Raw genomic sequence first — 456097 nt, forward strand, 5'->3', positions numbered from 1 at the left:
ACAACCAGGATGTTGGCTTAGAAGCAGCCATCATTTAAAGAAAGCGTAACAGCTCACTGGTCTAAATAAGGGTCTTTGCGCCGAAAATGTAACGGGGCTAAAGCCATGCACCGAAGCTGAGGATACGTAGTGATACGTGTGGTAGCGGAGCGTTCCGTAAGCCTGTGAAGAAAGACCCGTGAGGGCTTTTGGAGGTATCGGAAGTGCGAATGTTGACATGAGTAACGATAAAGGGAGTGAGAGACTCCCTCGCCGAAAGACCAAGGGTTCCTGCTTAAAGTTAATCTGAGCAGGGTTAGCCGGCCCCTAAGATGAGGCAGAAATGCGTAGTCGATGGGAACCACGTTAATATTCGTGGGCCTGGTGGTAGTGACGGATTGCACAAGTTGTTCAACCTTATTGGATTGGTTGGGCAGCGGAGCGGTTCCAGGAAATAGCTCCACCGTATAGACCGTACCCGAAACCGACACAGGTGGTCAGGTAGAGTATACCAAGGCGCTTGAGAGAACTATGCTGAAGGAACTCGGCAAATTGCACGCGTAACTTCGGAAGAAGCGTGACCCCACTGCACGCAAGTGTGTTGGGGTGGCACAGACCAGGGGGTAGCGACTGTTTATCAAAAACACAGGGCTCTGCGAAGTTGCAAAACGACGTATAGGGTCTGACGCCTGCCCGGTGCTGGAAGGTTAAGAGGAGAGGTGCAAGCTTTGAATCGAAGCCCCAGTAAACGGCGGCCGTAACTATAACGGTCCTAAGGTAGCGAAATTCCTTGTCGGGTAAGTTCCGACCTGCACGAATGGCGTAACGACTTCCCCGCTGTCTCCAGCATAGACTCAGTGAAATTGAATTCCCCGTGAAGATGCGGGGTTCCTGCGGTCAGACGGAAAGACCCCGTGCACCTTTACTATAGCTTTACACTGGCATTCGTGTCGGCATGTGTAGGATAGGTGGTAGGCTTTGAAGCGGGGACGCCAGTTCTCGTGGAGCCATCCTTGAAATACCACCCTTATCGTCATGGATGTCTAACCGCGGTCCGTTATCCGGATCCGGGACAGTGTATGGTGGGTAGTTTGACTGGGGCGGTCGCCTCCGAAAGAGTAACGGAGGCGCGCGATGGTGGGCTCAGACCGGTCGGAAATCGGTCGTCGAGTGCAATGGCATAAGCCCGCCTGACTGCGAGACTGACAAGTCGAGCAGAGACGAAAGTCGGTCATAGTGATCCGGTGGTCCCGTGTGGAAGGGCCATCGCTCAACGGATAAAAGGTACGCCGGGGATAACAGGCTGATGACCCCCAAGAGTCCATATCGACGGGGTTGTTTGGCACCTCGATGTCGGCTCATCGCATCCTGGGGCTGGAGCAGGTCCCAAGGGTTTGGCTGTTCGCCAATTAAAGCGGTACGTGAGCTGGGTTCAGAACGTCGTGAGACAGTTCGGTCCCTATCTGCCGTGGGTGTAGGAATATTGACAGGATCTGTCCCTAGTACGAGAGGACCGGGATGGACATATCTCTGGTGGACCTGTTGTGGCGCCAGCCGCATAGCAGGGTAGCTATATATGGAATGGATAACCGCTGAAGGCATCTAAGCGGGAAACCAACCTGAAAACGAGTATTCCCTTGAGAACCGTGGAAGACTACCACGTTGATAGGCCGGGTGTGGAAGCGCAGCAATGTGTGAAGCTTACCGGTACTAATCGTTCGATTGGCTTGATTGTTCTCATTGCTACTGCTCATCGAAGCGCCTTAGGCGCTTCAATGATCCCAAGCTGTTTTGTCCTGACGCTGTCGTGATCTTCAATCACTGCGCTCCGGACGGGCCGCGTCACGAGACGCGACGGCCCTTGGCCTTGCGGAGCTCTGCTCCGGATGTGCCAAAAGCAGCTTAGAAAAGACGTGTTCAAAACAAATGAAGTCTCAGACTTCAACCAGCTTCTCATTTTTGGTTTTACCCGCATCTGCGGTGTGAAACTTGGTTTGCCAGATGGAGCCTCCTTACGGAGGGTGCAGTATGGCCGGCGCAGGTCCCCTTCGAGCGGAAGCGAGAAGGATAGGGCATCTGCGCCAAGCAAAAACCAAGATTTACACCTGCACTGCAGGTGTAAATCTTGCCCTTAGTTGACCTGGTGGTTATTGCGGGGTGGCTGCACCCGTTCCCATTCCGAACACGGCCGTGAAACGCCCCAGCGCCGATGGTACTCCGTCTTAAGACGCGGGAGAGTAGGTCGCTGCCAGGTCTATTAAAGGCAAGAAAACAAACCAAATCATGCGCCAGAAGGCCAAAGCCTTCGGATAAGCTGCATGATCAACAAAAACCATCTTCTCGACACGCCTTCCGGCTCAGCCAAACAACCGGGCCGCCCTCAAGCGGCCTTTTTGCTTCGCTAATATACACGCCGGATAACAGACAAAAGGGCTGCCAACACAGCCCAAGCGCATACCGCCATTCGGCTAAAGCCGAAGGCGGAGATATTTTGCTAAAGCAAAAATCGGATAACGCGGGGTGGAGCAGCCCGGTAGCTCGTCAGGCTCATAACCTGAAGGCCGCAGGTTCAAATCCTGCCCCCGCAACCAACGATAATTGCAAACTCCGCCACCCAAGCCGGTTCGACGCCAACTCCTCCAGATAGCTCTGGTGGAGTTCTTTTTGTTTTGCTTGAAGCGCTCGCCAGCGACGACATAACTGTGATGGCATTGTATGAAGTGCGTCGCCGTTGTACCATGTAGCCTGACAGTTGCGCAAAGTGCTCAGTGTATAGCCGGAGCCAAAGTCCGGTTGCGCGTTTCAACCCGATGAATAAGTAGCCGCGGATCATGGAACTTATCGTCGCCCTTGGCCTGATCGTCTTCAAGGTCGCGTTTCTGATTGCGATCCTGCTGCTGTTGCCCTTGCCGCTAACCTGGCTGGAACGCAAGATCGCCGGGCACATCCAGCAGCGGATGGGGCCGATGCGCGTCGGGTGGCACGGGCTGCTGCAGCCGGTGGCGGACGGAATCAAGCTCTTGACCAAAGAGGACCACATCCCGGCCGAGGCCGACCGCTTCCTGTTTAAACTGGCGCCAATCCTGGCGCTCGCCCCGCCCTTTGTGGTGTTCGTCGCGATCCCCTTCGGCGAAACCGTCTCGGTCCTCGGCACCGAGATCACGCTCTACGTCTCCAACATGAATGTGGCGCTCCTTTTCGTCTTCGCGGTGATCGGGATCGAAGTCTATGGCGTCATCTTCGGCGGCTGGGCCGCCAACAGCAAATACGCTGTCCTGGGCAGCCTCAGGACCTGCGCGCAGATGATCAGCTACGAGATCCCGATGGGGTTCGCGGTCATCGGCGTGGTCATGTTGGCGCAATCCATGAGCCTGCTCGACATCGTGCGGGCGCAAGCCGATCTCTGGAACATCGTCTACCAACCGGTCGGCTTCTTCGTGTTCTTCGTCGCCGGACTGGCCGAAGCGCAGCGCATTCCCTTCGACCTGGCGGAAGCGGAAGGCGATCTGGGGGCCGGGTTCCATACCGAATACAGCGGTATCCGCTTTGCCTTCTTCATGGTCAGCGAATATGCCATCGTGTTGCTCGTGTCGGTCCTGGTGGTGATCCTGTTCTTCGGCGGCTGGAACGGTGTACTGATCCCCTTGCCACCGCTCCTCTGGTTTCTGCTCAAGGTCGCGTTCTTCGTCTATGTGTTTATCTGGTTCCGCTTCACTTTCCCCCGCTACCGCTACGACCAACTGATGGCGATCGGATGGAAAGTCTTGCTTCCTCTGTCGATGGCGAACATAATCATCACCGGTATTGCTTTCGTTTAGGGGCCACAGCGGCTCCGTAGTGGGGCGGCGATGTCGCGCGCACGGGACACAATTGGAACATGGATCGGCTGGGTGTTCTTCGCCGATCTGGCGAGCGCTTTGGCTCTGACCTTCGGCTACATGTTCTCCAAATCCGTGACCATGCAGTATCCGGACAAGGAAAAATGGTTGCCCTACTCGCGCTACCGCGGGCATCACTTTCTGAAGCGCGACGAAGAGGGCGAGATCAAATGCGTGGCCTGCGAACTCTGCGCCCGGATCTGCCCCTGCGACTGCATCGAAGTCGTCCCCTACGAGGACGAGAAGGGTAACCGTCGGCCGGCAAAATTCGAGATCGATACGGCCCGGTGCCTGTTCTGCGGGCTGTGCGAGGACGCCTGCCCGGCGGACGCGATCGCGCTTGGCCAACAATATGAGTTCTCGAGTTTTTCCTCGCGTGATTTGGTGATCGGGCGCGACGATCTGCTCGCCAAGCCGGGCAAGGCGGCAACCGGCGGCGGCGTGGTTGCCGCGCGCCTGAATACGAAGAAAGACGTGCTCGTCGAAACGAAAGAGACGCAAGGCTACAACTGGTGGCGGAATATCCGCAGAACGTGAACGCGCGCTAGCTCTCAGACCGAAGCGCTCGGACAGGAGGCTTAGATGTTTGTCGGCGATATCATGAAGAACAAGGGTGTCGGTGTCATCGCGGTCGCTCCCGATCAGACGATGGTGGAAGTCCTGAGGTTGTTTCGCGACAACAATATCGGCTTCGTCGTCGTCAGCCAATCGAACGGCGAATACCTGGGTACGCTGTCGGAGCGGGATTGCTGCAATGCAGTGGCGGAATACGGGGCCGAGGCGGCGATGATGCGAGTCGCGGATATCATGAACCGCGATGTGGCGACCTGTTCGACCCGGGATTTACTGCCCGTCGCGATGGGGATCATGACTCGGCGGCGTACGCGTCATGTGCTGGTCATGGATGAGGACGACGTTGTCGGCGTGGTCAGCATCGGCGATGTGGTTAAACACAGGCTCGACGAAGCGCAGCGCACGGAGCAGGATCTGCAGGATTACATCTGCGGGACCAGGTATCACTGACGTGGCCAGCTCGATGTGAAAACGCAGCGTCAGGGCAGCTTGCCGTGGAGGCTTGCAGTGCCTCGGCCCCAAAAAATCTTCAGACCCCGCGCCAGATCCGGCTCGTGCGGTCGACCTCAAGAGTGGCATGCACCTTCTGGACCTCCACCGGGCATGGGTATTCGCCCCGCCGCATCAGGCTGTTGAGACGCAAGGCTCTGTAGTTTTCCGGCACGAAGACGAGGCCCTTGGGAAACTGCCTGTCGACCTTGAGTTGCGCCGTCAATTCACCTCGGGCGGAACGCACGATCACCTCATCGCCATCCGAAAGACAAAGCTGCGCAGCATCCTGCGCGCTCATCGCGACATAGGGGTCGTTGGCGACCGTATTCAGGATCTCCGAGCGTTCGGAAAGGTATCCGTTGTGGAACAGGCAGTCGCCGGTGATCAACATGAGCCGGCCGGCTGCTGCCGGGGCGGGCGGCGCCGCGAAGAACTCGCCAGCCGGTGGCGTCGGGACCGCCCTGGTGAATGCGCCGTCGGCGCCAAGCCCGTCCTGCGTCAACCCCTGATAGGCCGGAACCAGCCGGGTAATCTCGTCGAAAATTTCACCTTGCGTCGATGGCTGCAGCGCCTGGTTGCGGAGCGCCGCGACGAAGTCGAAGATCGCCAGATTGCCTCGCACCTCAAAGGCGGGTTCGCGGAATTTGCGGACCTTCTGGGTCCGGCCCTCGTTGTTGGTGAACGTGCCGGATTCCTCGCCATGACTCGCTGCCGGCAGCACCACATCGGCGAGGCCCGCCGTATCCGTGAGGAAGGCATCCTGGACGATCAGGAGATCGGCGGCACCGAGCGCCTGCTGCACGAACCCCCGGTCGGGATAGGACATCAGGGGGTCGGTTCCGGCGATGTAGAGCCCGCCCATCCGCCCACCGACGCAGAGCTCCAGCATGGCGTCGAGATCCGCGCCGGGTTCAGACGGGATTTCGGCGCCCCAGTTCCGTGCAAGAGTTGTGCGCGCCGCATCATCGGTGACCGCCCGCAACCCCGGGAGAGCCGCCGGCAGAACCCCCATGTCCCAGGCGCCCATCTGGTTGGCACGGTCGAAGAGGAACTGCATCGCCGGGCTCTTGCCGAGCAGGCGGAGAACGTTGAGCAGGTTGTTGAGCTGCTGCAGCGTCGCGCGCGCTTCGGGTGATCTCAGGAGGCCGACGCTGACAAGCACGGTGACGCTGCGGCCTTCCTTGAGCGCGGTGGCCAGCCGATCCGGCCCGTCACTGCCGGTGCTCGCCGCCGGCTTGCCGATTGTCGCGCCGATGTCCGCAAAAGCGCCGCCCGGCAGGGTCTGGCCGTCCGCCGCCATGAACTCGGCTACCACCGCCGCAAGGCACGCCGCTTCTCCGCCCGGCGGCACGCGAACCACCACCCTGGCATCGGCGTCCAGACGGGATGGCCGCGCCGAGAGCATGAGCAATCCGGTCTGCCGCCGCCGCGCGGCATCCCGCAAAAGGTATTCCGTGACCGGGTTTTCCTCGGTCACGTTGCCGCCGACGACAAGCACGCAGTCGTTGCCGATCACGTCGTCCAGCGGTGCGCGGCTGTAGAAGCTTGCCACCAACGGACCGAGCGTATCGAAGGGCGTGGACCAGCGCGTCGAGCAGTCGATGTTGTTGGTCCGGAACACCGTCCGCATCAGCTTCTGGAACTGATAGAGCACCTCGTTGGGCAGGCGCGGCGAGGCCAGCCCGCCGGCAGCCTTGCTCTCGACGGCCGACAGCCGCCGGCGCAGATAGTCCCCAGCTTCATCCCAGGAAACCGGAACCAGGGCGCCATCACGACGGATCATCGGCCGCTTGATCCTGTCCCGGCTCGCGACGAAATCGAGGCCGAAACGTCCCCGCACGCAAAGCGTTTCGCGGTTGAGCCCCTCGTCCCATTTCGAGCGCACCCGCATGAACTCGCCCTTGCGCGTGCCCACCGTCAGCTGGCAACCGGTGCCACAATGCGGGCAGACCGTGTCGGTCTCGACCAGATCCCAGGGCCGCGCCTTGTAGCGATAGGGGAAACTCATCAGCGCGCCGACCGGGCAGACCTCGACGCAATTGCCGCACTGGTCGCAGCTCGCGAGACTGCCCTCGAAGCCGGTGACGGCGGTATCCATGCCTTTTTCGATGGTGCCTAGGGCGACCGCGCCGACGACCTCCTCACACATCCGGACGCAGCGCTGGCACTGGATGCAGCGGTTGACGTTCATGATGATGACCGGGCTGAGACGGATATCCTCGGAGTGGAACACCCGTTTGTCATCGCGGAACCGGCTTTCGCGGGGCCCGTAGGCCATCACCTGGTTCTGAAGCTCGCATTCGCCGCCCTTGTCGCAGATCGGGCAGTCGAGGGGGTGGTTGGCGAGCAGCATGTCGAGCATGGAAGAGCGCGTTTCCTCGATCAGAGGCGTGTTTGCCCGCACCACCATACCATCGGTGACCGCGGTGGCGCAGGACGGCTGCAGCCGCCGCTGCCCCTCGATCTCCACCAGACACATGCGGCAGGAGGCCAGCGCCGGCAGGCGCTTCAGATAGCAGAAGGTCGGGATGTCGATGCCCAAACGCTGGGCGGCCTGCAGCACCGTCGAGCCAGCCTCAACGTCCAGCGTTTGTCCATCGATCGTAATGCTAACCATACTTCCTCGCAGTCCTATCCCAGCGCACTCCTTCGGAGCGGGATGAGGAAAAGTGTGTGCGGTTTTCCGCTCGCATCCCGCTCTAAGCTATTAGAATCGATCACGATGATTTTGGGTCGAGACGACCCAAAATCATCGTGATCTAGTGAAACGGGCACCTCCGCTCCTCGATATGGGCGACGAACTCATCGTGGAAATGCGCGAGTGCGGCCCGCAGTCCCATCGCTGCGCCGTCACCCAAGGCACAAAACGTATTGCCGAAAATGCCTTTGCAGAGCATCTCCAGCTGCTCCAGATCGCCGGGCGCGCCCTTCCCGGCCTCAATCCGGCGCAGTACCTTCACGACCCAGTTCAATCCTTCCCGGCATGGCGTGCACTTGCCGCAGGACTCATGGTGGAAGAACTCGATGATCCGGGTGGCGACCTTGACCATGCAGGTCGAGTCGTCGATCACGATCACGCCAGCCGAACCGAGCATCGAGCCGACGGCAGCCAGCGAGTCGAAATCCATCCCCACCTCCAGCCCGTGCTCCGGGATTAGCGGCGCTGAGACCCCGCCCGGGATCACCGCCTTGATTCTGCGTCCCGGCAGCGGGCCGCCGGCGTGGTTCTCGACCAGTTCGCGCAGCGGTATGCCCATTGGCAACTCGTAGAGGCCGGGTTTGCGCACCTGCCCGCTGAGGCAGTAGAGCTTCGGGCCGGGGCTCTTATCCGGGCCGATGCCCCGAAACCAGTCCGGCCCCCGCATAACGATATGCGGCACGCAAGCGAGCGTCTCGACATTGTTGATCACTGTGGGGCTGGCGTAGAGCCCGGCCACGGCCGGAAACGGCGGCTTCAATCGCGGCTGCGCCCGCTTGCCCTCGAGCGACTCGAGCATCGCAGTCTCCTCGCCGCAGATATAGGCGCCGGCGCCGCAGTGGATGTGGACGGCGAAATTGAAATCCGAGCCGAGAATGCTCGTTCCCAGATAACCCTTTGCGTGAGCCTCGGCGATCGCCTGCTCCAGGCGGCGGATCGCCGTCACATATTCTCCGCGGATGTAGACATAGGCGGTTTTGGCCCCAATCGCGTAGGCGCTTACCGCCAGCCCTTCGATGAGCTGGTGCGGGTCGCGCTCCATGATGATCCGGTCCTTGAAGGTGCCCGGCTCGCCCTCATCGGCGTTGCAGCACAGATATCTCGGCTTGTCGGCCCGCTTCGGCACGAAACTCCATTTCATGCCCGTAGGGAATCCGGCACCGCCGCGACCGCGCAGGTTGGACCGTTTGACGAGGTCGATGACCTCGTCAGGCGTGTACGCGCGCAGCACCTTCGCCAGCGCCTGGTAGCCGCCGCCGGTCTCATAGCTCGATAGCAAATGACCGTCCGACACGTCGACATTTTTGAGAAGAACCGGCTCGAACATGGCGCTACTCTCCCGGCAGTCGCGGAGAGGCGTGCTCAACGCTCGCTACCCGCCCCGCCGTAGCCCGGAGGCTGTCCAAGAGTGCGTTTATCCGCGCGACATCAAGGTCGCCGTGGTAATCGTCGCCGACCTGCATCACCGGAGCCATCTCGCAGGCACCGAGGCACTCGACGGTCGAAAGCGTGAACAGCCCGTCCGGGGTGGTGTCGCCCTTCTTGATCCCCAGCACCGTTTCCAGATGCTTCAGCAGGTCCTCGGATCCGCACAGCATGCAGGAAACATTGTCACAGAGTTGCAGGTGGAACATGCCCACCGGCTCGGTATGGAAGAGTGTGTAGAAGGTCGCCAGCTCGTAGACCCAGATACGCTCGACGCCGAGAATGTCGGCAACTTCTTCCAACACCGGGCCGGGCAGATGGCCATGTTGCCTCTGCGCGATCAGGAGCGCGGGCATGATCGCCGAGCGCTGGTCGGGATACCGCGCCGCAGCCTCTTCGATCTTTTCGCGCATGGTCATCGCGTCCAAATCTCCTGCTACTTGTCCACCTCCGCCATCACGGGGTCGAGGCTGCCGAGCACAGCGATCATATCCGCCAGGTAGCGGGCGTTGGTGACGCCGAAGAGTCCCTGAAGGTTGACGAACGAGGGGGCCCGCACCTTCATGCGGAACGGTTTTGGCGACCCATCACTGATGATGTAGAAACCGAGTTCACCCTTCGGCGCCTCGATCGCCGAATAGACCTCGCCCTTCGGCACCTTGAAGCCATAGGCCGACAGGTCGAAATGCTGGATCAGCGCCTCCATCGAACAGTGCACCCGATCCTTGTCCACCGGGAAGGCGATCGTCGGCATGTCGATCTGGAACGGCCCCTCGGGCATCTGGTCGAGGCATTGTTCGATAATCCGGATGCTCTCGCGCATCTCCTCGACCCGGCACTGCCAGCGCGCGTAGCAATCGCCTTCCTCGCGGGTGATGACGTTGAAGTCGAGCCGGTCATAAATCTCATAGGGCTCGTCGCGGCGGATGTCCCAGTCGACGCCCGAGGCCCGCAGGTTCGGGCCGCTCAGTCCGAGATCGATGGCGTCCTCGGCGGAGATCACGCCGATCCCCTGCGTGCGCTTCAGGAACACCCGGTTGTTATCGATCAGCCGTTCATAGTCGCGGATCCGGTTCGGGAAGATGTCACAAAACTCCCGGATCTTGGGGAAGAACCCGTCGGGCAGATCCTCGCGCACACCGCCGACCCGGCAGAAGGAAGTGTGCATCCTCGCCCCGCTGATCATCTCCAACAGGTCCATGATCATTTCGCGCTCGCGCATGACGTAGAGCAACACGGTCATGGCGCCCAGGTCCAGCGGCAGCGCGCCGGTGATCAGGAGATGACCGGAGATCCGTGCCAGTTCGGCCATCATCACGCGGATATACTGCGCCCGCAGCGGTGCTTCTATGCCGAGGAGTTTCTCCACCGCCAGCGCGAAAGCCAGGTTGTTCGAAGGCGGGCAGAGATAGTCGAGCCGGTCCGTCAGCGGGAAAATCTGGGTATAGGTGAAGCTCTCCGCCAGTTTTTCGGTGCCGCGGTGGAGATAGCCGATATGCGGGTCCACGCGCTTGACGTACTCGCCGTCCAGTTCGAGGACGAGCCGAAGAACCCCATGAGTGCTGGGGTGCTGCGGGCCGAGGTTGAGAAGCACTTCCGTGGTATTGAGCGCTTCGCCTTCCGGCCTGCGGAGTTCGGTGACTTCGGTCATTTCAACTTTCCGGCGTAGAACGGCCTCCCTTACGGAATGTTTTTGGTGGCGAGGTCGGGCTGTGTTGGCGGCGGACCTTCGGCACCGAAGGGGTTCAGCTTGTCCTTGTAGCCCCGCAGCGGGAAATCCTTGCGCTGGGGAAAGCCCTCGAAGCCTTCCCACATGTAGATCCGGCGCAGATCTGGATGCCCCTCGAACCTGATGCCATACATGTCCCAGGCCTCGCGCTCATGCCAGTTGGCGGTGCGCCAGACCCCCGTCACCGACGGGACCCTCGGCGGATCGCCGAGGCGGCATTTGATGCGAACGCGCCATTTGTTCGGCAGCGAATAGAGGTGGTACACGGCCTCGTAGCGCGGCACCAGGGTAATGATCGACCCCGCAGATGTCTGACAGGAAATTGAACCGCAGCGCCGGGTGTTCCTTCAGAAACCGGCAAAGCTCGACGATCATGTCAGGCGGAGCGGCGAAGGCGTGAACACCATGTGCGAAGCCAAGATCGTCGATTGCCTCGCCGAAACGTTCCATGATCAGAGCGCGATAGAGAGACGGCTCCACACTCATGGCGCTGCAACCCGATCCAGAGGCGTTCCGGCCAGCGCGCGGGACCTCTTGATCTTCTCTTGAAGCAGGAGGAAGCCGTGCATCAGCGCCTCGGGCCGCGGCGGGCAGCCGGGCACATGCACGTCCACCGGCACGAATGTCTCCGCCCCCTGCACCACGGCGTAGGTGTTGTAGACCCCGCCGGAGATAGCGCAGGTGCCCATGGCGATGACCCAGCGGGGCTCCGGCATCTGGTCATAGAGCCGGCGCACCACGGGCGCGAACTTCCGCGTTATGGTGCCGGCGATGATCATCACGTCGGACTGGCGGGGCGATGGCCGGAACACCACGCCGAACCGGTCGAGATCGTAGCGCGCGCAACCCGCCGCGATCATCTCGATGGCGCAGCAGGCAATACCGAAGGTCTCGGGCCACAGCGCCGATTTCCGGCTCCAGTTGATAACGCTTTCGGCCGTGGTGAACAGCACGCTGTCGCGGATCGCATTGTTTACGCCTCCCATTCCAGCGCTCCCTTCAGCCAGGCGTAGGCGAAGCCCACGAGAAGCAGCAATATGAAGACGAACATCTCGACGTAACCGACCAGCCCGATGTCTTTCAGGACGACGGCCCAGGGAAAGAGGAACATCGTCTCGACATCGAAGACCACCAGCAGGATCGCAAGGATAAAGAACTGCACCCTCATGCGGCCTCCGGCGGCCTCACCGGCCGCGTCCATGCCGCACTCATAGGGCATGTTCTTTTCGGGATAGGGATTGGACGGGCGCAGCAGCGAGGAGACAAAAAGCGTCGCCCCCGCCACCAGAACAACTCCGGCGACCATGAAAAGAACCGGCAAAAATTCCATTGCAGTCATATCGCACTGCACCGGTCACCCACCGAGGGCCTTCCTCAGGCCGCGACCGACCCGTTCGGGACCGGTAATGCGGTTGCCCCGGGAAGCGACTTGGGCAATCCTTTCTTGAACTGTCAGTCTATGCCGCCGGGCGGATCATTGCAAATCCAATCGATTAGCCGCCAAGCACCGAATGTTGAGCAAGCCTCAGAAACCACGCTGGAAATAGGCCGATGCCGATGGTACCCGCGGCGGTGAAGGCGAGCGTGGCGCGGACCAAAGGCGTCAGCGCCGGGTCGAACGTCCTCTCCGGCTCGCGCATGTAGATCACCATGACGATGCGGATGTAGAAGTAGGCGGCGACGACACTCAGCAGCACTGCGATCACCGCCAGCATGACGAAACCTCGCTCGACGAGCGCGACCAGCACGTAGAACTTGGCGAAGAACCCGGCCGTCGGTGGAATGCCGGCCAGCGAGAACAGATAGAGCAGCATCAGAAGCGCCAGCCCGGGATGCGACTTGGAGAAACCCGCGTAGTCCTCGATAACCTCGCCCGAGAAATCGCCGTTCCGCATCATGATGACGGTGCCGAAAATGCCGAGATTCATGAAGGAGTAGATCAGCAGGTAGAGCATCACGCTGGCGACCCCGTCCGCGCCGCCGGCTGCCACGCCGAAAATGGCAAACCCGGCATGGGCGATGCTGGAATAGGCCAGGAGGCGCTTGAAATTATCCTGCACCAGCGCCACGAAACTGCCGAGCGCCATCGTCACCACCGCAATGACAGCGACGATGATCCAAACCTCCGAGGCTGCGACCAGCGGGTTGAGGAACACCCGCAGGATCACCGCGAACCCCGCCGCCTTGGGGCCCACCGACATGAAGGCGGTGATCGTCGTCGGAGCGCCTTCATAGACGTCCGGCACCCACATGTGGAACGGCACCGCGCCGACCTTGAAGACCAGCCCGGCGACGATAAAGACCACGGCCAGCAGCAATCCGGGATCGAGCGGATCGCCGGTCACCGCCGCAGCCATCCCGTCCAGTTGCGTCGTGCCGGTGAGCCCGTAGATCAGCGAAACGCCGTAAAGGAAAATCCCGGTCGAGACCGAGCCAAGGATCACGTATTTCAGCGCCGCTTCGTTCGACCGCCGCTCTCGCCGCAGGAAGCCGGTCAGCACATAGGTGCAGAGCACCATCAGTTCGAGGCCCACATAGATCGACAGGAGATCGGTCGCCGAGGCCATGATCATCATTCCCGAAAGCGCAAACAGCAGCAGGACATAGTATTCGCTGCTCCCGATCCCTTCGATATCGGCATATTTTCGCGAAAGGAGGAATGTCAGAACGGTGGCTAGGTAGAACACGAACTTGAAGAAGACCGCAAAGCGGTCGGCGATGAACATGCCCGTGTAGGCCGGCCGCACCTCGCTCGCCAGCATGAGTGTCGCCAAGGCGGCAATCAGCACGACCGCGACGGAAGCCCAGACAAGGAAATCTTCCTGTCGCTTTCGCACAATCTGTCCCAGGATCAGCAGGATGCAAGCCCCAGTCACCACCACGATCTCGGGCAGGCTCGCCAGAACCGACTGGAAAAGCGCGGCGGCGGTCATTGGCCGCTCCCCTTGTCGTGCACCTGCGCCAGCAGATGCTTTACCGAGGCGTCGATGATGTTGAGAAAGGGTTTCGGATAGAGCCCGACCCAAACCACGAAGACGGCCAGCGGCAGGATCGCAGCCATCTCGCGGGCGTTGACGTCGCGTATCTTGAACCGGGCGCCGACGCTGGCCGGACCAAGCGCGACTTTCCTATACATGCCGAGCAGATAGGCCGCGCCCAGCAATGCGCCCAAAACGGCGGCCGCGCCGGCGGCCAGGTTGGCCGCAAACCCGCCCGACAGCACCAGCAACTCGCCCACGAACGAATTCGTTCCCGGCAGCGCCATCGACGACAGGGTGAACAGCGCAAGAAACACGGTATAGACCGGCGCCGCCTTCATCAACCCGCCATAATCCGCGATGCTGCGCGTATGTGTCCGCTCGTAGATCAGGCCGACGAACAGGAACAACGCGCCCGTCGTTACGCCATGATTGAACATTTGCAGGATGCCGCCTTCGAGCCCGCGCAGGTTCAGCGCAAAAATCCCTAGCGTCACGAAGCCCATGTGGCTGATGCTGGAATAGGCCACGAGCTTCTTCAGGTCGTCCTGCGCCAGCGCAAGCAACCCGCCATAGACGATCGCAAGCGCCGAAAGCGCCAGCATCAGCGTCGAATAATGAACCGACGCCTCCGGCAGCATCGGCAGCGAGAACCGCAGGAATCCGTAGGCGCCCATCTTCAGGAGCACTCCGGCGAGGATGATGCTGCCCGCCGTCGGCGCCTGCACATGAGCGTCCGGCAGCCAGGTATGGACCGGGACCATCGGCACCTTGACGGCGAAGGCGATCAGGAAGGCGAAGAACAGCCAGGACTGGACCCGGAACGGCAAATCCTGCGCTGTCAGGGCGAGGATGTCGAACGTCTCGCCGCCGTGGAAATAGAGCACGATGACACCGATCAGGAACAGGAGGCTGCCCGCCAGCGTGTAGAGGAAGAACTTGAACGCCGCATAGACCCGGCCGCCGCCGCCCCAGACGCCGATCATCAGGTACATCGGGATCAGCATCGCCTCCCAGAAGACGTAGAACAGGAACAGGTCGAGCGCGCAGAACACCCCCAGCATCAGCGCCTGCATGACCAGCAGACTGACCATGAACTCCTTCACCTTGCGGTCGATCGCGACCCACGAGGCGAGCACGCAGATCCAGCCCAACAGCGCGGTCAGGAACACGAAGAGCGCGCTTATCCCGTCGATGCCAAGCGCATAAGTGATCCCGAGCGCGGGCACCCACGGGCGCGTCTCGATGAACTGCATCTCGTGGGTCGTGGTGTCAAAGCTGGCCAGCATGGCGATGCAGAGAGCGAGGTCGATGACGGTGACACCCAGCGCTGTCCACCGCACCGCATCGTCGCTGCGGAGAAACATCAGAACCGCTGCCCCGGCGGCGGGCGTGAATACGATGAGGCTAAGGAGAGGGAACGCCATGGCTCCCCCTACCGCCACGCCACGGCGAAGACGACAGTGGCTGCGACCACACCGACGATCATCGCCAGCGCGTAATGGGTCACGACGCCGGTCTGGAGCCGGCGCAACGCCCCGCCGCCGCGCAGGATCGAGCGGGCGACGCCGTTCACGACGGCGTCCACGCCGGTGAGATCGATCCACAGCCCCGCCCGTGCCGCCCCATGCAGGAAAGGCAGCGCCGCGGTCTCGGACACGTCGCTCACCGCCTTCTCGTAGCGCGCCAGCGGTTTTTCGGCGAGCCACATGAAGAACCGCGCGCCCTTGCGGTAGAACCAGTCGGTGTCGATGCTGATCGTGTTCTCGGGGTCGAGCGCCCTGAGGAATATGACAAAGCCCAAGGCGGTGAACATCAGCACGCCGAGGCTCTCGGTGACATGGACGCCGGTGTAGGGTTCGAAATCGACCGGATAGGGCAGAAGCGCGTAAAGTGGCTGGGGGAACACCCCGATCGCGATGCAGAGCACCGCCGCCATACCCATCGCAACCAGCATGTTTCGGGGAGGTTCCCGCGCCTCCAGTTGTCGGTCCGTGCCGAAGAACATGTAGTACGGGAGCTTGAGTCCGGTGTGCAGGAACGTCCCCGACGACGCCATCGTCAGTGCCAGCACCACCAGCGCGCGGTGATCCTGTTCGGCGGCGGCCACCACCATCGACTTGGTGACGAAGCCCGAGAAGAATGGAAATGCCGAAATCGCGAAAGCGCCGACCATGTAGAGCGCCACTGTCAGCGGCATGGTCCTGTAGAGCCCACCAAGCTCGGTGAGCTTGCGACGGCCGGTGACGTGGATCACCGCCCCCGCGCCCATGAACAGGAGCGCCTTGTAAATGATATGCGCGAAGGCGTGGCTGGTGGCCCCGTTCACCGCCATCTCAGTCCCGATGCCGACGCCCGCCACCATGTAGCCCACCTGGCTGACGATGTGGTAGGCGAGGAGCCGCCGGCAGTCGTTCTCCAGCACCGCGTAGATGACGCCGTAGAGCGCCATTGCGGTGCCGAGCCAAACCAGAAGCTCGGTCCCCGGAAAGGCCCGGGCCAGCACATAGACGGCGGTCTTGGTGGTGAAGGCGCTCATGAACACCGCCCCGGTGACGGTCGCCTCCGGATAGGCGTCGGTCAACCAGGCGTTGAGCGGCGGCACCGCAGCATTGAGAATGAACCCGGCAAGGATCAGGTAGGCGCCCACGCCCATGCCGCCCTCGATCGGGGCCCCCTCGATCGGGCCAAAGAGCAGCGAGCCGGTGGCGAGCCCGTGGAGAATGACGCCGCCGAGCAGGGCGACGCCGCCGGTAATATGGACCATGAGATAGCGAAAACCGGCGGCGACCGCCTGCCGGCCGCCCTGGGCGAAGATCAGATAGGCAGAGGCAAACGCCATGCTTTCCCAGAACAGGTACAGGGTCAGGTAGTCGCCGGCGAAAACCACGCCAAGCGCGCTGCCGACGTAGACGAACGCAGCGACATGCTGGCCGGCGCGCGTCAGATGCAGCGCGTAGACCGTCCCGATCAGCGCCATAATGGTGAAAACGGTGGCGAAGACGATGCTCAGCTTGTCCACCTTCGCAATCAGAATTTCCTGCCCGATGAACCGCGCCTCGCCATAGCTGCCCGGCTGCATCGTGAGCACGGCGAGGATCGCCAGCGTCGGGATCAGCAGCAGATAGGCCTTGCGGATCGACCCTCTGAGGAACGGGATCGGCAGAGCGCCGAGAATGAAGAGCAGGGCCGGATGGATGAAGTCAGTCATAATAATCCTCGCGCCGCATCAGCCCGCCCTGATGGCCGAGAAACTTGGAAACGAAAATCAGCAGCACGCAGGATAAGAAGCCGTAGACGGCCGACCAGCCCGGCAGGCGGTCCCACAGGTACTCGGCGTGCTGGCGGGAGACCACGAAGTCGGCGATGACGATCAGAACGAGCACCAGATAGTACAACCGGCGGCGCTGCCTCGCATGTTCTTCGTCACCAAAGAAATCGACCACGCGCTTTATCATCTGACGACTCCTTCCGCCAGGGCGAGGAAATAGTCGGGGAAGATGCCCATCAGCACCGACAGGATAGCGGTCGCGACTAGCGGGATCGTGACCATAGGAATTTCACGGACCGTCGCCCGGCTCTCCTGCGTCTCCACCTCGAAGAAGGCGGTATAGCTGACCGGCAGGAAATAGGCGGCGTTCAGGATCGAACTCACCAGGAGCACGGCCAGGAACGCGATCTGCCCCGCCTCCACCGACCCCTGTGCCAGATACCACTTGCTGACAAAGCCCGCGGTCGGCGGCACCCCGATCATGCTCAGCGAAGCGATGAAAAATGCCCCCATCGTCCACGGCAGCCTGCGGCCGATCCCGGCCATGTCGCTGATGTTGCGCTTGCCAGACGCGCAATAGATCGACCCGGCGCAGAAAAAGAGTGTGATCTTTGAGAATGCATGAGCTGCAATGTGGATGATCCCGCCGACCATCGCGACCTGCGACAACAGAACCGCGCCCAGCACGATGTAGGAGAGCTGGCTGACCGTCGAATAGGCGAGCCTGGCCTTCAGGTCGTCCCGCGTCAGGGCGTAGACCGACGCCATCAGGATCGTGAACGAAACCAGATAGGCCGTGGCGATGCCGAGGCCCAGCTCCCCAACCAGCCCCGTGCCGAAAACATGGAACACCACCCGCAGCACGCAGAACACGCCCATCTTGACCACGGCCACCGCATGCAGGAGCGCACTGACCGGTGTCGGCGCCACCATCGCCGCGGGCAGCCAGGCGTGCATCGGCATCACCGCAGCCTTGGCGAAGCCGAAAAGATAGCAGAAATAGATGACCGTCAGCAGCGCCGCCGAGGCATCGACCCCCGAGAGCAACCCCCCCGCCACAAAATCGAGCGACCCGGCAATGTGGTAGGTCAGCGCCAGCGCGGCGAGCAGCACGCTTTTCGACGCGCCCATCAAATAGACGAGGTACTTGCGGCTGCCCGTCCATCCCTCTTCGTCCTCGTGGTGGTAGACGAGCGGATAGGTAACGAGGCTGAGCACCTCGTAGAAGATCACCAGCGTAAACAGATTGGCGGCGAAGGCGCCCCCGACGGCCGCCGCGAGGCTGGCGGCGAAACAGGCGAAGAACCGGGTCTGCGCATGCTCGTTCAAGTGCCGCATGTAGCCGATGGAATAGATCGCCGCCACGATCCACAGCAGCGACGAGACGGTGGCAAACACCATGCCGAGCGCATCGACCCGGAAGGCGAAGTCAATCCCCGGCAAAATCTCGAACAGGCGCAAATCGACCGTCCCGCCCGCCAGCACCGTGGGCGCCATCGAGGCGACAATTGCGAACATGGCGATCGCGGCCAACGGCGAGACGACATCGCGGAGTTTCTCGCGGTTGTTCAGAAGGAGAACTGCAAGGGCCGCCAGGCCTGCGACGGCGACGGCAAGCAGCGGCCGGATCGATATCACCGGGTCCAAGCCGCTATCCTTTCATCATGGTCACGTCGTCGACCTTGAGGGTGGACTTGTTCCTCACGAGGGCGACCAAGATACCGAGAGCGACGGCAACCTCCGCCGCGGTGATTGCGATGACGAAGATCGCGAAGATCTGCCCGCGGAAATCGCCGTAGTAACGCCCGAAAGCGATGAAATTGATGTTGACCGAGTTGAGCAGCAGCTCCAGCGACATCAGCACGACCAGAATGTTGCGCCTGAGCAGCACGCCCGCCGCTCCGATCACGAACAGGACCACTCCGAGCAAGATATACCACGAGAGCGGAACCATCACTCCCACTCCTTCCGCGCCAGCACGATGGCGCCGACCAGGGCCGCCAGCAGGATGACGGAGGCTACTTCAAACGGCAGGAGATAGTCGGCAAAAAGTGTCGTGCTGAGCTGCCTGATGTCATCGCCGCCGCGCATAGCGACGGGCTCCGTGACCGAAAAGCGGTCGCTCCAGAGCACCAGCACAAGCATCTCGACCCCAAGCAGGACGAGCAGCACCATTGCCGGCAGGTTGCCGCCCGGCAAGAACCGCTGCAACACCGCTTCGCGCACATCGATCATCATGATCACGAATAGGAACAGGACCATGATCGCGCCGACATAGACGAAGATCTGGATGACCGCGAGCAACGGCGCCTCGAGCAAGACGAAGATTGCCGAGATTTGCAGGAAACACGCCATCAGCGCCAATGCGCTGTGAACCGGATTCCGCGCCAGGACCACCGTCAGGGCCGTGATCACGGACACCGTAGCGAACAGAAGAAAGAACCCCCGATCCATCGACGCCGACCCCCCGACGCGAACTGTCACTCGGCGCGAGACGGCCGGATTTGAGATAGCGCCGCACTTCAGATGCGTTCACAAATTGTGCCCTAGTATCGGATTTTTCACAAGATTATTGTCATTGGCGGAGCAAAACCAGGCCGGCCCGGATGTGGCGAAGGCCGCTCGCGAAGCACGCTCTTCAGTAACCGGCAGATAGAGCATGGTGTCGCCGGCCCAGTAGACGGAGGGCTCGCCCACCGCCTCAAAGGCTGAAGCCCGCGATCTGTCCCTGGCCTGACACTCGGGCGCAGCTGGAACTCAGCCGCGCCCGAGCGCCTTTCCGCCCGGATCAGGCGAGATCGAAGCGATCAGCGTTCATCACCTTCGTCCAGGCCGCCACGAAGTCACGCACGAACTTGTCTTGCGTGTCGCTCTGACCGTAGACCTCGGCAAGCGCCCGCAGCTGGGAGTTCGAACCGAAGACGAGATCGACACGGGTACCGGTCCACTTCATTTCGTCCGTATTGCGGTCGCGTCCCTCGAACACATACTTCGTTTCCGGGGCTGCTTTCCACGCTGTGCCCATGTCGAGCAGGTTCACGAAGAAGTCGTTGGTGAGCGTCTCGGGGCGCTTGGTGAGGACGCCGTGCTGGGACTGTCCGGCATTTGCGTTCAACACGCGCATGCCGCCGACGAGAACCGTCATCTCCGGCGCGGTCAGCGTCAGCAGTTGCGCCTTGTCGATCAGCAACTCCTCCGGCGAAATGGAATATTCGCCCTTCTGATAGTTGCGGAACCCGTCGGCGATCGGTTCGAGAACGGCAAAGGAGTCCACATCGGTCTGCTCCTGGGTCGCGTCGGTGCGGCCGGGCGTGAAGGGGACCTCGATGTGGTGACCGCCGTTTGCCGCCGCCTTCTCGATGGCTGCCGCGCCGCCGAGAATGATCAAGTCTGCGAGCGACACCTTCTTGCCGCCAGGCTGGGCGTCGTTGAACGCTTTCTGGATACCCTCAAGCGTCTCGAGCACGGTGGCCAGCTGCGCCGGCTGGTTGACCTCCCAGTCCTTCTGGGGGCTAAGACGGATGCGCGCACCGTTCGCACCACCGCGCTTGTCGGAGCCGCGGAACGTTGACGCCGACGCCCAGGCGGTCGAGACCAGCTGGGAGATGGGCAGTCCCGATGCAAGGATCTTGCCCTTGAGATCGGCGATGTCCTGCGCGTCGATCAGGACGTGGTCAACAGCGGGGACCGGATCCTGCCAGATCAGGTCCTCTACCGGAACTTCCGGGCCGAGATAGCGCACGCGCGGGCCCATGTCGCGGTGGGTCAGCTTGAACCACGCCCGGGCAAACGCATCAGCGAACTGATCCGGATTCTCGAAGAAGCGCCTCGCAATCTTTTCGTAGGCGGGGTCGAAGCGCAAGGCGAGGTCGGTGGTCAGCATGGCTGGTGCGTGGCGCTTGGACGCGTCGTGCGCATTCGGTACCGTACCGGCGCCGGCACCGTGTTTCGGTGTCCACTGATGTGCACCGGCCGGGCTCTTCGTCAGTTCCCATTCGTAGCCGAACAGGTTCCCGAAGAAGTTGTTGCTCCACTTCGTCGGCGTCGTCGTCCATGTGACTTCCAGGCCACTGCCGATCGTGTCGCCGCCTTTGCCGGTCCCAAAGCTGCTTGTCCAGCCGAGGCCCTGCTCCTCGATGCCGGCACCCTCGGGCTCAACACCAACATGGGCGGCATCGCCCGCGCCGTGGGTCTTGCCGAAGGTATGCCCGCCCGCAATGAGGGCGACGGTCTCCTCGTCGTTCATGGCCATGCGCGCGAAGGTCTCGCGGATGTCCCGGGCGGCGGCAAGCGGATCGGGATTGCCGTTCGGACCTTCCGGATTGACGTAGATCAGGCCCATCTGTACGGCGGCGAGGGGATTTTCGAGGTCTCGTTCGCCGGAGTAACGCTTGTCGGCAAGCCAGGTGTCCTCAGCGCCCCAATACACGTCTTCCTCGGGCTCCCAGACATCCGCGCGGCCGCCGGCAAAGCCGAATGTCTTGAAGCCCATCGACTCCAGAGCGCAGTTGCCGGTGAGGATCATCAGGTCGGCCCAGGAGATCTTGTTGCCGTATTTCTGCTTGATCGGCCAGAGCAGCCGGCGCGCCTTGTCGAGGTTGACGTTGTCCGGCCAGCTGTTGAGCGGCGCGAAACGTTGCTGGCCGGCTCCCGCCCCGCCGCGGCCGTCGCCGGTGCGGTAGGTGCCGGCGCTGTGCCATGCCATGCGGATGAAAAGCGGGCCGTAATGACCGAAGTCGGCCGGCCACCAGTCCTGCGTGTCGGTCATCAGCGCGAAGAGATCCTTCTTAAGGGCCTCCAGGTCGAGCTTCTTGAACTCATCCGCATAGTTGAACGCCTTGCCCATCGGGCTGGACAGGGAGGAGTTCTGGTGGAGAATCCGGAGGTTCAACTGGTTCGGCCACCAGTCCCGGTTCGACCTGCCGCCATGGGCCGTGTGCACGACCGGACACTTGCCCGCGGTTTCGACTTTTGAATCCATGTTTTTCTCCCTTGCGATTACTTGAAGTGGGCCATCCAGACCGCCCTGAAGCAAAAGAGCTCATGGCGTTCGACGTCTGGAGGGGCTGGACGTCAACAAGCTACGCCCCATCGGTGGCCGTTATATGCCGGGTGTGACGGTGGCTGCATCTCATCTCTGCTTTAGGCACTATACCCAAGCCGTTTGATTAATTTAAGTTGGATTTTCTGATCGCCGCGATAAGGTGCGGTTATGACAAATTTGACACTCAAGCAGCTGCGCTATTTCGAGGCGTTGGCACGACAGGGCCATTTCGGACGCGCGGCGGATGTCTGCGCGATCTCCCAGCCCGCCTTGTCGATGCAGATCAAGGAACTGGAAGAAACACTGGGCACAGAACTCTTCGAAAGAGGCGCGCGTCAAGTCCGGCTGACCAGCTTCGGAGAAGCGTTTGCTCCGCGTGTGCGCGACATCCTGCGCTCTGTCGATGAGCTGGCCGACCTAGCGCGCGCCTCGCAGGACCGGCTGGTGGGGCGGCTGCGGATAGGCATCATCCCGACGGTCGCGCCCTACCTGCTGCCTGCAATAATCGGCAACCTCACCCGCATGCATGACGGGCTTGAGGTTCACGTGCGCGAGACGCTGACCTCGAAGCTGGTTCAGGAGCTGGCAGAAGGCCGGCTCGACACGGCAATTGTTGCGTTACCGGTATCCGAACCTTCATTGAACGAGGTCGCGTTGTTTTCGGAGAATTTCGTGCTGGTGCGCCCAGGCGAGGATGAAGGCAAGCCAGTGCCCAATCGCGAAGCGCTACGTGAAATGAGGCTGCTTCTCCTGGAAGAGGGGCACTGTTTTCGCGATCAGGCCTTGTCGTTCTGCAATATGCATTCGGCGCTGCCGCGAGAGTTGCTGGACGGTAGCTCTCTGTCCACGCTGGTCCAAATGGTCGGCGCCGGCATTGGTGTGACTTTGATCCCGGAAATGGCCGTGGGGGTGGAGACGCGCTCGGCGTCAGTGTCTGTCGCGCGCTTTCAGAATGTCCAGCCCTCGCGAACAATTGGCATGATCTGGCGCAAGACAAGCCCCTTGGCCAAACAGTTCCTGCAGATTTCTGAAGTCGTTCGTCAATCAGCCGATGCGATGCGCGAGCAATACAACATCTTGGACGCGAGAGCCCGGACCTAAAGGCCACATGCTGCCATTCGACGATCGCACCGTGCTCGAGTGCAATTTCGATGGCATCGCGGCATCAGGGCTAAGATCGCCGCCCCTTTGCTGCAAGTCTCTGTGGCTTCAGGCCCCCGCGACCAGACAAAAGAAAAGCCGCCCTTTATGAACTGACCCCCGAAAGTGCAAAACCTAAGCGAAACCTGTCCGAATCGGTCGCACGATGCCCGGTATGAATACAAAGTCGAATATTCAGCCGCGAGGCGTCAAGCCTGAAGCGGTGAAGCTGGTGAAGGAACGCGGCTGGAAAATGAGTTTCCACGGCTCAGGTGGCCGCCGTCCTTTCTTTCTTCGATCGCAGTCGCTCTTCAAGCCGCTGCATGACGACGAAGAGCGAAGGCACGAAGACGACCGTGAGGCAGGTCGAGCCGAGCATGCCGGTGAGGACGGCGATGCCGATCGATTTCTGGGCGCTGGCGCCGGCGCCGGTCTGCAGCACCAGCGGTACGACGCCGAGAATGAAGGCGATCGATGTCATGAGGATGGGCCGGAACCGATTGCGGGCGGCTTCCACTGCCGCTTCCAGGATAGTCCTGTCGCCCTGCAGCCGCATGTGCCGGGCCGTCTCGACGATCAGGATGGCGTTCTTCGCCGAAAGCGCGATCAGGAGCACCAGCCCTATCTGGGTATAGAGGTTGACCGGCGCCTTTACGGCGAGCAGCGTCGCCGCGGTCCCGATCAGGGCAAGCGGCACGGTCGCGATCACCGAGACCGGCGCGCACCAGCTCTCGTATTGGCCGGCGAGCACGAAATAGACGAGAACGAGGCTCAGCGCGTAGACGACATAGATCTGCCCGCCAAGCTCCCGCTCCTGGAACGAGACAGCCGTCCATTCGGTGCCGAAATCGCGCGGCAGAAGCTCGCGGGTGATGCGCTCCAGCTCGTCCAGCGCCTGGCCGGTGCTGAAGCCTTGCGCCTGCGCGCCGATGATCTGGGCAGACGGATAGAGGTTGTAGAGGCTGATCAGCGAGGGACCGGTGACGGCCTTCACCTCGGCGAGCGCGCCGAGCGGCACCATCTGGCCTGAATTGCTGCGGATGCGGAGCTGTTGAAGATCGGCGAGCTCGATGCGCCTGTTTGCCTCGGCCTGTACATAGACCTGGAAGATGCGGCCGAAGAGGCTCACCTGTCCGGCATACGAGGAGCCGATGAATTGACTCACGGTATCGTAGGCGCTGCCGGTATCGATGCCGGCGCTTTCAGCCTTGGTGCGGTCAATGGAGACCGAAAATTGTGGCGCATCGGCCCGGAAAGGGCTGAAAGCCTGTCGGAAGATCGGATTATTCTGCGCGGCGTCGGCAATCGAGCCGGCTGCCCGTTGCAGGGCCGCATAATCGAAATTGCCATTGCGGGCCTCGATCTGGAGTGCGAAGCCTGCGGCATTGCCGATGCCCTGGATCGGTGGCGGCGGCAGGACCATGGCTTCGCCGTCCGGCAGGTTCGCGGTCAGCTCGGTCAGTTTGTTATACAGTGAAAGCAGGTCCTCGCCTTGCTCGCGGACGCTCCAGTCGGACAGGATGACATAGACCACGCCGGCATTGGCGAGGCTCGCGTTGTTGTTCACAGCCGAAAGCCCGCCGATCGCGATGACCGTATCGACCGCGCCGATGGTCTCGACGCGCTCGCGCACCTGTTCCATGGCCGCCTTCGTGCGCTCCAGCGAAGCGCCTTCCGGAAGCTGTACGGACACCAGGAAATAGCCCTGGTCCTCGACCGGCAGGAAAGTGGTCGGCACGCGGGAAAGCAGATAGACCGAGAGGCCGACCAACGCGACGGCCACCACCGTCAGCACGATGCTGATCTTCACCATCCGCGAGACCAGTGCGGCATAGACCCTTTCGCAGGCATCGTAGACGCGGTTGAAGCCGCGATAGAAGATGTTCTTGCGGTGCCCGGGCGGATGGGCCTCGAGCCAGAGGGCGCATTGGGCGGGCTTGAGCGACATGGCGTTGACAGCGCTGATCAGGGCTGTCGCGGCGATCACCAGCGAGAACTGCCTGTACATTTCGCCGCTGAGGCCGGGCAGGAAGGTGGCCGGCAGGAACACGGCGAGCAGCACCAGAGTGATGCCGAGGATCGGTCCGGTCAGTTCCTGCATGGCAAGCACGGCCGCATCATGCGGGCTTTTGCCTTCCTCGAGATGTTTGGCCGCCGCTTCCACCACGACGATCGCGTCGTCGACGACGATGCCGATCGCCAGGATAATGGCGAACAGCGTCGAGAGGTTGATCGAGAAGCCGAACATGGCGAGCGCTGCAAAGGCACCTATGATCGTCACCGGCACGGTTGTCGCCGGCACCAGCGTCGCACGCCAGTCCTGCAGGAAGACGAGGATCACGAAAAGCACCAGCACGGCGGCTTCGACCAGCGTCTGGTAGACATCGCCGATCGCGGCAGAGACGAAGCGGGTTGTATCGAAGGGAATGGCGTGGCTCATTCCTTCCGGGAAGGCCTGCGCCAGTCCGTCCATCTTCACCTTGACGCGCTCGATGACATCCAGTGCATTGGCCTCCGGCAGCAGGAAGAGAGCGAGCCCCGCCGCCGGGCGGCCGTCCATGGAGAAATCCTGGTTGTACTGCTGGGCGCCGAGCTCGACCCGCGCAACGTCGCGCAGCCGGATGACCTGGCCGTTTTCCGACACCCGCACGATGATGTCCTCGAACGAGGGTACGTCGGCAAGCTTGGAATCGAGCTTCAGCGTGTACTGGAAATTCTCGCCCGCCGGCACCGGCGGGATGCCGAGCTGGCCGGCCGATGTGGAGCGGCTCTGCTTGTTGACCGCGTTGATGATGTCGGCGGGGATGAGGTTGCGCGCCGCGAGCAGCTCGGGGTCCATCCAGATGCGGACAGCATATTGGCCCGAGCCGAAGACGACGACATTGCCGATGCCGGGAATGCGGGAAACTTGGTCGATGACGTTGATCGTTGCGTAGTTCGCCATGAACAGGCTGTCATGGGCGGGATCGGAGGATGAAAGAGCGACGATCGCCAGGATCGCCGTCGACCGCTTCGCGGTCTGTACTCCCTGCGCCTGCACTGCATCCGGCAGAGCCGGAAGCGCACTTGCGACCCGGTTCTGCACGAGGATCTGCGCCTCGTCCGGATCGGTTCCGATCGCAAACGTGACTGTCAGCGTGTAGGTGCCGTCGCTGGTCGCGGTCGATTGCATATAGAGCATGCCTTCGACGCCGTTGACCTTCTGCTCGATGGGAAGGGAGACGTCACGCACGATGGTTTCCGCATTGGCGCCGGGATAGCGGGCGGTCACCTGCACCGAAGGCGGCACGACGTTCGGATATTGCGACACCGGCAGGCGGGTCAGCGCCACGAGCCCGAGGATCATCGTCAGAATGGCGATGACATTGGCAAGGACCGGCCGGTCGATAAAGAACTTCGCTATCATGACGATCCCTGCGAATTTGCTGCGTCAGAGCTGGTCGACGATCGTGACGGTCTCGCCGGGCCGCACGTTCCCCGCGCCTTCCACGATGACCCGGTCACCGGCCGACAGGCCCTGCGCGATCTCGCGCAGGCCTCCGGAGAGCTTGTCGCCGACGGTTACTTTGCGGAGTTCGACGCTGCCTTCCTGGTTGACGACGAGCACCGTGCGGCCCTGTTGGGAAGTGCCGATCGCCGTCTCGAGAATGACGAGTGCCGCATTGGTCGCAAGCGGCACGCGGACGCGGGCGAACATGCCGGGCGAGAGAAACAGGGCTGTGTTTGCGATGATCGCCCGGACGGTCATCGTTCCTGAGACCGTGTCGATCTCAGGCGCGATGTAGTCGAGCGTACCGGAATAGGGATAGGCGTTGTCGGTCTGGAGGCCCATTTCCACCCGGATCGGCCCGGCATCGGCGATCTTCATGTTGCGTTGGGCGAGCGCCTTGCGGATTTCGATGACCTGCCGCTCATTGGCGGAGAAAAGGACATGCAGGGGATTCCGTTGCACGACTGCGGCAAGTTTGGGCGCCGACGCGGCGTTGATATAGGCGCCGATATCGGCGTTCCGCGCTGACAGGATGCCGTCAAACGGCGCGCGGATTTCCGTATAACCGAGATTGAGTTTGGCGTTGCGCACTTTGGCCTCGGCAGCGGCCACCTGTGCCTTGGCGATCTCATTCTGGGCGATCGCGTTTTCGCGGGCACTTTGGGCGGCCACCTGCCTGTTGGCAAGCTCCTCCTGCCGGATGAGGTTGGAGCTCGTCTGCTGCAGGTTTGCCTGCGACTGCGCGAGCTCGGCCTCAGCGATCGCAAGGTTGATCCGATAGGGTTCCTGCTCGATGACGAAGACCACGTCGCCGCGGCGGACCCGTTCGCCGTCCTCGAAATTGACCGCCTCGAGCGTGCCGGAGACGCGTGCGACCAGGTCGACGCCATTGACGGCCTTCAATGTGCCGGTCGAATGAAGATATCGTGTCACCTGCTGTTCGACCGGCGCTTTGACGACGACTTTCCTCTGGCTCTGCTGGGCCATGGTGTTGCCGCAAAGGGTCGAAAGGAGCAGGATGACGGCAATTCCGACTGACCGGCACATGGTTTGTCTCCTTAAGGAATGGGGCAATCAGCCGGTCACTTCAGCGCGGAAAGCTCGGTCGGCGAAACGAGGCCGTCCTTGTTCTTGTCGATGCGTCCGAAGGCGAGGCCGTATCGACCGGAGGCCTTGAGCTTGGCCGCAACCGGTTTGCCGGACTGTGCCATCAGGTCGATGAAAGTCTTGAATTCGGTTTGATCGAGCGAGCCGTCGCCGCTTTGTTCTGCAGCCAGGTAGGCCTCTTCCTGCGCATGAGCAGGTATTGTGAGCGCAAACGCCGAAACGACGGCGAGAGCCGTAAGCAGGGTCTTGGTGGTAGGCATGTCAGTTCTCCTCTTGTTGTCACACGGACGGTAGTTGCTCTCAAGGCTGCCGGGCCTCCGTCGATGCGGTAGGCAGGGAGCCGTCGAGCCGGGGCACGGCCAGGATCAGGGTCTCCAGGCCATTCGGGACGGGATTTCGGACGGGTCCGGCCGCAAGCACCTGCCCGATGCCAGCTATGGCCATACCGTCGCCGAAAGCCTTGTTGTGGTTCTTGCGGATTCCGCCTTTGACGGTGGAAATGTCGTGGGCGGCGATGCCGAGTGCCTGGAACTGGGCGAGGTCGGTGTTTTCTCCGGCGCGCATCTTGCCCTCAAAGAGCCGGCGCGAGATCTTGAGCGCCCGGCCCGCCGTGTCTTTCCTCGCTGACGCAAGCGCGAACTTTAAAAACATGAATTGATCTGCCCCCAGAATATGTCTGCCGGCCGCGCGATCAGGCGCTACGGTTCTCCGGACGGCGGCAGGTTTAACGAGGTTCATGGCGTTCGCCATCCCATGTTCATGGTGTAGACGGCTGGGGAGGAGGGCTCAGAAACGCTGAGCTTGCCTCCCGCACATCGGATAGCGAAACCTTCACACTAGCCGCGCTCCCTTTGAAGCCCGCGTCCTCCGCAGCTTCTTCGACGAGGCCGGTGATCATGCCCTCCCAGCGGATCGCGGCAGCGCGGGACATATGGAACGACAGCGCGAGATGCGGGTCGTGGCCGTTCTCGCCGGCCGCCGAGCGTGCAACGATCTTTCCGACGATCGCCGCCTGGATCGGCGCTTCGCTCCGCAGCGCTGCCGAGGCGATGCGGGCGAACCTGTCCTGTGCCTGACGGTCGGGCTCCTTGTCGAGAGGGACGGTCGCCGTTACGCTGGCAAGCCGCCGGCTGTGGCTGGTGACGGTGCTGATTTCGCCGAAGGGAATGGTGTGCAGCCGATCGTCCTCGCCGCGCAATCTGAGGCTTCGGAGCTTGATCTGCTCCACGCGTCCACGGGTCGTGCCTATCTCGATGAGTTCGCCGAGCCGGAAGACGTCGTCCACCACGCAGAAGATACCGGAGACGATGTCCTTCACCAGCTCCTGTGAGCCGAGGCTGATGGCAAGCCCGAGAATGCCGGCGCCGGCCATGACCGGCGTGATATCGATACCGAGCGCCGAAAGCGCGATCAGCGAGAACACTGTCGCGATCAAGGCGAGGGTCGTGACCCGGATGATCGGCAACACGGTCGAAAGACGCGCGTGCCACCTCTCCTTCTCCTCCGCTGATTCCAGCGAGGACGGCGGCGCCATGCGTGCCTCGATCCACACATGCGTGGTGGCGGCAAGCCAGGCTGCTATGACCAGCGCGAGGGAAGAAAAGGTGAGGCGTCGCGAAAAGAGCGGCCAGTCCGCCGGCGGAACGAGTGCGAACGTGCCGACCAGCCAATATTCCGCAATGACCCGCAGAATGATGGCAATCGCAACGCTATCGACGACCACCCGGACCACGAAGAACATCCGCATCATGCCCGGTCGTCGTGAAAGCGTGATGCTGAGCGCGAGCGCCCGGTCGAAGGCGAGCGCGACGAGCAGTGCGGCAATGGTTCCCTTGACGCCTCTGTAGAGATCGAAGTCCTGGCTGACCCAGCCCCAGACCCAGAGCGCGAAGGTGAGGATGACCAGCCAGACGCCGAGGAGGTGGAGGGGCTTTTTCAGGCCGTGCCGGCGCAAAAGGTGCAGGAGGTGAAAAGTGGCGAAGATCATCCCGCAGGAGACGAGGAAGGCCACCAGTCTTACGGTGTCGAGGGGCATTCCGCCGCGCTGGCCAGCCGAGAGCAGCACATGCTGGAGATAGCCAAGGGCCAGGATAGCCCCGCCATGGCGGATTGCCGTGGACGCACCCTCCTCATCGATCGCGATCAGCCGCAATTGCGGAATTTTCGGACGGAAGACGATGCCGAGGAAGGTCAGTGCGGAGAGCCACTGGATAAGGCCGGTCGCGAATTCAACCGGGAAGACGGCCGCCCCGGGCGTGAAACCGAACCAGCGCACGACCAGAAGCCGGGCTACGACGATCGCTGCGATCAGCGGAAGCAGATCCCAGCCTGTCAGCTTGAGGATCGCGGTGAAGGGCATCCGCTCGAGGGCTGCCTGCCGCCGCTTTTCACGCAGCAGCCAACGCACGGCGAGGAAGGTGAGCAGCACCGCTCCGCCAATGATGCCGGCGCCGGAGAGACGATCGGGGATGGAAGGTGCGGTCAGTACCCGCACGACGTCGTCCAGCAAGCGCGGAAAGGCGACGATGGTCGCGACGAACTCGGTCTCCAGTCTTTCGCTCACCGACCGCAAGGTCTCGAACGGCGACGCAAAATGCGGTACCAGGAGCGACGGCCCGGCGGAGACGGGGTCGACCGCTTGGAGCGGAACGCCGGAAGCTGACATTTGATATTCCCTCGACCTTCAGTTCGAGCGGGAATACTCCGCGTCTCCTCGCCCAACCACCCCATGATCATGGTATGTTGCGCCTGTCCGCTTTTGCGCATGGTGTGCTCCATGCCCGGGCGTTCTGGGCGATGATTTCTCAACAGGAGGCACGGATATGGGTCGAGGAAGGGTTGGATTGCGGATCGGATTGGCGGTTGCCTATCTCGCGACGCTTGGCGGAATTCAGCTCGCGATAGCCACGCCGGCCGCCGCAGTCGTCTATTGCAAGACGGTCGGCGTGCCAAAGGGCTGCGTGGTGCGTCCGCCGGCGGTAAGAGTGGTTTATTGCACGGCACCGGGCGTCCCGGTCGGTTGCCGGGTGCGTCCGGCAGTTGGTGTCGTGGGTGTCCCTGGCGTCGGCCGCATCGGCACGCCGATGAACCGAGGCGGCCCGGTCAACCGTGTCGGTCGCCGCTGATGCATGTCGCCCGAAAGTGTGCAGCGCCTTTGGGACAACGACATGCATAAGAACAAGGACCCTAAAGTATCCGTTTTGATCAAAACGGATACTTTAGGACGACGCCGCGAACTGACCCGGCAGACGGAGGGCGACACAGGTGCCCTCCGGTCCGGACGTCATGGAAAACTGCGCGCCGCACCGCTCGGCGCGCTTTTTCATGTTGAGCAGGCCGCGTCCGCTGCTGCTCCGGGCACTGGCTGCCGCAAGGTCGAAGCCCGTCGTCCCGTCGTCCGCGATGGTGATCCGCCCGCCGGACGTCCCGTCCTCCTGCGCGATCGTCTCGATGGTGACCAGCAGGCTCCCGGCGCCTGAATGCTTGATGGCATTGGTGACTGCCTCGTCGAGCAGCCGCATGATCTGGATCACATGCCAGGGCCGCAGGCCCGGAAAGACCGGCAGGCCGCCGGGCGTCAGCACATCCCAGACGAGTCGGATGTCGTGCGCTCTCAGCTGTGCGGACATGCGCTCGCGCCATGAACCAAGCGCGAGCATGAGATCGCCATCGATATCCTCCATGGCATCGATAACGAGGCGGAGGTCCTTGAGTGCGGCGCGTGCCGCCTCGCCGATCGCCGGCCCGCCGCGCCCCTGTTCGGCGAGCGCCACGATGCTGACGAGCTGTCCGCCGAGGCCGTCATGCAGGTCGCGCATCAGGCGGGTCCGTTCGTCTGCCAGCGCTTCTGCGCGGGCCTGTTCTTCTTCTCGCGCAAAGCTCGCCCGCAGTTTTTCCTCCGCTTCGGCCACCTGCTTCACAAGCCGATTGGCAAAATTGTCGGTCTCGTTCAGTGCCTGGACGAAACGCCAGGTCAGCCCGATGCCGATGGTGACCAGGACGACCGAATAGGAAAGCCTGGCGATGAATATCCGCTCGCCGGTCAGGACGTTCGCGAGCATGAGCATGTCATGGGCAGTGCAGACAAGGACGGCGGTAAACGCGGTGCCGAGACAGATGCTGCTGACTTCCTTGCGGACGACAGCCGACCAGCCAAGGATCAGCGATATCAGCAGAATGCAGATGGCAACGCTCGCAGGTCCCAGGGTCAGGTAGGTGCGTTGCAGCGTTGCCATCGGCCCCAACAGGCCGGACAACAGGATCGCGATGCCGGGCAGGAAGACGACCCAGCTCAATCGGGATACCTTCAACTGCGTGAAACGCACGGCGAACATGAGGACGAGCGCGCTTTCAAGCGAGACGGATGCGGCCAGGAAGGACTGGAGGGACCGGAAGACCGGTATCGGAATGAAATGCTGAATGGCGCCCAGTGTCATCGCCGCCGCCAGAAGCCCATAGGCGGGCTCATGCCGCCGGTTCGCCCAGATCAGGCCAAGAATGACGCCGAGCATCGCCTGCCAGGAGGCGAGCATAAGCGGGATCGTGAGGAACAGCAGGATACGGTTGTTATAAGCTTGCCGAAGGTCGCTGTCGGGGCCGGCGTAAACCGGATCCAGATAGGCGTTGATAGGGCCCCACACGAAAAGCTGGATAACAATCTCGTTCGGTCCATCCTTGAGAACAGGGCCGGGGATGCGAGCGATCGCCGGCATATTGCGCTCGGGGCGACTGCTCATGGGATCACCGCGGGTGTCATGGATGACCGTGCCGTTGACGGTAATCTCGATGCCGCTGGTGAATCGCGGCACGACGATCGACCACGGGGTCTGCGCCTCGGAAACGGGCCGGTCGAAGGTAAGTCGGTACAGGTGGGGCGGCGGTTGCCCCTTATGCGATGCGTGCAGATGGGGCAGGGTTACCGGCGTCCAGCCGGAGCCGTCGTCGCTCGTCTCGGCCGACGTCAGCCGATAGCGATCGGGCGGCTGCGGCAGGTCGATCTGGAAGAGCAGGAAGCAGAAGGCGGCAAGCAGGATCTGCAGGCCGACATAGGCCGGCAGCCGAAAATCTCTGGTAGGGGTGAAATACAGGCTCAGCGCCATCGGGTTGCGTTTCTATAGTTTGATGAGCCCCTGCTGCAGGGCTTCGAAAACAGCTTCGCCGCGGGTATTGACCTCGAGTTTCCGGTAGATGTTCTTGATATAGCCAGGAACCGTCTGGCGCGAAATACCGAGATGGGCCGCGATATCGGCATAGCTGAAGCCCTTGGCGATACCCCACAGGATGTCGATCTCCCGGGGTGTCAACTTGGCGGTGTTGAGATCCGTTTGGGTCGCGGGGCCTTGCCTTCCCTGCGTGCGACGGACGATGAAGCGGGCGATCGAGGCGGAGATCGGCGAATGGCCGCGCACGAGTTCGCGCACCGTGTTGGCGATATCGGTCGGGAAGGCGTCCTTGAGGAGATAGCCGTTGGCACCGACAAGGATGGCAGAGATGACGCTCTGCTCGTCGCCGAGGATCGAGATCACCATGATCTCGATTTCCCCGCTGCGCTGGCGGACCTCGCGGATAAGCTCCATGCCGTTGCCGTCGGGAAGCTGCAGGTCGGTCAGGAGGACGTTCGGCGCGGCGGCGGCGAACAAGGCCCGCGCTTCCGAGAGATTGGCTGCCTCCATGACCTGAAAACCGCCTGCTTGGGACAGCGCGTCTGAAATGCGCCAGCGCGTCGGCGCATCGTCCTCCACGATCAGTACGGATATCTCCCCCTCCGTCTCGCCGGTCGGCCGCGCCACTTCTTATTCCTTTCCGTCGGTTCGACTCCCTGTTCCACTATTGCCGAATTCGGGTTTGCCGAACAGCCATGATCATGGGGAGAAGAACAGACCGTCGAGTTCCACGTATACGGCTAGGTGACATAGCAAGGCTCACATGACGGCAAGGTGTTCAAGATAGCGAGCGTTCGGTTCGAATCTCATCGGGGTGCGGACCGGCGGGCTTTTTTGCCTGATGACGACCGGGCGAGAGCCGAAAAATGGAGGACTTCCGCAGATTGACAGTTGTTGTGCGAGGGAGGAAGGTGAAGTCGGTTGTCACGAGACGCATTTGAGGGGGGATACTCAATGGTAGGCTGTGTCGGTCGATCACTTGTCACGGCCGCAATGGTCATCTCTACGATTGCAATGAGCCGCAGCGCGGCGGCCCAGGAAAGCGGTAAGCCAGTCGCTGCCCTTCCTTCCGTATCCGTTACAAGAGCGATCGAGAAAGACATCAGGCCTTCCATTTCGTTCACCGCGCGTGTCGAAGCCACAGACAAGGTGGAGTTGCGCGCTCGCGTCGATGGCTTCCTGGAGCAGAGGCTCTTTACCGAAGGACAGGATGTCAAGGCCGGCGACCTCCTCTTCGTCATGGAGAAGGGGCAGTATGAAGCCGCGGTCGCCCAAGCGGAAGGTGCGATCGAATCGGGCGAGGCTGGGCTGGCGCTGGCCAACATCGAGGTCGACCGGCAGACAACCCTTGTTGCGAAGAGTGCCGCGCCTCAATCCCAGCTGGACTTGGCGACAGCAAAGCAGCGGGAGGCCACGGGAAACGTTTCCCAGCTGCGGGCCGCGCTGGACAAGGCCAAGCTGGACCTTGGATATACCGATATCCACGCCCCGATCGCGGGCCGCATCGGCCGCTCTCAATATTCCGTTGGCAATTTCGTCGGCTCGTCGAGCAATGTGCTTGCGACGATCGTCAGTCAGGATCCCATTTACGTGACCTTCTCGGTGTCCCAGCGCGAAATACTGGCAGTTCGCGAAAAACTGGGCAGCACCGGAAAGTTGGGAGAGCAGGTGAACGCGGCGGTCGTTCGCGTGCAGCTTGCCGACGGGAAGCTGTATCCCGAACCTGGCAAGGTCAGTTTCGTCGACGTGACCGTGGATCAAGGCACCGACACCGTGCCGGTGCGGGCGAGTTTCGCCAATCCCGACCGCGTGCTGATCGATGGCCAGCTCGTCAACGTCATTGTTGAGGGCGGAACTGCGGAGACCACGCTGGTCGTGCCGCAGTCCGCGATCCAGATCGATCAGGCCGGTCCTTTCGCACTTGTCGTCAACAAGGAGAACAAGATCGAAGTCCGGCGGATTGAACCGGGACAGGTCCAAGGAGCAGAGCTCGCGGTGACCAAGGGGCTCGCGGCGGGCGACATGGTCGTCACCGAAGGGGTGCAGAAGGTTCGTCCGGGCCAGGTCGTCGAACCGGTCGAAATCAAGTCTGGTTCCTGAGCCATGCTGTCGGGGATTTTCATCGATCGGCCACGGCTCGCAGTCGTCATTTCGCTCGTCATCACCATTGCGGGTCTCGTGGCCCTAACCATCATTCCCATTGCCCAATTCCCGGACATCGTGCCGCCGCAGGTGTCGGTGACCGTCAGCTATCCCGGTGCGAGCGCGGAGATCGTTCAGCAATCCATTGCCCAGCCGATTGAATCGCGAGTCGTTGGCGTCGACAACATGATCTACATGAAGTCGACAAGCGGCAATGACGGCAGCTACACGCTGACCGTCAGTTTTGCTGTCGGGACTGATCCCGATATCAATGCGGTCAACGTGCAGAACCGTGTCAATCTCGCTGAGGCGCAACTGCCGCAGGAGGCGCGCGCTCAGGGCATCAGCGTCAAGAAGAAGTCTTCAGCGCTGATGCAACTGATCGCTTTGACGTCCACGAACGGAAAGCAAGACCAGCTTTTCCTGTCGAACTACGCGACGATCAATATCATCGACGGCCTGAAGCGAATAAGCGGCGTCGGCGACGTCACGCTGTTGACGCCCTCCGACTACAGCATGCGCATCTGGGTTACGCCCGAGCGCCTCGCAAACTTCGGCATGACGCCGAATGATATCGTTGATGCTCTCAAGCGTCAGAACGTTCAGGCCGCGATCGGCCGCATCGGTGCTCAGCCCGCGTTGCCCGACCAGCAGTTCCAACTCACCATTCAAACCAAGGGACGTCTCACGACCGTACAGGAATTCGAAAGTGTCGTCCTTAGAGCCGAACCCGATGGTTCTTTCGTCAGAATCCGCGACGTTGCGCGTGTCGAACTCACGTCGAAGTCGTCGGAGCAAATCGGAAGACAGGATGGTACAGCCGCTGCCGTCCTCGGCATTTATCAGGCGCCGGGCGGAAACGCGATCGCAACCGCCGAAGCCGTAGGTCAACTCCTGGAGAGGTTGAAGCCGTCATTCCCGGAAGGCGTCGACTACAAGATCACCTACGACACGACGAAGTTTGTCGAGGAAAGCATCCACGAAGTCGTCAAGACCTTGATCGAGGCCTTCATCCTTGTCGTGATTGTCGTTTATCTGTTCCTCGGCAGCGTGCGCGCAACGCTCATTCCGCTGATCGCGGTGCCCGTGTCGCTTATCGGAACGTTCGCGGTGATGATGGGGCTGGGCTTTTCGGCCAATACGGTATCACTGCTTGCCCTCGTTCTCGCGATCGGCATCGTGGTCGATGACGCCATCGTCGTGGTCGAGGCGGTCGAAGCCCAGCTGGAAAAAGATCCAAACACGACGCCGGCAGAAGCCGCCCGCCGTGCCATGGGCGAGATTACCGCTCCCATCGTCGCGATCACGCTGGTTCTGCTCTCCGTCTTCGTGCCCGTGGCGTTCATTCCTGGCATTTCCGGCGAGCTTTTCCGCCAGTTCGCCGTTGCGGTGTCGGTGTCCATGGTGATTTCCGCCATCAACGCGCTCACGCTGTCACCCGCACTCTGCGCCGTTCTGCTGAAGGCGCATCATGGCCCGAAGCGTGGTCCCATCCGCTATGTGTTGAAGGGCATCGACCTTGCGCGCGATGGTTATGCTGCGCTCGTGCGGCGGTTCGTTCGCTTCGCCTTGCTGGGTTTGGTGGTGCTGGCTGCACTCGTCGCCGGCACGGGGTGGCTGTTCAAGACGACACCCACCGGCTTCCTTCCTTCCGAGGACCAAGGTGCCATCTTTGGCGAAATCGTGCTGCCGGACGGCGCTTCGGTCAACCGGACGGATGCCGTCGCCAAGCGGATCGAAGAGATGATACGCAAGACGGATGGCGTCCAGGGCGTCATGTCGGTTGTCGGCTACAGCCTGCTCGACGGTCAAGTGAAGTCGAACTCCGCTTTGCTTGTGATGACGCTGAAGCCCTTTGCTGACCGCACCAAGCCCGAGCTTTCCGTCGACAGCCTGATCGCCAAACTCGGCGGCGAACTCCAGGCGATCCGGGAAGCCAATGTCATCGTCTACAATCTGCCGCCGATCATCGGGCTGGGAACAGGCAGCGGCTTCGAATACCAGCTCCTGAGCCTCAGCGGTGGCAGCGCGGCCGAAATTGCCCAGGCGGCCCGCGGCCTTGTTTTCGCCGCCAACCAGGATCCGGCACTGAGCAGGGTCTTTACGACCTATGCTGCCAATACGCCGCAGCTCTATCTCGATATCGACCGCGAGAAAGTGCAGACGCTTGGCATCGAGGTTTCGGATGTCTTCAACGTGCTTCAGTCGGTTCTCGGGAGTGCCTACGCCAACGACTTCAACCTGTTCGGGCGAACCTGGCAGGTGACGGTTCAGGGGGAGGCTTCCGAGCGCGCGAAAGTCGACGACATCTACCGGATCAATGTCCGAAACAGCAAAGGCCAGATGGTGCCCATCAGAGCCTTTGCGCAGGCACGCCTCATCCTTGGGCCTCAGCTCATCGTGCGCTACAACAATTATGCAAGCGCCACGATCAATGGCGGACCGGCGCCGGGTCGCAGTTCCGGCGAGGCGATTGCCGCCATGGAGGGGGTCTCCGCCAAGACGCTTCCACCCGGCTACAGCTACGAGTGGACGGGAACGGCGCTGCAGGAAATCGAAGCGAGTGGCAAGACGGCGATCATATTGGGCCTCGCGGTGCTCTTCGCCTATCTGTTCCTCGTAGGTCTCTATGAAAGCTGGACCATCCCGGTCGCCGTGCTGCTGTCGGTGACGGCCGGTATCGCGGGCTCGATGCTGGCCCTCAAGGTTGCGGGTCTCGACAATAACCTCTACGCCCAGATCGGCCTTGTGGTCCTCATCGCGCTTGCTGCGAAGAACGGCATTCTCATTGTCGAGTTCGCCATGGAGCGCCGCAGGCACGGGCTGGAAATCTCGGAAGCAGCTGTGGAGGGAGCGCGGGAGCGGTTCCGTGCCGTGATGATGACGAGCTTTGCTTTCATTGCCGGTTTGATTCCGCTGGTCATTGCAGAAGGTGCCGGCATGCTCAGCCGGCGTGGTGTCGGCACTGCCGTCTTCGGCGGCATGCTGGGGGCGGCGCTGGTCGGCATCTTCCTGATCCCGGTGCTTTATGTGATCTTCCAGTGGCTCCGGGAAAAGGTGAAGGGCGTCAAGGGTGGAGCGGAAGGGCAGGCGGTCGAATAGAGCCGGCCTTATATGAAGATCGGGCCAACAGGACCTTTCGCCGTCGCAAAGACTGCCGCCCGGCTTCGCGGCGTCCGCGTTCCATCAAGCGGCAAGGCTTTGCACATAGGCCCGCCATCCGCCGTAACTTGAAATATCCTGAGCGCCTTCGAGCGCTGCCGGTTCGGCGAGGAAGCCTTTTACCGCTGTTCCATCGGACAACTGGATGGTTCCGATACCGAGCGGTGAGGGGATGGCTGCGACGAACAGGCCGAAGGCTTCGGGCGTGAGTTTCCAGATCTCCAGATCGATTGCCTCGCCGCCGTTTCCGCCTGTGCGGATGAGGCCCGGCTTGGGCGGCGTCTGACCGGCAAGCACATAGAGCCTGTAGGCGTTTGTCGTGCTGGCAACGCGCGAAAACCGGGCACCGAGCGCGCGGAGCTGACCGTTCAGCGGCATGCCCGAGAGATGCGCGCCGACGACAGCCAGGTCGATCAGGCCGCTTTCAGGCGGCTCCATCGGCGCCGGGTTTGCTGGCAGGCTCCAGCCTGTTGCCCCGAGCGTCAGTCTGCTGGCCGCATGAATGTTGCGGGCAAGCCTCGCCGTCAAGCCATCCCTGCCGGAGGGGGCAAGCAGCGTCACACTGGCGGGTAAACCGTCGGCGCGTTTGCCCGTCGGTACGGAGATGCCGCACATGTCGAGCAGGTTGACGAAATTGGTGTAGGTGCCGAGGCGCGAATTTTCGCGAATGGGCTCGGCGTCCAGTTCGGCGCGCGTATAGTGGCGCGGTGCGGTCGGCACGCAGAGGAGATCGACCGAGGCGATCAGGGGCGCCACTTTCTGTTTCAAGGCCTGCAGGGCATAGAGCCCGTTGAAGGCATCTGCGGCCGAGAGTGACTTTGCGCCGCCATAGATTTTGCGCGTGACCGGATGAAAGGACGCTTCGCTGCTGTCGAAGAAACCCTTTACCGCCGCGTAGCGCTCGGCCACCCAGGCGCCCTCGTAGAGCAGGTTGGCGGTGGCATAGAAATCGGCGAAGGGCAGTTCGACGATGCGGTGGCCAAGGGCCGTCAGCATGTCGAGCGATGCCTCGTAAGCCGCTTCCATGGCATCGTCGCCGAAGAATTGGCGGTCTTCCTTGGCAGGCACTCCGATCGCAAGGACCGGCGGGAGCGGGCCATAGCCGGTTGCCGATGTCGACTTGGAATAGGCATCGGCGGGGTCGTGTTTGCCAGCAACTGAAAACACGATCCAGGCGTCGTCGGCCGTCAGGGTGAAGATAGAGACGCAATCGAGCGTGCGGCAGGCCGGGATGACGCCGGTGGTCGAAAGCGCGCCGACGCTTGGCTTCAACCCGACGATATTATTGAGGCCGGCGGGGATGCGGCCCGATCCGGCGGTATCGGTGCCCAGCGCGAAGCTGACGATGCCGTGCGCGGTTGCGACGGCCGAACCGGAGCTGGAGCCGCCGGGCACGAGGGTGGCATCGATCGCATTGCGCGGAATGGGGTAGGGTGAGCGCACGCCGACAAGGCCGGTGGCAAACTGGTCGAGATTGGTCTTGCCGATGACGATGGCGCCGGCTGCCTTGAGCAGTCGGACGACCGTCGCGTCCTTTTCCGGCCTATAGGCATAGTCCGGGCAGGCTGCCGTGGTCGGCATGCCGGAGACATCGATATTGTCCTTGACCGCGAAGGGAATTCCCCAGAGCGGCTTGGTTTTCTGATCGAAGCGGCCAAGATGCGCGGCTTCCTCGAGCAATGCCTGTTTGTCAGCCAGATGCAGGAAGATGCCGGGATCGGCGACGGCCTCAATGCGGGCGAATACGGTTTCGATCATCTCAGAAACCGGCCATCCCGCTGCATAGGCCGCGTGCAGGGAGCCGATATCGAATGCACGTTCGTCGTTCATGCCATTTCCTCTTGCAGCATTTTTACCGGCCGGTCCCACTGGATCAGCACGACGCATCCCGTGTCGCTCCAGACGGAATGCTCGGTGCCTTCCTTGTTGACGACAAGGCTGCCGGGGCCGTAGTCGCCAGCCTCGTCCGACTGCGTGCCTTCGAGCACCACGATCGTTTCGAGCCCCATGTGCAGATGGCGCGGGACAGATGCACCGGCCTCGTATTTCAACAGCGCCACGCCCGGCTGGTCACCCTCGAAAGGCTGGATCCAGTGGATCGTCACCTCATCGCGGAAGGGTTCGAAGGGTAATGTCCGCCATCCCCCGGCCGTCAGGCTTTCGCGTGTCGTTTCAGGCATGGGCTATCCCCTCCACTATGGCATCGACCGAGGCGACCCAGCCGACGATGGCGCCCTGGGCCGTGATCATCGCGATGGCGGCTTGTTTGAACTCGGGAAAATAGCTTTCCGTGGCCTCCTCGGCGAGCAGGCATTCATAGCCGCGGTCATTGGCCTCGCGCATTGTCGTCTGAACGCAGACTTCGGTGGTTACCCCGGCAAAGGCGAGTTGTTCGATGCCGCGTGCCTTGAGGATATCGCCGAGCGGGGTTGCGTAGAAGGCGCCCTTGCCGGGCTTCTCGATGACGATTTCGCCATCGATCGGCGCCAGTTCGGAAAGGATCGCGGTTCCGGGCTCGCCTGATATCAGCACCCGGCCCATCGGCCCTTCGTCGCCGATCTTCAGGGCCGGATTGCCGCGATTGCGCTTGGCGAGCGGAAGGTCGGAGAGATCGGGGCGATGGCATTCCATGGTGTGGATGACCGGCAGGCCCGCCGCGCGAAAGCTTTCGATCAGCCGCTTGACGTCTGGCACGATCCTGGTGATCCGGCCGACATCGTTGCCGAGGCTGGCGCCGAAGCCGCCGGGTTCGGCGAAATCGCGCTGCATGTCGATGACGATCAGCGCGAGCTTGTCCCGCCTTAGCGGAAAGGCAAACGGTTCGGCCGTGATCTCCGCCATTAGTGATGTCCCGCCATATGGGCGCCGATGACGGAAATATCGGCCGACAGCGCCGGCGTTTCATAGACCAGTCTGCCGTCCGACATCACCATGATCCGGTCCGACATTTCCAGCAGTTCGTCGAGATCCTCCGAGAGAAGCAGAACCGCAGTGCCGGAATTGCGCGCCTTCATGATGCGGGCGCGGATTTCGGCGACGGCCGAGAAGTCGAGACCGAAGCAAGGGTTGGAAACGATCAGGAGATCGACGTCGCCCGTCAGCTCACGCGCGAGCACGGCGCGCTGGACGTTGCCGCCGGATAGCGAGGCGATCGGCGACGAATGCGACGCCGTCTTCACCTTGAAGTCCGAGATCAGCGAGGCCGCGCGCTTGCGCATCGATTTCATGTCGAGCCAGAGGGCATCGCCGCCCTGTTTCTTCACGTCGAAGGTGCGGAAGGCGAGATTTTCCGTCACCGTCATTTTTGGCGCACAGGCGTTGTTCAGCGGCTCTTCCGGAATGAACCGGACGTTGTTGATGCGCGTTTCCTGCCGTGTGGCGCCGTAGACCGAGCCCTTCACCGTGATGCTGCCGGCTTCCGGCGGGCGCTGGCCGGCCAGAACTTCGGCAAGCTCCTTCTGGCCGTTGCCGGAAATGCCGGCGATGCCGACGATCTCGCCGGCATGGACCGTCAGGTTGCCGATATCGATCATCTTCAGGCCGGTGCGATCCGGCGCCTTGATGTCGCTGATGACGAGGATCGGCTTGGCATCGGCGGAAACCGGCAGGCGGGTGTCGAGTTCGGCGAGCTTGACGTCGCCGATCATCATCGCCGCCATATCCTTGGTCGAGAGGTCCTTGACCAGCCCGCTGCCCGCCATCTTGCCGCGCCGCAGAACCGTGACCGCATCGGTGAACTTCGTCACTTCGTGGAACTTGTGGCTGATCATCAGCACGGTCAGTTCGCCGCGCTCTGTCATGCCGCGCACGAGGCCGAGCATTTCGTCGGCTTCGGCCGGTGTCAGCACCGAGGTCGGTTCGTCGAGGATGAGGAAGCTGCGACCGAGATAGAGCTGCTTGACGATTTCCAGCTTCTGCTTCTCGCCTGCCGCAAGCTCGCTGACCGGCCGGTCGAGCGGGATCTTGAACGGCATGCGCTCCATGAAGGCGGCAAGTTCCTTGCGCTCCTTCGCCCAGTTGATGATCGCCGGCACATGCGCGCGGTTGATGACGAGGTTTTCCGCGCCGGTCAGCGACGGCACCAGCGTGAACTGCTGGTAGACCATGCCGAGCCCATAGGTCGCGGCATCTTTTGGCGACTGAACGGACACCTCATGGCCGTCGACCGACAGCGTGCCGGAGGTCTGGTGGTAGAAGCCCATGATGCATTTGACGAGCGTTGACTTGCCGGCGCCGTTTTCGCCGAGCAGCGCGTGGAAGGTGCCGGCGGGAACGTCGATCGAGACATTGTCGAGCGCGGTGAAACCGCCGAAGCGCATGGTCATGCCGATCGTCTGGATGCCGACGGCCTTGCCGCTCTTAGGCAGCGGCGTGTCGCGGATCTGGATCATGGCAACAGCCTCACAAGGGCTTCGGAATTGGAGACGGAGCCGAAGACGCCGCCCTGCATCTTCACCATCTTGATGGCCGCCAGATGATTGCCGTAGTCGGTGGCGCCGCAGCAGTCCTCGAGCAACAGGCATTCGAAGCCGCGGTCGTTTGCTTCGCGCATGGTGGTGTGGACGCAGACATCTGTGGTGATGCCGGTGAGGATGATGTTTTCGATGCGCTTCTGGTTGAGGATCAGCTCGAGATCGGTGGCGCAGAAGGAGCCCTTGCCGGGCTTGTCGATGATCGTCTCGCCTTCGATCGGGTAGAGTTCTTCGATGATGTCCCAGCCGGGCTCGCCGCGCACCAAAATGCGGCCGCAGGGCCCGAAGTCGCCGATGCCGGCATTGATCCGCCGCGAGCGCCAGCGCTTGTTGGCGGGCAGATCGGCGAGGTCCGGCCGGTGGCCTTCGCGCGTGTGGATGATGTGGTAGCCCTTGGCGCGCATGGCGGCGAGCACCTTTTTGATCGGTTCGATCGGCGCTCGCACCAGCGAGAGGCTGTAGCCCATGTGATCCACATAGCCGCCGGGACCGCAGAAATCGGTCTGCATGTCGATGATGATCAGCGCGGTGTTGTCCGGACGCAGGGCGCCGTTATAGGGCCAGGGATAGGGATCGGCGTCGATGTAGCTCAGGTTTTCGCCAGTAGGGACTGCGGTTGCGGCAAGAGGGGTCATGGCCGGATATCCTATTTCGTGATCGACAGGGCGCCGGGTGCGCCTGCGAGCGAGCGGGTGGGCGAGGAAGTGGCGACGAGGATGACGAGGGTGAGTACATAAGGGGCGGCGTAGAAGAGGTAATAGCCCTGGGTGACGCCGACCGATTGCAGGGCGGGGCCGAGAGCGCCGGCGCCGCCGAAGAGCAGGGCGGCGAGGAAGCAGCCGATCGGGTTCCATCGGGCGAAGATCACCAGCGCCACGGCCATCAGGCCCTGGCCGGAGGAGATGCCTTCGTTCCACGAGCCGGGGTAGAACAGCGAGAGATAGGCACCGCCGACGGCGGCGAGCGAACCGCCGACGGCTGTTGCAAGCAGCCGCACCGTATCCGGATTGAGACCCATGGCGCGCGCGGCGTCGGAGCTGTCACCGACCACACGCAGGATCAGGCCGACGCGGGTGTTCTTGAAGGCCCACCAGAGCACCACCGAGAGGAGCGCGCCGATGATGAAGAGCACGTTGATATTCAACGCCGACTGGATCTGCGGCAGTTCCGACCAGCCGCCGAGCGGAATGGAGGGGAGATGCGGCGCGACGGGCTGGATGAAGGGCTTGCCGAGGAAGAAGGCGAGGCCGAGGCCGAACTGCATCATGGCGATGCCGATGGCGATGTCGTTGACCTTCGGAAACTTGCAGATCCAGCCGTGGATAAGGCCGAAGATGGCGCCCGTCGCCATGGCGGCGAGAACGCCGAGCCAGGGCGAGTTGCTCATGACGGCGATGGCGTAGGCCGTCATGGCACCGAAGACGAGTGTGCCTTCGAGGCCGAGATTGATGCGGCCGGAGCGCTCGGTGATCGATTCGCCGAGGCTGACGAAGATGAAGGGTGTCGAGACGCGGATGGCGCCTGCGAAGATGGCGAGCGGGACACCCCAGATGCCGATGCCGGTTTCGTCCATCACGCAGTCCTTTCTGAGAGGTTGGGCCTTCCTGAGAGGCTGGGGCTTTTCCAAAGGTCGGGATTGAAGATCTTCAAGCGGCCGTAGAAGGTCTCGCAGAAGAGGATCACGACAAAGAGCGTACCCTGAAGCACGAGCACGGTGGCATCCGGCAGGCCCATGCGCCGTTGGATCAGTCCGCCGGAGGCGTCGATGCCGCCAAGCAGGATGGCGACGGGGATGATCGCCAGCGGATTGTGCCGGGCGAGGAAGGCAACGAGGATGCCGGTATAGCCGTAGCCGGCGGCAAGCGAGGCATTGGCGCTGCCCTGGACGGCGGCCACCTCGACCATGCCGGCCAGTCCGGCAAAACTTCCGGCAAGCGCCGTAAAGCCGACGATCAGCCGGCCGACCGGCAAGCCTTGAATCTGGGCCGCGCGGACATTGCCGCCGGCGATGCGGGCGGCAAAGCCGAAGCTGGTCGCCTCGATCAACACCCAGGAGACGATACAGGCGGCAATGCCGATCACGAGGCCCCAATTGACGTCCATGCCGGGGATGTTGCCCAGCATGTATTCGGCCGGCAGCGGCGCGGTCGAGGGCTTGTTCAGGCTGGCGGGATCGCGCAGCGGCCCCTCGATCAGATGGTTCATCAGCGCAATGGCGATATAGGCGAGAAGCAGCGAGGCGATGGTTTCGTTGACACCGCGATAATGGCGCAAGACACCGGCGAGACCGATCCAGATACCGCCGGCGATCATCCCGGCGATCGCCATCAGAGGAATGACGACGATCGGCGAGACGGACGCCGTCAGCGGTAGGGCGATGGCCGCTGCGGCGACGCCGCCGAGCACCACCGCCCCTTCGCCCCCGATGATGACAAGGCCGAGCCGGGCGGGCAGGGCGACGCAGAGCGCCGTCAGCAGCAGCGGGGCTGCCCTGCTGAGGCTGTTCTGGATGGAAAACCAACTGCCGAAACCGCCGGTATACATCAGCTTGAAGAGGTCGGCCGGCGATTTGCCGACCACCATGATGAAGATGGAAAAGAGCGCCAGGCCGGCGAGGATCGCGCCGAGCGAGATCGCCACCGGTTCCGCCCGCCGCGCCAGCCACTCAAGCAGGGGCCTGAGGCTGCGCGCATCGGTGGATAAGGGAGAAAGCGTTGGTGTGTTTACCTCGATCGTCATGGCGCTCTCCCAACTTCTCAGGATGTCGAGCCGACGACGCCCTCGACGAGATAAGCCATGCTTTCCAGTTCGATCGCGTCCTCGGCGAAAGTCTGGCCGGCCGCGACGGCATCGCCGCCCTTGTTGTCCTTGATCGGTCCCTTGAAGACGGAGAAGCTGCCTTTCATCATTTCGGCCAGCGTCGCGTCGAACTTCGTGCGCGCCTCGGCCGATACGCCCGGACCAAGCGGGCTCATCTTGACGAAGCCGTCCTTCAGGCCGCCGCGGACGAAGTTTCCAAGCGGGGTGCCTGCTTGGGCCTCGGTCACGAATTTCGTGTAGACGTTGCCCCAGGCCCATTCGGCGCCGGTGAGGTATTTTTCAGGCGCCAGCGGGCTCTGGTTGGCGTGGTAGCCACAGACGAAGGCGCCGCGTCCGGCGGCCGTCTCGACGACCACCTTCGGGCTATCGACATGGCAGGTGATGACGTCGGCACCCTGGTCGATGAGTGCATTGGTGGCTTCTGCTTCCTTGACGGCCAGCGACCATTCGCCGGTGAAGATGACCTGGCAGGTAATGGCCGGATCGACCGAGCGGGCGCCGAGCAGGAAGGAGTTGATGTTCTGCAGAACCTGCGGGATGGGCTTGGCGGCGACGAAGCCGATCTTCTTGCTCTTCGACGCATAGCCGGCGGTGATGCCGTTCAGATACTGGCCCTGGCCGATATAGCCGAAATAGGAACCGGTGTTCATCGGGTTGACGCCCTCTTTCCAGAGGCCGCCGCAATGGCGGAACTGCATGTCGGGGTATTTCTTGGCCATTTCCAGCATATGGGGATCGAAGTAGCCGAAGGAAGTCGGGAAGACGAGGCTGGCGCCGTCGAGGTTGATCATCGATTCCATCGTCTTCTGGACGTCGACGGTTTCCGGCACGTTTTCCTCTTCAACCACGGTGACGCCGGATATCGCCTTGATCACGGCGGCACCCTCGGCATGCGCCTGGTTGTAGCCGTAGTCGTCCTTGGGACCGACATAGATGAAGCCGACGGTCAAAGCAGCCTGGGCGGCGGCAGGCGTAGAAAAGAGCGAAGGCGCAAAACCGATGGCGGCGGCGCCCGAGACGGTTGTTTGCAGGAAGCTGCGGCGATTCATGGGAAGGAGTTTGGTCATGGCGGGCTCCTTGCGGCGTGGTTAGCCGGGTTCGAAAAAGGTCACAGGAAACTGTATGCAATGAGTGTGCCAATCCATAATATATTGTTTTTAAAGGGTTTCGTTGACGGTCTGAAATTCTCGCAGCGTAAACTGTATGCAATTTTCCGCGCTGTTGATTTATTTTTAAGCAAAGAAGAAAATTTGGCCAGCAGTTTGAAGTCTGAATGTCGTTCAGTGGGCCAATATTTTGAAAGCAGAATAGATATTTTAGATAATTGTGTAATATCATATAGTTAAAGCGCGTATTGACAATGATGGTCGCGCATTGCATCTGTATACAGTGTAAATCCAACCAGATTCGACCCGTGAAGCTCGCCAGAAAAAAAGAAATCATCCGGTCCGGAACAACCGTCGAGCAGATGGTTCGAGCGATCGCCGACATGATCATCACCGGAGTATTGCGCCCGGGAGAGCGGCTGGACGAGATCTCGCTGGCCAATCGTTTCGAGGTATCGCGAACGCCGGTGCGGGAGGCCCTCGGCCAGCTCTGCGCCATCGGTCTCGTTGGCCGCGAACCCAACAAGAGCGCGGTCGTCACCACCGTGACGCAGCAACATCTCGCCTCGATGTTCGAGGCGATGGCGGAACTCGAAGGCATCTGCGCGCGCCTGTCGGCGGAACGCATGACCGTGGACGAGCGCCGTTTGCTGGAGGCGATGCACAAGGCGTCGGCGCGTCTGGTGCATCGCGGCGCCGAGGACGAATACGAGGCGCACAATACCGAGTTTCATACGCGCCTCTATCGCGGCGCACATAGCGACCATATCACCGATCTCGCGATGCAGACGCGGGCGCGGCTTGCGCCGTTCCGGCGGGCGCAATTCCGCATTGCAGGACGTTTGGCGCGGTCCTATGACGAACATGATGGCATTGTTTCGGCGATCCTTCGGGCCGATGGCGCTGCTGCGGGCCAGGCGGCCTATGCCCATGTCTCCATCGTCAGCGATGCCAGCACCGTTTTTGCGCGCGGCGGCAACGATTAACCGTCGGACATTCGGCGTCGCTTTCTCACAGATATCGGCGGAAGAAATCGAGGACCGCGTCTTGCATCGTCTGCGTTTCACGGTGTCCGATGCCGTCTTCCTCAAGGAGGGTAAGCACCTCCCTTGCCCCCGCAGCCTCATAGGCGGCGGCGGTTTCGGTGAAAGCGCGCCGGATGGCTGCCGGCGGCGTCAGCGGATCGTCAAGGCCGGTGCAGATGAGTTGCGGGCGGGGGGCGATGAGGCCGGCGATTTCTCCGGTCGAGGTTTCCGACAGCAGGCCGGGGACGGTCAGATAGTGACCGTGCAGATCGTGGGCGCCGGTCTCGATGAGGGCAGCGAAATCGGCATAGCTGCAAAGATGCGCGACGGCCTTGAGGCGACTATCGATGGCGGCGAGGAAATAGGAGAGGGTGGCGCCCATGGAAATGCCGGTCATGCCGATGCGGCGGGCATCGACATCGCCGCGGGATGCCATCCAGGTCAAAACGGCGGCCTGCTCGCCGAGCATCTGCCCGAACAGCGTTCGCCCGTGCCAAAGGGCCGCTTTTGCCGCTGCACTCTCGGTCACTCCGGCCCGCTCGCCGAAGGTCGGCATCTCGATGCAAAGGGTGACATAGCCTTCCCGGGCCAAAACAGGTCCAGGCGCATTCAGAAGTGCCGGCCGTCCTTCCAGCAGTTCACTCGCACCGATCTCATATTGGCGGCCATGCGCATGGGCGTAGAGAATGGCCGGTCCCGGCCCGCGGCTTGCGACTGGTCTCGTCAGGAAACCGCGGATTTCCGGTCCATCGGACAGGCGGAATCGGAGGTGCTCGACGACGTGGTCGTCGCGGTGCTCGGCGACGGACGAGACCAGAACCAGCGACGCATCCGCCACGTGCAGAAGATCTTTCAGCCGCTCGACGGAAATAGCCATTGGTGCTCCCGTTTATCGAACCAGCCAGCCGCCATCTACCGGCAGAATGGTTCCCGTCACATAGCTAGAGGCCGGTGCGGCGAAAAACAGGACCGACGTGGCGAGATCGTCCGGTGTGCCCCAGCGTCCCATCGGTATGCGTGCGGAAATCTGCGCATTGCGCTCGGGGTCGCTGCGCAGCGCCTCGGTATTGTCGGTTGCCATATAGCCGGGGGCGATGGCGTTGACCGTGATGCCGTGCGGCGCAAGTTCGTTTGCCATCGCCTTTGTCAGCCCGGCAATGCCGTGCTTGGACGCCGAATAGGCGGGCACGCGGACGCCGCCCTGGAAGGTCAGCATGGAGGCGATGTTGACGATACGCCCCTGCCGTTTCGTCTCGACCATATGACGGGCGGCGGCCTGCGACAGCAGAAAGGCCGCCTTCAGATTGACGTCGATGACATCGTCCCAATCGTTCTCGGAGTATTCGAGCAGGTCGGCGCGGCGGATGATGCCCGCATTGTTGATAAGAATGTCGATGCCGCCGAAAGCCGCGGCGGCTTCAGCGACAACCACCTTCGCGTCGAACGTCTTTGAGAGATCGACCTCCAGTGCGTGAAAGCGGCGGCCGGTTTGCCGGACGCGTTCGGCGGTCTCCGGCATGGGAGAAGAGCCGAGTGCCACGATGTCGGCTCCGGCTCCGGCGAGCGCCAATGCCATTCCCTGGCCGAGGCCCGTCCTTGCCCCGGTGACCAGGGCGACTTTTCCAGAAAGGTCAAACAGCATGGTCAAGACGCAGGCCCTTTTCGTTGAACAGATGGAGCGGTGCGGCCGCGAGCGACAGGCGAAGCTCGGTCCCGGGTGTCAGATTGTGCTGGCCAGGTGCGACCACCAGAACCTTCTGGCCGGCGACGTCGGCGTGGATGACGGTTTCGGAGCCGAGCGCTTCGACAAGTTTGATGCTGGCCGGAATGCCGGCCGCGTCGCTTCCGACCGCAATATGCTGGGGGCGGACTCCAACCGTGATCCGCGCGCCCTGGCCAACATTGGCGCCGTTGACCGCAAACTCGATCCGCTGACCTCCGGGCAAGGCTGCGATCGCCTTGCCGGACTGCACGGATTCAACCGTTCCCTCGAGGAAATTCATGTGCGGCGAGCCGATGAAGCCGGCAACGAAGCGGTTTGCCGGCGAATTGTAGAGTTCGAGCGGCGTGCCGATCTGCTCGATCCGGCCGGCGCGCAGCACGACGATGCGGTCTGCCAGCGTCATCGCTTCGATCTGGTCGTGCGTGACATAGATCATCGTTGCCGAAAGCCGGGCATGAAGTGCCGCAAGCTCGGCGCGCGTCGAGCCGCGCAGTTCGGCGTCGAGGTTGGAGAGCGGCTCGTCGAGCAGGAACGCGACCGGCCGGCGCACGATGGCGCGGCCGATCGCGACACGCTGGCGCTGGCCGCCAGAGAGCTGGCCCGGCCGCCGGTCGAGATAGGCCTCGATCTCCAGCATGCGCGCGGCCTCGGTGATGCGCTCCGTAATTTCCGGCTTCGGCATCTTGGTGTTTTCAAGGCCGAAGGCGAGGTTCTGGCGCACGCTCATATGCGGATAGAGCGCGTAGGATTGAAACACCATGGCAAGGCCGCGGTCGGCGGCCGGGATAGTGTTGACCACCTTGCCGTCGATCGCGAGTTCGCCGCCCGTCGGCTTTTCGAGCCCGGCGATGATGCGAAGCAGTGTCGACTTGCCGCAACCGGAGGGGCCGACGAAGACGACGAATTCGCCGTCGGCGATCTCCAGATTGATGCCGTGGATAACGTCGATCGCCCCGAAGGATTTCGTCACATTGGTGAGCTTGATATGACCCATGACGGCCTCCTCTATTTCAGTCCGGTGCCGGCAATGCCGGTGGTGATGAAGCGCTGCAGAAAGATGAAGACCAGGACGACCGGGATCATCGTCACGACCGTCATTGCCAGGATGAAATGCCACTGCACGTTCAGCTCGCCGGAATAGATGCTCAGGCCCACCTGAAGCGTGTAGAGCTCCTTGCGCGAGAGCACGATCAGCGGCCAGAGGAAGTCGTTCCAGCGCCAGACGACGGAGAAGATCGCCAGCACCGCAAGTGCGGGTGCGGTGAGCGGCAGGATGATGCGCCAATAGATCTGCCATTCCGACGCCTTGTCCATGCGGGCCGCGTCGATCAGCTCGTCGGGAATGGTCAGCATGTACTGGCGCAGGATGAACACGCCCGTCGGCGTCGCCACCGTCGGTAATATGACGCCCCAGAGATTGTTGAACAGCCCAAGCGCCGAGACAATCGAATAGAGCGGCACCATGATGACCGACAGGGGCACCATCAGCGTCGCAAGGATCAGCAGCATGGCGAAAGTCCGGCCTCGGAATTCGTACTTGCTGAGCGCGAAAGCGGCCATGGAATTGACGACGAGGGTGATCAGCGTCGCCGTCACCGTCACGAAGACGGAGTTCCACAGATAGCGGACGAAATCGAAATGGGTGAAGGGTTCGGTGTAGTTCCCCGTGGCGAAGGACATCTGCCGGACGGGCGTGCGCTCAGCGATGTTGACCTTGATGATCTCGCCCGGCTTTTGCGGATCGATCATCTGGCTGACGATGCCGATGCGCCGGACTTCGGCGAGGGTTGCCTTGCTGCCGTCGGGCAGCGTGACGTCGTAGAGGTCGAGCGGCTTGTCATAGCCTTCGACCGTCACCTTCTGGGTCACGTAGGGCAGGATGCTCGGCGGGAATTCCGCGAGTGCCGCCGGCGATTTGAAGGACGAACCGACGAGCCAGACGGCCGGGCCGAACATGATGAACAGGCCGCCGACGAGCCAGACCCAGGTGACGATATCCGTCCAGTGCCAGCCCCTGCCGCCCTTGCGGCGAAGGAGAAATTCCGCGACCCGGCTCATTTGCGGGCTCCCTTCTTTTCGCTGGACCGGCTGAGGCCGAGCTGCAGCAGCGTCAGGACGACGAGCACAACGCCCATGAGGATCGAGGCGGCCGCGGCAAGCCCGGGATTGCGCAACTGCGTGGCAAAGCCGGTTTCGTAGATATACTGGGTGAGGTAGAGCGTGCTGGTGCCTGGTCCGCCGCCCGTCAAGACGTAGACTTCATCGAAGATCTGCACTGCCTTGATAAGGACAAGGACGACCACGACGAGCAGGTTGGGCGCAAGAAGCGGCATGGTGATGCGCAGGAACGCCCGAGTCGGCCGCGTTCCATCCATTTCGGCCGCCTCGTAAAGGTCCTTCGGGATCGCCTGCAGGCCGGCGAGCAGGATCAGCGTATAGAACCCCATATGTGCCCAGATCGACACGCCGACGGTGGCGGCAAAGGCCCAGTTGCGGTCGTTCAGCCAGGTATAGGGCTCGAAGCCGAAGCCGTAGAGGCTGAAGTTCAGGAGGCCCTGGCGCTGCAGGATCCACTTCCAGATGAGGCCGACGACCACCGGCGACAGCAGCACGGGGAAGAAGAACACCGCGCGCCAGAAGCTGCGGGCCGTTAGCTCGCGGTTGAGGATCAAGGCCGTAATCAGCGAGACGATGATCATCAGCGTGACCTGCAGGATGACGAACCAGCCGGTATTGCCGACGGCTGTCCAGAACGTGTCTTCGGCGCAGCTGTTCGGATTGAGGTAGTTGGTGCAGTCGAACAGCCGGGCATACTGATCGCCGCCGACGAAGCTGCGGTCCGGCAGGAAGAGAGCGGTGCCGCCGGTCATCGAATAGGCGAAGTTGATGAAGAAGGGCAAAAGCACGAAGATGCCGAAGATCAGCATATTGGGCATGAGGAAGAAGGCCGCCATGCCGCTGATCCCGGCGACCCTTTGAAGCCACCGCAGCGGCGCGTCGATCAGCCCCATTGCGAAGCGCACCGGAACCAGGGCGGCCTCGCCAATGCCTGAGCCGGTTTTTCCAGGAATATCTGCCTTCATAGCCCACCTCCCTGCGGCAGACGGAAAACTCTCGTTCCCGGCTGCTGTCGCAGTTTTGCAAATTGCCTCTCAAGACTTGCAGCTTGCAAGCGTTCGCGGCGGCTTCAGGCTCGTCCCGTAGCCGCCGCCCGCCTGTCTGGTTAGCGGCCCGAATCCTTGACCTTGGCCGCGATGTCCGCGTCGATACGCGTGAACGCTTCCTCGACCGGCATTTCGCCCGCAGCCGCCTGGCTTATGCGGGTCACGAGCGCCGCATAATAGGTGTCCGACCAGAACCAGCCGGGCAGTTTCTGCGCGACATCGGAGAGCGAGGACATGTCTTCGACGAAGACGTTCAGAGCGGCCTTTGCCTGTGCATCGTCGGTCTTGAAATCCAGGCCCTTTTCGATCACGCCCTTATGTGCGGGCAGGAACAGCGTGCGCTCGGAGAACTCCTTCACGATGTCCTCGCGCGCCAGGTACTCCATCACCTTGACGACGTCCTTCGGGTTCTTCGTGTACTTGACCGCGACGAGGCCCGCGCCGCCGGTCATGCCGGTGCAGTTTGTCGGACCGCAGGGGCTGCCGGTCGCCACCCAGTCGAAGTTCGAGCCGATCTTGGCCGAAAGGTTCGGCACCTGCCAGGAGCCCGAATAATAATAGGCAAGCTGGCCGTTGATGAAATCGTCGGCGCCGGCGCGGTAGGTCGAACCGGCGGCCGATACCCAGACGTCCTTGCTCATCGTACCGTCTGCAACCCAGCCGACGAACTTCGTGATGAACGCCTTGGCGCCTTCGTCGAGCGGCGCGGGTTTTCCGTCTGCTCCGATATAGTTCGAACCATAGGCCATGTTTGGCGCGGTGATGCGGTGGCCGGAGCGGTCGATCGCCATGGCAAACGGTATTTGCTGGCTTTCGGCAACCTGCTTGGCGGCCTTTGCCCAATCCTCCCAGGTTGCGCCTTTCCCCGGCAAGGCAACGCCTGCCTGGTCGAACAGCGTCTTGTTGGCAAAACCGCCGGTCAAGGTGATCTGGGTCATGAAGCCGGAGATCTGGTTGGAGCCGTCGGGGCGCATCCAGTCAAACTGGGCGCCGAAGTTCTTGTCCCAGTAGGCGGCGTCGGCGACCAGCGGACGAAGGTCGAGCCAGTGCTCGCTGAGCGCCTTCAGGTTGGTGACGCGGGCGATGTCCGGCCCGTCGCCGGCTTCAAGCTGCACCGGCAACTGCTCACGCACGACCGTGTAAGACACGTTGTCGAGAATGACGTTGATCTCGGGATTTTCCTTCATGAACCGATCGAGCAGGTCCTTCATGACCTCGCCCTCGACGCCGTCGGAATACCACATCACGCGGACGTCGCCGGCGAGTGCTGCCGTCGATGTCAAAAGTCCGACGGCAAATGCCGCCAGCATTGTTCTGGTCTTTCTCATAGTCTTCCTCCTCTTTGCGCGAGCCCTTCTCCCGCTCGCAGGTAAACGTCGCGCCGGCTACTCCCACCGGCGCTTCGCTGTTAGTTGGCGGCCAGCATGGTGACCTCACCGGCAACCGTGAAGTCCTTCGGTGAAACGGTGCGGCCCTCGGCGTCAGCCGATCCATCCGGGCGAAACGTCACCGTGCCATATTCCGGATCCTCGATGACGAGCGAGCCGTCTTCCTTTTCCTCGACCGCAAGCGCCCCGAACCGGGCCTCCATCGCCGCAACGTCCAGGGCCTCGCAGACCCGCACGATCCAGCGTGTCTTGCGGCCGTACTGGCGCAACTCGGCATTGGCGGACGGACCGTCCTTGACCATAACGAAGTCGGTGCTGCCGCGCAGCATCATCGCGCCACGCCCGCTGCGTGCCAGTGCGAGATTGCCCACGACGCTGCTTTCGTCGAATTCGCCAACCGGGAACCAAGCATGGGTGAAATCCGGCTGTTCGTCGAAGGTGGAAAAATCGAGCACGGCCAGCCCGCGATACTGGTGGGCGCGAGGGAGGGTGCCGCAGCCGCCCCAGAAGGAGGGCCGGCCGTACCCGAACTGAATCGTCTCGCCGGGATGGTTGATCCAGACGGCGGCTTCCGGGCGCTCTCCGAGCCGCAGATGCAGCAACGTCTCCTGGTAGCCCCATTCATTCCAGCGGTAATGGGCAGCGGAACCCATGGCGAAGTCGCGGCTCTTGTAGTGATAGAGCGCTGCGAACCTGTTCTCGCCCTGAGAAAACCGCCATTCCTGATGCTCGTCCGCCTGATGGCAGGCGACGGAGAGAAGGCTTTCCGGCACGGACAGCCCGTGATCGCGCAAGCAGACTGCAAGCTGCGGCAGGGCGTGAACGCGGCGGCCGTACCAGCCCGCGCCCCAAAGAAGGCGCGCAACACCTGAAAGCTCCAGCGAGCGGCCGGCGCAGAGCGTGTGTTCATAGGAACGGCCTTGCGCTGCCGTCACCATGCCGTGGTGCGCCGAGCGTGCGATCACTTCGCAGAGCCGGACGATGCCCTTCTTTGCCCGGCCGGCGATATCGGCATCGGGAGACAGGGCGGCGAGCGCGGTCAGGCCCTTGAGGTCGATCGGGAAATAGGGCGCAGAATTGAATTCCGCCATTTCCCAGGCCTCGAAATGATCGAGCCATGCCCGTACCCGGGCGGCGCCGATGGCGCTCTGCTCGGCGCCCGTGCGGCCGGAGCGAACAAAGGTCTTGTCGGCCAGAAGATGCCCGGCGAGATAGGCCGAGGCATGGAACAGCAGGGCGTGGTTTTCGGAGAAATACCACTGTACGTCGTTGCCGGGCTCATCCATCCAGTAGCGGAAACCAAGGATCGCCTGGTCGATGCGGTTGCGCGTCGGCTCACCGATATCCTTGCCCCAGACGGTGCGCGACCAGATGAGCGGGACAAGCGAGAAGTCGGCACAATCGTGGCAATCCTCGATCGAAGGCAGGATTTCCTCGATCATCGCATCCGTGTCGCGGCCGGCCCGCCCGCTTGCCAGCCGCGCGAAGGCGCGCACCGTGTCGCGTTCGGAAAATTCGGAGATTTCGTCGAGCGTTTCCGTGATCCGGTCGACGAGCGCCACGGGCGCGGTTCCCTGGCGGTCGGCGTGGCAGATCTCTATGCCCAGCGATCGCGAGGCGACGAAGCCGCCTGCCTTCAGCGTGATGCGGAAATGGCGGAAATCGGCGGGCGCATTTTCGGACGGGCCGATCACCAGACGCGCGTCGCCTGCCTTGAGGACGAAATCGTAGTCGAAGCGTTCGGTCGACATGAAGTCGCCCTCGACCGCTACATTGACATCGACATCGACCGGCAAGGGTTCTGCGAGAAGCAGTGTGATGTCGCCGTCGAAATAGGCCGTCCTGTCGAAATGCATGCCTTCGAGCGCCGCCTCGATCGTCCCGGCGACCTTGCCTTCGATCGGCACCGGCACGGCGACGCTTGCCGCTGGGCCTTCCAGGTAGTCGAGCTGGAAGAAGTAGCGCGCATCGCGCTCGGCAAGATCATCGAAGAAGATGATGATCTCGTTCAGCCCGGCTTGCAGCTGAAGGTCGAATTCGGCCTTTGCCTCCAGGTTGCGGCTATAGGGCGACATCCAGCCGATCTCGGTGCTATCGTGCAGGAGAACCGCGCCGCCGCAGGTGCCGAGGCGAACTTTCGCCATGCCGGCCGTTTCAGCGGTGATGAAAGTACGCGCCCAGGTGGCGAGCCGCGTCGGGCGAAACCAGAAGCCGGACAGATCGAGCCGCGGCGAGCCGAAAGGCAGCCACCAGCGGGTGGCGTCGAAGGCACCCCGCATGTCCGGCCGTTTGCCGCGGTAGCGCTCGGCGAAGATCGTCCGGCATGGATATTCGTGCGGGATGAAGTTCTTGTGCTTGGTCAGGAAGAAGAACGGGTCCATCTCCCCCTTCATCGGGGCGTCCGGAACGTCAAAACGATCCTCGGCGATCGCTCCGAGCTGCCAGTAGCGGATGGCTTCGCCCGGCTTCAGGGCGCGGTTCATAAGGGATCTCATATCGTTCATTTCAGCTCTGCCAAGGCCACCGGGGCCACGTCGTTATATTCCTGGTTTTCTCCGGTCATGCCCCAGACGAAGGCATAGGGGCCGGTGCCGGCGCCCATATGGATCGACCAGGCGGGTGACAAGACGGCGTCGCCATCGGCGACGATGAGATGGCGTGTCTCTTCCGGGCGGCCCATCAGGTGAACGATGCGATCTTCCGCCGCCATGTCGAAATAGCAATAGGCCTCCATGCGCCGCTCGTGCAGATGCGGCGGCATGGTGTTCCAGACGCTGCCTTCGGCAAGGTCGGTGATGCCCATCAGGAGAAGGCAGGACGGCGTCACCTCCGGATGAATGTACATGGCGAGCCGTCGCTTGTTCGATCGGCGGCCGTCGCCCAGATCGATGGCCTTTGATTCCGCCTTTTTGATCAGCCGGTGGGAAATGTCGGCGCCGGCCGGCACGGAGTTCATGTAGAACCGGGCAGGGGTCTTTCCCGAGAGGCTCGCCATCGCAATCTCGCGCGCGCCGCGGCCGACATAGAGCACGTCGCGGTTCTCCAGCGTGAAGGAGCGGCCATCGACGGTCACCGTTCCCGTGCCGCCGAGATTGGCAATGCCCATTTCACGCGCAGACAGGAGATACGACGTGCCGATCTCGGCACCGGAACCGAAGGTCACGCTCTTGGAAACCGGCATCGCGCCGCCGAGAAGCAGGCGGTCGACATGCGTATAGGTGAAACTGGCGGCGTCCGGCACGAACAGGTCGGTCATCAGGAAGGCGCTACGGAGCTTTTCCGTGTCGTAGCCTTTGATATCTTCCGGTGCCGCGCCGTACAAAATCTTCATCGTCATGCTGTTTGTCCTTCTGTCCCGACGTGCTCCAGACCTTCGGAAAGACACAGGATGGCCAAAGCCTGGCCGTAGCCCGTCGGTTGAATAGGAATGTCCTTGTAGAACTGGAGGTCATGGCCCATGCGGGTGCCGTAGGAGACGTTGAGCACGGTCCCGGTCTCGTCGATGTTGTCCATCACCACCGCAAGAGCCTTCAGCCCCGCCGCACGCCAGGCAGGTGTGCCGAGCCCGAGGCGGTAGCCCTTGAGAAGGCCGTAGCCGATGCCGGCGGTGGCCGAAATCTCTTCATAGGACGTGGGATCGTCGAGCAATGTGCGCCACGCGCCGGAGGGAGCCTGAAGCGCAAGCAGCGCATCGACCTGCGCCACGAGAACGCCTTGCAGGAAGTCCTTTACCGGCTTGGCGATGTCAGCGAGATCGAAGAGATCAAGCAAACCGGCGGTGATCCAGGCATTGCCGCGCGCCCAGCGGGCCCTGGCGAAATTGTGCCGGCCGTCGAAGGTCCAGCCATGAAACCACAGGCCGGTATGCGTGTCGGCGAGGTAGCGGGCATGCACGAGGAATTGCCGCGATGCCTCGTCGATCAGTTCGCGCCGGCCGCTCGCCTGACCGTAGGACGCAAGGAACAGGGCGACCATATAGAGGGTGTCGTCCCAGAGTTCGTTGTCGTTGACCTTGTCGGAGACGTGATGCTCGAAGCCGCCCTCCGTCGTGCGGCCCATGTCCGACATCACGCGGTTTGCCCAGTCGTCGAGGATCGGCTGCCAGCGGGGATCGCGGGTCTTCGCCCATAGCACCGACAGGCCGAGCATCGGCGCGGTGGTGTTGACGTTGAGCTGCGGCAGGCCCGCCTCGATGCGCGCCTGGTACCACCCTTCGATGAGCTGGCGCAGGTCGTCGCGGCCGGTGAAAAGCCAGAGCTTGATCAGGCCATAGAGGCCGACGCCCTGTGGCCATTCCCAACTGTCGAAGCTGATGTAGTCGCCGGCGGTTCCGTCGAGATTCGGTTCGTGGAAGCGACCGTCGTGCTTCAGACCGGTCGTTCCGGCGACAAGGCGATCGAGACCATCGCGAATATCGCGGCCATTCAGGGCCATGGCATTCCTCCCCACTCGTCCGCTCTTCGGCGGTTTCCATGGTCAAAATAAAGCCACGAGTTTTTTTCTTGCGCAATCTGAAAATTTTTCTCATGATTGCGGCAGGGAGATGCAAGATGACTGTAAAACCGTTGCCGGGCAAACGCGGAAAGAAGAGCAAGCGCGTCCGTCTGGAGGACATAGCCGAGGCCTGCGGGGTTTCGCTGAGCACCGCTTCGCGCGCGCTTGCGGGCGAAAAGGGCGTTCGCCCGGAAATCCGCCAGCAGGTTCTCGAAGCCGCGAAGATCGCCAACTATGTGATCCCCACTGCTGTTGCAGGGCAGAAGGTCATTCTCGCAGCCTCAAGCGCCGCCATGATCGACTACGTGCGCAACCAGTTCACGCTCTATGTCCTTGAAGGGTTGAAGGAGCGCGCGCAGGCGCTCGGGCTTGAGATCGTCACGCGTCCGATCGCCGACAGAGAAGAGGAACTGGCCGTTCTGAAGGAGGCGCTGGACGATCCTCAGGTCGCCGGCCTGCTTTTTCTCACCGTCGATGACGAGGGCATGCTGGCCGCCACGCGTGGTTTCGACAAGCCGGTCGTGCTTCTCAACGGCGACGATCCGTTCATGCGGCTTTCCAGTGTCACGCCTTGCAATCGCTCAAGCGCGCGGCTGGCCGCCGATCATCTGATCGATCTCGGCCATGAGCGTATCCTGTTCCTGATGCGGCCCGGCCGGCGCACCATCGAACGGCGTTACGAAGGCTGGAAGGACGCCCTGCTGCATCACGGGCTGCCTTGCGACGATGATCTTGTGGTTCCTGTCGAAGACTGGCTTCCGGAGCTTGCCGCCCAGGCAGTTGCGGCGCGGATCGCCGCCCGCGGCCTCGATTTTACCGCCGTTCTTGCAGCCGGCGACAGCCTTGCCGTCGGCGCGATGATGGGTGTCCAGCAGTCAGGGTTTTCCGTGCCCGGCGATGTCTCGGTGATGGGTATGGACGATCTTCCGCAGGCGGCCTTCCTCAGCCCGCCGCTGACGACCATGCATATTCCGATGCGTGAGATTGGTTCGGTGGCGCTCGACCTCTTGCGTGACAACCTCTCCAGTCTTCCGATGCCGCCGCGCCGCGTGGAACTCGCCTGCCATCTTGTCGAACGCTCGTCGACCGCGCCGGTCCGGCATATATCCGCTTAGTGTAGAGCGCGGTCGCTTTTATTGGGCTGCGCCGAAGAAGGCCATTCGCGTGAAAATCGTGTAATTCGATTCTGATACCATCATGGCGACGAAGACGAGCACGAGGAGCGGCGGCAGCAGGATGGCATAGACAAGCGCCAGCCGCTCCCAGGCCATATGCATGAAGACTGCGACGATCAGCCCCGCTTTCAGGATCATGAAAAGCAGAATCAGGGACCACCGCAGATACCCCTGAAGGCCGCCGTAGTCGACAAGATAGGAGCAGGCGCTGAGGATGAAAAGAAAGCCCCAGACGACGAGATAGAGCCGGATCGGATGCTGCTGATGCCGCTCCTGCACCTGCTCTTGGGCATGCATTGCAACTTGTGCCATCAGATCACCTCACCACAGATAGAAGAATGCGAAGATGAAAACCCAGACCAGATCGACGAAGTGCCAGTAGAGACCCATGATTTCGACGATCTCGTAATGGCCCTTGCGGCTGGTGAAGAAGCCCCGCCTTTCCGTGTCGAAATCGCCCCGCCAGACCTTGCGCGCAATAATGATGAGGAAGAGGACGCCGATCGAGACATGGGTGCCGTGAAATCCGGTGATCATGAAGAAGGACGAGCCGAATTGGGCAGCGCCCCACGGGTTCTCCCATGGGCGAACGCCCTCCGAAATCAGCTTCGACCATTCGAAGGCCTGCATTCCGACGAAGGACGCGCCAAGAACCGCAGTCAGCAGCATCAGGATCGCCGTCGTGCGGCGATCCCGGCGGTATCCGAAATTGACGGCCATCGCCATCGTACCGCTGCTTGAGATCAGGATGAAGGTCATGATGGCAATCAGGATCAGCGGGATTTCCTGTCCGCCGAGCGTGAGCGCGAAGACCTCGCTGGGGTTCGGCCAGGGGATGGGTGTCGACATGCGGGCCGTCATGTAGGCGAGCAGGAAGCAGCCGAAGATGAAGGTGTCGCTGAGCAGGAAGATCCACATCATGGCCTTGCCCCACGAGACGTTCTTGAAGGCTCGCTGGTCGGAGGACAGATCGGCTGCGATACCGCGCAAGCCCAAGGGGCGCTCGAGCGTCTCGCCGGTATGCACTTGCGTGGATTGCGCCATCGTCATCACTCCCTATGTGAGCAATTGCCGGCAAAGATCGGCGAAATCACTTGCCCAGCCGGCGAAGAGTGCGAACAGGATCAGCCAGACGGCGAGCATGAAGTGCCAGTAGACGGTACAGAGGTCCACGCTCAGGCGCAGGCTGCTTGATCCGGGGGCGCTCCAGGCCTTTGTCATCGTCCGGCCAAGCGCGATGAGCCCGCCGAGAATGTGGAGGCCATGCATGCCGGTGATCACGTAGAAGAAGCTGTTGGCGGGATTGTCGGCGAGCATATAGCCCGCCTCAGTCAGTTCCCGCCAGGCGAAGATTTGTCCGGTCAGAAAGAGGATCGCAGTCGCAAGGGCGGCGAGGAGGGCGGTCCGCATGGTGTCCCCGTGGCCGCGCTGCGCTTCGGTTTTCGCCCATTGCATCGCCGCGCTGCTGACGATCAGGGCGGCGGTGTTCAGCCAGAGCAGGCGGGGAATGGGCGTCGACCACCAGTCGGGCGTTCCGACACGCATCAGATAGGCGCTGATGAAGAGGCTGAAGAGAGCGCCGACGACCGCCAGAAACACATAGAGGCCGATTTTTGCCGGTGGGATCGGCGACCGTTCACCGCCTCCTGGCTGTCCAAGGTGCCCCACTTCGAGCCAAGGCCTGGATGTCAGGCGTTGCTGGGACATCCACCAGAGGATGATGGCGGCGATACCGGCGAGGAAGAGCAGCATGGCGCTCATGATGCGGTCTCCCGCGTCGGCGTACCGAGCCCGGGATGGTTCTGCGGAATGAAGTCTTCGGCCGCACCCGGCACGCTGTAGTCATAGGCCCAGCGGTAGACCACCGGCAGGTTCTTGCCCCAGTTGCCATGGGCGGGCGGGGTCTGCGGCGTCTGCCATTCGAGCGTCGTCGCCCGCCAGGGGTTGCCGCCGGCCTCTCTGCCCTTCTTCAGGCTCCAGACGAGGTTGAACAGGAAGAGGAGCTGGGCGGCGCCGACGGTGAGCGCCATGACGGAGATGAACGCATTCAGCGTGTGGGCGGATTCTGGAATGAAGGCCGTTTCGCCCAGTTCATGATAGCGGCGCGGTATGCCGAGCAATCCCAGATAGTGCATCGGAAAGAAGATCAGGTAGGCGCCGAGGAAGGTGATCCAGAAATGGATCTGGCCCATCGCCTCGTTCAGCATGCGCCCGGTGACCTTCGGATACCAGTGATAGATCGCCCCGAAAATGACCATGATCGGTGCGACGCCCATCACCATGTGGAAATGCGCGACGACGAACATCGTGTCGGACAGGGGCACGTCGACGACGACATTGCCGAGGAACAGGCCGGTCAGCCCGCCATTGACGAAGGTGACGATGAAGGCAAGCGCAAACAGCATCGGCAGCGTCAGGTGGATATCGCCGCGCCACAGCGTCAGCACCCAGTTGTAGACCTTGATCGCGGTCGGAACCGCAATGATCAGCGTCGTCGTGGCGAAGAAGAAGCCGAACTTCGGGTTCATGCCGCTGACATACATGTGATGCGCCCAGACGATGAAGCTCAGGGCCCCGATGATGACGATCGCCCACACCATCATGCGGTAGCCGAAGATGTTCTTTCTCGCATGGGTGCTGATCAGGTCGGACACGATGCCGAAGGCCGGGAGGGCGACGATGTAGACCTCTGGATGGCCGAAGAACCAGAACAGGTGCTGAAACAGGATCGGGCTGCCTCCCCCCTGTTTCAACTGCTCGCCCATCTCGACGATGGCGGGCATGAAGAAGCTGGTTCCGAGAAGCCGGTCGAACATCATCATGACGGCGGCGACGAAGAGGGCGGGAAAGGCAAGCAGCGCCATGATCGTCGCGGTGAAGATGCCCCAGATCGTCAGCGGCATGCGCATCAGCGTCATGCCGCGGGCGCGCGCCTGCAGCACGGTAACGACGTAGTTCAGCCCACCCATGGTGAAGCCGATGATGAACAGGATGAGCGACGACAGCATCAGGATGATGCCCCAGTCCTTGCCGCCCGGCGTTCCGGAAAGAATGGCCTGCGGCGGATAGAGCGTCCAGCCGGCGCCGGTCGGCCCGCCGGGAACGAAGAAGCCCGCAACCAGAACCAGCACGGCGAGTAGGTAGATCCAGTAGCTCAGCATGTTGGCATAGGGAAAGACCATGTCGCGGGCGCCGACCATCAGGGGGATGAGGTAGTTGCCGAAGCCGCCGAGAAACAGCGCGGTCAGAAGATAGATCACCATGATCATGCCGTGCATGGTAATGAACTGATAATAGTGGTCGGCGTCGATGAAATCGAACGTGCCTGGAAAGCCGAGTTGCAGGCGCATCAGCCAGGACAGCACCAGCGCGACCATGCCGATGGCGATCGCCGTCGTCGAATACTGGATGGCGATGATCTTGGCGTCCTGGCTGAAGACATATTTCGTCCACCAGCTCTTCGGATGATAGAGCTCGACGTCCTCCACTTCGGCCAGTGGGATGGCTTCGCTTGTGCCGGACCTGATATCGACCATCATTTCCCTCCGGTTCGTCTTTTTGCACGCCTCCTACTTGGAGGAGGACGTGCTGGATGCAATCGTCGTCTGTTCTTGCCGTGCCGCGAGGAGCTGGGTGAAGGTCTGCTGTTGTTCCAGCCATACCTGGTAGTCGGCCTCGTTATCGACCACCACCGTCCCGCGCATTTGAGGGTGACCGGTGCCGCAGAGTTCGGCGCAGAGGACTTCGAAGGTCCCGGTTCGTGTCGGCGTCAACCAGAAATAGGTCACCATGCCCGGCACCATGTCCATCTTCGCCCTGAATTCCGGCACGTAGAAATCATGCAGCACGTCGACCGAACGCAGCAGCATCTTGACGGGCTTGCCGACGGGCAGGTGCAGTTCGCCGCCTTCGATGATGAGGTCGTCGAGACCGTTCGGGTCATTGGGGTTCACGCCAAGCGCATTGCCGTCGCCGATAGCGCGGGTCTCGGATGTGCCGAGCTTGCCATTGGCGCCCGGCAGCCGGAAACTCCAGAGCCACTGCTGGCCGACGACCTCGACCTCCGTCGTTCCGGGGGGCACGGTGACGAACTGGTGCCAGACGAAAAGCCCGGGTGTCAGCATGGCGGCGACGCCGATGCTTGTCACCGAGGCGAGCCAGACTTCCAGTTTTTTGTTTTCCGGTTCATAGGCGGCGCGGTTTCCCGGGCGATGGCGGAAGCGAAAGACGCAATAGGCGACGAACAGCACCACCGCGACGAAGACGAAGCCGGTGATCCAGAACGTGATGATGATGGTATTGTCGATGTAATTCCAGTTGGACGCGATCGGCGTCCACCACCATGGGCTGAACAGATGGAACACCACGGATCCAACTGCCACGATAACGAGAATAAGCACTACAGCCATTTCCTGTCCCCTCCCTGCCTCGGACGGCTGTGGACATGAATGCGTAACCTGTAGAAAAATTGCCGGGTCAGTATGTCACGAACAATAAATTCAGGCAATTAGCAGCGCGCATAAGCCTGTTGAGTGCGCACAGATGTTTCTCATCAGGGGAATTGTTTGAGATAGGCGATCAAGTTGGTGATCTCGTCGTCCTTCTTCACCCCGGCGAAAGCCATTTTCGTGCCTTTCACCTTCGCCTTTGGATTGTGCAGATAGTCGCGCAGCGTTGTCTCATCCCAGACAAGCCCGCCTTCTCCGGCCTCCTTCATGCCCGACGAGTAGCTGAAATCCGGGTGCGTTCCGGCCGTCCTGCCGAACAGGCCCTTCAGCGAGGGGCCGACCTTGTTCTTGTCGCTGTCGACGATATGACAGGTGGCGCATTTCTTGAAAATGGTGGCCCCCGCCTCGGCGTCGCCTTCCTGGGCGAGGGCACCGATCGGAGAGAGTACGGCGGCGGATAGGCCAATCATCAGAATTCGGTTTCGCATTGCAATCCTCCTCCAGGTTGCCCGAAACACCAGCTTGCGCGTCATTCTTGCTGCCGCAGCCTGTTCCGGATCGCGCCGCTGGTTGCCGTTGCAGGGCGAAGGGCGGATGCGATCAGGAAAAAACTATCCTTCAGTCTTGATAAGTCAATTGGTTGGATTGGCCGGAGTTGCCGCGAGCATTGTTCGACACGCGAAGGAAACACGTGGTCAAGGTTTCGGCTGGTCCGTCGGCGCCAGCAGGCTCTCGGCGATGTGCGCCGCCTCCATGATATGGGCGCGGCAGGCGGCGGTTGCTGCGTCCGGATCGTTGCGTTCGATGGCGTTGAAGATCTCGCGCATTCTCGCCGGGCCCGATACGGTGCGGTTGGTCGTGGACAGGGTCATCACCCTGAGACGGGAAATGCGGCTGTTCAGCCGCTTGACGATATCCCAGGCGATTTCGTGGCCACCCGACAGAAAGATCGTTTCGTAGAATTCCGTCGTCGCGGCGAGAATCGTCAGGGCATCGTTCTTGCGGGAGTTGCGGTCGAGGTCCTCCAGCACCGCCTTCAGCTTTTCCTTTGTCGCCTTATCGGCGTTGCGGGCGCAATCGGCGACCGCCGTCGTTTCGAGCGCGATCCGGACATCATAGATCTGCCGCGCCTGATGCCAGTCGATGAGGGCGACGATCGGCCCCTGCTTGGGGGCCGTCTCGACGAGACCTTCCGTTTCCAGATGGCGCAGCACTTCGCGGATGACGGAGCGCGATACGCCGAGCTGGTCGCACAAGGTGCGCTCGACGAGCCTTTGTCCGGGGCTGAAAAGGCCGGCAATGATGGCGTTGCGCAGCCGTTCGAGCGCCATCTCCCTCAGGGTAACCGGCGGGGTGTCGATCCGGAGCGATTCCAGATTTCGGGCGGTTTCGGCGGTCGGAGCAAAAAGCTTCTGGTTCATGGCTCTCTCATAGACGCTGAAATGATTCCGAACAAGGCTTGACACGTGATATTATGGTATACCATCATACGGCATATCGACATAGAAGGAAAACGGCCTTGGCTATCGAAATCCGCAAAACACTTCTTCAGGTGGAAACCATTCTTGTTGAAGGAGGCAAGGCAGCCCCGGTGCCGCTGAAGCTCTACGCGGCGATGGCCGTTGTGAAGAATCCCTGGGCTGGGCAAGGCTTCGTGGAAGATCTGAAGCCGGAGATCCATGCCGCCGCGCCGGTGCTCGGCGAATTGCTGACCCGCATGATCATTGACGCCGTCGGATCCGGCGAACAGGTAGAGGCCTATGGCAAGGCGGCGGTTGTCGGGCTTGATGGTGAGCTTGAGCATGCGTCGGCGCTGATCCATACGCTGCGTTTCGGCAATCACTACCGCACTGCCGTCGGTGCCAAATCCTATCTCGCCTTCTGCAACACGCGCGGCCCGGCCAATGCGCCTGTGATGATCCCGCTGATGGACAAGAACGACGAGGGGCGCCGCTCGCATTACCTCACCATCCAAACGTCGATCGCCGACGCGCCGGCGGCCAATGAGATTGTCGTCGCGCTTGGCGCGTCGGTCGGCGGCCGTCCGCATCATCGCATCGGCGATCGCTACCAGGACCTCAAAGACCTTGGCAACGACGTGAACAACCCCGCAGCGGTCTGAGGCTGACATGGAAATGGTTCGGCGGTTTCATACGAAAAGCGGCATGGCCTTTGCCGAGCAGGGCACCGGCGAACCGCTGGTGCTGATCCACGGGGTCGGCATGCGGCTGGAGGCCTGGGCGCCGCAAATGGCGGCGCTCGGCAAGAGCCATCGTGTGATCGCCGTCGATATGCCGGGACACGGCGAAAGCCGTTCATTGCCGGGTGACGCGGGGCTTGAAGCCTTTGTTGCGTGGCTGGGCCTTTTCCTCGATGATCTGGGGCTTGAGCGCGCCAATGTGGCCGGACACTCCATGGGTGCCCTGATTGCCGGCGGCGCGGCCGCCACGTTCGGATCAAGGGTTTCCCGGGTGGCGCTGTTGAACGGTGTCTATCGCCGCGATGCGGGCGCAAGTGCTGCAGTCGTCGGCAGGGCACGGGAAATCCGGGCCGGGCAGGTCGATGTCGACGGTCCGCTGTTGCGCTGGTTCGGGGCGGACAGTCAGGAGAGCGATGTCTATCGCCTGACCCATCGCTGGCTGTCCTCCGTCGATCGTGCCGGTTATGCCACGGCCTATGCCGCCTTTGCCGCCGGCGACAGCAGCTATGCTGATTGTTGGCCGAATGTCGGATGTCCGGCACTGTTTCTCACCGGAGCCGACGATCCCAACTCGACCCCGGCCATGGCGCGCGCGATGGCGGAGGCGGCCCCTGCCGGTTATGCGGTGCTGATCGATGGCCACCGGCATATGGTCAACCTGACGGCCCCCGATGAGGTCAATACGATCCTGTTGGAATGGCTGGCGAAACCGGAGGAGATGAAATGAGCCAAGCGAGTTTCGATGCGCGCGCCCTGCGCGATGCGTTCGGCGCCTTTCCGACCGGCGTGACGGTGGTGACGGCCCATGATCCGTCCGGCCAGCCGATCGGCTTCACCGCCAATTCCTTCACCTCGGTGTCGCTCGATCCGCCGTTGCTGTTGATCTGTCTGGCAAAGACCTCGCGGAATTTTGCGACTATCACCGGGTCTGCGGGCTTTGCGGTGAATATCCTTTCGGAGACCCAGAAGGATGTCTCCAATACCTTCGCCCGCCCGGTCGAGGACCGTTTCGCCGCCGTCGAGTGGAAGAAAGGGCCTGAAGGCTCGCCGATCTTTGCCGATGTTGCGGCCTGGTTCGATTGCGCCACCGAACAGGTGCTTGATGCGGGCGACCATGTCATCATGACCGGCCGGGTCAAGGCGTTCGCCAATAGTGGCCTGAACGGTCTCGGGTACGCCCGAGGCAGCTATTTCACGCCGGCACTGGCGGGCAAGGCCGTTTCGGCGGCGGCGGAAGGCGAGGCCCAGTTGAGCGCCGTGATCGAGCGCGACGGCTCGGTTCTTCTGCTTGGAAGCGATGTACTCAGCCTTCCGACCTGCGCCATGGAAGGCGGCGAACCGACGCAGATGCTGCGGGATTATCTGGAGACGCTCACGGGACTGAGCGTCTCCATCGGCTTCCTCTATTCCGTCTATGAAAGCCGCGCCGACAACCGCCAGCACATCGTCTACCGCGCAACCGCGACAGCCGGGGAGCCGGCCGCCGGACGGTTCCTGCCGCTCGCAGATGCCCTGCAGCAAACGTTCGACAGCACCGCGACGGCCGACATTGTCCGGCGGTTCGATCTGGAAAACTCCATCGGCAATTTCGGCGTTTATTTCGGCAATGAGACAGCTGGCAAAGTCCACCCGGTTTCAAGGAAGGCCTGACCGCGATGAAATTCTCTCTCTTTGTCCATATGGAGCGGCTTGACGCGGACCAGGATCATAAGAGCCTCTACGAGGAATTCGTGGCGCTCTGTGAAATTGCCGACAGGGGCGGCATGCACGCCATCTGGACCGGCGAACATCATGGCATGGATTTTACCATCGCCCCCAACCCGTTCGTCACCATCGCCGATCTGGCGCGCCGCACCAGCAACGTGCGGCTCGGCACCGGCACGGTGATCGCGCCGTTCTGGCATCCGATCAAGCTCGCTGGCGAGGCGGCGATGACGGATCTCATCTGCGACGGCCGGCTGGATATCGGCATCGCCCGCGGCGCCTATTCCTTCGAGTATGAACGCCTGCTGCCCGGGCTCGATGCCTGGGGGGCCGGTCAGCGCATGCGCGAACTCATTCCCGCGGTGAAGAAGCTGTGGGAAGGCGACTACGCGCATGACGGCGAGTTCTACAAATTCCCGTCGACCACTTCCGCGCCGAAGCCGATCCAGCAGCACCCGCCGATCTGGGTGGCGGCGCGCGATCCGAACTCCCATGAATTCGCGGTCGCCAATGGCTGCAATGTTCAGGTGACGCCGCTCTGGCAGGGGGACGACGAGGTCGAAACGCTGATGGGGCGCTTCAACGAGGCCTGCGCCAAGAACGCTGCCGTCGAGCGGCCGAAGATCATGCTCCTGCGCCACACTTACGTCGGTTCCGATGAAGCCGACATCGCGCAGGCCGCCCATGAAATGAGCGTCTACTACAACTACTTCTTCGCCTGGTTCAAGAACGAGAAGCCGATCCATCAGGGCCTGATCGAGCGGATTCCGCCCGAGGATATCGCCGCCAATGCGATGCTTTCGGCGGATGTCATGCGGGCCAACAACGTGGTCGGCGGAGCAGACGAGGTGATCGGCCGGCTCAAGGCTTACGAAGCCATGGGCTACGACGAATATTCCTTCTGGATCGACACCGGCATGAGCTTCGAGCGAAAGAAGGCGTCGCTCGAACGCTTCATCGCCGAGGTCATCCCGGCCTTCGGGGAGTAGGGCGATGCAGCAGTTTCAATGTTATATCGACGGATGTTTCGGTAATGGCGAGGCGCGCTTTCCAAGCGTAGACCCGGCAACCGGCACCGCGTGGGCGGACATGCCCGAAAGCCGCGAGGCCGATGTCGATCGTGCCGTCGAGGCGGCCCACCAGGCGCTGCACGGCGGTGGCCGCTGGGCGCGGATGACGGCGACGCAGCGCGGCAAGCTGCTCTACCGCCTCGCCGATCTCATCGCGGCAAGCGTGCCGCGACTGGCCGAACTCGAAACCCGCGACACCGGCAAGATCATTCGCGAGACGTCCTCGCAGATCGCCTATGTCGCCGACTATTACCGCTACTATGCCGGGCTCGCCGACAAGATCGAAGGTGCCTTTCTGCCGATCGACAAGCCGGACATGGACGTCTGGCTGCGCCGTGAGCCGGTCGGCGTCGTCGCAGCAATCGTGCCCTGGAACAGCCAGCTGTTTCTCGCCGCCGTCAAAATCGGCCCGGCACTTGCGGCCGGCTGCACCATCGTCGTCAAGGCATCGGAAGATGGCCCGGCGCCGCTGCTCGAATTCGCCCGGCTCGTCGACGAGGCAGGCTTCCCTCCCGGTGTCGTCAACATCATCACCGGCTTTGGGCCCACCTGTGGTGCGGCACTGACGGCGCATCCGAAGGTTGCCCATATCGCCTTTACCGGCGGGGCCGAGACCGCCCGCCATATCGTCCGCAGCTCGGCGGAGAACCTCGCGTCCACCTCTCTCGAACTCGGCGGCAAGTCGCCGCTTCTCGTCTTCGCCGACGCCGATCTCGAAAGTGCCGCCAATGCGCAGGTCGCCGGCATTTTTGCGGCGACCGGCCAGAGTTGCGTTGCCGCCTCCCGGCTGATCGTCGAGCGCAGCGTCAAGGACCGCTTCCTCGAAATCCTCGCTGCCAAGGCCGAGGCGATCCGCATCGGTTCGCCGCTCTCGATGGACACCGAGGTGGGGCCGCTGGCAACGGAACGGCAGCGCCGGCATATCGAAACGCTGGTTGCCGCCTCGCTCGAAGCCGGAGCCAGGCTCGTGACCGGCGGCTCGGCGCCGGCCGGGGAGGGCTATTTCTATCGCCCGACCATCCTCGATTGCGACGGCACGAACTCGCCATCCTTGGACAAGGAATTTTTCGGTCCGGTTCTCTCCGTCGTGTCGTTCGAGACGGAAGCGGAAGCGATCGAGCTTGCCAACAGCACGCCCTATGGGCTCGCGTCCGGCATCTTCACGCAGAACCTGACGCGGGCGCACCGGCTGATGAAAGCGATCCGCGCCGGCATCGTCTGGGTCAATACCTACCGTGCGGTATCGCCAATTGCACCGTTCGGCGGCTCGGGTCTTTCCGGTGACGGGCGCGAAGGCGGTCTTGCGGCGGCGCTGAGCTACACCCGCACCAAGACCGTGTGGCTGCGGACATCGGATGATCCGATCCCCGATCCGTTCGTGATGCGGTGACGGCGATGTTTTACGAGATCCGCACCTACCGGCTGAAGAACGGCGCGATCCCCGCCTATCTCAAGGTCGTGGAAGGGGAGGGCATCGCCATCCAGAAGAAACATCTGGGCGAACTGGCCGGCTATTTCTACTCGGAGATCGGGCCGATCAACGAGATCGTCCATATCTGGGGCTTTACCAGCCTGGACGACCGCGAGGCGCGCCGCAGCCGGTTGATGGCCGATCCGGACTGGCAGGCTTTCCTGCCGAAAATTCGCGATCTGATCGAGATCGCCGACAACAAGATCATGAAGCCGGCAGCCTTTTCGCCCATGGGAGGATCGCGGCCGGTGTGAGCCGGCAAGAGCCAGCGGCTCATTGAATACGACATTTCGGGATTTCATCACCTTCCAGGGAAAGCCCGGGACGGACAGCCGAAGGCTGTCGCGAATGCAAGAAAAACAGTCAAAAATCAACGGAGCAAGGGAACATGACAAAGACATTCATCATCGCGGCCATGGCCGCATCACTTGGCCTTTCCACCGCGGCAGCCGCTGCCGATCTGGTTTTCACCAGTTGGGGCGGGACCACCCAGGACGCACAGAAGACCGCCTGGGCCGATCCGTTCACGTCGGAAAGCGGCATCAACGTGCTGCAGGACGGACCGACCGACTATGGCAAGCTCAAGGCCATGGTCGAGGCCGGGAGCGTCACCTGGGATGTGATCGACGTTGAGGGCGACTATGCCGTCCAGGCTGGCAAGGCCGGTCTGCTCGAAAAGCTGGACTTCTCGGTCATCGACAAGTCGAAGCTCGATCCGCGCTTTTTGACCGACTACTCCGTCGGGAGCTTCTATTATTCCTTCGTCATCGGCTGCAACAAGGATGCGGTCTCGGCCTGCCCGAAGACCTGGGCGGATCTCTTCGACACCACGAAGTTTCCCGGAAAGCGCACGTTCTACAAATGGTCTGCGCCCGGCGTGATCGAAGCCGCCTTGCTGGCAGACGGCGTAGCGCCCGAGAAGCTCTATCCGCTCGATCTCGACCGCGCCTTCAAGAAGCTCGATACCATCAAGGCCGACATCATCTGGTGGACCGGCGGCGCGCAATCGCAGCAGCTTCTTGCTTCCGCCGAAGCGCCTTTTGGTTCGTTCTGGAACGGGCGCTTGACGGCGCTTGCCGAAACCGGCGTTACCGTCGAAACGTCTTGGGAGCAGAACATCACGGCGGCGGATGCTCTCGTCGTGCCGAAGGGCACGAAGAACAAGGAAGCGGCGATGAAGTTCATTGCGGCTGCAACCAGCGCCGATGCTCAGGCCAACATGGCAATCAGCACCGGCTACGCTCCGATCAACCTCGATTCGAGCGCCATCATGGACGAAAAGCTTCGCATGACCCTGCCGGACATGCAGTCGGCGAGCCAGGTCAACGCCGACATGGATTACTGGGCGGCAAACCGCGATGCAATCGGCGAACGCTGGTACGCATGGCAGGCCAAGTAAGCCTTTATCGGCGGGCGCGAGCGGTCGCGCCCGCCTTCCGTAACCGACGGAACCGTTCTCATAAAGGGTTTTCGGCATGGCCTTGCTGACTGAGCGAGACGACATAACAGCGATGGGCAAAATCCGCCCGGTCCGGTCGAGGAATTTCGCCCTGACCGTTCCGGCGCTGCTGCTTCTCGTGGTGTTCTTCATTCTGCCGGTGGTGTCGCTGCTGCTGCGCAGCGTGATGGAGCCGGAGCCGGGCCTCGACAACTACAGGGCCCTGCTTGGATCGACCACGTATCTGAAGATATTCCTGAACACCTTCAGCGTGTCCGCACTGGTCACCGTGGTAACGCTCGCGATCGGCTTTCCTGTCGCCTGGGCGCTTGCCATCATGCCGTCGCGCTGGGCCTCGATCGTCTTTGCCGTGCTGCTTTTGTCGATGTGGACCAATCTTCTCACGCGCACCTATGCCTGGATGGTGCTCTTGCAGCGCACCGGCGCCATCAACAAGACGCTGATGGGGCTCGGGCTGATCAGCGAGCCGCTGCCGCTGGTCAACAACCTTGTCGGCGTCACCATCGGCATGACCTACATCATGCTGCCGTTCATCATCCTGCCGCTCTACGGCGTCATACGAAAGATCGATCCGGCCATCCTGCAGGCGGCCGCCCTCTGTGGCGCGACCCGGTGGCAGGCGCTCACCCGCATCCTTATTCCGCTGGCAACTCCCGGCATGGTCTCCGGCGCGCTGATGGTGTTCGTCATGTCGCTCGGCTATTTCGTCACGCCGGCGCTGCTCGGCGGCACGGCCAATATGATGCTTGCCGAACTGATCGCACAATTCGTGCAATCGCTGGTCAATTGGGGCATGGGCGGAGCGGCGGCGCTGGTGCTACTGGTCGTCACGCTGACGCTCTACGCCGTTCAGCTCAGGCTGTTCGGGACCGCCCGCATGGAAGGACGCTGAGATGCTGTTGAATTTCGACCGCCTCGGCGGATGGAAATGGATCCTGCTTGGTATCACCGGCCTGACCGCGGCCTTTCTCATCCTGCCGATCGTCTTCATCGCGGCGCTCTCCTTCGGCTCGTCGCAATGGCTGATCTTTCCCCCACCAAGCTGGACGCTGAAATGGTACGAGGCCTTTTTCGCCGACCCGCGCTGGCTTGAAGCCGCAGGGACGAGCTTTTCGATCGCCGCCATGGTGACGGTCCTGTCCGTGCTGATCGGCCTCGTCGCGTCGTTCGGGCTCGTTCGCGGGCGCTTCATCGGCAAGGAGGGCCTCAGGGCACTGTTCCTGACGCCAATGATCCTGCCGGTGGTGGTGCTTGCCGTCGCGCTCTACGCCTTCTTCCTGCGGATAGGCCTCAACGGGACCGTCACCGGCTTCGTCATCGCCCATCTGGTCGTCGCTTTGCCGTTCTCGATCCTCTCCATCACCAATGCGCTGGAAGGCTTCGACAAGTCGATCGAGGACGCGGCGGTGCTCTGTGGCGCAAGCCCGCTGGAGGCGAAGCTGCGGATTACCCTGCCGTCGATCAGCCATGGGCTGTTTTCGGCAGCCGTTTTCTCGTTTCTGACGTCGTGGGACGAGGTGGTGCTGGCGATCTTCATGGCAAGCCCGACCCTGCAGACGCTGCCCGTCAAGATCTGGGCAACGCTGCGTCAGGACCTGACGCCGGTGATCGCCGCCGCTTCCACCCTTCTCATCGTCGTTACCATTGCCCTGATGCTTCTGGTCGCGCTGTTGCGCAAAGGACTGAAATCATGACCGCACCCTTTCTGCACATCCGCGGCTTAAGAAAAGACTACGGCATCGTCACCGCTGTCCGCGACGTCAACCTCACGGTCGAGCGCGGCGAGTTCATGACCTTCCTCGGGCCTTCCGGATCGGGCAAGAGCACGACGCTCTACATCCTCGCCGGCTTCGAGAATCCGACGGCGGGCGACATCCTGTTGAGCGGCCAGAGCCTGATCGAGACGCCCTCGCACAAGCGCAATATCGGCATGGTATTCCAGCGCTACACGCTGTTCCCGCACCTCTCCGTCGGCGAGAACATCGCCTTTCCGCTGAAGGTCCGGCGCCTTCCGAAGGCCGAGATCGATGCCAAGGTGGCGAAGATGCTGAAACTCGTCCGGCTCGAGGGTTTCGAGGACCGCAAGCCGGCCCAGATGTCGGGCGGCCAGCAGCAGCGCGTGGCGCTGGCGCGGGCGCTCGCCTATGATCCGCCGGTGCTTCTGATGGATGAGCCGTTGTCGGCGCTCGACAAGAAGCTGCGTGAGGAAATCCAGCACGAGATCCGCCGTATCCATCAGGAAACCGAGGTCACCATCCTCTATGTCACGCATGACCAGGAGGAGGCGTTGCGGCTGTCGGATCGCATTGCAGTGTTCTCCAGGGGCGTGATCGACCAGATCGGCACCGGGCCGGAGCTCTATGCCAATCCTTCGACCCGCTTTGTCGCGGAGTTCATCGGTGACAGCGACTTCGTCACCTGCCGCGTCCTGTCTGCGCGGGACGGGCGGGCGGAACTCGCGGTGGGGACGGGCATGACGATCAGCGGTGTTCCCATGCATGGCAGTGCTGCGGCCGGCAGCAAGGCCGCCTTGATGCTGCGCCCCGAACGCCTCTCCCTCAAGCGTGGACAGACCGGCGGCAACGGGCTGTCGGCCACCGTCACGGACATCACCTTCCTCGGCAGCAACATCCATGTTGCCGCGACGGTCCCATCCGGCGAAGCGCTGTCGGTGCGATTGCCCTTCGGACATGAGGCGACCAGCGGCCTTGCGCGGGGCGATACGGTGTCGCTTGGCTTCGATCCGGCAAGCGCACACGTCTTCTGCGCTTAAAACACGCCCTCTGGCCCGCGGCGGCTCGCGTAGCCTGATCCGGCTGCGGATTTTTGCCGATGTGCTGGGTGTCCCGGTCTCGGTTGCTCGCTCGCGGGAAATCGGTGCGTTGGGAGCTGCGATTGCGGCCGGTGTCTGCATCTTCTCAGGTTTCGCAGACGGCGCGGCCGCGATGGTGCGGACGGAGCGGTTCTATCGTCCGAACGTCTCACTTGAGGGGCATTATGCGCGGCGATACAGTCTTTATCGGGATATCGCCGATGCCATGGCGCCGCTGTGGCACCGGTTGACGGCGGTTGAGGCTGCGGCACCGGGAGTGGCGGCGTGAACAGGCATGCGAATGAGGCCGTTGTGGATGCGGGCAGTTATGATTTCATCATCGTCGGTGCGGGCTCGGCGGGATGTGTGCTGGCGAACCGGCTGTCGGCCGATCCGAAGAGCCAGGTCCTCCTGCTCGAAGCGGGCGGCAGCGACCGTTATCACTGGGTGCATGTGCCGATCGGATACCTCTATTGCATGGGCAATCCGCGTACCGACTGGATGATGAAGACGGCGGCGGAACCCGGGCTCAATGGCCGATCGCTGCCGTATCCGCGCGGAAAAGTGCTGGGCGGCTGTTCGTCGATCAACGGCATGATCTACATGCGCGGGCAGGCGGCGGACTATGACGGCTGGCGGCAGGCGGGCAATGCCGGCTGGGGGTGGGACGACGTGCTGCCGTATTTCGTCAAGTCCGAGGACAATTATCGCGGCAATTCCCAGATGCATGGGGCCGGCGGCGAATGGCGGGTGGAGAAGCAGCGGCTCTCCTGGACGATCCTCGACGCCTTCCGCGATGCAGCGGAGGAACTCGGCATCCCGAAGACCGACGATTTCAACGCCGGCGACAATGAGGGCTCGGGCTATTTCGAGGTGAACCAGCGCGGCGGGCTGCGGTGGAACACCACCAAGGCCTTTTTGCGCCCGGCGATGAAACGGCCCAATCTGCGGGTGATGACCGGAGCGGAGACGGAACGTCTTGAGTTTGACGGCAGACAAGCCACCGGTGTTCGTTTCCGGCTGAACGGCCAGACCCATGTCGCGCGCGCCAGCCGGGAGGTGATCCTTTCGGCCGGCGCGATCAATTCGCCGAAGATACTGGAGCTTTCGGGGGTCGGCCGGCCGGAGGTGCTGTCAGGTGCTGGGATCGATGTCAGCCATGAACTGCCGGGTGTCGGCGAAAACCTGCAGGACCATTTGCAGATCCGCACCGTCTTCCGCATCGAGGGTGCGAAGACGCTGAACCAGCTCTACCACAATCTCTTCACCCGCGCCGGCATGGGGCTCGAATATGCACTGTGGCGCTCCGGGCCACTGTCCATGGCGCCGAGCCAGCTCGGCATTTTCGCCAGGAGCGATCCCGCCGTGGAGACGGCCGACCTCGAATATCACGTGCAGCCGCTCAGCACCGACCGTCTCGGCGAGCCGCTGCATCGCTATCCGGCCGTCACGGTGTCGGTGTGCAATCTGCGCCCGGAAAGCCGGGGGACCGTTCATGTCGGCGGCCCCGATGTTTCGGTGGCGCCGGAGATTCGGCCGAGTTATCTTTCGACGGCGGGAGACCGGATCGTCGCGGTGAAATCGATCCGTCATGCCCGCAGGTTGATGGCGGCGAAAGCGATCGAAAAATACCGGCCGCAGGAGATTCTGCCGGGCACGGCGTTTCAGAGCGACGAGGAGCTGATCCGGCGCGCGGGCGATATCGCGACGACGATCTTTCACCCGGTCGGGACCTGCAAGATGGGCAATGACAGTATGGCCGTTGTTGATCCGCAGTTGCGGGTCCACGGGCTCGCCAATCTCCGGGTCGTCGATGCGTCGGTCATGCCGACGATCGTCTCGGGCAATACCAACTCGCCGGTCATCATGATCGCGGAAAAGGCGGCGGAGATGATTGCCGGCAGGTCGGTTGCAACCGGTATCTGGAAGGATCTGAAATGATGGCCGGACTTTTTCCCTTTCTGATCTTTTCCGCAGCTATCGGTGCCGGCCTCAATGCCGGCCTGTTCTTCATCTTCTCCGTCTGCATCATGGGCGCGCTCGGCCGCCTGCCTGCCGAGCAAGGCGTCGCTGCCATGCAGTCGGTCAACGTCGTGATCCTCAATCCGTGGTTCATGCTGGCCTTTTTCGGAACGGCGCTTCTGGCGCTCGTCCTCGTCGCCGGCGGGTTCATGACCGCCAGCCCGGCGCGGCTCTACATGATCGCAGGTGGTCTTCTCTTTCTCGCCGGTACGATCCTGGTGACGATGGTCTTCAATGTGCCGATGAACAACGCGCTCGAAGCGCTACAGCCGCAAAGCGAGGCGGCGGCAAGGCTATGGTCATCGACCTATCTCGTCGATTGGGTCAGGTGGAACCATGTGCGGACGCTGTCCTCGATCGGTGCGCTCGCATGTTTCGTCATGGCTTTCCGGGCTGCCTGACGGGCTGTCCGGAACCTAGCCCACAGCGTTGGCGCGGGTCTTCAGGATGGCGGAAAAGCGCGGGTCGAAGGCGCGGCTGATCGGTTCGGCGGCGGCGCCGAGCGCCACCGACCAGGGATCGGTCATGCCGAGCTGCAGGCGGGGCAGGGCGCGGCCGGGGCGGTTTGCGATTGATGGCAGAAGGGGATGGATGGCGTCGAAAATCCGCCGGGTCAGTGCTTCCGGCGCGCTGGAGCACAGGATGACGGTTTGCGGATCGAAGATCGTCTCGATCAGTTGCACCCCCCAGCGCAATTCCTCGGCGGCGGCGTCGATCCATGAGGCGACCGCCGGATCGTCATTGCTGACCAATGCATTCAACCGGTCATGAAGTTCCGGATCGGCCGGATCGGCATTCAGGTGCTGGTAGAGCGAGGCAAGCGAGGCGCGGTGTTCTAGCGATGATTGTTCCGGGCGCCGGGCGGTGGGGGGCAGGAGCGCCATGCCTATTTCGCCGGCGTTGCCGTTGCCTCCGGCATAAAGCTCGCCGTTGAGGATGAGGCCGGCGCCAATACCGTAGCCGACATAGAGGCAGACGGCATGATCGACGCCATGGGCGGCCCCAACCATGCGTTCGGCTGTGGCGCAGGCGGCCGCGTCGTTCTGCAGGGCGACTTCCAGTCCTGTTCCGGCGGCGAGCGTATCGAGCAGCGGAAAATTCTGCCAGGCCGCCATCATCCATTGATCGTCATTGTCGGTCGCAAGACCGAATGGCCCAGGCATGGCGACACAAAGGCCGACAAGGCGCTGCTCCGACTGTTCCGCGATGCCGGTGAGTTCAGTCCTCACTTGCTCGACGAGATCGAGAATAACCCTGGCACCGTTCGCAGGGCCGCCTGGCGGCAGGTTGGCCTCAGCGCGCACCAGCACGGTGCCGATGAGGTTCACTGCGATCACCCGGGTAATATGGCGGTCGATCTGTAGGCCGATCGCGAACGCACCTTCTGGCACCAGCCGATAGGGCGTCGAAGGCTTGCCGCGACCATTGCGCACCGCCGCCAGAGACACAACCAGCCCATCCCGTTCCAGATCGTCGATGATGTTGGAGACCGCCTGCTTGGTGAGCCCGGACGCCCGGGCGAGATCGGCGCGGGACAATTTCCCGTTCAGCCGCAGAGCGTCGATCATGACGCGGCGATTATGGGCGCTCGTCCCTTCCTGATTGGTGCCGCTCTTGCCTCGTATCACCCGCATCTCATTCACTCGCAAATTCCTCTTGACACTATTAGAATATTGAACAAGAAATAAGTCAAATCAATTGACTTAATGAAAAGGGCCGAAGAGCTCTCAAGGGAACGAAACGGCAGACGGGATCACTCCTAAAGGCCGTGCGACACTTCGACAAGACATGCCGGATGCCGCTGAACGGCGGCTTTTCGGAAAGGTGCGCGCAATCGCGCACCGGCGAACCGATTGTTGTCTATCACTGGAGAGAAGACATGTTGAAATCCAAGCGAAATGCGCTCCTCGGCGCCACGTTGATCGGCGCCTTCTTTGTCACCAATGCCTATGCCGAAACCACGCTCAATGCGTTGTTCATGGCGCAGGCGGCCTATAGCGAGGCGGATGTCCGCGCCATGACGGAGGCGTTCAGCAAGGCCAATCCGGACGTCAAGGTCAATCTCGAATTCGTGCCTTACGAGGGCCTGCACGACAAGACCGTTCTGGCGCAGGGCTCCGGCGGCGGCTACGACGTCGTATTGTTCGACGTGATCTGGCCGGCCGAATATGCGAGCAACAAGGTCCTGGTCGATGTGTCCTCGCGCATTACCGGCGATATGACGAAGGGCGTGCTGCCGGGCGCCTGGACGACGGTCCAGTATGAAGGCGCCTCCTACGGCATGCCGTGGATCCTTGACACGAAATACCTGTTCTACAACAAGGAAATCTTGGAGAAGGCTGGCATCAAGGCACCGCCGAAGACCTGGGACGAGCTTGCCGAACAGGCAAAGATCATCAAGGAAAAGGGCCTGCTTGCAACACCGATCACCTGGAGCTGGTCGCAGGCGGAAGCGGCGATCTGCGATTATACGACGCTGGTCAGCGCCTATGGCGGCAAATTCCTCGACGGCGGCAAGCCGGCGTTCCAGACGGGTGGCGGTCTCGATGCGCTGAAATACATGGTGTCCAGTTATACCGCCGGCATCTCCAATCCGAACTCCAAGGAGTTCCTCGAGGAGGATGTCCGCAAGGTTTTCGAAAACGGTGAAGCCGCTTTCGCGCTGAACTGGACCTACATGTACAACCTTGCCAATGCTGGCAAGGACAGCAAGGTTGCCGGCAAGGTCGGCGTCGTGCCGGCACCGGGCGTTGCGGGCAAGAGCGAGGTTTCGGCGGTGAACGGCTCGATGGGGCTCGGCATCACCTCAACCAGCAAGCATCCCGACGAAGCCTGGAAATACATCACCTTCATGACTTCGCAGGAAGTGCAGAACCAGTACGCCAAGCTCAGCCTGCCGATCTGGGCGTCGTCCTACGAGGATCCGGCGGTGACCAAGGGGCAGGAAGAACTGATCGCGGCCGCCAAGCTGGGGCTGGCCGCCATGTATCCGCGGCCGACCACGCCAAAGTATCAGGAGCTTTCCACCGCCCTGCAGCAGGCAATCCAGGAAGCGCTGCTTGGCCAGGCCAGTCCGGAGGATGCGCTGAAGACCGCCGCCGAGAATAGCGGTCTCTAACGGCACCGGGGTCCGCCCCTTCGCTCGCATTCGCCGATCTCCGGGCGGCACCCTCCCTGCCGCCCGGCCCCTTGCATCCGATGAAATTTCAGGAAGAGCAGCCCCATGTCCGGGACCTCGATGACCACACGTGCATGGCTTCTGATGCTGCCGCTGCTCGCCGTCATGGTTGCCGTCATCGGCTGGCCGCTTGCCGATACGGTCGGGCTCTCTTTTACCGATGCCAAGCTCGTCGGGACCGCCGGAAGTTTTGTCGGCATCGACAATTACGTGAAGACGATTTCGAGCTCCAATTTCCAGCGCAGCATGATCATCACGGCGCAATTCGCAATCATCTCGGTCTTTGCCGAGATGGTTCTGGGTGTGCTTGCTGCCCTTCTCCTCAATCAGCAATTCTATGGCCGCACCATCCTGCGCGGGCTGATGATCCTGCCTTGGGCGCTGCCGACCGTCGTCAACGCGACGCTGTGGCGGCTGATCTACAATCCGGAATATGGCGCGTTGAACGCGGTGTTGACGCAGATCGGCCTGCTCGATGCCTACCGCTCCTGGCTCGGCGAACCCGGCACGGCGCTCGCCTCGCTGATCGTTGCCGATTGCTGGAAGAATTTTCCGCTGGTGGCATTGATAGCGCTTGCCGCGTTGCAGGCCGTGCCGCGCGATATCACCGCCGCCTCGCTGGTCGATGGCGCCGGTCCGTTTGCCCGCTTCCGCTTCGTCATCCTGCCTTATCTTGCCGGGCCGCTGATGGTGGCGCTGGTGCTGCGGACTATCGAAGCCTTCAAGGTTTTCGATATTATCTGGGTGATGACCCGCGGCGGGCCGGCGAACAGCACGCGGACATTGTCGATCCTCGTCTACCAAGAGGCATTCTCCTTCCAGAGGGCCGGATCGGGCGCCTCGCTTGCTCTGATCGTCACCTTGCTGGTGGCAGTGCTCGCCGCCGCTTATGCCGCTCTCGTGCGCAAGACCGCGGGGAGCAACGCCTGATGGAACGCAAGAGCTTCCTGTCCTCCCTCTTCATCCATGCCTGCGCGCTGCTGCTTGCCGCCGTCATCCTCGCGCCGCTCGTCTGGCTCTTCGTCATGAGCATCTCGCCGGCCGCCGATCTCACGGTGAAGCCGCTGCGCTGGTGGCCGCAGGCGATCGATTTTTCGCGCTACGGAGTACTGCTCTCCAGCGTCGAACACAGCGCCGGTGCGGCTTTCGTCGCCTCTCTCGTCAACAGCATCGTCGTCGCCGGCATGGCGACGATCGCGGCTCTGGCGCTTGCCATCCCAGCCGCCTGGGCCGTGTCGCGCACACCCGCCGTCGGCTGGTCGCTCTATATGGTGATCGCCACCTACATGCTGCCGCCCGTGGCGCTGGCGGTGCCGCTCTATTTCGGGCTGTCGCATCTTGGCCTGCTCAACAACGTCTTCGGGCTGGCGCTGGTCTATCTCACCATCCTTTCGCCCTTCACGACCTGGCTGATGAAGTCCGGCTTCGATGCCATCCCGAGAGAGATCGAGGCGGCGGCGATGATGGATGGCGCCGGGCTGTTTGCGACACTGCGCATCATCACCCTGCCGCTTGCCGCGCCGGTGATGGCGACCTCGGCGCTGTTTGCCTTCCTGCTTGCCTGGGACGAATTCTTCTACGCGCTGTTGTTCACCTCGGACCTGCGCGCCAAGACGCTCACCGTCGCCATTGCCGATCTCGCCGGTGGCCGGGTTTCCGATTATGGGTTGATCGCAACCGCGGGCGTGCTTGCCGCTCTGCCGCCCGTGGTGATCGGCCTTGTCATGCAACGAGCCCTGATATCCGGGCTCACCAGCGGCGGCGTCAAGGGATGAGCATGACTTTAAACGACAAACGCCCGCTGGGCCTCCAGGCTATCGATCGCGAAATGGCGCGACAGAATGCCGATGCCATTGCCTCCTTCGAGGGCAATGCTGGACAGGCGAAAACCGTCGTCGCCTCGATGAGGAAGACAGGCCGTTTGCTGCTGCTGGGCATGGGCGGCTCGCACGCTGTCAACCGTGCCGTCGAGCCGCTCTATCGCACTCAGGGTATTGAGGCGATTGCGGTCACCCTTTCCGAACAGCTCGGCATGCCTCTGCCGATCGAAGGGCGCACCGTGCTGATCACATCGCAGTCGGGAGAAAGCGCCGAAGTCCTGCGCTGGTTTGCCGAAACAGGCGGCACGGAGGATACATTTGGCCTGACGCTGGAAGGCTCATCCTCTCTCGCCAAGTTTGCGCCCTCGCTGATCGGCGCCGGCGGCACTGAGCTGGCCTTTGCCGCGACGCGCAGCCTGACGGTGAGCTTCGCCTTGCATCTGGCAATTCTCTCGGCTCTCGGCGAGAACCCCGCGCATGCGCTTGCGGCTCTCAACGCGCCAGCGGAAATCGATATCGAACCCGCACTTTCTGCTTTTGAAAACGTCGCCACTGTTGTGACGTCCGGTCGCCGCCTGCAGGGACTGGCCGAGGCCTTGGCGCTCGGTCTGGCCGAACTCTCCCGTTATCCCTGTTTCTCGCTGGAGGGCGGGCAGCTTCGGCATGGTCCGATGGAGATGCTGGGTCCGAAGGTTGGCGTCGTGCTGTTTCGAGGGGATGACACGACAGCTGATCTCGTGACCGCCATGGCGGTTTCCGTAGTCGAAACCGGCGCGCCAGTGGTCATTTTTGATTGCTCCGGCAAGCCGCCGATCGAGGGCGCGACGACGCTGAGCTTTGCTCCGGCGACGGGGCTTGCGGCGATCTTTGCCATGCTGCCTGTTGCGCAACGCTTCATGATCGCCTTTGCCGATGCGCGTGTGGAAAACGCCGGCACGCCGGTGCGCTCCACCAAGATCACCCGGAGCGAATGACATGTGCCCGCTTGCCGTGATCGGAAACGTCAATGTCGACCTGATCCTGGGGCCTGCGGAGCCTTGGCCGAAGCCGGGGACCGAGATCATCGTCGATCATGACGAGTTGCGTGTCGGTGGGGCGGCCGGCAACGCAGCACTTGCCTTGGATGCGCTCGGCGTCGATTTCGAAATTGCCGCGAATACGGGCACCGACGAGTTCGGCCGCTGGCTGCGCGAATCCTTCGGCAGCCGCGCAGAAAAATGGCCGATCCGGCCGGAGGGCACGACACTTTCGGTCGGCATCACCCATCCGGATGGCGAGCGCACCTTCTTCACCACGCGTGGGCATCTGCCGCGTTTCTCGCTCGCCGACGTGCTTGCCGCTCTCGATGGCGATCGGCTTTCGGGCGGCTATGCGCTGCTCTGCGGTTCCTTCCTGACTGACGATCTGACGCGTGACTATCCTGCCCTGTTCGACTGGGCCGACAGCCATGGCATCACGCTGGCTCTCGATACCGGCTGGCCGCTCGACGGCTGGACGGAGGCGAACCGGCAAGCCACCCGCGGCTGGCTTTCCCGCTGCGGCTGCGCTCTCCTGAACGAGGTGGAATCGACCACGCTTTCCGGCCGCTCCGACCCGGTCGAGGCCGCGCGAGAGATCAAGCATCATATGCCGGAGGGGGCGATCGTCGTCGTCAAGCGCGGTCCTGCGGGCGCGATAGGCATCGATGCCGATGGCACTGTCGTTTCCGCGGCAGCCCCCAGCGTCAAGGTTGTCGACACGATTGGCGCCGGCGATGTCTTCAATGCTGCTTTCCTCGCCGCACTGGCGGATGGCCGGCCGCTCGCCGACTGCCTGATGGCCGGCACCCGTGTCGCCTCGCGCGCCATTTCCACACTTCCCCGCAGCTATGGCGGCCCGTTGCCGGCCACGACCGGAGAGGCCGCATCATGAGCGCGCTCGAGATCGAGAATATCCGCAAGACCTATGGGACGATCGAAACGCTGAAGGGCATCGATATCTCGCTTGAGAGTGGCGAGTTCCTGGTGCTGCTCGGATCGTCCGGCTGCGGCAAGTCGACCTTGCTCAACATCATTGCCGGTCTTGCCGAAGCGTCGGGCGGCGATGTCAGGATTGGCGGGCGCTCTGTTCTGGGCGTGCATCCCAAGGATCGGGACATTGCGATGGTCTTCCAGTCCTATGCGCTCTATCCGAACCTTTCCGTTCGCCGCAACATCGGCTTCGGCCTCGAGATGCGCAAGGTACCCGTTGCCGCGCGCGAGAAGGCCGTTCTGGAAACGGCGAAACTGCTGCAGATCGAGAACCTGCTCGATCGCAAGCCCGGCCAGCTTTCCGGCGGTCAGCGCCAGCGTGTCGCGATCGGCCGGGCGCTGGTCCGCAAGCCGCAGGTCTTCCTCTTCGACGAGCCATTGTCCAACCTTGACGCGAAGCTGCGCATGGAGACGCGCACCGAGCTGAAGCGGCTGCATCAGATGCTGGGAACGACGATCGTCTATGTCACCCATGACCAGATCGAGGCGATGACACTGGCAACCCGCATCGCCGTGATGCGCAACGGCCGGATCGAGCAGCTGGGTACGCCGGAGGACGTTTACGACCATCCCGCCACGCTCTACGTCGCCGGTTTCGTCGGCTCGCCGCCGATGAACGTGCTGGGCGGCGTCGTGACGGGTGAGGGGCTGCGGCTGGACGGGTCGGGGCAGGTCATTGCGCTGCCAGTCCGCTTCAAAGCGGTCTCTGTGGGGCGGCGTGTCAAGATCGGCATTCGCCCGGAAGCGCTGCGGCTGGCAGGGGATGGCGCGGAACAAGCGTCGCTTGATGTTGAAATCGAGGTTGTCGAGCTGACGGGGCCGGAGCTGGTGGTGACCGGACGGGCGAGCGGACAAAGGGTGACAGCCTGCCTGCCGCCACGCACGAAGCTTACGGTGGGCGCGAAGCAGGCTTTTGCCTTCGACGAGGACGTGCTGCATCTCTTCGACGCGGAAACGGAATTGGCGTTGGGCTGAGCGTTTCGGGGCGAAACCATCCTGGAGCCGTTCCCATCGCCGGCCCGATGTTCTAGAACCGCATCTTCATGAAGATTGCTTTTTATTGCCCGCTGAAATCTCCCAACCATCCCGTTCCCTCCGGTGACCGGCTGATGGCGCGTCTGCTGATGGGGGCGCTGGAGCGGGCGGGGCATCAGGTGGAGATCGCTTCCGAGTTGCGGGCTTTCATGCCGGAAGCCTTGCCCTCTGCTGTCGCGGCGCTATCGGCGTCAGCCGAGGCAGAAAGAGAGCGGCTTTCGACGCTCTGGCAAGACACTGGTCCGCCCGACGCCTGGTTCTGTTACCATCCTTATTACAAGGCGCCCGACCTTATCGGGCCGTCGCTCGCCCGCGATTTCGGCTTGGGCTATGTGACGGCGGAAGCGTCCTATTCCGCCCGGCGCAACACCGGGCTCTGGGCGGAGATGCAAGGGAATGTGCTCAAGGCGGTGAAGCTGGCTTCTGTGAATATCTGCCTGACGCGACGCGATCTGGACGGCCTTGCTGCGGTTGCAGTGGATGCACGGCTGGCTCTGTTACCGCCCTTCATTGATCCCACCCTGTTGCTAGAGAAGCAACCCGCGCCGGAGGCCGGTCGACTGATCACCGTGGCGATGATGCGGTCCGGCGACAAGATGCAGAGCTATGTCATGCTGGCGGCGGCCCTGTCGCGGCTCACGCATCTGCCCTGGCAACTATCGATCGTCGGTGATGGCCCGCGTGCCGACGAGGTGAGAGCACTGTTTGCCGGCTTCGATGAAGGACGCATTGTCTGGCACGGGCAGAAGACGGCTGGCGAGATCGCCGATCTCCTGTCGAAAAGCGCGCTCTATGTCTGGCCCGGCTGCGGCGAGGCCTATGGTCTCGCCTATCTCGAAGCGCAGGCAGCGGGCCTGCCGGTCGTGGCGCAGGCGATCGCCGGGGTGCCGGAAGTGGTGGTTGACGGCCGCACCGGCCTGCTGACGCCGCCCGGTGACATCGATGCCTATGCGAAAGCGATCGAACGGATGTTGACGCAGAACGAGGAGCGGCAGGCCCTTGCCGCCGCCGCACGGATATTCGCCGGCGAGGAGCGTTCGCTCGGTCGGGCCGCCGGGCAGCTGGGCGCGATCCTCGATCAGCATCTCAAGCAGCGGAATAAAATGGACGATTTTGACAGGAGTATCACCGAGGAACTGGACCGGTGGCTGCAGGCCGGCAAGGTCGCGCGCTTCTGGCTGCGGGATGACGATGCGGTTGAGCCGAGCGCGCCGCTGGAGCGGCTGCTTGAGGTCACCGGCGCATTTTCAATACCGCTGACGCTTGCCGTCATTCCGGCTCATACCGGCGATGCGCTTGCTCACAGGCTGGAGCGCGAGCCGTCGTGCGCCGTCGCCGTCCATGGCTGGTCGCATGTGAATTATGCGGGCGCGGACGAAAAGAAGCAGGAGCTCGGCCGCCATCGCCCCGCTTCGCAGGTTCTGGAAGAGTTGCAGCAAGGCTTCCAGCATTTGGCGAGACTGCACCCGAACCGTTTCGTCCCCATCCTCGTGCCACCGTGGAACCGGATCGATGCTGGGCTCGTGCCGCGTCTCGCGGGCCTCGGCTTTGAAGCATTGTCGGTCTACGGCCCGGAAAAACCGTCTGCCTTGCCGGTGGTGAATACGCATGTCGACGTCATGGACTGGCACGGCACACGCGGCGGACGCGACCGGATGGCGCTTGCCGCGGAGATCGTCGCGCGTCTCAGGCAGATGTTCGATCACGGCGGGTCACTGGGGCTTTTGACCCATCATCTGGTTCATGACGAAGCCGTCTGGGACTTCATGAACGCGCTTCTCGACGCCACCACGCGCCACCCTGCCTGCCGCTGGTGCCGGGTCACCGATATTCTGCGAGATCAATAAGCCGGGCTGTCAGCCAGTGAGGACCGAGTTGTTCAGAGGTCGATCGCCTGGCCGTCACGCGCCATAAAGGCGCCTTTGAATTCCTGCGTGGCGAGCCGCTGGATGGCGTCGAGCTCGCTGTCGGTGCGCAGCGGTGAGTGGTGAATGAAGGCCACCCGTTTGGCGCGGGCAGCCTTGGCGAGGCGGATGGCCTGCTGCCACGAGGAATGGCCGTAGCCGACATGGCGAGGCATCTCGTCGTCGGTGTACATGCAGTCGTAGAGGAACAGATCGGCGCCATCGATGAGATCGAGCACGGCCGGATCGAGCGTTCCCGGCCGATGCTCCGTATCCGTGACGAGTGCCACCGCGCGTCCTCCCCATTCCACCCGGTAGCCGATCGCGCCGCCCGGGTGGTTGAGGCTGCCGGTCTTGATCGCCACGTCCTCATAGGGAGCCAGCACGTCGCCGGAGCGGAAATCGCGGCAATTGATGGCGGCGCGGCAGATGTCCGGTTCGACCGGAAACCAGGGCGGCCGCATGAATTCGCCGATCATCTGGCGCGTGGACATGCGCCCGGCCAGATGTCCCGACCATAGTGTCACCGAAGCATGCGGATCGAACAGCGCCGGCAGATAGGGCAGGCCGATGATATGATCGTAGTGACAGTGGGTGAAGAACAGATTGAAATCGGAGACCCCGGCGGCCTTGAGTGCCTGGCCTGCCGGCATCAGCCCGGAGCCGGCATCGAACAACAATCTATGCGGTCCGCATTGCATCTCGATGCAGATGGTGTTGCCGCCATAGTGCTGAAATTCGGCCCCCGAAACCGGGAGACTGCCGCGCACTCCCCATAACCGCACCCGAAACACGTTTTCGTTCACTCTCTCGCCTCAGTCACGGCTAGCCGTAACGACTGTCCGTCTGCAACTGTCCCACGTAATTCTTAAGGTCGTCTTTTTATGGCAGGCTTGATTAACTAAGCCTAATTTCAGTCATGTTAGCCAAACTGCCGGGGTTAAGCGAGACACCAATTCGCTTTTTCTTTCCATATGTGGCAGAGACGAAAGCAAACGAATCCGGTTTGAACCAGCCGACGGAAACTCTGACAGTATGCCGCCTTTTGAGCACCCGCGCATCGCCGTCATTGCCGATGCTCATTTTCATGATCCTTATGCCGATTATGGCTTTCCCGGAATCGTGCAGGGCGGCCGCCGCGTGACCTTCAGGCTGCTCGCCGATACCGCCCGGTCGACACGCGTCTTCAACGAAAGCTACTTCGCGCTTTATCACGCGCTCGATGATATCGCGCGAAGCGGCATTCGCCATGTCATCCTGCTCGGCGATTATTCCGATGATGGGCAGGTGGAAACCGTCAAGGGCGTGAAACGAGTGCTGGACGGTTACGCGGCGCGATACGGCATGCGGTTCTACGCCACCGTCGGCAATCACGACATCTTCGGCGCGTCCGGCCGGCACCGCGCCAAGCGGTTCATGAACGAGGATGGCAGCTACAGCGTTGTCAGCAGCGATCCGCAGGTGCGCGATCGGGGCGCGCGGTCGATCGTCGCCAGCGAGCGTATGTATTGCCAGGGTTATCCGGACGGGCTCGATGCCGTGGGGGATTTCGGGTTTTTTCCGAGGCCCGGCGACCTTCATTGGGAGACGCCGTTCGGTGCGGATGGCGATCCGGCAGCGCGGCTTTATGACGTCCATTCGCCGGATGGGAAAATCACGCGCTCGCTGATGGACGCGTCCTATCTCATCGAACCGTTTCCCGGCGTCTGGCTGTTGATGATCGATGCCAATGTCTTCGTTCCGGTCGATGGCGTCGCAGCGGGCGAGGCAGGGGATCTTGCCGACAGCACGAGCGCCGGCTGGAATGCCATGCTGACGCACAAGCAGTTTATCTTCGGCTGGATAAAAGACGTTTCGGCGCGCGCGCGTTGGTTGGGCAAAACTCTGCTGGCTTTCTCCCACTATCCCGTGCTCGATCCTCTCGATGGGACCTTGGACGACGAGGTTTCCTTGCTTGGCAGAACGGGCATGTCTGAGCGCATTCCGGTGGAGGCTGTTGCCGAAGCACTGATCGAGGCGGGTATCGATGTGCATTTCAGCGGGCATCTGCATGTCAACGACACGGCAAGATACCGCAGCGGCAGCCGGTTCCTGATCAATGTGGCAATGCCGTCGCTCGTTGCCTTTCCCGGCGCCTACAAGGTGATCACGATCGGCGAACACCATCTCGATATCGAGACCGTCGGCATCGAGGACATGCCATTGAATCCGGAACTGCGGCAGACCTACGACCGGGAGATCGTGCCCTCCGGGCTCGACGCGGGCGGCATGCTCGATGTCAGCGACTATGGCGGCTTCCTGTTCGAGCATCTCGGCCATCTGGTCGGGCGGCGTTTTCTCAAGCGCGAATGGCCGATGGATATTGCAGCGCTGGTCCGCAGCCTCGACCTTGCCGATCTGGCGGCGCTGGCCCTGACGGAAAAGCCGGTGGCGACGGGTGACGCCGCTCACGCAGCTGCGGCTGCCGGTAATGACAAGGTGCTGCAAGGGCGCCTCGCGGCCCGCTTGAAAGCGGCAGGCGCAAGACCTGAGTTGCTGCGCGACATTTCCGCGATGGAGTTCCTGGCCGACTGGTATCGGCTGCGCATGGGCAGCGATCTCGCTCTCGACTGGATCACGCGGGAGCGGATGGCGCTTTATCAGACGGTTGGCCGCCTTTATGCGCATGGTGATTGGGCCGACGCGAATGCGGCGCAGGCGCGTTTTGCCCTCATCTTCCGGATGTTCGAGAAATACGCGTCCGGCCTGCCGTCAGGCAATTTCCGCATCGACCGGACGAGCGGGGCGATCGGTTCGAGGGATCCGATGGCGAATGCTCCGCTGGAAAGGCTGGGGACCAGCTGAGGTTGGGCGCTCCAGTACCGCTTACTCCGCCTTTCGCGCGCGACTTTTCGCTTCCGTAAGTTCCGTCGTCGTATGGCTCAGGCGGTCGGCCAGCACGCGCATGATCTCGATGGTGATTTCGGGAAAATCGGTCAGCAGCTTGAGGAAGTGGTCCTTGCGAATGCGCAGGGCTTCGAGCGGGGTTGTCGTCTGCACCGTGGCCGTTCGCGAGACGTCGCAGAGGATGGCGATCTCGCCGACGATGGAATTGGTCTCGACTTCGGCGATCTTGATTGGCCCAGTCGAGGAATCGACCAGGATGTCGGCTTTGCCCGCCAGCACGACATAAGCCGCATCGCCGATATCGCCCTGATGGAAGATGGCCTCGCCGGGATTGTAGCTAACACGGTCCGATGTGAAGGCGAGAAGCTTCAACTTTCCCGGCTCGACATTCGAAAACAGCGGCACGCGCCGCAGCATTTGAACTTCATCCTTCAAAAGCATTTCCGTGCCCATTCCCCATCTTCCTCCCACGGATCAGGCGCCGATGATCTTCATCGACGCTATCGTCTGGAAGGATGCCCCTGCCTGCGCCGCGGCGCACGCGCGGCGCAGGCAGGGACTTTGCCTTTTACATTATGATGACACAAGTTCCTTAAAGATACCGTTATTCTCAACAAGTGCAGCATGCGTCCCGTCCTCCACCAGCATGCCCCGGTCGAAGACCAGGACACGATCGAAAAGGCTCGACAGCGCGGTATTCGAAAGCACCCAGACGACTGCTGGATCGCGTCCGTCGCGGCGCACCAGCTTCAGCACGTCGCGGACAATTTCATCCTGCAGGCGGTGGTCGAGACCGGGTAGCGGTCGGTTGAATATATAATAATCCGAACGCCGTACCAGCGCACGGGCCAGATTGAGCTTTTGCCGCTGCACGGAGGTCAAGCGCTTGCCGCCGGTACCGAGATTGAAGTCCAGGCCGATATCGATCACATTCTCCAGGAGGCCGAGCGAGTTCAACAGCGAGCTGACGATCGAGCGAATGCGCTTCGAGCCGTCGGAATGCTTGTGGCTGATGCGGCCGAACAGGATGTTGTCCATCAGGCTTGCGGATGCCAGGTAATGTTCCGGGTCGTAGCGTTCGATATCGCCGCGCATGTCTTCCGGCAGGCCGTCATGGAACTGACGGCGGACATCGACGATCTTTGCCATCAGCTCGTCGGTCAGGAGACCGAAACGATGCCGCGGCTCGATATAACGGAAGCTCAGGCGGATGATGGCGCCCCGCTCATCCTCGGATGCGGCCTCGAAGCCCTTGCCTTTCAGCTTTTGCAGCAGCAGTTGATATTCCGGAATGTCGTCTGCCGTCATGAAGGTGAGCTGCTGGAAGAACGGATGATCCGGCGGCAGGTCGGCAAACAGTTCCACGGCGTTTTCAGCGATGCTGTACCCCATATCGAACATGATGCGGTCGAGGCCGGTGCGGCCGACCACGGAGCGGAAATAGGCGTTCTTGCCGATGGCCTTGCCAATGAATGCCGGACCAGTCGCGGTGCCGAACAACAGGTTCTCGCCGACGGTCGCCTCGGTGTTGTAGGCTCCCGGCTCGAAGGAGACGACGAGGTTGCTGAGGCCCGCTTCCTCAAGCTCGTCGCGAAGGGCATGGCGCATCTCGACGATGCCCTCGGCAAGGCCAGGATGGTCGTTGGGAGACACGGTGCTGCGAAGCGCGAGGTCGAGAATGTCCTTGGACAACTGCACGGTATCCAGCACCGACAGGACCGGTGTAAACAAATCATCCCGATCCGTCGCATCGGCGGCTTGGTAGTCGATCCAGTCGCCGTTGACGTCGTAGTCCGGGTTTCCGGCCATCCGCGCTTCGTCGATCTCCCATTTGCGGTGGGCGGCACCGCTGCCCTCATAGATGGCGTCCTTCAACGGCGCATGTTTCAGGCCGTAGAGCAGGTTGTCACGCAGGCTGCCGTAGAAGAAATAGGCATCCGCCGAGACATAGGAAATGCCGCGACCGGTGATGGATTCCGGCAGTTCCAACAGATCGTCGCCGCCGGCGGTGACTTTGCCGGTCTCGGGCCAGGTCAGGCGGGCGAAGGCTTCGGCCAGCATATCGCCGCCGCCGGCAGCACCACCGACGATCGCCACCGTCTCGCCGGGGTGGATCTGCACGGAAACGCGCTCCAGCAGCTTGGCCCCGCTATCGTCTGCAAGCGACAGGTTGACCGCCGCCAGCGGGTGTTTCATCGAGCCGGCATTCTCGATGGCGACTGCCTGAATGGACGGATCGATCGTCCGGTCGACGCTGAATTGCTCGACGACCTGAACGTATTTTACCTGGACGTCCTGACGAGTCTGATCCCAGTCGATCAGGTCCTTCAAGGGGCCGGGAAGATCCTTGTAGGCGCTGATCACCGCGACCAGCTGGCCGATGTCGAGGCGGCCCTGCAGCGCCAGATAACCGCCGATACAGTAGAACAGAAACGGCGTCAGCTGGGCGAGGAAGTTGTTGATGAACTTGACCAGGAATTTCCACTGGTAGAGGTCATAGCGGATCTTGAAGATGCGGCCGAGGCGCGAGGCGATGTCGGCGCGCTCGTAGTTCGAGGTATCATAGGCGTGGATCGTGCCGATGCCGTCAACGATTTCGCTCACTCGGCCGGCAAGTTCGCGCGCGGTGATCTGGCGTTCGCGGCCAAGCACCAGCAGGCGCCGGCGCATGCGCGGAATGATCACCGCCTGGACGCCGACCATGACGGCCGCGATCAGGCCGAGCCAGACATTCTGCATGAAGATGAAGAACAGCGCCGTCAGCGCCTGTCCGCCGAGCAGCGCCGGCTGGACGAACGCGTCGCCGGTGAAGCCGCCTAGCGGTTCGACCTCGTCCTTCACCATGCTGGAGACTTCCGCCCCCTTCATCCGCTTGAACTGGCTGGGTGGGAAACGCAGGATGCGGTCGACGAGTTCGAAGCGGATGCGCCGCAGCAGCCGTTCGCCGAGACGCCCCTTGTAGGTGTTGATGTAGAATTTGAAGAGGCCGTTGATGATCACCAAAGCCAGGAACACCAGGCTGAGCGCGAACAGCATCTGCATGCGCGTCAGTTCGATGCCGTCAAACAGCGCGACGGTGCCGAGCCAGGGCAGGTCGAAACTGATGTTCATGAAGGTCTGGGTGGCGCCCGGCTGATCGAAACCCTGGCCCTGAATGGGTCCATTGACGATCTGCTTGGGCAGGTCGAACGACAGGAAATAGGGCACCATCGAGACCGCGACGACCAGCAGAATCCAGAGCTGCTGACCGCGCGTATGGGTCCAGATATATCGGGAGAGACGTTTTTCCATGGGCGGGTTCAACTCACCGAATAGCGGGTGTCGAGGACGTAGAAGCGCCGGGCGGCATAGGGCGTGCCGGCGATCTCGGGGTCGTGGAGGTGAAGATCGAACTGCCCCCGGATTTTGACCGATGGGCGGCGGACGATCTGTGGCACCTGTGATGCAGCACGTTCGAGCTCTGGCGCGTATTCGATGACGACGGTTCTGGCATTGTCGACCAGCGAGAACAGCAACTCGCCAAGCGGGTCCTTGCGGCCGAAAGGCTTCAGCGAATAGCCGAGCATGACCAGGCCGTAGCTGCCGGGCTGGTAGTGATAATCGATCTGCTGGAACTTGGCCTGAATATGCCGCACGTGACATTGCCTACCGTTCAGCTCGTGCGCTTCGTAAGGCTCGGCTTTCGGATCGACGGAGGTCACCGACAGCGGATGATGGGTGAGGTAAGGTGTGACGGGCCGGATATGGCCACCAATTTCCAGGACGTGCGGGCAGTCGCGCATGAAATGCGCGGCAAAGACCTGCCGCATGGTTGCGCCAATTCCTGCCAGATGCGGTATGTCCTTTCCTGTCTCCAGGCTGTCAGAAACGGAGACGGCATCCTTCAGGTTGACTTGCATTCCTTGCACTCCAGAAAAGTCCAGACTACAACACGCGCATGATGAAAACCACCCGAACAAACGAAGCAAACACAATAGATTGGCACGAAAGTGCCTTCGATATCATCCGCGGTCTGGCCGCCTATACGGGAAGCTCTCTGGTCGAAGGTCTTGCGAAAGTCGTCGCCAAATATCCGGACGCGGACCTTGGTACGGCCTTCAACCACAAGCAGGTTGGAAGCAAGATATGGGCACGCGACAAGCTGTTTGAAAGCCTTGGTGGAAAATTTAACCACATCGTCGTTCTCGGTGGGTGGTATGGTGTGCTGTCAGGAATGTTCTTCGATGACAGCCGCTTCGAGGTCGGGCTGATCGAGAGCGTCGATATCGATCCGCAGGTCGCAGAGGTGGCCGAAACGCTGAACGTCAAGGCGGCGGAGCGATTTCGCGCAATCACGCAGGATATGTACGCGCTCGACTACAGGACCTCCGGCGCCGATCTGGTGATCAACACCAGTTGCGAGCACATCGCCGATCTTTCGGCATGGCTGTCTCTGCTGCCGCGCGGCACGCAGGTCCTGTTGCAGTCGAACGATTATTTCAGCGAGCCGACGCACATCAATTGCGTCCCGTCGCTTGAAGCCTTCCGGGACCAGACGGCGCTCGGCCACGTTGCCTTTGCCGGATCTCTGGCGATGAAGAAATACACCCGCTTCATGGTGATCGGCACCGTCTAATCGGTGATCAGAGGAGACCGCGCAGAATTTCCGCCGTGCGGTGAGCGCCATCGAGATCAAGCGTTTGCGGCGGACGGCCGGAGGCTTCGAGCGCCGATTCGATCGCCTGCGTCATGCTCGCCGGCGACAGCGCGTCCTCGGTCAGCACATGGGCGAGCCCCAGCTTTTCGAGGCGTTCGGCCCTAACCGTCTGTTCGGTTTCGCCGCCGGCGGTGAAGGGGATGAGCAACGGGTGGCAGCCGGCGCGCAGAATGTCGCAGACCGTGTTGTAGCCCGCTTGTGACACAGACAGTCTGGCGCCCTTGAGAAGGCTCGCGAAGTCCGGGCGAAACCGATAGACGCTGACATGATCAGGCGCATCCGCCGAGATCGCATCGAAATCGGATTGCGGCAGATTGGGACCAGTGATCAAGGCCCAGGACAAGGGCCAGGACAAGGGCCAGGACAAGGGCCAGGACAAGGGCTTGTCGATCGATTTTGCTGCTTCGAGGCCCGCGCGGATCAAGGCATTGCCGACTGCGCCGCCGCCGGCCGATACGATGATGTCGAAACGCTCCGTCGGTTCGGCGGGGGGCGGTGCTGCGATGAGCCCGGTGTAGACGACCTTGTCGGCGATCTCGGCGGCAAGCGGAAACGTATCTTCCAGCCGGGCGAAGGACGGATCTCCATGAACGAGGACCCTGTCGAAATACCGTTTCAATACTGCGACTGTTTCCTCGTCGCGGCCGGGCTTGGAGCGCTCCTGCAGTATATCGCGCAGCGATGTCACAACCATGGGCTTGTCGTCCATCGTGGCGATTTCGTCGAGGAGCGGCAGAAGTTCGAAGCGGACCTGGCGGCGGCCGAACGGAAAGGCTTCGATAATGACGATGTCAGGGCGGTTTTCCCGGAATGCCGTCAGCAGCAGGTCGCGGCGGTTTGCCTTGAAGGCGTCGCCGACCGGGTTGCCGTCGATATCGGCAAGCCCGGAAAAGCCAGCATTGCTGGCCGTGATCGGTGGCAAGGCGATGTGGCGTACCTGTGGTCCGGGAAAACCAGGGACCGGCGTGCCGCCCGTTACCACGGTCACCTCGAAACCATCTGCGGCAAGCGCACCGGCAATGCGGCTGGCGCGCGCCAGATGACCGATGCCGAGCAGGTGCTGGACATAGAAAAAGACGCGCGGCGACGCCGTCCGGCTACTGGTCATTGCGCTGCCTGCCATTCAGTCTCGAAGAGGGTTTTCAGCTGGCGGATGCTGGCGTGGTGGTCGAATTCCCGGCGCACGGTTCTTTCCGCCGCTTCGCCCAACCGCTGGCGCTGGGCTGGATCGCGAATGGCCTTTTCCAGGGCATCAGCGAAGGCTTGCGGGTCCTCTGGTGGCACGACCAAGCCGTTTTCGCCATCGACGAGCAATTCCGGGACGCCAGAAATGTTCGTCGATACGCAGACCAGAGCCTGGCTCGATGCTTCGACCAGCACATTCGGCAATCCATCGCGGTCACCATCTGCCGTGATGCGGCAGGCAAGGGCAAAAATGTCGGCGTTGCGGTAGTGCTGCAGAACTTCCGTTTGCGACAGTGATCCGTGCCAGACGACTTTGCCCGCGATACCGAGTTCAGCCGCCAGCGCCTGAAGCCTCTTCAGCTGGTCACCACCGCCAATATGTTCGAACCGCCAGTTGAGGTCGCTGGGCAGCAGGCTGAGCGCATGCAGCAGAATGTCGAAGCCCTTCTTCTCGACGGCGCGGCCGACACTCATGATCGTCACGGGCTCGTCCGGCCGCGAGCCGTCAGAGGCCGGTCGCACGCCGTCAAACACGCCGAAACGGCTAAGGTCGAGGCCGTGATAGCTCAGATGCACATGCGGCTTGGCGCCGGCAAGATGCCGCAAATGGTCAAATCCCGTCTGCGTGCAGGTCACGGTCCAGCGGGTGCTGGCGAGCTTGCCAGCAAGTTCCCATTCCGGTGACGTCCAGATGTCCTTGGCGTGGGCCGAGCAGGTCCAGGCGATCCCCATGATCGTGCTGGTGTAACGGGCAACGGAGGCCGGTGTGTGGATGAAGTGGGCGTGCAGCCATTCACCACCCTTTGGCCACTCGGCAGCAAGAACCATCGCCTGGCCGAAGCGGCGAACCCGGTTGCGTGTACGGTCGCGCCAGAGATCGGACAGGAACGCCGGAAGGCTGCGCCAGAAACCGGGTTTCGCAAGACAGTGTGCGAAGGCGCGGGCGACCCGCAAAGGCTCTTCGTGCAGATATTCCGGAAGATAGTGAACCGGAGCACGGATTTCGTCGTGCACGGGATGGCGCTTCTTGTCCGTCGGGCGGCGCAACGCCACCAGCGCCAGTTCGAAACCGGCCCTTTCCAATCCAAGCAGTTCCTGGGCGATGAAAGTTTCCGAAAGGCGCGGATATCCCTTCAGCACCACGACGATCTTGCGGCTTTGCGTCAAAGTGAGATCACCCCTTCAGGACGGTCAGGTGCTCGTGTTCACGGCGACCGAGCCATTCTCCGACGATCTGCGATATATTGGCAAGACCTTCAAGCGTCATGCCAGAAGCGCTTTTCGACGGCGGGTGTCGGTCCGGCAGGGCCTTGAGGGCTGCGGCAAAGCGCATGGGGTCGCTGGCGTCCTCGGGCAGGAGCATGTCGATCAGCCCAAGCTCGGCCGCGCGGCTGGCGCGGATCAACTGCTCTTCGCGTGGCATGACGCGCGGCACGATCAGCGCCGGCTTATCGAAGGACAGAATTTCACAATAGGTATTGTAGCCGCCCATGGCGACCACTGCCTTGGCACCAGCGATCAGTTCTTCCATCCGGTTGTCGAATTCGATCACTTCGAGATAGGGGATCTTCGCACATTTCGTGATCAGCTTGTGCCGCTGTTTCGCCGGCATATAGGGGCCGAGCACGATCAACAGCTTGTGCGTCAGCGTCGGATCTTCCTGATAGGCGTCGATCACGTCATGGATCAGGTCCGAGCCGTCGCCGCCGCCGCCGGTGGTCACCAGGATGTAGTCGCCCTTCGGCTTGTGCTCGGACTCCACGTCAGGGGAGACGCTTCTCTGCAGGAAGCCGACGAAATCCATCTTCGCCCGAACATGCGGGGGAACGTCGAGACCGACGAGCGGATCGTAGAAATCCGGAGGGCCATAGACCCAGATGCTGTCGTAGAACTGGCCGATCTTGCGCATCACGTCGTTGGCCTTCCACTCCGCATCGAGAAGAAGCGGCGCATCCATGACCTCGCGCAGGCCGAGAACCAGGGTTGTCCCCTGCTTTTTCAGATAGGCGAGGGTCTCTTCGACTTCGCCCTGCAGGCCCATCGGCTCCTTGTCGACGATGAAGATATCCGGCTGGAAGGTCTCGGCCGTGTGGCGGATGATCGACTTGCGCATCTTCAGCGTCTCGTGCAGGTCGATATGCCGGTCCATCGAGGTATATTCGCCGTTGCGCAGCTTGATGACGCTCGGGATTTTCACGAAATCGACGCGGGCGCGATAGTCGAAGGCACCGGCGATGGTGGCGCCCGAGATGATCAGGATGTTGACGCCGCGATAATCCTCGACCAGCGAATGCGCGATGGTGCGGCATCGCCGCAGATGACCGAGGCCGAACGTGTCGTGGCTGTACATCAGAATCCGGGCGTCTTCGATCCGGCGGGTCATGAGCGGAGCCTCTTGTCTCCCCTCGCACTGCCCATCTTCCTCAGCATATCAGGTTCCACTTCACTTATAGGGATCGGCAGCATCGCGAAGACCGTCGCCCAGGAAATTGAAGGCTAGAATCACGAGGATGACCGGAATGGTTGGAAACAACAGCCAGGGATAAAAAGCAATGACGCTGACGCTGCGGGCTTCCGTCAACAGGATGCCCCAGCTCGTGATCGGCGGACGAAGACCCAGGCCCAGGAAGCTGAGTGCGGTCTCGCCGAGGATCATGCCGGGGATCGACAGCGTCGCCGTGGCGATCAGGTGCGACATGAAACCGGGCACGAGGTGGCGGCCGATGATGCGGCTCGAGCCTGCGCCCATGAGCTGCGCTGCCAGAACATAATCCTCTTCACGCAGCGCCAGCAGCTTCGAGCGCACGGCGCGCGCGAGGCCCGTCCAATCGAGCAGGCCAAGAATGGCTGTAATGCCGAGATAGATGAGGATCGGGCTCCAGGTCACCGGCATGATCGCGGCCAGCGCCATCCACAGCGGAATGCTCGGGATGGACTGCAGCACCTCGATGATGCGCTGGACAATCAGGTCGAAGACGCCGCCGTGATAACCGGCGAGACCGCCGATGACGATGCCGAGCACGAAGCTCATGGTGATGCCGAGCAGGCCGATGGTCAGCGATATGCGGGCGCCATAGAGAATGCGCGACAGCACGTCCCGACCGAGGCGGTCGCTTCCGAGCAGGAACAACTGCCCATCCTTGGCCGGGCAGATCAGATGCTTGTTGGCTTCGAACAGGCCCCAGAACCGGTAGCTGTCGCCGCTGCAGAAGAATCGGATCGGTTCGACCCTGTTCACATCGTCCGCGTAGATGCGGCGCAGCGTGTCCATGTCGAGCGTCATGGTACGCCCATAGACGAACGGTCCGACGAAATTGCCGTCATGGAAGAGATGAACCCGCTGCGGCGGCGAATGGATGAAATCGACGTTGCGCGTGTGCAGGTTATAAGGCGCCAGGAATTCGACGATGGTAATGATCGCGTAGAGAAAACCGAGGAAATAGAGCGAGTACAGCGCCAGGCGATGTTTCTTGAATTTCCACCACATCAGCCGCGTCTGCGACGCCTGATAGACGCGCGATTGTTCCTCGGTCATCACATCGACGGAATGCGGGTCGAAGGGCGCGGTCGATACGTAGTGCGCCAGCGGCGCGCCGGATTCGGGAAGGGATATCGTCACTTGGTGCTACCGCCTTGCAGTCTGATGCGCGGATCGAGCAGGGCAAGCGCAATGTCCGATATGAGCACACCGATCACGGTAAGGAACGCCAGGAACATCAGGAACGAACCGGCAAGATACATATCCTGACTTTGCAACGCTTTTATCAGCATCGGGCCCGTTGTTTCGAGAGACAGAACGATGGCGGTGATTTCGGCACCGGAAATGATCGCCGGCAGGATCGAACCGATGTCCGAGATGAAGAAGTTGAGTGCCATGCGCAGCGGATATTTGACCAGCGCACGGAACGGATGCAAGCCCTTGGCGTGTGCCGTCACGACATATTGTTTTTGCAGCTCGTCGAGCAGATTGGCGCGTAGCCTTCGGATCATGCCGGCGGTGCCTGCCGTGCCGACGATCAGCACCGGGATCCAGAGATGCTCCAGGATCGACTTCATCTTCTCCCAGCTCATCGGTTCGGCCAGGTATTTCTGGTCCATCAGATGACCGATGGAGGTGCCGAACCAGATATTGGCGAAATACATCAGGATCAGCGCGAACATGAAGTTCGGAATGGCGATGCCGATCAGGCCGAGGAAGGTCAGCCCGTAATCGCCCCAGCTATATTGATGGGTGGCGGAATAGATGCCGATCGGAAAGGCGACAAGCCAGGTGAACAGGATGGTGACGAAGGACACCAGAACGGTCAGCCAGAGGCGGTCGCCGACGACCTCGTTGACGGGAAGCTGGTATTCGAAGGAATAGCCGTAGTCGCCCTGCAGCATGCCGGCGACCCAATGGAAATAGCGCAGCACCGGCGGACGATCGAAGCCGTATTGCGCGCGCAGTTCCTCGATCTCCGCCATGTCCACCGCTTCGCCCTGGGCACGCAGTTCGGAGATGTAGCTTTCGAAATAGTCACCCGGCGGCAGTTCGATAATGGTGAAGACCAGCGCGGAGATGATCAGCAGCGTCGGGATCATCGCCAGAATGCGCCAGAATATGTAACGCAACATGATCAGCTAACCTCGCTGCTGTACCAGAAGGTATCTGGCATATAGACCCCGAGATAACAGGTCGGATCGAAGCCGAAGAGGCCCTTTTCGGGAATGTTTCGCAGATAGGAGGAATGAAGCACCGGCTGAAGGGTGGCGTTGACGATGCCGATCGAAAATACGTTCTGGGTGTAGATATCGAGCATTTCGTGCCAGATACGCGTCCTTTCGACGGTATCGACGGTCCCGCGCCATTCCTTCACAAGCTCGATGAGCGCAATCGCTTCCGGCAATTCCGGAGCATGGCCGTTTTGCCCGAGGGAGAGATAGTACATGCCCCAGACCGGCCACTGCAGTTGGTCGTCGGCGCTTGGAGCAAGCTGTGCCGGGTTCATATCCGCCGTAGGCACTCCGTTTTCGATGCCCGACCACATCGACATCATGATGTCGCCGCCCATCGCGCGGCTTCGGAAAACGTCGCGTTGCGACGTCTTGATGAAAAGCGAGAAACCGATTTTCATCCAGTGGTCCTTGACCAGTTCCAGAACATCGGTTTCGAGCGTGCTTTCACCAGCGGTCTCGATGACGATCTGCGCCTCGCGCCCATCCGGCAGGAGGCGAATACCGGCGCTGTTCCTCTGTACTAGGCCGACTTGGTCCAGCAGGGCATTGGCCTCACCCGGATCATGGCTCGCCCATGCCGAGGCATATTCGGGCTTGAACAGCGGGCTTTCCGGCAGGATCGTGTCGGCGCTTTCCTTGCCGAGGCCATAGAAGCTGACCATGTTGATTTCGTGCCGGTCAATCGCGAGCGAAAGGGCGCGACGCACACGCACGTCCCAGAACAGATCACGCCACACCTTGTCGCTGCAATTGAGGTTGGGCAACAGGGCGATGCGTGAGCCTTGTGTTCTCTTCCAAAGATTGACTTTCACCGGGTAGCGTTTTTCCGAGTCCTTGAAAAACGCGTAGTCGGAGAAGTCGACACCTGAAAATTGAAGGTCGCTCTCGCCCGCCCCCGTTTTGGCCGGGATGATTTCGGACGAGCTGATATTGAGCAGGAAGCGATCGATATAGGGTAGCTGCAGTCCGTTTTCATCGACCCGGTGGAAGAATGGATTGCGCTCGAAGACGAATTGCTCGGCCGGCGGCGCAGTTCTGTTGACCCATGGATCGAGCGTCGGCAGATCGGGGTTTTCAGGACGATATTGCCGCGACATCTTGATATGCAGATCGGCCCATTTCTTGGCGCGGTACTGTTTCATCAATGCCGAGAGACGGAATTCATCCTGATATTTCTTGTGAAAATGCCGCATGTAGGCAGATGGCAGGAGTAGGATGATCGGGGATGCGGCCGCAAGACCCGGCAGGAAGTCGGGGTTCGGCGCGCTCCAGGTGTAACGGACGGTCAATTCGTCCAGAACCTCGAAGACCGGTGGTTTTCCATCGGCGAGAAGCTCGCGCTGAACGCCGCCCTTGCGCAGATTCTTGTCGAGGATCACATCTTCCCAGGTGTAGCGGAAATCCTCCGATGTCAGGTAGCTGCCGTTCGACCAGCGATGGCCGTCCCGTATCTTGAACGTGAAGATGCGACCTTCCTGAACATCGAAGCTTTCAAGGATATCCGGTTGGAATTGCAGGTTCTCGTCGTAGCCGACCAGGCGGGAATAGCCGTTGATCGTCATCAGCCGGATGTCTTTCTGGCTGCCAATCAGCATGCGTGCCGTTCCGCCATATTTTCCGGGCTCCCGGCCCATGGCGGCAAGATTGATGCGGCGCGGATTTTTGGGAATCCGCTCGCTGAGAACCGGCAGCGTCTGCGCGCGCAGATAGGGTCGGAGAAAATCAGGCTCCGGCGTGGCGCGGCTTGTGCCGGGAACCAGCACCGAGGCAAGCATTCCAAGTGTCGTTCTGCGGGTAATCACGGTCGTAACTCCCTTACGTCGGCGTTTCGCCGCGCAAGGACCAGATGGCCGTTGCCAAGATCCGCGGTCGACAGAGCGTCCTCATCGCCCTCATCGGAAAACTGTTTGCCCCAGCTACGCTTGTCGGAAGCACCGCTTGGATTGAGTATGGAAAAGTTGAGCGGCCGGTCGAGATCGGGGAAGGGTACGGCGGCAAGCAGCGACTTCGTATAAGGATGGACAGGCGCACGCATCAGCGTCTCGCGCGGGGCGACCTCGACAATCCGCCCGCCGCACATCACGGCGATCCGGTCGGCCATGTAATCGACGACTGCGAGGTTGTGCGAGATGAAGAGATAGGTGAGCCCGAGTTCCTTCTGAAGGTCCTTTAAAAGATTGAGGATCTGAGCCTGGACGGAAACGTCGAGCGCCGAGACGGGCTCGTCGCAGATCAACAGGTCCGGCCCGAGCGCCAGCGCCCTGGCGATGCCGATGCGCTGCCGCTGGCCGCCGGAGAAGCTGTGCGGATAACGGTTGAGATGACGCTCGTTGAGGCCGATCGCCTTGAGCAGGGCCTTGACCGTCTCGACGCGCGACTTGCCGCTGCCGCGTCCATGGATTTCGAGCGGCTCGCTCAGGATATTCTGCACCGTCATGCGCGGCGACAGCGAGGAGACCGGGTCCTGGAACACCATCTGCACCTTGGTGCGCAGCGCCTGCAGGCCAGCGCCTTCGGCACTCAGCACGTCGATCGGGCCGTCGCTGCTGTTGAGCATGACCGCGCCTGCGTCGGGTGTTACGGCGCGCATCAGGATCTTGCTGACCGTCGTCTTGCCGCAGCCGCTTTCGCCGACGAGCCCGAGGCATTCGCCACGCATGATGTCGAAACTGACGCCGTCGACCGCCTTGGTCACGGTTGCGGTATCCTTGGTCAGCCAACTCGATTTGCGCGTGCTGAAGGTTTTGCTGATGTCGCGTACCGAGAGCAGAACGTCGGGCTTGACGGGTTGGGCATGGGCGACGAGCTTCTGCTTTCCGAGCAAATTGCTCGTATTCACCGGCACCTCGCGCAGTGCCTTCAGCCGTTCTCCGGGCTTCATGTCGAAATGCGGCACGGCGGCCATCAGGCCCTTGAGGTAGGGGTGCGAGGGCTTGCGGAAGATGGTCTCGACCGGCCCTGCTTCCATGATCTCGCCGTGATAGATCACCACCACCTCATCGGCGACATTGGCGACGACGCCGAGATCGTGGGTGATCAAGAGCATCGCCATGTTCAGCTTGGTCTGCAGTCCGCGCAGCAATTGCAGGATCTGCGCCTGGATGGTCACATCGAGCGCGGTCGTCGGCTCGTCGGCGATCAGAAGCGAGGGATTGCAGATCAGCGCCATGGCGATCATCGCGCGCTGACGCATGCCGCCTGACAGTTCGAAGGGATACATGTCGAAGGCGCGCGACGGTTTGGCAAAGCCGACCAATCCGAGCATTTCCTCGGTGCGCTCGCGCCCTTCCCGGCCAGACTTTTCCGTGTGGATTTTCAGGGATTCGCTGATCTGGTTGCCGATCGTATGGAGCGGCGACAGCGAGGTCATCGGTTCCTGGAAGATCTTGCCGATGCGATTGCCGCGTAGGTTGCGGATTTCCCGCCCGTCGCGCTGCATCTGCAGAAGATCGGCCGGTCTTTCCCGGGTTGCCGGGTCGCAAAAGAGGATGCGGCCGCTGCAGGACGCCGTCTTCGGCAAGATGCCCATTACCGCTTGGCTGATGACGGATTTTCCCGAACCGGACTCGCCGACGAGTGCCGTTACCTTGCCCGGCAGCACGCGCAGGCTTGCCTTGCGCACGGCATCGATCTGCCCGCCGAGCATCGCGAACGAGATACTCAAATCCTCGATCCGCAACAGGTCCGCGCCTGAATTCATGCCAGCAGGTGTCCTTGTTTCACGGCGGCTCGCGATTGCGCAAGGCTCGCCTCCGGGTAGAGGCCCGGCTTCATTATAGGGAGACTATCGCACAGGATTTGGCCTGTCCATGACCTTCGGCTGGTAAAGTGTGTACGGATATGACCCTGGCAGCCAAGCGCTGCGAACGGAAAAAGAGCAATCATTCGAACGGGATCGTGCTGTTCTGCGTCCCGCCAAGGCTATTGAGACGCGGGCCGCGCCAATAGCCTTCGTCTCTACTGCAACAGCTTGTTCCAGAGGAGCTCGCGCGGCTGCGCTTTCTTCTTGCTGTTGCGGTAAAGCAGCATCACCTGCTCGGCCTCCGAGCGTGTCTCCAGCGAGCGGCCCTGCATGGTCTCGCCATTGTCCAGCTTCATGTTCTCTTCTCCGGGGAGAAGCACCGTGACCTTCTGGCCCACGCCGCGCAGCTTCTCGTGGCCCAGCGTGACCCAGTCGCCGCCGCAATATGTGGCGAAGGACTGGCTGGCTATGATTGGCTTGGAATATTTCTTTGTCAGACCCTGCAGCCGCTCGACCTCGTTGACCGCGACCCCGAAAGCGGAAAAGGTCAGGCGGTCGTTGAGGCCGACATTGCCGAACATGACGTTGCCGACATGCAGTCCGATGCCGTATTTGACGTCGGCAAGTCGCTGCCGGCCGCGGTCGGCATTGAGTTCGGCCATGCGCGCCGTTGCCTGGCGAACTGCCGCCATCGCTGCCAAGGCGGCGCCTTGTGATGGCTCGCGGTGACGGCCGCAGGGATAGACGGCGAGAAAGCCGTCGCCGAGGAAACTCAGGATTTCGCCGCCGTTGCGGCTGAACGGCGTGGCGATTGCATCGAAGAACTGGTTGAGCGTATCGATGTAGACCTGCCGGCCTTCCTTCTCTGCAAGCACCGTCGATTGACGCATGTCCGCCATGACGAGTGCCGCGCGGATGGTCTCGCCATCGCCGCGGCGGGTCTGGCCCGACAGCACCCGCTTGCCGGCATTTTCACCGAGATATGTGGTGAGCATATTGTCGGCGAGTTTACCGAGAACGGCCATCTTGGCTGCCACGGCCAGGCTGTTCTGGATGCGCAACAGCGCCTCTATGATGTTGTCGCTAAAGCCGCCGTGCGCATCGGTGGACCAGGAGCCGATCATGCCCTGGCCGGAGGTTTCGCCAAAAGATTGCACGAAGGCGATGTAATCCGTGACGCCCATTTCCTTCAAATCGTCGAAGATCGGGAATTCGGACGGACCTGTCGGATCGATCTGCCGGCGCATGTGGTCGAGATTGTTGCTGAGCAGGTAATAATAGGGGCTGAGGAGAAAACGATCGGGTTTGTCGCCGTTGGGGTCGGCGCGGTAGCCCTCGACGGTGACACCCCGGCCACGCAGCCAGGTGAACCCCAGCGCATCGTAGAGGGGGTGCAGCATCGAGAAGCTCAGGTGGACGCGATTGAGCGGCAAGCCGGCCGCTGCCAGCCTTTCACAGAAGCCCGTCACCACCGTTTCGAGATTTTCACCGTTGAGGGCGGTCTGCTGCAACCAGTTCGATACGCGGTCCAGCAGGTGAATGGAAACATTCGTCTCATGGATGTTCATAGCGTGTCTCGCCGCTTTCTATACGAAAATCCGGCGGTTCGCTGACCCGGTATATCCAGACCGCTTCTCGGTGGCCCGGTGCTAGCGCCTCGATCAATATAGGAGGCGATATCGGCAAAACCAGATTGCGTGCCAACAATTTGGCGGATCGTTGCGCGTCCGGCGATGGCCCGATCGGAGCCAATGCTTGACACCCGGTGATTTTATCCTCAACTGACCGGCATCAGCTAAGCTGCTTTTACGTGCCACGATCAGCCGGGAACATGCATTTGACCGTCCTTTCCTCCCCAAGCGAAACCCTTCTTTCGAAGATCGCGGACCGCACCGCCCAAGCTGCCGTGATCGGTCTCGGCTATGTCGGCCTGCCGCTGGCAATTACCGTCGCACGCAGCGGATTTGCCGTCACGGGCTTCGATATCGACCCGCAGAAGATCGTCGCCATCGATGCCGGACGCTCTTATATCGAGGCGGTGCCGGACGCGGTTCTCTCCACAGAGACGGCGGAAGGCCGCTTCCGGGCGACGACGGATTTCGGCCGGCTTGCCGACTGCGACATCATCATCATCTGCGTGCCGACGCCGTTGACGAAATATCGTGATCCAGACCTTTCGTTCATTACCCGGACCTGCGACCGCATTGCCGAGACGCTGAAGCCCGGACAGTTGATCGTGCTGGAATCGACCACCTATCCCGGCACGACGGACGAGGTCGTGCGGCCGATCCTTGAAAAGACCGGATTGAAGTCGGCGCAGGATTTCTTCCTCGGTTTCTCGCCGGAGCGCGAAGACCCCGGCAACCGCGATTTCCATACGTCGAGCATCCCAAAGATTGTCGCCGGCGACGGCGCCGAGGCAGCGAAATTGATGGAGGCTTTCTATGGCGCTGCCGTCCAGACCGTGGTGCCGGTGTCTTCCACGGCGACGGCCGAGGCCGTGAAACTGACGGAGAACATTTTTCGCGCCGTCAACATCGCCCTCGTCAATGAGTTGAAGGTCGTCTACGAGGCGATGGGCATCGACATCTGGGAAGTGGTCGATGCTGCCAAGACCAAGCCGTTCGGTTACATGCCGTTCTACCCAGGCCCTGGACTTGGTGGCCACTGCATCCCGATCGACCCCTTCTACCTGACCTGGAAGTCGCGCGAATACGAACTGCCGACCCGTTTCATCGAGCTTGCCGGCGAGATCAATTCGGCCATGCCGCGTCATGTCGTAGGTCGGCTCGCCGAAGCGCTCGACATCCATCTCGGCAAGGCGCTCAGCCGTTCGCGCGTTCTGCTGATCGGCCTTGCCTACAAGAAGAACGTGCCGGATATCCGCGAAAGCCCCTCGCTGAAATTGATAGAACTGATCGAGGAACGCGGCGGGAGTGCTGCCTATCACGATCCGCATGTGGCCGAAATTCCGCGGACGCGCGAGTACATGGCGCTGAAGGGGCGGCAATCGGTGCCGCTCACCGAGCAATCGGTGAAGGCCTTCGATGCAGTGTTGATCGCCACTGATCACGATGCGGTGGACTATGCCGCGCTTGCCCGCTGGGCGCCGCTGATCGTCGATACCCGCAATGCCTTCGCAAGAAGAGGCATTGAAGGCCAGACGATCCTCAAGGCGTAGCCGCGACGGAAGGTGCTGCGGAACCCTGTTTCTTCAGGCGGCTGGCCGCGACCGCATAACCGCCCGCTGCGCCGTCGATGAAGTGCATGTGGTCGTGGCTGAGCGGCGTCGGCACGATGCAGGTCATCAGCGCCGAATCCTGCCGGTGCAGGCCGTAGCGGCAGACGCCGGCCTTGGCCGCTTCCTCCAGCCGCGCCTCGATGCGGCGCAGCCTGTCCGGATCAACGTCGATCGTCATCTTCAGGCCGTCGTCGAACTTGCGGAAATCGGTGTTGCGAGCGACATCGCGCCGGTACTGCTGTGGGTCAAACCCTCCAAGAGTGAGCCCGAAACGGTAGAGGCCGACGGTCAGCAGATATTGCGCAAGGATGAAAAGCCGGTGCCGAAAGCGTCTGCCTTTGGGCGCGGTCTTCGTTTCGGCTGACAACCCGGCCGCCGACAAACCGATCTGCGGACCTTCCGGAGCGACTGGGTGACCGTCCCGCTCTTCGCCGGCGGCGAGCGCGACGACATCGGAAATCAGAGCTTGAAACGCTTCGTTGTTGCCGGAGCCGGTTGGCACCGCGATGATCGAGACGATGTCGCCATGGCGGGATTGAATGGGGTTCCAGCGGCAGGAGAGGCCCGTCAGGTCGGGCCGCGCGCCTTCTGGCGCTGGCGGGACGGCAAACAGGCCTTCCTTCATACGGGCTTCCGCCCAGCTCGAGCCACCGCCGGCAAACATCGCATAGGAGATGTTCGGGTTGACCTGAAAGCGCGCGACGCGCACTTCGAGGCCGGCGGCGATGACATCGCCGACGGGAACGAGGGCAGCGCGAAGTGTCAGCTGCAGTTCTTCCGTAACCCATTTTTGCACGGCCGAGAGGGCGGCGCGCGCTTTTTCCACCCCCGAGGGGGGAACCGCGACCAGCGCGCCGTCGCCCCCGAACACGAAGGGGAGATCGTGTTTCTCGAGCGCATTCAAGATCGCCGAGATGACGCTGGCGCCGGCCATGTTGACGGCCTTGTAGCGCCCCGCCTCGATCGCTCCGGTCGAATCGACGATGTCGGCGGTCGCCAGCGCCCAGTCGGCGGGCAGCGCCCGGTAATTGCTGGCGTCGGCAACGCCTTCGAACTCGACGAAGACCGGAAGCGCACTGAAGAATGTTTCGCTGGAAAGCTGGCTCATGCCGTCAGGCTACCATATTCGCGCAGGGCAGGCGACGGCGGTTTGACGATCGCGGATGTCAAAAATGTGCGGATGCGAGTGGGCTTGTGGCATACCGCCGCGTGATTGAAATAGCAGCTTATTTCATGCAGCTGCGGTCGACCGGGCGCGCGACCTCGTGTTAAGCGGGACAACCGGCATGATTTGGCCGCATGATTTGGCCCGCGTGATTTGGAATGGATGGACAGTTTAGATGAGCCGCCTCGATAGTTTTATTTCACGTATGCAGTCGCAGCGCGCTGTTCTCAATCATATCAAGGACAACGCGATGGTTGCGCCCGATGGCGTGATTTTGGAAATCGGGCTCGGAAACGGACGGACCTATGATCACATCCGTGAACTGTTTCCAAACAACCGCATCATCGCTTTCGATCGTGCCGTCGGCTCTCATCCCGATTCGACGCCGCCGGAGGCTGATCTCATCCTCGGCGATATCCAGGAGACGATCGAGCAGTTTGCCGGAAAGGATATCGCCTTTGCGCATGCCGATATCGGCACGGCCTATCCGGAAAAGGATGCCCAGACGCTGACCTGGCTGCCGCAATCGGTCGCCGCGGCGCTTGCCTCCGGCGGCATCGCCGCAAGCGGCCTGCCGCTCGACCATTCCGCGCTTGAGCCGCTGCCGCTTCCAGCCGGCGCCGAGCCGGGACGGACCTATTTCTACCGGAAGCGCTGATCGGGCTAAGGCGACGCCTTTCGCTCTCAAGGCAGGAGCAGGACGTCGAACTGCTCCTGTTCGATCGGCATTGCCGTGACCTTCATCTCGACTTGCCCTTCCTCGAAGAAGACGATGCAGTTTTCGTAGAATTGCGCGAGATGATCGACGAAAGCCTTTGATCCGTCAGGTCCGTAGAAGATCGGCGAAAACTCCATATAGAACGGCACGCGGCGCTCAAGCAGCGGCTGCATCGAGCGGGCCGCGATCGGCTCGTATCCCTCGATATCCATCCAGATCAGCCCGATTTCCTCCGGCGCGATGGCCGCCTCTGTGAGGATGGTGGTGACGGGCTTTACCGGAACCGTGATGGCGATGTCCCGGTCGCTCTGGCGCAGGGCGCTGCTCTTGCCGTGATTGTCGCGGTGCAGGAAGAAATCGAGCGCACCTTCGCCTTCGCCTGCGGCGCTGTTGATCGCGGTGATGCGATCGCTCAGCCCGTTCTGGTCGATGTTGGTCCGCAACAGTTTGAAATTGCGCGGATCGGGCTCGACGGTCAGAATATGGCGGAACGCCTGGCTCAGGGCAAAATAGATGGTTTGTGTGCCGATGTTGCCGCCGAGTTCCAGCAGAACTGCATCCTGCCTCAACAGATTGCGCTGGCGCAGGATCGCCAGCAGGCGATCGACGTTCTCGCGCTCGAAATGGCCCTTGCGATAGATTTTCCGGCCGATGTAGTCGTGCGGTGAGAAAGTCATCAGATGGTCGCCGCAATCGGCCGTCATCGACAGTATGTTCGGGCTGACAGAACAGACGAGCATCTCGCGACCGGTGCGGGTGCTTAAGACGCGTCTTGCGACGCGGTTGCGCCATTTGCGCAGTCGACGCCTCCAGGATTTCATAGCAGCCATGCCTTCGCCGTCTCCCGCATTTGCTTGTCCTTCTTCAACACGAGATGAGGCAAGAAATGAAGGCGTTTCTGCGAAAAAGACGGCAACAATCGCGGGGTCTGAGAGAACTCAGAACCCTTGCGTGACGAGAAAGGCCTTCATTCTCTCCATGGCCAGATCCGGCTTGTCGAGCACATTGGCGTTGTCGGCAAGGCGGAAGATGTCGGCATAGTGCAGCACGCCGCGGGCCGATTGCATGCCGGCCGGCATGGTGAAGTGCTTCTGGTGGCCGTTCAGCCAGGCGAGGAAGACGACGCCGGCCTTGTAATACTGCGTCGGCGCCTCGAAGATCTTGCGCGAGAGCGGCACGGTCGGCTCGATGGCGCTGCGGAACGTGGCGACGTCGCCTGCCGCCAGCGAAGCCAGCGCCTTCGATGCCGAGGGTGCGACGGCATCGAAAATGCCGAGCAGGGCATGGCTGTATTTGCGGCCGTCGCCTTCGATCAGTTCCGCATAGTTGAAATCATCGCCGGTGAAGCAGAGCACGCCGTCCGGCAGCCGGTTGCGCAGCGCGATCTCACAGGCATTGTCGAGCAGCGAGATCTTGATGCCTTCGACCTTTGCCTTGTTCTCCTCGATGATCGACAGGAACGTGTCCAAAGCGTCCTCGAAATTTTCCGAACCCCAATAGCCCTTCAATTGCGGATCGAACATATCGCCGAGCCAGTGCAGCACGACCTTGTCCTTCGTCTGGCGAAGAATGTGGCCGTAGACCTTGCGATAGTCATCCGGCGATCTGGCAATATGGGCCAGCGCCCGGCTTGCCATCATGATCGACCGGCCACCTTCCCGTTCGACGAAGCCGATCTGCGTTTCATAGGCGCGGATGACATCGTCCAAAGAGCGCGTGTCGGACGGCGACAGATGGTCGGTGCCGGCGCCGCAGGCGAGATCGGCGCCCGAAACGGTGCGTGATTCGGTGAGCGAGCGGCGGATCAGTTCCTGCGCGCCGGCCCAGTCAAGGCCCATGCCGCGTTGTGACGTATCCATCGCCTCGGCGATCTTGAAGCCCAGCGCCCAGAGATGATGCCGGAACGCCATCGTCGCGTCCCAGTCGATAGCGGGGCGGTTCCAGGGCTGCAGATCGGCCAGCGGATCGGACACGACGTGGGCGGCCGCATAGGCGATGCGATTGAAGGTCGGGACTGCTGCGGGCCGCGCGATCGGGGTTCCGACAAGGCGGTAAGACTCAAGCGAGCCATCGGCGCGCGGCAGCGACAGGGTGGCGGACATGCAGGCTCCTCCTCGGATGTTACAAGCCGAATAATTTAGATCGTTCCAAATTTCAAGAGGTAATTTATTGCGAATATTGCGCTGCGGCGCTCTCTTTGAGGGGCGGAGGCCTCTTCATTGTGTGTCTTTATGGGCCTGCTTTTTCCTATAGTTCAACATATTATTGATTAAAATCAAATTGATAAACGACGTACGGCTTGCCTGAGGGCTCCGTTGAGGGCGGATCGCCAGCCTGGTGGGTGCATTTTTCAAGAAAACCGCTTGACAAGTTTGGAACGTTCCAATTATTTAATGCCAGATGTTGAGGCGAAAAGATCTCGCTGGGAGGAAGATGTGGGTAAGGAACGGGTCACGGTCATCGATATTGCACGCGCCGCCGGCGTGTCGAAGTCGACCGTGTCGCTCGTGCTGCAAGCGAGCCCCCTCGTCAACGAAGCGACCCGCGCCAAGGTCAATGCGGCCATCCGCGAGCTTGGCTATGTCTATAATCGCGGCGCGGCCAATCTGCGCCAGTCCAATGCCAAATCGAAGATCATCGGCATCGTCGTCAACGACCTGACCAACAGCTTCTTTGCCGAGCTTGCCGTTGGGGTCGACATGGTCGTGCAGTCGGCCGGCTATGTCCAGTTCCTTGCCAATACCGCCGAAAGCCTCGATCGCCAGCGCGAGGTCATATCCTCGATGCGCGAACACGGTATTTCCGGCCTGATCCTGTCGCCGGCGCGCGGCACGGAAGCTGCCGACCTGAAGTCTCTAGTGGCGAGCGGTATTCCGGTGGTCAATGTCGTGCGCCAGGTCGCGGGCGCCAAGGTTTCGTCACTGGTTTCGGACAATCATGCCGGCACGCGCGAAGCCGTGCGGCATCTTGCTGGGCTCGGTCATCACCGCATCGCCTTCCTTGGGGGCTTTCCCGATACGGCGGTCTTTCATGAGCGACTGCAAGGCTATCGCGATGCGCTCTCGGACATGGATCTCGCTGTTCATGATGAGTTGGTCATCAGTTCAGCACCATCGCGGGCAGGCGGTGTTGCGGCTATCGAGCGGGCACTGCTGCTGCGCGAGCGACCGACGGCGGCGGTCTGCTTCAACGATGCGGTCGCCTTCGGGGTCTGCGACGGGCTGCGCGCCCATCGTCTCGACCCGGGCGAGGATTTTGCCGTCATCGGCTTCGACGACGTGATCGAGGCGCAGACGGCGGTGCCGGCGCTGACGACGATTTCCGTCGATCCGCAGGGCATGGGCCGACGGGCCGCGCAGTTGCTTCTGAAGCAGATCAATGCCGGACGGGTCGATGCCGAAGCGATCGTCAGTTCGGTGCGGCTCGTCGTGCGCCAGAGCTGTGGTGCTGCGACCGACAAGAGGGAAAGGCTGTCTCTGCTATGACGCATTGGGGTTTGATCGGGGCAAGCACGATTGCCCATGAGTGGGTGATCGACGCGATGCGCGCCGTCGGTGGCGAGATCGTTTCGGTGATGAGCAGCAGCGCCGAGCGCGGTGCGGGCTATGCGCGCGATCATGGTATCGCCAAGTCGGTGGCCAGCGTCGATGACCTTGTCAACGATCCCGATGTGCAGGCGGTCTATATTTCCACCACCAACGAACTGCACCGCGACCAGGTCATCGCCGCGGCGAAGGCCGGCAAGCATATTCTGTGCGAAAAGCCGCTGGCGATGTCGATCGAAGATGCGCATGCGATGGTGCAGGCGGCTCGTGACGCCGGCGTCGTCATGGCGACCAATCATCACCTGCGGGGTGCTGCGACCCATCGCGCCATGCGCGACGCGATCGCCGCCGGGACGATCGGCAAACCTCTGGCGGCCCGTGTCTTTCATGCGGTCTACCTGCCGCCACATCTGCAGGGCTGGCGTCTCGACAGGCCTGAGGCCGGCGGCGGCGTCATTCTCGACATCACCGTGCATGATACTGACACGCTGCGCTTCGTGCTTGGCGACGATCCGGTCGAGGCGATCGCCGTTGGGCAATATGGCGGCATGGCGAAGGCCGGGCTGGACGACGCGGCAATGGGCGTGCTGCGGTTCAAATCCGGGCTCATCGCGCAATTCCACGACGGCTTCACCACGAAATACGCGACTACGGGCTTCGAGGTCCATGGATCCGAAGGCTCGTTGATCGGCCGCGACTGCATGACCCAGCAGCCGGTCGGCACGGTCACGCTGCGCAACGTCGATGGCGAGACCGAACTGTCGATCAGTCACCGCAATCTCTACCAAAACACGCTCGCGGCCTTCGAGGATGCCATCGCCGGTAGGGGCAAGCCACTTTGCAGTGGCGAGGATGGCATCTGGTCGTTGAGCACCGGGCTTGCCGTCGTGCAGGCCGCGGCAAGCGGCGGCACCGTACGCATCGAAACCGGACTTTGAGACGAGACGGATGAGCAAGCATATCACCCCAGCTGAGGCCGCCTCCCTGATCCCCGATGGAGCGACCGTTTCCGTGTCGTCGTCGAGCGGACTGGGTTGTCCGGACCTGATGCTGAAAGCGATCGGCGAACGTTTCGATGCAACCGGTCACCCGCGTGATCTGACGACGCTGCACCCGATCGCCGCCGGCGACATGAGTGGCATCAAGGGCGTCGACTACATCGCCAGGAAGGGTCTTCTCAAGAAGATCATCGGCGGCTCCTATCCCTCCGGCCCTTCGACGGCCGAGCCGCCGCTGATCTGGCAGATGATCGGCAATGACGAGGTCGCGGCCTACAACATTCCCTCCGGCGTGCTGTTCGACATGCACCGGGAAGCGGCGGCCAAGCGTCCGGGCGTCTTGACCAAGATCGGCCTCGATACCTTCGTCGATCCCTCGCGCCAGGGCTGTGCGATGAATGCTTCGGCCGCGGCCGAGCCGGTGGTCAAGAAGATCGAATTCGAAGGCGAGGACTGGCTTTATTTCAAGGCGATCGTACCGCAGGTGGCGATCATCCGCGCCACGACGGCGGACGAGCGCGGCAACCTGACCTATGAGCATGAGGGCGCCTATCTGGGCGGTCTCGACCAGGCGCTCGCTGCCCGCAACAATGGCGGCATCGTCATCGCGCAGGTCAAGCGCATCACCAAATCAGGTTCACTGAAGCCGCATGACGTTCGCGTGCCCGGCATGCTGGTCGATTACGTGATTGTCGATCCGGACCAGAAACAGACGACGCTGACGGACTACGACCCGGCCATATCAGGCGAAATCTTCCGGCCGCTCGAAACGTTCCGTGTGCCGGAATTCAATATCCAGAAGGTCATTGCCCGCCGCGTGGCGCAGGAGCTTGAGGGCGGAAGCTGCGTCAATCTCGGCTTCGGCATCTCGGCCAACGTGCCCCGTATCCTGCTCGAAGAGGGCCTGCACGGTTCGGTCACCTGGGTGATCGAGCAGGGTGCCGTCGGCGGCGTGCCGCTCTTGGATTTCGCCTTCGGCTGCGCCTCGAACGCCGATGCCTTCATGCCGTCGCCCTACCAGTTCACATACTTCCAGGGCGCCGGCTTCGATGCCTCGCTGCTGTCCTTTCTGGAGATCGACAAGTCCGGCTCGGTGAACGTCTCGAAACTCTCCTTCCGGCCGCATGTGACGGCGGGCGCGGGCGGTTTCGTCGATATCACGGCGCGGGCGAAGAAGATCGTCTTCTCGGGCATGTTCAATGCCGGGGCGAAACTTTCGATGGCCGACAGCAAGCTGGTGATCGAGAAGGAAGGCAAGCTGAAGAAACTCGTCAACGAGGTCGAGCATGTGACCTTCTCCGGCCGCCGCGCCGTCGAGCAGCGTCAAGACATCACCTATGTTACCGAGCGCTGCGTGATGAAGCTGACGCCGGAGGGCATCATGCTGACGGAAATCGCACCCGGCGTTGATCTGCAGACCCATATTCTCGACCAGTCGGAGTTTCCACTGATAGTGTCCAACCGGCTTAAGGTGATGGACGAGGTGCTGTTCCATGAGGCGCCGATCGGCCTGACGCTGCCGCAAAAGCCGGTGCGGAAACTGGAAGGAGCGTCGCATGTCTGATGCTCGGATAAAGATCGAGATCGAGGATGCGATCGCCGTCCTCACCGTGGCGCGGCCGGAAAAGCTGAATGCCTTCGACATCGACATGCTGAAGGCGCTCTCCGCCGCCTGCGATACGGTCGAGGCTGACGCCAACGTGCGTGTTGTCATCCTGACCGGCGAGGGCAAGGCCTTTTCCGCCGGTGGCGACATCAAGGCCTGGGGGGCGATGAGGCCCAACGAATTCGGCCATCAATGGGTGCGCTTCGGCCACCGGGTGTTCGAACGGCTGGCGACGCTGCGCATGCCGGTGATCGCGGCGATGAACGGCCACGCGCTCGGCGGCGGGCTGGAACTGGCGGCCGCTGCCGACATCCGCATTGCGGAGGCGCAGATCAAGATTGGGCAGCCGGAAACGGGTCTCGGCATGGTGCCGGGCTGGTCGGGCACGCAGCGTCTCGTCAAACGTTTTGGCGCGCAGGTGGTGCGCCGCATGGTGTTCGGCGGCGAGATATTTGCGGCAGAAGAGGCGAGGGGGCTCGGGCTGGTCGATGCGGTGGCAGAGACCGGCACGGTGCTGGCGGTGGCGAAGGACTACGCCGGCCGCATCGCCAAGCGCGGCCCGGCGGCGCTGGAGATCTGCAAGCTGATGATCGCGTCGGCCAATGGCGAGGACAACGGCACGGCCGTCGAGGCGCTGGGATCGATCCTCGCCGCCAAGACCGGCGACATGAAGGAGGGCGTTGCGGCTTTTGCCGGAAAACGCCCCGCGGAATTCAAGGGAGAATGGTAATGACGGTTCTGGTGAAGCCCAAGGCGCTGACGGACACGAAAGTGCGCGACTTCCGGATGCTGATCGACGGCAAGTGGGGAGCTGCTGCCGAAGGCAGGACGCTGGAGCGCGTGGCCCCTGGTCATGGCGTCACAATCAGCCGCTATCCGGCCGCGACCAAGGCGGACGCGGAGCGGGCGATTGCCGCTGCGCGAAAGGCTTTCGACGATGGTCCATGGCCGCGCATGACGGCATCTGAGCGTTCGTTGATCCTGCTCAAAGCCGCCGACATGATTGCGGCGCGCGCGGATGAACTCGCCTATCTCGACTGCATCGAATCCGGCAAGCCGATCAGCCAGGCCAAGGGCGAACTCGGTGGTGCCGCCGATATCTGGCGCTATGCAGCCGCTCTTGCCCGCGACCTGCATGGGGAGAGCTATAACACGCTCGGCGACGGCACGCTCGGTGTCGTCCTGCGCGAAGCGATCGGCGTCGTCTCGATCATCACGCCGTGGAATTTCCCCTTCCTGATCGTCAGCCAAAAACTGCCTTTCGCGCTTGCCGCCGGTTGCACGACGGTGGTCAAACCGTCCGAACTCACATCGGGGTCTACTCTGGTTCTCGGCGAAATCCTCGAGGCCGCCGGCATTCCGGCAGGCGTCGTCAATATCATCACCGGCACCGGCCCGGATGTCGGCGCGATCATGACCAGCCACCCGGATGTCGACATGGTCTCCTTCACCGGCTCGACCGGCGTCGGCAAGCTGACGATGATCAATGCGGCGCAGACCCTGAAGAAAGTCTCGCTCGAACTCGGCGGCAAGAACCCGCAGATCGTCTTTCCCGATGCCAATCTCGACGATTTCATCGATGCCGCCGTGTTCGGGGCCTATTTCAATGCCGGCGAATGCTGCAATGCCGGCTCGCGGCTGATCGTCCATCGCGATATAGCAGCCGAAGTGACGCGCCGTGTTGCCGAGCTTTCGGCCAAGGTCAAGGTCGGTGATCCACTCGATCCATCGACGCAGGTCGGCGCCATCATCACGCCGCAGCACCTGGAAAAGATCGTCGGTTACGTCTCATCGGCCGCCGGCAATGGGGCAACCGTGTCACACGGTGGCGCGGCGCTCGATCTCGGCTCGGGCCAGTTCATGTCACCAACCATTCTGTCTGCCGTGACGCCCGATATGGCTGTGGCGCGCGAGGAGGTCTTCGGGCCGGTGCTTTCGGTGCTGAGTTTCGAAACGACCGAGGAAGCGATCAAGATTGCAAACTCTATCGACTATGGCCTCTCGGCTGGCGTCTGGAGCCGCGACTTCGATACGTGCCTCACCATCGGCCGCAAGGTGCGGGCCGGTACGGTCTGGATGAACACCTTCATGGAGGGCGCCTCCGAACTGCCCTTCGGCGGCTACCGCCAATCCGGCCTCGGGCGCGAACTCGGCCGCCATGCGGTCGAAGACTATACCGAAACCAAGACGCTCAACATGCACATCGGCGGCCGTACGGCCATGTGGATGCCGCGCTAAGAGATACCGGAAAAGAGAAAGGAGGTCATGATGACAAAGCAGTTGATAAGGAAGTTAGGCGTGACCTCGAGCTTGGTCAGTGGTCGAGCAAATGTGCTCGAAATCGAGGAAGCTTACCCCCCTCTGTCACTGCGTGACATCTCCCCCTCAAGGGGGGAGATCGTTCTTTTCCCTTATGGCCACAGAGCTTTTGATCAATCTCCCCCCTTGAGGGGGAGATGTCGGCCCCCGGGTCTTGCCTCCGGCAAGCCCGAGGACAGGCTCAGCCGACAGAGGGGGGGAAGTTCGGCACCGGGCAGTTCAGCCTCCGCTTTCCGGCGCCGGAAAGTTGATCTGCGGTTTGAGCAGCACCTGCATATCGGTCGTTTCGTCGCCCGCGATCCGCGCGAGAAGAATTCGTCCCATCTGCTCGCCGGTATCCGTCAGGTCCTCGTAGATGGTCTCGACCTTTGGCTGGATGTTGACCAGCAGTTTCGACGTCTGCTTGGCGACGATGTCGTATTCGACGCCGAGCGTCAGGCCGTGGTCGCTCATGCCGGTGATGGTCGCAAGCGCGGAGACTTCGCCGCCGCAGGCAAAACCATCTGGGGCATCGGGCTCGCCGGCACGGCGGCTGATATAGTCGCGGATCTGGTCGACGGGACAGTCGAGGTCGATTTCGGTCGGGATTTCGTAGGCCACGCCCGCCTCGCGAACGGCGGTCATGAACCCGTGCAGCAGGTGCTGCGCAAAGGTCATGCGCTTCGGCGGCAGGATGATCATTGGCTTGCGGCGACCGCGGGCGATCAGCCGTCTTGTCGCCTCGTAGGCGAACGAGAAATTGTCGTAATCGACGTAAGGATGCGGCGTGGAGAACTCGGTTCGCCCGTGGGTGACGAAGGGAAAACCGTTTTCGAGCAGAAGGCGCACGCGCGGATCGAAGGGCTCGGTGCGGGAAAAAATCAGGCCGTCCGCCATGCCATTGCGCACAATGTGCCTGATGGCATCGACATTGCTGTCATTGATGAAATTCGGCGTAACGATCAGGTGGTAGGGCGTGTTCTTCAGCGCCTTGGCAAGGCCGAGCATCAGCGATGTTCCAAATCCGAGGATTTCCTCGTGAGGATCGAGAAGCACGCTGATGACGTTGGTTCGGCCGGTCTTCAGGCGCTGGGCGGCGCGATCCGGCAGATAGCCGATTTCGGCCGCAACCTCGTGAACGCGCTTGCGGGTATCGAGCGAAATCTGCGGCGCATTGCTCAGCGCGCGCGACACGGTCGTCACGGCAAAGCCGGTGATGTCGGCAATCGTGCGCAGGGTCGGCTTGCCGCTTTTCCGCATGCTTTCGGAATGTGCGGATTTGGGAGTGTCAGCCAATGAAATACTCCCCTGAGGCGATGACAGGAGGCTTTTGTAACGCGGGACGAACGGATGTGCAACGCGTTTGTGCAAACGTTTTAAATCATACTTATCATGATTTTCTGCTGCGGTGCGGAATCAGATATACGACTTATAATCATCCAAATTCAGTATGTTAAAGCTATTGATGCGGAGATTGTTAGCAGTGCTTGACTTGATGTAACTTATAACGTTTTAAATGTGCCAGCGGTGGGAGCCGCGACCAATTGCTTCCCGTTTTCGAGACGGGACGGCATTCAACGGCGGGGGAGGAGTTTCCCGCTCTACGACTTGCAAACGGGAGGAATACGATGCGCAAGTTTTTGACGACGACGGCAGTGGCAGCGATCATGATGGGCGGCTTGGCGGGCGGTAGCGCCGTCCAGGCGGCCGAGAACGTTGAGGTTCTGCACTGGTGGACATCCGGTGGCGAAGCGGCCGCTCTGGACGTCCTGAAGAAGGATCTGGAAGCCAAGGGCATTTCCTGGACCGACATGCCGGTTGCCGGCGGTGGTGGCACGGAAGCCATGACCGTGCTTCGCGCCCGCGTCACCTCGGGCAATGCCCCGACCGCGGTTCAGATGCTCGGCTTCGACATTCTCGACTGGGCCAAGGAAGGCGCGCTCGGCAACCTCGATGAAGTCGCTGCCCAGGAAAGCTGGGACAAGGTGGTCCCGACGGCGCTGCAGCAGTTCTCGAAGTATGACGGCCACTGGATCGCAGCACCCGTCAACGTTCATTCCACCAACTGGGTCTGGATCAACAAGGCAGCGCTGGACAAGGCAGGTGGCAAGGAGCCCCAGAACTGGGACGAATTGATCGCGCTGCTCGATAACTTCAAGGCGCAGGGCATTACCCCGGTGGCACATGGCGGCCAGCCATGGCAGGACGCGACGATCTTTGACGCCGTCGTCCTTTCACTCGGCGATGATTTCTACAAGCAGGCCTTCATCGATCTCGACCCGGCAGCTCTTGGCGGCGACAAGATGAAGGAAGCCTTCGATCGCATGACGAAGCTGCGCTCCTACGTGGACGACAACTTCTCCGGCCGCGATTGGAACCTCGCCTCCTCCATGGTCATCGAAGGCAAGGCCGGTCTGCAGTTCATGGGCGACTGGGCAAAGGGCGAATTCGTCAAGGCCAAGAAGGTGCCAGGCACCGACTTCGTCTGCATGCGCTTCCCCGGCACGCAAGGCTCCGTGACCTTCAACTCCGACCAGTTCGCGATGTTCAAGGTTGCCGAAGACAAGGTTCCGGCGCAGCTGAAAATGGCCTCCGCCATCGAAAGCCCGACGTTCCAGTCGGCCTTCAATGTGGTCAAGGGTTCCGTTCCTGCCCGTACCGACGTTCCGGACACGGACTTTGACGCTTGCGGCAAGAAGGGGATCAAGGACCTGGCGGAAGCCAATGCCAGCGGCAAGCTGATGGGTTCCATGGCACACGGCCATGCCAACCCGGCCTCGGTGAAGAATGCGATCTACGACGTCGTCACGCGCCAGTTCAACGGTGAGCTGTCCTCGGAAGATGCCGTCAAGGAACTGGCTGCCGCCGTCGAAGCGGCAAAGTAAGGCTGCACGGCGAACCGTGCCCCTCATCCGCCCTCCCTTGTTCCATAAGAGGGGCGGGCACCTTCTCCCCGTAAACGGGGAGAAGGGACTTGCGGCAGCTTTGGGCACAAGAAACCGCTCTCCCCGCTTGCGGGGAGGGTTAGGGTGAGGGGCAGTTCGTCCTTTTTTGTTTAACATAAGCCTGATCTCCTTACGAAATCGGGCGTCAACGGTGGTGCTCACTATGGATAGCCGCAGCCGGTTGCAGGATATTGTGCCAAAGCTGGTACTTGCTCCAAGCTTCCTCATCGTCCTGATTTTTGTCTATGGCTTCATTGTCTATACCGGCTTCCTGTCGATGACGGACAGCAAGATGCTGCCATCCTATAATTTCGTCGGCCTGAATAACTATTCCAAGCTCTGGGCTCTGCCGCACTGGTGGCGGGCGATCTCGAATCTGGCGATCTTCGCGACGCTCTATATCGGCATCTGCTCGGTGCTGGGCTTGGGTCTTGCCATCCTGCTCGACCAGAAAATCCGTGCGGAAGGCCTGCTGCGGCCGATCTATCTCTATCCGATGGCGCTGTCCTTCATCGTCACCGGCACTGCCTGGAAATGGTTCCTCGACCCCGGCATCGGGCTTGAGAACACCATGCATCTCTGGGGCTGGGAAAGCTTTGCGTTCAACTGGATCAAGGACCGCAACTACGCGATCTATTGCGTGGTGATCGCCGCCGTCTGGCAATCCTCCGGCTTCATCATGGCGATGTTCCTCGCCGGCCTGCGCGGCGTCGACAACGAGATCATCAAGGCCGCCCAGATCGATGGCGCCTCGGCGACGACCATCTACCGGCGGATCATCATTCCGCTGATGCGGCCGGTCTTCCTGTCGGCCTTCGTCGTGCTCGCCCACCTCGCCATCAAGGCCTACGACCTGATCATCGCGCTCACCGGCGGCGGGCCGGGGCAGGCGACCGAACTGCCGGCGACGTTCATGTATTCCTACACCTTCACCCGAAACCAGATGGGCATCGGCGCTTCCTCGGCGATCATCATGCTGGTGATGATCTTCTCGATCATCATTCCCTACCTCTATTCCGAAATCAGAGGGGAGAAGCGCCAATGAGCGTCCAAAGCCCTGACAACGCCATCTCCAGCGGCCGCCTGATGCGCGCGATCATCTATTCGGTGCTGATCCTGTTTGCGCTTTATTCGCTGCTGCCGCTCTATGTGATGGTGGTCAATTCCTTCAAGCCGCTCGATGAAATCCGCCAGGGCGGCATGCTCAGCATGCCGCAGACCTGGACGATCGAACCCTGGCTTTCCGCATGGTCGACGGCGCAGATCGGCGTGCAGCCGACCGGCCTTCGACCGTTTTTCATCAATTCCATCCTGATGGTCGTTCCGGCCGTGGCGATCTCGACCATCGTCGGTGCGCTGAACGGCTATGTGCTGACCAAGTGGCGTTTCCCCGGATCGGGCATTTTCTTCGGCATGCTGCTTCTGTCCTGCTTCATTCCGTTCCAGATCGTGCTTATTCCGATGGCACGCATCCTCGGCATCCTCGGGCTCGCAGGTTCGGTGCCGGGACTGATCTTCGTGCACGTCATCTACGGTCTCGGCTTCACGACGCTCTATTTCCGCAACTACTACGAGGCCTTTCCGACCGAGCTGGTACGGGCGGCGCAGATCGATGGCGCGAGCTTCTTCCAGATTTTCCGGCGCATCCTCCTGCCGTCCTCGGGCCCGATCATCGTCGTCTCCGTTATCTGGCAGTTCACCAATATCTGGAACGACTTCCTGTTCGGCGCCTCGTTCTCCGGCGCCCATTCGACGCCGATGACGGTCGCGCTCAACAACCTCGTTTCCTCCTCCACGGGGGTCAAGGAATACAATGTCCACTTCGCAGGCGCGATCCTCGCCGCCCTGCCAACGCTTGTCGTCTACATCGTCTCGGGCCGCTACTTCGTCCGCGGCCTGATGTCCGGCGCCGTGAAGGGTTAAGACCATGTCGTTTCTGAAAATCACCGATCTGCGCAAGTCCTACGGCTCGCTGGAAATCCTCAAGAACATCAACCTTGAGATCGAGGAAGGCGGCTTCCTGGTCCTCGTCGGTCCGTCCGGCTGCGGAAAGTCGACGCTGCTCAACACGATCGCCGGGCTGGAGCCGATCACCTCCGGCGACATCGCCATCAACGGCAAGTCGGTGGCAGGACTGCATCCTTCCAAGCGCGACATTGCCATGGTGTTCCAGTCCTACGCTCTCTATCCGAACATGACGGTTGCCGGAAACATCGCCTTCGGCATGGAAATCCGCGGCGTGCCGAAGGAAGAGCGTGAAAAGGCCATCCACCAAGTCGCCGACATGCTGCAGATCGGCCATCTGCTCGAGCGCAAGCCGAGCCAGCTTTCCGGCGGCCAGCGCCAGCGCGTCGCCATGGGCCGCGCCCTGGTGCGCAATCCGCAGGTCTTCCTGTTCGACGAGCCGCTGTCCAACCTCGATGCCAAGCTGCGTGTCGACATGCGCACCGAGATCAAGCGCCTGCACCAGCGCATGAAGACGACGATCGTCTACGTCACGCACGACCAGATCGAGGCGATGACGCTGGCGACCAAGATCGCCGTTCTGAAGGACGGCGTGTTGCAGCAGTTCGGCACGCCGGCGGAAATCTACAACAACCCCGCCAACCTGTTCGTTGCCGATTTCATGGGCTCGCCGGCGATGAACCTCTTGAGCGCGACCGTGGAAGGTGGCGGTAGCGACCTGCGGGTGTCCCTGGCACGCCCGGATGCGGAGCCGCTGCATCTGCCGGTGACGCAGGCCAATGGCCTTTCCGCCTATGCCGGCAAGCAGATCGTCTTCGGTATCCGGCCGGAGGCGCTCACCGACCCGGATGGCGCCGACCGCAATGCCCGCTCGCTGGTCGAAGGGGAGTGCCTCATCGAAGTGGTCGAGCCGGCCGGCTCCGATACGTTCGCCGTGACCAAGCTCGGTGGCAAGGAAGTGGTCGCTCGCCTGCGCGCTGACGCTCGTATCGCGCCCGGACAACACACAAGGCTTGCGTTCAACCTGGACAAGGCGGTGTATTTCGATCCGCAAAGCCAGCAGCGCATCGGCTGAGTCTCGTTATGGTGAAGCAGCCCGATATCGTCATCATTGGCTCCGGCATCGGCGGGGCGACGATCGCCTCCGCCCTTGCGGGTTCCGGCGCCGACATCCTGATCCTGGAGGCCGGCGGCCATATCGAGGACCGGCCGGAAAACCGCGACCAGCGGGCGATCTTCCAGCGCGGCCATTTCCGGCCGAAGGAGCTCTGGTACGAGACCGACGGAACGGGTTTCAACCCCGGCAACTATTACAATGTCGGCGGCAATTCGAAATTCTTCGGGGCGGTGATGGTGCGCTATCGCCGCGAAGATTTCGCCGAGATGCAGCATCTGGAGGGCGTCTCTCCCGCCTGGCCGTTTGCTTATGAGGAGCTTGAACCCTGGTACAGCCGGGCCGAGCAGCTTTATCAGGTACGCGGCACACTCGGCGAGGACCCGACGGAGCCGCCGCATTCGCAGAACTATGCCTTCGCGCCGGTTCCGGACGAACCGCCGATTGCTTCAGTGCGCGAAAAGCTCAAGCGCAACGGCCTGCATCCCTATTCTCTGCCGCTTGGCGTCGATATCGACAAGTGGCTTGCCAAGGCGAAGACACCCTGGGATGCGCATCCGAACAGCTTCGATGGCAAGATGGATGCAGAGACGGCGGCGCTGACGGTCGCCTTGCAGCATCAGAACGTCCGGCTGCAGACCGGATCGCGGGTGACGCGGCTGGAAACGGCGCCGGATGGCAAGCGGATCGAGACCGTGCGCTATGTCAAGGATGGCGTCGAGCAGACGGTATCGCCGAAGCTGGTCATCCTTTCGGCGGGCGCCGTCCAGTCTTCAGCGCTGTTGCTGCGCTCGGCCAATGCAAACCATCCAAAGGGGCTGGCCAACAGCTCGGACCAGGTCGGCCGCAACTTCATGAACCACAATTCGAGCGCGGTGCTGGCGATTTCGCCATTCTATCGGAACAGCTCGATCTACCAGAAGACCTTCGGTTTCAATGATTTCTACCTTTCCGACGGTGAGGGCGGTCCGCCGCTCGGCAATGTGCAGCTTCTCGGCCGGATTTCCGGCCCGATCCTGAAGGCGAACATGCCGGCCGTGCCGGAATGGTTGCTCAGTCAGATCTCGGCGCATGCGATCGATTTCTACGCCATGAGCGAGGACATCCCGCATCCGGAAAGCCGGATCATGGTCGATGGCGAGCGTATCGTGCTGCAATGGGTGCGCACCAACTGGCCGGCGCATCTGATGCTGGTGAAAAAATTGAAGCAGGCGCTGAAGGCGGCGGGGTTCCCGATCGTGTTGTCCCGGCCCTTCGACAAACGCACGCCGTCGCACCAGTGCGGCACGGTGCGGATCGGCAACGATGCGGCGTCGGCGCCGCTCGATGTCTATTGCCGCACCTTCGATCATCACAACCTGTTCGTGGTCGATGCGAGCTTCCTGCCGACATCGGCTGCCGTCAATCCGGCGCTCACGGTCGCGGCGCAGGCGCTGCGCGTTGCCGATCACATCGTTTCGAAGGATCTGGCGGCATGACGGATCATAAACGCCCCGTTGCCATCGTCACCGGCGGCCGCCGCGGTATCGGCCTTGGCATCGCCAAGGCGCTCGCGAAAGGCGGTTTCGACATCGCCATCACCGGCATTGGCGAAGCCGATCAGGTCGGCACTGTGCTGGACGACCTTTCGGCACTCGGCGCCAAGGCGATTTTTCTGAAGGCCGACCTTTCCGATCTCTCGGGCCACCAGACGACGGTCGATGCTGTTCAGGCGGAACTCGGCCCCATCGCCTGCCTCGTCAACAATGCCGGCATGGCATCGGTGGTGCGCGGCGATTTTCTCGATCTGGCGCCTGAAAATTTCGACGCGATCGTTGCCACCAATCTGCGCGGCACGGTGTTTTTCACGCAAGCCGTGGTGAAGGCGATGCTGGCGGCCGGTTCCCGTGTGAAGCGCTCGGTGATCAACATTACCTCCGTCTCGGCGACGATGAGCTCGCCGGAGCGGCTGGACTATTGCATGACCAAGGCGGGGCTCGCCGCCTTTTCGCAGGGGCTTGCGCTGCGGCTCGCCGATAGCGGCATCGCGGTGTTTGAAGTGCGGCCGGGCATCATCCGCTCCGACATGACCGCCGGAGTTTCGGGAAAATACGACGCGCTGATCGATGGCGGTCTGGTGCCGATGAAGCGCTGGGGTGAGCCGGAGGATATTGGCAACATTGTCGTGGCTTTGGCGAGCGGCAGCTTCGGCTTCGCGACCGGGTCGGTGATCAATGCCGATGGTGGGCTGTCGATAGGACGGTTGTGAGTTTTACCTCCCCCTTGAGGGGGGAGGTCGCGCGGCACGCGCGGGTGGGGGTGACCACGGGATATCTCGGATCACCCCACCCCGGAGCTTCGCTCCGACCCTTCCCCTCAAGGGGAGGGTGGCAGTAATTTGAGGAAGACGACATGACCTACGACTACATCATCACCGGCGGCGGCCCGGCGGGCTGTGTTCTTGCCAACCGGCTGACAGAGGACGCCGATATCAAGGTACTGCTGCTGGAAGCCGGCGGCAGCGACTGGAATCCCCTGTTCCATATGCCCGCCGGTTTCGCCAAGATGACCAAGGGCGTGGCGAGCTGGGGCTGGGAGACCGTGCCGCAGAAGCATATGAAGGGCCGGGTGCTGCGCTATACGCAGGCCAAGGTCATTGGTGGCGGCTCCTCGATCAATGCGCAGCTTTATACGCGCGGCAATGCGGTGGATTATGATCTTTGGGCCTCGCAGGACGGCTGCACCGGCTGGGACTACCGCAGCGTGCTGCCCTACTACAAGCGCGCCGAGGACAACCAGCGCTTTGCCGACGACTACCATTCCTATGGCGGGCCGCTCGGCGTTTCCATGCCCGTTTCCGGACTACCGATCTGCGACGCCTATATCCGCGCCGGCCAGGAACTCGGCATCCCCTACAATCATGATTTCAACGGCAAGCAGCAGGCCGGCGTCGGGTTTTATCAGCTGACCCAGCGCAATCGCCGCCGCTCCTCCGCCTCGCTCGCCTACCTCTCGCCGATCAGGAACCGCAAGAACCTGACCGTCAGGCTCGGCGCGCGGGTGAGCCGCATCGTGCTCGAAGGCAAGCGCGCGGTCGGCGTCGAGATCGTCACGTCGCGGGGTGTCGAGATTGTCCGGGCCGAGCGCGAGGTGCTGATCTGCTCCGGCGCCATCGGCTCGCCGAAACTCCTGCAACAGTCCGGCATCGGCCCGGCCGATCACTTGCGCTCCGTCGGCGTCGAAGTAAAACACGATCTGCCGGGCGTCGGCTCCAACCTGCAGGATCACCTCGACCTTTTCGTCATTTCCGAATGCACTGGCGATCACACCTATGATGGTGTCGCCAAGCTGCACCGCACACTATGGGCGGGGCTGCAATATGTGCTGTTCCGCACCGGTCCGGTTGCCTCCTCGCTCTTTGAGACCGGCGGCTTCTGGTATGCCGATCCGGATGCCCGCTCGCCGGATATCCAGTTCCATCTGGGCCTCGGCTCCGGCATCGAGGCAGGCGTCGAGAAACTGAAGAACGCCGGCGTCACGCTGAATTCCGCCTACCTGCATCCGCGATCGCGCGGCACGGTGCGGTTGTCGTCGCCCGATCCGACCGCGGCTCCGCTGATCGATCCGAACTACTGGAGCGATCCGCACGACCGAAAGATGTCGCTGGAAGGCCTGAAGATCGCCCGCGAAATCTTCAGCCAAGCGGCGCTGAAGCCCTTCGTCATGGCCGAGCGTCTGCCAGGGCCGAAGGTCATGACCGACGCGGAGCTGTTCGACTATGGCTGCGCCAATGCCAAGACCGACCATCATCCGGTCGGCACCTGCAAGATGGGCACGGGGGCTGATGCCGTCGTCGATCTGGAGCTGAAGGTTCACGGCCTTGAGGGCTTGCGCGTCTGCGACAGTTCCGTCATGCCGCGCGTGCCCTCTTGCAATACCAATGGCCCGACGATCATGATGGGCGAGAAGGGGTCGGACATCATCCGCAACCGGCAGCCGCTGCCGGCCGCGATCTTCTCCCACGAACGCAACGACCAGCGGCCGCGGGCACGCGCCGAGATCCGATAGGAGTTTGTCATGATCCGCCATTGTGTTTTCATCCGCTTCAAGGCCAGCGTTCCGGATGCCGAAAGAGCATCGATCCTCTCCGATATCGCGGCGCTGAAGCCGCTTGTTCCCGGATACCTCGCCATCGACATCGGCCCCAATGTCAGCCCGGAAGGTCTGGGGAAAGGCTACAATGGAGGCTTTATCATCGATTTCGCCGATGCGGCTGCGCGCGACACCTATATTGCCCATCCCGATCACGAGAGGGCTGCTGGCCGCATCGTCGCCGCCACCGAATGCGGTGTCGACGGCGTCTTCGTCTATGATTTCGAAATTGCGGGTTGATCTTGGATGATGCCTGAACCGCGTGCCTTTCTGACCAGCCTGTTCGAGGCGGCGGTCGAAGCTGCCGATCCGCTCGCCGCGATCCGCGCCCATCTGCCCGCAAGACCCAAGGGCCGTACTATCGTCGTCGGTGCCGGCAAGGCGGCAAGCCAGATGGCGGCGGCGTTCGAAAGCCTGTGGGACGGGCCGCTCGAGGGCGCTGTCGTCGCGCGTCACGGGCCGATCGCTGCCTGCGAGCGCATCCGGGTCCTGCAATCGGCCCATCCGGTGCCGGACGAAGCAGGGCTTGCAGGCTCGGCCGAATTGCTGCGGCTGGTCGAAGGGCTAACGCCAAACGATCTCGTCGTGGCTCTGATTTCCGGTGGCGGTTCCTCGCTGCTGCCCGCGCCGCCTGCGGGTCTGGCACTTGACGACGAGATTGCCGTCAACCGAGCACTTCTTGCCTCCGGCGCGCCGATCTCGGCAATGAATGTCGTGCGCAAACATGTCTCGCGCATCAAGGGCGGCCGGCTCGCCTTCGCCGCGGCACCTGCCAAAGTGGTCAGCCTGATCGTCTCCGACGTGCCCGGCGACAATCCGGCCTTCGTTGCATCCGGCCCGACGATCCCTGATCTGTCGACGCCGGCGGACGCTCGTGGCATCGTCGAGCGCTATCGCATGGAACTGCCTGAAGCCGTGATACGGCATCTGAAGTCATCCGAAGCCGCGGCGCCGCCGCCGGACCACGCGGCCTTCGCCAATCACGAGCACCATATCATCGCCTCCGCAGCCGTTTCGCTGGAGGCTGCCGCTGCCAAGGCGCGGCAGTATGGGATCGAAGCAGCGATCCTTTCCGATGCCATCGAGGGCGAGGCTGCCGATATCGGCCGCATGCATGCGGCGATCGCTCGTGAAACGGCTTGGCGAAACCGGCCATTCCGGAAGCCTGTCGTCATCCTTTCCGGTGGCGAGACGACGGTGACGATTTCCGGCAAAAATTATGGCAGGGGCGGACGCAACAGTGAGTTCCTGCTCTCCTTTGCTCTTGATATCGACGGCGCCGATGGCATTCATGCGCTGGCTGCCGATACGGATGGCATCGATGGTTCGGAGGACAATGCCGGTGCCTTTGCCGACGGGGGCACGATTGCCCGCATGCGTGGCGCGGGCGGCGATCCAGGCGGCCATCTGGCTCGTCACGATGCCTGGAGTGCCTTTCATGCAAGTGGCGATCTGTTCGTTCCCGGGCCGACAGGAACGAATGTCAACGACTTCCGGGCGCTGCTGATTGTCTGATTTCCGTTGACGCCATGGCGCGCGCGCCGGTGCCCGGCATCCACGGGTAGGTTGCCAGATATTGCCGATGGTCCTAGTATTGCTCGACGCATCTGCCTCGCGGCGACGCCCAAACGGCACCCTCGTCCAGTCATCAGGGGGCGCTGACAGCGGCGGCGAACCGCCTTCTCCTCGAAAGCTCGATCCTTCAAGGCGCCGGGACGAGTGTTAAATATATGCGCCGGATCTGCGGTATGCGCCTTGTGTCGGAGGCCTGTTCGGCTTCTCATTTCCAGACCTGAAACCGGAACAAAGATGCGGGAAAGCCGTTTCTGCTTGGTTGTTGGAGGGAGGATATGTTCATACGGTTCGGATACGAGATCGGCATCAGCTGCGATCAGCCGACGCCGATGATGACCTATCTTTCCGTCGATCGCGGCAGGCGATGCGACATCATCAGTGAGCGCGGCCCGATTTCCGATCCGGCGGTGAGAATCGGAGAGGTCACTGATCCGCATGGCAATGTCTGCATGCGCATGGTGGTGCCGGCAGGCGGGCTGCATTTGAGCTACGACGCCGTCGTCGCGGATAGCGGCCGCCCCGATGCCGTCAATCTCGAAGCGAAAGCCGTGCCGGTCGAAAAACTGCCTTCCGTCTGCCTGCCCTATCTTTCGGCCAGCCGCTATTGCGAAACCGACCGTTTTGCCGAGCTTGCCTGGCGCTTGTTCGGCGATATCGAACCCGGTTGGTCTCGCGTGAAGGCGATCTGCGACTACGTGCATGAGCGACTGATCTTCAGTTACGGATATGCACCAGCCTTGCGGACCGCGATGGAGGCGCATGAGGAGAGGGCAGGGGTCTGCCGGGATTACGCTCATCTCGCCGTTACCCTCTGCCGCTGCATGAACATGCCCGCCCGTTACGTTAACGGCTATATGGGCGACATCGGCGTTACCGGCGATCCCGCCCCGATGGATTTCAATGCCTGGTTCGAAGTCTATCTTCAGGACCGGTGGTACACGTTCGATGCCCGCCACAATATTCCGCGCATCGGCCGCATCGCCGTCGCGCGCGGCCGTGACGCCGCCGACATTCCGCTGATCCAGACCTTCGGCAAACATGAACTGACGACCTTCAAGGTATGGACCCATATGGAAGAGACGGGTGCGATGACAAAGCCGCACAGCCAGCCGGATGTTTCGCTGCTCAGCCCCTGGTTCAGCGAGCAATGGTCCAGACATGTTCGGGAAAGAGAACACGGCCGGGAACATTGAGGCGCCTGCCGCGTTTATTACGACGGCCGATCTCGCCCGAGGACGCTTTTTTCCTTCGGGGCGCAAAACGAAGAAAATAATATCTATAAACTCGATGGAAAATATCAGAGAAAACGAGGGCGACGATACGGTCAGCAGGACATCTGCGACAACTCAAGTGGAGGACAGGATGCAAGGTTCGAGACCAGTCATGCAGAATCGCCCAACCGCCTTTGGCGCGCACACCGGACCCCAGTTTTCCTGGAACATGGCAGCGCAGGCGGCAGCATTGGCCGCGGCGTTCCTTTTCGTTTGCGCACTCGTCTTCGGGGCAATCTGAGCCTTTTCGAGAAGGCGAGTTTCAAGATTGCGAGGCCTCTGAGTCGATAACGATCCAGGGGCTTTCGTTTGTTTGGGACGCGCGCGAAAGATGTTCCTGGACGGCTAACCAGCGGCCGACATGTTATGCCGTAAAAAAAGCGCAAGCGACGCGCACTCCTGAAGATGGCGATGTCATTGACCTCGGCGACCGTGTCTTCGGTCATCCATACGCCCGGCCATTCCCCGGGTGGTATTGCGCTTTACGAGAAGGCGACCGAAATTCTGTTCTCCGGTGATATTCTCTATGATGGTCCGCTGATCGGAGATACTTACCATTCCAACGCCGAAGACTATCTCACGGCGATGGAGCGCCTGTCGAAAATCCCCGTGCGCATCGTGCATGCGGCCATTTTCCAAGCTTCAGCGGCTCGGCTACCGCCAATTTAACAGTTGGCTGAACGAAAAACAGAAGACGATCTGACGGGAGGGAAAAAGCATGCTCGACAAACGCAAGTTCTACATCAACGGCGAATGGGTCGATCCGATCGTCGCCAACAATCTCGAAGTGCTGAACCCGGCAACGGAAAAGCCGGTCGCGATGATTTCCATGGGAACGGCGGCCGATATCGACCGCGCCGTTGCCGCCGCCAGGAAGGCCTTCGTCACCTACAGCCGCACCAGCGTCGAGCAACGACTGGCGCTTCTGGAAAAGCTGCTTTCGATCTACAAGCGCCGTTACGATGAAATGGCGCAGACCATCACGCTCGAACTCGGCGCCCCCGCAACCATGAGCCGCGAGCAACAGGCCGATGTCGGCGTCGGCCATCTTCAGGGTTTCATCGATGCGCTGAAGCGGCTGCCTGTGCGCGAAGACCTGCCGAACGGCGACGTCTTGCTGCGCGAGCCGATCGGTGTCTGCGGCCTCATCACGCCCTGGAACTGGCCGATCAACCAGATCGCGCTAAAGGTCGTGCCGGCACTGGCAACGGGCTCGACCTGCGTCTTGAAGCCGAGCGAGTTCACACCGCTGAACGCGCTGCTTTACGCCGAGATGGTGCACGAGGCCGGCTTCCCGGCAGGCACATTCAACCTCGTCAACGGCGATGGCCTGAATGCCGGCGCGGCCCTTTCCAGGCACAAGGACGTCGACATGATGTCGTTCACCGGCTCGACCCGCGCCGGTATCGCCGTCAGCAGGGACGCGGCCGAAACGGTGAAGCGGGTGACGCTGGAGCTTGGCGGCAAGTCGCCGAACATCGTCTTCGAGGATGCCGACCTGGAAGACCGCGTTACCGGCAGCGTGCTGGAATGCTTCAATAATTCCGGCCAGTCCTGTGATGCGCCGACGCGGCTTCTGGTGCAGAAATCCGTCTATGACAAGGCCGTCGAGATCGCCACGCGGGTCGGCAAAGGGGTGAAAGTCGGCAACCCTGCGGAAGAGGGCAGCCATATCGGCCCGCTGGTCAGCGATGTCCAGTTCTCGAGGGTGCAGGCGTTGATCGAGGCGGGCATCGCCGAAGGCGCCCGGCTTCTGGTCGGCGGTGCCGGCAAGCCGCAGGGGTTCAAGCAAGGCTATTTCGTCAAGCCGACGATCTTTGCCGATGTCGACAACACGATGCGCATCGCCCGCGAAGAGGTGTTCGGCCCGGTGCTTGCCATCATGCCGTTCGAGACGGAAGAAGACGCGATCGAGCTCGCCAACGACACCAACTACGGTCTCGCCGCTTATGTCCAGACCGGCGATCCCAAACGTGCCGAGCGTGTTGCCTCCCGGCTTCGCGCCGGCATGGTCCACATCAATGGCGGCCCGCATCGCTATGGCAGCCCGTTCGGTGGCTACAAGCAGTCGGGCAACGGCCGCGAGGGCGGCCTGTTCGGACTTGAGGATTTCCTCGAGGTGAAGACGGTTCACCGGCCGGACGCTGCCTGAACCTCCGGATTTAAGTTGGCCCCCCGCAGTCCATCCGACTGCGGGGTTGGTTCACGGATTCTCATGCTCCCATAAGGAGAAATGGCTGTTTCCGGCAGCGCGCTTCTGATAGCTGCGATGCGTTATCGCGCAGCGCTGCTGTGTCGGATCGTATTGGATCGCATCCCGTGTCAGACACCGCCCTTCGTTCATCCTCGCCTTCATCGGCAAACCGCCTTGCGCTCACCGCGCTGCTGATCGGCGGCGCCGCGATTGGCGGATCGCCGATCTTCGTGCGGCTGTCGGAAGTCGGGCCGATGGCGACGGCGTTCTGGCGGGTGGCACTGGCGCTGTTGCCGCTTTTGGTCTGGTCGAAGGTGATGGACAAGACCGCTACGGATTCCCGGCCTGCCGGGTTGGCCGATTACGGTCTGCTTGTCCTGCCGGGCGTCTTTCTTGCTGCCGATCTTGCCGCCTGGCACCTGTCGCTGCATATGACCTCGGTCGCCAATGCCACGCTGTTCGCCAATCTGGCGCCGATTTTCGTCACTCTCGGTTCCTGGCTACTGTTTCGCGCCCATGTCAGCGGCGTGTTCCTCGCCGGCCTGGCGACGGCGCTGGCCGGTGTCGTGATCCTCAAGGGCGGGCCTGCGGCACTTGGCGACGGGCATCTTGCCGGTGACGCGACAGCAGCCGTCGCCGCCGTTTTCTATGCCGGATATATCCTGTCGATCGGCCGCCTGCGCAGCCGCTTTTCCACCAACCGGATCATGATCTGGAGTACGGCTTCGGCAGCGGTGTGCATCTTTCCGCTCGCCTTCTTCGTCGAAGACAGCTTCATGCCCATGGCATTGTTCGGCTGGACCATGCTGATCGGCCTCGCCTTTATCAGCCATGCCGGCGGGCAGGGGCTGATCATCTATGCACTCGCCTTTCTGCCGCCAGCCTTTTCGTCGCTGACGCTCCTTCTGCAGCCCGTCGTGGCGGCGGTCCTTGCCTGGCTTCTGCTGAGCGAACCCGTCGGCCTGATGCAGGCAATCGGCGGCGCCACCGTGCTTGCCGGCATCATGGTCGCCCGCCGGGGCTGATCAGATCGCTGGTCAAATGCCTGGCAGGTTAAAGGTCGAAAGCCGTTCCTCCAGTTGGAGGATCGTCGGCGTGTCCGCGTTGGCGAAGGCAAAGCGCAGGTAACCTTCCTGGCCCTCGCCGAAATAGTCGCCCGGCAGGCAGACGACACCGGCAATCTTCGCCAGTTTTTCCGCGACAAATTCCGAGCTGATGTCCGGATAGGGATGGCGGATATAGGCGAAATAGGCGCCGATCGCCTGCAGCTTCCAGCCCTTCAGCTTGCCCATCACCTGTTTCAGCGCCTCGGCGCGACGGGCGATCTCCGCGCGGTTGCCCGCCCGCCAGTCGTCCAGCGCGGGAAGCGCCTTGGCGACGGCGGCCTGCGCCGATCGCGGCGCGCAGATCTGCAGATTGTCCATGATCTTGGCGATCTGCTCGACGACGCGGGGTCCCGCCGTGATCGCGCCGAGGCGATGGCCGGGAATGCAGAAGGACTTGGAGAAGCTGTAGAGGCAGACGAGGCTGTTCTGCCATCCCTTGACCGTTAGCAGGTCATGCGGCGCGCCGCTGCCTTCGAGGAGAAAGTCGCGATAGGTCTCGTCGAGGATCAGCCAGGTGCGGTTGGCGCGGCAGAGATCGTAGATCCGGCGCAACAATGCAGGCGGATAGACGGAGCCGGTCGGGTTGTTCGGGGTGACGAGCGCCAGCGCGCGAACGCCGGGTTTCAGCGCTGACTTGATGGCATCGATATCGGGCAGGAAGCCGTCATGGGCATCGCAGGGCACCAGCTCGATGCCGATGCCGAGCATGGCAAGTGTTGTTTCCTGGTTGAAATAGAAGGGGTTGGTCATCAGGACCGTGTCGCCCGCCCCGGCAAGCGCCATCGCCGTGCAAATGAAAGCCTGATTGCAGCCGGAGGTGATGTGGATATTGTTGGCCCTGATTGTCGCGCTGTAGAGGCTGGAAACATGCGCGGCGTAGGCCGTCCGCAGACCCTGCTCGCCCTCGATCGCGCCGTAGCCGGTAAAGGCGGGTGAAGCCGCGGCCTCGCCCAGCCATTTCAGCATGTCTGGATGCGCCGGATAGCCGGGCACCGCCTGGCTGAGATCGATCAGCGGTCCGCGCATGCCGTCATAGGCCTTTGCCCATGCGAGAACGGAAGGCACCGGCGGCGGCGACAGTTTGGCAATCAGCGGATTGAAGTGCGGCATGTACTGTTGTCCTGTGGGGTTATGACTTCATCCGGCGCTTCGGCTCCGGGCGCCTAGTGCGGGCGGGAGAGGAGACCGGCTTGAAGCCATCCTTGGTGGGCATGCGTTCGGGCGCGCTGACCTTGGGGGCGCGGGCGCGGATGATCGTGCGCGCCGAGGTCTGGAGTTCCGGCATCGGATCGCTTTCGAGCGCCGAGAACAGCCAGTCGATGAAGACCTTGACGATGGGGGCGGCGCGGACCTCGTTGCGGCAGGCGACATAGAAGGCGTCGTTAGCGGGCACGGTGAGGTCGAAAGGCGCGATCAGTTCGCCCTTGGCGATCAGGCTGCCGGCGGTGATCGTGTCGCCGAGCGCCACGCCCTGATTGTGCAGCGCCGCTTCCGTCGAAAGGCGGGCGTCGCTCATGAAGTGCTGGCGGCCGCGCGGGATATCGATGCCGTCTGCGGCGGCAAGCCAGGTGTTCCATTCGCGGCCGTCATCGCCATGCAGGATGACATGGTCGCGCAGGTCGCGCACCGAACGCAGCGGCCGCATGTTGAGAAGCGTCGGGCTGACGACGGGAAACAGTTCCAGCCGGCTCCACAGGCGTGCCCAGCAATCCGGCCAGTTGCCGTCGCCATAGAGCATGCAGACATCGACGTCGCCGGAAAACAGGTTGGCTTCGTCGTTCGAGGCAATCAGTGTCAGGCGCACATCGGGAAACTGCTCGGTGAACTGATGCAGGCGCGGGATCATCCAGAAGGACAGGAGCGCCGGCACGCAGGCGATACGCAGTTCGCCGCTGGTCGTCGGCCGGGTCATGGCGGCGGTGGCAGCGGCGATGCCTTCGAATGCCTCGGTGACAGCGGGCAGCAGCAGCGCCCCTTGAGAGGTCAGCTTCAGCCGCTTGCCGCCGCGCTCGAAAAGGGCGGCATTGAAGGACAGTTCCAGCGCCCTGATCTGGTGGCTGATGGCGCCATGCGTGACGTTGAGCTCGCGCGCCGCCGCCGAAACGGAGCCGCGCCGGGCCGTCGCCTCAAAGGCACGCAACGGGTTCAGCGGGGGCAGGCGGCTGGACAAGGAAACGGCTCCGAAGGGCAGAAAATGATGTGAGTTTTTCTCACACCAAACGCTATAACAATGTCAATTGATTTTTCAATCAAATTGTTTCCTAATGTCGGCAACAAAGGCAAAAGCCTGGGGAACATGCACGCAAGCGCTCTGACACCACTGTCGATGCGCGAACCGTTTTCGGCGAACATTCGAGCCGTTTGAAGGCTTTCCGATCGCCGATCCTGCACGTCTCCTCTGGCCGCATATAAGGTGACGGACATGGCGTGGGATGAGAAAAAGCTGAGCGAGCTGAAGGCGAAGTATGGCGAAAGCCATGGCGGCGAGTTGTTCGATCCGGCCTTCCGCAAGGTGGCGGACAAGATTTTCTCCAAGAGCGGCACGCGCCTTGCGCCCTATGCCGGTGTCCCGACTTTCCTGACCGCGCCCTATATGCCAGTCGATGCCAACGAGCCCGATTTCGGCAATCTCCAGGTCGCCATCGTCGGCGTGCCGATGGATCTCGGCGTCACCAACCGTCCGGGCTCCCGTTTCGGACCGCGTGCCATGCGCACCATTGAGCGCATCGGCCCCTTTAACCACGTGCTCGGCTGCGCACCGGTGTTCGATCTGCGCGTGGCCGATATTGGCGACGTGCCGTTCCAGAGCCGGTACCGGCTGGAACTCAGCCATGAGGACATCGAAAAGCGCGTCAACCAGATCGTCGATGCCGGCGTTGTGCCGCTGTCGGTCGGCGGCGACCACTCGATGACCCATCCGATCCTGAAGGCCGTCGGCAAGAAGCGTCCGGTCGGGATGATCCATATCGACGCGCACTGCGATACCGGCGGCGCCTTCGACCAGACGAAATTCCACCATGGCGGACCGTTCCGCAATGCGGTTCTCGACGGTGTGCTCGATCCGACCCGCACGGTCCAGATCGGCATTCGCGGTTCGGCGGAATATCTCTGGGAGTTTTCCTACGAGTCCGGCATGACCGTGATCCACGCCGAGGAAGTCACCGGCATGGGCATGCCAGCGATCATCGAGAAGGCGAAACAAATCGTCGGCGACGGCCCGACCTATCTCTCCTTCGACATCGACAGCGTCGATCCGAGCTTTGCGCCGGGCACCGGCACGCCGGAAGTTGGCGGCCTCACTACGCGCGAAGTGCTGGAACTGATCCGCGGCCTGAAGGGCATCAATCTCGTCGGCGGCGATGTCGTGGAGGTCGCGCCGCAATATGACGCAACGACCAACACGGCCCATGTCGGCGCCCAGGTCCTGTTCGAAATCCTCAGCCTCATGGTGTTCAGCCCCTTCGTCAACGGCAAGCGGGATTGAGGGCAAAGCCGCCCCTCATCCGGCCTGTCGGCCACCTTCTCCCCGCAGGCGGAGAGAAGGGACAAGCGGCCACTTCTGTTCCTTCTCGACAGTTGAGGAGAGAGCGCCAATCTCGATCGTCCCCTCTCCCCGTGAACGGGGAGAGGGCTAGGGTGAGGGGCTATAGCCGCACCCGGTTGCCGTGCCTGCCATGAACAAAATTCACAAGGGGAATGAAAATGACGAAACGCTCGAATATGAAATCCGGTCTCGCGGCCGCCCTGATGCTCAGCGCCGCCGTTCTCGGTTTCGCATCCGCTGCCCACGCCGATGCCATCGACGACATCACCAAGGCGGGTGTCCTGAATGTCGGTGTCTTCGCCGATTTCCCGCCCTTCTCCTCGGCCAGCGCCGATATGAGCCTCAAGGGCTATGATATCGATGTCGCGCAGTACATCGCCGACAGCCTGAAGGTGAAGCTCGTTCCGGTGCCGGTGACCGGCCAGAACCGCATCCCGTACCTGACCGAGAAGCGCGTCGATGTGCTGGTCAGCGTCGGTTACAGCAAGGAGCGCGCCGAGGTCATCGATTTCGCTGCCGCCTACGCGCCTTACTACATCGCCGTGATCGGCCCGGCCGCTCTCGAGGTCAAGGGCAAGGAAGACCTCGCCGGCAAGAGCATCGCCGTCAATCGCGGCACGCTCGAAGACACCTCCCTGACGGAAGCAGCACCCAAGGATGCCGACATCAAGCGCTTCGACAACTACAACTCGGTGATCCAGGCCTTCATCTCCGGTCAGACCGAACTGATGGTTGTTGGCAATGACGTCGGTGCCCAGGTTCTGGCCCGCCAGGAAGAATTGAAGCCGGAGCAGAAGTTCCAGCTCCTGACCTCGCCGTCGCATCTGGCGCTCAACAAGGGCGAAGACCGCCTGAAGCAGGCAATCGACGACGCGGTTGCCAAGATGCTCGCCGACGGCAAGCTCAATGAAAGCTCGGAAGCGTGGCTGAAGACCCCGCTCAACCCTGAAAACCTGAAGGATTGATCCTTTGGGCTATGCGCTCGATTTCGGCTGGCTGAATGACGCGGTCTCGCTGATCGCAAGCGGCGCGGCCATGACGATCTTCCTGATCGCGGTGTCGGCAATCGCCGGCATCGTGCTCAGCATTTTGGGCGCGGCGGCCCGGCGCAGCCGCTATGCTCTGCTGCGCCGGGCGATTGCCGGCTATGTCGAGCTCGTCCGCAATACGCCGTTTCTGGTACAGCTCTTTTTCATCTTCTTCGGGTTGCCCAGCCTCGGCATCCGCCTCGATCCCGTCGCCGCCGCCATCCTGGCGATGACGCTGAACATGACGGCCTATACGACAGAGATCGTCGGCGCTGGTCTCGATGCCGTGCCGAAGGGGCAGAAGGAAGCAGCGCTTGCACTCGGGCTGCGGCCACGCCTGGTCTTTGTCAAGATCGTGCTGCCGCAGGCGCTGAAGGTGATCTATCCGGCGCTGACGAGCCAGATCGTCATCATGATGCTGGAATCCGCCGTCGTCTCGCAGATTGCCGTGCGCGAACTGACCTATGAAGCCGACATGCTGCAGGCACGCACCTTCCGCGCATTCGAGACCTATTTCGTCGTCACGCTGGTCTACCTGGCCATGAGCATCGGTCTGCGCCGGCTGCTCGTTGCCAGTGGCAACCGCCTTCTGGCTGGAGGCGTGTCGTGATCGAGTTCACGCTTTGGGACATCGTGCGCAATCTCTTGCTGGCAGCCCGGTGGACGGTGCTTTTGTCGGCGGTCGCCTTCGCAGGCGGCACGATTGTCGGCCTGCTCATCCTGTTCCTGAGGATATCCAAGCGGCGCTGGATGCGGCAGTTCGCCGAATATTACATCGGCCTGTTCCAGGGCACTCCGCTTCTGATGCAGCTTTTCCTGCTGTTCTTCGGCCTGCCGCTGCTCGGGCTTCGCATCGAACCCTGGACGGCTGCCGTGCTCGGGCTTACCCTGTGCGCCAGCGCGTTTCTGGCGGAAATCTGGCGCGGCGGCGTACAGGCAGTGCCGCTTGGACAGTGGGATGCCGGCAGCAGCCTGGGGCTGCATTATCTCAAGCAATTGCGTCTGATCATCCTGCCGCAGGCCTTTGCAATGACCAGGGCTCCGACCGTCGGTTTTCTCGTGCAGCTGATCAAAAGCACGGCCCTGACGTCGATTATCGGCTTTGAGGAACTGGTCAGAACCTCGAATGCGATTAACAATGCAACCTTCGAGCCGTTCACGGTCTATGGGTTTGTCGCCTTGATCTATTTCGCCTTGTGTTTTCCTCTGACGCGGTATGCAAAAACGCTGGAGCTTTGCGCTTTGAAACACTGACAGAAATGCAATCCGGACTTGCATGCCGGATCAAAAATTGGGAACAGACCGGAAGCTGAAAAAAGTGGTACCGGCAAAACAGGAGAACGATGATGACTGAATTTCTGAAACAAAATATCGGCCGCCGCGCGGTGCTCGGCGCCGGTCTTGCCGGTGTGTCGATGCTCGCCATGCCGTCGATCCTGCGCGCGCAGGACAAGTCGCTGAAAGTCGGCGTCTATGGTGGTTACTTCAAGGATTCGTTCGACAAGAACATCTTCCCGGAATTCACCAAGGCAACCGGCATCGCGGTCGAATCCGTTGCCGAGCCTACGGGCGAAGCCTGGCTGGTGCAGCTCGAGCAGGCCGCCAAGGCCGGCCAGGCGCCGGCGGACGTCTCGATGATGTCGCAGGTTTCGATGCTGAAGGGCCAGTCCACCGACCTCTGGGCGCCGCTTGATGTTGCCAAGATCAAGAATGCTTCCAACTTGGTTGATCGTTTCGTCAACAAGTATCCGGATGGCCGCGTCGCCGGCATCGGCGCCGTCTCCTGGTACATCACGCTCGTGACGAACACCGACGTCTACAAGGAAGCGCCGACCTCCTGGGCCGCATTCTGGGATCCGGCGAATGTCGACAAGCTCGGCCTGCTGGCGCTCGTCTCCAACTCCTTCCTGCTCGAAGTGACGGCGAAGACCTTCATGGGCGGCACCAACGCGCTGGACACGGAAGAAGGTCTTGAAAAGGCTTTCGCCAAGCTCGCCGAAGTCAAGCCGAACGTTCGCCTCTGGTATCGCGACGAAGCGCAGTTCGAACAGGCGCTGAAGTCGGGCGAAATCCCGATGGGGCAGTATTATCACGACGTCACCGGCCTTGCGGCTGCCGACGGCCACCCCGTTCGCTCCACCTTCCCGAAGGAAGGCGGCATTCAGGACTCCGGTTGCTGGGCGCTGTCGCGCGCCTCGCAGAAGGTCGAGGAAGCCCATGTCTTGATCGACTATATGAGCCAGCCGTCGATCCAGGCCACCTTGTCGCGCAAGGTCGGGACCTCGCCGACCGTCAAGCGTGAACTTACTGACCTCACCGCAGAAGAGTTCGCCGCCGTGTCGTCCGACATCGAGCCGATCATTCCGCGCTACGACCTCTACCAGACGAAGTCGGATTGGCTGAACCAGAAGTGGACCGAACTGATCGTCGGTTGATGAACCTTCACCCTCCCCTTGAGGGGGAGGGTCGGCACGCAGTGCCGGGGTGGGGTGACCTGTCGCGAAACACAATGGATCACCCCCACCCGCAGCTTCGCTGCGACCTCCCCCCTCAAGGGGGAGGTAAAGACCGCGCCGACCTTCACGCGTCGGAAACGGTAAACTGAAGATTAATTTTCCGCACGATGGGAAAAGACGGGAACACAATGTCAGGCCTCGCCCTCAACAACGTCACGAAGGAATTCGGGACTTTCACTGCGGTCAACAATGTCGAGTTGACGGTGCCGCACGGCACCTTCGTCTGCATGCTCGGGCCGTCGGGCTGCGGCAAGACCACGCTGCTCAGGATGATCGCCGGCCTTGATCTGCCGACCGGTGGGGCCATCCGGCTCGACGGCGAGGACATCACCAAGGTCCCGACGCACAAGCGCAATCTCGGCATGGTGTTCCAGTCGCTGGCGCTGTTTCCGCATCTGACGGTCGGCGAGAACATCGCCTATCCCTTGCGCATCCGCAGCGCGCCGAAGGAAGACCAGAAAAAGCGGGTCGATGAACTCCTGTCGATGATCCATCTCGGCGGTTATGCCGACCGGCCGGTGTCCAAACTCTCCGGCGGCCAGCGCCAGCGCGTCGCGATTGCCCGGGCCCTTGCGATTTCGCCAAAGCTGTTTCTGCTCGATGAGCCGCTCTCGGCGCTCGACGCCAAGCTGCGCGAGGCGATGCAGGTGGAGCTGCGTCAGCTGCAGCAGCGGCTCGGCATCACCACCATCGTCGTGACGCACGACCAGCGTGAGGCGATGACCATGGCCGATACGGTCGTGGTCATGAATGGCGGCGAAATCCGCCAGGCTGCGTCGCCGATCGAAATCTACCGCCGTCCGGCCGACACCTTCGTGGCCGATTTCATCGGCTCGACCAATCTGCTGGAAGCCGAAGCCGACAGCACCGGCCGCGTCAGCGTGCTCGGCCAGCCGGTCGCGGGCATCTCCCTTGGCGCGAATACCAGGAAGGCGACGCTGTCGGTTCGGCCGGAAGACGTGCATCTGACGGCGCCCGGCGATGGCGCGCTATCCGGCACCGTGACCTTCGTGCGCGATCTCGGCGGCACGATCGAGACCTTCGTCGATATTGCCGGCCGCCAGATCGTCGCCGTCTCGACGCCGCGGGCGCGGCCCGAGGTTTCCGTCGGTCAGCCGGTCGGCGTGGTCCTCTTGCCCGACGTTTGCGTGGTGCTCGCCAAATGAGACGCGAAGCGCCGCACCGCCTGGCCGATTACGGGCCTTTGTTCTTTCCGGCGATGATGCTCATCGTCTTCTTCGTCGTGCCGTTTGCGACGATGATCGCCGTCAGCTTCTTCCAGCGACAGCAGGGCGGCTTCTATGTGCCGGCGTTCGAACTGGCCAACTACCAGCGGTTTCTCAGCTTCTTCTTCGCCAATGTGCTCGGCTTCTCGCTGATGCTGGCGATCGCGGTCGCGATCTGCTGCGTCGTACTGGCCATACCCTTCACCTATCTTCTGACGCGGATGGCGAGAAAAGTGCAGATCGTCTGGCTGGTCACGCTGCTCTCGGTCCTGTCGCTGTCGGAAGTCATCATCGGTTTTGCCTGGTCGACGCTGTTTTCGCGTACCGCCGGCATCACCAATCTCCTGGTCATGGCGGGGCTCATGAGCGAGGCGAAGGCGTTGCTTCCGAGCTTCGGCGCGGTCTTGACCGGCATGGTCTATCAGGCTTTCCCCTATACGGTGCTGGTGCTTTACCCGGCTCTGGTGCGGCTCGACCCGACGTTGACGGAAGCGGCCCGGACGCTCGGCGCTTCGCCGATCAAGGCCTTCTTCACGGTCGTCGTGCCTGCATTGCGCAATACCATCACCGCAACGCTGATCATGGTCTTCATTTTCGCGCTCGGTTCCTATCTCTTGCCGCAGATTCTCGGCCGTCCGCAGCACTGGACCCTGTCGGTGCTGATCACGGATCAGGCGATCTACCAGTCCAACATGCCGTTCGCCGCCGCGATGGCCGTGTTTCTGGTCCTCGTCACGCTCGGCTTGGTGGCATTGACCGTGATTGCTGGACGCAAGGGAGAAGCAGCATGACCAGTGCGCTCAGCAAAATCTATTTCTTCCTGATCGGTCTGTTTCTCGCACTGCCGCTGATCGTCGTTGCCGGCGTCTCGGTCAATGCCAAGCAGACGCTGGCCTTTCCGCCCAAAGGGTTTTCGCCCTCCTGGTACGGCGAAATCTTCCTCAATCCGGAATGGCGCAACGCGCTCTTCGCCTCGCTGACGCTGGCGATCCTGTCGGCAGCGCTCGCCGTGGCGATCGCGTTGCCGTTGGCCTGGTTCCTGTGGCGGCGGATCGCGCCCTGGGCGAACATCTTCCAGCTTCTCGGCGTCGCGCCGTTCACGCTGCCGCCGGTCATCACGGCGCTCGGCCTGCTTACCTTCTGGGCGACGACCGGCTTCTATGGCCAGCCGTGGACGGCGGTCATCAGCCACGCGATCTTCTTCGTGACGCTGCCACTGGTGACGCTGTCGCTCGGTTTTACCGCGATCGACCGGTCGCTGGTCGAGGCTGCCGCCACCATGGGCGCCGACGATCGCACGATCTTCCGCACCGTCGTCCTGCCGCTGATCCTGCCCTATATCGTCTCGGGTTATGCCTTCGCCTTCGTGCTGTCGCTCAACGAATATATCGTCGCCTACATGACCGTCGGCTTCACCATGGAGACACTGCCGATCAAGATCTTCAACGCCCTGCGCTACGGCTATACACCGACCATGGCGTCCGTCACGATCCTGTTCGTGGTGACAGCGGCCGTCATCTTCTCCCTTGTCGCGCGGTTCGGCGATCTGCCGAAGCTGCTCGGCGCCATGTCATCGGACGGCAAATGATCACGCTCGCTGCCCTGCAGATGAAATCGGAAAGCGGCAATGTCGCCGCCAATCTGGCGCGCATCGGTGAGGCGGCGAGGGATGCGGCTGACAAAGGCGCAAGCATGCTGATCACGCCGGAGCTTGGGCTTACGGGCTATGGTGCCGGCGACATCATCCGCGATCTGGCAGAGCCTGCGGATGGGCCTTTGGTTAAGCGGCTGCAAGCGATTTCGGCGGAGACGGGCGTCGCGGTGATCGCCGGTTTTGCCGAGAAGGCGGGCTCCGAGGTCTTCAACAGCGCGGTTTATGTCGACGGTACGGCAGAACCCGTCGTCTACCGCAAATCCCATCTCTACGGCGACTACGAGCGCGGGCTGTTTGCCGCCGCTTCCCCGAGCACGACGCTGTTTGACCATCGCGGCGTCAAATGCGGCATGCTGATCTGCTATGACGTGGAGTTTCCGGAAAATGTCCGGCGGTTGGCTTTGGCAGGCGCCGATGCGGTGCTGGTGCCGACGGCGCTGCCGGCCGGTTATTCCGGTACCTTCATTACCGATCACATGATCCAGACACGCGCCTTCGAGAACCAGGTTTTCGTCGCCTACATCAATCACTGCGGCGCGGATGAGCGCTTCACCTTCGCGGGCTCCTCGCGCATTGCGGCACCTGACGGCAGCCTCCTCGCAGGCGCTGCATCCCGCGGTGAAACGCTGATGATGGTGACGGTCAATCCCGTCGATTTCGATGTTTCGAAAAGCGAAAATACCTACCTGAACGATCTGAAGCGCCGCCCCTGATCACCTCGCGCGAGGGCGTGCTTCCATCGTTCACGTGTGGTGAACATTCTGTCGGCGTCGGCCCCCTTTATTAAACGGCGCAGGAAGCCGATATTCGCCTCATATTCACGAATGGAGGCAGCCATGAGCTTGCAGCTGACAGGCATTCACCATCTGACGGCGATCACCGCCAATGCGCCGGAGAATCTGCGCTTCTACACGCAGACCCTCGGCATGCGGCTGGTCAAGAAGACGGTCAATCAGGACGATACCACCGCCTACCATCTCTTCTACGCCGACGGGCAGGCGACGCCGGGCACGGACCTGACCTTCTTCGACTGGCCGGTCGGGCCGGAAGGTCGCGGCACGCACAGCGTCTCGCGCACCGGCCTTCGCGTCGGCAGCCGCGACAGTGTGGTCTGGTGGAAGGAGCGGCTTGACGAGCTGAAGGTCGCGGCCGGCGATGTCGTCGAGATCGACGGTCGCGTTTCCCTCGACTTCGAGGACGGCGAAGGCCAGCGCTTCCGGCTGATCGACGATGGCGGACTGGTGCCATCCCACCCGTGGGATAGGAGCCCGGTTCCGGCTGAACACCAGATCAAGGGTCTTGGTCCTATCATCATGAGCGTACCAGACATCACCAACACGCAACTGGTTCTGGAGCAGGTGATGAACATGACCAAGGTGCGCCAGTATCCGTCACCGGATGGCATTGGCGAGGTTCATGTGTTCTCCATGGGCAAGGGAGGGCCGGCGGCGGAACTGCATGTCGCTGTCCAACCGGGTCTGCCGGCCGCCAGGCAAGGCGCGGGCGCCGTGCACCATGTCGCCTTCCGCGCCCCGGACGTGGCGACGCTGCATGAGTGGACCGCGCGGCTGCAGAGTTTCCGTCTGCCATCGAGCGGCGAGGTCGAGCGCTTCTATTTCCGCTCGCTTTATTTCCGCGAGCCGAACGGCATCCTGTTCGAGATCGCCACGGACGGACCGGGCTTTGCGGTTGACGAGTCGATGGAAACACTCGGCGAGGGCCTGTCGCTGCCGCCGTTCCTGGAGCATAAGCGTTCAGAGATCGAAGCACGGCTTAAGCCTCTGGTTTAAACCGGAAAAAGCCGGGGGAACGACCTCTCGGCTTTTTTCATCTGTACTTTTCCGCGTTTCTGACCATCTTTCGCAAAAACAGTGGATGGACCGCATGACAAAACTGATCGGCATTTCCGGAAGTCTGAGAAAGGCGTCCTACAACAAGGCCCTCTTGAATGCGGCGATCCCGCTCGCGCCGCAAGGGGTGAGCTTTACCACGGGAACCATCGAGGGAATCCCGCTCTACAATGCCGATGTGGAACGGGAAGGCGTGCCGGAGGCCGTTCAGGTGCTGAAGGACCAGATCGCTGCCGCAGATGGCGTGATCCTGTTCACGCCGGAGTACAACAACTCCATACCGGGCGTTTTCAAAAATGCCATCGACTGGGCGAGTTCCTCCATGACCGGTGCACCGAACGTCTTTGCCGGCCGGGCCTTCGCGCTCGCCGGCACGTCGCCGGGACCCTTCGGCACGCTACTCAGCCAGAATGCCTGGCTCCCCGTCATGCGCACGCTGGGCGCCGATCTCTGGTCCGGCAAGCGGCTGATGCTGCCGAAGGCGGGCTCGCTGTTCGACAAGGAAGGGCAGCTTGTCGATGAGGGCGCCAAGGCGCGGCTGAAGGCCTTCGTCGAGGCCTTCGCGGATTATGTTGCCCGCAAAACAGCTTGAGCGCTATGGCGCGCGTCAAATACTCGCCAAGCAGTGGTCGGCCGCCTTTGTTGGCGAAACTTAACTTCGCGAGGTAGTCGAGCCTTCCAGGATAGTCAGGGCGACCTCGTCACAATCAATCTGAGCCGTCAATCCGTATGGAAGCGTCAACATCGGCTGAGTATGACCGAAGTCAAGACCTGCGAGCACGGGCAAATCGGGAAGTCCTGCCTCAACTAGAGCCTCGGTAAAAGTTGCCTCCAGGCGCTCCTGGTAGGTATTGTCGCTCGCAGGGTCAGGCCGTGCGATGAGAATCCCGTTGAGCACACCAAGGATTCCTTGGGCGGCAAAATTACGCAGCCAATACCTGATGAAGGTTGGGGATGGAGCATCCTCCGACGTCTCATAGAACAAGATTGCCCCCTTCCAAAAGGACAGGGGTGGCCACCAGCTTGTTCCTTTCAACATTTCCAGGACTTCGGCGCAGCCACCAATCAGCGGCCCAGAAACAGTACCTGTTCCTTGGAGGATGCGGGGTGGCGTTGCTGGCTGCAACTGGCGTGGCCGCTTTTGAGCTTCAGTATCTGCCCAGTCGGTTTGCTCTATGGTCCATCCCTCGCGATTGATGGGGATCCGTCCAATAGGCTCTGTTGCGAAAAGCGCCCGCCTTACTCCGTCGATGGTGTATTTGTGCATCCCGCCATTTTCAGCGAAGCCAGCCATAATGCTTGGCCCGTAAAAAGACGTTACGCCTGCGGCGAGACAGGCAAAATGGATCGCGGTAGTGTCAGAAAAACCCAGGAATATCTTTGGGTTATCGCGAATTACAGCAAGGTCCAAGTGCGGGATGAGACGTATAGCGTCACTTCCTCCTATTGTCGCGACGATAGCCGAAATTGTCGGATCGCGAAATGCTTGCATTATGTCCGACGCCCGCGCGGCGGGATTGGCAGCGATCCACTCAGCAGGTGCGAGCGTATGCCGCATTTCCACAATTTTAACGTCAAAGGCGCGTTCGAGTTGGCGCTTACCTGCCTGATAACGCGCCGAGAATACAGCCGGGCCACCCCAGGAGGGCGTGACAGTTGCTATCCGGTCACCAGCGGCGAGTTGCGAGGGCTTTATTAGTGGTCGTTCAAACAGAATATTCCCCCCTCCAGGTTGTCGCCGTGTCTTGCGCGACAGCGTGCATCTCACATATTTGCCATCAAAAGTAGATATTTTCGTTGTAATCACAACCACCAAGGCCGCGATCAGGCCCCGATGGTTTCCAGCCATTGCCGAACGGCCTGCACATCCATGTCGCCGATCTCGTGGCCGGCTTTCAGCGTGACAGTTTCGAGATTCGCCCCTGAATTGCGGAAAATGGGCTCAAGCGGCGGCGCATAGCGGGAATAAGCGTCCGTCGCGCCTGTCACCATCAGGATATTGGTGCCGGAAAGATCAGCTTCCGGTACCGTTTCCAGCGGATTCATCATCCGCAGCAGCGCTGCATTCCGGATGAGCCCCGGATGAAGCAGCATGGTTGCGATCAGCATGTTGGCGCCGTTCGAATAGCCGACGAAAACCATCTTTTCGCGGTCGATGCCATAGGCTGGGACAGCGCCTTCGATCATCGCGACAAAGGCTTCAACTTCGGCGGCGATATCCTTCTGGTCGAAGCTAAACGGCGTGATCCGGCGGAAGAAGCGCGGGAAACCTTCCTCCGTGCTGCGACCCCGGAGACTGAAGAGCAGTGAATTCGGGGCGATCTGCCGGCCGATCGGCAAAAGGCTGGTCTCGTTGGCGCCACTGCCGTGCAGCAGGACGATGGTGCGGCCATCCGGGTTCTCCGGCTGGTGCAGGCGGTGAATGAAGGGCAGGTCGCGCTGGGTAAAACGTTCCTCGCCGGGGAGCGCGAATTGCGGCAGGACGACCAGATTGGCTTCCAGGTCGCCGCCGAAATGGTCGGGAACGAACAGGCGGGTTCCAAGCGATGCGGCGTCTTCGTCCACAGTCATGCCGGGCGCTTCGGTGGCGAATTCGAACAGGGTGCCGCCGGGCTCGCGCACATAAAGCGAAAAGAAATACTTTCTGTCGTGGGCCGAGATCGTTCCTGCATCCTCCGCTTCCAGACGTGTGCGCAGATCGTCGACCGCGGGCTTGTCGATTGCCCGGAAGGCGATGTGGTCGATCATGCCGGTGCCTGGTGCCGCGGTCCAGAATCCGCTGGCATCGCGGACGTCGATGATATCGCCCGACTCGGAAGTGAAACGGCGGATCGTGTTGGTATGTGCCGTTTCGGCGTAGCCGAAATGCCGGTCGACGAAGGCTGCCGTTCCCTCCGGCTTGGCCGTCAGGATCGTTGCGCCGCGCAATCGCCGGATCGCGTTTTCCTCGGGGATGTCGGGCGTAGCATGGGGTGCGGGCGTGGTGACGGCATCGGTGCCGACAAGCTTGACGATGACACCATCCGGATCTTTCAGCCGGATGACGGGTTCACCGAACTCCTGGGCCGGGCCGGTCGCAGCGACATTGTATCGCAGCGCGCGGGTCAGCCAGAAGCCGATGCTTTCCGGCGCGATGGCAAAGGCGATTTCGCTCGGCTGGCCATGGCCGGCGCGGCCCGGCGCACCATCTTCCCAAACCAGGAACGTCACCAATGATCCCGCTGATCCGATGGCATCGCCATAGAGCAGGTGCAACTGCATTGCGTCTTCAAAACCTGCCGTCTGCTTGACGAGCCGCAGGCCGAGAAAGCCGGCATAGAAGTCGACGTTGGCCTGCACCTTGCGGGTGATCAGCGTGATGTGGTGGATGCCGCTCGTCATGTCATGAAACCTTTTGATCCGGCCGCAGCAAAGCAGCAAAGGGAGAGCGGCGCCAGTCCTGCGACGTGAACACAGCGTCCACCGCGAAGGTGCGAACTGGCGCTCGCTGCCTCTGTTGCTAGCTGATTTTCGGGCGATCTTTCGTCAGAAACGCCTTGAAGGCGTCGGCATAGTCGGGATGCCAGCGCGACAGCGGCGGACGATTTTCGATGATATCGCCGGCGGCCCAGAGGATGCGTTTCTCGTCAGTCGGGCGCTCGACATCATTGTCCGGGCAAAGGATGTAGAAGTCATCGTTTTCGAGGCTCTGCATCATGAAATCCACGGTTTCCTCCGGCGTCCAGGCGCCTGCCGGCTTTTCCGTGCGGCCCTGGGCCGTCAGCCCCGTATAGACGAAGCCGGGAATCAGCAAATGCGCCGTGATGTTGCAGTTCGTCATGTTGCGTAATTCATGCTGCAGCGCTTCGGTGAAGGCTTTGACGCCGGCCTTCGTCACGTTGTAGGCGGGGTCGCCGGGCGGGGTGGTGATGCCCTGCTTGGAGCCGGTATTGATGATGAGGCCGGCCTGGCCGTGGGCGATCATGCCGGGCGCAAAGATGCGCGAGCCGTTGATGACGCCCCAGAGATTGACGGCGAACACCTTCTCCCATGCATCCTGCGCGCCGAACATCGAGCTGCCCGGAATGCCGGCATTGTTCATCAACACGTGAACGCGGCCGAACAGTGCGACGGCCTCCCGTTCCAGCGCCTGCAGCGATTCGAGCGACGCGACATCCGCGGGAATGGCTACCACGCTGTCCGGACCATGCGGGGACAGCGCCGCCGTCTCGCGCGCCGCCTTGTCCAGCCGTTCGCCCGGCAAATCGGCGAGCACGACGTTCATTCCGAGGCCGGCGAAACGCCTGGCGGCGGCAAGGCCGATGCCCGAAGCGGCTCCGGTCACAACGGCGACATGGTTACTGGCAAAGGCTGGATGGTTCATCGCGGTTCCGTCCCGTTCTTAAAGGTATGATCTCGAAGAGAAAACTAGGCTTGCCGGGTGCAGAAGTCCACAGGTGCCGTGCCAACTCCCTGCTTCTGCAATAAATCCGCATGGCTTCCGCTATAGGCCTGCTTGGGCAGCCAAATGCGCATTTCTGTCCTGATGTGACAATTGCGCCCTGTCTGTTCGGCTGGCTTGTCATTGCCACCGACCGTGTATATTGAGGGTCCACAATAAATGGTTCAGCATGAATATCGGGGTGAGCGGCCGCAGATGAGCGTGAAACGAAATTTCCTGTTTGGCGCGTTTGCGCCGTTGATGACCGCCACCCTTTTACTGGCATCATGCCAGGGTGAGACCAAGCCTACCGAAAAAACGGCAACCACGGTTCGCGCCATAACGGCGGCCTTTGTCGATCACAGTCAGACGGTGACGCTGACCGGCGAGGTCGTTGCACATATCCAGACCAATCTTTCATTCCGGGTCAGCGGCCAGATAACGGAGTGGCACGCGGACGTCGGATCTCATGTGACGGCCGGCGAGGTTCTGGCCCGCGTCGATCCCAAAGAGCAACAGGCGGATGTCGAGGCTTCCGAAGCTGCTGTGCGCGCAGCCGAAGCCCAGGTCAGGCAGGCCTCATCCGCATTCGAGCGACAGAAATCGTTGCTGGCGAAGAACTCCACCACGCAGGAGGCTTTCGACCAGGCACAGACGGCCTTGCGGACCGCCGAAGGCTCCCTCGAATCCGCGAAGGCGCAGCTCGGCACGTCGCACGATGCCCTGTCCTACACTGAGTTGCGTGCCGATGCCGATGGCATCGTCACGGTGCGCAACGCCGAAGCGGGCCAGGTGGTCCAGGCCGCGCAGACCATGTTCACCGTCGCCCGGGACGGTCCGCGCGATGCGATCTTCGAGGTTTACGAATCGCTGCTTTTCGAAAAGCCTTCGGAGCCAAAAATCAAGCTTGCGCTGGTCAGCGACCCCTCGGTCGAAACCGAAGGAGCGATCAGCGAAGTCTCGCCCACCATCGATACGGCAACCGGAACCGTGCGTGTCAAGGTCGCTATGGACAACACACCCGAACGCATGACGCTCGGCGCACCAGTTATCGGCTTTGGCAGTTCCGCGCCGACAAAGCTGGTGATTCTGCCATGGACCTCCCTTTCCGCGCTAGACGGAAAACCGGCCGTCTGGCTGGTGGACGCGAAGGATAGCACGGTCAATCTGAAACCTGTGACCGTGGCATATTACGAGACGGGCCGCGTGCTCATTTCCGATGGCATAGCCAAGGGCGACACCGTGGTGGTGGATGGATCGAAGATGTTGCGCCCCGGTCAAGTGGTCGACGTCGTCAAGGAGCAGGCGGAATGAACCGGATATCGCTGACGCTGATTTTTGCGCCATTCACACTTCTCATGCTTGCTGGCTGCCAGGAAAAGGCGGAGGAGGTTTCGCCGCCGATCCGTCCTGTGCTTTCGCAAATCTTGGCCCTTCAGCGGGTTCCTGGCTCCAGCTTTGCGGGTACGGTGCAGCCGAAGGTTCAAACCGCGTTCGGCCCGCGCGTCGCAGGCCTCCTTGTTGCCCGTGACGTCGATACCGGGGATACGGTCAGCCGCGGACAATTGCTGGCGGCGCTCGACCCAACGGCGCTTGAGCTTGCCGTCGGCTCGGCCCGCGCCGATCTCGCCAACGCGGAGGCGACGCTCGCCAATGCGGTCTCCGTCGAGCAACGCACCAGGGCGCTGTTCAAGGCCGGCACCGAAACGCAGGCGGCTGTCGAAAGCGCCGAGCAGACGAGCGCTGCGGCGCAGGCATCCGTCGTGCAGTCCGGAGCTGCCTTGTCGAAGGCCGAGGAACAGCTTTCCTACTCGCGGATCACGGCGGCGTTCGATGGTGTGGTGACGCAGACCGGGGCGGAGGTGGGGCAGGTCGTTGCGGCCGGTGCCTCCGTCGTGACGGTCGCCCGGCCAGACGACAGGGACGCTGTGGTCGACGTTCCGGACGGGAGCGCGCTGCTGCCGGTGGGAACGCCGTTTTCGGTTTCCTTGCAGATCAATCCGGGGATGACGGTGAACGGCAAGGTTCGCGAGATCGCGCCGGCGGCGGATGCGGCGACACGAACGCGCCGCGTCAAGATTGCGCTTGAAAACCCACCGGAAAGTTTCCGGCTCGGAACCACGATCACCGCCTCGCTGAAGGAAGCTGTTGTCGAGCAGATGGTTCTGCCGGCAACCGCCATCCTTTCGCGCGATGGCAAATCCTATGTCTGGGTGGTCGATGAGGGCGAAGGAACGGTGAAGACCCGCGAAGTGGTCACCGGGGCCGAAGCGGGCGGCGGCGTTGTCGTCACCTCCGGGGTCGAGGCCGGCATGCGCGTCGTGACTGCGGGCGTGCACGGCCTCAAGGAAGGCCAGAAAGTCAAATTCGAAGACGGGGAACGTTCATGAAAAAATTCAACCTTTCCGACTGGGCGCTCGATCACGCGTCGATGGTCTGGTATTTCATGATCGTCTTCGGCCTGCTTGGCTTCTTCTCCTACCTGAGCCTCGGCCGCGAGGAAGACCCGAACTTCACGATCAAGACCATGACGATCTCGGCGCAGTGGCCGGGCGCCTCGGTCGAGGAAACCACGCGGCAGGTGACCGAGCGTATCGAGCGCAAGCTGGAAGAGCTGGAATCGCTGGATTACACGCGCAGCATCACCACGCCAGGGCAGACGCTCGTCTTCGTCAACCTGAAGCCGACGACGAAGGCACGTGACGTCGCCTCGATCTGGGTAACCGTCCGCAATATGATCGGCGATATCAGCGGCCAGTTTCCGTCGGGCGTGCTTGGCCCGTCGTTCAACGACCGGTTCGGCGACGTGTTCGGCAATATCTACGCCTTCACCGCCGATGGCCTGACGCAGCGGCAATTGCGCGACTATGTCGAGGATGCCCGCCGGCAGATCCTCACCGTCCCGAATATCGGCAAGGTCGATATCATCGGCGCGCAGGACGAGGTGATCTATCTCGAATTCTCGACGCGACAGTTGGCGGCGCTCGGCATCAACCAGAACGCGGTCGTCGCCACGCTGCAGGCGCAGAACGCCATCGCGCCCTCCGGCGTCGTGCAGGCGGAAGGCGAGCGGCTCAGCATCCGCGTCAACGGCCAGTTCACGTCGGAAGACAGCCTGCGCGCCGTCAATCTGCAGGTCAACAACCGCTTCTTCCGGCTGAGCGACATTGCCACGATCACCCGCGGCTACACCGATCCGCCGTCGGCGCTGTTCCGTTTTGATGGACAGCCGGCCATTGGCCTCGCCATCGGCATGAAACAGGGTGCCAATCTGCTGGAATTCGGCGCAGCTGTCGAGGAACAGATCAAACAGGTCGAGGCGGAGTTGCCGGTCGGCGTTGGTGTGCACCTCGTCTCCGACCAGCCGTTGATCGTCGAGGAGGCCGTATCGGGCTTCACCCGTGGACTGGCGGAAGCGGTGATTATCGTTCTTGCCGTCAGCTTCGTCAGCCTCGGGATGCGCGCCGGTTTCGTCGTTGCCCTGTCGATCCCGCTGACGCTTGCGATCACCTTCGTCGTCATGTCCTATTTCGGCATCTCGTTGCAGCGTATCTCGCTCGGCGCGCTGATTATCGCGCTCGGTCTACTCGTCGACGATGCCATGATAGCGGTCGAAATGATGGTGGCGCGGCTGGAGGCGGGGGACTCGCTGCGCAAGGCGGCGACCTATGTCTATACATCGACAGCCTTCCCGATGCTGACCGGCACGCTCGTCACCGTCGCGAGCTTCATTCCAGTCGGCCTCAACAACAGCGCCGCCGGCGAATTTACGTTCACGCTGTTCGTCGTCATCGCCGTTTCTCTGCTGGTCTCCTGGATCGTCGCGGTCGTGTTCGCGCCCCTGCTTGGCGTCACCATTCTCCCGAAAACCATGAAGCAGCATCATGGCAAAAAGGGCCCGTTGGCGCGTGTGTTTTCCGGCCTTCTCCTCTGGTGCATGCGCTGGCGCTGGGTGACGATCGCCTTTACGGTGATCATCTTCGCCGCCTCCGTCTTCGGCATGGGCTTCGTTCAGCAGCAGTTCTTCCCGTCGTCCGACCGCCTCGAACTGATCGTCGACTGGTCGCTGCCGCAGAATGCGTCAATTACCGAGACCAATGCGCAGATGGCGAAGTTCGAACAGGAGAAGCTCGTCGGCAATCCAGATGTCGAGCGCTGGTCGACCTATGTCGGGCAGGGCGCGGTGCGTTTCGTTCTCTCTTTCGACGTGCAGCCGCCGGATACGTCCTTCGGCCAGACGATCATTGTCACTAAGAGCCTCGAAGTGCGCGACAAGCTGCGTGCCGACCTGCAGAAATATCTGAAGGAGACCTTCGTCGGCACCGACGCCTATGTGAAGCTGCTCGATATCGGCCCGCCGGTTGGCCGCCCGGTGCAATATCGCGTCAGCGGCCGCGATATTGGCGAGGTGCGCAAGCACGCGCTCGAACTCGGCAGCATTGTCGGGCGCAATCCGCTGCTCGGCGATGTCGTCTATGACTGGAACGAACCGGCGCGCGTGATCAAGGTGGACGTGCTGCAGGACAAGGCGCGCCAGCTTGGCGTTACCTCGCAGGATATTTCCTCGGCGCTGAACGGGATTGTCGGCGGAACGACGGTGACGCAGGTGCGCGACGATATCTACCTGATCAATGTCGTCGCGCGCGCAAAGGCCTCCGAGCGGCAGTCGATCGAGACCCTGCGCGACCTGCAGCTTCCGGGCGCCAGCGGCAATTCCGTGCCGCTCGCCGCAGTCGCGAGCTTCCGCTACGAAATGGAGCAGCCGGTCGTCTGGCGCCGTTCGCGGATGCCGACGCTGACTGTGAAGGCCGGCATCCATGGTCCGACGCAGCCGGCGACGATCGTCGCGCAGCTCGAAAAGGACGTGGCCGCCTATGCCGAAAAGCTGCCGCCCGGATATAAGGTGGAAGTCGGCGGCAGTGTCGAGGAAAGCGGCAAGAGCCAGGCGCCGATCGCGGCCGTCGTGCCGTTGATGCTGTTCATCATGGCGACGATCCTGATGATCCAGCTGCAGAGCTTCTCGCGGCTGTTCCTCGTTTTCGCGGTGGCGCCGCTGGCGCTGATCGGGGTGGTCGCGGCACTGCTGTCGAGCAATTCGCCGATGGGCTTCGTCGCCATTCTCGGCATCCTGGCGCTGATCGGCATCCTGATCCGCAACTCCGTCATCCTCGTCGTGCAGATCGAGGACCTGCGCAACGAGGGTATCGCGCCGTGGCATGCGGTGCAGGAGGCAACCGAACACCGCATGCGGCCGATCATGCTGACGGCGGCGGCGGCCAGCCTGGCGCTGATCCCGATCGCCCGCGAAATCTTCTGGGGGCCGATGGCCTACGCCATGATGGGCGGCATCATCGTCGGCACGGTCTTGACGCTGCTCTTCCTGCCGGCGCTCTACCTCGCCTGGTTTCGCATCAAGCCGCCAAAGAAGGAAGACGATGTGGCGATCGCGGGCAAGGATGCGCTGGTTCCGGCCGACGCAGTGCCGGTGTGAGAATGTATCCTCCATCTGTGGGTCGTCCATTCGGCGCAATCCCACATCCCCGTCTTCCTCGCGCTTGTGGCGGGATCCAGCAGCGCCGCTTCTGCGGCGCTAAAGGCTCTCTTCTTAACAAGACGGAATAGGTTCTCTCACCGCGCGGACGCGCGGTGGCAGGATCCCTGTGACGAGGGCGAGGAAGACGGGACGAGAGTTTTCGCTCCGCAAGAGAAATCGGTGCATTGGGTGAACGGCGAAGCGGCTACCTGCCGCGCGTCCGCTGCCCGGCCGCCTCACAACATCACCACCGTCAACTCCGTCTTGTCATAACCAAAATCCAGCGGCGTGGTACCGGTGTGCTCCAGCACCAACCAGTCGCCGGCGTTCAGAAGCGCCATGCCGATCGCGCAATTGCTGTAGGAGGCGGAGGCCGTGTCATTGTCGTTGATGCTGGCGATCGTCGTCGTTCCGTTGACCTTGGCCGCGACGGAAAAGGCGCCAGCTGGATCGGCTTCAACGCCAAGGCATATGAGGTAGGGGGCCGTGACCGGCACGATCAGCCGGTTGCCACCACCGGCGACGGCGGCGCCGAGGCTGAAGCCTCCTTGGTTGACGCTCAAGGTGGAAAAGCCGGTCTGGGACCCGGAGGCCGGCGTCAGCCCGCCGCCACCGAGCGTCGCGCGCACCAGCGGCCGCTGCGGCATGCGCACCTGGCCCTGGCCGGTGATGCTGAGCGCCGAGGTCCAGGCCGAACCGTCGGGACTGACCTTGACGGCGAAGTCATCCGAGCCGGTGAGGCCCATTTCCGCGCGACCGGACCAGCCGGTCTGGAACAACAGGCTCGCCGTATCGCCGGATGTTGCCTTGTTCACTTTCACCTGGTGGCCATTCCCGTCATGAGTGAGCAGCGTGGCCGCCGCCGAGACGGCGAGCCGGTTGGTGCTATCGGCGGTGGTGTTGATGCCGAGAGACGAGAGCGTGCCGATGGCGTCATAGGCGGCCCAGGCGCTGCCGTCATGGATCTTCATTTTGTCCTCGGCCAGGAACCAGCCGCGCCAGCCCTCCTTCGGCGCGATGAAGATCCAGTCGCCGTCCTGCCGGAAGGCGAGGTTTCCGCTTTTGCCGGTCCATGCGCCGGTCGATGATGGGGCGATGTCGTAGCAGGTTCCCTCCTGGGGGTCGGAAGGCGGGGTTGCCAAAGTGGCGGTCACCGTCAGCTGGGTGACAGCATCGAGGCGCTGCAGCGCTTCATTATGGGTGACGTGCTTCTGCGCCTGGGAGGGCAGGATATAGGGCAGTTCGAGATTAACGGTCGTCTCGCTCATCGGGCGGTTCTCCTTTGTCGTGAGGAGAAGGGTACCCGCGCGGGGCGGACCGGGGACGTGCGGTCCGTATCCGCGTTGTCTGCAAAGGGAAATTTCGGGCGGCGGTTCCCGCTGCCGCAAAGACCAGGATAAAGACGGGGATCAAAGCCGGCAGCCTGCGCCGATCGGGGACGCCGGATCAGTTCTTTCCCCGCGACACGAAATGCGGGTTGGCGAAGTCCACGTCAGAGCCCTGATTGCGCTTGCCGTAGAACAGGGGATTGCCGTCCATGGTCACCGTCTCGCCGCCCGCCGCCCGTAAAATGGCGTCGCCGGCAGCGGTGTCCCACTCCATCGTCCGGCTGAGGCGCGGATAGATGTCGGCCAGCCCTTCGGCGAGAAGACAGAACTTCAGCGAGGAGCCGATCGATTCATAGTCGGTGATGCCGTGTTCGGCGAGGTAGGCGATGGTTTCCTGGCTGTTGTGGGAACGGCTGGCCAGCGCCACCAGCCTGTCGCCACGACTGCGGCAGCCGATGATTGTCGGCGGGCCGATTTCGCGCTGGGCCGAGACGACAGCCTTTTTCGCCTTGTTGCCGCTGGCGGCATAGAGGATTCCGAGCGCCGGCGCGTAGACCACGCCGGCAATGGGTTCACCCCTTTCGATCAGTGCGATATTGACCGTAAAGTCGTCGTTGCGGCCGAGAAATTCCTTGGTGCCGTCGAGTGGATCGACGAGAAAGAAGGATTTGCCCTCTATATCGGGAATGCGACCGGCGGAAACGGCTTCCTCAGCGACGACAGGGATGTCCGGAAAAGCGGCTGCCAGGCGATCGAGGATGATTTTTTCCGCGCTCTCATCGGCATCGGTGACGGGGGAACAGTCGGCCTTGTAGCTGACATCCGGACCGGCATGGTAGACGTCGAGGATCGCTTGTCCCGCAGCCACGGCCGCCTCTTCCAGTATGTCCAGCATTTGCTTCCTGCGCCTCTCCGCCGTCGTTGACCATGGTGATGAATTTTCCCCGGAAAAAGCGGTACGGTTGTCCGGAACAATGATTATACATCCACATTCCTTACCGGTCTTTTCAAGGTTTGTTCGTCAAATTTTTCCGACTGTGCCGCATTTGGCACTGTGCCTCGAGCTCCGTTCGGCTAGAGCTGCGACAGCAAGGTGCGGTGCATCCGATCCGTCTTTGCCAGGCGGCCTTGGCGCTGGTCGCGGCTTATGCAAATGTGGCGTTGCAACATAGTGGTGAATTGGGACTGGCATGCGCTATTCGGCATTCTCGATCGTCAAGAACGCGCTTACGGGCAACCTCAACTGGAAGCCGGCCTGGCGTCAGCCGGAACCGAAGTCTTTCTACGATGTGATCATCGTCGGCGGCGGTGGCCATGGATTGGCGACGGCCTATTATCTCGCCAAGGAATTCGGCCTCAGGAACATCGCCGTGCTGGAGAAGGGCTACCTCGGTTCGGGCAATGTCGGCCGCAACACGACGATCGTACGCTCCAACTACATGCTGCCCGGCAACGAGCCGTTCTACGAGTTTTCGATGAAGCTCTGGGAGGGCCTGGAGCAGGCCCTGAACTACAACGCCATGCTGTCGCAGCGCGGCGTTATCAACCTCTACCACAATGATGGCCAGCGGGATGCCTACGTCCGCCGCGGCAATGCCATGTGGATGGAGGGCGTCCCGGCCGAGCTGCTCGACCGGGCGGCCTTGAAGAAGATGCTGCCTTTCCTCAATTTCGACCATGCCCGCTTCCCGATCATGGGCGGCCTCTTGCAGAAGCGCGGCGGCACGGCCCGCCATGACGCGGTTGCCTGGGGCTACGCCCGCGCTGCCGACCGGCTGGGTGTCGATCTCATCCAGAATTGCGAGGTGACCGGCATCCGGCGCGAGAACGGCGCAGTGACAGGCGTCGAGACGTCGAAGGGTTTCATCGGCTGCGGCAAGCTGGGGCTGGCAGCGGCGGGCAACACCTCGCGCGTCGGTCAGATGGCCGACCTGAAACTGCCGATCGAAAGCCATGTGCTGCAGGCCTTCGTGACGGAGGGGTTAAAACCGGCGATCAACCATGTGATCACCTATGGGGCGGGGCATTTCTATATCTCGCAGTCGGACAAGGGCGGCCTCGTCTTCGGCGGCGAGATCGACGGCTATAATTCCTATGCCCAGCGCGGCAATCTGGCGACGGTGGAGCATGTGATGGAGGAGGGGGTGTCGATGATCCCCGGCCTTTCGCGCGTCCGCGTGCTGCGTTCATGGGGCGGGGTGATGGACATGAGCATGGACGGCTCGCCGATCATCAGCCATACGTCGATCGACAATCTCTACCTGAACTGCGGCTGGTGTTATGGCGGCTTCAAGGCGACACCGGCCTCCGGCTGGTGTTTCGCGCATCTGATCGCGAAGGACGAGACTCACCCCGTCGCCCGCTTCCTGCGCCTCGATCGCTTCGAGCGGGGTTATCCCATCGACGAGCACGGTGCTGGTCCCCAGCCCAACCTGCATTGAGACCTGAATGGCAAGCCTCATTCACTGCCCGCACTGCGGCGTCCGGCCCAGGCAAGAGTTTTCGATCCGTGGCGACGCATCGGTGGTGCGACCGCATCCCGAAGCCTCGGACGAGGCATGGCATGAATACGTCCATATCCGCGTGAACCCGCGCGGGCGCTACCTTGAACACTGGCAGCATGTCGCGGGCTGTCGGCGATGGCTCGTCGTCGAGCGCGATACGCTCACCCATGAGGTCTTTTCGGTGACGGACGGCGCGTCTGTGGCGCGGGAGGCTGGCCGATGACCGCCCATCGCCTGACATCTGGTGGTCTCGTCGACCGCGGCAGCACGTCGGACTTCAAGTTCGACGGCCGGGCCATGAAGGGGCTTGCCGGCGATACGCTGGCGTCGGCCCTGCTTGCCAATGATCAGCTTCTGGTCGGGCGCAGCTTCAAGTATCACCGGCCACGCGGCATCGTCACGGCCGGAGCTTCCGAGCCGAATGCGCTCGTGACGATCGGCAAGGGGGCAAGCAGCGACCCGAACACCAAGGCAACGGTTGCCGAACTTTATGCCGGGCTCGATGCCCGCACACAGAACCGCTGGCCGTCGCTGAAATTCGACATTGGCGCTTTCAACTCTCTCCTGTCGCCATTCCTGTCGGCGGGGTTCTACTACAAAACCTTCATGTGGCCGGCGGCCTTCTGGGAGAAGGTCTACGAACCGGTGATCCGCCGGGCCGCGGGTCTTGGCCGCGCCGTGTTGGAGCGCGATCCGGACGCCTATGAGAAATGCTGGGGACATTGCGATCTGCTCGTGGTCGGCGCCGGGCCGACTGGCCTTATGGCGGCATTGACCGCGGGCCGGGCGGGGATGCGGGTCATTCTGGCTGACGAGGATTTCCGGCTGGGCGGTTCCCTGCTGGCCGAAACGACACAGATCGACGGACGCCCAGCGCTGGATTTCGCCGAAATTTCGCTTGCCGAGCTTCGTGCGCTACCAAATGTCACGATCATGCCGCGTACCACCGTCTTTGGCTGGTACGACGACAATGTTTTTGGCGCTCTGGAGCGGGTGCAGAAGCATGTGGCTGCACCGCAGGCGAAGCTGCCGGTGGAACGGTTCTGGCGCATTGCTGCCAAACGAGCGCTTCTGGCCACGGGCGCCGAGGAGCGGCCGCTGGTCTTTGGCGGCAACGACCGGCCGGGCGTGATGATGGCCGGTGCCCTGCGCACCTATGCCAACCGGTTTGGCGTGGCTGCGGGCAAGTCGGTAGCGATCTTCACCAATGGCAGCGCCGGCTACCGGGCCGCCAGTGATCTTTCTGCTCACGGTATCGAGGTGGCGGCGATTGTCGATAGCCGCGCCGAAGCGGCAGATGTAGCGCCAGCGGGCGTGCGCGTCGTCCAGTCTGCTTCCGTTATCGACACACGGGGCCGCCAGCGCGTCTCCGGCCTGGTCGTCGAGCGGTCGGGCTTCGAGGAAACGATCGCCTGTGACGCGATCGGCATGTCCGGCGGCTGGAATCCGGTCATTCATCTTTCCTGCCAGCGCGGCGCAAAAGCGGTCTGGTCAACGGAACTGAACACGTTTCTTGCGCCTGACGTTGGTAACGGGCTTGTCGTTGCCGGCTCTGCTGCCGGACAATACAGCCTTGGCGGCTGTCTCAAGGACGGCGCGGAGAAGGCCGCTGCAATCGCGGCCGATCTCGGTTTTTCGACCGTTGCAAATCCGCTGCCGTCGGTGGGCGAAGACGTCGATCCGTCCTTTACGGCGCTCTGGTATGCGCCGGGCGCCAAGGCGAAGGCTTTTGTGGATTTCCAGAACGATGTCCATGTCAAGGACCTGGCTCTGGCGCTGCGCGAGGGGTTCGGCCATGTCGAGCATGCCAAACGCTACACCACCAACGGCATGGCGACGGATCAGGGCAAGCTCTCGGGTGTCAATGCCACGGGGCTGCTGGCCGGCATGCAGGGCATCAGCCCGGCTGACGTCGGAACCACCACCTTCCGTCCCTTCTATACGCCGGTCACCCTTGGTGCCCTCTCCGGTACATCGCGTGACGAACATGCCGCTCCGGTTCGCAAGTCACCGCTGCATGGCTGGGCAGAAAAGAACGGTGCGGTCTTCGTCGATTCCGGCCTCTGGTATCGCCCGGCCTATTTTGCCCGGCACGGCGAAAAGACATGGCGGGAAAGTACCGACCGCGAGGTTTTGAACGTTCGGCATAATGTCGGGCTCTGCGACGTCTCGACGCTCGGTAAGATCGAGATTTTCGGACCGGACGCGTCCGAGTTCCTCAACCGGCTCTATTGCAACCCGTTCCTGAAGCTGCCGGTCGGCAAGGCGCGCTACGGGCTGATGCTGCGCGAGGACGGCATGGTCTACGATGATGGCACCACCAGCCGGTTGTCGCCCGGGCATTTCTTCATGACGACAACGACGGCGCTTGCCGGTGGCGTCATGTCCCATATGGAATATTGCGCGCAGGTGCTCTGGCCGGAGCTCAAGGTTCGCTTTTGCTCCTCGACCGATCAGTGGGCGCAGATGGCGATCGCCGGACCGAAAGCCCGCCTCGTCGTTCAGGCATTGGTCGAGGACGATATTTCGGACGCGGCCTTTCCGTTCCTCGCGGCTGGCATCGTGACGCTGAGAGGTGGCCTCAAGGCGCGGCTGTTCCGCATCTCCTTTTCCGGCGAACTGGCCTATGAGCTGGCAGTGCCCGCGGGTTTTGGCGAAACGGTCGCCGACGCGATCATGGAAGAGGGCAGGGCACACGGCATCTGCGCCTATGGACTTGAGGCCCTGAACGTGCTGCGCATCGAGAAAGGCCATGTCACCCATGCCGAATTCGACGGGCGCGTGACGCCGGACGATGCCGGCTTCGGGCGCATGGTCTCGGTCCAGAAACCGGATTTCATCGGCAAGCGGCTTTCGACGCGCTACGGACTGACGGCGGCAGACCGTATGCAGATGGTCGGGTTGAAACCCGTCGAGACGGACAAGCGTATCCGCGCCGGTGCGCATTTGCTGCGCGAAGGTGCCAAACCTTCCACCTTGAATGATCAGGGTTATGTCAGCTCCGCCTGTTTTTCGCCGACGCTTGGCCATGACATCGCGCTCGCCTTCCTGAAATCAGGCCGCGAGCGTTATGGCGAACGCATCGTCGTCTGGGACAAGCTCGGCGGTGCCGAGACAGTGGCGGAAGTCTGCAACCCGATCTTCGTCGATCCCGGCAATGCCAGGCTGAATTCTTGAGACGGGCGCGGACATGATCAAGACCTACATCTCTCACCACCCTCTGGAAGGCCGCGTTCCGCTGGAGCCCGGCATTCGGGCCGTCGATCACCTGGAGGTCCCGCGCAGACAGGCGATCGTGGCGATCATGGCTCTTGATGGCGAAGAGGCTGCTGTCGCCGCGGGGCTCGCCGCCGTGAGCGAGCTGTCCGTGCGCTTCGCCGGACCGGGCGAATGGCTGGCGGTATCTCCGTCGGAAACGCCGGACAGCCTGCAGCGCAATCTCTCGCTGCTGCTTGCCGAGGCGGCCTGCATTTTCGATCAGAGTGACGGCCGCGTCGTTCTGCGGTTGTCTGGTCCGAATGTGCGCCGCATTCTTGCCAAGGGCGTCGCAACCGATCTGCATCCTTCCGTCTTTGCGAGCGGTACCTCGTCGAATGTTCTGTGCGGGCATGTCAGCGTCAACCTGGCGCGAACCGGCGAGAACGAATTCGAACTGATCGTCATGCGCAGTTTTGCCGAATCCCTGTTTGACGACCTCAGGCTGATGGGGCGTGAGTTCGATCTCTCCGCCGATTTCTCCGGCTAAGAGCGAATGCGTCATCGCATGCCGCTTTTACGGCGCGGGTGAGACGGCCAATGGCGGGAATGAGCAAGACCTGTTCGCACGGATGTCTTTCTCCGCCACGGCTTTAACACTACGGTTTCGATAGCCAAGATTTCGCTCAACCGAGTGGACCGTTTGACTGGGGATGCTTCCCCGGCATGCGCCCGAAACCGGAGAATTTTCATGAAAAGCCATGCCAGGGTCGTCGTTATCGGCGGCGGCGTCGTCGGTTGTTCGATCCTCTACCACCTGACAAAGTTCGGCTGGACCGACGTGGTTCTCCTGGAGCGCTCGGAGCTGACCTCCGGGTCGACCTGGCACGCCGCCGGTGGCATGCACACGATCAACGGCGATCCGAACGTCGCCAAGCTGCAGAAATATACGGTCGAACTCTACAAGGAAATCCAGGACTATTCCGGCCAGGACATCGGCCTGCATATGACCTCGGGCATGATGCTGGCTGCCACCAAGGAGCGGTTCGACTGGATGAAGTCGATCCTCGCCAAGGGCCGCTACATGGGGCTGGAAGCCGAATTGCTGACCCCGAAGGAAGCGCACGAACTGATGCCGCTTCTAGACCCGAGCCAGTTCGTCGGCGCGGTGTTCGATCCGGTCGAAGGGCATCTCGATCCCTATGGCACCACCCATGCCTATGCCAAATCCGCCAAGAAGAATGGCGCCGACATCTACCTGCACACCAAGGTGGAAGATCTGGTGCAGCTGGAAAACGGCACGTGGCGGGTGATCACCAACAAGGGCGAGATCATCGCCGAGCACGTCGTCAATGCTGCTGGTCTCTGGGCCCGCGAAGTCGGGCGCATGACAGGGCTCGAACTGCCGGTTCTGGCCATGGAGCACATGTACCTCATAACGGAGGATATGCCGGAGGTCATCGAGTTCAACCAGACGCGCGGCAAGGAGTTGATGCATTGCGTCGATTTCGACGGCGAGATCTATCTGCGACAGGAACGCAACGGCATGCTGATGGGCACCTATGAAAAGGCATGCCGCCCCTGGTCGCCGATCACGACGTCCTGGGATTTCGGCCATGAATTGCTGGCCGAGGATATCGATCGCATCATGCCGGAGCTCGAAGTCGGTTTCCGCCACTTCCCGGCCTTCAACAAGGCCGGCATCAAGAAGATCATTAACGGCCCCTTCACCTTCTCGCCGGACGGCAATCCGCTGGTCGGCCCGGTTCGGGGCCTTACCAACTACTGGTCGGCCTGCGCCGTGATGGCCGGCTTCAGCCAGGGTGGAGGCGTTGGTCTCGCGCTCGCCAACTGGATCATCTACGGCGATCCGGGCTTCGACGTGTTTGCCATGGACGTATCGCGTTACGGCGATTTCGCCACCCTCGGCTACACCAACGCCAAGGTCCGCGAAAACTATTCGCGTCGCTTCTCGATCCGCTACCCCAACGAGGAACTGCCGGGCGCGCGCCCGTTCCTGACCACGCCGATCTATGACAAGCTGAAAGAGGCGGGCGCCGTCTTCGGCGCGTCCTACGGCCTCGAGCAGCCCCTCTGGTTCGCGCCGAAGGGCGAGGAAGACAGGTTTTCCTGGCGTCGCTCCAACGATTTCGACGTCGTCGGCGCCGAGGCGAAGGCCGTGCGTGACAGCGTTGGCCTGACGGAGACCTCCGGTTTCGCGAAGTATTCGATCACCGGCAAGGGCGCCGAAGACTGGCTCGACCGCATGCTGGCCTGCCGTATACCGGCGGCCGGACGTATGGCGCTTGCCCCGATGCTGAAGGACGACGGCAAGCTGATCGGCGATTTCACGCTGGCCAAGCTCGGCGATGGGGATTTCCTGCTGATCGGCTCCGGCATTGCCGAGGACTATCATATGCGCTGGTTCGAGAGCCATCTGCCGAAGGATGGTTCCGTCGTCTTGAAGGCGCTGAACCTCCAATTGGTCGGTCTTTCCATTGCTGGCCCGAATTCCCGTGCCCTGATCTCCAAGCTGACCCATCTCGACGTGTCGGATGTGGCTTTCCCGTTCATGGAAATTCGCCGCATGGATCTCGGCATGGCACCCGCCATCGTCGGCCGCGTCAGCTATACCGGCGATCTTGGCTATGAGATATGGATGAAGCCGGAATACCAGCGTTATCTCTATGACCTGATCATGGAAGCAGGGGTGGAGTTCGGCATCAAGCTCTTTGGCCTGCGTGCGCTGAATGCCCTGCGCGTCGAAAAATCCTTTGGCAGCTGGTCGCGCGAATATCGCCCGCTGTACGGTCCGCTGGAAGCCGGGCTCGGTCGATTCGTCGCCTTGAGGAAGGAGGCCGACTTCATCGGCAAGGAAGGCGCCGCGAAGGAAAAGGCCGAAGGTGGCACATTGCGCCTGCGTAGCTTCGTCATCGACGCCAGGGATGCCGACGTGATCGGCGACGAGCCGATCTCGCGGAACGGCACTGTCTGCGGTTGGGTGACGTCGGGCGGATATGCGCACACCTCGGGCGTGTCGGTGGCGATTGGCTATGTGCCCAAGGACGTCGCCGATGAGACGGACGGATGGCAGGTCGAGCTGCTTGGTGAGATGCTTCCCGCTCGCCTGCAGGCGCAGCCCTTGTTCGATGCCAACGGATCGCGCATGCGGTCGTGATAAACCGCTCTAGCCGCATGATTCACGGTTTGGCGCCTAAAATCACGCCTGCAACTGCTGATTTTTTGATTTTTTGGCTGTTAAAGCGTCAAAATCACTAAACTGGGAAAGAATTTCAGGAAACCGTCATTTTACGCTTCACTTTTGGTTCGAAAGCATTATGGAATCCCTGTCGAAAAAGGCTCGGAAAGAGCTTCTAAAACAAGAGGTCTGACCTAACAGGATCAGGCCCGGGGGATATTGATGGAGTATTTTGTCCAGCAGCTCGTCAACGGGCTGACGCTTGGCTCGATTTACGGTTTGATTGCCATTGGTTACACAATGGTTTACGGCATTATCGGCATGGTGAACTTCGCCCACGGCGATATCTTCATGCTGGGCGGTTTTGCGGCCTTGATTGTCTACCTGCTTCTGGTTTCGTTTTTTGGCGGTATCCCGATTGCGCTGGCGCTGTTCGTGATGATCGTCGTGGCGATGCTGATGACCGGTTTGTGGAACTGGGTCATCGAGAAGATGGCGTACCGGCCGCTGCGCGGCTCGTTTCGTCTGGCGCCGCTGATCACCGCGATCGGCATGTCGATTGCATTGTCGAACTTCGTTCAGGTGACGCAAGGCCCGCGTAACAAGCCGGTCCCGCCGTTGGTGTCGTCCGTTTACGAGATTTTCGGCATTTCGCTCTCGCTCAAGCAGATCATCATCGTGCTGGTGACGGCGATTCTGCTGACGATCTTCTGGTACATCGTCAATCATACGCCGCTTGGCCGTGCGCAGAGGGCGACCGAACAGGACCGCAAGATGGCGGCGTTGCTCGGTATCGACGTCGACAAGACGATCTCGATCACCTTCGTCATGGGTGCAGCGCTCGCAGCCGTCGCCGGTACCATGTATCTGATGTATTATGGTGTGATCGTCTTCACCGACGGGTTCACCCCAGGCGTCAAGGCCTTCACGGCCGCTGTTCTCGGCGGTATCGGCTCTCTTCCGGGCGCCGTCCTGGGCGGCCTCATGATCGGCCTGATCGAATCGCTCTGGTCAGCCTATTTCACCATCGACTACAAGGATGTCGCGACATTCTCGATCCTCGCCATCGTGCTGATTTTCAAGCCGTCTGGTATTCTGGGTCGGCCGGAAGTCGAGAAGGTATAATTTCATGGCAAACATTTCGCACACCAATGAGGCCGTCAGCAACAATCTGATGGCGCGGGCTCTGCGCGAGGCCTTTTATGCCGGTCTCGTTGCTCTTGGCCTGTTCGTGCTCTTCGTCGGCCTGAAAACCGACCAGAATATCTTGAACGAACTTGTTCTTGTCCAGCGCTGGGGCCTTCTGGCGACCTTTGTCGCCATTGCCATGGTCGGCCGTTTCCTGTCGGTCGCCTATGTTCGGCCCTGGTTCGAGGCACGCAAGGCGGCAAAGGCTGCAGCTCCGGCAGTCGAGCGGGAGGCGGGCTTCGTTGCGCGCAATTTCAGCCTGCTCGCCATCTGTGCCCTGATCGTCTATCCGCCGGTCATGGTCGCATTGTTCGGCTTTCAGGGCTCTCTGAAATGGGTGGATAACTTCGGCATCCAGATCCTCATCTATGTGCTGCTGGCCTGGGGGTTGAACATCGTCGTCGGCCTCGCCGGCCTTCTCGATCTCGGTTACGTCGCCTTCTACGCGGTCGGCGCTTATTCCTACGCGCTGCTGTCTTCTTATTTCGGCCTGTCTTTCTGGCTGCTCCTGCCGATGGCCGGCATCCTGGCGGCGCTGTGGGGCACGATCCTCGGTTTTCCGGTGCTGCGCCTCAAGGGTGACTATCTGGCGATCGTGACGCTCGCCTTCGGTGAAATCATCCGGCTGGTGCTGATCAACTGGACGGAAGTCACCAAAGGGACCTTTGGTATCTCAGGTATCGCCAAGGCAAGCGTCTTCGGCATCTGGTCCTTCGATGTCAGCGCCCCGAACAATTTCGCCAAGGTATTCGGCCTGCCGATGTCCTCGGCCTATTATAAGATCTTCCTCTTCTATCTGGCCCTGGCGCTCTGCATGCTCGCCGCCTTCGTCACGATCCGCCTGCGGCGTATGCCGATCGGCCGGGCCTGGGAAGCGCTGCGCGAGGACGAAATCGCCTGCCGTTCGCTCGGCATCAACACGACGACCACCAAGCTGACGGCATTCGCCACCGGCGCGATGTTCGGGGGGATTGCAGGTTCGTTCTTTGCCGTCCGCCAGGGTTTCGTCTCGCCGGAATCCTTCGTCTTCCTGGAATCGGCGATCATTCTTGCAATCGTTGTTCTCGGCGGCATGGGTTCTCTGGTCGGCATCGCCGTTGCCGCGACCTTGATGATCGGCGGTACCGAACTGCTGCGTGAAATGGATTTCCTGAAGCGGATCTTCGGGCCCGACTTCACCCCGGAACTCTACCGCATGCTGATCTTTGGTCTGGCGATGATCATCGTCATGGTCTGGAAGCCTCGCGGCTTTGTCGGCTCGCGCGAACCCACGGCATTCCTGCGTGAACGCAAGAGTGTCTCCGGCAGCTTTACCAAGGAAGGGCACGGCTGATGGCCCTTGAGACAGACACAATGACGAAAGATCCAATCCTCAAAGTCGAGCATCTGTCGATGCGCTTTGGCGGCCTGATGGCCATCAACGACCTGTCGTTCGAAGCCTATCGCGGCGATATCACCGCCCTCATCGGCCCGAACGGCGCCGGCAAGACAACGGTGTTCAACTGCGTCACCGGCTTCTACAAGCCGACGATGGGCATGATCACGATGCGGCAGAAGGCCGGGAAGGAATACCTTCTCGAGCGCATGTCGGATTACGAGGTCAACCGCGACGCCAAGGTTGCCCGCACGTTCCAGAACATCCGGCTTTTCTCGGGGCTGACGGTTCTCGAAAACCTGCTGGTCGCCCAGCACAACAAGCTGATGCTGGCTTCGGGCTACACCATCCTCGGCTTGCTCGGCTTTCCGACCTACAAGGCGGCGGTCGGAGAATCGATCGAGCGTGCAAAGTACTGGCTTGACAAGGCCAACCTGACGGACCGCGCCGACGATCCGGCCGGCGACCTGCCTTACGGTGCACAGCGCCGTCTGGAAATCGCCCGCGCCATGTGCACGGGGCCGGAATTTCTTTGCCTCGACGAGCCTGCAGCCGGCCTCAATCCGCGTGAATCCCTTGCCCTCAACGAATTGCTGCGCAGCATCCGCAAGGACACGGAAACGTCGATCCTTTTGATCGAGCACGACATGTCGGTGGTCATGGAAATTTCCGACCACGTCGTGGTGCTGGAATACGGCCAGAAGATTTCCGACGGAAATCCGGACTATGTGAAACACGATCCGAAGGTTATTGCGGCCTATCTCGGTGTTGAAGATGTTGAGGTCGAAGAGGTGATCGAACAGATCGCGGAAATCACGCCGGGGGACACGCACTGATGAGCGACACTCTCCTGAATGTAAAAGCCGTCGAAACCTATTACGGCAATATTCGCGCGCTCGCCGGTGTTGATGTTGAGGTCAAGCGCGGCGAAATCGTCTGCATGATCGGCGCCAACGGCGCCGGCAAGTCGACGCTGATGATGACCATATGCGGCAGCCCGCAGGCGAAGACCGGTTCGGTCATCTTCGATGGCCAGGACATCACCCGCATGCCGACGCATGAGATTGCTCGGCTGCGTGTTGCCCAGTCGCCGGAAGGCCGCCGCATCTTTCCGCGCATGACCGTCTATGAAAATCTCCAGATGGGCGCGAGCCTCGATGATCTGAAGCATTTCAACGAAGACGTGGAAAAGATCTTTACGCTGTTTCCGCGGCTCAAGGAGCGTCAGGCGCAGCGCGGTGGAACGCTTTCGGGCGGCGAGCAGCAGATGCTGTCGATCGGACGCGCTCTGATGGCACGGCCGAAGCTGCTGCTGCTCGATGAGCCGTCGCTGGGGCTGGCGCCATTGATCGTCAAAGGTATTTTCGAGGCGATCAAGAAGCTCAACCAGCAGGAAGGCCTGACCGTCTTCCTCGTCGAGCAGAACGCATTTGCAGCATTGAAGCTCTCCCATCGCGGCTATGTCATGGTCAACGGCAAGGTGACGATGAGCGGCAGCGGCAAGGAATTGCTGGCCAATCCGGAAGTGCGCGCCGCCTATCTCGAGGGCGGCCATCATTGATGCCATGCCTGCCGGCGGCGTTTCGCTGCAGCCGGCGGGTGTGATTTCGGTACGTTGGAGCGCTTTTGTGCGGCTTGCAAGCCCGCCGGCGCTTTGAAGGGGAGAAATGGAATGCAAGGCATTCTCTACGAAGAACCGACCGTTCTGCAGTTTGCGCTGGTTACGGTAGTGATGGGCGGATGGACCGCCTGGCGCACCGGAAAGAGCGCTGCCGAGGGGTGGAGCAAATACTCGACGCTGGTCATCTACACCCTGCTTCTGGGTGTGGCGATCCGCTTCATCCACCATGCGCTTTTCAACGGCAGCATGTTGACTTTGCAATACTATATCGTGGACACCGTCGTGCTTTTGTTGTTTGCTACGGCCGGTTATCGCTACTACCGGACGAAGCAGATGGCCAACAACTACTACTGGCTCTATGAGAAGGCGTCGCCGTTCTCGTGGAAGTCCAAATAACAGAGGGAACCCCGTGGCGGCGCCGGGTGCGCTATCGCGGATACAAGAATACCGGCGCGATTATGGTGGGTATCGTGACCGGTTTTAAACGACACCCGCTCAAATTTTTTGGGAGTAACAAGATGAAAAAGTCACTTTTGTCAGCTGTTGCGCTGACTGCAATGGTTGCTTTCAGCGGCACTGCATGGGCTGATCTGCTGGTTGGCGTTGCCGGCCCGCTGACGGGACCGAACGCAGCTTTCGGCGCGCAGCTCCAGAAGGGTGCTGAGCAGGCAGCGGCTGACATCAACGCCGCCGGCGGCATCAATGGTGAGCAGATCAAGATCGTGCTCGGCGACGACGTTTCCGACCCGAAGCAGGGCGTTTCCGTCGCCAACAAGTTCGTGGCTGACGGCGTCAAGTTCGTGGTCGGCCACTTCAACTCCGGCGTTTCGATCCCGGCTTCGGAGGTCTACGCGGAGAACGGCATCCTGGAAATCACCCCGTCTGCGACGAACCCGGTCTTCACCGAGCGCGGCCTGTGGAACACCTTCCGTACCTGCGGCCGTGACGACCAGCAGGGTGCCGTTGCCGGTGCTTTCATCGGCGCCAACTTCAAGGATGGTAAGGTTGCCGTCGTTCACGACAAGACGCCTTACGGCCAGGGTCTTGCTGACTTGACCAAGGCTGCCATGAACGAAGCCGGTGTGAAGGAAGTCATTTACGAAGGTATCACGACTGGCGACAAGGACTTCTCGGCCCTGATCGCCAAGATGAAGGAAGCCGGTGTAACGGTGGTCTACTGGGGCGGTCTGCACACTGAAGCCGGCCTCATCATGCGCCAGATGGCTGACCAGGGCCTGAAGGCCACTTTCATGTCCGGCGACGGTATCGTTTCGAACGAACTTGCTTCGATCGCTGGCGACGCTGTTGACGGCACGCTGATGACGTTCGCTCCGGATCCGCGCAAGAACCCGGCTGCAAAGGAACTGGTTGAAAAGTACCGCGCTGCCGGCTTCGAACCGGAAGCCTACACGCTGTACTCCTATGCCGCTCTGCAGGTTATTGCAGAAGCTGCAAAGACGACCGGCGGCAACGACCCGCAGGCAGTTGCTGAAAACATCAAGGGCAAAGGTCCGTTCCACACCGCCATCGGCGAATTAAGCTATGACGAAAAGGGCGACATCACCCGTCCGGACTACGTCATGTACACCTGGAAGAAGGGCGACGACGGCAAGTACACCTACTTCCAGAACGAGTAGTCGTTCCGGTCATACATATTGGTCCATCTGGATCGCGAAAGGCCCGGCATTGCCGGGCCTTTTTGCATTTGCGTACTTGGATGAAAACGGGCGCCTTTATCTGCCCCGAGCGGTCCGCTATCGCAGCAGCGAAGACCTCAGCGTTGCGATTTCCGTCTTGAGCCGCGCTAGTTCGTCCATCTCCAGGCCGCTTGCTTCGAGAATGCAGGGCGGGATGGTTTTTGCCTGTTCCTGAAGGGCGCGTCCCGCTACCGTCAGTTGCACCCGCACCTGCCGCTCGTCCGTCCTATCGCGGGTCCGCACGATAAAGCCAAGAGCTTCCAGGCGCTTCAGCACCGGCGTCAGCGTGCTCGATTCCAGAAACAGCTTTTCACCGAGGCTTCCGACCGTCTGGTCATCCTGCTCCCAGAGCGTGACCATGGCGATATATTGCGTGTAGGTGAGTCCGATCGCGTCAAGAAGCGGCTTGTAGACGCGGTTGAGGGCGTGATGCGCGGAATAGATCGCGAAGCAGAGGAAGTCGTCGAGTTTGGCTGTATGCGCTTTGTCGTTCAGTGTCTGATCCATTGTGCTTACCCTTCATCCAATGGCTGCAAAATAAATCGTTCGCGATTTAATCGCAAGGTATTGACACGAGAAAACTCGGCGGGTAATTGTTGGCAACGATTTAATCGTGCACGATATTAAATCGGCATCGCGCCAATCAGAGCGCTTGCGGCCGAAATTCGAATATTTATATCGCGCGCGATTAAGTCGGTACAAAATCAACTGCGCAGCCGCAACCGGCATCGCAAATGAAGAAGGAGAATGTCATGTCCGACAGCACCCAGGAACAGAATTTTTCCCGCCGCAATATCCTGCTTGCCGGCGTCAGCGGAGCAGGGATCGCTGCAGTTTCGGGCGCCCTGGTCGGCTCGACTGCGGTTGCCCAGGACCAGGCCGCATCGGTGGCCGCGAGCCAGGCTCCGGCACAGCGCAACGTCAACACCATCACCACGCGCGATGGTGTCGAAATCTACTACAAGGACTGGGGTTCGAAGGATGGCCCGGTCGTCATCCTCAGCCACGGCTGGCCGCTCTCCTCCGACAGTTGGGAAGCCCAGGCACTTCATCTCGCCAATAACGGCTTCCGCGTCATCACCCATGACCGCCGTGGCCACGGCCGCTCTTCCCAGCCCTGGGACGGCAACGACATGGATCACTATGCCGATGACCTGGCCGACCTGATCGAAGTGCTCGGCTTGAAGAATGTCTCGCTGTTCGGCTTCTCCACCGGTGGCGGCGAGATCAGCCGCTATATCGGCCGCCACGGCACCAGCCGTGTCGCCAGGGCTGGCCTGATCTCCGCCGTACCGCCACTGATGCTGAAGACGGCCGCCAATCCCGGTGGCCTGCCGATCGAAGTCTTCGATGGTATTCGCGCCGCTTCGATCGCGGACCGGTCTCAGCTCTACAAGGATATCGCGTCCGGCCCGTTCTTCGGCTTCAACCGTCCCGGCGCCAAGGCCTCGCAGGGCATGATCGACAGCTTCTGGCTGCAGGGCATGATAGCCGGCCACAAGAACACCTATGACTCGATCAAGGCGTTTTCGGAAACCGATTTCACCGAGGACCTGAAGAAGTTCGACGTTCCGACGCTGATCGTCCACGGCGACGACGACCAGATCGTGCCAATCGACGCCGCAGCCCGCGCTTCCAAGAAGCTGGTGCCGCATGCCACGCTGAAGGTCTATGCCGGCGCGCCGCATGGTATCACCGATACGCATAAGCAGCAGTTGAACGACGACATGCTCGCCTTCCTGAAGAGCTGACCGGAACCGATCGAGGCGCCATTTTAGCGCCCCGATCTGCATATCTGTTTCAACCGAATGGCCGCTGGTTTGCGGCCGTTCCTGTGTTAAGTGTCTGCTCCAGATACCAGCCAGGAGCAGCCGATGACCCAGAAACCACGCATTCTCGTCACCCGCCGCTGGCCCGAGGCAGTCGAGCGGGTTCTCGCCGAACGGTTCGACGCTTCGTTCAATGTCTCGGATATCGCCATGGATTCGGCGGCACTTGCCGAAGCGCTCCGTTCTTTCGACGCAGTGTTGCCAACGGTATCCGACCGCCTGCCGGCTTCGCTTTTCGAGACCAATGACATCTGCACGAAAATTCTCGGAAATTTCGGCGTCGGCTATAATCACATCGACATCGCTGCTGCAAAGGCGCGCGGCATTGTGGTCACCAACACGCCGGGCGTTCTCACCGATTGTACGGCCGACATCGCCATGTCGCTGCTGCTTGCCGTTGCGCGCCGGGCAGGCGAGGGCGAGCGCGAGGTCCGCTCCGGGCGGTGGACCGGCTGGCGGCCGACGCACATGATCGGGACCAAGGTGACCGGCAAGACGCTGGGGATCATCGGCTTCGGACGGATCGGCAAGGCCATGGCAAAACGCTGCCATTTCGGCTTCGACATGGACGTCGTTTTCTACAACAGGTCGAAAATAGATGCCGCGGAAGCATCGCAGTTTGGCGCGCGGCAACTGGACACCGTCGAGGAGGTGCTGGCCGTCTCCGATTTCGTCTCGTTGCATTGCCCCGGCGGCGGCGAAAACCGGCATCTGATCAATGCACAGCGTCTGGCGGTGATGAAGCCGGAAGCTTTCCTGATTAATACCGCCCGTGGCGATGTCGTCGATGAGGGGGCTTTGATCGAAGCGCTGGAAACGGGCGTCATCCGTGGTGCCGGCCTCGATGTCTTCGAGGCGGAACCTAGGGTGCCCGAGCGACTGCGTGCCCTCGAAAATGTTGTGCTGCTGCCGCACCTCGGCAGTGCCACGGAAGAAACGCGAACGGCGATGGGCATGAAAGTCGTCGAGAACGTCACGGCGTTCTTCGAAGGGCGGCAGCCTCCGGATCGCGTGGCATAAGCCCCTGACTTTAAAAGACTAAATATTAGCATGTTGCGATATTGCAACGTGGCGTGATTGTCGATGGCGACCGATTGCCGACCCGGGGGAATCGGCAGATAATGCTTAAATATAAGGCAGGCTGGCGCGTCGCCCAAAGACTGTATTGACGGCGCCATGCCCAGGAACGGACGCAGGTCCCAAAAGGGATCGTGCCGATGTCGGCGCCGGCGAAGTTTACCGCGCGTCAGCCGGTATGTGGGAAGAAATGCTTCAAGGGCGGGAACAGCAGTGGTCCCAAACCAGGAGTTCTTCATGCGCTTCTCAAAGGTAGCCTACCGCCCAGTCGCCGATGGACATGTTTCGGCTGCGATCCCCGTCATGCAGGAAGGAAGATACTATCTCACGTGGCTGATACCGCCGCTGATCGTAGCTAGCCTATGGCCTGCGGTGGGAAAGGCGCATGATGCGCCGTCCGGCTGGAGCTATCCGTTCTCCTGCTGCTCCAATCAGGATTGCCGGCCGGTTGCCACGAAGGCAATCAGCGAGAAGCCGCAAGGCTATGTCATCAATGTCACCGGTGAGGTCGTGCCCTACGCGGATACGCGCGTCCGGTCCTCGCCGGACGGCGAATTTCACTGGTGCTCGGTCGCAGGCGAGGCAAAGAGCCGGACCCTCTGTCTCTTCGTGCCACCGCGCTCCTTCTGAGACCGCCTACTGCATAATTCCTTAAATCGGATTCGATTTAAGGAAAAATTATGCAGCAGATCAAAGTGTTACAGCGACCTTTGCGCGTCTGAAAAGACGCGCGGCGCTGTAAAGCGCATCGCGTCAAAACGGATGCGCTTTAGGTTTTTGTTTTTATGCATGTCGTTGTCCCAAAACCGCGGCACACTTTTGGGCGACATGCATTAGACCTCACGCAAAGCGTTCGCCGCCTTGACGGCGGCAGACGCCCGGTTTTCGACGCCGAGCTTCACGTAGATCTGTTCCAGGTGCTTGTTGACCGTGCGTGCGCTCAGTCCCAGGATTTCGCCGATGTCGCGGTTCGACTTGCCCTTGGCGATCCAGAGCAGCACCTGGGCCTCGCGCACCGTCAGCGAAAAATTCTGTCGGAGAATTTCGTCGTCGCTGGTCTGGCTGACGCCGGTAAGGCGGAAGAGGAATTCGTCGCCGCCGATGGCGCCGAGATAGGCAAGCTGCAAGACCGGTTGTCCGTGTTGGTGGATCATCAGCGGGTCCTTCGAGACGCCGTGTTTTTCGCGCTCCTCCAGCCAGTTGCGGATATGGTCGGCGAGCGTCTCCAGCCCATCATCCCGGCCCGTCGCGGCATTGACCAGCCGCGTCGCCTGCGGCGTCGACCATTGGATACTTCCGGATCCGCGCACGGCAAGCAGGTGCCGCCCGGCCGCATCCAGCGCCACGCGCGCGCTTTGCGCCGAGCGCGCATTGGCAAGGTGCACGCGGATACGGGCGCGCAGTTCATCGATGTTGATGGGCTTCGAAAGATAATCGACACCGCCGGATTCCAGCGCGTGGACGATATGTTCGGTTTCCGTCAGCCCGGTCATGAAGATCACCGGAACCTGGGCGATGCCAGGATTGGCCTTCAGGTTGCGGCAGGTGTCGAAACCGTCCATGCCCGGCATGACCGCGTCCATCAGGATGATATCCGGCGTGATGCGATCGACGACGTTGATCGCTGCCTTGCCCGAGGTGGCGATCAGCACCGAGAAGCCGGATTGTTCGAGCGCATCGGTGAGGAAGCCCAGCGTTTCCGGAGAATCATCCACGATGAGCACGATATCGCGTGGATGGACTGCTTCATTCACCGGCGGCTCTCCCTTGTTTGTTTATGCTCTGGAGGAAATCCGCATAGCCGGCAAGGTCGAAGGCCTGGACATAGGTCTTCACAGCCTCGGTAAAGGGCTGATTTTCCTCCGAGCGCGCGAGATCGGCGAGCTTCGCCTCGATGCCGCGGACATAGCCGATTTCACCCAGCCGGATCAGTTCCTCGACATGGGCAACACCGGGCGTCCTGACCTCGGCATTGACCTTTGGCTTTGGCGGAGGTGCAGCCGTATCGCTGTATATCCATTCGAGCGCCAGATGGACGGCCAGCTTGTCGTGCAACTGGCGGATATCGAAAGGTTTGGTCAGGGTATCGTTATGGCCGGTATGGGTATCCGCCTCCGTGCCATCGCCGATATTGGCCGACAGCATGATGATCGGAGCGGTTTGCTCGTGCTCGCGCAGCCGCGTGACCAATTGCCAACCGTTCATGCCCGGCATGGAGATGTCGATCAGGAAGAGATCGGGTTTGATGCCCTCGATCAGCGTCAGACATTCCGTGCCGCTAGCTGCCGTCAGCACGACGAAATCGAGCGGCATCAGAACCTCGCGCATCAGGTCGCGGTGATCCTCGTTGTCATCGACGACGACCACGGTCCGACGCGGCCCGGCATAGCCGGCGATCTTGCGTATCGAGGGCAGGGAGGCGGTCGGCCGGTTGATTGCAGACAACATCAGGCGGACCCGAAAGCTCGAGCCCTTGTCGCGCTCGCTGTCGACGACGATCTCGCCACCGAGCGTCTGGGTCAGAAGACGGGTGATGGTGAGCCCCAGCCCAAGGCCCGGCATCGGCCGGACATGTTCGGCCTCACCGCGCTGGAAGGGCTCGAAAATGCGCGGCAGGTCGGCTTGCGAAATGCCGCGGCCGGTGTCGGAAACGGTGAAGGTTGCAACCTGGCTGCGATAGGCGACGTCGAAGCGGATTGTGCCGGTGTCGGTGAACTTGATGGCATTGGAGAGCAGATTGACGAGGATCTGGCGCAGGCGTTTCTCGTCGGCGCGAACATATTGGGGAAGGGCGCTTGCCCGCTCATGCGCGAAGATCAGTCCTTTGGCCTGCGCCTGCGGGCGGAACATGTCGACGATCTGGTCGAGGAAATCCTGGATATTGATCTCGTTCGAATAGACTTGCAGACGGCCGGCCTCGATCTTGGAAATATCGAGCAGCCCGTCGATCAGGCCCGACAAGTGGTCGGCGCTGCGCTTGATCACCTTGATCGCCGACTGGCGCGGGGCCGGTATGGTTTCGTCGCGTTCGAGGATCTGCGCATAGCCGAGAACGGCATTGAGCGGCGTTCTCAGTTCGTGGCTCAGACCCACCACATAGCGGCTCTTGGCGCGATTGGCGGCCTCCGCCGTCTCCTTGGCATATTGCAGTGCCGCATCGGTCTTCTTGTGGGCGGCGATTTCCTTCAGGAGCAGCGTGTTCTGGCGCGAGGATTCCTCTTCCGCCACGAGCCGGCTGTCATGCGCCAGCACATAAAACCAGCAGACGATTCCTGTGACGACGGCAAAGACGAAGAAGACCACGCCGATCGTCCGGTTGATCACCGCCGCCACCTCCGGCGACGCCGTGCCGGTCTGGTGGGCGATCATTGCCAGAATGACGCCGATGCCGGCGACGGAGAGGACGACGGCGATGCCGTATCGCCCGAGGCGAGTGGACAGCGTTTCCGTCACCTTCTGCGGCAGCAGCGTCTTGGCGACCACGGCGGTTTGATAGTTGAAGCTCGCATGCGGCTTGCACATGTCGTGGCAGCGGCTGTCGAGCGAGCAGCAGAGAGAGCAGATCGGCGCCGAATAGGCCGGGCACCACGCCATGTCCTCGGGTTCGAACGGATGTTCGCAGATCGAGCAGGTGACGGTCGAGAGCTTCTTCCAGCTCTGGCGCGGCTTGCGGGCGAGATAGTATTTGCCCTTGGTGGCCCAGGCGATGGCGGGGGAGGCGATGAAGGCGGTGATCAGCGCGATATAGGGCGCCAATGACGATGCCATCGCGCCGAACAGTCCGAAATGGGCGGTGAGGGCGATCAAGGCCGACAACGTCATGGCGCCAACGCCGACGGGGTTGACGTCGTAGAGATGGGCGCGCTTGAACTCGATATTCGGCGGTGCCAGCCCCAGAGGCTTGTTGACGAAGAGGTCGGCCGAGATCGTGCAGAGCCAGGACATGGCGATGATCGAGAAGATGCCGAGCGTTTCTTCCAGCAGCTTGTAGATGCCGAGTTCCATCAACAGAAGTGCGATCGCCACGTTGAACATCAGCCAGACGACGCGGCCGGGGTGGCTGTGGGTGAGGCGTGAGAAGAAGTTCGACCAGGCGAGCGATCCCGCATAGGCATTCATCACGTTGATCTTCAGTTGCGAAACGACCACGAAGGCCGCCATCAGCAGCAGGGCCGCATTGTGCCAGGGGATCATGTAGCCGAAGGCGGTCAGGTACATATGCGCCGGGTCCGCGGCATCCTCGACCGGAATGCCTGCGCTAAGACAGAGGACGACGAGAAACGAACCAGCCAGCAGTTTTGGCGCGCCGACGATCACCCAACCGGAGCCGGCCAGGAATACGGCGATCCGGTGATGCAGCTTGCGCTGCCCTTCCGGCGGCAGGAAGCGCAGAAAGTCCACCTGCTCGCCGATTTGCGCCATCAGGGCGAGAATGACGGCGGAGGCCGCCCCGAATTCGGCAAGCGAAAATGGCGCGAGCGAGCCCGGAGCGCCGGCTTCCTTGTGGGCGCCGGCAAAGGCGAGCCAGAGGTCGAACTTGCTCCAGTCGGCGAGTGCGATGAAGATGAAGGGCAGGATGTTGAGAATGATCCAGAATGGCTGGGTAATCAGCTGGAACTTGCTGATCAGCCGAACGCCATGCGTCACCAGCGGGATGACCATGACGGCGCTGATGATATAGCTGATCCAGAGAGGGATGCCGAGCGCCAGTTCCAGCGCCGCCGACATGATCGAGGCCTCGATGGCAAAGAGCATGAAGGTGAAGCTCGCATAGATCAGCGAGGTGATGGTCGAGCCGATATAGCCGAAGCTTGCGCCACGCGTCAGAAGATCGATATCGACGCCATGGCGGATGGCGTAGCGGCTGATCGGCAGGCCGACACAAAGCATGACAATGCTGGCGGCAAGAATGGCGATGACGGCGTTGGTCGTGCCGTAGGACAAGGTGATGGCGCCGCCGATCGCCTCCAGCGCCAGGAAAGAGATCGCCCCGATCGCCGTCTGCGAAATGCGCTGCGAGGAGAATTGCCGGGCGCTCTTGGCGGTGAAACGCAGCGCGTAGTCTTCCAGCGTCTGGTTGGCGACCCAGCGGTTATATTCGCGCCGGACCGGAATGATGCGCTGGCGGGCTGTCATCTGCTGTGTCGGTTCCCCTTGCCATCGTCATGGCTGTTGTCCTGGGCGGCGTCTTCGCAGCCGCAACAAAGTCGTAACACAGAAGATCGTTATCCTTAAGTGCTGCGTTGCACACTTCGCCCCCGTGCCTACGTCAATTGACGTATACAGGTTTCGCCGCCCCCAGCGGATAGTTCCTTTACGAACGGTAAAGGTCTCCCTAGAGCCGTCGTCAAAGAACGAGAGGGGTTCACAATGAAAATCAAATCTCATGTCATGAGCGCATTCCTCGCCGGTGCGCTTGCCACGACCGCATTCTCCGGCGTTTTTGCTGCCGAAGACACGATCAAGGTCGGCGTTCTTCACTCGCTTTCGGGCACCATGGCCATTTCCGAGACGACGCTCAAGGACGCCATGCTGATGCTCATCGAAGAGCAGAACAAGAAGGGCGGCCTTCTCGGCAAGAAGCTCGAGGCGGTCGTTGTCGATCCGGCGTCCGACTGGCCGCTGTTTGCTGAAAAGGCGCGCGAGCTGATCTCCGTCAACAAGGTTTCGGCTGTCTTCGGTTGCTGGACTTCGTCGTCGCGCAAATCCGTTCTGCCGGTCTTCGAAGAGCTGAATTCGCTGCTCTTCTACCCGGTCCAGTACGAGGGTGAAGAATCCTCGCGCAACATCTTCTACACCGGTGCTGCGCCGAACCAGCAGGCAATCCCGGCTGTCGACTACCTGATGGAAACGGAAGGCGTCGAGCGCTTCGTGCTTGAAGGCACCGACTACGTCTATCCGCGCACGACCAACAAGATCCTCGAAGCCTATCTGATCGCCAAGGGTATCCCGAAAGAAGATATCCTGATCAACTACACGCCGTTCGGCTTCTCCGACTGGCAGACGGAAGTGGCGAAGATCAAGGAATTTGGCTCGGCCGGCAAGAAGACCGCCGTCGTCTCGACCATCAATGGCGATGCCAACGTCCCCTTCTACAAGGAACTCGGCAACAAGGGCATCAAGGCAACCGATATTCCGGTCGTCGCGTTCTCGGTCGGCGAGGAAGAACTAGCCGGTCTCGACACCAAGCCGCTGGTCGGCCATCTCGCCGCCTGGAACTACTTCCAGTCGGTCGATGCTCCGGTCAACGCCGAATTCATCAAGCAGTGGCACGCCTTTACGAAGAACGACAAGCGCGTGACCAACGATCCGATGGAAGCTGCCTATATCGGCTTCAGCGCCTGGGTGAAGGCCGTCGAAGCTGCCGGCACGACCGACACCGACGCCGTTCTCGACACGATCATCGGCACCAGCGTTCCGAACCTTTCGGGCGGCTACTCCACCGTCATGCCGAACCACCACATCACCAAGCCGGTGCTGATCGGTGAAATCCAGGAAGACGGCCAGTTCGAAATCGTCCAGCAGACCCCGGCCGTCGTCGGTGACGAATGGTCCGACTACCTGCCCGACTCGAAAGACCTGATCTCCGATTGGCGCAAGCCGATGTCCTGCGGCAACTTCAACGTTGCCACCGGCAAGTGCGGCGGCAAGGGCTCCTGATTTCATCAAGGCCAGCATAATCCGGAAACGGCTTTCGGGCCGTTTCCCCCAAATCAATTTATGACCTTTTGATTTGCCACGAATACCTCCGTCCGGCTTTCCCATCTGGACGGAGGACTCCTTTGCCCCATGTCTGGCATGGTTTCTGCATGGCGTAGGGGTCGGGCAGAGCATCCAGATGCAGGTCCTGTCCGATCTGATCGTCGGACGAAGGCATTGCGGAAACTTTAAGCAGCGGCGCCAGCGGTGAAGCATTAGCCGGAATACGCGGCGTCAGCCAACGGAACAAGAAGAGCTCATGTATCGCGCCATCCAGACCTTCCTTGTCGCTCTCTGCCTGCTGGTCAGTTGCCTTGCAACCGGTCTGCGCGCACAGGAAGACATCCGGCCTCTGGTCGATGCGCTCGGGGCCGGTGGCTTTCCGCAAAAGATCGTGGCTGTTAAAGCGCTGGCTGCCTCGGGTGATGCCAAGGTCGCCGTAATCCTGCAGAACCTCAGCGACGGCAAACTTTATGCACCCAAGACTGGTGGCTCGGTTTATCTCATGGGACCGGCGGATGGCGCCTACCTCGATGTCCTGACCGGTGCGCCGGCAGCCGATGCTCCGGGCAATCTCGCCAAAATCAAACTCAACAACGGTCTGCGCGGCGCAATCGGCGCGGCACTCAGCCAGCTGACGCTTTTGAGCCCCGATCGGGCTGCGCGTCTGACCGCGTCGCAGGACCTGCTCAAGGATGCCGACCCCGACAATCTCGAGCTTTTGAACTCCGCGCTGGCGCAGGAGAAGGACGCCGAGGTCAAGGCGACCATGGAAGCGGCACGTGCCGTCATTCTGCTCAAGACCGACGCCAGCGCCGAGGACAAGAAGACCGCCATCGACACGATCGCGGCGCGCGGAAATCGCGATGCGCTGACGATCCTGACCGCGGCCCTGGAGAATGCGCCGGAAGACCTGAAACCGGCGATCGAGCAGAACATCGCGTCGATTGAGACCAGCCTCGCCATATGGGATGTGGCGCAGAACATCTGGTATGGCCTGTCGCTCGGCTCCGTTCTGCTTCTCGCCGCCATCGGCCTTGCCATCACCTTCGGCGTCATGGGTATCATCAACATGGCGCATGGCGAAATGGTCATGCTCGGCGCCTACACCACCTATGTCGTGCAGCAGACGCTTCATGCCGTCGCGCCTGGCTTGAGTGATTATTCGCTCGCCTTTGCGGTTCCTGCCGCCTTCCTGTTCACCGGCCTGGTTGGCGTCGGCATCGAGCGCAGCGTCATCCGCTGGCTTTATGGCCGGCCGCTGGAAACCCTGCTTGCCACTTGGGGCATCTCGCTGATCCTGCAGCAGGCGATCCGCACCACCTTCGGGCCGACCAACCGGCAGGTGGACAATCCGAGCTGGATGTCGGGCGCCTTCGATGTCGGTGGCCTCGCCATCACCTACAACCGCATGTGGATCATCGTCTTCTCGCTCGGCGTCTTCATCGCGCTGCTTTTGCTGCTCAAGCGCTCCAAGTTCGGCCTGCAGATGCGCGCCGTCACACAGAACCGCCGCATGGCCTCCTCCATGGGCATCCGCACGCCTTGGGTCGATGCGCTGACATTCGGCTTGGGGTCCGGCATCGCCGGCATGGCGGGTGTTGCGCTCAGCCAGATCGACAACGTCTCGCCCAATCTCGGCCAGAACTACATCATCGACAGCTTCATGGTCGTGGTCTTCGGCGGTGTCGGCAATCTCTGGGGCACGCTGGTCGGCGCGCTGACGCTCGGCATCGCCAACAAGTTCCTCGAGCCCTATGCCGGCGCGGTGCTGGGCAAGATCCTGATCCTCATCTTCATCATTCTCTTCATCCAGCGGCGGCCACGCGGCCTGTTCGCGCTCAAGGGAAGGGCGATCGAACAATGATCACGCAAATGCTGTTCAGCCGGCACGAGAAGAAAATCCTCTGGGCCGTGGCGCTCATCCTTCTCGCAGCAGCCCTCGTGCCGCTCGCCAATCTCCTGATCCCGGAAGGCAGCGCCTTCCACGTCCCGGGCTACCTGGTGCCGCTTCTCGGCAAGTATCTGTGCTACGCGTTGCTGGCGCTCGCGCTCGATCTCGTCTGGGGTTACTGCGGCATTCTTTCGCTCGGCCATGGCGCGTTCTTCGCGCTCGGCGGCTATGCCATGGGCATGTACCTGATGCGCCAGATCGGCGACCGGGGCGTCTATGCCAATCCGCTACTGCCGGATTTCATGGTGTTCCTGAACTGGAGCGAACTGCCGTGGTACTGGTCCGGTTTCAACCATTTTGCCTTTGCGGCGTTGATGGTTCTGCTGGTGCCTGGCCTGCTGGCTTTCGTGTTCGGCTGGTTCGCCTTCCGCTCCCGCGTCACCGGCGTCTATCTGTCGATCATCACACAGGCGATGACCTACGCGCTGTTGCTCGCCTTCTTCCGCAACGAGATGGGTTTCGGCGGCAACAACGGCCTCACCGATTTCAAGGATATCCTCGGCTTCAACGTCCAGGCCGGCGGCACCCGCGCGACGCTGTTTGCGGCAACTGCCATCGCTCTGGCTCTGGCCCTCGTCCTGAGCTCCGCCATCGTCCGGTCCAAATACGGCAAGGTGCTGGTCGGCGTGCGCGATGCCGAAAGCCGGACCCGCTTCCTCGGCTACCGTGTCGAGAACATGAAGCTCTTCATCTTCACCGTTTCGGCGATGATGGCAGGCGTTGCTGGCGCACTCTATGTGCCGCAGGTCGGCATCATCAACCCCGGTGAATTCGCGCCGGCAAACTCGATCGAGGTGGTCATCTGGACGGCGGTCGGCGGGCGCGGCACGTTGATTGGACCGATCATCGGCGCCGTCCTCGTCAATTTCGGCAAGAGCATCTTCACCGCCGCGTTTCCGGAATTCTGGCTGTTTGCGCTCGGCGCCCTGTTCGTGGCAACGACGCTGTTCCTGCCCAAGGGTGTTGTCGGCACGGTCCAACAGTTCGTCGCATCTCGCAAGGAACAGAGACAAGCCGATGCCGCCGAACAGGCCTATCAGGACAAGGCGGCTGCCGAGGCGCAAAGCCAGCTCGCGACACTGAAACCCCAGGCTGCGGAGTAAGATCAATGGATGAAAAGACCTCGCGCAGCCTTCTCTATCTTGATGGTGTCTCGGTTTCCTTTGACGGTTTCAAGGCGCTGAACGCGCTGTCCTTCGTGGTCGAACCGGGCGAACTGCGTGCCATCATCGGCCCGAACGGTGCCGGCAAGACAACGATGATGGACATCATCACCGGCAAGACCCGGCCAGACTCGGGCCAGGTCTTTTTCAACGGTGATATCGACCTCACCAAGAAGGACGAGGCCGACATTGCCCAGCTCGGCATCGGCCGCAAATTCCAGAAGCCGACGGTCTTCGAAAGCCATACGGTCTGGGACAATATCGAGCTGGCGCTCAACCGGAAGCGCGGCGTGTTCGCCACGCTGTTCTACCGCCTGTCGGCAGAGGACAAGACACGCATCGAGGAAATCCTCGCAACCGTCCGCATGACCGCGCGCAAGGACGATCTCGCCGCCAATCTCTCGCATGGGCAGAAGCAGTGGCTGGAGATCGGCATGCTGCTCGCGCAGGAGCCGAAGCTGCTCCTGGTCGACGAGCCCGTGGCCGGCATGACGGACGCCGAAACGGCGGAAACGGCGATCCTGCTCAAGGAAATCGCCAAGACCCGCTCGGTCGTCGTGGTCGAGCATGACATGGGCTTCATCCGCGATCTCGGTGTCAAGGTGACGTGTCTGGCGGAGGGCTCGGTGCTGGCCGAAGGCTCGATCGATTTCGTCAGCAACGATCCGAAGGTGATCGAGAACTATCTGGGGCGGTGAGATGCATTACAATGTTTCGACGTTTGATGTCCAAAGGGGGCCGCTAACACCCCCCTCTGTCGCTTTGCGACATCTCCCCCACAAGGGGGGAGATCGTTCTTTTCCCTTATTTGCGCTGAAGCCGATGGCAATCTCCCCCCTTGTGGGGGAGATGTCGGCGTCGCCGACAGAGGGGGGTGAAGCCCCACATTCGAAAGGTGCCGTATGCTGACTGTCGACAACATCAATCTCCACTACGGTGCTGCCCAAGCCTTGCGCGGTGTCTCCATCACGGCGCCCATGGGCAAGATCACCTGCGTGCTCGGCCGCAATGGCGTCGGCAAGACCAGTCTCTTGCGCGCCATCACCGGTCAGCATGGGCCAAGCGCCGGTACCATTACCTTCAATGATATTCCGCTGAACGGCATGGCACCCTACAACCGGGCCAAGCACGGCATCGGCTTCGTGCCGCAGGGCCGCGAAATCTTTCCGTTGCTGACGGTCAAGGAGAACCTGGAATCGGGCTATGCGCCAGTGGCGCGCAAGGACCGTTTCATTCCGGAGGATATTTTCAATCTCTTCCCGATCCTGCGCTCCATGCTCGGCCGCCGCGGCGGCGACCTCTCCGGCGGGCAACAGCAGCAATTGGCCATTGGTCGGGCGCTGGTGACGCGGCCGAAGATCCTCGTTCTCGACGAGCCGACCGAAGGCATCCAGCCGTCGATCATCAAGGATATCGGCCGGGCGATCCAGTATCTGCGCGATTCAACGGGGATGGCAATTCTGCTTGTGGAACAATATCTTGACTTCTGCCGCGAGCTTGCAGACCATGTCTATATCATGGATCGGGGCGAGATCGTGCATGAGGGGCCGGCAGAGACGCTGGACACGCCGGAAGCACGCCGCCACCTGACAGTTTAACGGCGGATTTCATGGCTGAAACGGCGGCAATCGCTCCGCAAAGAGCGTGGGGCAAGGGACGGCTGGTGGCAAAGCCATTTGCCGGGCGCACGCGGCTCGCCGAATTCTATCAGGAAGGCTGCGCCAAGATACGGCTGCCGGACACGTTCGACGCGACGATGGAGGCGGTGTTGATCAACAGTTCCGGCGGGCTGACCGGCGGCGACCGCATGGAGTGGGAATTTTCGGCCGGAGAGGGCACGCATCTCACCCTGACGACCCAGGCTTGCGAGAAAATCTACAAGGCCAGTGCCGGAACAGCGGCAGTCACGGCGACGATCGCGGTCGGGGCAGGGGCGACGGTGCACTGGCTGCCGCAGGAAACGATCCTGTTCGACCGCGCCTCTCTGTCGCGCCGGCTCGACGTCGACATCGCCGAGGGTGGCGAGTTCCTTGCCGTCGAGGCCATCCTGCTGGGCCGCAAGGCCATGGGCGAGGTTATGCGGACGGGGCTGTTTCAGGATTGCTGGCGTATCCGCAAGGGAGGAGTTCTGCTGCATGCCGAAAATCTGCGCCTGAACGGCGATGTAGCCGCGCTGACGCAGGAGGCCGCCACGCTCGGCGGGCAGGTCGCCTTTGCCACGCTCTTCTACAGCGGCATGGACTGCGAGCAGCAGGTGGAGAAACTGCGTGCTCTGATCGGCGGTGCAAATGGCGGGATCAGCCATTATCAGGTTGCCGGACAGGACAAGCTGATTGCCCGCCTCGTCGCCGCCGACGGCTTCGCCTTGAGAAAAATCCTCATCCCGGTCATTTCGCACTTGCGCAAGGGCGCTTCCGTGCCGAAAGTCTGGAACCTGTAATCGACACGCAATCTGGTGACCGCGCATGAATCTCACTCCTCGTGAAAAAGACAAACTGCTGATTTCGATGGCGGCGATGGTGGCCCGCAGGCGCCTGGAGCGCGGGGTGAAGCTCAATCACCCCGAGGCGATCGCACTGATCACCGACTTTGTCGTCGAAGGTGCGCGCGACGGCCGCTCCGTCGCAGACCTGATGGAGGCGGGCGCCCATGTCATCACCCGCGCCCAGGTGATGGAGGGCATTGCGGAAATGATCCACGATATCCAGATCGAGGCGACGTTTCCGGATGGTACCAAGCTCGTCACCGTCCACGAGCCTATTCGCTGAAGGAGCGGGCGATGCTGCAACTGAGACCGAATTGCGAATGCTGCGACAAGGATCTGCCACCGGGCAGCCGCGAAGCGATGATCTGCAGTTTCGAATGCACCTTCTGCGCGCAATGCGCATCCGACGTCCTGGACGGGCATTGCCCGAACTGCTCAGGCGAACTCGTCCGGCGCCCGGTTCGCCCGGCGGCCAAACTGCGCAAATTCCCGGCGTCCACCGAACGCGTCTTGAAGCCGGACGGCTGCGCGCCGATCCAGGCGGCCTGAACAGGAGAGATAGATCATGATCCCCGGTGAAATCATTGCCGCTAGCGGCGAGATCGAGTTGAATGCCGGTCTGGAGACCGTGACGCTCGAGGTCTCGAACACGGGCGACCGGCCAATCCAGGTCGGCAGCCATTATCATTTCGCCGAGACCAATGCCGGTCTGTCCTTCGACCGGACGCTGGCACATGGCAAGCGTCTCGACATTCCGGCTGGCACTGCGGTGCGCTTCGAGCCCGGGCAGACACGCAACGTGACGCTCATACCTTATGCCGGCAAGCGCGAAGTCTACGGTTTCCAGCAGAAGATCATGGGCAAGCTATGAACCGGTTCCATCCTGCAAGCGTAATCGTGGCGGGCTTTCTGGCCTTTGCGCCGCTTGCGCTGGCGCAGGAAGAGCCGCAGGTCGATTGCGAGAACGCGATGACCCAGTCGGACATGAATTTCTGCGCCAACAAGGACTATGAAGCGGCCGACAAGGAACTGAACGCCGTCTACAAGACGATGATGACGGCGATGCAGGAGACCGACAAGGAACTCGGCGAGATCGACCCGAATTATGTCGGTGCCGTCGAGGCGTTGAAGAAGGCGCAGCGTGCCTGGATCGGCTATCGCGACGGCCAGTGCGAGCTCGCCGGTTTCGAGGCGCGGGGCGGATCGATGGAGCCGATGCTGGTGTCCGGTTGCCTTGCAGACCTGACGAAGAAGCGCACTGCGGAATTGAAGAGCCTGACCGAAGGCCTTGGAAACTGAGAGGCGCAAGGTGACCGTGAGCCGAACCATCATGATTGTCGGAAACGGGCCGGTACCGGAAGGTGCGGCGCCTGTCATCGACGCAGCCGACCTGGTGATCCGCTTCAACGACTGCCGCTCCTGCGGCGCGGGTGGCGAGAAAACCGATATCGTCGCCGTCTGCAATACCGGACGTCCGGCGCTGGCGATGCTGGGTGGCGGCGGGTGGAAATCGAATGCAGCCGTGCGGCAGGCACGCGAAATCTGGTGCGCTCGGGCGGCTGAAAAGTTTCGGGAGCTCCGGCCGGAAATTGAGAAACGCCACCCTCATCTCGATGATCTTTGCGACGACTATACGGATGGCTTTCGGGCCTTTGCCGAGGCGACCGGCCGAGCCTTCCATACCGTTCCGGCGTCTACACACGAAAACGCAGATGCCGAACTGAAACGCTTTGGTCCCGGCGACTATGTTGTGCCGAGTAGCGGCCTGATTGTCGTTGCTGAAGTGCTTGCCCATTGGTGCGGCGCGAGCGACCGCGTGGTGATCGCCGGTTTCGGCCATGCCGGTTGGGAGTGGCACCCGTTCGCGGCTGAGCGCCGTTATGTCGATGACCTGATTTCAAAGGGGCGCCTGGCGCGCCTCGATCAAAATTATCTATCCGCTTTTGCCCAGGGAGCCTGATACCATGTCCTACAAGATGTCGCGCGCGGCCTATGCCAATATGTTCGGCCCCACTACCGGCGACAAGGTTCGGCTGGCCGATACGGAGCTTTTCATCGAGGTGGAGAAGGATTTCACCACCTATGGCGACGAGGTGAAGTTCGGCGGCGGCAAGGTCATCCGTGACGGCATGGGCCAGAGCCAGGTGACGCGCGCCGAGGGGGCTGTCGATACCGTCATTACCAATGCGCTGATCGTTGATCATACCGGTATCGTCAAGGCGGATATCGGCCTGAAGAACGGCCGCATTGTCGGGATCGGCAAGGCGGGCAATCCGGATACGCAGCCAGGGGTCACCATCATCGTCGGTCCCTCGACGGAGGCGATCGCGGGCGAGGGCAAGATCGTCACGGCCGGCGGCATGGACAGCCACATCCACTTCATCTGCCCGCAGCAGATCGAAGAGGCACTGATGAGCGGCATCACCACCATGCTCGGCGGCGGTTCCGGTCCCGCACACGGGACGCTCGCCACGACCTGCACCGGTGCCTGGCATATCGAGCGGATGATCGAGAGCTTCGATGCCTTCCCGATGAACCTCGCGCTTGCGGGCAAGGGCAACGCGTCGCTGCCTGCCGGTCTCGTAGAAATGGTGCTTTCCGGGGCAAGTTCGCTGAAGCTGCACGAAGACTGGGGCACGACCCCGGCCGCCATCGACTGCTGCCTGTCGGTTGCCGACGAATATGATGTGCAGGTGATGATCCACACCGATACGCTGAACGAGAGCGGTTTTGTGGAGGATACGATCGCGGCGATCAAGGGCCGCACGATCCATGCCTTCCACACCGAAGGGGCGGGCGGTGGCCATGCGCCGGATATCATCAAGATCTGCGGTCAGCCGAACGTCATCCCGTCCTCGACCAACCCGACGCGGCCCTACACGAAGAACACGCTGGCTGAACATCTCGACATGCTGATGGTCTGCCACCACTTGTCGCCCTCCATTCCGGAGGATATCGCCTTTGCCGAAAGCCGCATCCGCAAGGAAACGATCGCGGCGGAAGACATCTTGCACGATATCGGTGCCTTCTCGATCATCTCGTCCGACAGCCAGGCCATGGGCCGCGTCGGCGAAGTGGCGATCCGCACCTGGCAGACGGCCGACAAGATGAAGCGCCAGCGCGGCCGGCTCACGCAGGAAACCGGCGAGAACGACAATTTCCGGGTCAAGCGTTACATCGCCAAATATACGATCAACCCGGCAATCGCCCATGGCGTCAGCCATGAAGTCGGTTCGATTGAAATCGGCAAGCGTGCCGATCTAGTCATCTGGAACCCGGCCTTCTTCGGCGTCAAGCCGGACATGGTTCTGCTCGGCGGCTCGATCGCGGCAGCCCCGATGGGCGACCCGAACGCCTCGATCCCGACGCCGCAGCCGGTGCATTATCGCCTGATGTTCGGCGCCTATGGAAAGAACCGGACGAATTCGTCGGTCACTTTCGTCAGCCAAGCCTCGCTCGATGCGGGCCTTCGAGGCAAGCTCGGGGTCGCCAAGGAACTGGTGGCGGTGCAGAACACGCGCCATGGCATCGGCAAGCACTCGATGATCCACAACAGCCTGACGCCGCATATCGAGGTCGATCCGGAAACCTACGAGGTTCGCGCCGACGGTGAACTGCTGACCTGTGAACCGGCAACCGTACTGCCGATGGCACAGCGCTATTTCCTGTTCTAGCGAAGGCGAGAAACCGCTAAATTAGGAGTTGCGCGATAAAATTACGAGACCTTTGCGGGAAAACTGGTACAGGTCGAGGCTAATCCCTTTTCGTTGCGCACGGCCCATGAGATCTTCCATCAGTTTTCGCGAACGTATTGCCCTTTATGCCCTTCTGACCTCGCTGACCTCCGTTAGCATCGACGCGCTATTGCCGGGGTTACGCCAGATCGGCGAAGAGGTCGGTGTCGCACCGCCGCTGTCCACGCAGCACATCATATCGCTCTTCATTTTCGGCATGGCGTTCGGTGAACTGTTGTTGGGGCCATTGTCCGATGCGATGGGGCGCAAAAAAGCGCTCGTGCTCGGCCTCGGCGTCTATGCGGTCGGAACCATCACTGCCATGCTGGCCGGATCGCTCGAAATGGTGATCCTTGGGCGGTTCCTTCAGGGCATGGGCGTGTCCGGCCCGAAGATCGCGACGCGCGCCATGATCCGCGATCAGTTCGAGGGCGATGCGATGGCTCGTGTCATGTCCTTGATGTTCACGCTCTTCATTCTCGTGCCGATGCTGGCCCCTGCCTTGGCACAGGGAGTGATTTTGTTTGCCGGGTGGCGCACCGTCTTCGGCGTCTACCTCGCTATGGCAGTGCTTCTTGGCCTTTGGCTGGTAATGCGACAACCGGAAACACTGCCAGCCGACAAACGCATATCCTTCCGACCGAAGCTGCTGTTCCTGAACGGCCGGCGTATCCTGTCAAAACGCCGTGTGGCGTTGCTGATCATCGCAACCGGGATCGTCTTCGGGGCGCAGCTCCTCTATCTCAGCACGGCGGCCGATTTGTTCTTTGACGCCTATGGGATCAAGGAAACCTTCCCCTTCTATTTTGCGGTTCTGGCCACTGGGATAGGACTTGCTTCATTTCTCAGTGCAAAGCTCGTGCAGCGGTTCGGGATGGATGCCATGGCGCGTGCCGCTTTCATCGGATTGGCATCGGCCGGCCTTCTGATGCTGCTCGCATCCATGCTCTGGGGCGGTCGCCTGCCGCTTGTCGCTCTGATGGTGTTCGGGTTCTCGGCCTTCTTTGCCATTGGGGTACTGTTCGGCAATCTCAATGCCATGGCGATGCGCTCTCTCGGCCAGGTTGCGGGCTTGGGCGCATCGCTGATCGCGTCGGGATCGAGCCTCATTGCCATCCTGTTCGCTATCGGAATAGGTAGTTTCTATGACGGTACGACCATGAATTTGGCAGTAGGTTTCTTTATCGCCGGCGTCAGTTCGCTCATTCTGGCGGAACTGGCGGTACAGGGTGACACCTCGCCCGTCGAAGTGGCTCGATAAGCAGAAGCAAAAGTCAGGGATTTTCGCGACGCTTCAAATTGAAATTTTGACAACTCAGTGGACAGAGAGCTTCCTTCCACCCATCGACGGCCTTCCAGCCTAACCTTCGTGCAACAGAAATATTAGCAGCCGTATCGTCTATCAGAAGCAATTGCTCTGGTGAAAATCCCGATAGAGTAGCTGCCTGTTCAAAAAAGGCACGGTCATGCTTCTGGCAGCCTAGTGCGGCCCTGCGTGTTTCACGGTTCGTCAGACAAGCCGCCGAATCCGCCCATTGCGGCTGCTCCGGTTTCGTGACCACGGCGATGCCACCCCCCGAAAAAAATCATCCCCGCCGATCCCCGCCTGGAAAAGCCGTGCCATGATCATGGCGTCCTGTCGCGGATACACCGCAAGACGTTTGCGGCGAGGCAGGGCTGGCGCTCCACGGGAAACCTCGTGGCCTTCGATTGGGGGCCGCGAACGTCAGGCGGACCGGAAGGAGAGGCCCCGGAAAATGGATCCCCTCCGTCCTTCTCGGGCGGGCGCATCTGTGGGATGCACATGTCGGGACAGGACGCGTGACGTACCGGAACCGTGATGCTTAATGCCGGAACCGGAGACCTGCGCCACGAAGTCGTCCCGAGGCAGAGGGTCCGAAGTCGGGGTCTGTAGGGAGGAAAGCTCCCGAGAACGCCAAACGGGGCGCTGGAAGGCGTCACATATGTTTATTCGTTAGAGACGGTTTCCAGTGCCCCGTCCGGATGAATGCATTTTCGAAAACCACGGCGGCAGCGCGCGGGGAGGTTTCGGGCTGTCCGGCGGGGAGAAGGGCAGGTATTCCGGGGCGGATGGACTTTCTACTATGCGCGTTTTGCATGGCAGCTATGCGAGCCAACTTTCTTGGCTCCGCTGTGCTGCAACGCAGCACGACTTGCTGTAAAAATGCGGCTTCAGCTTCCGCGCCGGGTTCCTCCCAAGGCCTGCTGCGTGGAAAGGCTCATTTTTCAAGGAGATAGCTATGATCGTTGGCAGAAAAGTGCCGTCCGTTACCTTCCGGACGCGCGTCCGTGACGAGGCCGTCGGTGGTCCGAACCCCTATCGCTGGCAGGATGTTTCCTCGGCCGATTACTTTGCCGGCAAGCGCGTCATCCTGTTCTCGCTGCCGGGCGCCTTCACGCCGACCTGCTCGACCTATCAGCTTCCCGATTTCGAAAAGCTGACCGGTGAATTCAAGGCTGAAGGCATCGATGCGATCTACTGCATCTCGGTCAACGACGCCTTCGTCATGAACGCCTGGGGCAAGTCGCAGAACCTTGAAAACGTCAAGCTGATCCCGGACGGCTCCGGCGAGTTCACCCGCAAGATGGGCATGCTCGTCGCCAAGGACAATCTCGGCTTTGGCATGCGCTCCTGGCGCTATGCGGCCATCATCAATGATGGCGCTGTCGAACAGTGGTTCGAGGAAGAAGGCTATTCGGATAACTGCGACAGCGACCCATACGGCGTTTCCTCGCCGCAGAACATCCTGGAAGCGTTGAAGTCGGAAAAGCTCGCAGCCTGAACTGAACCATGTTGACGATCTGAAATCCGGTGCCGGGCCTCTTTGGTCTGGCGCCGGATTTTTTTATGGCTACAGTGGAACGAAAGCATTCCGAGGTTCACATGATCTACGTCGTCGCACATCTCAAGACTCATCCCGGCAAGGGGGCCGAGGTCATTTCTGATGCCGCTTCCCTGATCGAAGGCACGCGCAAGGAGACAGGCTGCATCTTCTACGATCTCTACCAGAAGCCCGGCGAGCCCGACACGCTGGTCTTTGTCGAGCAGTGGAAGAGCCGCGAAGCGCTGGAGGCGCATTTCGCTGAACCGCACATCGTCGCTTTCCAGAAGGCGACCGCGGAACTGATGGCGGATGGCCGTATAGAGGTTGTCCATTCGGACAAGGTCGAGGTTCTCTGAATGCCCTATCGCTCGACCCAGATTCTGTCGCCCGGCCCGACGGACAAGACGCCGCTGCACACGATCGCGCTTGCTCATGACCAGCGGCACCTGCGCCGCAAACTGCTGCACCTCGACAATGACGACGTGGTGATGCTCGACCTGAAAGAACCGGTGATGCTCGCCGATGGCGACCTTCTGGTGCTCGATACAGGCGACTATGTCCGCATCACCGCGATCGAGGAGCCGCTATACGACATCCGCCCGCGTGATCCGTTGCACCTGATCGAACTCGCCTGGCATCTCGGCAACCGGCACCTGCCGGCGGAAATCCGGCAAGATCGGATCCTGATCCTGCGCGACCCGGTGATCAAGGCGATGCTCGAGGGACTGGGGGCGACGGTCGCTGAGGTGACGGAACAATTCCAGCCGATGCGCGGCGCTTATCATGGTTCTGCTGGGCACAATCACGGTCATTCCCACGAGCACTCCCACGGACATGGCGGCCATCATCACGCCCATGACTGAGCAGGCAGATACGCGGGCGCTGCTCAGGCTGGTGACATGGCTGTCGCCGGCTTTTCCGGTGGGCGCATTCTCCTATTCCGGCGGGCTCGAGCAGGCGGTCCACGATGGGCTGATCGCCGATGCTGCCGCCTTGAGGCGATGGCTGGAATCGCTGATCCGCCATGGCTCGAGCTGGAACGACGCCGTGCTTCTGGCAGAGAGCTATCGGGCCCATGATGATCGCCCGAGGCTTGATGCGGTGCGGGAACTGGCCGAAGCTCTGGCCGGTTCGCGTGAGCGCCACATGGAAATGACGTTGCAGGGAGAGGCTTTTCTCACCGCAGCGGCGCATTGGCCGCATCCGGTGCTCGATACCCTGATCGGTGCTGTCGCCTATCCGGTCGCGGTTGGTGCTGTCGCTGGGGCGCACAATACCGGGTTGGAGCCTGCCTTGGCCGCCTATTTGCACGCCACGGCATCCAACCTTGTATCGGTGGCAATCCGCTGCGGCGTGACAGGCCAGAAGCATGCGGTGGGCGTTCTTGCCGAACTGGAGCCGGTGATCGCCGAAACGGCGGCACGGGCGTCATCGAGCACGCTGGACGATCTCGGTTCTGCTACAATCCTCGCCGACATATCGGCGCTGCGCCACGAGACCCTGCATTCGCGGCTCTTCCGTTCCTGACGGCCACGACATCAATTTCGAGAAAGGAAGACTTCGATGAAATCTGCGAACGGCCCGCTTCGCGTCGGCATCGGCGGCCCGGTCGGCTCCGGCAAGACGGCGCTGACCGACAAGCTCTGCAAGGCGATGCGCGAGACCTACTCCGTCGCCGTCGTCACCAACGATATCTACACCAAGGAGGATGCCGAGGCGCTGGTGCGTATGCAGGCGCTGCCCTCCGACCGGATCGTCGGCGTCGAGACCGGCGGCTGCCCGCACACGGCGATCCGCGAGGATGCGACGATCAACCTGCAGGCAATCGCCGACCTCAACCGCCGTATCCCCGACCTTGATGTGATTTTCATCGAATCCGGCGGCGACAATCTGGCGGCGACCTTTTCGCCTGATCTTGCCGACATCACCATCTATGTGATCTCGGTCTGCCAGGGCGAGGAAATCCCGCGCAAGGGTGGACCGGGTATCACGCGGTCGGACCTGCTTGTCATCAACAAGAAGGATCTGGCTCCCTATGTCGGTGCCGATCTCGATGTTATGGAACGGGATGCCAATCGCATGCGTGCCGAGCGGCCGTTCGTGTTCTCCGACATGAAGCGCGGCGACGGCATCGACAAGATCGTCGATTTCCTGAAGGTAGAGGGCGGCCTCTGACGTCAGTTGCCTCAACGAAAAGGCCGGCCGCATGGGATGCGGCCGGCCTTTCTGTTGTGCGCCCAGCACGGGCGCACTCTTGTGGGTGGAAGTCCCACCGTGAGCTGGTCATGGCGAGCGAAGAGAAGCGCAACTGCGGAAGGGTGACCGACCGTGGGGAGGAAGCGTGGATCGAAACTGCGGGCCGATGGACAAGAACCGGATATGAGGCGGAGCCGACCAGGGCGAGCGGGCAACAAACCGCGAAGCTCTTGTGACCAAGGGTCGGTGGCGTAAATCCGGCGGTCGTGCAGGGAAGGAGTGCGTTCTTACCTGGGGAGATCTCGCTTTGTGCCTGAAAGGGCGACGGTGTCGAGCCGGAGCGAGAAGTCAGCAGAGGCCGTAGTAGGGAGCGCTCTGGCGCGAACGAAGGGCCGAACGAGAGAGAGTGGAGTTCCCCCGAGGATGAGCAAGGCCATGCGTCAGATGCCGGGATTATCCGGGAGATCGGAGAGGCAAGCGGGTGAAGCCCGTCGGAGTTCCGATCTTGACGAAGCCGAGCCCCCGCCACGGAACGGTAACGACACGGGCGCGGGGCTGCTTGAGGCGGCCCTGAGGCGAGAGAACCTTCTGCAGGCGTGGAAGCAGGTGCGGGCCAACAAAGGCGCTGCGGGCGCGGACGGACTGGACATCAACCAGACGGCTGCGATGCTGCGCATCTTTTGGCCTGCCATCTGCGACAGCCTGCAGGAAGGGACGTATCGGCCGCAGCCGGTGCGTCGCGTGATGATCCCGAAGCCGGGGGGCGGCGAGCGCGAGCTCGGCATCCCCACGGTGCTGGACCGCCTGATCCAACAGGCGCTCCTGCAAGTCCTGCAGCCGATCCTTGATCCGACCTTCAGCCAGCACAGCTACGGCTTCCGTCCGGGAAAGAGTGCGCACGATGCCGTTTTGGCGGCGCAATCTTTCGTGCAGTCCGGGCGGCGGATCGTGGTGGACGTGGACCTGGAGAAGTTCTTCGACCGGGTTGACCACGACATCCTGATCGACCGCCTGCGCAAGAAGGTCCCCGATCCCTGCGTTATCCGCCTGGTTCGGGCCTATCTGGACGCCGGCATCGTCGATGGGGGTGTGACCATCAAGCGGAGCCGCGGCACGCCGCAGGGCGGGCCATTGTCGCCGCTTCTGGCCAACCTGCTGCTGGATGAGGTGGACAAGGAACTCGAACGGCGGGGCCATGCCTTCTGCCGCTATGCCGACGACTGCAACGTCTATGTGCGGTCGCGGAGGGCGGGTGAACGGGTGATGGCTCTGCTGCGGCGCCTTTATGACCGCCTTCACCTTAAGGTGAACGAGACCAAGAGCGCCGTTGCCAGCGTCTTCGGCCGCAAATTCCTCGGCTACGCCTTCTGGCGAGCCGGGGGTATGGTCAAGCGCCGGGTGGCCGACAAGGCCATCAAGGCGTTCAAGGATCGCATCCGCGAACTGACGTCGCGGGTGACGGGACGGTCTCTGAAGGCCGTGGTCGAACGGTTGGGTGTCTTCGTGCGGATGGAAAGCCTACTTCAGGCTGGCGCAAACACCATCGGTCTGGCGAGCGCTGGACGAGTGGATGCGTCATCGCCTGAGAGCTATCCAGCTCAAGCAATGGAAGCACAGCAGGACCATCTTTCGGGAACTGACGGCCAGGGGAGCAAGCTTTGATGTGGCCCAGCAAGTGGCGGTAAATGCCCGCCGCTGGTGGCGCAACAGCGGCAAGTTCCTCAACTTTGTCCTCACGATCAAATGGGCGGACCGGCTCGGAATGCCCAGACTCGCCTGACCTCAATCTCTCGAACCGCCCGGTGCGGACCCGCATGCCGGGTGGTGTGGCAGGGGCGCGATCAAATACGATCGCCCCCTATGCCGTTTGGGTTACGTCATTCCGCGGCGAGATGGATGACGTTGCCGCTGCGTTTCGGGCCCTCCAACTTGTCGAGCCGCTCCCGCAATTGGCTGATGGTCTTGCTCTGGTCGGCGACGATTTCCGTCAGCGCGACATTTTCCAGAGGCTCCGTCTCCGGTTCCTTGCTGCCGACCATGCGGCCGAAGAGCCAGCCGAGCAGGCGGGACAGGTCGTCCATGATCAGGAAGAAGGACGGGACGACAACCAGCGAGATCACAGTCGAGACGATGATACCGCCGATCACGGCGATCGCCATCGGCGCGCGGAACGAACCGCCTTCACCGACGCCGAGTGCCGACGGCAGCATACCCGCCGACATGGCGATCGAGGTCATGATGATCGGGCGGGCGCGCTTGCGGCCGGCTTCGACCATGGCGTGGGTCCGCTCCATGCCGCGGTGCATCATCTCGATGGCGAAATCGACGAGCAGGATGGCGTTCTTGGTGACGATCCCCATCAGCATCAGGATGCCGATCAGAACGGGCATCGACATGGCATTCTGCGTGACGATGAGGCCGATCGCGACACCGCCGATGGCGAGCGGCAGCGAGAACAGGATCGTGAACGGCTGGATGACATCCTTGAACAACAGGATGAGCACCACGAGCACCAGCATCAGGCCGAGCAGCATGGCGTTGCCGAAGCCCTGTTGCATTTCCGCCTGGACTTCCGCGTCACCGCTTTCGAGGAACTCGACGCTCGGTGGCAGCTTCGTTTCCTTGGCGACCTCTTTGAAACGATCCGAAGCAGAATTCAGCGCCACGCCGATCGGCAGGTCAGCACCCATGGTCACGACCCGGTAGCGATCGTAACGTTTGATCGAGCTTGGGCCTTCCGAATAATTGATGTCGGCGACGCTCGAAATCGGCACCAGAGCGCCCGCTGCCGTCTGGACCTTCAGGTTGCGGATGGCCGCAAGGTCGGTGCGGAAGTTCGTATCGACCTGGACGCGGATCGGGATCTGCCGGTCGTCGAGCGAAATCTTCGTCAGCGCCGCATCGATGTCGCCGATGGTGGCGACGCGAACGACGTCGGCGATCTGCGAAGTCATGATGCCGAGCCGTGACATCTGGTCGGCGCGCGGACGGATCTGCAGTTCCGGCCGCGGCAAGGCGCCGTCCGGGCTGACATTGGCAAGCAGCGGCTCGTCGCGCAGATTGGCTTCAAGCATGCCGACGGCCTTGTTCAGGTCCTCGTCGTTCTTCGACAGGAGGTTGAATGCCAGATCGCGCTCGCCACGGTCGTTCAGCTTCAGGATGCGGACATCCGGAATGGAACGGACGGCAGCATAGACTTGCTTCTCGATCTCGGCCTGCGGAATGATGCGGCCGGCCGGCGGCAGCTTCGGTATGTACTGGCCGATCAATGGGGTGTGGCCGAGAACGTCGTTCACCACCTTGTTGAGCAAGGAATGATCGAGCTTGGCGAGCATGATGCTGATCGTCGCACGGCGCAGTTCGAGATCGCCCTTCGGCGAGGCGCCGCCGAGGACGAAGACGTCGTCCACACCGTCGAGATGCTTGACCTTGTCGTAGATCTGCGCCGTCGTCTTGTCCGTGTCGTCCAGCATGGCGTCCGGCGGCAATTCGACCGACAGCACGATGCGCGACGCATCTTCCGGCGGCAGGAAGCTGCCGGGAACCGTCATGAGGAGGAAAACGGACCCGATCACGAAGGCGATTGCTGCAAGGAGCGTTGCATAACGCATGTACCAGCGTCTGGTGGTTACGGTCACCAGCCACGTGTAGCCGCGCATCAACACGCCGTCGTTGTCCTCGTGATGACCGTCGCCGTCACCAGATTTCATCAGATAGGCGGCCATGACCGGCGTGATCAGGCGGGCAACCATCAGCGAGAAGAATACCGCGACTGCGACCGTCAGGCCGAACTGGATGAAATACTGGCCCGGGATACCCGGCATGAAGGAGACCGGCACGAACACCGCGATGATCGTGAAGGTCGTTGCGATGACGGCAAGGCCGATTTCGTCCGCCGCTTCGATGGCGGCCTTATACGGCGATTTGCCCATCCTGATGTGCCGGGCGATGTTCTCGATTTCGACGATGGCGTCATCGACGAGAATACCGGTCGCAAGCGTCATGGCGAGGAAGCTCACCAGGTTCAGCGAGAAACCAAGCAGTTCCATGACCCAGAAAGTCGGAATGGCCGATAGCGGCAGGGCCATCGCCGAAATCAGCGTTGCCCGCCAGTTGCGCAGGAACAGGAGAACGACGGCCACAGCCAGCAGGGCGCCTTCGAGCAGCGTATGGATTGCCGCCTCGTAGTTGCCGTAGGTGTAGTAGACGGAATCGTTGACCAGTTCGATCGACACTTCAGGGTTTTTCGCCCGCAGGTCCTTCAGCGTCTTTTCCACCGTTTCGGCAACGGTTACTTCGCTCGCGCCCTTCGAGCGGAAGACCGCGAAGGTGACGACCGGATTGCCGTTGAAACGGGAGAACGACTTTGGCTCCTCATAGGTGTCGGTCACCTTGCCGAGTTCGGAAAGGCGGATGAACCTGCCGTTCGGCATGGCGATCATCGTGCTTGCCAGGCCTTCGACCGAGCGTGCGTCGCCAAGCGTGCGGATCGCCTGTTCGCTGCCGCCCACCTGGCCGCGGCCGGAGCCGAGGTCGGTGTTCATCTTGCGCAGCTGGTTGTTCACGTCGGACGCTGTGATGCCGTAGGAGTTCAGGCGTGCATCGTTGAGTTCGACGCGGACTTCACGATCGGCCCCACCGTAGCGGTCGATACGGCCGATGCCGCTCTGGCCCTGAAGCGCGCGTTTGATGGTGTCGTCGACGAACCAGGAGATTTCCTCGAGCGTCATGCCGGGGGAGGAGACGGCAAAGGTCTGTATCGCCTGTCCTTCGACATCGACTTTCGAGACGATCGGCTCCTCGACGGAGGCGGGCAGATCGCTGCGGATACGGTCGATGGCGTCCTTGACGTCCTGCACCGCCTGATTGGTCGGCACGTCCATCTCGAACTGGACGGCGGTCGTGGACTGTCCGTCGCTGATGGTCGAGGTTATGTGGTCGACGCCGGAAATACCGGCGACCGCGTCCTCGATCTCCTTGGTCACCTGCGTCTCGAGCTCGGCCGGTGCTGCGCCGCTCTGGCTGACACTGATCGAGACGATCGGCACGTCAATATTGGGAAAACGCGTGATCGGCAGCGTGTAGAACGACTGGTATCCGAGATACATCAGCAATACGAAGCCCAGGATCGGCGCGATCGGATTGCGAATTGCCCAAGCTGAAAAATTCATCCCGCTGTTCCCGTCAATTGGTCGCCGTGGCGGCGGATGTCACCGGATTGATCTTGTCGCCGTCGCGCACATAGGCGCCGGCCTTGGCGACGACCTTGTCGCCCGGTTTCAGGCCAGTTGTGATCTCGATGAACTCACCATCCTGGATGCCGGTGGTCACCGGTGTCAGGTGGACGATGCCGTCATCGACTTTGCGAACGACCGTTTCATCGTGGCCGACTGTAACGGCTGTTAGGGGCAGGACGATGGCCTGCTTTTCCTCGATGATGACCTGCGCATCGGCGTACATCCCCACCCGGGCCTTCTCGGGCTCGGAAAGGCTGATGTACACGGTCCCAAGCCGCGTCTGCGCGTCCACCATTGGCGAAATCAGGCGAATTTTGCCGTCAACTTCGGTCTTGCCGTCCGCGAGGGTGACTTTGGCCTTCTGGCCGATGGCAAGCTTGATGAGGTCGGACTCGGTGATATCCGCCTGCATTTCCACCGCGCCGTCCCGAATGATGGTGAACAGCGGTTCGCCCGTGCCACTGGCGATCGCGCCGATCTTGGCTTTCCTTGCTGAGACGATGCCGCTGACCGGCGTTTTGACTTCGGTGCGGGCAAGCCGCAAGTCGACATCGGAAATTTGCGCCTCAACGACCTTGATCTCCGCCGTGGCCACGGCAATAAATTGCTCTGCCGAGTTGACCCGCGCCAGCGCGGCGGTCGCCGCGGCCTTTTCCTGATCGCGCTGGGCTGTCGAGATGGTTCCGGCTTCCGAAAGCTTCTTTGATCGCTCGCTCACCCGCACAGCTTCCTCGGCGTTGGCCCGGGCTTCAGCAAGAAGTGCCTGGTACTGTGCGAGTGACGCATTTGCCTTGGCAAGGCTTGCGGCATACTGGCTCTTCTGCAGCAGCAGCATGTCCTCGTTCAGCGTTGCCAGCGTGCTTTCGGCTTCGACCCGATCGCCGACATCGGCGTTCAAAGTGCGGATGGAGAGCCCGTCAACCAGCGGAGAGACATAGGTCTCCTCCACAGCCTTTATGGTGCCCGTTGCCACGACGCGATCGACGACGGGCTTGTTTTCAACCTGGGTTACGACGATCGAAGGCAGTGTCTGCTCGGCCTTGGGCGCTGCGGCTTCTTCCGCGAATGCGGTGCTCGAAAGGAAAGTCAGCATCAGGGCAGCAGAAACACCAAATGCAAATGTCTTGTGACGGGCCATCGGCTCATTTCCTCAAATTCCGGATAATTCAGTTCGCTGACGCTGCACATTTCCAAGAAAAGGACGTGTCGCCGTCTACTGCTGGAAGGGAAGAAAATACCGCTTCGGTCTCGATAAGCGAAAAATTTCCCCCGCATCCTCCTCAAAATGCCACGGGGCTCTATTTAGTGAGCGCCTTTCGGCTATGCAAGGTGATACAAAAAAAGAATGGTGCCTCATTATTTTATTTGTTCCACCCATGCAAGGCAATGTTCTTTTTCGCGGCGAAATGTAGCAGAGACGTTTCTGCGCGTCGGAGTTGAAAAAGTACAAAGCGCGCGGGACAGCCCGCGCGCTCCTTTTTGTATTGAACGATGAGATCAAACTACTTCAAGGCAGCGTCGGTGATCTCGTGCGTGAAGGCGCCTTCCGGTTCCTTGGTGATGACGGGATCGGAGCCGCCCTTGAGCAGGGAAGCGACGGTGCGCTTGAAGTCCGCTTCGTCGAGTGCGCCGTTCGAGCCGGCTGTCAGCTTGGCGATCTCGCCCATCATGCGCTTCTGGTGCGCTTCCGTCTGGGCGCCCGTCGCATCGTTTTCGAGGACGATGCCGGCTGCTTCATCCGGATTGGCCTCGGCATATTTCCAGCCCTTCATCGAGGCACGGACGAACTTGACCATCTTTTCCTTGAAGGCCGGGTCCTTGAGCTTGTCTTCCAGTGCATAGAGGCCGTCTTCCAGCGTCGCGACGCCCTGGTCTTCGTACTTGAAGGTCACGAGATCTTCCGGCTTGATGCCAGCGTCAATGACCTGCCAGTATTCGTTGTAGGTCATGGTGGAGATACAGGCCGCCTGCTTCTGGATCAGCGGATCGACGTTGAAGCCCTGCTTCAGGACCGTGACGCCATCCGGGCCGCCATCGGTCTTGAGGCCAAGCTGGCTCATCCAGGAGAGGAACGGATATTCGTTGCCGAAGAACCAGACGCCGAGCGTCTTGCCCTTGAAATCAGCAGGCGTGGCAACGCCGGATTCCTTCAGGCAGGTCAGCATCATGCCGGAAGACTTGAACGGCTGGGCGATGTTGACGAGCGCGACACCCTTCTCGCGGGTCGCGAGCGCGGACGGCATCCAATCAACGACGACGTCGGCACCGCCACCGGCGATCACCTGCGGAGGCGCGATATCCGGGCCGCCCGGCTTGATCTCGACGTCGAGGCCTTCCGCTTCGTAGAAGCCCTTGTCCTTGGCAACGTAATAGCCGGCGAACTGGGCCTGGGTGACCCATTTCAGTTGCAGCACCACCTTGTCGGCGGCGATCGCCTGGAATGCGGACAGCGAAAAAGCGCTTGCCAGCAGCAGAGATGCAAGTCTTGTCTTCATGTCAGTTCCCTCTTTTTTGTTGTGCCTGTCCAACCACGGAAAGGCGGACTTTGTTACGCCTGTCCACCACGGACAGGCTTTTCCTCAGGCCGTCCGTGAGCTACGCACGGACGGGTGCCAGAACGTGACGGCGCGCTCGATGAGTGCCACCGCCCCGTAAAAAACGGAGCCAGCCACCGCCGCGACGGCGATCTCGGCCCAAACCATGTCGACATTCATGCGCCCCACTTCCGTGGAGATCCGGAACCCCATGCCGACGATGGGGGTGCCGAAGAATTCTGCGACGATGGCACCGATCAGCGCCAGCGTGGAATTGATCTTCAGCGCATTGAAGATGAAAGGCCACGCCGCCGGCAGCCGGAGCTTGATCAATGTCTGGAACCAGCTTGCCGCATAGGTGCGCATCAGGTCCCGCTCCATCGAACTGGTCGCGGCAAGCCCCGACACGGTGTTCACCAGCATCGGGAAGAAGGTCATGATCACAACGACCGCCACCTTTGACTGCCAGTCGAAACCGAACCACATGACCATGATCGGCGCAACGCCGATGACGGGCAGAGCGGAAACGAAATTGCCGAGCGGCAGCAGGCCCTTTTGCAGGAAGGGCGAACGGTCGATGGCGATCGCCACGAGGAAGCCGAGGCCGCAGCCGAGTGCGTAGCCGGTGATCACGGCCTTCAGGAAGGTCTGCTGGAAATCGGCCCAGAGCGTCGGCAGCGAGTTGATCAGCCGGGCCCAGATCATCGATGGCGGCGGCAGGAGAACGGAGGGCACGTTCAGCCCGCGCACGAGGCCCTCCCAGAGCACGAGGATGGTGATGCCGAAGAGAAGCGGCACGGCGAGCCTCGCGGCCCGCGCCGCCGTTCGGTTCGTAAATTTCTGGCGGACGAGCCATTCGTTGACGGCCCAGGCAACGAGCCAGAAGGCAAGGGCGCCGATGAGAAGACCGGAACTCATGGCTTGATCCCCATGCGCTTGAGGACGGCGGTGTGGGCAAGGCCAACGATGATCACCAGCGTTGCCGCCAGGGCCGCCGCCATGAACAGCGCCGACCAGATCTGCACGGTCTGGCCGTAATAGGAGCCCGCAAGCAGGCGGGCGCCTAAGCCGGAGACGGCGCCGGTCGGCAGTTCGCCGACGATCGCGCCGACGAGCGAAATGGCGATGGCGACCTTCAGCGAGGTGAACAGATAGGGCATGGACGCCGGCCAGCGCAGTTTCCAGAAGGTCTGCGACGGACTGGCGTAATAGGTATGCATGAGGTCGAGCTGGATCTGCTCGGGGCTGCGAAGCCCCTTCACCATGCCGACGACGATCGGGAAGAAGCTGAGATAGGTGGAAATCAGCGCCTTCGGCAGCAGGCCGGCGATGCCGACCGCATTCAGCACGACGATGATCATCGGCGCGATGGCAAGGATGGGGATGGTCTGGCTGGCGATGACCCAGGGCATCAGCGAGCGATCCATCGCCCGGTTGTGGACGATGCCGACAGCGAGAAGAATGCCGAGCACGGTGCCGATGCCGAAGCCGAGCAGCGTCGCCGAGAGCGTGATCCACGCATGATAGACGAGGCTGCGTTTGGACGTGATCGGCTTGTTGACGGTCGTGTCCCAGATTTCTGCGATCACCTGATGGGGGGCGGGGAGAACAGGCCGTTGCTGAAACATCGTTTTCGGCAGGATTTCTGAAAATGTGATCGTGGTCCCGGCGCGGGCGGCGGTATCGCGTTCGAAGGGGGCGTTGAGGAAGACGGTGGCGATATACCAGATGATCAGCAGGGCAAGCAGGATGGCGCCTACCGGCATGATCCTGTCGTTGAAAAAGCTGGGCTTCTCCATGTTCAAGCCTTCCCGCTCGACGGCAGCAGCATCAGCGCCATGGAAACGACGCCGAGGGCGACGCCGGCCATCTGCGAGAGCGTCAACCGCTCGCCGAACATGGCAAACGCGATGAGATTGACCAGGAGAAGCTGGGCGATGGCGGACGCGGAAATAGCAAGCCCCAGCCCGCCTTCGCGCATCAACCGCACCATCATCAGATTGCCGATGCAATAGAGGGCCAGGGAAAAGAGAAGGATGAGGATATTGTTGCTGGCGACATAATAACGGGAGGCCGTCGCGGCACTGAGGAATATCGCCATGGAGGCGGCGAGCCAGAGGATGAAGGAGGGGTTCATGACAAGCACCTCGTTGTGGCGCCGCACCCCCCTCTGTCACTTCGTGACATCTCCCCCACAAGGGGGGAGATTGGGAGCAAGCTGCCAGTCCCGACCTCGACATCAGACATCGAGTATTTTGAGAGACGGGTATGGGAAAAGAACGATCTCCCCCCCTGTGGGGGAGATGTCACGAAGTGACAGAGGGGGGTATCCCACGGCACAATTGATCTACTCGTCATAGCTATGCCCCGCCCTCAATCCCTCGCGCACCCGGCTGGCGATCTCGAGGAACTCCGGGGTTTCGCGGATGTCGAGCGGGCGCTCCTTCGGCAAAGTGGATTCGATGACGTCGGTGACGCGGCCGGGGCGGGGGCTCATGACGACGATTTTTGTCGAGAGATAGACGGCCTCAGGGATCGAATGGGTGACGAAACAGATTGTCTTGTTGGTGCGATCCCAGAGCTTCAGCAATTGCTCGTTCAGATGATCGCGGACGATTTCGTCCAGCGCGCCAAAAGGTTCGTCCATCAACAGCAGGTCGGCATCGAAGGCAAGCGCGCGCGCGATCGAGGCGCGCTGCTGCATGCCGCCGGAAAGCTGCCAGGGGAACTTCTTGCCGAAGCCGGTAAGGTTGACGAGATCCAGCGTGTGCTCGATGCGGGCCTTCTGGTCGGCGGCGCTATAACCCATGATTTCGAGCGGCAGGGCGATGTTCTTCTCGATGGTGCGCCAGGGATAAAGGGCTGCCGCCTGGAAGACGTAGCCGTAGGAACGGTTCTTGCGCGCGTCTTCCGGTGTCGTGCCGTTGACGGTGATCGTGCCGGACGTCGGCTTTTCCAGGTCGGCGATGACGCGCAGGAAAGTCGTCTTGCCGCAGCCGGAGGGGCCGATGAAGGAGACGAAATCGCCCTTGTTGACGTCGAGATTGACGCCCGTCAGTGCGTTGACGGGGCCGTCATTGGTCTCGAAGGTGAGGCCGAGATTGCGGGCCGAAACGACCGATGCTGGTGTGGTGGTCATTGTCTCCGGTGCGCTCCGCCCTGAATGCCATTGCCTGGAAGATTGAGGTGACGTCATTTGGCTTTCCGTCTTCGATAGTCGTACTTCATATTTTTCGAATGAGGTATGCTGCGCGCGATGTTGCTGCTTAGGAGATGTGGATATGTTGCAATCATCAAGACCGACCTGCCGGATCGTCCGCCCCGGCCAAAGCTATGACGGCAAGCAGGGGCTCAGCTATTTCGAAGGCATTTCGGCCGAGGCGGTCGGTTCGACCGGCATATGCATGCATCTTCTGACGATCCCGCCGGGCGGCCGGGCCAAGGCCCACCTGCACGAAAGCCACGAAACGGCGATCTACGTGCTGTCGGGAGAGGCGCACACCTGGTACGGCAACCGGCTGGAGCATCACGCCATCGTGCGGGCCGGCGAGATGTTCTATATCCCGGCCGGCGTTCCGCATCTGCCCGCCAACCTGTCCGACCAGCCCTGTTCGGCGGTCATCGCACGCACGGACCCGAAAGAACAGGAAAGCGTCGTGCTTTTGCCGGACCTGGATGGGTTGGTTCCGGCTTGAAATATGGCGGCTGACGGGGCCGTTGTGATACCCCCCTCTGTCGCTTTGCGACATCTCCCCCTCAAGGGGGGAGATTGGCCGCGTGTGACGGATCGACCTCACGCGGACTATGTGCAGGGATGAAGAGTTGGCCGCAAGCGCCTTGCCTGATGGCTGGGGGATAGGCGTGCCGCAGTCTCCCGATCTCCCCCCCTTTTGAGGGGGAGATGTCGCAAAGCGACAGAGGGGGGTGCAGCGCGGCTGATACGGCATGTGGGTCCGTTATACCCCGCTCGCCGGAATGCCGGTGCGCTGGACCTTGCGCGGCGCGGTGATTTCCTTCCAGGTCGAGAGCGCCTTGTTGACGGCGGCAAAGGGTTCGCGCTTGACGAATTCGCCTTGGCCTTCGCGTGTCTTGATGGTCGATTCCTCGATCGCGACGACGCCGCGCGTCAGCGTGTAACGCGGCAGGCCGGTCACCTGCTTGCCCTCGAAGACGTTGTAGTCGATCGACGATTGCTGGCTGGCGGCCGAGATCGTCTTCGAGCGCTTCGGGTCCCAGACGACAATGTCGGCGTCGGCGCCGACGAGGATTGCGCCCTTCTTCGGGTATATGTTGAGGATCTTGGCGATGTTGGTCGAGGTGACAGCGACGAACTCGTTCATGGTGATGCGGCCGGTGGCGACGCCATTGGTCCAGAGCATCGGCATGCGGTCTTCAAGCCCGCCGGTGCCGTTCGGGATCTTGGTGAAATCGCCGATGCCGAAGCGTTTCTGGGCGGTGGTGAAGGCGCAGTGATCGGTCGCGACCACCTGCAGCGAGCCGGCGGCAAGGCCGGCCCAGAGACTGTCCTGATGCTGCTTGTTGCGGAAGGGTGGCGACATGACCCGGCGGGCGGCGTGGTCCCAATCGGGATTGGCATATTCGCTTTCATCCAGCGTCAGATGCTGGATCAGCGGCTCGCCGTAGACGCGCATGCCCTTCTGGCGTGCGCGGCGGATGGCTTCGTGCGCCTGTTCGCAGGAGGTGTGCACGATATAGACGGGCGCGCCGGCCATGTCGGCGATCATGATCGCCCGGTTGGTGGCCTCGCCTTCGACTTCGGCGGGGCGGGAATAGGCATGCGCCTCGGGGCCGTTGTTGCCGGCGGCGAGCAGCTTTGCCTGCATCTGCGCGACGACATCGCCGTTTTCGGCATGGACAAGCGGCAGGGCGCCGAGGGCCGCGCAGCGCTGGAAGGAGGAGAACATCTCGTCATCATCCACCATCAGCGCGCCCTTATAGGCCATGAAATGCTTGAAGGTGTTGATACCCTTGTCCTTGACGATAGTCTCCATCTCGTTGAAGACCTGCTCGCTCCACCAGGTGATCGCCATATGGAAGGAGAAGTCGCAATTGGCGCGCGAGGTCTTGTTGTCCCACATGGTCAGCGCTTCGAGCAGCGACTGGCCGGGCGAGGGAAGCGCGAAATCGACGACCATCGTCGTGCCGCCGGAAAGTGCTGCGCGCGTGCCGCTTTCAAAGTCGTCGGAGGAGTAGGTGCCCATGAAGGGCATTTCGAGATGGGTGTGCGGATCGATGCCGCCCGGCATGACGTAGCAGCCGGTCGCATCCAGCGTTTCGTCGCCCGAAAGGTTCGGGCCGATCTCGATGATCTTGCCACCGTCCACCTTGACGTCGGCCTGGTAGGTGAGGTCGGCGGTGACGACGGTGCCGTTCTTGATGACTGTTGACATGATATGAGCCTCCAATTGGCCTAGGGGCGAAAGGTTGCGAGTTTTGCTCCGAAACCGAGAAACACAGTCCCCGTGATGCCCTTTATCCACCTTTGTGTGCGGTTGGATTTTGCCAGCCCCACGAACCGGGCAAAAAACAGGACCATCAGTCCGAACCAGGCGACATTGAGCATCGAGTGAATGAAAACGAGCGTATAGGCGTTTGCGAGCGTTGCTTGAGCCGGACTGATGAACTGAGGAAAGGCAGCCAGATAGAACATCGAGACTTTTGGATTCAGCATGTTTGTGAGCAGGCCTTCACCATAGGCCGCCATCAAGGTGCGTTTTTTGCGATCCGGCGACGCGTCCTCCAGGAGGATTCTGCCTCGGCAGGCTTCATGCAGCGCCTTCAGGCCGATCCAACTCAGGTATGCAGCGCCCAACAACTTGAAAAAGAAGAAAAATTCCGATGATTTCACAAGGATCGCCGACCAGCCGAAAATCGCCAGCGTACCGTGAATGTAAAAAGCGGTGAAGAAACCCGCTATATTGGCAAACCCTGCGGCCTTCCCGGACTTGGGCACCGTCTTGGCGATGAGCACTCCGTTCGGCCCCGGTGATATGATCAGCAGTCCCGCTACCAGGACGAAGGTCAAAATTGTCGACAGGCTCATGCGTGTCCCCTGACTGTGTTACCCTGTTGCCGGCCTATTCAGAAATTCCCGCCGTCTCGACAACCGCATGAAACAGGACATCGCATCCCGCTGACGCCCATTCCTTGGAGATGTCCTCTGCCTCGTTGTGGCTGAGGCCGCCGACGCAGGGGCACATGACCATCGTGGCGGGCGCTACCTTGGCGGCCCAGCAGGCGTCGTGGCCGGCGCCGGAGATGAGGTTCATATGGCTGTAGCCGAGCTTTTCGGCGGCGGTGCGTACCGCTGTCACAAGCGTCGGATCGAAGGTGACCGGCGCGAAATGGCCGATCGCCTCGATGGAACAGCCGACACCAAGAGGCTCGGTGATGCCAGGCGCTTCCGCCTCGATCTTTGCGCGCATGCGGTCGAGCTTGGCCTTGTCCGGCGAGCGGATATCGACGGTGAAGACGACCTTGCCCGGTAGCACGTTGCGGGAGTTGGGCGAGAAGAACACCTGGCCGACACCGCCAACGGCGCCCGGCTGGTTTTCCATCGCGACACCCTGAACCATTTCGATGATCCGCGACATGGCCAAGCCGGCATTGACGCGCATGTTCATCGGCGTCGAGCCGGTATGGGCTTCGCGGCCGGTCAGGGTGAATTCCAGCCACCAAAGGCCCTGACAGTGGGTGACGACGCCGATGGTCTTTTCTTCCGCCTCGAGGATCGGCCCCTGCTCGATGTGATATTCGAAATAGGCATGCATTTTGCGCGCGCCGACCTCTTCGTCACCGAGCCAGCCGATGCGCTTCAGCTCGTCGCCAAAGGTCTTGCCTTCCGGGTCTTTGCGGTCATAGGCATAGTCGAGCGTATGGACACCGGCGAAGACACCGGAAGCGAGCATGGCCGGCGCAAAGCGCGCGCCTTCCTCGTTGGTCCAGTTGGTGACGACGATCGGGTGCCTGGTCTTGATGCCGAGATCGTTCATGGTGCGCACGACTTCGAGCGCGCCGAGCACGCCAAGCACGCCGTCATACTTGCCGCCGGTCGGCTGTGTGTCGAGATGGGAGCCGACATAGACGGGCAGGGCGTCGGGATCGGTGCCGGGACGCGTGGCAAACATCGTGCCCATCTTGTCGACGCCCAGCGTCAAGCCGGCGTCTTCGCACCAGGTCCGAAAGAGCTTGCGGCCTTCTCCGTCTTCGTCCGTCAGCGTCTGGCGGTTGTTGCCGCCGGCAATACCGGGGCCGATCTTCGCCATGTCCATCAGCGAATCCCAAAGACGGTCCGCATTGACACGCATGTTCTCGCCCGGTGCTGCTACCATGGCGGCTCTCCTCATTTTTTTGCGGGAGGCACGTGGTGCGTACATCCCCTTTGTTCCCGTCGGTCGAATCGGGGCGTCTGGTTTTTTCGATTGCCCTGCGATCAGCCGTTGCGTTTGAGTTTGAACTGACTGATAATTTGACCGGTTGGTAAAACATTACAGCTTCCGTTGCCGCACTCAAGACGAAAAACAGAAAAAACGGAATTGCCGTCCGAATTTTCAGATCAAGCGGTTTTCGGACGTTCTCAAGCCGCGCGCAGGCGGTGATTGGTGAAAAGACAGGGGGAAACATGGTACTTCCGAGGGCAGCCCGAACACAAAGGCGAACCCGCATCCAGGAGGAGAAGGAAGAACTGATTCTGGAGGCGGCGCTGGACGTGTTCGCCACCCACGGCTTTCGCGGCAGCACGATCGATCAGATCGCCGATGTGGCGGGCATGTCGAAGCCGAACCTGCTCTATTATTTCCGCACCAAGGAAGCGATGCACCGGGCGCTGATCGACCGGGTTCTCGACAGCTGGCTCGATCCGCTGCGCGAATTCGATGCGGAGGGAAATCCGGTTTCCGAAATCCGCAGCTATATCCGCCGCAAGCTGGAAATGGCCCGCGATTTTCCGCGCGAGAGCAGGCTGTTCGCCAACGAAATCCTCCAGGGCGCTCCGCATATCGAGGACGAGTTGAAGGGGCCATTGAAGACGCTCGTGGATGAGAAGGTGGAGGTCATCCGAGCCTGGGCAAAGGCCGGAAAGATCGCCAAATGCGATCCTTACCACCTGATCTTCGCCATCTGGTCGACGACGCAGCATTATGCCGATTTCGATGTCCAGGTGCGCGGCGTGCTTGGCGAGGAGCGCTCGGGTGACGGACGATTTGAAGACGCCGCGCGGTTTCTGGAGCAGTTGTTTGTGAGCGGCCTGGAAATCAAGGACGGGAGTGCGTAAACGCCGCCAACGTTCGTCTGCGGGGGCGGTATTTCCTCGAACCGTATCATACGGTTTCCGATTGATCAGCTCGGCTAGGTCCGAGAACGGCGAGACTCACCCCCCCTCTGTCGGCGACGCCGACATCTCCCCCTCAAGGGGGGAGATTGCAATAACCTTCGAAATCCATTCGGAAAAAGAATGATCTCCCCCCTTGAGGGGGAGATGTCACGAAGTGACAGAGGGGGGGTGAGTCTCCTCGATCTCTGAGCTATCCGAACCGATCAACCGGAAGCCGTATCATTGCCGGTTGCGGTGGCAGTGGCATCCCGGTCAGGCCGGTGTTTCTTTCTGGCGCTTCCCGGCCTCTATCATAATTTCGATCTCCGCGGCATTCTGGACGATGAGTGTTTCGAGTGTGCCCGCGCGGCCGCGAATGGGGATTTTGTAGCTTTCCCTGTCATCGACCGTGAGCCCAGCATAGCGCACGACGTCGGCGGAAACGGCCAGTTGCGCATCATATTCCTTAGCAAAGCCTTCCAGTCGGCTCGCGGCGTTGATGGTGTCGCCGACCGCGGTCAACGACGAGGCCTTGCCGTAGCCGATCTGACCGATGATCGCGGGTCCGGCGTGCATGCCCATGGCGACGCGCAGCGGCTTATCGAGCTCGCTCATGAAATTGCGGTTGAGCATATCGACGCCCCTGGCAATGCGCACGGTCGCGGCCAGTGCCTGGGCGCAGGCTTCCTCGATGTTGTGGCTCAGCCCGAAGATCGCCAGCGCGCCATCACCAATGAACTTGTCGATCACGCCGCCCGAACCTTCGACAGCCTCGCCGATGGTTTCGAAATAACGGTTAAGCAGGAAGACGGTATCGAACGGCAATTGCTTCTGGGCAAGCAGGGTGAAGTCGCGCAGGTCGCAGAACAGCACCGCAATGCGGCGCTCACGCCCGGCTGCTTCCTGCTCACTCGGCTGTGCCTTGAGGCCGATATTGTCGGCACCGAGAATGGGCGCGATCGACAGGTTGTGGTTCGGCCGCAGCTGGCAGGCGAGGCGGACATCGTCGGGCGCGCGGATACGCATAAGCGTTGCCCTCTCGGCCTCGTTTGCCGGCGGCAGCCGAGCCAAGCCCTCCGTCACCCTCACGCGACAGGTCGAACAGCGCCCGCGCCCGCCGCAGATCGAGATATGCGGTATGCCCGCGGCGCGGCTCGCCTCAAGCACGCTGAAGCCCTTCGCTGCCGAGATGACACGGTCGGGATAGGTGATCCGGACCTTTCCCCTGACCGGGATTGCACGCAGAATGAGCGTTCCGCCAATCATTGCCAACAGGCCAGCAACGATGGAGAGCCGGATTTGTCCGAGGATTTCGGGCTGAGTGCGGTGCGCCATGAACCATGCATCGGACGGCAGCCCGCCCTCCAGTGACCGTGCCGCGACGGCGAAGCCGAGCAGGGCCAGCAGCGGGACGAGGACGGCGAAGGAATAGGAGAACAGGAAGTAACGCGGATACCAGCTGCGACCACGCATCCAGAACCATGCGCCGAGGCAGCCATGCGACCAGGCGAGGATGAGGGCAAGCGATTGGCGTGTCGCGGTAAAGGCATTCGACCAGAGTATCGGCAGCATCTCGTAATAGCCGTCCCCAGAGCCCGTCAGCATCCATTCGACGCGGGTGCTGACCACATGGCCGACGATGAGGAAGGGAAAGGAAAGCCCGAAGACGATCTTCAACGCCTCACGGACCGGCATGCGCAGGGTCTGCCGGCGATACAGGCTCTCGAGCGCCAGCAGGAAGTGGACAAGCAGCGATCCGTAAAGCAGGATCGTGCCCAGCCAACTGCGCCAGAACAGGTTAAAAACAAAGCGCATTTTCTCCATCGCCTCGACCGAGACAAGGCCAAGAGCGTGATTGGAAAAATGGGTCAGCAGGAACAATCCCAGGCAAGCGCCTGAAAGCAGATGCAGCCTTTTGCGCGTTCTAGATGAGGCGACCTTCAAACAGACATCCGGAGTTGGCGGCGAAGCGCCGCATATTGCTATGGCCTCTTATTGACGAGTTCGCCGCAAGGGGCAACGCACGTTTTGTGGACGCTGCGTCGCAATTTCGTGTCCAATCCGTTATCGCCGGTGTTGATTGTCGCGTTTCGCGGCGCCGGAATTTCGGGCAATGGCTTCCAAAAGCCGCCCTTTCAACCGCGGCGGCAGAGCGCATCCCATGTCAGATTTATAGCAGTGATCAACGGCAAGCAGTCGCCTCGCTTTTTCGGCGAGACGGCTGCTCCTGTCCGAAAAATCCCCTTATTCCGCGGCCTGGCGGGCCATCGGGTTGTTCGGATGGGTCGTCCAGTTGGCGTAGTTCGCATCGACGACCTTGCCGGTGCGTTCGTCGAGCGTGCCCGGCTCGAGGCCGACCATGGTGATGCAATCCTGCACAGGGCAGACGTTGACGCAGAGATTGCAGCCGACGCACTCGTCTTCCATCACCTCGAAATGCCTGACGCCATCGACATACTGGGTGATCGCCTGATGCGAAGTGTCCTCGCAGGCGATATGGCAGCGGCCGCACTTGATGCAGGCATCCTGGTCGATGCGGGCCTTGGCGACGTAGTTGAGGTTGAGGTACTGCCAGTCCGAAACGTTCGGGACCGCACGGCCGCAGATATCGTCGAGCGAGCGATGGCCCTTGGCATCCATCCAGTTCGAGAGACCGGTGATCATTTCCTGGACGATCTTGAAGCCGTAGGTCATGGCCGCGGTGCAGACCTGGACGTTGCCGGCGCCAAGCGCCAGAAACTCTGCCGCGTCGCGCCAGGTGGTGATGCCGCCGATACCGGAGATCGGCAGGCCGTAGGTTTCGGGATCGCGGGCGATCTCGGCCACCATGTTGAGGGCGATGGGCTTTACCGCCGGACCGCAATAGCCGCCGTGACTGCCTTTGCCGTCGATCGAGGGTTCCGGTGAGAACGTGTCCAGATTGACCGAGGTGATCGAATTGATCGTGTTGATCAGCGACACGGCATCGGTGCCGCCGGCCTTGGCGGCGCGAGCGGGCTTGCGGACATCGGTGATATTCGGCGTCAGCTTGGTGATCACGGGCATGCGCGTGTACTGCTTGCACCAGCGAACCACCATCTCGATATATTCCGGCACCTGTCCGACCGCGGCACCCATGCCGCGCTCCGACATGCCGTGCGGACAGCCGAAGTTGAGCTCGATGCCGTCTGCGCCGGTTTCTTCCACCAACGGCAGGATCGCCTTCCAGGCATTTTCCTCGCAAGGGACCATGATCGAGGCGATCAGCGCCCTGTCCGGCCAGTTCATCTTCACCTGCTTCATTTCACGCAGGTTGGTGTAGAGGTCGCGGTCGGTGATGAGCTCGATGTTGTTGAGGCCCAGCAGGCGGCGGTCGGCGCCCCAGATGGCACCGTAGCGCGGGCCGTTGACGTTGACGACCGGCGGGCCTTCCTCGCCCAGTGTCTTCCAGACCACGCCGCCCCAGCCCGCCTTGAAGGCGCGCTCGACGTTATAGGCCTTGTCGGTCGGCGGCGCCGAGGCCAGCCAGAACGGGTTCGGAGACTTGATGCCGACGAAGTTATTGCGGAGATCAGCCATTGTTCATTCTCCCCTTCAAGCGACGGCGACGGCCGGCTGCGCGGCAGCGGCAAGAGCCCGGTTGATTGATTCGGCCGCATCGCGACCTTGTGCGACGGCGGAAACCGTCAGGTCTTCTCCGCCCAGAATGCAGTCGCCGCCGGCCCAGACGCGTTCCAGCGACGTGCGGCCCTCGGCATCGACGACGATGCGGCCGGATTGCAGGGCGATGGTGCTGAGACCATCGGCCTCGAAGGTCTGGCCGATCGCCTTCAGCACGTGATCGGCGGTGATCACGCCGGTTTCACCGGTGGTGACGAGACGCCCGTCCTCAAGCGCCGTGTAGTCGAGTTCGATGCCAGCCACCTTGCCGTCGCGACTGAGAATGCGCTTCGGCTGCAGCCAGTGGCGGATGGCGACGCCCTTGGAGGCGGCGAGATCCTGCTCGAACTCGGAGGCGTTCATATGCTCCTTGCCGCGGCGGTAGCAGATGGTCACTTCCTCGGCGCCGAGCAGTTTTGCCTGGACGGCCGCATCGATTGCCGTCATGCCGCCGCCGAGAACCACGACCCTACGGCCGACCGGGATATCCGACTTGGTTTCGGATTGCCGCAGAGCCGCGATGAAATCAACCGCATCTTCGACGCCTTCGGCCGTTTCGCCCTCGGCACGCAGCGCGTTGACGCCGGCAAGGCCGAGACCGAGGAAGACGGCATCGTGCTTGGACAGCAGGTCGCTCAGGGAGAAGTCACGGCCCAGCACCTGGCGGTTGCGCATGTCGATGCCGCCGATGGACAGGACATAGTCGACTTCCTTCTGGGCAAAGCTGTCGACGGTCTTGTAGGTGGCGATGCCGTATTCGTTGAGACCGCCGGCCTTTTCGCGGGCGTCGTAGATGACGACGTCGTTGCCCTTGACGGCGAGGCGATGGGCGCAGGCGAGGCCTGCCGGACCGGCGCCGATGACGGCAATGGATTTGCCGGTCGGCTCGGCGCGGTCGTAGAACTGAGCGTTGTCGCGCATGGCGATATCGGTGGCATAACGCTGCAGCCTGCCGATCTCGACCGGCCGGTGCTCGGCCGTGTTGCGGACGCAGGCCTGCTCGCAGAGCGTCTCGGTGGGACAGACGCGGGCGCACATGCCGCCGAGTATGTTCTGGTCGAAGATGGTGTTGGCCGACCCGATCGGGTTTCCGGTCGATATCTGCCGGATGAACAGCGGGATATCGATGGAGGTGGGACAGGCCGTCATGCAGGGGGCGTCGTAGCAGAAGTAGCAGCGATCGGAGGCGACCAGCGCTTCATGCTCGTCGAGCGGCGGATGCAGATCGGAAAAATTCTTGTCGTATTCGGCGGGCGACAGGCGTCCGCTTACTATTCCAGTTTCAGTCGTTCCCATTTTATTGCTCCCAAATGTCATACCTTAGGATGATGAAACGGTAACACGCTTTATTTTTTTATCAAACGGTAAAAATTCAAAAAATGAAAACGTTGGAATCGCGGTGGCGCAAGGGTTTCGGCGTGCTTGCAATCAGATGCCAGTGGTCAGTGTTTGACAGAAGGCGGGAAAAGATGTCAGCACCTTTTCCAAGGAGTATAGGACGATGGCGCGCAGACCGGAAGCAAGCAACAGGCTCGACGATGCCGCGCGCGCCGGCTGGCTTTATTATGTCGCCGGGCGCACGCAGGATGAAATCGCTTCCGCCATGGGGATCTCGCGGCAGTCGGCGCAGCGGCTGGTTTCGCTTGCCATGGCCGAGCGTCTGATCAAGGTTCGCCTCGACCATCCGATCGCCGCCTGCCTCGAACTCGGGCAGCGGCTCAAGGAAAAATATGATCTGCGGCAAGTGGACATCGTGCCGAGCGATCCCGGATCGTCCTCGACGACGGTCGGCATTGCCGAGGCCGGTGCCGCCGAAATCGAGCGCTGGCTGAAATCGACGGATCCGATCATCCTTGCCATCGGCACGGGCCGCACGCTGAAGGCGGCGATCGATCAATTGCCGGCGATGGAATGCCCGCAGCACCGCATCGTCTCCTTGACCGGCAATATCGGTCCTGACGGTTCGGCTGCCTATTACAACGTCATCTTCAGCATGGCCGATGCCATCAAGGCGCGACATTTTCCGATGCCGCTGCCGGTTCTCGTCTCTTCGCCGGAGGAGCGGGCGGTGCTTCATAATCAGGCGCTCGTCAAATCGGCGTTGCAGCTTGGCGCGGAAGCCAATGTCGCGTTCGTCGGCGTCGGTGAACTGGGCGAGCGGGCGCCGCTGTGCGAAGACGGCTTTCTTGCCCATGATGAAATGATGCGGCTGATGGACGAGGGAGCGGCCGGAGAAATCTGCGGCTGGATGTTCGACCGCAACGGCCAGATGATGTCCGGCAGCATCAACAAGCGCGTCGCCAGCGTACCCTTGCCGTCGCGTGATTCGGCGACCGTCATCGGTATCGCCAAGGGCCAGCGAAAACACCTGGCGCTGAGCGCTGCCCTCAAGGGACGGATTATCAACGGTCTCATTACGGATGAGGCAACAGCTGAGTTCTTGCTCACTCAGTGAGCGAATGCCCATAAATTTTCATTAGAAATATCAAATATTTAGTTATTCGTTTCTGCAGTGCAGCAACGAATGCCAATTGACATTTTTTGCAAACGTGTGAGTAATTGCTCACGAGCAAGGCAAATGCTCACAACTCTTCTGGGAGGAAGATATATGAACTTGAAAACTTTTTTGCTGGGCACGTGCTCGGCGGTCGTCATCGCGGGTTTCGCCCAGGCCGAAACCCTCACCATTGCCACCGTCAACAATGGCGACATGGTCCGTATGCAGGGACTGACGGACGACTTTACCAAGGCAAATCCCGACATTCAGCTTGAATGGGTCACCCTCGAAGAGAACGTGCTGCGCGAACGCGTCACCACGGATATCGCCACCAAGGGCGGCCAGTACGACGTGCTGACGATCGGCACGTACGAAGTTCCGATCTGGGCGAAGCAGGGTTGGCTCCTGCCGCTCGAAAATCTTGGCGCCGACTATGACGTCGACGACCTGCTTCCGGCCATCCGCTCGGGCCTCACCATGGACGGCAAGCTCTTTGCGGCTCCGTTCTACGGCGAAAGCTCGTTCATCATGTACCGCAAGGACCTGATGGAAAAGGCAGGGCTCACCATGCCCGACGCACCGACCTGGGAGTTCATCGGTGAAGCGGCCCGCAAGATGACCGATCGCGCGGCCGGCATCAGCGGCATCTGCCTGCGCGGCAAGGCCGGCTGGGGCGAGAATATGGCGTTCCTGACCGCCACGTCCAATGCTTTCGGCGCCCGCTGGTTCGACGAGAACTGGAAGCCCCAGTTCGATCAGCCGGAGTGGAAGAACGCGCTCGACATGTACGTCAAGCTGATGAACGACGCAGGCCCGCAGGGCGCTTCGTCTAACGGCTTCAACGAAAACCTGGCGCTGTTCCAGCAGGGCAAGTGCGGCATGTGGATCGATGCCACGGTCGCTGCATCCTTCGTAACCAACCCGAAGGACTCGACGGTCGCCGACAAGGTCGGTTTTGCTCTCGCCCCGGATACGGGCCTCGGAAAGCGCGGCAACTGGCTGTGGGCATGGTCGCTCGGCGTTCCTGCCGGCACGCAGAAGGCGGAAGCTGCCCAGAAGTTCGTGTCCTGGGCAACCAGCAAGCACTATCTCGATCTGGTGGCCGAGAAGGAAGGCTGGGCAAACGTTCCTCCGGGCACGCGCTCCTCGCTCTACGCCAATCCCGAGTATCAGAAGGCGGCACCGTTTGCCAAAATGACGCTGGATTCGATCAATGCGGCTGACCCGACCAAACCGACCGTGAAACCAGTCCCTTACGTCGGTGTCCAGTTCGTCGCCATCCCGGAATTCCAGGGTCTCGGCACGACGGTCGGACAGCTTTTCTCGGCGGCTCTGGCCGGTCAGATGAGCGTGGATGATGCGCTCGCACAGGCGCAACAGGTAACCACTCGCGAAATGACGCGCGGCGGCTACATCAAGTAGGTTCCTTCCCAAGGACGGGCGATCCGGACCACTATCCGGGTCGTCGAACTGGAGCCTGACGTCATTCGTTGGTGAACTTCTATCGTCACTGCGGCTGACGTCAGGTTTTTTCGAGAAAAAGACAAAGAAGGCCGGCTTGCTGTCCTCCCGGCGGGGCGGGCGCCTGTACCGGAATGAGAGGGAGGGTTGTTCCAATGGCGACACAGAATACGAGGGCGCTTGCGCGCTTCATGATAGCCCCGTCCGTCGGACTGCTTCTGATCTGGATGATCGTCCCGCTGGCGATGACGCTGTGGTTTTCGTTTCAGAACTACAATCTGCTCAATCCGGCCAATATCAGCTTCGCCGGCCTGTTCAACTACGAGTATTTCTACACGGATCCCGCCTTTTTCCAGTCGATCTGGAACACGCTGGTCATTGTGGTCGGCGTGCTATTTATCACCGTCATCGGCGGGGTGGCGATCGCGCTTCTGCTTGACCAGCCGATGATGGGCCAGGGGATCGTGCGTATCATGATCATCTCGCCGTTCTTCGTCATGCCGCCGGTCGCAGCGCTCGTCTGGAAGAACATGATCATGCATCCGGGCTACGGCGTGCTTGCCGATATGAGCCGGGCGCTTGGTCTGCAGCCCGTCGACTGGTTTGGGCAATATCCGCTGTTTTCGATCATCATCATCGTTGCCTGGCAGTGGCTGCCGTTTGCAACGCTCATTCTCCTGACCGCGCTGCAATCGCTTGACGTCGAGCAGAAGGAAGCGGCCGAGATGGACGGCGCCAACTTCTTCAACCGGTTCATCTACCTGACGCTGCCGCATCTGGCCCGTTCGATCACCGTCGTCATCCTGATCCAGACGATCTTCCTGCTCGGCATCTATGCGGAAATCCTCGTCACCACCAATGGCGGACCGGGCTACGCGTCCACCAACCTGCCGTTCCTGATCTACCGCACCGCGCTCCTCGGCTACGACGTCGGCGGTGCCTCGGCAGGCGGCATCATTGCAGTCATCCTCGCCAATATCGTCGCCTTCTTCCTGATGCGCGCCGTTGGCAAGAACCTCGACAGATAAGGGAGGCACGACCATGGCCCGCGCAGTCTCGACCAGAAGAACCGTCGCTTTCACCATCGCCGCATGGATCGTCGCGCTGATCATCTTCTTCCCGATCCTCTACACGATCATCACCAGCTTCAAGTCGGAAACCGAAGCGATCCAAGGCTTCAGCCTCATCCCGTCGGGCACCGTCGAAAGTTATGTCGAGGTGCAGACGCAAAAGGACTACTTCAAGCCGTTCATGAACTCGGTCATCCTGTCGGTCGGCTCGACACTGGTCGCCTTGCTCATCTCCGTGCCGGCGGCCTGGTCGATGGCGTTCTCGCCGACCAAGAAGACCAAGGACGTGCTGATGTGGATGCTCTCCACCAAGATGATGCCGGCCGTCGCCGTTCTCGTGCCGATCTACCTGATCTTCCGCGACTTCGGCCTGCTCGACAGCCGCATCGGCCTGACCTTCATGCTGACCATGATCAACCTGCCGATCGTGATCTGGATGCTCTACACCTACTTCCGTGAAATTCCGGGCGAGATCCTGGAGGCGGCGCGCATGGACGGCGCTTCGCTCTGGGGTGAGATCGTCTATGTGCTGACGCCGATGGCGGTACCCGGCATCGCCTCGACCATGCTGCTCAACATCATCCTTGCCTGGAACGAAGCCTTCTGGACGATCCGTCTGACAACGACCAACGCCGCGCCGCTCACCGCCTTCATCGCCTCGTTCTCCAGTCCGCAGGGGCTGTTCTGGGCGAAGCTGTCGGCGGCATCGACCTTGGCGATCGCGCCCATCCTGATCATGGGCTGGTTCAGCCAGAAACAACTTGTCCGCGGCCTGACCTTTGGCGCCGTGAAGTAACAGATAACGAAGAAAAGACTTGGGGAGAGCACGCATGGGCAATATCACACTGAAAAAGGTCAACAAATCCTTCGGCGCGACGCAGGTCATTCCGGGCATTGACCTCAAGATCGAAGACGGCGAGTTCGTCGTCTTCGTCGGCCCCTCGGGTTGCGGAAAGTCGACGCTGCTCCGGTTGATCGCCGGTCTCGAAGACACCACCTCCGGCACGATCGAGATCGACGGCCGCGATGTCACGGGGGCGGCACCCGCCAAGCGCGGTCTTGCCATGGTATTCCAGTCCTATGCGCTCTATCCGCATATGTCGGTGCGCAACAACATCGCCTTTCCGCTGAAGATGGCAAAGTTCGATAAGGGCGCGATCGACAAGAAGGTGACGGAGGCCGCGCGCGTCCTCAACCTGACGAACTATCTCGAGCGTCGTCCGGGCCAGCTTTCCGGCGGCCAGCGCCAGCGTGTCGCGATCGGCCGCGCCATCGTGCGCGAACCCTCGGCCTTCCTGTTCGATGAGCCGCTGTCCAATCTTGACGCGGCCCTGCGCGGGACGATGCGGCTCGAGATCAGCGAACTTCACCATCAGTTGCAGACGACGATGATCTACGTCACCCACGACCAGGTCGAAGCCATGACCATGGCCGACAAGATCGTCGTTCTCAACGCCGGCAACATCGAGCAGGTCGGTTCGCCGCTCGACCTTTATCACCGTCCGGACAATCTTTTCGTCGCCGGCTTCATCGGCTCGCCGCGCATGAATTTCGCGACCGGCGAATTCTCCAGGCCCTACGGCGCCCATACCATCGGCGTCCGTCCCGAGCATCTCCAACTCTCGACCCAGTCGGGGACATGGCGTGGCGTGGTCGGCGTCGCGGAACATCTCGGCTCGGACACCTTCCTGCATATTCATGTCGAGGGCATCGGTCTGGTGACGGCCCGCGTTGGAGGCGATTTCGGCGTCCATCACGGCGACCAGGTGTTCCTGACGCCGGACGAGGGCCGCGTCCACCGTTTCAATGACAGAGGACTGGCAATTCGATGACGCGCTTGCAGGGAAAAAGCGCGCTGATCACGGGATCGGCGCGTGGGATCGGACGCGCTTTCGCGCAGGCCTATATCCGCGAAGGGGCGACCGTCGCGATCGCCGATATCAATCTCGAGCGCGCGAAGACGACGGCGGGCGAGCTCGGGCCATCGGCCTATGCCGTGGAAATGGATGTGACCAGCCAGGCCTCGATCGATGCGGCAATCGCCGCAGTCGTGGTGGAGGCCGGCGGCCTCGATATCCTTGTCAACAATGCGGCCTTGTTCGATCTCGCCCCGATCGTCGAGATCACCCGCGAAAGCTACGACAGGCTGTTTTCGATCAATGTCGCCGGCACGCTCTTCACCATGCAGGCCGCCGCGCGGCAGATGATTAAGCAGGGACGCGGCGGCAAGATCATCAACATGGCAAGCCAGGCGGGCCGTCGGGGGGAGGCGCTTGTCGCCGTCTATTGTGCCACCAAGGCGGCGGTGATCAGCCTTACCCAGTCGGCGGGTCTGAACCTCATCAAGCACGGCATCAACGTCAATGCGATCGCTCCCGGCGTCGTCGATGGCGAGCACTGGGAGGGTGTCGATGCGATGTTCGCCAAATACGAGAACCGGCCGCTCGGCGAAAAGAAAAAGCTGGTCGGCGCCGAAGTGCCATTCGGACGCATGGGCACCGCCGAAGACCTGACGGGCATGGCGATCTTCCTCGCCTCCGCCGAAAGCAATTACGTCGTTTCGCAGACCTACAATGTCGATGGCGGCAACTGGATGAGCTGATCAAAGCTCGTCGAAAGGAATGAAGACATGACGACCAAACTTTCGCTCGCCAATCTCGATGCCATCAAGGCGACGGCCGCCATTCCGGCCTATGATCGTTCAAAGCTGAAGGCGGGCATCGTCCATTTCGGCGTCGGCAATTTTCATCGCGCCCATCAGGCGATCTACCTCGATGATCTGTTCAACACCGGCAAGGATCTCGATTGGGCGATCGTCGGGGCAGGGGTTCTGCCCTCCGACGAGGCGATGCGGGCGAAGCTCGAAGAACAGGATTTCCTGACGACGGTGGTCGAGCAGGACAACAACAGGAGTGCTGCCCGTGTCACCGCGCCGATGATCGACTATCTGCGGCCCGGCAATGCGACAGCGACGATCGCGAAGCTTGCCGATCCCGCGATCCGCATCGTCTCACTGACGATCACCGAAGGCGGCTATTTCATCGACCCCGCATCCGGCAAGTTCAATCCGGCCCATCCGGCCATCGTTGCCGACAGCCAAAATCCCCCTGATCCGAAAACGGTGTTCGGCCTGATCATCGCCGGCCTGAAAGCACGCAAGGACAAGGGCATCACGCCGTTTACGGTCATGTCCTGCGACAATATTCCGGGCAATGGCGAAGTCACCCATGCCGCTGTTTGCGGTCTCGCCCGCCTGTCCGATCCGGCGCTTGCCGACTGGATCGAAGCCAATGTCGCCTTCCCGAATGCGATGGTCGACCGGATCACGCCGGCGACCGGACCGCGGGAGGTCGGCATCGTGGCTGACGATTACGGCATCGACGACAACTGGCCGGTGTTCTGCGAAGAATTCAAGCAGTGGGTCCTGGAGGATCATTTTCCCGCGGGCCGCCCGGCGCTCGAGACCGTCGGCGTCCAGTTCGTTCCGGATGTCGCACCTTACGAGCATATGAAGATCCGCATCCTCAATGGCGGCCATGCGGCGATTGCCTATCCGGCGGCGCTTCTCGACATTCATTTCGTGCATGAAGCTATGGAGGACGAGACTGTCCGTGCGTTCCTGGCAAAGCTGGAGCACGACGAGATCATTCCGGTGATCCCGCCGGTGCCGAATACCGACCTCAATGCCTATTTCAGCCAGGTCGAGAAACGCCTCTTCAACCCGAAGATTGGCGACACCATCCCGCGTCTGGCCCAGGACGGCTCCAACCGCCAGCCGAAATTCATCCTGCCGACGACGGCCGACCGGCTGCGGCGCGGCGAGGATGTGATCGGCCTGTCGCTCGTGTCGGCGCTCTGGTGCCGCTACTTCGCCGGAACCACCGATAGCGGCAAGGCGATCACCTTCAACGACGCCAGCGCCGACCGGCTGCACGCCGCGGCGGTGAAAGCCAAGGACGATCCACAGGCCTTCCTTGCGCTTTCGGATATCTTCGGCGAGGTTGCGCAATCATCACTGTTCCAGAAGCGGTTTGCACATGCGCTGCGAACACTTTGGGACAGGGGCACGCGGGCAACGCTTCAGCTCTATCTCGACGGAAAACTTGGAGAATGACTGTCATGACGCTCAAGCCCTCGCGTAACGTCGCGGCCGCGCTGTGCCGCCTTGGCGCGCAAGCGGTGGTTTGACGGATATGACCATGCACCATCCACCAAAGCTGGTGATCTTCGATTGTGACGGCGTACTGGTGGATAGCGAACCCCTGTCGATCGATGTGCTCGTGCGGGTGCTTCGCAACGCCGGCGTCGATATGGACGCCGAAGAGGCGACAGAGCGGTTTCTCGGCAAAAGCCTGAAGACGATGACGGACATCCTGCACGAGGACTACGGACTTGCGGTGGACGACCATTTTCTCGAGCGGATGCGTCTCGATCTCTACCAGCGCTTCCGGCAGGAGTTGCAGCCCGTGGCTGGCATTGCGACCGCGCTCGATCAGCTCGACATCCCGCGCTGTGTCGCCTCTTCCAGCCAGATGGAACGCATCCGGCTGTCGCTGACGATCACCGGCTTAATCGACAAGCTCGACCCTTATCTTTTCAGCTCGACGATGGTGGAGCGCGGCAAGCCCGCGCCCGACCTCTTCCTGCATGCGGCCGCGGAAATGGCCACGCCGCCGCAAAACTGCATCGTCGTGGAAGACAGTCCGGCCGGTATCGAGGCGGCCCAGGCTGCCGGAATGCGGGTTTTTGCCTTTGCCGGCGCCTCGCACGCGAAGTCCGAGCGGCATCTCACCACACTCAGGCGACTTTCTCCTGATGTCCTGTTTGACGACATGCGGGAATTGATCCATTTTGTCCGTAAAGAACAAACGGACGGGAACGCAGTTTAATGCGCGATCTGATTGTTGCCGTCGATGTTGGAACCGGCAGTGCCCGCGCCGGCATTTTCGACAGGCGTGGCAAGCAGTTGGCGCGTGCCGACTATCCGATCGCGATGAACCGGCCTGAGGAAAATCACGCCGAGCACGATTCCGAAAATATCTGGGCTGCCGTCTGCATCGCCGTAAAAACCGCCCGCGCCAAGGCAGGTGTACCCGCCGATGTCATCGCCGCCATTGGTTTCGATGCCACCTGCTCGCTGGTCGTGCGCGACAGGAGCGGCGCGCCTTTGTCCGTCAACCGCAAGGGCGATCCGCGCTGGGACACGATCGTCTGGCTGGATCATCGCGCCTTGGCGCAAGCGGACTTCTGCACGGCGACCGAACATCCAGTGCTCAATCATTCAGGCCGGGTCATGTCGCCGGAAATGGAAATGCCGAAGCTCATGTGGCTGAAGCAGAGCCTGCCGCAGCAATGGGAGAAGGCGGGATACTTCTTCGATCTGGCCGATTTCCTGTCCTGGCGGGCAACCGGCAATGCTGCGCGTTCGCGCTGCACATTGACTGCGAAATGGAACTATCTTTCCCACAAGACGAACGGCTGGCAGGACGAATTCCTGGCCATGATCGGCCTCGACGACTTGCGCGAGCGGGGCGGCCTGCCGGAGAAAACCCTGCCGGTCGGGCAATCGGCGGGACACTTGATGGCTGCGGCAGCGGCCGAACTCGGACTGCACGAAAAATGCCAGGTAGCGACAGGGCTGATCGATGCCTATGCCGGTGCCATCGGCGTTCTCGGCGAATTTGCCGGCGAACCGGACAGGCTGGAAAGGCAACTCGCCCTGATTGCCGGTACCTCCAGCTGCATTGTCGCCTTTTCGAAGGACATAAAGCCGGGCTTTGGCATGTGGGGGCCCTATTTCGAGGCTGCATTTCAAGGCACTTGGCTGGTCGAGGGTGGTCAGTCCGCAACGGGAGCGCTTCTCGATCACGTCGTTCGCAGCCATAGCGCCGGTGGCGAACCGGACGCTGAAATCCACGCGCGGATCGTGTTGCGCATCCAGGAACTGCGCGCCGCCTATGGTGCGGAGTTTGCCTCGCGGCTGCATGTGCTTCCGGATTTCCACGGCAACCGTTCGCCGCTCGCCGACCCGCATGCGCTCGGCGTCATCAGCGGCCTTACGCTCGACAGTTCGTTCGACGCGCTGTGCCGGCTCTATTGGCGCACCTGCGTGGCGATCGCCCTCGGGATACGGCATATTCTCGAGATGATGAAGCAGGCCGGCTACGATCTCGATACCCTGCACGTCACAGGCGGGCATGTGCGCAATCCGCTTTTGATGGAACTTTATTCCGACGTGACGGGCTGCACGGTCGTCGTGCCTGAAACAAACGACGCGGTGCTGCTTGGCACTGCCATGGTCGCGGCGGTTGCCGGCGGTCTCTATCCGGATCTTGGAGCCGCGGGACCTGCGATGTCGCCCGGCGGGCAGGAACGTCATCCCAATCCGGCGTGGAGAGAGGTTTATGATCGCGACTTTCGCAAGTTTCTCAGCCTCTACAAACATCGGGCGGAGTTGGAAGCCCTTTGAGGCAACATCTGCGCGGCGATAATTTTTGGAAAAAAGAAACCGGCGCGGAACCTTTTTGCGGCAGCCCCGTTTATGCCGTGTCCGGACAGTCGTTCGCATCGCCCCCAATGCGAACACCCCCAACAATGATCCGGCACTCAACTCACACGCCCCCTCGGTGAGTTGTCGATATCAGCCAGTGTCTTCCCCGGACACTGGCTGTTCTTTTTTGCAGAGAATCTGCCGCTTCCTTGGCCCCCAACTTACTCCTCGACACGGGTAATGATTTCATATTCCCGCGACGGAATGGTCAGGCGATATTCGATGCGGTCGGGCGCGGTCATGTACATGGCCTTGCCGCCGACGGCGATAGGCACGACGCGCTCCAGCACCGTGCGTGCGAAAGTATGGTCGTCAGCCTCACTCTGTAACGTTGATGTGGGTGGCAGGTGCTCGATCCAAGCCAGTTCGATCGCCTTTTGATCGTCCAGCAGTGTTTCAAAACAGTCGATCGTCAGCGAATTGACACCGGCGGAAATCGCCCCGTAGGAGGCGGAATTGACGATCAGCTCATGCAAGGCAAGGCCGACGTGCAGCGCCGCATTCGGCGACAGATGCGCATCGATGCCTCTGACGGAAATCGGGTTTTCCGTCGCCGGCCAATAGGCGCTGAATTGCCGTTCCGTCAGGGCGAAGAGATAGGCGCCGCGCCAGCTGGAATCCGTCACGAGGTCCTGTGAATAGGCAAGAGATTGAATGCGGCCGCGAAACTTGCTCAGGAAATAGTCGAGCGAAAGGGCCTGGCGTGCGGTCTGGGTGGCGATACCCTGGATGATGGCCAGGAGGTTTTTCGAGCGATGGCTAAGCTCCCGCAGCAGGGTCTTTACAACGCGTTCGCGGTGGCGAGCCTCCGAAATATCGGTGATCACCGAAAGAATTCCGATCATACCCACGGTGTCGACGCGCTCAATGTCTATGCGATAGGTGAGCACGCCCGTCGGAGAAGGCACCTCGATCTCCGTCGAGGCAGGGGCATTGTAGCTGGCGACATCCCGCTTCAGGGCGGTCAAGCGGGCGCTTTCCTCGGATCCGAACACTTCCTCGTCCGCCTGCCGGCCCATTGCAAGCGACTGCAGGAGTTGAGGCAGGTTTCCGGAAAGAACGACGCCGAGATCGTCAGATTGATAGAGATAGCCCAAACCGGACTTCTTCAAGACCAGCTCCATCAGGGCCGCGTTTGGTTTGCCGCCGGTCCTGAGGGGGGCTGAACTGCCTGCATTGGCCACGCGATACGCCTTCCATTCTCCGATTGACTGATTGCCCATCTCCCGTGTTAACGACAAAAGCGGCGCCGACCGATCGGCCTCCGATGCGAAACGGGCCGATAAAAAATGACGTGTCCACCCCGCGCGCCGAGGCGCTCCCTGTGTATTTGACAATGAGATCGTTCGCCCGGATGTTCCGGGCGTAATGGTCTCACGCTGCGGCCCTGGTGGATTCGTTGAAGAACAGCGCCTGGCTGATCAGCGCCTTGACCATGTCCGGGTTGAACGGCTTGGTGACCAGGAAGGTCGGCTCCGGCCGCTCGCCGGTCAACAGGCGTTCTGGGAACGCCGTGATGAAAATCACCGGAATGGACGTGTTCTTCAGGATGTCATTGACCGCATCGATGCCGGAACTGCCGTCCGCGAGCTGTATATCGGCAAGCACCATGCTCGGCCGCGTCGCCTTGAACAGAGCCACCGCTTCATCCCGGGTGCGTGCAATCCCGGTGACCCTGTGGCCAAGGCTCTCGACCATCTGTTCGATGTCGATGGCAATCAGCGGCTCGTCCTCGATGATCATGATGTCGGTGGCGACCTGGCGCGAAATCTCCTCGGAGGCGCGCTCGAGCAACTCGTTCATGCCGCTCTCGGTCGTGCCGAGAACTTCTGCCGCCTCGCTTGTGCGGAAGCCTTCGACGGACACGAGCAGGAAAGCCTGGCGCGCCAGCGGCGAGACGGATGCGAGATTGATCGACGCTCGTTTTTCCCAGGCAAACGGGGAAACCGGCTCGGGGATCAAAACCGAGGAGGAGCCGAACAGCTTTGTATAAAGTTGAAACAGTGCAACCCTATCGCTGCTCGCTTCCGGGAAAATGGAGATATCTGCGATCAACGCTTCCAGAACGGCCGCGACATAGGCGTCGCCCGATGTCTGCGACCCAGTCAATGCGCGAGAGTAGCGCCGCAAATAGGGCAGGAACGGAGCGATCCGGGTGGAAAGTGACATATTATGAACTCCCTCAATCTGGCCGAGGTGATGGCCATGACAGGCGGAAAACGCCACCAGAAAAAAAAGGTTCCTTTTGAGGGAACGAATTTTTTCGCGGTGCATTATGTAGCGAGGCGAACATCTGAAGGTATTTTAATTTTATGAGCTACAAAATTGGGACCGGGCCCGGTGCTGCAAAGCCAGTTCGTGCCGATAATCCAAATGCACAGATTGCAACCAAGCTCCGCGCGCTCTATCTTTCTGTACAGGAAGAAGCCATTCCGGACCGGTTCCTCGACCTGCTTGAGAAGCTCGACGCGGTCGAGCGCCAGTCGATGCCGGATGTGGCGGAATGAGTGGCGGCATGACCTCTGAGGAGTCGAGTTTCAAGCGTGAAATGCTCGCAGCCCTTCCAAGCCTGCGTGCCTTCGCAATGTCGTTGATCGGCCGGCACGACCGGGCCGATGATCTCGTTCAGGATACCATCATGAAAGCCTGGGCCAAACAGGACCACTTCGAGATGGGCACCAACATGAAAGCGTGGCTGTTCACCATTCTGCGCAACGAGCTCTACAGCCAGATGCGCAAGCGTGGCCGCGAAGTGCAAGATAGCGACGGCTACTTCACCGAGACGCTGGCCCAGCATCCTGCCCAATATGGCTCGCTCGATCTTCAGGACTTCAAACGGGCGCTGGAAAAGCTGCCGCCGGATCAGCGTGAAGCGATAATTCTGGTCGGTGCTTCCGGCTTTTCGTATGAGGAGGCGGCGGAAATCTGCGGTTGTGCGCTTGGAACAATCAAAAGCCGCGTCAACCGCGCCCGCCAGCGCCTTCAGGATATTCTGCAGGTAACCGGCGAGAGCGAGTATGGGCCTGATGCGACATCGGCACCCATTACCTCGCGGGCTTTCGTTTCCTGACGGCAGACATGTCGCGTCCGCCAGCATGCTTCCTCAGATTTGGCGAATGTCTCTTTCCGCAGAGCGCCGTGATGTAGCGGGCATGATTGCACAGGGGTTCACAATCGTGCAGAAACAGCGACAGACGCGCTGCAAGGGAGATGTAGCGGGCACAAAAGTCAATGACGGCGCCCGGGGCTGGGTGTGGAAGTTCATGAACAAAAAGAATAGCGACCTGGCGGCGGCGATGGCGGCCGTTCTGACATCGCCGCAACGGCTTGATGTCCTGCGTTCTGTCGTCCCGGACATGGCCGTGCCGGACGCCGATTTCCGCGAGCTCGCCGAGATGGCCGCCGATCTTTTCGGCGCGCCGATTGCTTTGGTAACGCTCGTCGATGCGCGGCATCAATGGTTCAAGGCAGCGGTTGGAACCAGCGAGACGCAGGCGCTGCCTGCGGAATCGTTTTGCGTGCATACGATCGCTGGGCCCTTGAATGACGTGCTTGTTGTCGGCGACGCCTCGACCGACCCTCGTTTTTCCAGCCTGCCGCAGGTGGCGGGTGCGCCGTTTTTGCGGTTTTATGCGGGCGTTCCGCTGGTTATCGACGAACAGCCGGTCGGCTCGGTCTGTGTTTTCGATGTCAAGCCGCGCCACGATCTCGCGCCGCAGTTGCTGACACAATTGCGCCGTCTATCGCGTCTTGCGGCCTCATTGTTCAAGCTGAAGCACGAAGCGCGCCAGCGGGCCTTGAAAGAGGCGGCGCTTTCGCGCGAGGAGCAGCGCCACGCCATGGCACTCGATGCGGCCAATGTCGGCAGCTGGCTGTGGGATGTCCGCTCCGGCAATGTCTCCTGCAATCCAGCGATGCTGCGCATGTTCGGCATGAAGCCGGCCGGGATTGTTCAGGCGAGAGACATTTTTACTGCCATTCATCATGAAGATCGCGTGGCAACGTTTTCGAAGCTGCGGTCCGCCATGGCGCAGGACGAAGAATATGACAGCACGTTTCGGGTCGCCTCCACCGGGCGATGGCTGCTTGGCCGTGGCCGTGTGCATGAACGCGATGCCAAGGGCAAACCGACGCTTTTTCTCGGTATTAATATCGATGTGACGGAGGAACAAGTTTCAACGCAGCGTACCCGGCTGCTGCTGCGCGAACTCAATCACCGAGTCAAGAACACGCTGGCGATGCTGCAGTCGCTGGCCCGACAGACATTGCGGCAAACCAGCGATCCGCAAGAGTTCATGACGGCATTTGCCGGCAGGCTTCAGTCCATATCGGAAGCGCACGGGCTTTTGTCGGACCATGAATGGTCTGACATCCGCCTTTCGGCTTTGCTGGCCAAACAACTGGCACCGCATGTGCGCGACTACGGACGGCAGATCGAAATCCACAAGGACGAGATTTTGCTCGGGCCGGACCAGGCGGTCGGCCTCGGGCTGGTTCTGCACGAGCTGGCGACCAATGCCGCAAAATACGGCTCTCTCTCGGTTCCGAACGGCAAGGTCGTCGTAACTGCGCGCGGGCTTGACGAGGATGGCCACCGTGTTTTGCATATGACCTGGACAGAGGTAGGTGGTCCGCCTGTCATCGAGCCGGCGAGGCGCGGCTTCGGCTCGATCCTGATCGAGCGTAGCCTCGACAAGGTGATGGGCAGTTCGGCGAAGGTCGAATACCTGCCTGCGGGATTGACGGCGATCATTCGGCTTCCCCTCTGATCTATCCTGAACACTATCAGGAGCGATCCCGGTCGCCTGATTTCCTCATCAGTCCAAGAGCGGCTCCAAGCCCAACCGCGAGACCGGCAGCCAGAAGTGGTTGCTTGCGGAATAGCGTCAGAGCCGTGGCGATCACCAGACTGGTTTGCGCCTGCGAGCGCCGGCGCTTCTCCGCTGCGAGACGCTGGTCCCGTGCATTGAGCGCGTACATGATGCCGAGGATGACGAGGCCGATGACTAGGGAGATGACTGCGAGGATGATGGTGGCCGTCAGCGGCGTATAAGATGCGCTGAGGTAGATCGCGCCTGCGACGAGGGCGAAAATATAGGCGGTCAGAAAAAACAAGGACGCCAGCAACCACATGGCTCCGTTCCGCTTGAAGCGCGCTACCGTAACGCCGATGTCCGTCAGTATGAGAGCCGAAAGCATTGCGGCCAAAGGACCCATTTTTTTCTCCAGGGACAAGAACGCAAGTTCGGCTGGCAAAGTCGCCGCTTGCCAGCTTTGGATACGACGGGCAACGGCCGATGACGACAGCCGCCCGGATCGGGATTGGGCTAGCGGCGGATAAGAGCTGCGATCAAAAGACCAAGGGCAGCCGCAGCACCGAGGGTCGCGACGGGATGTTCGCGAACGGTGTGGCGGACCTGTTTTTCGGTGAGCGCGTAGCGACTGCGCAGTTCGGCGAGCAGTTGCTCGCCATTTTCAATCAGATCGTGCAGGCTGGCTTCCGTGTGCTCGCGTGCATCCTGGGCTTTAGTGCGAACGTCCGAGCCGCGTTGTGACAGGAGGCTCGCAAGTGATGCGATTTCATCGCGGAGCTCATTGATCTGATCTTCGACCGGCGCATCGACGAAGCGCTTCCTTGCGCTGGAACCGGAAAAGAGACCTGTTGCCATGACGAAAACTCCTATCTGTGGCGGGAGTGCGGTTTCACCGCAAACCCGGCGTGCTGTCGCACCGACATGTGAAATCATCACCGTGTCAGCGGTTAGCGACCTCAACGCGCAGGAAGGTGTTTGGTTCCACCGGAAACGGCGGAACGACGCTCTAGCCGACCGCCGTATGGGGCAGGACGAAAGGGACGCTGCCAGCCGGCGTGGCGTTGACCCGCATGGCGCAGCCGAAGACCGTTTCCATGATGGTGTCGGTCATCACCTCCTTCGGGCGCCCAGCCGCACGAACGCGGCCACTCTTCATCATGATCATCCGGTCGGCGAACATGGCGGTGAGATTGAGATCATGCATGATGGCGATCACGCCGCCGCCACGCTCGCAGAAATCCCGGGCAAGCCGCATGATCGTCAGCTGGTGGCGGATGTCGAGACTGGAGACCGGCTCGTCGAGGAGCAGGAACGCGGGTTCTCCATGCTGAACAGGGTCCCAAATCTGACAGAGGGCACGGGCAAGCTGCACGCGCTGCTGTTCGCCGCCGGAAAGCTCCTGGTAGAAGCGACCGGCGAAACCCGACAGGTCGACCGCCTCCAGTGCCTCCCTGGCGATCCGGTCGGTTTCATCCGCCCCGGCTTTTGCGCCAACGGACAACCCCATGCGAACGATTTCGCGTACCGTAAAAGGGAAGGAGATCACGGTCGATTGCGGCAGGACGGCGCGCTTCAAGGCGAGTTCCCACGGCTTCAGCGTCGAAATGTCATGACCGTTGATGCTGACGGTGCCGTCATAGGAGAGCTCGCCGGCGATCGCCTTGAGGCTGGTGGTCTTTCCGGAGCCGTTCGGGCCGACGATGGCCGTCAACTGACCAGCCACGGCCTCGATGTCGATGCCGTGCAGCACCTGTTTTCCGGAAAGCCGGACGGAGAGATTGCTGGCTTTGATCATGATCTGTCCTCAAAGCCCCAGATGCGAGCGCCCGCGTAGCAGGATCCACAGGAAGAACGGGGCGCCGGCAAAAGCCGTGATGATGCCGATCGGCAGTTCCGCCGGCGGCACGATGGTGCGCGCAATCATGTCGGCGAAGATCAGGAGCGTGCCGCCGAGCAGGGCCGACGCGGGCAAGAGATAGCGATGATCCGGCCCGATGACGAGCCGCAGCACATGCGGCACGACGATGCCGACGAAGCCGATGCCGCCGCTGACGGCGACCGAGGCGCCGGTCGAGGCGGCAACGCTGACGATGGCGATATTCTTCAGCCGTTGAACCGGAACGCCCATGTGGAAGGCGGCCGCTTCCCCGAGCGTCAGGGCGTTGAGGCCGCGCGCCAAAAAGGGCACGACGGCGAGCGAGACGAGAATGATCGGTCCGGCGGAGAGGATCTTCGTCCAGTTTGCGCCGGCAAGCGATCCGAGGCCCCAGAAGGTCAGGTCGCGCAACTGCTTGTCGTCGGCCATGAAGATAAGAACGCCGGTCACGGCGTTGGCAAGTGCGGCGAGCGCAATGCCGGCAAGCAGCATGGTTGCGACCGAGGTCTGACCGCTGCGTGTCGCGATCCGGTAAAGCAATAGCGTTGTGAAGAGGCCGCCGAGGAATGCGGCGATTGGCAGCGCATAGAAGCCGAAGACAGCAAATAGCGTGCCGAAAAGGGAGCTGCCGAGTACGATCATCAGAACCGCGCCAAGGCTGGCGCCGGAGGAGACGCCCACGAGCGCCGGGTCGGCCAGCGGATTGCGGAAGAGCCCCTGCATGATCGCGCCGGAGACCGCGAGGGAGGCGCCGACCAGAAGGCCCATGACAGCGCGCGGCAGGCGGATATCGAGGATGATGATGCGGTCGCGGGCGCCCAGCGCCTGTTCTGCGCCCTCCATGCCGAACAGCCAACGCAGGACGTTGCCGAGCGAAGCGTCGGCAGCACCGGTCATGATGGAGGCGGCGAACATCGCGGCGGCCAGCGCGATCAGCATGAGGATCAACACCTGCGCCAGCCGCGACCGGTCGCCCATATGCCAGTCGGATTTCAAACGTGCCGTGAACGACCGCGACGGGCCGTCACCCGCTGCCATTTCATTGTGAGGCATTCGGCTTTTTTCCGTAGATCGCCGCGTTCAATTCGCGCACTGCACCCGCCGTGCGCGGGCCGAAACCGAGCAGATGCAGGCCGTCCATCCGGATCACCGCCTTGGTCTTGGCCGCCGGTGTCAGGCTGAGGGCAGGGTGGGCAAAAAGCTCGTCATCGGTCGCCGCATGGCCGCCGCTACGAGACATCATCAGGACGACATCAGGCTTGGCCTCGATGATCGCTTCGTCGGTCAGCGGCTTGTAGCCCGGGAAGCTGCCCGTCGCGTTAACGGCGCCCGCAAGCGCGATGATGCCGTCTGCAGCCGTGCCGGTGCCCGACGCCATGATCTTTCCGCCCTGGGTGCTCAGGATGAAGATCACGCGCTTGCGCTCGCTCTGCGGACGCTTGGCAGCGTCCGCGACTGCGGCGTCAAGGTCGGCCTGAACCTTCTCAGACAGCGCTGCCGCCTTGTCCGGCACGCCGAGGACGTCACCGACTATCTTGATCTTTGCCAGGATGCCGTCGCGATCGAATGTCTCCGAAATCGTCTGGAACGGGATTTTCGCCTCCTTGAGAACGTTCAGCGTCTCCGGCGGGCCGCTGCCCTCGACTGCGATGATGGCGGTCGGATTGGTGGCGATGACACCTTCCGGCGCCAGTTGCCGCATGTAGCCGACGTTCGGCAGCTTCGTTGCCGCATCGGGATAGACGCTGGTCGAGTCGCGGCCGACGAGCTTGCCCTCTTCGCCGAGCGCATAGACGATCTCGGTAATGGCGCCGCCGACAGAGACGAGGCGGGAGGTGTCGGCCCTCTGCATGTCCTGCGCAACGGCTGCCCGCACGAAGGAGGGCGGCGAGGCAATCGGCAGTACGAACGGCGTTGAAACCGCAAAAAGAGCCAGGGCCAGTTCCCAGGAACGCAGCCGGCGAAAATCATAGGGAGTCTTCATGGCCAGATCCTTCAGGCTGCCGCGGTGATGTCGAGCCGGGCGAGGTTTTCCATGATTGAGCGCCATTCCGGGCGCTCGGCGAAGCCTTCCTTGCGCTTGCCGAAGAACTGGATGACCATTTCGCCCTTGGCGTCGAGCGCTTCCAGCGAGGTGACATGGCCGTCGGCCGTCGGCTTGCGAACAGCCCAGATCTCGGCGAGATGGTCCCTGCGCAAGTGCAGGTGGAAGGTCGGGTCCATGATGTTGAGCCACGGACCCATCGCCTGGATGTTGGCGAGTGGTCCGGAATGGATCTGGATAGTGCCGTGATTGCCGACGAAGCACATGATCGGCAGCTCGACCTTGGCGGATTCGCGCATCATCTCTTCCACGGCTTCCGGCTGCAGTTTCCAGGCGAAATCCTCGCCGATCGATTGCAACGCCTGGCGGCGGCCGAGTTTCAGCTTGCGCAAGAGGCCATGGAACTGATGGGTGTCGGTCATCCTGCTCCACTGGTCGCGTAGCGCCCCAACGTCAAGGGCTGCGTTCTCGCCGTCGGAGATGCTCTCAACGGCAGCTTGGGGGACGAATTCCTGCGATTGGTCTTCCAGCCTGAAGGCTTCGACGATGTGCTGGTATGCGTCGAGGTTCGAGGCGGAGCGCAGATGCACCTTGTGGACGGCGGTTCCCTGCTTGTCGAAGAACTGCAGGCTGCAGCGGACAGTGTCGCCATCGGTTTTCGTCACCGCAAAGCCATGTGCCCAGGCGCCCGGGAAAATGCGCAGGTCGATGTTCTCGCCGAGCACGATCGAGGAATTCTTGCCGGGCTTGATGTTCTCGAACACGCCGATCTTCTCGTGAACGGCGCTTTCGTTGCGGGTCAGCGCCATGACTTCGCCGAGTTCGGCGGCGCGATCGAGGAAACGGTTGGCGTCCCCGTCGATCCGAACAGCGGTCAGCCCGCATTCGGCGGCGACGAGGGCCGCTTCCGAAATGCCCAGCTGAGCGGCAATATCACGTTCGCGCATCTTTGGGTTGGCTGCCCGGTAGGCGCGAATTTCGGACGGGGTCGGGCGGGTCGTTTGGGTCATGTGAATGGCCTATTTGTTCAGGATAAGTTTGCCCTGGCGGGTAATTTTCATGCGGTAGATGGCGCCGTCATGCGAGATCAGGATTTCGTTTTCGCCGCGAAAGAGTTCGCGGCTCTCAACGACGCGCTGCGTCTGGCTGGCCGGCAAGGAAGCCGATGCGGCATCTGGATGGTTCGGTGTCACAGGCTTCTTGTCCTGATCATGTCGGCCGAAAACCGGGGATTGCTCCCCTTCTCAAGCCGGGTCATTGCGATTAGTATCTTGACTTCATTACTCATCTTTTATTATGGACGCAATACAGGATTTTTCTAGTCAAGTTTAATTTGCCGGGCCGAAATCACGTGCCGGCGGTGAAGCCGTCCGAACGGTTTTCATCCGCGGCCGCGACACCAATCTCAGAGAGTGGATAGACAATGATGAAATTCGATCGACTGCTGCCCTTGGCCCTGTTTGCCGCCGTCTATCCGGGCACGGCCGCTCTGGCTCAGGATGCCGGGACGTCCGGCAATCTGACGGTCGAGATCAATGATCTGGCGTCGTCCGACAAAGGCTGCAAGCTGACATTCGTGGCCGGCAATGGCTTGGCGCAATCGCTTTCCAAGGTCTCCTTCGAATTCGTGCTCTTCGATGAAAAGGGCCTTGTTGAGCGGATGGCGGTTCTCGATTTCCGCGATCTGCCAGCGGGCAAGACCAAGGTTCGCCAGTTCGACCTTTCAGGAACGAAATGCGAGGCTGTGAAGAGCCTCTTGATCAACGATGCCCCGGTCTGTGACGGCGAGGGCGTCACCAAGGACGCATGCATGAGGGTGTTGAAGACCGGATCCAAGTCGTCCGTCGAATTGAAGGGCTGATGCGGTTCTCGCATCGGTATCTGTGATGAACAATACGGTAAAATGGACCGGTGCGATCGTCCTTTCGCTGCTGGCGCATGCAGGTGCTGCCAAGCTGTTCGAGCCCGGCGAAAAACCGCCGGAGCAGGCCATGGTCGCGGGCGGCGAGGCCATGGAAGTTGCGGTGCTCGGCAATGCCTTCGAGGAAATGATCCAGGCGGGCGATCCCACCGAAGCGATCGAGCCGGAGGAAGTTGAACCCGAAGAGGTTGAACCAACGCCCGTAGAGGTGGCGGAAGTGCCGCCGATCCAGTCCGAGATCACGGCCGAGTCCCCGAGCGACATCGTGCCAACCGAGGCCGATGTGATCCTTCCGGCAGAGGAAATCTCGCCGGTCGTGGCGGAACAGCCGGAAATTACGGCAACGGTCGCGCCGGCGGAAACGGTGATTCCAGAAGAGAAGCCGGAAGAGGTTGTAGAGCCGGAGCCGGAAAAGAAGCCGGAGGCGAAGAAAGAGCCTGAGAAGGAAAAGCCCAAGAAGAAGCCTGTCAAGAAAAGGGCGGGGGATGCGGGCAAGCAGATGGAATCCGTGAAGAAGGGACAGGCAGATGGAGTCGAGAACGCTGTCGCCACTTCCAGCACGGGCAAGAAGGGGGCGAAATCGCAAGCGTTCGGCAATGCGGCTGAGAGCAACTACAAGGGCAAGGTTCGGTCCAAAGTTCAGCGCCATTTCCGCTACCCGAAGTCCGCCGACCGCGCTGGCGTGAGCGGAACGGTTACGGTCAGCTTCACGGTTTCGTCCAGCGGCGGCGTCAGCGGCGTCAGAATCGTCAAAGGTTCCGGGTCGCCGGTTCTCGATGAGGCTGCCCTGAATGCCGTGCGCGGGGCAGAGCCGTTCCCCAAAATTCCAGAAGGCGCTAACCGAAGCAGTTGGCCCTTTGTCCTTCCTCTGCAATTCGGCCGCTAGTCATACGCAACGCGCGATGCCGCCCCGAGTTGGGGCAGGTCATTTTAAAAATATGAGGAAAATAGTCATCTTTATACTTTACTCTTTTTATCAAGTTAAATAGGGTCCTCGCACAATCAGCCGGACGGCGATACCGAAACAAAGCGGAGACTGACATGGGTGACAAACGGCATCAGCTCAAGCCGAAGCAGAAGCAAGGCCGGGAGGCGGAAGAGCGCAATGCGCAGGCTGCTGCCGGAACGCAGAAATCGAAGCTTGAAGGCCGCAGCTTCCTTTATGTCGGTGGGCGTGATTGCCAGGTGGCGCATTTGCGCCAGATCGCCAGCTCCCATGGTGCCGAACTGATCCATCACGATGGCGGACTGCGCGAGGCGGTTTCCCGCATCGACAATATCCTTCCGTCGGTCGACTGTGTGTTTTGCCCCATCGACTGTATCAGCCATGACGCGTGCCTCAGGGTAAAGACCGGCTGCAAGAAGTGGGGCAAGGCATTCGTGCCGCTCCGCAACGGCAGCAAGTCCAGCCTGGAGCGTGCGTTTCTGGATCTGAAGGCGAGCCGAAACAACGCCGGCTGATCGTCACAGGTCGATTTTCCGGGCGCGGTTTCGCGTGTCCGGTTCCCGCGGAGATGAAGATGAAAAACGAGCGTCCCGATCAGTTCACGATGATCGGCCTGCACAAGCTGGCATCGCAAATCGGCGACGGGCTGGTTCCGGAACTTTACGAACTGCTGTCGCGCCGCTCGCGCCTGCTGGAAGACAATCCGAACGTCACGGAGTTTCCTGCCCGGCAGCCGCGTCCGCCAGCTCGCAATGCATTCGGGGTTGCGCCTGAGCCCAGGGACAATATTCTGCCGTTTCCATCGAGCGCGATCGCCGCCGCGCGCACCAAGGGCAGGGTTTGAAGGGACGTGAAAATGTATTTTGCCATGAACCGGTTCAAGATCGCCATCGGCCACGAAGAGGCATTCGAAACCGTCTGGAAAGGCCGCGATTCCAGCCTTGCCGAAGTGCCGGGTTTCAAGGAATTCCGGCTTCTACGCGGTGAGACCCTTGCCGACGAAGGCTATACGCTGTTCGTGTCGAGCTCGATCTGGGAAAGCCGCGACGCCTTTGTTGCCTGGACCAAATCGGAAAATTTTCGCGCGGCGCACAAAAGCGCTGCCGATAACCGTGCGATGCATCTCGGGCCGCCGAAATTCGAAGGATTCTCCGTCGTCGAGGGGGCTTGATGCCTGCGATTTCGGACGAGGGCTGTGTCAAGGGTTTGCTGGTCCTGCCTTGAGCCGACCGGCTAAGCTGCCGCGCGCTTGAAGAACGCGCCGGCCGAGACAGCGAGCCAGCCCAGCATCATCAGCATGCCGCCCGTTGGGGCCGACATCGGAAAGAGGCCGTGGCCGAGGAAATGCCGCGCGGTCAGATCGGCGGCAAACAGGGCCGTGCCGGCGGAAAGCAGGAGCGCGGCCAGCGCCGCCGTCCGCATCATCGGCCAGGCGGCATAGAGAGCGACGAGGGCAGGGGCGTGCGCCAGGCACATCGCCGAGGCGCCGCCGAGCAGGCGCGGATCCGCCCCATGCGAGGCAGCCGCGGCGCTGACGACGCCAAACAGTCCCATCAGTCCGGCAACACAGAGGATTGCCGGTCGCAACTGGCCGTTCTGCATGCTCTATTCGTCCTTGTTCTGCATATGGTGGGCAAGCCGCGTCACCGGCTCCAGGATGATCGACCGCAACTGCAGGTGCGGCACGGTTTCTTCGAGCGCCCGGGTGAAGCAAAGGAGCCACTCGTCGCGCTCCTGCGGACCGATCGCTGCTACAAAATGGCGCCGCCGCAACATGGGGTGGCCGCGCTTGTCAGTATAGAGCGGCGGCCCGCCGAGCCAGCCGGTGAGGTATTCGTAGAATTTCTCTTCGCTGCCGGAGAGATCGGCCGGATGCACGGCGCGGCAGCGGGCCGCTTCCGGAAGCGTGTCCATCAGCTCGTAAAAGCGATGTGTCAGCGTCCGCACCGTGCCGCCGCCACCGATCGCATTGTAAAGTGTTTCCGTCTGCGCGTCCGTCATCACACTGTCCTTGATTGTTGTCACTTCTAACGCGTCGGACTTTTCCGTTCCAATGGTTTTCACGGCGGCGGACGCGTTGCGGCGATTGATCGCGCTTTGCCGCAGGTTCACAAATTTTCTTGACAAACCGTCCAGACGGTATCTTATAGAGACATGTCTATCGCTCATCATCGCCGGAAACAACCAGAACGCGTTCGCCAGCAATTGCTGGAGGTTGCCGCGCGCCTGTCTCTGGAGCAGGGCACGGGGGGCGTGACGCTGGACGCGGTGTCGCAGGCAGCAGGCGTCAGCAAGGGCGGATTGCTGCATCACTTCCCCAACAAGATGGCGCTGCTGGATGGATTGTTCGACGATCTGACCGGCAAGCTCGACCGGACGATCGCCGAGGAAATGCGCAACGATGCCGTCGCGCATGGGCGCTTTACCCGCGCCTACCTCTCCTGTGTCTTTGCGCTGCAGGACGAGGCCGATGCGCAGGGTTGGCAGGTGCTGACCATCGCGCTTCTGTCCGAGCCGCAATTGCGGGCGCGCTGGCGGCAATGGGTGGCGGATCGCGCTGACGAGTATGTCGGCACCGATTCGTCGGCCGGATGTCTGCTTGCGCGGCTTGCCGCCGATGGTCTGTGGCTGGCGGACATTCTCAAGAGCCACGACATCGATCAGCCCACGCGCCAGGTGATGCGGGCGCAGCTGATCAATCTTTCCCAGCAATAACCCGACGTCGGAGCGCCAGATGAACCCTACCATGCTCTATGCCATGCTCGTGCTCGCCATCGTGTTCGAAGTGCTTGGCACGTCGGCGATGCAGGCCGCCCAGCATTTCACCAGGCTGCTGCCGACGCTGGTGATGGTGATCTGCTACGCCGTCGCCTTCTATTTCCTCTCCTATACGCTGAAGGTTATTCCCGTCGGCATTGCCTATGCGATCTGGAGCGGGCTCGGCATCGTGCTGATCTCTGTTGCCGGCTATGTCGTCTTCGGTCAGAAGCTTGATTTTGCGGCTGTTCTTGGCCTCGGCCTGATCATCGCCGGGGTTGTCGTGCTCAATATCTTCTCGAAAGCCACCTTCCACTAGTTAAGCATCGCCGCTTGGCTCGCGCTCAAAGGCGGTTTGGCGCGAGCCACGCGATCTGCGAGCAGAAGGCCGGTGGTTCCTCCGTGTGAGTTCGACGGGTCCACCGCCGATCGGCAGTTGTCAGTGAGCTGTCTGCGAATGCTCGCCGCCGGGCTGTGAGATGCCGCTCAGCGCCTCGCCCGTTTCGGCCATCGCGCCATGCGTGGCGATGTCGCCGAGCGAGATAATGCCGACGAGCCGCTTGTCACGATTAAGCACTGGCAGGCGCCGTATCTGAAGGGCGCTCATGGTGTGAAGCACATCGTCTACGTCTTCGTCGTCGAAGCAGTATCTAACGTCGGTGCTCATCACATCGCGGATCTTCGCCTCGGGTCCTTTGCCCTCGGCAACACCGCGGATGGCGATGTCGCGATCGGTGATCACGCCGACCAGCCGGTCATTCTCGCCCACCGGCAGAACGCCGGCATCGAGACGTCCCATTGAAAGGGCGGCGTCCCGTAATGTCTGCTCAGGATCGGCAATCTGAACGTCTTTGGTCATGCAGTTGCTAACTCTCATGGTAATCTCCCTTGAGTTTCGGTGCCCCGCCAATTGCTGATGGTGAACGAATGAACGCACGCCGATCGGAAATGTTCCATTTTCATGCGAGACGACTCCCGTTTCGTCGAAGGTGGTTCAGTTCGGTTAGAAAACAGTCAGCTTTCTAGCGAGGCGGGTACCCGCGGCATAAGCGACCATTGCCTTTGCGTCAGCCTGAAGGGAATTTCAAACCGACAGGCTGACAAACCGTTCACACCCCGGATTTCCACTTGCAAAAGTGTTCCGCTGGTTCTATCGCTTCGAATTGAAAGCGGTTTCAATTTTATCGAATGCTGATCGATGAAACGAGGAAGAGGATTGGTCATGACCATCAAGGCAGTCGTGTGGGGAGAGAATATCCACGAGCAGACAAACGCGGCCGTGCGGGGAATCTACCCGAACGGCATGCACAACACGATCGCTGCGGCGCTCAACACCGACGTCGGCATCGAGGCGACGACGGCGACCCTGCAGGAGCCTGAACATGGGTTGACGGTCGAGCGCCTGGCAAAGACCGATGTCCTGCTCTGGTGGGGCCACAAGGATCACGGCGCGGTGGCCGACGAGATCGTCGAGCGCGTCGCCAGGCGCGTCTGGGAAGGCATGGGCCTGATCGTGTTGCATTCCGGCCATTTCTCCAAACCGTTCAAGCGGCTGATGGGAACCCCTTGCGCCCTGAAATGGCGCGAGGCGGGCGAGCGCGAGCGGGTCTGGGTGATCAACCCACGCCATCCGATCGCCGAGGGGCTGGACGAGAATTTCGTGCTGGAGAACGAGGAAATGTACGGCGAGCAATTCTCCGTACCGGAGCCGCTCGAGACCGTGTTCATCTCCTGGTTCGCCGGTGGCGAAGTGTTCCGCTCGGGCCTGACCTGGCGGCGGGGCGCCGGCAACATCTTCTATTTCCGCCCCGGTCACGAGACCTATCCGACCTATCACGATGCCAACGTCCACAAGGTGCTGCGCAATTCTGTGCGGTGGGCCTACAACCGCCAAGGCACCTACAGCGCCATCCACGATGCGCCGAACGTGCCGGTCGAAGAGGCGCTGGAGCCGATCGTCGAGCGCGGGCCGAAGCTGCATCAGGCCGGCGAACAGGGGTACAAGTGATGAAGCCTATCCGTCTTCTCATTCTCGGCACCGGCGGCATGGCCAACACCCATGCCATGAATTTTGCGACCATCAAGGGTGTGCAACTCGTTGCTGCGGTCGATGTCGATCTCGTCCGGGTGCAGGCCTTCGCGCTGCGCCATGAGATCACCAATAGCTTCACCTCGCTCGACGAGGCAATCGCCTGGGGCGGTTTCGACGCGGTCGCCAACGTGACGCCGGACAAGATCCACTATCCGACGACGCTGAAGCTTCTGGCCGCCGGCAAGCACGTGCTCTGCGAAAAACCGCTGGCCGAGGACTATGCCAAGGCCGACGAGATGGCGGCTGCGGCGGAGAGATCCGGCCTGGTGAACATGGTCAATCTCAGCTACCGCAATGTCGCGGAAATCCAGAAGGCGCGTCAGATGGTGCTCGCCGGCGAGATCGGCAAAGTCCGCCATATCGAGGCCTCCTATCTGCAGAGCTGGCTCGTCTCCAAGGCCTGGGGCGACTGGGCGACGGAATCGCAGTGGCTCTGGCGGCTTTCGACCAGACATGGCTCAAACGGCGTCCTCGGCGATGTCGGCATACATATTCTCGATTTTGCCGGCTATGGCGCGGCGACGGATGTCGAGCATGTCTTTGCGCGGCTGAAGACCTTCGACAAGGCCCCCGGCAACCGCATCGGCGAATACGATCTCGACGCCAATGACAGCTTTACCATGACCGCCGAGTTCGCCAATGGCGCCATGGGCGTCATCCATGCCAGCCGCTGGGCGACCGGGCATCTCAACGAGCTGCGCCTGCGCATGCATGGCGACAAGGGGGCTATCGAAGTGATCCACACGCCGGACGGATCGACGCTTCGCGCATGCCTCGGCGAAGACATCGAAAAGGGGCTTTGGAAGGATGTCGACGCGGGAACCGTGCTGACCAACTACCAGCGCTTCGTCGATGCGATCAGGGCTGGCAAGACGCAGGAGCCGGGCTTCCGGCACGCGGCCGATCTGCAGAAGGTGCTCGATCTCGCCCTGCTCACGGAGAAGGAGCGCCGTGAACTCGCGGTGTGATGTCAGTCCCGCTTCGCTGCGGCTGTTGAGTTGCGGATGACCAGTTCCACCGGCCAGACCTCCCGCAGGGTCTCGGCCGGTGTTCCCTGCAGAAGCTCCAGCACCATTTCGCCGATTCGCGCACCGGCTGCACGGATCGAGGACCGCGTCGTCGATAGCGTCGGGACGAGGTGGTCGGGGCTGATATAGGGAAAGACGTCGTCATGGGCGATCAGCGAAATGTCGTCGCCCACCTTCATCCCGGCGATCCGGATGGCTCGCATCGCGCCGAGGGCCGACATCATCGAGCCGGCAACGACCGCTGTCGGTTTCCGGTCAAGCTTCAGGAAGCCCTGCATCAGCCGGAACCCCATCTCATCGGTGAACTCGCTGTTTCCCGTCAAAGCAGGGTCGATCGCGATGCCGCGCTCGCTAAGAGCGGTCTGGTAACCTTCCTGCCGGTGCTCGGCGAAAATTCGGCCGCGATAGCCGTTGAGCAACGCGATGCGGCGATGGCCGAGATCGAGCAGATGGCTGGTCGCCTGACGCACCGCACCGAAATTGTCGATGTCCAGCCAGCCGAAATTGCCGCCGGTATTGGTGCGCCCGTGCACGATGAAGGGCAGGCGCAGCGACGTGAGAAGGGCAATACGCGGATCGTCGAGGAAGGGCGAATGCAGGATGACGGCATCGACGCGCTTGCTGGCGGCGAGCCGCCGATAGGTAGCCAACTCCGCCTCTTGCGAATCGACGGTAGAGACCAGGATGTCGATCTCCTCCTGCTGCAGCCGCCCGCCCAGTCCGCCCATGAACTCGCTCGTATGCGGCCCGAACTCGCCGCCGCCCTTCAGCACGATGCCGATCGCGCCGACGCGACCGGTGGCAAGGCCGAGCGCGCTGGTATTCGGCCGATAGCCATATTCGAGTGCGGCTTTCAGCACGCGTTCGCGGGTCGCCTGCTTCACCTCGGGATAACCGCTGAGGGCGCGGCTGACCGTCGTCTGCGAAAGCTCCAGCCGGCTTGCGAACTCCTTGAGGTTCATACGGGATTTCCTGTTGTCTGCCGCAATAGTTTAGGCTGCTTTACGGCTGCGTCAAAGGGGCAATGCCGGGCACATCGTCGCGGATGCGCCGGGAGAAATCCGGTGCTGTATCCGCAGCTTGCGCCCGTGCGCTGATGGCTCCCCCTGCGCGCAACTGCTCGAGCGTCAAGCCCGGCATGAAGCCGTTCACGTCCACGATATAGGCAGGCAGATAACCCGAGAACAGCAGCCGGTAGTCAATCGGCAGGCCGGGGACGATGCGGCTGACCATCGCAAAGACGATCGTCGTGCAATTGGACGTTATCGTGCTGTAGAAGCGCGGCGTTTCGACGAGGCCGTTCGCCTCGTCGACATAGGCCATGAACAGCGAGCGCATCGCCGGCTTCTTCATGTTGATGCGGTAGAGATAGACGTCCTCCTTGCGGATATTGGTGCGGACCTTGACGATGTCGCGCTCGTCGGCAGCAATCACGCTGGTCTCGAATTCCTTGAAGAAACCGCCGATTTCCGAGAAGCTTTCATGCCGTTCCTTGCGGATTTCCACCGAGAAGGTGACAAAACTGCCATCCTCGAAACCGAAGGAGATCAGCGTATGGGCGATCGCCGGGCTCGACCAGTAGGACAACAGAAGATCGACGGTCGCCAGTTTGTCGAGATCGTAGGTCCGGTTTTCCCAGCGTACCGTGTAGTCGGTCGATGTCCGCCAGTCGAAATTCCGTACATTGGCGAGCGTCACTTCCGGACCGTTGACCACGCCCGCGGTCATCTGCCCGACCTCGTCGGCCCAGTCGCGGTTGTTGCTGGCCGGTATGGCACCCCACCAGAAGAGCAACGCGGCAATCATCACCGGATAGATCAAAGCGGCAAGCCGCGAGCGCCAGCGTAGGTAGGCAATGAGCACTGCCAGCGAGACAACGACCCATAGAGCCGCGGCTGCGAGCCTGACAGGCGAGGGGCCGGAAGCCTGATAGAAGAGGGCGACTGCCCCCCAGGCAGCAAAGCCTAGAATGGCGAGCGTGGACACGACGCGCAGGATGGCGCCGAGCAGGTGAAAGCGGGGACGTTCTTGCTGCCCGGTCATCGTGCGCCAGTGATCGCGCGAGGCGGCGCCTTGATGTTCCGAAGCTGCAGATCAGCTGTCATCGTTGAAACCCCCGTTTGTGAACAGCAAGCCCATGCCAGATTTTCGAGCAGCATGACACCCTATTTTGAATTCCCGCTGTTTTTCGGATCTCAAAATTAGCTGTTTCTTGTATACAGCAATCCGTTTGCTGTGGTGTAAGTCTTTATTCCATAAGCATTTTCGGAGTGGTGAATTTTGTCGATGCCACATTGTTATTCGCCGTGCGATTCACTAGCATCGTGTTCTTGACCAACCGGACAAAATTGGTTTTCGCCAATTTGCGCATCAGGCAGGACAGGAATTTTTGAATGCAGGCGGTTTTCGACGGGCACAATGATGTGCTGCTGCGGCTTTGGAGCAATGCCAAGAACGGCGCCGATCCGGTCCATGAATTTGTGAACGGAACGGGTGAAGGCCACATCGACGGCCCCCGCGCCAAACGGGGCGGTCTCGCCGGCGGCCTGTCGGCAATCTATATCCCGTCGGAGCATCTGGTGCTGAAAACGCCAGACGGGAATGGCCATTACAACACGCCGCTGTCCGAGCCGCTGCAGCGGCAGCCCTCTCTCGATATCGCGCTGGAATTTACCGCCATCGCCTTGCGGCTGGATCGCGCCGGAGCATGGAAACTCTGTCACTCGGTGGCAGACATCAGGGCTGCGATGGAGCAGGGCATGTTCGCCGCGGTTCTGCATATGGAAGGCTGCGAGGCAATCGGGGCGGATCTCACCGCGCTCGAAACATTCTACGCCGCCGGATTGCGCTCGCTCGGGCCGGTCTGGAGCCGCCACAATATCTTCGGCCACGGCGTGCCCTTCGCCTTTCCGATGAGCCCGGATACCGGACCCGGTCTCACGGATGCCGGTTTCAACCTTGTGCGCGAATGCAACCGCCTCGGCATCGTGATCGACCTTGCCCACATCACGGAAAAGGGCTTCTGGGATGTGGCGGCAACGACCGAGCAGCCGCTGATTGCCAGCCACTCCAACGCGCATTCGCTGACCACCGTCGCCCGCAATCTGACCGACCGGCAACTGGATGCGATCCGCGATAGCAAGGGACTGGCGGGGCTCAACTATGCGACGACGATGCTGCGGCCCGACGGCCAGGAGAATGCCAGGACGCCGCTGTCGGATATTGTCCGCCATGTCGACTACATGGTCGAGCGCATGGGCATCGATTGCGTGGCGCTCGGATCGGACTTCGACGGTGCGACTATCCCGGAAGAAATCGGCGACGCGGCAGGCAATCAGAACCTGATTGCCGCCCTCAGGGCTGCCGGATATGGTGACGCCGAACTCACGAAATTGTGTCGGGAAAACTGGTTGCGCGTTTTGGCTCAAGCCTGGCACGAGGCTGCTTGAGCCGAAAACAAAGGCCCATAACGGGCTCAAAAAAGAGGGAACAGAATGATGATGCATTCACTGAACAAGCATGTCCGAATGTTGACAACCGGCGCGGCCCTGTCGCTGATCCTCATGTCGGGCGCGCCCGCTTTCGCCGAGACGCCGGCCGATACCCTGGTCGAGGGCTGGGCGATCGATGACATCATCACCATGGACCCGGGCGAAGCCTTCGAACTCTCGACGGCGGAGGTCACGGCCAACACCTACAACTATCTCGTTCGCCTCGACCTCAACGACACTTCGAAGGTCGTTGGTGATCTCGCCGAAAGCTGGACGGTTTCTGACGACGGCCTGACCTATACGTTCAAGCTGAAGCCCGGCCTGAAATTCGCCTCCGGCAACCCCGTTACCGCCGAAGACGTTGCCTATTCCTTTGAGCGCGTCGTCAAGCTCGACAAGAGCCCCGCCTTCATCCTCACCCAGTTCGGCCTCACCGGCGACAACATCACGGAAAAGGCCAAGGCGGCCGACGAAAGCACCTTTGTCTTCACCGTCGACAAGGCCTATGCGCCGAGCTTCGTCTTGAACTGCCTCACCGCGACCGTGGGATCGGTCGTCGACAAGAAACTGGTTCTCGAGCATGTCAAGGCCGTCACGCCGTCCGACGAATACAAATACGACAATGATTTCGGCAATGAATGGCTGAAGACCGGTTATGCCGGTTCCGGCGCCTTCAAGATGCGTGAGTGGCGGGCCAACGAAGTGGTCGTGATGGAGCGCAACGACAATTATCACGGCGAGAAGGCACCGCTCGCTCGCGTCATCTACCGTCACATGAAGGAAAGCTCCGGCCAGCGACTCGCGCTGGAAGCAGGCGATATCGACGTGGCCCGCAATCTGGAGCCGGGTGATTTCGACGCAGTGTCGAAGAATGCCGATCTCGCCACCACCAATGCGCCGAAGGGCACGGTCTATTATTTCAGCCTTAACCAGAAGAACCCCAATCTCGCCAAGCCGGAAGTGGCTGAAGCCTTCAAGTATCTGGTCGACTATGACGCGATCGGTTCGACCCTGATCAAGGGCATCGGCGAGATCCACCAGACCTTCCTGCCGAAGGGCGTTCTCGGCGAACTCGATGAGAACCCCTACAAGCTCGATGTCGCCAAGGCCAAGGAACTGCTCGCCAAGGCCGGTCTCGCCGATGGCTTCTCGGTGGCCATGGACGTGCGCAACACCCAGCCGATCACCGGCATTGCCGAATCCATTCAACAGACGCTCGCCCAGGCCAACATCAAGATGGAAATCATTCCGGGCGACGGCAAGCAGACGCTGACCAAGTACCGCGCCCGCACGCACGACATCTATATCGGCCAGTGGGGCCAGGATTACTTCGATCCGAACTCGAATGCCGAGACCTTCACGGTCAATCCGGACAATTCCGACGAAGGCAAGGTGAAGACGCTCGCCTGGCGCAACACCTGGAACGTGCCGAAGGAATGGACGGAACAGAGCAAGGCTGCCCTGCTCGAGAAGGATGCCGCCAAGCGCGCCGAAATGTACAAGGATCTTCAGAAGAAGGTGCTCGCAAACAGCCCGTTCGTGATCATCTTCCAGCAGACGGAAGTCGCCGGCTATCGCGGCAATCTGAAGGGCTTCAAGCTCGGACCGAGCTTCGACACCAACTACGTCTTCAACGTCTCCAAGGAATAGGCCGGAGACGGCCGGTGACACTTCCTGAAACCACACAACTGGCCGGGCGCAGACGCGCCCGCGCCAATGGCTTGGCGGGAAGCGCGCTGCGTTTCCTGGTCATCATCGTCACGACCTATCTCGGCCTGCTAGCCGTGACCTTCTTTATCGGCCGCGTCATTCCGATCGATCCGGTGCTTGCCATCCTCGGCGACCGGGCGCCGGCGCACGTCGTCGAGCGGACTCGGGAACTTCTGGGTTTCAACAAGCCGCTCTACCAGCAGTTCTTCATCTACGTCCGTGATGCGCTGACCGGCAATTTCGGCACCTCTGTGCTGACCACCAATCCCGTCATGACCGACATCCGCCGCGTCTTTCCCGCCACCCTGGAACTCGCGACCCTGGGCACGATCATCGGCAGCCTGTTGGGCGTGCCGCTCGGCGTGCTGGCCGCCGTCAAGCGCGGCTCGATCGCCGACCAGATCGTCCGTGTCATCGGCCTTGTCGGCTATTCGGTGCCGATCTTCTGGTTGGCGCTGCTTTCGCTCTTGTTGTTTTATGCCCGGCTGAAATGGGTTGCCTTTCCCGGTCGCATCGACATCGTCTACGAATACAGTTTTACGCCGGTGACCGGGCTTTATCTCATCGACTCCCTCTGGCAGGGACAGTGGGACGTTTTCCGCGATGTTTTCCGTCACATCATCCTGCCCGCAGGCCTGCTCGGCTATTTCTCACTTGCCTATATCAGCCGCATGACCCGCAGCTTCATGCTGAACGAACTGGGGCAGGAATATATCGTCGCTGCGCGCGCCAAGGGCCTTTCGGAAACCCGCATCATCTGGGCGCACGCGCTGCGCAATGCCGCGGTGCCGCTGGTGACCGTGATTGCGCTCTCCTATGCCGGCCTGCTCGAAGGATCGGTGCTGACAGAGACGGTCTTTGCCTGGCCGGGGCTTGGTCTCTACATCACCAATTCGCTGCAGAACGCCGACATGAACGCCGTGCTGGGCGGCACGATCGTCATCGGCTCGGTGTTCATCGCCATCAATATCCTGTCCGATCTTCTCTACCGGACGCTTGACCCGAGGACGCGCGCGCGATGAGCGAGATCAGGCAAGCCACCCCCCAGGCCACTTCGATGAGCCGCCGCGAATGGCTGATGTCCGACCGGCCGCAATCACGCCTGCAGGCGCGTCTCGGCCGAGCCTATATGACCTGGTGCCGGTTTTCGGCCAACAGGCTGGCCGTCGCAGGGCTCGGCATCATCCTGTTGCTCATTCTGGTTGCGGTCTTCGCCGATACGCTGGCGCCGCATTCGCCGGTCATCGGCAATCTTGCCGGCGCGCGGCTGCTGCCGCCGGGAAGCGAAGGCTATCTGCTCGGCACCGACGATCAGGGCAGGGACATCCTCTCCCGCCTGCTGCATGGATCGCGACTGACCCTGCTCGTCATCGTTCTCGTTGCGATCATCGCTGCCCCCATCGGCCTGCTGGTCGGTGCCGTCTCCGGCTATGCCGGCGGTTGGGTCGATGCGGTCTTGATGCGGATCACCGATATCTTCCTTGCGTTTCCGAAGCTGGTGCTGGCGCTCGCTTTCGTTGCCGCCATGGGCCCGGGCATCCAGAACGCCATCATCGCGATCGCCATCACGTCCTGGCCGCCCTATGCGCGCATCGCCCGCGCCGAAACGCTGACGGTCCGCAATTCCGACTACATTGCTGCCGTCCGGCTGATGGGCGCATCGCCCTTCCGCATCGTTCTGCGCCACGTCATGCCGATGTGCGTGTCCTCGCTGATCGTCCGCGTCACCCTCGATATGGCCGGCATCATCCTGACGGCTGCAGGCCTGGGCTTTCTTGGTCTCGGCGCGCAGCCGCCGTTGCCGGAATGGGGCGCGATGATTGCGTCGGGCCGCCGCTTCATCCTCGACCAATGGTGGGTTGCCACCATGCCCGGCATCGCCATCCTCATCGTCAGCCTTGGTTTCAACCTGCTTGGCGACGGTTTGCGCGATGCGCTCGATCCGAGGGAGAGCGGCCAATGAACCCGATGTTGACGGTCGACGATCTCAGGGTCTCGTTTCCGACCCGTACCGGGCTGATCGAGGCGGTGCGCGGCGTTTCCTTTACGCTTGGCCGCGAGCGTCTCGGCATTGTCGGCGAAAGCGGATCGGGCAAATCGCAGACGGGCAGAGCGATCATGGGGCTGACGCCCGCGCATGCCCGCATCTCGGCGAAGGCGCTCGACTTCGACGGCACCGACCTGTTGACCGCGCCCGCAAAAGTTCGGCGAGCCTTGCGCGGCAGCCGCATTGCCATGATCCTGCAAGACCCGAAATACTCCCTGAACCCGGTGATGAGCATCGGCCGCCAGATTGTCGAGACGCTACGGACGCACGAGAACGTCAGCAAGCGCGAGGCCCGCGACCGCGCGATCGCCATGCTGGAGGCGGTGCAGATCCGCGATGCGGGACGCGTCTTCGACCTTCATCCGCACGAGGTGTCCGGCGGCATGGGACAGCGCGCCATGATCGCCATGATGTTGATCGCCGGTCCCGAACTGCTGATCGCCGACGAGCCGACCTCGGCGCTTGATGTGACGGTCCAGCTCGACGTGCTCGGCATCCTCGACAAGCTCGTCTCCGAACGGGGCATGGGCTTGATTTTCATCTCCCATGATCTTCGGCTCGTCTCGTCCTTCTGTGACCGCGTCATCGTCATGTATGCCGGCAGGATCGTCGAGGAGATCGCGGCCGCCGAACTGGCGAACGCGAAACATCCCTACACGCAGGGACTGCTTAATTGCATGCCCACACTCGGAACAGACCGGCATCCGCTGCCGGTCCTCGACCGCAAGCCGGAGTGGGCGGCATGACGGCGGCGATCTCGGCGGAAAACCTGACCGTCTCCTACGACGACTTTCTGGCGCTCGACAATGTCAGCATCGACGTGGCACCTGGCGAATCCTTCGGTCTCGTCGGCGAATCCGGATCGGGAAAATCGACGCTACTGCGGGCTATTGCAGGGCTTGCGCCTGTGATCGGCGGAAAGATCCTGCTCGACGGCAAGGCGCTGGATGCGCGGTATCGCGACAAGGCCTTCTATCGCCGGGTCCAGATGGTCTTTCAGGATCCCTATGGCTCGTTGCACCCCCGCCAGACCGTCGATCGCCTGCTACAGGAACCACTCGCCATTCACGGAGTACAAGATGCCGAACGCCGTATCCTGCGCGCGCTCGACGAAGTCGGCCTCGGCTCTTCCTTCCGCTTTCGATATTCACACCAGCTCTCCGGCGGCCAGCGCCAGCGCATCGCCATAGCCCGCGCTCTCATCATCGAGCCACAGGTCATGCTCCTCGACGAGCCGACATCTGCACTCGATGCCTCGGTACAGGCCGAGGTCCTCAACCTGCTCGAACAGATCCGACGCGACCGCAGGCTCACCTACATCATGGTCAGCCACGATCTCGGCGTCGTCACCCATATGTGCGAGCGCCTCGCCGTGATGAAGTCGGGCAAGGTGGTCGAGCGGCTGTCATCCCCCGACCTCGTCGCGGGGCGGATCAGCGAGAGCTACACGAAGAACCTGATGGTCGCGAGCAAGGGGTTTGTACGGGCAGCGGCCTTGGCCTGAGTTGCAGCATACTTCACCTTGTCTCCCGATGTGTCCCGAACCGCGCCTTGCACCGTACATCAGAAAGGCGCAATATTTGTCCTGCTGGGGCAGGGGTCATCTTGGGAGGAGCGAATCATGAACGATATGAGCCTCATGAATCTGCAGGCAGGAAAGACATGGGTCGGCGCGGCAGCCATCGAGGCGCTTGCGGCGCGTCTGCGCGGGAAGGTGCTGGACGTCAGCGATGCCTCCTATGACGAGGCGCGGACGATCTGGAATGCGATGGTCGACCGCAGGCCGGCGCTGATCGTGCAGTGCGCCGGGGCGGCAGACGTGGTCAACGCGGTGCGATTTGCAAGCGATAACAAGCTGCTCGTCTCGGTGCGCGGTGGAGGGCACAACATTGCCGGCAACGCGGTCTGTGATGGCGGCGTGATGATCGACCTGTCGCCCATGAAGTCGGTGCGTGTCGATGTCGCGGCAAAGCGGGCATGGGTCGAACCGGGGGCGACGCTCGCCGATGTCGACAAGGAAACCCAGTCTTTCGGGCTGGCGGTGCCGACCGGGATCAACTCGACGACCGGCATTGCCGGCCTGACACTTGGCGGCGGATTCGGCTGGATCACGCGCAAGTTCGGCCTGACGATCGACAACCTCGTTTCGGCAGATGTCGTGATGGCGAATGGTGAATTGGTGCGTGCAAGCCTGACGGAAAACAGAGACCTGTTCTGGGCTCTCAGGGGCGGCGGCGGGAATTTCGGCATCGTCACGGCGTTCGAGTTTCAACTCCACGAACTCGGCCCGCAGGTCCTCTCGGGCCTCGTGGTGCATCCGTTCGCCGATGCGCAGACGGTTCTTCAGCAATACCGGCAGGCTCTCGAAACGGCGCCGGATGAGCTTACCTGCTGGGTGGTCATGCGGCAGGCGCCACCGCTGCCGTTCCTTCCGCAGGAGTGGCATGGCAAGGAAGTTTTGGTTCTCGCCATGTGCTACTGCGGCGATATGGCGGAGGGCGAGAAGGCGACGCAGCGGTTGCGCTCGATCGGCAAACCGATTGCCGATGTCGTCGGTCCCAACCCGTTTACCGGCTGGCAGCAGGCATTCGATCCCCTGTTGGCGCCCGGCGCCCGCAACTACTGGAAGAGCCATGATTTCATCGAGCTTTCAGACGCAGCGATCGGGATCCTGGTCGATGCGATCGGCAAGCTGCCCGGACCGGAATGCGAGATATTCATCGGTCACGTCGGCGGTGCCGCCGGCCGCGTTGCCACCAGTGCAACAGCCTTCCCGCAGCGGAATTCGCATTTCGTCATGAATGTTCATGCGCGTTGGCGCGAGCCGGGAATGGACCCGGCATGCATCGGCTGGGCGCGCCAACTCTTCGAAGCAGCAAAGCCTTATTCAGCGGGAACGGCCTACATCAACTTCATGCCCGAAGACGAGGTCGACCGCGTCGAGGCGGCCTATGGTGGCAACTACAAACGGCTTTCGGAGATCAAGCGACAATGCGATCCGCAAAACCTGTTCCGCATGAACCAGAATGTCAGGCCGGTGGAGGAGAGGCGGATGATGTGAGCTGGTGCAACTGACTGGGTTTATAAATTTGGCGGCCGGAGAGATGAAACTGGGAACCGCTCGATTCGAAGCGATCGGCCGACCCATTTGTGCCGGTCGCCGTCACGGCGATCTCGCTGTGACAGCAAGCCGGACATCCGGTCAACCGAACCGAGCCGCCGCTTGCGTTTTGCGGCTGTCCATTCATCGTTGACTTCGCGGGTGATGAGAGGAAAATGTCCTTTTATGCGTCACCAAGCAACATAAGAGGTGCCTACGATGACGATCGCAAGGAAACTTCAAGACTATATCGACGGCGAGGGTATCGCCTATGACACCGTCGCGCATCACCGCACGGCCACAACCAGCCAGTCAGCGCAAGCGGCCCATGTTCCGGGCAACAGGCTGGCCAAATCCGTGGTCGTACATCACGAAATGGGGTACGTCCTAGCCGTTGTCCCGAGCACGCACCGGATCGAGCTCTCCACATTGCAGGATGTGATGAACAGGCGTCTTGGTCTCGCCTCGGAGGAAGAGGTCAGCTCGCTTTTCGCCGACTGCGACATTGGGGCGGTGCCGCCCATCGGATCGGCCTACGACGTGCCGGTGATCCTCGACGAAAGCCTCGGCAACGCCAGCGACGTCTATTTCGAGGGCGGTGATCACAGGACATTGGTGCATGTCAGCGGACCTAACTTTCGCAGCCTGATGAAGGGTGCGCAGGTCGCCCGCTTCAGTCACCTGCCGTAAACGGGACGACCCTGGGGCGCGCGCGCCGCTTTGGCCGGTGCGGAGTTGATGCCTGCGGCGGTGGCCCAGGCAGCCCGGCCTCATGTGCTTATGAGCCAAAGAGCGTAACGGACGCCGCGCTTCCACTTGCGGTGATGAAATCTCTTGGTTTGCCTCTGGAGGGATTTTTCCATTGATTTCATTGATATTTTTTCGGTTCTGTCAAAAAGTTTCCATGATGGTTCCACCACCACTCCTCCCACCTCATCGCTTCATATGAGCACTCAGAGGATACGACGGACAGGCGATTAATCCGGACTGAGGCTGGCTCAACCCTGGCCTAAATCTAGGCCGCAAGTTCGAGGGGGCGGCCTAGCGGTTTTGCCGAAGTAGATCGTGCTTCAGATTTTGACGAGCATGGCGGTGACGTACATGAACCCGACACCTGCGGCCAAGCCGCCAAAAGACGCAGGGGCGAGCAGGGTCTTGATGCCCTGGCCGTTCGAGCGGCCTATGAGACCGCCGACCTCGACAATCACCTGTGCGATCGCGCCGGCACCAACGGCAAGGGCGATCGCTGTCCACTGCGGCGCATAGGCGAGGCTGCCGGTCCATATGCCGATCACGGCCGGACCGCCCGCGAGCAGAGCCAACCCTACAAGGGAAAGCAGGCTTGGCTTGACCTTGAGGATGGGGGCGGCAATTCCGATGCCCTCGGTGATGTTGTGCAGGGTGAAGCCGAGGACGAGGAACGTGCCCAATCCCGCACTGCCCGCCGCGAACGCCGCACCGATGGCCAGACCCTCGCCGAAATTATGCAGGCCGATGCCAAGCGCGATGAAGGTGGCGAGCGCCAGCCCCGTCGGAGTGCCGCGGCGGCGGCCGACCGCCATCAGGACAAGGAAGCTGGCCACGGCCGTCAGAACGACCAAGACGCTGCCCTGGAAGATGGGCGCTGACGCATTGGCGAATTCCAACGCTTCCACAATTGTATCGACCAACAGGAACGCGAGAAGTCCGACGGTCAGCGCGAGCAGGAACGTCATCGTTCCCTGGCCCGCGCCACGCAGCGCCGGATAGCACATCAGGCCGATCGCGACGGGGAGAATGCCGACGAATGCCCCGAGAATGGCTTGTGACCAGAGGCTGCCGGATGTGGCAACCGGCGTCGGTACGGCGACGGCGATCTCGTGGTCGAAAGTGGCACCCGTATTGGTGACGAAAGTCACATTGTGGGTTTCTCCAAGAACCCAGGGGAAGGGGAGGCTGATCCAGGCCGTGTCGCCGCGGGCAATCGGGCCTTGCGGCTCTTGGCTGAATTCCCAGTAGGCGGCATCCACCTGGACCTGCGCGACAACCATCGGGTCCGATCCGCCGGCACGGACAAGCAACCGCAGGCCGTCGTGATCGAGGATCGTGCGCTCGATCGTCAGGTTCTCGACGGGGGGCGCGCCGTTGTTGAAGCCTTGCAGCGGGTTTGTCTGGAGCAGCCAGACGATGGCCACGGCCAGAACCGCGACCGGCAACAGCAGCCAGAGATAGCGAAAGAAGCCGGAGGCTGGAGCCGCAGCGTTGATCTTTTCGTGCATCATGACAGCGTCTCCACAACGTCGAACATGCCCATCCAGCCAAGTTCGGCGAATTCCGATTGATGCGCGTGGAACATGTAAAGCCCAGGCTCGTGGTCCTCGAAGGTGAATTCGAGAATTCCCCGCTGCGCCTGGCATTGCACGATAAGATCGACCGTCTTCAGCGTCGGCGTCAGCGTCGTTCCCTGATCGTAGTAATCGAAGAAGTTCGCATGCAGGTGGAACGAGTTGATCGGGTCGAATTCGACGATGTTGACGAGATAGATGCGGACCGGCCGGCCCTTGACGATCTTGATCGGTTCCTTCGCGTAGCAGTGCGCGACCGTGTTGCAGGCATAGAACTCGTTCTCGCCATCGAAATTCGTGTCGAAGGCGTTCATGACCATCGCCAGTTCCTGCCATCGCGCATTTTCCGGCGAGCCGAGAAGCCGCGACTTGGCGACATCCTGATGATCGGGGTGGCGTGCCGGATCGGGATCGATCACGAAGAGGCCGTACATGCCCTTGTGAAGATGGCGGGCAAGCGGCAGGGCGTGGCAGTGATAGAGGTGGCAGCCGAAGGGTTTGGCGTCGAACTCGTAGACGAACTCCTCGCCGGGGCCGATGACACCTGCGCCGGGCACGCCATCCATTCGCGCTGCATGAATACCGTGGAAGTGCAGAGAATGAGGATGCGAGCCGTTGTTTATGAGCTTGATTTTCAGGCGGTCCCCCTCGGTTGCTCGAAGGGCGGGGCCGGGGACTCGGCCGTTATAGGTCCAGGCCGGAAACATGACGCCCGGGGCGATCTCGATTTCCTTTTCCTCGACCGTGATCTCGAAACTGCGCAGCTTGCGCCCGTCCGGCAGGTCGCTCAATTCGCCCGTATACCAGTCGGTGAGCATGCTCGTCGGATCGAAGCCGTTGCTGGCGTTGTCGACCGTTCCGACGGTGATCATTGAACCATGCGCGGACCTGTGGGCGGGAGCAACGTCACCGCTCTTTGCAGTGGACGCAGCGGCACCATGATCGCCGGAATGGGCTTCCTGCGCCACCGTCGTGCTGGTGCAGATGCTCGTTGCACCCAGCGTTGCCATCCCCCCACCCAGCAGGCTTCGTCTGCTTAAGGCTGTCTGTGCCCACTTCAACATTTTAGCGGATACTCCGGTTAGCTATTTCAATGAAATAAAGCATTATATCTTGATTATAGCAAGTGCTATACCGCTCAGATGGGAGGGTGAGGACCGGCATTCGCATCAGGCGCAAACGAAGATTGAAAACATAGCAGTTGCTATGTTATCATAATCAGAATTTGAATTTTGAGCAGGCGGAATTGATTTGAACGAGCAGAATGGTCAGTCGATGGAAATCGAGAGTTCGCTTGTCGCCCCCGACACCCAGATGGAGAGCTTCAAGCAGGCGCGGCACAACCGCCGCAGCGAACTCGTGGAGGATTACGTCGAACTCATCGCCGACCTCCTCGCCGACGGGGGCGAGGCGCGGCAAGTGGATATCGCCCAACGCCTCGGCGTCGCGCAGCCGACCGTCGCCAAAATGCTGAAGCGCTTGATTGCGGAGGGCTATATCCAGCAGCGCCCTTACCGGGGTGTTTTTCTCACGGATATCGGCAAGGAACTGGCGCGCGTCAGTCGCGACAGGCACCAGATCGTGGAATCGTTTCTCCGCTCGATCGGCGTCAGCGTCGACACGGCGCGGATCGACGCGGAGGGCATTGAGCATCACGTCAGTCCTGAGACTTTGGAGGCTCTTAAAAGGTTCACGCTGGAGAGATAGGTGTAACTACGATACGAGGGCGTCTCCTTGCCGGGAGGCGGGACAGTGCCGCTGGGAGGGTCGCCGAGGTCGAGCCGACGCGAGGTGCCACGACCATCCGGACGGAGTACGGCCAGCTCGCAGTCCACATCTTCGTCGACATCGCCAACGAGAAAAAGAAATGGCGCACCGGAGAGGATGAAGCTGGGAACTGTTATATGTTTGTTCTTGCTGTATGATTTTCACATGATTCCATGACGGAACCATCTCCGCCGACCGATCAAAACGGCGAACTCCTTTTGGCAGACGAACCTATTTCGTCACTCCGAAGGTTTACTTGCCGCGCGCATGTTTGCCGATAAGCTCCGCAGCTCGAATGATGTGGGTGTCCATATGCGCCCGTGCTGCCAGAGACACCAATTCCCGCGCCATCGTATCAGCTTGCGCCGATTGCCCCTGCCGAAGGCTAACCTCCACTTGATCCGCGAGAATCGTCACCAGCAGGGCTGCAAACTTGTCCGTCTCGCGAACACAACGCTTGCGAGCTTCAACCAGCCATTCCATAGCGCGTGAAAGGTCATCCGTGGCCGCATAGGATAGCGCGAGTGCACGCGCGACGGCTGCTTCCCAACAGGGATCGCCGAGCTGGCAGCTGAGTGCGAAGGCGTTTTCAAGTTCCGGCCGAAGGGCTTTCGGATCGTTCTTTTGGCGAATCTTGGATTCACACAGAACAGAGATCGGCCATGGACGGAATGCGATCCAGCGCTGATCTTCGATCAGCGTCAGGCAATTTGTAAGCCAAAGATCGGCGTCGCCGAGACGATCGGCGGCCAACATTCCCCAGCCGCCCAGACCGAGCGACCAGATTTCCCGTCGCCGGTTTCTTGTGCCGCGGGCATATTCCAGTGAAATATTGTAATGTTCCAACCCTTCATCGACCTTTCCCCAATCGACCAGATTGAAACCCATGACGGCATGTATGCCGGCAAGGTTATCGCCGTCCTCGGCGAGTTCGACCGCCTTTGCGAGATGGACCGCCGCCGCCGGCCGTCGGCCAGCGAGCGCTTCGACATAGCCCAACTCGCGAAATCCGGCGGAAGCGATGGTGGCGGAGCCGCATTGCTGCGCGAGTTCGATGGATTGACGGAGCAGGATGGCGCCTTCGTCATCATAACCTCTGACCGAGTGAACCAGGGCAATGCCAAGTTCGAGCATGGCTTTGGCGGAAAGCTGTCGGTCTTTCAATCTCTCGGCATCAGCGACAGCGCGGCGCAGGCAATCAATTCCTGCATCGGCCGCACCGGCAGACAAGGCTGCCAAGCCAGATTCCATCAAAGAATTCACGACCGCTTCTGGCGAAACGCCGCCAGGTGGTGAGGAAATCGTTCGACGAGCGGCACTTCGAAGTGCCGCTGAGGGCTTCTCGCCAAGTTCGGCACGAAAAGTGCTCTCGGTGGCTTCAATGTGATCGAGCGCAGCCTTATACCGTCCCGCCAAGGTCAGGCTCCTCACCAGAAGAATGTGAGCGCTTTCATCGAGCGGTCCGTGTCTGGCTCCAAGCTCGGCAAGCTGGATGGCGCGGCGATGATCCCCGGCGGATAGAGCTTGTATCGTGTGTTGCCGTATCCTTTCTTCGATAAGACCAGCCGCGCGCGCGCGCTCGACCAAAAGCCAAGTCGAGAACTCGGGGCTGCATCGGGGCTCGATGCCTTCGAGCAGATTACCAGTCCTTTCGACCTCGAATTCGGCTTCTTCCAGACGCCATACATCAACGACGGTACCCTCCGGCAAATTGCATTCTATTGGATCGCCACACAGGCTTTCAGCAGAGTTGAGCGCTCGCCTTATCGAAGCCAGGCACCATCGCAAAGACCCCAGCGGGTCAACGGTCTCGGGAAATAGTTCAGCAGCCAGACTTCGCCTGTCAATTGGCCCTCTGGATAACAGAGCTCGCGCCAGTATTGCCCAGGCCTGATGACCCCGCACAGCCTGGCTTCGCCCGTTGGCGTCTAGGATCCTCGGCTTTCCAAGAAGTTGGATCTGCAAACCCATCGGATTGATCTTTCGAGCATTCGAGACCGCTGTTGCTTCATCTTGGACGCTCACCGTGTGATGAAGCGTTAGACAATCAATCATATCCAGGTCGCCGTGTCTCACGTCCGGTCCAACGGCGGCCCGCTCTTTATGTCGAGTTCATTGTAGAGAAAGGAAGAAAACGATGCCAACGTACATCATTGAGAGGAACATTCCGGGCGCCAACACCCTGAGCGCCGACGAGTTGAAGGAGATTTCGGCGAAGTCTAATGAGGTGGTAGCCGGCCTGGGCGTCCCCTACAGGTGGATCACGAGTTATGTGGCCGGAGACAAGATCTATTGCGTCCACGAAGCGGAAAGTGCCGGCGCCATCTACAAGCATGCCCGCGACGGAGGGTTCCCCGCGGACATTGTCACGGAGGTTGCGGCAGTCATCGACCCTTCAACGGGCAACGGCGTCGCGACGTCATCGGTTTGATAATTCAGGAGTCCGCGATCTGCGGGCTCCTGAATCTTTGCCATCGAAATTGAAGGAGTGATTTCGGCAGCCAGACACCATACGCCGACGGCCGCAGGCCGCCGCACCACCGGAGTACGCAGTTCTGTTATTCCGAAGTGGTAAGAAATGGCGCACCCGACAGGATTCGAACCTGTGACCTTTGGAATCGGAATCCAACACTCTATCCAGCTGAGCTACGGGTGCATCCGCGGCGGTTTGAGACCGCCGAAGCAGGCTGTGAGCGGTTCATAGCCTAGGAAATGCTGCGCATCAATGGTCAATGCGCAGCTTTGAAAGGAAAATCCCGAGTTTGCCGCATGTTATCGGTGAGGGGTGGAATGTGTTTCCTCCGGTTCCCGGTCGGCATTGTCCGAACCGGCCCCGCCGCTTCGACGATAACGTCGCTGGCATTGTCGGTGATGTCGAGATCATTGCCGCCACGCCCCTGCATTGTGTCGGCGCACACGGCCATTGATGATGTTGGCGCCATTGTTGCCGACAATGGTCTTGTCGGCGTCGTTGTCAAAACTTTGATACTGCCCGATCCTTCGAGGATCGGATTTTCAACATTCAGGCCGAGCGCCTGAAGACGCCAAATCTTTGAAATGAGCTGACGAAAAATGCCGCGCCTTGGAGCGCGGCATTCGATTTTCAAAAAAAGGCGAAGTTCACGCCGTCTGCATGGCACCCGGGCCGGGGATGGCTTTCGGTGGGACCTTGCCGAGGATGATCATGCCGAGCACTTCGTCCTTGGTGACATCTTCCGTGCGCGCGTGACCGACGACCTGGCCGTTCTTCATCACCGAGACGCGATCGGCGAGATCGAAGACGTCGTGGATGTCGTGGCTGATCAGGAAGATGCCGATGCCTTCACGCTTCAACTGCTTGATCAGTTCGCCGACCTGCGCCGTTTCCTGTGGCCCGAGCGCTGCCGTCGGCTCGTCCATGATCAGGATGCGGGCGTCGAACAGGATGGCGCGGGCGATGGCAACCGACTGGCGCTGACCGCCGGACAGCGCCTTCACCGGCTCCTTGAAGCGGCGGAAGTTGGGGTTGAGCCGTCCCATCACCTCGCGGGCCTTGGCTTCCATCGCGACGTCGTCCAGCGTGCCCCAGGGGGTTCTGAGCTCGCGGCCGAGATAGAGGTTGGCGGCGGCATCGACATTGTCGGCGACGGCGAGCGTCTGGTAGATCGTCTCGATGCCGTAGCCCTTGGCGTCGCGCGGATTGCTGATATGGACCGGCTCGCCATTGATCAGGATTTCGCCGGCGTCGCGCTTGTAGGCGCCCGACAGGATCTTGATCAGCGTCGATTTGCCGGCGCCGTTATGGCCAAGCAGAGCCACGACTTCGCCCGGGTAAAGATCGACCGAGGCGTTATCGACAGCGTGAATGCCGCCGAAGGATATGGAAATGTTCTTCATTTCCACGAGGGGAGTGCGTTGTTCCGTCATTGTTCGAACTCCTCTTACTTGGCTCGGCCGCGATAAACGGTATCCAGCCAGACGGCCATGACCAGCACGATGCCGATGACGATGCTTTGCAACGGGGTATCGACACGCAGAAGCACCATGCCCGATTGCAGCGATTGCATGACGATCGCGCCGAGAACGGCACCTGCGATCGTTCCCATGCCGCCGGCGAGCGAGGTGCCGCCGATGACGGCCGCAGCGATCGTATAGAGCTCATCGAGCGTGCCCTGCGCGTTGGTGGCGGCGTTGAGACGGGCGGTGGAGATCGCCGCGGCGATGGCGCAGAGTGCGCCCATCAGTGCGAAGATGCGCACGGTGACCCAGCGGGTCTTGATGCCGGCGAGTTCGGCTGCTTCCGGATTGCCACCGATCGCGAAGACATAGCGGCCGAAGCGGGTGCGGGTGGTGAGGAAGCTCATCGCAATCGCGATACCCACGGCCATCAAGACCGGAATGGCGATGCCGAGCGGAATCTGCAGCCCACCCTCCGGCCAGGGGATGTTGTGGGCTTCGGCATATTTCTTGGCGAGGTTGATCGGCATGTAATAGCTGTTCAGCACCCAGACGGCGCAGAGCACCATGACGCAGCCGACGACCGAGAGAAAGTATTCCGCCCACATCGGGCGCAGCGGAAAACCGAACCGCTTGCGCTGCTTGCGCGAATTGATGATCGACGCGACGATGAACAAGCATGCGATGACGCCGACGATCCAGCTTGCGGTGGAGCCGATCGAACCTTCCGCGCCGCCGCCCATCAGGCGGAACGTCGTATCCATCGGCGCGACAGTCGCGCCGCTGATGACCAGGAAGGCGCCCGCGCGCCAGACCAGCAGCCCGCCAAGCGTGACGATGAAGGAGGGGACATTGAGAAAGGCGACGATCATGCCCTGGAATGCGCCGATGGCGGTTCCGAGTGCGATGCCGACTGTGAGTGCAATGATCCAGGTGGCGGGATGGTCGAAACCGATAAGGGGGGGCAGAATCTTGGCCTGGGTGATCGCCATGATCATGCCGACGAAGCCAAGGATCGAGCCGACGGACAGGTCGATGTTGCGGGTGACGATGACCAGCACCATGCCCGTTGCCATGACCGAGACCGAGGCGGCCTGAACCGTGAGGTTCCAGAGATTGCGCGGCGTCAGGAACAGCCCGCTGAAAAGTCCGCCTGTCGAAATCTGGAAGCCGAGCCAGATGATCAGCAGCGCCGCGATCATGCCGAGAAGCCGGGTGTCTATCTCCGTCGCTTGCAGGAATCTCTGCAAGGCCGTGCCTTGTGGCTGGCGCACGCTGCTGGAAGGCGCGGCAATGGTGGTGTTTGCCATTTCCTGGATACTCCCCCTTTTTCTTGTCGTTCAAGGTTCCGGACATCGGAGAAGCGCCGCAACGGTGTTCGTTGCGGCGCTCTTGACGGGACCTTATTTACCCATGTCCAGGATCGGATCAGTTGCAGACGGCAACGGTTCCGGCCTTGACGCCCTGGCAGGTTTCTTCCTTGGAAATCCAGCCGGCGTCGATGACGACGTTCAGATTGTCCTTGGTGATCGGCTGCGGCGCGATGAAGAAGGAGTTCATCTCGATGCCCTTCGGGCCGCCGGAGAACTTGACCGTGCCTTCGACGGCATCCATGGCAGCACCGCCGGCAAGCGCGACGGCGATTTCGCCGGCCTTCTTGCCGAGTTCGCGCGAGTCCTTCCAGACCGATACGGTCTGCGTGCCGAGCGCGACGCGGTTCAGAGCCGCCTTGTCACCGTCCTGGCCGGAAACCGGCACCGAGCCTGCGAGACCCTGGGCTTCGAGGGCCGCAACGACACCGCCGGCCATGCCGTCGTTGGAGGAAACGACGCCGTCGACCTTGTTGTCGTTGGCAGTCAGGAACTGCTCCATGTTCTTCTGGGCTGCTTCAGGCTTCCAGCCATCGGTGTAGGCTTCGCCGACATTCTTGACCTTGCCGGCGTCCATCGCCTCCTTCAGCACTTCCATCTGTCCGGAGAACAGGAAGTCGGCGTTCGGATCGGTCGATGCGCCCTTGATGAAGACGTAGTTGCCTTCCGGCTTCACCTTGAAAACTTCGGCAGCCTGCATGCGGCCGACTTCCTTGTTGTCGAAGGTGATGTAGTAGGCGGCCGGATTTTCGATCAGGCGGTCGTAACCGACGACCGGGATGCCTTCGGCGGCTGCCTTTTCGATTGCCGGGCCGATGGCTTCGCTATCCTGGGCCAGAACGATGATGGCGTTGGCACCCTGTGCGATCAGGGATTCGATGTCGGTCAGCTGCTTTGCGGCGGAAGCCTGTGCGTCAGCGGAGATGTACTTGTCGCCGGATGCTTCGAGGGCAGCCTTGATCGCTGCTTCGTCGGTTTTCCAGCGCTCTTCCTGGAAGTTCGACCAGGAAACGCCGACCACCAGGTCCTTGGCGATGGCTGCGGAATGCATGGACGCGATGATGGCAACGCCTGCCATCAGTTTCAAAACTGATTTCATGAAGTCCTCCCAAATGGACGCTGGTCGCCCGTGCGAACCTCCCGCACGGCCCCTGGCCAGCAAATATTCCTGTCGTCAACCCGAAAGCGTTTTTTCTCGACAGTCGAGAAAATAGATGTCAGAGTTTTTCGGGGCTGTCAACAAGGCTTTGACAAAGGCTGTTGCACCGGACAGATGCTTTGGGAGGAGCATGTGTTTGTGAGAATCAATAGTACCAACAGGAATGCGCAATGCTGACAAAATCAAGCACCGAACTGGTGCGTCAGCAGAACAGCGCACTCGTGCTTTCAGCGCTCCGGCGCATGGGGCCGCTGTCCCATACGGACATTTCCGAGCAGACGGGCCTAGCCTCGGCGACCGTTTCGGCGATCACCGCCGAACTCGAGCGGGCCGAGGTCATCGAGAAGGCAGAGCAGCAGGCGCATTCCGGCCGCGGTCGTCCACGCGTGCTGTTCGCGCAGCGCCGGGACAGCGGGTTCCTCATCGCCGTGCGAATATCGTCGGATGTGGTTCAATATTCCCTCGTCGACTATTCCGGGCGCCTGATCGATCGCTTCGAGGATGCGCGCAATCCCAAGGTTGCGGGAACGAAGCATTTCGCCGATGGGTTTCTTGAGGCACTCGACCGGTTGATCGGCCGGTCGCGCCTGGACAAGTCACGGGTTCTCGCCGTTTCGATCAGCAGCAAGGGAACGGTCGATGCCGATGGCAGGCGGCTTTTATGGTCACCGGTCTTTGGCGGCGAGCAGATCGATTTTGCCTCCCTGTTGCAGCCGGAATGGCGCGCCAAGGTGACCGTGAACAACGAGACTTTGCTGGTCGCGCAGGCACTGGGGATGAAGGCGGATACGGCGGAGGGCGGCTCGTTCCGCGCGCTTGCGGCTCTGTCGCTGGGTCACAGCATAGGGCTTGGCATCGCCCGCAAGGACCGGTTTGGCGAGCTTGAGGTGACGGCGCCCAATTTCGGGCATATGCTGCATGCGGCCAATGGATGCCTCTGCCGCTGTGGCTCGTTTGGCTGCATCGAGGCGTCTGCCGGTTTTTACGGAATCCTGCGCACGGCCTTCGAAGTGCCGCCCGATACGATCCCGGCGAAGTTCGTGCCGCTTGCCGAAATGGACAAGATCGCCACGAGCGCGCGGCAGGGAAACCGGATGGCGGGTTATGCCTTCCGGCAGGCGGGCATCGCGCTCGGCAACGGCCTTTCCCGGCTGCTCAGCTTCTATGATCGCATGCCGATCTTCATCACCGGGCCGGGAACGCGCTATTTCGATCTGCTGCAGAGGGGCATCGACGAAGGCCTTGAGCAGTCGCACGAGGTGCGCCTGCAGGGACGGCCGGAAATTTCCGTGATTTTCGATGAGCAGCGACTGGTCTTCGACGGCCACCTCGACCGGGCGCTGACCGACATGGATCACGACATCGCGGCCTTTCGGCCGCTTCCGGGGGGAGGGGACGCGACGTGAGAAGGTTGGGTGCCTTTTAGCGGAGACTGCAATCAAAACGAAAGGCCGGGCAAAAACCCGGCCTTTCTTCATGGATCAGGCCTAACGCTCCTTATGCGTCGACGCGGATCTGGCGCTTCTCGGCAACGGATTTCACGGCGGCATCGGCCAGCGCCAGGGCTGCCAGCCCGTCGGCACCCGAAGGGGTGATCTCGGTGCCTTTCTCGATCGCGGAAACGAAGCCGGCGATCTCGTTGGCATAGGCTTCGGTGTAGCGTGTCATGAAGAAATCGTGCAGCGGCGGGCGGGTATAGCCGTCGCCATTGGCGATCTCGATCGACACGGCGCGCTGGTTTTCGGCGGAAACAACGCCCTTTGAACCATGCACCTCGATACGTTGGTCGTAGCCATACGTGGCGCGGCGGGAATTCGAGATGATCACCTGCTTGCCGGACGCGGTTTCGAGGATGACGGAAACGCTGTCATAGTCGCCTGCCTTGCCGATTTCCGGATCAACGAGAACGGCCGCATGCGCCGTAACGGCGACCGGTTCCTCACCGAGCAGGAAACGGGCCATGTCGAAGTCATGGATGGTCATGTCACGGAAAATGCCGCCGGAGCGCTTGATATAGTCGACCGGTGGGGCGCCCGGATCGCGCGAGATGATCGTCACCATTTCGACATCGCCGATCTTGCCGTCGTCGATCGCCTTGCGAACGGCCATGAAATGCGGATCGAAGCGGCGGTTGAAACCGACCATCAGCTTGCCCTTGGTCTCTTCGACCACCTTCATGCATTCGCGGACGCGGCCGACATCGAGATCGATCGGCTTTTCGCAGAAGATCGCCTTGCCGGCGCGGGCGAAGCGCTCGATCAGGTCGGCATGGGTGTCCGTCGGCGTGCAGATCACCACTGCGTCGATATCCGAAGCCTTTTCGATCGCTTCGATCGTGCGGACGTCGCAACCATAGGCCTTGGCGATCGCTTCGGCGGCGGCCGGGAAGGCGTCTGCCACGGCGACAAGAACTGCGTCGGGGTTGCCGCTGACGGCCTTGGCGTGAACCTTGCCGATGCGGCCGGCGCCGAGAAGACCAAATCTGACAGTCATGTTACATCTCTTTTTGACGGGCGGCGGATCGCCGCGAAGGGACGAAGTGATGACGCTCACTCCGGACAGGCGTTGTGGAAGTTGGCTTCGCTCTGGCGTTTGACGTGATTTTCAGGCGCCGGCAACCCGCTTTGTTGGGGCCGGCGCGGTTGTCTCTCTCCCGCCGCTCTCTTTCCGAACCCGAGCATACCGCTTGCTCCGGCAGGCTGGAAAATCGGAATGAAAAAGCAATGATTATTATTTTCAGAATTTTTATTCTATTTGCGGCGCTGCCGTCAAGCGGTTAAACCGGTGCTCCTCTTGCAGCAACCGTCCTTTTGGACATAAAGCTGTTATCATTGTCGCGAGCCAAAAGGCTCGCCAGATCCTCAAGGACGCTTCGTATGATCAAGTTCATCGACCCGGACCATGCGTTCTACCGGCCGCTCTGGGTTCGGCTTTTGATCGTGGGCTTCTGCGCAGTGTGGACGGCGTTCGAATTCTGGCAAGGCGAGAACACCTGGGGCATGATTTTCCTGGCGGTCTCGGCCTATACCGGTTGCGTGCTGATCATCTTCTTCAAGCCGAAGACCGACGCTGCCGAAGAGACCAAGACGGACGATCCAGTCTGATTCTTTAGTTCCGTTGCATCAGGTATAACCGCCGCTGCGCCTCGTCGATCAGCATGTTGGCGATCTTCATTCGGATGGTTGCATTGTTTCGGAAATCCGGGTGATGGCGGTCTGGGTGGTTTTCGGCGGCGAAGCGACGGCGCTTGTCTGCCAAACCCGCTGGGGTCTCCGTGTCTGTCAACCCAAGGTCAGAGGCAATCTGCTCAAGGCGAATGCGGCAAAGATGATCCGGCATGACGGGCTTGGGAGCCGGTTTCGGCGGCGCGAGCATGTCCTCGCTTGCCGTGTCGAAATAGGCGCGCTGCGCTGCATCCCCGTCGGCCATGCCAGATGACGCGAGGTTGCCGACAAAGCCGGCGTTGAGGCCACGTATGTTCGCAGACGGCGTCTGCTCTTCGTGGGTTGCACCGTCCTCGTCTTCCTCAGCCTTCAACCGTTCCAGCACCGACTGGAACACTGACATCCCGAACATACGCCTCTCCCTTTTCCGCGGATATCAAAGCACGGCAAGGTTTTGCGGGCCTGATCACGCCGTGCTCTGTTTCAGGATCAGATCGTAGAGAAGCTTGGCGCTCGGCGGCAAGGCGCGGCCGCGCGCGGTGATCAGGCTGTAGGGGCGGATCTTGATGTTGAAATCGGTGGGCAGAATGCGGATTTCGCCCGCCTGACTTCCATTGCTGGCAATCAGATCGGCGACGTCGCGGGCGACCGGGGCTATCGCATTGGTGTGCCGGACGATCGAGACGGTCAGGATGATCGACGAGGTGTTGATGATGGTTGCGGGCAGGGGCGTTCCCGCGGACAGGAAGCTGTCCTCGACGGCGCGGCGCAGCAGTGTTCCCTGTGGTTGGAAAACCCAGTCATAACCAGGCAGATCGGCGGAACTGACAAGGGCTTTGTCGAGCAACGGATGGCCGTCGCGCACGATCAGGCAGACATCCTCCTCGCCGATCTCGATCAGGTTGAACTGTCGCGGGTCCATGTCGTCGGGTATGCGGCCGATGACGAAGTCGTGCCGGGCGGAAAGAAGTTCACGCACGAGCACATTGCTGTTTTCGATCTGGATGTTGATCTCGATGCCGGGATAGGCGGTCGAAACCTGGCGGACGGCTGGAACCGCGAGATTAAGCGCCGGGCCGGTGACGGAGCCGAGCGACACGGAGCCGCCGCTTCCGGTCTTCAGTTCGGTGATCTCGCGCGCCGTCTCCCGCAGCTCCAGGAAGATCGTCCGGGCCCGCCGCGCCAATGCTCGTCCATATTGCGTCAGTTCGACGCCGCGGGCGACGCGGGCGCAAAGCGGTGCCTTGAGAATGGCCTCGATTTCTCCGAGCATGCGCGACGCTGCGGGCTGGGATATGCTCAGCGCGTCTGCGGCAGCGCTGATCTGACCGTGGTCTTCGATGGCGAGAATCAGCTGCAGGTGACTCATCTTCAAGCCGGAGCGAAAAATTCCGCGATCTGAATAATCAACTGGAACGGATGAGTGTGATACCGGATCGTCCATATTTTACCCGCCTTCCGAGAAAAATGCCTTGGCATTCGCGAAAAATCACACTGTTCTGCCTGTTTATATCAAAATTGTTATAAGTATACACCCATATTGTATTTGACAGTTATGATCTTTGATTCCAGTTTGCCGCCATGTGCGCCAGCGTGCTCGGGAGCGTGTAAGGCCTGGGAGGGCTTTCTTTCACCCCTTAAACCTCCGCCGGGGATTTTCGTCTCTCGGCTACGCGAAGCGTTGCACACATCGAGGCCGGCCGGACAGCTTGCCTGGATCAACACTCAGGGAGAGATACATGAAATTGATTACTTCGCTTCTCGCCGCCGCAGCGCTCAGCGTCGCGTCGTTCGTCGTTCCGGCGATCGCCCAGGACAAGGGCACCGTCGGCATTTCCATGCCGACCAAGACGTCGACCCGCTGGATTTCCGACGGCGAGACCATGGAAAAGCTGTTCAAGGAATCCGGTTACACCCCGGACCTGCAGTTTGCTGACGACGACATCCCGAACCAGCTGGCCCAGATCGAAAACATGGTCACCAAGGGTGCCAAGGTTCTCGTTATCGCCGCCATCGACGGCACCACGCTGTCCGACATCCTGCAGAAGGCTCATGACGCCGGCGTCAAGGTCATCGCTTACGACCGCCTGATCCGCGATTCGGGCAATGTCGACTACTACGCGACCTTCGACAACTTCCAGGTCGGCGTGCTCCAGGCAACCTCGCTGGTCAACGGCCTGAAGCTCGATGGCGCCACCGCGGCGAAGAACGTCGAACTCTTCGGCGGTTCGCCGGACGACAACAACGCCTTCTTCTTCTATGATGGCGCAATGTCGGTTCTGCAGCCGCTGATCGATGCCAAGAAGATTGAGGTCAAGTCCGGCCAGATGGGCATGGACCAGGTTGGTACGCTGCGTTGGGACGGTGCCGTTGCACAGGCCCGCATGGAAAACCTGCTCTCCTCGACCTACACCGAGGCCAAGGTTGACGGCGTTCTGTCGCCTTACGATGGTCTGTCCATCGGCATCATCTCTGCTCTGAAGGGTGTTGGCTACGGTTCCGGCGACATGCCGATGCCGGTCGTCACCGGTCAGGACGCCGAGCTGCCGTCGGTCAAGTCGATCCTCGCAGACGAGCAGAACTCGAGCGTGTTCAAGGACACGCGCGAACTCGCCAAGGTCACCGTCTCGATGGTTGACGCGATCATGGGCGGCAAGGAGCCGGAAATCAACGACACCAAGACCTACGACAACGGCGTCAAGGTTGTTCCGTCCTACCTCTTGAAGCCGGTTGCCGTCGACAAGTCGAACGTCAAGGAAATTCTGGTCGGCGCCGGTTACTACACGGAAGACCAGATCAACAACTGATCCCGTCTCTTCCATTTGGGGCCCGCGATTACTTGCGGGCCCTTTTATCTTGATGAGGGACTTTGTATTGTCAGTTTGTCTGGCCTCATCATTCACGGACTGCCGCAGGAATACCTGAACATGGACAACATCATTCTCGAAATGCGGGGCATCACCAAGACGTTTCCGGGCGTAAAGGCCCTGGACAACGTCAATCTCAAGGTCCGCGAGGGTGAAATTCACGCGCTTGTCGGCGAAAATGGCGCCGGGAAATCAACGCTGATGAAGGTTTTGAGCGGTGTCTATCCCGCCGGAACCTACGATGGGGAAATCCACTACGACCGCGAAGTTCGCAATTTCTCGACGATTTCCGACAGCGAGCATCTCGGCATCATCATCATCCATCAGGAACTGGCGCTCGTTCCGCTGCTCTCGATCGCCGAAAACATCTATCTCGGCAACGAGATCGCAGCCAACGGCGTCATCAATTGGCCGCAGACCTTCTCGCGAACGCAGGAACTTCTGTCCAAAGTCGGGCTCAAGGAGCCGCCGACGACCCGGATCACGGATATCGGCGTCGGCAAGCAGCAGTTGGTGGAAATCGCCAAGGCCCTTTCCAAGAAGGTCAGGCTGCTGATCCTCGACGAGCCGACGGCCTCGCTCAACGAGACTGATTCCGACGCGCTGCTGAAACTGCTCATGGAATTCCGCAAGCAGGGCATGACCTCGATCATCATTTCGCACAAGCTCAACGAGATCAAGAAGGTCGCCGACAAGATCACCATCCTACGCGATGGCGGCACGGTCGAGACGCTCGACTGTCACAACGAGGACATCAGCGAGGACCGGATCATCAAAGGCATGGTCGGCCGCGACATGGAAGACCGCTATCCGCCGCGCGAGCCGAAGATCGGCGAGACGCTGCTTGAGGTGAAGAACTGGAACGTCTTCCACCAGCAACATCGCGACCGGCAGTTCCTGCACAATGTCAATTTCAACGTCCGCGCCGGCGAAGTCGTCGGCATCGCGGGGCTGATGGGGGCCGGCCGGACCGAAACGGTGATGAGCATCTTCGGCAAATCCTGGGGTCACAAGATCACCGGCGAGGTCTTCATGCACGGCAAGCAGGTCGATGTGAGCACCATTCCGCGTGCCATCAACGCAGGTCTTGCCTATGTGACGGAAGACCGCAAGCAGCTCGGACTGGTGCTGAACAACAACATCATGCACAACACGACGCTTGCCAATCTCAACGCGGTGGCAAACAACGGCGTGATCGATGACCACAAGGAACGCAAGGTCGCGACCGATTACCGGTCGAAGTTGCGTATCCGCTCTCATTCGATCTATCAGGAGGCCGTCAATCTGTCGGGCGGCAACCAGCAGAAGGTCGTTCTGTCCAAATGGCTGTTCACCAGCCCGGAAGTGCTGATCCTCGACGAGCCGACACGCGGCATCGATGTCGGGGCGAAGTACGAAATCTATACCATCATCAATCAGCTTGCCGCAGAAGGCAAAGGCATCCTGATGATCTCATCGGAAATGCCCGAGCTTCTCGGAACCTGCGACCGCATCTACGTGATGAACGAAGGTCGCATCGTCGCCGAGCTTTCGAGGAACGAAGCAAGCCAGGAATCCATCATGCGCGCCATCATGCGCTCCGGGGAGAAAAACTAATGGTCGCCGAAACCAGCGCTCCGAAAACCACGCCCTCCATCGGGGACTATCTCAGGAACAATATCCGCGAATACGGCCTGCTCGTAGCACTCGTGGTCATCATGCTGTTCTTCCAGTTCTTGACGAATGGCGTGCTGTTCAAGCCCGTCAATCTGACCAACCTCGTGTTGCAGAATTCGTTCATCGTCATCATGGCTCTTGGCATGCTGCTGATCATCGTCGCCGGCCATATCGACCTCTCCGTCGGTTCGATTGTTGCCTTTACGGGCGGCCTTTCGGCGATCATGCTGGTCAAGTGGGGATTGCATTTCTCCATCGTCGTGCCGCTGTGTCTGGTTCTCGGCGGACTGGTCGGGGCAGCCCAGGGCTATTGGGTCGCCTACCGGAAAATTCCGGCCTTCATCGTTACGCTCGCCGGCATGCTCGTCTTCCGCGGTCTCACCTATCTGGTGCTGCAGAACAGGCCGATCGGCCCCTTCCCGAAGGATTTCCAGCTGCTGTCGACCGGCTTCATTCCGGATTTCCTTTCCTTCCTCAATCCGATGCCGGGCCTCATCACCAATTTCTTCGCACTGGTTGCCGTGCTGGTGCTAGTCGCTTTGGCGGTCTATTATGGCATCAAGGATCGCCGGATTAACGATCTTCATGGTACGGAAAACGAGCCTTTCGCCTTCTTTGTTCTCCAAATGGGGATCATCGGCATCGTGGCTATCTTCCTCGGTTTCCAGCTCTCCACATACAAGGGCTTTCCGAACGTTCTGGTCGTGATGGGACTTCTGATTGCGCTCTACACCTTCGTCACCACACGCTCGACAGTTGGCCGCCGCATTTATGCGATGGGCGGCAATGAGAAGGCAGCGAAGCTCTCCGGTATCAACACCGAGCGGCTGACCTTCTATACCTTCATCAACATGGGTGTGCTGGCTGCCCTTGCCGGCATGATTATCGCTGCGCGTCTGAACTCCGCAACGCCGAAAGCGGGTCAGGGCTTCGAGCTTGACGTGATCGCCGCCTGCTTCATCGGCGGCGCATCGGCATCGGGCGGCGTTGGCAAGATCACGGGCGCGGTCATCGGCGCCTTCATCATGGGCGTCATGAACAACGGCATGTCGATCATGGGTCTCGGCATCGATTACCAGCAGTTGGTCAAGGGTCTCGTGCTGCTCGCTGCCGTGTTCTTCGACGTCTACAACAAGAACAAGGGCTGACCGTTTTTGGTCCGTCCAGCGGCGCCGGCTTGCCGGTCGATGCAAATCTGGTGCCGGAGCGCCTCTCGCGCTTACGTTAGGCGATAGCGCTCCGGCCCGTGTATCATGACGAAAACGGCGGCTCTGCCGTCATGAATGGGAGCGCTCATGCGTCTCCCAAAGGGTTGTTGTTGCCGAAAGCCAGCCGCTTGACGCTGAAAAACAGCCCGGATCTAGAAAGGACAAGGCTGTGCTGATTTCCCAGGTGAAGAACGATGACGGCTCGATCACGGTGGCCGTTCGCGAATTGGGCGCGGGCGCCCGCGCGGTGAAGGGTGCAACCAGCGTTTATGCGCTGGCAATGGAAGCTGCCAATTCCGGCAAGAGTTTGAAAGCCGTCGTCGAGGCGCACGGCCTCGGCGACGAGATCGATCTTCAGGACGTCTACGCCAAGGGGCTGTTCCTGCCGCCGATCACCCATCCTGACGCTGCGCATCTGCACCTGACCGGCACGGGCCTGACCCATCTCGGCTCGGCTGCGACCCGCGACGCCATGCACGCTGCCGTCTCGAAGGTGGAAGAGGGCGCCACCGACACGATGAAGATGTTCAAGATGGGCCTCGAAGGCGGCAAGCCGAAGCCCGGTGAAAAGGGTGTGCAGCCCGAATGGTTCTACAAGGGCAACGGCTCGCAGACGGTGGCTCCCGGCGGCGATCTCGTATCGCCGTCCTTCGCGCAAGATGGCGGCGAGGAACCTGAAATGGCCGGCATCTACGTCATCACCGACAAGGGGGCGCCGTTCCGCATCGGCTTTGCCGTTGCAAACGAGTTCTCCGATCACGTGACCGAGCGTGTCAACTATCTCTATCTCGCCCATTCCAAGCTGCGTCCCGCGAGCTTCGGTCCGGAAATCCGGGTCGGCGAAGCGCCGAGCGATATTCGCGGCACGTCGCGCATCATCCGCAACGGCGCGGTCCTGTGGGAAAAGCCATTCCTGTCGGGTGAGACCAACATGTCCCACAGCTTCGCCAATCTCGAATATCACCACTTCAAATACGGTATATTCCGCGCGCCGGGCGATGTGCATGTCCACATGTTCGGCACGGCGACGCTGTCCTTCGGCGACGGCATCAAGACGGAAGCCGGCGATATTTTCGAAATCGAGGCTTCGGAATTCGGCCTGCCGCTGCGCAACACGCTGGCAGTCGCCGGCGAGGATGAAGTCACGATCGGCCAGCTCTGATCCGTCACGCATTTGATTGCGGGTGCCGGTTAGTGGCGCTCGCGCAAACCAAGGAGGCTTTAAGCCCATGACACTCCATCATAACCTGATTGCCGGCGAATGGGTCGGCACGAACGGCGTCGAGAACATCAACCCGTCCAACACCAATGAAATCGTCGGCCTCTATGCCAGCGCCAGCGCGGACGATGCCAAGACAGCAATCGCGGCGGCCAAGGCAGCCTTTCCGGCCTGGTCCCGTTCGGGCATCCTCGAGCGGCACGCGATCCTGAAGAAGACCGCGGACGAAATTCTAGCCCGCAAGGAAGAGCTTGGAAACCTTCTCGCCCGCGAAGAGGGCAAGACGCTTCCGGAAGCGATCGGCGAGACCATTCGCGCGGCGCAGATCTTCGATTTCTTCGCAGGCGAGGCCCTGCGTCTTGCAGGCGAAGTTCTGCCGTCGGCACGTCCGAACATCGGTGTCGAGATCACCCGCGAGCCGATCGGCGTCATCGGCATCATCACGCCGTGGAACTTCCCGATCGCCATTCCAGCCTGGAAGATCGCGCCGGCGCTCTGCTACGGCAACACCGTCGTCTTCAAGCCGGCCGAGCTGGTGCCGGGCTGCTCCTGGGCGATCGCCGACATTCTCAATCGCGCTGGCCTGCCGAAGGGCGTGTTGAACCTCGTCATGGGCAAGGGCTCGGTCGTCGGCCAGGCGATGCTCGACAGCCCGGATCTGGCCGGCATTACCTTCACCGGCTCGACCGGCACGGGCAAGCGCGTCGCCGCCTCCTCGATCGAGCACAATCGTAAGTTCCAGCTGGAAATGGGCGGCAAGAACCCGATGGTGGTTTTGGACGACGCTGATCTTACCGTCGCCGTCGAGGCGGCCGCCAATTCCGGCTTCTTCTCGACCGGCCAGCGCTGCACGGCCTCTTCGCGGCTTATCGTGACTGAAGGCATTCACGACAAGTTCGTCGCGGCATTGACCGAAAAGCTGAAGACGTTGGTAGTCGACGATGCCTTGAAGGCAGGAACCCATATCGGTCCGGTCGTTGATGAGCGGCAGCTTGCCACCGATACCGACTACATCGACATCGGCAGACAAGAGGGCGCCAAGCTTGCTTTTGGCGGCGAGACGATCTCCCGTGACAATCCCGGCTTCTTTCTGCAGCCGACATTGTTCACCGAAGCGACCAACCAGATGCGCATTTCGCGCGAAGAAATCTTCGGCCCGGTCGTGTCGGTGATCAGGGTGAAGGATTACGAGGAAGCGCTCGCCACCGCCAACGACACGCCGTTCGGCCTGTCGGCGGGCATCGCAACGACCAGCCTCAAGCACGCGACGCACTTCAAGCGCAATTCGGAAGCCGGCATGGTGATGGTAAACCTGCCGACCGCCGGCGTCGACTTCCACGTGCCGTTCGGCGGCCGGAAGGGGTCGTCCTATGGTTCGCGCGAGCAGGGCAAATACGCGAGCGAGTTCTTCACCGTCGTCAAGACGGCCTACACGCTGGCGTAAGCATTTTTCGCCGGATCGGCCGGTTGCCGGTCCGGCACTTCAAAGGACACGAAGACAATGAAGAAGAAAGCTGAGTGGCCGCGCAAGCTGCGCTCGCAGGAATGGTACGGCGGTACGAGCCGTGACGTGATCTATCACCGCGGCTGGCTGAAGAACCAGGGGTATCCGCACGATCTGTTCGACGGGCGTCCGATTATCGGCATACTCAACACCTGGTCGGATCTGACGCCGTGCAACGGCCATCTTCGCGAGCTCGCCGAGAAGGTGAAGGCGGGCGTGTGGGAGGCCGGCGGCTTCCCGGTCGAGGTGCCGGTGTTCTCGGCATCCGAAAGCACCTTCCGCCCGACCGCGATGATGTACCGCAACCTGGCGGCGCTCGCGATCGAGGAGACAATCCGCGGCCAGCCGATGGATGGCTGCGTGCTAATGGTCGGCTGCGACAAGACCACGCCGTCGCTGCTCATGGCAGCGGCCTCCGTCGACCTGCCGTCGATCGTCGTCACCGGCGGGCCGATGCTGAACGGCTATTTCCGCGGTGAGCGCGTCGGCTCTGGCACGCATCTGTGGAAGTTTTCCGAGATGGTGAAAGCCGGCGAGATGACGCAGGCCGAGTTCCTTGAGGCGGAAGCCTCGATGAGCCGTTCGTCGGGCACCTGCAACACGATGGGCACCGCCTCCACCATGGCTTCCATGGCCGAGGCGCTAGGCATGGCGCTTTCCGGTAACGCCGCGATCCCGGCGGTCGATTCCCGCCGCAAGGTAATGGCGCAACTCACCGGCCGGCGTATCGTGCAGATGGTCAAGGACGACCTGAAGCCCTCCGACGTCATGACGAAGGAGGCCTTCGAGAACGCCATCCGCACCAATGCGGCCATCGGCGGATCGACCAACGCCGTCATCCACCTGCTCGCTATCGCCGGCCGCGTCGGCGTCGATCTTTCGCTGGACGACTGGGACCGCTGCGGCCGCGACGTCCCGACCATCGTCAACCTGATGCCGTCGGGCAAGTACCTGATGGAGGAGTTCTTCTATGCCGGAGGCCTGCCGGTGGTGTTGAAGCGTCTCGGCGAGGCGGGCCTTCTGCACAGGGATGCGCTCACGGTGTCCGGCGAAACCATGTGGGACGAGGTCAAGGACGTCGTCAACTGGAACGAGGACGTCATCCTGCCCGCCGAAAAGGCGCTGACGTCTTCGGGCGGCATCGTCGTGCTGCGCGGCAATCTCGCGCCGAAGGGCGCGGTGCTGAAGCCGTCGGCCGCCTCGCCGCATCTGATGGCGCACCGGGGCAGGGCGGTCGTGTTCGAGGACATCGACGACTACAAGGCCAAGATCAACGACGACAACCTCGACATCGACGAAACCTGCATCATGGTCATGAAGAACTGTGGGCCGAAGGGCTATCCGGGCATGGCCGAGGTGGGCAACATGGGTCTGCCGCCCAAGGTGCTCAAGAAGGGCATCACCGACATGGTGCGTATCTCCGACGCCCGCATGTCCGGCACGGCCTATGGCACCGTCGTGCTGCACACCTCGCCGGAGGCGGCGGTCGGCGGACCGCTCGCCGTAGTGAAGAACGGCGACATGATCGAGATGGACGTGCCGAACCGCCGCCTGCATCTCGACATTTCCGAGGAGGAACTGGCGCGGCGGCTCGCCGAATGGCGGCCGAACCATGATCTGCCGGCTTCCGGCTATGCCTGGCTGCACCAGCAGCATGTCGAAGGGGCTGATACTGGCGCCGACCTCGACTTCCTCAAGGGATGTCGCGGAAACGCGGTCGGCAAGGACAGCCACTGATCTGCACGGCATTCGAAACCAGCGGAGGCGGAGCGTTTGCTCCGCCTTTTCTGTATCCAAAGTCATGACCTCCGCCTCTGGTGGAGGTCATGACTTTGTACCAAGGACGGTTAAACCAAGGTGGCGTGCCGCCGTAGCGAGCGCTTTGTCTTTTGTAGCGAGCGCTGCGCCCTTTCGAGATGCCAGCTCGAGATAGGCAGCGTCATAGCTCGTCAATTTATGGGTTCTGGCGAGCGACAGGGTTTCGTTCCAGGCACGTCCCGCCGTTTGCGGGTCGGTCTCAAGCGGTATCTGCGCTATCAGGTCAAGCCTCTGTGCAATCTCCGAGGCGGAAATCCGTCCTCGCCGCTCGGCCTGAAGCAGCACGTTTGCCAGTTCCAGATGAAAAAGCGAAGGGACCAGTCCACCGTTCGCGATGACATCCTGCGCGACGACATCGGTCTCATCCGAAGCCTCGTCGTCAAAGCACCAGGAAAGCGCGATCGAAGCGTCGATCACGGTCATCATTTGCGGCCGTCATCCCGGAGCTCTTTCCAGGAAAGGCCGCCGAGCGTATTCGACCGGCGCAGTTCTTTCAGTTTTTGAAAGGCGGTTTCGGGTGCCAAGTTCTCCGAGGGATCGGCACTCACGAGCCGCGCGATTGCCTTACCATGTTTGGTTATTGTGATTTCCTCGCCGTTCGCGACACGGGCCAGTAAGTCGGAAAAATGTGTCTTTGCTTCGAACGCGCCGATTTTTGCCACAGACATGCCTCCAATTCTGGTCTAAATTTTAGACCAGAATTCGGGCTAGGTAAATGCCCGTTTAGAGTTCATTGACTCTGGGTCTGGCTCTGTTCCTGCTGCTCCACGGTTACCGCCACCTTCAGCGCCTCCGTCGCCGAGCCATGAACGAGCCCGGAAATCGGCGCGGCATCGCGGTAGTCCAGCCCGCAGGCGATGCGGACATAGCGCTCGTCGGGGCAGAGGTTGTTGGCGGCGTCGAAGCCGACCCAGCCGAGGCCGTTCAGATGCACTTCCACCCAGGCATGGCTTGCCGCCTGTTCCGGCTGGTCTTCCATCATCAGGTAGCCGGAGATGTAGCGGGCGGGCAGGCCAAGCGTGCGGGCGGCTGCAATCATGATGTGGGCATGATCCTGGCAGACGCCGCTTTTCTTTTGCAAAGCTTCCTCTGCCGTCGTCTCCGTTCCGGTTTCGCCCGGCCTGTATTCGACAATCTCGTTGATCTTGCCCATCAGCGCATGCATCCTGGCGAGGTCCGTGTCGCCGCTCATCGCCTTGGCGAGATTGCGGATCGGCTTTGTCATCTTCGTCAGCGGCGTCTCGCGCAGGTAAAGCCAGAGCGGTGCATAGGCCTGGTGGACGCCGTAGACGCCGGCCTTGTCTTCCGTCTCGACTTCGCCGCTGGCGACGATGCGAATGGCCGTCTGGTCGCCATTGACGCTGACGAGGTTGACCCTGTTGCCAAAGTGATCGTCGTAGCCAACCTCCATATGGGCGCCCTCGACGGAGGTCTCCCAGCTGATGACGGTCTGGCCGGGCTGGGTCAGCGGCGTCAGTCGCAGCCGCTGCAGCGAATATTGCACCGGCTCGTCATAGGTGTATTCGGTCGTGTGGCTGATCTTCAGACGCATGTCTCTTTCCCCCCCAACCGATAGCCTAGTAGAACCGGTAGCCGTCGGAGATTTCCTGTCCCAGACGGTTGTTGTGGCTGATGAAGTTCTCGATATATTCGTGCAGCCCCTGGTCCATCACGTCCTTGATCGAATGACTGCGCAGCGACGCCAGGGTTTCCTCGGCGGTTGCGTGCGCTGCATGGCTTTCGCCATATTCACGGGCGAGATAACCGAGATTGCTGGCGATCTTTTCATAACAATAGGCCAGAGAGCGCGGCATGCGTCCGTTGAGGATCAGGAAGTCGGCGATATGCGATGGCTTGTATTCCGCCTCGTAGACCCAGCCGTAGGAGCGATGTGCCGAGACCGACCGCAGGATCGATTCCCATTGCACGTTGTCGATCGACGAACCGACCTGCGAGACCGCCGGAAGCAGCACGTAGTATTTCACATCCAGAATGCGCGCCGTGTTGTCCGCCCGTTCGATGAAGGTGCCGATGCGCGAGAAATTGAAGATCTCGTTGCGCAGCATCGTGCCGTGGAATGCGCCACGGATCAGGCCGGTCTTGCGTTTGATCGCATCGATTGCCTCAGGCAGGTCGGCAGGCCGGACGCGCCGGGCGAGCATCGTCTTCAGGTCGAGCCAGCATTCGTTGGTGGCTTCCCAGGTTTCCCGTGTCAGAGCCGTTCGCACCATACGGGCGTTGTTGCGGCCGGAGTCAATGCACGACATCACGCTCGAAGGATTCGACTTGTCGCGCAGCAGAAAGTCGATCGCGTCGGTGCTGGTCAGATTTTCGTAGAGGTCGTCATAGATGTCGCGGACGCCAGAGCTTTGCAGCACGCCGTCCCAGTCGTCTTCCGTCGCCTGCGAGCGTGTGAGCGACATGCGCAGGCCAGCATCGATCAGGCGGGCGCTGTTTTCGGCCCGCTCGATATAGCGGAACATCCAGTAAAGGCCGTTTGCGGTTCTTCCAAGCATGCGTGTCAGTCCTCCAGAACCCAGGTATCCTTGGTGCCGCCGCCCTGGCTGGAATTCACCACCAGCGAGCCGGCCTTCAAAGCCACGCGGGTCAGTCCGCCCGGAATGATCTGCACCTTGTCGGAGACGAGGACATAGGGGCGCAGATCCACATGGCGCGGAGCAATGCCCTTGTTGACGAGGATTGGCACTGTCGAGAGAGAAAGGGTCGGCTGCGCAATATAATTTGTCGGCCGTGTTTTGAGCTTTTCGGCGAAAATGGCACGCTCCTTCTTGGAGGCGGTCGGGCCAACGAGCATGCCGTAGCCACCGGAACCGTGCACTTCCTTGACGACAAGATCTGCAAGATTTTCGAGCACGTATTTCAGGCTGTCGGGTTCCGAACAACGCCAGGTCGGCACGTTTTCGAGCAGAGCCTTGCGGCCGGTATAGAACTCGACGATCTCCGGCATATAGGAATAGATCGCCTTGTCGTCGCAGATGCCGGTCCCCGGCGCGTTGGCGATGGTGATGTTGCCGGCGCGATAGACATCCATGATCCCCGGAATGCCGAGCGCCGATTCGGGCTTGAAGGTGAGAGGATCGAGATAATCGTCGTCAACGCGGCGATAAAGGACGTCGATCGCCTCGTAGCCGCGCGTGGTGCGCATCTTCACCCTGCCGTCGATGACGCGCAGGTCCGAGCCTTCGACAAGTTCGACGCCCATCATGTCGGCGAGGAAGGCGTGTTCGTAATAGGCCGAGTTGTAGATACCTGGGGTAAGCACCGCGACACGTGGTTTGCCTTCGCAGCCGGGAGGGGCGAGCGACGCCAGGCTGTGGCGCAGCAGATAGGGGTAGTTCTCGACCGGGCGGACGCGGTTCTGATGGAAGAGTTCCGGGAACATCTGCATCATCGTTTCACGGTTTTCCAGCATGTAGCTGACACCGGACGGGGTGCGGGCATTGTCTTCCAGAACATAGAACTGGTCTTCGCCGGTGCGCACGATGTCCGTGCCGACGATGTGTGTATAGACGCCGCCCGGCGGCCGGAAACCGATCATCTGCGGCAGGAAGGCTTCGTTGCGCTCGATCAACTCGCGTGGGATTCGGCCCGCCTTGATGATTTCCTGCTTGTGGTAGATGTCGTCGAGGAAAGCGTTGAGGGCAATGACCCGCTGCTCGATGCCTTGCGCCAGCTTGCGCCATTCGCGGCCGGAAATGATGCGCGGGATCAGGTCGAAGGGGATGAGTTTTTCGGAGCTGTCGGCGTGTCCGTAGACCGCGAAGGTGATGCCCGTCTTGCGGAAGATGTTTTCGGCGTCTTTTGATTTTGCAATCAGGCGGGCCTTGTCTTGGGCTGCGTACCAATCATTGTAAGTCGAGTAAGGCTGGCGCGGGCTATTGTCCGCATTCATCATTTCGTCAAATGCCAACGGTGTGGTCCCCTTTTTTTGCCATTTGAGTACAACAGCACGGGCAATGCAAGAAGCATGCTCACTGGAAGGCAAAAGAAATTTCAACGCCGGATTGCCGCTTTTTTGGGCCTGAGACCGCGTTTCGGTGGTTGAAGCGATGCATGTTTAAGCGCTTTCGATTCACAATCATCAGCGTGATTTCGAACGCCGATAAAATTCCCCGCCGCAAAGGATGAGCCTGCCTATTTTTTGCTCATGAAAAAAATGGCTTCTGCGCAGATCGTTGAAGCTAAACATCAGGAATTTTGCTTTGACCATCATCCCGCGCCGCTCTACGCAAGGCGCGGATCACGAAATCGCATCAGGAGCATAGATGACCCTCGACCGCCTGGCTCCGGCCATTTTCGTTTTGCTCTGGTCGACGGGTTGGGTGATGGCGAAATACGCCGGCATCTATGCCGATCCGCTGACCTTCCTGGTGCTGCGCTACCTGCTCGCCACGCTGCTTTTCATCGGCTTCTGTCTCGCGACTGGAGCCGCCTGGCCGAAAACATGGGCTGCGGCCGGGCATGCGGTCGTTTCCGGCATCTTCCTGCACGGGCTTTATCTCGGCGCCGTATGGTGGGCGATCGGGCAAGGCGTTCCGGCGGCAATCTCCGGTATTATTGCCGGGCTGCAGCCGTTGATGACGGCGGCCGTGGCTCCTGCTCTGATCGGTGAAAACCTGTCGGGCCAGCAGAAACTTGGTCTGATTCTCGGCTTTCTCGGTATTGCACTGGCGGTCGTGCCGAAGGTCATGGCGATCGACACGGGTGTGACGCCGATCCACCTGTTCCCGGTGATCATCAACGTTCTGGGTATGGCGGCCGTCACCTACGGCACGATCTATCAGAAGCGGCATCTGCAGGACGGCGACATCCGCTCGATCGCGACACTGCAATATGTCGGCGCGCTGATCGTCACGCTGCCGCTGGCATTTTTCCTGGAGGACATGCGGGTCGTCTGGAGCGTGCAGTTGTTTGCCGCGCTCGGCTGGGCGGTGCTCGGCCTGTCGATGGGGGCGATTGCGCTGCTGCTCTATCTGATTCGGCGCGGGCAGGTGTCGCGCGCGGCCTCGCTGATCTATCTGGTGCCGCCGCTGGCTGCCGTGCAGGCTTGGCTGTTTTTCGATGAGGCGCTGACGCTGCCGATGATCGTTGGAACGGTGATCGCGGTGACCGGTGTCTATCTCACCAATCGCAAGACGGTCTCGTCGCCGCAAAAAAAGCGGCGGGTCGAGCCCGCCGCTTTTAGTTCGCAGGACGCATAGAAGAGGCTCATGCCTCGTCGCGGCGCGGTCCGTTGCCGTTGGCGCGGCGGCGCTGGCCTTGAGCACCGGCGCCATTGCCGCCTTCGCGGCTCTGGTTGCCAGCGGCATTGCCGCCATGGTTGCGGTTGCGCCATTCGCCCTGCTTCTGGCCGGGACGTCCATTGCGGTTGCCGCCGGGGCGCTTGGCAAGGGCCTGCTCGTGGGCGGCCTGTGCTGCCGGGCCCTGGCCCTTGCGGTGCTGCTTCTTCTGCTGGCCTTCGCCAGTTACCAGAAGATCGTCGCCTGCAAACGGGCTCGGAGCCGAACGTTCAGCGCGGTGCACATTGTCGCTGCCGCCCTGCGGACGGGGGCGGCGCTCGTTGTGTCCATTGCCGGCCGGACGCGACGTGTTGCGGGCGCCGTTGCCACCGCGGGCACCCTTCGGGCGAGCGCGGTCGGCCGGAACTTCGCCGCTGGCAACAGCGATGTCGATCTTCATCAGGCGTTCGATATCGCGCAGCAGGCGGATTTCGTCCGGAGCGCAGAAGGCGATGGCGATGCCGTCGCGACCGGCGCGAGCGGTACGGCCGATACGGTGCACATAGGCGTCCGGCACTTCCGGCAGATCATAGTTGTAAACGTGGGTGACGCCCGGAATATCGATACCGCGCGCAGCGACGTCGGTTGCGACGAGAACGCGCGTTTCGCCATCACGGAATGCCTTGAGTGCCCGTTCGCGCTGACCCTGGCTCTTATTGCCATGGATCGAAGCGACGGAGTAGCCGACATGCTCCAGATGCTTCATCAGTTTCTCGGCGCCGTGTTTGGTGCGCGAAAAGACCATGGCGCGGCCATCCGGGTTCTCGGTCAGCGTCTTCTTCAGGATTTCGGTCTTCTGGCTGGCGCCGGCAACGAAGTGAACATACTGCTCGACCTTGTCGGCTGCCTTGCCCGGAGGGGAAACTTCGACGCGCTTCGGATTGCTCAGATATTCGCTGGCCAGTTCAGCGATTGCCTTTGGCATCGTTGCCGAAAACAGCAGCGTCTGGCGGTTCTTCGGAACCAGCTTGGAGATTTTGCGCAGGTCGTGGATGAAGCCGAGGTCCAGCATCTGGTCGGCTTCGTCGAGAACGAGGTAACGGGCCTGGGTCAGGGTCACGGCGCGGCGGGTGACGAGATCGAGAAGGCGGCCGGGTGTGGCGACGAGAATGTCGACGCCGCGGGCGAGCTGCTCGGACTGCTTGTTGATCGATGCACCGCCGACGACGAGGCCGATCTTGATCGGGGTCTTCTTGACGAAGTCCTTCAGGTTTGCGGCGATCTGGTTCACGAGCTCACGGGTCGGAGCGAGAACAAGGGCGCGAATGTTGCGCGGATCGGGACGCTTGCCGTCGGCGAGCATCTTTTCGATCATCGGCAGGCCGAAAGCGGCCGTCTTGCCAGTGCCGGTCTGGGCGAGACCGATAAGGTCATGGCCTTCCATCACGAGCGGGATCGCTTCAGCCTGAATTGGCGTCGGCGTTTCGAACCCCAGGGAGGAGAGGGTCGAAAGAACATGCTCGGAAAGGCCAAGGTCTTTAAAAGTGGTCAATGTATTACCTTTTCGGGGGCGCAAAACGAACATCGCCGGAACTGCACCATGCGGTTCCGGTTTCGCCTTGCGTCAAGAACCCCGCGTGATCTGGGAACTTGTGGGTTGATTAAGCTGTCTGCGCTGCATCTTGCCGCGTTTGGCAAGACATTCTCTGGTGCGCTTATCCTTCGGTACGGATCGGTGAAATCCCGCAGGGCTCGCTCACGCGGCGGCCAGAAGGTGACGCTGGCCCCATGTCGTTGTTTTACCGTCAAAAGTCAAGTGATAGTTTTTGCAGGTGCGAAGAGGGGTGCCCTCATGGCATGACGAGCTGAAACGCACCGCTTGCCAGAACTGCGCCGTTTACCAGGATTTCGAGCCGGTGGCCGCCGGGATAATATTGCCGCGTGGTGATGGCGCGGATGGCATGCTGGCGGGGCATCTCCACGGTTTCACGGGGTTTCAGCGTGAGGCTCTTCCACTTGAAGATTTTGGGCGCAAGGCCGCCATTGGCTTTGCGATGGTGGATCGCGTAGTCGATCATCACTTGTTGCGACGCAGCACCCTGATTGGTGATGGCCAGCGTGAAGGCGAGCGAATTGCCGAAATCGACGCTTTCCGTCTGGATGTTCAAAGCTGCTGTGATGCCGGAGAGCGGCGCAAAGCCGAAATTTGCCAGAGCCGCCGCGTGTCCCTTTTTCAACAGCGTTCGCGAGGCATGGCGCAGCAATTGCCGCCGCTCCGCCGATGCGTCGGCGACATGCTGTGCCACGAAATCGGCGACCAGATCCGGGTGGTCCTTGGCAATATCGTTCAGGCTGTTGGCAACAGAGCGGCGCACATACTCCTCCCGGTCATCCAGAAGGGCGGTCAGGATCGGCAGGATCGGCTGCGGATCGCGCATCAAAGCGGGCAGGCGCATGGCCCAGGGAAGACGTGGCCGGGTGCCTTCGCTGGCGAGCCTGCGGACATGGTGGTTCCGGTCTGTCGTCCAGTTGCCAATCGTCGCCAGCGCCCGTTCCTGATTGAGATGGATGAAAGGGCGGATGCCGAATTCAGCGGTGAAATGCGGCGTCAGCTCTTTCAGCAGGACGAGCGAAAGATCGAAATTATCCAGACCCCTTTGTGCCACGAATTGGCTGACCGGCAAGAGCGCCCACCCAACCAGGCCTGAGTCTCCATTCTGCGGCAGGCTCGCGGACAGGATGGCCGCCGCTTCGGCAAACTCAGCCGGGAGGGTTTCAACCAGTGCGTCGCGAATCTGGATCGACCGCTGCATCAGTTCCAGTTGCTGCATGTCGCGCGTGGCGAGATCGATGAAGCGTGCCTTGTCGAACGCACCGGTGTTGGCAGCAATATCTTCCGCCATCGTTTTTACGAGAGCCGGATGCAAAAGGTTCTTCAGCGGTTCAGCCACAGGACAGATCCAGGATGTGATTCCGCTCGACCATAACCGCTGCCTCGGCGGGAATGTAGATACGGTTTGCCGCTCTTTAGCGTCATCCCGCGGATTTCGATTTTTTTCGGGAACTTTCCTTTTTCCTCGCGCGTTAATTCTTTTGTGCCTCGTTTCCGGCGGGGCACGACCAGCGTTCAGTCGCGGTGCCGTCGGTGCTGTGCCATGTGAACGCCGAGTGGCTATGCTCGAGGGAGTAAACGATGACGACGACATGGATTCTTGCCGCCGACGGCAATCATGCGCGCCTTCTGAAGGGCGTGAATTTTCTAAAGGATGGACCCCAGAGCCCCGAGCAGGAAATCTTTCAGCTGGATACCAAGCGTGTCCAAGACATCATGGCTGACAAGCCCGGGAGAAGCCATTCCTCGAACGGATACGGCCGTTCGGCGATGGAATATTCGAGCGATCCGGTGCGCGAGGAACAGGAGAGGTTCACCTCGGACGTGGCCAGCAAGCTCGACACCTATGCACGGAAAGGGGCTTTCGACCGCCTCGTGCTTTGCGCCGCTCCGCAGACGCTCGGCCATTTGCGCTCGATACTCTCCGACGCCACGCGCGCGAAAACCACAGCGGAAATCAGCAAGGATTACAGCAACCTGCCGACCGAGAAGCTGATCTCGTCGGTCCGCGCCGCGCTGTCCAGCTAATCCTCTTCTTCAAAAGTCTGTCGGAACGCCGCCCTCGGCTTTCCGGCGGGCAACAAAGGAGTCGAGTTCCTCCTCGATGGCCGGATCGAGCGGAGGGCGCTCATATTCGTTCAGTTTTTCCTTGAAGACGCGGTTGGCGTGATCATAGGTCGTCGGCCGCCCCGCTTCCGTCCAGGTCTCGAAATTGCGCCAATCGGAGAGGATCGGCGAATAGAAGGCCGTTTCGTAGCGGGCCAGCGTGTGCGCCGTGCCGAAATAGTGGCCACCCGGACCGACATCGCGGACGGCGTCAAGACCAAGCGCATCCTCGCTGACGTCGAGCGGTTTCAGGAACTCGGCGACCATCTGCAGCATATCGACATCCAGAATGAATTTCTCGAAGGACGCCGTCAGGCCGCCTTCGCTCCAGCCGGCCGAATGCATGATCAAGTTGCCGCCCCCTTGTGTCAGCGCCCAGAGCGACAGTGCCGATTCGTAGGCCGCCTGCGCATCGAGCGTATTCGAAGCATTGGTGTTGGAGGTGCGGTACGGGATATTGTAGCGGCGCGCGAGCTGTCCGCCAACAATGACAGCCTTCATATATTCCGGCGTGCCGAAGGCGGGCGCGCCGGTCTTCATGTCGACGTTGGAGGTGAAGCCGCCATACATGACGGGTGCGCCGCGTCGCACCATCTGGGTGAAGGCGATACCAGCCAAGGCCTCGGCGTTCTGCTGCACGACGGCGCCGGCGATGGTCACAGGCGCCATGGCACCCGCCAGGGTGAAGGGCGTGACAACGACGACCTGGTTGCGCGACGACATCTCGATGATGCCCTGCAGCATCGGTCCGTCGAGGCGCAGCGGCGATGAGGTGTTGATGATGGTGAAGAGCGAGGGCTCGGTCTCCATCTGCTCGGCGGTGATGCCGCGCCCGATGCGGGCGATCTCCAGTGCATCGAGGTTGCGCTGTGCCCCAAGCGAATAGCAGTGGAACACTTTGTCGGTGAGCTTCACCATATCGGAGAGGCAATCGAGATGGCGCACCGAGGCGTGGATATCGACCGGCTCGACCGGGTAGCCGCCGGTCGTGTGGACGATATCGTAGGATTGAGCGAGCTTCACCAGCTTGCGATAATCTTCCTGGTTGCCGGCTCGGCGCCCGCCCTCGCGATCGGCAACGAACGGGGCTGATGCGATCTGCGCAAAGACCAGATTGTTGCCGCCGATCTCGACATTGCGGATCGGGTTGCGGGCATGCATGGTGAAGCCGGAGGGCACGGACGACACCATGTCCATGATCAGTCCGCGATCGAAGCGGACACGGTCGGTGCCGGGCGTGACGTCGGCGCCGGCGGCCTTCATGCGGGCGCGCGCTTCCGGCAGGATGACGTCCATGCCGATTTCCTCAAGGATCGTCAGCGAGGCATCGTGAATGGCCTCCAGCGCCTCTTCCGTCAGGACCGTGGATTTCGCCATCGTATTGACGAGGTTGAGATATTTCGAACCGCCCGTACTCTTGCGCGAGCGGTCCGCGCCACGCCCGCCGGTTCGTCGGCGGCGTTCCATGGGAGCATCTGCGTCGGTCAGAGAGGAGTGCGGACGTTCGTTCTCGCTCATTGCTTTTCCATCGGTTTGGACAGAAAAACATGGTGTAGATTCGACACCCGGAATGCGCCACCATTTGCGACAGCAAACTTCCCTGGCAGAGAAGGATGGTTGCGAGGGCTGGTTTTTAAGCGACGCGGGATGTCGATTTCACGCCGGAGAGCATTTCGCGCTTGGCTCCAAAGCCGGGCCGTCGCTCGATGGTGAAGCCGGCAGCCTCAAGATTGCGGCGGACGAAACCGGCGGCGGCATAGGTGGCGAACGTGCCGCGTTCGACTGTCTTGTCGCAGACCAGCCGCATCAGCTCTCCCGACCACATGTCGGGATTGCGCCGGGGTGCGAAACCGTCGAGATACCAGGCGTCGAACATGCCGGAAAAGTCGGCGATCTCGTCAAAGGCGACGCCGCAGACGACGGTAAGGCGAATATCACTGCCGACGTCGAGAGTGACATATCCACTCGGCTTCTCTGGCCATTGTGCAACGAGGGCTTCCCGTTCCACATCGATTTCCGGCCAGCGTGACAATGCCCGATCGATATCGCCGGGGCGCATCGGAAAGCGTTCGAACGAGACGAAATGAAGCTCCCCTCCTTGGGGGCGCGTCTCTTTCCATTGCCGCCAGGTTTCACAGAAATTCAAGCCAGTGCCGAAGCCGAGTTCGCCGATACGGAATTCGCCCGGCCGCTGCCAGCGCCCCGGCAGACCATTGCCAGAGAGAAACACATGGCCGCATTCCAGCCGGCCATCCTCGCGGCAATAAAAATGGTCGCCAAATTCCTGCGAATAGGGCATATCGCCCTCGTGCCATTCAAGCGTTTGCCGATCTGGCACTGCTGTATTTTCCAGGTTCTCGCGGGTCATGGCGAACCGATAATCTCCATATCTGAGAAGGTCAATCGATGACGGATCTGTTGATCGTCGGCGGCGGCATCATGGGGCTCTGGGCCGGCGTGATGGCCGAGCGGGCCGGACTGAAAACGCTGCTGGTGGAGCGCGCCACGATCGGCGCGGGCGCGAGTGGCGGCGTACTCGGCGCGCTGATGCCGCATATGCCGGACCGGTGGAATGCCAAGAAGCAGTTTCAGTTCGACGCCCTCGTTTCGCTGGAAAGTGAGATTGCAGCGCTTGAGGCCGAGACGGGCCTTTCGGCGGGCTATCGCCGTTCGGGCCGCCTCATGCCACTGGCCAAGCCGCATCTGCGTGGCATCGCTCTTCGCCATGAGCAGGAAGCGCTCGTCAACTGGCGCGTCGGGGAGAGGCAATTTCATTGGCATGTTCGTGACCAGCCTCCCGTCGACGACTGGCTCGACACCGCCTTTGCAGAAAGCGGCGTGGTGTTCGACACACTGGCCGCAAGGGTCGCCCCCCGGCCATACCTTGTGATGCTCTCCACTTATCTGCGCCGCTCGCGGCATGTGCGGATCGAAGAGGGGCGGGATGTCGTTCACATCGATGCGGTCGCGGGACGCGCTGACTTCGCTGATGGCCACGCGGAGGCTTTTGGCGACTGCATCCTCGCCAACGGCGTCGGCGCGTTTCCCCTGCTGGACAGTTTGGCGAATGCGCCCGCTTCGACCGGCACAGGCGTCAAAGGGCAGGCGGCGCTGCTGAAAGCCGATATCGATCCGAGCCTGCCGGTCGTCTTCACGGATGGACTTTACATCGTGCCGCATGAAAACGGCATGGTCGCCGTCGGCAGCACCAGCGAAAACACCTTCGAAGCGCCTTTTTCAACAGACGAGCAGCTGGATACCCTTTTAGCCCGCGCGGCAGACCTGGTACCGCGCATTCGCGATGCGTCGGTTATAGAGCGCTGGGCTGGCGTGCGTCCGAAGGCGATAGGGCGCGATCCGATGGTTGGACGCCATCCGGATCACCGGCGGATCCGCGCCTTGACCGGCGGTTTCAAGATCAGTTTCGGCATCGCGCATCGTCTGGCGGCGAGCGTGATTGACGAAATCTGCGGCGAACCCGACGACGCTCTGCCTGCGTCGTTCCGCTGCCAGTCGCATTTCGACCTGTTGAAACTCTGAAAAACAGAAGCTCAGCAACAGCGGGGCCATGAGCATTCGGGAGAGACGACATCCAGTAGGGCGGGACGCCGTAATAGTCATAGACGCGGCGGCCGTTATTCTTCGTCATTCTGTCGCGCAAATCACTTAACCCCGGTTGCAGATTGAGTTGCAACGGAGCGGAGCCGATGCGGTACGCCATCTATTATACGCCGTCGATCTACGATCCTTTGTCGGTCGCAGCGGCAAGCTGGCTTGGCCGTAACGTCTATTCCGGCGAAGCGCCGGAAGCGCCCTCGATCGCCGGCTTCAGCCGGCACGAACTGGCGTTCCATACGGCTGTGCCGCGCCGCTACGGCTTTCACGGTACCATCAAGGCACCGTTCCGGCTTCATGACGAAACCAGCGAAGCGGCGCTCTTGAAATCCCTGATGCATTTTGCCAGCACCGTGACGCCGTTCGAAATTCCCCGCATGGAAATTGCAAGGCTTGGCGAGTTCTATGGTTTGGCGCCCTCAGTTCCCTGTGAACAAATGAACCACCTTGCTGCGTCGGTCGTCCAGGCGTTCGACATGTTCCGTGCGCCGCTGAGTGACGTGGAGATCGAGCGGCAGGATCCGGACCGGTTGACGGCGCCGCAGTTTTCCAATCTGCATCGCTGGGGTTATCCCTATGTGATGGACGAGTACCGCTTTCACATGATGCTGACGGGACCGGTTCACCCCAATCTCAACACCCGCTTCGAGACGGCGCTGCGCGAATTTTTCGGGCCTCTGCTGAACGAACCGCTAAAGATTTCCAGCCTTGCGCTCTTTATCGAGCCGGAGGCCGGAGCGCCGCTGCGTGTCCATTCGCAGCACCCGCTCGGCAAGCTGTCAGCGCACCGACCGGTTGCAGCCAGCGCGCGTGTGAGCACAACGGCGATATCGGACATGCCAGTACGCGCTTCCGGGACAAAGGCGGCGCTCGTCGCTCGTCGTCTCCAGGCGAATTGCTGATTAGGGGCTGGGTTGTTGCAGTTGGGGCAATAGCTTGTTCCCACCTTGGATAGACAACGATTTCCGCCATTTGGACTTCGATTTTCCGGTCCCGGATGCTACCGTTCCGGCAAATTCGAAGGGTGATTTGATGGCAGAGCAATCCTATCCGCGTGATCTCATCGGCTACGGCCGCAATCCTCCGCAGGTCCGGTGGCCGGGCGATGCGCGCATCGCGGTGCAGTTCGTGGTCAACTACGAGGAAGGCGGCGAAAGCTGCATTCTCGATGGCGACAAGGCGTCCGAATCGCTGCTGTCGGAAATCGTCGGTGCGCAGCCCTGGCCCGGCCAGCGCAATCTCAACATGGAGTCGATCTACGAATACGGCGCGCGTGCCGGCTTCTGGCGGCTCTGGCGGATGTTCACCAGCCGCAATGTCGATGTGACCGTCTATGGTGTGACGCTCGCCATGGCGCGCAATCCGGAAGCAGTCGCCGCCATGAAGGAAGCTGGCTGGGAGATCGCCAGCCATGGCTATCGCTGGCTCGAATACAAGGATTTTCCCGAAGAGGAAGAGCGCAAGCACATCCGCGAAGCCGTGCGTCTGCACAAGGAACTGACCGGCTCGCATCCGCTCGGCCTGTATCAGGGCAAGCCGTCTAACAACACCTTGAAACTCGTTCTGGAGGAGGGCGGCTTCGTCTATTCCTCCGACAGCTATGCCGACGAACTGCCCTATTGGGTGCCGGGCCTGACCAAGGACAAGCCGCATCTGATCATCCCCTACACGCTCGATGCCAACGACATGCGCTTTGCGACGCCGCAGGGCTTCAACTCCGGTGATCAGTTTTTCGCCTATCTGAAGGACACTTTCGACGTGCTCTATGCGGAGGGCAAGGAGGGCAGCCCGAAGATGATGAATGTCGGCCTACACTGTCGTCTTGTCGGCCGCCCCGGCCGGGCCGCGGCGCTTGCCCGGTTCATCGATTATGTCTTGAGCCATGAGAAGGTCTGGACCCCCAAGCGTATCGATATCGCCCGACACTGGTACGAGCATCACAAGCCGGAGGGCGGTTTGTGATGAGCGCGCGCGAAAACTTCGTCGCGCGCTTCGGCGGTGTCTTTGAGCATTCGCCCTGGGTGGCGGAGCGGGCCTTCGATCAAAATCCGCATATTACGCTGACGGCCGATGGCGTGCATGCCGCGCTCGCTACGGCGTTCCGTGCTGCCTCGGATGCTGAGCGCCTGGCGGTTCTAAGGGCGCATCCCGATCTTGCGGGAAAGCTGGCGATCGCGGGAGAGTTGACCGAGGACTCGAAGGCAGAACAGGCGTCAGCCGGGCTCGACCGGTTGACACCTTCCGAACATGCTCGTTTCACCGAACTGAACGCTGCCTACACCGAAAAATTCGCGTTTCCCTTCATTATCGCCGTGAAGGGGCTGAACAAGAACGATATTCTGTCTGCCTTCGAAAGGCGGATTGACAATGACCGGCAAGAGGAATTTGAGACGGCTTCAGCGCAGGTCGAAAAGATCGCGCTCTTGCGTTTGCGTTCCATGCTTCCGGGAGAAGACAATGTCTAACACTATGCCGCCACGCTTCTCTGTGGCGGGACCGGCGATCTGATGCAGCACCTCTTGACGATCGAGCCTCTGACGCAGGCCGCCTTCGCTCCCTTCGGCACGGTCATCGAAACGGACCCGGCCTCCTTGCGGTTGATCAATGCCGGTTCGACGGAGCGGTTTCACGCGCTTGCCTATGTCGATGTGACGGGTGAGGGTGCCCGCGTGATCATCAACATTTTTCGCGGCCAGCCGCGCAGCTTCCCTTATAACCTGACGATGATGGAACGCCATCCGCTGGGGTCGCAGAGCTTTTCGCCGATCGGCGGTGGTTCGTGGCTTGCTGTCGTCGCGCCGGACGACAACGGCAAGCCGGGTTTCCCGCGCGTTTTCCTTGCGACGGGCAGCCAAGGTGTCAACTATGGCCGCAATGTCTGGCACCACCCCCTGATGGCCGTCGGCGCGGTCAGCGATTTCCTGGTTGTGGATCGCGAAGGTCCGGGCAACAATCTGGTCGAAGTCTTTTACGACGAGCCCTTCATCATTCCCAACCCCGTGTGAGCGCGAGCAAATTCCGATGAGCAAATCCGGCCGCCTGACAACCCACGTCCTCGATACCGCTCTTGGAAAACCGGCACAGGGTCTGAAGATCGACCTGTTTCTCCTCGAGGGAGAGGGGCGCCGCCTGCTGCGGACGGTCGAAACCAACAGCGATGGCCGGGTCGATGGGCCGATGCTGGAGGGAGAGGCGTTCACTGTCGGCACCTACGAACTGCTGTTCCATGCGGGGGACTATCTGCGCGCGACGGGCGCCAGCCTGCCGGAACCGGCCTTCCTCGATCTCATCCCGCTGCGCTTCGGCATCGCCGATGCGGCAAGCCACTATCACGTGCCGTTGCTGCTCTCGCCGTTCAGCTATTCGACGTATCGGGGGAGTTGATAGAAAATCTTGACCGAACTGTGATTCGTACTATATGTGGTACAAGTTAATTTAAGAGGCGTCCTATGCGCACGGTTATGTTTTCAAAAGCAAGGGCCGAGTTGGCGAGCTTGTTGGATGAAGTGAGCCAGGACCGCGCGCCGATTGAAATCGTGCGTCGCGACAAGGAATCTGCCATCCTGGTCGACAAGAGAGAATATGAAGGGATGCTGGAAACGCTACACCTTCTCTCATCACCTGCCAATGCAAAGCGGCTGATGGAAGCCGTAGATAACGTGAACGCGGGAAAGATCGAATTCCACGATTTGATTGACTGAAGAAGACCAAGCGATGAAACGACCGCGCATGACGTGCGGGTTTCCAAATAGAAGGGAAGCTCGCCATGCCGATGAAAATTGCTTGGGAACCTGACGGCTGGAAAGAGTATCTCTACTGGCAGCAGAATGATGCGAAAATACTCGCGCGGATCAATGAATTGATCAAAGACACTCTACGTCATCCGTTTGAAGGCCTCGGCAAACCGGAACCTCTGAGAAACCAGCTAAAAAATCATTGGTCGCGTCGTATCACGCAAGAACATCGCCTGGTCTACAGGGTGGAGGGAGAAGGCGATCGCCGGATGATCATCATCTTGCAATGCCGCTTCCACTACTGATTACTCCGCAATCACATCCCGGTTGATGTCCCGGATATCCCGCTTGCCGCAGAGCGCCATGGTGATGTCGAGTTCCTTGCGGATGATATCGAGCGCAAGCGTTACGCCGGCCTTGCCGCCTGCGCCGAGGCCGTAGAGGAAGGGGCGGCCGATATAGGTGCCCTTGGCACCAAGCGCGATCGCTTTCAACACATCCTGACCGGAGCGGATACCACCGTCGATATGGACCTCGATCATGTCGCCGACCGCATCGACGATCTTCGGCAGCATGCTGATCGAAGAAGGCGCGCCGTCGAGCTGGCGGCCGCCATGGTTGGAAACGATGATCGCGTCGGCGCCGGTTCGTGCCGCCATCTTGGCGTCCTCGACGTCGAGGACGCCCTTAAGGATGAGCGGCCCACCCCACAATTCCTTGATCCAGGCGACGTCGTCCCAGGACAGCCGCGGATCGAACTGTTCGGCCGTCCAAACCGAAAGAGAGGACAGGTCCGAGACGTTCTTGGTGTGGCCGACGATGTTGCCGAAGCTGCGACGCTTGGTCTGCAACATCTGCATGCACCAGAGCGGACGCGTCGCCATCTGCCAGATATGTTTCGGCGTGAACTTTGGAGGCGCGGACAGGCCGTTGCGCAGGTCCTTATGGCGCTGGCCGAGGATCTGCAGATCGAGTGTCAGCACCAGCGCCGAGCATTTCGCCGCTTTGGCACGGTCGATCAGGTTCCTGACGAAATCGCGGTCGCGCATGACGTAGAGCTGGAACCAGAAAGGCTTGGTCGTCGCGGAGGCGACATCCTCGATCGAGCAGATGCTCATGGTCGAGAGCGTGAAGGGCACGCCGAACTCCTCAGCCGCCTTCGCCGCCAGCATCTCGCCGTCGGCATGCTGCATGCCGGTCAGGCCGGTCGGCGAAAGCGCGACCGGCATGGAAACCTTCTGGCCGATCATCGTGCTTTCGAGCGACCGGTTCGTCATGTCGACCAGCACCCGCTGGCGCAGCTTGATCTTTAAGAAATCTTCCTCGTTGGCGCGGTACGTGCCTTCGGTCCAGGCTCCGCTGTCGGCATAATCGAAAAACATCTTTGGCACGCGGCGCTTGGCGGCGGCTTTGAGATCGCGGATTTCGAGGATTTGCGACATAGGGCGGGCTTTCTTCGCGGGGACTGCCTCTGCAATATCATGGTTTTCGAAATTTTGTTAAGGGGGCAAATTGACAAGAGGTAAAAAAAACTTACCTCTTTTTATTGTCCGGTTCAGCCAGGTTCAAGAATTTGACCGTTTGTAGTGGCATGAACCTCCCGTGCTCGCGGTGGTTTGGCGAGGCGGCGCCGGAACGTTCCGGGCTTCGTCCCAAACCGGTCGTGGAAGGCCTCGTAGAAACGGGAGAGCGAACCGAAACCCGCCTCGAAGGCGACGGTCGTGATCGGCAGGTCTGTGGAAATGAGCAGCGACTGGGCGGTATCGAGGCGATGGCGGACGATCGATTGGTTGACGGTCATGCCGACAGTGCGCTTGAAGATACCCATGGCATAGTTCGGATGCAGGCCGACATCGCGTCCCACATCCTCGGATGTGATGTTTTCCAAGGCATGTTCGGTGATGAAGCGCATCATGCGCTCGACATGGAACATGCGGTCGGCGTCGTGATGCTCAAAGGAGGCGATGGCCGATCCTTGCTCGCGCAGGTCGCGCCAGCCTTCGCGGTCGAGGCGGCGCACGCGGGCGCCCAGTTCCTCACGCACGATCTGCTCCAGTTCCTCGTCGCCCGACAGAAGCTCCTCGCGCCATCGCATGAAGATGTCGCGGTCGTAGGGGCGGATATCGAGTGCCTCGATCATGGCTCCGCGGAAGACCGCGTCGCGGAACCGGCTAAGGCTTGGCAGCGCCAGAAAGACGGACATCGGCACATAGAGGCAGATAAACCGAGTCGGTTCCTTTATGTCCGTTACCTGATGCGGGATCATGCCCCAGAACAGGCATAACCGTCCCTCGGAGACGCTGAGCTCGCGTCCGTCGAACCAATAGGTCATCTCGCCTTCGAGCACGAAATTCAGCTCGATCTGGCTGTGCATATGCGGGCCTTCCATTCGTCGCACGTTGATGTTGTCGCCAGCGCAGAAGCGATGATCGCCAAAGACGACCAGCGGATGCGCCGGGTCGCGTTCCGGGTGGACCGGTGTTGCACCGAGCCTGTTCACGAGTTTCGGGCGCCGCGTCATTTCATATCCTGCTGATGTTAGGAAACCGGAAGTTTACGCTGAAATGTCGGAAGAAGATTGCGGGTTTCGGCGGCAAGGTCAAGCGGCTCATGCGGAAAGAGGAACAAGACAGCCGCAGGAGGCAACGGCACCACACGCTGATCCTTGGGAGGATAAAATGATTTCTTTTAAAGCCGCCACCGGGCTCGCGCTCGGCTATGCGCTCACCATGTCCGCAGCCTTCGCAGGCGAGCTCGTCATCAACTCCGACCAGTCCGATCCGGCGCCGAAGAAGGCGATGGAAACGCTGCTCGAAGGCTTCAAGGTTGCCCATCCGGACGTGACCATCAAGTGGAACAATTTCGACCACGAAGGCTATAAGTCGGCGATCCGCAACTTCCTGACCGCAGATGCCCCAGACGTCGTATCCTGGTATTCCGGCAACCGCATGGCCCCCTTCGTCAAGGCCGGCCTGTTCGAGGACGTCTCCGACCTCTGGGCTGAAAACAAGCTCGACGACCAGTTGAAGTCCGCCGTCAAGTCGATGGAAATCGACGGCAAGAAATGGGGCATTCCCTATTCCTACTATCAGTGGGGCATCTATTACCGGAAGGACATCTTCGAAAAAGAAGGCATCACGCCGCCGAAGAACTGGGCCGAACTCGTCGCCGCCTGCGAGAAGATCAAGGCAGCCGGCATGACGCCGTTTGCGATCGGCACCAAGGCGCTGTGGCCGACGGGCGGCTGGTTCGACTATCTCAACCTGCGCGTCAATGGCTACGAGTTCCACATGGACCTCACCGCCGGCAAGGTTCCCTACACCGATCCGAAGGTGAAGGCCGTCTTCGAAAAATGGGCCGAACTGGTCAAGCCCGGCTATTTCCTGGAAAACCACGCGGCGATCGACTGGCAGGACGCCATTCCGCAGTTCGTCCAGGGCAAGGCACCGATGTATCTGATGGGTAACTTCGCAGTCGCCGCAATGGTGGATGGCGGATTGAAGGCAGACCAGATCGGCTTCCTGCAGTTCCCGGAAATCACCGCCGGCATCCCGATGGCCGAAGACGCACCGACCGAGTCCTTCCACATCCCATCGGGTGCGAAGAACAAGGAAGATGCCCGCAAGTTCCTCGCCTATCTGGCAACGCCTGAGGCCCAGACCAAGATGAACGAGGTCTTGGGGCAGCTTCCGGTCAACAACCAGTCCGCCAAGTCGGAAGATCCGTTCCTGAAGGCCGGCTTCGAAATGCTGGCAAATGCCTATGCGCTTGCCCAGTTCTACGACCGCGACGCCCCGGCTGAAATGGCCAAGGCCGGCATGGAAGGCTTCCAGCAGTTCATGGTCAAGCCGGACAATGTCGACGCGATCCTCGAACGCCTCGAAAAGGCACGCGGCCGCATCTACAAGTAAGGCTCAAATATTTAGCTCATTTGTCCCGGGTTATGGATGGAGGAGCGGCGGTCTCGGAACAACCCTCCCCCTTGTGGGGAGGGTCGGAGCGAAGCGACGGGGAGGGGTTCTTTCGAATAGCAGAAAAGACCCCTCCCAACCCTCCCCACAAGGGGGAGGGGGTTTGCCGAGCAAGAGGCATCCCTCACACAGTTTCAAAAATATCAAAAAAGGTGGCAGCGATGAGCAGCACCGTTTCCGCGACATCCGGTTTCTGGAAGCGCAACCAGCAGCGCCTTGCGCCCTGGCTGTTTCTGGCGCCCGGCATGATCATGTTTTCGATCTATGTGATCATTCCGATCTTCCAGTCGATCTGGATCAGCTTCTACGACTGGGACGGGCTTGGCCAGAAGACCTGGATCGGCGTGGCGAACTATGTCGAGCTTCTCGACGATGAAGCGTTCTACACCTCGCTGAAAAACAACATCCTGTGGCTGGTGCTCTACCTGCTGGCTGTTCCGGCGGGTCTCGCCGTGGCGCTGTTTCTCAACCAGACGGTCACCGGTATCCGGCTCTACAAGTCGCTGTTCTTCTTTCCCTTCGTCATCAGCCAGGTCGTCGTCGGCCTGATCTTCACCTGGTTCTATGCGCCGGACTTCGGTCTTCTTTCGGCGCTGATCAAGGCGGTGAGCGGTCAGAACATCGCCATCCTTGCGGACGAGCGTTATGTCACGCTCGGCATCATCGCCGCCGGTCTCTGGCCGCAGATCGCCTATTGCATGATCCTCTACCTGACCGGCCTCAACAACATCAACCCGGAGCAGGTGGAGGCCGCGCGCATGGACGGCGCGAGGGGCTGGTCGCTGCTGTGGCACATCATCCTGCCGCAGCTCGGTCCCGCCACCTTCATCGCCATCGTCGTTACCGTCATCGGCGCGTTGCGCTCCTTCGACCTGGTCTCGATCATGACGGATGGTGGCCCCTACGGCTCGAGCCGCGTGCTTTCGTTCTACATGTATGAGCAGGCTTTGTCGGAATATGGCTACCGCATGGGCTATGGCGCGGCGATCGCCGTTGTCCTCTTCATGATCATGATGATCTTCATCACCCTGTTCATCGTGCGCATGCTGATGCGGGAAAGGCACGCCTGATGTTTCCGACCCCTGTCCAGAAGGCTTCCCCCTGGGTACGCCACGCCTATACGATCATCTTGCCGATCGCATTGATCGTCTGGCTGCTGCCGTTGATCGGCGTTGCCATCACCTCGGTCCGGCCATCCGCCGACCTCGCGGCGGGAAACTATTTCGGCATGCCCTCGCGCTTCGCCGGCATCGAGAACTATACGGCGGTCTTCAGGGATTCGCCGATTGGCTGGTACATCCTCAATTCCTTCAAGGTGACGATCCCGACGGTCATCGGCGCGGTCGGGCTCGCCTGCCTGTCGGGCTTTGCGCTGGCGGTCTACAAATTCCGTGCCAATCTGCTGATCTTCTTCCTGTTCGTCGCCGGGAACTTCATCCCGTTCCAGATTCTCATGGTGCCGGTGCGCGACATGACGCTGAAGGCGGGGCTCTATGACAGCATCTCCGGCCTCGTGCTGTTCCATATCGCGTTCCAGACCGGCTTCTGCACGTTGTTCATGCGCAATTTCATCACGTCGCTGCCCTTTGCGCTGATCGAATCCGCCCGTGTCGAAGGCGTCAGCGAATGGCGGATCTTCCGCTATATCGTCCTTCCCCTGATGCGGCCGGCAATCGCGGCCCTTTCGGTGCTGGTCTTCACCTTCATCTGGAACGACTATTTCTGGGCGACTGTTCTGGTGCAGGGGCAGCACGCCATGCCGGTGACAGCCGGGCTCTATTCGCTGAACGGCCAGTGGATCGCCGCCTGGCACCTGGTGTCGGCCGGCTCCATCGTCGCCGCCATGCCGCCGGTCCTGATGTTCTTCCTGATGCAGAGACATTTCATCGCCGGGCTGACGCTGGGAGCGACCAAGGGATGATCGCTGCGTTTTCCACATTTCAACATTCATCGAAAGGCAGGGCCAATGGCTGACGTCACGCTCCGCAATGTCACCAAGCAGTTCGGCTCGGTCAGCGTCATCAAGGGCGTCGATTTCTCGATCGCCGACGGCGAGTTCTGCGTCTTCGTCGGTCCCTCCGGCTGCGGCAAGTCCACGCTGTTGCGGATGGTCGCCGGACTTGAGGAAATCTCGTCGGGCGAACTCAAGATCGGCGGCAAGGACATGACCCATGTCGGCCCGTCCGATCGCGGCGTGGCGATGGTGTTCCAGTCTTATGCGCTCTATCCGCACATGACGGTTGCCGACAATATTGGCTTCGGCCTGCGCATGACCGGCCATGACAAGGCGGAGATCGAAAAGCGCATGCAGCGCGCCGCCAAGATGCTGCAGCTCGAGCCGCTGCTCGCCCGCAAGCCGTCGCAGCTTTCCGGCGGCCAGCGCCAGCGCGTCGCCATCGGCCGCGCCATCGTGCGCAATCCGGAAGTCTTTCTGTTCGACGAGCCGCTGTCGAACCTCGATGCCGCCCTGCGGGTGCAGATGCGCACCGAGATCAGCACGCTGCATCAGGATCTGAAAGCAACGATGATCTATGTCACCCACGATCAGGTGGAAGCCATGACCATGGCTGACAAAATTGTGGTCCTCAGCGCCGGATCGATCGAGCAGATCGGCTCGCCGCTGGAACTCTATCACCGGCCGAAGAACCTCTTCGTCGCCGGCTTCATCGGCTCGCCGAAGATGAATTTTTTGAAGGCGACGGCGTCACCCGCCGGTGATCAGATCCGCGTCAGCTTGACCGGCGGCGTCGATATCCTGCTGCCGGCCGGACATGCCCGCGTCGCCGACGGCCAAGCGGTGACGCTTGGCATTCGGCCGGAGCATATCGATGCTGACGGGAAGGACGGGGCCATTCTGCCGGCAAAGCTCCGGCTTGCCGAATATCTCGGCTCCGAGACCATGTTCTATGTCAGCCTCGGTGACGGCACCGACATCGCAGTCAAGGCCGATGGTCTTGCCACAGCACATCCGGGCGCAGATTTCCGCATCGGTATCCCGGCCAAGGCCTGCCATCTCTTCGACGCCGAGGGCGTCGCCATCATCAACGGGGATTTGACGAAGTAATGCTTGGCGTTTGCTATTATCCGGAACACTGGCCAGAGGCGTGGTGGGCAAAGGATGCCCGCCGCATGCGGGACATGGGCATTTCCTTCGTGCGCATCGGCGAATTCGCCTGGTCGCGGCTGGAGCCGAAGCGCGATACGTTCGATTTTGGCTGGCTAGACCGCGCCATGGATACGTTGGGTGCCGCCGGGCTGAAGGTCGTGCTCGGCACGCCGACGGCGACGCCGCCGAAATGGCTGATGGACGAATATCCGGAGATCGCGCCGGTCGATCAGCAGGGGCACGTGCGCGGCTTCGGTTCGCGCAGGCACTATACCTTCTCATCCGAAGTCTGGTGGCGCGAAAGCGCGCGTATCGTCGAGATCATCGCCAAGCGCTATGGCGAACACCCGGCGCTCGACGGCTGGCAGACGGACAACGAATATGGCTGCCACGACACGACGCAGTCCTGGGGGCCGGAAGACCTGAAGGCATTCCGCCGTTGGCTCAGGCTGCGCTACCAGTCGACCGACCAGCTCAACGAAGCCTGGGGCAATGTCTTCTGGTCGATGGAGGTGAACAGCTTCGAGGATGTCGTGCTGCCGAACCTTACCGTCACCGAGACGAATCCGGCGGCACGGTTGGATTTCTGGCGCTTCCAGTCCGGGCAGGTGGCCGCCTACGACAAGATGCAGTGCGAGATCATCCGCAAGCATTCGCCCGGCCGCTGGATCACCCATAATTTCATGGGCTTCGTCAATGATTTCGACCACTGGAAGGTCGGCGAAAACCTCGATATCGCCTCGTGGGACAGCTATCCGATCGGCTTTGTCGAGAAGTTCCCGTTCAGTCAGGAGGAAAAGAACCGCTGGGCGGAGACGTCGCATCCGGACATTGCCCCGTTCCACCACGATCTCTACCGCGGCGTCGGCCGTGGCCGTTTCTGGATCATGGAGCAGCAGCCCGGTCCGGTGAACTGGGCGCCGTGGAACCCGGTGCCGAAGCCGGGCATGGTGCGGCTCTGGACCTGGGAGGCGCTGGCGCATGGCGCCGAAGTCGTGAGTTACTTCCGCTGGCGCCAGGCCCCGTTCGCGCAGGAGCAGATGCATGCTGGCCTCAACCTGCCGGGCTCGGACGAGTTGTCCGCCGGTGGGCGCGAAGCCGAGATCGTTGGCCAAGAGATCGCCGCAGCCGGCGAGCTGCCGGCAACCGAGCAGGCCCCGGTCGCCATCGTCTATGACTACGAGACCTATTGGGCAACCGTCATCCAACCGCAGGGCAGGGACTTCCAGTACCATGATCTGGCGTTCCGCTGGTACGAGGCGGTGCGCAAGCTCGGTCTCAACGTCGACTTCGTGCCCCCGGGCGCGCCGCTCGACGGCTACAAGCTGGTGCTCGTCCCATCGCTGATGATGGTCTCGGAGGCTGCTTTGCAGGCCTTCGGCGCAGCCGAGGGTATCGTGCTCTACGGCCCGCGCTCCGGCTCGCGCACGCGCCAGTTTGCCATTCCCGAAAATCTGCCGCCCGGCCCGCTTGCCGCGCTTACGGGCGTTCGGGTCACGCAGGTGTCGTCGTTGCGTCCAGGGCTGGAAGACGCCGTCTCCGGCACGGTCTCCGGAGCCGCCATCCGCTGGCGGGAATATGTCGAGGCGGAAGGCGATATGCTCGCGCGGTTCGCCAGTGGCGATCCGGCGCTAACGGGCAAGGACGGGCATCATTATCTCGCCTGCTGGCCGAATGAGGAACTGTTGCAACAGGCGCTGATTTATCTGGCGGCGAAGGCCGGGCTGGAGACGCTTGTGCTTCCGGATCATATCCGGCTGCGTAGGCGGGGCGGGGTGACGTTTGCGTTCAACTATGGGACGGAGACGTGGACGTGCCCGAGCGATGGCGGGTTCGTTCTAGGCGAAGCTGAGGTGAAGCCGCAGACGGTTGCTGCCTGGAAAGGATAGAGCAACTCTACCTCCCCCTTGAGGGGGGAGGTCGCAGCGAAGCTGCGGGTGGGGGTGATCCATTATTTTGCTCAGAGGGTCACCCCACCCCGGACCTGCGGTCCGACCCTCCCCCTCAAGGGGAGGGTGTTCAGGCGCGTTTCCCTTCCTGAGTGCTACTCCTCCAGCCATTCTGTGGCGAACGCGTCCGTCACATGCAGATCAGTTGTCTCAAGCCGCCCTGGCCCGAGATTGCTGAACTTATGGGGCACATCTGCGGGCGCAAAAATGATCTGACCCGCCGTTGCTTCGATCTGCTCCGTTCCGACCGTGACCAACGCCCGGCCCTGTCGGATGATGAAGACCTCCGCGTAGGGGTGCTTGTGCAATTTGGGACCGCCGCCAATTTTGTCTGTCGTGTAAAACATGACCGATACATTGGCGCCGTAGACTCCGCCCTCGAACTCGCCTTGCCAGACGTCCGGCTGTTCCGCCCAATCGTCACGATTCAGAATCTTTGCGCCGTTCATTTTGCATCTCCAATGAAGCGTGGCTCTATCGACCTTCCCCTTGAGGGGGAGGTAGCAGCGAAGCTGCGGGTGGGGGTGATCCGCCATTTTTGCTCAAAGGGTCACCCCACCCCGGACCTGTGGTCCGACCCTCCCCCTCAAGGGGAGGATGTGGCAAGTCCCGCCTTCACCGCCACCCCCGCCACATAGGTCTCGGCAATTGCCCGATCATCCCCCATTGTCTGCAACAAAAACAGCTCGTCGGCGAGCGAACTCACCACTTCCGCCTTCAGCGCCATCGCCGGTGTCGCTGCCATGTTCAGCACGATGAAATCGGCATCCGTGCCAGGCTCCAGCGTTCCGATCTTGTCTTCGAGCGATAGACCCCGCGCATTGCCGAGCGTCATGTAGTAAAAACTCTCGAACGGGTTCAGCCGCTCGCCCAACAATTGCTGGATCTTGTAGGCCTCGTCCATGGTGCGCAGCATGGAGTAGCTCGACCCGCCGCCGATATCGGTGGCGACGGAGACGCGGACCGGTTTTTCTCTGGTGACCAGCCTTTTCAGCGGAAACAGGCCGGAGCCGAGAAAAAGGTTGGAGGTCGGGCAGTGCACGGCGATCGAGCCGGTTTCGCTCATCGCGTCCATTTCACGCTCCGACAGATGGATGCAGTGGCCGAACAATGTCTTCGGGCCGAGCAGGCCGTAGCGTGCGTAGACATCGGTGTAGTCGGCGGCTTCAGGGTAGAGCGAGCAGGTGAAATCGATCTCGTCGCGGTTTTCCGACAGATGCGTCTGGATGTGCAGATCGGGGAATTCGCGGGCCAGTGCTTGCGCCGCCGACATCTGCTCGGGCGTCGAGGTGATGGCGAAGCGTGGGGTGATGGCGACGTGGTTGCGGCCCTTGCCGTGCCAGTCGGCAATCACTGCGCGGGTCTCGTCGTAGCCCATCTCGGGCGTATCGAGCAGTCCCTGCGGTGCGTTGCGGTCCATCATCACCTTGCCGGCAACCATCCGCATGTTGCGGCGCAGAGCCTCGGCGAAAAAGGCATCGGCGGAGGTCTTGTGCACAGAGCAATAGGCGACGGCCGTGGTCGTGCCGTGGCGCACCATCTCGTCGAAGAAATGCGTCGCAATACGCTCAGCATGCACCGTCTCGACGAAGCGGCATTCCTCCGGGAAGGTGTAGGTGTTCAGCCATTCGAGCAGGTTGGCGGCATAGGAGCCGATCACCTGCATCTGCGGGAAATGCAGGTGCGTGTCGATGAAGCCGGGCAGGATCAGGTGGGGGCGATGGTCGATCTCCGCGACATCATCGGGCGCCTGCGCTTTCACCGCATCGTAGCTCCCGCTCGCGAGGATAAGACCGTCTTCCACGAGCAACGCCCCGTCAGGCTCGTAGGCATACGCGTCCTCGTCGTCCAAGCCCCCAGGCACGTGCTTGAAACTCAAGGTGCGGCCGCGAATGAGGGTTGCGGTCATTCTGTCTTGCCTTCCGAAACCGAGCTTTCGAACCACGCCGTCAGGAGTTTACGCTCATCCGCCGTCATGTCAGTAATATTGCCTGGCGGCATGGCGTGGCTGCGACCGGCCTGGATGTAGATTTCGCGGGCACGGGCGGCGATCTCCGCGCCGCTCTCCAGCACCACGCCGTTGGGCGGCCGGTTGATGCCTTCATAGACAGGTTCCGCCGAATGGCACATGGAGCAACGCGTCGAGATCGCATCCTTCACTGCCGGGAAATGTTCATTGGCAGCGAACTGCTGGAAAGCCGGCGACACCTCTGCCGCATCTTCACCGGTCAGAACCTTTGGCACGGTGGATAGCCACATGATCAGGATGAAGATCAGCAGCGTCACCAGCCATGTCCAGGTCGGTTTGCCCTTGCGGGCATGGGTCGTGTTGAACCAGTGGCGGATGGTGACGCCCATCAGGAAGACAAGTGCTGCGATCAGCCAGTTATAGGCTGTGGCAAAAGCCAGCGGATAATGGTTCGACAGCATGAAGAAGATGACGGGCAGGGTCAGGTAGTTGTTGTGCAGCGAGCGCTGCTTGGCGATGACGCCGTATTTCGGGTCGGGCGTGCGTCCAGCGATCAGGTCAGCCACGACGACGCGCTGGTTCGGCATGATGATGAAGAAGACATTGGCCGACATGATCGTCGCGGTAAACGCGCCGAGATGCAGGAAGGCGGCGCGGCCGGTAAAGACCTGCGTATAGCCCCAGGCCATGATGACCAGAGCCACATAGAGGATGCCCATCAGCGTCCAGGTATTCTTGCCGAGCGGTGATTTGCACAGCAGGTCGTAGAAAACCCAGCCTATGCCGAGAGAGGCGAGCGAGATCAGGATCGCAGTGGTCGCGGAAATATCCAGCACATGCCGGTCGATCAGGAACAGGTCGGCGCCGCCGTAATAGACCAGACAGAGCATGGCAAAGCCGGAAAGCCAGGTGACGTAGCTCTCCCATTTGAACCAGGTGAGATGGTCCGGCATGGTCGCGGGGGCGACGAGGTATTTCTGGATGTGATAGAAGCCGCCGCCATGCACCTGCCATTCCTCGCCATAGGCGCCGGCGGGCAGATGATCGCGCTTCACGAGGCCAAGATCGAGCGCGACGAAATAGAAGGAAGAGCCGATCCAGGCGATGGCGGTGATCACATGCAGCCAGCGGACGGCAAAGGCCAGCCATTCCCAAGCGATGGCGAATTCATACATTCAGGTCCCCTTTCATCCTCCGCAGCCGCACCTTGCGCAAATTTTCCGGCCGAGGGAAGGGGCAGACTGGAGCAGGTGGTATGATCTTGTGATCAAACGGCTTTTTCGGCTGCGGCCAGCTTGCTGCGAAGCGGTGAGAGTTGATCGTAGTAGCGGTCAGTCCTGCCCTTGGAGGAGGCGTTCAGGCGGCGCCTCACCTGCGCGTTGCTGACGGTTGCGATCCTGCGCTCCGTCTTTTCGAATTCCAGGCATGCCGGATCGAAGGGAAGGCCGAGAAACTCCAGCAGCCTTCGCGTTTCGCCCTCTTGGTCTGCGATCATGTCCTCAAGGATGAATTCGTGGATATCGTCTTGAAAAACAGAGCGCCAATGGCGCATCAGGCTTGTGTAGTGGCCATAGTAGGTTCCGATCTCATCCAGATCGTAGGCGAAGCGGTTGCCGTCTGACCCGAAATAGCTGGCGAAGATCGAAAAGCAGGTGTCGAGAGGCGCGCGGCGGCAGTGGATGATCTTCGCGTCCGGAAGAGCAGCCTTGATGAAACCGATCCAACGGAAATTGAGCGGCATTTTGTCGGTGACATGGGGCTTGCCGTCGGCCAGCGGCAGGACGGCTTCCACGTAGCTTTTCCCCATGCGAACGAGCCTTTCGGAGGTGAAATGCTGCTCCTCGAGGATCAGGCTATAGTCGCGCGGATTGATCAGTTCCTGCTGGACAAGGTCCGTCATGATGCCCAGTTCGCCGCCGCCGGCGACCATCGGATGGGTTGCGAGAATTTGCTCCGCAAGGGACGTGCCGGAACGCGGCATGCCGACGATGAAAACGGGAACACTCGAACGATATCCCCGACCCGCGAGGCGCGATGCCTGTTCCGGAGAATAGAATGATTTGATCTGGCTGAAAATCGCGCCTTCGACATCCACGCTGTAACGGTAGCTGCCCCGATGAATCCCGTTCGCCTCGGCAAGATGGGAAAACGCATGCCGGTCGTCGCCGAGGCTTTCGTAAGCCTTGAAGAGCCCGAAGCCGAGTGCCGCGCGAGCGCGTGAATCGGGCGCGCTCAACCGGTAGGCCTTTTCCATCAGTGCGAGTTGCGGATCATCGGCCGTGTAGCGTGTTTCCTGAGCGAGGGAATGATGGGCGACGGCGTGCAGGGGATCAACGGCGAGTAGACGGCGATAGAGTTCCATCGCTTCTGCGGTTCGCCCGCGGTCCCGCAGGAAGTTGGCGAAGTTGGAGAGCCCGGCCGGATGCCCCGGCTCGATCTGCAGCAGTTGCCGAAAGACGGGTTCCGCTTCCGCGCTGTTGGCGAGCGCAGCCAGCGCGTTGCCAAGATTGTTCAAGACGTCGGTGTTGTCCGGCGCAAGTTTCGAGGCGTGGCGGTAGGCGAGCACCGCGCCATCGTAAAAGCCGGCATTGTCGAGCGCGTGGCCGAGATAGAAGAAGGGTTCCGCGGACAAGGGATCGAGCTCGATCGCCGCATGAAAGCAGTCGATTGCGTCATCAAGGCGACCGTTGGCTTGCAGGGCTCGGCCGCGCTCAATCAAGGTCGCGATCGTTTGCGGGGTATCTTGGCGCGGGGCTGCCGGCAAGGCCATGCTTCATATCTCCATTCAAGTCTTTCGAGGCAAGCGACTCGAGGCGCAGGCGCGCCTAAGCAGATTCCATCAGCTTGACCAACGGATAGCAAGTGTGATTCCATCTTGGCGGTGATTTGTGGGGTATGGCATGGCAGGTAAATCTCCGGTGATGGCCGGTGCGGAGCAGCGTGAGGCACTGCGCATGTTGGCCCGTTCACGCGACCGCGGCGAGGCGGATCGGGCACGGGCGCTGTTGTTGACGCTATCAGGCTGGACCAGCCCGCGCATTGCGGAAGCCTTCGGCGTGCGCGAGGATACGGTTCGCCTCTGGCGCAGTGATTTCGCCCGCGGCGGCGTCGAGGCGTTGCAGGCGACCGTCGCGCCGGGTCCGGCACCGGTCAAGACCGAGGCGGCGCTTCGCGTCGTCACTCCTCTGCTCGATGCTCCCGTTGCCGACCGGCCCAACTGGACAATCGCGCGCCTCATGGTTGAGATCGAGGCGCGCGAGGGCATCAAGATCGGCCGGTCGCAACTGTCCAAGGCGCTGCGAAAAAAAACTTCCGCTGGCGGCGACCTCGACACACGCTGAAAGGCCGCCAGATCGCCGAGCAGATCGAGCGCGTGGGATTGCGCCTCCAGTTGCGCAAGGCTCAAGCCGAGGCTGGCGACATCGTCCTGCTTTATGGCGACGAGAGCGAGGCCCTGACGCATCCCTATCTGGCGCGGGCATGGGCCAAGCGTGGTGCCGATCTGCGGGTGCCGGCGCCAGGCCAAGCCCAGAAAGTTGCGATGATCGGCTCGCTCGACCACCTCACCCGCCAGCTCATTGTGCATACGAGCCCGACCAAGCGCAGCAGCGACTTCCTCGCTCACCTCGAGCAGCTTGATCGCCTGTACGCCCCCAAACCGGGACGAGCGACGACGCCGGTCGTACTGGTCGAGGACAACGGGCCGATCCACCTCAGCAAGCTCTCTCTGGCCGCGATCGAGGCCCGCAAGCATTGGCTCACCGTCGAGTGGCTGCCGAAATACGCACCAGAGCTCAACGACATCGAGGTCGTCTGGCATGATCTCAAGGCCCATCATCTCGCCCACCAGACCTTCGGCGGCACGCAGACCCTCGATCGCGCCATCCACGCCGCCGTCGCCGCCCTAAACATCGAGCGGAACATCCGTCCGTTGGCCAATCCAGGAATCTCTGCTTAGCTCGTGGCCGTATGATAGCGATCAGGCTTGTCCCGGCCTTTAGCGCGGCGCCGTCTGTTTCGTCAGTTTCCGGGTGGGGTCTGTTTTGGCGCATCCGCCGACGATAGTTCGGTGAAGATCCACTCGCGAAAGGCCTTGATCTTCGGCGTATTTCGGCGCGCATGCGGATAGGCGAGCCAGTAGTCGTGCCCGTCGCTGCAGCGCAGGTCGAAAGGCTGATAGAGCCTGCCGAGCGCGATGTCGTCCGCATAGAAGTCCGGCGTCAGGATCGCGACGCCCTGTCCGGCGATCGCCGCGCGCGCCTCGAAGGATTGGGCGCCAAGGCGACTCAGCGGGCGGCCCTCGAGGTCCGGTTCGCTGACGCCGGCCGCCTCCAACCAGATGCGCCACCATGGATCGGCGGCATCGATGATCCTCAGCTTGAGGAGATCGCGCGGCTCGTGGACGCCGCCGATGGTTTCGGCGAGCGCCGGGCTCAGCATCGGCGTGAATTCGATCCGCATCAACGGGTGGCTGTCGAGGCCCGGCCAGACGCCGTCACCGGACCTGATCGCAAGGTCGGCGGCCTCCGTTGCAAAATCGATCAGCTTTTCGCTGGTCGTCAGGCGCACGGCTATGTTCGGATGCGCGAGCTGAAACGTGCCGATATTGCGGGCAAGCCATTGCGAGGCGAAGGTTGCCGTCGAATTGATCAACAGCGCGCTGTTGGCGTTGCCGCGCGCCGAAAGGACCGCGTCCTGAAGCATCTGGAAAGCCTCCGTGACGCGCGGCGCCAACCGTTGCCCGACCTCGGTCAGAACGATCTGTCTCGGTCTCCTCAGGAACAGGGGTTCACCGACATTCTCCTCGATCAGCTTGATCTGATAGCTGACCGCCGTCTGGGTCATGCCGAGTTCCTCGCCCGCGCGGGTGAAACTGCCAAGCCGCGCGGCCGCTTCGAAGACGCGAAGCGCATTCAGGGCGAACTGTTTCGACATCTTCATGGATAAGTTCTCTTGATGCATGCAGACGGTTGTTCGATTGGAATTTGAGCATGTTTCCGCGCATGCTGCAATCACATTCACCGAAAACACGGGTGCTATCATGGATTGCCAAACAATTGAAAAATATGAATCAATCCCGCATAGCTGCTCGGCAGGCTGGCGTCTGCGGCTGACAAAAGCACTTCACTATCTTCGACCCGGCTACCCGAATCTCGACCTCGGCGCCATGTCGGATTACCTGAAACGGGACATGGGTTTCATGGACGGACGCGACCCGCGTCAGGATTCGGATATGACCCGATAGCCCCAATCGCCACAGATTTTTTCTGAGGTCATGGCAAGGATGACGGCTGCGTGTTTTAACGACTCGGCTCGAGCACACCGCTTTCCAACTGGTCAAGATAGATGAATTCCGGCGCCTTCACGCCCGCCCGCGCGCGGATTTCGACAAGCCTGTCCGATTCGAAGAACTCTTTTGCGGCATCGAGCGAGCGCCACTGCGAGAAGTGTACGATGCGGTTGGGGGCTCCGTCGAATTTGAGGACCTGATAGGAGATTTCGCCGGCATCGCGGCGAAGCGTGGCGGCATCGTCGAAGACAGCCTTCCAGGCTGCATAGTCGGCGACTTCATGGATAATGAGAACAAACTGCATGGCTTCCTTCTTAATGCAATTGGAGGGCAGCACGGCGTGCTGGTGTCACATCATGCCCTTGTACCGGATATAGCAGCGACTGCTGAACTGCTCGTCTTCGACCTTTTCACTTGCGCGACCGAATGGTTTGTCCGGCCAGGGGTTTACGCCGTCTCGAAGCCAGAGAAGGCTATCCAGCCAGAAATCGACGGCGTGCCGTTTGTGAAAGAGACTGAAATGGCCGATGCGGTCCAGTCCCAGATCGGAGGGTGACAGGGCCACCTCCATCGGGTTCACGTTTTCGTAATATCGCAACGCGCGGCGAACGGCCGTCTCCGTCCCGATTTCATCATCCGTGACCGCGACAGCGAGGATGCCGGCTGTCACCGCTGCGAAGCGCCGCAAGATGTCCTGCCGGGTACGTTGCGGGTGGCTCAGTTCCATCCGCGCCTGCCGAAAGCTCCAGTCTCTTGCCACGCCCGCTGGCAGATCTTCCAGCCAGCCAAGCTTTCTGCCGGGAAAATATCCGCATATCGCAGTCAGGACCGGCATGGCGAGATGCCATTTCAGCAACAGGGGCAGGCGGTGGGTGGCGGCATAGTCGCGCCAGTAGGCGTATTGGGCGCCGATGGTGAGCATGCGGTCGATCAGCGACGCATTGCGGGCAAAGCCCGGAAGAAATCCGCCGATGCTGTGGCCTACGACCAGCGTCGGGCCGTGCGGCGCATGCGCATGGAGAAAGCCGAGTGCGGCGGCGAAATCCCGTTCACCCCAATCCGCCCAGCGATAGCCGCAGCCGCGCAATTGCTTGGGCCTAGACCGCCCGATGCCGCGATAGTCGTAGGTTAGGACGGCAAAGCCGTGATCCGCCAGAAACTGCGCATAGGCGTGATAATAGCGGGCGAGCACGCCTGTCGCAGGATTTATGACTATTTTACCGCAATTGCTGCCGCCCGTCCGCGACCACAGGTGACCACCAAGCCTCACGCCGTCCTGGCAGACGATATCTACGGACCTCCCGCCTGCTTCGCGCATGGATCGTTCCTCGGTGGTTTCGATCGGGGAACCCTAAGCGAGAGATGTGCTTGTGTATATTCACTGGTCGGTATACATAGGGGCATGGCACCTTCTCTCCTCCCGACGCGGGATCGCATCGTTTCGGCCGCGGCCAAGCTGTTCTACAGCGAGGGGATCCGGGCAGTCAGTGTCGATGCCGTTGCCGAGAAAGCCGGCGTTACCAAGCGCACACTCTACTATCATTTCGCCAGCAAGGACGATTTGATCGCCGCCTATCTCGACATGCGCGATCATCCCAATCTGGCCTTGTTCAAGCGCTGGTTTTCGGAAACGGAGGGCGACGTGGCCGACAAGGTGCGCGGCGTCTTCTACAATCTCGCTGGATCGGCCCGACATCCGCGGTGGAAGGGATGCGGTTTTCTGCGAACCTCCGCCGAACTCGCCAACATGCCCGGCCATCCGGCGATGAAGATCGGCGTAGCGCACAAGAAACGGGTCGAGGACTGGTTATACGGGGTGTTCGAAGCGGCGGGGCTTGAGCCGCAGGCCCGAACGCTCGCCCGTCAGACAATCTTGCTGTTGGATGGCTCCTTCGCCGTCGTTCTTTTGCACCGCGATCCGTCCTACATGGAAACGGCAGGGGAGGCGGCCCATTCGCTGATACGGTTGGCGGGCTTGCTGGAATAACGCCGTGCAGCGTCGCTGCCTATTGCTCAGGAAGCATGCAGCAGTTTTGAGGTGCCTGCATTGATCGAAATAGAGATTTGAAGCGTCGGGCAACCATGACGCTCGTGCCCTTTCCAACGCGGCAAGAATATCGGCCGCCGTCATGGTGGCAGTGGCGGCGAGGCGTTTGTCGTGAACCGCATTTTCGCCGACTGGCAGGACAAGCCTGCCGATATAGGCGAGATCATCGCGAGCAAGCGCTTCCCTGGCGATCAGAAAATCCAGCGCGTGACCATGATGAGGATCACGCCTTCGTCTCGCGCAGGCGTTCCACTGCCATCAGCACCCGTTCCGGCGTTGCGGGCGTGTCGAGCCTTGGGCATTCGCGGTAGTCCGCGACGCTGGCGACGGCCATGGACAAGGCTTCCAGCACCGAGATCGGCAGCATGAAGGGCGGCTCGCCGACGGCCTTCGAGCGGCCGATGGTCATCTCGGCATTTTCGGCCCATTCCGCGAGCCTGACGTTGAAAATCTTCGGCCGGTCGGAGGCGAGCGGGATCTTGTAGGTCGATGGCGCATGGGTGCGCAGGCGACCCTTGTCGTCCCACCAGAGTTCCTCGGTGGTCAGCCATCCCATGCCCTGAACGAAGCCGCCTTCCACCTGACCCATATCGATGGCGGGATTGAGCGATTTCCCGACGTCATGCAGCACATCGACGCGGTCGACCATGTATTCGCCGGTCAGCGTGTCGATGGAAACTTCCGAGACGGCGGCTCCATAGGCGAAGTAGTAGAACGGCGTGCCGCGGCCGGTGTTGCGATCCCAGTGGATTTTCGGCGTCTTGTAGAAGCCGGCGGCGGACAGCTGGATGCGGGCGAAATAGGCTTGGCTGATGAAGTCCGGGAAGGGCACCAGCTCTTCACCGATCTTCACGTGGTTCGGCACGAAGGTGACGTTCTCCCGCTCCGTCTGCCAGCGTTCGGCGGCGAAATCGACCAGCCGTTCCTTGATTTGCCGCGCTGCGTCGTAGGCCGCCATGCCGTTGAGGTCGGAGCCGGACGAAGCGGCGGTCGCCGAGGTGTTCGGCACCTTGCCGGTGGTCGTGGCGGTGATCTTCACATTGCTGATATCGACCTGGAAGCTGTCGGCCAGAACCTGCGCCACCTTGGTGTAGAGGCCTTGCCCCATCTCTGTACCGCCATGGTTCAGGTGGATCGAGCCATCCTGATAGACATGCACCAGTGCGCCCGCCTGGTTGAAGGCGGTCATGGTGAAGGAGATGCCGAACTTGACGGGCGTCAGCGCGATGCCCTTGCGGATCACCCGGCTCGTCTTGTTGAAGTCGATGATCGCCTTGCGGCGCGCCTGATAGTCGGCGCTCTCCTCCAGTTCCGAGACGATGCGGTGGATGATGTTGTCTTCCACTTGCTGGTGATACGGCGTGAGGTCGCGTCCCGAACCCTTCTCGCCATAAAAATTCAGCTTGCGGATTTCGAGCGGGTCCTTGCCCAATGCAAAGGCGATTTCCTCGATGATACGCTCGCCACCGATCATGCCCTGCGGACCGCCAAAGCCGCGATAGGCGGTGTTGGAGACGGTGTGCGTTTTCAGGGGTTGCGAGGTCAGCTTCACATGCGGATAGAAATACGAGCTGTCGGCATGAAACAGAGCGCGGTCCGTGACCGGGCCGGAAAGATCGGAGGAGTAGCCGCAACGGGCGGCGTAGTTCGCCTTCACCGCATGGATGCGGCCCTCGTCGTCGAAGCCGACATCGTAGTCAACGAGGAAATCGTGCCGCTTGCCGGTGGCCGTCATGTCCTCGTCGCGGTCGGGGCGGATTTTGACGGCGCGGTTGAGCTTCTTGGCGGCGACGGCCGCCAGAACCGCGAACTGGCTGCCCTGGGTTTCCTTGCCGCCGAAGCCGCCGCCCATGCGCCGAACCTGTACGGTCACGGCATTTGAGGGCACGCCGAGCACATGGCCGACCATGTGCTGTATTTCGCTCGGATGCTGGGTCGAGGACCAGACGGTGATCTCGTCATCCTCGCCGGGAATGGCTAAGGCGATGTGGCCTTCGAGGTAGAAATGCTCCTGGCCGCCGATGCGCATGCGGCCGGACAGACGGCGAGGAGAGAGTTCCAGTTCCGCCTCTGCATCGCCTCGCTGCAAGGTGAGCGGCTTGGTGACGATCTCTGCGCCGTTCTCCAGCGCCTCGGTGATATCGATGAAATGCGGCAGGTCGCGATAGGTGATCTTCGCCTTGCATGCCGCGCGCCGGGCGATGTCGCGGGTTTCCGCGATCACCGCAAAGGCCGGCTGGCCATGGAACTGGACGAGGCCATCGGCAAGCACCGGCTCGTCATCGAGATGGCTCGGGCTGATGTCGTTGGAATGCGGCATGTCCTTGGCGGTCAGCACGCAGACGACGCCGGGATAAGCCTCGACTTCGGACAGGTCCATCGCGACGATCTCGGCATGGGCGCGGTCGGTCATCCCCAGTGCACCATGCAGCGTCCCGGCCGGTTCCGGAATGTCGTCGATATAATCCGCGGTGCCGGAGACATGCTTGTGGGCGCTGTCGTGGCGAAGGGCCGAATGCATCGGACCGGCGATCGTCTTGCGCTCTTCGAAGGTGGATTTGTCCATGGGTCAAATCTCCGCTGTTTGGCTGGCGGTATCGATGAAGAAAGACCCCTCCCCAACCCTCCCCACAAGGGGGAGGGGGCTGATCGCATATGCCGTCTCGTTCCGCGTCAGAGATGCATGGAGATGCGGCAAACGCGATAGACTCCCTCCCCCTTGTGGGGAGGGTTGGGGAGGGGTGTTGTGACCGGCGCAAATTCGCATCATGCCACACCATCAAATCTCTGAATTTGCACGGCTTCTCCACCCGACGTTTCCAGGAAAAACCGCAAGAGCAGGTTCTTCGTCGCCAACATCCGATAGGCGGCCGTGGCGCGCCAGTCGGTGAGCGGCTGATAATCCTGTTCGAACGCGGTTTGTGCAGCTTTGACCGTCTCCTCGTTCCAGAGCTTCCCGATCAGTGCCGCTTCGACATGTGCCGCCCGTTTCGGCGTTCCGGCCATGCCGCCGAAGGCGATCCGTGCCGATTTCACCCGGTTGTCGCCGTCAAGCGCGATACGGAAGGCGCCGCAGAGCGCGGAAATATCCTCGTCGCGGCGCTTGGAAATCTTGTAGACGGCGAATTGATCGCCGTCTGGCAGATTGGGCACGAAGATGCTCTCGACAAATTCGCCGGGCCTGCGGTCCTGCCGTCCATATTCGATAAAATAGTTCTCAAGCGGCACGGTTCGTTGCCCGGCCTTCGATCGGAGCGTGACACTTGCATCAAGCGCGATCAGCGGCGGCGGCGTGTCGCCGATGGGCGAGCCGTTGGCGACGTTGCCGCCGATCGTGCCCATGTTGCGGACCTGCTCGCCGCCCAGCCGGTCGAGCAGTCGGCCGAACGTCGGGTAATGCGCCGAGATGGCTTCGAACGCCGCCGAGTAGGTCACACCTGCGCCGATCGTGATCCCGTCGCCATTCTCTTGGATGGACTGCAAATCCTCGATGCTGTTGATGAAGACGACGTGGTCGAGATCGCGCATCTGTTTCGTGACCCAGAGGCCGACATCGGTTGAGCCAGCAACGATGGTGGCCTGCGGGTAGGCGTCCAGGGTTTCCGCGAGATCGGCGGCCGAGCTGGGAACGATCAGCCTGGCGCCGCCATCGCCGAGACAGATGGTGCCGTCGCTGCGCATTGCCTTGAGGCGGGCCTTGATGTCCTCCCGCTTCTTGAGCAGCGGGTCGAACACGGCATCGGGCCTTGCCTTGCCGACGGCCTCGGCCGCCTTGACGATCGGCTCGTAACCCGTGCATCGACAGAGATTGCCCTGCAGCGCCTTTTCGATGTCGGCGCGGCCGGGATTGTCTTTCGATAGCCACAGCCCGTAAAGCGACATCACGAAACCCGGAGTGCAGAACCCGCATTGCGAGCCGTGATAATCGACCATGGCCTGCTGAACCGGGTGTAGCGCTCCGTCCTTTGCCGCCAGATGCTCGACGGTCACGACATGGGTCGCATTGAGCGAACCCGTGAAGCGGATGCATGCATTGACGCTTTCGTAGACGAGATCGTCGCCTTGAAGACGCCCGACGAGCACTGTGCAGGCGCCGCAGTCACCTTCCGCGCAGCCCTCCTTCGTTCCCGTCAGCCTTCGTTCGAGACGCAGGAAATCGAGCAGCATCCCGGTTGGCGACACCGACGTCAGCGTGATGTCCTGGTCATTCAGAATGAAGCGTATGCTGCCGGCCGATTGGGTCATGCGGTCTCTTCTTGTTAATTCTACTCTTGAAACTATGCCCAAAACCGGCAGCGTGACAATTGTGTTTTTGCCGTTGTAGTCCATGCATTGGCGCGGTCGGGGAAGCGCTTCAAACTTGCGTTTTGTTTTCGTTTGACATTCGTTTTTGTATCGTATTGAAGTTTTTTGAAATGGCTTGCGGTCTTGAGGAGAGATCGGCCGGCTTAAGAAACGCTGGGAGGGGCAGAATGAGCGGATATGTTCTCGCGATCGATCAGGGCACGACCTCGAGCCGCGCGATCGTTTTTGACGCGAACCAGAAAGTGGTCGGTTCCGGGCAGAAGGAATTCAAGCAGCATTTCCCGAAATCCGGCTGGGTGGAACATGATCCCGAGGAAATCTGGGATACCGTCGTCTGGGCGATCAAGGAAGCCATCCGCAAGGCCGGCATAAAGGCGAGCGACCTCTCGGCGATCGGCATCACCAACCAGCGCGAGACCGTCGTCGTCTGGGAGCGCGCCACCGGCAAGCCAATCCACAATGCCATCGTCTGGCAGGACCGCCGCACGGCCTCCTATTGCGACAAGCTGAAACGGCAGGGGCTGGAAAAGACCTTCACGAAAAAGACCGGGTTGCTGCTCGACCCCTATTTCTCCGGCACCAAGCTCTCCTGGATGCTTGCCAACGTGAAGGGCGCGCGCACCCGCGGCGCCAAAGGCGAACTCTGCTTCGGCACGATCGACACGTTTCTCATCTGGCGGCTGACCGGGGGCAAGTCCTTCGTGACGGATGCGACCAATGCCTCGCGCACGCTGATGTACAACATCGCCACCAACGACTGGGACCGCGATCTCCTCGAAATCCTGCGCGTACCAGAAGCGATGTTGCCGGAAGTGCTCGACTGCGCGGCTGATTTCGGTGTGACCGACGCTTCGATTTTCGGGGCTGAAATCCCGATCTTGGGCGTCGCTGGTGACCAGCAGGCCGCGACCATCGGACAAGCCTGCTTCCAGCCCGGCATGATGAAATCGACCTACGGTACCGGCTGCTTCGCGCTTCTCAACACCGGTCAGGACATTGTCCGCTCGAAGAACCGGCTTCTGACGACGATCGCCTATCGCCTCGACGGCGAAACCACCTATGCGCTGGAAGGCTCGATCTTCGTTGCCGGTGCCGCCGTACAGTGGCTGCGCGATGGTCTCAAGGTGATCAAGGCCGCAGCCGATGCCGGTACACTCGCCGAAAGCGCCGATCCGTCGCAGGAGGTCTATCTGGTTCCGGCCTTCACCGGCCTCGGCGCCCCGCATTGGGATCCGGATGCGCGCGGCGCGATTTTCGGCATGACGCGCAACACCGGCCCGGCCGAGTTCGCCCGCGCCGCTCTCGAGGCCGTCTGCTACCAGACGCGCGATCTGCTTGATGCCATGTACAAGGACTGGAAGAGCGACGGCAAGGAAACGGTCCTGCGCGTCGATGGCGGCATGGTCGCGTCCGACTGGACCATGCAGCGTCTTTCCGATCTACTCGACGCCCCGGTGGACCGGCCGACCATCCTTGAAACCACCGCCCTTGGCGTTGCCTGGCTTGCCGGCAGCCGGGCCGGTGTCTGGCCGAACCAGAAGGATTTCGCCAAATCCTGGGCAAGGGACCGCCGATTTGAACCGAAGATGGACGAGAAATGCCGCACCGGGAAATTGAAGGGGTGGCGCAGCGCAGTGCGGCGGACGCTGAGCGAGGGGTAGCAAACATTGCTGCCCGACATTAAATGTAGTAACGTTGCTACAATTTGATGGAGGACGTTGATGGCCACCACTCTTTCGAGCCGTGAATTCAATCAGGATACCGGTCGCGCTAAAAAGGCCGCGGAAAACGGCCCGGTCTTCATCACCGACCGGGGACGGCCGGCGCACGTGCTGTTGTCGATCGAGGAATATCGGAGGCTGACGGAACCGAACGCGGCCGAGCCTGTGAAGGAAAAGACCATCGCGGAGCTGCTGTCCATGCGTGAGGTTGCGGATATCGACTTCGAGTTTCCGCGGATGAGCGATGATATGGGGTTCAAAATTCCCGATTTTTCCTGATGTATATTCTGGATACGAATGTCATCTCCGAGTTTCGCAAAATCGGTAACGGCACATGTCATCCGGGCGTGCTGGGCTGGTCGAATACGGTCGAGGTTCCGTTATTATACCTATCCGCGATCACCTTGATGGAGCTGGAAATTGGCTGCCTTTCGCTTATGCGGCGTGATGTGGGACAGGCAACTATTCTTAGAACCTGGATTACAGGGTACATTCTTACCGCCTTTCAAGATCGTATTCTGCCCTTTGACCAGTCGAGTGCTCAGAAGTGCGCCGCCCTTCATGTTCCCGATCGAAAGCAGGAGCGCGATGCGATGGTCGCGGCTACGGCGCTTAGCCACGATTTTATCGTCGTGACACGCAATGTCCGCGACTTCCAGGGAACGGGTGTGCAACTCCTCAATCCATGGGAACTCGAGGCACCATAGGAAACGCAGTGTTTCAGCTTCCATGCTGTGATATGCCGCCAACCATGATTATTTGTGAGGTCGAACAACGGCTTTGCCCACAAATCGGGCCGACAAAACAGGCAGGACGTCATGGAACTTGGTCTTTATACCTTCGGAGACGTTCATCCCGAGGCGCCGAGCGGGCGCGGCAGGGAGGGCGAGGAGCGGGTGCGCCACCTGATCGAGGAAATCGAACTGGCCGACCAGGTCGGGCTCGATGTCTTCGGGCTCGGCGAGCATCATCGGCCGGACTATGTCGCTTCGGCGCCGGCGATGATTCTTGCCGCGGCTGCGTCGCGCACGAAAAACATCAAGCTGACCAGCGCCGTCACGGTACTGAGCTCGGACGATCCGGTCCGGGTGTTCCAGCAGTTTGCGACGCTTGACCTGATCTCCAACGGCCGCGCCGAAATCATGGCGGGCCGGGGTTCGTTCATCGAGTCCTTTCCGTTGTTTGGCTACGATCTCGAAGACTACGACCAGTTGTTCGCCGAGAAACTGGACCTGCTGCTTGCCATACGCGATGCCGAGAAGGTGACCTGGGCAGGCGAGAAGCGAGCGCCGATCATTGGCCGTGGTGTCTATCCGCGCCCGCTGAACGACCCGCTGCCGGTGTGGATCGCCGTTGGCGGCACGCCGCAATCGGTGGCACGCGCTGGTGCGCTTGGCCTGCCGGTGGCGCTGGCTATCATCGGCGGTGAGCCGGCCCGTTATGCGCCGCTCTTCGATCTCTACCGCGAGGCCGCGCGCCGGGCCGGGCAGGATGCCGCAAAGCTGAAGACCAGCATCAATGTGCATGGCTTCATCGCCGACACGACCGAGAAAGCCGCCGACCAGTTCTATGGCCCGCAGGCCGAAGTGATGAACCGCATCGGCCGCGAGCGGGGCTGGGGGCCGACCAGCCGGGCGCATTTCAACCAGTCGATCGGGCCGAACGGCAATCTGTTCCTCGGCGATCCGGAAACGGTCGCGGAAAAGATCGTCCGGCACCAGCGCATCTTCAAAAACGATCGGTTCCTGCTGCAGATGGCGATCGGCCTGATGCCGCATGACCAGATCATGCGCGGCATCGAACTCTACGGCACGAAGGTGGCGCCGCTGGTGCGCGCGGCTTTGGCCGAAGATGCGAAGCAGGTGGAAACCGCCTGATTTCTCCGATTTTCCTGCAATTGGCGTCTGGATCGCTTGCTTTCGGCGCGTTACATAGACCGCCGAAAGCGAGAGACAATGACCCTCAACAACGACGAAGACCTGGAGCGGCTGAAGGAGATCGGCCGCATCTGCGCCAATGCGGTGCAGATCATGGGAGCAGCGCTCGAACCGGGTATCACCACGGCGGAGCTCGACGCCATCGGCCGCAAGGTGCTCGAGGATGCCGGCGCCCGCTCCGCGCCGGAACTCAGCTATAATTTCCCTGGCGCCACCTGCATCAGCGTCAACGAGGAAGTCGCCCACGGCATTCCGGGTGCGCGCATCATCAGGGCGGGAGATCTCGTCAATATCGATGTCTCCGCCGAAAAGAACGAGCTGTTCGCCGATACCGGCGCCTCCTTCGCGGTTCCGCCGGTCAAGCCGCAGATCGAGCGCCTCTGCCGCGACGGCAAGCGCGCCATGTGGGTCGGCCTGAATGAAGTCAAGGCGGGCAAGCCGCTGGCGGCGATCGGCAACGCCATCGGCAGCTTTGCCAGGAAGAACCGCTATACGCTTGTCACCAACCTGGCGAGCCACGGCGTCGGCCGGTCGCTGCATGAGGAGCCGACGGAAATCGCCACCTGGCCGGACAAGCACGAGAAGCGCCGGATGACCGACGGTATGGTCTTCACCGTCGAGCCCTTCCTGTCGCTCGGCGCGCAATGGGCCGAGGGCGGCGACGACGGGTGGACGCTGTTCAGCGAGCCGCGCGCGCCGACGGTGCAATACGAGCATACCGTGGTCGTCACGCGCAACGGGCCTCTGGTCGTCACCCTTCCGGGTTGATCCGCAAGAGCTACTATTCACGTCCTTGAACGACATTATCAAATTTTGTCGTTTGTCGCCGCCATGCTGCATTGCGATAGATGTGGCATGACTACGCTCGACCGCGCGTTAGACGAGGGCCTTGCTCCCACCGCTTTTGCCGGCGCCATCGCCATGGCGGTTGCCATGGGCTTCGGACGCTTTTCCTATACGCCGATCCTGCCCGGCATGATGACCGATCTCGGCCTGACACCCGCCGACGCGGGGCTCATCGCGTCCGCCAATTTCATCGGCTATCTGCTGGGAGCCGTTGTCGCAGGCTATGGCTGGGCAGCGGGAAGGGAGAGGCCGATCGCGCTTTCGGCGCTGGTTGCGACGGCGGCACTGTTGTTTGCCATGGGGCTGACGTCGTCGTTGCTGTTGTTTTCCGTCATCCGCTTTCTTGCCGGTGTGGCCAGTGCCTTCACCATGATCTTCACCTCTGCGATCGTGCTCAGCAGAGGGCTGGCCGCCGCCAATCCGCATGTCCAGTCGGTGCATTTCGGCGGTGTCGGCATGGGCATTGCGGTATCGTCGCTGATGGTCTTCCTGTTGCCGGCTGGCGGCTTCGGCAGTTTTGCAAGCTGGCAGGCGGCCTGGTTCGGCGGCGCCGTCATCGCCTGTCTCGGCACCATCATCGTTGCGGCGCTGCTGCCGGAAGGGCCGGCAGGGGGCAAGAACGGCGAGAAGGAAAAACCACTCGTCTGGACCCGGCCCCTCGTCGTTGTCACACTCACCTATGGCCTCTTCGGCTTCGGCTATGTCATCATCGCCACCTTCCTTGTCGCCATGGCGCGCCAGGGCGCGACCGACCATACCGTCGAGTTTCTCGCCTGGCTGGTCACCGGCCTGACTGCCGCCGTCTCGGTCCATGCCTGGCGCCGGACCGTGCCGCAGTTGGGGATCGTCGGAGTCTATCTGGCGGGGCTGCTGGTCGAGGCTATCGGGCTTATTCTGGCGGTCGCCCTGCCAGCGCCCTATGCGCCGCTGGTCGGTGGGCTGATGCTGGGCGCCACCTTCATCATGGTCACCGCCTATGGCCTGCAGATCGGCCGGGCGCTGGCGCCCAAAAGCCCGCGCAAGGCGCTCGCATTCATGACCGCCGCCTTCGGCGTCGGCCAGATTATCGGCCCGCTCGTTGCCGGCTGGCTGGCCGAAGGTAGCGGCAGTTTTACCGCGCCGACCCTGCTGGCGGCGGGCGTGCTGCTTTTCTGTGCAGCGCTTACCTGGGTGGAGATGCGCCGCATCGTTGCAGCGGCGGGTGCCTGAGCGGCTCGCGATTAAATAACGGTAACATTAGCTTGACGTGATTGGCAGGGGAGGGCTTTTGCCCTAGTTTCGGCGCATCGAGAAGGTGGGTGTCTGCCCATCAAGAAACGCGAGTGCCAGCCTTGTTCCATTCCTTCTTTCCCAATCCGAAGCTGTTCTTTTCCTCCGCGCTGCTTTGGACAATCGTTGTGGTTGCCATATGGTACACGGTCGGGGCTGACATCGGGGGCCAGTTTGGTCTGCCGCAGCTGCCGCCTGGCCAGGAGCCACCCATCGGCCTTGGGCATTTTTTCACGACGGCCTCCATCTGGTTCTACATCTACTTCATCTCCTCCATGGTGCTCTTCTGTCTCTTCTGGCATTTCTACGCGGCTGAACATCCCTGGAAATCATGGTCGGTCTGGGGTTCCACCTTCATCATTTTCACGGTCTATTTTTCGGTAGACATCAGCGTCGCTCTCAACAATTGGCGGCGTCCGACCTATGATCGCATCGTGGACGCGCTGAAGGCGCCGAACACGGTTCAGGCGTCGGAAATCTACGGCTATGCCTTCATCTTCTTCCAGCTCGCCACCGTCTATATTGTTTCCGCTGTCCTGATTAACTTCTTTACCAGCCACTATCTGTTTCGCTGGCGTACCGCCATGAACGATTTCTACTATTCGGTATGGCCGAAAGTGCGCCATATCGAGGGCGCTTCCCAGCGTATCCAGGAAGACACGATGCGGTTTGCGACGACGGTTGAAGGGCTTGGCGTTCGGCTGATCGATTCCGTGATGACGTTGATAGCGTTTCTGCCGGTTCTGCATGCCCTATCGAGCAGCATCAAAGAATTGCCTATCGTCGGGGCGATACCGTATCCGCTTGTCATCGCGGCGGTTTCCTGGTCAATTTTCGGTACCGTGATGTTGGCGGTGGTTGGCGTGAAACTGCCTGGCCTGGAGTTCCGCAATCAACGTGTCGAGGCGGCCTATCGAAAGGAGCTCGTGTATGGTGAAGACCATGCCGAACGTGCCCAGCCCCTGACGATCCGTGAATTATTCAGCAATGTCCGCAAGAACTATTTCAGGCTGTATTTCCACTACACCTACTTCAATGTCGCCCGATATTTTTATCTGCAGACGGACAATATCTTTCCCTTGTTCCTAATGGTTCCGTCCATCGTTGGGGCGACGATCACCTTTGGTCTCCTGCAGCAGATCCAGGGCGCTTTTTCCCAGGTTACGAGTTCTTTCCAGTACCTCGTCAATTCCTGGCCGACGGTTATTGAGCTGATTTCGATCTACAAACGCCTTCAGGCTTTCGAGGCCGCGATGGAGGGGGAACCTCTGCCTGCGATCGACCGGAAATTTATCGAAGCCGGCGAGAATGAAAGCCTGGCTTGATCAATTTGAACGTTATTGGGAGGCGGCTTCGGCCGCCTTCTTTTCACTGGCGATCATCGGCAGCGCCTCGGCATAGCTGACGCAGGCAACGTCGGGCTTGCTGCAGGTTTCCGTGAGGAACCGGTCGAGCGCCCGCCAATAGGCGCCGCCGTTCATTTCGACGAAGTGAAAGCCGAGCTGCAGCGGGATGCGGCCGCCCTGGTACTGCGCCTGAAAGGCCTTGCGGTAGGCCTCGAGCGTACGCTCTTCGAAGACGGCGCTGTCCTTGCGGTTTTCCACGCCCATCGAATGGCGGATGAAGAGATTGTAATCCATGCCGATCACCCGGCGCTGCTGCGGCCCCTCCGGAATGAGAGGCAGTCCGAAACGCGGCATGCCGTCCTCATCTGATGGCCAGCCGGGGCCTTTGGTGACGAGGCTGGCATCATAGGTGAAGCCGGCCTTTTTCAGCGCAGGCAGCAGGCCGTCGCTCAGGGAGAGATAGGGCGCGCGAAATCCCTTGATGTCGTTTTCCGCGAAATCCGCCCAGCCCTCGGGCTCCTCGCCTTCGATGCCGCCGGCTTTCCAGGCATTCAAGAGCGCCATGCGGAAGGCCGCGAATTCCTGTTTCCAGTCGGCCGCGCTCCACCCCTTGCCGTCGAAATGGCCGCAGGCATGGCTGCCGATATCGTGGCCGGTTTGCTGCGCCTGCCAGATGTAGCGGATACGGGCCTGTATTTCCTCGCGGCTCTGGGCGAAGCCGACATTCGAGCGTCCGGCCTTCTGCCCCGGTGCCTGATAGGCCCTGCCGCCTTCGGCCTTTGTCATCAGGAAGGTGCAGGAGAGAAAGTAAGTGAAATGCGCGCCCGTCCGCTTGCCCATCTCCAGGCTCTTTTCCCAGAGCCTGTTGTCGTGGGTGCCGTCGAAGGAAATGATGACAAGCTGTTTGCGGCCTGCCGGAGCCGGTGGCTGCACCGCATGGGCGACGGCGGGGACCAGGGCCAATGCGAGAGCAAGGCCGGGAGCGGCGGAAAATCTGGGCATGCGGAAACCTTGGGCGGAGGATGCGGGTTTGCGACCCCTGCCGCAAGAATAAGGCAATCCTTTGATCGTGCTGGAATCTTGGCTTTGATCCGGTTATGCGAAGAGGCAGAAAATCTCACAAGCGACGGATGGGCTTCATGACACTTCTTATTCTGGGCATCGTCATTTTTCTCGGCATGCATCTCGTGCGCGTCGTGGCGCCGGGGCTGCGCGCCTCGGTCATAGAGCGTCAGGGCAAGGGCGCCTGGATGGGCATCTATGCAGTTATCAGCCTCATCGGCCTCCTTCTGATCATCTACGGCTTCGGCGAGGCGAGGGCCGTCACCGGCATGCTCTACAACCTGCCGGTCTTCCTGAAGCACATTTCGCTGCTCTTGATGTTGCTTGCCTTCATCTGTCTCGCCGCCGGTTTTTTGCCGGCGGGCCGCATCGCAGTCGCGGTCAAGCACCCGCAGATCCTGTCGATCAAGATCTGGGCGCTCGCTCATTTGCTGGCCAATGGTGAGACATCCTCAGTGCTGCTGTTCGGCTCGTTCCTCGCCTGGGCCGTCATTCTGCGCATCTCGCTGAAGCGGCGGCAGCGGGTGGGCGAAAAGGTGCTTCCGGTCTTCCGTTCCGCATCCAACGATCTGCTGGCGATGGCCATCGGTGTTGTCGCCTATGGCCTGTTTGTCTGGAAGCTGCATGAGTGGCTGATCGGCGTTCCCCCGATTGTCATGAGCTAAAGGGGGCTAAATGCGCGTGCCCCCTTACAACGGCCTTAAAATGCGGTAGAAGCGCGGAATCTTTACTTTCATCTTTGCAGGGAAGGCCGGGCAACCGGAACAGGGAATGGCGAACCAGGACGACAGCTTTATCCGCGAGGTCAACGAAGAACTGCGCTCCGAGCAGGTCAAGGCCGTCTGGACGCGCTTCGGCAGCGTCATCATCGGGATCGCCATCCTCATCGTTCTCGGAACGATCGGCAAGGTGGGTTACGAATACTGGCACGAAACCTCGGCCTCGCAGTCGGGTGACCAGTTTCTGGCGGCCCTGACCCTGTCGAAGGAAAACAAGACCGACGAGGCGCTGGCGGCGCTGACGGCACTCGAAAAGGATGGCTACGGCGCCTATCCGGTGCTGGCGAAGATGCGTGCGGCAACTCTGCAGGCCCAAAAGGGCGATGTGGCGGCGGCCGTTCAGGTCTTCTCCGATATCGCCAAGGATACCAGCCTACCGCAGGCGATGCGCGACGCGGCTCGGATGCGCGCGGCCTATCTGCTGGTCGACACCGGCACCTATGAGCAGGTTTCGGCGGAGGCCGAGCAGCTCGCCGTACCGGGCAACGGCATGCGCCATTCGGCGCGCGAAGCCCTTGGGCTTGCCGCTTACAAGGCTGGTGACATGGCAAAAGCCAAGACCTGGTTTCAGCAGATCGCCGACGATACCGAGACCCCGCGCAATCTGGCCAACCGCGCCCAGATGCTGCTCGACCTGATCGCCGCCAGCGGCAAGGCGTCCTGATTGGACGTCCAGAAAACAAACGTTAGAGCATGATGCTCTGAAGAAGACAGGATGACTTGATGAACTTCACCGTCGCCATCGTTGGACGCCCCAATGTCGGCAAATCCACGCTTTTCAACCGTCTGGTTGGCAAGAAGCTGGCGCTTGTCGATGATACGCCGGGCGTTACCCGCGACCGGCGGCCGGGCGACGCCAAGCTCGTGGACCTGCGCTTCACCATCATCGACACCGCCGGCCTCGAGCAGTCGGGGCCAGAGACTTTGCAGGGGCGCATGTGGGCACAGACAGAAGCGGCGATTGCCGAGGCTGACCTGACGCTCTTCGTCGTCGATGCCAAGCATGGGCTGACCCCGGCCGACGAAACGCTTGGCGAAATGCTGCGCCGTCGCGGCAAGCCGGTCGTGCTGGTTGCCAACAAGTCCGAAGCCAAGGGCTCGGACGGCGGTTATTACGACGCCTTCACATTGGGCCTCGGCGAGCCCGTTGCCGTCTCTGCGGAACATGGCCAGGGCATGATCGACCTGCGCGACGCGATTGTCGAAGCGCTCGGCGAGGACCGCGCTTTCCCGCCGGAAATCGACGAAGCCGAGACCGATGTCGATCTTCGTGGTGAGCAAGGGGCGGAAGAAGACGAAGAATTCGAGCCGGAATATGACGACACCAAGCCTTTGCGGGTGGCGATCATCGGCCGTCCAAATGCCGGCAAGTCGACGCTCATCAACCGTTTCCTCGGCGAAGACCGGCTGCTGACCGGCCCGGAAGCCGGTATCACCCGCGACAGCATCTCCGTCGAATGGGACTGGCGCGGCCGCACCATCAAGATGTTCGACACGGCCGGTATGCGCAAGAAGGCGCGGGTGCAGGAGAAGCTGGAAAAGCTCTCCGTCGCCGACAGCCTGCGCTCCATCCGTTTTGCCGAAGCGGTCGTCATCGTGTTCGATGCGACCATCCCCTTTGAAAAGCAGGACTTGCAGCTCGTCGATCTCGTCATCCGCGAAGGCCGCGCCGCAATTCTCGCCTTCAACAAGTGGGATCTGGTCGAAGACGCGCAGGCGCTGCTTGCAGATCTGCGCGAAAAGACCGAGCGCCTCCTGCCGCAGGCCCGTGGGATCCGCGCGGTGCCGATTTCCGGCCAGACAGGCTACGGTCTCGACAAACTGATGCAGTCGATCATCGACACCGACAAGGTCTGGAACCGCCGTATCTCGACCGCCAAGCTCAACCGCTGGCTCGATCATCAGCAGGTGCAGCATCCGCCGCCGGCTGTGTCGGGCCGCCGCCTGAAGCTGAAATACATGACGCAGGTCAAGGCCCGGCCGCCGGGCTTCATGATCTCCTGCACGCGCCCGGACGCCGTGCCGGAGAGCTATATCCGCTACCTGACCAACGGTCTGCGCAACGATTTCCAGATGCCCGGCGTGCCGATCCGCATCCATCTCAGGGCGTCGGAAAACCCGTTCGAGAATCGCAAGAAGCGGAAATAACTGACCGCTAATGCCGGACCTTTGGGGCCTTGCCGCGATACTCGACGATCTGGCCGGCCGCCGCCAGCGTTTGCTTGAGCTTGGCAATGTCGACATGGGCCGCATCGCCATTGCTGGCAAGTGCCGCCGCCGCTCCTGCCGCCTGACCCAGCACCATATACGTCGGTTCGACGCGAACCGACGTATAGGCGACATGGCTCGCCGAAAGCGCGACGGGAACGATCAGGTTGACGATCTGTTCCTTCTTCGGGAGCATGGCGCGATAGGGTATCTGATAGGGGCCGACACCGATGCTTTTGCGGCTTTCGTCGGCGATGTAGCCGTTCTTGACGGTACGGATCATGCCGTGTTCGTCCATAGGATAATAGCCGAGGCCGATGGAATCGGGAAACGTCGTCTTGTTCTGTAGGTCGTTCTGCGTCAGCACCACTTCTCCGACGAGTCGCCGCGCTTGGCGAACGTAGATCTGCCGTGGAAAGTGGCCGTTGTCCCGGAATTCGTTGGCGCAGAGCCCATATTGGGCCGTATGTTCCCGCACGTGTGCCGGAACGCGCTGGTCCGTTACCGCAAACCACATCAGCCCGAGAATATGGTTACGTATCACCTCGCGGATTGCATTTCGCTCGGCCTCGCTGCCCATGACATAGCTGTAGCCGAGATGCCACACATTGGTGGAGAAGTAGCGTGTCGAATTGACGTCTTGCTGATCGTTGACGGTTACATCGCCGCCGGTGAAGTGGGCCGGAGAGATGCCGATACCGGCGCTTTGAAGCCCAATCAGAAAACGCGCGGTCGTTTCATAACGCATCGGGTCGTAGCTTGACGGCCTGGCGAACGGAATTTTCGGGCCCGTCCGCGTGATGCAGAAGCGATAGTTGAAAGCCATGAGGCTCATATCGGCAGAGCCGATAGGCTTTTGTCCCACATCAACGACGCCGGGCAAAAGGCCGCTTCGCGGATCGCCTGGTTGAACGTAGGGGTCGATCTTGATTTCGACGTGATCCGGGCCGACAGAGGGATAGTTGATCTGTTTCACCCCTGCCGCGCTTTCCCCATATTGGCTGCTGCTTTCGCGGCCAAGGATGGTCGACACGCCTGATTTCGCCATGAGGTCGCCCTCGTAGCTCGCGTCGATGAAAACATCCGCGCAATATTGTTCACCGCTGGTCGTGGTCACGCGCTTGATAATGCGGTCGGAGCTGACGAGGGTCGCGATACCTTGCTTGTATCGGACGTCGACGCCGGCGTGCGAAAGATCATTGCTGAACGTCTCTTCAGCCCAATGGGATTCAAAATAGATACGGATGGGATCCGCAGTCTGGTAGTGATTGCGGGCCCGTGTGAAAAACGCGGCCGCCAGGCCGCCATAGACATTTTTTCTGGGCGAGGCGTCTGTTTTCGTCAGGCCGTTCGCCATCATGCCGCCGACATGCGCTGTCGGCTCCAGCAAGGTGACTTTCTTTCGCAGGTTCGCCGCCTGGATCGCGGCCATAATGCCGGCCGGCGTGCCGCCGTAGACGAGTACGTTAGACGAATTGCAGAGTGCCCAGGCCGGTCCTGAACTGCAATACAGAAATGCCATACTCAGGAGAGCGGCCTGTGCCGCTGCGATCGCTTTCCGACCTATACAGTTCACGACTAGCCAGCCTCCTGAAAACGCCAAGCACGATCGAACCGGATCTTCCTACACTCTCGGCGCATCGGCTGCCAGACTAGCAGTTGCCGTGGTCGCCGGACAGGCGGTCACGCGGTCAGCTTGTCTTTCGGTACAAGCGCGCCATGGTGCTGGATCACGTTTGCCGCGATGGAAGCGGCGAAGGTGGCTGCGGCCTGTGGATCGCCATCGGCGGCGTAACGGGCAAGGAAGGCGCCATTGAAGCTGTCGCCCGCGCTTGTGGTATCGACGATGCGTTCCACCCTGGCCGACGGAACGAACGTTTCCGGGCGTTCGGCAAAGCTCAGCGTCACACCTTTTGCCCCGTCCTTTACCACGATGTTCCCAACGCCGAGACCGCGATACCGCGCGATCGTCGCGGCGATATCGGCGTCGCCGAAATGCACGGCTTCGTCGTCGAAGCTCGGCATGATGAGACTGGATGCGCGAGCGCCGGCGGAGATCGTTTCCAGCATATATTGCTTGTCGTTCCAGAGGCGCGGACGGATGTTCGGATCGAACACGACGAGCTTGCCCGCAGCCTTGGCGCGGCGCAGTTCCAAGAGCAACGTCTCGGCGGCGGTCGGCGCAAGGATCGCCAGCGTGATGCCGGAAAAGACGACAATGTCCGAGGCTTCGATCGTTGCCCGCAGATGGTCCGCATCGTCGGCGAGCGTTTTGGCGGCGGAAACCGAGCGCCAGTAGGAGAAGCTGCGTTCGCCATCCTTCAGATGGATCATGTAGAGGCCGGGTGAACGCCCCTCGACGCGGCGGATGTAGCCGGTGCCGACACCGGTCTTTTCGATGAAGGCCAGCATCTCGTCGGACACCGTGTCGGTGCCGACCGCCGTGAAATAATCGACGGACCAGTCCTTGGGCAGGAAGAGCCGGGCGTAATAGGCGGTGTTGAAGGTATCGCCGGCATAGCCCTTGCGAAGGAAATCGCCTTCGGCCTGCATCAGTTCCACCATGCATTCGCCGATCGAAAGCAGCCTGCCCGCCATGAAGGTCTCCCCCGTTAGTCACGCCCTTTTGCGAAAGCCGAGATACGGCTTACCAGTGTGGAAGGCAAGCGGATGCCGTCGTCGCGCGCGCGGTTCAGGGCATCGAATTTCGATCCGCCGGGAATATGGATGCCGTGGCCGGTTGAAAGCCGTGTCAACTGCGCGTCGAGCCGGTCTTCGAAGCCGTCGTCGAGCAGCGAGGGGGAGATGGCGACGACCGTGAGGCCGCTGCCGGGTGTCCTGTCGCCGCTCATGAAGTCCGGTGCATCGAGCGACCAGTTGGCACCGCTCAAACCCGCCGCCAGCACTTCGACCATCAGCGCGATATTGGCGCCGCGTGTTCCCGCCTTTCATGGCCTCCTTTGCGTCGGTGGTCGGCTGCCCCGCCGCATCGACGGCCCAGCCCGCCGGGATCGGCTCGCCACGGGCGGCCGCTTCGCGGATGTTGGCGAAAGCGGTGGCGCTGGAGGATTGGTCGATGAGGAGCGGCGCGCCATTCTTGCGGGGTGCTGCGAAGGCAAGCGGGTTGGTGCAATAGACGGGTCTTGCGCTGCCGGACCCGGCGATCAGTGCAGGACCGTTGGTCGCGGCCAAGCCAACGAGACCCCGTTCCGCCAACCGGAAAACGTAGTCGCCGAGTTCGCCGGATGTATAGCTGTTGAATTGGGTAAAGAGCGCGATGCCGAAGGTCTTGGCCTTTTCGACAAGATCGTCGTAAGCGAGATCGAAGCCCAGTTGTGCAATGCCGCCATCGGCATCGATGCGGATCAGGGCGGGGGCGGGGTCTGTCCGCATCGGCTCGGCCTTGCCGCTGATGCGCCCGGCGACGAGACTCTCAAGATAGTCGACAAGATGGGAAAAGCCGACGGTCGATTTGCTGCGTGCATCGGCGTCCACCGTCGCACGGGCGAGGGACGCGGCCATGGCCGGACTTGCGCCAGCGCCAAGGAGGGCCACGACCGCGAATTCGCGCGCATCCCCGAGGCTGAACGGAATGGTTTCTTCGCTCATCTTATCTCCAAAGCCGCCTTGCGGTCGTCATAAATGGCATTCATCATCATTTTTGCATCGGCAGCCGTCAATCTCCGGAAACGACGGGGAAGGCCGTTTACTCGCTCTTGCCGCGACGATACATCTTGGGCTGCATATCCCTGTGATCGCGGAGTTTTTTGATGGCATCTCCCTTGAAGTCCAATGCCGATTGGTGGCGCGGTGCCGTGATCTATCAGGTCTATCCGCGCTCCTTTCAGGATACGACAGGGGACGGTTTCGGCGACCTCAAGGGCGTCACGCAGCGGTTGCCCTATATCGCCAGTCTCGGCGTCGATGCCATCTGGCTGTCGCCGTTCTTCACCTCGCCGATGGCCGACATGGGCTATGACGTGTCGGATTATTGCGATGTCGATCCGATGTTCGGCACGCTTGCCGATTTCGACGCGATGCTGATGACGGCGCATGAACTGGGCATCAAAGTCATCATCGACCAGGTGATTTCGCACACCTCCGATCAGCACCCCTGGTTCAAGGAAAGCCGCTCCGACCGCACCAACCCGAAGGCCGACTGGTACGTCTGGGCCGAGCCGAAGCCGGACGGCACGGCGCCGAGCAACTGGCTGTCGATCTTCGGCGGCCCGGCCTGGGAATGGGACGGCGTGCGCAAGCAGTATTACATGCACAATTTTTTGGGCTCGCAACCCGATCTCAATTTTCACAATCCGGATGTTCAGGAAGCCTTGCTGGAAACCGTCCGCTTCTGGCTGAAGCGCGGCGTCGACGGTTTCCGGCTCGACACGGTGAATTTCTATTTCCACGACAAGGAACTGCGGGACAATCCGCCACTGGTTTACGACGAAGACGCGATCGGGCTGGATGCGCCCGACGTCAATCCCTATGGCATGCAGAACCACCTCTACGACAAGACGCAGCCGGAAAACATCGGCTTCCTGCAGCGCTTTCGTGCCCTGCTTGACGAATTCGATGATCGCGCGTCGGTCGGTGAAGTGGGCGATGGCGCGCGGTCTTTGAAGACGGTTGCGGCCTATACCGGCGGTGGCGACAAGCTGCACATGTGCTACACCTTCGACCTGCTCGGCCCGGATTTCACAGCCACCCATATCCGCCGCTGCGTCACCGCGTTTCAGGATGCGGTCACCGATGGCTGGGTCTGCTGGGCCTTTTCCAACCATGACGTCACCCGCCATGTCAGCCGTTTCGCGCAGACAGAGGAAGAACGCCAGCGGGTGGCCAAGCTGGTGATCTCCGTTCTTGCCGCCCTGCGCGGCTCGATCTGCCTCTATCAGGGTGAGGAACTGGCTTTGCCGGAAGCCGAGCTCGAACTGGCGGATTTGCGCGACCCTTACGGCATCCGCTTCTGGCCCGCCTTCAAGGGGCGCGACGGATGCCGCACACCGATGGTCTGGGAAAAGGATGCAGCCCACGCCGGATTTTCCAGCGTCAAGCCGTGGCTGCCGGTTCCGGACGTGCACCGAGCATTGGCCGTTGACCAGCAGGAGAAGGAAGTGGGGGCGGTGCTCGGCCACTACCGCCAGACACTTGCCTTTCGCAAGGCGCACGCGCCGCTGCTGGACGGCAGCATGACCTTCCTTGAGACCAATCAGGATATTCTGGCTTTCACGCGGGAAAAGGGCGGCGAGAAGCTGCTGTTCGTTTTCAATCTGCGCCGCGGACCGCAGATTGTGAATCTGCCGAAAAGTGTGGCTCTTACCGAGGTTTTGCCGATGCCGGGGTTCGCGCCGCGGTTCGATCATGGCGAGATTTCGCTGGATGCGTTGGATGTGTTTTGCGGGCGGTTAGCCTGAACGGAGGTTCAACCGAAGGAGACAAATATCATTTAATGATATATTCTTGGCCTGCTTCTGAGGAGCTATGACATGGCATCGAGCTACACATTGGGCGCTCACTACGAGGGTTTCATTCGCGATCTTCTTGCAAGCGGCCGTTACTCCAGCGCCAGCGAAATCATGCGCGATGGTCTGCGCGCTTTGGAAGAGCGAGAGCAATTTCGTGCGGCGAAACTACAGGCATTGAAGGCCGCGATCGATGAAGGTTTCGCAAGCGGTGAATCCGAGCCAATGGACATGGATGCCATAAAGTCAGAAGCACGTCTGGCCTCTGCGAAGTTTGCCCGTGGCGCTTGAAATCCGCCGGCTGCCAAAGGCGAAAGCCGATCTGATAGAGATATGGCGTTACATTGCGCGTGACAATGAAGGCGCGGCGGACCGACTATTGGACCGCATCCAAGCTGCATTGTTGACGCTTTCAAATCAACCGGTTGCCGGGCGAGAAAGGCCGGAACTTCATGACGATTTGCGTAGTTTTCCCGTTGGCAACTACATCATCTTTTATACATCCGGCGAAACGACTTTGACAGTTGTTCGCGTGCTAAGCGGCTTTCGCGATATCTCCGAAGATATGCTGCGTTAAGCCGCCAAAGCCGTTTTCACCCAATCAGCGCAAACTTGTCGACGTCGACCAGCCCCATGTCCGAAATCTTCAGGTGCGGAATGACCGGCAAGGGCAGAAACGCCAGTTGCAGGAACGGCTCCTGCAGCGTCGCACCGAGCGCAAAAGCTGCTTCGCGCAGGTGGTGCAGCGTGTCGCGGACGCTTTCATAGGGCTCAAGGCTCATCAATCCGGCGACGGGCAGGGCGATTTCGCCGGTCACCTTGCCATCCTCGACGACGACGAAGCCACCCTTGATCTCTCCGAGCCGGTTTGCCGCCAGCGCCATGTCGTCTTCGTTGACGCCGACGACGCAGATATTGTGGCTGTCATGTCCGACGGTGGAGGCGATCGCGCCCTTCTTCAGTCCAAAACCCTGGACGAAGCCGTTGGCGTGATTGCCGTTGATGCCATGGCGTTCGATGACCGCGACCTTGATGATATCGCGGCCGAGGTCGACACCGGCCTGATTGCCGGAGGCAGGCAGCTTGAAGCGCCGGTGTTCGGTGATGATCTTGCCCGGCAGCACGCCGATCACCGAGGTCTCCCCCTCGGCATAGGGCACGCCGAAATCGGCGGCGTTGACATGGCCTGCCTTGACGCTGTCGAGCCCGACGGGGGCGACCGGGCGGCGGGTTGCGAACAACGCGTCGGTGACGAGACGGCCCGCAGCGAAGACCTTTTCCGCCTTGCAGTTTTCAAGACTGTCGACAACGACAAGATCGGCGCGCCAGCCCGGCGCGACAAGGCCCCGGTCGCGGAGGCCGAAGGCGCGCGCTGCCGAGATCGAGGCGGCGCGGTAGACGGCCAGAGGTTCCACGCCTTGGACGATTGCCTCGCGGATCATGTAGTCGAGATGGCCCTGCTCGGCGATGTCGAGCGGATTGCGGTCGTCTGTGCAGAGCGCCAGGAACGGTGACAGACGTTCGGTGAGGATCGGCATCAGCGCATGCAGATCCTTCGAAACGGAACCTTCGCGAACAAGGATGTGCATGCCCTTGCGGATCTTTTCGAGCGCTTCCTCGGCGGTTGTGCATTCGTGGTCAGTGCGGATGCTGGTGGAGAGATAGCCGTTGAGGTCCATCCCGCGCAGCAGCGGGGCGTGTCCGTCGATATGGCCGCCCTGGAAGGCGTCGAGCTTGGCGAGGCAGACGGGGTCCTTGTGGATGACGCCGGGAAAATTCATGAACTCCGCAAGGCCGATGACCTTTTCGTGGTCGCGGAACGGCAGCAGCTTTTCGACGGGTAGGTTGGCGCCGGAGGTCTCCAGGTGCGTCGCCGGCACGCAGCTCGACAGTTGCACACGGATATCCATGATAGTTTCGAGGGCGCTGTCCAGGAAGAATTGAATGCCCTCGGTGCCGAGCACATTGGCGATCTCGTGGGGATCGCAGATCACCGTGGTCACGCCATAGGGCAGGACGCAGCGGTCGAATTCATGTGGTGTCACCAGGGAGGATTCGATGTGCAGATGCGTATCGATGAAGCCGGGAACGACGATTTGTCCGGAAACATCGATCTCTGTGATGCCTTTGTAGGTTCCGCAAGTGCCGACGATCCGATCGCCGCAGATGGCGATGTCGGACGAAATAAGCTCACCTGTCACCAGATCGAAGAAGCGTCCGCCCTTGAGCACGATATCAGCAGGCGCGCGGCCTGTGCCCTGATCGATCAGCTTTTCAAGTTTTTCGCTCATAATGGATGATGCCTCTTCAATGCCTTGCCCCGGATTGGCTCATGGCCAGCATAGCCGCTGGCGGTCGGCATTGCATAGCAGACTTCAACAAATTGGTGCTGGCGCTTGTGGACTGCGTACGGTTGCCAGTGATGTGGCCGGTTGGGCAAGAAGAAATCGGGCGCCGCAGCGCCCGATCCCGTTGTTGGCCATTCCGCCTATTCCGCAGCGACGATCTTGCCGTCTTCCCATTTGTAAAGCGAGAAGCTCTGCGACGTCAGGTCGCCGTTTTCGCCATAGGTGAGGTTGCCGATGGCGGTGGTGATCGGCTCGCCGGTTTTCAACGCTGCGGCGACTGCGCTCGCGTCCTTAGCACTTCCGGCCTTCTCTATGCCTGCCTTGATCACTTCGACGGCGGCATAGGCGTTGAGCGTGAAGGCCTCGGCCGGGATCTTTGCCGCTTCCAAGGCGGCCACGGCGGCCTTCGAATTCTCGCTCTTCAGCGCGTCGGCGGCGTTGGTGAACACGGTTCCGGCAGCGGCATCCGTGCCGATGCTCCAGAATTCGCTGTTGGAGAGGCCGTCACCACCGATGATCTGGATGTTGACGGAGATATCATGAAGCTGGCGCACCAGCAGGCCGGCTTCCGGGTGGTAGCCGCCGAAATAGAGCACATCGACCTTCTCCGCCTTGAGGCGGGTGGTAAGCGCGCTCAGGTCCTTTTCGCCGGGCGTCAGCGCGTCGTTGAAGACCTCCGTGACGCCGCCGGCGTTCAGTGTTGCCTTGAAGGCGTCGGCGAGGCCCTTGCCGTAGGCGCCCTTGTCGTTGAGGATGCCGATGCGCTTGTCCTTGAACTGCTTCAGCACATAGGCTGCGGCGACTTCCGCCTGCTGGTCGTCGCGTCCGCAAGTGCGCAGGACGGTGGTCAGGCCGCGCTTTGTCAGGTCCGGCGTGGTTGCCGTCGGGGTCACCATCAGGATGCCGTTTTCAGCGAGAACGTCGGATGCCGGCATGGCGACGCCGGAGGTGACCGGGCCGACCACAAAGCGGATGCCTTCGGCGATCATCTGGTTCGCAGCCGAGACACCCTGCTTCGGCTCGCCCGCGTCGTCTGCCAGTTTCAGCACGACCTGTTCACCGAGAATGCCGCCGTTCTTGTTGATCTGGTCGACGGCGACCTCAGTACCGTTCTTCACCTGGTCGCCATAGGCCGCGACGGGGCCGGTCAGCGGCGCGATCAGGCCGATGACGATCTCGGCATGCGCCAGCGGCGCAAAGGCGAGCGTGGCGGCGAGGGTTAAACCCGTCAGTGTCTTGAAATTCATCTTGCGTCTCCTTGAGTGGGTTGGTTCCCCGCATGCCGGCAAATCGCGCCGATCCGCCGAAAGCAAGTCGAGCCCATCGGGTTTCCGTCTCTGCGGACGGGTAGATTCCCATAATCTAGCGCTTAGGAACCGGTAGACAATTTCGCAAGACGGATTTTTGGGCAATATGTGTAGAATTTATTCAATAGTCGTGCAGAAACGGGCCGGAACGTTAGTTTCGGCCCGTTCTTAACATAAGAAGTGACTAAATATTGTTCAGTCAGATGTTGGACTGCAATACCTTGCGGATGCCGTCGATCAGTTCGTCGATCTGCGCCTTCGTGATGATCAGCGGTGGCGAGAGAGCGATGATGTCGCCGGTGGTACGGATCAGGTAGCCGCTTTCATAGGCCTTGAGGAAGGCAGAGAAGGCGCGCTTGGTCGGCTCGCCGGCGATCGGGGCAAGCTCGATCGCACCGATCAGGCCGATGTTGCGGATGTCGATGACGTGCGGGCAGTCCTTCAGCGAATGCAGCGCGTCGGCCCAGTAGGAAGCGAGTTCGGCGCCGCGGGTGAGCAGGCCTTCATCGCGATAGGTATCGAGCGTGCCGAGGGCGGCGGCGCAGGCAATCGGGTTGCCGGAATAGGTATAGCCGTGGAAAAACTCGATCATGTGCTCCGGGCCGCTCATGAAGGCATCGTGGATTTCGGAGGTGACGAAGACCGCGCCCATCGGGATGACGCCGTTGGTCAGGCCCTTGGCGGTGACGATCATATCCGGCTTCACATCGAAATACTGGGCGGCGAACGGCGTCCCGAGCCGACCGTAGCCGGTGATGACTTCGTCGAAGATCAACAGGATGCCGTGCTTCGTGCAGATGTCGCGCAGCTTCTGCAGGTATCCCTTCGGCGGGATCAGCACGCCGGTGGAGCCTGCGACCGGCTCAACGATCACAGCGGCGATGGTCGACGCGTCATGCAGCGTGACGATGCGTTCGAGTTCGGTGGCGAGATCGGCGCCGTGTTCCGGCTCGCCCTTGGTGAAGGCGTTCTTTTCCGGCAGGTGGGTGTGCGGCAGATGGTCGACGCCGGTCAGCAGCGTGCCGAACATCTTGCGGTTGGCAACGATGCCGCCAACGGAGATGCCGCCGAAGTTGACACCGTGATAGCCGCGCTCGCGACCGATCAGGCGGGTGCGCGAACCGTTGCCCTTCACCTTGTGATAGGCGAGCGCCACCTTCAGCGCCGTCTCGACCGATTCCGAGCCGGAGTTGGTGTAAAGCACGTGTTCCATGCCGTCGGGGGCGATATCGATCAGGCGGTTCGCCAGCTCGAAGGCCTTGGGATGACCGAGCTGGAAGGCCGGCGCATAATCGAGTTCGCCGGCCTGCTCGCGGATCGCCTCGGTGATCAGCGGCCGGCAGTGACCGGCGTTGACGCACCACAGTCCCGCGGTGCCGTCGAGCACCTGGCGTCCGTCATGGGTCGTGTAGTGCATGTCCTTCGCCTTGACGAACATGCGCGGCTCTTTCTTGTACTGCCGGTTGGCCGTGAACGGCATCCAGAAGGCGCTGAGATCGTTGGGTGTGGCGTTGAGGCGGTTCGACATCATGTTCTCCGTGGCGTTTTTGTGTCTGGCGGCCAAATCCAGGTGGATGAAGCGGAATCTTTACCTGATGGTCAAACTATCAGGGCGCCTTTCAGCGTCAAGCCTTGGCTCGATCCGGTCAAGCGGGGTTTCTGGCTGAAGGGAAAAGCACGGAATCGTCACCCGGAGACAGTCCGAAGCAAGGCTTGTTGCGCTGCATTTTCTGAAGTTTAACCTGTTTGCCGGAGAGTTGCGCCGCGTTCCCGTAACCTGGGCTCAGGATGGAAATTTTGCCAAAACTTCAGGCCAGTCTGGCGCTTGCGCTTTTCGTCTTTCTCTCGGCGCAGGCGGAAGCGACCGAGATGATTGCCGACGGTGCCTTTGAAAAGGGCGAGGACGGCTTCTGGGCAACCGGCGGCGTCGCGCTGTCGCGCGAGCGCGGAAAGTTATGCGCCGCTATCGAAGCCGGCGGAGAACCCTGGGATCGCCTGCTCGGCGTCAACGACCTGCTATTTGGGGCGGGCACGTCCTATCGGTTGAAGATGATGCTCGAAAGCAAGGAGGAGCGTATTTTCCCGGTCCTCGTTCAGCGCAATGCCGAGCCGTGGACGGCACAGGCAACGTTCAATGCAGAGATCAAAGCCGGGCAGGAAGGGTTCTCGACGGTCTTCAATGCTATGGAGACAGAACCCGCACAGATCATCTTTCATCTGGGCGGCGCCGAAAAACCCTGGCGGCTTTGCCTCGATGATGTAGCGATAAACGAAGCCAGGCCCGAAGAGATCGTGGCAGCGGCGAAAAAGGCGGCACGCGGCCTGCCTGCCCTTGTCAATCAGGCCGGCTATTTCCTCGATGGACCGAAGCGGGCGACGATCCTGTCCGATGCCACCAAACCGCTGGCATTCAAGCTTGAAGATGCTCAGGGCGTGGTGGTTGGAGAGGGCGTGACGGCGCCGGCGGGTTTCGACGAAACGGTTGGCGCAGATTCCCAGATTGCCGATTTTTCCGCCTTTACGACGGCCGGCGAGGGCTACCGCGTGGTTGTCGGCGGCAGGAAGAGCTACCCGTTTTCTGTCGGCCGCGACGTCTACGGCAAATTGCGCGTCGATGCGCTGTCTTGGTTTTATCCACAGCGCAGCGGCATCGAGATCAAGGGCGATATCGCCGGGGATGCCTACGCCCGTCCGGCCGGACATCTGCAGGAAAGTCCCAATGAGGGTGACGTGCAAGTCAAATGCCTGACCGGCAAGGTGGCAGCGGAACTCTACGGCGAGGACTGGACCTGCGACTATACGCTCGACGTTTCGGGCGGCTGGTACGATGCCGGCGACCAGGGCAAATATGTGGTCAATGGCGGCATCGCGGTGGCGCAACTTCTCGGCACGTTCGAACGCGGCCAGGTCTACGGCAAGGGGGCGTCGCCGGTGATCAGCGACAGCCTGTCGCGCATCCCCGAGAACGGCAACGGTGTTCCCGACATTCTCGACGAGGCCCGTTGGGAACTCGAATTCCTGATGAAGATGATGGTATCAGATGGCCAGTCCTTGGCCGGCATGGTGCATCACAAGGTACATGACACGCAATGGACCGACGTGCCAATGCTGCCGCATCTTGATCCGGAAGAGCGGGCATTGCACCGCCCTTCGACGGCCGCGACGCTCAATCTCGCGGCAGCGGCGGCGCAGGGCGCCCGGCTGTTTGCGCCGTATGACGAGGCGTTTTCTGAAACGCTGCTGGCCGCCGCGAAAAAGGCCTGGCACGCCGCCGCTGCCAATCCGGTGCTCTACGCACCGAAGTCGGATGGCCTGCAGGGCGGCGGCGACTATGACGACACCGATATCACGGATGAGACCTATTGGGCGGCGGCTGAGCTTTATATCACCACCGGGGAAGCCAAGTATCTCTCTGTGCTGAAAACCTCTATCCATTGGGCGGGATCCGTCTTTCCCGCCGTCGGCGCATTCGATTGGCGCAGCGTCGCGGGGCTCGGCCGTCTCGACCTGGCGCTCTATGGCGACAGGCTGCCCGAGGAGGACAAGGCGATGGTCCGCGCCTCCGTCGTCTCGGCCGCCAGAAATTTCATGGGACCGCAGAAGAAGGAACCCTTCGGGCAGATCTATCGGCCCGCCCATAACCGGTACGACTGGGGCTCCAACCAGGTCATCCTGCAAAACATGATTGTTGTATCGGCGGGGTACGACCTGACTGGTGAGAAGCCGTTCCTCAATGGCGTGCGCGAGAGCATGGATTACATCTTTGGGCGGAATGCCATGAACATGTCCTACGTCACCGGCTATGGCAGCGTCTTTGCGAAGAACCAGCATAGCCGCTGGTATGCTCATCAGGTCGACGATACGCTGCCCAACCCGCCGGTCGGGACGCTTGCGGGCGGGCCGAACTCCACGCTGGTCGATGATGTCGCGAAAGCGCGCCTCAAGGGCTGCCTGCCGCAAACCTGTTACGTCGATGACATCATGGCCTGGGGGGCTAACGAAATGGCTATCAACTGGAATGCACCGCTGGTCTATATCGCCTCTTTCCTGGCGGATGCCCGATGAGCGGACAGACAGGCATAGCCTTCATCGGCACGGGTTTCGTCGCCGACTACTACATGACGACGCTCTCAAACCATCCGCAGTTGCACCTAGCCGGTGTCTTCGACATTGACCCTGTCCGGTTGCAACAGTTCTGCGGCTACTGGAAAGTCAGCGCCTATGCCTCGGGCGAAGAGGCGCTTCAGGACCCGGCCGTTGCCATCATCGTCAACCTGACGCCGCCGGAAAGCCATCATGCCGTCAACAAGGCGGCATTGCTCGCCGGCAAGCATGTCTATTGCGAAAAGCCGCTGGCGATGACGGTGGATGAGGCGCGTGAACTGGTCGAACTGGCGGACGGGAGGGGGCTGGTACTGGCGGGCGCGCCGGCCAACGCGCTCAGCGACGCCCGGGCGCACTGCGCCGAAATCCTCACGACCGGTGTCATCGGCACGCCGCGCCTCGTTTACGCGGAAATGGAGGACGGGCCGGTCTTCCTGGACAAGTGGCAGGAGTGGCGAAGCCGCTCCGGCGCGAAATGGCCGGCGGTTCACGAATTCGAAATCGGCTGCACGCTGGAACACGCGGGCTACGCGACTAGCTGGCTCGTGTCGCTGTTCGGTCCCGTGGCGCATGTCGCGGCATTCTCCGCGCTGACCTTTCCCAACAAGGGACCAGGCACCGAAAATCTCGCGCTCGGCCCGGATTTTTCCGTAGGATGCCTGACGTTCCGCTCGGGCCTCGTCGCCCGGCTGACCAGCGGACTTGCGATGCCGCGCGACCGGTCTCTGACAATCGTCGGCGACAAGGGGACGATTGTCGTGCGTGATCTCTGGGATAACCGCTCACCGGTCCACGTCGAGGTGGCGGGCGCGAGACGGCCGCTGCTTCATCGTCTGATCGATCGTTTGGAATGGCAGCTTCAGCGGAAATTTCCATTTCGTCTGACGGCCGGAAAGCCGTTGGCCTATCCGCGTCCTGCGGAGAAAAACGTCTTGCCCGCCTATCCGTCGCAGATCGATTTCGTGCGCGGGATTGCCGCGCAGGCGGACGCGATCAGGCAAAACACCAAACCATTCTTTTCGGGCGCGACCGCGCTGCACCTGACGGATATCGTGCTGGCGCTGAATGCCGGCAAACGGGATCATACTCCGAGCGGTTATGACGCAGGCTGAGCCAATACGGTTTCGATGATCTCCAGCGCGGCAATGCTGGTCTCAAGCGGCATTAGCGGCTGTTCGCATTTTCCCTCGAGGATGGCCTTGCTTGCCGCTTCGATCTCGAACTGCAACCCGTTGCCGCGGTAACCGTGGTCATGAACCGTCAGACCGGGCAGGGGCAGCTTGCGTCCCATCTTGCCGATGAGGCGCGATAGGCGGCCGGAGCCAGGCGGGAACGCCAGATGGCGGGCAACAGGATTTCTCGCGACAATGATGCGGCTTGCCTGCAGGAAGGGCGCGTCGATTATCAGGCTTGCCTTGTCGCCTTCGATGATGAAACGATTGCTGCCATTGCGATCGAATGCACAGGAGAGTGTGGCATCGAAACCGGGATACCTCATCCTGATCTCCGCTGACATGTCGACGCCTGTGGGCGCGGCGCGCCACCGCCCGCTCACCGCCTGCGGAAAGCCGAACAGAGCGAGCGTCAGCCCGATGGGATAGACCCCGAGATCAAGAAGCGAGCCGCCGCCGAGCGCTTTCGAGAAGAAGCGGCTGTCCCTGTCGAAGGCTTTGACATAGCCGAGTTCCGCTCGAAGGCCCGTGACAGCTCCGATCGCGTTGTCGGCAACGAGGGTGCGCACCCGGTTGAAGGCCGGGAGGAACACGGTCCAGAGAGCCTCCATGGCGAATGTGTTCGTTTCCCTGGCCAGTTGGGCCAGATGCCGCGCCTGTGCCGCAGTCGTCACCAATGGCTTTTCGACAAGGACAGGTGTTCTAGCGCACAACAGCGATTGCGCCTGTTTGAAATGGGCGGTGTTCGGCGTCGCCAGATAGACGGCATCAATTTCGGCGTCGGCTGCCGAAGCCTCGATATCGGGTAAAATCCGAAGCCCGCCAAAGCGCTGTGAGAACGCGGCGGCCGCTTCTACCGTCTGCGAGCATACGGCAACAAGCTCGGCATTGCCCGCCAAGCCGATGTCTTCGGCAAAGGTGGAGGCGATGGTGCCGGTCCCGACCACCGCCCATCTGACGGTCGACGGCGACAGCCGGTGTTTGGCAATCGTGTTCATGGTGCCGATCCTTGCACGGCAAGTCTCAAAGGCGCGTAAACATCGTCATATGGGGAGCTGATTCGGGAACGGACGGCAGAGCAAGCGAAATTGTCGCCGCCTCGGCTGAAGTCATGATCATGCCTGCCGCGTTTGGACACGCGGGTTCAGGCTCGACAGGTCAGCGGGTTCCCTGCGGAAATGTAAAGATTTTTCACCCAAATCGGGAATGCCGAACTGATAAAACCGGCGATCATAATGTGGAGATAATTCGAAGGACACGGCAAAGCGGTTGGTAAAACGGGGACCGGCGAGCGGCCGGCCCCCATCCGTATCAGGCGGTACGGCGCTGCGCGACCCTTTCGGCCGGGGCGGTTTCTTCGCCATAGATTTCCGTCAGTGTTTTCAACACTTTCAGGACAGCATCCGAAGAGGTTGAATAGTAGATGGTCTGCGCATCCCGACGGGTGGTCACGAGATTCTGGGCACGCAATTTCGAGAGATGTTGCGACAGGGCAGACTGGCTGAGGCCGACCTGGTTTGCCAATGCGCCGACTGCCATTTCCTGGTTCACCAGTGAACGCAGAATCAGCAGACGCTTCGGGTTTGCCATGGCCGACAGAAACTCCGCAGCTATTTCAGCCTTGCCGTGTTTCTGAGGAGAGATCGTTTGCATTCCATACTCCGTGCGATGTTCACATCACGCTTGGTTATGATTGTGAATATGCAATAATTAGACGTGATGAATAAAAGCACAACCTCCTACTGCAAGAAATCGGGGTAGGGAGGGTAAAGTTAACCGTATAGTTTCACCAGCATCATGCGCAGTTCGCGCGCGGATTGCAATGGTGCATCGTATTCCAGCCGTTTCAGCTGGTCGCCCGAGGTGAGGTCGACCCCAGCAGCATCGAGACCGCAGATTCGCCAGTCCGTACCTTCGGCCTTGCAATAGACCTGCGCATAGCGGCTCGCCGCATCGGGATGGTCACTGTTCATGTGCTCGATTGCCCGCTCTTCCGTCGCTGCGAGATCGTCGATTGCCGGCGAGCGAATGAACAGGTCTTCGCCATCAAGCGCATAGGCCCGGCCAAAGCCGCCATTGAGGCTGGCCTTCACCGGCCGCAACCTGAAAAAGGCAAAGTCCGGAAAGTCGATATAGAGTTCCGATTTCGGATGGCGGCGGACAAAACGTGCACGAATGCGGGCATGCGCCGCACCGTCGCGTTCGACTTTCTCCGCTTCGCACTGAACGGTCAGACGGGGATGCGCGAGGGGATCGCCCTTGCCGATTTCGCCGGTCAGCAGCGAGCAGCGACTGTCGGCGGACAATGCTTGCGTGTGGGTCGACAAGGCCGAGACCAGGATGACCGGCGTTCCGTCGGTGTCGATGCCGAGAAGCACGCGGCTGACGAAGGGAAAACCGTTGCTTTCCGGCTCGATGACGGCGAGGGCGGCGCTGCGGGCGGAGCGCAGCAGGACGCGGGCAAGCTTGCGCGCCTCGTCATCGGTTTCGCGCAGCACGGACGGTTTTTCGGCCATCGGAATTGCCTCATGTCTTGAATGCCAAACGCCCGGAGACAACGGTCCCGGGCGTTCTTTATACTGGCATTCGGGCTGATCTGGTCAACTTCTGTTGCGGTGCCGGGTCAAGCCTTCCACGACGTTCTGGGCATTGATGGTTCCGACGACGGCGCCGTTGTCGACAACGCCGATGCTGCCGGGCTGGCGCGACATCGCGTCGAGAATGTCGATCAGCGGCGTCGTCGGCTTGGCGGTCGCTGTCACGCCGGCCGCGCCGTCGGCGCGGTTGAGGCCCTGTTGCATCACGTCCATCGCCGTCAGCATGGTGATCGGGTTCATGTGCTGGACGAAGTCGGCGACATACTGGTTGGCCGGGTTCTTGACGATGTCCTGCGGCGTGCCGCACTGAATGATGCGGCCGCCTTCCATGATGGCGATGCGATTGCCGATCCGGAAGGCTTCATCGAGGTCGTGGCTGACGAAGAGGATGGTCTTCTTCAGTCGGCGCTGGAATTCCAGGAGCTCGTCCTGCAAGCGGGTGCGGATCAGCGGGTCGAGCGCCGAGAAGGGCTCGTCCATCAGCAGGATGGGTGCGCCGGTGGCAAAGGCGCGGGCAAGGCCGACACGCTGCTGCATGCCGCCGGAGAGTTCCTTGACCTGCCGGCCGGCCCACTTCGTCAGGTTGACCAGTTCCAGCTGTTCGGCAACACGGTCCTTGCGTTCCTTGTCCGGCACGCCGGCGAGTTCCAGCCCGAAGCCGACATTGTCCTCGACCGTGCGCCACGGAAGCAGTGCGAACTGCTGGAACACCATCGAGACATCGTGCATGCGGAAGTCACGCAGCGATTTGGCGCTGGTCTTGTACGGGTTGATCGTCCCGTGCTTGGTTTTCACCTGCACTTCGCCGCGCACCACCGGCGCCAGACCGTTGACGGCGCGCAAAAGCGTCGACTTGCCCGAGCCTGACAGCCCCATCAGCACGAGGATTTCGCCCTCGGTGATGGTCAGCGACGCATCGGCAACACCGAGCACAAGCCCGGTCGCGGCGCCGATTTCGTCGCGGGTCTTGCCCTGATCGACCATGGCGATGGCCGCTTCCGGCTTGTTGCCGAAGATGATATCGACATTCTTGAAAACGACGGCATCGATCATGCGCCTTCTCCTTCATCGGACGAGCGGAACAGGCGGTCGAGAATAATGGCGAGAATGACGATGCAAAGCCCGGCTTCAAAGCCCTTGGCGACGTTCACCGTATTCAGGGCGCGCAGCACCGGCACGCCAAGGCCGCTGGCGCCAACGAGGGCCGCGATGACCACCATTGATAGCGACAGCATGATCGTCTGGGTGAGGCCGGCCATGATCTGCGGCATGGCAAACGGCAGCTCGATCTTGCGCAGCACCTGCGCCGGCGTTGCGCCGAAGGAAACGGCGGCTTCCACCAGCGACGGCGGCGTCGATATAATGCCGAGGCGGGTCAGGCGGATCGGTGCGGGAATGGCGAAGATCACCGTTGCGATCAGGCCCGGCACCATGCCGAGACCGAACAGGATCAGCGCTGGGATGAGGTAGACGAAGGTCGGGATGGTCTGCATCAGGTCGAGGATCGGGCGCATGACGGCATAGACCACCGGTCTGCGCGCCGCGGCGATGCCGAGCGGAATGCCGACGGCCATGCTGACGAAGCTGGCGGCGAGCACAAGTGCCAGGGTCTCGGTCGTTTCCTTCCAATAGCCCTGATTGATGATCAGGAGCAGCCCGAGACCGGTAAACAGTGTGATGCCGATCGACCGGCGCAGCCACCAGGACAGCGCCGTGACGGCCGCGACGACGATCAGCGCATGCGGTGTCTGCAGGACGAACAGGAGAACGGCAACAACGCCGGACAGGAAATTTGAGAGTTGATCGAAGAACAGTTCGAAATTGGTGGTGAGCCAATCGACGAAGGTCTTTGCCCCCGGGCCAATCGGAACACGATATTCGGTCAAAAAATCCACGGAAAATATCCCATACCGGAAAAACGAAACGGAAATCGGTTCAAAAAAGGCGGGGAGATCATCCCCGCCCCATCTCCGCCGATCAGAGGCCGAGGGCCGTTTTCACGGCGGGCAAGCCTTCGGCGCCGTCCTTGGTGGTGACGCCGGCAAGCCAGGGGTCGATGGCGGTCGGATTGGCCTTCAGCCATTCCGTGGCGGCCACGTCCGGCTCCTTGGCATCGTTCAGGATCTTGCCCATGATCTCGTTTTCCATCGGAAGCGAGAACTTGAGATTGGTCAGCAGCTTGCCGACATTCGAGCATTCGGTGGTGTAGCCCGCGCGCACGTTGGTGAAGACGGTAGCGCCGCCGAAGTTCGGGCCGAAGATATCGTCGCCGCCGGACAGGTAGGTGAGCTTGAAGTTGGCGTTCATCGGGTGCGGTTCCCAGCCGAGGAAGACGACCGGTGCGCTGTCCTTTTCGGAGCGGGCGACCTGCGCCAGCATGCCCTGTTCGGAGGATTCGACCACCTCGAAGCCCTTGAGGCCGAAGGTATCCTTGTCGACCATGTCGATGATCAGGCGGTTGCCGTCATTGCCCGGCTCGATACCATAGATCTTGCCTTCGAGCTCATCCTTGTGAGCTGCGATATCCTTGAAATCCTTGATGCCGAGCTCTGCACCCTTGGCATTGGTCGCCAGCGTGTACTTGGCGCCTTCGAGGTTCGGGCCGAAGGATTCAACCGACTTGTCGTCGAGGAAGGGGCGAACGTCGTTTTCCTGTGTCGGCATCCAGTTGCCGAGGAAAATGTCGATGTCCTTGTTCTTCAGCGACTGGTAGGTGACGGGAACGGAAAGGACCTTGATGTCCGTCTCGTAGCCGAGGCCTTTGAGGATGGTGCTGACGGTTGCCGTCGTCGCGGTGATGTCGGTCCAACCGACATCGGAAAAGCGGACGGTGCCGCAGCTTTCCGGTTCGGCTGCATAGGCGTTCAGCGCGGCCAGCGATACGGCCGCGGTCAGCATGAATTTCAGTGTCAGTTTGCTCATCGTATTTATTCCCCTGCCTTTATGATTTTAGCCAATCACCAAATGTCCGCCAATTCAAGCGCCCTGGTGTTGCCTCCAAGTGTATTGGGACATTCGCCAGACAGCCCACGTAAAACGACGTGAGATGTCGCATTGTTCATGTTCTGGCGTTAAGCGTCGATTTTCTGTGATTTTTGCGCTGGCGGTCTGGCCTTCCTCGCCCGGTCTGTTCATGAACGAGCGACAGCATACAGAAGAGGACGCCATGGCAAAACTGTATTTCAGCTACGCCACGATGAACGCCGGAAAATCGACCCTGCTCCTGCAGGCGTCCTACAATTATCGCGAACGCGGCATGCGCACGGTCATCCTGATCGCCGCTTTCGACGACCGGGCAGGCAAGGGGCGGGTGTCTTCCCGCATCGGGTTGAGCGACGAGGGCATTCCCTTCACCCATGACGACGATCTCTATGCATTGGTCGAACGCCTGCATGCCGAAGAAACGATTGCCTGCGTGTTCGTCGACGAGGCGCAGTTTCTCGGCGAGGATCAGGTCTGGCAACTGGCACGCGTCGCCGATCGCATCGGCATTCCGGTTATGGCCTATGGGTTGCGCACGGATTTCCAGGGCAAGCTCTTTCCCGGTTCGATGGCGCTGCTCGCCATCGCCGACGAGATGCGGGAAGTCCGCACGATCTGCCATTGCGGCCGCAAGGCAACAATGGTGGCGCGGCTCGACGCCGACGGCAATGTCGTCCACGAGGGCGCCCAGGTCGATGTTGGCGGCAACGAAAAATACGTCGTCTACTGCCGCCGCCACTGGGAAGACATGATGAACGAAGGCTGACGGGCTATCGCGCGGCAGCCACGCCGTGCCATGGTGGCGGCCATCCCGCCGTTTTCCGGAGAAAACACCGATGCCGCTGCGTCTTTTCCTGATGAGTGCCTGTCTCTGTCTTCGGGCGGGCCTCGCCCATGCCGACGGCGAGGCGGAAGCGGGGGCGCAGGTTTTTAAGAAGTGTGGCGCCTGCCATACCGCGTCAGAGCCGGTGAACCGGGTCGGGCCGAGCCTGATGGGCGTTGTCGGTCGCCCGGTCGCGACATTTGCCGGCTATGGCTATTCCGATGCCATGAAGGCCTTCGGCGCGGATGGCAAAGTGTGGGATGAGAACTTGCTTGCCGAATATCTTCTCAGCCCGAAAGCGGTGGTGACGGGCACGAAGATGTCCTTTGCCGGCCTGAAAAAGCCTCAGGACATCGAAAACGTCATTGCCTATTTAAAGACGACGGCTACGAAATAAAACGTTTCCCCGAGGCGGGTTGCGGTGAGGGGCGACGCACAACTGAAAATCGGCGGCTGGGCACTTGTGCTTCAAATCGCTGCTCCCATTATATAAATGGATGTCACGACTGAATAATTGACCTGCGCGGCGCGTCTGCACCGAAGCTAGAGGGGGAAAAACGATGGCGACACTTCAGAATTTTGAGAGCGAAATCGAGAAAACGCGCGGCATCGTCGAACAGATGCGCGGCAAGATGAACCAGTCCGCCGTCGTGCTCGACCAGTTCGCCAAGTCCGACACCAAATTGGGCGATGCGAATTTCGACATCGAGAATGCCCGCATCCAGGATGTCATCAACCAGCAGAAGGTGATGGAGGGCAACATTGCCGACCTGATCATTGGTCTGGAAGATGCAACCAACGTTTTCGGCTCCGAATTCGAGAGCATGAAGAGCTATACGGGCTACGAAAAATTCATCGGCATCTTTTCCAAGCAGAGCGCGCAGCGTATGCGCACCGACCGCGTCCGCAACATGTCGCTCGCCGGCAATCTGCAGGAGCTTCTGGCGAAGTCCGATACGATCGTCGGAATCTTGAAAGAGCAGAAGAACGTACTCGAGACCCGCTACAAGACTTCCGAGGCAAGCCTCGTCCAGGTGATCGAGCGGCGCAAGGGGACGATGGCGACTTTGCAGGAGACCCAGAAGCGGATCGAGGAACTGAATCCGCTGTTGATGGACATCGAAAACAAGATCGCTGCCTCCACCGACCAGATGTCGCGCACCCAGCTTGAAGGCGAGCGCTCGGTGCTGGCCACCGAATACAACGAGAAGCAGGCCAAGGAACAGGAACTCTTGGCCGAAAGCCAAACGCTCGAGCGCTATACCTCGATGTTCCAGACCTTCGTCGATTCGCTCAACAACCAGATCGCCGCGCAGAACACGCTGATCAACAAGCTGACCATCGATACCGAGCAGCGTATCGTCCTCTACAAGGCGCTGGAAGATTCGCTGAAGACCGCCGCGCAGCAGGATGTCGCCCACAAGATCAACACGCTCGGCAGCCAGGTCGATACCGCGGCCGAAGAGACCATGGCCGGCATCGGCTCGGCCGCGCAGCGCCATATCGGCGATCTGCTCGAAATGCACGAGAAGAACATGCTCTCGACGCAGGACATCCAGCGCCGCAAGAAGCTCGCCGACGACGCTTTTGCCCGGCGGTTCCAGGCGGTGATGGACAAGCACAACTCGGCGAATTACGTGAAGCAATAGCGGGGTTTGGCCGTGCTTTTCGCATGTGATGATAGGGGTAGAGTGCGGGGAGAGTTACCCCCCTCTGTCCCTTCGGGACATCTCCCCCTCAAGGGGGGAGATCAGCCGCGCGCTTTTGTACCCTTCCTCCGATGGCCGCAAGGGAAAAGAATGATCTCCCCCCTTGAGGGGGAGATGTCGGCAGCGCCGACAGAGGGGGGTAACTCTCCACGAGTTCCGGACAATCGATCATGAACGCCGCAACCGAAGGCCCCGTCGGCCAGTATTTCGCCTCCATCCGGGCTGCGCTCGGCGGGCTCGAGATCTTTCTTGGCGACCGTAACTCGCCGCTTTACCGCAACACGGTGGTTGGCGAAGTGGTCGTGCCTTATCTGGCGCGGCTGAAGGCGTCGTTCTCCTGCTGGGAAAACCGGATCGGCTTCATCGAACAGTTCCGCATCTCCCGTGCCGAAAGCGGTTTTCCAGTGTTCCAGAACGTGCTGGAGCTGGAAAACGACCGGCAATCGGCGGAAAAGCGTCTATCCGGCATTCCGGCGGCCGATGCCCTGCGCAACGAAATGGCTGACTTCATCCTTCGGCACAAAGCCTTTCCGGCGGAGCTGCAATCGCGCATGGCCGAGCGGCTCTATCTCGAACAGATCGGCAAAGGCGATATCTTCTCGCCCTTCATCATGCCCGAGACGATCCGCGTTGCCGTCAATCCGAAGACCATGCGGCCTTACTATGTCGTCTGCTGGGGCGCCTTTGATGGATCAAGCACGTTACCGATGGTATACATGGCGACGATCGAGGATTCCTCGGAAAAGATCATCAAAATGCTGGTGACGGACGATGGCAAGCTCAATCCGGACGTCGATATTCCTTTGCCGGTCGGCGGACTTCTCAACCCTGAATTTGCCAGCCGCTTTGATGATTTCGCGGTGAAGAACAGCGCTTATTCGCTGACGCCGGTGACGATCGCTACCAATCTCGACAAGGATTTTCCGGAGCTCCGTCCCAAGCAGTTGCGGCGCATCGTGCTTGGGCCGTTCTATTCGGCTGGGATCACCGAGAACAATGCGAAGATCAACGATATTCTCTCCAAGGTACGCAAGACCGAAAACGCCTGGCTCTTGACCTGGACGGTGCAGGAGGTTTTTTCCAAGGCCGAGCGCCCGGCCCGGCGCGGCTTCTGGTCGTCGACGCCGGCCAGCGAAGAATTCCATATCGATACCGACAATCTCGAAGCGACGCGCATGGGGGTCAGTTCCTATAAGAAACATGCGCTGGTTCCGCACGACGCCTATCAGGCTCTCTATGCCGCCGGCGACGCGGCGGAGATTTTCGGCGACTACAAGGTACATGTGATTTCCGGAAACCAGGTCATCAGCGAGGTGTGAGGCAATGTCACTGAACGCGGGCTTGACGACACTGCATGAGGACGACATCGCCAAGCATCAGGCGGTGGCCCAAGGGCTGGTGACGCGGCTGATCATCCTTGAGGCGGACGATCCGTCGGCAGGCACGGCGCTCGCCGGAACCGGCCGCCGCTTCGTTTCCACCGTCTCGACCGGTGGACAGCGCCGCACCCGCGAGGTGGAGCTTTCCAAAACCATCCAGTCAGTGCGGGGTGCGGATCCGCTGATGTCTCCCGGCCAGCACGCACTGCTCTATCGCTGCCGGCGCGGGCTTCAGGTGGCGCTTGCTGTTGGCGATGTCTTTGCCCGCCAGACCAATCTCGAAGGCCTGCAGTCGCGCAATGCCACAGCGCCGCTGTCCGGAGATGATGCCAATCATTTCAAGGCGCTTCTGTCTGCCTCAGCCTATATCGCCGCTTTCACCTTCGCTGCCTATCTCGGGGCGACCTTGGCCGGTGAGGGCGAACCTGTCGAGGACGGATCGGAGCCCGATTTCCTGTTCGATACCCCGCAGGATGCGCTAAAAAGCATGATCTCGGCCCTCGATAAGACGATCGCAGGAGCGCCGGACGATGCGGCGCTGACCAGCCGGGCGAGGGCTTTTGCAAGGGTTGCGATCGAAGGTCTGATCGGCCGCAAGGCGCGGTTCACAGGGCTTTCCAGTTTCGAGAACGTCCATATCCGGCTCGATCAGGACGATTTCACCCTGAACGGCTTCGACGTCGCGCCCGGCGCCAAGCGCAAGCCGCTGGTGATGACCTTCAAGAAGCCGGAGGAGATCATCGGCAACCACATTGCCAAGTATCAGGCGCTGAAACTCGCCAAGATGCTGATGGCCTATGATTTCGACCGGCAGATGAACCCCTTCGTCGAACTCGGCGGCTTCCTCTTCACCTTCATCGGCGACGGCATGCCGGGCACCGGCAAGACGATCCTGATCCAGATGCTGGCCGGTTTGCTCAACGATTACTGCGAGATCGCCGGATACGCCTTCCACTACGAGAATTTCGGCGTCGACCAGATTTCTTCCTATCAGGGCAAATCGGGCCAGAACTGCAAGGAATTCGTCAACAACGTCGTCAATCCGCGCGCCATCGGCTTCGGCACCATCGACGACGTCGATCAGGTCGCGGCGAAACGCTCAGACGACCGGGCGTCGGCCGGCCAGCATGAGGTGACGGCGGTGCTGATGGAAAGTTTCGCCGGCGCTTCGACGGTGATCCGCGGCAATTGCACCTTCGGCATGTTCTCCAACTATCCGGAAAACGTCGACGATGCGCTACGCCAGCGCGCCGGCGCCCGCTGGCTGGTCGACGGGCCGCAATCGGAAGGCGATTACATCGACATCTTCGCCCTGCTGGTCGGCAAGAACCACAGGATTCCGCTTGGAGAGCACCAACTGTTCGCCGGACAGGAAATCAACAAGGCGGTCTCGCAATCCTACGAGGCGCATTCCCGGCCGAAGGAGGAGGGGCTGCTCGCCGTCTGGGAACGGTTCGAGAAAGAGGAAGGCAAGATCGAGACACTGGCCGATGTCGGCGCCTATCTGCACATGATCAAGCAAGCCGAGCCCCGCTTTACCGGCCGGGCGATCAGGAACATTACTGACGCGATCAAGATGCGGGCGATGGACGTGGAATTGCCGGACGACTGGTTCGTCACGCCGGAAGTCTTCATGCACAAGCCCTACGACGAGAAGAAGGCGATGATCGAGAAACTGCGCGGGCCGATCACGCTTCCCACGGTCATGCAGGAAATCAACCGCTACGCCGACTCGGAATTCCGCTACACCGACAAATCCGACGATGCTGCCATCGCCGACATTATCCGCCGCGAGCGCCAGCGGGAGAAGGCGATTGCCGAGATCGAGGCGATGCGGAAGGATGGCCGGTGGTAAAGTCGAAGAATTTGCTGACAGCGAATTTTCCTTGCTGTCGGGTCTGAAAGGCCTTAAGTTTCATGAGGAAAATTGTTCTCAGCAAACAGGCAGCAACGGCGTTGCAGCGCATGCCGCAAGCGGATGCCAAGCGGATAACGAAAAAACTGCAGCAATATTCGGTCGATCCGGCATCGATGGCGAACGATGTGAAGAGGCTGCAAGGCTCGGACTATCATCGATTGAGGGTTGGCGATTGGCGTGTGATTTTCAACGAGGCAGGCGTCGTTATCGATGTGGTGAAAATCGCCCTGCGCGGGGATGTTTACAGGGGTATGTAACATGAACTCGGCTGTGTCTTTTAAAACACCGAATGGCGAAGAGTTGGTATTGCTGAGCAAGCAGGATTACGACGACCTCGTAAGGCAGGCCGAGTTGGCGGAGGACCTGGCGGACGCTGAAACGGTTCGCGTTTTTCATGAAAAGCTTGCACGCGGTGAGGAGGAACTGATCCCGTTGGAGATTGTCGGCCGATTGATCGACGGTGAAAATCCCATCAGGGTTTGGCGCGAGCACCGAGGTTTGTCGGCAAAAAAACTTGCCGAGATGGCCAGCATCAGCGCGGCGTATCTCTCCGAGCTGGAAACCGGCAAGAAGGAAGGAAGTTTGTCTGTTTTCAAAAGTATTGCGACAGCGCTTCGCCTCGACCTGGATGATCTCGTTCGGAACGAAACCGACAGCCCGGCCGGCCATCCATGATTTTGACTGAACGGCTGGCCGTATGAAACGCCTCCTCGAAGCCGAACTGATCTATGGGCGCCTGCTCGAAATCTCCGAGTCGCACCTGATTACGCGTTACAACAAGGCGCTGCAGGGCTTTGGCCTGCGCCCGACGGCGCTCTCGTCCTTTCGGATCGACATGACCGGCTTTTCGCCGGAAATCGCCGATGAACTCGGCGACCGCGACTATCTCGACCCGAACCGGGTCAACCGCCGCTTCATCATCATGACGCCGGCGCAGGAGGAGCTTCCGGTCGTTCATACGAGCTTTTCCAACACCGCTGCGCTGATGCACGAATTTTTCGCTGCCAACACCCGGGCAATCAACGCGGTGACGATCAAGGATGCGCTCTACGGAGAGATCGAGGATTCCGTCTCGATCGTCAACGACATCGACGACCTGCTGTCGATCAACGAGGTACGCTTTCGTGTGCTGTCGGCCGAGGACATGCTGGGCAAGGCCGCCGAACTCAGAGCCCTGGTCGACCGCCTGAAAACGGTGCCGACCGCCTGGGCCGACGACGCACTCCTGAACCGCATGGTCGAGCTTGCCAAGATCACCGGCGATATCCGCGAGAATGCGCTCGTTCCGGATCAGCTGGTTTTTCGCCACGACGCCTTCTGGGCCAATCATTTCGGCGGCGTCTATGTCTTTCTCGATGAAAAGACGACGACCGTCATCTGCGATCCATCCGTTCCGGGTTTTCGACGCTCGCGGCCCTGGCAGGTCGGTTATATCAGCCTCTCTGACCACCAGCGCATCTATGAATTCCTGGCCTCGACCAACCGGCTGCAACTGCCGCAGGCGTCCTGGGTGGAGAGTTCGGGTCTTTATCAGCACCGGGCGGACATGATCCTGCGCGGGCTGGTCAACCAGACCGATCCGACAACCGACCTCAACACTATCGATGCGATCTGGCTGCAGACCTGGATGCATCGCAATTCAGCGCTGGTATCGTCGGATGGGGCCTATCCTTTCCTGCAGACGATGATCCGCACGGTGTCGGCGTCAGGCACCATCAAGATGCAGGAGGTGGCGCCTGAAAACCGCTTCCTGCTCGTCCGCGCCGCCCCCGAGCATCCGGACCAGTGGCTCACCAACCGGCTTATCTCGCAATTGAGCCCAAGCGATTTCGTCTCCCGCTTCGTCTTTGACAAGCAGGGGTTTTATGCGGCCTATGAACATTACAGCGAAAAGTTCAGGGAATATGTTGTGGCGACGCTGACCGGCACATATCTCAAGGACAAAGTAGCGTTCCGTAAACGTCTTTACGGGCTCAAGGAGGACAATAATGCTTGATCCGATCGTCGCGTTTTTTCAGCGTGTGTTTTCCGCGATCGGCCGCGGCATTGGCCTGGTGATAGCATGGCTTCTCTTCCCCTTCGTTGCCGTTGGTAACTGGTACAGGGGCCGCAGTTGGATCATCAAGGGGCCGATCGGCATCGGCCTTCTGGTGTTGATCGCGCTCTATGGCTATTTCATCTGGCAAACACAGGCCTGGACGAATTTCGATCCGGACTATGTCAACAAGTACAATTTTTCCGAGCGCAAGAACGATGCCGGCCTTCCGGTTAAGGTTGCCGCGGGCCAGACGGCGCCCGCCAATACCTGCGAGCGTTCGGCCATCGTCGACGTAACCGCTGATCTGATCGACTACAACGTCAATCAGAATGCCTGGATTTCGTCGATGATCCTCTACAAGGCCGGCCTGTTCGGCATGGATTGGGACCACACCCCGTGGTTCGACAACAAGGCGTCTTTCCAGCGCGGTATCAACGAGGCGGTGCGCCGCACGACGGTCGAACTTGTCGATTCCCTTGTCCGCATGCGCGGCACGTCCGGCATCAATCCGCTGCTGCAAAGTGTACGCAGCAAGATGCAGTACGAGGAAAGCAACTGGTACTTCGGCCTGTCGCCGTTCGGCCCGCTGACGCCGACGCCGTCGCAGTATCGCGCGGCGATGAATGATCTTCGGACCTTTAACGACGAACTCGTCAAATGTTCCGCGACCTTCGATGCCCGCGCGGACAATTTCCTGGAATTCATGGACCGGATCGCGAGCTCGATCGGCAGCACCTCGGCGATGCTGCGCGAGCGCTCGGAAAATTTCAACGGCGGCTGGTTCGATACACGGGCCGACGACCGTTTCTGGTTCGCCTATGGGCAGCTTTATGGCTATTACGGCGTCCTGACAGCGGCTGGCGCCGATTTCGACGGAATCATCACCCAGCGTGGCCTGGCGCCGATCTGGGCAGAGAGTATCAAGCAACTGCGTGCGTCGCTGCGCATCCAGCCGTTGATCATCTCGAATGGCAAGGAAGATGGCTGGATCATGCCGACCCATCTGGCGACGCTCGGCTTCTACGTCCTGCGCGTCCGCTCCAATCTCGTCGAAATGCGCGATATTCTGGCGCGATAGGCCGTTTTATCGAATAGAGACGGAAGGACGCTGTTCTTCCGTCTTTTTTGTTTGTTTTCGCCAAAAATTGCGCTGTTATTTGCTTTCGGCGGGTCCGAAGGCAAATAAATGATGGCAAGCGCCTTCAGTTCACGCTCATATGCTCCCAGACCAAAAAAGGTGGAAGGGGAGAGACACCATATGGCCGAGGTAAAATCCGATATCGAAATAGCCCGCGCAGCCAACAAAAAGCCGATCCTGGAGATTGGCAGCGGACTTGGAATACCGCCGGAACATCTTCTTCCCTACGGGCATGACAAGGCAAAGATCAGCGCCGATTTTATCGCCCAGCAGAAAGGCAAAAAGGACGGCAGACTGATCCTCGTCACTGCAATCAACCCGACGCCAGCCGGCGAAGGCAAGACGACGACGACGGTGGGGCTTGGCGACGGGCTGAACCGGATCGGCAAGAAGGCGATCGTCTGCATCCGCGAGGCGTCGCTCGGTCCCTGTTTCGGCGTCAAGGGCGGGGCCGCCGGTGGCGGTTATGCGCAGGTGGTGCCGATGGAGGACATCAATCTCCATTTCACCGGTGATTTCCATGCCATCACCTCCGCCCATAACCTGTTGTCAGCGTTGCTCGACAACCACATTTACTGGGGCAATGAGCAGAACATCGATGTCCGCCGCATCGTCTGGCGCCGCGTGATGGACATGAACGACCGCGCGCTGCGCCACATCGTCGGCTCGCTCGGCGGCGTCGCCAATGGCTATCCGCGCGAGACCGGTTTCGATATCACCGTCGCATCGGAGGTGATGGCGATCCTCTGCCTTTCCACCGATCTCAAGGACCTTGAAAAGCGCCTCGGCAACATCATCATCGCTTATCGGCGCGACAAGACCCCCGTCTTTGCCCGCGACATCAAGGCCGATGGCGCCATGGCCGTGCTGCTCAAGGATGCGATGCAGCCGAACCTCGTGCAGACGCTGGAAAACAATCCAGCCTTCGTCCATGGAGGCCCTTTCGCCAATATAGCCCATGGCTGCAACTCGCTGGTGGCGACAACGACAGCGCTGAAACTCGCCGATTATGTCGTTACCGAAGCTGGTTTTGGCGCCGATCTCGGGGCGGAAAAGTTCTTCGACATCAAATGCCGCAAGGCGGGGCTGAAACCCGACGTGGCCGTAATGGTCGCGACCGCCCGCGCCCTGAAGATGCACGGCGGCGTGAAAAAGGAAGATCTCAGCCACGAGAATGTCGAGGCCGTGAAGAAGGGCTGCGCCAATCTCGGCCGGCATGTCCAGAACGTCAAGAAATTCGGCGTGCCGGTTGTCGTTGCGATCAACCATTTCACGCTGGATACCGAGGCTGAGATCCAGGCGATCAAGGATTTCGTCGCCACGCTCGGGGCCGAGGCGATCCTGTGCGAGCACTGGGCGGAGGGGTCCGTCGGCATCGAGGCTCTGGCTCGCAAGGTGGTGAAGCTGGCGGAAAACGGCCGTTCACAGTTTTCGCCGCTCTATCCCGACGACATGCCGCTGTTCCACAAGATCGAGACCATCGCCAAGGACATCTATCATGCCGGCGAAGTCATCGCCGACAAGACCGTGCGCGACCAGCTGCACACATGGGAAAAGCAGGGCTACGGCCACCTGCCGATCTGCATGGCGAAGACGCAATATTCGTTCTCGACCGATCCGAACCTGCACGGCGCTCCGACCGGGCACACGGTTCCCATCCGCGAGGTCCGCCTGTCCGCCGGCGCCGGCTTCATCGTCGTCATCACCGGCGAGATCATGACCATGCCCGGCCTGCCGCGCGTTCCGTCGTCGGAGAAGATTTTCCTCAATGAGGAAGGATTAATCGAGGGGTTGTTTTAAGGGTAAAAAGACCCCGTAGAGGGCATACGGGATCTTTTTGATTGCCGGTCTTTCGGAAATGCCTCAGCTGTAGGGCCCGAGGTAGTCGACCTTGCCGACGGCAACGCCCTGGTTGCGCAGGATGTCGTAAGCCGTGGTGACATGGAAGAAGAAGTTCGGCAGCGCGAATTTCAGGAGGTAATCGTCACCGGTGAAGGTGAACTTCAGCTTGCCGAAGTTGATCGCCACATCCCTCTCCTCGCTCTTCTCCAGATCAGACGGTTTGACGGTTTCGAGAAAGGCGATCGTCTTGGCGATGCGTTCGCGGAGTTCAGAAAATGTCTTTTCCTCGTCCGGAAAGCTTGGCGCAGGAACGCCGGTCAGGCGTCCGATGGCGTTCTTCGACGTGTCGCTGACGCGCTGGATCTGGCCGGACAGGGGCAACATGTCCGGCGCGAGGCGCGCGTTGAACAGGTCATCCAGCGGAATTTTCTCTTCGGCCGCATGGGCCTCGGCCTTGTCGAGAAGTCCGGCAAGAACGTTCAGCCCGCGGATGAAGACGGGAACCGAGATTTTATGCATGGAAACGGACATGGAAAAATCCTTTGTGATGAGGGGCCGGCCCGGGTTCAAGGCCAGTGCTCTCAGCAGATGGGGTTCGATCTCGCTTCGGGCAAGACGGAAGAGGTATGCGTCCCGCAACTATATCAGCGCGGTTGCGAGAGGGATGGACATTACCGGCAATAGCGATAACCGTTCTTGCGCTCGAGCACGTCGAAATGCAGATGGTTTTCGTGGGCCTCGTCGCTGCCGGGGTCGAGCACGGTTTTGAAGTAAAGGCAGCCTGTTGCCGTCACGGCCCGCTGGAAGGCGCCGATCAGGGTCGAATCCTCGTCGCGCGGCTGGATTTCGATCGATTTGCCGCTCTTGAAAGTGAAGGAGGCGATGTCGATGGCGTTGCCGCGGGCGTGTTCGGAGATTTTCCCGGTCGTCCCGTTGTTGCGCAACCGGCAGACATAGCTTGATGCCTGGTTGATTGCCGTCAGCAGGCCATCGTTTTCGAGCGCCGCCTTGGTTGCCGGCAGTACCGCCTCCTTCGTCCAGCGGGCAAGTTTGAGCGCCGTTTCGCAGCGCATGGTGCCTTCCGGTTTCAAGGCGATGCCCGGAAGAACCATGTCAAGCGTCAGCGGCTTGTCGATGCCGCAGCCCTTGCCGTCATCGATGCGCTTCTCCTCCTTGAAGGTGGCGCCGATCTGTTTCAGCGCTGCTAGACAAGTGGCGTATTCCTTACCGTCTTCCGGCTCGATCGTCAGCACGGGCTCGGGTTTCTCGGTTAAAGGCTTGGCATCGTCCGGCGTTGGAAGAGATTTCTCGTCCATGCTCGGCGCAGGAACTTCTTTTTCCGTTTTCTCCTCCACCGGCTTTGTTGTCTCTTCCATTGCCGGCTTTTTCTCGGGTAGGGGACCTGTTTCCGGAAGGCCGGCGCTTGAAAGGAGGAGGATCGACAGGAAGGAAGCGATGATTCGAAGGTGCATGAACGAACTCCGGTCCTGCCGGGGCGGCAGGGGTCGCGGTCACAACGCATTCGGGCGGTGAAGGTTGCATTGCAGCCGCAGGACGCCGGATCGTTGCCAATCCGGCACGCCCGGGATGGCGATGCAGGAGTTTGACAAAAGTATGACATTTATTTGTTGACAATAAGAGTCATGTTTTTTAACCGATGAAAACAGGCAGCAGCTTCCCGCTGCCCCCGATGCTTCGTCGTCCATACCTAGCCAGCCCTTTGAGCAGAATGTCTCAGCAGCAAGCCCGGTGAACTTATCAAAGGATTGGTCCATGATTACCCGGCATCACTGCGCGGCCCTGTTGGCGTGCGCAGCGTTTTTCTCTGTCACTTTGCCCCCTCGGATTTCCCAAGCGCAGGATGCTGCGGGGACGGTCGCGTCCGATGGGGAGGAGAATGTCACCGCGCTGAAAAAGCTTTCGGTCAAGGGAAATGCCGACGGCGGTGTCGCCGATACGCCGCTCGCCACGAAAACGACCGCTGACGAGATTGCCAAGAAGGAAATCGACGATCTCGACGATCTCGGCAACACGACCGAGCCCGGCGTCAGCTTCGTGGACGCCACCAAGAGCGTCAATATTCGCGGGCTCGAGGATGATCGCGTCCTGACGACAATCGACGGTATCCCGATCCCCTACCTGTCCGACGGTGTCCGCAACTCCCAAGGCGGGACCGACACCTATGACTTTTCGGCGCTTTCCACCGTGGATATTCTGCGCGGGGCGGATTCAAGCCGCGCCGGATCGGGCGCCCTTGGCGGCGCTGTCATCCTGCGGACGCTGGAGCCGGAAGATCTGATCCAGGAAGGCCAAAGCATTGGTGGCATTACCAAGCTGACCTATGACGGGTCGGACCAGTCATTGATGGGAGTGGGTGCCTTTGCCACGCGGATGGAGAATACCTCGATCCTGTTCCAGAGCTCATACAAATATGGTCATGAGACAGAGACTGGCGGCGATGTCGGAGGTTACGGCTCCACCCGTACCGAGGCCGACCCCATGGACTACAATCGCAGAAATCTGCTTTTCAAGCTAAGGCAATCTCTCGAGGGTGGCCACACGATCGGCTTCACGGCCGAGCGGTACGACCAGAATTCCACGACCAACTATATGTCGGGGCAGGGCACGACCTATCAGCAGGATAACTACGATCAGATTTCCGACAAGAAGCGCGACCGTCTTTCGGCGGACTACAGCTATGAGGCGACCGCGGACGACAGCTGGATCGACAGTGCCTTCGCCACCATGTACTGGCAGCGAACCGAGCGCATCGAGGGAACGGCGGGATATCGGCTGACAGCTCCGGTCGGAACATATACCCGCATGAGCACGAATGAAGAGCGGTCCGTCGGCATCACGGGCTACGCCAATTCGGATTTCGAGACGGGCTTCCTCAGCCACCAGGTTACCTTCGGTGGTGACTTCCAGTTCGCGCAGACGAGCCAGTATCAAACGGGCGACGATAGCTGCGACGTCACTTATGTACCGTCCTGCGCGTACTATCACAATAATCAGGCCGATATGCCGGAGACGAATTCGCTGAAGTTCGGCGCCTATGTCGAGGACCGGATCGGTCTCGGCGAAACGCCGTTCTCGCTGACGCCGGGCGTGCGCCTCGACTGGTACAAATACGATCCGAAGGAAACCGCGGCCTACGAGAACAACAGCGGCTATGCCGGCCTGCCGGCGGGACAGAGCGACCTGCAACTCTCTCCGAAGCTGCGCGCCGGCTGGCAGGCCAGCCCCGACGTCGAGCTTTTCGCCCAGTTCGCGACCGGCTTCAAGGCGCCGAACGTTTCGCAGCTCTACCTGAACTATGACAACGCCCCCTTCTATCGGTCGATCGGCAACCCCGATCTCGAAGCCGAAACGAGCTATGGTTTCGAGGCCGGGGCAAACCTTGGCGACGATGACTTTGGGGGGCGCATCACCGCGTTTTCGACGCGCTACAAGAATTTCATTGATACGGAGACGATCGCAGAACCAGGCTATGCCTCTGGCAGCTTTGAATATTTCAATCGCGATCGGGTCAGGATATCGGGTATCGAGGCCCGCGCGCACAAGTCCTTTGCATCCGGTTTCGACCTGCATGCCTCTGTAAGCTATGCGCGCGGCACCGACCTGGATACCGACGAACTGCTCGCGTCCGTTCCGCCCGTCAAGGCGATTGTCGGTGGCGGATACAATACCGAGTTCTGGGGTACCGATCTGAGCCTTGTTGCGGCGGCAGCGGTGGACGACGACTCTGCGGCAAGCACCAAGCCGGCCGGCTATGGTGTCGTCAACCTCACCGGCTGGTGGGAACCGGAACAGGTCGAGGGGCTTAGAATTCAGGGCGGCGTCTATAACCTGTTCGACAAGGAATATTACGACGCGCTCGAAGTGAAGGACGTGTCGAACGCAACCGCGCTCTATTCCGAGGCGGGACGTTATTTCAAGCTTTCTGTAACCAAGAAATTTTGAGCGGCGAGCTTGTCTCGTTAGAGGGCGGCGCCATCGGCGCCGCCCTCGCGCGCTTATTTTTTCCGCCGCTCCCCGCTTGCGCAATCCAACATCTCACGCTAACAATTTCACCATGATACAGGCACGCATCCTTTCGATCTGGTGGTGGGCTCGCTGAAGCGGCCTTGACCAGTCATGCGTGATTGAGACGATAAGCCGCCCGGAAGTTTCGAGGCGGCTTTTTTTGTATTCGGGCCGCGGGGGAATGACGGGCCTGAACGGAGCGAAAAATGGCGACGACAATTCTTGAAGACGGTGCGGAAGCCTATACCACCAAGGGCGGCATTTCCGTCACCCGCCGGCGGCGCGAGGCGCCCTATGGCGAGGCGATCGCGAGCTATGTCGACCGGCTCGACGAACGCCGGGGTGCTGTGTTTTCCTCCAACTATGAATATCCGGGTCGTTATACCCGCTGGGACACGGCGATCATCGATCCGCCGCTTGCCATTTCCTCCTTCGGCCGTTCGCTCTGGATCGAAGCCTATAACGAGCGCGGCGAAGCGCTCCTGTCGATGATCTCCGGGCATCTTGCCGGGATCGCCGACATCACGCTCGGAGCCTCCACGAGCCGCCGTCTCGATCTGACGATCAACGCGCCGGACCGGGTCTTCACGGAAGAAGAGCGCTCGAAGATCCCGACGGTGTTCACTGTGCTGCGCGCCATCACCGGCCTGTTCTATTCGCAGGAAGATTCGAGCCTCGGCCTCTACGGCGCCTTCGGTTACGATCTCGCCTTCCAGTTCGACGCGATCGAGCTGAAGCTGAAGCGCCCCGACGACCAGCGCGACATGGTGCTGTTCCTGCCCGACGAAATCCTCGTCGTCGACCACTATGCCGCCAAGGCCTGGATCGACCGCTATGATTTCGCCAAGGACGGCAAGACCACGGAAGGCAAGGCCGGCGATATCTTGGCCGAGCCGTTCCAAACTATCGACAGCATCCCGCCGCATGGTGATCACCGTCCAGGCGAATATGCCGAGCTTGTCGTCAAGGCCAAGGAAAGTTTTCGGCGCGGCGACCTGTTCGAGGTTGTGCCGGGCCAAAAGTTCTTCGAGCGTTGCGAGAGCAAGCCTTCGGAAATCTCCAACCGCCTGAAGGCGATCAATCCGTCGCCTTATTCCTTCTTCATCAATCTCGGAAACCAGGAATATCTCGTCGGCGCCTCGCCGGAAATGTTCGTGCGTGTGTCCGGCCGCCGGATCGAGACCTGCCCGATTTCCGGCACGATCAAGCGCGGCGACGACCCGATTGCCGATAGCGAGCAGATTCTCAAGCTGTTGAACTCAAAGAAGGACGAGTCCGAGCTGACCATGTGCTCTGACGTCGACCGCAACGACAAGAGCCGCGTTTGCGTGCCCGGTTCCGTCAAGGTCATCGGCCGCCGCCAGATCGAGATGTACTCCCGCCTCATCCACACGGTCGACCATATCGAAGGCCGCCTGCGTGACGACATGGATGCTTTCGACGGCTTCCTCAGCCACGCCTGGGCCGTTACCGTCACCGGTGCCCCGAAGCTCTGGGCGATGCGCTTCATCGAAGCCCATGAAAAGAGCCCGCGTGCCTGGTACGGCGGGGCCATCGGCATGGTCGGCTTCAACGGCGACATGAACACGGGTCTCACCCTGCGCACCATCCGTATCAAGGACGGCATTGCCGAGGTGCGCGCCGGTGCCACATTGCTCAACGACAGCAATCCGGAAGAAGAAGAAGCCGAAACCGAACTGAAGGCCTCCGCCATGATCGCAGCGATCCGCGACGCAAAATCCGCCAACACCCGCGGCGCCGGCCGCGACGTCGCCTCCGTCGGTACCGGTGTCAACATCCTGCTCGTCGATCACGAGGACTCATTCGTCCACACGCTGGCGAACTATTTCCGCCAGACGGGCGCGACAGTCACCACCGTGCGCTCGCCCGTGGTCGATGAAATCTTCGACCGGGTGAAGCCGGATCTCATCGTGCTGTCGCCCGGTCCCGGCATGCCGAAGGATTTCGATTGCAAGGCAACGATCAAGAAGGCTCGTGCCCGCGACCTGCCGATCTTCGGTGTCTGCCTCGGTCTGCAGGCGCTGGCTGAAGCCTATGGCGGCGATCTGCGCCAGCTCGCCATCCCGATGCACGGCAAGCCGTCGCGCATCCGCGTGCTGGAGCCCGGCATCGTCTTCTCCGGCCTTGGCAAGGAAGTGACGGTCGGCCGTTATCACTCGATTTTCGCCGATCCGTCGACGCTGCCGCGCGAATTCATGATCACGGCCGAGAGCGACGACGGCACGATCATGGGCATCGAGCACATGAAGGAGCCGATCGCCGCCGTGCAGTTCCACCCGGAATCGATCATGACGCTTGGTGGCGATGCGGGCATGCGGATGATCGAGAACGTGGTGGCGCATCTTGTCAAGCGGGCCAAGATCAAGGCTGCGTAGTAGGTGCATGCTCGTCGGTGGGAAGTGATCGTCAGCTTTAAAGCGATTTAGGCGGGTTGTCGCCTCCCACGGCTTTGACAAAACTGCAGCTTTGACCCATATGCACGCTATCCGAAACCGCTGAAGCGCTCCTCGCCGCTTCAGCGGTTTCGGCGTTCTAGGTTCCTGATTTCTGCAATTCGTTCGCATGTGCAAGGAGAAGACGATGGTGAGGCAAGACGCGGCGGCAGCACAGCGCCTGGCGTTCTGGGGCATCCCGATCTCGCTCGCCGTGCTGGGGTTGAAGATGCTCGCCTGGTGGCTCACAGGCTCGGTGGCGCTGCTCTCCGACGGGCTGGAATCGATCGTCAATGTGGTGGCAGCCATCGTCGCCTTCGCCGTGATCGGCTATGCCGCAAAGCCGGCAGACGCGAGCCATCCCTTCGGTCACCACAAGGCGGAATATTTCTCGGCGGTCATCGAGGGCGTACTGATCGTCGTCGCCGCGCTGCTGATCGTCTTTGAAGCCATACCGGCAATTCTGTCACCAAGGCTGCCGGAAACGCCCGCGCTCGGTCTGGCGATTAATTTGTTGGCCGGCATCATCAATGCTATATGGGCCTATGCCCTGATCCGTGCCGGAACAGCCTATCGCTCGCCCGCCTTGTCCGCGGACGGACATCATATCATGTCCGATGTCGTGACCTCGGCGGGTGTGCTGGTCGGCCTTGTGCTGGCCATCGTCAGCGGCTATGCGGTGCTTGACCCGCTGCTCGCCGTCGTCGTCGCCTGCAACATTCTCTATCAGGGCTGGAAGGTGATCGCGCGCTCGATCGACGGCCTGATGGACAGGGCGGCATCCGAGGAGGAAGAGGCCGCCATCAAGCAGGCGATCGCGACTCATGCGGCCGGTTCGCTCGGCGTGCATGATCTGAAGACGCGGCAGGCGGGGCCGGCGATCTTCGTCGAATTTCACATGGTGGTTCCGGCCACGATGCCCGTCGGCGATGCGCACGACATCTGCGATCGCCTGGAGGACTCGATCCGCGCGGTCTACCAAGGTGCGAAGATCACCATCCATGTCGAGCCGGAAGGCGAAAAGGCCCATGGAATCAGGGTCAAGGTTGTTGAAGGAATGAAAAAATGACGAAAACCGATGTATCAGGCCTGTCGCAGCTCGGACAGAACGTTGCGGCGCCGCAAAGCCCGGAAGAGGCTGTGTTGGAGCGCGTGCCGAACGGCAATGCCGGCACGGATTTCGTCGTGCGCTTCACTGCGCCGGAATTCACCTCGCTGTGCCCCATGACCGGGCAGCCGGATTTCGCTCATATCGTCATCGACTATCTGCCGGGCGATTGGCTGGTGGAATCGAAGTCGCTGAAGCTGTTCCTGCACTCGTTCCGCAACCACGGTGCCTTTCATGAGGACTGCTCGATCTATATCGCCAAGCGCATCGTCGAGTTGCTCGATCCGAAGTGGCTGAGAATCGGGGCCTATTGGTATCCGCGCGGCGGCATTCCGATCGATGTCTTCTGGCAGACGGGCAAGCCGCCGGAAGGCATCTGGCTGCCTGATCAGGGCGTCCAGCCCTATCGCGGCCGTGGCTGAAAATGAAAACGGCGGGCTTTTGGCCCGCCGTTCATTTTTTTTGGAAGCTGGAGATCAGTTGAGGATCAGCGCAAGGCCGGCAAACACTGTCAGGCCGCCGAGAAGGCGCGAAATCATCAGGCCGGAAGACAGGCGGCCGATGCCGAGACCAAGGCCGATGCCAGCGACATGCAGGAGCGTCGTTGCAATGACGAAACCGGTGCTGAAGGGTAGGGCGTCGGCGGCTCCCAGTTCGCCGCCATGGGCATAGCCGTGGAACAGCGCGAAGACGCCGACGACGGCGACGCAGGCGGCCGTCTGCAAACGTACGGCCATGGCGACCAGAAGACCGAGCGCGACGAGCGAAGCTAGGATGGCAGGCTCGACGAAGGGCAGATGAATGCCAGCCGTCGCCAGTCCAAAGCCGAAGGCCATCGTGCCGACAAACGCGGCTGGAACAGCCCAGAGGGCGCGCCCGCCGATCTGCGCCGCCCAGAGGCCGACCGCGATCATCACGAGGATATGGTCGAGGCCCGAAAGCGGATGGGTGAACCCTGCCATCAGCGAACCGTGCTCGGCCGGATCGAGATGGGCGAAGGCGGGAACGGTCGAAGCGGCGAAGGCCAAAGCGGCAAGAAGAAGGCGTCTTTTCATTGTGATCCCCACTGGAGGGCGGAGTGTGGGAGGCAGCCCCGCCGGATGCGAATTCGTGACACCGCATCTTATTTCGCAATGATCTCCTGTCCATAAGGCATTTGCCTTACCTCTCATCTTTACCATAGCCGCAATGCGCTGCTGATTGCGCTTTCATACCCATCCGCTTTTGTTGCATTGTTTTCGCAGTCGAGTCGCCTTATCTGACAGCGGCAGGACAACACAGATTTTATTTCGCGGGAGAGTTCGCATGAACGACGAAGACGACGACGACAAGAAGACGGAGCTGCCTTTGGGCAAGGAGACAGAGGCGAACCTTTTCAAGTCGCGCTCGATTTTCATCTACGGCGCGATCAATCAGGAACTGGCGCAGAAGGTTTGCTCGCAACTCGTGGCGCTTGCCGCCGCCAGTGACGAGGATATCCGCATCTATGTGAACTCGCCTGGCGGACACGTCGAATCCGGCGATTCGATCCATGACATGATCAAGTTCATCAAGCCGAAGGTCTGGATGATCGGCACAGGCTGGGTCGCTTCCGCCGGTGCGCTGATCTACGTCGCGGCTCCGAAGGAGCGGCGTATCTGCCTGCCGAACACGCGCTTCTTGCTGCACCAACCGTCCGGCGGCACACGCGGCATGGCGTCCGACATCGAGATCCAGGCCCGGGAAATCCTCAAGATGAACGACCGCCTGAACAGGATCTTCTCCGAAGCCACCGGTCAGCCGATCGAAAAGATCACCAAGGACACCGACCGCGACTACTGGCTGTCTGCCGAGGAAGCCAAGTCCTACGGCCTCGTTTCGCGGATCATCACGTCCCAGGCCGATATCTGACGACGATAGTCTTTCAAAGCTTTTCGACCCCGCTGGTCTTCCGGCGGGGTTTTTTATGAGCCCGAAGTGGCGGAAAGGGGATGACCGGAGAGGGCGGCATCGATCGTGACCAGCTTCATGTCTTCGACCGCACATTGGGCAAGCAGCAGCCGGTCGAACGGATCGCGCGTCGGCGGCTCGGGCTCGGCATAGGCAACCGCGTGGTGTTCGTTGATCGGCAAAATCTCGATATCCCCGCGCGTGGCGGCATCTGGTAGATTTTCGAGCGTCGTCCCGAAATCCAGTTTTCCGAGGCGCCACTTTATGGCCATCTCCCAAAAGGTCGCGACGCTCACATGCAGCTCGGGCGAATTGTCCGACAAAACATTGCCGATTTTGGACGGAAGCTGGTCCATTTGCTTGTTCAGAAAAGCGATGAATATGTGGGTGTCGAGCAGGAGCTTCATGGCTCATTCTTGAAAGGCGGGAGCGGTGTGATCAGAAAATCTTCCGGAAGTGGATCATCGAAGTCCGGTGAGACGTAGGTAACGAACTGCGTTATCCCGCGCTCCTTCTTGAAGGCTTCAAAGCCCTCCCAATTGATCCCGCCCTTCTTCTTCGCCGGCACAAGCTCCATCACCGGCTTGCCGTTGCGGGTCACCGTGATCGTCTCTCCTGCCTCGACGCGGCGGGCGAGTTCGGTCAGCTTGTTCTTGGCTTCGCGGATCGATACCTGGGTCATGAGGATAATGTAGCTGCAAGTGGCCACATTTTCAATGAAGGCGATCTGCGCTTGCCCTTCCGCTCATCTGCGGTTATACACCGCTTCATGTCGAACACAGGTGCTGAAATCATCGAACAGGTTTCCCGCGGGCACATCGCCTTTGCGGACCGTTCGCGCGCCTTCACCTCGCTTCTTCTTCTCGGCCTTACACGCGGTTGCCGGGTTCTTTGAAGGAGCGCCCGGTGGCCGAAAGCCCACCGGCCCCAGCTCCTTGCCTTCCCTGAATAGCAGACAAAAAGAACCCGAAGAGCCAGCATTTGCCATCGCAAAGCGATCCACGATCGGTTATTGCATGCGGGAAATGCGCCTCAGACATGAAGAGAAGCCGCAATGATCATGAAATCCCACACCGTCAAGCAGGGCATGCCCGAGGCTGCCGTCAAGTATCAGCCCTATCCGCAGATCAACATTCCCGACCGCACCTGGCCGGGCAAGACCATCACCAAGGCGCCGATCTGGTGTTCGGTCGACCTGCGCGATGGCAACCAGTCGCTGGTCGATCCGATGGGCCACGACCGCAAGGCCCGCATGTTCCAGGTCTTGCTCGACATGGGCTTCAAGGAAATCGAGATCGGTTTCCCCTCCGCCTCGCAGACGGATTTCGACTTCGCCCGCTGGTGCGTCGAGGAAGGCAACGTTCCAGCCGACGTGTCGCTGCAGGTCCTGGTCCAGTGCCGGCCTGAACTGATCACTCGTACCTTTGAGGCGCTGCAGGGCGCCAACAAGCCGATCGTGCATTTCTACAATTCCACCAGCGAATTGCAGCGCCGCGTGGTGTTCGGCAAGGACGTCAAGGGCGTCAAGCAGATCGCGACCGATGCCGCCAAGATGATCACGGACATGGCCGCCAAGGCAGGGGGCGGATTCCGCTTCGAATATTCGCCGGAAAGCTTCACCGGCACCGAGCTGGAAGTCGCATTGGAAATCTGCAATGCGGTGACCGAGATCATGCGGCCGACGGCGGAGAACAAGCTGATCCTCAATCTGCCCTCGACCGTCGAAATGGCGACGCCGAACATCTATGCCGACCAGATCGAATGGATGTGCCGCAACCTCGACAACCGCGAAAACCTGATCATCTCCTTGCATCCGCACAACGACCGCGGCACCGGCATCGCGGCCACCGAGCTCGGCCTGATGGCCGGCGCCGACCGCGTCGAAGGCACGCTGTTCGGCAATGGCGAGCGCACCGGCAACGTCGACGTGGTGACGCTGGCGCTGAACATGTTCACGCAGGGGATCGATCCTGAGCTGGACTGCTCGGACATCGAGCGGATCAAGGACGTCTACGAATATTCCAACCAGATGACCATTCCGGAGCGCCATCCTTACGTCGGCGAACTGGTCTACACGGCCTTTTCAGGCTCGCACCAGGATGCGATCAACAAGGGCATGAAGGCGATCAAGGTCGCCAACAAGCCGCTGTGGGAGGTGCCCTACCTGCCGATCGATCCGCAGGATGTCGGCCGCTCCTACGAGGCGATCATCCGCATCAACTCGCAGTCGGGCAAGGGCGGCATCGCCTATATCCTGCAGGAGGATTACGGCATCAACCTGCCACGCAACCTGCAGGTCGAATTCCGCGAGGATATCCAGCGCATCACCGACGAACACGGCAAGGAACTGCCGTCGAAGGCGATTCACGCACGCTTCATCGAGCGTTACGTCGATCAGCCCGGCGCCCGCATCCGCTTCGTCGACCACCACACCTATCCGGTCGGCGAGCATAAGGGCGTGCGGGTGGTGGCGGCTGAAATCACCGACAACGGCGAAACAAAACGGATCGAAGGCAAGGGCACGGGGCCGATCGACGGTTTCATCAATGCGCTGTCGATCTACCTCGGCGTCGAGATGTCGGTTGCCGATTATTCCGAGCATTCGCTGCAGCACGGCTCGAACGCCGCGGCGATCGCCTATGTTGAAGTGGAATATCCGGGCGGCAAACTCTTCGGTGTCGGGATCAACACCAACATCGTTGCCGCCTCTCTCGAGGCCATAGTCTCCGCCGCAAACCGGGTGCTGGAGCAGAAAGCGCGGTAGTTGCTAAACCAAAGCTGGTCTTTTGCACTGATCGAAACCAGAGCTTCAATGCAACGCGCGCCCCTTCGGGCGCGCGAAATTGTGTCGCCGGGGGCTTCCGCTCTATGCGGCAAGCTGCGCGGCGGTGGACATCAGTTCCTGCCGGTTCGGGCTGGCGAAGAGCTGGCGTCCGCCGCCGGGGACTTCGGTGAAGCACCAGCGAACGATGCCATCCCTGTCGAGCAGGAACTCGCCTGCTAATTGGCCTTGTCCGTCGGCCATCATCTGAAGGTCGGCATCCATCACTTCGTACCCGTCCAACTTGTCGAGAAAGTCGCTCGCGGTCATCGGGTCCATCGGCTCGGGCAACTCGCCGGGCAGGTCAATGTGCATCTTCATGATCGTGCCCATGCTGAGCTTGTACGGCCATTGGTCGTCGTTCTCGGTGAATTCGAGATTGGGCAGGCCGAAGGCGCGGTGTGAAACGCGCTCCGGATCGGACGCCGCGAGCAGATTCGGTATGGGATGGTATCGGAGATAGAGCCGTGCACGCTCGATCGGCGTGTTGACGACCGTCAGGCTGTCGATGCCCTGGTCGCGCAGGGGTGTCTCCAGTTCGGCCATCGCCGCGATCTGGCGGCGGCAGAACGGGCAGTGCAGGCCGCGAAACAATCCCACCAGGACGGGCTTGCGGCCACGAAAGTCGTCGATGGCGATCTTGCCACCGCGGGTGATTGCGTCAAGCACCACATTCGGTGCGCGGTCGCCGGGTTTCAACGGGCCTTGGCTATCGTGTTGCTCCATTGCTGATTTCCTCCGCTAATCAAGAAACGGCAGTATCACCAGTGTTTTGGGGTCGATATCGTGCCGAGCGCAGATATCCTGCGCCAAATCGAAGTAGCGTTCCGCCTCTTCCATGTCGTTGGCGTCGAGGCTGAGCGTTGCCAGGCCATCATAGCACGGAAAGAGCAATTGCGCCTCTCCGGTGTCACGAGCGGCCTCGAGGGCCTCAATGTAATGGCGCCGGGCAAGGTCCGGCTGGCCGTGGCACTGGTAGATCTGCGCGAGCACCAAGAGCGGCACCGGCAGATGGTCCCGCTGGTCGAGCGCCCGGTCGATCGCCAGCGCCTTGTGAACCGCTGGCATGCCCTCTCGCGCGCAGCGATCGGTGAAGGTGCAGTAAGCGACGGCGATGTTCGTCAGCAGTCGCGCCTGGAAGCCGAAATCGCCGATCCGTTTCGCCATCTCGTAGCCGCGTGCGCAAATCTCGATGGCGAGCGCTGGATCGATGATCGTGTAGAGCACGCCGAGATTGGTATATCCGCGACAGGCGGCATTGAGCTGGCCGCAGCGGAGTGCTGCCTCGACGCTGCGCTCGACTTCGGTGACGGCCTCCCTTGTCTTTCCGAGCCGCGCGAGCGCCGTCCCTTTGGTATTGAGCGCATGCGCGATCGCCAGCGTGGCTTCGTTTGTTGTTTCCCCACTGTCCTGTTGCGGCGGCAGCCGTTCGGCGCAGCGCAATGCCTCGTCAGCCCATTTGATGGCGCTGGCATAGTCACCGGTGCGGAAGGCGAGGTGACCCTGTTCCTGTAACAGATGCGCCTGTTCGATAGGGGCGTTTGCGCCCTCCAGCAATGCCGCGGCCTCGGCAAAACGGCTGCGCGCAGCCTCGCGATTGCCGGAATCGAAGAGCAGCCGGCCGAGTTTGCGTGATATCCGCGCCGCCGCCGTGTGATCGCCCGCGTCCTGGTGGGCCTTGAGCGCGGTGCCGTAAAATTCCATCGCCCTGTCGCGTTGGCCCGCCGGCCCGCAAAGATCTGCAATCCGCTCGCATGGTACGAGCCAGGCGCCGTCACTACGATCGTTAAGCGCGTCAAGCGCCCCGCGGTAGAAGCGGAGCGCGTCGTCATTGGCATAGGCCATGCGCGCTCGGTCGCCGGCGGCCATCAGATAGGTGGCCCCTTTCGGTTTCTGCGCGGAACGGCCGAAGTGATGGCCGAGCAGGGCGAGATCCTCAAGCCGGTCCGGATCCGTGCCATATCGCCGTTCGAGGGTCTCGCCGATGAGGCCGTGCAATTCGGTGCGCCGCTTCAAGAGCAGGTTGTCATAGACCAACGCATGGAGCATCGTCTGGCGAAAGCCATAGGAGGGCGCCGACGTCGGGGTCCCGCCGGCCACCTCCTCGATGATTTCCGCTTCGCACAGCTGATCGAGACCTGTCTCGATCTCGGCCGAATCGGCGAAGACGGCTTCAAGGACCGACGTATCGAAGCGCGGGCCGATGACCGCTGCCGTCTGGGCGAGCTTGCGCATAGGCGGCGGCAGCCGGTCGATCCTTGCCAGCATGATCGCCTGAACGTTGAGGGGAATGTCGGCGGTGGCCGCCTCGGCGGTTACTTCCCAGCGTGCGCCGCTGCGCCGCAATCCGCCGACTTCGATCAGGCTGCGCACGATCTCCTCGATAAACAGGGGGTTTCCGCCGGCACGCTCGACGATCCGGTCGCAGAGCCGTGCCGGCAGTCCGCCCGCGCCGAAGAGGGCGGAAAGCAGGTCATGTCCGTCGGCGGAGGATAGCGGAGAGAGGCGCAGCATCGTCAGGCTGGCCTTGGCAGAATTCAGCCTGTCCGTTTCGAATGCGGGCCTATGGGTCGTCAGCAGCATCAGCCGGTTGCGCTCCAGCCGGTCCATGGCAAAACGCAAGGTCTCAAGGGAGGCGGCGTCGGCCCAATGCAGGTCTTCGATCACCAGAAGCAGCGGCGCCCGTTCGAGCCGGCGCTCGAGGATGGTGCGGATGGCGTAGAAAATCTGCCGCCGCAGTTGCTCCGGTTCGAGGTGTTTGAGCACGCCGCCGGGATCGCCGAAGCCGAGAATATAGAGGAAGAGCGGTATCAGCCGTTCCCTGTCCGCGGCCGCCAGGTCGAGCGCGTCGAGGCCGCTCGCGAGTTGGCGGCGCGCGTCGTCCGTGCTGTCGTTCGTACCGATCTCGTAGGCGCAACGCACGATGGCGGCGAGTGTGCCGTATGATGGCTCGCCGAAAGAAGAGCATGCCGCCTGGCGCACGACAACACCGGCAAAACGGGATTCGCTGCGCACCCTGCCAAGGAATTCGGTGACCAGGCGCGTCTTGCCGGCGCCGGCTTCACCTGTCAGACGGACGAATTGCGTAACCCCTGCGCAAGCGGCATCGAGGCAGCGCAGCAGGCTGCCGAACTCCGCATCGCGACCGACCATCGGCGCGCTGAGCCCGAGTGTGGACAGCCCGCGCGGACTGGCCGCGGCCTCGATGCGGCCGGTCAGCCGATGCACCAGCACGCCCTCGGCCTTGCCGCGCAATGGCAGCGTGCCGAGCGAGCTGAAGGAAAAGGCATGCCGGGTGAGGCGGTGGGTAACGGGGCCGACGAGGATGTCGCCCGGTTCCGCCATTGATTGCAGACGCTGCGCGGTGTTCACGGTATCGCCCGTCACCGAATAGGCCTTGATATTGCCGGCACCCAGGCCCCCGGCAACCACCGGCCCGGTGTTCACGCCGATATGCAGGGCAAGCGGCAGGCTGACGCGGGTGCGCCACCGTTCGGCGATGCGCGCCACCCGGCAGGTCATTTCGAGCGCGCTGTGCAATGCCCGTTCAGGGTCGTCTTCATGCGCCTGCGGCGCGCCGAACAGGGCAAGCAGAGCATCGCCGATAAACTTGTCGACAAACCCGCCAAACGTCTCTACCGCGCCAGTCAGTTCCTCGAACAGCTCGTTCTGCAGTGTCTGGAGCAGTTCCGGGTCGGTCTGCTCGCTCAGCGTGGTGAAATTGCAAAGATCGGCGAAGAGCACTGTAACGGTGCGCCGGTCGGCATCGGCGTGCTGGTCGGCTGCCGCTGGCTCCGGCAAGGATTCCGCGACCGCGGCGGCTACCGGTGACGGGTGGGAATGGGACTGCCGCGGTTTATCCATTGCCGGCCGGGCGGAGACTTCCGTGCCACATTGCGGGCAGAAGGCAAAATCCGGCAGGCAGAGATAGCCGCATTCAGGGCAAGGTCTCGGCTGCTTTGCTCCACAGTTCGGGCAAAAGGCAAATCCGGTTCGGAGTTCACAACCGCATTGAACGCAGTTCATCGCCGCACGCCTCAAGAGCCATTCGCCAACGGGCTCCCTTGAGCGTGGCGGCAGCCCCTACGGCGACAGATAATGGACCCGATCCCAGGGGGTGGCAAGCGGGAACCCCGCTCACCATCCGGAGGTGGTATCCGGTACTCATGCGGCGGTGATGTCTGTGATGCCGTCAGATCGTTGTCGAAACAGTATCGGCGAGCTGCTGCAGGTTGGCGTCGGCCGAGGGGCCAACGACCACATAGGACGCGCCACCCTTCTGCCAGGAAATCATCGCTATATCGTCGCGTATGCTTTCCGTCATCTTGCCCTCGGGTGTGCCGGGTTTGCCTTTCAGGAAACAGATGGCGAAAACGTCGCCGTCCTCGTTCTTGTACATCAGCTGCGCCACCGGCTTTCCACCTGCGACGAGCAGTCGGGCGCCTTCGAAGGTCAGGCCGCGCGCGCTCAAGTCCGGCAGGGAGAAATTTACGCCGACGCTCGATGCAAGCCAGCTCTCGATCCTGGCATCGCCCGAGGCCGGAACTTCGACCAGATGTTCTGCCGTCTGCCGCGAATAAATGCGGTGATAGTCGGCGATGTCGTCGAGCCAGGTACGGGCCGCAGCCATGTTCATCGACGGTGCGCTGTCATGACTGGTCCTGCCGATAAGGTAGCCGGTCGAGCTGCCGACGAGCAGCAAGGCGATCGACGCGGCAAGCGCGCGCGGCCAGAGCCGGACCTTCGCCTGGCGCGGTGCGGCGTTGACGACGCGCTCGGCTTTCGGATTGACGCCCGGGCCCTGCTTGATCCGACGTACCAGCGACAGCGGAACCGGATCGTGCAGAAATTCCTCGAACGCCTTGTTGCCGAAGGCATTTCCGGCTTTCAGCATTTCGAGCAGCAGCCGCGCTTCGTCGTCGCGCGCCACCAGTTGTTCCAGTTCCTTGCGTTCCGCTTCGCTTACTTCGCCGTCGAGATAGGCCGACAGACGAACTTCGAGCGCGAGCCCTTTCGTGCTTTGCAACGTTCAGGCCCTCCTTTCCGTCGTCTCTGTAATCATTGCGGCTAGACGCATGCGTGCTGTCGAAAGCCTGCTCATCACCGTCCCGATCGGGATCTTCAAAATATCGGCGGCCTCGCGGTAGCTATGTCCTTCGACATTCACCAGCACGAAGACGCTCGCCAACCCTTCCGGCATGGACAGAATCATCTTGTGCAACTGATTGGCGTAAACGGCCTTTTCGCCGGATGCCTCGATCGACAACTCGTCCTGCTCGGAGGCATCGACCGTGCCGCCGCCGGTGCGGACCTTGCGCTTCCTGATTTCGTCGATCCAGAGATTGCGGGTCATTGCGTATATCCAGCTTTCAAGCCGCCCTTCACCGTTCCAAAGGTGGTTGCGGGTGATCGCCCGCTCGCAGACCTCCTGAACCAGGTCGTCGGCATCGGCGGCATTGCGCGTCAGTGTCATTGCGAAACGGCGCAACTTGGGCAGAACACTGACCAAGTCCCTTCTGAATTCGTTCGAATCTGCCGCTGGACGCATTGCTCTTCCAAAGAAACGTTCCGGAACGGGATTTTATTCGTTCCGGGTCGAAAATACACGCCGGTTGATATGAAACATTTGACCCATGGTCTGCAAGTCGGCAGCCGTCAGGGAGCGCATATTTTGCCGCTTCAAAGGCATTTTCCCAATGCCAGATGAAAGGCCGGGCAACCAGGCCGCCCGGCCGGAGCGCGATCAGTAGTGACGGACGCCGCCCAGCGTTTCCAAGAGGGCACGGTAGGCCCATGTGCCTTCACCGCCGCGGTCGCGGATCTCGATCAACTGCGCCTTTGCTTCTTCGATCTGTCCCAGTTCCACCAGAGCCTGGCCCATATAGGAGCGGGCAAGGATGTAGTTTTCGTCGGCCTGCAGCGCCCGCTTGTAATAGCTCATGCCGAGTTCCATGCGGCCCGCCTTGCGGTTGGAATAGCCACGATAGTTGAGAACGCGGGCGCTGTTCTGATCCTTGACGGCGTCGAGAACCTTCAGCGCGTTTTCATACTGACCGGCATAGGCAAGTTCGCGCGCCGCCTTGAACAGGATGTTGTCGTCAAGCCCGCTTTTCTTGGCATCGACGCATTCCTTCTTTTCCTCGTCCCAGACCTTTCCGTCCTTGCATTCCGTGGAGGTCTGGGTCTTTTCCGGCGGGCTCGTGGTGTCTTCACCCGCAGCCCAGGCCGTTTGGCCAAGGGCAAAGGCGGAAACGGCAGAAAACAGGGCAATCAGTGCGGTCTTGCGATTGATCATGGTCATCTCCTGGCTTTGAAACTGCTCCCGGAAAACCGGATTGCACGGCGTCATTAATGGCGCCAGCGGTCCTGTCTTCCGGTCAGTCCTATGTGACGGATGACGAACGCCGAATATTTCCCCAAGCATAGCGCTTTTTGGCATTTTGGCGAGGGATACCGAGTATCGCAGGATCAGAAGCGTGTGGTTTCGACCAAGGTCACCGAATGACCGTCCATTGTCAGCTCGAATCGCTCGCGGATCAGGTTCCAATGTCCAGGGCTTCCGGAGATGAAAAACAGGTTGAACCCGGCCGGCGGTTTCTTGCCGCCACGGCCTTGAGATGCTGAAGCGATGCCGACGACCGGCACCGGTTTGATCTGGCCCTTCAGGGAATAAACCGTGTTCAGATGCGTGTGCCCGTGCAGCACCAGTTCTGCGCCGCCGGCGGAAATCGTCGCGGCAAACCTGCGGATGCCGAGCATGCGCTTGTACATCGAGGTCGCGCCTCTGATTGGCGGATGGTGGATCATGACGACGCGGAACAGACCGGCTTCACCGGCGGCGCGCAAGAGATTAACGGTATCGCGCGCCTGGCGGCTGCCGAAATAGCCGCTGGCGGCGAAGGGAGGGGTGGCGACGGCGGTCGAGCAGCCGATCAACGCCACCTGGCCACGGACGCGCAGATAGGGATAACAGCGAAAATCCTCGTCCCACTCCGCCGGTCCGCGCTCGCCGCGCATATAGGGGTACCAGGCCTTGGTGGTCTTTTCATAGGCGCCCGGGACATAGGCATCGTGGTTGCCGGGCACGATCGAGATGTTTTCCGGCTCGCCCGCTTCCTTCAGCCACTCGGTCATGATCTCGATTTCACGCGAAGAGGCGAGGTTGACCAGGTCGCCGGTGATCGCCAGGTGATCCGGGTCGACACGCTCGATCTCGTCCATCAAAAGGTTGAGCGTGTTGCCGACCAGATGGTTACGTCGGTTGCGGTGCCAGTTGACGAAGCCGGTGATGCGTTTCGATGCGAGTTCACGGTACGAAAGATCGGGCAGGGGGCCGAGATGAATGTCGGAAATATGCGCGAGTTTGAACATAATTTGTACCTAGCGCATATTCCCGGAAAGGGGAATCAGTCGCGGCGCGTTATCCTCGGCCAGACACTGATGACAGACACTGATGAAAGGAACCGGATCGGCATGACGGATAAGCCGCCGGAAATGCGCAGCTGGAAAACGCGGTTCGTTACCCGCTTGATACACAGCTATTTCGCCATCGCGCGGGGCATGACAATGGGCGTGCGTGCCGCCTGTTTTGACGACGATGGCCGGGTTTTCCTGGTCAGGCACTCCTACGTGCCCGGCTGGCACATGCCGGGCGGTGGGCTGGAGCGGCGCGAAACAGCCTTTGAGGCGCTGGTCAAGGAGTTGCGCGAGGAAGGCAATCTGGAACTGACCGATCCGCCGGAGTTGTTTCACGTCTATTTCAACCGGCTGACGAGCAAGCGCGATCACGTACTCTTCTATCGTTGCCGCAATGTCCGCCAGACGGCGCCGCGCAAACCGGACCTGGAGATCGTCGAGACCGGCTTTTTCGCGCTCGACGACCTTCCCAAGGATACGACGGCGGCCACGTACCGGCGACTGGCGGAACTCTTGGGGGAAACGCCGCCAGCCGATTTCTGGTAGGATCAGGCCGCCAGTTTCTCGCGCTCATGCTCCATGTCGAGATCAAGCTCCGGACCGGCCGGGACGACGCCCGTCGGGTTGATCATCGTGTGGCTGCGGTAATAATGCTCCTTGATGTGGCGCATGTTGACCGTCTCGGCGACGCCGGCCACTTGGTAGAGGTCCTGCAGATAGCCCTGCAGGTTCGGATAGTCGGCGATGCGCCGGATGTTGCACTTGAAATGGCCGACATAGACCGGGTCGAAGCGCACCAGCGTCGTGAACAGCCGCCAGTCGGCCTCGGTGATCCGGTCACCGGTAAGAAAACGGCGGGTGGAGAGGCGCTCTTCCAGTTCGTCCAGCACCTTGAACAGCACCGTGACGTTTTCCGCATAGGCTTCCTGTGTCGAGGCGAAGCCGGTCTTGTAGACGCCGTTGTTGACCGCGTTGTAGATGCGCTCGTTGAGGCTGTCGATCTCGCCGCGCAGCCCTTCCGGATAGAAATCCTCCTTCGAGCCCGTCAATCCGTCGAAGGCGGAATTGAACATGCGGATGATTTCCGAGGACTCGTTCGAGACCAGCTTGTTCTGCTGCTTGTCCCAGAGCACGGGTACTGTGACGCGGCCGGAATAATGCGGGTCGGCCTTCACATAGACCTGCCAGAGAGCCTCGGAACCAAACAGATGGTCGATGGTGCCGCCGATCTCGTTCTTGAACTCCCAGCCCTTCGACAGCATCAACGGATCGACGATGGAGACCGAAATCAGGTCTTCCAGCTGCTTCAGCTTGCGGAAAATCAGCGTGCGGTGCGCCCAGGGGCAAGCAAGCGACACATAGAGGTGATAGCGCCCGGCTTCGGCCTTGAAGTCGCCTTCACCGGAGGGGCCAGCCGAACCGTCGGCGGTGATCCAGTTGCGGAACTGCGCCGCTGCACGCTTGAAGTGGCCTTTCGTTTCCTTGGTGTCGTACCAGACGTCGTGCCAGACGCCGTCAACCAGCATGCCCATCGGTGATCTCTCCTGCGGCGGGGTTGCCGCCTGCTCGTGAATTGGTTGCCCGTAAATAGCGCGTCGCGGCGGCGCACATTAGCCTGCAAATGCTGAACAGTGCGTTTTGGGCTTTGACAGCGGCCGTTTTTCTGCTATCGGGCCTCCCAGACTTTTTCATGCAACCGGATTCACATTCGATGTTCTTTCCAGGAAACCCGCGACGACGCTGATGCTGAAAACGCCCTTGGGCGTAGCCATCACCCCTATACGTCTCGCATGCACGGTTTTCTGATGTTTATGAAAAAGCACGACCTCGTCTATTTGACCGAAGATGCGTCCCATGACGCAGCAATTGAAATCATCAATGAAGAAGCCTTCGGTCCCGGCCGGTTCGCCCGCGCCGCCGCGCGTATCCGCGAGCAGGGACCGCATGACCTGTCGCTCTCCTTCGTCTGCGCCGACGATGGCGAAACCATCGCTTCGGTGCGGATGACCCCTGTTCTCGCCGGTTCCGTCAAGGGCCATCTGCTCGGCCCGCTTGCCGTCCGCCCTTCGCACAAGAACCGCGGCATCGGCCGGGAACTGGTCCGCATCGCCGTCGAGGCTGCGCGGCGCAAGGGCTCGGAAGGCGTCATTCTTGTCGGCGACCCGCCCTATTACCAGCCGCTCGGCTTCGAGAAGGTCGCCTATGCGGCGTTGACCTTCCCCGGGCCGGTCGATCCAAACCGGATTCTCGTCGTGCCGATGGGTGACGATGTGCACCCGCGGCTGAAGGGCGAAATCCGCTGGCACGGATGATCACGTGGAAAAGCGAAGGGGCGATAACGCCCCCTTGCCGGTGTTAAAGGCTGTAGTTCAGCGGAACCCAGCCGTAATTCGTGTCGTCCCGGCGCAGATGGCCTATGCCGGGAAATGAGATATGGGCGCCGGCAACCAGATAGGCGCCGTCGGCGGCGTGCTCGAATGCCAGCTTGCGCGCAGCAACCGCCATCTGCTGGTTAACGTCGAAGGCGATCGCCACATCGGGCTCATCGAACTGTAGAACGTCGCCGTGCGTGACATCTCCCCAGAACATCAGCTTCTGGCCTTGGCTTTCGATCACGATCGCGCTGTGGCCCGGAGTATGCCCGGCCCTGAGCAGGGAGGCGAAGCCCGGCACGACCTCGGCATCGTCGCCGAAGAGCTCGAATTTTTCCGCCTCGATGTAAGGTGTGAGACAGGCGCGCGCCTGAGCGAATTGCTTCTTCGCGGCTGCCGTCGCCTTCTTTTCCTCGTTTGGATCGAGCCAGAAATCGGCTTCGCGACGGTTGACGCGCACGGTGGCATTGGCAAAGACGCGCTTGCCCTCGACGACAAGGCCGCCGGAATGATCCGTATGGACATGGGTCAGGATGACGTCATCGATCTCTTCCGGCTTGTAACCCGAGGATTGGATGTTGGCGACCAACCTGCCAAGTGTCGGGCCGAGAAAGGTGCCCGTACCGGCGTCGATCAGGACCAGCCGCTCGCCGGTATTGACGAGATAGGCGTTGACCGACGTTTCCGACGAGGCTCCCTGGAAAGCGGCAGCGAGCGCTGCTTCCGCATGATCGACTGTCGTGTTGGCATAGAGTTTTGCAAGCGGAAGGGCGACGGTTCCATCCGAAAGCGCGGTGACTTCGTAGGCGCCGACCTTCAGGCGGTAATAGCCCGGCGCCTGGCCTCTTTTCAGCGGTGCTTTGGAAAAGGCGAGATCGGGAAGCGCCGCGGAAGAGGCGGCGGCGAGAAAGGCGGTGGCTGTTGCCTTGAGGACGGAGCGGCGGGTCGGCATGGTGGAACTCCTTGAGCAAGATATCGTGACGAGGGCCTTGCAAGCACCTGCCGAAAACGTAACTATGCGACCATCAGCAATCAAATCGATGCCGGTCATGCAAGCTATCGATCATTTCAATTTGCGGGCCTTCGATCTCAACCTTCTCATCGCCTTCGATGCGATGATGGAGGAGGGGAGCGTCACGCGTGCTGCGCGGCGGCTGAAGATCGGCCAGCCGGCAATGAGCCATAATATCTCGACCTTGCGCATGCTGTTCGAGGACGAGCTTTTCATTCGCGTCGGCCAGATTATGCAGCCAACGGCGCGTGCCCGCAGGTTGGCAGGGCCTATACGCAACGCCTTGAGACAGGCGCAGGCAGCTCTTCTTTCTGCCGATGTCTTTGATCCGGCAACAGAAAGCCGTGTGTTTCGCTTGGGCATGTCAGCCGAGGTGCAGCTTCTGCTTTTGCCGGATCTGACGGCCCGGCTGCGCAAGCTTGCGCCCGGGGTCCGGATTCTCGCACGCGGGTGTCTGCCGGATCAGGTCGATGCGATGATCGACAGCGGTGCGCTCGACATGGCGATCGGCTGCACCTATTCGCGCGCCACGCGTCAGGTTTCGGAAGTGCTGTACGACGCGGATGTGCAGTGTTGCTACAATCCCGCTCTGCTTTCGCTCGGCGTTCCCGTCGGTTTGCACGACTACCTCGCCGCCGATCACGCGGTCATCTCGCAGAGCGAGAGCCTGCATGGCTGCGTGGAAGACGCGCTCGAATTCGCAGGGGCGGACCTCAATATCGTTGCCGCTGGGCCCGATTTCATGTCAGTCTTGTCGACGGCCAAGGCCAGTCCGGTGATCGCCACCATCGCCGCCCGGATCGCCCGCCGATACGCGTCTCTGATGGGACTGGTGATCAGCCCCGTTCCGCTCGACCTGCGCTTCCCGCCTGTAACCCTCGTCTGGCCGGCTCATGCCGACAAGGATGCAGCGAGTGTCTGGCTGCGTGATCAGATCCGGCAGGTCTTCAGTCAATCCCAAGAGTGGCCGACGCCCAAGATCGCCGCCCAATAAAAGGCCGACGTCGCTTGGCAGGCACGGCGTGCCAACCACGTCCGCTTCGCCGGCGCTCACCGTCCCTCGCGGTGCCAGGTGGCGGAGAGGATGAAGAGCAGGGCGGCAAGGCCGAGGAAACCGGCAAACAGCGACAGCGAATTGATGCCCTTCAATATCGTCTCGTCGGTCATGCGCAGAGACATGCGCTGATCGTCGGCGACGCGGACCGTGCCGCGCACCGGCAGGATCGGCGGCAGATCCACGGCGCCATCGGCATCGGCAAGGCGGCGCACCAGCCCCTTGGTCTTCTCCGCCCAGGGGGCGAGCGTCTCCGTCGTCGAGATCGTCGCCTTGAACTCCGGCGCATCGACGCTGCCGACATGCACCAGCGTGTTGAGGTCGCCGTTGTTTACTTCGAACAGGCCGGTTTCCGTCGTGCGAACGCTGGCCTTGTAGAGACCCGGCTCGCCCTCCTTGAGCACAACCTCTTCCGTCTTGCCCGAAGGAGAGGTCAGCGTGGCCAGACCCGGATCGCCGGCGATCGTCTGCCGGGCGATTTCCAGCGTTCGGCCGCTGGCATGCGCCGTCAGCGCTTCTTCCTCCAGCGCCGGTTCCTGCATCAGCCAGTGGGCGGTGCGGCGATAGAGCGAAACGCTTGGGCCGCCGCCTTCGAAGCCGCGCGCCCAAAGCCACCCCTGGTCGGAGAGCAGCATGGCGACACGGCCCTTGCCGACGCGGTTGAGCACAAGCAGCGGCTTGCCGTCGGCTGCCTGCATCACGGTCTGGCCGAGCGGCCGGTCGACATCCACCGTGCGGAACCAGCGGCCCCAATGCGGCGGCTCGCTGTCGGCGCCTTCCAGCCCGCGCGTCACCGGATGTTTCTTTCCCTCATCCGAGAGACGCGGATAAAACGCTTTCTCGTTCACGTAGCCGGTCGGGTTGGCGGGAAGCACGGCCGAGAGCGGTGTCGTCGCAATCGAATCGTCGCCCGCGTGCTCGGGGCCGGCGGCGATCAGCAGCGCGCCGCCGTTTTCCACATATTGCGCGATGTTGTCATAGTAGAGGATCGGCAGCACGCCGCGATGCTGGTAGCGGTCGAAGATGATCAGGTCGAATTCCTTGATCTTTTCGACGAACAGCTCGCGGGTCGGAAAGGCGATCAGGGAGAGCTCATTGATTGGCGTGCCATCCTGCTTTTCCGGTGGTCTGAGAATGGTGAAATGCACGAGGTCGACCGCTGCATCGGACTTCAAAAGATTGCGCCAGGCGCGCTCGCCGGCATGCGGTTCACCCGAAACCAGAAGCACCCGCAGGTTCTCGCGAATGCCGTCGATGACGTGAACGGCGCGGTTGTTGGCTTCCGTCACTTCGCCCGGGACCGCGGCGACTGAAAATTCGAGGATATTGTTGCCGCCGCGCGGGACTGTGAAGGTGAACGGCACATCGGTGCCGGGTTCTGCCATTTCCCTGGCGATCTCGTTGCCATTGAGGCTGATGGTCACTTCCGCGGTACCGCCCGGTGCTGCGCCGTCGTCAGCGATGCGGAAGGTGACTTTCTGTTCCTCGCCGACAATGCCGAAGCGCGGGCCACTGACCACTTCGATGCGACGGTCGAACTCGTCCGGCTTGCCGGTGATCAGGCCGTGGACGGGCGCGTCGAAGCCGAGCGGCTGGTTGATGTCGGGGACGTCGTGGATCTGGCCGTCCGTGATGAAGACCGCACCGCCGACGCGGGCGGGCGGCACATCTGCAAGCGCCGTCTGCAGCGCTGTGAAGAGCTTCGTCGAGGGCGTTTCGGTGTCCTCGTCGTCGGCCGCCTCGACGATGCGGGCCTCGATTTGCGGGAATTTGGCGAGCCGCTGCTTCAGCGTCGCCAGCGCCGCATCGGTCATTTCGCGCCGGCCGGCATTGTCCTGGCTCTGGCTGCGGTCGACGACGACGCCGACGATGGTTGATAGCGGTTCGCGCTCTTCCTGAAAGAAAACCGGATTGGCGATCGCAAGGCACAGTGTCGCAAGCGCCGCCGTGCGAAACGCTGCACCACGGACGCCGCGCCAGAAGCCGAGGGCCGAAAGGAGAACGGCGATCAGCGCGAGGACGGCAATGAACGGCCAGGGAAGGAGCGGCGAGAAATCGAGTGTCATTCGTGCGCCCTCACTGGCCAAGCCGTTCGAGCAGAGCCGGGATGTGCACCTGATCGGCCTTGTAGTTGCCGGTCAGCATATACATCATGATGTTGACCCCGGAGCGGTAGGCATATTCTCGCTGCTGCTCGTCCGGCGGCACGGTCGGCAGAAGCGGCGCGCCACTGCTGTCGATCGCCCAGGCGCCGGCGAAGTCGTTGCCGGTGATCATGATCGGCGAAACGCCGTCGCCCGAGCGGGCCGGCCTGCCGGTCGGTTGCGAGCCGTTGTCCGGCTGCGCTTCGATCCACAGCGGGCTGCCACTGTAGCGGCCCGGGAAGTTCGACAAGAGGTAGAAGGACTTGGTCAACACGTTATCGGTTGGAACCGGCTCCAGCGGCGGAATGTCGAGATCGCCGAGGATCGCCTGCAGCCGCTCTGAATTCGGGCTGGTGCCGGAACTCGTCCCAAGCGAGGAGAACTGGTCGCGCGTGTCGAACAGCACGGTGCCGCCCGCGCGCATATAGGCGTCGATCCGGCTGATCGCCTGCGGGGTCGGCATCGGGGCATTGGCGGAAATCGGCCAGTAGATCAACGAGTAGAACGACAGCTCGTCCGTGGCGATGTCGAGGCCGACGGGCGGGGCGGGTTCGAGCGTCGTCCGATAGGTCAGGAACTCGGTGAGGCCGGCCAGTCCGCGTTCGGAGAGCCGATCGACCTCGGCCTCGCCGGTGACGACATAAGCCAGATGGGTCCTGTCGAGCCGCCCGAGAATCGTTTCGTCGCCGGGCTTGCTGTCGTCGGCAAGCGACTGGCCGGGCAGGAGGACCAGCGCGCCAGCTGCAATTGACAGGATAATTGCCGCGGCGGTCGGTATTCTCAATCGGGCAAAGGCACCGCCGATGAAGAGGATGATGGCGGAATCGATGAGCAGCAGGACGAGGGCGGCGGCAAACAGCGAGGGCTTCAGCGACCACGCTTCGGCGCCGATCAGTGGTTCGCTCGTGTAGGATGCGGGAAGACCGGTCGCATCGATCGGCTTCAATTGCGCATCGCGGGGCAGAAGATTGAGGGCCGTGAACCCTTCTTCCGAGCCGTAGAGGCCCGGCGGATTTTCAGCGCTGGAGACGGGCGTCTTGCCCGCTGTGATTTCCAGCGGCCGAGCCCGGCCGGTTTCGCTGATCAGCACGCCGTCGGCATTCAGTAGCCGGTAGGGCGCCAGCGTCTGGCCTTGCGCAGCCCCTTCGCTCGCCACCCCGCCGCCGCGCGACAGTTGCACGCTCCGGCGCAGCATCTCGACGAAATCGCCGGATATCGGCAGGTTCGACCAGGTCGCCTCGGCGCTGACATGGAACAGGATGATGCGGCCAGCCCCTTGCGCCTTTGTTGTGACGAGCGGCGTGCCGTCGGCAAGGCTCGCCCAGGTGCGTGATGAGAGATCGGCGGTCGGTTCGGCGAGCACCTGCCGCTTGACGAGGATGCCTTCGGGGCGCGGCATGCCGGCGAACGGGCTGAGCGCCGGATAATCCGCCAGCGGTTGCGGTTGCGACCACGACAGGGCGCCGCCGAGCGCGCGTTCGCCCTGTCGCAGGGTGACAGGCACCAGCGGATCGTCGGCGGGCGCGGCAGCAAGGCGTGGCCCGGCGAAACGGATCAGCGTGCCGCCGTTTTCGATCCACTTGGTCACCGGCGCGTAGGTCTCATCCGGCAGGCGGCCGATGTCGGCCATGATCAGCATGGACGGCTTCTGCGCCAGAAGATCGGGGATCGCGACGGCCAGATCGGCTTCGTTTGGCTGGACGAGATCGGCATAGGGCGCCAGCGCCCGATTGATGTAGTAGAGCGGCGAAAGCAGCGGCTGCGACTGATCGCGGGCCTCACCGCTCAAGAGCGCCACCCGGCGGCGGCGGAAGCCGTCATCGAGCAGGAAGGTGCCGCCGGCGGTCGCCGCGCCGTCGATGGCGATGCGGGCGAAATCGTTGCGCAGTTCGAAGGGGGCCGCAAGCGTTCCCTTGGCGACGCCTTCGCCGGCTGCGAAGAACAGCGAGCCGTTGGCGATCGCCCGGCCGCGCGTGTCATAGGCGCTGATCGGCAGTGTGCGCGCGTCAGCGGTATCGAGGCGACTGACGCTGATCACCATGGAATCGGCGTCATTGGCCGAATTGGTGATGGCTACGGCCTGATCGCCGCCGCCCTCGATCAGCCGGAAGTTGGCGGGCGAAAGAGCCGCAAGCTCGGTCATCACCTTGTCGTCGCCGGCCTCCATGCCGTCGGTGAGAAAGGCCAGCGTACCGGGCGTCGTCCCATTGAGAGCAGTCTTCAACGCGTTGATCGCAGGCAGCCGGTCAGGGCGTAACGGCTGCGGCGAGGCGGCCGCCAGCCGCGTTCGGGCCGTGGCCGCCGATCCCGGCACGGCGTTGTGCTCGCTATCGGCGGTGAAGACGATCGAAACCGGCAAGTCCCTGGATTCCGCGTCGCCGATCAGTGCTTCGGCCGTTTCCACCCGGCGTTCCCAGTCTGTCGCGGTCGCCCAACTGTTGTCGATGACTAGCGCCAGCGGACCGCTCTCCGAAAGCGTGTTCGAGCGCGGATTGAACACCGGATCGGCAATCGCGAAGATGATGGCGGCGGCCATCAGCATGCGCAGCAGCGTCAGCCACCAGGGGCTTTTCGACGGCGTTTCCTCGCGTTTCAGCACGCTGGCCAGGATTCTAAGCGGCGGAAAGACTTCCGTGACCGGCTTTGGCGGTGTCATGCGCAGCAACCACCAGATCGCCGGCAGGGTGACGAGCGCCGCGAGCATCATCGGATTGGCGAAGACGAAGGGCAGGAAGCTCATAGTTGGCCTCCGTGGGTCGCGCGTCCGGGCATGCCGGATAGATACATGTGCACCGCGACGAGCGCCTCGGAGGCGAGATGATCGGTGCGATGTGGTGTAAAAGTCCAGCCGAGATGGCGGAGGTTTTCGCCGAGACTGTCGCGCCGGGCAATATAGGCGCGGCGATAGTCGTCGCGGACGATTTCGGCTCGGCCGGCAGTCAGCTTATCGCCGTTTTCCGGGTCGGTGAATTCGGTGCGGCCGGCATAGGGAAAGCTCTCTTCCGCCGGGTCGGCGATCTCGACGATATGGCCGCGCATGCCGCGGCGGGCAAGCGGCTCGAGACGCGCCATGATCGTGTCAACGGGATCGAGGAAGTCGCCGATCAGGACAAGGTCGCTCACGGCGCGGATCATGCCGGTCTGCGGCAGGCCGCCGGAGAGCGGCGTGTGCATCAGGGCCGCCGCCAGCCGCTCGGCGGCATTGCGGGCCGAGACGGGCTCCATCACGCCGGGGCAGCCGATGCGCTCGCCGGAGCGGGCGAGGATTTCGGCCAGCGCCAGCATCAGCACCAGCGCGCGGCTCTCCTTGGAGACGGCGCCGAATTTCGACTTGTACATCATCGAGGGCGAGAGATCGGCCCAGAGCCAGATGGTATGGGCGGCTTCCCATTCGCGGTCGCGCACATAGGTATGGTCGTCGCGGGCCGAGCGGCGCCAGTCGATGCGCGACAGGCTCTCGCCGGCGCTATAGGGCCGGAATTGCCAGAAATTCTCGCCGATGCCGCGCTTGCGGCGCCCATGCCAGCCGGAGATCACCGTGTTGGCGATGCGCTTGGCCTCGACCATGCAATCCGGGATCAGCCGGGCGCGGCTCTGCGCGCGAGACAGGAGTTCTCCGGACGGTGTCGGCTCGACGATGTGCCCTATGGCCGCCATTCATTATCCCTTGGCTTGCTTGACCAGGCCGGTGATGACGTCACGCACCGACATGCCTTCCGCCCGCGCCGCGAATGTCAGCGCCATGCGGTGCTGCAGAACGGGTTCGGCGAGCGCCATGATATCATCGATCGAGGGCGCAAGCCTGCCGTCATAAAGCGCGCGGGCGCGGGCACAGAGCATCAGCGACTGTCCGGCGCGCGGACCGGGCCCCCAGGCGACGTTCTTGTCAGTCGTCGCATTGCCGTTGCCGGGCCGGGCCGAGCGCACGAGTGCCAGGATGGCATCGACCACCTTCTCGCTGACGGGCATCTGCCGGATCAGGTGCTGAATATCCTGAAGCTGCGCGGCATCGATGACACCGCGGGCTTCAGCCTCATGCACGCCGGTTGTTTCAAGCAGGATCTGTCGTTCGGCCGCAAGTTCCGGATAGCCGACATCCACCTGCATCAGGAAGCGATCGAGCTGGGCTTCCGGCAGCGGATAGGTGCCTTCCTGCTCCAGCGGGTTCTGTGTTGCCAGCACATGGAAAGGCTGCGGCAGGTCGTTGCGCCGGCCGGCGACCGTGACGTGATATTCCTGCATGGCCTGCAAGAGCGCCGACTGTGTGCGCGGGCTGGCGCGGTTGATTTCGTCGGCCATCAGCAATTGCGTGAAGATCGGGCCGGGCACGAAGCGGAAGGACCTCCGGCCATTCTCGTCCTGGTCCATCACTTCGGAACCCAGAATATCGGACGGCATCAGGTCGGGGGTGAACTGGATACGGCTGGAATTCAAGCCCAGCACCGTGCCGAGCGTCGAGACCAGCTTGGTCTTGGCAAGGCCAGGCACGCCGACCAGCAGCGCGTGGCCGCCGGAGAGAACGGCAAGCAGCGTCTGTTCGACAACGCTTTCCTGGCCGAAGATCACCTTGCCCACTTCCTTGCGGATCAAGGCGATTTCGCCGAGTGCCTTTTCCGCGGCGGCGATGATCGCCCTTTCATCAACCGCGCCGTCTGTGGTTTTCATCACACCCATCGTCTGTCTCCAGTGGCCGGCAACGGTGCCGAATCGCGAAAAGCGCTCTTTCCGTCTCTGTTTTTCAATCTAAGCTCCGCTCGGTGGCTGACAAGACGCCGCCGAAGCATTATCTCGTGAAGCCAGTGGTCTATAATACGCAAGAATAGGGCCAAACGGGACGGAACGATGGCGGAAGCCCAAATACATCAGACCGGCGACGCGGCAGGCCTCGCGGCGCTGATCATGCGCGCTGCCGGTCAGGCAGGCGGACAAAACAAGGGACTGCCACCCGTCGACCGGTGGAATCCGCCCTTTTGCGGCGATATCGACATGGAAATCCGCGCCGACGGCACCTGGTTTTATATGGGCACGCCGATCGGCCGGCAGCCGCTGGTCCGGCTGTTTTCCACGGTCCTGCGCAAGGACGAGGACGGCAAGACCTATCTCGTAACTCCTGTGGAAAAAGTAGGCATTCGCATCGCTGACGCACCTTTCGTCGCCGTCGAGATGAATATGACACAGAGGGAGGGTAAGCAGGTGCTGACCTTCCGCACCAATGTCGGGGACGTTGTCGAAGCGGGGCCGGAGCATGCGCTGCGTTTCGTCATCCATGGCGAAAACCGCGAATTGAAACCCTATCTGCATGTGCGCGGAGGGTTGGAAGCGCTGGTTTCGCGTGCCGTGATGTATGATCTGGTCGAACTTGGCGAGACGGAGACGATCGACCGGGTCGAGATGTTTGCCGTCCGCTCCGGCGGTGCGGTCTTTGCGGTCATGCCTGTCCAGGAACTGGAAGCGCTGTCGATATGACGGATGTCCTGTTTTCAGCCGGTGATTTTCGCCGCCGAGCGCTCAGCCAATCCGGCAGCCCGGTGGAGGACGCTTGGCGCGAGCATGGCGACTTCCTGCTTAATCCTGATGTGATACCCCATCTCGAAACGCTGACGCTCAAGGACGCCGCCGTCCTCGTGCCGGTTATCGACGACGGCGATGAAGCCCGCGTCATCTTCACCCAGCGCACCGCAACCATGCGCAAACATTCCGGTCAGGTCGCCTTTCCCGGCGGCGCCATCGATCCGGAGGACGATACGCCGGAGCGCGCGGCCTTGCGGGAAACCGAGGAGGAGATCGGCCTCGACCGGCGTTTTGTCGAGACCGTCGGTCGGCTGCCTTACTACATGGCGATGTCCGGTTTCCGCATCACGCCGGTCCTTGCCATCGTCCAGCCGGGCTACAATCTCGTACCAAATCCGGAAGAGGTCGATGCCGTCTTCGAGGTGCCGCTGTCGTTTCTGATGAACCCCAAGAACCACGGCCGCGGCCGTGCCACCTGGCAGGGCGCTGAGCGGCATTTCTACCGCATGCCCTATGGCGACCGGAACATCTGGGGCATTACTGCCGGCATCGTCCGTATGTTGTACGAAAGGCTTTATGCATGACCTCCGTTGCCGCTGAAACCTGGTTTTCGGCGCCTGCGCTGACGCGCGTCTTCAATCTCCTCAATGCCGATGGCGGCGAGGTCCGCGTCGTTGGCGGAGCCGTGCGCAACAGCCTGATGCGGCTTCCTGTCGCCGATATCGACATGGCAACGACGCTCCTGCCGGACGAGATTGTCGCCCGGGCCAAAAAAGCCGGCATCAAATCGGTCCCGACGGGCATCGATCATGGCACGGTGACGCTGGTCATCGAGGGCGCACCGTTCGAGGTAACGACACTGCGCCGCGATGTCGAGACTGACGGCCGCCGCGCCGAGGTGGCCTTCGGCACGGATTGGAAAGTTGATGCCGAGCGTCGGGATCTGACGATCAATGCGCTCTATGCCAATGCCAAGGGGGAAGTGATCGATCTCGTCGGGGGTCTCGCCGACATCGAGAAACGCAATATCCGCTTCATCGGCAATGCTGCCGAGCGTGTGGCGGAAGATTATCTGCGGGTGCTGCGCTTCTTTCGCTTCTTCGCTCATTACGGCTCGGGCCGCCCCGACGCGGATGGCCTTCGCGCCTGTGCGCAGGCGCGCTCCAAACTGGCGACGCTTTCGGCGGAGCGGGTCTGGTCGGAGATGAAGAAACTGCTGGCAGCCAGAGATCCCGGCCGGGCGCTGTTGTGGATGCGCCAGGCGGGCGTGCTCAGCGAAATTCTGCCGGAAAGCGAAAAATGGGGCATCGACGCCATCCCGGGCCTGATTGCCGCCGAACAGGCATTCGGCTGGCAGCCCGAACCCCTGCTGCGGCTCGCAGCCATTGTGCCGCCGGATGCGGAGCGGCTGGAAGCGATGGCGAAACGGCTGCGCCTTTCGAGAGCGGAAGCGGCCTTCCTCGCAGCATGGGCGAAAGCACCGCGTCTGCCGGCCGTGATCGCGGATACGGCTTTCGCCCGGCTGCTCTATCGGCATGGTTCAGACGGCCTCGATACCAGCCTGAGGCTCGCTCTCGCCTCGTCGCGGCAGAAGTCGGAAAACGATCCGTCTCAACTCCCTGAAACGGCACGCTTTTGGGGATTGCTGGGGCAAACGGAAAACTGGCAGAAGCCGGTGTTTCCTTTAACCGGTGCCGACGTGGTTGCCGCCGGAATTCCCGCCGGACCGCGGGTCGGCGAAGTTCTGGCGACGCTTGAGGATCAGTGGGTGGAGGGCAATTTCAATGCCGACCGGGCAACGCTTGTTGCCCGGCTTCAATCGATGGTCTGAAAGCGATGGTCTGAACGTCAGGCTGCCTTCGTTTCGTCGACGATGCGGGCCTTGATATTGTCGACCATGTTTTCGCGGATAAGGGTTTCGCCGTGTGCTTGGCGCATGTGCTCGACGGCGCGGCGGACGACTTCGGCGTCGCTGTCGGCGCGGGTGTGCCAGTCACAGCCGGGCACGAGGGTCCCGCATTCAAACAATCGCATGATGCTCCTCCTTGCGTTTGGCCTTTCGCTTGGGGCTCGTCCGGCAAGCGAAATGCCGTCTACTATAACCGGAAATGCCGTCGAATGGTTCCTCGATTGTGCAGGTCGCGTTCACGTTTCAGGCGTCCTGCCCATCGCAATAGAGGCAAGCCGCGGGTGGCCCGGTCTCGACATGGCCTTGAACCTTCCTTCTCGTAGTCACATTGTCGCCCGATCCGTCCTTACCTTGGCTGCGGGGTTATCCGCTCCGGAAAGGTGGTGAAATGCCGCCTTGAGACTGACTAAAGGAAGGAAAGCATATGACTAAACGCCACATGCCGGTGGCAGCGCTGACCGCTGCCGCACTGAGCCTGATCGTCATCAACTCGCCGGCTTTTGCCCAAGGGGCCTCTGAACCGCAAGCCACGCAGCCGATGCAGGGTACTGCGCCCGCTGCTATCAGCGACAAACAGATCGAGGCCTTCGCCGTCGCCTATCTGCAGGTCGACAAGGTACGGCAGGACTATGCCGCCAAGATCGGCTCGGAAAAGGACGCGACGGCCAAACAGAAGCTTCAGAACGAAGCCAACAAGCAGATGATCAATGCGGTCGAAAAATCGCCCGACATGTCGCTTGAGAAATACAAAACCATCATCACCGCGGCGCAGACCAATCCCGAAGTTGCCAAGAAGGTGCAGGAAAAACTAAAGACAACGGCGCCCGCGCAGTAAAAACGGGCGGCCATGGGAGCAGGGCGCAAATTCGGTCCTGCTCCAGCGGCGCCGGCCGGCTGGAAACGGCCCTCGGCGGACTGCCGCCCAAGAAACCACTATAGAAATGTCCGGCTTTGATGCTATGCCTTCGTCTCCTTAAAGACGTCCGCAAAGGCATGCCTTCCATCATGAGCTCTTCTCTCCAGCAGGAACTGATCGCCTCCATCCGCAACATCGCGGATTACCCGAAACCCGGCGTCATGTTCCGCGATATCACCACGCTTCTCGGCAACCCGCGCGCGTTTCGCCGGGCGATCGACGAACTGGTCCATCCCTTCGCCGGCACGAAGATCGACCAGGTTGCCGGTGTCGAGGCGCGCGGTTTCATCCTGGGCGGCGCGATGGCGCACCAGATGTCGTCGGGTTTCGTGCCGATCCGCAAGAAGGGCAAGCTGCCGCATGATACGGTGCGCATCGCCTATAGTCTCGAATACGGCATCGACGAGATGGAGATGCACCGCGACGCCATCAAGCCAGGCGACAAGGTCATCCTGGTCGACGACCTGATTGCCACCGGCGGCACCGCAGAGGGCGCGACCAAGCTGTTGCAGCAGATGGGTGCCGACATCGTCGCCGCCTGCTTCATCATCGACCTGCCGGAACTCGGCGGCCGCAAGAAACTCGAGGCACTGGGCGTCAAGGTGCTGACGCTGATCGAGTTCGAAGGTCACTGAGTTCGCGCGTCAGGGAAACTCGATCACCTTGCTTTCGAACCGGATCACGGCCTCGCCGGTCTGGTTCTCGCCCTCGCACAGGATGGTGTTGATCCGCCATCCTGGCCGGGATTCCAGATCCTTGGCCGCAACGAACGTGACGAAATAGGTGATCACATCGCCGGCAAAGACCGGCCGCAGCCAGCGCATGTCTCGGAAGCCGGGCGAGGGGCCGAGCTTCGGGGCGGTTATCCCCTCCGCCGCCAGCCGCTGCATTTCGCCCATCCAATAGGGTACGAAGCATTTCATCCAGCCGGCGCAAGTGTGCCAGCCGGAGGCGCAAAGACCGCCGAAGAGCGACTTCCTGGCTGCCTCCATATCGAGATGGAACGGCTGCGGGTCGAACTTTTCCGCGAAATGGATAATGTCCTCGGCTGCAAAGGTGACGGTGCCGATCATTTCCCTTGTGCCCTCGGGATGAAGGTCAGACAGCTTCATGCCTTGGCTCCCGCCTGCCGGCAGCGGATCATGTTGGCGTAGTCGCAGATCGCCACTGTTTCCCCCCGCTGGTTGGCTACCACGGCTCTTAGCCGCACGATACCGATCTCGGGCCTCGAGCGGGAGACGCGCGCTTCGACGACCGTACAGACGCCCGAAAGCGTGTCGCCGGCCAGTACCGCCTTCTTCCATTCCATGCTGTCGACGCCGGGCGAGCCTTCGGATGCCGTCTCGTGAATATAGCTGCCGCAAAGCATGTGCATCATGATCGCGCTCGTGTGCCAGCCGGAGGCCGCAAGCCCGCCGAGAATGCTCGCCTTGCCGGCCTCTTCCGACAGATGCATCGGCTGCGGATCAAATTCCGCGGCAAAGGCGACGATATCCTCGGCCTTGACCGTCACGGGCTTAAACTCGAACCGTGTTCCGGCCGGAAAATCCTCGAAATGAAGCATGAGCAGAAGTCCTCCTGTCGAGCGTCTTAGCATCCCGGTTTGTCGCTGGAAACTAAAGGGAGGTCACGATGTCAATGCGGCATCGCCAGTTCCTGGCCGTTGATTGTCATCTTGCCGCTCTCATCGACCACGACGTTCCACATCTGCCGTCCATCGGATTCTGTCTTGGCGAACCCCTTGACCATCAGGAGCACAAACGCCGCTTGTCCGAACTGTGGTACGGCCTGGGCATTCTGCTGCAGATAGGAAATCGTCTTGTCGAAATCCCTTGCGTAGACTGTGATGTCGGTGTTTTGGCGCCCCTTCTGTTCAGGGTAGAGGGTCGTGGTACCCGAGAGGCCGATATCGTAGACGGACGAGCGGGCAGAGACATCCTCATATCTCATCGTCAGCGCACCACCTGGAAGGAAGATACGGCCAGCTGCGGCTGATTGCTCGTCTGTCAGGGGTTTTTCGGCGTTGAAATCGGCATGGTCCAGGAAATAGCCGATGCCGCTTGATAGGTTGAGGTTTTCGAAGGAGGCGCGAAAGGTAACCGTCTCCGGCAATGCTGCGATGAACGCCTCCGGCACGACACCGGGTGGAACAGACGGCTTGTCGAGGACGATACCGAAGCCGGCCTTTGCACCATCTTTCAGGCCGTTCGAATTGATTGTGTAGCGCAAGGTCTCCGCGCCGAAGGTGCCTGTGGGAGTGGCGACCTTGAGGTTGGTCACGTCGATGGATTCCAGCAACGCGTCGAACATTGGCAGGTTCGCGCGGAAAAGTTCCTTGAACTGCGCCTGCTTCTCAGGCGCAATCTTGTTCGTTTTGACGTTGTCGAGCACGAAAAAGATCATGTCTTGAAGCGGTCTGTAGGCCAAGCCGTTCAGAGCGACGTCAGCGGTGACGCTGTCTGCAGAAAGATCGATCCGTGTTTGGGCCGCATCGATGACGGTCTCCGCGAAAGAACCCATAGCCGCGTTGGAGCGGATATCGATGGTATTGGCTGTTGCCCGCTTGCTGTCGATGATCGACTTCATCGTGCTGAAGTGCGCTTCGACCGATTGCGCAGGGGATTTCGACGTCATGAAGATGCCGTCGGCCGTCATTTCAGCGGACTTGAAATAGAGAATATCGGGATCGTAGATGCCGTCCATGCGGAAGGCGTTGATCTTGTAGCTGAAATCCGTCTTCTCGGTTCCGGCGGTGAATTGCCCCTTCACATCGAGGTCGGCAGATTGGGAGAAATTCCACAATCCGTCCTCCAGCGGGCGGATCAGCGACAGGAAGGGTTTCAGGCCGGAAATGCTGAAGGTTTTCGGATCGACATCCTTCAGAAGCACTGTCGGATCGAAAGTGACTTCGTAATCCGTGGTGCCCGGCCGGACCTTGACCAGGCCAGATTTCGCCAGCTTTTCCGGCAGATAGGAGGTGAATTTCTGCTCGAGCTGCTCGGCGCCCTCATGGGTAATTTCCGCCGCCAGGACCGGTTGCGTAACGAGCGCGGTGGAGAGCAGTAGTGCGGGAATCAGGCGCATCAAAAAACTCCTCAAAATATGTCTGCAGGCAACATATAGCCGGCCATGGCGACGGCAAGCGTCCCCAATGGCCGGCGAGGAAGTAATCCTAAGAATCAGGTGTTGAAGCGGAAGTGGATCACGTCGCCGTCCTGGACGACATATTCCTTGCCTTCGTCGCGCGCCTTGCCGGCTTCCTTGGCGCCGGTTTCGCCGTTGAAGGCGATGTAGTCGTCATAGGCGATGGTATTGGCGCGAATGAAGCCGCGTTCGAAGTCCGAGTGGATGACGCCGGCCGCCCCCGGCGCCTTGGTGCCGCGCTCGATCGTCCAGGCCCGCGTTTCCTTCGGGCCGACGGTGAAATAGGTGATGAGGTCGAGCAGCTTGTAGCCGGCGCGGATCAGCCGGTCGAGACCGGCTTCATGGAGACCGAGCGCCTCGAGGAATTCCCGGGCTTCCTCCTCCGGAAGCTGCGCGACTTCGGATTCGATCGCGGCCGAGATGACGACGGTTTCGGCATTTTGCGCCTTGGCCATTTCCTCGACCGCCTTGGTGTGGGCATTGCCGGCGACAGCGTCGCCCTCGGCGACGTTGCAGACGTAGAGGACCGGGTGCGCGGTCAGAAGGTTCAGGCCCTGCAGGATATTCTTTTCTTCGGCATCCAGCGTCGGCAGCAGCGTGCGCGCCGGCTTGCCGTCCTGGAGCAGCTTCAGGGCTGCGTCCATGACCGGCAGCAGCGTCATCGATTCCTTGTCCTTGGAGGCGGCGCGCTTGCGGGTCTGCTCGGTGCGGCGCTCAAGGCTTTCGAGATCGGCGAGCATAAGCTCGGTCTCGATCGTCTCGGCATCGCCGACCGGATTGATGCGGCCTTCCACATGGGTGATATCGTCATCTTCGAAACAGCGCAGCACATGCACGGTGGCATCGACTTCGCGGATATTGGCGAGGAACTTGTTGCCGAGCCCTTCACCCTTCGAGGCGCCGCGCACGAGGCCGGCGATATCGACGAAGGAGATGCGGGTCGGGATCAGTTCCTTGGACCTGGCGACATCGGCAAGCGTGCGCATGCGCGCGTCAGGCACGGCCACTTCGCCGGTGTTGGGCTCGATGGTGCAGAACGGATAGTTTGCCGCCTGCGCCTGCGCCGTCTTGGTCAGCGCGTTGAAGAGAGTGGACTTGCCGACATTCGGCAGTCCGACGATACCGCATTTGAAACCCATGGCACCTTGTCCATATTTTGAAAAACTTTGCCCTGCCTATGGGGGAATGGCTCTTCCGGGTCAAGGCCCGGCAACATAACAGGCCTTGTTGAAAGTAAGGCAAAACTGCCTTACTTTCTGGTCAGGAGGTCGCTCTATGGTAAAACTGAAAATTACCGCCAAAGGTCAAGTGACACTCAAGAAGGAAGTGCTTGATCATTTCGGCGTCAAGCCAGGAGATGATATCGAGATTGACCTTTTGCCGAAGGGCGAAGGCAGCATTCACGCGGTCGAACGCAGGCTGCCGATCGAAAGCCTGTTCGGAATGTTCGCTCACAAGGCTGACAGGACCTATTCGATAGACGAAATAAACGAAGCGATCGAGGCCGGATGGGCGGGCGAGGTCAAACTTTGAAAGTCGTCGTCGATACGAATATTCTGATCAGAATGTTTACGCGAGACCATCCAATCGAAAGCCCGAAAGCGGAGGAAATATTGCGATCTCATGAGGTCGTTATCTCAAATCAGACGCTTTGCGAGATGGTTTGGGTTCTCAGAAGGCTATATAAGTTCAGAGTGTCAGAGCTCAAGCAGGCTATCGAGTATCTGGCCAAGGTAGGCACTGTCATCCTGGATCGCGCTGCCGTTGCCAACGGCCTTGCCTTCATGGACGCCGGTGGAGATTTTGCGGATGGCATCATAGTTTTGGAGGGGCAAAGACTAGGCGGCGAGACCTTCGCGACGTTCGATAGAAAAGCGGCCGCCATTCTCCAAAGAACCGGCCAGGATTTCCTACTGCTCGCGACGGAATAAAATTGCGTCGTTTCAACTGTTCGCGTGGATTTGTATGGATACCTGCGCCGCTTTCCATGTCATCAATGGTGGATTACCGATGGCGGACAACGACACAGCACTCAAGCCGAAAACGAAGACCAAGCCGCAGCTGGAGAGGCCGAAGCTCTATAAGGTCATTCTTCTCAACGACGACTATACGCCGCGCGAGTTTGTCATCATGGTGCTGAAGGCCGTGTTTCGGATGAGCGAGGAGACCGGCTACCGGATGATGATGACCGCCCACAAGCTCGGCGTCTGCGTTATCGTCGTCTGCGCCCGCGACATTGCCGAGACGAAGGCCAAGGAAGCGACCGATCTCGGCAAGCAGGCGGGCTTTCCGCTGATGTTCACGACGGAGCCGGAGGAGTGATCTCTTCGCGCCTCAGCTGCCCACCGGGCGCCTGATCTGGAAGCCGGTCTTGTCTTGCACGAGGCCGCAGCCCTTATAGAATTTCAGCGTTGCCGGGTCCTGCGAGCCGGTCATAAGCATCACCTTGTAGCAGCCTTGTTGCCAGGCGTGTTCGAAGGCATGCCGGATCAGCGCTCCGGCGTGGCCGCGCTGGCGAAACCGAGCGTCAGTGACGACGTTTTCGACGAGCGCATAGGGCTGGCCGCCGCGGGTGAGGTTGGGAATGACGATCAGGGTGACCGTGGAACTGATCGTCTCGCCCGAGACGCCAACGAAGATGGTCATACCGGGATGGGCCAGCATCTCGGCGAAGCGCTCGATGGAAAGGTTCGGCTCCATCTCCGGATCATCCGGATGGAGATGGTGGTAGAGCGCAAGCAGCGGCGGCAGATCGTTCTCCTCTGCCGGGCGGATGGCGAAGTCACCAGCCGGCATGGCTATTCGCCCTTGTCGCCGAACAGCTTCTTCAGCATGTCTGCCATCGGTCCGGTTGTCGGCAGTTTCTTCGGCTGCGCGCTGTTGCGGGCCTGGCGGATGTGGGATTTTCCAGCCGGTTTCGATGGTGTCTGCTCGGGCTCCGGTTTGCTGCCGGTGGCGAGCGCCAGCTTGTTCAGAAGCTGCGAATCCTCGCCCTTGACCAGCATTACCGCGTTGTCGGCGAGCGCGTCGAGCAGCGGTTCCAGCCAGACACGATCGGCCTTGGCAAAATCGCCGAGCACGTGGTTGTGCACCTGTTCCTTCGAGCCGGGATGGCCGATGCCGAGCCGCAGGCGGCGATAGTCCTTGCCGCAATGGGCGTCGAGCGACTTGATGCCGTTGTGGCCGCCGTGACCGCCCGCGGTCTTGATGCGGGCCTTGCCGGGCAAGAGGTCGAGCTCGTCGTAGATCGCCAGAATGTCCTTCGGTTCCAGCTTGTAGAAGCGCATGGCTTCGCCGACCGCTTCGCCCGACAGGTTCATGAAGGTCTGCGGCTTCATCAAAAGCACGCGCTCGCCGCCGATCTCGCCTTCAGAGACCAGCGCCTTGAACTTCTTGGACCAGGGCGAAAAACCGTGCCGCCGCTGCATCGCGTCGACGGCCATGAAGCCGATATTGTGGCGGTTGCCGGCATATTGGGGGCCGGGATTACCGAGACCTGCGAAAATCAGCATGGATATATCTCTACCAGTCGGACAGAGCTGTCTTGCACCGCGTCGGGGCCCGGAAGTCAACCGTCTGTCGAAGACAAGCCGTTATTTTCCCGGCTGGCCATATGTCTCGTAGGTCGCGGCCTGTTTGCCTTTAAAGATCAGCCTGTCCAGTTCGGCCTGAATGCTCGCGATAGTGCTGCCGGGAACCTGCAGATTGCAGGCGACACCGACGATTTCACCGATAGTGCCGAGACAGGCTCATTTTTTTGACTGAAGGCCATGCTTGGCAAAAATATGATCCTGCGTGCCGTCGGCAATCAGCTTATCGAGTTGCGCCTGCATCTTTGCCACCAGTTCGTCCGGCAGGCCGAGATTGCAGGCAAAGCCGTATAGCTTGCCTTCAAGAATGAGCGCGGATTCGAGCGCCTTGCCCTGATTCCGCATGGCTTCGAAGGTTTTTTCCGAGGTCATCATCAGATCGATGCGTCCGCTCAACAGCTTCTTCTCCGTCGTCTCCATATCGGCGGCGAGATCGATCTTGGGGAAGTTGTTCTTTTTCAGATAGTCGGCGGAGAAATCCTCGCGCTGGCTGCCGACGGTGAAGCGTTTGGCTTCCTCGATATTGGCCGGATTGACGCCGGACCCCGCCTTGCGCACCATCACCATGTGATCGACGAGCAGGGGTTCCACCCATTTGAAACGCTTGTCGCGCTCGTCGTCATGGCCGGTGGTGAACAGGCAGGTCCAAGTTTGGTTTTCCGTCAGAGACAGTGCACGCGCCCAAGGAAGAACCGTGAGGGAATACTCCGTGTCGAGCGCCTTCATCATCAGTTCGGCCTGCTCGACCGACGCTCCTTTGACCGCGCCGTTTTCGCTGAAATTATAGGGCGGATATTCCTCCGTCAGTAATTTGAGCGTCTCTGCCTGCACGGTACCCGACAGGAGAAAAGCGAGCGCGAAGGCGAAATATCTCATATCTGTTTTTCTCGTTTTCGTCATGCGCGGTGGGTGGCCTTCGCTTCTGATTCCATTTCCAACATCAGTAACATATTTTCGATCGGCATCGGCCGGCTGAAAAGGTAACCCTGGCCGTAATCCAGGCCGAGTTTGCGCAGAAGCGCCCACTGCTCCTTCGTCTCGATGCCTTCGGCAACGACGGTGCAGCCCATCTGGTGGGAAATGGTGCGGATGCCCTTGATCAGCATCCGGCTCTTGCGGCGGACATCGGCGGTTCCCGTCGTCAGCGATCGGGTGAAGGACTGGTCGACCTTGACGATATCGACGGGGAAGCGGTTGAGGTAGCTGAGCGAGGAATAGCCCGTTCCGAAATCGTCGAGCGCGATGCGGCAGCCGAATTCGCTCAGCTGCTTCAACACGGCGTGGACGTCCGGATTGTCAAGCATCAGCACGGCTTCGGTGATCTCGATGACGATCCGGGCAGGGGAGATGTGGTGTTTCAGGAGCAGGGCTGCGAGTTTGTGCGGCAACGTTTCCTCGAACTGGAGCGGCGAGAAGTTGACGGCAAGATAGGTCGTCTCCGTCCCTTCGAGCTGGGTCAGCCGCGCAAGATGGCCAACCGCCTTTTCCAGCACGCGTTCGCCGATGCGGGCGATTGAGCCGGTTTCCTCGGCAATGCTGATGATCTTGCCCGGCGGCAGGATGCCCTTTTCCGGATGGTTCAGGCGCATCAGCGCTTCGAAGCCTGCGATGCGGCCGTCGCAGAGGCTGACGATCGGCTGCAGGTAGGCTTCGAACCAGCCTTCCTTCAAACCGGCCTCGATGTTCTGTTCCATCTCGTGGCGTTCGCGGGCACTGTCCAGCATGCTGGTATCGAAGACGAGCATGCCGTTCTTGCCGTCGCGCTTGCGGGCATACATGGCCATGTCGGATTTCAGGAGCAGTTCTGCGGCGTTGGCTGCGTGAATGGGATAAAGCGCGATGCCGATGCTGGCGCTCACCGAAAGCTCCGCTCCTTCGACGGGGATCGGCTCGTGCAGACTGGCGCAGATGCGGTCGCCGATCTCGCTTGCCAGAGCTTCGACTTGCTCTGCATTGACCAGAATGGCGAATTCGTCGCCGCCGAGGCGCGACATGGTGTCGTCCGGGCGCAGTGTCGTGCGGACGCGGGTGACGACCTGGCGCAGCACCTCATCACCGGCGGCGTGGCCGAAATTGTCGTTGATCCACTTGAACCGGTCGAGATCAATGAAGATGCAGGCCAATTGCGTTGCGGTTTCGTCGGCGTTGCGGATGGCATCATCGAGTGCTGCTTCGAAGCCCTGGCGATTGAGAAGGCCGGTCAGGTGATCGGTGATCGCCTGCGCGTGGTTGCGGCTTTCGGCCTGCTTGAGCTCCGTGACGTCGGTCATGACGGACAGGGAGAGGCCGCCGTGTTCGTCGCCTGTGGCGCTCTTCATCTCGAGAATGAGCACCGTCATCGTTTCGCCGTTTGCCTTGATGAACGGGACGGTGACTTCGCAGATATTGGCATGCGTGGCGTTGCCGTTGCTGCGGCGCGCGCGGTAGGTCTCGTGCCAGTGTTCGTCGACGAAATCGGTGAAGGTACGTCCGATCACCTGATCGCGGCTGTAACCGGTCGCGATCAGCCAGTAGTCGCTGACGGCGGTGATGCAATTGGCGGGATCGAGCGAGAACAGCATGGAGGGCGTCAGATTGTAGATATCCGTCGCGCGACCGTGCGCCAGCTTCAGTTCCGTCTCCTCGCGCTCCAGCCTGCTCTGCATCTCGTTGAAGTTATGGGCGAGTGTGCCCATTTCATCGTCCGACGTCCAGTCCACGTGGTGGCGCGAACCGAGCCGCCGCGTGGCTTCGATGGCGGCCGTCAGGCGCATCAGCGGCCGGATCACGGTGATGCGATTGCCGATGATGGCGGAGGCAAAGACGATGCCGACGGCAACGACCAGGATGACGAAAACGATCAGTTCGTCCTTGCTGAAACGTGAGAGCGTGCCGGGTGCGGACACCCAGATCTCCACGGTGCCGACGGATTTTTCACCGTCCTGCGAATTGTAGAGGATTTCCTTTGAAATCGTCGTATGCGGTACGCTTGTATCCACTGGGCCGGGGGGAATCCGCACGGAGATGGATCCGGAACTATCCTCGACATGCACCCACAGGACATCGGCGTTGGCGATCAGCGATTTGGCGATCTGCTCGATACCGTCGGTGTCGAAGTCCCAGAGAGGCTTTCCGAGCGCCTGGGCACCCGCCTCCATGAGGATCTGGACGTTTTGCAGCCGTTCCCGGGCGACACGTTCTGACGACAAGGTCAGAAGAAGCACGATCAGAGGGGCGATGAAGGTGAGCATCGCACCACAGACGATGGCGATAAAACGATTTTCGACGGAATGCATCATCGGACGCACTCGGTCGCGTTGCTAGTCTCACGTCCCATTCGGATTCTCGTATGCTGAAGTCTGCCCCGACAACAACACATCACGAAAGTCTTAAATGTTGCTGAAACCCCTAGATGAAAAATTGTAGCTGCGGTTGCAACGACGCGAAATGGCGTGGCTGATGGCGAGCAACAAAAAGGCCCGCCCCACGAGAGGTGGGGCGGGCCGTCGATCGAGCTTTGAAAGCGCCGATTATTCGGATGCGGCTTCTTCTTCCGCTTCCGATACGCCGCCGGCCGGGGTGGCAATGGTGGCGATGGTGAAGTCGCGGTCGGTGATGACCGGGGTCGCGCCCTTCGGCAGCTTGATGTCCGAGATGTGGATGCCGTCGCCGAGCTTCAGGCCGGTCAGGTCGGCCGTCAGGAATTCCGGAATGTCGTCGGCGGCAACGACCAGTTCGACTTCGTGGCGAACGATGTTCAGAACGCCGCCGACCTTGAGGCCCGGGGACTTTTCTTCGTTGACGAAGTGAACCGGAACTTCGACGGTGACCGTCGAGTCCTTGGTCACGCGCAGGAAGTCGACATGCATGGTGAAGTCACGGACCGGATCCAGCTGGTAGTCCTTCGGCAGGACGCGGATCTTCTCGCCGCCAACGTCGATTGTGGCGACCGTGGTCATGAAACCACCGGCGTGAATCTTCAGGGTGACTTCCTTCGTGGAGAGGGCGATGGAAATCGGTGTCTGCTTGTCACCGTAGATGACAGCAGGAATAAGACCGTTGCGGCGAAGTTCACGGGAGGACCCCTTACCAACCCGTTCGCGCGTTTCGGCCTTGAGCTCGTAGGATGCGTGGCTCATGGCAGTACCTTTCTGGTGTTTTTGGAGAGCTCATCCGCTTATCTGTAAAGCCAGGATGAACCGAGGCCTTTGACCGCCTCATCCGCGTTTGCCTCCAAGGGTGTCTGCGCGGACGCGCGTCCATAACCGAGAACGCCGCGAAATGCAAGCAAGAGCCGGTTTTGCCGGAAAACCCGCCTGAAAGTGGCGAGCCATAAGTTCTAAAGGGCGTAAACTCATAAAGGGTTCGGACCGGCTGCCTAGCGCCGCCACAACCGGACTTTGATTTTCCAAGGTCCATACTTTCTTCAGACACAGCAGCCGGGTTTAAGATCGATGCTGCGGTGATGGACTCGATCTAACCGTCAGGATAGCAACTAACACGCAAACACTCAGGACAACGAAGGGGGGAACTCCATGAGTATACTCTCCATGGAACATCACCGTCCCCACTGCGGCCAGCATGACAACACTCCCGAGCAGTGATCCGTAGAGGCGGAGAGGTCTGAGGATCAGCATGACAGCAGCCATGAATTCCAAGAATGCCGTTAGATAGTGAAAGCTTTCCGGATAACCCCACCGGGCGTAGTCTGCGGCAATCTCACCAGTGACGAAGGTATTCCCGTAGGCCCCAACCAGGAAGAATGCTGCAAGCAGCCAAGCGAGAACGTTTCCCCAATAAATTCTAGGCATGGAAGGTCTTTCTTTGCATAATTGCTGTCAGGAACAGGCTGACAGTAAACGTGGCGCGCTTTTCAGCGCGACACGGGTTGCAGAGCGAGCACGCGACTCGCCAAACGCCAGCCGTCCGGTGTCCGCCGAAGCCTATCAGTGTAGGTAACACTCGCGACCGAGCCGTCCGACAGCAAGCCAAGGCCTTTCGACTCTGCCTCGATCTCGTCGTTTGGGCCTTCCTGGACATACAAGTTTGTCGAGTGATGAGCCTTGGCGTGACCTTCCTGGCTTGCCATATGGCAGATCGCTGCAATTCCGGTGACGGGGGCAAATCCGAAAACGCTCGAGTCAAAGTAGGCATCCTCGGTGAAGACTTCACCGAACCGGTCCCACGCACGCTTGTCTACAAGGTGTCCCCACAGCGATAGGATTTGATTGACCTCAACGACGTCACTAATAGACGGTTTCACTGTTCATACTCCTTGAGTGGAGGGTAAGAGGGGCAGTGTCTCCGGCCATCACCAGTTGATTGGTCCGTCAGCGTTGAAAAATTGGCCGGTGGGTCCTGCATCGTTCAGCAAGGCATACCTGACCGATGCCCGAACACCGTCCTCGATCGTGACGTAGCCGCCGCCTCTATTCAAATCCGTCATGACATAGCCGGGGCAGATTGAATTCACCTTGATGGGTGTGTCGCGCAATTCGAAGGCAAGCTGGATGGTCAGCATGTTGACCGCCGCCTTGGAGGCGGCATAGCCAAGCCATTTGACATCGGGCGATGGATTGCCCGGATCGCCGTTCCACCAAAGAGACCCCACGCTGCTTGATACGTTCACGATTCTCCCGTTGCTCGCCTTGCGGATGAGCGGCAGCATTTTCTGTGTCACGAGCACCGTACCGATGAAATTGACATCGAGCGTTTCGCGCAGGGTTTGTGGCGCGGCGACGCTCGGAAAATCGTCTGTGTCGAGAAGCAGGATTCCGGCGTTGTTTACGAGGATGTCCAGCCTGCCGAACTGGTCTCCGATGGTTGATGCAGCAGCCTCGATCGTTTCCGGTCGAATGAGGTCGATTTCGATTGCTTCGACCGCCAACCCCTCGGCGCGCAGTGCTTCAGCCTTCTCCTGGCCAGCTGCAAGATCGCGTGCGCCCAGAAGGACAAACACCCCGTTCCGCGCAAGCTGGCGAACCGTTTCAACGCCAAGACCGCGGGTCGCGCCAGTTACGAGCGCAATCTTTTCATGTGTGGACATTCCATATCTCCAGCAAGCGTGCCCCGCATGGGCAACGCATTTTTGCAATGAAGCTGCTTAGCAGCGCATGCTGGGATCGCATGGAATTTTATGTCTGTCAATGACAAATGTCACTAAGTGACACTATTATCGAAATGTACGACACTGGCGGCCTGGTCGAAGATATCTGGGAGCGACACCCCCGCTGCCTCTTCCACCCAGCTGCTGATCGTCGCCCGAATGAGCGCGAAAACGGTTCCCGCGATCGTATAGGCAACAATCCCGGGCAGCGGAGCCGGTCTTTCCGGTGAGGCGAGAATATGAGCGACTTCATCGATCAGCTCAGCGATCATCTGTTCCTTTCGCGCGGAAATGCTCCTGTTGGAGCGGATCGTCGTCTCGATGGTCAGGAAGAAACGAGATTTCTCGTCGAAATCCGCGAGCATCGCGCGCGCTGAGGCAAGAAGTGCTCCAACTGGCGGCTCCGACCTGAGCCGCTCCCTCAGTTCCGCCCGGATGATCGTCATGCCATCCTGCACCCAGCTGACGATAACATCTTCCTTGGTCGGGAAATAACGCAGCAGGGTGCGCGGCGAAACGCTGACTGCGGCAGCGATATCGGCAACGGTCGTTTCCTCGAACCCGCGCTTGTGGATCAAGTCCAGCCCTGCCTCAAGCAGCTGCGTCCGAGTGCGATCCTTCTTGTCTTCCCGGAGACCCAAGATTTCCTCCACGCTAAAATGAGTAGGTATTCTGTTTGACACATACCGCCAAATGTCATTCAGAGACAGAAGTTTGTGGCGGTTTGGAAGTCAAGACTTGGTGCTTATGGTGGGGCAAAACCGCGCTTAAACACACCGTTGGGGGCATCGAATCTACACGTCAGGCGCGGCATCTTTCAAGGTTTGACCGTCCTAATCAGCGTCCGCGTGATCGGGTGAACCGGGCGAGTGCGAGCATGAGACCGCCGGCAGCCAAGCCCCAGAAGGCACCCGAGATTCCTGCAAAACTGACCCCGGATGCAGTTACCAGAAACGTGACGGCTGCGGCTTCGCGGCTATCCTGCTCCTTGAAGGCTGCCATTGCCGAGCCGGCAAAGGCACTGACCAGGGCGAGACCCGCGACAGCCTGGATGAGGATCGGCGGCGCCAGGCTGACGAAGGCGGTGACGGCCGCGGCGAGCAAGCCGAAGACCACATACCCGGTACCGGCGATGATTGCCGACCAGTAGCGCCGGGACGGATCGTGATGCGCATCCTCGCCCGCGCACATCGCCGCCGTGATCGCGGCGAGATTGACCGCGTGGCCGCCGAAGGGCGCGCTCAGGATGGAAAAGATGCCTGTCGTTGTGAAGAGCGGCCCGGGTTGCGGCTCGTAGCCGTTGACCCTGAGCACAGTGATGCCCGGAATGTTCTGCGAGGCCATGGTGACGATGAACAGCGGCAGCGCGATGCTGACGAGGCCGGCGAGGGTAAAGCTTGGGCTTACCCATTCGATGTGCGGGATGAACGTCGCCGAAACTCGCGCCATGGCATCGGCCGGCATATCGACGCCGAAGGCGAGCACCAGAGCGAATGCGAGAAGGGCCGCGGGAACCGCAAACAGCCGGTTGACGCTGCCGACGATCACCCATGCGAGAACGATCGGCAGCCCGAACAGCGGATTGAAGGCGACCGCCTTGACCGGCGCGAAGCAGAGCCCGATCAGAACGCCGGCCAGCATGGCATTCGCCAGCGGCGCAGGAATTGCCGCGACCGCGCGGCCGAGCGGTTTCCAGAGACCGGCCAGAATGATCAGCACGCCGCAGATCAGGAAGCCGCCGACAGCCGTGTTGAAGCCGCCCGCCGCCACGCCGGAGCTTGCCAGCAGCGCCGCCCCCGGCGTCGACCAGGCGATGCTGACCGGCAGCCGGGTCGCGACGCTAAGCACGATCGCGCACAGTCCCATCGACACCGACAGCGCCATCAGCCCTGACGCTGCCTGCGCCTCAGTCGCGCCGACGCCCGTCAGTCCGTGCAGGACGACGGCAAAGGAACTGGCGAAACCGACAAAGGCGGTGAGCAGGCCCATGAAAAGGCTCTGGAGCGAGAATTCACGAAGCATTGCGCGGGAAACCATGACGGGTTGGATGAAGACGGCAAAGCTGCCTATCACATCGTCATCTTCATGCAAGACCATGCAACTGGCGATTTCGCCCGATTTGCATTTGACCTTTGTCCAGGTGGACGTTTCGCCGAATATGCCTATAGTGATGTTAGCGTCAGCCCTCGGGGAGGAGAGCCGATGAATCATTCAGATCATGTTCACGCTGTCGCACAACATACGTCGGCGGCAGCCAGTTCGCCCGTAGCGGCATCCTGGCGCCGGTGTCTGACGGTGCACGGCCTTTCTCCGGAGGAAGCCCGTTCGCCGCTGCGGCTGTCGGAGCGTGAGTTTCTCGCGGCGAGGGAAAAGTCCGGGCACCTGATCGAAGAGGCGCAAGGTGAACTCGACCGGCTGTTTTCAACGGTCGGCAAGGCAGGCTGTTGCCTGCTGCTCACGGACGGCAACGGTGTTGCCCTCGAGCGGCGGGGTGCAGCGGGCGACGACAAGGATTTTCGCGGGCTTGGCCTCTGGTCCGGTACCGTCTGGAGCGAGGCGAGCGTCGGCACCAACGGCATCGGCACGGCGATCGCCGACGAGCGCGCCGTCGTCATTCAGCGCGACCAGCATTTCCTCAGTTGCAATACGGGCCTCATCTGCGCGACCGCACCGATCCGCGATCATTGCGGCCGGATTGCCGCCGCGATCGATATCTCGACCTGCCGCGAGGACGCCGGAGAGATGGCGATGTTGCTGATGTCGCAGGCGGTGCGCGACGCTGCCGCCCGGATCGAGGCAAATCTCTTCCGCCGCGCGTTCAACGGTGCCCGTATCCTGCTGGTGCCTGCCGATGGCAAGAGCAGCCCGGCGCTGCTCGCCATCGACCGGGATGACCTCGTGCTTGGCGCGACCCGGGCGGCGCGTCTCCGGCTCAATCTCGACGATCGGCGCATTGCCGCCGGCGTTCCGGCCGCCGACTTGCTCGATGAGGCGCCGGTGGGGCAGGGCGAGGATCTTTTCGATGCCGAACGCGCCGCGCTTCGCCGTGTCCTGTCGCGCGTCAATGGCAACGTCTCTCTGGCTGCTGATACGCTCGGCATCAGCCGGGCGACGCTCTACCGGAAAATGAAAAAGCTCTCGATCCATTGACCGGCCGGATGCCAGCGCGGCGTTGTTGCCGCGCTGCAGCATGCTTCGTGCCATTCGGCTGTCGCACATCTGATACACTTGCCCGCCCCGGCGCGCACCGCCTCCCTATCCGTTTGCGCCGTTCTGGCGCACCTTTCCTCCCAGCAGATTGTTGGAGTCTGTTTCAGGAGGAGAAATCACATGCTGCACCAGAAAATCGTCGAAAACCCGTTCAGGGAGAAATACGGCAACTTCATCGGTGGCGAATGGCGCGAACCGGTGAGCGGCCGCTATTTCGACAACACCACCCCGGTCACCGGCGGCGTGCTCTGCCAGATCGCCCGCTCCGAGGCTGCCGATATCGAGCTGGCGCTCGATGCCGCTCATGCTGCCAAGGATAAGTGGGGCCGCACGTCGACGACGGAGCGCGCCAACATCCTGATGAAGATCGCGCAACGCATGGAAGACAATATCGAGCTTCTGGCGCGTGCCGAGACCTGGGACAACGGCAAGCCACTGCGCGAAACCATGGCTGCCGACATGCCGCTTGCCATCGATCACTTTCGCTATTTCGCCTCCTGTGTCCGCGCCCAGGAAGGCTCGATCGGCGAGATCGACCACGACACCATCGCCTATCATTTCCATGAACCTCTCGGCGTCGTTGGCCAGATCATTCCCTGGAACTTCCCGATCCTGATGGCAGCCTGGAAGCTGGCGCCCGCGCTTGCCGCTGGCAACTGCGTCATCCTGAAGCCCGCCGAGCAGACGCCTGCCTCGATCCTCGTCTGGATCGAACTGGTCGGCGATCTCCTGCCACCGGGCGTGCTGAACATCGTCAACGGCTTCGGCCTCGAGGCCGGCAAGCCGCTCGCCACCAACCCGCGCATCAACAAGGTGGCCTTCACCGGGGAAACTTCGACCGGCCGGCTGATCATGCAATATGCCAGCCAGAACCTCATTCCGGTGACGCTGGAACTGGGCGGCAAGTCGCCGAACATCTTCTTCGCTGACGTGATGGCCGAGGACGACGATTATCTCGACAAGGCGCTGGAAGGCTTTGCAATGTTCGCGCTCAACCAGGGCGAGGTCTGCACATGCCCAAGCCGCGCGCTGGTGCATGAGAAGATCTACGATCGCTTCATGGAAAAGGCGGTCAAACGGGTCGCGGCGATCAAGCAGGGTAACCCGCTTGACATGGCAACGATGATCGGCGCCCAGGCTTCGAGCGAACAACTGGAAAAGATCATGTCCTATCTGGACATCGGCCGCCAGGAAGGCGCCGAGGTGCTGATCGGCGGCGAGCGCAATACGCTCGAAGGCGAACTCGCCGGCGGCTTCTACGTCAAACCGACGGTGTTCAAGGGCCACAACAAGATGCGCATCTTCCAGGAGGAGATCTTCGGGCCGGTCGTGTCCGTGACCACCTTCAAGGACGATGCCGAAGCGCTCGAAATCGCCAATGACACGCTGTACGGCCTCGGCGCGGGCGTCTGGAGCCGCGATGCCAATCGCTGCTACAATTTCGGCCGCAACATCCAGGCCGGCCGCGTCTGGACCAATTGCTACCACGCCTATCCGGCCCATGCGGCCTTCGGCGGCTACAAGCAGTCCGGCATCGGCCGCGAAACCCACAAGATGATGCTCGATCACTACCAGCAGACCAAGAACATGCTGGTGAGCTACAGCCCGAAGGCGCTGGGTTTCTTCTGAGTTTAACCCTCCCCCTTGTGGGGAGGGTCGGAGCGAAGCGGAGGGGAGGGGTACTTTCTTAAGAAAACGAAGCCCCCCCAATCCTCCCCACAAGGGGGAGCGAGTTTGCTCGAGCCCGCCGTCAATTTCAGGCGGTCCAGAAGGAACGACCATGACCGACACCACCGACGGCCAGCCCCGTGTCCTTGCCACCGACGCGGCACTCGCCTTCATTCAAGAAATCCAGCAGGACCATCCGGATATCCTGTTTCACCAGTCCGGTGGCTGCTGTGATGGCTCGTCGCCCATGTGTTACCCGGCAGACGAATACATCGTCGGCGACAATGACGTAAAACTTGGTGAGATCGGCGGCGTGCCGGTCTATATCAGCGCCAGCCAGTTCGAAGTCTGGAAACACACCCAACTGATCATCGATGTCGTGCCCGGTAGGGGCGGCATGTTCTCGCTCGACAACGGCCGCGAGCGGCGGTTCCTCACGCGCTCCCGCCTGTTTTCCGGCGGCGAAGCCTGCGCCATTCCCCTGTCGCGGTGAGCCTTTGCACCGCCGCGCCGCCTGATCAATCGAACAGGCTGGAAACCGATTCTTCCTGGCTGGTGCGGTTGATCGCTTCGCCGATCAGGCTGGCGGTCGAGATGACGCGGATATTGTGGGCCGATTGCACCGCCGTCGTCGGCTGGATGGAATCGGTGATCACCAGTTCCTTCAGCTTCGACGAGGTCACGCGGGCAACCGCGCCGCCGGAAAGAACGCCGTGGGTGATATAGGCGGTGACGCTCGTCGCGCCGTTCTTCAGAAGCGCTTCGGCGGCGTTGCAGAGCGTGCCGCCGGAATCGACGATATCGTCGATCAGCAGACAGTCCTTGCCGGTGACATCACCGATGACGTTCATGACTTCGGACTCGCCAGCGCGTTCGCGGCGCTTGTCGACGATCGCCAGCTGGCAGTCGAGGCGCTTGGCAAGCGCACGTGCACGCACGACGCCGCCGACGTCGGGCGATACGACCATGACGTTCTTCAGATCGTAGTTTTCCTTCACGTCGCGCGCCAGGATAGGCACGGCGTAGAGGTTGTCGGTCGGGATGTCGAAGAAACCCTGGATCTGGCCGGCATGAAGGTCGAGCGTCAGCACGCGGTCAGCACCGGCCTCGGTGATGAGGTTGGCGACCAGCTTGGCCGAGATTGGCGTGCGCGGACCGGGTTTGCGGTCCTGGCGGGCATAGCCGAAATAGGGGATGACGGCGGTGATGCGGCGGGCTGAGGACCGGCGCATGGCGTCGATCATGATCAGCAGTTCCATCAGGTGGTCGTTGGTCGGAAACGATGTCGACTGGACGACGAAAACGTCCTCGCCGCGCACGTTTTCCTGAATTTCCACGAAGATTTCCTGGTCCGCAAACCGTCTGACGGTCGCTTTGCCCAGGGGCAGGTTGAGATAATTGCAGATCGCTTCGGCGAGCAGCCGGTTCGAGTTGCCTGCGAAAACCTTCATCGATGGTCCGCCTGTGCTGGCGCGGGTCGCTACCGCGCAAATTCCGTAAGCCAGCCGGGGTCTCGATCGTCCCAAGCCGATGGCCGCTTCATAACGCCCTTGACTTTGAATGCAAGAGGATTGCCGCGTTGCAGCGCGGTTTATCCTAAAAAGTTTTCCACCGGCGTGGCTTTACGGGCGAAATTCGCCACCTGCAGGCAGGCAATCGGAGCCGTCCGGCAACGCTAACCGGCGTTTCTTGCACGCCAGTTCAGGTATTCGGCGATCGTCCTGGTGGCGATCGTCTGCATCGTTTGCGGCGGCACCACCGACCAGAGATTGGCGGCGGTGGCATCGACCGTATCCTGTCCCTGGATGCGGTGCAGCCGGTTGCCGGAACCGTCGAGTACGTCCCAGACATAGACGACCGTCGTCTTCTCGCCGTCTTTCAGCGCCGAGAAATAGCCTTTTAGGATGTGCTGGCTGCTGGTATCGGATGCGCTCTTGATCGTCAGGCCATGCGAACGCGCCTCGTTGCCGAGCTGTTTCGACAGCGGCGTGACGGCCTCGACGGGGGCGCCAATGATCGGCAGGAAGCGGATGGTTCCGGCCGCTGTTGCCGGGGCGATTGCGGCTGCCTTCTGCGGTTTTTGGACCTCAGGCGTCTCCTCTGCGGTACGAAGGGGCGCTGCGGATTGTACCTGCTCGGCCGGGGCGGCTTCGTCGAGAGACGTCGTCTCGGTCGATTCTGCGATGACGGCGCGGCGCGCCACCCGCTGCTGCGCTGGGACCTGTCCCTGCTGGAGGCGCCCGGCCTGCGCGTCCAGAGATCCGGGCGGATCTGTATATTCAGCGTCGCCCTGGGCCAGAACAGTGCCGCTCGGCCCCTCGACAAAGCCCTCCTGCACGGGCGAAGCGAACTGCGTGCTCTGCACCGGTGTCGTCGCCTGGGGAGGGACCTCAACGGTCTGTTGCGACATGGAATCGAGATCGGCCTGGTTGACGGGCGGGGAGCGGAAGGTACCACCACCGACGTCGACCTGCGGGGTCAGATCGTCCATGCTGTTGCAGCCCGAGAGGGCTGCAGCAATTCCAAGGCCTGCAATGAGCATGATCGATTTGCGCATCGTTCTACCGTCCGGTTTCCTCGGGCGACGGAGTGATCAAGGCCCCCACCTTGCTCCGCCTATCCCGCGAACGGTAGATCAATTTTCCTAAGCAGTTATGAAGTCCAGTCCGTAGCGTGACAGAGCCTTCGGCGCGCCTTCTGTCGTCAGGTAGGTCTGACCGAGGGTCATTGCCGTGCCGCTGTCCGAATCCATGATGATCATGTGCACGAACAGGGACATGTTCGGTTCGATCTCCTGCGGATTGCCGATGTGGAACATCTGGTGCTCCATCCACGAGGGCGAGAAGCGGGCGCCGAGCGAATAGCCGCAGGCGTTCAGCCGATGGCGGGCAAGGCCGCGCTCGTCCATGATCTTGGAGTGGATGTCGAACACCGTGCCGAAGGTGTTGCCGGGCCGCAGGACCATCTCGATCGCCTGGATCGTCTCGCGGCAGGCGCTGTAGAGTTCGCGGTGACGGTTGGTCGGCTCGCCGATCACGACCGTGCGCATCATCGCCGCGTGATAGTGGGCGCTGACGCCTGCCCATTCCAGTGTCAGCTGGTCCTGCGCGTCGAGCGCCCGGCGCCCGGCCTTGTAGCGGCACAGAAGCGCATCGGCGCCCGAACCGATGATGAATTCGTTGGCCGGATAGTCGCCGCCGCCGGCAAAGACCGCGCCCTGCATGGCCGCCAGAATACCGGCTTCGCTGCCGCCCGCGTGGATCAGCGGAAGGGCGGCGTCGAGCGCGTCGTCGGCAAGGCTTGCGGCCTTCTCGACATGGAGGATTTCCGCCGGGCTCTTGATCAGGCGCAGACGGCTGACCAGCAGCGAAGCATCGACCAGTTCACCGAAGCTCGTCAGCTGATGATCGAGCAGGCGGGCGATGCGGCCGGTCATGCCATGCGTGTCGTATTCGATGCCGATGCGCGTGCCGAGCAGGTCTAGATCGCTTAAGAGGTTCTTCAGGTCCATCGTCGGATCGGCATTGACGCGGTCAACCCAGACCTCGACCCTTTCGATGTTCGAGGTGTGCTTGGCCTGGCGCAGGTCGGCCGAGCGGGTGAGCAGCACCATCGATCCATCGGCCTTCACCACCAGCGTCTGGAAGAAGCAGTAACCGAAGGTATCGTAGCCGGTCAGCCAGTACATGCTTTCCTGCGCGAACAGCAGCACGGCGGCAAGCTTTTCCTCCTTCATCCTTGTCGTCAGCCGCTCCAGACGGCTCGCGAATTCGTCCTGCGTGAAATGTAGTGCCATGTCATGCCTCCCGAATGGATATTGCAGAGATTTGCCGGCCGTAGTCCGGTTCGCTGCGATGGGTGGTTCGGCGGTAGGAGAAGAAGCGCTCCTCGTCCGCATAGGTGCAAATGTCGAGATTTTCCGCCGTGACGTCCGCCTCGGTCAGCCGCTTGATCGTCAGCCCGGGCAGATCGAACATGGCGTGGCCCTTGCGCGGCGAGGGGGCGAAGAAGATCTCATAGCCGGGGTCCTGTTCGAGAAACCGCTCGACGAACTCGGAACCGACCTCGTAGTTCCGCCGGCTGATCGAGGGGCCAAGACTGGCGATGATGTTTTCGCGGCGGGCGCCGAGCGAGATCATCGCGTCGATGGTGCTTTCGAGCACGCCGCCAAGCGCACCCTTCCAGCCGGCATGCGCAGCACCGACGACCCCCGCTTCGGCGTCGGCGAAAAGAACCGGGCCGCAATCGGCCGAAAGCACGCCGATCACCAGACCTGGAGTCGCCGTCACAAGCGCGTCGGCCGGTGCCCGCGTGCCGTCATAGCTGCCATCGACAATGACAGCGTCGGGCGAATGGACCTGATGCACCGTTGCCAGCTTTTGCGGCACCGCGCCGAACCATGCGCTGACGCGTGCGCGGTTTTCCTGGACCTTGGAGCGTTCGTCGTTGGAGCCAAGGCCGACATTCAGGCCCCGATAAATACCTTCCGAAACGCCGCCTGCACGGGTGAAATAGCCATGTTTTACAGCGTTTCCCGCCCGTTCCGAGAGAAGCGGGCTTTGCACAGGCAAGGGCAGGGCATCATCCTTCATCGGTGGTTTTGCCCTTTCGAAATGCTGCGATACGGTGGGTTTTCCGGGCATGTTGGATTTGTCGACCCGGCTGATTTGGCCGGATGTTGGCCTCAGGGGCCGCCTCTGTCAATCCATCGAAACGACAGCAGGTGTCGCCACCGGTTCCTGCCGGCAGCTATTTCTGGAAGGGCACGAGAGCCACATTCGGGCTGCTGACGACGAGGACCTTGAACAGTTCGCCCATCTTTCCTTCGCCGGCTCCAGCCAGCCTTTCTGCGTCCGCGCGAATGTTTTCCTGGGTCTCCATGTCCTTGTCGCGGCCAAGCGCTGCGGCGCGTTCGGCAAGGCCGAGTGCCAACAGAAAGTCGCCCTGATAGGTCAGCCCGTTGATCTGCAGGCCTTCCGTTGCGGCGCGCCGGGCAAGCTGCTCGAAATCGACATGGCTGGTGATGTCGGCTTCGCCGGGATGTTTGAGCGGTGGATCGAATTGATGCTCGCGCACCGCCTGCAATGTGTCGCCGAGACCTGTCGCGATATGACCATAATCGATGATGACCGCAGTGCCGCCGCTTGCCTTGATGCGTTCGCAAAGTGTCGTCATCACGGCGTCGCGGGCCGGGGCGATCTCGAAAACGGTGCCAGGCGGGGCGTTTGCGGCGGCCGGCGGCAGCAGAGCCGGATCGATGCCGGCGACGCCAGCGGCAAAAGTCAGTTCGCCGTCTGCATCGAGGCCGACAAGCCTTTCCCGGAACCCTTGCGCAGTCTTGACGAACTGGCGGATGGGAATGGCATCGAAAAGCTCGTTGGCCGCCAAAAGCAGAAAACCGTCCGGCAGCGTGTCGAAACTGTCGTGCCAGGAAATCTTGAACTTGTGCGCGACCAGCGTCTGGCTCTGGACCTTCTGCAGCCGTTCGCTGGTTTCCACCAGATGGACATTGGCGGCCTCGTAAAGCGCCGGCGACAGCTTTGCGACGACGCGCAGGATGTCCGCCATCATCGTGCCGCGGCCCGGGCCGATCTCGGCGATATTGACCGGCGTCGGCTCGCCGTGCCGCTGCCAGGCCTGGACGAGGAAGATGCCCATCATCTCGCCGAACAGCTGGCTGATCTCCGGCGCCGTGATGAAGTCTCCGGACCGGCCGAAGGGTTCGCGTGTCTTGTAATAGCCGTATTCCGGGTCAGCCAGGCAGAGCGAGAAATAGTCGGTCACGCTGATCGGGCCGTTGGCGAGAATGATGGCCTTGATCTTTTCTGCAAGAAGCGTCGTCATGCGGCCCTCTCACACGGTTGCAGCACTTGCGCGGCGGGCGCGCGCAATTGCCCAGAGGCCGATGAAGACCATCGGCAGCGAAAGGAGCATGCCCATGGTGAGCCAGCCGCCGAGGAGGTAGCCGATCTGCGCATCCGGCTCGCGGAAGAATTCGATGAAGATGCGGGCTAAGCCGTATCCGGCGATAAAGACGCCGCAGACCAGGCCCGGCGTTTTGAGCGCGTGGCGGCGGAAGATCATGATGGCCAGAATCGTCAACAGCACGAGGCCCTCGAGTGCGGCCTCATAGAGCTGGCTCGGATGGCGGGCAAAGGGACCGCCGGTCGGAAAGATCACTGCCCAGGGCATGGACGACAGCCGGCCCCAGAGTTCGCCATTGATGAAGTTGGCGATCCGCCCGAAGAAGAGGCCGATCGGCACGACCGCCGAGACGACGTCGAAAAGGCTCCAGACGGCAATTTTGTTGCGGCGGGCAAACAGCATCATCGCAATCATCGTGCCGAGCAGGCCACCATGGAAGGACATGCCGCCGTTCCATATTTCCAGCGCCCGGATCGGGTTCTGCAGCACGCTTTGAAGATCGTAGAACAGGATATAGCCGATGCGCCCGCCGACGACGATGCCGGCAGCGACCCAGAGCAGGAAATCATCGAGCTGGGCTTCGGTGATAGCCGGCGTCTCATTGCGCCACAGGGACGCATTGCGCGCCAGCCTGCGCGCATATTGCCAGCCGATCAGAATGCCCGCCACATAGGCAAGGCCGTACCAGTGAATCTGCAAGGGGCCGATGGAAATCAGCACCGGATCGATATCCGGGAAGGGCATGATCGAGAAGAGTGTGGGTATTGTTTCCAAGGTCTTGCTTCAGTCCGGTCTGTTGTTTGGCGGAACATGGGGCTCCGGCAAGACAGGGTCAAGGCGCGTCCGGTGAAGGAAAGGCGGTCATCCCGGTATTTTTCCTTGCATCGGCCCGCCTGTCCTCCTACCTCCTTTCTCAAGCCTGCAATGGCAGGCAATGACGCGAGGATCGGAGACAAAGACGATGAGCACAGGCACAAACCGCATTCTGGATGACTTCGCCAAGCTGATGACGGACGCTGCCGGCGCCGCTCAGGGCGTGCGGCGTGAGATGGAAGCCGTCTTCCGCGCCCAGGGCGAACGCCTGCTGAATTCGATGGATATCGTCAAGCGCGAGGAGTTCGAGGCGGTCAGGGAGATGGCCCTGAAAGCGCGCGAGGAAAACGACGCACTTCTGGCCCGGATCGCAGCGCTCGAAGCGCGCCTGTCCGAGGCTGGAAAATAAAGATTCGAGGGCGGCGGGCTGATTGCGCCGCCGCTTTTGCTCGCTTTTTGCGCGTGCGTCCCGGACTGGCACAGCGCGCCTGTCCTTGAGCGCGGTCTCAACAGCATTTTTCATAAATTTTTCACCCTGTGGACACTGTCAAAAAATGCTTACGGCAGAGTCGCTTATGAACCGGCGCTGAATCAATTTGAGAGAGCCTATCCACAACCGCCGGCGCTATTTTTCGCGCAGGGGGCTTTCATGCAGACTCCGGCATTATACACTGATTTTAAATGATGATTCGAAACGGATCACGCAAGCTCCAGACAGGGTAAGTCAGTCAGGATAGTCGTGTTTCCGGCAATCATAAGTGTTCGTTTCTGGTGTTTGAGTTTGCAGCCTTCGTGTGTGAGCGCGACGACGCATGTCTGCACCGGGACTTTTGGGGTGATGCATGAGCCTGATGGAACTGGAACTGGAGCGCCAATCGAACCCGGTCGACATGATCGAGTTCGTCGCAGCCAACAATGATTGGTGTTTCGAGCGCTCAGGCGAAGACGAGATCGCCATGACGGTCGAGGGCAAGTGGACCGACTATCATGTCTCCTTCTCCTGGATGGAGGAATTCGAGGCGCTGCATCTCGCTTGCGCGTTCGACATCAAGGTTCCCGAAACCCGTGTCAACGAAGTGATCCGGCTGCTCTCCCATATCAACGGGCAGGTGCTGATGGGACATTTCGATCTCTGGCGCCAGGAAGATGTGGTAATCTTCCGCCAGTCGCTTCTGCTCGCCGGCGGCGCCGAGCCGACCAACCAGCAGGTCGAAGTGCTGTTGTCCAGCGCGCTCGAAGCCTGCGAATCCTATTTCCAGGCCTTTCAGTTCGTTGTCTGGTCCGGTATCGATGCACAGAGCGCGGTCGAAGCGGTGATGTTCGAAACTGTCGGAGAGGCATGACGATGACTGTGAATGCTGCCGGACCGATCGTTCTTGTCGGCGCAGGTAACATGGGCGGCGCTATGCTTGCCGGTTGGCTGAAAAGCGGCATTCCGGGCGCCAATATCCTCGTCATCGATCCCGGCCCATCGCCGGCCATGGCAAAGCTGATCGCCGACAACGGCGCGCGCCACGAAACCGCTGCGCCTGCAGACCTGAAGGCCGGCGTTCTTTTCCTCGCGGTCAAGCCGCAGATGATGGCAACCGTGCTGCCGCCGCTCAAGGGTCTTGTCGGGCCCGAGACGGTGATCGTTTCGGTTGCCGCCGGAACGACGCTCGGCTTCATGCGGTCTCATCTGGGCGACGCCGCCATGGTCCGTGCCATGCCGAACACGCCGGCGATGATCGGTCGCGGCGTCACTGGCGCTTTTGCCAATGCGGCCGTGTCGTCGGACCAGCGCGATCTCGTCCACAATCTCCTGAAAGTCAGCGGCCCGGTCGAATGGGTCGAAACCGAAGCCGATATCGATGCGGTCACGGCCGTGTCGGGCAGTGGCCCGGCCTATGTCTTTTATCTCGTCGAGTGCATGGCGGAAGCCGGCCGCAAGGCCGGTCTTCAGGCGGACCTCGCCATGCGGCTTGCGCGGGAAACCGTCGCGGGGGCTGGTGAACTGCTGCACCAGTCCCCCGATGACGCCTCGAAACTGCGCCAGAACGTGACGTCCCCGGGCGGAACGACGGCTGCTGCCCTCAACATCCTCATGGCCGATGACGGCATGCAGCCGCTGTTCGACAAGGCGATTGCCGCAGCCCGCAAGCGGGCGGAAGAGCTGGCCGGTTAATTCGGGATAGTTTCATGACCGAGACCATCGCCTACGCCGATTTCGAGCGCGTCGATATTCGCGCCGGCACCGTCATCGAGGCTTCGCCCTTTCCAGAGGCGCGTAAGCCCGCCTTCAAGATCGTTATCGATTTTGGTCCCGAGATCGGGCTCAAAAAATCCTCTGCGCAGATCACCGTGCATTACACCCTCGAAAGCTTGATCGGCCGCCAGGTGCTCGGCGTCGTCAACTTCCCGCCACGCCAGATCGGCCCGTTCCGCTCGGAAGTCTTGACGCTTGGTTTCGAGGACGAAAACGGCGACATTGTTCTCACTGCCGTGGACAAGCCGGTGCCGAACGGCAAGAAGATGCTGTAGGGATTTCATCGATGGACATGAATGCTATCAGCGAATTCGTCCGTGTCACCTGCCTGCGCGACGCGGCTATGGTTGCCGGCGATTGGTCGGCCACGCACGTCGTCTCGCTCCTCGATCCGGAACTGGCGGAAGAACATGTTCCACGCATTTCCGGCGCGACGCACCATGTCGCGCGGCTGCGCGACCAGGAAAACGCGCTGGCCACCGGCCATTTTCCCGAAACGATAACGGCGTTTTTCGACCTTGTACTTCCGGCCATCGAGCAGCATGACAGCCGCATCCTCGTGCATTGCCATGCGGGCGTCAGCCGCTCCACCGCCTTCGCCTATGGCATCATCGCCCACCGTTTCGGCGCGGGGCGGGAAGCTGAGGCTTTCGAGGCCCTGCTGTCGATCGTCAACAAGCCCTGGCCAAACCGCCGCATCATCGAGATTTTCGATGCGCACTGGCAACGGGAAGGGCGGCTTCTTGCCCCGCTCGACGCGATGCGGGACCGTCATCCCAAGCGCATCGATGCCTGGCACCGGTTCAACGCGCGGCGCGGGATGACCGGCGGCTATTCGCGCTGACTGCGAATTCGCACCTGCAAGGATAGATTTGACAAGCCATACTCTGTCCATACAATAGGTCATGCCGAAATTCCTTTGGAGCATCGAGAAAAACCGTGCCCTGAAGGAGCATTCGGACAGGCATATCTGTTTTGAGGACATTGTTGCTGCGATCGATGCTGGGGGCTTGCTGGACGATATCGAGCATCCGAATGTCGAGAAGTATCCCAACCAGCGAATGCTCGTCGTTCTATTCTCGGGGTATGTCGATGCCGTTCCCTATGTTCGCCTGAAATCGGTGCCTATATCGACGACGAAGAAGCAGGGCTGATCGAAGCCCTGGAGAATGACAGGGCGCTTCCCGTTAGTCGGTTGACGGCCGACCGTCGTAAAGAACTCGAGACGATGGCGCAGGCAGCATTCAGCGACGATCGTGAAAAGATTTCGCTGCGGGTTTCAAAAGGCGATCTCGCGCGGCTGAAGTCGCGCGCCCTGCAGGAAGGCATCCCCTATCAAACGCTGATCAACTCCATCATCCACAAATACGTGTCCGAATAACTCATGGGGATCGCTGACTTACGCCGGCACCCTGACCACCGCCCTCAATCCGCCCAATGGACTGTCCGATAGCGTGACGTCGCCGCCATGGCTGCGGGCGATGTCGCGGGCGATGGCGAGCCCGAGGCCTGTTCCCGAACTGTCGAGATTGCGCGCCTCGTCGAGCCGGAAGAACGGCTTGAAGACGTCATCACGCGACGATTCCGGAATGCCCGGGCCGTCATCGTCCACTGTGACCGTGATCCACTTGGTGCTGTGCTTGGCGTCGATATGGACGGTATTGGCATAGCGGTAGGCATTCGAGGCGAGGTTGGCGACCAGCCGGGTGAAGCCATTGGGGCGCACGCGAACATTGTCGTCGCCCTCGATCGTGGTCGTCACGGTCTTCCCCTGCAGTTCGGCTTCCAGCGTCAGCCGGTTCATCAGGTCGTGCAGCTTCAGTTCGCCGACGTCTTCCTCGGCCTCGCCGCGCGCAAAGGAAAGATATCCTTCGAGCATACTCTGCATATCCTCGACGTCCTGGTTAAGATTGTCGAGATCGGCGCTGTCGCCGGCCAGCGCCAGTTGCAGCTTGAAGCGGGTGAGGATGGTGCGAAGATCGTGGCTGACGCCGGTGAGCATTGCCGTTCGCTGCTCGATCTGGCGTTCGATGCGCTCGCGCATCTGGATGAATGCAAGGCCGGCGCGGCGGATTTCGTCGGCACCGCGCGGCGAAAAATCGTCGATCTTCTGGCCTTTGCCGAAACTCTCCGCCGCCCTGGCGAGCGCCAGGATCGGCCGGATCTGCCCGCGCAGGAAGAGGATGGCGATGGTCAAAAGCACCAGCGAGGCGCCGACCATCCAGACGATGAAGATATGGGTGTTGGAGGCATAGGCCTGGCTGCGGCGCGCATAGACCCTGAGGATGCGATCATCGACGAGCTTGATTCGGACTTCGACAAGGTCGGAGTTGCCAACCGTATCGATCCAGAAGGGCAGGCGGATATTGTTGGAAATCTCTTCGCTGAGGATCTGGTCGAGGATCTCGAAGAAGGGTTTTGGGCGCGGCGAAGGCAGTTCGCCATCCGGCTCGATCGAGACGTTGAGGTCTAGTCTTTCTCGGGCGATCCGCACGATGGTGGAATAGTCGCTCTGCGGCATCGCATCGATCAGGTCGATAACGGCGGCGATATCGCCGGTGACGGCCGCCGACAGTCGCTGGGTGACGAGCTGCCAGTGCCGCTCCATGAACACGAAGGCGACGACCGACTGCAACAGGACCATGGGAATGATGACGATCAGCAGCGAGCGGGCGTAGAGCCCCATCGGCAATTGCCGCCGCAGCCAGCGCACGGCGCGATTCCAGCTCTTGTCGCCCGTTTGCGTCCGATGGCGCCGCAGGATATCAAAGCTCGTCATGAAAACCCAGCCGGATCATTTCGCTAGTCCACGCTTAGCCGATAGCCAATGCCGCGCACCGTCTGCAGCCAGACGGGGTTTGACGGGTCGTCCTCGATCTTGCGACGCAGGCGGTTGATCTGCACATCGATTGTCCGTTCGCCGACCTCGGCGTCGTCGCTCACCAGTTCATGGCGTGGAATGGTTTCGCCGGCGCGCTGGGAGAACAGCATCATGATTTCCTGTTCCCGGTCGGTGAGGCGAATATGGTCTGCGCCCCGGCGCAATTCCTTGCGCACGACGGAGAAAGTGAAGGGGCCGAAAATCACCTGTTCGATCTTCGGGGCCTTGGCGGGCGCGTTGCGCCGCAGGATGTTGTTGATGCGCAGCACCAGTTCGCGTGGATCGAAGGGCTTTGGCAGGTAGTCGTCGGCGCCGGCTTCCAGGCCCTCGATGCGGGCGTTCGATTCCGCCAGCGCCGTCAGCATGATCACCGGTACGGTCTTGATCTTGCGCAGGCTCTGGGTCAGCGAAATTCCGGTTTCACCGGGCATCATCACATCGACGATCAACAGGTCGTAATCTATGCCTTCGAGCTTTCGGCGCGCCTCGCCCGCATCCGCTGCCGTGGTCACGCGAAAGCCCTTTTCCATCAGGTAGCGGTTCAGAAGATCGCGGATGCGGCGGTCGTCATCGACTACCAGAAGATGGGCGGCATCGTCGTCGATCCTCGTCGTCTTTGTCATCTCTCGTATGCCCTGTCTTGTCGCTGCCGGCTCGGCAAGCCGGGATTTCAGTTTTCGTCGGCGGTCTTCATGCCGGCAAGGAAGCGCTTGATCATGTCGCGGGCGCCGGGGCCGGTTTTGGCCAGGGCTTCGGCTATGCGCCGCGACTGTGGCTCGGCCAAGGCCCTCGCCAGAGTCTTGCCTTCCTTTGTTGTATAGAGCTTGCGCTGCCTGCGATCCTCCGGTCCGGCAACTTGGTGAATATACCCTGAATCGATGAGCTGTTTCAAAACACGGGCAAGGCTTTGCTTGGTGATCCTCAACGTGTCGAGCAGATCGGCAACGGTCATGCCGGGTTCGCGGTCGACGAAGTGCAGCACGCGGTGATGCGCCCGCCCGAAGCCGCGTTTTTCGAGAATCACGTCCGGATCGGAGGTGAAATCCCGATAGGCGAAGAAGAACAACTCGATGATTTCAAAGTCCACCGCGTCCGTCATGTCTATCCCGGCCGGAGAGATGTCTGTATCGGCCTTCTGGTTCGGCTGTCCTGCCACGCCGTCATTTCCTTTCAATTGCAACGCACTTTGCGAAACTTTCGAAAAAATATGTCAGCTATGTTGACATATTTTTTCACCATTGGTAAGCGTCTTGACCTCAGAAGGGCGAACATTCGACGCTGGCCTGTCATTGAAGATAGGCCGTGCCGCTCTGATCGCCAATCCAAAATCACCAAAACTGATTTTCCTTGCTCCAGTTTGACGGTAAAACTGAAACAGGAAAGACAATCAACGCAAAGAATGGCGTTTACGCGCCGGAGGATGAGACGATGGCAGCAGTTCCCTTTGATCAGTTGGACGGTCAGATCTGGTTCAACGGTGAATTCGTCGATTGGAAGGACGCCAAGATCCATGTGCTCACGCACGGCCTGCACTATGCCAGCGCCGTCTTCGAAGGCGAGCGCGCCTATGGCGGCCGCGTCTTCAAGCTGACCGAGCACAATCAGCGCCTGCACAAGTCGGCCGAAATCCTCGGCTTCACCGTTCCCTATTCGGTCGAGGAACTGGACGCGGCAACGATCGAGCTTTTGAAACGCCAGGGCTTTTCTGAAGCCTATGTCCGGCCAATCGCCTGGCGCGGTTCGGAGTCGATGGGCGTCTCGGCCCAGAACAACCGCATCAACGTCGCCATCGCCATCTGGCAGTGGGGCAGCTATTTCAACCCGGCCGAAAAGCTAAAAGGGATCCGCCTCGATATCGCCGAATATCACCGTCCGGACCCGAAGACTGCGCCCTGCGCCTCCAAGGCCGCCGGGCTTTACATGATCTGCACCATCTCCAAGCATGCCGCCGAAGCCAAGGGCTATGCGGATGCGATGATGCTCGACTATCGCGGCCAGGTCGCCGAGGCGACCGGTGCCAACATCTTCTTCGTCAAGGACGGCGTCATCCACACGCCGCTGCCGGACTGCTTCCTCAACGGTATCACCCGCCAGACGGTCATCGAACTTGCCCAGCGCCGGGGCTATGAGGTGGTCGAGCGGGCGATCATGCCGGAAGAACTCGCAGGCTTCACCGAGTGCTTCCTGACCGGATCGGCGGCTGAAGTGACGCCGGTCTCCGAAATCGGCCCCTATACGTTCAAGCCCGCCGCGATTTCCGAGACGCTGATGAACGATTACACGAAGGAAGTCTATCCGGTGGCCGCTGCCGCCGAATGATGGGTTTGCTATAAACTGAAAAAGGCGGCTTTGAGCGCCGCCTTTCATTTATCGCGGAAAATGATCCTCTGCATGGGTTCAGCATCTGAACGCGGAACCCGCCGCTGAGGCCGGCGATGCGCGCAATGGCGCTGAGCGCCTGTTGCTTGAGAACCGCGCCAGCGTTGCCGCCCGCCGCGCCGGCGATCAACTGCGTGACGAAACGGCTCATCGTTTGCCAACTGCCTCAAAATTCTCGCCTTCTCTGGCTTCTCCAGCGGTCATTTGACCGTTGCGTGACTGGACGTCCCCCCGTTGCACTACGTGGCGTAGCCGCGCACTCTGCCGGTGTTCCCTATGGAACTGCGAATATCCGGATAATGCAAAATACTGGAATTGTTCCGCTTTTCCCGGAACCATCCGAGCAATGGCGGGGTTTAGACGCCAACAGAGAGGATATTGAGATGCAACAGGATATCGCCCAGGACTTGAATTCGACTGCCCGCCAGTTGCGCCCCGTCGTTATCACCGTCGTCGCCGCCAAGCTTGCGGTTTTCGCCCTGCTGATGACAACGATCAACTTGCAGGCCCCGCTGCCGGCCTCTGTCGAAGTCGCCGAAGCTCGTTAGAGCGGCTTGTCCGGCGCTGTGGCAGCGCTGGTGGTCTCGCAAGCCGGTGCTGCGCGATTGACCGTTTTCATTACACCCTGTCCGTCCTATATGCTTCGTATCAGAGTTTCGCAGCGAGGCGGCATGTTACAGGCGGGCATCATTCCGGTTACCCATTTCCAGCAGAACTGCACGGTGTTGTTCGATACCGACACGAAGGAGGGCGTGATCGTCGATCCCGGCGGGGACGTCGATGTCATCCTCCAGACCATCAAGGAAAACGGCATCACGCTGAAGGCGATCTGGCTGACCCACGGCCATATTGATCACGCCGGTGGTGCCAAGGAGCTCAAGAAAGCCCTGAACCTCGATATCATCGGACCGCACAAAGACGACCAGCCGCTGCTCGAGAGGCTCGAGGCGCAGGCGGAGAAATACGGGCTGGCGATGAAGGTCGAGAATGTGCTGCCGGACCGGTGGCTGGAGGAGGGGGATACCGTGTCCTTCGGCGATCACGTCTTCGAGGTGCTGCATTGCCCCGGCCATGCGCCCGGCCATGTGGTCTATTTCAACCGCAAACAGGGTTTCGCCCATGTCGGCGACGTCCTGTTTCACGGCTCGATCGGCCGCACCGATCTTCCCGGCGGTAACCACCAGCAACTTCTTGATTCGATCCGCGACAAGATCCTGCCGCTCGGCGATAGCGTCGGTTTCATCTGCGGCCACGGGCCGGGGGGCCAGATCGGCGAGGAGCGCCGCACCAACCCCTATCTTCGCGGGCTGTAGCCGAACGGGGGAACTGCGCCGAGCCACCGAAAACAGGACAGCAAAAAAGGCACGTGCCGATCGGCGCGTGCCTTTTTCTCAAATGATAGTGCGGTTTTAGCCGGCCTTGCAGAAATACTCTCTGCCGTCATAACCGACGAATGTGCCGGACTGGGAATCGAACGAGCGATAGCGCTGCGAGCAATAGCGGTACCAACCGGGGGTCCAGGGCTCCAGTTCGCCATACGTTTCAACGACGACCGGGCGGGCGCGGCGATAGACCGGGCGCGGTTCGTAATATTCGGGCTCCGGATCGACATAGACCCGTTCCTGGTAGCGCGGCTGGCTGGCGATGGCGCCGCCGATGATCACGCCTGTGGCAAGACCAAGAGCGCCAGCTGCAACGGCATCACCGTTGCCGTGGCGATGGCGGCGGCCCCAGTCTTCGGCCTGCGCAGACGTTACTGTCGGGATGACGGTTGCTGCGGTAGCAAGGGCAAGAACGGCAGCTTTGACAATTTTGTTCATTGTTTCGATCCTGTTTTGGGCCGGACCATTTCAGTCCTTGGTAATGCAAACAGACTATTATGGCGAAACTGAACGCAGGGTGAATGAAAAAACCCGGCAGCGAGGCCGGGCTTCAGCTTGAATCTGTCCGTCTTGGCTCGGCGGCTTAGCCCGAGACCTGCAGGTTGACCGCCTTCGGGCCTTTGCCGCGGCGATCCGGTTCCGTGTCGAAGCTGACCTTCTGATTTTCCGACAGTCCATTCAGGCCAGAGGCCTGTACTGCGGAGATATGCACGAAGATGTCGGCGCCACCGTTATCGGGTTTGATGAAGCCAAAGCCCTTGTCGGTGTTGAAGAATTTAACAATGCCAGTCTCGGCCATGCGTCAGGTCCTTTTTCCCCTGCCCGGATGCGGCGGGCAGCATTACAATGTTTGCCCAAAGGGCGTGCGGCAGGCAGTTCTCGACTATGAGGAAAGGGTCCTGTAATTGCAGCCAGCCATCGAAAAACTCTGTCTTTGCCCGACTGCCCGGTACATTTTGCGTGCCCGGCGCGCATTATTTAAAGGTCTTCCCGTGTTCGCAAATTGCCCGAACCCGATAAGCTTGCTGTGTTTATTTTAAATTGGCAAGCAAAAGTTTTTTGAAACAAGTGCGCCTATTTGGTTTGTTCAAAAAGCAATCAACTGCTGAAAAATATGATTTTTCTACTGATATATTGCAAGCTATTGAAAATGTTGTGATTTGTGTCTCGTTGCATGTTTTTTAGGCTGTTTGCGTCATGATATGTCGCAGAACGCCAAGAAGCCCAGCATTGCTTAGAAGGCTTCGCTAAATATTGACCGTTAGATAAAACGTGGCGCGTTGCACCGTTACTCGACAAAAAGCGCCTAAATCAGGCTTCGGCGGCAACGGCCTTCGGCTTCGTCAGTTCGGGTATGATCTCCACGATCAGCATGGCCGCGAAAATGATCGCGCAGCCGATATAGCCGACCGGGGTGATCGTCTCACCGAGCAGCAGCACGCCGAACAGGGCGGCGAACAGCGCTTCGCTCGACAGGAAGATCGCCGCCTGCGGCGCGCTCGTATAGCGCTGGCCGACCACCTGGCAGATGAAGCCGATGCCGCTGGAAAAGAAGCCGGCATAGAGGATTTCCGGCAGCGAGTTCGTGACGGCGGTAAGATCGAGCGGCTCGAAGAGGGCACCGGCTGCGCAGCCGAGGACGGCGCAGACGGCGAACTGGGTCATCGAGAGGGCCATCGGCCGGCCGGTGCTGCCGGCAAAGATGCCGACCAGCATGAGTTGGACGGCCCAGAACATCGCGCAGACGATCGTCAGGACATCGCCGCTCGTGAGGCGCGCAAGCTCGCCGCCGCTCAGGAGGAAAATTCCGAACGTCGCCGTGAAGGCGGCCGGCCAGATGATCCAGTGCGGCTTCCTGCGCAGGAAGATGACGGTCAGCATCGGCACGAAAACGACGTAGAGCCCGGTGAGGAAACCCGAATTGGTGACGCTGGTCGTCAAAAGGCCGATCTGCTGGGTGGCGGCGCCGGCAAAGAGTGCAAGCCCGATCCAGATGAAGTTGCCGATGCTCGATTTCGGCATCGGCCGGTGCGCCTTGCGGGCTTCCCAGAGCGCCAGTGGTGCTGCGACCGCGGTGGCGATGGCAAAGCGCAGGCCGATGAACCAGAGGGGGCCGATCGCATCCATCGCCGTCGATTGCGCGACGAAGCCCGCGCCCCAGATGGCGCCGGAAAAGAGCAGGAAGAGATTGGCCTGGATGCGGGTCACGATGCGGTTCCTGAAAGCGCGGCACAGCCTCGCATCGGAACGACAGGCAGGATCATGCACGCCAGAGAATATGATTTGTTCGGCAGTCAGGTAGCAGCTGCATTAAATTTGGGCAAGTGCGCTGCTTGAGGCGAAAAATAAGGTCCTGTCAGCTTTTCTTGTCCGCCGCGGAGATACGCAGCAGCCGGCCATCGTCTCCATCCGTCACCAGAAGCACCGCGCCGTCCGGCGCCACCTTGACGTCGCGGATACGGCCGAATTCGCCTTCGAACAGGCGTTCCTCCGAGACGATCTTGCCGCTTTCATCCCGCTCCAGCCGCGCCAGCAACTGGTATTTCAGCGCCGATACCAAGATATCGCCCTCCCATTGCGGGAACATCGCGCCGTGATAGACGTCGATCGCGCCCGGCGCGATGGAGGGATCCCAATAGTAGAGCGGCTGCTCGTAGCCCTCCGCCGCCTGGCCGACGCCAATCTCGGCGCCGGAATAGTCCTTGCCATAGGTGATGACCGGCCAGCCGTAGTTCAGGCCGGGCTGCGGCGCGTTGACTTCATCGCCACCGCGCGCGCCGTGCTCGACGGTCAGCAACTGCCCATTTTGGGGATCGATGACAATGCCCTGCGGATTGCGGTGACCCTTGGACCAGACCTCGGGGAGCCCGGTCTTGCCATCCTTGTAAGGGTTGTCCGCGGGGATGCTGCCGTCCGGGTTGATGTGCAGAATGGAACCCGCATGATCGCGCATGTCCTGTGCCCGATCCCGCTCGCCGCGATCGCCGATGCCGAAGAACAGGCTGCCGTCGGAGGCAATCGCGATACGCGATCCGAAATGCTGGCCCTTGCCGGTGAATTTGTTCATCCGGAAGAGTTCCTTGACGCCGGTCAGGTTCTTTCCGTCCTTTGAAAGCATGCCCCGCATAATTGCCGTTCCATAGCGGCTACCATCCGCGACCGCCATCGACAGGAAAAGCGTGCGGTTGGTTTCAAAGCCAGGATCGAGCGCGACATCGAGAAGCCCGCCTTGCCCTTGGCGCGCGCTCTTCGGAACGCCGCCGATCGGCGACGATGCCTTGCCGTCGCGAATGATGAGAAGGCTGCCACCAAGCTCCGTGATGATGAAGGCGCCGTCAGGCATCACTTCGACGGACCAGGGATTGTCGAGCCCGGAGGCAAGCGTTTCGACCCGAACCGACGCCTTCTCCGTCGAAAATTGCGCGGGTTGCTGGGCGGAGGCGAGAGACGGGGCCGAGAAAAGCATTGCCACAAGAGCGGCCGGTTTCATCAGGTTCTCACGTATCCTCGCCATCTCGCCCTCCATGCGCCATTATTGCTAGCTGGGGTCGGATGCCGGCGGATCAAGGGCGATCAAACGGATTTTACCGGTACGTGACCGTTGTTGCCGAGCGCGCCGTGCTGACCGGCGTCCCCGACGAATGCCGCCTTCGCACGCCAGGGGCTGACGTTCGTTTCGCGATAGGTTTGCGTCTCGAAGCTGCGCCTGAGCGGCATTTGCGGCAGTTCTGATTTCGCTTTGATGTAGAAGCCCTTGCCCACCAGCATGAGACCCGCGATCGCAACGAGGCAGATCGCCGCGAAAACGAGCGTTTCCAGCATATTGAGGCGCGCCAGAAAACCGGTGCGCAGATCGGGCGCCGGTCTATCGGCCACGGTGGTGAGCCTCAAGCATCAGGCCGCGAATCTGCCAGCGCCAAAGGCCGAAGGTGGAGGCCGCCATCATTGCGATGGCAAGCAGCGTCAGGCCGATCAGGATATACCGGTCGGCACGTGTCGCTGCCTGTGGCAGCTCGAACCCATGGCCCGCTGGCGTGATCAGGCTGGCGGTGTGCATGGCACCGGCCTCGATGCCGCTTGCGCGCACGTAGGCGGCAACATGCTGCCCCACGTCGCCCACTGTCGCGGCGGAGGCATGCGAGAAGAAGCCCATCACGAAAAACAGCACGATGGTCACGGCAATCAGCGCTGCGACCATAAGATATTCAAGCTGTCTTGTGTGCTGGCGTCGCGGCGCCGCGGTGCCGATCTCCGTATCGACGAACATTGAGTGCCCCCTCGGTGTGGCTGGATTCGGGATGGGATCAGAAAAGGCCCGGAAATCGGCTGCACCACGACGGAATTGCGGCAGGCCGCGGCATTTGTTGTGACCAAATCAAGGCGTTGCAAAAATGTCGCAAAGTTACTGTTTTTTAACGATAAATCAAAATTTTGACATGGCGTCCAGCCGAAGCCGCCATCTGCTCGTGTTCTTGTTTAGCCGGCATGAAAAAATGGAGTCGATTCAGGCGCCTGCGCCGCGCTGCCGAGAAACTGATTCACCCCAATCGGTGATGTGACTGATGAAACATTGTCATGGTCACGCATTTTGCCGGATTTCCGGGCTCTTTGCGCTTGAAACCGGGGCTGTCTTTCGACATACACCTAACCGCTATGGAGCCGGGCATTGCCTGCTCCCGCTGGCGCGCATGCTGTTTCAACCTGATCAGGATAAACCACATCATGGCCTTTCTTGCCGACGCCCTTTCCCGTGTGAAGCCATCCGCCACCATCGCCGTTTCCCAGAAAGCCCGGGAACTGAAAGCCAAGGGTCGCGATGTGATCGGGCTTGGAGCCGGCGAGCCGGATTTCGACACGCCGGACAATATCAAGCAGGCGGCCGTCGACGCGATCAACCGGGGCGAGACGAAGTACACGCCGGTTTCGGGTATCCCGGAACTGCGCGATGCGATCGCAAAGAAGTTCAAGCGCGAGAACAATCTCGACTACACCGCCGCCCAGACGATCGTCGGCACCGGCGGAAAGCAGATTCTTTTCAACGCCTTCATGGCGACGATGAATCCAGGCGATGAAGTCGTTATTCCAGCACCTTACTGGGTGTCCTATCCGGAAATGGTGGCGCTTTGCGGCGGAACTCCGGTTTTCGTCGCCGCGACCCAGGAAAACAATTTCAAGCTGACGCCGGCTGATCTGGAAAAGGCGATCACGCCGAAAACCAAGTGGTTCGTCTTCAACTCGCCGTCCAACCCGTCCGGCGCCGCCTATACCCATGCGGAGCTCAAGGGCCTGACGGACGTGCTTCTGAAGCATCCGCATGTCTGGATCCTGACGGACGACATGTACGAGCACCTGACCTATGGCGACTTCAAGTTCGCCACCCCGGTCGAGGTCGAGCCCAAGCTCTACGACCGCACGCTGACCATGAACGGCGTTTCCAAGGCCTATGCCATGACCGGCTGGCGCATCGGCTATGCGGCCGGCCCGCTCGCGCTCATCAAGGCCATGGACATGATCCAGGGCCAGCAGACCTCTGGCGCCTGCTCGATCGCCCAGTGGGCCGCCGTCGAGGCGCTCAACGGCACGCAGGACTTCATTCCGGAAAACAAGAAGATATTCGAAGGCCGCCGCGATCTCGTCGTCTCGATGCTCAACCAGGCCAAGGGCATCGAGTGCCCGTCTCCTGAGGGTGCCTTCTACGTCTACCCGTCCTGCAAGGGCCTGATCGGCAAGACTGCACCGTCGGGCAAGGTGATCGAGACGGACGAAGACTTCGTCTCCGAGCTTCTCGAATCCGAAGGCGTCGCCGTCGTCCATGGCTCCGCCTTCGGCCTCGGCCCCAACTTCCGCATCTCCTACGCGACCTCGGAAGAACAGCTCGAGGAAGCCTGCAAGCGCATCCAGCGTTTTTGTGCAGCCTGCAAGTAAGGCAAGGTTGAACCCTGACAACGAGCCCGCCGGAAACGGCGGGTTTTTTGTTGGGGGTGGTTTGTTGTTTGGGCTGGCGCGGATCCCCAAGAATTCCCTCATTGCCGCCCTTGTGGCCATCGCCGCTCTGTTCGAATAGCTTGATGGAGAGAGCTAGGGGGCGGGGGGAACGCAATGCTGAAAACCTATAGCGGAAGCTGCCATTGCGGCGCGGTGCGCTTCGAGGCGGATTTCGATCTCAGTCTCGGCACCGGTAAGTGCAACTGCTCGGTTTGCTGGAAGATCCGCCTCTGGACGGTCAAGGTCAGGCCGGACGCCTTCAGCCTGCTGGCCGGCGAGGCGGACCTGGTTGACTATCAGTTCAACACCGGCGTCGCGCATCATCTCTTCTGCCGGCAATGTGGTGTGCGCCCTTTCGAGTGGGTCGATGTTCCCAACATGACCGGCGCCAAATATTACAATATCAACATCGCTTGCCTGGACAGTCTCGATATCGACGAACTGATGGCCGCGCCGCTCACCTACTTTGATGGCCTCAACGACGATTGGGGCGCAACACCGGCGGAAGTCCGCCACCTGTAATGGCGGCTATTTTCCCACGTAAGCCAAAAGCCCCTCGACCAGCGCATCGAAGGTGACGCGGCAGCGGGGCGTCGTCTTCATGGTCTCGTGCATGACAACGAACGTCTCCAGCGGCAGTTCGAACTCCGTGCGGAATAGCCGCACGAGGTTCGGATCGCGCCTGGCAAGCTCCACCTGGCAGACGCCGATGCCGCAGCCGGCGCGGATCATCGCCATCTGCGCGAGGTTGCTGTCCGATTTCAGCGTCGGCCGCATGATCTCAAGGAGCGGTACGCGTTTGCGCATGGCGCGGACGAAGGCGCTTTCGCGGTCGAACCCGATCATCCGATGCGTTCGCAGGTCCTCCAGCTTCTCCGGTGTCCCGTGCTGGTCGAGATAGCGGCGGTGCGCGTGCAGCCCGAGCGGAATGCCGCCGATCCGGCGGGTGATCAGCGCGTCCTGCGCCGGTGCGACCATGCGCACGGCGATATCGGCCTCCTGGCGCAGCAGGTCCTCGACCGCATCCGACACCGAGAGCTCGATGACGAGGTCCGGGTGCCGCTCGTTGAGGGCGGCAAGCATCGGCGGCAGCACTTCGATGCCGATCACCTCGCTGGCGCTGATGCGCACGGTGCCGCGCACCGTCTTTCCCTGGCCGGTCGCCGCCCTGAGCAGTGCCGCTGCATTGGCCGCCAGTTGCTCGGCATGCGGCTTGAGGTCGAGTGCGGCTTCCGTCGGGATCAGGCCCTGCGGTGAGCGGATGAACAGCTGGAAGCCGATATTGCCCTCCAGTGCGTCGATATGCCGGCCGACGGTCGGCTGCGTCAGGCCCAGGTCGCGGGCGGCGGCCGACAGCGAGCCTTCCTTCAGAACGGTCAGGAAGGTGCGGTAGAAGTCCCAGCTGGGTTCGATTTCACTCATTCGTTTTTGTATATCAGATAAAGAAATTTCGGCAATTCCGTTTAGCCTCATTTGCGATCAGGATCGTCTCATCGAACAAGGAGACGCGACATGACCAGCCAAGCAAGACAGATTGCCCTCATCCTCGGCGCCACCGGTGGTATCGGCGGTGCGGTTGCCCGAACCCTCAAGGCCCGCGGCTGGACGATACGCGCCCTCAGTCGCGATGCTGCCAAGGCCGCTGCAAGGAGCCCGGACTTCGAATGGGTGCAGGGCGATGCGATGAACGCTCCCGACGTGCTCGCTGCTGCGGAGGGCGCAGGCCTGATCGTCCATGCCGTCAACCCGCCGGGTTACCGCAACTGGGGCACGCTGGTGCTGCCGATGATCGACAGCACGATTGCGGCCGCAAGGGCGACCGGCGCCACGGTGCTCCTGCCAGGCACCATCTACAATTTCGGCCCCGACGCCTTCCCGCTGCTGCATGAAACGTCGCCGCAGAACCCGGTGACGGCCAAGGGCAAGATCCGCGTCGAGATGGAGCGCCGCCTTGAGGCGGCATCAGAGGAAGGCGTTCGCGTGATCGTGGTCAGGGCAGGGGATTTCTTCGGCCCGGGTGCGGCCAATAGCTGGTTCTCGCAGGGGCTGGTGACGGCAGGAAAACCGATCGCCGCCGTCACCTACCCCGGCAGGAAGGGCATCGGTCATCAATGGGCCTATCTGCCGGACGTCGCCGAAACGATGGCGCGGCTGGTCGATCGCCGCGAAACGCTGCCGGCCTTCGCCGTCTATCACATGCAGGGGTTCTGGGACGATGACGGCACCAAGATGGTCTCTGCCATCCGCCGCGCCACCGGCAATCCGCGCCTCAAGGTCAAGGCCTTTCCGTGGTGGATGACGCCGTTCGTCGCGCCCTTCGTGCCATTGCTCAAGGAACTGCGGGAGATGCGCTATGTCTGGCAGGAACCGCTGCGCATGCCGAACGACCGGCTGGTCGCCGTGATCGGCGCCGAGCCCTGGACCCCGATCGACGAGGCGGTGCGGACATCGATTGCCGCTCTCGGCTGCCTGCCGCCGGAGCAGCCGGTCCAGCAGCGGGTTTTGCCGGCGCCGCGCAAGCCAGGGTCTGTTGAAGTAGCCGGGTAAGGCCTCAGTTCTTGAACACGATGCAGGCGCCGCCGCCCTTGCGGATTTCGGTGCACACCGCCTCGGCCTCGCGTCTTGTCTCGCGGCCGATGCGGGCGGTGTAGCGCAGCCTGTTGCCGAAGGCCCGGTTGCGCTCCCGCTGGATCAGCGGCTTTTCCGCATTGAGCGGGGAGGGCATGCGCTTGATGGTGGCGAGGAACAGCCGCTGCGCCACCGATTTCTGGAAATGCGCCGAAAGTTGCGCCCCCCAGGGCGCCCAGGCGCCTTCCTCCTCGAACACGACGTCCTTGAGGCGGCGCTTGTCAGCAAGGGCGGTGCAGGCGTCGTAGAACGGCTTGTCCTTGTCGAGGCGCAGGTCGAGCGTCTGCGGCGGATTGTCCTTCCATTCCTCCACCGGATGGGCAGTGATGGCGAGCACATAGGCGCGTGTCTCATAAGGAAGGTTGCCGGTGCGCAGAAATGTCTCCAGCCCGCTTTCACCGGCATTGTAGGCGGCGGCGGCAAGGCCGAGATTGCCGAAGCGGTCGCGCAGGTCATCGAGATATTCGGCCGATTTCCCCAATGCTTCCAGCGCATCGAAGCTGTTGGAAAGCCCGCGCAGTTTTGCGGTCGAGGGGATGAACTGCGCGATCCCCTCGGCTCCCTTCGGGCTGACGGCATCCGGACGGAACAGGCTTTCCTTCCAGATCAGCCGTGCGAAGAAATCGGGCGGCAGCGCGTTGGTCTCGGCGAAATGGCCAAGGGCGGTGCAGATGTCGCGGCTGTAGCTGTGGGCGCGAACGCAGAGCGTCGTCTCTGCCGTTCTGGCCGAGTAGACGCAGGGCGGCGTGCGCCATTCCGATTGGGCAATGGCGGTGGGCGCGCTTGAGATTGCGGCGATGCCGAAGGCTGCGGCAAACAGGGCCGCAAGCCATATCCGATCATGCCGCTGCTTATCGTGCCTCATCCGCTCAGGGACCATCCGCCACACATCTCGACGGCCCTTGATAACATCGATGCGCCGGAAACGGGAGAGACCTATGCCTGCTCCGGCAATGTCAGCTGCATGAAGGTGAGGTCCAGCCAGCGGCCGAACTTGGTGCCGACTTCCTTCATCTGGCCGGTGATGACGAAGCCGAGCTTTTCGTGCAGCCGGATCGATGCCGCGTTGTCGGCCTCGATGCCGGCGACCATCACATGTTTGCCGCAAGCCGCCGCGCGCTCGATCAGGGCCAGCATCAGCATTTTGCCGATGCCGCCGCCGCGCTGGTTCTTCTCGACATAGACCGAATGCTCGACCGTATGACGATAGCCGTCAAAGGCCCGCCAGTCGCCGAAGGAGGCATAACCTGCGATCGTGCCGTCATCGGTGACGGCCACCAGCACCGGATAGCCGAGGCGCCGGCGCTCTGTGAGCCAGGTCGCGCGGTTTTCCAGGTCGACCTGCGTGTCGTTCCAGATCGCCGTCGTGTTCAACACCGCATCGTTGTAGATGTCGCGGATGGCGGGCAGGTCGGCTTCTTCGGCGTCACGCAGGTGCATCAGGTTCTCCAGCGGTTTGCCGAAGCTCTAGGCTGGAACAGGGGCGTTCTACAGCCGGTAAATCTTGGCGTGTCGCTGGCCGCTCAGGCGCAATTGACAAGTTCCGCCGCCGCAATTTCGGCGACGCGTAGAGGGGGTTGCCCATTCACCTCCCCCTTGAGGGGGGAGGTCGCCGCAAAGCGGCGGGTGGGGTGACCCGCTGTTTGGCGCATGAAGTCACCCCACCCCGGCACTGCGTGCCGACGCTCCCCCCGCAAGGGGAGGGTGATTGTTTACGCGACCTGCTCGAGCAGCGGATAGTCCGTATAACCCTTGGCGCCGCCGCCGTAGAAGGTGGCCTGGTCCGGTGTGTTGAGCGGTGCATTGTCCTTCAGGCGCTGCACCAGGTCCGGATTGGCGATGAAGGGCTTGCCGAAGGCGACGAGGTCGGTCTTGCCCTGCTCGACGGCCTCGATGGCGAGTTCGCGGTCATAGCCGTTGTTGGTCATCCATGCGGCCGCGCCGCCGGCCGTTTCATAGGCCTGGCACAACGCCTTGTAATCGAACGGCTTGTCACCCTGCTGGAAATCGCGCGGGCCTCCGGTCGCCCCTTCGATGACGTGGATATAGGCGAGCTTGTACTTGGCCAGGCCTTCGACGACGTAGGTGAAGAGCGCCTGCGCATCCGGGTCGGAGGAGTCATTGGCAGGCGTTACCGGCGAAATGCGGATGCCGGTGCGGCCTTCGCCGATTTCCTTGGTTATGACGTCCACAACTTCGAACAGGAAGCGAGCGCGGTTTTCGATCGGGCCGCCATACTGGTCGGTGCGCATGTTCGAGCCGGAGCGCAGGAACTGGTCAATGAGGTAGCCATTGGCCGCGTGGATCTCGACGCCGTCGAAACCGGCATCGATGGCCGCACGCGCTGCCTTGCGATAGTCTTCGAGGATGCCCGGGATTTCGGAGAGTTCGAGCGCACGCGGCTCGGAGGTCTCGGCGAACGTGCCGGTGCCGTCTTCGTTGATGAGGTAGGTCTTCGACTTGGCCTGGATGGCTGAGGCGGAAACCGGCTTGCCGCCGTTCGGCTGCAGCGAGGTGTGGGAGATCCGGCCGACATGCCACATCTGCACGACGATCTTGCCGCCGGCCTTATGCACGGCGGTAGTTACTTGTCTCCAGCCATCGAGCGCGTCCTTGCTATAGAGGCCGGGAACGTCGGCATAACCCTGACCCTGATGGGTGATCGCGGTCGCTTCGGTGATCAGGAGGCCGGCGGTGGCGCGCTGTTCGTAATAGGTGACGTTCAGCGTGTTCGGAACGGCGCCCGGCGAACGGTTGCGCGTCAGCGGCGCCATCACGATTCGGTTGGCAAGCTCGATGTCGCCGATCTTGATCGGGTCGAAGAGGGAAGTCATGGGAAGTCCTTTTCGTTCGTTGCGGGGATAGTCATCCTGGGAGGGATAAGGGCTGGCGGGCCGGTCGCCGTCAGAGCGTGTTGCCGATGTCTTTCAGGAACGCCTGGATCGTTTCCTCGTTCCTTTTGTAGAAAATCCACTGGCCGACGCGTTTGGTGGTCACGAGACCGGCGCGCTGCAGGATCGCCAGATGACCGGAGACGGTCGACTGCGAAAGACCGCAGCGCTCGAACTGGCTGGCGCAGATGCCCATGTCCAGCGGATGATGCTGGTCGGAAAAATGCGCTTCCGGTTCCTTCATCCATCCCAGCATCTCGATGCGCTTCGGATGCGCCAGTGCTTTGAGGATCTCGTCCTTGTCCATCAATCGACTCTGTATCGTCAAATCTCGATATGCCGATATGTAGATCGGAATTTTCCGATATTCAAGTCACGTCTCTGTGAAGGGAAAATTCTGGGCAAAAAAAGAGGGCCACTGTCAGAACAGGGCCCTTTGAGATGTGAAGGTTAAAAACCTCCAGAGGGGAACAGCTGCTGCGGTGGCACTGGGAGGAAAAAGACCACCATCTGCATCAGCTGGAATCGATATGGGAAAGTGGCTTGAAGATTTCAATGCTTGGCGCCAAGAAAAATTGCAACTATAAGGATGTGCTTGAATTTAAGGCAAAAAAAGAGGGCCACAAGAAAACTTGGGCCCTTTGTAGTTATGAAGGTATCTAAACCTCCAGAGGGGAACAGCTGCTGCGGTGGCACTGGGAGGAAAAAAGCCACCAAACTGCATCAGCTGCAGTCGATATGCTGGTTTTTTGGGCGAACTGCAATCATTTAATATGCATGACAGCCATGTGCCGGACGCAGGCCTGCGCATTTTTCAAGCGATTTAAACCGCTTATTCACTGGAGGTTGTTAAGGCTTCGGGAAAAAATCAGTTAAAACAGTATTTTGTCTAGTGGGAATGTAGAGAACATTTTTTGTGCAACTGCGAAGGCGGCGTCAGAAATTCCAGTTGCGCGCTTTTGCGACGATGAAATCGCGGAAGACTTTCAGCTTCGCGGCGTTCTTCATCTCGTCCGGATAGCAGAAATAGGTGTCGAAGGACGGAATGGCGGCGCCGATCGGCAGTTGAATGAGGCCGGGGTCGCGACCGACGATATAGTCCGGCATCATGGCGATGCCGATGCCGAGCAGGCAGGCGCGCTTGATCGAGGTCTGGCTGTTGATCTGCAGATGCGAGGGGCGGGGATTGTCCGAGTCGCGCCCGGCGATCTCCAGCCAGTTGACGTCGAGCAGGTAGTTCGGCGCAGGCTCGCCGAAGGTGATGATGCGGTGATTGTCGAGATCATCGATCGACTGCGGCTCGCCGTACTTGTTGATGTAGGACGGCGCGGCATAGAGATGCATGTGCACGGTGAAGAGCTTACGCTGGATCAGATCCGACTGCTGCGGCTGGCGCAGCCGGATGGCGCAATCGGCATGGCGCATGTTGACGTCCAGCTCCTCGTTGTCGAGGATCAGCTGCACCTGCATTTCCGGATAGAGCGACAGGAATTCCTGGACCTTGTCGGTGAGCCAGCCCTGACCGAGGCCGACGGTGGTGGTGATGCGCAGCTTGCCGCTCGGCTTGTCGGTCGTCTCTGTCAGCTGAACTCTGACGCTTTCGAGCTTCATCAGCACTTCGTGGGCGGTCCGGTAGAGGATTTCGCCCTGTTCGGTGAGGATCAGGCCGCGGGCATGGCGATGGAACAGCTTGATGCCGACATCCTGCTCGAGCGAGCTCACCTGGCGGCTGATCGCCGATTGGGAGAGGTGGAGTTTGTCGGCCGCATGGGTGAACGATCCCGCTTCCGCCGCCGCATGGAAAATGCGCAGTTTGTCCCAGTCTAGCGGCATGAAATCCCCCATAGGTGCTTGTGGCGGAAAACGGCCTCGTTGTTCCCCGCCATAAGGCTGATTGTCTGTTCCCACTCAGGAGCGGGGATTCCCGCTCCAATTGTTCGCGGCTTCTATTCGGCCGCAATTGCGACAGGCATATGGCCCGCCAGGTATTTTTCCGCTTCGAGCGCCGCCATGCAGCCCATTCCAGCGGCCGTGACCGCCTGACGATAGATGTCGTCCGTCACGTCGCCGGCCGCGTAGACGCCAGGCACGTCCGTGGCGGTCGAATCGGCGGCCGTCCACAGGTAGCCGTTGGGCTTCAGGCGCAGCTTGTCCTTGAAGAGCTCGACCGCCGGCGCATGGCCGATTGCGACGAAGACACCGTCGATCGGCATTTCGCTCGTCTCGCCGGTACGGGTGTTGCGCAGCTTGACGCCGTTGACCGAGGCCGGCATCGGTGGCTTGGCCGGGCTGCCGAGATATTCGACAACCTCGTGATCCCAGATCACCTTGATGTTTTCCTTGGCGAACAGCCGTTCCTGCAGGATTTTTTCCGAGCGGAAGCTGTCACGGCGGTGAATGATCGTCACGGTCTTGGCAAGGTTCGAAAGATAGAGCGCTTCCTCGACGGCCGAGTTGCCGCCGCCGACGACGATCACGTCCTTGTTGCGATAGAAGAAGCCGTCGCAGGTGGCGCAGGCCGAAACGCCGAAACCCTGGAAAGTCGCCTCGCTCTCGATGCCGAGCCATTTGGCCTTGGCGCCGGTGGCGATGATCAGGACATCGGCCGTCCAGTCGGTGCCGCTGTCGGTCGTGAGCTTGAACGGCCGCACCGAAAGATCGACGCTGGTGACGAGATCATTGACGATCTCGGCGCCGACATGTTCGGCCTGCTTCAGCATCTGCTCCATCATCCACGGACCCTGGACCGGATCGGCATAGCCCGGATAGTTTTCGACATCGGTGGTGATCATCAACTGGCCACCCTGTTCCATGCCGGCGATCAGCACCGGATTGAGCATGGCGCGCGCCGAATAGATGGCGGCGGTGTAGCCAGCCGGGCCGGAGCCGATAATGAGAACTTTGGTGTGTCGGGCAGTCATGGAACAATCCTTGTCGCGGTTCGGCATACGCCTCGGGTCACACCTTGAGCAGCGCCGTATAAACTTATCTATAGTTTAGGAATTTATTGGGGTCTGTTTCAAGGGTGGTGGAGGAGATACACACAGCGGCGCACCCCGCCGTATGTTTTGGCGCACCATGCCGCAGCATCAGCGCGGATAGGTCGCGCCGGATTGCCAGCGAGGCCTTTAGGTCTGTGCGCCAAAAGAATGCAAGAGCAAACATCGCAATTTTCCTTGTTATTGGAGCGATCGTGTAGGATATCGCGCAACTGCCGAAAACGAGATGACATCGAACCGCGCTGACGTTTTGGTAAGGATACGGGATTGCAGCTGCCAGGTACGGCGGCTTTAAGTGGCTGAAATGAGATAGAAAATGCCAGAAGGACGCATTGACATCTGTCTTGTATCCACAAGACGGCCAGATTTGTTGAAACCCACGCTGGAAAGTTTTCAGCAGCGGCTTTTCAAGAATTTTGCCATCGGAAAATTCTACGCCAACGTCGACCCGATCTTCGGCGACGCAGAGGATCATCGGGCGGTCTTGGATCTGATCAGGATGTATTTTCCTGACGCCGACATACATGAACCGGAAACGCCGGGTTTCTGCCAGGCCGTGAAGCGAAATTGGTCGGCGACGACGGCACAATATGTATTGCATCTTGAGGACGACTGGCGCTTGAACATCGACATAGGCCCGAGCATCCTTTCCGACTTCGAGGATGCCCGTGTCGCGCAGGTCGCGTTCCATTCGGAGGAAAAAAATTGGGATGTGGGGCGCCGAGGAAAAATACACTATCGTCGCAAATACCTGAAAATATTTGGCTTTCAAACTCCAGTAAGATTGAAGGTTCCAGGGTTCACCACATCGCCAAGCCTGCTTCGCGGCGATTTTGCGCGGCATGCCGCCAGCCTGCTCGACACGCGGCTGGATCCGGAAAAGCAGTTCTACAACGGCCTAAACGAGCGGCTGGAGCGATACGTTGCGCCGTCTTTGTCAACTCTGTTCTCGGATGATAGTGGGTTTGTCATAACTGACTTGGGACGCGATTGGCGTGAGCAGCGCGGCATTCGAAAGTCGATCGAGAATGGCGCCTCTGTTTGGGCTTCGTGAGGGTTGGAAACATGCGACAGGTGAAGATTTTTTCTGCGGCGGTTGGAAAAAAATTCGGTCAGACGGTCGAAAATTTTGGCGACAATCTGATGGCCGGCCTTCTGCGAGGCCTGTTTTCCGTTGAACCGGTTTACGTCAAGGCGCCCCAGGCCGAGCTGATCGGTGTTGGAAGCATACTTGATGCTTACTATCGCCGTTACGGGAGCCGCAGATTTCCACTTCTGCGCCAACGCCCCTGGCGGAAACTACATGTCTGGGGCTCCGGCTTTCTCGATTCCACCACGCCGGCGCTCTGGCCGCAAAGACTGGAATACCACGCGGTCCGCGGCGAACTGACGAAGGCAAGGATCGCCGGCGGAAACGATGTCGCACTCGGAGATCCCGCGATCCTGTTGCCGCTTATCTGGCCCAGGAAGGGGCCGGCAACGGCGAGCGTTGCAATCATCCCGCATTTCGCGACCCATCAGAGCTTTGTGGAACGGTACGGCTCGGTGCTGCCGCCTCACTGGAAGATTATTAACTTACTTGGCGAGCCCGAGACGATCACCGCGGAAATAGCTGGAGCAGAATTCATTGTTTCAAGCAGCCTGCATGGTCTGATCGTCGCCGATGCCTATGATATTCCCTCCGTTTGGATGGAGCCGCACGGCAAGATCAAGGGTGATGGCTACAAGTTTGCGGACTACTTCAGCGTTCGGGGTGCACCGATACCCGGCCCGTTGAGTTTTGATCTGATCATGGCCGAGTTCGGTTCAGTGGCAAGCCGGTGCGAAGCCGCGGTACCGTCTGCTCACCAGATAGATCGCTTGGTAAAAGCGTTTCCCTTCAAGTGACGTCTCACGACTTGCCAGCCGCCCCGCTGCGGACATTTTGCCTATATGATCGATACGCGCGGCCAACCACGAAATGGCTGGTGCCTTCAAAATCCGGCAGAAAACAACCTTCGGTGCCGTCCATGGTCGAAGAGACTGCGGAAAGGCGAGGATAACTGCTTTCTTGCGGCTTCCAAATCCGCTACCGAGTTCAGCCACATGCTAAGTTGCGTTTCGCAGGCCGTCCGATGCGGCCTAACCATGGGGACGATATGCCAATTCGATTGGAACTTGATGCCATCGATATGAAGATTCTGCGCGAACTTCAGAATGATGGCCGGATGACCAATGTCGAGCTTGCCGAACGTGTCGGCATATCGGCGCCGCCTTGTCTCAGGCGAGTGCGCAAGCTGGAAGAAGCCGGCATCATCCGCGGCTATCGCGCTCTCCTGAACGCGCCGGCTCTTGGGTATGATCTGGTCGCTTTCTGCATGGTCGGCCTCAAGCATCAGTCGGATGCCAATCTCAAGGCCTTTGCAAGGCAGACGGCCGATTGGCCGCTGGTGCGCGAGGCCTGGATGGTCTCGGGCGAATCCGATTTTCTCCTGCAATGCGTCGCTGAAAACCTTGCGGGCTTTCAGGATTTCGTTATTGAAGAGCTCACGGCCACCGAGAATGTGGACACGGTGCGAACCATGCTGACGATCCGGCAGGTCAAGGATGTCAGCCTGATAGAGATTTAGGCCCATCTTGCCGCACCGGTTTCGCCAGCACGACGGCCGCAAGGTGTCTTGTTCCGCGCTCGCAGTCTGAAGGGCACCCTCCATGCCATCGAAGCTCCCGCTCTCCGCCTTCATCATCTGCCTGAATGAAGAGACCTATCTCGGCAATTGCATCGAGAGCCTGGGAAGCTGCGCGGAAATCGTCATCATCGATTCCGGCTCCACCGATGGCACGGCGGCGCTGGTGCAATCCTATATCGACAAGGGCTGGCCGATCCGCTTCCTGTTCGAAGCCTGGCGCGGCTACGCCGGGCAGAAGCAGTTCGCGCTTGATCAATGCACGCAGCTCTGGTGCCTGAATATCGATGCGGATGAACGGCTGGACGAACCCTTGCAGGCGCTGCTGCCGTCACTGATTGAAGCGCCGGCAGATACCGTCGGTTGGCGCGTTGCCCGTCGGCCCTATCTGGTCGGCTACGGCTACACGCCGGACAAGGTGCGCGAGCGCAAGAACCTGCGGTTGATCCGCAAGGGAAGGGGCGCTTACGATCTTTCCCAGAAGGTCCATGAAGGCATCGTGCCGGACGGCAAGGTCGAGGCGGCTGCGACCGGAAGCCTCTTGCATTACCGGCCGCTTGTTATCGACGAGCAGATACTCAAGGAAAACAAATATTCGACGCTGAAGGCCGATCAGCAGTTTACGGCCGGCAAGCCGCCGCGCCCCTACAAGATGATCTTCAGCCCGCCGCTCTATTTCCTGCGGCTCTATTTCCGCAACGGCCTCTGGCGCTGCGGTTTTCCGGGCTTCATCGAGGCGGCGACCGGAGGCGTCTATGCCTTTCTGACGGCGGCAAAGATCTATCAGCGGCATGCCCTCAAGCGCAGGCCGAATTTCGACGATATGGAGCGCGCGCGGCGCGGCAAATGAGGACGGCATGAAGGTTATGCACTATCACTTCGGCAAGGACGGCGGCGCCGAGCGCTTCTTCGTCCACCTCGTCAACGCGCTTGCCCGGCGCGGCGTCGAGCAGACCGCCGTCATCCGTCCGAACCGCCTCTGGCGCAAGGACATCGAGCCACATGCCCGGCTGATCGAAAGTAATTTCCGCAACCTCTCGCCGGATCGCATCCTGCTGCCGTTGAAGGTCAAGCACCTGGCGCGCCGCGAAAAGCCGGATGCGCTGTTTTCCTGGGCAACGCGGGCGAGCCGCCTGATGCCGAACTACAAGGGCTGCATCAAGATTTCGCGGCTCGGCGACTACCCGACCAATCTCAGCTATTTCAAGAACACCGACGTGCTCGTCTGCAACACGCCGGGGATCGGCGAGCATGTGCGCCGCATCGGCTGGAAGCGCGGCGTCGAGATCATCTCCAACTTCACCAACACCGAGCGGGTGACGCCGATCGACCGCAAAAGCGTCGATACGCCGGAAGATGCGCCGATCGTCATGTCGATGGGCCGCTTCGTGCCGCGCAAGGGTTTCGCGTTGCTGACGGAAGCGGTGGCGAAGCTGCCGGGCGTCTATCTCTGGCTTGCAGGCGACGGCGAGGAGATGGAGAATGTCCGCAAGCTCGCGGCCGATCTCGGCGTCATCGATCGCGTGCGGTTCCTCGGCTGGCAGAAGGACACGCGTCCTTACGTGGCGGCCGCCGACGTCTTCGTCATGCCGTCGAGCCACGAGCCGCTCGGCAACGTCATCCTCGAGGCCTGGGCACAGCAGAAGCCCGTCGTCTCCAGCCGTTCGGAGGGGCCGACGTGGTTCATGCGCGATGGTGAAAACGGCCTGCTCGTCGATATCGGCGATACTGACGGTTTCAGCAGGGCGATCGAGCGGTTGATCAACGACAGGCACCTCGCCGATCGCGTCGCCTTGGGCGGCCACGAGACCCTGATGGGGCAGTTTTCCGAGGAGGCGGTCGCCAACGCCTACCTCGAATTGTTCAAGCGTAAGCCTTAGATTTCGTAGGCTTTTTCGGTTGATGGCCCGTCATGGTGTGGCCACTTCCGCTGCTCCTATTCGGTTGAGCTTTGCGATAGGAAGCTACGCTTTTGAAGGGCTGAAATCCGGCCTTCCAATCGCTGTGCATAATAGGCGATCCGCGCTCCCGTGCTGCTTGCCGTGGCAATTGCATCCAGGTCAGCTGGCGAGAGAACATGAACGAGATAGGCATTTAGTCCCGCTCGCCGGAAGGTCAGTCCGATCTCATCGCAAACCGACGCCCCAAAGCCCCGGCTGCCGCTCAAGATCAGGACAGCCGGGCATGTAGCGTTCGCGCAATCTCCGAAGCCCTCAACAAGAATATGACGGTCATTGGTCGCCAGTGAATTGCTGTCGGGAAGGTTGCGCGTTGGCTCCTGTTGCAAACACCGAAACGAACAGGACGACGATGGTGGAAAGAGATAAACGCATGAACCTGTCTTGTATTTCGTAGCAAAAATCGCGAATTTTGCATCGGATTATGTCGCAATGACAGCTTGTGGTGGCATCACCGCCTATTTGGACGGCCGCTTTCCCACTGCGAAGCGATTTCTTGGAATCGCGGCGAATGAGTTGCGGTTCAAGGGTAAGGGCCAAATCTCAAAGGCTGCTCCACCGCACGCTTACTGCGAGACAGTCTCGACTGTCATAAATCTGCCACATTATCTTCTATCTAGGGTTATAACAACTATACCGAGTTGTTTGAATCAATGTCGCCTTTCATGACGTCCCTAATCAAGGGCCGCAATGGATCTGAATGATTCCGGTCGGTTGCCTTTAGCTCCGAATGGGGACGTATGTTCTTGGAACGGCTCGACTATAGCAATCGCCTTATCCTATGTAACGCCTTTTCGACGACTGCGGGATGGGTCAATAGAACGGCGGTTCCACTTGCGATCTATGCAATCACAGGTTCAGCGGTTGATACATCCCTGGCCTTCGCTGCAGCTCATCTACCCGCTATAACAGTGGGCTTTTTTAGCGGAGCGATCGTTGATCGAAACCGACCGGAAGCCGTAGCAAAGATCACCACGGGGCTGTCCGCAGTGTGTGCTGGTTTGATAGCGCTTCTCATCGACATCCGCGAATGCCTGCCGATCGTGTACCTGCTGCTATTCGTGAACTCGTCCCTGTCGGCTATTCAACTGCCCGCCTTCCAGTCGCTGGTGGTAAGAGCATGCCCCCGACACAAGCTTCTGAAGGGCAATTCCAACCTTGGCATTGTTGATCAAACCAACTCGGTGTTCGTACCCTTGTTCGTCGGCTTTGCTTTCACATTCGTCCCGCCTGTAGCCATCTTCCTTATTTCCGCGGCGTCATATCTGGGATCGCTTTTTGTTCTGCTGCCGATGCACATCAAGCAGCAACGACTTCACCTCGACATCACGACGTGGAAAGCGATTGGTGATGGCTTTTCTGTGCTTTTTTCAAATCGCGAGCTCTTTAGCAGCAATGTCGTTTTCATATTTTCGAATTTCGCGACGACATTGGTGCAGTCCACCGTCGTCGCCATGTTGGCGGTACAGTTCGGAAACGAAAGTTATTCCATCGGTGTATTTTTCGCAGCGGTCGGGCTATTCGGCATAGCCGGTCACAGCCTGGCTCGCTTCATCGTCTGCCACTTTCCGGTTTCCAGCCTTATCATGGGATTGACCGTCGTGTCGGCGGCACTCACCATCCTGATGGTGCTCAATCCCAGTTTCACAAGTTTCACCGTCCTCTGGGGTATGACCGTTCTGCTCGGCGCAATCAATGTCACCGCGCTGACGACGTATCGTCAAACGAGTGTTCCTGAACATGTGATGGGCCGAGCTGTCTCTGCTTCGCGCGTGATGACCTATTTCCCAATCCCCATCGGCGCAGCTTTGGCCGGTGTGATTTTCGAGATGATGGGCAGCGACGCCGTCGTCATGATTTCGGCAGGAGCAAGAGTTCTCGGCGTCATCGCTGCGGGCATAACCCTTCTCTATCTCGGTTCAAGGAGGAATGCATGAAACAGCAAGCTTTGAAGCTGCTCCATCCATTGCGGCGGATCTACTGGCGTGTCGCCCGCCCCAAGACCTTCGGTGTGAAGGTCGCCGTCTACTCTCCAGACGACACAAAAGTCATTCTCGTGCAGCATCGTTACGGCTCACAAATGCTGATGCTGCCGGGTGGGGCTATCGAAAGGGGGGAGACTGAAGAAAACGCGGCAAGGCGCGAAATCAAGGAGGAGTTGGATATTGAAATCAGTGGCTTGAGATTGAGACATACATTTGTATCCGACAGCGAAGGCAAGCGGGACACCGTGTATCTGTTTTCCGCACGCAGCGCACACCAGCCAATCCCCAATCCATCGGAACTGTCCGAAGCATATTTTGTCACTCTTGACGATTTGCCGGATGCAACGTCGCCGGCAACACGCCGCCGGCTAAACGAAATCCGTAGCAACAGCTACTCGACGAAATGGTAAAATGGAGGTTGAAATGGAGCGTTTGCTCGGTTCCAAGTCAGATGTACGGTTCCTCAGGAATTACCTTCGCAACGCGCGCTCATTGCTTCCTAAAGAATATGTTGCGGACGTTCGATTCTCAGTCTGGAAGATATCCGGGATGGCCAGTGGAATTGCAACTGGGCCATGTTCGAAGAACTGGTGGACGGTGCGATCGATCGCATTGAGGATGATCTCGAGTGCGATTTGGAGGTTATCCCCCTGAACAGCTGGTTTCTCATTGAGCATGACGGAAAAGTCGGTGGTTTCTATTCTCGCAATAGTTACGGCTACTGCGACATTCCGGGTTTTGCGTTTACGGCAACCCCCGTGGGAGAGCAGTTCAAGACGGATGATGACAAAGCCTTGGAGCTTGCGCGCGGCTACTTGCACGATTGCTTCCACGCATCGACGTTCCGATCTTATGGAGTTAAAAGAGGCGGCGGGCGATCGAGCCCAAAGGCACCGCCGACAGTTTACAGGTTTCAGCACGGTTTCAATTTCCGTACGATCGAAGGGGTATCCTATTCCGCGCCACCAAGCGCGGTTACGAATGGGAGTATCAATCTCGGCGTCCTCATGGATGGGATTGGCTCCATCCTCGCCGGAGAGGCCCTGAAGACCTCGCTGGGATATCTGAAAACCTCGTCGCTGAGTGCAGAACTGGTCGAGGACGTGGCCTGCGTATCACCGATCCCGAATGGAAAGAAATTCTTTGCGGACGTTATCGTTCCCACCCGGAATTTCTTCAAACTCTATAATAAGATACCCATGACGGGATATGCCAAGGTTATGATTTCAGGTGAATTCTCTTGGCTTAAGGCGCAGTTCGAAGACGCGTACGGCGTCTCATGGGAAGTGACCTTCCGCCAAAAGGATTTCCCTGATCAGCAAGACCGGGGCGTTCCTCGACCGAGCCATATGGACGCCGTCTCTGATCCCTGAGATCGGACCACCGAGGAGCAGCACGAGCATAGTTCTTCTAATCTACTGAAGAAAGAAGCTTCTCATAGATCGCACCGATGCTCGACGCTTCGCCCTGAATGCTGAACTTTGCGGTCGCACGGGCGAGCCCGCGTTCGCCTGCCAGCCTTGCGCGCTGCGCATCGTCCATGAACACGGCGGCGGCCTCCGCCATTTCCGTCAGCGCGTTTGCCGAAATCAGTACGCCGGTTTCGTCCTGACCCGTCACCAGCAATTCCGAAAAGGCGCCGACATCGCTCGCCACGACCGGCACTTTTGTCGCCATCGCCTCGAGCGGCGTCAGCCCAAAACCTTCCCAGCGCTGTGGCGCGATGAACAGGTCGAGCGCCCGGTACCAGTCCGGTATGTTGGTATGCTCGCCGACAAACAGGATGCGGTCAGCGAGACCGGCCTGTCTAACCTTTTCCTTCAGCTCGTTTTCGAACGAGACATGCGCCGCCGTCGCGCGGCCGGCGACGATGGCGATCCAGTCCGGCCGCTGCGGCAGGAGGCTGATCATGCTGTCGACGAACAGGTCCGTGCCCTTCTGGTGCCGCACCCGGCCAAAGCAGCCGGCGATCTTCTTGTCGGCCGGGAGGCCAAGCGCCGTCTTCGCTGCGGCCTTGTCCTTTGCCGGAAAGAAGCGCTGCGTATCGATGCCGTGCATGATGGTCGTGCTCGGCACCTCCAGATAGGCGGCGGTGCGGTTGCTGGTGGCGATCACCGCGTCCATCCGGCGGATCAGGAATTTGCTCCAGCCGGAATGCTTGCGTTGCGAGGCGGAGGTGAAAACGATCTTGAGCTTCATCCGAAGGATATCGCGCAGCACGATCGCTGGCAGCATTTCGACATTGCGTCGTGCATGCCAGACCCGCAGCGCCCGGTTTTTCGGCCGACCCCACAGCCGAAGCAATGCGAAATAGCCGATATGCGGCAAAACCGCCGGCAAGCCGGGACCCAAGGTCGCAACCTTCTGGCCGAGCGCGCGTTGCACCGGAACAAGCTGGATGATGGTGGAGGTGACGCCGGAAAGGCGGCGCTTGAAGTTCGGCGCGATGATCTCGACGTCGCTGATGTCTTCCACGCTTGCGTGCCCCTGTTCGTGTAACAGAAAAAGCCCGGAGGCAGCTTTACGCGCCGTCCGGGCTTTCAGTGCAAAATGCCGGGGATCAGCCCCAGTTGATCGCGAGAATCTCGTAGGCCTTCGAGCCGCCGGGGGCGACGACCTCGATCGAATCGCCGACTTCCTTGCCGATCAGCGCGCGGGCAATCGGCGAGGAGATGGAGATGCGGCCCTGCTTCACGTCGGCTTCCTGGTCGCCAACGATCTGGTAGGTCTTGTTCTCTTCGGTGTCCTCGTCGACGAGCTTCACGGTGGCGCCGAACTTGATCTTCGAGCCGGACATCTTCGAAAGATCGATCACTTCGGCGCGGGCGACGTAATCCTCAAGCTCGCCGATACGGCCTTCATTGTGGCTCTGGGCTTCCTTGGCAGCGTGATACTCCGCATTTTCCGAAAGGTCGCCATGGGAGCGCGCTTCGGAAATGGCTTCGATGATCCGCGGGCGCTCTTCCTGCTGACGCCAACGCAGCTCTTCCTGCAGCTTGACGAATCCGCTCTGAGTCATCGGCACTTTATCGACCATTTCACTGTCCTTCATAGTCCGCACTGAGCCCGCAGAAGGCTGGCTCGGCACAAAAGAAAACGGTCACCGGAGCGTTAACTCCGGAACCGTCAGAAACATTTGAACGACGCTTATAGCAGAAAGCGGAGTGCAAAAGCCAGATTATTCGGAGGAGGGTGCAAGTCGGGAAAGGCGCATCTTACGCCGAAACCGGCCAAGGGGGGAACAATCTCGAGGCATGATCGTTGGTTCTGCAAGACAAGGATCAGATCATGCCGCACCCATCACCGGAACATCTTGAAGGCAGGCTCAACGCGCACCGAAAACTCTTCATCGCGCTGACGGCGTTCATCGCCGCGACCGCAGAGGGCAGGGCGTTCCTCGTGCGTCTCGCAGAGGATAGTGAAACCGTTTCCGATCACGAGGAGGATCCGGGCATCGAGCCCGATGACGGCTTCGCGATCCAGCAGATCGCCGACGACGAGATGCAATCGATCGTCAAGGCGGCGTTGTCGCGGATACAGGCTGCCGAAAGCGAGGAGCAGCGGCGCCGCGACATCGCGCCATGAAGCGAGGACACGAGGTCCTGCCGGTCATCGGCGGATATTGAGGACCCGCCCGCAAGCAGCAAAAAATTGCCGGCGCCCGCAGAATGGGGCTTTACCTCAACTGCACTTGAGGTTGTAACAGTCATGCTTCTTCACTGGAGACGGAAGCATGACGACTGACAATATCCCCTACATCGAAGAGCAAATGGCTGCTCCGCCAGTTGAACCATCCGCCGGATGGGCAGAACTTTTGCGGCCGCGCTATCTGGTGTCGACGATCACCCTCTGCCTCGGCGTGGCCCTCTTCGCCTTCAACGAATTCTTCATCTCGACGGCAGTGCCGACGGCCGTCGAAGATCTCGGTGGCGCCGCTCTCCTGTCCTGGGCCTTCACCCTCTATCTCGTCTTCGCCATCATCGGCGGCATGGTGGCCGCCAATCTGAAGCAGCGGTTCGGAGCGCGAAACACGCTTCTTGTATCTGCAGCCATCTTCATCGCCGGCACTGTGTCCGCGACGTTCGCCACGGAGATGACGCAGGTTCTTGTCGGGCGCCTCCTGCAAGGGGCGGGCGAGGGCATTGTCGCAGCGCTCTGCTATGCGCTCATCCCCGAGCTCTTTCCGCCGCGCCTCGTGCCGAAAGTGTTCGGCGCCGAAGCGATCGTCTGGGCACTGGCCGCATTCTCCGGACCGCTGGTCGCCGGTGGCCTGACGGAACATTTCTCCTGGCGCGCCGCCTTTTTCGTCAGCATCCCGGCGGCTGCCGTCTTCATCCTGCTGGTGCTGTGCATCGTTCCGCACGGTGTCTCCGGTCTGCAGAAGGCACCGTCCATCCCGTTCGCACGATTGGCCTCGGCGGGTTTCGGCATCCTGATGATCTCGCTTTCCGGCGCGGTTGGCAGCACGGCGCCGATGGCTTTTCTGCTGGCCGGCGCCACGGTTGTGCTCACGGCCGTCGTCTATCTCGATCGCCGCTCGGCGAACCCCGTGCTGCCCAAGGCCGCGTTCTCCGTGCGCAAAGCATTGGGAACGGGCCTGTGGGTGATCCTGCTGATGCCGCTCGCGCAAGCGGCCGGGTCGGTCTTCCTCGTCTACGCCCTGCAGCACCTGTGGCAACTCGGGCCGACCGCGGCGGGCGCCTTGAGCGCCGTCATGGCGATCTCATGGAGCCTCACCGCGATCGTCGTTGCCAGCCTGCCATCCCTTGCACTGCGCAACCGGATCATGCTGGCGGGGCCGGTTCTGCTTCTCGCAGGTCTGGCGACGGTCATGGCCGCGATCGGCTCGGGCGCGCTCTGGCTGGTCCTGCCGGGACAGGTGATGATCGGCGCGGGCTTCGGCACCTCATGGGGCACGATCAGCCAGTTGATGATGGATGTGTCCACAGACACCGAGCGCGACCGGACCTCGGCCATGCTGCCGACCCTGCAATCGGCCGGCTACGCCATCGGCGCCGCCTTTTTCGGTCTTCTCGCCAACGTCATGGGTTTTGGCGAAGCAGCATCGGCCGAAACAATCCGCCAAGCGATGCTCGTCGTCTTCGTCACCGGATGTATGATCGCGGCGGTTTCGGTTTTCTTCGGAATGAGGACGGGAACCCTTGCGCGCAGGCAAGCCAAGTTCTGAGACGCGGAATAGAGAAGCGGCGCCCGCAGGCGCCGCTTAAACCATCAATCCTGAAAGTAGCTCTGCAGCGTCCGCACTTCGAGGCTTCCGGCCTTCAGCGCCTTGATCGCCCGAGCGGCGGCTTCCGCACCGGCCATGGTCGTATAATAGGGCACCTTCTGCATCAGCGTTGCGCGGCGCAGCGATTTTGAGTCCGAGATCGCCTTGGAGCTGTCCGTCGTGTTGATGACGAGGTGGACCTGACGGTTGCGGATGGCGTCCTCGATATGCGGACGGCCTTCCTGCACCTTGTTGATCTTGGTCGCGGTGATGCCCTTCTCAGCCAGGAAGCGCTGCGTGCCGCCCGTTGCCAGCACCTTGAAGCCGATATCTGCCAGGATGCGGATGGCGGGCAGCACGCCGTCCTTGTCCTCGTCGCGTACCGACACGAACACCGTGCCCTCGCGCGGCAGGTCGACACCGGCGCCGAGCTGCGCCTTGGCGAAGGCGAGCGCGAAATCCGTGTCGAGGCCGATGACTTCGCCGGTCGAGCGCATTTCCGGTCCGAGCAGGATGTCGACGCCGGGGAAACGCGCAAACGGGAAGACCGCTTCCTTGACGGCGATATGCTTGAGGTTGCGCGGGTCCGGCTTCTTGCCGTAGGCGGCGATCGCCTCATCGAGCTTTTCGCCGGCCATGATGCGGGCGGCGATCTTGGCGATCGGCGCGCCGATCGTCTTCGCCACGAACGGTACGGTGCGCGAGGCGCGCGGGTTGACTTCGAGAACGTAGATCGTGCCGTCTTTGATGGCGTATTGCACGTTCATCAGGCCGCCGACGTTGAGGGCCTTGGCCATCGCCTTGGTCTGGCGCTCCAGTTCGTCGACAATCTCGTCCGACAGCGTGTAGACCGGCAGCGAGCAGGCACTGTCGCCGGAGTGGATGCCGGCTTCCTCGATATGCTCCATGATGCCGGAGACGAAGACCGTCTCGCCGTCGCAGAGCGCATCGACGTCCACCTCGACCGCATTGTTCAGATAGCTGTCGAACAGAAGCGGGTTCTTGCCGAGCAGCGTGTTGATCTGGCCGGTCTTGTCGTTCGGATAGCGCTGCTTGATGTCTTCCGGCACCAGTCCCGGCACGGTGTCGAGCAGGTAGGTCTGCAGCATCGATTCCGAATGGATGATCTGCATGGCGCGGCCGCCGAGAACATAGGAGGGGCGCACGACCAGCGGGAAGCCGATCTCGGAGGCGACGAGGCGGGCCTGCTCGACCGAATAGGCGATGCCGTTGTTCGGCTGGTTGAGGTCGAGCTTCATCAAGAGCTTCTGGAAGCGGTCGCGGTCTTCGGCAAGGTCGATCATGTCAGGTGCGGTGCCGAGGATCGGGATGCCGTTCTTTTCCAGCGCTTCAGCGAGCTTCAGCGGCGTCTGGCCGCCGAACTGGACGATGACGCCGACCAGCGTGCCGTTTTCCTGCTCGGCGCGCATGATCTCGATCACGTCTTCGGCCGTCAGCGGCTCGAAATAGAGGCGGTCGGAGGTGTCGTAGTCGGTCGAGACGGTTTCCGGGTTGCAGTTGACCATGATCGCCTCATAGCCGGCGTCCTTCAGCGCGAAGGCGGCATGACAGCAGCAATAGTCGAACTCGATGCCCTGGCCGATGCGGTTCGGACCGCCGCCGAGGATAACCACCTTCTTCCGGTCGGAAATCTGGGCTTCGGAACGGGCCGCACCGTTGAAGGGCGTCTCGTAGGTCGAATACATGTAAGCCGTCGGCGAGGCGAATTCGGCAGCACAGGTGTCGATGCGCTTGTAGACCGGGCGCACGTTCAGCCGGTTGCGCAGTTCGGCGACTTCCTTCGGCCGCTTGGCCGACAGCGTCGCCAGCCGCGCGTCGGAGAAACCCATGGCCTTCAGCATGCGCAGGTTTTCCGCATCCTGCGGCAGGCCGTGTTCGCGCACACGCGCTTCCATGTCCACGATCGCTTTGAGCTGGGCGATGAACCACGGATCGATCTTCGAGC

Annotated in this window: 423 protein-coding genes, 2 tRNA genes, 2 rRNA genes and 7 pseudogenes (2 of these 434 only partly in view); 231 read left to right on the forward strand and 203 right to left on the reverse strand. The window is 61.1% G+C overall.

All coding sequences use genetic code 11. The features are described 5' to 3' along the window. The 6 genes from ACSQ3F_RS10885 to ACSQ3F_RS10910 form a co-directional block, all read left to right on the forward strand. Positions 1–1714: ribosomal RNA gene (locus tag ACSQ3F_RS10885) — 23S ribosomal RNA — on the forward strand; it begins 1239 nt to the left of the window's first position. Positions 1715–2118: 404 nt separating this feature from the next. After that, positions 2119–2233 (forward strand): 5S ribosomal RNA (gene rrf, locus ACSQ3F_RS10890). Positions 2234–2493: 260 nt separating this feature from the next. Beyond that, a tRNA-Met gene (locus tag ACSQ3F_RS10895) sits at positions 2494–2570 on the forward strand. A 240-nt stretch (positions 2571–2810) separates the two neighbouring features. After that, positions 2811–3797, forward strand: a complete 987-nt coding sequence (gene nuoH, locus ACSQ3F_RS10900) for an NADH-quinone oxidoreductase subunit NuoH (RefSeq protein WP_436100219.1) — start codon at positions 2811–2813, stop codon at positions 3795–3797. Positions 3798–3827: 30 nt separating this feature from the next. Continuing rightward, complete coding sequence (locus ACSQ3F_RS10905; protein WP_436100220.1) at positions 3828–4394, forward strand: NADH-quinone oxidoreductase subunit I; 567 nt, start codon at positions 3828–3830, stop codon at positions 4392–4394. A gap of 45 nt (positions 4395–4439) precedes the next feature. Next, the gene (locus ACSQ3F_RS10910; protein WP_436100221.1) at positions 4440–4880 is read left to right on the forward strand and encodes a CBS domain-containing protein; all 441 of its coding nucleotides are present in this window, start codon (positions 4440–4442) and stop codon (positions 4878–4880) included. A 79-nt stretch (positions 4881–4959) separates the two neighbouring features. Here ACSQ3F_RS10910 and nuoG read toward each other — a convergent pair whose 3' ends face one another. From nuoG to katG, 15 genes and pseudogenes are all read right to left on the reverse strand, one after another. Next, positions 4960–7539, reverse strand: a complete 2580-nt coding sequence (nuoG, locus tag ACSQ3F_RS10915) for an NADH-quinone oxidoreductase subunit NuoG (RefSeq protein WP_436100222.1) — start codon at positions 7537–7539, stop codon at positions 4960–4962. 142 nt (positions 7540–7681) lie between these two features. Beyond that, entirely contained in the window at positions 7682–8947 is a 1266-nt protein-coding gene (gene nuoF / locus ACSQ3F_RS10920) for an NADH-quinone oxidoreductase subunit NuoF (RefSeq protein WP_436100223.1), read from the reverse strand. A 4-nt stretch (positions 8948–8951) separates the two neighbouring features. Beyond that, positions 8952–9464 (reverse strand): NADH-quinone oxidoreductase subunit NuoE, encoded by a 513-nt coding sequence (nuoE, locus tag ACSQ3F_RS10925; RefSeq protein WP_436100224.1) that lies wholly within the window; start codon positions 9462–9464, stop codon positions 8952–8954. A 17-nt stretch (positions 9465–9481) separates the two neighbouring features. Further along, positions 9482–10696, reverse strand: coding sequence for an NADH dehydrogenase (quinone) subunit D (gene nuoD / locus ACSQ3F_RS10930; protein ID WP_436100225.1), 1215 nt, complete (start codon positions 10694–10696; stop codon positions 9482–9484). A 29-nt stretch (positions 10697–10725) separates the two neighbouring features. After that, a pseudogene (locus ACSQ3F_RS10935) lies at positions 10726–11260 on the reverse strand (NADH-quinone oxidoreductase subunit C). Continuing rightward, positions 11257–11760 (reverse strand): NuoB/complex I 20 kDa subunit family protein, encoded by a 504-nt coding sequence (locus tag ACSQ3F_RS10940; protein WP_436100226.1) that lies wholly within the window; start codon positions 11758–11760, stop codon positions 11257–11259. The pseudogene ACSQ3F_RS10935 and the gene ACSQ3F_RS10940 overlap by 4 nt, the downstream one beginning before the upstream one ends. Beyond that, complete coding sequence (locus tag ACSQ3F_RS10945; protein WP_436100227.1) at positions 11748–12113, reverse strand: NADH-quinone oxidoreductase subunit A; 366 nt, start codon at positions 12111–12113, stop codon at positions 11748–11750. The genes ACSQ3F_RS10940 and ACSQ3F_RS10945 overlap by 13 nt, the downstream gene beginning before the upstream one ends. Before the next feature lie 154 nt (positions 12114–12267). Beyond that, positions 12268–13707, reverse strand: coding sequence for an NADH-quinone oxidoreductase subunit N (locus ACSQ3F_RS10950; RefSeq protein WP_436100228.1), 1440 nt, complete (start codon positions 13705–13707; stop codon positions 12268–12270). Further along, entirely contained in the window at positions 13704–15179 is a 1476-nt protein-coding gene (locus ACSQ3F_RS10955; RefSeq protein WP_436100229.1) for an NADH-quinone oxidoreductase subunit M, read from the reverse strand. The genes ACSQ3F_RS10950 and ACSQ3F_RS10955 overlap by 4 nt, the downstream gene beginning before the upstream one ends. Before the next feature lie 8 nt (positions 15180–15187). Continuing rightward, the gene (locus ACSQ3F_RS10960) at positions 15188–16963 is read right to left on the reverse strand and encodes a Na(+)/H(+) antiporter subunit D (protein WP_436100230.1); all 1776 of its coding nucleotides are present in this window, start codon (positions 16961–16963) and stop codon (positions 15188–15190) included. Then, positions 16956–17210 (reverse strand): hypothetical protein, encoded by a 255-nt coding sequence (locus tag ACSQ3F_RS10965; RefSeq protein ID WP_436100231.1) that lies wholly within the window; start codon positions 17208–17210, stop codon positions 16956–16958. Before ACSQ3F_RS10965 ends, ACSQ3F_RS10960 begins: the two co-directional genes overlap by 8 nt. Continuing rightward, complete coding sequence (locus ACSQ3F_RS10970; protein WP_436100232.1) at positions 17207–18670, reverse strand: monovalent cation/H+ antiporter subunit D family protein; 1464 nt, start codon at positions 18668–18670, stop codon at positions 17207–17209. Before ACSQ3F_RS10970 ends, ACSQ3F_RS10965 begins: the two co-directional genes overlap by 4 nt. A 4-nt stretch (positions 18671–18674) precedes the next feature. Continuing rightward, positions 18675–18977 (reverse strand): NADH-quinone oxidoreductase subunit NuoK, encoded by a 303-nt coding sequence (nuoK, locus tag ACSQ3F_RS10975; protein ID WP_436100233.1) that lies wholly within the window; start codon positions 18975–18977, stop codon positions 18675–18677. Further along, the gene (locus tag ACSQ3F_RS10980) at positions 18977–19477 is read right to left on the reverse strand and encodes an NADH-quinone oxidoreductase subunit J family protein (RefSeq protein WP_436100234.1); all 501 of its coding nucleotides are present in this window, start codon (positions 19475–19477) and stop codon (positions 18977–18979) included. Before ACSQ3F_RS10980 ends, nuoK begins: the two co-directional genes overlap by 1 nt. 334 nt (positions 19478–19811) lie before the next feature. Continuing rightward, complete coding sequence (katG, locus tag ACSQ3F_RS10985) at positions 19812–22004, reverse strand: catalase/peroxidase HPI (RefSeq protein WP_436100235.1); 2193 nt, start codon at positions 22002–22004, stop codon at positions 19812–19814. Positions 22005–22235: 231 nt separating this feature from the next. On the opposite strand from katG, the gene ACSQ3F_RS10990 reads away from it, so the two are divergent. Next, the gene (locus ACSQ3F_RS10990) at positions 22236–23168 is read left to right on the forward strand and encodes a LysR substrate-binding domain-containing protein (RefSeq protein ID WP_436100236.1); all 933 of its coding nucleotides are present in this window, start codon (positions 22236–22238) and stop codon (positions 23166–23168) included. A gap of 307 nt (positions 23169–23475) precedes the next feature. On the opposite strand, the gene ACSQ3F_RS10995 is transcribed toward ACSQ3F_RS10990, so the two are convergent. The 5 genes from ACSQ3F_RS10995 to ACSQ3F_RS11015 are packed head-to-tail and all read right to left on the reverse strand — an operon-like array spanning position 23476 to position 30469. Further along, a complete protein-coding gene (locus ACSQ3F_RS10995) occupies positions 23476–26613 on the reverse strand; it encodes an efflux RND transporter permease subunit (protein ID WP_436100237.1) in 3138 nt (1045 codons plus the stop codon). A gap of 24 nt (positions 26614–26637) precedes the next feature. Continuing rightward, on the reverse strand, positions 26638–27744 hold the full coding sequence (locus ACSQ3F_RS11000) for an efflux RND transporter periplasmic adaptor subunit (protein ID WP_436100238.1): 1107 nt from the start codon (positions 27742–27744) through the stop codon (positions 26638–26640). Between the two features lie 35 nt (positions 27745–27779). Continuing rightward, positions 27780–28064, reverse strand: coding sequence for a hypothetical protein (locus ACSQ3F_RS11005; RefSeq protein WP_436100239.1), 285 nt, complete (start codon positions 28062–28064; stop codon positions 27780–27782). A gap of 40 nt (positions 28065–28104) precedes the next feature. Beyond that, positions 28105–28554, reverse strand: a complete 450-nt coding sequence (locus ACSQ3F_RS11010) for a hypothetical protein (RefSeq protein ID WP_436100240.1) — start codon at positions 28552–28554, stop codon at positions 28105–28107. A 7-nt stretch (positions 28555–28561) separates the two neighbouring features. Then, on the reverse strand, positions 28562–30469 hold the full coding sequence (locus tag ACSQ3F_RS11015) for a mechanosensitive ion channel family protein (RefSeq protein WP_436100241.1): 1908 nt from the start codon (positions 30467–30469) through the stop codon (positions 28562–28564). 178 nt (positions 30470–30647) lie between these two features. On the opposite strand from ACSQ3F_RS11015, the gene ACSQ3F_RS11020 reads away from it, so the two are divergent. Further along, positions 30648–30929: a hypothetical protein gene (locus ACSQ3F_RS11020; RefSeq protein WP_436100242.1), complete on the forward strand. Its 282-nt coding sequence runs from the start codon at positions 30648–30650 to the stop codon at positions 30927–30929. Positions 30930–31022: 93 nt separating this feature from the next. Here the strand turns inward: ACSQ3F_RS11020 and ACSQ3F_RS11025 are convergent, their stop codons facing one another. Together ACSQ3F_RS11025 and ACSQ3F_RS11030 are read right to left on the reverse strand one after the other, a co-directional pair. Then, on the reverse strand, positions 31023–32903 hold the full coding sequence (locus ACSQ3F_RS11025) for a sensor histidine kinase (protein ID WP_436100243.1): 1881 nt from the start codon (positions 32901–32903) through the stop codon (positions 31023–31025). Between the two features lie 12 nt (positions 32904–32915). Continuing rightward, a complete protein-coding gene (locus tag ACSQ3F_RS11030) occupies positions 32916–33593 on the reverse strand; it encodes a response regulator (protein WP_436100244.1) in 678 nt (225 codons plus the stop codon). A gap of 327 nt (positions 33594–33920) precedes the next feature. Between ACSQ3F_RS11030 and ACSQ3F_RS11035 the strand changes: the two genes are divergently transcribed. Beyond that, a complete protein-coding gene (locus ACSQ3F_RS11035; protein WP_436100245.1) occupies positions 33921–35066 on the forward strand; it encodes an efflux RND transporter periplasmic adaptor subunit in 1146 nt (381 codons plus the stop codon). Positions 35067–35069: 3 nt separating this feature from the next. Further along, complete coding sequence (locus ACSQ3F_RS11040; protein ID WP_436100246.1) at positions 35070–38210, forward strand: efflux RND transporter permease subunit; 3141 nt, start codon at positions 35070–35072, stop codon at positions 38208–38210. An 84-nt stretch (positions 38211–38294) separates the two neighbouring features. On the opposite strand, the gene atzF is transcribed toward ACSQ3F_RS11040, so the two are convergent. The 8 genes from atzF to ACSQ3F_RS11080 are packed head-to-tail and all read right to left on the reverse strand — an operon-like array spanning position 38295 to position 46629. Further along, entirely contained in the window at positions 38295–40100 is a 1806-nt protein-coding gene (gene atzF / locus ACSQ3F_RS11045; RefSeq protein ID WP_436100247.1) for an allophanate hydrolase, read from the reverse strand. Next, positions 40097–40450: a cupin domain-containing protein gene (locus ACSQ3F_RS11050; RefSeq protein ID WP_436100248.1), complete on the reverse strand. Its 354-nt coding sequence runs from the start codon at positions 40448–40450 to the stop codon at positions 40097–40099. Before ACSQ3F_RS11050 ends, atzF begins: the two co-directional genes overlap by 4 nt. Then, the gene (locus tag ACSQ3F_RS11055) at positions 40443–41111 is read right to left on the reverse strand and encodes a cysteine hydrolase family protein (protein WP_436100249.1); all 669 of its coding nucleotides are present in this window, start codon (positions 41109–41111) and stop codon (positions 40443–40445) included. Before ACSQ3F_RS11055 ends, ACSQ3F_RS11050 begins: the two co-directional genes overlap by 8 nt. Then, positions 41111–42661 (reverse strand): ABC transporter ATP-binding protein, encoded by a 1551-nt coding sequence (locus ACSQ3F_RS11060; RefSeq protein ID WP_436100250.1) that lies wholly within the window; start codon positions 42659–42661, stop codon positions 41111–41113. The genes ACSQ3F_RS11055 and ACSQ3F_RS11060 overlap by 1 nt, the downstream gene beginning before the upstream one ends. Then, on the reverse strand, positions 42658–43377 hold the full coding sequence (biuH, locus tag ACSQ3F_RS11065) for a biuret amidohydrolase (protein ID WP_436100251.1): 720 nt from the start codon (positions 43375–43377) through the stop codon (positions 42658–42660). Before biuH ends, ACSQ3F_RS11060 begins: the two co-directional genes overlap by 4 nt. 11 nt (positions 43378–43388) lie before the next feature. Beyond that, positions 43389–44315, reverse strand: a complete 927-nt coding sequence (locus ACSQ3F_RS11070; protein ID WP_436100252.1) for an ABC transporter permease — start codon at positions 44313–44315, stop codon at positions 43389–43391. After that, on the reverse strand, positions 44315–45481 hold the full coding sequence (locus ACSQ3F_RS11075; protein ID WP_436100253.1) for an ABC transporter permease: 1167 nt from the start codon (positions 45479–45481) through the stop codon (positions 44315–44317). Before ACSQ3F_RS11075 ends, ACSQ3F_RS11070 begins: the two co-directional genes overlap by 1 nt. A gap of 17 nt (positions 45482–45498) precedes the next feature. Continuing rightward, on the reverse strand, positions 45499–46629 hold the full coding sequence (locus ACSQ3F_RS11080; protein WP_436100254.1) for a BMP family ABC transporter substrate-binding protein: 1131 nt from the start codon (positions 46627–46629) through the stop codon (positions 45499–45501). A gap of 401 nt (positions 46630–47030) precedes the next feature. Between ACSQ3F_RS11080 and ACSQ3F_RS11085 the strand changes: the two genes are divergently transcribed. Further along, positions 47031–47654, forward strand: coding sequence for a GntR family transcriptional regulator (locus ACSQ3F_RS11085; protein WP_436102111.1), 624 nt, complete (start codon positions 47031–47033; stop codon positions 47652–47654). A gap of 25 nt (positions 47655–47679) precedes the next feature. Here ACSQ3F_RS11085 and ACSQ3F_RS11090 read toward each other — a convergent pair whose 3' ends face one another. The 9 genes from ACSQ3F_RS11090 to bglB all read right to left on the reverse strand — a co-directional run bounded on the left by ACSQ3F_RS11090 (position 47680) and on the right by bglB (position 58402). After that, the gene (locus ACSQ3F_RS11090; protein WP_436100255.1) at positions 47680–48570 is read right to left on the reverse strand and encodes an alpha/beta hydrolase family protein; all 891 of its coding nucleotides are present in this window, start codon (positions 48568–48570) and stop codon (positions 47680–47682) included. Positions 48571–48582: 12 nt separating this feature from the next. Next, positions 48583–49335 carry a 2-dehydro-3-deoxy-D-gluconate 5-dehydrogenase KduD gene (gene kduD / locus ACSQ3F_RS11095; protein WP_436102112.1) on the reverse strand — a complete coding sequence of 251 codons (753 nt, stop codon included), beginning with the start codon at positions 49333–49335 and terminating at the stop codon, positions 48583–48585. After that, on the reverse strand, positions 49325–50410 hold the full coding sequence (locus ACSQ3F_RS11100) for an ABC transporter ATP-binding protein (RefSeq protein WP_436100256.1): 1086 nt from the start codon (positions 50408–50410) through the stop codon (positions 49325–49327). Before ACSQ3F_RS11100 ends, kduD begins: the two co-directional genes overlap by 11 nt. Positions 50411–50421: 11 nt before the next feature. After that, entirely contained in the window at positions 50422–51474 is a 1053-nt protein-coding gene (locus tag ACSQ3F_RS11105; RefSeq protein WP_436100257.1) for a carbohydrate ABC transporter permease, read from the reverse strand. Continuing rightward, positions 51471–52499, reverse strand: a complete 1029-nt coding sequence (locus ACSQ3F_RS11110) for a carbohydrate ABC transporter permease (protein WP_436100258.1) — start codon at positions 52497–52499, stop codon at positions 51471–51473. Before ACSQ3F_RS11110 ends, ACSQ3F_RS11105 begins: the two co-directional genes overlap by 4 nt. 140 nt (positions 52500–52639) lie before the next feature. Then, a complete protein-coding gene (locus tag ACSQ3F_RS11115) occupies positions 52640–53908 on the reverse strand; it encodes an ABC transporter substrate-binding protein (protein ID WP_436100259.1) in 1269 nt (422 codons plus the stop codon). 80 nt (positions 53909–53988) lie between these two features. After that, positions 53989–56472, reverse strand: coding sequence for a hypothetical protein (locus tag ACSQ3F_RS11120; RefSeq protein WP_436100260.1), 2484 nt, complete (start codon positions 56470–56472; stop codon positions 53989–53991). Then, positions 56469–57305, reverse strand: a complete 837-nt coding sequence (kduI, locus tag ACSQ3F_RS11125; RefSeq protein ID WP_436100261.1) for a 5-dehydro-4-deoxy-D-glucuronate isomerase — start codon at positions 57303–57305, stop codon at positions 56469–56471. Before kduI ends, ACSQ3F_RS11120 begins: the two co-directional genes overlap by 4 nt. Continuing rightward, positions 57302–58402, reverse strand: coding sequence for a beta-galactosidase BglB (gene bglB / locus ACSQ3F_RS11130; protein WP_436100262.1), 1101 nt, complete (start codon positions 58400–58402; stop codon positions 57302–57304). Before bglB ends, kduI begins: the two co-directional genes overlap by 4 nt. A 116-nt stretch (positions 58403–58518) precedes the next feature. Here bglB and ACSQ3F_RS11135 point away from each other — a divergent pair, with 116 nt between their 5' ends. Further along, complete coding sequence (locus ACSQ3F_RS11135) at positions 58519–59577, forward strand: LacI family DNA-binding transcriptional regulator (RefSeq protein WP_436100263.1); 1059 nt, start codon at positions 58519–58521, stop codon at positions 59575–59577. A gap of 18 nt (positions 59578–59595) precedes the next feature. Here ACSQ3F_RS11135 and ACSQ3F_RS11140 read toward each other — a convergent pair whose 3' ends face one another. The 7 genes from ACSQ3F_RS11140 to ACSQ3F_RS11170 form a co-directional block, all read right to left on the reverse strand. Then, positions 59596–59949: a cytochrome C oxidase subunit IV family protein gene (locus tag ACSQ3F_RS11140; protein ID WP_436100264.1), complete on the reverse strand. Its 354-nt coding sequence runs from the start codon at positions 59947–59949 to the stop codon at positions 59596–59598. A 9-nt stretch (positions 59950–59958) separates the two neighbouring features. Then, entirely contained in the window at positions 59959–60681 is a 723-nt protein-coding gene (locus tag ACSQ3F_RS11145) for a heme-copper oxidase subunit III family protein (RefSeq protein WP_436100265.1), read from the reverse strand. Positions 60682–60693: 12 nt separating this feature from the next. After that, on the reverse strand, positions 60694–61398 hold the full coding sequence (locus ACSQ3F_RS11150; protein WP_436100266.1) for a cytochrome c oxidase subunit 3: 705 nt from the start codon (positions 61396–61398) through the stop codon (positions 60694–60696). After that, positions 61395–63173: a cytochrome c oxidase subunit I gene (gene ctaD, locus ACSQ3F_RS11155; RefSeq protein ID WP_436100267.1), complete on the reverse strand. Its 1779-nt coding sequence runs from the start codon at positions 63171–63173 to the stop codon at positions 61395–61397. Before ctaD ends, ACSQ3F_RS11150 begins: the two co-directional genes overlap by 4 nt. 33 nt (positions 63174–63206) lie before the next feature. Further along, positions 63207–64046, reverse strand: coding sequence for a cytochrome c oxidase subunit II (locus ACSQ3F_RS11160; protein WP_436100268.1), 840 nt, complete (start codon positions 64044–64046; stop codon positions 63207–63209). A gap of 143 nt (positions 64047–64189) precedes the next feature. Beyond that, positions 64190–64573 (reverse strand): c-type cytochrome, encoded by a 384-nt coding sequence (locus ACSQ3F_RS11165; RefSeq protein ID WP_436100269.1) that lies wholly within the window; start codon positions 64571–64573, stop codon positions 64190–64192. 207 nt (positions 64574–64780) lie between these two features. Then, complete coding sequence (locus ACSQ3F_RS11170; RefSeq protein WP_436100270.1) at positions 64781–65506, reverse strand: GntR family transcriptional regulator; 726 nt, start codon at positions 65504–65506, stop codon at positions 64781–64783. Between the two features lie 98 nt (positions 65507–65604). Here ACSQ3F_RS11170 and ACSQ3F_RS11175 point away from each other — a divergent pair, with 98 nt between their 5' ends. From ACSQ3F_RS11175 to ACSQ3F_RS11235, 13 genes and pseudogenes are all read left to right on the forward strand, one after another. Then, complete coding sequence (locus ACSQ3F_RS11175) at positions 65605–66207, forward strand: amino acid synthesis family protein (RefSeq protein ID WP_436100271.1); 603 nt, start codon at positions 65605–65607, stop codon at positions 66205–66207. 7 nt (positions 66208–66214) lie between these two features. Then, positions 66215–67012 carry an alpha/beta fold hydrolase gene (locus ACSQ3F_RS11180; protein WP_436100272.1) on the forward strand — a complete coding sequence of 266 codons (798 nt, stop codon included), beginning with the start codon at positions 66215–66217 and terminating at the stop codon, positions 67010–67012. After that, entirely contained in the window at positions 67009–67935 is a 927-nt protein-coding gene (locus ACSQ3F_RS11185; RefSeq protein WP_436100273.1) for a flavin reductase, read from the forward strand. The genes ACSQ3F_RS11180 and ACSQ3F_RS11185 overlap by 4 nt, the downstream gene beginning before the upstream one ends. 5 nt (positions 67936–67940) lie before the next feature. Beyond that, positions 67941–68978 carry an LLM class flavin-dependent oxidoreductase gene (locus tag ACSQ3F_RS11190; RefSeq protein WP_436100274.1) on the forward strand — a complete coding sequence of 346 codons (1038 nt, stop codon included), beginning with the start codon at positions 67941–67943 and terminating at the stop codon, positions 68976–68978. A gap of 4 nt (positions 68979–68982) precedes the next feature. Then, positions 68983–70449, forward strand: coding sequence for an aldehyde dehydrogenase (locus tag ACSQ3F_RS11195; protein WP_436100275.1), 1467 nt, complete (start codon positions 68983–68985; stop codon positions 70447–70449). Between the two features lie 5 nt (positions 70450–70454). After that, positions 70455–70784, forward strand: coding sequence for an NIPSNAP family protein (locus tag ACSQ3F_RS11200; protein ID WP_436100276.1), 330 nt, complete (start codon positions 70455–70457; stop codon positions 70782–70784). Positions 70785–70918: 134 nt separating this feature from the next. Continuing rightward, positions 70919–71929: an ABC transporter substrate-binding protein gene (locus ACSQ3F_RS11205; protein WP_436100277.1), complete on the forward strand. Its 1011-nt coding sequence runs from the start codon at positions 70919–70921 to the stop codon at positions 71927–71929. A gap of 76 nt (positions 71930–72005) precedes the next feature. After that, positions 72006–72881 carry an ABC transporter permease gene (locus tag ACSQ3F_RS11210; RefSeq protein WP_436100278.1) on the forward strand — a complete coding sequence of 292 codons (876 nt, stop codon included), beginning with the start codon at positions 72006–72008 and terminating at the stop codon, positions 72879–72881. 1 nt (position 72882) lies between these two features. Beyond that, a complete protein-coding gene (locus ACSQ3F_RS11215; RefSeq protein WP_436100279.1) occupies positions 72883–73683 on the forward strand; it encodes an ABC transporter permease in 801 nt (266 codons plus the stop codon). Further along, a complete protein-coding gene (locus ACSQ3F_RS11220; RefSeq protein ID WP_436100280.1) occupies positions 73680–74762 on the forward strand; it encodes an ABC transporter ATP-binding protein in 1083 nt (360 codons plus the stop codon). The genes ACSQ3F_RS11215 and ACSQ3F_RS11220 overlap by 4 nt, the downstream gene beginning before the upstream one ends. Before the next feature lie 10 nt (positions 74763–74772). Beyond that, positions 74773–75090 (forward strand): annotated as a pseudogene (locus ACSQ3F_RS11225) (FGGY-family carbohydrate kinase); the annotation flags it as partial. Further along, positions 75087–76742 (forward strand): GMC family oxidoreductase, encoded by a 1656-nt coding sequence (locus ACSQ3F_RS11230; RefSeq protein WP_436100281.1) that lies wholly within the window; start codon positions 75087–75089, stop codon positions 76740–76742. The pseudogene ACSQ3F_RS11225 and the gene ACSQ3F_RS11230, both read left to right, overlap by 4 nt. Beyond that, complete coding sequence (locus tag ACSQ3F_RS11235) at positions 76742–77224, forward strand: DUF1772 domain-containing protein (RefSeq protein ID WP_436102113.1); 483 nt, start codon at positions 76742–76744, stop codon at positions 77222–77224. The genes ACSQ3F_RS11230 and ACSQ3F_RS11235 overlap by 1 nt, the downstream gene beginning before the upstream one ends. A 15-nt stretch (positions 77225–77239) precedes the next feature. On the opposite strand, the gene ACSQ3F_RS11240 is transcribed toward ACSQ3F_RS11235, so the two are convergent. Continuing rightward, complete coding sequence (locus tag ACSQ3F_RS11240) at positions 77240–78466, reverse strand: ROK family protein (protein ID WP_436100282.1); 1227 nt, start codon at positions 78464–78466, stop codon at positions 77240–77242. A 236-nt stretch (positions 78467–78702) separates the two neighbouring features. On the opposite strand from ACSQ3F_RS11240, the gene ACSQ3F_RS11245 reads away from it, so the two are divergent. The 8 genes and pseudogenes from ACSQ3F_RS11245 to ACSQ3F_RS11280 all read left to right on the forward strand — a co-directional run bounded on the left by ACSQ3F_RS11245 (position 78703) and on the right by ACSQ3F_RS11280 (position 86712). Then, a complete protein-coding gene (locus ACSQ3F_RS11245; protein WP_436100283.1) occupies positions 78703–79941 on the forward strand; it encodes an extracellular solute-binding protein in 1239 nt (412 codons plus the stop codon). A 105-nt stretch (positions 79942–80046) separates the two neighbouring features. Continuing rightward, complete coding sequence (locus tag ACSQ3F_RS11250) at positions 80047–80931, forward strand: carbohydrate ABC transporter permease (protein ID WP_436100284.1); 885 nt, start codon at positions 80047–80049, stop codon at positions 80929–80931. Further along, positions 80931–81776, forward strand: coding sequence for a carbohydrate ABC transporter permease (locus ACSQ3F_RS11255; RefSeq protein ID WP_436100285.1), 846 nt, complete (start codon positions 80931–80933; stop codon positions 81774–81776). The genes ACSQ3F_RS11250 and ACSQ3F_RS11255 overlap by 1 nt, the downstream gene beginning before the upstream one ends. Positions 81777–81778: 2 nt before the next feature. Beyond that, a complete protein-coding gene (locus ACSQ3F_RS11260) occupies positions 81779–82795 on the forward strand; it encodes an SIS domain-containing protein (RefSeq protein WP_436102114.1) in 1017 nt (338 codons plus the stop codon). A 1-nt stretch (position 82796) separates the two neighbouring features. After that, positions 82797–83732 (forward strand): PfkB family carbohydrate kinase, encoded by a 936-nt coding sequence (locus ACSQ3F_RS11265; protein WP_436100286.1) that lies wholly within the window; start codon positions 82797–82799, stop codon positions 83730–83732. Beyond that, positions 83729–84805 carry an ABC transporter ATP-binding protein gene (locus ACSQ3F_RS11270; RefSeq protein ID WP_436100287.1) on the forward strand — a complete coding sequence of 359 codons (1077 nt, stop codon included), beginning with the start codon at positions 83729–83731 and terminating at the stop codon, positions 84803–84805. The genes ACSQ3F_RS11265 and ACSQ3F_RS11270 overlap by 4 nt, the downstream gene beginning before the upstream one ends. 68 nt (positions 84806–84873) lie before the next feature. Next, positions 84874–85941 (forward strand): annotated as a pseudogene (locus ACSQ3F_RS11275) (glycosyltransferase family 4 protein); the annotation flags it as partial. A 27-nt stretch (positions 85942–85968) separates the two neighbouring features. Beyond that, entirely contained in the window at positions 85969–86712 is a 744-nt protein-coding gene (locus tag ACSQ3F_RS11280; protein WP_436102115.1) for a polysaccharide deacetylase family protein, read from the forward strand. 32 nt (positions 86713–86744) lie between these two features. Here the strand turns inward: ACSQ3F_RS11280 and ACSQ3F_RS11285 are convergent, their stop codons facing one another. Further along, on the reverse strand, positions 86745–87575 hold the full coding sequence (locus ACSQ3F_RS11285; RefSeq protein WP_037126922.1) for an MBL fold metallo-hydrolase: 831 nt from the start codon (positions 87573–87575) through the stop codon (positions 86745–86747). Positions 87576–87804: 229 nt separating this feature from the next. Here ACSQ3F_RS11285 and ACSQ3F_RS11290 point away from each other — a divergent pair, with 229 nt between their 5' ends. After that, on the forward strand, positions 87805–89613 hold the full coding sequence (locus tag ACSQ3F_RS11290) for a metallophosphoesterase family protein (RefSeq protein ID WP_436100288.1): 1809 nt from the start codon (positions 87805–87807) through the stop codon (positions 89611–89613). A gap of 21 nt (positions 89614–89634) precedes the next feature. Here ACSQ3F_RS11290 and ACSQ3F_RS11295 read toward each other — a convergent pair whose 3' ends face one another. The 3 genes from ACSQ3F_RS11295 to ACSQ3F_RS11305 form a co-directional block, all read right to left on the reverse strand. Continuing rightward, complete coding sequence (locus tag ACSQ3F_RS11295) at positions 89635–90096, reverse strand: cyclic nucleotide-binding domain-containing protein (protein WP_436102116.1); 462 nt, start codon at positions 90094–90096, stop codon at positions 89635–89637. A gap of 132 nt (positions 90097–90228) precedes the next feature. Continuing rightward, positions 90229–92946, reverse strand: a complete 2718-nt coding sequence (locus ACSQ3F_RS11300) for an ABC transporter transmembrane domain-containing protein (protein ID WP_436100289.1) — start codon at positions 92944–92946, stop codon at positions 90229–90231. An 8-nt stretch (positions 92947–92954) separates the two neighbouring features. After that, complete coding sequence (locus ACSQ3F_RS11305) at positions 92955–93554, reverse strand: hypothetical protein (protein WP_436100290.1); 600 nt, start codon at positions 93552–93554, stop codon at positions 92955–92957. Between the two features lie 38 nt (positions 93555–93592). Between ACSQ3F_RS11305 and ACSQ3F_RS11310 the strand changes: the two genes are divergently transcribed. Further along, complete coding sequence (locus ACSQ3F_RS11310; RefSeq protein WP_436100291.1) at positions 93593–94270, forward strand: class I SAM-dependent methyltransferase; 678 nt, start codon at positions 93593–93595, stop codon at positions 94268–94270. Between the two features lie 7 nt (positions 94271–94277). On the opposite strand, the gene ACSQ3F_RS11315 is transcribed toward ACSQ3F_RS11310, so the two are convergent. The 8 genes from ACSQ3F_RS11315 to ACSQ3F_RS11350 form a co-directional block, all read right to left on the reverse strand. Next, complete coding sequence (locus tag ACSQ3F_RS11315; protein WP_436100292.1) at positions 94278–95459, reverse strand: glycosyltransferase family protein; 1182 nt, start codon at positions 95457–95459, stop codon at positions 94278–94280. Then, positions 95456–96703 (reverse strand): glycosyltransferase, encoded by a 1248-nt coding sequence (locus tag ACSQ3F_RS11320; protein ID WP_436100293.1) that lies wholly within the window; start codon positions 96701–96703, stop codon positions 95456–95458. Before ACSQ3F_RS11320 ends, ACSQ3F_RS11315 begins: the two co-directional genes overlap by 4 nt. A gap of 7 nt (positions 96704–96710) precedes the next feature. Then, complete coding sequence (locus tag ACSQ3F_RS11325) at positions 96711–97919, reverse strand: glycosyltransferase family protein (RefSeq protein WP_436100294.1); 1209 nt, start codon at positions 97917–97919, stop codon at positions 96711–96713. A gap of 60 nt (positions 97920–97979) precedes the next feature. Then, positions 97980–99155 (reverse strand): ABC transporter permease, encoded by a 1176-nt coding sequence (locus ACSQ3F_RS11330; RefSeq protein WP_436100295.1) that lies wholly within the window; start codon positions 99153–99155, stop codon positions 97980–97982. Next, positions 99152–100150, reverse strand: a complete 999-nt coding sequence (locus tag ACSQ3F_RS11335; protein ID WP_436100296.1) for an ABC transporter permease — start codon at positions 100148–100150, stop codon at positions 99152–99154. The genes ACSQ3F_RS11330 and ACSQ3F_RS11335 overlap by 4 nt, the downstream gene beginning before the upstream one ends. A 2-nt stretch (positions 100151–100152) precedes the next feature. Beyond that, positions 100153–102054: an ABC transporter substrate-binding protein gene (locus tag ACSQ3F_RS11340; RefSeq protein WP_436100297.1), complete on the reverse strand. Its 1902-nt coding sequence runs from the start codon at positions 102052–102054 to the stop codon at positions 100153–100155. Next, positions 102051–103952: an ABC transporter ATP-binding protein gene (locus ACSQ3F_RS11345; RefSeq protein ID WP_436100298.1), complete on the reverse strand. Its 1902-nt coding sequence runs from the start codon at positions 103950–103952 to the stop codon at positions 102051–102053. The genes ACSQ3F_RS11340 and ACSQ3F_RS11345 overlap by 4 nt, the downstream gene beginning before the upstream one ends. A gap of 257 nt (positions 103953–104209) precedes the next feature. After that, positions 104210–105562: an adenylate/guanylate cyclase domain-containing protein gene (locus ACSQ3F_RS11350; protein WP_436100299.1), complete on the reverse strand. Its 1353-nt coding sequence runs from the start codon at positions 105560–105562 to the stop codon at positions 104210–104212. A 263-nt stretch (positions 105563–105825) separates the two neighbouring features. Here ACSQ3F_RS11350 and ACSQ3F_RS11355 point away from each other — a divergent pair, with 263 nt between their 5' ends. Next, the gene (locus ACSQ3F_RS11355) at positions 105826–107175 is read left to right on the forward strand and encodes a nucleotide sugar dehydrogenase (protein WP_436100300.1); all 1350 of its coding nucleotides are present in this window, start codon (positions 105826–105828) and stop codon (positions 107173–107175) included. On the opposite strand, the gene ACSQ3F_RS11360 is transcribed toward ACSQ3F_RS11355, so the two are convergent. Continuing rightward, a complete protein-coding gene (locus ACSQ3F_RS11360; protein WP_436100301.1) occupies positions 107165–108343 on the reverse strand; it encodes a DUF3095 domain-containing protein in 1179 nt (392 codons plus the stop codon). The two genes, ACSQ3F_RS11355 and ACSQ3F_RS11360, sit on opposite strands and share 11 nt — an antisense overlap. Positions 108344–108575: 232 nt before the next feature. Between ACSQ3F_RS11360 and ACSQ3F_RS11365 the strand changes: the two genes are divergently transcribed. Then, a complete protein-coding gene (locus ACSQ3F_RS11365) occupies positions 108576–109058 on the forward strand; it encodes a class I SAM-dependent methyltransferase (RefSeq protein ID WP_436100302.1) in 483 nt (160 codons plus the stop codon). 26 nt (positions 109059–109084) lie between these two features. Here ACSQ3F_RS11365 and ACSQ3F_RS11370 read toward each other — a convergent pair whose 3' ends face one another. Continuing rightward, positions 109085–109948, reverse strand: coding sequence for an FkbM family methyltransferase (locus ACSQ3F_RS11370; protein ID WP_436100303.1), 864 nt, complete (start codon positions 109946–109948; stop codon positions 109085–109087). Positions 109949–110056: 108 nt separating this feature from the next. Continuing rightward, a complete protein-coding gene (locus ACSQ3F_RS11375; protein WP_436100304.1) occupies positions 110057–111220 on the reverse strand; it encodes a dihydrodipicolinate synthase family protein in 1164 nt (387 codons plus the stop codon). A gap of 333 nt (positions 111221–111553) precedes the next feature. Here ACSQ3F_RS11375 and ACSQ3F_RS11380 point away from each other — a divergent pair, with 333 nt between their 5' ends. Genes ACSQ3F_RS11380 through ACSQ3F_RS11400 form a run of 5 tightly spaced genes read left to right on the forward strand, consistent with a single transcriptional unit; the run spans position 111554 to position 117505 of the window. Beyond that, the gene (locus ACSQ3F_RS11380; protein ID WP_436100305.1) at positions 111554–112603 is read left to right on the forward strand and encodes a LacI family DNA-binding transcriptional regulator; all 1050 of its coding nucleotides are present in this window, start codon (positions 111554–111556) and stop codon (positions 112601–112603) included. Further along, positions 112600–113601: a Gfo/Idh/MocA family protein gene (locus ACSQ3F_RS11385; RefSeq protein WP_436100306.1), complete on the forward strand. Its 1002-nt coding sequence runs from the start codon at positions 112600–112602 to the stop codon at positions 113599–113601. The genes ACSQ3F_RS11380 and ACSQ3F_RS11385 overlap by 4 nt, the downstream gene beginning before the upstream one ends. A 10-nt stretch (positions 113602–113611) precedes the next feature. Beyond that, positions 113612–115225, forward strand: a complete 1614-nt coding sequence (locus ACSQ3F_RS11390) for an acyl CoA:acetate/3-ketoacid CoA transferase (RefSeq protein WP_436100307.1) — start codon at positions 113612–113614, stop codon at positions 115223–115225. After that, positions 115218–115997: an enoyl-CoA hydratase/isomerase family protein gene (locus tag ACSQ3F_RS11395; protein WP_436100308.1), complete on the forward strand. Its 780-nt coding sequence runs from the start codon at positions 115218–115220 to the stop codon at positions 115995–115997. The genes ACSQ3F_RS11390 and ACSQ3F_RS11395 overlap by 8 nt, the downstream gene beginning before the upstream one ends. After that, positions 115997–117505 (forward strand): aldehyde dehydrogenase family protein, encoded by a 1509-nt coding sequence (locus ACSQ3F_RS11400; RefSeq protein WP_436100309.1) that lies wholly within the window; start codon positions 115997–115999, stop codon positions 117503–117505. Before ACSQ3F_RS11395 ends, ACSQ3F_RS11400 begins: the two co-directional genes overlap by 1 nt. A 300-nt stretch (positions 117506–117805) precedes the next feature. On the opposite strand, the gene ACSQ3F_RS11405 is transcribed toward ACSQ3F_RS11400, so the two are convergent. Next, positions 117806–118825 carry a LacI family transcriptional regulator gene (locus ACSQ3F_RS11405; RefSeq protein ID WP_436102117.1) on the reverse strand — a complete coding sequence of 340 codons (1020 nt, stop codon included), beginning with the start codon at positions 118823–118825 and terminating at the stop codon, positions 117806–117808. A 368-nt stretch (positions 118826–119193) separates the two neighbouring features. On the opposite strand from ACSQ3F_RS11405, the gene ACSQ3F_RS11410 reads away from it, so the two are divergent. From ACSQ3F_RS11410 to ACSQ3F_RS11470, 13 genes and pseudogenes are all read left to right on the forward strand, one after another. Next, positions 119194–120450 carry an ABC transporter substrate-binding protein gene (locus ACSQ3F_RS11410; RefSeq protein ID WP_436100310.1) on the forward strand — a complete coding sequence of 419 codons (1257 nt, stop codon included), beginning with the start codon at positions 119194–119196 and terminating at the stop codon, positions 120448–120450. A gap of 223 nt (positions 120451–120673) precedes the next feature. Then, entirely contained in the window at positions 120674–121555 is an 882-nt protein-coding gene (locus ACSQ3F_RS11415; RefSeq protein ID WP_436100311.1) for a carbohydrate ABC transporter permease, read from the forward strand. Next, positions 121552–122433 carry a carbohydrate ABC transporter permease gene (locus ACSQ3F_RS11420; RefSeq protein ID WP_436100312.1) on the forward strand — a complete coding sequence of 294 codons (882 nt, stop codon included), beginning with the start codon at positions 121552–121554 and terminating at the stop codon, positions 122431–122433. Before ACSQ3F_RS11415 ends, ACSQ3F_RS11420 begins: the two co-directional genes overlap by 4 nt. A 4-nt stretch (positions 122434–122437) precedes the next feature. Next, on the forward strand, positions 122438–123550 hold the full coding sequence (locus ACSQ3F_RS11425) for an ABC transporter ATP-binding protein (RefSeq protein ID WP_436100313.1): 1113 nt from the start codon (positions 122438–122440) through the stop codon (positions 123548–123550). Positions 123551–123558: 8 nt separating this feature from the next. Next, positions 123559–125067 carry a GMC oxidoreductase gene (locus ACSQ3F_RS11430; RefSeq protein ID WP_436100314.1) on the forward strand — a complete coding sequence of 503 codons (1509 nt, stop codon included), beginning with the start codon at positions 123559–123561 and terminating at the stop codon, positions 125065–125067. Next, positions 125064–125837: a 3-ketoacyl-ACP reductase gene (locus ACSQ3F_RS11435; protein ID WP_436100315.1), complete on the forward strand. Its 774-nt coding sequence runs from the start codon at positions 125064–125066 to the stop codon at positions 125835–125837. Before ACSQ3F_RS11430 ends, ACSQ3F_RS11435 begins: the two co-directional genes overlap by 4 nt. 143 nt (positions 125838–125980) lie before the next feature. Next, positions 125981–127636 (forward strand): GMC family oxidoreductase, encoded by a 1656-nt coding sequence (locus tag ACSQ3F_RS11440; RefSeq protein ID WP_436100316.1) that lies wholly within the window; start codon positions 125981–125983, stop codon positions 127634–127636. A 9-nt stretch (positions 127637–127645) separates the two neighbouring features. Then, positions 127646–127960, forward strand: a complete 315-nt coding sequence (locus tag ACSQ3F_RS11445; RefSeq protein WP_436100317.1) for a Dabb family protein — start codon at positions 127646–127648, stop codon at positions 127958–127960. A 6-nt stretch (positions 127961–127966) separates the two neighbouring features. After that, a complete protein-coding gene (locus tag ACSQ3F_RS11450; RefSeq protein ID WP_436100318.1) occupies positions 127967–129235 on the forward strand; it encodes a glycerate kinase type-2 family protein in 1269 nt (422 codons plus the stop codon). Between the two features lie 335 nt (positions 129236–129570). After that, positions 129571–130488 (forward strand): transglutaminase-like domain-containing protein, encoded by a 918-nt coding sequence (locus tag ACSQ3F_RS11455; RefSeq protein WP_436100319.1) that lies wholly within the window; start codon positions 129571–129573, stop codon positions 130486–130488. Positions 130489–130928: 440 nt separating this feature from the next. Beyond that, positions 130929–131269: pseudogene (locus ACSQ3F_RS11460) on the forward strand (MBL fold metallo-hydrolase); the annotation flags it as partial. Between the two features lie 15 nt (positions 131270–131284). After that, positions 131285–132718: an aldehyde dehydrogenase family protein gene (locus tag ACSQ3F_RS11465; protein ID WP_436100320.1), complete on the forward strand. Its 1434-nt coding sequence runs from the start codon at positions 131285–131287 to the stop codon at positions 132716–132718. A gap of 167 nt (positions 132719–132885) precedes the next feature. After that, entirely contained in the window at positions 132886–133785 is a 900-nt protein-coding gene (locus ACSQ3F_RS11470; RefSeq protein WP_436100321.1) for a DMT family transporter, read from the forward strand. Positions 133786–133797: 12 nt separating this feature from the next. On the opposite strand, the gene ACSQ3F_RS11475 is transcribed toward ACSQ3F_RS11470, so the two are convergent. Both ACSQ3F_RS11475 and ACSQ3F_RS11480 read right to left on the reverse strand, forming a co-directional pair. Beyond that, on the reverse strand, positions 133798–134976 hold the full coding sequence (locus ACSQ3F_RS11475; RefSeq protein ID WP_436100322.1) for an aminotransferase: 1179 nt from the start codon (positions 134974–134976) through the stop codon (positions 133798–133800). A gap of 19 nt (positions 134977–134995) precedes the next feature. Next, positions 134996–136036 (reverse strand): LysR substrate-binding domain-containing protein, encoded by a 1041-nt coding sequence (locus tag ACSQ3F_RS11480; RefSeq protein WP_436100323.1) that lies wholly within the window; start codon positions 136034–136036, stop codon positions 134996–134998. 252 nt (positions 136037–136288) lie between these two features. On the opposite strand from ACSQ3F_RS11480, the gene speB reads away from it, so the two are divergent. The 11 genes from speB to ACSQ3F_RS11535 all read left to right on the forward strand — a co-directional run bounded on the left by speB (position 136289) and on the right by ACSQ3F_RS11535 (position 146276). Next, positions 136289–137350 carry an agmatinase gene (speB, locus tag ACSQ3F_RS11485; RefSeq protein ID WP_436100324.1) on the forward strand — a complete coding sequence of 354 codons (1062 nt, stop codon included), beginning with the start codon at positions 136289–136291 and terminating at the stop codon, positions 137348–137350. Between the two features lie 218 nt (positions 137351–137568). After that, the gene (locus ACSQ3F_RS11490) at positions 137569–138375 is read left to right on the forward strand and encodes a transporter substrate-binding domain-containing protein (RefSeq protein WP_436100325.1); all 807 of its coding nucleotides are present in this window, start codon (positions 137569–137571) and stop codon (positions 138373–138375) included. 4 nt (positions 138376–138379) lie between these two features. After that, complete coding sequence (locus ACSQ3F_RS11495) at positions 138380–139048, forward strand: amino acid ABC transporter permease (protein ID WP_436100326.1); 669 nt, start codon at positions 138380–138382, stop codon at positions 139046–139048. Next, positions 139045–139692, forward strand: coding sequence for an amino acid ABC transporter permease (locus ACSQ3F_RS11500; RefSeq protein WP_436100327.1), 648 nt, complete (start codon positions 139045–139047; stop codon positions 139690–139692). Before ACSQ3F_RS11495 ends, ACSQ3F_RS11500 begins: the two co-directional genes overlap by 4 nt. A gap of 92 nt (positions 139693–139784) precedes the next feature. Next, positions 139785–140873 (forward strand): ABC transporter substrate-binding protein, encoded by a 1089-nt coding sequence (locus ACSQ3F_RS11505; RefSeq protein ID WP_436100328.1) that lies wholly within the window; start codon positions 139785–139787, stop codon positions 140871–140873. Between the two features lie 209 nt (positions 140874–141082). Further along, complete coding sequence (locus ACSQ3F_RS11510; RefSeq protein WP_436100329.1) at positions 141083–142120, forward strand: ABC transporter ATP-binding protein; 1038 nt, start codon at positions 141083–141085, stop codon at positions 142118–142120. Next, the gene (locus ACSQ3F_RS11515; RefSeq protein ID WP_436100330.1) at positions 142117–142971 is read left to right on the forward strand and encodes an ABC transporter permease; all 855 of its coding nucleotides are present in this window, start codon (positions 142117–142119) and stop codon (positions 142969–142971) included. The genes ACSQ3F_RS11510 and ACSQ3F_RS11515 overlap by 4 nt, the downstream gene beginning before the upstream one ends. Continuing rightward, complete coding sequence (locus tag ACSQ3F_RS11520) at positions 142968–143768, forward strand: ABC transporter permease (RefSeq protein WP_436100331.1); 801 nt, start codon at positions 142968–142970, stop codon at positions 143766–143768. Before ACSQ3F_RS11515 ends, ACSQ3F_RS11520 begins: the two co-directional genes overlap by 4 nt. Next, positions 143765–144547, forward strand: coding sequence for a carbon-nitrogen hydrolase family protein (locus ACSQ3F_RS11525; RefSeq protein ID WP_436100332.1), 783 nt, complete (start codon positions 143765–143767; stop codon positions 144545–144547). Before ACSQ3F_RS11520 ends, ACSQ3F_RS11525 begins: the two co-directional genes overlap by 4 nt. Before the next feature lie 123 nt (positions 144548–144670). Next, entirely contained in the window at positions 144671–145624 is a 954-nt protein-coding gene (locus tag ACSQ3F_RS11530; RefSeq protein WP_436100333.1) for a ring-cleaving dioxygenase, read from the forward strand. 94 nt (positions 145625–145718) lie between these two features. Beyond that, positions 145719–146276 (forward strand): NADPH-dependent FMN reductase, encoded by a 558-nt coding sequence (locus ACSQ3F_RS11535; RefSeq protein ID WP_436100334.1) that lies wholly within the window; start codon positions 145719–145721, stop codon positions 146274–146276. Positions 146277–146336: 60 nt separating this feature from the next. Here the strand turns inward: ACSQ3F_RS11535 and ACSQ3F_RS11540 are convergent, their stop codons facing one another. From ACSQ3F_RS11540 to ACSQ3F_RS11550, 3 genes are all read right to left on the reverse strand, one after another. Continuing rightward, positions 146337–147533 (reverse strand): S66 family peptidase, encoded by a 1197-nt coding sequence (locus tag ACSQ3F_RS11540; protein WP_436100335.1) that lies wholly within the window; start codon positions 147531–147533, stop codon positions 146337–146339. Further along, positions 147509–149065, reverse strand: coding sequence for a VOC family protein (locus ACSQ3F_RS11545; RefSeq protein ID WP_436100336.1), 1557 nt, complete (start codon positions 149063–149065; stop codon positions 147509–147511). Before ACSQ3F_RS11545 ends, ACSQ3F_RS11540 begins: the two co-directional genes overlap by 25 nt. Before the next feature lie 118 nt (positions 149066–149183). Then, on the reverse strand, positions 149184–150047 hold the full coding sequence (locus ACSQ3F_RS11550; RefSeq protein WP_436100337.1) for an SDR family NAD(P)-dependent oxidoreductase: 864 nt from the start codon (positions 150045–150047) through the stop codon (positions 149184–149186). 273 nt (positions 150048–150320) lie between these two features. On the opposite strand from ACSQ3F_RS11550, the gene ACSQ3F_RS11555 reads away from it, so the two are divergent. Genes ACSQ3F_RS11555 through ACSQ3F_RS11565 form a run of 3 tightly spaced genes read left to right on the forward strand, consistent with a single transcriptional unit; the run spans position 150321 to position 155595 of the window. Beyond that, positions 150321–151418, forward strand: a complete 1098-nt coding sequence (locus ACSQ3F_RS11555; RefSeq protein WP_436100338.1) for an efflux RND transporter periplasmic adaptor subunit — start codon at positions 150321–150323, stop codon at positions 151416–151418. Then, positions 151415–152494: an efflux RND transporter periplasmic adaptor subunit gene (locus tag ACSQ3F_RS11560; protein ID WP_436100339.1), complete on the forward strand. Its 1080-nt coding sequence runs from the start codon at positions 151415–151417 to the stop codon at positions 152492–152494. The genes ACSQ3F_RS11555 and ACSQ3F_RS11560 overlap by 4 nt, the downstream gene beginning before the upstream one ends. Beyond that, complete coding sequence (locus tag ACSQ3F_RS11565) at positions 152491–155595, forward strand: efflux RND transporter permease subunit (protein ID WP_436100340.1); 3105 nt, start codon at positions 152491–152493, stop codon at positions 155593–155595. Before ACSQ3F_RS11560 ends, ACSQ3F_RS11565 begins: the two co-directional genes overlap by 4 nt. 278 nt (positions 155596–155873) lie before the next feature. Here the strand turns inward: ACSQ3F_RS11565 and ACSQ3F_RS11570 are convergent, their stop codons facing one another. Together ACSQ3F_RS11570 and cysQ are read right to left on the reverse strand one after the other, a co-directional pair. Then, a complete protein-coding gene (locus ACSQ3F_RS11570; RefSeq protein WP_436100341.1) occupies positions 155874–156905 on the reverse strand; it encodes a DUF2793 domain-containing protein in 1032 nt (343 codons plus the stop codon). 178 nt (positions 156906–157083) lie between these two features. Then, complete coding sequence (gene cysQ, locus ACSQ3F_RS11575) at positions 157084–157860, reverse strand: 3'(2'),5'-bisphosphate nucleotidase CysQ (RefSeq protein ID WP_436100342.1); 777 nt, start codon at positions 157858–157860, stop codon at positions 157084–157086. A 295-nt stretch (positions 157861–158155) separates the two neighbouring features. Here cysQ and ACSQ3F_RS11580 point away from each other — a divergent pair, with 295 nt between their 5' ends. From ACSQ3F_RS11580 to ACSQ3F_RS11630, 11 genes are all read left to right on the forward strand, one after another. Continuing rightward, a complete protein-coding gene (locus ACSQ3F_RS11580) occupies positions 158156–159406 on the forward strand; it encodes a sarcosine oxidase subunit beta family protein (protein WP_436100343.1) in 1251 nt (416 codons plus the stop codon). 7 nt (positions 159407–159413) lie between these two features. Then, positions 159414–159692 (forward strand): sarcosine oxidase subunit delta, encoded by a 279-nt coding sequence (locus ACSQ3F_RS11585; protein ID WP_436100344.1) that lies wholly within the window; start codon positions 159414–159416, stop codon positions 159690–159692. Continuing rightward, positions 159689–162646, forward strand: a complete 2958-nt coding sequence (locus ACSQ3F_RS11590) for a sarcosine oxidase subunit alpha family protein (protein WP_436100345.1) — start codon at positions 159689–159691, stop codon at positions 162644–162646. The genes ACSQ3F_RS11585 and ACSQ3F_RS11590 overlap by 4 nt, the downstream gene beginning before the upstream one ends. 13 nt (positions 162647–162659) lie before the next feature. Beyond that, complete coding sequence (locus tag ACSQ3F_RS11595) at positions 162660–163214, forward strand: sarcosine oxidase subunit gamma (protein ID WP_436100346.1); 555 nt, start codon at positions 162660–162662, stop codon at positions 163212–163214. A gap of 201 nt (positions 163215–163415) precedes the next feature. Beyond that, positions 163416–165842: a GcvT family protein gene (locus tag ACSQ3F_RS11600; RefSeq protein ID WP_436100347.1), complete on the forward strand. Its 2427-nt coding sequence runs from the start codon at positions 163416–163418 to the stop codon at positions 165840–165842. A gap of 243 nt (positions 165843–166085) precedes the next feature. Further along, positions 166086–166988: a branched-chain amino acid ABC transporter permease gene (locus ACSQ3F_RS11605; protein ID WP_436100348.1), complete on the forward strand. Its 903-nt coding sequence runs from the start codon at positions 166086–166088 to the stop codon at positions 166986–166988. 4 nt (positions 166989–166992) lie between these two features. Continuing rightward, positions 166993–168384, forward strand: a complete 1392-nt coding sequence (gene livM / locus ACSQ3F_RS11610; RefSeq protein WP_436100349.1) for a high-affinity branched-chain amino acid ABC transporter permease LivM — start codon at positions 166993–166995, stop codon at positions 168382–168384. Then, a complete protein-coding gene (locus ACSQ3F_RS11615; protein ID WP_436100350.1) occupies positions 168384–169262 on the forward strand; it encodes an ABC transporter ATP-binding protein in 879 nt (292 codons plus the stop codon). Before livM ends, ACSQ3F_RS11615 begins: the two co-directional genes overlap by 1 nt. Continuing rightward, on the forward strand, positions 169262–169987 hold the full coding sequence (locus tag ACSQ3F_RS11620; RefSeq protein WP_436100351.1) for an ABC transporter ATP-binding protein: 726 nt from the start codon (positions 169262–169264) through the stop codon (positions 169985–169987). The genes ACSQ3F_RS11615 and ACSQ3F_RS11620 overlap by 1 nt, the downstream gene beginning before the upstream one ends. 111 nt (positions 169988–170098) lie before the next feature. Continuing rightward, a complete protein-coding gene (locus ACSQ3F_RS11625; protein ID WP_436100352.1) occupies positions 170099–170443 on the forward strand; it encodes a DUF6867 family protein in 345 nt (114 codons plus the stop codon). Positions 170444–170565: 122 nt separating this feature from the next. Further along, positions 170566–171684, forward strand: a complete 1119-nt coding sequence (locus ACSQ3F_RS11630) for a branched-chain amino acid ABC transporter substrate-binding protein (protein WP_436100353.1) — start codon at positions 170566–170568, stop codon at positions 171682–171684. A gap of 117 nt (positions 171685–171801) precedes the next feature. Here the strand turns inward: ACSQ3F_RS11630 and ACSQ3F_RS11635 are convergent, their stop codons facing one another. Next, a complete protein-coding gene (locus ACSQ3F_RS11635; protein WP_436100354.1) occupies positions 171802–172251 on the reverse strand; it encodes a MarR family winged helix-turn-helix transcriptional regulator in 450 nt (149 codons plus the stop codon). 245 nt (positions 172252–172496) lie between these two features. On the opposite strand from ACSQ3F_RS11635, the gene ACSQ3F_RS11640 reads away from it, so the two are divergent. The 3 genes from ACSQ3F_RS11640 (at position 172497) to ACSQ3F_RS11650 (ending at position 175280) form a co-directional block, all read left to right on the forward strand. After that, on the forward strand, positions 172497–173495 hold the full coding sequence (locus tag ACSQ3F_RS11640; RefSeq protein ID WP_436100355.1) for an alpha/beta fold hydrolase: 999 nt from the start codon (positions 172497–172499) through the stop codon (positions 173493–173495). A gap of 123 nt (positions 173496–173618) precedes the next feature. Next, entirely contained in the window at positions 173619–174593 is a 975-nt protein-coding gene (locus ACSQ3F_RS11645; RefSeq protein WP_436100356.1) for a 2-hydroxyacid dehydrogenase, read from the forward strand. A 360-nt stretch (positions 174594–174953) separates the two neighbouring features. Continuing rightward, on the forward strand, positions 174954–175280 hold the full coding sequence (locus tag ACSQ3F_RS11650) for a hypothetical protein (RefSeq protein ID WP_436102118.1): 327 nt from the start codon (positions 174954–174956) through the stop codon (positions 175278–175280). 203 nt (positions 175281–175483) lie between these two features. Here the strand turns inward: ACSQ3F_RS11650 and ACSQ3F_RS11655 are convergent, their stop codons facing one another. Both ACSQ3F_RS11655 and ACSQ3F_RS11660 read right to left on the reverse strand, forming a co-directional pair. Beyond that, entirely contained in the window at positions 175484–176404 is a 921-nt protein-coding gene (locus tag ACSQ3F_RS11655) for a response regulator (RefSeq protein ID WP_436100357.1), read from the reverse strand. Further along, positions 176397–179786 carry a hybrid sensor histidine kinase/response regulator gene (locus ACSQ3F_RS11660; RefSeq protein WP_436100358.1) on the reverse strand — a complete coding sequence of 1130 codons (3390 nt, stop codon included), beginning with the start codon at positions 179784–179786 and terminating at the stop codon, positions 176397–176399. The genes ACSQ3F_RS11655 and ACSQ3F_RS11660 overlap by 8 nt, the downstream gene beginning before the upstream one ends. Before the next feature lie 234 nt (positions 179787–180020). Between ACSQ3F_RS11660 and urtA the strand changes: the two genes are divergently transcribed. From urtA to ACSQ3F_RS11725, 13 genes are all read left to right on the forward strand, one after another. Continuing rightward, positions 180021–181310, forward strand: coding sequence for an urea ABC transporter substrate-binding protein (gene urtA / locus ACSQ3F_RS11665; RefSeq protein WP_436100359.1), 1290 nt, complete (start codon positions 180021–180023; stop codon positions 181308–181310). A 298-nt stretch (positions 181311–181608) separates the two neighbouring features. Continuing rightward, the gene (urtB, locus tag ACSQ3F_RS11670; protein ID WP_436100360.1) at positions 181609–183216 is read left to right on the forward strand and encodes an urea ABC transporter permease subunit UrtB; all 1608 of its coding nucleotides are present in this window, start codon (positions 181609–181611) and stop codon (positions 183214–183216) included. Next, on the forward strand, positions 183213–184406 hold the full coding sequence (urtC, locus tag ACSQ3F_RS11675) for an urea ABC transporter permease subunit UrtC (protein ID WP_436100361.1): 1194 nt from the start codon (positions 183213–183215) through the stop codon (positions 184404–184406). Before urtB ends, urtC begins: the two co-directional genes overlap by 4 nt. Before the next feature lie 5 nt (positions 184407–184411). Beyond that, on the forward strand, positions 184412–185164 hold the full coding sequence (gene urtD, locus ACSQ3F_RS11680; protein ID WP_436100362.1) for an urea ABC transporter ATP-binding protein UrtD: 753 nt from the start codon (positions 184412–184414) through the stop codon (positions 185162–185164). A gap of 204 nt (positions 185165–185368) precedes the next feature. Next, a complete protein-coding gene (gene urtE / locus ACSQ3F_RS11685) occupies positions 185369–186064 on the forward strand; it encodes an urea ABC transporter ATP-binding subunit UrtE (protein ID WP_436100363.1) in 696 nt (231 codons plus the stop codon). Positions 186065–186075: 11 nt separating this feature from the next. Then, positions 186076–186906 (forward strand): urease accessory protein UreD, encoded by an 831-nt coding sequence (locus tag ACSQ3F_RS11690; protein ID WP_436100364.1) that lies wholly within the window; start codon positions 186076–186078, stop codon positions 186904–186906. A gap of 25 nt (positions 186907–186931) precedes the next feature. Continuing rightward, the gene (locus ACSQ3F_RS11695; protein ID WP_436100365.1) at positions 186932–187234 is read left to right on the forward strand and encodes an urease subunit gamma; all 303 of its coding nucleotides are present in this window, start codon (positions 186932–186934) and stop codon (positions 187232–187234) included. An 11-nt stretch (positions 187235–187245) separates the two neighbouring features. Continuing rightward, positions 187246–187500: a DUF1272 domain-containing protein gene (locus ACSQ3F_RS11700; RefSeq protein WP_436100366.1), complete on the forward strand. Its 255-nt coding sequence runs from the start codon at positions 187246–187248 to the stop codon at positions 187498–187500. A 16-nt stretch (positions 187501–187516) separates the two neighbouring features. Then, complete coding sequence (locus ACSQ3F_RS11705; protein WP_436100367.1) at positions 187517–187822, forward strand: urease subunit beta; 306 nt, start codon at positions 187517–187519, stop codon at positions 187820–187822. Beyond that, positions 187819–188250 (forward strand): lysozyme inhibitor LprI family protein, encoded by a 432-nt coding sequence (locus tag ACSQ3F_RS11710; RefSeq protein WP_436100368.1) that lies wholly within the window; start codon positions 187819–187821, stop codon positions 188248–188250. Before ACSQ3F_RS11705 ends, ACSQ3F_RS11710 begins: the two co-directional genes overlap by 4 nt. A gap of 10 nt (positions 188251–188260) precedes the next feature. After that, positions 188261–188911 (forward strand): Urease operon accessory protein, encoded by a 651-nt coding sequence (locus tag ACSQ3F_RS11715; protein ID WP_436100369.1) that lies wholly within the window; start codon positions 188261–188263, stop codon positions 188909–188911. Between the two features lie 4 nt (positions 188912–188915). Next, entirely contained in the window at positions 188916–190625 is a 1710-nt protein-coding gene (gene ureC / locus ACSQ3F_RS11720; protein ID WP_436100370.1) for an urease subunit alpha, read from the forward strand. Positions 190626–190731: 106 nt separating this feature from the next. Beyond that, positions 190732–191946 carry a multidrug effflux MFS transporter gene (locus ACSQ3F_RS11725; protein ID WP_436100371.1) on the forward strand — a complete coding sequence of 405 codons (1215 nt, stop codon included), beginning with the start codon at positions 190732–190734 and terminating at the stop codon, positions 191944–191946. Between the two features lie 13 nt (positions 191947–191959). Here ACSQ3F_RS11725 and ACSQ3F_RS11730 read toward each other — a convergent pair whose 3' ends face one another. Beyond that, the gene (locus ACSQ3F_RS11730) at positions 191960–192247 is read right to left on the reverse strand and encodes an HAD-IA family hydrolase (protein WP_436100372.1); all 288 of its coding nucleotides are present in this window, start codon (positions 192245–192247) and stop codon (positions 191960–191962) included. Positions 192248–192949: 702 nt separating this feature from the next. Here ACSQ3F_RS11730 and ACSQ3F_RS11735 point away from each other — a divergent pair. The 6 genes and pseudogenes from ACSQ3F_RS11735 (at position 192950) to ltrA (ending at position 197507) form a co-directional block, all read left to right on the forward strand. Then, entirely contained in the window at positions 192950–193489 is a 540-nt protein-coding gene (locus ACSQ3F_RS11735; protein WP_436102119.1) for a peroxiredoxin, read from the forward strand. A 101-nt stretch (positions 193490–193590) separates the two neighbouring features. After that, on the forward strand, positions 193591–193887 hold the full coding sequence (locus ACSQ3F_RS11740; RefSeq protein WP_436102120.1) for a putative quinol monooxygenase: 297 nt from the start codon (positions 193591–193593) through the stop codon (positions 193885–193887). Then, on the forward strand, positions 193888–194394 hold the full coding sequence (gene ureE / locus ACSQ3F_RS11745) for an urease accessory protein UreE (protein WP_436100373.1): 507 nt from the start codon (positions 193888–193890) through the stop codon (positions 194392–194394). It abuts the gene before it with no gap. Next, entirely contained in the window at positions 194387–195058 is a 672-nt protein-coding gene (locus ACSQ3F_RS11750) for an urease accessory protein UreF (protein WP_436102121.1), read from the forward strand. The genes ureE and ACSQ3F_RS11750 overlap by 8 nt, the downstream gene beginning before the upstream one ends. A 36-nt stretch (positions 195059–195094) precedes the next feature. Further along, the gene (gene ureG / locus ACSQ3F_RS11755; RefSeq protein ID WP_436100374.1) at positions 195095–195706 is read left to right on the forward strand and encodes an urease accessory protein UreG; all 612 of its coding nucleotides are present in this window, start codon (positions 195095–195097) and stop codon (positions 195704–195706) included. 444 nt (positions 195707–196150) lie between these two features. Further along, positions 196151–197507 (forward strand): annotated as a pseudogene (gene ltrA, locus ACSQ3F_RS11760) (group II intron reverse transcriptase/maturase). A 97-nt stretch (positions 197508–197604) separates the two neighbouring features. Here ltrA and ACSQ3F_RS11765 read toward each other — a convergent pair. The 7 genes from ACSQ3F_RS11765 to ACSQ3F_RS11795 form a co-directional block, all read right to left on the reverse strand. Next, positions 197605–200898 carry an efflux RND transporter permease subunit gene (locus ACSQ3F_RS11765; protein WP_436100375.1) on the reverse strand — a complete coding sequence of 1098 codons (3294 nt, stop codon included), beginning with the start codon at positions 200896–200898 and terminating at the stop codon, positions 197605–197607. A gap of 13 nt (positions 200899–200911) precedes the next feature. Next, complete coding sequence (locus tag ACSQ3F_RS11770; RefSeq protein WP_436100376.1) at positions 200912–202102, reverse strand: efflux RND transporter periplasmic adaptor subunit; 1191 nt, start codon at positions 202100–202102, stop codon at positions 200912–200914. A gap of 364 nt (positions 202103–202466) precedes the next feature. After that, complete coding sequence (locus tag ACSQ3F_RS11775; RefSeq protein WP_436100377.1) at positions 202467–203459, reverse strand: ABC transporter substrate-binding protein; 993 nt, start codon at positions 203457–203459, stop codon at positions 202467–202469. An 84-nt stretch (positions 203460–203543) separates the two neighbouring features. Beyond that, the gene (locus tag ACSQ3F_RS11780; protein ID WP_436100378.1) at positions 203544–204416 is read right to left on the reverse strand and encodes an ABC transporter permease; all 873 of its coding nucleotides are present in this window, start codon (positions 204414–204416) and stop codon (positions 203544–203546) included. After that, positions 204413–205297, reverse strand: a complete 885-nt coding sequence (locus ACSQ3F_RS11785) for an ABC transporter permease (protein ID WP_436100379.1) — start codon at positions 205295–205297, stop codon at positions 204413–204415. The genes ACSQ3F_RS11780 and ACSQ3F_RS11785 overlap by 4 nt, the downstream gene beginning before the upstream one ends. A 2-nt stretch (positions 205298–205299) precedes the next feature. Beyond that, on the reverse strand, positions 205300–205635 hold the full coding sequence (locus tag ACSQ3F_RS11790; RefSeq protein WP_436100380.1) for a hypothetical protein: 336 nt from the start codon (positions 205633–205635) through the stop codon (positions 205300–205302). A gap of 210 nt (positions 205636–205845) precedes the next feature. After that, the gene (locus tag ACSQ3F_RS11795) at positions 205846–206637 is read right to left on the reverse strand and encodes an ABC transporter ATP-binding protein (protein WP_436100381.1); all 792 of its coding nucleotides are present in this window, start codon (positions 206635–206637) and stop codon (positions 205846–205848) included. Between the two features lie 142 nt (positions 206638–206779). Here ACSQ3F_RS11795 and ACSQ3F_RS11800 point away from each other — a divergent pair, with 142 nt between their 5' ends. Continuing rightward, on the forward strand, positions 206780–207193 hold the full coding sequence (locus tag ACSQ3F_RS11800; protein WP_436100382.1) for a cupin domain-containing protein: 414 nt from the start codon (positions 206780–206782) through the stop codon (positions 207191–207193). A 261-nt stretch (positions 207194–207454) separates the two neighbouring features. On the opposite strand, the gene hydA is transcribed toward ACSQ3F_RS11800, so the two are convergent. Genes hydA through ACSQ3F_RS11815 form a run of 3 tightly spaced genes read right to left on the reverse strand, consistent with a single transcriptional unit; the run spans position 207455 to position 210850 of the window. Continuing rightward, a complete protein-coding gene (gene hydA / locus ACSQ3F_RS11805; protein ID WP_436100383.1) occupies positions 207455–208909 on the reverse strand; it encodes a dihydropyrimidinase in 1455 nt (484 codons plus the stop codon). A 20-nt stretch (positions 208910–208929) separates the two neighbouring features. Then, a complete protein-coding gene (locus ACSQ3F_RS11810) occupies positions 208930–209562 on the reverse strand; it encodes a LysE family translocator (protein ID WP_436100384.1) in 633 nt (210 codons plus the stop codon). A gap of 34 nt (positions 209563–209596) precedes the next feature. Beyond that, positions 209597–210850 (reverse strand): Zn-dependent hydrolase, encoded by a 1254-nt coding sequence (locus ACSQ3F_RS11815; RefSeq protein WP_436100385.1) that lies wholly within the window; start codon positions 210848–210850, stop codon positions 209597–209599. A 290-nt stretch (positions 210851–211140) separates the two neighbouring features. Between ACSQ3F_RS11815 and ACSQ3F_RS11820 the strand changes: the two genes are divergently transcribed. Continuing rightward, entirely contained in the window at positions 211141–211791 is a 651-nt protein-coding gene (locus ACSQ3F_RS11820; RefSeq protein WP_436100386.1) for a TetR family transcriptional regulator C-terminal domain-containing protein, read from the forward strand. Between the two features lie 312 nt (positions 211792–212103). Here the strand turns inward: ACSQ3F_RS11820 and ACSQ3F_RS11825 are convergent, their stop codons facing one another. From ACSQ3F_RS11825 to ACSQ3F_RS11835, 3 genes are all read right to left on the reverse strand, one after another. After that, a complete protein-coding gene (locus tag ACSQ3F_RS11825; protein ID WP_436100387.1) occupies positions 212104–213774 on the reverse strand; it encodes an adenylate/guanylate cyclase domain-containing protein in 1671 nt (556 codons plus the stop codon). Between the two features lie 300 nt (positions 213775–214074). After that, the gene (preA, locus tag ACSQ3F_RS11830; RefSeq protein WP_349435321.1) at positions 214075–215388 is read right to left on the reverse strand and encodes an NAD-dependent dihydropyrimidine dehydrogenase subunit PreA; all 1314 of its coding nucleotides are present in this window, start codon (positions 215386–215388) and stop codon (positions 214075–214077) included. Between the two features lie 15 nt (positions 215389–215403). Next, positions 215404–216765: an NAD(P)-dependent oxidoreductase gene (locus ACSQ3F_RS11835; protein ID WP_436100388.1), complete on the reverse strand. Its 1362-nt coding sequence runs from the start codon at positions 216763–216765 to the stop codon at positions 215404–215406. Between the two features lie 205 nt (positions 216766–216970). On the opposite strand from ACSQ3F_RS11835, the gene ACSQ3F_RS11840 reads away from it, so the two are divergent. The 9 genes from ACSQ3F_RS11840 to ACSQ3F_RS11880 all read left to right on the forward strand — a co-directional run bounded on the left by ACSQ3F_RS11840 (position 216971) and on the right by ACSQ3F_RS11880 (position 226966). Then, on the forward strand, positions 216971–217924 hold the full coding sequence (locus tag ACSQ3F_RS11840) for a sugar-binding transcriptional regulator (protein WP_436100389.1): 954 nt from the start codon (positions 216971–216973) through the stop codon (positions 217922–217924). A gap of 153 nt (positions 217925–218077) precedes the next feature. Further along, positions 218078–219388, forward strand: coding sequence for an ABC transporter substrate-binding protein (locus ACSQ3F_RS11845; protein ID WP_436100390.1), 1311 nt, complete (start codon positions 218078–218080; stop codon positions 219386–219388). A gap of 194 nt (positions 219389–219582) precedes the next feature. Continuing rightward, positions 219583–220455 (forward strand): carbohydrate ABC transporter permease, encoded by an 873-nt coding sequence (locus ACSQ3F_RS11850; protein ID WP_436100391.1) that lies wholly within the window; start codon positions 219583–219585, stop codon positions 220453–220455. 13 nt (positions 220456–220468) lie between these two features. Then, positions 220469–221293, forward strand: a complete 825-nt coding sequence (locus ACSQ3F_RS11855) for a carbohydrate ABC transporter permease (protein WP_436100392.1) — start codon at positions 220469–220471, stop codon at positions 221291–221293. 34 nt (positions 221294–221327) lie between these two features. Next, positions 221328–222329: an ABC transporter ATP-binding protein gene (locus ACSQ3F_RS11860; protein ID WP_436100393.1), complete on the forward strand. Its 1002-nt coding sequence runs from the start codon at positions 221328–221330 to the stop codon at positions 222327–222329. Further along, positions 222326–223099 carry an L-iditol 2-dehydrogenase gene (locus tag ACSQ3F_RS11865; protein ID WP_436100394.1) on the forward strand — a complete coding sequence of 258 codons (774 nt, stop codon included), beginning with the start codon at positions 222326–222328 and terminating at the stop codon, positions 223097–223099. Before ACSQ3F_RS11860 ends, ACSQ3F_RS11865 begins: the two co-directional genes overlap by 4 nt. A gap of 27 nt (positions 223100–223126) precedes the next feature. Then, positions 223127–224611, forward strand: a complete 1485-nt coding sequence (locus tag ACSQ3F_RS11870) for a mannitol dehydrogenase family protein (RefSeq protein ID WP_436100395.1) — start codon at positions 223127–223129, stop codon at positions 224609–224611. A gap of 79 nt (positions 224612–224690) precedes the next feature. Beyond that, entirely contained in the window at positions 224691–225386 is a 696-nt protein-coding gene (locus tag ACSQ3F_RS11875) for an HAD family hydrolase (RefSeq protein ID WP_436100396.1), read from the forward strand. Continuing rightward, positions 225386–226966, forward strand: coding sequence for an FGGY-family carbohydrate kinase (locus tag ACSQ3F_RS11880; protein WP_436100397.1), 1581 nt, complete (start codon positions 225386–225388; stop codon positions 226964–226966). Before ACSQ3F_RS11875 ends, ACSQ3F_RS11880 begins: the two co-directional genes overlap by 1 nt. Positions 226967–227208: 242 nt before the next feature. On the opposite strand, the gene ACSQ3F_RS11885 is transcribed toward ACSQ3F_RS11880, so the two are convergent. Together ACSQ3F_RS11885 and ACSQ3F_RS11890 are read right to left on the reverse strand one after the other, a co-directional pair. Then, positions 227209–228171: a sensor histidine kinase gene (locus tag ACSQ3F_RS11885; protein ID WP_436102122.1), complete on the reverse strand. Its 963-nt coding sequence runs from the start codon at positions 228169–228171 to the stop codon at positions 227209–227211. A gap of 250 nt (positions 228172–228421) precedes the next feature. Continuing rightward, on the reverse strand, positions 228422–229216 hold the full coding sequence (locus ACSQ3F_RS11890) for a response regulator (RefSeq protein WP_436100398.1): 795 nt from the start codon (positions 229214–229216) through the stop codon (positions 228422–228424). Between the two features lie 143 nt (positions 229217–229359). On the opposite strand from ACSQ3F_RS11890, the gene ACSQ3F_RS11895 reads away from it, so the two are divergent. The 3 genes from ACSQ3F_RS11895 (at position 229360) to ACSQ3F_RS11905 (ending at position 231816) form a co-directional block, all read left to right on the forward strand. Continuing rightward, positions 229360–229554 carry a NepR family anti-sigma factor gene (locus tag ACSQ3F_RS11895; RefSeq protein ID WP_436100399.1) on the forward strand — a complete coding sequence of 65 codons (195 nt, stop codon included), beginning with the start codon at positions 229360–229362 and terminating at the stop codon, positions 229552–229554. Positions 229555–229562: 8 nt separating this feature from the next. After that, a complete protein-coding gene (locus ACSQ3F_RS11900; RefSeq protein ID WP_113006978.1) occupies positions 229563–230117 on the forward strand; it encodes an RNA polymerase sigma factor in 555 nt (184 codons plus the stop codon). A gap of 193 nt (positions 230118–230310) precedes the next feature. Next, positions 230311–231816, forward strand: coding sequence for a sensor histidine kinase (locus tag ACSQ3F_RS11905; RefSeq protein WP_436100400.1), 1506 nt, complete (start codon positions 230311–230313; stop codon positions 231814–231816). A gap of 16 nt (positions 231817–231832) precedes the next feature. Here ACSQ3F_RS11905 and ACSQ3F_RS11910 read toward each other — a convergent pair whose 3' ends face one another. From ACSQ3F_RS11910 to hemP, 7 genes are all read right to left on the reverse strand, one after another. Continuing rightward, complete coding sequence (locus ACSQ3F_RS11910) at positions 231833–232264, reverse strand: hypothetical protein (protein WP_436100401.1); 432 nt, start codon at positions 232262–232264, stop codon at positions 231833–231835. 110 nt (positions 232265–232374) lie between these two features. Next, the gene (locus ACSQ3F_RS11915; RefSeq protein WP_436100402.1) at positions 232375–232716 is read right to left on the reverse strand and encodes a hypothetical protein; all 342 of its coding nucleotides are present in this window, start codon (positions 232714–232716) and stop codon (positions 232375–232377) included. 151 nt (positions 232717–232867) lie between these two features. After that, positions 232868–233656: a heme ABC transporter ATP-binding protein gene (locus ACSQ3F_RS11920; RefSeq protein WP_436100403.1), complete on the reverse strand. Its 789-nt coding sequence runs from the start codon at positions 233654–233656 to the stop codon at positions 232868–232870. Between the two features lie 9 nt (positions 233657–233665). Next, positions 233666–234775, reverse strand: a complete 1110-nt coding sequence (locus ACSQ3F_RS11925) for a FecCD family ABC transporter permease (protein ID WP_436102123.1) — start codon at positions 234773–234775, stop codon at positions 233666–233668. Position 234776: 1 nt separating this feature from the next. After that, a complete protein-coding gene (locus ACSQ3F_RS11930; RefSeq protein ID WP_436100404.1) occupies positions 234777–235721 on the reverse strand; it encodes a heme/hemin ABC transporter substrate-binding protein in 945 nt (314 codons plus the stop codon). An 11-nt stretch (positions 235722–235732) separates the two neighbouring features. Further along, on the reverse strand, positions 235733–236791 hold the full coding sequence (locus tag ACSQ3F_RS11935) for a hemin-degrading factor (protein WP_436100405.1): 1059 nt from the start codon (positions 236789–236791) through the stop codon (positions 235733–235735). Between the two features lie 9 nt (positions 236792–236800). After that, positions 236801–236974, reverse strand: a complete 174-nt coding sequence (gene hemP / locus ACSQ3F_RS11940) for a hemin uptake protein HemP (protein WP_436100406.1) — start codon at positions 236972–236974, stop codon at positions 236801–236803. A 233-nt stretch (positions 236975–237207) separates the two neighbouring features. Between hemP and ACSQ3F_RS11945 the strand changes: the two genes are divergently transcribed. The 5 genes from ACSQ3F_RS11945 (at position 237208) to ACSQ3F_RS11965 (ending at position 239819) form a co-directional block, all read left to right on the forward strand. Beyond that, entirely contained in the window at positions 237208–237642 is a 435-nt protein-coding gene (locus ACSQ3F_RS11945) for a hypothetical protein (protein WP_436102124.1), read from the forward strand. A 25-nt stretch (positions 237643–237667) separates the two neighbouring features. After that, on the forward strand, positions 237668–238588 hold the full coding sequence (locus ACSQ3F_RS11950) for an energy transducer TonB (protein ID WP_436100407.1): 921 nt from the start codon (positions 237668–237670) through the stop codon (positions 238586–238588). Between the two features lie 155 nt (positions 238589–238743). Beyond that, positions 238744–239163 (forward strand): DUF2325 domain-containing protein, encoded by a 420-nt coding sequence (locus ACSQ3F_RS11955; protein WP_436100408.1) that lies wholly within the window; start codon positions 238744–238746, stop codon positions 239161–239163. Between the two features lie 59 nt (positions 239164–239222). Next, positions 239223–239492: a hypothetical protein gene (locus ACSQ3F_RS11960; RefSeq protein WP_436100409.1), complete on the forward strand. Its 270-nt coding sequence runs from the start codon at positions 239223–239225 to the stop codon at positions 239490–239492. 12 nt (positions 239493–239504) lie between these two features. Further along, positions 239505–239819, forward strand: a complete 315-nt coding sequence (locus ACSQ3F_RS11965) for an antibiotic biosynthesis monooxygenase family protein (RefSeq protein ID WP_436100410.1) — start codon at positions 239505–239507, stop codon at positions 239817–239819. A gap of 62 nt (positions 239820–239881) precedes the next feature. Here ACSQ3F_RS11965 and ACSQ3F_RS11970 read toward each other — a convergent pair whose 3' ends face one another. Next, the gene (locus tag ACSQ3F_RS11970; protein WP_436100411.1) at positions 239882–240250 is read right to left on the reverse strand and encodes a DUF423 domain-containing protein; all 369 of its coding nucleotides are present in this window, start codon (positions 240248–240250) and stop codon (positions 239882–239884) included. 3 nt (positions 240251–240253) lie between these two features. After that, positions 240254–240649, reverse strand: coding sequence for a group II truncated hemoglobin (locus ACSQ3F_RS11975; protein ID WP_436100412.1), 396 nt, complete (start codon positions 240647–240649; stop codon positions 240254–240256). Positions 240650–240802: 153 nt separating this feature from the next. Between ACSQ3F_RS11975 and ACSQ3F_RS11980 the strand changes: the two genes are divergently transcribed. Together ACSQ3F_RS11980 and ACSQ3F_RS11985 are read left to right on the forward strand one after the other, a co-directional pair. After that, positions 240803–241363 carry a TetR/AcrR family transcriptional regulator gene (locus ACSQ3F_RS11980; RefSeq protein WP_436100413.1) on the forward strand — a complete coding sequence of 187 codons (561 nt, stop codon included), beginning with the start codon at positions 240803–240805 and terminating at the stop codon, positions 241361–241363. Positions 241364–241382: 19 nt separating this feature from the next. After that, the gene (locus ACSQ3F_RS11985) at positions 241383–241724 is read left to right on the forward strand and encodes a DMT family transporter (RefSeq protein WP_436100414.1); all 342 of its coding nucleotides are present in this window, start codon (positions 241383–241385) and stop codon (positions 241722–241724) included. A 120-nt stretch (positions 241725–241844) separates the two neighbouring features. On the opposite strand, the gene ACSQ3F_RS11990 is transcribed toward ACSQ3F_RS11985, so the two are convergent. After that, complete coding sequence (locus tag ACSQ3F_RS11990) at positions 241845–242282, reverse strand: CBS domain-containing protein (protein WP_436100415.1); 438 nt, start codon at positions 242280–242282, stop codon at positions 241845–241847. A gap of 345 nt (positions 242283–242627) precedes the next feature. Between ACSQ3F_RS11990 and ACSQ3F_RS11995 the strand changes: the two genes are divergently transcribed. Both ACSQ3F_RS11995 and ACSQ3F_RS12000 read left to right on the forward strand, forming a co-directional pair. Beyond that, positions 242628–243413: a ThuA domain-containing protein gene (locus ACSQ3F_RS11995; protein WP_436100416.1), complete on the forward strand. Its 786-nt coding sequence runs from the start codon at positions 242628–242630 to the stop codon at positions 243411–243413. Positions 243414–243421: 8 nt separating this feature from the next. After that, complete coding sequence (locus tag ACSQ3F_RS12000; protein ID WP_436102125.1) at positions 243422–244465, forward strand: Gfo/Idh/MocA family protein; 1044 nt, start codon at positions 243422–243424, stop codon at positions 244463–244465. A gap of 2 nt (positions 244466–244467) precedes the next feature. On the opposite strand, the gene ACSQ3F_RS12005 is transcribed toward ACSQ3F_RS12000, so the two are convergent. Next, on the reverse strand, positions 244468–245487 hold the full coding sequence (locus ACSQ3F_RS12005; RefSeq protein WP_436100417.1) for a substrate-binding domain-containing protein: 1020 nt from the start codon (positions 245485–245487) through the stop codon (positions 244468–244470). A 40-nt stretch (positions 245488–245527) separates the two neighbouring features. Next, the gene (locus tag ACSQ3F_RS12010; RefSeq protein WP_436100418.1) at positions 245528–246568 is read right to left on the reverse strand and encodes an Lnb N-terminal periplasmic domain-containing protein; all 1041 of its coding nucleotides are present in this window, start codon (positions 246566–246568) and stop codon (positions 245528–245530) included. Positions 246569–246918: 350 nt separating this feature from the next. Here ACSQ3F_RS12010 and ACSQ3F_RS12015 point away from each other — a divergent pair, with 350 nt between their 5' ends. The 8 genes from ACSQ3F_RS12015 (at position 246919) to ACSQ3F_RS12050 (ending at position 255563) form a co-directional block, all read left to right on the forward strand. Next, the gene (locus ACSQ3F_RS12015; protein ID WP_436100419.1) at positions 246919–247974 is read left to right on the forward strand and encodes a dipeptidase; all 1056 of its coding nucleotides are present in this window, start codon (positions 246919–246921) and stop codon (positions 247972–247974) included. 48 nt (positions 247975–248022) lie between these two features. After that, complete coding sequence (locus ACSQ3F_RS12020) at positions 248023–249666, forward strand: ABC transporter substrate-binding protein (protein WP_436102126.1); 1644 nt, start codon at positions 248023–248025, stop codon at positions 249664–249666. A gap of 14 nt (positions 249667–249680) precedes the next feature. Beyond that, positions 249681–250748: an ABC transporter permease gene (locus tag ACSQ3F_RS12025; protein WP_436100420.1), complete on the forward strand. Its 1068-nt coding sequence runs from the start codon at positions 249681–249683 to the stop codon at positions 250746–250748. Between the two features lie 35 nt (positions 250749–250783). After that, positions 250784–251689, forward strand: a complete 906-nt coding sequence (locus ACSQ3F_RS12030; protein WP_436102127.1) for an ABC transporter permease — start codon at positions 250784–250786, stop codon at positions 251687–251689. After that, positions 251686–252519 (forward strand): ABC transporter ATP-binding protein, encoded by an 834-nt coding sequence (locus tag ACSQ3F_RS12035; RefSeq protein WP_436100421.1) that lies wholly within the window; start codon positions 251686–251688, stop codon positions 252517–252519. The genes ACSQ3F_RS12030 and ACSQ3F_RS12035 overlap by 4 nt, the downstream gene beginning before the upstream one ends. Beyond that, positions 252516–253277 (forward strand): ABC transporter ATP-binding protein, encoded by a 762-nt coding sequence (locus tag ACSQ3F_RS12040; protein WP_436100422.1) that lies wholly within the window; start codon positions 252516–252518, stop codon positions 253275–253277. The genes ACSQ3F_RS12035 and ACSQ3F_RS12040 overlap by 4 nt, the downstream gene beginning before the upstream one ends. 117 nt (positions 253278–253394) lie before the next feature. Further along, positions 253395–254834, forward strand: a complete 1440-nt coding sequence (locus ACSQ3F_RS12045) for an FAD-binding oxidoreductase (protein WP_436100423.1) — start codon at positions 253395–253397, stop codon at positions 254832–254834. Between the two features lie 258 nt (positions 254835–255092). Further along, the gene (locus tag ACSQ3F_RS12050; RefSeq protein ID WP_436100424.1) at positions 255093–255563 is read left to right on the forward strand and encodes an aminoacyl-tRNA deacylase; all 471 of its coding nucleotides are present in this window, start codon (positions 255093–255095) and stop codon (positions 255561–255563) included. 380 nt (positions 255564–255943) lie between these two features. Here the strand turns inward: ACSQ3F_RS12050 and ACSQ3F_RS12055 are convergent, their stop codons facing one another. Further along, positions 255944–257134: a ZIP family metal transporter gene (locus tag ACSQ3F_RS12055; RefSeq protein WP_436100425.1), complete on the reverse strand. Its 1191-nt coding sequence runs from the start codon at positions 257132–257134 to the stop codon at positions 255944–255946. Beyond that, positions 257131–258261, reverse strand: coding sequence for a multicopper oxidase domain-containing protein (locus tag ACSQ3F_RS12060; protein ID WP_436100426.1), 1131 nt, complete (start codon positions 258259–258261; stop codon positions 257131–257133). The genes ACSQ3F_RS12055 and ACSQ3F_RS12060 overlap by 4 nt, the downstream gene beginning before the upstream one ends. Positions 258262–258472: 211 nt before the next feature. Here ACSQ3F_RS12060 and mntR point away from each other — a divergent pair, with 211 nt between their 5' ends. Further along, positions 258473–258904, forward strand: a complete 432-nt coding sequence (mntR, locus tag ACSQ3F_RS12065) for a manganese-binding transcriptional regulator MntR (RefSeq protein ID WP_436102128.1) — start codon at positions 258473–258475, stop codon at positions 258902–258904. A 312-nt stretch (positions 258905–259216) separates the two neighbouring features. Here the strand turns inward: mntR and ACSQ3F_RS12070 are convergent, their stop codons facing one another. Then, entirely contained in the window at positions 259217–261040 is a 1824-nt protein-coding gene (locus ACSQ3F_RS12070; RefSeq protein WP_436100427.1) for an AfsR/SARP family transcriptional regulator, read from the reverse strand. Positions 261041–261101: 61 nt separating this feature from the next. Here ACSQ3F_RS12070 and ACSQ3F_RS12075 point away from each other — a divergent pair, with 61 nt between their 5' ends. After that, complete coding sequence (locus ACSQ3F_RS12075) at positions 261102–261395, forward strand: DUF4242 domain-containing protein (protein ID WP_436100428.1); 294 nt, start codon at positions 261102–261104, stop codon at positions 261393–261395. A gap of 148 nt (positions 261396–261543) precedes the next feature. On the opposite strand, the gene ACSQ3F_RS12080 is transcribed toward ACSQ3F_RS12075, so the two are convergent. The 5 genes from ACSQ3F_RS12080 to xylF form a co-directional block, all read right to left on the reverse strand. Then, positions 261544–261620, reverse strand: a tRNA-Arg gene (locus tag ACSQ3F_RS12080). A 73-nt stretch (positions 261621–261693) separates the two neighbouring features. Beyond that, complete coding sequence (locus ACSQ3F_RS12085; protein ID WP_436100429.1) at positions 261694–262071, reverse strand: hypothetical protein; 378 nt, start codon at positions 262069–262071, stop codon at positions 261694–261696. A gap of 13 nt (positions 262072–262084) precedes the next feature. Beyond that, positions 262085–262870 carry an ATP-binding cassette domain-containing protein gene (locus ACSQ3F_RS12090; RefSeq protein ID WP_426238780.1) on the reverse strand — a complete coding sequence of 262 codons (786 nt, stop codon included), beginning with the start codon at positions 262868–262870 and terminating at the stop codon, positions 262085–262087. 14 nt (positions 262871–262884) lie between these two features. Continuing rightward, positions 262885–264102: a sugar ABC transporter permease gene (locus tag ACSQ3F_RS12095; RefSeq protein ID WP_436102129.1), complete on the reverse strand. Its 1218-nt coding sequence runs from the start codon at positions 264100–264102 to the stop codon at positions 262885–262887. 226 nt (positions 264103–264328) lie between these two features. Continuing rightward, positions 264329–265369 (reverse strand): D-xylose ABC transporter substrate-binding protein, encoded by a 1041-nt coding sequence (gene xylF / locus ACSQ3F_RS12100; protein WP_436100430.1) that lies wholly within the window; start codon positions 265367–265369, stop codon positions 264329–264331. A 230-nt stretch (positions 265370–265599) separates the two neighbouring features. On the opposite strand from xylF, the gene ACSQ3F_RS12105 reads away from it, so the two are divergent. Next, a complete protein-coding gene (locus ACSQ3F_RS12105; RefSeq protein WP_436100431.1) occupies positions 265600–266835 on the forward strand; it encodes an ROK family transcriptional regulator in 1236 nt (411 codons plus the stop codon). Positions 266836–266926: 91 nt separating this feature from the next. Here ACSQ3F_RS12105 and iolG read toward each other — a convergent pair whose 3' ends face one another. Continuing rightward, positions 266927–267922, reverse strand: coding sequence for an inositol 2-dehydrogenase (gene iolG, locus ACSQ3F_RS12110; RefSeq protein ID WP_436100432.1), 996 nt, complete (start codon positions 267920–267922; stop codon positions 266927–266929). Between the two features lie 74 nt (positions 267923–267996). On the opposite strand from iolG, the gene ACSQ3F_RS12115 reads away from it, so the two are divergent. Together ACSQ3F_RS12115 and ACSQ3F_RS12120 are read left to right on the forward strand one after the other, a co-directional pair. After that, on the forward strand, positions 267997–268209 hold the full coding sequence (locus ACSQ3F_RS12115; RefSeq protein WP_436100433.1) for a hypothetical protein: 213 nt from the start codon (positions 267997–267999) through the stop codon (positions 268207–268209). A gap of 96 nt (positions 268210–268305) precedes the next feature. Next, positions 268306–268533, forward strand: a complete 228-nt coding sequence (locus tag ACSQ3F_RS12120) for a hypothetical protein (RefSeq protein ID WP_436100434.1) — start codon at positions 268306–268308, stop codon at positions 268531–268533. 4 nt (positions 268534–268537) lie between these two features. Here ACSQ3F_RS12120 and ACSQ3F_RS12125 read toward each other — a convergent pair whose 3' ends face one another. After that, the gene (locus ACSQ3F_RS12125) at positions 268538–269005 is read right to left on the reverse strand and encodes a hypothetical protein (protein ID WP_436100435.1); all 468 of its coding nucleotides are present in this window, start codon (positions 269003–269005) and stop codon (positions 268538–268540) included. Positions 269006–269059: 54 nt separating this feature from the next. Further along, on the reverse strand, positions 269060–270037 hold the full coding sequence (locus ACSQ3F_RS12130; protein ID WP_436100436.1) for a LysR family transcriptional regulator: 978 nt from the start codon (positions 270035–270037) through the stop codon (positions 269060–269062). Between the two features lie 295 nt (positions 270038–270332). Between ACSQ3F_RS12130 and chvE the strand changes: the two genes are divergently transcribed. The 6 genes from chvE to araD all read left to right on the forward strand — a co-directional run bounded on the left by chvE (position 270333) and on the right by araD (position 278784). Beyond that, positions 270333–271400 carry a multiple monosaccharide ABC transporter substrate-binding protein gene (gene chvE / locus ACSQ3F_RS12135; RefSeq protein WP_436100437.1) on the forward strand — a complete coding sequence of 356 codons (1068 nt, stop codon included), beginning with the start codon at positions 270333–270335 and terminating at the stop codon, positions 271398–271400. Positions 271401–271520: 120 nt separating this feature from the next. Beyond that, positions 271521–273056: a multiple monosaccharide ABC transporter ATP-binding protein gene (mmsA, locus tag ACSQ3F_RS12140; protein ID WP_436100438.1), complete on the forward strand. Its 1536-nt coding sequence runs from the start codon at positions 271521–271523 to the stop codon at positions 273054–273056. After that, positions 273056–274264, forward strand: coding sequence for a multiple monosaccharide ABC transporter permease (gene mmsB / locus ACSQ3F_RS12145; RefSeq protein ID WP_436100439.1), 1209 nt, complete (start codon positions 273056–273058; stop codon positions 274262–274264). Before mmsA ends, mmsB begins: the two co-directional genes overlap by 1 nt. A 229-nt stretch (positions 274265–274493) precedes the next feature. Then, positions 274494–275486 (forward strand): AraD1 family protein, encoded by a 993-nt coding sequence (gene araD1, locus ACSQ3F_RS12150; RefSeq protein ID WP_436100440.1) that lies wholly within the window; start codon positions 274494–274496, stop codon positions 275484–275486. Positions 275487–275553: 67 nt separating this feature from the next. After that, positions 275554–276987 (forward strand): aldehyde dehydrogenase family protein, encoded by a 1434-nt coding sequence (locus ACSQ3F_RS12155; RefSeq protein WP_436100441.1) that lies wholly within the window; start codon positions 275554–275556, stop codon positions 276985–276987. A 57-nt stretch (positions 276988–277044) separates the two neighbouring features. Continuing rightward, positions 277045–278784, forward strand: a complete 1740-nt coding sequence (gene araD, locus ACSQ3F_RS12160) for an L-arabinonate dehydratase (RefSeq protein WP_436100442.1) — start codon at positions 277045–277047, stop codon at positions 278782–278784. Positions 278785–278871: 87 nt separating this feature from the next. Here the strand turns inward: araD and ACSQ3F_RS12165 are convergent, their stop codons facing one another. The 5 genes from ACSQ3F_RS12165 to ACSQ3F_RS12185 all read right to left on the reverse strand — a co-directional run bounded on the left by ACSQ3F_RS12165 (position 278872) and on the right by ACSQ3F_RS12185 (position 282781). Continuing rightward, positions 278872–279291 (reverse strand): type II toxin-antitoxin system VapC family toxin, encoded by a 420-nt coding sequence (locus tag ACSQ3F_RS12165; protein ID WP_436100443.1) that lies wholly within the window; start codon positions 279289–279291, stop codon positions 278872–278874. Next, a complete protein-coding gene (locus ACSQ3F_RS12170) occupies positions 279288–279527 on the reverse strand; it encodes a type II toxin-antitoxin system Phd/YefM family antitoxin (RefSeq protein ID WP_436100444.1) in 240 nt (79 codons plus the stop codon). The genes ACSQ3F_RS12165 and ACSQ3F_RS12170 overlap by 4 nt, the downstream gene beginning before the upstream one ends. Before the next feature lie 68 nt (positions 279528–279595). Next, positions 279596–280417, reverse strand: a complete 822-nt coding sequence (locus ACSQ3F_RS12175; RefSeq protein ID WP_436100445.1) for a transglutaminase family protein — start codon at positions 280415–280417, stop codon at positions 279596–279598. Positions 280418–280442: 25 nt separating this feature from the next. Beyond that, positions 280443–281381, reverse strand: a complete 939-nt coding sequence (locus ACSQ3F_RS12180; RefSeq protein ID WP_436100446.1) for an alpha-E domain-containing protein — start codon at positions 281379–281381, stop codon at positions 280443–280445. Positions 281382–281386: 5 nt separating this feature from the next. Then, positions 281387–282781, reverse strand: a complete 1395-nt coding sequence (locus tag ACSQ3F_RS12185) for a circularly permuted type 2 ATP-grasp protein (protein WP_436102130.1) — start codon at positions 282779–282781, stop codon at positions 281387–281389. Positions 282782–283151: 370 nt separating this feature from the next. Here ACSQ3F_RS12185 and ACSQ3F_RS12190 point away from each other — a divergent pair, with 370 nt between their 5' ends. Then, a complete protein-coding gene (locus ACSQ3F_RS12190; RefSeq protein WP_436100447.1) occupies positions 283152–284087 on the forward strand; it encodes a DMT family transporter in 936 nt (311 codons plus the stop codon). Between the two features lie 7 nt (positions 284088–284094). Here ACSQ3F_RS12190 and ACSQ3F_RS12195 read toward each other — a convergent pair whose 3' ends face one another. Together ACSQ3F_RS12195 and ACSQ3F_RS12200 are read right to left on the reverse strand one after the other, a co-directional pair. Beyond that, positions 284095–285657, reverse strand: a complete 1563-nt coding sequence (locus tag ACSQ3F_RS12195) for a DEAD/DEAH box helicase (protein ID WP_436100448.1) — start codon at positions 285655–285657, stop codon at positions 284095–284097. 298 nt (positions 285658–285955) lie between these two features. Further along, complete coding sequence (locus ACSQ3F_RS12200; protein ID WP_436100449.1) at positions 285956–287056, reverse strand: DNA alkylation repair protein; 1101 nt, start codon at positions 287054–287056, stop codon at positions 285956–285958. 242 nt (positions 287057–287298) lie between these two features. Between ACSQ3F_RS12200 and ACSQ3F_RS12205 the strand changes: the two genes are divergently transcribed. Beyond that, positions 287299–287745, forward strand: coding sequence for a host attachment protein (locus ACSQ3F_RS12205; RefSeq protein ID WP_436100450.1), 447 nt, complete (start codon positions 287299–287301; stop codon positions 287743–287745). 9 nt (positions 287746–287754) lie between these two features. Here ACSQ3F_RS12205 and ACSQ3F_RS12210 read toward each other — a convergent pair whose 3' ends face one another. Together ACSQ3F_RS12210 and mnmD are read right to left on the reverse strand one after the other, a co-directional pair. Next, positions 287755–289341, reverse strand: a complete 1587-nt coding sequence (locus ACSQ3F_RS12210) for a trimethylamine methyltransferase family protein (protein WP_436100451.1) — start codon at positions 289339–289341, stop codon at positions 287755–287757. A gap of 115 nt (positions 289342–289456) precedes the next feature. After that, positions 289457–290191 (reverse strand): tRNA (5-methylaminomethyl-2-thiouridine)(34)-methyltransferase MnmD, encoded by a 735-nt coding sequence (gene mnmD, locus ACSQ3F_RS12215; RefSeq protein WP_436100452.1) that lies wholly within the window; start codon positions 290189–290191, stop codon positions 289457–289459. Positions 290192–290229: 38 nt separating this feature from the next. Between mnmD and ACSQ3F_RS12220 the strand changes: the two genes are divergently transcribed. The 8 genes from ACSQ3F_RS12220 (at position 290230) to ACSQ3F_RS12255 (ending at position 295477) form a co-directional block, all read left to right on the forward strand. Further along, positions 290230–291363, forward strand: coding sequence for an NAD(P)/FAD-dependent oxidoreductase (locus tag ACSQ3F_RS12220; protein WP_436100453.1), 1134 nt, complete (start codon positions 290230–290232; stop codon positions 291361–291363). Between the two features lie 167 nt (positions 291364–291530). Next, the gene (locus ACSQ3F_RS12225) at positions 291531–292340 is read left to right on the forward strand and encodes a DUF1045 domain-containing protein (RefSeq protein ID WP_436100454.1); all 810 of its coding nucleotides are present in this window, start codon (positions 291531–291533) and stop codon (positions 292338–292340) included. A gap of 130 nt (positions 292341–292470) precedes the next feature. Further along, a complete protein-coding gene (gene puuE / locus ACSQ3F_RS12230; RefSeq protein ID WP_436100455.1) occupies positions 292471–293400 on the forward strand; it encodes an allantoinase PuuE in 930 nt (309 codons plus the stop codon). After that, positions 293400–293903, forward strand: a complete 504-nt coding sequence (gene uraD / locus ACSQ3F_RS12235) for a 2-oxo-4-hydroxy-4-carboxy-5-ureidoimidazoline decarboxylase (protein ID WP_436100456.1) — start codon at positions 293400–293402, stop codon at positions 293901–293903. Before puuE ends, uraD begins: the two co-directional genes overlap by 1 nt. A gap of 42 nt (positions 293904–293945) precedes the next feature. Continuing rightward, positions 293946–294443 carry an ureidoglycolate lyase gene (locus ACSQ3F_RS12240; protein WP_436100457.1) on the forward strand — a complete coding sequence of 166 codons (498 nt, stop codon included), beginning with the start codon at positions 293946–293948 and terminating at the stop codon, positions 294441–294443. A gap of 16 nt (positions 294444–294459) precedes the next feature. Then, positions 294460–294822, forward strand: coding sequence for a hydroxyisourate hydrolase (uraH, locus tag ACSQ3F_RS12245; RefSeq protein ID WP_436100458.1), 363 nt, complete (start codon positions 294460–294462; stop codon positions 294820–294822). A 65-nt stretch (positions 294823–294887) separates the two neighbouring features. Continuing rightward, positions 294888–295139 (forward strand): type II toxin-antitoxin system Phd/YefM family antitoxin, encoded by a 252-nt coding sequence (locus ACSQ3F_RS12250; RefSeq protein WP_436100459.1) that lies wholly within the window; start codon positions 294888–294890, stop codon positions 295137–295139. Positions 295140–295210: 71 nt separating this feature from the next. After that, positions 295211–295477 carry a Txe/YoeB family addiction module toxin gene (locus ACSQ3F_RS12255; protein ID WP_436102131.1) on the forward strand — a complete coding sequence of 89 codons (267 nt, stop codon included), beginning with the start codon at positions 295211–295213 and terminating at the stop codon, positions 295475–295477. Here ACSQ3F_RS12255 and ACSQ3F_RS12260 read toward each other — a convergent pair whose 3' ends face one another. Continuing rightward, positions 295478–296614: an alpha-hydroxy acid oxidase gene (locus tag ACSQ3F_RS12260; RefSeq protein WP_436100460.1), complete on the reverse strand. Its 1137-nt coding sequence runs from the start codon at positions 296612–296614 to the stop codon at positions 295478–295480. Positions 296615–296727: 113 nt separating this feature from the next. Then, positions 296728–297693, reverse strand: coding sequence for a helix-turn-helix domain-containing protein (locus ACSQ3F_RS12265; protein WP_436100461.1), 966 nt, complete (start codon positions 297691–297693; stop codon positions 296728–296730). A gap of 157 nt (positions 297694–297850) precedes the next feature. On the opposite strand from ACSQ3F_RS12265, the gene ACSQ3F_RS12270 reads away from it, so the two are divergent. From ACSQ3F_RS12270 to ACSQ3F_RS12290, 5 genes are all read left to right on the forward strand, one after another. Continuing rightward, positions 297851–299083, forward strand: coding sequence for an ABC transporter substrate-binding protein (locus ACSQ3F_RS12270; RefSeq protein WP_436100462.1), 1233 nt, complete (start codon positions 297851–297853; stop codon positions 299081–299083). Positions 299084–299304: 221 nt separating this feature from the next. Continuing rightward, positions 299305–300213 carry a carbohydrate ABC transporter permease gene (locus ACSQ3F_RS12275; protein ID WP_436100463.1) on the forward strand — a complete coding sequence of 303 codons (909 nt, stop codon included), beginning with the start codon at positions 299305–299307 and terminating at the stop codon, positions 300211–300213. Continuing rightward, on the forward strand, positions 300213–301064 hold the full coding sequence (locus ACSQ3F_RS12280) for a carbohydrate ABC transporter permease (RefSeq protein WP_436100464.1): 852 nt from the start codon (positions 300213–300215) through the stop codon (positions 301062–301064). Before ACSQ3F_RS12275 ends, ACSQ3F_RS12280 begins: the two co-directional genes overlap by 1 nt. 45 nt (positions 301065–301109) lie before the next feature. Continuing rightward, positions 301110–302207 (forward strand): ABC transporter ATP-binding protein, encoded by a 1098-nt coding sequence (locus ACSQ3F_RS12285; RefSeq protein WP_436100465.1) that lies wholly within the window; start codon positions 301110–301112, stop codon positions 302205–302207. After that, on the forward strand, positions 302207–304138 hold the full coding sequence (locus tag ACSQ3F_RS12290; protein WP_436100466.1) for a beta-galactosidase: 1932 nt from the start codon (positions 302207–302209) through the stop codon (positions 304136–304138). The genes ACSQ3F_RS12285 and ACSQ3F_RS12290 overlap by 1 nt, the downstream gene beginning before the upstream one ends. Positions 304139–304293: 155 nt before the next feature. Here ACSQ3F_RS12290 and ACSQ3F_RS12295 read toward each other — a convergent pair whose 3' ends face one another. From ACSQ3F_RS12295 to ACSQ3F_RS12310, 4 genes are all read right to left on the reverse strand, one after another. Continuing rightward, positions 304294–304647, reverse strand: coding sequence for a cupin domain-containing protein (locus tag ACSQ3F_RS12295; RefSeq protein ID WP_436100467.1), 354 nt, complete (start codon positions 304645–304647; stop codon positions 304294–304296). A 137-nt stretch (positions 304648–304784) separates the two neighbouring features. Then, on the reverse strand, positions 304785–306107 hold the full coding sequence (gene guaD / locus ACSQ3F_RS12300; protein WP_436100468.1) for a guanine deaminase: 1323 nt from the start codon (positions 306105–306107) through the stop codon (positions 304785–304787). Beyond that, positions 306104–307342 carry a urate hydroxylase PuuD gene (gene puuD / locus ACSQ3F_RS12305; RefSeq protein ID WP_436100469.1) on the reverse strand — a complete coding sequence of 413 codons (1239 nt, stop codon included), beginning with the start codon at positions 307340–307342 and terminating at the stop codon, positions 306104–306106. Before puuD ends, guaD begins: the two co-directional genes overlap by 4 nt. Before the next feature lie 92 nt (positions 307343–307434). Then, positions 307435–308937, reverse strand: coding sequence for a sulfotransferase (locus ACSQ3F_RS12310; protein WP_436100470.1), 1503 nt, complete (start codon positions 308935–308937; stop codon positions 307435–307437). Positions 308938–309067: 130 nt separating this feature from the next. Between ACSQ3F_RS12310 and ACSQ3F_RS12315 the strand changes: the two genes are divergently transcribed. Then, positions 309068–309508 carry a helix-turn-helix domain-containing protein gene (locus tag ACSQ3F_RS12315; RefSeq protein WP_436100471.1) on the forward strand — a complete coding sequence of 147 codons (441 nt, stop codon included), beginning with the start codon at positions 309068–309070 and terminating at the stop codon, positions 309506–309508. An 11-nt stretch (positions 309509–309519) separates the two neighbouring features. After that, entirely contained in the window at positions 309520–310125 is a 606-nt protein-coding gene (locus ACSQ3F_RS12320; RefSeq protein WP_436102132.1) for an IS630 family transposase, read from the forward strand. 62 nt (positions 310126–310187) lie between these two features. Here ACSQ3F_RS12320 and ACSQ3F_RS12325 read toward each other — a convergent pair whose 3' ends face one another. Beyond that, positions 310188–311108 carry a LysR substrate-binding domain-containing protein gene (locus tag ACSQ3F_RS12325; protein ID WP_436100472.1) on the reverse strand — a complete coding sequence of 307 codons (921 nt, stop codon included), beginning with the start codon at positions 311106–311108 and terminating at the stop codon, positions 310188–310190. A gap of 19 nt (positions 311109–311127) precedes the next feature. Between ACSQ3F_RS12325 and ACSQ3F_RS12330 the strand changes: the two genes are divergently transcribed. Continuing rightward, a complete protein-coding gene (locus ACSQ3F_RS12330) occupies positions 311128–311412 on the forward strand; it encodes a hypothetical protein (RefSeq protein WP_436100473.1) in 285 nt (94 codons plus the stop codon). 55 nt (positions 311413–311467) lie between these two features. On the opposite strand, the gene ACSQ3F_RS12335 is transcribed toward ACSQ3F_RS12330, so the two are convergent. Both ACSQ3F_RS12335 and ACSQ3F_RS12340 read right to left on the reverse strand, forming a co-directional pair. After that, positions 311468–311761: an antibiotic biosynthesis monooxygenase gene (locus ACSQ3F_RS12335; protein WP_436100474.1), complete on the reverse strand. Its 294-nt coding sequence runs from the start codon at positions 311759–311761 to the stop codon at positions 311468–311470. A gap of 45 nt (positions 311762–311806) precedes the next feature. Beyond that, positions 311807–312775 carry an alpha/beta hydrolase family protein gene (locus ACSQ3F_RS12340; RefSeq protein ID WP_436100475.1) on the reverse strand — a complete coding sequence of 323 codons (969 nt, stop codon included), beginning with the start codon at positions 312773–312775 and terminating at the stop codon, positions 311807–311809. A gap of 84 nt (positions 312776–312859) precedes the next feature. Between ACSQ3F_RS12340 and ACSQ3F_RS12345 the strand changes: the two genes are divergently transcribed. Beyond that, a complete protein-coding gene (locus ACSQ3F_RS12345; protein WP_436100476.1) occupies positions 312860–313444 on the forward strand; it encodes a TetR/AcrR family transcriptional regulator in 585 nt (194 codons plus the stop codon). A 102-nt stretch (positions 313445–313546) separates the two neighbouring features. Here ACSQ3F_RS12345 and ACSQ3F_RS12350 read toward each other — a convergent pair. The 3 genes and pseudogenes from ACSQ3F_RS12350 to xdhA form a co-directional block, all read right to left on the reverse strand. Continuing rightward, a pseudogene (locus ACSQ3F_RS12350) lies at positions 313547–313720 on the reverse strand (xanthine dehydrogenase accessory protein XdhC); the annotation flags it as partial. A 7-nt stretch (positions 313721–313727) separates the two neighbouring features. Next, positions 313728–316070 carry a xanthine dehydrogenase molybdopterin binding subunit gene (xdhB, locus tag ACSQ3F_RS12355; RefSeq protein ID WP_436100477.1) on the reverse strand — a complete coding sequence of 781 codons (2343 nt, stop codon included), beginning with the start codon at positions 316068–316070 and terminating at the stop codon, positions 313728–313730. A gap of 200 nt (positions 316071–316270) precedes the next feature. Continuing rightward, the gene (gene xdhA / locus ACSQ3F_RS12360; RefSeq protein ID WP_436100478.1) at positions 316271–317749 is read right to left on the reverse strand and encodes a xanthine dehydrogenase small subunit; all 1479 of its coding nucleotides are present in this window, start codon (positions 317747–317749) and stop codon (positions 316271–316273) included. A gap of 227 nt (positions 317750–317976) precedes the next feature. Between xdhA and glpK the strand changes: the two genes are divergently transcribed. From glpK to sbmA, 7 genes are all read left to right on the forward strand, one after another. Further along, complete coding sequence (glpK, locus tag ACSQ3F_RS12365) at positions 317977–319470, forward strand: glycerol kinase GlpK (RefSeq protein ID WP_436100479.1); 1494 nt, start codon at positions 317977–317979, stop codon at positions 319468–319470. Between the two features lie 57 nt (positions 319471–319527). After that, positions 319528–319809, forward strand: coding sequence for a type II toxin-antitoxin system Phd/YefM family antitoxin (locus ACSQ3F_RS12370; protein ID WP_436100480.1), 282 nt, complete (start codon positions 319528–319530; stop codon positions 319807–319809). Beyond that, positions 319809–320237, forward strand: a complete 429-nt coding sequence (locus ACSQ3F_RS12375; protein ID WP_436100481.1) for a type II toxin-antitoxin system VapC family toxin — start codon at positions 319809–319811, stop codon at positions 320235–320237. Before ACSQ3F_RS12370 ends, ACSQ3F_RS12375 begins: the two co-directional genes overlap by 1 nt. 111 nt (positions 320238–320348) lie before the next feature. Then, complete coding sequence (locus ACSQ3F_RS12380) at positions 320349–321407, forward strand: LLM class flavin-dependent oxidoreductase (protein ID WP_436100482.1); 1059 nt, start codon at positions 320349–320351, stop codon at positions 321405–321407. A 78-nt stretch (positions 321408–321485) separates the two neighbouring features. After that, on the forward strand, positions 321486–322235 hold the full coding sequence (gene map / locus ACSQ3F_RS12385) for a type I methionyl aminopeptidase (RefSeq protein WP_436100483.1): 750 nt from the start codon (positions 321486–321488) through the stop codon (positions 322233–322235). A 63-nt stretch (positions 322236–322298) separates the two neighbouring features. Further along, positions 322299–323522 (forward strand): MFS transporter, encoded by a 1224-nt coding sequence (locus ACSQ3F_RS12390; protein ID WP_436102133.1) that lies wholly within the window; start codon positions 322299–322301, stop codon positions 323520–323522. Between the two features lie 122 nt (positions 323523–323644). Then, the gene (gene sbmA, locus ACSQ3F_RS12395) at positions 323645–324907 is read left to right on the forward strand and encodes a peptide antibiotic transporter SbmA (RefSeq protein WP_436102134.1); all 1263 of its coding nucleotides are present in this window, start codon (positions 323645–323647) and stop codon (positions 324905–324907) included. A 12-nt stretch (positions 324908–324919) separates the two neighbouring features. Here the strand turns inward: sbmA and ACSQ3F_RS12400 are convergent, their stop codons facing one another. After that, entirely contained in the window at positions 324920–325930 is a 1011-nt protein-coding gene (locus ACSQ3F_RS12400) for a polysaccharide deacetylase (protein ID WP_436100484.1), read from the reverse strand. 137 nt (positions 325931–326067) lie between these two features. Here ACSQ3F_RS12400 and ACSQ3F_RS12405 point away from each other — a divergent pair, with 137 nt between their 5' ends. The 3 genes from ACSQ3F_RS12405 (at position 326068) to der (ending at position 328917) form a co-directional block, all read left to right on the forward strand. Further along, the gene (locus ACSQ3F_RS12405; protein WP_436100485.1) at positions 326068–326655 is read left to right on the forward strand and encodes an NnrU family protein; all 588 of its coding nucleotides are present in this window, start codon (positions 326068–326070) and stop codon (positions 326653–326655) included. A gap of 106 nt (positions 326656–326761) precedes the next feature. Then, on the forward strand, positions 326762–327433 hold the full coding sequence (locus ACSQ3F_RS12410) for a tetratricopeptide repeat protein (RefSeq protein ID WP_436100486.1): 672 nt from the start codon (positions 326762–326764) through the stop codon (positions 327431–327433). A gap of 59 nt (positions 327434–327492) precedes the next feature. Beyond that, on the forward strand, positions 327493–328917 hold the full coding sequence (der, locus tag ACSQ3F_RS12415; RefSeq protein ID WP_436100487.1) for a ribosome biogenesis GTPase Der: 1425 nt from the start codon (positions 327493–327495) through the stop codon (positions 328915–328917). 7 nt (positions 328918–328924) lie between these two features. On the opposite strand, the gene ACSQ3F_RS12420 is transcribed toward der, so the two are convergent. From ACSQ3F_RS12420 to ACSQ3F_RS12430, 3 genes and pseudogenes are all read right to left on the reverse strand, one after another. Then, positions 328925–330499 carry an FAD-dependent oxidoreductase gene (locus ACSQ3F_RS12420; RefSeq protein WP_436100488.1) on the reverse strand — a complete coding sequence of 525 codons (1575 nt, stop codon included), beginning with the start codon at positions 330497–330499 and terminating at the stop codon, positions 328925–328927. A gap of 161 nt (positions 330500–330660) precedes the next feature. Then, a complete protein-coding gene (locus tag ACSQ3F_RS12425) occupies positions 330661–331575 on the reverse strand; it encodes a sugar kinase (RefSeq protein ID WP_436100489.1) in 915 nt (304 codons plus the stop codon). 14 nt (positions 331576–331589) lie between these two features. Continuing rightward, a pseudogene (locus tag ACSQ3F_RS12430) lies at positions 331590–332586 on the reverse strand (Ldh family oxidoreductase). Positions 332587–332747: 161 nt separating this feature from the next. Here ACSQ3F_RS12430 and bglA point away from each other — a divergent pair. The 3 genes from bglA to ACSQ3F_RS12445 all read left to right on the forward strand — a co-directional run bounded on the left by bglA (position 332748) and on the right by ACSQ3F_RS12445 (position 335019). After that, the gene (bglA, locus tag ACSQ3F_RS12435; RefSeq protein ID WP_436100490.1) at positions 332748–334394 is read left to right on the forward strand and encodes a beta-galactosidase BglA; all 1647 of its coding nucleotides are present in this window, start codon (positions 332748–332750) and stop codon (positions 334392–334394) included. Between the two features lie 72 nt (positions 334395–334466). Then, positions 334467–334733, forward strand: coding sequence for a type II toxin-antitoxin system ParD family antitoxin (locus ACSQ3F_RS12440; RefSeq protein WP_436100491.1), 267 nt, complete (start codon positions 334467–334469; stop codon positions 334731–334733). Then, positions 334723–335019 carry a type II toxin-antitoxin system RelE/ParE family toxin gene (locus tag ACSQ3F_RS12445; protein WP_436100492.1) on the forward strand — a complete coding sequence of 99 codons (297 nt, stop codon included), beginning with the start codon at positions 334723–334725 and terminating at the stop codon, positions 335017–335019. Before ACSQ3F_RS12440 ends, ACSQ3F_RS12445 begins: the two co-directional genes overlap by 11 nt. 16 nt (positions 335020–335035) lie before the next feature. Here the strand turns inward: ACSQ3F_RS12445 and ade are convergent, their stop codons facing one another. The 3 genes from ade to ACSQ3F_RS12460 all read right to left on the reverse strand — a co-directional run bounded on the left by ade (position 335036) and on the right by ACSQ3F_RS12460 (position 339625). Further along, the gene (gene ade, locus ACSQ3F_RS12450; protein WP_436100493.1) at positions 335036–336733 is read right to left on the reverse strand and encodes an adenine deaminase; all 1698 of its coding nucleotides are present in this window, start codon (positions 336731–336733) and stop codon (positions 335036–335038) included. Positions 336734–336930: 197 nt separating this feature from the next. Next, positions 336931–338037 (reverse strand): branched-chain amino acid ABC transporter substrate-binding protein, encoded by a 1107-nt coding sequence (locus ACSQ3F_RS12455; RefSeq protein ID WP_436100494.1) that lies wholly within the window; start codon positions 338035–338037, stop codon positions 336931–336933. Positions 338038–338296: 259 nt separating this feature from the next. Further along, positions 338297–339625 carry an aspartate aminotransferase family protein gene (locus ACSQ3F_RS12460; protein WP_436100495.1) on the reverse strand — a complete coding sequence of 443 codons (1329 nt, stop codon included), beginning with the start codon at positions 339623–339625 and terminating at the stop codon, positions 338297–338299. Between the two features lie 260 nt (positions 339626–339885). Here ACSQ3F_RS12460 and ACSQ3F_RS12465 point away from each other — a divergent pair, with 260 nt between their 5' ends. Together ACSQ3F_RS12465 and ACSQ3F_RS12470 are read left to right on the forward strand one after the other, a co-directional pair. Continuing rightward, complete coding sequence (locus ACSQ3F_RS12465; RefSeq protein WP_436100496.1) at positions 339886–342162, forward strand: glycoside hydrolase family 9 protein; 2277 nt, start codon at positions 339886–339888, stop codon at positions 342160–342162. Next, positions 342159–343313 carry a Gfo/Idh/MocA family protein gene (locus tag ACSQ3F_RS12470; protein ID WP_436100497.1) on the forward strand — a complete coding sequence of 385 codons (1155 nt, stop codon included), beginning with the start codon at positions 342159–342161 and terminating at the stop codon, positions 343311–343313. Before ACSQ3F_RS12465 ends, ACSQ3F_RS12470 begins: the two co-directional genes overlap by 4 nt. Here ACSQ3F_RS12470 and ACSQ3F_RS12475 read toward each other — a convergent pair. From ACSQ3F_RS12475 to ACSQ3F_RS12500, 6 genes are all read right to left on the reverse strand, one after another. Further along, on the reverse strand, positions 343298–344371 hold the full coding sequence (locus ACSQ3F_RS12475; RefSeq protein WP_436100498.1) for a Gfo/Idh/MocA family protein: 1074 nt from the start codon (positions 344369–344371) through the stop codon (positions 343298–343300). The two genes, ACSQ3F_RS12470 and ACSQ3F_RS12475, sit on opposite strands and share 16 nt — an antisense overlap. A 313-nt stretch (positions 344372–344684) precedes the next feature. Then, complete coding sequence (locus ACSQ3F_RS12480; protein ID WP_436100499.1) at positions 344685–345026, reverse strand: ArsR/SmtB family transcription factor; 342 nt, start codon at positions 345024–345026, stop codon at positions 344685–344687. 119 nt (positions 345027–345145) lie between these two features. Next, complete coding sequence (locus ACSQ3F_RS12485; RefSeq protein WP_436100500.1) at positions 345146–345889, reverse strand: HugZ family protein; 744 nt, start codon at positions 345887–345889, stop codon at positions 345146–345148. An 84-nt stretch (positions 345890–345973) separates the two neighbouring features. Next, positions 345974–347023, reverse strand: coding sequence for a choline ABC transporter ATP-binding protein (gene choV, locus ACSQ3F_RS12490; protein WP_436100501.1), 1050 nt, complete (start codon positions 347021–347023; stop codon positions 345974–345976). Further along, positions 347020–347865, reverse strand: a complete 846-nt coding sequence (choW, locus tag ACSQ3F_RS12495; RefSeq protein ID WP_436100502.1) for a choline ABC transporter permease subunit — start codon at positions 347863–347865, stop codon at positions 347020–347022. Before choW ends, choV begins: the two co-directional genes overlap by 4 nt. Before the next feature lie 82 nt (positions 347866–347947). Further along, the gene (locus tag ACSQ3F_RS12500; protein ID WP_436100503.1) at positions 347948–348892 is read right to left on the reverse strand and encodes a choline ABC transporter substrate-binding protein; all 945 of its coding nucleotides are present in this window, start codon (positions 348890–348892) and stop codon (positions 347948–347950) included. A gap of 244 nt (positions 348893–349136) precedes the next feature. Between ACSQ3F_RS12500 and ACSQ3F_RS12505 the strand changes: the two genes are divergently transcribed. The 10 genes from ACSQ3F_RS12505 to ACSQ3F_RS12550 all read left to right on the forward strand — a co-directional run bounded on the left by ACSQ3F_RS12505 (position 349137) and on the right by ACSQ3F_RS12550 (position 359757). After that, a complete protein-coding gene (locus ACSQ3F_RS12505; RefSeq protein ID WP_436100504.1) occupies positions 349137–349718 on the forward strand; it encodes a thymidine kinase in 582 nt (193 codons plus the stop codon). Positions 349719–349788: 70 nt separating this feature from the next. Beyond that, positions 349789–350172: a c-type cytochrome gene (locus ACSQ3F_RS12510; protein WP_436100505.1), complete on the forward strand. Its 384-nt coding sequence runs from the start codon at positions 349789–349791 to the stop codon at positions 350170–350172. A 163-nt stretch (positions 350173–350335) separates the two neighbouring features. Continuing rightward, entirely contained in the window at positions 350336–351424 is a 1089-nt protein-coding gene (locus tag ACSQ3F_RS12515; protein WP_436100506.1) for a hypothetical protein, read from the forward strand. Between the two features lie 230 nt (positions 351425–351654). Beyond that, complete coding sequence (locus tag ACSQ3F_RS12520; RefSeq protein ID WP_436100507.1) at positions 351655–352803, forward strand: hypothetical protein; 1149 nt, start codon at positions 351655–351657, stop codon at positions 352801–352803. A 4-nt stretch (positions 352804–352807) separates the two neighbouring features. Next, positions 352808–354718: an AAA family ATPase gene (locus ACSQ3F_RS12525; RefSeq protein ID WP_436100508.1), complete on the forward strand. Its 1911-nt coding sequence runs from the start codon at positions 352808–352810 to the stop codon at positions 354716–354718. Positions 354719–354780: 62 nt separating this feature from the next. Continuing rightward, positions 354781–355038: a type II toxin-antitoxin system RelE family toxin gene (locus ACSQ3F_RS12530; RefSeq protein WP_436100509.1), complete on the forward strand. Its 258-nt coding sequence runs from the start codon at positions 354781–354783 to the stop codon at positions 355036–355038. Between the two features lies 1 nt (position 355039). Next, on the forward strand, positions 355040–355456 hold the full coding sequence (locus ACSQ3F_RS12535; RefSeq protein ID WP_436100510.1) for a helix-turn-helix domain-containing protein: 417 nt from the start codon (positions 355040–355042) through the stop codon (positions 355454–355456). A gap of 22 nt (positions 355457–355478) precedes the next feature. Continuing rightward, positions 355479–356777, forward strand: coding sequence for a DUF6638 family protein (locus tag ACSQ3F_RS12540; protein WP_436100511.1), 1299 nt, complete (start codon positions 355479–355481; stop codon positions 356775–356777). Then, on the forward strand, positions 356770–357897 hold the full coding sequence (locus ACSQ3F_RS12545; RefSeq protein ID WP_436100512.1) for a DUF2333 family protein: 1128 nt from the start codon (positions 356770–356772) through the stop codon (positions 357895–357897). Before ACSQ3F_RS12540 ends, ACSQ3F_RS12545 begins: the two co-directional genes overlap by 8 nt. A gap of 180 nt (positions 357898–358077) precedes the next feature. Beyond that, positions 358078–359757 carry a formate--tetrahydrofolate ligase gene (locus ACSQ3F_RS12550; RefSeq protein WP_436100513.1) on the forward strand — a complete coding sequence of 560 codons (1680 nt, stop codon included), beginning with the start codon at positions 358078–358080 and terminating at the stop codon, positions 359755–359757. Positions 359758–359820: 63 nt separating this feature from the next. Here the strand turns inward: ACSQ3F_RS12550 and ACSQ3F_RS12555 are convergent, their stop codons facing one another. Beyond that, positions 359821–360330: a DUF1993 domain-containing protein gene (locus ACSQ3F_RS12555; RefSeq protein WP_436100514.1), complete on the reverse strand. Its 510-nt coding sequence runs from the start codon at positions 360328–360330 to the stop codon at positions 359821–359823. 140 nt (positions 360331–360470) lie between these two features. After that, on the reverse strand, positions 360471–361271 hold the full coding sequence (locus tag ACSQ3F_RS12560; protein ID WP_436100515.1) for an extensin-like domain-containing protein: 801 nt from the start codon (positions 361269–361271) through the stop codon (positions 360471–360473). Positions 361272–361572: 301 nt separating this feature from the next. Between ACSQ3F_RS12560 and ACSQ3F_RS12565 the strand changes: the two genes are divergently transcribed. The 4 genes from ACSQ3F_RS12565 (at position 361573) to queF (ending at position 367808) form a co-directional block, all read left to right on the forward strand. Then, a complete protein-coding gene (locus tag ACSQ3F_RS12565) occupies positions 361573–363762 on the forward strand; it encodes a TonB-dependent hemoglobin/transferrin/lactoferrin family receptor (RefSeq protein WP_436100516.1) in 2190 nt (729 codons plus the stop codon). A 269-nt stretch (positions 363763–364031) separates the two neighbouring features. Then, positions 364032–366221, forward strand: a complete 2190-nt coding sequence (locus ACSQ3F_RS12570) for an anthranilate synthase (RefSeq protein ID WP_436100517.1) — start codon at positions 364032–364034, stop codon at positions 366219–366221. Between the two features lie 205 nt (positions 366222–366426). Next, complete coding sequence (locus tag ACSQ3F_RS12575) at positions 366427–367347, forward strand: cation diffusion facilitator family transporter (protein WP_436100518.1); 921 nt, start codon at positions 366427–366429, stop codon at positions 367345–367347. Next, the gene (gene queF, locus ACSQ3F_RS12580) at positions 367344–367808 is read left to right on the forward strand and encodes a preQ(1) synthase (RefSeq protein ID WP_436100519.1); all 465 of its coding nucleotides are present in this window, start codon (positions 367344–367346) and stop codon (positions 367806–367808) included. Before ACSQ3F_RS12575 ends, queF begins: the two co-directional genes overlap by 4 nt. A 54-nt stretch (positions 367809–367862) precedes the next feature. Here queF and ACSQ3F_RS12585 read toward each other — a convergent pair whose 3' ends face one another. Beyond that, positions 367863–368441, reverse strand: coding sequence for a HupE/UreJ family protein (locus tag ACSQ3F_RS12585; RefSeq protein ID WP_436100520.1), 579 nt, complete (start codon positions 368439–368441; stop codon positions 367863–367865). A 250-nt stretch (positions 368442–368691) separates the two neighbouring features. On the opposite strand from ACSQ3F_RS12585, the gene ACSQ3F_RS12590 reads away from it, so the two are divergent. Further along, positions 368692–369276, forward strand: coding sequence for an ATP-dependent Clp protease proteolytic subunit (locus ACSQ3F_RS12590; RefSeq protein WP_436100521.1), 585 nt, complete (start codon positions 368692–368694; stop codon positions 369274–369276). 53 nt (positions 369277–369329) lie between these two features. Here the strand turns inward: ACSQ3F_RS12590 and ACSQ3F_RS12595 are convergent, their stop codons facing one another. Both ACSQ3F_RS12595 and ACSQ3F_RS12600 read right to left on the reverse strand, forming a co-directional pair. Continuing rightward, on the reverse strand, positions 369330–369722 hold the full coding sequence (locus ACSQ3F_RS12595; RefSeq protein WP_436100522.1) for a type II toxin-antitoxin system VapC family toxin: 393 nt from the start codon (positions 369720–369722) through the stop codon (positions 369330–369332). After that, a complete protein-coding gene (locus ACSQ3F_RS12600) occupies positions 369719–369997 on the reverse strand; it encodes a type II toxin-antitoxin system Phd/YefM family antitoxin (protein ID WP_436100523.1) in 279 nt (92 codons plus the stop codon). The genes ACSQ3F_RS12595 and ACSQ3F_RS12600 overlap by 4 nt, the downstream gene beginning before the upstream one ends. A gap of 372 nt (positions 369998–370369) precedes the next feature. Here ACSQ3F_RS12600 and leuA point away from each other — a divergent pair, with 372 nt between their 5' ends. Continuing rightward, positions 370370–372079 carry a 2-isopropylmalate synthase gene (gene leuA / locus ACSQ3F_RS12605; RefSeq protein ID WP_436100524.1) on the forward strand — a complete coding sequence of 570 codons (1710 nt, stop codon included), beginning with the start codon at positions 370370–370372 and terminating at the stop codon, positions 372077–372079. A 102-nt stretch (positions 372080–372181) separates the two neighbouring features. Here leuA and ACSQ3F_RS12610 read toward each other — a convergent pair whose 3' ends face one another. The 6 genes from ACSQ3F_RS12610 to ACSQ3F_RS12635 all read right to left on the reverse strand — a co-directional run bounded on the left by ACSQ3F_RS12610 (position 372182) and on the right by ACSQ3F_RS12635 (position 379507). Further along, positions 372182–372862: a peroxiredoxin-like family protein gene (locus ACSQ3F_RS12610; protein WP_436100525.1), complete on the reverse strand. Its 681-nt coding sequence runs from the start codon at positions 372860–372862 to the stop codon at positions 372182–372184. A gap of 15 nt (positions 372863–372877) precedes the next feature. Continuing rightward, positions 372878–376162 (reverse strand): adenylate/guanylate cyclase domain-containing protein, encoded by a 3285-nt coding sequence (locus tag ACSQ3F_RS12615; RefSeq protein ID WP_436100526.1) that lies wholly within the window; start codon positions 376160–376162, stop codon positions 372878–372880. A 166-nt stretch (positions 376163–376328) separates the two neighbouring features. Next, on the reverse strand, positions 376329–377162 hold the full coding sequence (locus tag ACSQ3F_RS12620; protein ID WP_436100527.1) for an anti-sigma factor family protein: 834 nt from the start codon (positions 377160–377162) through the stop codon (positions 376329–376331). A gap of 3 nt (positions 377163–377165) precedes the next feature. After that, positions 377166–377684 (reverse strand): RNA polymerase sigma factor, encoded by a 519-nt coding sequence (locus ACSQ3F_RS12625; RefSeq protein WP_436100528.1) that lies wholly within the window; start codon positions 377682–377684, stop codon positions 377166–377168. A gap of 195 nt (positions 377685–377879) precedes the next feature. Continuing rightward, complete coding sequence (locus ACSQ3F_RS12630; protein ID WP_436100529.1) at positions 377880–378437, reverse strand: tetratricopeptide repeat protein; 558 nt, start codon at positions 378435–378437, stop codon at positions 377880–377882. A 167-nt stretch (positions 378438–378604) separates the two neighbouring features. Further along, positions 378605–379507, reverse strand: coding sequence for a metallophosphoesterase family protein (locus tag ACSQ3F_RS12635; protein WP_436100530.1), 903 nt, complete (start codon positions 379505–379507; stop codon positions 378605–378607). A gap of 102 nt (positions 379508–379609) precedes the next feature. Between ACSQ3F_RS12635 and ACSQ3F_RS12640 the strand changes: the two genes are divergently transcribed. Then, positions 379610–380098 carry an NUDIX domain-containing protein gene (locus ACSQ3F_RS12640; protein ID WP_436102135.1) on the forward strand — a complete coding sequence of 163 codons (489 nt, stop codon included), beginning with the start codon at positions 379610–379612 and terminating at the stop codon, positions 380096–380098. 2 nt (positions 380099–380100) lie between these two features. Here ACSQ3F_RS12640 and ACSQ3F_RS12645 read toward each other — a convergent pair whose 3' ends face one another. Then, positions 380101–381084, reverse strand: coding sequence for a glutathione S-transferase family protein (locus ACSQ3F_RS12645; protein ID WP_436100531.1), 984 nt, complete (start codon positions 381082–381084; stop codon positions 380101–380103). Between the two features lie 279 nt (positions 381085–381363). On the opposite strand from ACSQ3F_RS12645, the gene ACSQ3F_RS12650 reads away from it, so the two are divergent. Further along, positions 381364–381864: a GNAT family N-acetyltransferase gene (locus tag ACSQ3F_RS12650; protein ID WP_436102136.1), complete on the forward strand. Its 501-nt coding sequence runs from the start codon at positions 381364–381366 to the stop codon at positions 381862–381864. A gap of 43 nt (positions 381865–381907) precedes the next feature. Here the strand turns inward: ACSQ3F_RS12650 and ACSQ3F_RS12655 are convergent, their stop codons facing one another. Further along, entirely contained in the window at positions 381908–382876 is a 969-nt protein-coding gene (locus ACSQ3F_RS12655) for an MBL fold metallo-hydrolase (protein WP_436100532.1), read from the reverse strand. 97 nt (positions 382877–382973) lie between these two features. Here ACSQ3F_RS12655 and ACSQ3F_RS12660 point away from each other — a divergent pair, with 97 nt between their 5' ends. Beyond that, positions 382974–383930 carry a LysR family transcriptional regulator gene (locus tag ACSQ3F_RS12660; protein ID WP_436100533.1) on the forward strand — a complete coding sequence of 319 codons (957 nt, stop codon included), beginning with the start codon at positions 382974–382976 and terminating at the stop codon, positions 383928–383930. A 56-nt stretch (positions 383931–383986) separates the two neighbouring features. Here ACSQ3F_RS12660 and ACSQ3F_RS12665 read toward each other — a convergent pair whose 3' ends face one another. From ACSQ3F_RS12665 to ACSQ3F_RS12680, 4 genes are read right to left on the reverse strand one after another with little or no spacing between them, the layout of a single operon-like run. Next, entirely contained in the window at positions 383987–386056 is a 2070-nt protein-coding gene (locus tag ACSQ3F_RS12665; protein WP_436100534.1) for a hypothetical protein, read from the reverse strand. A gap of 10 nt (positions 386057–386066) precedes the next feature. Next, entirely contained in the window at positions 386067–388874 is a 2808-nt protein-coding gene (locus tag ACSQ3F_RS12670; protein WP_436100535.1) for a DUF4159 domain-containing protein, read from the reverse strand. Beyond that, positions 388871–389791: a DUF58 domain-containing protein gene (locus ACSQ3F_RS12675; protein WP_436100536.1), complete on the reverse strand. Its 921-nt coding sequence runs from the start codon at positions 389789–389791 to the stop codon at positions 388871–388873. The genes ACSQ3F_RS12670 and ACSQ3F_RS12675 overlap by 4 nt, the downstream gene beginning before the upstream one ends. A gap of 3 nt (positions 389792–389794) precedes the next feature. Next, the gene (locus tag ACSQ3F_RS12680; RefSeq protein ID WP_436100537.1) at positions 389795–390808 is read right to left on the reverse strand and encodes an AAA family ATPase; all 1014 of its coding nucleotides are present in this window, start codon (positions 390806–390808) and stop codon (positions 389795–389797) included. A gap of 168 nt (positions 390809–390976) precedes the next feature. Here ACSQ3F_RS12680 and ACSQ3F_RS12685 point away from each other — a divergent pair, with 168 nt between their 5' ends. Genes ACSQ3F_RS12685 through ACSQ3F_RS12695 form a run of 3 tightly spaced genes read left to right on the forward strand, consistent with a single transcriptional unit; the run spans position 390977 to position 393476 of the window. Next, a complete protein-coding gene (locus tag ACSQ3F_RS12685; protein WP_436100538.1) occupies positions 390977–391600 on the forward strand; it encodes a DUF1285 domain-containing protein in 624 nt (207 codons plus the stop codon). Then, positions 391597–392229 (forward strand): CoA pyrophosphatase, encoded by a 633-nt coding sequence (locus tag ACSQ3F_RS12690; RefSeq protein WP_436100539.1) that lies wholly within the window; start codon positions 391597–391599, stop codon positions 392227–392229. Before ACSQ3F_RS12685 ends, ACSQ3F_RS12690 begins: the two co-directional genes overlap by 4 nt. Then, entirely contained in the window at positions 392226–393476 is a 1251-nt protein-coding gene (locus tag ACSQ3F_RS12695; protein WP_436100540.1) for a CCA tRNA nucleotidyltransferase, read from the forward strand. Before ACSQ3F_RS12690 ends, ACSQ3F_RS12695 begins: the two co-directional genes overlap by 4 nt. A gap of 17 nt (positions 393477–393493) precedes the next feature. On the opposite strand, the gene ACSQ3F_RS12700 is transcribed toward ACSQ3F_RS12695, so the two are convergent. After that, complete coding sequence (locus ACSQ3F_RS12700; RefSeq protein WP_349435133.1) at positions 393494–393679, reverse strand: DUF1059 domain-containing protein; 186 nt, start codon at positions 393677–393679, stop codon at positions 393494–393496. A 299-nt stretch (positions 393680–393978) separates the two neighbouring features. On the opposite strand from ACSQ3F_RS12700, the gene ACSQ3F_RS12705 reads away from it, so the two are divergent. Both ACSQ3F_RS12705 and ACSQ3F_RS12710 read left to right on the forward strand, forming a co-directional pair. After that, positions 393979–394389 (forward strand): DUF4168 domain-containing protein, encoded by a 411-nt coding sequence (locus ACSQ3F_RS12705; RefSeq protein ID WP_037127154.1) that lies wholly within the window; start codon positions 393979–393981, stop codon positions 394387–394389. Between the two features lie 170 nt (positions 394390–394559). Next, a complete protein-coding gene (locus ACSQ3F_RS12710; protein WP_436100541.1) occupies positions 394560–395105 on the forward strand; it encodes an adenine phosphoribosyltransferase in 546 nt (181 codons plus the stop codon). A 9-nt stretch (positions 395106–395114) separates the two neighbouring features. Here the strand turns inward: ACSQ3F_RS12710 and ACSQ3F_RS12715 are convergent, their stop codons facing one another. The 4 genes from ACSQ3F_RS12715 to ychF all read right to left on the reverse strand — a co-directional run bounded on the left by ACSQ3F_RS12715 (position 395115) and on the right by ychF (position 398753). Next, complete coding sequence (locus ACSQ3F_RS12715; protein ID WP_436100542.1) at positions 395115–395582, reverse strand: MaoC family dehydratase; 468 nt, start codon at positions 395580–395582, stop codon at positions 395115–395117. Next, a complete protein-coding gene (locus tag ACSQ3F_RS12720; RefSeq protein WP_436100543.1) occupies positions 395579–396034 on the reverse strand; it encodes a MaoC family dehydratase in 456 nt (151 codons plus the stop codon). Before ACSQ3F_RS12720 ends, ACSQ3F_RS12715 begins: the two co-directional genes overlap by 4 nt. Positions 396035–396105: 71 nt before the next feature. Continuing rightward, positions 396106–397554: a hypothetical protein gene (locus ACSQ3F_RS12725; RefSeq protein WP_436100544.1), complete on the reverse strand. Its 1449-nt coding sequence runs from the start codon at positions 397552–397554 to the stop codon at positions 396106–396108. A 95-nt stretch (positions 397555–397649) separates the two neighbouring features. Beyond that, the gene (gene ychF, locus ACSQ3F_RS12730; RefSeq protein WP_436100545.1) at positions 397650–398753 is read right to left on the reverse strand and encodes a redox-regulated ATPase YchF; all 1104 of its coding nucleotides are present in this window, start codon (positions 398751–398753) and stop codon (positions 397650–397652) included. Between the two features lie 136 nt (positions 398754–398889). Here ychF and ACSQ3F_RS12735 point away from each other — a divergent pair, with 136 nt between their 5' ends. From ACSQ3F_RS12735 to clpS, 3 genes are all read left to right on the forward strand, one after another. Further along, positions 398890–399147: an AbrB/MazE/SpoVT family DNA-binding domain-containing protein gene (locus ACSQ3F_RS12735; RefSeq protein WP_436100546.1), complete on the forward strand. Its 258-nt coding sequence runs from the start codon at positions 398890–398892 to the stop codon at positions 399145–399147. Continuing rightward, a complete protein-coding gene (locus tag ACSQ3F_RS12740; protein WP_436100547.1) occupies positions 399144–399545 on the forward strand; it encodes a type II toxin-antitoxin system VapC family toxin in 402 nt (133 codons plus the stop codon). Before ACSQ3F_RS12735 ends, ACSQ3F_RS12740 begins: the two co-directional genes overlap by 4 nt. A 79-nt stretch (positions 399546–399624) precedes the next feature. Then, on the forward strand, positions 399625–399936 hold the full coding sequence (gene clpS / locus ACSQ3F_RS12745) for an ATP-dependent Clp protease adapter ClpS (protein ID WP_436100548.1): 312 nt from the start codon (positions 399625–399627) through the stop codon (positions 399934–399936). Between the two features lie 12 nt (positions 399937–399948). Here the strand turns inward: clpS and ACSQ3F_RS12750 are convergent, their stop codons facing one another. The 10 genes from ACSQ3F_RS12750 to ACSQ3F_RS12795 all read right to left on the reverse strand — a co-directional run bounded on the left by ACSQ3F_RS12750 (position 399949) and on the right by ACSQ3F_RS12795 (position 409311). Then, the gene (locus ACSQ3F_RS12750; RefSeq protein ID WP_436100549.1) at positions 399949–400410 is read right to left on the reverse strand and encodes a GNAT family N-acetyltransferase; all 462 of its coding nucleotides are present in this window, start codon (positions 400408–400410) and stop codon (positions 399949–399951) included. 2 nt (positions 400411–400412) lie between these two features. After that, a complete protein-coding gene (pth, locus tag ACSQ3F_RS12755; RefSeq protein ID WP_436100550.1) occupies positions 400413–401126 on the reverse strand; it encodes an aminoacyl-tRNA hydrolase in 714 nt (237 codons plus the stop codon). 237 nt (positions 401127–401363) lie between these two features. After that, positions 401364–402080, reverse strand: coding sequence for a substrate-binding periplasmic protein (locus ACSQ3F_RS12760; protein ID WP_436100551.1), 717 nt, complete (start codon positions 402078–402080; stop codon positions 401364–401366). A gap of 20 nt (positions 402081–402100) precedes the next feature. After that, on the reverse strand, positions 402101–404482 hold the full coding sequence (locus ACSQ3F_RS12765; protein WP_436100552.1) for an EAL domain-containing protein: 2382 nt from the start codon (positions 404480–404482) through the stop codon (positions 402101–402103). Between the two features lie 231 nt (positions 404483–404713). Next, positions 404714–405322: a 50S ribosomal protein L25/general stress protein Ctc gene (locus ACSQ3F_RS12770; RefSeq protein WP_436100553.1), complete on the reverse strand. Its 609-nt coding sequence runs from the start codon at positions 405320–405322 to the stop codon at positions 404714–404716. A gap of 306 nt (positions 405323–405628) precedes the next feature. Further along, the gene (locus ACSQ3F_RS12775; RefSeq protein WP_436100554.1) at positions 405629–405994 is read right to left on the reverse strand and encodes a DoxX family protein; all 366 of its coding nucleotides are present in this window, start codon (positions 405992–405994) and stop codon (positions 405629–405631) included. Between the two features lie 62 nt (positions 405995–406056). Then, complete coding sequence (locus tag ACSQ3F_RS12780; protein ID WP_436100555.1) at positions 406057–406446, reverse strand: nuclear transport factor 2 family protein; 390 nt, start codon at positions 406444–406446, stop codon at positions 406057–406059. A 48-nt stretch (positions 406447–406494) separates the two neighbouring features. Continuing rightward, positions 406495–407229: an SDR family oxidoreductase gene (locus ACSQ3F_RS12785; RefSeq protein WP_436100556.1), complete on the reverse strand. Its 735-nt coding sequence runs from the start codon at positions 407227–407229 to the stop codon at positions 406495–406497. A gap of 113 nt (positions 407230–407342) precedes the next feature. Beyond that, a complete protein-coding gene (locus ACSQ3F_RS12790; RefSeq protein ID WP_436100557.1) occupies positions 407343–407930 on the reverse strand; it encodes a TetR/AcrR family transcriptional regulator in 588 nt (195 codons plus the stop codon). Between the two features lie 196 nt (positions 407931–408126). Then, entirely contained in the window at positions 408127–409311 is a 1185-nt protein-coding gene (locus ACSQ3F_RS12795) for a benzoate/H(+) symporter BenE family transporter (RefSeq protein WP_436102137.1), read from the reverse strand. A 180-nt stretch (positions 409312–409491) separates the two neighbouring features. Here ACSQ3F_RS12795 and ACSQ3F_RS12800 point away from each other — a divergent pair, with 180 nt between their 5' ends. From ACSQ3F_RS12800 to ACSQ3F_RS12810, 3 genes are all read left to right on the forward strand, one after another. After that, positions 409492–410439, forward strand: a complete 948-nt coding sequence (locus tag ACSQ3F_RS12800) for a helix-turn-helix domain-containing protein (RefSeq protein ID WP_436100558.1) — start codon at positions 409492–409494, stop codon at positions 410437–410439. Between the two features lie 180 nt (positions 410440–410619). Next, positions 410620–412128 (forward strand): aldehyde dehydrogenase, encoded by a 1509-nt coding sequence (gene adh / locus ACSQ3F_RS12805; protein WP_436100559.1) that lies wholly within the window; start codon positions 410620–410622, stop codon positions 412126–412128. Between the two features lie 151 nt (positions 412129–412279). Then, the gene (locus ACSQ3F_RS12810; protein WP_436100560.1) at positions 412280–412660 is read left to right on the forward strand and encodes a DUF779 domain-containing protein; all 381 of its coding nucleotides are present in this window, start codon (positions 412280–412282) and stop codon (positions 412658–412660) included. A 25-nt stretch (positions 412661–412685) separates the two neighbouring features. Here the strand turns inward: ACSQ3F_RS12810 and ACSQ3F_RS12815 are convergent, their stop codons facing one another. From ACSQ3F_RS12815 to lgt, 6 genes are all read right to left on the reverse strand, one after another. Then, the gene (locus tag ACSQ3F_RS12815) at positions 412686–413618 is read right to left on the reverse strand and encodes a ribose-phosphate pyrophosphokinase (RefSeq protein ID WP_037127174.1); all 933 of its coding nucleotides are present in this window, start codon (positions 413616–413618) and stop codon (positions 412686–412688) included. 224 nt (positions 413619–413842) lie between these two features. Continuing rightward, positions 413843–414724, reverse strand: a complete 882-nt coding sequence (locus ACSQ3F_RS12820; RefSeq protein ID WP_436100561.1) for a hypothetical protein — start codon at positions 414722–414724, stop codon at positions 413843–413845. Between the two features lie 87 nt (positions 414725–414811). Continuing rightward, positions 414812–415963 (reverse strand): M24 family metallopeptidase, encoded by a 1152-nt coding sequence (locus tag ACSQ3F_RS12825; RefSeq protein WP_436100562.1) that lies wholly within the window; start codon positions 415961–415963, stop codon positions 414812–414814. Position 415964: 1 nt separating this feature from the next. After that, positions 415965–416759: a peptidoglycan editing factor PgeF gene (gene pgeF, locus ACSQ3F_RS12830; protein WP_436100563.1), complete on the reverse strand. Its 795-nt coding sequence runs from the start codon at positions 416757–416759 to the stop codon at positions 415965–415967. A 157-nt stretch (positions 416760–416916) separates the two neighbouring features. Continuing rightward, positions 416917–418011, reverse strand: a complete 1095-nt coding sequence (locus ACSQ3F_RS12835; RefSeq protein ID WP_436100564.1) for a class I SAM-dependent methyltransferase — start codon at positions 418009–418011, stop codon at positions 416917–416919. 9 nt (positions 418012–418020) lie between these two features. Then, positions 418021–418836, reverse strand: a complete 816-nt coding sequence (gene lgt / locus ACSQ3F_RS12840; RefSeq protein WP_436102138.1) for a prolipoprotein diacylglyceryl transferase — start codon at positions 418834–418836, stop codon at positions 418021–418023. Positions 418837–419053: 217 nt separating this feature from the next. Between lgt and ACSQ3F_RS12845 the strand changes: the two genes are divergently transcribed. The 7 genes from ACSQ3F_RS12845 to ACSQ3F_RS12875 all read left to right on the forward strand — a co-directional run bounded on the left by ACSQ3F_RS12845 (position 419054) and on the right by ACSQ3F_RS12875 (position 422531). Continuing rightward, a complete protein-coding gene (locus tag ACSQ3F_RS12845) occupies positions 419054–419314 on the forward strand; it encodes an accessory factor UbiK family protein (RefSeq protein WP_436100565.1) in 261 nt (86 codons plus the stop codon). Positions 419315–419747: 433 nt separating this feature from the next. Further along, positions 419748–420248: a YbjN domain-containing protein gene (locus ACSQ3F_RS12850; protein WP_037127184.1), complete on the forward strand. Its 501-nt coding sequence runs from the start codon at positions 419748–419750 to the stop codon at positions 420246–420248. Continuing rightward, complete coding sequence (proC, locus tag ACSQ3F_RS12855; protein WP_436100566.1) at positions 420245–421069, forward strand: pyrroline-5-carboxylate reductase; 825 nt, start codon at positions 420245–420247, stop codon at positions 421067–421069. Before ACSQ3F_RS12850 ends, proC begins: the two co-directional genes overlap by 4 nt. Before the next feature lie 14 nt (positions 421070–421083). Then, complete coding sequence (locus ACSQ3F_RS12860; RefSeq protein ID WP_436100567.1) at positions 421084–421425, forward strand: tRNA-binding protein; 342 nt, start codon at positions 421084–421086, stop codon at positions 421423–421425. A gap of 11 nt (positions 421426–421436) precedes the next feature. Further along, entirely contained in the window at positions 421437–421994 is a 558-nt protein-coding gene (locus ACSQ3F_RS12865; protein WP_436100568.1) for a protein tyrosine phosphatase, read from the forward strand. 61 nt (positions 421995–422055) lie between these two features. Next, positions 422056–422304, forward strand: a complete 249-nt coding sequence (locus ACSQ3F_RS12870) for a hypothetical protein (RefSeq protein ID WP_436100569.1) — start codon at positions 422056–422058, stop codon at positions 422302–422304. Positions 422305–422378: 74 nt separating this feature from the next. Further along, positions 422379–422531, forward strand: coding sequence for a hypothetical protein (locus tag ACSQ3F_RS12875; RefSeq protein ID WP_436100570.1), 153 nt, complete (start codon positions 422379–422381; stop codon positions 422529–422531). An 18-nt stretch (positions 422532–422549) separates the two neighbouring features. Here the strand turns inward: ACSQ3F_RS12875 and ACSQ3F_RS12880 are convergent, their stop codons facing one another. The 3 genes from ACSQ3F_RS12880 to ACSQ3F_RS12890 are packed head-to-tail and all read right to left on the reverse strand — an operon-like array spanning position 422550 to position 425130. Then, complete coding sequence (locus tag ACSQ3F_RS12880; protein ID WP_436100571.1) at positions 422550–423929, reverse strand: ATP-binding protein; 1380 nt, start codon at positions 423927–423929, stop codon at positions 422550–422552. Positions 423930–423952: 23 nt separating this feature from the next. Continuing rightward, a complete protein-coding gene (locus tag ACSQ3F_RS12885; RefSeq protein ID WP_018326965.1) occupies positions 423953–424654 on the reverse strand; it encodes a response regulator in 702 nt (233 codons plus the stop codon). 47 nt (positions 424655–424701) lie between these two features. Next, on the reverse strand, positions 424702–425130 hold the full coding sequence (locus ACSQ3F_RS12890) for a MarR family winged helix-turn-helix transcriptional regulator (RefSeq protein ID WP_436102139.1): 429 nt from the start codon (positions 425128–425130) through the stop codon (positions 424702–424704). A 329-nt stretch (positions 425131–425459) separates the two neighbouring features. Here ACSQ3F_RS12890 and ACSQ3F_RS12895 point away from each other — a divergent pair, with 329 nt between their 5' ends. The 3 genes from ACSQ3F_RS12895 to ACSQ3F_RS12905 all read left to right on the forward strand — a co-directional run bounded on the left by ACSQ3F_RS12895 (position 425460) and on the right by ACSQ3F_RS12905 (position 427723). Beyond that, complete coding sequence (locus ACSQ3F_RS12895; protein ID WP_436100572.1) at positions 425460–426350, forward strand: branched-chain amino acid aminotransferase; 891 nt, start codon at positions 425460–425462, stop codon at positions 426348–426350. Positions 426351–426793: 443 nt separating this feature from the next. After that, positions 426794–426958 carry a hypothetical protein gene (locus ACSQ3F_RS12900; RefSeq protein ID WP_436100573.1) on the forward strand — a complete coding sequence of 55 codons (165 nt, stop codon included), beginning with the start codon at positions 426794–426796 and terminating at the stop codon, positions 426956–426958. 123 nt (positions 426959–427081) lie between these two features. Then, on the forward strand, positions 427082–427723 hold the full coding sequence (locus ACSQ3F_RS12905) for an MBL fold metallo-hydrolase (RefSeq protein WP_436100574.1): 642 nt from the start codon (positions 427082–427084) through the stop codon (positions 427721–427723). Positions 427724–427819: 96 nt separating this feature from the next. On the opposite strand, the gene ACSQ3F_RS12910 is transcribed toward ACSQ3F_RS12905, so the two are convergent. The 6 genes from ACSQ3F_RS12910 to ACSQ3F_RS12935 all read right to left on the reverse strand — a co-directional run bounded on the left by ACSQ3F_RS12910 (position 427820) and on the right by ACSQ3F_RS12935 (position 432059). Next, on the reverse strand, positions 427820–428230 hold the full coding sequence (locus ACSQ3F_RS12910) for a BA14K family protein (protein ID WP_436100575.1): 411 nt from the start codon (positions 428228–428230) through the stop codon (positions 427820–427822). 145 nt (positions 428231–428375) lie between these two features. Beyond that, positions 428376–428591 carry a cold-shock protein gene (locus tag ACSQ3F_RS12915; protein ID WP_037098666.1) on the reverse strand — a complete coding sequence of 72 codons (216 nt, stop codon included), beginning with the start codon at positions 428589–428591 and terminating at the stop codon, positions 428376–428378. Positions 428592–429103: 512 nt separating this feature from the next. Continuing rightward, positions 429104–430000: a DMT family transporter gene (locus ACSQ3F_RS12920; RefSeq protein ID WP_436100576.1), complete on the reverse strand. Its 897-nt coding sequence runs from the start codon at positions 429998–430000 to the stop codon at positions 429104–429106. 148 nt (positions 430001–430148) lie between these two features. Further along, positions 430149–431306 carry a PQQ-dependent sugar dehydrogenase gene (locus tag ACSQ3F_RS12925; RefSeq protein WP_436100577.1) on the reverse strand — a complete coding sequence of 386 codons (1158 nt, stop codon included), beginning with the start codon at positions 431304–431306 and terminating at the stop codon, positions 430149–430151. A gap of 59 nt (positions 431307–431365) precedes the next feature. Continuing rightward, a complete protein-coding gene (locus ACSQ3F_RS12930; protein WP_436100578.1) occupies positions 431366–431668 on the reverse strand; it encodes a hypothetical protein in 303 nt (100 codons plus the stop codon). Further along, entirely contained in the window at positions 431658–432059 is a 402-nt protein-coding gene (locus ACSQ3F_RS12935; protein ID WP_436100579.1) for a hypothetical protein, read from the reverse strand. The genes ACSQ3F_RS12930 and ACSQ3F_RS12935 overlap by 11 nt, the downstream gene beginning before the upstream one ends. Positions 432060–432514: 455 nt before the next feature. Between ACSQ3F_RS12935 and ACSQ3F_RS12940 the strand changes: the two genes are divergently transcribed. After that, positions 432515–433717 carry a pyridoxal phosphate-dependent aminotransferase gene (locus tag ACSQ3F_RS12940; protein WP_436100580.1) on the forward strand — a complete coding sequence of 401 codons (1203 nt, stop codon included), beginning with the start codon at positions 432515–432517 and terminating at the stop codon, positions 433715–433717. Between the two features lie 174 nt (positions 433718–433891). Next, entirely contained in the window at positions 433892–434299 is a 408-nt protein-coding gene (locus ACSQ3F_RS12945) for a GFA family protein (RefSeq protein WP_436100581.1), read from the forward strand. A gap of 6 nt (positions 434300–434305) precedes the next feature. Here ACSQ3F_RS12945 and ACSQ3F_RS12950 read toward each other — a convergent pair whose 3' ends face one another. Then, the gene (locus ACSQ3F_RS12950; RefSeq protein WP_436100582.1) at positions 434306–435199 is read right to left on the reverse strand and encodes a LysR family transcriptional regulator; all 894 of its coding nucleotides are present in this window, start codon (positions 435197–435199) and stop codon (positions 434306–434308) included. Between the two features lie 90 nt (positions 435200–435289). Between ACSQ3F_RS12950 and ACSQ3F_RS12955 the strand changes: the two genes are divergently transcribed. Further along, positions 435290–436324, forward strand: a complete 1035-nt coding sequence (locus ACSQ3F_RS12955; protein ID WP_436100583.1) for an NAD-dependent epimerase/dehydratase family protein — start codon at positions 435290–435292, stop codon at positions 436322–436324. A 4-nt stretch (positions 436325–436328) separates the two neighbouring features. Here ACSQ3F_RS12955 and ACSQ3F_RS12960 read toward each other — a convergent pair whose 3' ends face one another. From ACSQ3F_RS12960 to trxB, 6 genes are all read right to left on the reverse strand, one after another. After that, positions 436329–437270 carry a lytic transglycosylase domain-containing protein gene (locus tag ACSQ3F_RS12960; RefSeq protein WP_436100584.1) on the reverse strand — a complete coding sequence of 314 codons (942 nt, stop codon included), beginning with the start codon at positions 437268–437270 and terminating at the stop codon, positions 436329–436331. A 71-nt stretch (positions 437271–437341) separates the two neighbouring features. Then, complete coding sequence (locus ACSQ3F_RS12965) at positions 437342–437845, reverse strand: N-acetyltransferase family protein (RefSeq protein ID WP_436100585.1); 504 nt, start codon at positions 437843–437845, stop codon at positions 437342–437344. A gap of 272 nt (positions 437846–438117) precedes the next feature. Beyond that, positions 438118–439239 (reverse strand): alkene reductase, encoded by a 1122-nt coding sequence (locus ACSQ3F_RS12970; RefSeq protein WP_436100586.1) that lies wholly within the window; start codon positions 439237–439239, stop codon positions 438118–438120. 70 nt (positions 439240–439309) lie between these two features. Continuing rightward, on the reverse strand, positions 439310–439603 hold the full coding sequence (locus ACSQ3F_RS12975) for an ArsR/SmtB family transcription factor (protein ID WP_436100587.1): 294 nt from the start codon (positions 439601–439603) through the stop codon (positions 439310–439312). 629 nt (positions 439604–440232) lie between these two features. Next, positions 440233–441129: a LysR family transcriptional regulator VtlR gene (locus ACSQ3F_RS12980; protein WP_436100588.1), complete on the reverse strand. Its 897-nt coding sequence runs from the start codon at positions 441127–441129 to the stop codon at positions 440233–440235. Between the two features lie 113 nt (positions 441130–441242). Then, a complete protein-coding gene (gene trxB, locus ACSQ3F_RS12985) occupies positions 441243–442217 on the reverse strand; it encodes a thioredoxin-disulfide reductase (RefSeq protein WP_436100589.1) in 975 nt (324 codons plus the stop codon). Between the two features lie 394 nt (positions 442218–442611). On the opposite strand from trxB, the gene ACSQ3F_RS12990 reads away from it, so the two are divergent. From ACSQ3F_RS12990 to ACSQ3F_RS13025, 8 genes are all read left to right on the forward strand, one after another. Continuing rightward, on the forward strand, positions 442612–443349 hold the full coding sequence (locus ACSQ3F_RS12990) for a hypothetical protein (protein ID WP_436100590.1): 738 nt from the start codon (positions 442612–442614) through the stop codon (positions 443347–443349). Positions 443350–443360: 11 nt separating this feature from the next. Next, positions 443361–444182, forward strand: coding sequence for a polysaccharide pyruvyl transferase family protein (locus ACSQ3F_RS12995; RefSeq protein WP_436100591.1), 822 nt, complete (start codon positions 443361–443363; stop codon positions 444180–444182). 251 nt (positions 444183–444433) lie between these two features. Beyond that, positions 444434–444904: an Lrp/AsnC family transcriptional regulator gene (locus ACSQ3F_RS13000; RefSeq protein WP_436100592.1), complete on the forward strand. Its 471-nt coding sequence runs from the start codon at positions 444434–444436 to the stop codon at positions 444902–444904. A gap of 82 nt (positions 444905–444986) precedes the next feature. After that, positions 444987–445811, forward strand: coding sequence for a glycosyltransferase family 2 protein (locus ACSQ3F_RS13005; protein WP_436100593.1), 825 nt, complete (start codon positions 444987–444989; stop codon positions 445809–445811). 7 nt (positions 445812–445818) lie between these two features. Beyond that, positions 445819–446841 (forward strand): glycosyltransferase, encoded by a 1023-nt coding sequence (locus ACSQ3F_RS13010; protein ID WP_436100594.1) that lies wholly within the window; start codon positions 445819–445821, stop codon positions 446839–446841. An 824-nt stretch (positions 446842–447665) separates the two neighbouring features. Beyond that, on the forward strand, positions 447666–448856 hold the full coding sequence (locus tag ACSQ3F_RS13015) for an MFS transporter (protein ID WP_436100595.1): 1191 nt from the start codon (positions 447666–447668) through the stop codon (positions 448854–448856). Beyond that, entirely contained in the window at positions 448853–449314 is a 462-nt protein-coding gene (locus tag ACSQ3F_RS13020; RefSeq protein WP_436100596.1) for an NUDIX domain-containing protein, read from the forward strand. Before ACSQ3F_RS13015 ends, ACSQ3F_RS13020 begins: the two co-directional genes overlap by 4 nt. A 165-nt stretch (positions 449315–449479) precedes the next feature. Then, positions 449480–450277 carry a hypothetical protein gene (locus tag ACSQ3F_RS13025; RefSeq protein WP_436100597.1) on the forward strand — a complete coding sequence of 266 codons (798 nt, stop codon included), beginning with the start codon at positions 449480–449482 and terminating at the stop codon, positions 450275–450277. A gap of 37 nt (positions 450278–450314) precedes the next feature. On the opposite strand, the gene ACSQ3F_RS13030 is transcribed toward ACSQ3F_RS13025, so the two are convergent. Both ACSQ3F_RS13030 and greA read right to left on the reverse strand, forming a co-directional pair. Continuing rightward, complete coding sequence (locus tag ACSQ3F_RS13030; protein ID WP_436100598.1) at positions 450315–451379, reverse strand: glycosyltransferase family 4 protein; 1065 nt, start codon at positions 451377–451379, stop codon at positions 450315–450317. An 85-nt stretch (positions 451380–451464) separates the two neighbouring features. Beyond that, positions 451465–451941: a transcription elongation factor GreA gene (gene greA, locus ACSQ3F_RS13035; RefSeq protein WP_436100599.1), complete on the reverse strand. Its 477-nt coding sequence runs from the start codon at positions 451939–451941 to the stop codon at positions 451465–451467. 251 nt (positions 451942–452192) lie between these two features. Between greA and ACSQ3F_RS13040 the strand changes: the two genes are divergently transcribed. Both ACSQ3F_RS13040 and ACSQ3F_RS13045 read left to right on the forward strand, forming a co-directional pair. Next, positions 452193–452489, forward strand: coding sequence for a hypothetical protein (locus tag ACSQ3F_RS13040; protein ID WP_436100600.1), 297 nt, complete (start codon positions 452193–452195; stop codon positions 452487–452489). 184 nt (positions 452490–452673) lie between these two features. Beyond that, positions 452674–454092 (forward strand): MFS transporter, encoded by a 1419-nt coding sequence (locus tag ACSQ3F_RS13045; protein ID WP_436102140.1) that lies wholly within the window; start codon positions 452674–452676, stop codon positions 454090–454092. Between the two features lie 44 nt (positions 454093–454136). Here the strand turns inward: ACSQ3F_RS13045 and carB are convergent, their stop codons facing one another. Continuing rightward, a protein-coding gene (gene carB, locus ACSQ3F_RS13050) for a carbamoyl-phosphate synthase large subunit (protein WP_436100601.1) crosses the window boundary here: on the reverse strand, positions 454137–456097 show its 3' portion. The gene runs 1534 nt beyond the window's last position; 1961 of the gene's 3495 nt are visible here — the last part of the coding sequence; its start codon lies off the right edge, out of view — the gene reads right to left on this strand; it ends in the stop codon at positions 454137–454139.

The sequence above is a fragment of the Pararhizobium sp. LjRoot238 genome, from assembly GCF_964252955.1.
Classification (GTDB): domain Bacteria; phylum Pseudomonadota; class Alphaproteobacteria; order Rhizobiales; family Rhizobiaceae; genus Pararhizobium.

Coding starts and splice junctions, on each gene's coding strand:
- mnmD (WP_436100452.1), bottom strand. CDS start 290,191: ATGACCCGCGAGAACCTGGAAAATACAGCAGTGCCAGATCGGCAAACG.
- kduI (WP_436100261.1), bottom strand. CDS start 57,305: ATGACGATGAAGATTTTGTACGGCGCGGCACCGGAAGATATCAAAGGC.
- ACSQ3F_RS11600 (WP_436100347.1), top strand. CDS start 163,416: ATGAAAAGCCATGCCAGGGTCGTCGTTATCGGCGGCGGCGTCGTCGGT.
- ACSQ3F_RS11535 (WP_436100334.1), top strand. CDS start 145,719: ATGACAAAACTGATCGGCATTTCCGGAAGTCTGAGAAAGGCGTCCTAC.
- ACSQ3F_RS12265 (WP_436100461.1), bottom strand. CDS start 297,693: ATGACGCGGCGCCCGAAACTCGTGAACAGGCTCGGTGCAACACCGGTC.
- ACSQ3F_RS11935 (WP_436100405.1), bottom strand. CDS start 236,791: ATGACCCAAACGACCCGCCCGACCCCGTCCGAAATTCGCGCCTACCGG.
- ACSQ3F_RS11050 (WP_436100248.1), bottom strand. CDS start 40,450: ATGCCTGAAACGACACGCGAAAGCCTGACGGCCGGGGGATGGCGGACA.
- ACSQ3F_RS12665 (WP_436100534.1), bottom strand. CDS start 386,056: ATGACACTCGATTTCTCGCCGCTCCTTCCCTGGCCGTTCATTGCCGTC.
- ACSQ3F_RS12480 (WP_436100499.1), bottom strand. CDS start 345,026: ATGCAAACGATCTCTCCTCAGAAACACGGCAAGGCTGAAATAGCTGCG.
- ACSQ3F_RS11790 (WP_436100380.1), bottom strand. CDS start 205,635: ATGAACCCCTCCTTCATCCTCTGGCTCGCCGCCTCCATGGCGATATTC.
- ACSQ3F_RS12425 (WP_436100489.1), bottom strand. CDS start 331,575: ATGGCGGGCAGGCTGCTTTCGATCGGCGAATGCATGGTGGAACTGATG.
- ACSQ3F_RS11970 (WP_436100411.1), bottom strand. CDS start 240,250: ATGCAGAACGGCCAGTTGCGACCGGCAATCCTCTGTGTTGCCGGACTG.
- ACSQ3F_RS12485 (WP_436100500.1), bottom strand. CDS start 345,889: ATGGCCGAAAAACCGTCCGTGCTGCGCGAAACCGATGACGAGGCGCGC.
- ACSQ3F_RS11505 (WP_436100328.1), top strand. CDS start 139,785: ATGACTGAATTTCTGAAACAAAATATCGGCCGCCGCGCGGTGCTCGGC.
- ACSQ3F_RS10960 (WP_436100230.1), bottom strand. CDS start 16,963: ATGACTGACTTCATCCATCCGGCCCTGCTCTTCATTCTCGGCGCTCTG.
- ACSQ3F_RS12860 (WP_436100567.1), top strand. CDS start 421,084: ATGACCGAGACCATCGCCTACGCCGATTTCGAGCGCGTCGATATTCGC.
- ACSQ3F_RS11055 (WP_436100249.1), bottom strand. CDS start 41,111: ATGGCGGAGATCACGGCCGAACCGTTTGCCTTTCCGCTAAGGCGGGAC.
- ACSQ3F_RS11195 (WP_436100275.1), top strand. CDS start 68,983: ATGCAGCAGTTTCAATGTTATATCGACGGATGTTTCGGTAATGGCGAG.
- ACSQ3F_RS12550 (WP_436100513.1), top strand. CDS start 358,078: ATGGCCGAGGTAAAATCCGATATCGAAATAGCCCGCGCAGCCAACAAA.
- ACSQ3F_RS12475 (WP_436100498.1), bottom strand. CDS start 344,371: ATGAACACGATTGCCAAACACCGGCTGTCGCCGTCGACCGTCAGATGG.
- speB (WP_436100324.1), top strand. CDS start 136,289: ATGGCGTGGGATGAGAAAAAGCTGAGCGAGCTGAAGGCGAAGTATGGC.
- ACSQ3F_RS12325 (WP_436100472.1), bottom strand. CDS start 311,108: ATGAAGATGTCGAAACAGTTCGCCCTGAATGCGCTTCGCGTCTTCGAA.
- ACSQ3F_RS11980 (WP_436100413.1), top strand. CDS start 240,803: ATGTCTATCGCTCATCATCGCCGGAAACAACCAGAACGCGTTCGCCAG.
- biuH (WP_436100251.1), bottom strand. CDS start 43,377: ATGACCCCTCTTGCCGCAACCGCAGTCCCTACTGGCGAAAACCTGAGC.
- ACSQ3F_RS11800 (WP_436100382.1), top strand. CDS start 206,780: ATGTTGCAATCATCAAGACCGACCTGCCGGATCGTCCGCCCCGGCCAA.
- ACSQ3F_RS11440 (WP_436100316.1), top strand. CDS start 125,981: ATGACCTACGACTACATCATCACCGGCGGCGGCCCGGCGGGCTGTGTT.
- ACSQ3F_RS11385 (WP_436100306.1), top strand. CDS start 112,600: ATGACGCATTGGGGTTTGATCGGGGCAAGCACGATTGCCCATGAGTGG.
- ACSQ3F_RS12685 (WP_436100538.1), top strand. CDS start 390,977: ATGGCGGAAGCCCAAATACATCAGACCGGCGACGCGGCAGGCCTCGCG.
- ACSQ3F_RS12515 (WP_436100506.1), top strand. CDS start 350,336: ATGGCGACACTTCAGAATTTTGAGAGCGAAATCGAGAAAACGCGCGGC.
- ACSQ3F_RS12460 (WP_436100495.1), bottom strand. CDS start 339,625: ATGTCGAACCGCCTCAACGCCACACCCAACGATCTCAGCGCCTTCTGG.
- ACSQ3F_RS11035 (WP_436100245.1), top strand. CDS start 33,921: ATGGTAGGCTGTGTCGGTCGATCACTTGTCACGGCCGCAATGGTCATC.
- ACSQ3F_RS12030 (WP_436102127.1), top strand. CDS start 250,784: ATGAGCCGCCGCGAATGGCTGATGTCCGACCGGCCGCAATCACGCCTG.
- ACSQ3F_RS12155 (WP_436100441.1), top strand. CDS start 275,554: ATGACACTCCATCATAACCTGATTGCCGGCGAATGGGTCGGCACGAAC.
- ACSQ3F_RS11530 (WP_436100333.1), top strand. CDS start 144,671: ATGAGCTTGCAGCTGACAGGCATTCACCATCTGACGGCGATCACCGCC.
- ACSQ3F_RS11165 (WP_436100269.1), bottom strand. CDS start 64,573: ATGCGAAACCGAATTCTGATGATTGGCCTATCCGCCGCCGTACTCTCT.
- ACSQ3F_RS12815 (WP_037127174.1), bottom strand. CDS start 413,618: ATGAAGGTTTTCGCAGGCAACTCGAACCGGCTGCTCGCCGAAGCGATC.
- nuoK (WP_436100233.1), bottom strand. CDS start 18,977: ATGGTTCCGCTCTCGTGGTATATCTTGCTCGGAGTGGTCCTGTTCGTG.
- ACSQ3F_RS11410 (WP_436100310.1), top strand. CDS start 119,194: ATGCGCAAGTTTTTGACGACGACGGCAGTGGCAGCGATCATGATGGGC.
- ACSQ3F_RS11400 (WP_436100309.1), top strand. CDS start 115,997: ATGACGGTTCTGGTGAAGCCCAAGGCGCTGACGGACACGAAAGTGCGC.
- ACSQ3F_RS11650 (WP_436102118.1), top strand. CDS start 174,954: ATGCAGGAAGGAAGATACTATCTCACGTGGCTGATACCGCCGCTGATC.
- nuoF (WP_436100223.1), bottom strand. CDS start 8,947: ATGTTCGAGCCGGTTCTTCTCAAAAATGTCGACGTGTCGGACGGTCAT.
- ACSQ3F_RS12825 (WP_436100562.1), bottom strand. CDS start 415,963: ATGGCACTACATTTCACGCAGGACGAATTCGCGAGCCGTCTGGAGCGG.
- livM (WP_436100349.1), top strand. CDS start 166,993: ATGGCAAACATTTCGCACACCAATGAGGCCGTCAGCAACAATCTGATG.
- ACSQ3F_RS12045 (WP_436100423.1), top strand. CDS start 253,395: ATGAACGATATGAGCCTCATGAATCTGCAGGCAGGAAAGACATGGGTC.
- ACSQ3F_RS12980 (WP_436100588.1), bottom strand. CDS start 441,129: ATGCCGCTAGACTGGGACAAACTGCGCATTTTCCATGCGGCGGCGGAA.
- glpK (WP_436100479.1), top strand. CDS start 317,977: ATGAGCGGATATGTTCTCGCGATCGATCAGGGCACGACCTCGAGCCGC.
- choV (WP_436100501.1), bottom strand. CDS start 347,023: ATGATCGATGCCGTCGTTTTCAAGAATGTCGATATCATCTTCGGCAAC.
- ACSQ3F_RS12940 (WP_436100580.1), top strand. CDS start 432,515: ATGGCCTTTCTTGCCGACGCCCTTTCCCGTGTGAAGCCATCCGCCACC.
- hydA (WP_436100383.1), bottom strand. CDS start 208,909: ATGTCAACAGTCATCAAGAACGGCACCGTCGTCACCGCCGACCTCACC.
- ureE (WP_436100373.1), top strand. CDS start 193,888: ATGCCCTATCGCTCGACCCAGATTCTGTCGCCCGGCCCGACGGACAAG.
- ACSQ3F_RS12695 (WP_436100540.1), top strand. CDS start 392,226: ATGACCTCCGTTGCCGCTGAAACCTGGTTTTCGGCGCCTGCGCTGACG.
- ACSQ3F_RS11820 (WP_436100386.1), top strand. CDS start 211,141: ATGGTACTTCCGAGGGCAGCCCGAACACAAAGGCGAACCCGCATCCAG.
- ACSQ3F_RS11525 (WP_436100332.1), top strand. CDS start 143,765: ATGATCACGCTCGCTGCCCTGCAGATGAAATCGGAAAGCGGCAATGTC.
- ACSQ3F_RS12500 (WP_436100503.1), bottom strand. CDS start 348,892: ATGAGCAAACTGACACTGAAATTCATGCTGACCGCGGCCGTATCGCTG.
- ACSQ3F_RS11905 (WP_436100400.1), top strand. CDS start 230,311: ATGAACAAAAAGAATAGCGACCTGGCGGCGGCGATGGCGGCCGTTCTG.
- ACSQ3F_RS11205 (WP_436100277.1), top strand. CDS start 70,919: ATGACAAAGACATTCATCATCGCGGCCATGGCCGCATCACTTGGCCTT.
- ACSQ3F_RS11090 (WP_436100255.1), bottom strand. CDS start 48,570: ATGGCTATTTCCGTCGAGCGGCTGAAAGATCTTCTGCACGTGGCGGAT.
- ACSQ3F_RS12960 (WP_436100584.1), bottom strand. CDS start 437,270: ATGAGGCACGATAAGCAGCGGCATGATCGGATATGGCTTGCGGCCCTG.
- ACSQ3F_RS11135 (WP_436100263.1), top strand. CDS start 58,519: ATGACTGTAAAACCGTTGCCGGGCAAACGCGGAAAGAAGAGCAAGCGC.
- ACSQ3F_RS12375 (WP_436100481.1), top strand. CDS start 319,809: ATGTATATTCTGGATACGAATGTCATCTCCGAGTTTCGCAAAATCGGT.
- ACSQ3F_RS11640 (WP_436100355.1), top strand. CDS start 172,497: ATGTCCGACAGCACCCAGGAACAGAATTTTTCCCGCCGCAATATCCTG.
- ACSQ3F_RS12405 (WP_436100485.1), top strand. CDS start 326,068: ATGACACTTCTTATTCTGGGCATCGTCATTTTTCTCGGCATGCATCTC.
- ACSQ3F_RS11490 (WP_436100325.1), top strand. CDS start 137,569: ATGACGAAACGCTCGAATATGAAATCCGGTCTCGCGGCCGCCCTGATG.
- ACSQ3F_RS11335 (WP_436100296.1), bottom strand. CDS start 100,150: ATGTTGCGTTACATATTCTGGCGCATTCTGGCGATGATCCCGACGCTG.
- ACSQ3F_RS11545 (WP_436100336.1), bottom strand. CDS start 149,065: ATGACGAGCGGCATCCACCACATCACGCTGATCACCCGCAAGGTGCAG.
- ACSQ3F_RS11515 (WP_436100330.1), top strand. CDS start 142,117: ATGAGACGCGAAGCGCCGCACCGCCTGGCCGATTACGGGCCTTTGTTC.
- ACSQ3F_RS12535 (WP_436100510.1), top strand. CDS start 355,040: ATGAACTCGGCTGTGTCTTTTAAAACACCGAATGGCGAAGAGTTGGTA.
- urtB (WP_436100360.1), top strand. CDS start 181,609: ATGTATCGCGCCATCCAGACCTTCCTTGTCGCTCTCTGCCTGCTGGTC.
- ACSQ3F_RS11185 (WP_436100273.1), top strand. CDS start 67,009: ATGAGCCAAGCGAGTTTCGATGCGCGCGCCCTGCGCGATGCGTTCGGC.
- ACSQ3F_RS11475 (WP_436100322.1), bottom strand. CDS start 134,976: ATGCCGCACTTCAATCCGCTGATTGCCAAACTGTCGCCGCCGCCGGTG.
- ACSQ3F_RS12610 (WP_436100525.1), bottom strand. CDS start 372,862: ATGGAGCAACACGATAGCCAAGGCCCGTTGAAACCCGGCGACCGCGCA.
- ACSQ3F_RS11540 (WP_436100335.1), bottom strand. CDS start 147,533: ATGGCTGGAAACCATCGGGGCCTGATCGCGGCCTTGGTGGTTGTGATT.
- ACSQ3F_RS11200 (WP_436100276.1), top strand. CDS start 70,455: ATGTTTTACGAGATCCGCACCTACCGGCTGAAGAACGGCGCGATCCCC.
- trxB (WP_436100589.1), bottom strand. CDS start 442,217: ATGACTGCCCGACACACCAAAGTTCTCATTATCGGCTCCGGCCCGGCT.
- ACSQ3F_RS12340 (WP_436100475.1), bottom strand. CDS start 312,775: ATGCGCGAAGCAGGCGGGAGGTCCGTAGATATCGTCTGCCAGGACGGC.
- ACSQ3F_RS12090 (WP_426238780.1), bottom strand. CDS start 262,870: ATGACGGAACAACGCACTCCCCTCGTGGAAATGAAGAACATTTCCATA.
- mntR (WP_436102128.1), top strand. CDS start 258,473: ATGGAAATCGAGAGTTCGCTTGTCGCCCCCGACACCCAGATGGAGAGC.
- ACSQ3F_RS11110 (WP_436100258.1), bottom strand. CDS start 52,499: ATGAAGGCAGATATTCCTGGAAAAACCGGCTCAGGCATTGGCGAGGCC.
- ACSQ3F_RS11990 (WP_436100415.1), bottom strand. CDS start 242,282: ATGAGAGTTAGCAACTGCATGACCAAAGACGTTCAGATTGCCGATCCT.
- ACSQ3F_RS11960 (WP_436100409.1), top strand. CDS start 239,223: ATGAAAAACGAGCGTCCCGATCAGTTCACGATGATCGGCCTGCACAAG.
- ACSQ3F_RS11740 (WP_436102120.1), top strand. CDS start 193,591: ATGATCTACGTCGTCGCACATCTCAAGACTCATCCCGGCAAGGGGGCC.
- ACSQ3F_RS11910 (WP_436100401.1), bottom strand. CDS start 232,264: ATGGGTCCTTTGGCCGCAATGCTTTCGGCTCTCATACTGACGGACATC.
- ACSQ3F_RS11180 (WP_436100272.1), top strand. CDS start 66,215: ATGGAAATGGTTCGGCGGTTTCATACGAAAAGCGGCATGGCCTTTGCC.
- ACSQ3F_RS13005 (WP_436100593.1), top strand. CDS start 444,987: ATGCCATCGAAGCTCCCGCTCTCCGCCTTCATCATCTGCCTGAATGAA.
- ACSQ3F_RS11075 (WP_436100253.1), bottom strand. CDS start 45,481: ATGACGATCGAGGTAAACACACCAACGCTTTCTCCCTTATCCACCGAT.
- ureC (WP_436100370.1), top strand. CDS start 188,916: ATGTCCTACAAGATGTCGCGCGCGGCCTATGCCAATATGTTCGGCCCC.
- ACSQ3F_RS12905 (WP_436100574.1), top strand. CDS start 427,082: ATGTTACAGGCGGGCATCATTCCGGTTACCCATTTCCAGCAGAACTGC.
- ACSQ3F_RS12870 (WP_436100569.1), top strand. CDS start 422,056: ATGCCGAAATTCCTTTGGAGCATCGAGAAAAACCGTGCCCTGAAGGAG.
- ACSQ3F_RS12010 (WP_436100418.1), bottom strand. CDS start 246,568: ATGACCGGGCAGCAAGAACGTCCCCGCTTTCACCTGCTCGGCGCCATC.
- ACSQ3F_RS11295 (WP_436102116.1), bottom strand. CDS start 90,096: ATGCTTTTGAAGGATGAAGTTCAAATGCTGCGGCGCGTGCCGCTGTTT.
- ACSQ3F_RS12590 (WP_436100521.1), top strand. CDS start 368,692: ATGAACGACGAAGACGACGACGACAAGAAGACGGAGCTGCCTTTGGGC.
- ACSQ3F_RS11945 (WP_436102124.1), top strand. CDS start 237,208: ATGAAATTCGATCGACTGCTGCCCTTGGCCCTGTTTGCCGCCGTCTAT.
- ACSQ3F_RS10965 (WP_436100231.1), bottom strand. CDS start 17,210: ATGATAAAGCGCGTGGTCGATTTCTTTGGTGACGAAGAACATGCGAGG.
- ACSQ3F_RS11795 (WP_436100381.1), bottom strand. CDS start 206,637: ATGACCACCACACCAGCATCGGTCGTTTCGGCCCGCAATCTCGGCCTC.
- ACSQ3F_RS12345 (WP_436100476.1), top strand. CDS start 312,860: ATGGCACCTTCTCTCCTCCCGACGCGGGATCGCATCGTTTCGGCCGCG.
- ACSQ3F_RS12615 (WP_436100526.1), bottom strand. CDS start 376,162: ATGAACTGCGTTCAATGCGGTTGTGAACTCCGAACCGGATTTGCCTTT.
- ACSQ3F_RS11510 (WP_436100329.1), top strand. CDS start 141,083: ATGTCAGGCCTCGCCCTCAACAACGTCACGAAGGAATTCGGGACTTTC.
- ACSQ3F_RS11345 (WP_436100298.1), bottom strand. CDS start 103,952: ATGAATTCAGGCGCGGACCTGTTGCGGATCGAGGATTTGAGTATCTCG.
- ACSQ3F_RS11450 (WP_436100318.1), top strand. CDS start 127,967: ATGATGCCTGAACCGCGTGCCTTTCTGACCAGCCTGTTCGAGGCGGCG.
- ACSQ3F_RS11635 (WP_436100354.1), bottom strand. CDS start 172,251: ATGGATCAGACACTGAACGACAAAGCGCATACAGCCAAACTCGACGAC.
- ACSQ3F_RS12285 (WP_436100465.1), top strand. CDS start 301,110: ATGGCTGACGTCACGCTCCGCAATGTCACCAAGCAGTTCGGCTCGGTC.
- ACSQ3F_RS11780 (WP_436100378.1), bottom strand. CDS start 204,416: ATGAGTTCCGGTCTTCTCATCGGCGCCCTTGCCTTCTGGCTCGTTGCC.
- ACSQ3F_RS11375 (WP_436100304.1), bottom strand. CDS start 111,220: ATGTCCGCCACCCTGTCGCTGCCGCGCGCCGATGGCTCGCTTGAGTCT.
- ACSQ3F_RS12270 (WP_436100462.1), top strand. CDS start 297,851: ATGATTTCTTTTAAAGCCGCCACCGGGCTCGCGCTCGGCTATGCGCTC.
- ACSQ3F_RS12795 (WP_436102137.1), bottom strand. CDS start 409,311: ATGCTTCGTGAATTCTCGCTCCAGAGCCTTTTCATGGGCCTGCTCACC.
- ACSQ3F_RS11070 (WP_436100252.1), bottom strand. CDS start 44,315: ATGGACGAAACCGGCATCGGCATCTGGGGTGTCCCGCTCGCCATCTTC.
- ACSQ3F_RS11465 (WP_436100320.1), top strand. CDS start 131,285: ATGCTCGACAAACGCAAGTTCTACATCAACGGCGAATGGGTCGATCCG.
- ACSQ3F_RS11710 (WP_436100368.1), top strand. CDS start 187,819: ATGAACCGGTTCCATCCTGCAAGCGTAATCGTGGCGGGCTTTCTGGCC.
- lgt (WP_436102138.1), bottom strand. CDS start 418,836: ATGCCCTTCCCGGATATCGATCCGGTGCTGATTTCCATCGGCCCCTTG.
- ACSQ3F_RS12965 (WP_436100585.1), bottom strand. CDS start 437,845: ATGCACCTGCGTGACGCCGAAGAAGCCGACCTGCCCGCCATCCGCGAC.
- ACSQ3F_RS12440 (WP_436100491.1), top strand. CDS start 334,467: ATGGCATCGAGCTACACATTGGGCGCTCACTACGAGGGTTTCATTCGC.
- ACSQ3F_RS12710 (WP_436100541.1), top strand. CDS start 394,560: ATGAGCTCTTCTCTCCAGCAGGAACTGATCGCCTCCATCCGCAACATC.
- ACSQ3F_RS11955 (WP_436100408.1), top strand. CDS start 238,744: ATGGGTGACAAACGGCATCAGCTCAAGCCGAAGCAGAAGCAAGGCCGG.
- ACSQ3F_RS11270 (WP_436100287.1), top strand. CDS start 83,729: ATGAGCGCGCTCGAGATCGAGAATATCCGCAAGACCTATGGGACGATC.
- ACSQ3F_RS11690 (WP_436100364.1), top strand. CDS start 186,076: ATGGCTGAAACGGCGGCAATCGCTCCGCAAAGAGCGTGGGGCAAGGGA.
- ACSQ3F_RS12995 (WP_436100591.1), top strand. CDS start 443,361: ATGCGACAGGTGAAGATTTTTTCTGCGGCGGTTGGAAAAAAATTCGGT.
- ACSQ3F_RS12925 (WP_436100577.1), bottom strand. CDS start 431,306: ATGGCGAGGATACGTGAGAACCTGATGAAACCGGCCGCTCTTGTGGCA.
- xylF (WP_436100430.1), bottom strand. CDS start 265,369: ATGAAATCAGTTTTGAAACTGATGGCAGGCGTTGCCATCATCGCGTCC.
- ACSQ3F_RS12955 (WP_436100583.1), top strand. CDS start 435,290: ATGACCAGCCAAGCAAGACAGATTGCCCTCATCCTCGGCGCCACCGGT.
- ACSQ3F_RS12120 (WP_436100434.1), top strand. CDS start 268,306: ATGATCAAGTTCATCGACCCGGACCATGCGTTCTACCGGCCGCTCTGG.
- mmsA (WP_436100438.1), top strand. CDS start 271,521: ATGGACAACATCATTCTCGAAATGCGGGGCATCACCAAGACGTTTCCG.
- ACSQ3F_RS10950 (WP_436100228.1), bottom strand. CDS start 13,707: ATGACCGCCGCCGCGCTTTTCCAGTCGGTTCTGGCGAGCCTGCCCGAG.
- ACSQ3F_RS12705 (WP_037127154.1), top strand. CDS start 393,979: ATGACTAAACGCCACATGCCGGTGGCAGCGCTGACCGCTGCCGCACTG.
- ACSQ3F_RS12020 (WP_436102126.1), top strand. CDS start 248,023: ATGATGCATTCACTGAACAAGCATGTCCGAATGTTGACAACCGGCGCG.
- bglA (WP_436100490.1), top strand. CDS start 332,748: ATGGCATCTCCCTTGAAGTCCAATGCCGATTGGTGGCGCGGTGCCGTG.
- ade (WP_436100493.1), bottom strand. CDS start 336,733: ATGAGCGAAAAACTTGAAAAGCTGATCGATCAGGGCACAGGCCGCGCG.
- ACSQ3F_RS11300 (WP_436100289.1), bottom strand. CDS start 92,946: ATGGAAAAACGTCTCTCCCGATATATCTGGACCCATACGCGCGGTCAG.
- ACSQ3F_RS11355 (WP_436100300.1), top strand. CDS start 105,826: ATGCATTTGACCGTCCTTTCCTCCCCAAGCGAAACCCTTCTTTCGAAG.
- ACSQ3F_RS12655 (WP_436100532.1), bottom strand. CDS start 382,876: ATGCCGACCCGCCGCTCCGTCCTCAAGGCAACAGCCACCGCCTTTCTC.
- ACSQ3F_RS10955 (WP_436100229.1), bottom strand. CDS start 15,179: ATGGCGTTCCCTCTCCTTAGCCTCATCGTATTCACGCCCGCCGCCGGG.
- ACSQ3F_RS12255 (WP_436102131.1), top strand. CDS start 295,211: ATGAAAATTGCTTGGGAACCTGACGGCTGGAAAGAGTATCTCTACTGG.
- ACSQ3F_RS12625 (WP_436100528.1), bottom strand. CDS start 377,684: ATGCGTCCAGCGGCAGATTCGAACGAATTCAGAAGGGACTTGGTCAGT.
- ACSQ3F_RS11550 (WP_436100337.1), bottom strand. CDS start 150,047: ATGAACCATCCAGCCTTTGCCAGTAACCATGTCGCCGTTGTGACCGGA.
- ACSQ3F_RS11895 (WP_436100399.1), top strand. CDS start 229,360: ATGAGCTACAAAATTGGGACCGGGCCCGGTGCTGCAAAGCCAGTTCGT.
- ACSQ3F_RS12885 (WP_018326965.1), bottom strand. CDS start 424,654: ATGACAAAGACGACGAGGATCGACGACGATGCCGCCCATCTTCTGGTA.
- ACSQ3F_RS12640 (WP_436102135.1), top strand. CDS start 379,610: ATGACGGATAAGCCGCCGGAAATGCGCAGCTGGAAAACGCGGTTCGTT.
- ACSQ3F_RS12990 (WP_436100590.1), top strand. CDS start 442,612: ATGCCAGAAGGACGCATTGACATCTGTCTTGTATCCACAAGACGGCCA.
- guaD (WP_436100468.1), bottom strand. CDS start 306,107: ATGACCGCAACCCTCATTCGCGGCCGCACCTTGAGTTTCAAGCACGTG.
- ACSQ3F_RS12335 (WP_436100474.1), bottom strand. CDS start 311,761: ATGCAGTTTGTTCTCATTATCCATGAAGTCGCCGACTATGCAGCCTGG.
- ACSQ3F_RS12760 (WP_436100551.1), bottom strand. CDS start 402,080: ATGAGATATTTCGCCTTCGCGCTCGCTTTTCTCCTGTCGGGTACCGTG.
- ACSQ3F_RS11245 (WP_436100283.1), top strand. CDS start 78,703: ATGTTGAAATCCAAGCGAAATGCGCTCCTCGGCGCCACGTTGATCGGC.
- ACSQ3F_RS12875 (WP_436100570.1), top strand. CDS start 422,379: ATGGCGCAGGCAGCATTCAGCGACGATCGTGAAAAGATTTCGCTGCGG.
- ACSQ3F_RS11595 (WP_436100346.1), top strand. CDS start 162,660: ATGATCAAGACCTACATCTCTCACCACCCTCTGGAAGGCCGCGTTCCG.
- ACSQ3F_RS12910 (WP_436100575.1), bottom strand. CDS start 428,230: ATGAACAAAATTGTCAAAGCTGCCGTTCTTGCCCTTGCTACCGCAGCA.
- ACSQ3F_RS11840 (WP_436100389.1), top strand. CDS start 216,971: ATGGCGCGCAGACCGGAAGCAAGCAACAGGCTCGACGATGCCGCGCGC.
- ACSQ3F_RS11890 (WP_436100398.1), bottom strand. CDS start 229,216: ATGTCACTTTCCACCCGGATCGCTCCGTTCCTGCCCTATTTGCGGCGC.
- ACSQ3F_RS11570 (WP_436100341.1), bottom strand. CDS start 156,905: ATGAGCGAGACGACCGTTAATCTCGAACTGCCCTATATCCTGCCCTCC.
- ACSQ3F_RS11115 (WP_436100259.1), bottom strand. CDS start 53,908: ATGAGAAAGACCAGAACAATGCTGGCGGCATTTGCCGTCGGACTTTTG.
- map (WP_436100483.1), top strand. CDS start 321,486: ATGACCCTCAACAACGACGAAGACCTGGAGCGGCTGAAGGAGATCGGC.
- ACSQ3F_RS12040 (WP_436100422.1), top strand. CDS start 252,516: ATGACGGCGGCGATCTCGGCGGAAAACCTGACCGTCTCCTACGACGAC.
- ACSQ3F_RS11040 (WP_436100246.1), top strand. CDS start 35,070: ATGCTGTCGGGGATTTTCATCGATCGGCCACGGCTCGCAGTCGTCATT.
- ACSQ3F_RS12600 (WP_436100523.1), bottom strand. CDS start 369,997: ATGACCCAGGTATCGATCCGCGAAGCCAAGAACAAGCTGACCGAACTC.
- ACSQ3F_RS11290 (WP_436100288.1), top strand. CDS start 87,805: ATGCCGCCTTTTGAGCACCCGCGCATCGCCGTCATTGCCGATGCTCAT.
- ACSQ3F_RS11170 (WP_436100270.1), bottom strand. CDS start 65,506: ATGAACCAGAAGCTTTTTGCTCCGACCGCCGAAACCGCCCGAAATCTG.
- ACSQ3F_RS11250 (WP_436100284.1), top strand. CDS start 80,047: ATGTCCGGGACCTCGATGACCACACGTGCATGGCTTCTGATGCTGCCG.
- ACSQ3F_RS12190 (WP_436100447.1), top strand. CDS start 283,152: ATGACCCTCGACCGCCTGGCTCCGGCCATTTTCGTTTTGCTCTGGTCG.
- ACSQ3F_RS12400 (WP_436100484.1), bottom strand. CDS start 325,930: ATGCCCAGATTTTCCGCCGCTCCCGGCCTTGCTCTCGCATTGGCCCTG.
- ACSQ3F_RS12410 (WP_436100486.1), top strand. CDS start 326,762: ATGGCGAACCAGGACGACAGCTTTATCCGCGAGGTCAACGAAGAACTG.
- ACSQ3F_RS10980 (WP_436100234.1), bottom strand. CDS start 19,477: ATGGATCGGGGGTTCTTTCTTCTGTTCGCTACGGTGTCCGTGATCACG.
- ACSQ3F_RS11120 (WP_436100260.1), bottom strand. CDS start 56,472: ATGAACGATATGAGATCCCTTATGAACCGCGCCCTGAAGCCGGGCGAA.
- ACSQ3F_RS12975 (WP_436100587.1), bottom strand. CDS start 439,603: ATGGACAAGGACGAGATCCTCAAAGCACTGGCGCATCCGAAGCGCATC.
- ACSQ3F_RS11775 (WP_436100377.1), bottom strand. CDS start 203,459: ATGAAGACAAGACTTGCATCTCTGCTGCTGGCAAGCGCTTTTTCGCTG.
- ACSQ3F_RS12575 (WP_436100518.1), top strand. CDS start 366,427: ATGGTGAGGCAAGACGCGGCGGCAGCACAGCGCCTGGCGTTCTGGGGC.
- ACSQ3F_RS12210 (WP_436100451.1), bottom strand. CDS start 289,341: ATGAGCGAGAACGAACGTCCGCACTCCTCTCTGACCGACGCAGATGCT.
- ACSQ3F_RS11835 (WP_436100388.1), bottom strand. CDS start 216,765: ATGGGAACGACTGAAACTGGAATAGTAAGCGGACGCCTGTCGCCCGCC.
- ACSQ3F_RS12260 (WP_436100460.1), bottom strand. CDS start 296,614: ATGTCGCAAATCCTCGAAATCCGCGATCTCAAAGCCGCCGCCAAGCGC.
- ACSQ3F_RS12700 (WP_349435133.1), bottom strand. CDS start 393,679: ATGCGATTGTTTGAATGCGGGACCCTCGTGCCCGGCTGTGACTGGCAC.
- ACSQ3F_RS11215 (WP_436100279.1), top strand. CDS start 72,883: ATGCTGTTGAATTTCGACCGCCTCGGCGGATGGAAATGGATCCTGCTT.
- uraD (WP_436100456.1), top strand. CDS start 293,400: ATGAGCGCGCGCGAAAACTTCGTCGCGCGCTTCGGCGGTGTCTTTGAG.
- ACSQ3F_RS10995 (WP_436100237.1), bottom strand. CDS start 26,613: ATGATAGCGAAGTTCTTTATCGACCGGCCGGTCCTTGCCAATGTCATC.
- ureG (WP_436100374.1), top strand. CDS start 195,095: ATGAAATCTGCGAACGGCCCGCTTCGCGTCGGCATCGGCGGCCCGGTC.
- ACSQ3F_RS11855 (WP_436100392.1), top strand. CDS start 220,469: ATGGCCCGCGCAGTCTCGACCAGAAGAACCGTCGCTTTCACCATCGCC.
- xdhB (WP_436100477.1), bottom strand. CDS start 316,070: ATGGACAAATCCACCTTCGAAGAGCGCAAGACGATCGCCGGTCCGATG.
- ACSQ3F_RS11810 (WP_436100384.1), bottom strand. CDS start 209,562: ATGAGCCTGTCGACAATTTTGACCTTCGTCCTGGTAGCGGGACTGCTG.
- ACSQ3F_RS11310 (WP_436100291.1), top strand. CDS start 93,593: ATGATGAAAACCACCCGAACAAACGAAGCAAACACAATAGATTGGCAC.
- ACSQ3F_RS12775 (WP_436100554.1), bottom strand. CDS start 405,994: ATGCCTAGAATTTATTGGGGAAACGTTCTCGCTTGGCTGCTTGCAGCA.
- ACSQ3F_RS11085 (WP_436102111.1), top strand. CDS start 47,031: ATGGTTCGAGCGATCGCCGACATGATCATCACCGGAGTATTGCGCCCG.
- ACSQ3F_RS12630 (WP_436100529.1), bottom strand. CDS start 378,437: ATGACCATGATCAATCGCAAGACCGCACTGATTGCCCTGTTTTCTGCC.
- ACSQ3F_RS11995 (WP_436100416.1), top strand. CDS start 242,628: ATGACCATCAAGGCAGTCGTGTGGGGAGAGAATATCCACGAGCAGACA.
- ACSQ3F_RS13045 (WP_436102140.1), top strand. CDS start 452,674: ATGGCTGCTCCGCCAGTTGAACCATCCGCCGGATGGGCAGAACTTTTG.
- ACSQ3F_RS11920 (WP_436100403.1), bottom strand. CDS start 233,656: ATGATCAAAGCCAGCAATCTCTCCGTCCGGCTTTCCGGAAAACAGGTG.
- ACSQ3F_RS11950 (WP_436100407.1), top strand. CDS start 237,668: ATGAACAATACGGTAAAATGGACCGGTGCGATCGTCCTTTCGCTGCTG.
- ACSQ3F_RS11430 (WP_436100314.1), top strand. CDS start 123,559: ATGGTGAAGCAGCCCGATATCGTCATCATTGGCTCCGGCATCGGCGGG.
- der (WP_436100487.1), top strand. CDS start 327,493: ATGAACTTCACCGTCGCCATCGTTGGACGCCCCAATGTCGGCAAATCC.
- ACSQ3F_RS11560 (WP_436100339.1), top strand. CDS start 151,415: ATGAACCGGATATCGCTGACGCTGATTTTTGCGCCATTCACACTTCTC.
- ACSQ3F_RS12585 (WP_436100520.1), bottom strand. CDS start 368,441: ATGAAAAGACGCCTTCTTCTTGCCGCTTTGGCCTTCGCCGCTTCGACC.
- clpS (WP_436100548.1), top strand. CDS start 399,625: ATGGCGGACAACGACACAGCACTCAAGCCGAAAACGAAGACCAAGCCG.
- ACSQ3F_RS12095 (WP_436102129.1), bottom strand. CDS start 264,102: ATGATCGCGGCGCTGCTGATCATCTGGCTCGGCTTCCAGATTTCGACA.
- ACSQ3F_RS12015 (WP_436100419.1), top strand. CDS start 246,919: ATGCAGGCGGTTTTCGACGGGCACAATGATGTGCTGCTGCGGCTTTGG.
- ACSQ3F_RS11580 (WP_436100343.1), top strand. CDS start 158,156: ATGCGCTATTCGGCATTCTCGATCGTCAAGAACGCGCTTACGGGCAAC.
- leuA (WP_436100524.1), top strand. CDS start 370,370: ATGATCATGAAATCCCACACCGTCAAGCAGGGCATGCCCGAGGCTGCC.
- ACSQ3F_RS12180 (WP_436100446.1), bottom strand. CDS start 281,381: ATGCTTGGAAGAACCGCAAACGGCCTTTACTGGATGTTCCGCTATATC.
- ACSQ3F_RS12560 (WP_436100515.1), bottom strand. CDS start 361,271: ATGCACCTTCGAATCATCGCTTCCTTCCTGTCGATCCTCCTCCTTTCA.
- ACSQ3F_RS12895 (WP_436100572.1), top strand. CDS start 425,460: ATGGCAGCAGTTCCCTTTGATCAGTTGGACGGTCAGATCTGGTTCAAC.
- ACSQ3F_RS12315 (WP_436100471.1), top strand. CDS start 309,068: ATGGCAGGTAAATCTCCGGTGATGGCCGGTGCGGAGCAGCGTGAGGCA.
- ACSQ3F_RS11415 (WP_436100311.1), top strand. CDS start 120,674: ATGGATAGCCGCAGCCGGTTGCAGGATATTGTGCCAAAGCTGGTACTT.
- ACSQ3F_RS12720 (WP_436100543.1), bottom strand. CDS start 396,034: ATGCTTCATTTCGAGGATTTTCCGGCCGGAACACGGTTCGAGTTTAAG.
- ACSQ3F_RS12455 (WP_436100494.1), bottom strand. CDS start 338,037: ATGAATTTCAAGACACTGACGGGTTTAACCCTCGCCGCCACGCTCGCC.
- nuoE (WP_436100224.1), bottom strand. CDS start 9,464: ATGACCATGCGCGAAAAGATCGAAGAGGCTGCGGCGCGGTATCCCGAC.
- ACSQ3F_RS11555 (WP_436100338.1), top strand. CDS start 150,321: ATGAGCGTGAAACGAAATTTCCTGTTTGGCGCGTTTGCGCCGTTGATG.
- ACSQ3F_RS12220 (WP_436100453.1), top strand. CDS start 290,230: ATGACGGATCTGTTGATCGTCGGCGGCGGCATCATGGGGCTCTGGGCC.
- ACSQ3F_RS11080 (WP_436100254.1), bottom strand. CDS start 46,629: ATGACCAAACTCCTTCCCATGAATCGCCGCAGCTTCCTGCAAACAACC.
- ACSQ3F_RS12835 (WP_436100564.1), bottom strand. CDS start 418,011: ATGACGACGCTTCTTGCAGAAAAGATCAAGGCCATCATTCTCGCCAAC.
- chvE (WP_436100437.1), top strand. CDS start 270,333: ATGAAATTGATTACTTCGCTTCTCGCCGCCGCAGCGCTCAGCGTCGCG.
- ACSQ3F_RS12725 (WP_436100544.1), bottom strand. CDS start 397,554: ATGCGCCTGATTCCCGCACTACTGCTCTCCACCGCGCTCGTTACGCAA.
- puuD (WP_436100469.1), bottom strand. CDS start 307,342: ATGTATGAATTCGCCATCGCTTGGGAATGGCTGGCCTTTGCCGTCCGC.
- ACSQ3F_RS12750 (WP_436100549.1), bottom strand. CDS start 400,410: ATGCCGGCTGGTGACTTCGCCATCCGCCCGGCAGAGGAGAACGATCTG.
- urtD (WP_436100362.1), top strand. CDS start 184,412: ATGGATGAAAAGACCTCGCGCAGCCTTCTCTATCTTGATGGTGTCTCG.
- ACSQ3F_RS11435 (WP_436100315.1), top strand. CDS start 125,064: ATGACGGATCATAAACGCCCCGTTGCCATCGTCACCGGCGGCCGCCGC.
- ACSQ3F_RS12240 (WP_436100457.1), top strand. CDS start 293,946: ATGCAGCACCTCTTGACGATCGAGCCTCTGACGCAGGCCGCCTTCGCT.
- ACSQ3F_RS11705 (WP_436100367.1), top strand. CDS start 187,517: ATGATCCCCGGTGAAATCATTGCCGCTAGCGGCGAGATCGAGTTGAAT.
- ACSQ3F_RS12650 (WP_436102136.1), top strand. CDS start 381,364: ATGAAAAAGCACGACCTCGTCTATTTGACCGAAGATGCGTCCCATGAC.
- atzF (WP_436100247.1), bottom strand. CDS start 40,100: ATGAACGACGAACGTGCATTCGATATCGGCTCCCTGCACGCGGCCTAT.
- ACSQ3F_RS11870 (WP_436100395.1), top strand. CDS start 223,127: ATGACGACCAAACTTTCGCTCGCCAATCTCGATGCCATCAAGGCGACG.
- ACSQ3F_RS11880 (WP_436100397.1), top strand. CDS start 225,386: ATGCGCGATCTGATTGTTGCCGTCGATGTTGGAACCGGCAGTGCCCGC.
- ACSQ3F_RS12670 (WP_436100535.1), bottom strand. CDS start 388,874: ATGAGCTTCCTGCCCTTCGTCTTCGCCAATCCGATGATGCTCGCGGCG.
- ACSQ3F_RS11520 (WP_436100331.1), top strand. CDS start 142,968: ATGACCAGTGCGCTCAGCAAAATCTATTTCTTCCTGATCGGTCTGTTT.
- ACSQ3F_RS11420 (WP_436100312.1), top strand. CDS start 121,552: ATGAGCGTCCAAAGCCCTGACAACGCCATCTCCAGCGGCCGCCTGATG.
- ACSQ3F_RS12540 (WP_436100511.1), top strand. CDS start 355,479: ATGAAACGCCTCCTCGAAGCCGAACTGATCTATGGGCGCCTGCTCGAA.
- proC (WP_436100566.1), top strand. CDS start 420,245: ATGACGATGACTGTGAATGCTGCCGGACCGATCGTTCTTGTCGGCGCA.
- iolG (WP_436100432.1), bottom strand. CDS start 267,922: ATGACTGTCAGATTTGGTCTTCTCGGCGCCGGCCGCATCGGCAAGGTT.
- ACSQ3F_RS12165 (WP_436100443.1), bottom strand. CDS start 279,291: ATGATGACCGTGATCGACGCTTCGATCGCGCTTTCCTGGTGCTTTGAC.
- ACSQ3F_RS11220 (WP_436100280.1), top strand. CDS start 73,680: ATGACCGCACCCTTTCTGCACATCCGCGGCTTAAGAAAAGACTACGGC.
- ACSQ3F_RS12520 (WP_436100507.1), top strand. CDS start 351,655: ATGAACGCCGCAACCGAAGGCCCCGTCGGCCAGTATTTCGCCTCCATC.
- ACSQ3F_RS11590 (WP_436100345.1), top strand. CDS start 159,689: ATGACCGCCCATCGCCTGACATCTGGTGGTCTCGTCGACCGCGGCAGC.
- ACSQ3F_RS11630 (WP_436100353.1), top strand. CDS start 170,566: ATGAAAAAGTCACTTTTGTCAGCTGTTGCGCTGACTGCAATGGTTGCT.
- ACSQ3F_RS12380 (WP_436100482.1), top strand. CDS start 320,349: ATGGAACTTGGTCTTTATACCTTCGGAGACGTTCATCCCGAGGCGCCG.
- ACSQ3F_RS10945 (WP_436100227.1), bottom strand. CDS start 12,113: ATGACTGCAATGGAATTTTTGCCGGTTCTTTTCATGGTCGCCGGAGTT.
- ACSQ3F_RS11785 (WP_436100379.1), bottom strand. CDS start 205,297: ATGGAGAAGCCCAGCTTTTTCAACGACAGGATCATGCCGGTAGGCGCC.
- ACSQ3F_RS13025 (WP_436100597.1), top strand. CDS start 449,480: ATGTTCGAAGAACTGGTGGACGGTGCGATCGATCGCATTGAGGATGAT.
- ACSQ3F_RS12675 (WP_436100536.1), bottom strand. CDS start 389,791: ATGGCGGCCATAGGGCACATCGTCGAGCCGACACCGTCCGGAGAACTC.
- ACSQ3F_RS11105 (WP_436100257.1), bottom strand. CDS start 51,474: ATGAGCCGGGTCGCGGAATTTCTCCTTCGCCGCAAGGGCGGCAGGGGC.
- ACSQ3F_RS11100 (WP_436100256.1), bottom strand. CDS start 50,410: ATGGGTCATATCAAGCTCACCAATGTGACGAAATCCTTCGGGGCGATC.
- ACSQ3F_RS11010 (WP_436100240.1), bottom strand. CDS start 28,554: ATGGCGAACGCCATGAACCTCGTTAAACCTGCCGCCGTCCGGAGAACC.
- ACSQ3F_RS11695 (WP_436100365.1), top strand. CDS start 186,932: ATGAATCTCACTCCTCGTGAAAAAGACAAACTGCTGATTTCGATGGCG.
- ACSQ3F_RS12470 (WP_436100497.1), top strand. CDS start 342,159: ATGAGCGGACAGACAGGCATAGCCTTCATCGGCACGGGTTTCGTCGCC.
- ACSQ3F_RS12765 (WP_436100552.1), bottom strand. CDS start 404,482: ATGATGCATTCCGTCGAAAATCGTTTTATCGCCATCGTCTGTGGTGCG.
- ACSQ3F_RS11975 (WP_436100412.1), bottom strand. CDS start 240,649: ATGACGGACGCGCAGACGGAAACACTTTACAATGCGATCGGTGGCGGC.
- ACSQ3F_RS12280 (WP_436100464.1), top strand. CDS start 300,213: ATGTTTCCGACCCCTGTCCAGAAGGCTTCCCCCTGGGTACGCCACGCC.
- ACSQ3F_RS12175 (WP_436100445.1), bottom strand. CDS start 280,417: ATGCGTCTGAAGATCAGCCACACGACCGAATACACCTATGACGAGCCG.
- xdhA (WP_436100478.1), bottom strand. CDS start 317,749: ATGACCCAATCGGCCGGCAGCATACGCTTCATTCTGAATGACCAGGAC.
- ACSQ3F_RS11060 (WP_436100250.1), bottom strand. CDS start 42,661: ATGATCCAGATCCGCGACACGCCGCTGCCTAAGAGCGGCAAGGCCGTC.
- ACSQ3F_RS10905 (WP_436100220.1), top strand. CDS start 3,828: ATGTCGCGCGCACGGGACACAATTGGAACATGGATCGGCTGGGTGTTC.
- ACSQ3F_RS12060 (WP_436100426.1), bottom strand. CDS start 258,261: ATGTTGAAGTGGGCACAGACAGCCTTAAGCAGACGAAGCCTGCTGGGT.
- bglB (WP_436100262.1), bottom strand. CDS start 58,402: ATGGCCCTGAATGGCCGCGATATTCGCGATGGTCTCGATCGCCTTGTC.
- cysQ (WP_436100342.1), bottom strand. CDS start 157,860: ATGCTGGACATACTGGAAGAGGCGGCCGTGGCTGCGGGACAAGCGATC.
- ACSQ3F_RS11260 (WP_436102114.1), top strand. CDS start 81,779: ATGACTTTAAACGACAAACGCCCGCTGGGCCTCCAGGCTATCGATCGC.
- ACSQ3F_RS12880 (WP_436100571.1), bottom strand. CDS start 423,929: ATGACGAGCTTTGATATCCTGCGGCGCCATCGGACGCAAACGGGCGAC.
- ACSQ3F_RS11015 (WP_436100241.1), bottom strand. CDS start 30,469: ATGTCAGCTTCCGGCGTTCCGCTCCAAGCGGTCGACCCCGTCTCCGCC.
- ACSQ3F_RS12850 (WP_037127184.1), top strand. CDS start 419,748: ATGAGCCTGATGGAACTGGAACTGGAGCGCCAATCGAACCCGGTCGAC.
- ACSQ3F_RS13000 (WP_436100592.1), top strand. CDS start 444,434: ATGCCAATTCGATTGGAACTTGATGCCATCGATATGAAGATTCTGCGC.
- preA (WP_349435321.1), bottom strand. CDS start 215,388: ATGGCTGATCTCCGCAATAACTTCGTCGGCATCAAGTCTCCGAACCCG.
- ACSQ3F_RS11455 (WP_436100319.1), top strand. CDS start 129,571: ATGTTCATACGGTTCGGATACGAGATCGGCATCAGCTGCGATCAGCCG.
- ACSQ3F_RS11865 (WP_436100394.1), top strand. CDS start 222,326: ATGACGCGCTTGCAGGGAAAAAGCGCGCTGATCACGGGATCGGCGCGT.
- urtA (WP_436100359.1), top strand. CDS start 180,021: ATGAAAATCAAATCTCATGTCATGAGCGCATTCCTCGCCGGTGCGCTT.
- ACSQ3F_RS11770 (WP_436100376.1), bottom strand. CDS start 202,102: ATGGCCCGTCACAAGACATTTGCATTTGGTGTTTCTGCTGCCCTGATG.
- ACSQ3F_RS11190 (WP_436100274.1), top strand. CDS start 67,941: ATGAAATTCTCTCTCTTTGTCCATATGGAGCGGCTTGACGCGGACCAG.
- ACSQ3F_RS11255 (WP_436100285.1), top strand. CDS start 80,931: ATGGAACGCAAGAGCTTCCTGTCCTCCCTCTTCATCCATGCCTGCGCG.
- ACSQ3F_RS12570 (WP_436100517.1), top strand. CDS start 364,032: ATGGCGACGACAATTCTTGAAGACGGTGCGGAAGCCTATACCACCAAG.
- ACSQ3F_RS12225 (WP_436100454.1), top strand. CDS start 291,531: ATGCGGTACGCCATCTATTATACGCCGTCGATCTACGATCCTTTGTCG.
- ACSQ3F_RS11280 (WP_436102115.1), top strand. CDS start 85,969: ATGGACGATTTTGACAGGAGTATCACCGAGGAACTGGACCGGTGGCTG.
- pgeF (WP_436100563.1), bottom strand. CDS start 416,759: ATGAAGGATGATGCCCTGCCCTTGCCTGTGCAAAGCCCGCTTCTCTCG.
- ACSQ3F_RS11365 (WP_436100302.1), top strand. CDS start 108,576: ATGAGCCGCCTCGATAGTTTTATTTCACGTATGCAGTCGCAGCGCGCT.
- ACSQ3F_RS12295 (WP_436100467.1), bottom strand. CDS start 304,647: ATGAACGGCGCAAAGATTCTGAATCGTGACGATTGGGCGGAACAGCCG.
- ACSQ3F_RS11765 (WP_436100375.1), bottom strand. CDS start 200,898: ATGAATTTTTCAGCTTGGGCAATTCGCAATCCGATCGCGCCGATCCTG.
- ACSQ3F_RS12945 (WP_436100581.1), top strand. CDS start 433,892: ATGCTGAAAACCTATAGCGGAAGCTGCCATTGCGGCGCGGTGCGCTTC.
- ychF (WP_436100545.1), bottom strand. CDS start 398,753: ATGGGTTTCAAATGCGGTATCGTCGGACTGCCGAATGTCGGCAAGTCC.
- ACSQ3F_RS12800 (WP_436100558.1), top strand. CDS start 409,492: ATGAATCATTCAGATCATGTTCACGCTGTCGCACAACATACGTCGGCG.
- ACSQ3F_RS12565 (WP_436100516.1), top strand. CDS start 361,573: ATGATTACCCGGCATCACTGCGCGGCCCTGTTGGCGTGCGCAGCGTTT.
- ACSQ3F_RS12935 (WP_436100579.1), bottom strand. CDS start 432,059: ATGTTCGTCGATACGGAGATCGGCACCGCGGCGCCGCGACGCCAGCAC.
- ACSQ3F_RS12900 (WP_436100573.1), top strand. CDS start 426,794: ATGCAACAGGATATCGCCCAGGACTTGAATTCGACTGCCCGCCAGTTG.
- ACSQ3F_RS12330 (WP_436100473.1), top strand. CDS start 311,128: ATGCAGACGGTTGTTCGATTGGAATTTGAGCATGTTTCCGCGCATGCT.
- ACSQ3F_RS11885 (WP_436102122.1), bottom strand. CDS start 228,171: ATGGAGCTGGTCTTGAAGAAGTCCGGTTTGGGCTATCTCTATCAATCT.
- ACSQ3F_RS11965 (WP_436100410.1), top strand. CDS start 239,505: ATGTATTTTGCCATGAACCGGTTCAAGATCGCCATCGGCCACGAAGAG.
- ACSQ3F_RS10910 (WP_436100221.1), top strand. CDS start 4,440: ATGTTTGTCGGCGATATCATGAAGAACAAGGGTGTCGGTGTCATCGCG.
- ACSQ3F_RS11360 (WP_436100301.1), bottom strand. CDS start 108,343: ATGAGCCAGCTTTCCAGCGAAACATTCTTCAGTGCGCTTCCGGTCTTC.
- ACSQ3F_RS12275 (WP_436100463.1), top strand. CDS start 299,305: ATGAGCAGCACCGTTTCCGCGACATCCGGTTTCTGGAAGCGCAACCAG.
- ACSQ3F_RS11405 (WP_436102117.1), bottom strand. CDS start 118,825: ATGCGGAAAAGCGGCAAGCCGACCCTGCGCACGATTGCCGACATCACC.
- ACSQ3F_RS11620 (WP_436100351.1), top strand. CDS start 169,262: ATGAGCGACACTCTCCTGAATGTAAAAGCCGTCGAAACCTATTACGGC.
- ACSQ3F_RS11315 (WP_436100292.1), bottom strand. CDS start 95,459: ATGACCAGTAGCCGGACGGCGTCGCCGCGCGTCTTTTTCTATGTCCAG.
- ACSQ3F_RS10990 (WP_436100236.1), top strand. CDS start 22,236: ATGACAAATTTGACACTCAAGCAGCTGCGCTATTTCGAGGCGTTGGCA.
- ACSQ3F_RS11265 (WP_436100286.1), top strand. CDS start 82,797: ATGTGCCCGCTTGCCGTGATCGGAAACGTCAATGTCGACCTGATCCTG.
- ACSQ3F_RS11660 (WP_436100358.1), bottom strand. CDS start 179,786: ATGACAGCCCGCCAGCGCATCATTCCGGTCCGGCGCGAATATAACCGC.
- ACSQ3F_RS12525 (WP_436100508.1), top strand. CDS start 352,808: ATGTCACTGAACGCGGGCTTGACGACACTGCATGAGGACGACATCGCC.
- ACSQ3F_RS12510 (WP_436100505.1), top strand. CDS start 349,789: ATGCCGCTGCGTCTTTTCCTGATGAGTGCCTGTCTCTGTCTTCGGGCG.
- ACSQ3F_RS13010 (WP_436100594.1), top strand. CDS start 445,819: ATGAAGGTTATGCACTATCACTTCGGCAAGGACGGCGGCGCCGAGCGC.
- ACSQ3F_RS12690 (WP_436100539.1), top strand. CDS start 391,597: ATGACGGATGTCCTGTTTTCAGCCGGTGATTTTCGCCGCCGAGCGCTC.
- greA (WP_436100599.1), bottom strand. CDS start 451,941: ATGGTCGATAAAGTGCCGATGACTCAGAGCGGATTCGTCAAGCTGCAG.
- ACSQ3F_RS12950 (WP_436100582.1), bottom strand. CDS start 435,199: ATGAGTGAAATCGAACCCAGCTGGGACTTCTACCGCACCTTCCTGACC.
- ACSQ3F_RS11325 (WP_436100294.1), bottom strand. CDS start 97,919: ATGACCCGCCGGATCGAAGACGCCCGGATTCTGATGTACAGCCACGAC.
- ACSQ3F_RS11725 (WP_436100371.1), top strand. CDS start 190,732: ATGAGATCTTCCATCAGTTTTCGCGAACGTATTGCCCTTTATGCCCTT.
- ACSQ3F_RS11915 (WP_436100402.1), bottom strand. CDS start 232,716: ATGGCAACAGGTCTCTTTTCCGGTTCCAGCGCAAGGAAGCGCTTCGTC.
- ACSQ3F_RS13020 (WP_436100596.1), top strand. CDS start 448,853: ATGAAACAGCAAGCTTTGAAGCTGCTCCATCCATTGCGGCGGATCTAC.
- ACSQ3F_RS12865 (WP_436100568.1), top strand. CDS start 421,437: ATGGACATGAATGCTATCAGCGAATTCGTCCGTGTCACCTGCCTGCGC.
- ACSQ3F_RS12735 (WP_436100546.1), top strand. CDS start 398,890: ATGGTAAAACTGAAAATTACCGCCAAAGGTCAAGTGACACTCAAGAAG.
- ACSQ3F_RS11860 (WP_436100393.1), top strand. CDS start 221,328: ATGGGCAATATCACACTGAAAAAGGTCAACAAATCCTTCGGCGCGACG.
- urtC (WP_436100361.1), top strand. CDS start 183,213: ATGATCACGCAAATGCTGTTCAGCCGGCACGAGAAGAAAATCCTCTGG.
- ACSQ3F_RS12105 (WP_436100431.1), top strand. CDS start 265,600: ATGCTGACAAAATCAAGCACCGAACTGGTGCGTCAGCAGAACAGCGCA.
- katG (WP_436100235.1), bottom strand. CDS start 22,004: ATGGATTCAAAAGTCGAAACCGCGGGCAAGTGTCCGGTCGTGCACACG.
- mmsB (WP_436100439.1), top strand. CDS start 273,056: ATGGTCGCCGAAACCAGCGCTCCGAAAACCACGCCCTCCATCGGGGAC.
- ACSQ3F_RS12505 (WP_436100504.1), top strand. CDS start 349,137: ATGGCAAAACTGTATTTCAGCTACGCCACGATGAACGCCGGAAAATCG.
- ACSQ3F_RS12915 (WP_037098666.1), bottom strand. CDS start 428,591: ATGGCCGAGACTGGCATTGTTAAATTCTTCAACACCGACAAGGGCTTT.
- ACSQ3F_RS12680 (WP_436100537.1), bottom strand. CDS start 390,808: ATGGGTGTGATGAAAACCACAGACGGCGCGGTTGATGAAAGGGCGATC.
- ACSQ3F_RS11845 (WP_436100390.1), top strand. CDS start 218,078: ATGAACTTGAAAACTTTTTTGCTGGGCACGTGCTCGGCGGTCGTCATC.
- ACSQ3F_RS12465 (WP_436100496.1), top strand. CDS start 339,886: ATGGAAATTTTGCCAAAACTTCAGGCCAGTCTGGCGCTTGCGCTTTTC.
- ACSQ3F_RS11235 (WP_436102113.1), top strand. CDS start 76,742: ATGGCCGGACTTTTTCCCTTTCTGATCTTTTCCGCAGCTATCGGTGCC.
- ACSQ3F_RS11625 (WP_436100352.1), top strand. CDS start 170,099: ATGCAAGGCATTCTCTACGAAGAACCGACCGTTCTGCAGTTTGCGCTG.
- ACSQ3F_RS12635 (WP_436100530.1), bottom strand. CDS start 379,507: ATGTTCAAACTCGCGCATATTTCCGACATTCATCTCGGCCCCCTGCCC.
- uraH (WP_436100458.1), top strand. CDS start 294,460: ATGAGCAAATCCGGCCGCCTGACAACCCACGTCCTCGATACCGCTCTT.
- ACSQ3F_RS12055 (WP_436100425.1), bottom strand. CDS start 257,134: ATGATGCACGAAAAGATCAACGCTGCGGCTCCAGCCTCCGGCTTCTTT.
- ACSQ3F_RS11395 (WP_436100308.1), top strand. CDS start 115,218: ATGTCTGATGCTCGGATAAAGATCGAGATCGAGGATGCGATCGCCGTC.
- ACSQ3F_RS11645 (WP_436100356.1), top strand. CDS start 173,619: ATGACCCAGAAACCACGCATTCTCGTCACCCGCCGCTGGCCCGAGGCA.
- ACSQ3F_RS12130 (WP_436100436.1), bottom strand. CDS start 270,037: ATGGACGATCCGGTATCACACTCATCCGTTCCAGTTGATTATTCAGAT.
- ACSQ3F_RS11815 (WP_436100385.1), bottom strand. CDS start 210,850: ATGGTAGCAGCACCGGGCGAGAACATGCGTGTCAATGCGGACCGTCTT.
- ACSQ3F_RS11150 (WP_436100266.1), bottom strand. CDS start 61,398: ATGAGCGCCATGCTGCTCTTCCTCGCCGGTATCGCCGCCATCATCCTC.
- ACSQ3F_RS11875 (WP_436100396.1), top strand. CDS start 224,691: ATGACCATGCACCATCCACCAAAGCTGGTGATCTTCGATTGTGACGGC.
- ACSQ3F_RS11425 (WP_436100313.1), top strand. CDS start 122,438: ATGTCGTTTCTGAAAATCACCGATCTGCGCAAGTCCTACGGCTCGCTG.
- ACSQ3F_RS11930 (WP_436100404.1), bottom strand. CDS start 235,721: ATGAAGACTCCCTATGATTTTCGCCGGCTGCGTTCCTGGGAACTGGCC.
- nuoG (WP_436100222.1), bottom strand. CDS start 7,539: ATGGTTAGCATTACGATCGATGGACAAACGCTGGACGTTGAGGCTGGC.
- ACSQ3F_RS11350 (WP_436100299.1), bottom strand. CDS start 105,562: ATGAACATCCATGAGACGAATGTTTCCATTCACCTGCTGGACCGCGTA.
- urtE (WP_436100363.1), top strand. CDS start 185,369: ATGCTGACTGTCGACAACATCAATCTCCACTACGGTGCTGCCCAAGCC.
- ACSQ3F_RS12645 (WP_436100531.1), bottom strand. CDS start 381,084: ATGGGCATGCTGGTTGACGGCGTCTGGCACGACGTCTGGTACGACACC.
- ACSQ3F_RS11605 (WP_436100348.1), top strand. CDS start 166,086: ATGGAGTATTTTGTCCAGCAGCTCGTCAACGGGCTGACGCTTGGCTCG.
- ACSQ3F_RS12530 (WP_436100509.1), top strand. CDS start 354,781: ATGAGGAAAATTGTTCTCAGCAAACAGGCAGCAACGGCGTTGCAGCGC.
- kduD (WP_436102112.1), bottom strand. CDS start 49,335: ATGCTGTTTGACCTTTCTGGAAAAGTCGCCCTGGTCACCGGGGCAAGG.
- ACSQ3F_RS11615 (WP_436100350.1), top strand. CDS start 168,384: ATGGCCCTTGAGACAGACACAATGACGAAAGATCCAATCCTCAAAGTC.
- ACSQ3F_RS11000 (WP_436100238.1), bottom strand. CDS start 27,744: ATGTGCCGGTCAGTCGGAATTGCCGTCATCCTGCTCCTTTCGACCCTT.
- ACSQ3F_RS11305 (WP_436100290.1), bottom strand. CDS start 93,554: ATGCAAGTCAACCTGAAGGATGCCGTCTCCGTTTCTGACAGCCTGGAG.
- ACSQ3F_RS12125 (WP_436100435.1), bottom strand. CDS start 269,005: ATGTTCGGGATGTCAGTGTTCCAGTCGGTGCTGGAACGGTTGAAGGCT.
- ACSQ3F_RS11160 (WP_436100268.1), bottom strand. CDS start 64,046: ATGGCTGTAGTGCTTATTCTCGTTATCGTGGCAGTTGGATCCGTGGTG.
- ACSQ3F_RS12660 (WP_436100533.1), top strand. CDS start 382,974: ATGCAAGCTATCGATCATTTCAATTTGCGGGCCTTCGATCTCAACCTT.
- ACSQ3F_RS11140 (WP_436100264.1), bottom strand. CDS start 59,949: ATGGCACAAGTTGCAATGCATGCCCAAGAGCAGGTGCAGGAGCGGCAT.
- ACSQ3F_RS12290 (WP_436100466.1), top strand. CDS start 302,207: ATGCTTGGCGTTTGCTATTATCCGGAACACTGGCCAGAGGCGTGGTGG.
- ACSQ3F_RS12050 (WP_436100424.1), top strand. CDS start 255,093: ATGACGATCGCAAGGAAACTTCAAGACTATATCGACGGCGAGGGTATC.
- ACSQ3F_RS12310 (WP_436100470.1), bottom strand. CDS start 308,937: ATGGCCTTGCCGGCAGCCCCGCGCCAAGATACCCCGCAAACGATCGCG.
- ACSQ3F_RS11900 (WP_113006978.1), top strand. CDS start 229,563: ATGACCTCTGAGGAGTCGAGTTTCAAGCGTGAAATGCTCGCAGCCCTT.
- ACSQ3F_RS11850 (WP_436100391.1), top strand. CDS start 219,583: ATGGCGACACAGAATACGAGGGCGCTTGCGCGCTTCATGATAGCCCCG.
- nuoH (WP_436100219.1), top strand. CDS start 2,811: ATGGAACTTATCGTCGCCCTTGGCCTGATCGTCTTCAAGGTCGCGTTT.
- adh (WP_436100559.1), top strand. CDS start 410,620: ATGCTGCACCAGAAAATCGTCGAAAACCCGTTCAGGGAGAAATACGGC.
- ACSQ3F_RS12845 (WP_436100565.1), top strand. CDS start 419,054: ATGAGCACAGGCACAAACCGCATTCTGGATGACTTCGCCAAGCTGATG.
- ACSQ3F_RS12770 (WP_436100553.1), bottom strand. CDS start 405,322: ATGAGCCACGCATCCTACGAGCTCAAGGCCGAAACGCGCGAACGGGTT.
- ACSQ3F_RS11750 (WP_436102121.1), top strand. CDS start 194,387: ATGACTGAGCAGGCAGATACGCGGGCGCTGCTCAGGCTGGTGACATGG.
- ACSQ3F_RS12715 (WP_436100542.1), bottom strand. CDS start 395,582: ATGAAGCTGTCTGACCTTCATCCCGAGGGCACAAGGGAAATGATCGGC.
- ACSQ3F_RS12185 (WP_436102130.1), bottom strand. CDS start 282,781: ATGATGAATGCGGACAATAGCCCGCGCCAGCCTTACTCGACTTACAAT.
- ACSQ3F_RS12250 (WP_436100459.1), top strand. CDS start 294,888: ATGCGCACGGTTATGTTTTCAAAAGCAAGGGCCGAGTTGGCGAGCTTG.
- ACSQ3F_RS12810 (WP_436100560.1), top strand. CDS start 412,280: ATGACCGACACCACCGACGGCCAGCCCCGTGTCCTTGCCACCGACGCG.
- ACSQ3F_RS11585 (WP_436100344.1), top strand. CDS start 159,414: ATGGCAAGCCTCATTCACTGCCCGCACTGCGGCGTCCGGCCCAGGCAA.
- ACSQ3F_RS12075 (WP_436100428.1), top strand. CDS start 261,102: ATGCCAACGTACATCATTGAGAGGAACATTCCGGGCGCCAACACCCTG.
- ACSQ3F_RS12555 (WP_436100514.1), bottom strand. CDS start 360,330: ATGTCCGTTTCCATGCATAAAATCTCGGTTCCCGTCTTCATCCGCGGG.
- ACSQ3F_RS12390 (WP_436102133.1), top strand. CDS start 322,299: ATGCTGCATTGCGATAGATGTGGCATGACTACGCTCGACCGCGCGTTA.
- ACSQ3F_RS11370 (WP_436100303.1), bottom strand. CDS start 109,948: ATGGCTGCTATGAAATCCTGGAGGCGTCGACTGCGCAAATGGCGCAAC.
- ACSQ3F_RS11005 (WP_436100239.1), bottom strand. CDS start 28,064: ATGCCTACCACCAAGACCCTGCTTACGGCTCTCGCCGTCGTTTCGGCG.
- ACSQ3F_RS12420 (WP_436100488.1), bottom strand. CDS start 330,499: ATGGCATTTCTGTATTGCAGTTCAGGACCGGCCTGGGCACTCTGCAAT.
- ACSQ3F_RS11700 (WP_436100366.1), top strand. CDS start 187,246: ATGCTGCAACTGAGACCGAATTGCGAATGCTGCGACAAGGATCTGCCA.
- ACSQ3F_RS10940 (WP_436100226.1), bottom strand. CDS start 11,760: ATGGGAGGCGTAAACAATGCGATCCGCGACAGCGTGCTGTTCACCACG.
- nuoD (WP_436100225.1), bottom strand. CDS start 10,696: ATGACCGAAGTCACCGAACTCCGCAGGCCGGAAGGCGAAGCGCTCAAT.
- ACSQ3F_RS12595 (WP_436100522.1), bottom strand. CDS start 369,722: ATGAAGCTCCTGCTCGACACCCACATATTCATCGCTTTTCTGAACAAG.
- pth (WP_436100550.1), bottom strand. CDS start 401,126: ATGCTGATTTTCGCAGGTCTCGGTAATCCCGGCCCCCAATATGCCGGC.
- ACSQ3F_RS12205 (WP_436100450.1), top strand. CDS start 287,299: ATGACGACGACATGGATTCTTGCCGCCGACGGCAATCATGCGCGCCTT.
- queF (WP_436100519.1), top strand. CDS start 367,344: ATGACGAAAACCGATGTATCAGGCCTGTCGCAGCTCGGACAGAACGTT.
- ACSQ3F_RS12890 (WP_436102139.1), bottom strand. CDS start 425,130: ATGACGGACGCGGTGGACTTTGAAATCATCGAGTTGTTCTTCTTCGCC.
- ACSQ3F_RS12820 (WP_436100561.1), bottom strand. CDS start 414,724: ATGCGCAAATCGATCATGCTCATTGCAGGCCTTGGAATTGCTGCAGCC.
- araD (WP_436100442.1), top strand. CDS start 277,045: ATGAAGAAGAAAGCTGAGTGGCCGCGCAAGCTGCGCTCGCAGGAATGG.
- ACSQ3F_RS11925 (WP_436102123.1), bottom strand. CDS start 234,775: ATGGCAGCGGGTGACGGCCCGTCGCGGTCGTTCACGGCACGTTTGAAA.
- ACSQ3F_RS11145 (WP_436100265.1), bottom strand. CDS start 60,681: ATGGCGCAATCCACGCAAGTGCATACCGGCGAGACGCTCGAGCGCCCC.
- ACSQ3F_RS12005 (WP_436100417.1), bottom strand. CDS start 245,487: ATGAACCTCAAGGAGTTCGCAAGCCGGCTGGAGCTTTCGCAGACGACG.
- ACSQ3F_RS11390 (WP_436100307.1), top strand. CDS start 113,612: ATGAGCAAGCATATCACCCCAGCTGAGGCCGCCTCCCTGATCCCCGAT.
- ACSQ3F_RS12545 (WP_436100512.1), top strand. CDS start 356,770: ATGCTTGATCCGATCGTCGCGTTTTTTCAGCGTGTGTTTTCCGCGATC.
- ACSQ3F_RS12785 (WP_436100556.1), bottom strand. CDS start 407,229: ATGTCCACACATGAAAAGATTGCGCTCGTAACTGGCGCGACCCGCGGT.
- ACSQ3F_RS13040 (WP_436100600.1), top strand. CDS start 452,193: ATGCCGCACCCATCACCGGAACATCTTGAAGGCAGGCTCAACGCGCAC.
- ACSQ3F_RS11025 (WP_436100243.1), bottom strand. CDS start 32,903: ATGGCGCTGAGCCTGTATTTCACCCCTACCAGAGATTTTCGGCTGCCG.
- ACSQ3F_RS12035 (WP_436100421.1), top strand. CDS start 251,686: ATGAACCCGATGTTGACGGTCGACGATCTCAGGGTCTCGTTTCCGACC.
- ACSQ3F_RS11565 (WP_436100340.1), top strand. CDS start 152,491: ATGAAAAAATTCAACCTTTCCGACTGGGCGCTCGATCACGCGTCGATG.
- ACSQ3F_RS12970 (WP_436100586.1), bottom strand. CDS start 439,239: ATGACTTCCCTCTTCGACCCGATCAAGATCGGCGACATCGAGCTTGCC.
- ctaD (WP_436100267.1), bottom strand. CDS start 63,173: ATGGTCGATATCAGGTCCGGCACAAGCGAAGCCATCCCACTGGCCGAA.
- puuE (WP_436100455.1), top strand. CDS start 292,471: ATGGCAGAGCAATCCTATCCGCGTGATCTCATCGGCTACGGCCGCAAT.
- ACSQ3F_RS11985 (WP_436100414.1), top strand. CDS start 241,383: ATGAACCCTACCATGCTCTATGCCATGCTCGTGCTCGCCATCGTGTTC.
- ACSQ3F_RS11210 (WP_436100278.1), top strand. CDS start 72,006: ATGGCCTTGCTGACTGAGCGAGACGACATAACAGCGATGGGCAAAATC.
- ACSQ3F_RS11445 (WP_436100317.1), top strand. CDS start 127,646: ATGATCCGCCATTGTGTTTTCATCCGCTTCAAGGCCAGCGTTCCGGAT.